This is a genomic window from Mucilaginibacter aquaedulcis (genome assembly GCF_030409325.1).
Lineage (GTDB): Bacteria > Bacteroidota > Bacteroidia > Sphingobacteriales > Sphingobacteriaceae > Mucilaginibacter > Mucilaginibacter aquaedulcis.
In genome coordinates this window covers 173014-634386 of sequence record NZ_JAUFPR010000003.1, presented here as the reverse complement: position 1 = coordinate 634386, position 461373 = coordinate 173014, and the positions used below count along the sequence as shown (strand labels likewise).

The 461373-nt window shown below is 42.1% G+C and carries 406 protein-coding genes, 5 tRNA genes and 2 pseudogenes (2 of these 413 cut by a window edge); 251 read left to right on the top strand and 162 right to left on the bottom strand.

Annotated features, from left to right (window positions below; translation table 11 throughout):
- Positions 1–615 carry the final stretch of a RagB/SusD family nutrient uptake outer membrane protein gene (locus QWZ01_RS18000; RefSeq protein WP_290325649.1) on the top strand. 765 nt of this gene lie to the left of the window's left edge, so the window shows 615 of its 1380 coding nt (coding positions 766–1380); the start codon falls outside the window, past its left edge; it ends in the stop codon at positions 613–615.
- 265 nt (positions 616–880) lie between these two features.
- On the opposite strand, the gene QWZ01_RS17995 is transcribed toward QWZ01_RS18000, so the two are convergent.
- Complete coding sequence (locus tag QWZ01_RS17995) at positions 881–2551, bottom strand: SUMF1/EgtB/PvdO family nonheme iron enzyme (RefSeq protein WP_290325648.1); 1671 nt, start codon at positions 2549–2551, stop codon at positions 881–883.
- 243 nt (positions 2552–2794) lie between these two features.
- Here QWZ01_RS17995 and porV point away from each other — a divergent pair, with 243 nt between their 5' ends.
- Positions 2795–3970, top strand: coding sequence for a type IX secretion system outer membrane channel protein PorV (porV, locus tag QWZ01_RS17990; RefSeq protein WP_290325646.1), 1176 nt, complete (start codon positions 2795–2797; stop codon positions 3968–3970).
- 9 nt (positions 3971–3979) lie between these two features.
- Complete coding sequence (ispF, locus tag QWZ01_RS17985; RefSeq protein ID WP_290325645.1) at positions 3980–4462, top strand: 2-C-methyl-D-erythritol 2,4-cyclodiphosphate synthase; 483 nt, start codon at positions 3980–3982, stop codon at positions 4460–4462.
- Positions 4463–4649: 187 nt separating this feature from the next.
- Here the strand turns inward: ispF and QWZ01_RS17980 are convergent, their stop codons facing one another.
- From QWZ01_RS17980 to QWZ01_RS17970, 3 genes are all read right to left on the bottom strand, one after another.
- The gene (locus QWZ01_RS17980; protein WP_290325643.1) at positions 4650–8033 is read right to left on the bottom strand and encodes a trifunctional glycoside hydrolase family 18/polysaccharide deacetylase/glycosyltransferase family 2 protein; all 3384 of its coding nucleotides are present in this window, start codon (positions 8031–8033) and stop codon (positions 4650–4652) included.
- A gap of 63 nt (positions 8034–8096) precedes the next feature.
- Positions 8097–8258, bottom strand: coding sequence for a FeoB-associated Cys-rich membrane protein (locus QWZ01_RS17975; protein ID WP_290325641.1), 162 nt, complete (start codon positions 8256–8258; stop codon positions 8097–8099).
- A gap of 58 nt (positions 8259–8316) precedes the next feature.
- Positions 8317–9510, bottom strand: coding sequence for a hypothetical protein (locus QWZ01_RS17970; RefSeq protein ID WP_290325639.1), 1194 nt, complete (start codon positions 9508–9510; stop codon positions 8317–8319).
- 183 nt (positions 9511–9693) lie between these two features.
- On the opposite strand from QWZ01_RS17970, the gene QWZ01_RS17965 reads away from it, so the two are divergent.
- Genes QWZ01_RS17965 through QWZ01_RS17955 form a run of 3 tightly spaced genes read left to right on the top strand, consistent with a single transcriptional unit; the run spans position 9694 to position 11412 of the window.
- On the top strand, positions 9694–10701 hold the full coding sequence (locus QWZ01_RS17965) for an NAD(P)H-dependent glycerol-3-phosphate dehydrogenase (RefSeq protein WP_290325637.1): 1008 nt from the start codon (positions 9694–9696) through the stop codon (positions 10699–10701).
- Positions 10702–10733: 32 nt separating this feature from the next.
- On the top strand, positions 10734–11045 hold the full coding sequence (locus QWZ01_RS17960; protein ID WP_290325635.1) for a hypothetical protein: 312 nt from the start codon (positions 10734–10736) through the stop codon (positions 11043–11045).
- 40 nt (positions 11046–11085) lie between these two features.
- Entirely contained in the window at positions 11086–11412 is a 327-nt protein-coding gene (locus QWZ01_RS17955; protein ID WP_290325633.1) for a hypothetical protein, read from the top strand.
- A gap of 239 nt (positions 11413–11651) precedes the next feature.
- Here QWZ01_RS17955 and QWZ01_RS17950 read toward each other — a convergent pair whose 3' ends face one another.
- Positions 11652–13502, bottom strand: a complete 1851-nt coding sequence (locus QWZ01_RS17950; RefSeq protein WP_290325631.1) for a DEAD/DEAH box helicase — start codon at positions 13500–13502, stop codon at positions 11652–11654.
- A gap of 351 nt (positions 13503–13853) precedes the next feature.
- Positions 13854–14321, bottom strand: coding sequence for a DUF4293 domain-containing protein (locus QWZ01_RS17945; RefSeq protein WP_290325629.1), 468 nt, complete (start codon positions 14319–14321; stop codon positions 13854–13856).
- A gap of 137 nt (positions 14322–14458) precedes the next feature.
- Between QWZ01_RS17945 and QWZ01_RS17940 the strand changes: the two genes are divergently transcribed.
- The 3 genes from QWZ01_RS17940 to QWZ01_RS17930 all read left to right on the top strand — a co-directional run bounded on the left by QWZ01_RS17940 (position 14459) and on the right by QWZ01_RS17930 (position 17965).
- On the top strand, positions 14459–14992 hold the full coding sequence (locus tag QWZ01_RS17940) for a DUF892 family protein (protein WP_290325627.1): 534 nt from the start codon (positions 14459–14461) through the stop codon (positions 14990–14992).
- 270 nt (positions 14993–15262) lie between these two features.
- Entirely contained in the window at positions 15263–16054 is a 792-nt protein-coding gene (truA, locus tag QWZ01_RS17935) for a tRNA pseudouridine(38-40) synthase TruA (RefSeq protein WP_290325625.1), read from the top strand.
- A gap of 111 nt (positions 16055–16165) precedes the next feature.
- Complete coding sequence (locus QWZ01_RS17930; RefSeq protein WP_290325623.1) at positions 16166–17965, top strand: ABC transporter ATP-binding protein; 1800 nt, start codon at positions 16166–16168, stop codon at positions 17963–17965.
- A gap of 143 nt (positions 17966–18108) precedes the next feature.
- On the opposite strand, the gene QWZ01_RS17925 is transcribed toward QWZ01_RS17930, so the two are convergent.
- Complete coding sequence (locus QWZ01_RS17925; RefSeq protein ID WP_290325621.1) at positions 18109–18342, bottom strand: hypothetical protein; 234 nt, start codon at positions 18340–18342, stop codon at positions 18109–18111.
- A 221-nt stretch (positions 18343–18563) separates the two neighbouring features.
- Here QWZ01_RS17925 and QWZ01_RS17920 point away from each other — a divergent pair, with 221 nt between their 5' ends.
- The 9 genes from QWZ01_RS17920 (at position 18564) to QWZ01_RS17880 (ending at position 29037) form a co-directional block, all read left to right on the top strand.
- Positions 18564–19442 carry a cell division protein FtsX gene (locus QWZ01_RS17920; protein ID WP_290325619.1) on the top strand — a complete coding sequence of 293 codons (879 nt, stop codon included), beginning with the start codon at positions 18564–18566 and terminating at the stop codon, positions 19440–19442.
- 132 nt (positions 19443–19574) lie between these two features.
- Positions 19575–19844 carry a DUF3098 domain-containing protein gene (locus QWZ01_RS17915; protein WP_290325617.1) on the top strand — a complete coding sequence of 90 codons (270 nt, stop codon included), beginning with the start codon at positions 19575–19577 and terminating at the stop codon, positions 19842–19844.
- A gap of 122 nt (positions 19845–19966) precedes the next feature.
- The gene (locus QWZ01_RS17910) at positions 19967–20764 is read left to right on the top strand and encodes an undecaprenyl-diphosphate phosphatase (RefSeq protein ID WP_290325615.1); all 798 of its coding nucleotides are present in this window, start codon (positions 19967–19969) and stop codon (positions 20762–20764) included.
- 204 nt (positions 20765–20968) lie between these two features.
- Positions 20969–21691, top strand: coding sequence for a tRNA pseudouridine(55) synthase TruB (gene truB / locus QWZ01_RS17905; protein ID WP_290325613.1), 723 nt, complete (start codon positions 20969–20971; stop codon positions 21689–21691).
- 76 nt (positions 21692–21767) lie between these two features.
- Positions 21768–22691, top strand: coding sequence for a bifunctional riboflavin kinase/FAD synthetase (locus QWZ01_RS17900; protein WP_290325611.1), 924 nt, complete (start codon positions 21768–21770; stop codon positions 22689–22691).
- Between the two features lie 266 nt (positions 22692–22957).
- Complete coding sequence (secA, locus tag QWZ01_RS17895; RefSeq protein ID WP_290325609.1) at positions 22958–26266, top strand: preprotein translocase subunit SecA; 3309 nt, start codon at positions 22958–22960, stop codon at positions 26264–26266.
- Positions 26267–26379: 113 nt separating this feature from the next.
- Positions 26380–26844, top strand: coding sequence for an SPOR domain-containing protein (locus QWZ01_RS17890; RefSeq protein ID WP_290325607.1), 465 nt, complete (start codon positions 26380–26382; stop codon positions 26842–26844).
- Positions 26837–28021, top strand: coding sequence for a M20 metallopeptidase family protein (locus QWZ01_RS17885; RefSeq protein ID WP_290325606.1), 1185 nt, complete (start codon positions 26837–26839; stop codon positions 28019–28021). The genes QWZ01_RS17890 and QWZ01_RS17885 overlap by 8 nt, the downstream gene beginning before the upstream one ends.
- 89 nt (positions 28022–28110) lie before the next feature.
- Positions 28111–29037: a hypothetical protein gene (locus QWZ01_RS17880; RefSeq protein WP_290325604.1), complete on the top strand. Its 927-nt coding sequence runs from the start codon at positions 28111–28113 to the stop codon at positions 29035–29037.
- Between the two features lie 90 nt (positions 29038–29127).
- On the opposite strand, the gene QWZ01_RS17875 is transcribed toward QWZ01_RS17880, so the two are convergent.
- Both QWZ01_RS17875 and acs read right to left on the bottom strand, forming a co-directional pair.
- Entirely contained in the window at positions 29128–29313 is a 186-nt protein-coding gene (locus QWZ01_RS17875; protein WP_290325603.1) for a CsbD family protein, read from the bottom strand.
- 223 nt (positions 29314–29536) lie between these two features.
- Positions 29537–31438 carry an acetate--CoA ligase gene (acs, locus tag QWZ01_RS17870; protein ID WP_290325601.1) on the bottom strand — a complete coding sequence of 634 codons (1902 nt, stop codon included), beginning with the start codon at positions 31436–31438 and terminating at the stop codon, positions 29537–29539.
- A gap of 238 nt (positions 31439–31676) precedes the next feature.
- Here acs and rpmB point away from each other — a divergent pair, with 238 nt between their 5' ends.
- From rpmB to lpxB, 9 genes are all read left to right on the top strand, one after another.
- Positions 31677–31910, top strand: coding sequence for a 50S ribosomal protein L28 (gene rpmB, locus QWZ01_RS17865; RefSeq protein WP_022830076.1), 234 nt, complete (start codon positions 31677–31679; stop codon positions 31908–31910).
- A 105-nt stretch (positions 31911–32015) separates the two neighbouring features.
- Positions 32016–32198: a 50S ribosomal protein L33 gene (rpmG, locus tag QWZ01_RS17860; protein ID WP_022830075.1), complete on the top strand. Its 183-nt coding sequence runs from the start codon at positions 32016–32018 to the stop codon at positions 32196–32198.
- 104 nt (positions 32199–32302) lie between these two features.
- A complete protein-coding gene (locus QWZ01_RS17855; RefSeq protein ID WP_076376000.1) occupies positions 32303–32467 on the top strand; it encodes a DUF4295 domain-containing protein in 165 nt (54 codons plus the stop codon).
- 170 nt (positions 32468–32637) lie between these two features.
- Positions 32638–33603, top strand: coding sequence for a signal recognition particle-docking protein FtsY (ftsY, locus tag QWZ01_RS17850; protein ID WP_290325592.1), 966 nt, complete (start codon positions 32638–32640; stop codon positions 33601–33603).
- A gap of 124 nt (positions 33604–33727) precedes the next feature.
- Positions 33728–35062 carry a 30S ribosomal protein S12 methylthiotransferase RimO gene (gene rimO / locus QWZ01_RS17845; RefSeq protein ID WP_290325589.1) on the top strand — a complete coding sequence of 445 codons (1335 nt, stop codon included), beginning with the start codon at positions 33728–33730 and terminating at the stop codon, positions 35060–35062.
- 142 nt (positions 35063–35204) lie between these two features.
- Positions 35205–36821: a bacillithiol biosynthesis cysteine-adding enzyme BshC gene (gene bshC / locus QWZ01_RS17840; protein ID WP_290325587.1), complete on the top strand. Its 1617-nt coding sequence runs from the start codon at positions 35205–35207 to the stop codon at positions 36819–36821.
- A 201-nt stretch (positions 36822–37022) separates the two neighbouring features.
- Complete coding sequence (gene surE / locus QWZ01_RS17835; protein ID WP_290325585.1) at positions 37023–37796, top strand: 5'/3'-nucleotidase SurE; 774 nt, start codon at positions 37023–37025, stop codon at positions 37794–37796.
- Positions 37789–38058: a hypothetical protein gene (locus QWZ01_RS17830; RefSeq protein ID WP_290325584.1), complete on the top strand. Its 270-nt coding sequence runs from the start codon at positions 37789–37791 to the stop codon at positions 38056–38058. The genes surE and QWZ01_RS17830 overlap by 8 nt, the downstream gene beginning before the upstream one ends.
- Positions 38055–39167 carry a lipid-A-disaccharide synthase gene (gene lpxB / locus QWZ01_RS17825; RefSeq protein ID WP_290325582.1) on the top strand — a complete coding sequence of 371 codons (1113 nt, stop codon included), beginning with the start codon at positions 38055–38057 and terminating at the stop codon, positions 39165–39167. Before QWZ01_RS17830 ends, lpxB begins: the two co-directional genes overlap by 4 nt.
- Before the next feature lie 54 nt (positions 39168–39221).
- On the opposite strand, the gene QWZ01_RS17820 is transcribed toward lpxB, so the two are convergent.
- The 5 genes from QWZ01_RS17820 to QWZ01_RS17800 form a co-directional block, all read right to left on the bottom strand.
- On the bottom strand, positions 39222–39383 hold the full coding sequence (locus QWZ01_RS17820) for a hypothetical protein (protein WP_290325580.1): 162 nt from the start codon (positions 39381–39383) through the stop codon (positions 39222–39224).
- A gap of 35 nt (positions 39384–39418) precedes the next feature.
- Positions 39419–39547, bottom strand: coding sequence for a hypothetical protein (locus QWZ01_RS17815; RefSeq protein ID WP_290325578.1), 129 nt, complete (start codon positions 39545–39547; stop codon positions 39419–39421).
- Between the two features lie 30 nt (positions 39548–39577).
- Positions 39578–39754, bottom strand: coding sequence for a hypothetical protein (locus tag QWZ01_RS17810; RefSeq protein WP_290325577.1), 177 nt, complete (start codon positions 39752–39754; stop codon positions 39578–39580).
- A gap of 216 nt (positions 39755–39970) precedes the next feature.
- Positions 39971–41167, bottom strand: a complete 1197-nt coding sequence (locus QWZ01_RS17805) for an MFS transporter (protein WP_290325575.1) — start codon at positions 41165–41167, stop codon at positions 39971–39973.
- Positions 41168–41850: 683 nt separating this feature from the next.
- A complete protein-coding gene (locus QWZ01_RS17800) occupies positions 41851–42378 on the bottom strand; it encodes a hypothetical protein (protein ID WP_290325574.1) in 528 nt (175 codons plus the stop codon).
- A gap of 376 nt (positions 42379–42754) precedes the next feature.
- Between QWZ01_RS17800 and QWZ01_RS17795 the strand changes: the two genes are divergently transcribed.
- Positions 42755–42828 (top strand) — tRNA-Ala (locus QWZ01_RS17795).
- A 300-nt stretch (positions 42829–43128) separates the two neighbouring features.
- Positions 43129–43458: a DNA-binding protein gene (locus QWZ01_RS17790; RefSeq protein ID WP_290325573.1), complete on the top strand. Its 330-nt coding sequence runs from the start codon at positions 43129–43131 to the stop codon at positions 43456–43458.
- Between the two features lie 477 nt (positions 43459–43935).
- Here the strand turns inward: QWZ01_RS17790 and QWZ01_RS17785 are convergent, their stop codons facing one another.
- Genes QWZ01_RS17785 through QWZ01_RS17760 form a run of 6 tightly spaced genes read right to left on the bottom strand, consistent with a single transcriptional unit; the run spans position 43936 to position 48188 of the window.
- Complete coding sequence (locus QWZ01_RS17785) at positions 43936–44313, bottom strand: response regulator (RefSeq protein WP_290325571.1); 378 nt, start codon at positions 44311–44313, stop codon at positions 43936–43938.
- The gene (locus tag QWZ01_RS17780) at positions 44310–45509 is read right to left on the bottom strand and encodes an ATP-binding protein (RefSeq protein WP_290325570.1); all 1200 of its coding nucleotides are present in this window, start codon (positions 45507–45509) and stop codon (positions 44310–44312) included. Before QWZ01_RS17780 ends, QWZ01_RS17785 begins: the two co-directional genes overlap by 4 nt.
- Entirely contained in the window at positions 45506–46516 is a 1011-nt protein-coding gene (locus QWZ01_RS17775) for an ATP-binding protein (RefSeq protein ID WP_290325568.1), read from the bottom strand. Before QWZ01_RS17775 ends, QWZ01_RS17780 begins: the two co-directional genes overlap by 4 nt.
- The gene (locus QWZ01_RS17770; RefSeq protein ID WP_290325566.1) at positions 46509–46922 is read right to left on the bottom strand and encodes an anti-sigma regulatory factor; all 414 of its coding nucleotides are present in this window, start codon (positions 46920–46922) and stop codon (positions 46509–46511) included. The genes QWZ01_RS17775 and QWZ01_RS17770 overlap by 8 nt, the downstream gene beginning before the upstream one ends.
- Positions 46903–47313, bottom strand: coding sequence for an STAS domain-containing protein (locus tag QWZ01_RS17765; protein ID WP_290325564.1), 411 nt, complete (start codon positions 47311–47313; stop codon positions 46903–46905). Before QWZ01_RS17765 ends, QWZ01_RS17770 begins: the two co-directional genes overlap by 20 nt.
- An 11-nt stretch (positions 47314–47324) precedes the next feature.
- Positions 47325–48188: an STAS domain-containing protein gene (locus QWZ01_RS17760; RefSeq protein WP_290325563.1), complete on the bottom strand. Its 864-nt coding sequence runs from the start codon at positions 48186–48188 to the stop codon at positions 47325–47327.
- A gap of 484 nt (positions 48189–48672) precedes the next feature.
- Here QWZ01_RS17760 and QWZ01_RS17755 point away from each other — a divergent pair, with 484 nt between their 5' ends.
- Positions 48673–49821 (top strand): sensor histidine kinase, encoded by a 1149-nt coding sequence (locus tag QWZ01_RS17755; RefSeq protein WP_290325561.1) that lies wholly within the window; start codon positions 48673–48675, stop codon positions 49819–49821.
- Positions 49822–50302: 481 nt separating this feature from the next.
- On the opposite strand, the gene QWZ01_RS17750 is transcribed toward QWZ01_RS17755, so the two are convergent.
- Positions 50303–50860 (bottom strand): RidA family protein, encoded by a 558-nt coding sequence (locus QWZ01_RS17750; RefSeq protein ID WP_290325559.1) that lies wholly within the window; start codon positions 50858–50860, stop codon positions 50303–50305.
- Between the two features lie 97 nt (positions 50861–50957).
- Positions 50958–51515: a Crp/Fnr family transcriptional regulator gene (locus tag QWZ01_RS17745; protein WP_290325557.1), complete on the bottom strand. Its 558-nt coding sequence runs from the start codon at positions 51513–51515 to the stop codon at positions 50958–50960.
- 419 nt (positions 51516–51934) lie between these two features.
- Between QWZ01_RS17745 and QWZ01_RS17740 the strand changes: the two genes are divergently transcribed.
- Positions 51935–52513 (top strand): cupin domain-containing protein, encoded by a 579-nt coding sequence (locus QWZ01_RS17740; protein ID WP_290325556.1) that lies wholly within the window; start codon positions 51935–51937, stop codon positions 52511–52513.
- A gap of 142 nt (positions 52514–52655) precedes the next feature.
- Here the strand turns inward: QWZ01_RS17740 and QWZ01_RS17735 are convergent, their stop codons facing one another.
- Both QWZ01_RS17735 and QWZ01_RS17730 read right to left on the bottom strand, forming a co-directional pair.
- Positions 52656–53396: a LytR/AlgR family response regulator transcription factor gene (locus QWZ01_RS17735; RefSeq protein ID WP_290325554.1), complete on the bottom strand. Its 741-nt coding sequence runs from the start codon at positions 53394–53396 to the stop codon at positions 52656–52658.
- The gene (locus QWZ01_RS17730; RefSeq protein ID WP_290325553.1) at positions 53374–54537 is read right to left on the bottom strand and encodes a sensor histidine kinase; all 1164 of its coding nucleotides are present in this window, start codon (positions 54535–54537) and stop codon (positions 53374–53376) included. Before QWZ01_RS17730 ends, QWZ01_RS17735 begins: the two co-directional genes overlap by 23 nt.
- A gap of 392 nt (positions 54538–54929) precedes the next feature.
- Between QWZ01_RS17730 and QWZ01_RS17725 the strand changes: the two genes are divergently transcribed.
- Entirely contained in the window at positions 54930–55442 is a 513-nt protein-coding gene (locus QWZ01_RS17725; protein WP_290325552.1) for an SgcJ/EcaC family oxidoreductase, read from the top strand.
- A gap of 355 nt (positions 55443–55797) precedes the next feature.
- Positions 55798–58191, top strand: coding sequence for an ABC transporter permease (locus QWZ01_RS17720; RefSeq protein WP_290325548.1), 2394 nt, complete (start codon positions 55798–55800; stop codon positions 58189–58191).
- A 503-nt stretch (positions 58192–58694) separates the two neighbouring features.
- Here the strand turns inward: QWZ01_RS17720 and QWZ01_RS17715 are convergent.
- A complete protein-coding gene (locus QWZ01_RS17715) occupies positions 58695–59018 on the bottom strand; it encodes a DUF1003 domain-containing protein (protein WP_290325546.1) in 324 nt (107 codons plus the stop codon).
- Positions 59019–59252: 234 nt separating this feature from the next.
- Here QWZ01_RS17715 and QWZ01_RS17710 point away from each other — a divergent pair, with 234 nt between their 5' ends.
- The 3 genes from QWZ01_RS17710 (at position 59253) to QWZ01_RS17700 (ending at position 61925) form a co-directional block, all read left to right on the top strand.
- Entirely contained in the window at positions 59253–59891 is a 639-nt protein-coding gene (locus tag QWZ01_RS17710) for a hypothetical protein (RefSeq protein WP_290325544.1), read from the top strand.
- A gap of 242 nt (positions 59892–60133) precedes the next feature.
- Positions 60134–60292, top strand: coding sequence for a lmo0937 family membrane protein (locus QWZ01_RS17705; RefSeq protein ID WP_290325543.1), 159 nt, complete (start codon positions 60134–60136; stop codon positions 60290–60292).
- 145 nt (positions 60293–60437) lie between these two features.
- Positions 60438–61925 (top strand): alpha-amylase, encoded by a 1488-nt coding sequence (locus QWZ01_RS17700; protein ID WP_290325540.1) that lies wholly within the window; start codon positions 60438–60440, stop codon positions 61923–61925.
- A 37-nt stretch (positions 61926–61962) separates the two neighbouring features.
- On the opposite strand, the gene QWZ01_RS17695 is transcribed toward QWZ01_RS17700, so the two are convergent.
- The 4 genes from QWZ01_RS17695 to QWZ01_RS17680 all read right to left on the bottom strand — a co-directional run bounded on the left by QWZ01_RS17695 (position 61963) and on the right by QWZ01_RS17680 (position 65507).
- Positions 61963–62559, bottom strand: a complete 597-nt coding sequence (locus QWZ01_RS17695; protein ID WP_290325537.1) for an RNA polymerase sigma factor — start codon at positions 62557–62559, stop codon at positions 61963–61965.
- 567 nt (positions 62560–63126) lie between these two features.
- The gene (locus QWZ01_RS17690; RefSeq protein WP_290325535.1) at positions 63127–63594 is read right to left on the bottom strand and encodes a low affinity iron permease family protein; all 468 of its coding nucleotides are present in this window, start codon (positions 63592–63594) and stop codon (positions 63127–63129) included.
- A 9-nt stretch (positions 63595–63603) separates the two neighbouring features.
- Complete coding sequence (locus QWZ01_RS17685) at positions 63604–63999, bottom strand: response regulator transcription factor (RefSeq protein ID WP_290325534.1); 396 nt, start codon at positions 63997–63999, stop codon at positions 63604–63606.
- A 338-nt stretch (positions 64000–64337) separates the two neighbouring features.
- On the bottom strand, positions 64338–65507 hold the full coding sequence (locus QWZ01_RS17680) for a GAF domain-containing sensor histidine kinase (protein WP_290325533.1): 1170 nt from the start codon (positions 65505–65507) through the stop codon (positions 64338–64340).
- Between the two features lie 53 nt (positions 65508–65560).
- Here QWZ01_RS17680 and QWZ01_RS17675 point away from each other — a divergent pair, with 53 nt between their 5' ends.
- Both QWZ01_RS17675 and QWZ01_RS17670 read left to right on the top strand, forming a co-directional pair.
- Positions 65561–65881, top strand: coding sequence for a hypothetical protein (locus tag QWZ01_RS17675; RefSeq protein ID WP_290325531.1), 321 nt, complete (start codon positions 65561–65563; stop codon positions 65879–65881).
- Positions 65847–66833, top strand: coding sequence for a response regulator (locus QWZ01_RS17670; RefSeq protein ID WP_290325528.1), 987 nt, complete (start codon positions 65847–65849; stop codon positions 66831–66833). The genes QWZ01_RS17675 and QWZ01_RS17670 overlap by 35 nt, the downstream gene beginning before the upstream one ends.
- A 162-nt stretch (positions 66834–66995) precedes the next feature.
- Here QWZ01_RS17670 and QWZ01_RS17665 read toward each other — a convergent pair whose 3' ends face one another.
- Positions 66996–68132 (bottom strand): alpha/beta hydrolase, encoded by a 1137-nt coding sequence (locus QWZ01_RS17665; protein ID WP_290325526.1) that lies wholly within the window; start codon positions 68130–68132, stop codon positions 66996–66998.
- A 580-nt stretch (positions 68133–68712) separates the two neighbouring features.
- On the opposite strand from QWZ01_RS17665, the gene QWZ01_RS26035 reads away from it, so the two are divergent.
- The gene (locus QWZ01_RS26035) at positions 68713–68853 is read left to right on the top strand and encodes a recombinase family protein (protein ID WP_353959415.1); all 141 of its coding nucleotides are present in this window, start codon (positions 68713–68715) and stop codon (positions 68851–68853) included.
- A 519-nt stretch (positions 68854–69372) separates the two neighbouring features.
- Here the strand turns inward: QWZ01_RS26035 and QWZ01_RS17660 are convergent.
- From QWZ01_RS17660 to QWZ01_RS17645, 4 genes are read right to left on the bottom strand one after another with little or no spacing between them, the layout of a single operon-like run.
- Positions 69373–70290, bottom strand: coding sequence for a YciE/YciF ferroxidase family protein (locus tag QWZ01_RS17660; protein WP_290325524.1), 918 nt, complete (start codon positions 70288–70290; stop codon positions 69373–69375).
- Between the two features lie 21 nt (positions 70291–70311).
- Positions 70312–71418, bottom strand: coding sequence for a transaldolase (tal, locus tag QWZ01_RS17655; RefSeq protein WP_290325521.1), 1107 nt, complete (start codon positions 71416–71418; stop codon positions 70312–70314).
- A 2-nt stretch (positions 71419–71420) separates the two neighbouring features.
- Positions 71421–71681: a hypothetical protein gene (locus QWZ01_RS17650; protein ID WP_290325519.1), complete on the bottom strand. Its 261-nt coding sequence runs from the start codon at positions 71679–71681 to the stop codon at positions 71421–71423.
- Positions 71681–72721, bottom strand: a complete 1041-nt coding sequence (locus QWZ01_RS17645) for a manganese catalase family protein (RefSeq protein WP_290325516.1) — start codon at positions 72719–72721, stop codon at positions 71681–71683. The genes QWZ01_RS17650 and QWZ01_RS17645 overlap by 1 nt, the downstream gene beginning before the upstream one ends.
- A 393-nt stretch (positions 72722–73114) precedes the next feature.
- On the opposite strand from QWZ01_RS17645, the gene QWZ01_RS17640 reads away from it, so the two are divergent.
- The 14 genes from QWZ01_RS17640 to QWZ01_RS17575 all read left to right on the top strand — a co-directional run bounded on the left by QWZ01_RS17640 (position 73115) and on the right by QWZ01_RS17575 (position 90980).
- Positions 73115–75319, top strand: coding sequence for a glycoside hydrolase family 88 protein (locus tag QWZ01_RS17640; RefSeq protein WP_290325514.1), 2205 nt, complete (start codon positions 73115–73117; stop codon positions 75317–75319).
- Between the two features lie 1867 nt (positions 75320–77186).
- On the top strand, positions 77187–78236 hold the full coding sequence (locus tag QWZ01_RS17635) for a fatty acid desaturase (protein ID WP_290325512.1): 1050 nt from the start codon (positions 77187–77189) through the stop codon (positions 78234–78236).
- Between the two features lie 42 nt (positions 78237–78278).
- Positions 78279–78812 (top strand): DUF892 family protein, encoded by a 534-nt coding sequence (locus QWZ01_RS17630; protein ID WP_290325510.1) that lies wholly within the window; start codon positions 78279–78281, stop codon positions 78810–78812.
- An 8-nt stretch (positions 78813–78820) separates the two neighbouring features.
- Positions 78821–79198 carry a single-stranded DNA-binding protein gene (locus tag QWZ01_RS17625; RefSeq protein ID WP_290325508.1) on the top strand — a complete coding sequence of 126 codons (378 nt, stop codon included), beginning with the start codon at positions 78821–78823 and terminating at the stop codon, positions 79196–79198.
- Between the two features lie 188 nt (positions 79199–79386).
- A complete protein-coding gene (locus QWZ01_RS17620) occupies positions 79387–82344 on the top strand; it encodes a CheR family methyltransferase (protein ID WP_290325506.1) in 2958 nt (985 codons plus the stop codon).
- On the top strand, positions 82322–83890 hold the full coding sequence (locus QWZ01_RS17615; protein ID WP_290325505.1) for a PAS domain-containing sensor histidine kinase: 1569 nt from the start codon (positions 82322–82324) through the stop codon (positions 83888–83890). Before QWZ01_RS17620 ends, QWZ01_RS17615 begins: the two co-directional genes overlap by 23 nt.
- A 6-nt stretch (positions 83891–83896) precedes the next feature.
- Positions 83897–84556, top strand: a complete 660-nt coding sequence (locus tag QWZ01_RS17610) for a response regulator transcription factor (RefSeq protein ID WP_290325503.1) — start codon at positions 83897–83899, stop codon at positions 84554–84556.
- A gap of 100 nt (positions 84557–84656) precedes the next feature.
- The gene (locus tag QWZ01_RS17605) at positions 84657–84932 is read left to right on the top strand and encodes a hypothetical protein (RefSeq protein ID WP_290325501.1); all 276 of its coding nucleotides are present in this window, start codon (positions 84657–84659) and stop codon (positions 84930–84932) included.
- Positions 84933–84952: 20 nt separating this feature from the next.
- Positions 84953–85366, top strand: coding sequence for a response regulator (locus tag QWZ01_RS17600; RefSeq protein ID WP_290325500.1), 414 nt, complete (start codon positions 84953–84955; stop codon positions 85364–85366).
- Entirely contained in the window at positions 85363–85617 is a 255-nt protein-coding gene (locus QWZ01_RS17595; protein WP_290325499.1) for a hypothetical protein, read from the top strand. The genes QWZ01_RS17600 and QWZ01_RS17595 overlap by 4 nt, the downstream gene beginning before the upstream one ends.
- 1029 nt (positions 85618–86646) lie before the next feature.
- Positions 86647–86898: a hypothetical protein gene (locus QWZ01_RS17590; protein WP_290325498.1), complete on the top strand. Its 252-nt coding sequence runs from the start codon at positions 86647–86649 to the stop codon at positions 86896–86898.
- 43 nt (positions 86899–86941) lie between these two features.
- Entirely contained in the window at positions 86942–87523 is a 582-nt protein-coding gene (locus QWZ01_RS17585) for a DUF4142 domain-containing protein (RefSeq protein WP_290325497.1), read from the top strand.
- A 1014-nt stretch (positions 87524–88537) separates the two neighbouring features.
- Positions 88538–89659, top strand: a complete 1122-nt coding sequence (locus tag QWZ01_RS17580; protein ID WP_290325495.1) for an acyl-CoA dehydrogenase family protein — start codon at positions 88538–88540, stop codon at positions 89657–89659.
- Complete coding sequence (locus QWZ01_RS17575; RefSeq protein ID WP_290325493.1) at positions 89652–90980, top strand: bifunctional PIG-L family deacetylase/class I SAM-dependent methyltransferase; 1329 nt, start codon at positions 89652–89654, stop codon at positions 90978–90980. Before QWZ01_RS17580 ends, QWZ01_RS17575 begins: the two co-directional genes overlap by 8 nt.
- On the opposite strand, the gene QWZ01_RS17570 is transcribed toward QWZ01_RS17575, so the two are convergent.
- The 5 genes from QWZ01_RS17570 to QWZ01_RS17550 form a co-directional block, all read right to left on the bottom strand.
- Positions 90919–92115 carry a glycosyltransferase family 2 protein gene (locus QWZ01_RS17570; protein ID WP_290325491.1) on the bottom strand — a complete coding sequence of 399 codons (1197 nt, stop codon included), beginning with the start codon at positions 92113–92115 and terminating at the stop codon, positions 90919–90921. The two genes, QWZ01_RS17575 and QWZ01_RS17570, sit on opposite strands and share 62 nt — an antisense overlap.
- Positions 92105–93283: a glycoside hydrolase family 1 protein gene (locus QWZ01_RS17565; RefSeq protein ID WP_290325489.1), complete on the bottom strand. Its 1179-nt coding sequence runs from the start codon at positions 93281–93283 to the stop codon at positions 92105–92107. The genes QWZ01_RS17570 and QWZ01_RS17565 overlap by 11 nt, the downstream gene beginning before the upstream one ends.
- The gene (gene glf / locus QWZ01_RS17560) at positions 93280–94422 is read right to left on the bottom strand and encodes a UDP-galactopyranose mutase (RefSeq protein WP_290325487.1); all 1143 of its coding nucleotides are present in this window, start codon (positions 94420–94422) and stop codon (positions 93280–93282) included. The genes QWZ01_RS17565 and glf overlap by 4 nt, the downstream gene beginning before the upstream one ends.
- A complete protein-coding gene (locus tag QWZ01_RS17555) occupies positions 94415–95596 on the bottom strand; it encodes a glycosyltransferase (RefSeq protein ID WP_290325486.1) in 1182 nt (393 codons plus the stop codon). Before QWZ01_RS17555 ends, glf begins: the two co-directional genes overlap by 8 nt.
- A gap of 331 nt (positions 95597–95927) precedes the next feature.
- Positions 95928–96338: a cupin domain-containing protein gene (locus QWZ01_RS17550; RefSeq protein WP_290325485.1), complete on the bottom strand. Its 411-nt coding sequence runs from the start codon at positions 96336–96338 to the stop codon at positions 95928–95930.
- Between the two features lie 2176 nt (positions 96339–98514).
- Between QWZ01_RS17550 and QWZ01_RS17545 the strand changes: the two genes are divergently transcribed.
- Positions 98515–98883 carry a hypothetical protein gene (locus QWZ01_RS17545; RefSeq protein WP_290325484.1) on the top strand — a complete coding sequence of 123 codons (369 nt, stop codon included), beginning with the start codon at positions 98515–98517 and terminating at the stop codon, positions 98881–98883.
- Positions 98835–99056: a YciE/YciF ferroxidase family protein gene (locus QWZ01_RS17540; protein ID WP_353959420.1), complete on the top strand. Its 222-nt coding sequence runs from the start codon at positions 98835–98837 to the stop codon at positions 99054–99056. The genes QWZ01_RS17545 and QWZ01_RS17540 overlap by 49 nt, the downstream gene beginning before the upstream one ends.
- 91 nt (positions 99057–99147) lie before the next feature.
- Here the strand turns inward: QWZ01_RS17540 and QWZ01_RS17535 are convergent, their stop codons facing one another.
- Genes QWZ01_RS17535 through QWZ01_RS17525 form a run of 3 tightly spaced genes read right to left on the bottom strand, consistent with a single transcriptional unit; the run spans position 99148 to position 102153 of the window.
- Positions 99148–99873 (bottom strand): DUF3891 family protein, encoded by a 726-nt coding sequence (locus QWZ01_RS17535; RefSeq protein WP_290325482.1) that lies wholly within the window; start codon positions 99871–99873, stop codon positions 99148–99150.
- Position 99874: 1 nt separating this feature from the next.
- The gene (locus QWZ01_RS17530; RefSeq protein WP_290325480.1) at positions 99875–100933 is read right to left on the bottom strand and encodes a glycoside hydrolase family 130 protein; all 1059 of its coding nucleotides are present in this window, start codon (positions 100931–100933) and stop codon (positions 99875–99877) included.
- 32 nt (positions 100934–100965) lie between these two features.
- The gene (locus QWZ01_RS17525; protein WP_290325478.1) at positions 100966–102153 is read right to left on the bottom strand and encodes an ATP-binding protein; all 1188 of its coding nucleotides are present in this window, start codon (positions 102151–102153) and stop codon (positions 100966–100968) included.
- 230 nt (positions 102154–102383) lie between these two features.
- Here QWZ01_RS17525 and QWZ01_RS17520 point away from each other — a divergent pair, with 230 nt between their 5' ends.
- Genes QWZ01_RS17520 through QWZ01_RS17500 form a run of 4 tightly spaced genes read left to right on the top strand, consistent with a single transcriptional unit; the run spans position 102384 to position 105741 of the window.
- Complete coding sequence (locus QWZ01_RS17520) at positions 102384–103595, top strand: zinc-dependent alcohol dehydrogenase (RefSeq protein WP_290325476.1); 1212 nt, start codon at positions 102384–102386, stop codon at positions 103593–103595.
- A 39-nt stretch (positions 103596–103634) separates the two neighbouring features.
- Positions 103635–104204 carry a DUF4142 domain-containing protein gene (locus tag QWZ01_RS17515; RefSeq protein ID WP_290325475.1) on the top strand — a complete coding sequence of 190 codons (570 nt, stop codon included), beginning with the start codon at positions 103635–103637 and terminating at the stop codon, positions 104202–104204.
- 11 nt (positions 104205–104215) lie between these two features.
- A complete protein-coding gene (locus QWZ01_RS17510) occupies positions 104216–105226 on the top strand; it encodes an SDR family oxidoreductase (protein WP_290325472.1) in 1011 nt (336 codons plus the stop codon).
- Between the two features lie 23 nt (positions 105227–105249).
- Entirely contained in the window at positions 105250–105741 is a 492-nt protein-coding gene (locus QWZ01_RS17500; protein WP_494337322.1) for a DUF4142 domain-containing protein, read from the top strand.
- A 168-nt stretch (positions 105742–105909) separates the two neighbouring features.
- On the opposite strand, the gene QWZ01_RS17495 is transcribed toward QWZ01_RS17500, so the two are convergent.
- From QWZ01_RS17495 to QWZ01_RS17480, 4 genes are all read right to left on the bottom strand, one after another.
- Entirely contained in the window at positions 105910–106395 is a 486-nt protein-coding gene (locus tag QWZ01_RS17495) for a DUF4385 domain-containing protein (RefSeq protein WP_290325467.1), read from the bottom strand.
- Positions 106392–108914, bottom strand: coding sequence for an excinuclease ABC subunit UvrA (locus QWZ01_RS17490; RefSeq protein ID WP_290325466.1), 2523 nt, complete (start codon positions 108912–108914; stop codon positions 106392–106394). Before QWZ01_RS17490 ends, QWZ01_RS17495 begins: the two co-directional genes overlap by 4 nt.
- Before the next feature lie 40 nt (positions 108915–108954).
- Positions 108955–109212 (bottom strand): exonuclease/endonuclease/phosphatase family protein, encoded by a 258-nt coding sequence (locus QWZ01_RS17485; protein ID WP_290325464.1) that lies wholly within the window; start codon positions 109210–109212, stop codon positions 108955–108957.
- A 1622-nt stretch (positions 109213–110834) separates the two neighbouring features.
- Positions 110835–111062 carry a response regulator gene (locus tag QWZ01_RS17480; protein ID WP_290325462.1) on the bottom strand — a complete coding sequence of 76 codons (228 nt, stop codon included), beginning with the start codon at positions 111060–111062 and terminating at the stop codon, positions 110835–110837.
- Positions 111063–111551: 489 nt separating this feature from the next.
- Here QWZ01_RS17480 and QWZ01_RS17475 point away from each other — a divergent pair, with 489 nt between their 5' ends.
- The gene (locus QWZ01_RS17475; RefSeq protein ID WP_290325460.1) at positions 111552–111935 is read left to right on the top strand and encodes a hypothetical protein; all 384 of its coding nucleotides are present in this window, start codon (positions 111552–111554) and stop codon (positions 111933–111935) included.
- An 8-nt stretch (positions 111936–111943) separates the two neighbouring features.
- Positions 111944–112318, top strand: coding sequence for a hypothetical protein (locus QWZ01_RS17470; RefSeq protein WP_290325458.1), 375 nt, complete (start codon positions 111944–111946; stop codon positions 112316–112318).
- Between the two features lie 473 nt (positions 112319–112791).
- Here QWZ01_RS17470 and QWZ01_RS17465 read toward each other — a convergent pair whose 3' ends face one another.
- From QWZ01_RS17465 to QWZ01_RS17440, 7 genes are all read right to left on the bottom strand, one after another.
- Entirely contained in the window at positions 112792–113952 is a 1161-nt protein-coding gene (locus tag QWZ01_RS17465; RefSeq protein WP_290325456.1) for a hypothetical protein, read from the bottom strand.
- A 285-nt stretch (positions 113953–114237) separates the two neighbouring features.
- A complete protein-coding gene (locus QWZ01_RS17460; RefSeq protein ID WP_290325455.1) occupies positions 114238–114846 on the bottom strand; it encodes a hypothetical protein in 609 nt (202 codons plus the stop codon).
- Positions 114836–115306, bottom strand: coding sequence for an RNA polymerase sigma factor (locus tag QWZ01_RS17455; RefSeq protein ID WP_290325454.1), 471 nt, complete (start codon positions 115304–115306; stop codon positions 114836–114838). The genes QWZ01_RS17460 and QWZ01_RS17455 overlap by 11 nt, the downstream gene beginning before the upstream one ends.
- A 641-nt stretch (positions 115307–115947) precedes the next feature.
- Positions 115948–116199 carry a hypothetical protein gene (locus QWZ01_RS17450; RefSeq protein WP_290325453.1) on the bottom strand — a complete coding sequence of 84 codons (252 nt, stop codon included), beginning with the start codon at positions 116197–116199 and terminating at the stop codon, positions 115948–115950.
- A gap of 13 nt (positions 116200–116212) precedes the next feature.
- Positions 116213–116338, bottom strand: coding sequence for an ORF6N domain-containing protein (locus QWZ01_RS26030; protein WP_353959419.1), 126 nt, complete (start codon positions 116336–116338; stop codon positions 116213–116215).
- A gap of 149 nt (positions 116339–116487) precedes the next feature.
- Positions 116488–117717, bottom strand: a complete 1230-nt coding sequence (locus tag QWZ01_RS17445) for a site-specific integrase (protein ID WP_290325452.1) — start codon at positions 117715–117717, stop codon at positions 116488–116490.
- 194 nt (positions 117718–117911) lie between these two features.
- Positions 117912–117999 (bottom strand) — tRNA-Ser (locus tag QWZ01_RS17440).
- A 264-nt stretch (positions 118000–118263) separates the two neighbouring features.
- Here QWZ01_RS17440 and QWZ01_RS17435 point away from each other — a divergent pair.
- Positions 118264–119235 (top strand): polyprenyl synthetase family protein, encoded by a 972-nt coding sequence (locus tag QWZ01_RS17435; protein WP_290325448.1) that lies wholly within the window; start codon positions 118264–118266, stop codon positions 119233–119235.
- A 162-nt stretch (positions 119236–119397) separates the two neighbouring features.
- The gene (gene cdaA / locus QWZ01_RS17430) at positions 119398–120189 is read left to right on the top strand and encodes a diadenylate cyclase CdaA (protein WP_290325446.1); all 792 of its coding nucleotides are present in this window, start codon (positions 119398–119400) and stop codon (positions 120187–120189) included.
- A 3-nt stretch (positions 120190–120192) separates the two neighbouring features.
- Here the strand turns inward: cdaA and QWZ01_RS17425 are convergent, their stop codons facing one another.
- Positions 120193–120561: a hypothetical protein gene (locus QWZ01_RS17425; RefSeq protein ID WP_290325444.1), complete on the bottom strand. Its 369-nt coding sequence runs from the start codon at positions 120559–120561 to the stop codon at positions 120193–120195.
- Positions 120562–120763: 202 nt separating this feature from the next.
- On the opposite strand from QWZ01_RS17425, the gene frr reads away from it, so the two are divergent.
- Both frr and QWZ01_RS17415 read left to right on the top strand, forming a co-directional pair.
- The gene (gene frr, locus QWZ01_RS17420) at positions 120764–121327 is read left to right on the top strand and encodes a ribosome recycling factor (protein WP_290325442.1); all 564 of its coding nucleotides are present in this window, start codon (positions 120764–120766) and stop codon (positions 121325–121327) included.
- A 73-nt stretch (positions 121328–121400) separates the two neighbouring features.
- A complete protein-coding gene (locus QWZ01_RS17415; protein ID WP_290325440.1) occupies positions 121401–123167 on the top strand; it encodes an ABC transporter ATP-binding protein in 1767 nt (588 codons plus the stop codon).
- A gap of 205 nt (positions 123168–123372) precedes the next feature.
- Here QWZ01_RS17415 and QWZ01_RS17410 read toward each other — a convergent pair whose 3' ends face one another.
- Positions 123373–124095, bottom strand: a complete 723-nt coding sequence (locus QWZ01_RS17410; protein ID WP_290325438.1) for a LytR/AlgR family response regulator transcription factor — start codon at positions 124093–124095, stop codon at positions 123373–123375.
- A gap of 84 nt (positions 124096–124179) precedes the next feature.
- Positions 124180–125229: a sensor histidine kinase gene (locus QWZ01_RS17405; protein WP_290325437.1), complete on the bottom strand. Its 1050-nt coding sequence runs from the start codon at positions 125227–125229 to the stop codon at positions 124180–124182.
- 243 nt (positions 125230–125472) lie between these two features.
- Between QWZ01_RS17405 and QWZ01_RS17400 the strand changes: the two genes are divergently transcribed.
- The 3 genes from QWZ01_RS17400 to QWZ01_RS17390 are packed head-to-tail and all read left to right on the top strand — an operon-like array spanning position 125473 to position 127378.
- On the top strand, positions 125473–125682 hold the full coding sequence (locus tag QWZ01_RS17400; RefSeq protein ID WP_290325436.1) for a hypothetical protein: 210 nt from the start codon (positions 125473–125475) through the stop codon (positions 125680–125682).
- Positions 125676–126578 (top strand): ABC transporter ATP-binding protein, encoded by a 903-nt coding sequence (locus QWZ01_RS17395; protein WP_290325434.1) that lies wholly within the window; start codon positions 125676–125678, stop codon positions 126576–126578. Before QWZ01_RS17400 ends, QWZ01_RS17395 begins: the two co-directional genes overlap by 7 nt.
- A 2-nt stretch (positions 126579–126580) precedes the next feature.
- Positions 126581–127378, top strand: coding sequence for an ABC transporter permease (locus QWZ01_RS17390; protein ID WP_290325431.1), 798 nt, complete (start codon positions 126581–126583; stop codon positions 127376–127378).
- A gap of 321 nt (positions 127379–127699) precedes the next feature.
- Here the strand turns inward: QWZ01_RS17390 and QWZ01_RS17385 are convergent, their stop codons facing one another.
- Positions 127700–129076: an OmpA family protein gene (locus tag QWZ01_RS17385; protein ID WP_290325429.1), complete on the bottom strand. Its 1377-nt coding sequence runs from the start codon at positions 129074–129076 to the stop codon at positions 127700–127702.
- 138 nt (positions 129077–129214) lie between these two features.
- On the opposite strand from QWZ01_RS17385, the gene QWZ01_RS17380 reads away from it, so the two are divergent.
- Positions 129215–130504, top strand: a complete 1290-nt coding sequence (locus QWZ01_RS17380) for an aminopeptidase P family protein (RefSeq protein WP_290325427.1) — start codon at positions 129215–129217, stop codon at positions 130502–130504.
- A gap of 64 nt (positions 130505–130568) precedes the next feature.
- Here the strand turns inward: QWZ01_RS17380 and meaB are convergent, their stop codons facing one another.
- Entirely contained in the window at positions 130569–131453 is an 885-nt protein-coding gene (meaB, locus tag QWZ01_RS17375; protein WP_290325425.1) for a methylmalonyl Co-A mutase-associated GTPase MeaB, read from the bottom strand.
- 171 nt (positions 131454–131624) lie between these two features.
- Here meaB and QWZ01_RS17370 point away from each other — a divergent pair, with 171 nt between their 5' ends.
- From QWZ01_RS17370 to QWZ01_RS17345, 6 genes are all read left to right on the top strand, one after another.
- Positions 131625–132680: a glycosyltransferase family 4 protein gene (locus QWZ01_RS17370; RefSeq protein ID WP_290325423.1), complete on the top strand. Its 1056-nt coding sequence runs from the start codon at positions 131625–131627 to the stop codon at positions 132678–132680.
- A gap of 78 nt (positions 132681–132758) precedes the next feature.
- Positions 132759–133784 (top strand): glycosyltransferase family 4 protein, encoded by a 1026-nt coding sequence (locus QWZ01_RS17365; RefSeq protein WP_290325421.1) that lies wholly within the window; start codon positions 132759–132761, stop codon positions 133782–133784.
- 93 nt (positions 133785–133877) lie between these two features.
- Positions 133878–135761, top strand: coding sequence for an ABC transporter ATP-binding protein (locus QWZ01_RS17360; RefSeq protein WP_290325419.1), 1884 nt, complete (start codon positions 133878–133880; stop codon positions 135759–135761).
- A gap of 40 nt (positions 135762–135801) precedes the next feature.
- A complete protein-coding gene (locus QWZ01_RS17355; protein ID WP_290325417.1) occupies positions 135802–136749 on the top strand; it encodes a hypothetical protein in 948 nt (315 codons plus the stop codon).
- 6 nt (positions 136750–136755) lie between these two features.
- On the top strand, positions 136756–137565 hold the full coding sequence (locus QWZ01_RS17350; protein WP_290325415.1) for a DUF5672 family protein: 810 nt from the start codon (positions 136756–136758) through the stop codon (positions 137563–137565).
- 18 nt (positions 137566–137583) lie between these two features.
- Positions 137584–138570 carry a glycosyltransferase family 2 protein gene (locus QWZ01_RS17345; protein ID WP_290325413.1) on the top strand — a complete coding sequence of 329 codons (987 nt, stop codon included), beginning with the start codon at positions 137584–137586 and terminating at the stop codon, positions 138568–138570.
- 10 nt (positions 138571–138580) lie between these two features.
- Here the strand turns inward: QWZ01_RS17345 and QWZ01_RS17340 are convergent, their stop codons facing one another.
- A complete protein-coding gene (locus QWZ01_RS17340) occupies positions 138581–139471 on the bottom strand; it encodes a glycosyltransferase (RefSeq protein ID WP_290325411.1) in 891 nt (296 codons plus the stop codon).
- 192 nt (positions 139472–139663) lie between these two features.
- The gene (locus QWZ01_RS17335) at positions 139664–140332 is read right to left on the bottom strand and encodes a porin family protein (RefSeq protein WP_290325409.1); all 669 of its coding nucleotides are present in this window, start codon (positions 140330–140332) and stop codon (positions 139664–139666) included.
- 184 nt (positions 140333–140516) lie between these two features.
- On the opposite strand from QWZ01_RS17335, the gene QWZ01_RS17330 reads away from it, so the two are divergent.
- From QWZ01_RS17330 to QWZ01_RS17300, 8 genes are all read left to right on the top strand, one after another.
- Positions 140517–142238: a glycoside hydrolase family 3 protein gene (locus QWZ01_RS17330; protein ID WP_290325407.1), complete on the top strand. Its 1722-nt coding sequence runs from the start codon at positions 140517–140519 to the stop codon at positions 142236–142238.
- Between the two features lie 225 nt (positions 142239–142463).
- Complete coding sequence (locus tag QWZ01_RS17325; protein ID WP_290325405.1) at positions 142464–145634, top strand: ATP-dependent helicase; 3171 nt, start codon at positions 142464–142466, stop codon at positions 145632–145634.
- Positions 145635–145973: 339 nt separating this feature from the next.
- A complete protein-coding gene (locus tag QWZ01_RS26025) occupies positions 145974–146117 on the top strand; it encodes a DUF6728 family protein (RefSeq protein ID WP_353959414.1) in 144 nt (47 codons plus the stop codon).
- Positions 146114–146491 (top strand): RidA family protein, encoded by a 378-nt coding sequence (locus QWZ01_RS17320; RefSeq protein ID WP_290325403.1) that lies wholly within the window; start codon positions 146114–146116, stop codon positions 146489–146491. The genes QWZ01_RS26025 and QWZ01_RS17320 overlap by 4 nt, the downstream gene beginning before the upstream one ends.
- Positions 146492–146602: 111 nt before the next feature.
- Positions 146603–148705 carry an ATP-dependent DNA helicase RecG gene (recG, locus tag QWZ01_RS17315; protein WP_290325401.1) on the top strand — a complete coding sequence of 701 codons (2103 nt, stop codon included), beginning with the start codon at positions 146603–146605 and terminating at the stop codon, positions 148703–148705.
- A 180-nt stretch (positions 148706–148885) separates the two neighbouring features.
- Positions 148886–150268, top strand: coding sequence for a M20/M25/M40 family metallo-hydrolase (locus QWZ01_RS17310; protein ID WP_290325398.1), 1383 nt, complete (start codon positions 148886–148888; stop codon positions 150266–150268).
- Positions 150269–150546: 278 nt separating this feature from the next.
- Positions 150547–151866, top strand: coding sequence for an MFS transporter (locus QWZ01_RS17305; protein ID WP_353959413.1), 1320 nt, complete (start codon positions 150547–150549; stop codon positions 151864–151866).
- Between the two features lie 85 nt (positions 151867–151951).
- Positions 151952–154006, top strand: coding sequence for a M13 family metallopeptidase (locus QWZ01_RS17300; RefSeq protein WP_290325396.1), 2055 nt, complete (start codon positions 151952–151954; stop codon positions 154004–154006).
- Between the two features lie 220 nt (positions 154007–154226).
- On the opposite strand, the gene QWZ01_RS17295 is transcribed toward QWZ01_RS17300, so the two are convergent.
- Positions 154227–155174, bottom strand: coding sequence for a tryptophan 2,3-dioxygenase family protein (locus QWZ01_RS17295; protein ID WP_290325395.1), 948 nt, complete (start codon positions 155172–155174; stop codon positions 154227–154229).
- Positions 155175–155323: 149 nt separating this feature from the next.
- Here QWZ01_RS17295 and QWZ01_RS17290 point away from each other — a divergent pair, with 149 nt between their 5' ends.
- Complete coding sequence (locus QWZ01_RS17290; RefSeq protein WP_290325393.1) at positions 155324–155800, top strand: universal stress protein; 477 nt, start codon at positions 155324–155326, stop codon at positions 155798–155800.
- 159 nt (positions 155801–155959) lie between these two features.
- Here the strand turns inward: QWZ01_RS17290 and QWZ01_RS17285 are convergent, their stop codons facing one another.
- Together QWZ01_RS17285 and QWZ01_RS17280 are read right to left on the bottom strand one after the other, a co-directional pair.
- A complete protein-coding gene (locus tag QWZ01_RS17285; protein ID WP_290325391.1) occupies positions 155960–157249 on the bottom strand; it encodes an HAD-IB family phosphatase in 1290 nt (429 codons plus the stop codon).
- A 141-nt stretch (positions 157250–157390) separates the two neighbouring features.
- Entirely contained in the window at positions 157391–158356 is a 966-nt protein-coding gene (locus QWZ01_RS17280) for an NAD-dependent epimerase/dehydratase family protein (RefSeq protein ID WP_290325389.1), read from the bottom strand.
- Positions 158357–158523: 167 nt separating this feature from the next.
- Here QWZ01_RS17280 and QWZ01_RS17275 point away from each other — a divergent pair, with 167 nt between their 5' ends.
- The 3 genes from QWZ01_RS17275 (at position 158524) to QWZ01_RS17265 (ending at position 162189) form a co-directional block, all read left to right on the top strand.
- Positions 158524–159705 carry a formimidoylglutamase gene (locus QWZ01_RS17275; protein WP_290325387.1) on the top strand — a complete coding sequence of 394 codons (1182 nt, stop codon included), beginning with the start codon at positions 158524–158526 and terminating at the stop codon, positions 159703–159705.
- A 57-nt stretch (positions 159706–159762) separates the two neighbouring features.
- A complete protein-coding gene (locus tag QWZ01_RS17270; protein WP_290325385.1) occupies positions 159763–160938 on the top strand; it encodes a TlpA disulfide reductase family protein in 1176 nt (391 codons plus the stop codon).
- A 102-nt stretch (positions 160939–161040) separates the two neighbouring features.
- Positions 161041–162189, top strand: coding sequence for a TlpA disulfide reductase family protein (locus tag QWZ01_RS17265; RefSeq protein WP_290325383.1), 1149 nt, complete (start codon positions 161041–161043; stop codon positions 162187–162189).
- 161 nt (positions 162190–162350) lie between these two features.
- Here the strand turns inward: QWZ01_RS17265 and purD are convergent, their stop codons facing one another.
- The 3 genes from purD to QWZ01_RS17250 form a co-directional block, all read right to left on the bottom strand.
- A complete protein-coding gene (purD, locus tag QWZ01_RS17260; RefSeq protein WP_290325382.1) occupies positions 162351–163625 on the bottom strand; it encodes a phosphoribosylamine--glycine ligase in 1275 nt (424 codons plus the stop codon).
- A 102-nt stretch (positions 163626–163727) separates the two neighbouring features.
- Positions 163728–164144, bottom strand: coding sequence for an acyl-CoA thioesterase (locus QWZ01_RS17255; RefSeq protein ID WP_290325380.1), 417 nt, complete (start codon positions 164142–164144; stop codon positions 163728–163730).
- A gap of 150 nt (positions 164145–164294) precedes the next feature.
- Entirely contained in the window at positions 164295–165350 is a 1056-nt protein-coding gene (locus tag QWZ01_RS17250) for an alpha/beta hydrolase (RefSeq protein ID WP_290325378.1), read from the bottom strand.
- A gap of 532 nt (positions 165351–165882) precedes the next feature.
- Here QWZ01_RS17250 and QWZ01_RS17245 point away from each other — a divergent pair.
- On the top strand, positions 165883–166764 hold the full coding sequence (locus QWZ01_RS17245) for a DUF3078 domain-containing protein (protein WP_290325376.1): 882 nt from the start codon (positions 165883–165885) through the stop codon (positions 166762–166764).
- An 88-nt stretch (positions 166765–166852) separates the two neighbouring features.
- Here QWZ01_RS17245 and QWZ01_RS17240 read toward each other — a convergent pair whose 3' ends face one another.
- Positions 166853–167206 carry a hypothetical protein gene (locus QWZ01_RS17240; protein WP_290325374.1) on the bottom strand — a complete coding sequence of 118 codons (354 nt, stop codon included), beginning with the start codon at positions 167204–167206 and terminating at the stop codon, positions 166853–166855.
- Between the two features lie 49 nt (positions 167207–167255).
- The gene (gene hmpA / locus QWZ01_RS17235; protein WP_290325372.1) at positions 167256–168467 is read right to left on the bottom strand and encodes an NO-inducible flavohemoprotein; all 1212 of its coding nucleotides are present in this window, start codon (positions 168465–168467) and stop codon (positions 167256–167258) included.
- A gap of 147 nt (positions 168468–168614) precedes the next feature.
- Here hmpA and QWZ01_RS17230 point away from each other — a divergent pair, with 147 nt between their 5' ends.
- From QWZ01_RS17230 to QWZ01_RS17190, 9 genes are all read left to right on the top strand, one after another.
- On the top strand, positions 168615–169052 hold the full coding sequence (locus QWZ01_RS17230) for an RrF2 family transcriptional regulator (RefSeq protein ID WP_290325370.1): 438 nt from the start codon (positions 168615–168617) through the stop codon (positions 169050–169052).
- Between the two features lie 277 nt (positions 169053–169329).
- A complete protein-coding gene (locus QWZ01_RS17225; protein WP_290325368.1) occupies positions 169330–170427 on the top strand; it encodes a vWA domain-containing protein in 1098 nt (365 codons plus the stop codon).
- Between the two features lie 126 nt (positions 170428–170553).
- Positions 170554–172062, top strand: a complete 1509-nt coding sequence (locus QWZ01_RS17220) for a sigma 54-interacting transcriptional regulator (RefSeq protein WP_290325367.1) — start codon at positions 170554–170556, stop codon at positions 172060–172062.
- A gap of 111 nt (positions 172063–172173) precedes the next feature.
- Positions 172174–173451, top strand: a complete 1278-nt coding sequence (locus QWZ01_RS17215) for a metallophosphoesterase (RefSeq protein WP_290325365.1) — start codon at positions 172174–172176, stop codon at positions 173449–173451.
- A gap of 30 nt (positions 173452–173481) precedes the next feature.
- Entirely contained in the window at positions 173482–174369 is an 888-nt protein-coding gene (locus QWZ01_RS17210; protein WP_290325363.1) for a UbiA prenyltransferase family protein, read from the top strand.
- Between the two features lie 3 nt (positions 174370–174372).
- On the top strand, positions 174373–175002 hold the full coding sequence (locus tag QWZ01_RS17205) for a class I SAM-dependent methyltransferase (RefSeq protein ID WP_290325361.1): 630 nt from the start codon (positions 174373–174375) through the stop codon (positions 175000–175002).
- Positions 175003–175163: 161 nt separating this feature from the next.
- Positions 175164–175817, top strand: a complete 654-nt coding sequence (locus QWZ01_RS17200; RefSeq protein WP_290325358.1) for a C40 family peptidase — start codon at positions 175164–175166, stop codon at positions 175815–175817.
- A 209-nt stretch (positions 175818–176026) separates the two neighbouring features.
- A complete protein-coding gene (locus tag QWZ01_RS17195) occupies positions 176027–176254 on the top strand; it encodes a hypothetical protein (RefSeq protein WP_290325356.1) in 228 nt (75 codons plus the stop codon).
- A 71-nt stretch (positions 176255–176325) separates the two neighbouring features.
- Positions 176326–177294 (top strand): alpha/beta fold hydrolase, encoded by a 969-nt coding sequence (locus QWZ01_RS17190; protein ID WP_290325354.1) that lies wholly within the window; start codon positions 176326–176328, stop codon positions 177292–177294.
- Positions 177295–177397: 103 nt separating this feature from the next.
- Here QWZ01_RS17190 and QWZ01_RS17185 read toward each other — a convergent pair whose 3' ends face one another.
- The 4 genes from QWZ01_RS17185 to QWZ01_RS17170 form a co-directional block, all read right to left on the bottom strand.
- The gene (locus QWZ01_RS17185; protein WP_290325352.1) at positions 177398–178852 is read right to left on the bottom strand and encodes a serine hydrolase; all 1455 of its coding nucleotides are present in this window, start codon (positions 178850–178852) and stop codon (positions 177398–177400) included.
- 139 nt (positions 178853–178991) lie between these two features.
- Positions 178992–180032, bottom strand: a complete 1041-nt coding sequence (locus QWZ01_RS17180) for a DUF6807 domain-containing protein (RefSeq protein ID WP_290325350.1) — start codon at positions 180030–180032, stop codon at positions 178992–178994.
- A gap of 184 nt (positions 180033–180216) precedes the next feature.
- Entirely contained in the window at positions 180217–181572 is a 1356-nt protein-coding gene (locus QWZ01_RS17175) for a Gfo/Idh/MocA family protein (RefSeq protein WP_290325348.1), read from the bottom strand.
- An 867-nt stretch (positions 181573–182439) separates the two neighbouring features.
- Positions 182440–183186: a peptidase associated/transthyretin-like domain-containing protein gene (locus QWZ01_RS17170; protein WP_290325346.1), complete on the bottom strand. Its 747-nt coding sequence runs from the start codon at positions 183184–183186 to the stop codon at positions 182440–182442.
- Positions 183187–183348: 162 nt separating this feature from the next.
- On the opposite strand from QWZ01_RS17170, the gene QWZ01_RS17165 reads away from it, so the two are divergent.
- On the top strand, positions 183349–183939 hold the full coding sequence (locus tag QWZ01_RS17165; protein ID WP_290325343.1) for a Crp/Fnr family transcriptional regulator: 591 nt from the start codon (positions 183349–183351) through the stop codon (positions 183937–183939).
- Positions 183940–184037: 98 nt separating this feature from the next.
- Positions 184038–184790 (top strand): SDR family oxidoreductase, encoded by a 753-nt coding sequence (locus tag QWZ01_RS17160; RefSeq protein WP_290325341.1) that lies wholly within the window; start codon positions 184038–184040, stop codon positions 184788–184790.
- Between the two features lie 457 nt (positions 184791–185247).
- Here QWZ01_RS17160 and QWZ01_RS17155 read toward each other — a convergent pair whose 3' ends face one another.
- Positions 185248–186144 (bottom strand): OmpA/MotB family protein, encoded by an 897-nt coding sequence (locus QWZ01_RS17155; RefSeq protein WP_290325339.1) that lies wholly within the window; start codon positions 186142–186144, stop codon positions 185248–185250.
- A gap of 199 nt (positions 186145–186343) precedes the next feature.
- Here QWZ01_RS17155 and QWZ01_RS17150 point away from each other — a divergent pair, with 199 nt between their 5' ends.
- Entirely contained in the window at positions 186344–186934 is a 591-nt protein-coding gene (locus QWZ01_RS17150) for a DUF1349 domain-containing protein (protein WP_290325338.1), read from the top strand.
- A gap of 172 nt (positions 186935–187106) precedes the next feature.
- Here QWZ01_RS17150 and QWZ01_RS17145 read toward each other — a convergent pair whose 3' ends face one another.
- On the bottom strand, positions 187107–187985 hold the full coding sequence (locus tag QWZ01_RS17145) for a carbohydrate kinase family protein (RefSeq protein WP_290325336.1): 879 nt from the start codon (positions 187983–187985) through the stop codon (positions 187107–187109).
- 134 nt (positions 187986–188119) lie between these two features.
- Here QWZ01_RS17145 and QWZ01_RS17140 point away from each other — a divergent pair, with 134 nt between their 5' ends.
- Both QWZ01_RS17140 and QWZ01_RS17135 read left to right on the top strand, forming a co-directional pair.
- Complete coding sequence (locus tag QWZ01_RS17140) at positions 188120–188539, top strand: YybH family protein (protein WP_290325335.1); 420 nt, start codon at positions 188120–188122, stop codon at positions 188537–188539.
- Positions 188540–188581: 42 nt separating this feature from the next.
- Entirely contained in the window at positions 188582–189091 is a 510-nt protein-coding gene (locus QWZ01_RS17135; RefSeq protein WP_290325333.1) for an adenylyltransferase/cytidyltransferase family protein, read from the top strand.
- A 72-nt stretch (positions 189092–189163) separates the two neighbouring features.
- On the opposite strand, the gene QWZ01_RS17130 is transcribed toward QWZ01_RS17135, so the two are convergent.
- From QWZ01_RS17130 to QWZ01_RS17105, 6 genes are all read right to left on the bottom strand, one after another.
- A complete protein-coding gene (locus QWZ01_RS17130) occupies positions 189164–190045 on the bottom strand; it encodes a cupin-like domain-containing protein (protein ID WP_290325331.1) in 882 nt (293 codons plus the stop codon).
- 136 nt (positions 190046–190181) lie between these two features.
- Entirely contained in the window at positions 190182–191060 is an 879-nt protein-coding gene (locus tag QWZ01_RS17125; RefSeq protein ID WP_290325330.1) for a cupin-like domain-containing protein, read from the bottom strand.
- A gap of 184 nt (positions 191061–191244) precedes the next feature.
- Positions 191245–191793: a fasciclin domain-containing protein gene (locus QWZ01_RS17120; RefSeq protein WP_290325328.1), complete on the bottom strand. Its 549-nt coding sequence runs from the start codon at positions 191791–191793 to the stop codon at positions 191245–191247.
- 190 nt (positions 191794–191983) lie between these two features.
- Positions 191984–193105 carry a radical SAM family heme chaperone HemW gene (gene hemW / locus QWZ01_RS17115; RefSeq protein ID WP_290325326.1) on the bottom strand — a complete coding sequence of 374 codons (1122 nt, stop codon included), beginning with the start codon at positions 193103–193105 and terminating at the stop codon, positions 191984–191986.
- Positions 193106–193232: 127 nt separating this feature from the next.
- Positions 193233–194072, bottom strand: a complete 840-nt coding sequence (locus QWZ01_RS17110; protein ID WP_290325324.1) for a retropepsin-like aspartic protease — start codon at positions 194070–194072, stop codon at positions 193233–193235.
- A gap of 143 nt (positions 194073–194215) precedes the next feature.
- The gene (locus QWZ01_RS17105) at positions 194216–195007 is read right to left on the bottom strand and encodes an NIPSNAP family protein (protein ID WP_290325322.1); all 792 of its coding nucleotides are present in this window, start codon (positions 195005–195007) and stop codon (positions 194216–194218) included.
- 191 nt (positions 195008–195198) lie between these two features.
- Between QWZ01_RS17105 and QWZ01_RS17100 the strand changes: the two genes are divergently transcribed.
- From QWZ01_RS17100 to porN, 7 genes are all read left to right on the top strand, one after another.
- Positions 195199–196446: a PQQ-dependent sugar dehydrogenase gene (locus QWZ01_RS17100; RefSeq protein WP_290325320.1), complete on the top strand. Its 1248-nt coding sequence runs from the start codon at positions 195199–195201 to the stop codon at positions 196444–196446.
- A 225-nt stretch (positions 196447–196671) separates the two neighbouring features.
- Positions 196672–197658, top strand: coding sequence for a DUF4271 domain-containing protein (locus QWZ01_RS17095; RefSeq protein ID WP_290325317.1), 987 nt, complete (start codon positions 196672–196674; stop codon positions 197656–197658).
- A gap of 12 nt (positions 197659–197670) precedes the next feature.
- Complete coding sequence (locus tag QWZ01_RS17090; protein WP_290325780.1) at positions 197671–198435, top strand: uroporphyrinogen-III synthase; 765 nt, start codon at positions 197671–197673, stop codon at positions 198433–198435.
- A 255-nt stretch (positions 198436–198690) separates the two neighbouring features.
- Positions 198691–200001: a T9SS ring complex lipoprotein PorK/GldK gene (porK, locus tag QWZ01_RS17085; protein ID WP_290325315.1), complete on the top strand. Its 1311-nt coding sequence runs from the start codon at positions 198691–198693 to the stop codon at positions 199999–200001.
- Positions 200002–200051: 50 nt separating this feature from the next.
- Positions 200052–200855 (top strand): type IX secretion system motor protein PorL/GldL, encoded by an 804-nt coding sequence (gene porL / locus QWZ01_RS17080; protein ID WP_290325314.1) that lies wholly within the window; start codon positions 200052–200054, stop codon positions 200853–200855.
- A gap of 37 nt (positions 200856–200892) precedes the next feature.
- Positions 200893–202392: a type IX secretion system motor protein PorM/GldM gene (gene porM, locus QWZ01_RS17075; protein ID WP_290325312.1), complete on the top strand. Its 1500-nt coding sequence runs from the start codon at positions 200893–200895 to the stop codon at positions 202390–202392.
- 6 nt (positions 202393–202398) lie between these two features.
- Positions 202399–203394 (top strand): type IX secretion system ring subunit PorN/GldN, encoded by a 996-nt coding sequence (gene porN, locus QWZ01_RS17070; RefSeq protein WP_290325310.1) that lies wholly within the window; start codon positions 202399–202401, stop codon positions 203392–203394.
- Positions 203395–203848: 454 nt separating this feature from the next.
- Here porN and uvrC read toward each other — a convergent pair whose 3' ends face one another.
- Genes uvrC through porW form a run of 4 tightly spaced genes read right to left on the bottom strand, consistent with a single transcriptional unit; the run spans position 203849 to position 211357 of the window.
- On the bottom strand, positions 203849–205669 hold the full coding sequence (gene uvrC / locus QWZ01_RS17065; RefSeq protein ID WP_290325308.1) for an excinuclease ABC subunit UvrC: 1821 nt from the start codon (positions 205667–205669) through the stop codon (positions 203849–203851).
- Positions 205670–205689: 20 nt separating this feature from the next.
- Entirely contained in the window at positions 205690–206073 is a 384-nt protein-coding gene (locus QWZ01_RS17060) for a four helix bundle protein (protein ID WP_290325306.1), read from the bottom strand.
- Between the two features lie 54 nt (positions 206074–206127).
- Complete coding sequence (locus tag QWZ01_RS17055) at positions 206128–208374, bottom strand: penicillin-binding protein 1A (protein WP_290325304.1); 2247 nt, start codon at positions 208372–208374, stop codon at positions 206128–206130.
- A gap of 1 nt (position 208375) precedes the next feature.
- The gene (gene porW, locus QWZ01_RS17050) at positions 208376–211357 is read right to left on the bottom strand and encodes a type IX secretion system periplasmic lipoprotein PorW/SprE (RefSeq protein WP_494337321.1); all 2982 of its coding nucleotides are present in this window, start codon (positions 211355–211357) and stop codon (positions 208376–208378) included.
- Between the two features lie 70 nt (positions 211358–211427).
- Here porW and QWZ01_RS17045 point away from each other — a divergent pair, with 70 nt between their 5' ends.
- The 11 genes from QWZ01_RS17045 (at position 211428) to QWZ01_RS16995 (ending at position 220992) form a co-directional block, all read left to right on the top strand.
- Complete coding sequence (locus QWZ01_RS17045; protein ID WP_290325299.1) at positions 211428–211658, top strand: AtpZ/AtpI family protein; 231 nt, start codon at positions 211428–211430, stop codon at positions 211656–211658.
- Positions 211655–212041, top strand: coding sequence for a hypothetical protein (locus QWZ01_RS17040; RefSeq protein ID WP_290325298.1), 387 nt, complete (start codon positions 211655–211657; stop codon positions 212039–212041). Before QWZ01_RS17045 ends, QWZ01_RS17040 begins: the two co-directional genes overlap by 4 nt.
- 32 nt (positions 212042–212073) lie before the next feature.
- Complete coding sequence (gene atpB / locus QWZ01_RS17035; protein ID WP_353959411.1) at positions 212074–213135, top strand: F0F1 ATP synthase subunit A; 1062 nt, start codon at positions 212074–212076, stop codon at positions 213133–213135.
- Between the two features lie 45 nt (positions 213136–213180).
- A complete protein-coding gene (gene atpE / locus QWZ01_RS17030; RefSeq protein ID WP_184548037.1) occupies positions 213181–213390 on the top strand; it encodes an ATP synthase F0 subunit C in 210 nt (69 codons plus the stop codon).
- Between the two features lie 98 nt (positions 213391–213488).
- Positions 213489–213980, top strand: coding sequence for a F0F1 ATP synthase subunit B (gene atpF / locus QWZ01_RS17025; protein ID WP_290325291.1), 492 nt, complete (start codon positions 213489–213491; stop codon positions 213978–213980).
- Between the two features lie 112 nt (positions 213981–214092).
- Entirely contained in the window at positions 214093–214638 is a 546-nt protein-coding gene (gene atpH, locus QWZ01_RS17020) for an ATP synthase F1 subunit delta (protein WP_290325289.1), read from the top strand.
- 39 nt (positions 214639–214677) lie between these two features.
- Positions 214678–216252 (top strand): F0F1 ATP synthase subunit alpha, encoded by a 1575-nt coding sequence (gene atpA / locus QWZ01_RS17015; protein WP_290325287.1) that lies wholly within the window; start codon positions 214678–214680, stop codon positions 216250–216252.
- A gap of 157 nt (positions 216253–216409) precedes the next feature.
- Positions 216410–217294, top strand: coding sequence for an ATP synthase F1 subunit gamma (atpG, locus tag QWZ01_RS17010; RefSeq protein WP_290325285.1), 885 nt, complete (start codon positions 216410–216412; stop codon positions 217292–217294).
- Between the two features lie 166 nt (positions 217295–217460).
- The gene (locus QWZ01_RS17005) at positions 217461–219185 is read left to right on the top strand and encodes a glycosyltransferase family 39 protein (protein ID WP_290325283.1); all 1725 of its coding nucleotides are present in this window, start codon (positions 217461–217463) and stop codon (positions 219183–219185) included.
- A 7-nt stretch (positions 219186–219192) separates the two neighbouring features.
- On the top strand, positions 219193–220221 hold the full coding sequence (locus QWZ01_RS17000; protein ID WP_290325281.1) for a lipid A deacylase: 1029 nt from the start codon (positions 219193–219195) through the stop codon (positions 220219–220221).
- Positions 220222–220263: 42 nt separating this feature from the next.
- Positions 220264–220992: a DUF2490 domain-containing protein gene (locus tag QWZ01_RS16995; RefSeq protein ID WP_290325279.1), complete on the top strand. Its 729-nt coding sequence runs from the start codon at positions 220264–220266 to the stop codon at positions 220990–220992.
- Between the two features lie 78 nt (positions 220993–221070).
- On the opposite strand, the gene QWZ01_RS16990 is transcribed toward QWZ01_RS16995, so the two are convergent.
- Complete coding sequence (locus tag QWZ01_RS16990; RefSeq protein WP_290325277.1) at positions 221071–221802, bottom strand: head GIN domain-containing protein; 732 nt, start codon at positions 221800–221802, stop codon at positions 221071–221073.
- 316 nt (positions 221803–222118) lie between these two features.
- Between QWZ01_RS16990 and QWZ01_RS16985 the strand changes: the two genes are divergently transcribed.
- Complete coding sequence (locus tag QWZ01_RS16985) at positions 222119–224323, top strand: T9SS type A sorting domain-containing protein (RefSeq protein WP_290325276.1); 2205 nt, start codon at positions 222119–222121, stop codon at positions 224321–224323.
- Positions 224324–224399: 76 nt separating this feature from the next.
- Here QWZ01_RS16985 and QWZ01_RS16980 read toward each other — a convergent pair whose 3' ends face one another.
- The 3 genes from QWZ01_RS16980 to QWZ01_RS16970 form a co-directional block, all read right to left on the bottom strand.
- Complete coding sequence (locus QWZ01_RS16980; RefSeq protein ID WP_290325275.1) at positions 224400–226073, bottom strand: M1 family metallopeptidase; 1674 nt, start codon at positions 226071–226073, stop codon at positions 224400–224402.
- A 23-nt stretch (positions 226074–226096) separates the two neighbouring features.
- The gene (locus QWZ01_RS16975; protein WP_290325273.1) at positions 226097–227776 is read right to left on the bottom strand and encodes a M1 family metallopeptidase; all 1680 of its coding nucleotides are present in this window, start codon (positions 227774–227776) and stop codon (positions 226097–226099) included.
- A 382-nt stretch (positions 227777–228158) separates the two neighbouring features.
- The gene (locus tag QWZ01_RS16970; RefSeq protein WP_290325271.1) at positions 228159–230018 is read right to left on the bottom strand and encodes a CocE/NonD family hydrolase; all 1860 of its coding nucleotides are present in this window, start codon (positions 230016–230018) and stop codon (positions 228159–228161) included.
- 175 nt (positions 230019–230193) lie between these two features.
- Here QWZ01_RS16970 and lpdA point away from each other — a divergent pair, with 175 nt between their 5' ends.
- A complete protein-coding gene (lpdA, locus tag QWZ01_RS16965; protein ID WP_290325779.1) occupies positions 230194–231597 on the top strand; it encodes a dihydrolipoyl dehydrogenase in 1404 nt (467 codons plus the stop codon).
- A 90-nt stretch (positions 231598–231687) separates the two neighbouring features.
- Here lpdA and QWZ01_RS16960 read toward each other — a convergent pair whose 3' ends face one another.
- On the bottom strand, positions 231688–234054 hold the full coding sequence (locus QWZ01_RS16960; protein WP_290325269.1) for an ABC transporter permease: 2367 nt from the start codon (positions 234052–234054) through the stop codon (positions 231688–231690).
- 203 nt (positions 234055–234257) lie between these two features.
- Between QWZ01_RS16960 and QWZ01_RS16955 the strand changes: the two genes are divergently transcribed.
- A complete protein-coding gene (locus QWZ01_RS16955) occupies positions 234258–234698 on the top strand; it encodes a sterol desaturase family protein (protein ID WP_290325267.1) in 441 nt (146 codons plus the stop codon).
- Between the two features lie 210 nt (positions 234699–234908).
- On the opposite strand, the gene QWZ01_RS16950 is transcribed toward QWZ01_RS16955, so the two are convergent.
- Positions 234909–236201, bottom strand: a complete 1293-nt coding sequence (locus QWZ01_RS16950; protein WP_290325266.1) for a sugar MFS transporter — start codon at positions 236199–236201, stop codon at positions 234909–234911.
- 243 nt (positions 236202–236444) lie between these two features.
- On the opposite strand from QWZ01_RS16950, the gene QWZ01_RS16945 reads away from it, so the two are divergent.
- The 6 genes from QWZ01_RS16945 to QWZ01_RS16920 all read left to right on the top strand — a co-directional run bounded on the left by QWZ01_RS16945 (position 236445) and on the right by QWZ01_RS16920 (position 247065).
- Positions 236445–237425 (top strand): glycosyltransferase, encoded by a 981-nt coding sequence (locus QWZ01_RS16945; protein ID WP_290325265.1) that lies wholly within the window; start codon positions 236445–236447, stop codon positions 237423–237425.
- 204 nt (positions 237426–237629) lie between these two features.
- Entirely contained in the window at positions 237630–239303 is a 1674-nt protein-coding gene (locus QWZ01_RS16940) for an ArnT family glycosyltransferase (RefSeq protein ID WP_290325264.1), read from the top strand.
- Between the two features lie 62 nt (positions 239304–239365).
- A complete protein-coding gene (gene murB / locus QWZ01_RS16935; RefSeq protein ID WP_290325262.1) occupies positions 239366–240385 on the top strand; it encodes a UDP-N-acetylmuramate dehydrogenase in 1020 nt (339 codons plus the stop codon).
- Between the two features lie 267 nt (positions 240386–240652).
- Positions 240653–241189, top strand: a complete 537-nt coding sequence (locus QWZ01_RS16930) for an RNA polymerase sigma factor (protein ID WP_290325261.1) — start codon at positions 240653–240655, stop codon at positions 241187–241189.
- Positions 241190–241357: 168 nt separating this feature from the next.
- Entirely contained in the window at positions 241358–244162 is a 2805-nt protein-coding gene (leuS, locus tag QWZ01_RS16925; RefSeq protein WP_290325259.1) for a leucine--tRNA ligase, read from the top strand.
- Between the two features lie 359 nt (positions 244163–244521).
- Positions 244522–247065 carry a TonB-dependent receptor gene (locus QWZ01_RS16920; protein ID WP_290325258.1) on the top strand — a complete coding sequence of 848 codons (2544 nt, stop codon included), beginning with the start codon at positions 244522–244524 and terminating at the stop codon, positions 247063–247065.
- Positions 247066–247675: 610 nt separating this feature from the next.
- Here the strand turns inward: QWZ01_RS16920 and QWZ01_RS26100 are convergent.
- Both QWZ01_RS26100 and QWZ01_RS26095 read right to left on the bottom strand, forming a co-directional pair.
- Positions 247676–248197 (bottom strand): annotated as a pseudogene (locus QWZ01_RS26100) (MutS-related protein); the annotation flags it as partial.
- Positions 248198–248896: 699 nt separating this feature from the next.
- A pseudogene (locus tag QWZ01_RS26095) lies at positions 248897–249484 on the bottom strand (hypothetical protein); the annotation flags it as partial.
- A 67-nt stretch (positions 249485–249551) separates the two neighbouring features.
- Between QWZ01_RS26095 and rlmH the strand changes: the two are divergent.
- From rlmH to QWZ01_RS16900, 3 genes are all read left to right on the top strand, one after another.
- Positions 249552–250025, top strand: coding sequence for a 23S rRNA (pseudouridine(1915)-N(3))-methyltransferase RlmH (gene rlmH, locus QWZ01_RS16910; RefSeq protein ID WP_290325254.1), 474 nt, complete (start codon positions 249552–249554; stop codon positions 250023–250025).
- A 159-nt stretch (positions 250026–250184) separates the two neighbouring features.
- Positions 250185–251114 (top strand): cation diffusion facilitator family transporter, encoded by a 930-nt coding sequence (locus QWZ01_RS16905; protein ID WP_290325252.1) that lies wholly within the window; start codon positions 250185–250187, stop codon positions 251112–251114.
- A gap of 176 nt (positions 251115–251290) precedes the next feature.
- On the top strand, positions 251291–251704 hold the full coding sequence (locus QWZ01_RS16900) for a Dabb family protein (protein ID WP_290325250.1): 414 nt from the start codon (positions 251291–251293) through the stop codon (positions 251702–251704).
- A gap of 153 nt (positions 251705–251857) precedes the next feature.
- Here the strand turns inward: QWZ01_RS16900 and QWZ01_RS16895 are convergent, their stop codons facing one another.
- Positions 251858–252373 (bottom strand): DUF5606 family protein, encoded by a 516-nt coding sequence (locus QWZ01_RS16895; protein WP_290325249.1) that lies wholly within the window; start codon positions 252371–252373, stop codon positions 251858–251860.
- Between the two features lie 106 nt (positions 252374–252479).
- Positions 252480–252917 (bottom strand): peptidylprolyl isomerase, encoded by a 438-nt coding sequence (locus QWZ01_RS16890; RefSeq protein ID WP_290325248.1) that lies wholly within the window; start codon positions 252915–252917, stop codon positions 252480–252482.
- A 317-nt stretch (positions 252918–253234) separates the two neighbouring features.
- Between QWZ01_RS16890 and QWZ01_RS16885 the strand changes: the two genes are divergently transcribed.
- On the top strand, positions 253235–254416 hold the full coding sequence (locus QWZ01_RS16885; RefSeq protein WP_290325777.1) for an asparagine synthetase B: 1182 nt from the start codon (positions 253235–253237) through the stop codon (positions 254414–254416).
- Between the two features lie 228 nt (positions 254417–254644).
- Here the strand turns inward: QWZ01_RS16885 and carA are convergent, their stop codons facing one another.
- Positions 254645–255745, bottom strand: a complete 1101-nt coding sequence (gene carA / locus QWZ01_RS16880; RefSeq protein ID WP_290325247.1) for a glutamine-hydrolyzing carbamoyl-phosphate synthase small subunit — start codon at positions 255743–255745, stop codon at positions 254645–254647.
- Between the two features lie 290 nt (positions 255746–256035).
- Between carA and panB the strand changes: the two genes are divergently transcribed.
- From panB to QWZ01_RS16865, 3 genes are all read left to right on the top strand, one after another.
- The gene (gene panB, locus QWZ01_RS16875; protein ID WP_290325246.1) at positions 256036–256851 is read left to right on the top strand and encodes a 3-methyl-2-oxobutanoate hydroxymethyltransferase; all 816 of its coding nucleotides are present in this window, start codon (positions 256036–256038) and stop codon (positions 256849–256851) included.
- 113 nt (positions 256852–256964) lie between these two features.
- The gene (locus QWZ01_RS16870; RefSeq protein WP_290325245.1) at positions 256965–257687 is read left to right on the top strand and encodes an RluA family pseudouridine synthase; all 723 of its coding nucleotides are present in this window, start codon (positions 256965–256967) and stop codon (positions 257685–257687) included.
- A gap of 98 nt (positions 257688–257785) precedes the next feature.
- Positions 257786–258184, top strand: a complete 399-nt coding sequence (locus tag QWZ01_RS16865; RefSeq protein ID WP_290325244.1) for a GlcG/HbpS family heme-binding protein — start codon at positions 257786–257788, stop codon at positions 258182–258184.
- A 70-nt stretch (positions 258185–258254) separates the two neighbouring features.
- Here QWZ01_RS16865 and yiaK read toward each other — a convergent pair whose 3' ends face one another.
- Complete coding sequence (gene yiaK, locus QWZ01_RS16860; RefSeq protein ID WP_290325242.1) at positions 258255–259244, bottom strand: 3-dehydro-L-gulonate 2-dehydrogenase; 990 nt, start codon at positions 259242–259244, stop codon at positions 258255–258257.
- A 177-nt stretch (positions 259245–259421) separates the two neighbouring features.
- Here yiaK and QWZ01_RS16855 point away from each other — a divergent pair, with 177 nt between their 5' ends.
- Together QWZ01_RS16855 and purN are read left to right on the top strand one after the other, a co-directional pair.
- Entirely contained in the window at positions 259422–259943 is a 522-nt protein-coding gene (locus QWZ01_RS16855; RefSeq protein WP_290325241.1) for a lipocalin family protein, read from the top strand.
- 124 nt (positions 259944–260067) lie between these two features.
- Positions 260068–260646, top strand: coding sequence for a phosphoribosylglycinamide formyltransferase (gene purN, locus QWZ01_RS16850; RefSeq protein WP_290325239.1), 579 nt, complete (start codon positions 260068–260070; stop codon positions 260644–260646).
- Positions 260647–260962: 316 nt separating this feature from the next.
- Here the strand turns inward: purN and QWZ01_RS16845 are convergent, their stop codons facing one another.
- The gene (locus QWZ01_RS16845; protein WP_290325237.1) at positions 260963–261871 is read right to left on the bottom strand and encodes a serine hydrolase; all 909 of its coding nucleotides are present in this window, start codon (positions 261869–261871) and stop codon (positions 260963–260965) included.
- A 359-nt stretch (positions 261872–262230) separates the two neighbouring features.
- Here QWZ01_RS16845 and lpxK point away from each other — a divergent pair, with 359 nt between their 5' ends.
- From lpxK to QWZ01_RS16825, 4 genes are all read left to right on the top strand, one after another.
- A complete protein-coding gene (gene lpxK / locus QWZ01_RS16840) occupies positions 262231–263274 on the top strand; it encodes a tetraacyldisaccharide 4'-kinase (protein WP_290325235.1) in 1044 nt (347 codons plus the stop codon).
- Positions 263258–264073 (top strand): purine-nucleoside phosphorylase, encoded by an 816-nt coding sequence (locus QWZ01_RS16835; RefSeq protein ID WP_290325234.1) that lies wholly within the window; start codon positions 263258–263260, stop codon positions 264071–264073. The genes lpxK and QWZ01_RS16835 overlap by 17 nt, the downstream gene beginning before the upstream one ends.
- Positions 264073–266166, top strand: a complete 2094-nt coding sequence (locus QWZ01_RS16830; protein WP_290325231.1) for a putative porin — start codon at positions 264073–264075, stop codon at positions 266164–266166. Before QWZ01_RS16835 ends, QWZ01_RS16830 begins: the two co-directional genes overlap by 1 nt.
- Positions 266167–266576: 410 nt before the next feature.
- Positions 266577–266900, top strand: coding sequence for a DUF6686 family protein (locus QWZ01_RS16825; RefSeq protein WP_290325229.1), 324 nt, complete (start codon positions 266577–266579; stop codon positions 266898–266900).
- 13 nt (positions 266901–266913) lie between these two features.
- On the opposite strand, the gene crtID is transcribed toward QWZ01_RS16825, so the two are convergent.
- The gene (gene crtID / locus QWZ01_RS16820; RefSeq protein ID WP_290325227.1) at positions 266914–268380 is read right to left on the bottom strand and encodes a bifunctional phytoene desaturase/3,4-desaturase; all 1467 of its coding nucleotides are present in this window, start codon (positions 268378–268380) and stop codon (positions 266914–266916) included.
- A 96-nt stretch (positions 268381–268476) separates the two neighbouring features.
- Between crtID and QWZ01_RS16815 the strand changes: the two genes are divergently transcribed.
- The 4 genes from QWZ01_RS16815 to QWZ01_RS16800 are packed head-to-tail and all read left to right on the top strand — an operon-like array spanning position 268477 to position 270770.
- On the top strand, positions 268477–269313 hold the full coding sequence (locus QWZ01_RS16815) for a phytoene/squalene synthase family protein (RefSeq protein ID WP_290325226.1): 837 nt from the start codon (positions 268477–268479) through the stop codon (positions 269311–269313).
- Complete coding sequence (locus tag QWZ01_RS16810) at positions 269313–269864, top strand: hypothetical protein (RefSeq protein ID WP_290325224.1); 552 nt, start codon at positions 269313–269315, stop codon at positions 269862–269864. The genes QWZ01_RS16815 and QWZ01_RS16810 overlap by 1 nt, the downstream gene beginning before the upstream one ends.
- Positions 269861–270547: a lycopene cyclase domain-containing protein gene (locus tag QWZ01_RS16805; RefSeq protein WP_290325223.1), complete on the top strand. Its 687-nt coding sequence runs from the start codon at positions 269861–269863 to the stop codon at positions 270545–270547. Before QWZ01_RS16810 ends, QWZ01_RS16805 begins: the two co-directional genes overlap by 4 nt.
- Positions 270531–270770, top strand: coding sequence for a cytochrome b5 domain-containing protein (locus QWZ01_RS16800; protein WP_290325221.1), 240 nt, complete (start codon positions 270531–270533; stop codon positions 270768–270770). The genes QWZ01_RS16805 and QWZ01_RS16800 overlap by 17 nt, the downstream gene beginning before the upstream one ends.
- Positions 270771–270966: 196 nt before the next feature.
- Here the strand turns inward: QWZ01_RS16800 and QWZ01_RS16795 are convergent, their stop codons facing one another.
- Positions 270967–271881, bottom strand: a complete 915-nt coding sequence (locus tag QWZ01_RS16795) for a PfkB family carbohydrate kinase (RefSeq protein WP_290325219.1) — start codon at positions 271879–271881, stop codon at positions 270967–270969.
- 86 nt (positions 271882–271967) lie between these two features.
- Here QWZ01_RS16795 and QWZ01_RS16790 point away from each other — a divergent pair.
- From QWZ01_RS16790 to QWZ01_RS16765, 6 genes are all read left to right on the top strand, one after another.
- Positions 271968–272041: transfer RNA gene (locus tag QWZ01_RS16790), tRNA-Asn, on the top strand.
- 452 nt (positions 272042–272493) lie between these two features.
- Entirely contained in the window at positions 272494–273057 is a 564-nt protein-coding gene (locus tag QWZ01_RS16785) for a Crp/Fnr family transcriptional regulator (protein ID WP_290325217.1), read from the top strand.
- Positions 273058–273141: 84 nt separating this feature from the next.
- A complete protein-coding gene (locus tag QWZ01_RS16780) occupies positions 273142–273555 on the top strand; it encodes a hypothetical protein (protein WP_290325215.1) in 414 nt (137 codons plus the stop codon).
- A 13-nt stretch (positions 273556–273568) separates the two neighbouring features.
- Positions 273569–274603: an efflux RND transporter periplasmic adaptor subunit gene (locus tag QWZ01_RS16775; RefSeq protein WP_290325213.1), complete on the top strand. Its 1035-nt coding sequence runs from the start codon at positions 273569–273571 to the stop codon at positions 274601–274603.
- A 12-nt stretch (positions 274604–274615) separates the two neighbouring features.
- Positions 274616–277708, top strand: a complete 3093-nt coding sequence (locus tag QWZ01_RS16770; protein ID WP_290325212.1) for an efflux RND transporter permease subunit — start codon at positions 274616–274618, stop codon at positions 277706–277708.
- A gap of 3 nt (positions 277709–277711) precedes the next feature.
- The gene (locus tag QWZ01_RS16765; RefSeq protein ID WP_290325210.1) at positions 277712–279028 is read left to right on the top strand and encodes a TolC family protein; all 1317 of its coding nucleotides are present in this window, start codon (positions 277712–277714) and stop codon (positions 279026–279028) included.
- Positions 279029–279353: 325 nt separating this feature from the next.
- Here the strand turns inward: QWZ01_RS16765 and QWZ01_RS16760 are convergent, their stop codons facing one another.
- Complete coding sequence (locus QWZ01_RS16760; RefSeq protein WP_290325208.1) at positions 279354–280157, bottom strand: DUF5694 domain-containing protein; 804 nt, start codon at positions 280155–280157, stop codon at positions 279354–279356.
- 783 nt (positions 280158–280940) lie between these two features.
- Between QWZ01_RS16760 and QWZ01_RS16755 the strand changes: the two genes are divergently transcribed.
- Genes QWZ01_RS16755 through QWZ01_RS16745 form a run of 3 tightly spaced genes read left to right on the top strand, consistent with a single transcriptional unit; the run spans position 280941 to position 283026 of the window.
- Positions 280941–281762, top strand: coding sequence for an SDR family oxidoreductase (locus tag QWZ01_RS16755; RefSeq protein WP_290325205.1), 822 nt, complete (start codon positions 280941–280943; stop codon positions 281760–281762).
- Complete coding sequence (locus tag QWZ01_RS16750; protein WP_290325203.1) at positions 281759–282676, top strand: helix-turn-helix domain-containing protein; 918 nt, start codon at positions 281759–281761, stop codon at positions 282674–282676. The genes QWZ01_RS16755 and QWZ01_RS16750 overlap by 4 nt, the downstream gene beginning before the upstream one ends.
- Before the next feature lie 8 nt (positions 282677–282684).
- On the top strand, positions 282685–283026 hold the full coding sequence (locus tag QWZ01_RS16745; RefSeq protein WP_290325201.1) for a nuclear transport factor 2 family protein: 342 nt from the start codon (positions 282685–282687) through the stop codon (positions 283024–283026).
- A gap of 71 nt (positions 283027–283097) precedes the next feature.
- On the opposite strand, the gene QWZ01_RS16740 is transcribed toward QWZ01_RS16745, so the two are convergent.
- The 4 genes from QWZ01_RS16740 to QWZ01_RS16725 form a co-directional block, all read right to left on the bottom strand.
- Positions 283098–284105, bottom strand: coding sequence for a saccharopine dehydrogenase family protein (locus QWZ01_RS16740; RefSeq protein ID WP_290325199.1), 1008 nt, complete (start codon positions 284103–284105; stop codon positions 283098–283100).
- Positions 284106–284109: 4 nt separating this feature from the next.
- Positions 284110–284439 carry a nucleoside triphosphate pyrophosphohydrolase family protein gene (locus QWZ01_RS16735; protein WP_290325198.1) on the bottom strand — a complete coding sequence of 110 codons (330 nt, stop codon included), beginning with the start codon at positions 284437–284439 and terminating at the stop codon, positions 284110–284112.
- Between the two features lie 97 nt (positions 284440–284536).
- Complete coding sequence (locus QWZ01_RS16730; RefSeq protein ID WP_290325196.1) at positions 284537–285115, bottom strand: TetR/AcrR family transcriptional regulator; 579 nt, start codon at positions 285113–285115, stop codon at positions 284537–284539.
- A gap of 71 nt (positions 285116–285186) precedes the next feature.
- Positions 285187–285546, bottom strand: a complete 360-nt coding sequence (locus QWZ01_RS16725) for a winged helix-turn-helix transcriptional regulator (RefSeq protein ID WP_290325194.1) — start codon at positions 285544–285546, stop codon at positions 285187–285189.
- A gap of 106 nt (positions 285547–285652) precedes the next feature.
- Here QWZ01_RS16725 and QWZ01_RS16720 point away from each other — a divergent pair, with 106 nt between their 5' ends.
- Positions 285653–286408, top strand: a complete 756-nt coding sequence (locus QWZ01_RS16720; RefSeq protein ID WP_290325192.1) for a glucose 1-dehydrogenase — start codon at positions 285653–285655, stop codon at positions 286406–286408.
- Between the two features lie 34 nt (positions 286409–286442).
- On the top strand, positions 286443–286913 hold the full coding sequence (locus tag QWZ01_RS16715) for a nuclear transport factor 2 family protein (RefSeq protein ID WP_290325190.1): 471 nt from the start codon (positions 286443–286445) through the stop codon (positions 286911–286913).
- 194 nt (positions 286914–287107) lie between these two features.
- Here QWZ01_RS16715 and QWZ01_RS16710 read toward each other — a convergent pair whose 3' ends face one another.
- Both QWZ01_RS16710 and QWZ01_RS16705 read right to left on the bottom strand, forming a co-directional pair.
- Positions 287108–287521, bottom strand: coding sequence for a response regulator (locus tag QWZ01_RS16710; protein WP_290325189.1), 414 nt, complete (start codon positions 287519–287521; stop codon positions 287108–287110).
- Positions 287500–287679: a response regulator gene (locus tag QWZ01_RS16705; protein WP_290325187.1), complete on the bottom strand. Its 180-nt coding sequence runs from the start codon at positions 287677–287679 to the stop codon at positions 287500–287502. Before QWZ01_RS16705 ends, QWZ01_RS16710 begins: the two co-directional genes overlap by 22 nt.
- Before the next feature lie 466 nt (positions 287680–288145).
- Here QWZ01_RS16705 and QWZ01_RS16700 point away from each other — a divergent pair, with 466 nt between their 5' ends.
- The 8 genes from QWZ01_RS16700 (at position 288146) to QWZ01_RS16665 (ending at position 296668) form a co-directional block, all read left to right on the top strand.
- Positions 288146–288694 carry a glycoside hydrolase family 108 protein gene (locus tag QWZ01_RS16700; protein ID WP_290325185.1) on the top strand — a complete coding sequence of 183 codons (549 nt, stop codon included), beginning with the start codon at positions 288146–288148 and terminating at the stop codon, positions 288692–288694.
- A gap of 513 nt (positions 288695–289207) precedes the next feature.
- Positions 289208–292309, top strand: a complete 3102-nt coding sequence (locus tag QWZ01_RS16695) for a ligand-binding sensor domain-containing protein (protein ID WP_290325183.1) — start codon at positions 289208–289210, stop codon at positions 292307–292309.
- Between the two features lie 188 nt (positions 292310–292497).
- Complete coding sequence (locus tag QWZ01_RS16690; RefSeq protein WP_290325181.1) at positions 292498–293139, top strand: response regulator transcription factor; 642 nt, start codon at positions 292498–292500, stop codon at positions 293137–293139.
- A gap of 248 nt (positions 293140–293387) precedes the next feature.
- A complete protein-coding gene (locus tag QWZ01_RS16685; RefSeq protein ID WP_290325179.1) occupies positions 293388–293834 on the top strand; it encodes a hypothetical protein in 447 nt (148 codons plus the stop codon).
- A gap of 7 nt (positions 293835–293841) precedes the next feature.
- A complete protein-coding gene (locus QWZ01_RS16680; protein ID WP_290325177.1) occupies positions 293842–294177 on the top strand; it encodes a hypothetical protein in 336 nt (111 codons plus the stop codon).
- A 113-nt stretch (positions 294178–294290) separates the two neighbouring features.
- Positions 294291–295112, top strand: a complete 822-nt coding sequence (locus QWZ01_RS16675) for a bestrophin-like domain (RefSeq protein WP_290325174.1) — start codon at positions 294291–294293, stop codon at positions 295110–295112.
- Between the two features lie 54 nt (positions 295113–295166).
- Positions 295167–295934 carry a hypothetical protein gene (locus QWZ01_RS16670; protein WP_290325172.1) on the top strand — a complete coding sequence of 256 codons (768 nt, stop codon included), beginning with the start codon at positions 295167–295169 and terminating at the stop codon, positions 295932–295934.
- A gap of 128 nt (positions 295935–296062) precedes the next feature.
- Complete coding sequence (locus QWZ01_RS16665; RefSeq protein WP_290325171.1) at positions 296063–296668, top strand: response regulator transcription factor; 606 nt, start codon at positions 296063–296065, stop codon at positions 296666–296668.
- Between the two features lie 127 nt (positions 296669–296795).
- Here QWZ01_RS16665 and QWZ01_RS16660 read toward each other — a convergent pair whose 3' ends face one another.
- Entirely contained in the window at positions 296796–296957 is a 162-nt protein-coding gene (locus QWZ01_RS16660; RefSeq protein WP_290325169.1) for a hypothetical protein, read from the bottom strand.
- 414 nt (positions 296958–297371) lie between these two features.
- On the opposite strand from QWZ01_RS16660, the gene QWZ01_RS16655 reads away from it, so the two are divergent.
- The 3 genes from QWZ01_RS16655 to QWZ01_RS16645 all read left to right on the top strand — a co-directional run bounded on the left by QWZ01_RS16655 (position 297372) and on the right by QWZ01_RS16645 (position 303977).
- Positions 297372–299159 carry a hypothetical protein gene (locus QWZ01_RS16655; protein WP_290325167.1) on the top strand — a complete coding sequence of 596 codons (1788 nt, stop codon included), beginning with the start codon at positions 297372–297374 and terminating at the stop codon, positions 299157–299159.
- A gap of 81 nt (positions 299160–299240) precedes the next feature.
- Positions 299241–302885: a hypothetical protein gene (locus tag QWZ01_RS16650; protein ID WP_290325165.1), complete on the top strand. Its 3645-nt coding sequence runs from the start codon at positions 299241–299243 to the stop codon at positions 302883–302885.
- Between the two features lie 504 nt (positions 302886–303389).
- Positions 303390–303977, top strand: coding sequence for a DUF4304 domain-containing protein (locus QWZ01_RS16645; RefSeq protein WP_290325163.1), 588 nt, complete (start codon positions 303390–303392; stop codon positions 303975–303977).
- Between the two features lie 183 nt (positions 303978–304160).
- Here QWZ01_RS16645 and QWZ01_RS16640 read toward each other — a convergent pair whose 3' ends face one another.
- Both QWZ01_RS16640 and QWZ01_RS16635 read right to left on the bottom strand, forming a co-directional pair.
- Positions 304161–305081, bottom strand: coding sequence for a CPBP family intramembrane glutamic endopeptidase (locus tag QWZ01_RS16640; RefSeq protein WP_290325160.1), 921 nt, complete (start codon positions 305079–305081; stop codon positions 304161–304163).
- Positions 305082–305598: 517 nt separating this feature from the next.
- Positions 305599–305949 (bottom strand): hypothetical protein, encoded by a 351-nt coding sequence (locus QWZ01_RS16635; RefSeq protein ID WP_290325158.1) that lies wholly within the window; start codon positions 305947–305949, stop codon positions 305599–305601.
- A 145-nt stretch (positions 305950–306094) separates the two neighbouring features.
- On the opposite strand from QWZ01_RS16635, the gene QWZ01_RS16630 reads away from it, so the two are divergent.
- The 4 genes from QWZ01_RS16630 (at position 306095) to QWZ01_RS16615 (ending at position 308346) form a co-directional block, all read left to right on the top strand.
- Positions 306095–306961 (top strand): helix-turn-helix domain-containing protein, encoded by an 867-nt coding sequence (locus QWZ01_RS16630; RefSeq protein WP_290325155.1) that lies wholly within the window; start codon positions 306095–306097, stop codon positions 306959–306961.
- A 96-nt stretch (positions 306962–307057) separates the two neighbouring features.
- Positions 307058–307267 carry a putative antibiotic biosynthesis monooxygenase gene (locus QWZ01_RS16625; RefSeq protein WP_290325153.1) on the top strand — a complete coding sequence of 70 codons (210 nt, stop codon included), beginning with the start codon at positions 307058–307060 and terminating at the stop codon, positions 307265–307267.
- Between the two features lie 16 nt (positions 307268–307283).
- Complete coding sequence (locus QWZ01_RS16620; protein WP_290325151.1) at positions 307284–307910, top strand: NAD(P)H-dependent oxidoreductase; 627 nt, start codon at positions 307284–307286, stop codon at positions 307908–307910.
- Positions 307911–307920: 10 nt separating this feature from the next.
- Entirely contained in the window at positions 307921–308346 is a 426-nt protein-coding gene (locus QWZ01_RS16615; protein WP_290325150.1) for a DUF6640 family protein, read from the top strand.
- Positions 308347–308469: 123 nt separating this feature from the next.
- Here the strand turns inward: QWZ01_RS16615 and QWZ01_RS16610 are convergent, their stop codons facing one another.
- A complete protein-coding gene (locus tag QWZ01_RS16610; RefSeq protein WP_290325148.1) occupies positions 308470–309342 on the bottom strand; it encodes a LysR substrate-binding domain-containing protein in 873 nt (290 codons plus the stop codon).
- A gap of 117 nt (positions 309343–309459) precedes the next feature.
- Between QWZ01_RS16610 and QWZ01_RS16605 the strand changes: the two genes are divergently transcribed.
- Positions 309460–310704 carry an epoxide hydrolase family protein gene (locus QWZ01_RS16605; RefSeq protein ID WP_290325146.1) on the top strand — a complete coding sequence of 415 codons (1245 nt, stop codon included), beginning with the start codon at positions 309460–309462 and terminating at the stop codon, positions 310702–310704.
- Positions 310705–310848: 144 nt separating this feature from the next.
- Here the strand turns inward: QWZ01_RS16605 and QWZ01_RS16600 are convergent, their stop codons facing one another.
- Positions 310849–311715, bottom strand: coding sequence for an SDR family oxidoreductase (locus tag QWZ01_RS16600; RefSeq protein ID WP_290325144.1), 867 nt, complete (start codon positions 311713–311715; stop codon positions 310849–310851).
- Between the two features lie 121 nt (positions 311716–311836).
- Between QWZ01_RS16600 and QWZ01_RS16595 the strand changes: the two genes are divergently transcribed.
- Positions 311837–312175 (top strand): winged helix-turn-helix transcriptional regulator, encoded by a 339-nt coding sequence (locus QWZ01_RS16595; RefSeq protein ID WP_290325143.1) that lies wholly within the window; start codon positions 311837–311839, stop codon positions 312173–312175.
- Between the two features lie 179 nt (positions 312176–312354).
- Here QWZ01_RS16595 and QWZ01_RS16590 read toward each other — a convergent pair whose 3' ends face one another.
- The 3 genes from QWZ01_RS16590 to QWZ01_RS16580 all read right to left on the bottom strand — a co-directional run bounded on the left by QWZ01_RS16590 (position 312355) and on the right by QWZ01_RS16580 (position 314465).
- A complete protein-coding gene (locus QWZ01_RS16590; protein WP_290325141.1) occupies positions 312355–313113 on the bottom strand; it encodes an SDR family NAD(P)-dependent oxidoreductase in 759 nt (252 codons plus the stop codon).
- Between the two features lie 330 nt (positions 313114–313443).
- Positions 313444–314001, bottom strand: coding sequence for a Crp/Fnr family transcriptional regulator (locus tag QWZ01_RS16585; RefSeq protein ID WP_290325139.1), 558 nt, complete (start codon positions 313999–314001; stop codon positions 313444–313446).
- Positions 314002–314105: 104 nt separating this feature from the next.
- Positions 314106–314465, bottom strand: coding sequence for a winged helix-turn-helix transcriptional regulator (locus tag QWZ01_RS16580; protein ID WP_290325137.1), 360 nt, complete (start codon positions 314463–314465; stop codon positions 314106–314108).
- Between the two features lie 102 nt (positions 314466–314567).
- Between QWZ01_RS16580 and QWZ01_RS16575 the strand changes: the two genes are divergently transcribed.
- The 3 genes from QWZ01_RS16575 (at position 314568) to QWZ01_RS16565 (ending at position 316447) form a co-directional block, all read left to right on the top strand.
- Entirely contained in the window at positions 314568–315320 is a 753-nt protein-coding gene (locus QWZ01_RS16575) for an SDR family NAD(P)-dependent oxidoreductase (protein ID WP_290325134.1), read from the top strand.
- Between the two features lie 59 nt (positions 315321–315379).
- Complete coding sequence (locus QWZ01_RS16570) at positions 315380–315781, top strand: nuclear transport factor 2 family protein (RefSeq protein ID WP_290325132.1); 402 nt, start codon at positions 315380–315382, stop codon at positions 315779–315781.
- A gap of 81 nt (positions 315782–315862) precedes the next feature.
- Positions 315863–316447: an NADPH-dependent F420 reductase gene (locus tag QWZ01_RS16565; RefSeq protein WP_290325130.1), complete on the top strand. Its 585-nt coding sequence runs from the start codon at positions 315863–315865 to the stop codon at positions 316445–316447.
- 197 nt (positions 316448–316644) lie between these two features.
- Here QWZ01_RS16565 and QWZ01_RS16560 read toward each other — a convergent pair whose 3' ends face one another.
- The 4 genes from QWZ01_RS16560 to QWZ01_RS16545 form a co-directional block, all read right to left on the bottom strand.
- Complete coding sequence (locus QWZ01_RS16560; protein ID WP_290325128.1) at positions 316645–318405, bottom strand: RagB/SusD family nutrient uptake outer membrane protein; 1761 nt, start codon at positions 318403–318405, stop codon at positions 316645–316647.
- 12 nt (positions 318406–318417) lie between these two features.
- Positions 318418–321957, bottom strand: coding sequence for a TonB-dependent receptor (locus QWZ01_RS16555; RefSeq protein WP_290325126.1), 3540 nt, complete (start codon positions 321955–321957; stop codon positions 318418–318420).
- A 95-nt stretch (positions 321958–322052) separates the two neighbouring features.
- Positions 322053–323006 carry a FecR family protein gene (locus tag QWZ01_RS16550; RefSeq protein WP_290325124.1) on the bottom strand — a complete coding sequence of 318 codons (954 nt, stop codon included), beginning with the start codon at positions 323004–323006 and terminating at the stop codon, positions 322053–322055.
- An 80-nt stretch (positions 323007–323086) separates the two neighbouring features.
- On the bottom strand, positions 323087–323686 hold the full coding sequence (locus QWZ01_RS16545) for an RNA polymerase sigma factor (RefSeq protein WP_290325123.1): 600 nt from the start codon (positions 323684–323686) through the stop codon (positions 323087–323089).
- A gap of 879 nt (positions 323687–324565) precedes the next feature.
- Between QWZ01_RS16545 and QWZ01_RS16540 the strand changes: the two genes are divergently transcribed.
- Positions 324566–326584: a M13 family metallopeptidase gene (locus QWZ01_RS16540; RefSeq protein WP_290325121.1), complete on the top strand. Its 2019-nt coding sequence runs from the start codon at positions 324566–324568 to the stop codon at positions 326582–326584.
- 81 nt (positions 326585–326665) lie between these two features.
- On the opposite strand, the gene QWZ01_RS16535 is transcribed toward QWZ01_RS16540, so the two are convergent.
- The gene (locus tag QWZ01_RS16535; protein WP_290325119.1) at positions 326666–327367 is read right to left on the bottom strand and encodes a hypothetical protein; all 702 of its coding nucleotides are present in this window, start codon (positions 327365–327367) and stop codon (positions 326666–326668) included.
- Positions 327368–327599: 232 nt separating this feature from the next.
- Between QWZ01_RS16535 and QWZ01_RS16530 the strand changes: the two genes are divergently transcribed.
- From QWZ01_RS16530 to QWZ01_RS16520, 3 genes are all read left to right on the top strand, one after another.
- Entirely contained in the window at positions 327600–329930 is a 2331-nt protein-coding gene (locus tag QWZ01_RS16530; RefSeq protein ID WP_290325117.1) for a tetratricopeptide repeat-containing sensor histidine kinase, read from the top strand.
- A gap of 203 nt (positions 329931–330133) precedes the next feature.
- Positions 330134–332578: a glutaminase family protein gene (locus tag QWZ01_RS16525; protein WP_435404566.1), complete on the top strand. Its 2445-nt coding sequence runs from the start codon at positions 330134–330136 to the stop codon at positions 332576–332578.
- An 86-nt stretch (positions 332579–332664) separates the two neighbouring features.
- Positions 332665–333771 (top strand): acyltransferase family protein, encoded by a 1107-nt coding sequence (locus tag QWZ01_RS16520; RefSeq protein WP_290325113.1) that lies wholly within the window; start codon positions 332665–332667, stop codon positions 333769–333771.
- 89 nt (positions 333772–333860) lie between these two features.
- On the opposite strand, the gene QWZ01_RS16515 is transcribed toward QWZ01_RS16520, so the two are convergent.
- From QWZ01_RS16515 to QWZ01_RS16505, 3 genes are read right to left on the bottom strand one after another with little or no spacing between them, the layout of a single operon-like run.
- Positions 333861–334364 carry an SRPBCC family protein gene (locus tag QWZ01_RS16515; protein WP_290325110.1) on the bottom strand — a complete coding sequence of 168 codons (504 nt, stop codon included), beginning with the start codon at positions 334362–334364 and terminating at the stop codon, positions 333861–333863.
- On the bottom strand, positions 334364–334681 hold the full coding sequence (locus tag QWZ01_RS16510; RefSeq protein ID WP_290325109.1) for an ArsR/SmtB family transcription factor: 318 nt from the start codon (positions 334679–334681) through the stop codon (positions 334364–334366). The genes QWZ01_RS16515 and QWZ01_RS16510 overlap by 1 nt, the downstream gene beginning before the upstream one ends.
- Before the next feature lie 37 nt (positions 334682–334718).
- Complete coding sequence (locus QWZ01_RS16505) at positions 334719–335099, bottom strand: DoxX family membrane protein (protein ID WP_290325107.1); 381 nt, start codon at positions 335097–335099, stop codon at positions 334719–334721.
- 213 nt (positions 335100–335312) lie between these two features.
- Between QWZ01_RS16505 and QWZ01_RS16500 the strand changes: the two genes are divergently transcribed.
- Entirely contained in the window at positions 335313–337220 is a 1908-nt protein-coding gene (locus QWZ01_RS16500; RefSeq protein WP_290325105.1) for a beta-L-arabinofuranosidase domain-containing protein, read from the top strand.
- 89 nt (positions 337221–337309) lie between these two features.
- On the opposite strand, the gene map is transcribed toward QWZ01_RS16500, so the two are convergent.
- The 3 genes from map to QWZ01_RS16485 all read right to left on the bottom strand — a co-directional run bounded on the left by map (position 337310) and on the right by QWZ01_RS16485 (position 339623).
- On the bottom strand, positions 337310–338074 hold the full coding sequence (gene map, locus QWZ01_RS16495; protein WP_290325104.1) for a type I methionyl aminopeptidase: 765 nt from the start codon (positions 338072–338074) through the stop codon (positions 337310–337312).
- Positions 338075–338298: 224 nt separating this feature from the next.
- Positions 338299–338583 carry a hypothetical protein gene (locus QWZ01_RS16490; protein ID WP_290325102.1) on the bottom strand — a complete coding sequence of 95 codons (285 nt, stop codon included), beginning with the start codon at positions 338581–338583 and terminating at the stop codon, positions 338299–338301.
- Positions 338584–338726: 143 nt separating this feature from the next.
- On the bottom strand, positions 338727–339623 hold the full coding sequence (locus QWZ01_RS16485) for a helix-turn-helix domain-containing protein (protein ID WP_290325100.1): 897 nt from the start codon (positions 339621–339623) through the stop codon (positions 338727–338729).
- A 158-nt stretch (positions 339624–339781) separates the two neighbouring features.
- Here QWZ01_RS16485 and QWZ01_RS16480 point away from each other — a divergent pair, with 158 nt between their 5' ends.
- The 6 genes from QWZ01_RS16480 to QWZ01_RS16455 all read left to right on the top strand — a co-directional run bounded on the left by QWZ01_RS16480 (position 339782) and on the right by QWZ01_RS16455 (position 344293).
- Positions 339782–340765 (top strand): aldo/keto reductase, encoded by a 984-nt coding sequence (locus QWZ01_RS16480; RefSeq protein WP_290325098.1) that lies wholly within the window; start codon positions 339782–339784, stop codon positions 340763–340765.
- 63 nt (positions 340766–340828) lie between these two features.
- Positions 340829–341287 (top strand): cupin domain-containing protein, encoded by a 459-nt coding sequence (locus QWZ01_RS16475; RefSeq protein ID WP_290325096.1) that lies wholly within the window; start codon positions 340829–340831, stop codon positions 341285–341287.
- Between the two features lie 29 nt (positions 341288–341316).
- Positions 341317–341781: a nuclear transport factor 2 family protein gene (locus tag QWZ01_RS16470; RefSeq protein ID WP_290325094.1), complete on the top strand. Its 465-nt coding sequence runs from the start codon at positions 341317–341319 to the stop codon at positions 341779–341781.
- Positions 341782–341815: 34 nt separating this feature from the next.
- Positions 341816–342415 carry a flavodoxin family protein gene (locus QWZ01_RS16465; RefSeq protein ID WP_290325092.1) on the top strand — a complete coding sequence of 200 codons (600 nt, stop codon included), beginning with the start codon at positions 341816–341818 and terminating at the stop codon, positions 342413–342415.
- A gap of 123 nt (positions 342416–342538) precedes the next feature.
- Positions 342539–343354 (top strand): SDR family oxidoreductase, encoded by an 816-nt coding sequence (locus QWZ01_RS16460; protein WP_290325089.1) that lies wholly within the window; start codon positions 342539–342541, stop codon positions 343352–343354.
- Between the two features lie 27 nt (positions 343355–343381).
- Positions 343382–344293, top strand: a complete 912-nt coding sequence (locus QWZ01_RS16455; protein WP_290325087.1) for a helix-turn-helix domain-containing protein — start codon at positions 343382–343384, stop codon at positions 344291–344293.
- Between the two features lie 87 nt (positions 344294–344380).
- Here QWZ01_RS16455 and QWZ01_RS16450 read toward each other — a convergent pair whose 3' ends face one another.
- The gene (locus QWZ01_RS16450) at positions 344381–346786 is read right to left on the bottom strand and encodes an ABC transporter permease (RefSeq protein WP_290325083.1); all 2406 of its coding nucleotides are present in this window, start codon (positions 346784–346786) and stop codon (positions 344381–344383) included.
- A 288-nt stretch (positions 346787–347074) separates the two neighbouring features.
- Here QWZ01_RS16450 and QWZ01_RS16445 point away from each other — a divergent pair, with 288 nt between their 5' ends.
- The 5 genes from QWZ01_RS16445 to QWZ01_RS16425 all read left to right on the top strand — a co-directional run bounded on the left by QWZ01_RS16445 (position 347075) and on the right by QWZ01_RS16425 (position 354705).
- The gene (locus QWZ01_RS16445; protein WP_290325082.1) at positions 347075–348436 is read left to right on the top strand and encodes a sulfatase-like hydrolase/transferase; all 1362 of its coding nucleotides are present in this window, start codon (positions 347075–347077) and stop codon (positions 348434–348436) included.
- Between the two features lie 91 nt (positions 348437–348527).
- Positions 348528–349442 (top strand): AraC family transcriptional regulator, encoded by a 915-nt coding sequence (locus QWZ01_RS16440; protein WP_290325080.1) that lies wholly within the window; start codon positions 348528–348530, stop codon positions 349440–349442.
- A gap of 124 nt (positions 349443–349566) precedes the next feature.
- Entirely contained in the window at positions 349567–350214 is a 648-nt protein-coding gene (locus QWZ01_RS16435) for an SDR family NAD(P)-dependent oxidoreductase (RefSeq protein ID WP_290325078.1), read from the top strand.
- 165 nt (positions 350215–350379) lie between these two features.
- On the top strand, positions 350380–351237 hold the full coding sequence (locus tag QWZ01_RS16430) for an oxidoreductase (protein WP_290325076.1): 858 nt from the start codon (positions 350380–350382) through the stop codon (positions 351235–351237).
- Positions 351238–351399: 162 nt separating this feature from the next.
- Entirely contained in the window at positions 351400–354705 is a 3306-nt protein-coding gene (locus QWZ01_RS16425) for an FG-GAP repeat domain-containing protein (protein ID WP_290325074.1), read from the top strand.
- Positions 354706–354748: 43 nt separating this feature from the next.
- Here QWZ01_RS16425 and QWZ01_RS16420 read toward each other — a convergent pair whose 3' ends face one another.
- Positions 354749–355180 carry a hypothetical protein gene (locus tag QWZ01_RS16420; RefSeq protein WP_290325072.1) on the bottom strand — a complete coding sequence of 144 codons (432 nt, stop codon included), beginning with the start codon at positions 355178–355180 and terminating at the stop codon, positions 354749–354751.
- 245 nt (positions 355181–355425) lie between these two features.
- Between QWZ01_RS16420 and QWZ01_RS16415 the strand changes: the two genes are divergently transcribed.
- The 4 genes from QWZ01_RS16415 (at position 355426) to QWZ01_RS16400 (ending at position 362812) form a co-directional block, all read left to right on the top strand.
- A complete protein-coding gene (locus QWZ01_RS16415) occupies positions 355426–357078 on the top strand; it encodes a tetratricopeptide repeat protein (protein WP_290325070.1) in 1653 nt (550 codons plus the stop codon).
- A 500-nt stretch (positions 357079–357578) separates the two neighbouring features.
- A complete protein-coding gene (locus QWZ01_RS16410; RefSeq protein WP_290325069.1) occupies positions 357579–360347 on the top strand; it encodes a TonB-dependent receptor in 2769 nt (922 codons plus the stop codon).
- Between the two features lie 30 nt (positions 360348–360377).
- Positions 360378–361640: a right-handed parallel beta-helix repeat-containing protein gene (locus QWZ01_RS16405; RefSeq protein WP_290325067.1), complete on the top strand. Its 1263-nt coding sequence runs from the start codon at positions 360378–360380 to the stop codon at positions 361638–361640.
- 62 nt (positions 361641–361702) lie between these two features.
- Positions 361703–362812, top strand: a complete 1110-nt coding sequence (locus QWZ01_RS16400) for a phytase (RefSeq protein WP_290325065.1) — start codon at positions 361703–361705, stop codon at positions 362810–362812.
- A 93-nt stretch (positions 362813–362905) separates the two neighbouring features.
- On the opposite strand, the gene QWZ01_RS16395 is transcribed toward QWZ01_RS16400, so the two are convergent.
- Positions 362906–363670, bottom strand: a complete 765-nt coding sequence (locus QWZ01_RS16395; RefSeq protein WP_290325063.1) for a DeoR/GlpR family DNA-binding transcription regulator — start codon at positions 363668–363670, stop codon at positions 362906–362908.
- Positions 363671–363849: 179 nt separating this feature from the next.
- On the opposite strand from QWZ01_RS16395, the gene QWZ01_RS16390 reads away from it, so the two are divergent.
- The 5 genes from QWZ01_RS16390 to QWZ01_RS16370 all read left to right on the top strand — a co-directional run bounded on the left by QWZ01_RS16390 (position 363850) and on the right by QWZ01_RS16370 (position 370677).
- Positions 363850–364497 carry a response regulator transcription factor gene (locus tag QWZ01_RS16390; protein WP_290325061.1) on the top strand — a complete coding sequence of 216 codons (648 nt, stop codon included), beginning with the start codon at positions 363850–363852 and terminating at the stop codon, positions 364495–364497.
- Between the two features lie 87 nt (positions 364498–364584).
- Positions 364585–365682, top strand: coding sequence for a DUF4856 domain-containing protein (locus QWZ01_RS16385; protein WP_290325060.1), 1098 nt, complete (start codon positions 364585–364587; stop codon positions 365680–365682).
- Between the two features lie 78 nt (positions 365683–365760).
- A complete protein-coding gene (locus tag QWZ01_RS16380; RefSeq protein WP_290325058.1) occupies positions 365761–366882 on the top strand; it encodes an imelysin family protein in 1122 nt (373 codons plus the stop codon).
- A 4-nt stretch (positions 366883–366886) separates the two neighbouring features.
- A complete protein-coding gene (locus QWZ01_RS16375; RefSeq protein WP_290325055.1) occupies positions 366887–368245 on the top strand; it encodes an HTTM domain-containing protein in 1359 nt (452 codons plus the stop codon).
- Positions 368242–370677, top strand: coding sequence for a TonB-dependent receptor (locus tag QWZ01_RS16370; protein WP_290325053.1), 2436 nt, complete (start codon positions 368242–368244; stop codon positions 370675–370677). The genes QWZ01_RS16375 and QWZ01_RS16370 overlap by 4 nt, the downstream gene beginning before the upstream one ends.
- 253 nt (positions 370678–370930) lie before the next feature.
- Here the strand turns inward: QWZ01_RS16370 and QWZ01_RS16365 are convergent, their stop codons facing one another.
- The gene (locus QWZ01_RS16365) at positions 370931–371368 is read right to left on the bottom strand and encodes a pyridoxamine 5'-phosphate oxidase family protein (protein ID WP_290325051.1); all 438 of its coding nucleotides are present in this window, start codon (positions 371366–371368) and stop codon (positions 370931–370933) included.
- A gap of 55 nt (positions 371369–371423) precedes the next feature.
- Between QWZ01_RS16365 and QWZ01_RS16360 the strand changes: the two genes are divergently transcribed.
- The 3 genes from QWZ01_RS16360 (at position 371424) to QWZ01_RS16350 (ending at position 376176) form a co-directional block, all read left to right on the top strand.
- Positions 371424–372323, top strand: a complete 900-nt coding sequence (locus QWZ01_RS16360; protein ID WP_290325049.1) for a DMT family transporter — start codon at positions 371424–371426, stop codon at positions 372321–372323.
- A gap of 191 nt (positions 372324–372514) precedes the next feature.
- Complete coding sequence (locus tag QWZ01_RS16355; RefSeq protein ID WP_290325047.1) at positions 372515–374980, top strand: TonB-dependent receptor; 2466 nt, start codon at positions 372515–372517, stop codon at positions 374978–374980.
- An 8-nt stretch (positions 374981–374988) separates the two neighbouring features.
- Entirely contained in the window at positions 374989–376176 is a 1188-nt protein-coding gene (locus tag QWZ01_RS16350; protein ID WP_290325046.1) for a PepSY-associated TM helix domain-containing protein, read from the top strand.
- A 12-nt stretch (positions 376177–376188) separates the two neighbouring features.
- On the opposite strand, the gene QWZ01_RS16345 is transcribed toward QWZ01_RS16350, so the two are convergent.
- Complete coding sequence (locus QWZ01_RS16345) at positions 376189–376797, bottom strand: hypothetical protein (RefSeq protein WP_290325044.1); 609 nt, start codon at positions 376795–376797, stop codon at positions 376189–376191.
- Positions 376798–376928: 131 nt separating this feature from the next.
- On the opposite strand from QWZ01_RS16345, the gene QWZ01_RS16340 reads away from it, so the two are divergent.
- The 8 genes from QWZ01_RS16340 to QWZ01_RS16305 all read left to right on the top strand — a co-directional run bounded on the left by QWZ01_RS16340 (position 376929) and on the right by QWZ01_RS16305 (position 388279).
- Entirely contained in the window at positions 376929–377783 is an 855-nt protein-coding gene (locus QWZ01_RS16340) for a helix-turn-helix domain-containing protein (RefSeq protein ID WP_290325042.1), read from the top strand.
- A 77-nt stretch (positions 377784–377860) separates the two neighbouring features.
- Positions 377861–378571, top strand: a complete 711-nt coding sequence (locus QWZ01_RS16335) for an SIP domain-containing protein (protein ID WP_290325040.1) — start codon at positions 377861–377863, stop codon at positions 378569–378571.
- Positions 378572–378689: 118 nt separating this feature from the next.
- Complete coding sequence (locus QWZ01_RS16330; RefSeq protein ID WP_290325038.1) at positions 378690–379067, top strand: winged helix-turn-helix transcriptional regulator; 378 nt, start codon at positions 378690–378692, stop codon at positions 379065–379067.
- 639 nt (positions 379068–379706) lie between these two features.
- Positions 379707–381005, top strand: a complete 1299-nt coding sequence (locus QWZ01_RS16325; RefSeq protein ID WP_290325036.1) for a glucosidase family protein — start codon at positions 379707–379709, stop codon at positions 381003–381005.
- Positions 381006–381216: 211 nt separating this feature from the next.
- Positions 381217–384315, top strand: a complete 3099-nt coding sequence (locus tag QWZ01_RS16320) for a SusC/RagA family TonB-linked outer membrane protein (RefSeq protein WP_290325035.1) — start codon at positions 381217–381219, stop codon at positions 384313–384315.
- A 76-nt stretch (positions 384316–384391) separates the two neighbouring features.
- Entirely contained in the window at positions 384392–385906 is a 1515-nt protein-coding gene (locus tag QWZ01_RS16315; protein ID WP_290325034.1) for a RagB/SusD family nutrient uptake outer membrane protein, read from the top strand.
- Between the two features lie 223 nt (positions 385907–386129).
- Complete coding sequence (locus QWZ01_RS16310; protein ID WP_290325032.1) at positions 386130–386492, top strand: NfeD family protein; 363 nt, start codon at positions 386130–386132, stop codon at positions 386490–386492.
- Positions 386493–386815: 323 nt separating this feature from the next.
- On the top strand, positions 386816–388279 hold the full coding sequence (locus QWZ01_RS16305; RefSeq protein WP_290325030.1) for a glycoside hydrolase family 30 protein: 1464 nt from the start codon (positions 386816–386818) through the stop codon (positions 388277–388279).
- A gap of 79 nt (positions 388280–388358) precedes the next feature.
- Here QWZ01_RS16305 and purU read toward each other — a convergent pair whose 3' ends face one another.
- Positions 388359–389189, bottom strand: a complete 831-nt coding sequence (gene purU / locus QWZ01_RS16300) for a formyltetrahydrofolate deformylase (protein ID WP_290325028.1) — start codon at positions 389187–389189, stop codon at positions 388359–388361.
- A 135-nt stretch (positions 389190–389324) separates the two neighbouring features.
- Here purU and QWZ01_RS16295 point away from each other — a divergent pair, with 135 nt between their 5' ends.
- Entirely contained in the window at positions 389325–389732 is a 408-nt protein-coding gene (locus tag QWZ01_RS16295; protein WP_290325026.1) for a hypothetical protein, read from the top strand.
- Positions 389733–389735: 3 nt separating this feature from the next.
- Here the strand turns inward: QWZ01_RS16295 and QWZ01_RS16290 are convergent, their stop codons facing one another.
- Positions 389736–390107, bottom strand: coding sequence for a cupin domain-containing protein (locus tag QWZ01_RS16290; protein WP_290325024.1), 372 nt, complete (start codon positions 390105–390107; stop codon positions 389736–389738).
- 368 nt (positions 390108–390475) lie between these two features.
- Between QWZ01_RS16290 and QWZ01_RS16285 the strand changes: the two genes are divergently transcribed.
- Entirely contained in the window at positions 390476–390973 is a 498-nt protein-coding gene (locus tag QWZ01_RS16285) for a TspO/MBR family protein (RefSeq protein ID WP_290325022.1), read from the top strand.
- Between the two features lie 61 nt (positions 390974–391034).
- Positions 391035–391568: a hypothetical protein gene (locus QWZ01_RS16280; protein WP_290325021.1), complete on the top strand. Its 534-nt coding sequence runs from the start codon at positions 391035–391037 to the stop codon at positions 391566–391568.
- 201 nt (positions 391569–391769) lie between these two features.
- On the opposite strand, the gene tamL is transcribed toward QWZ01_RS16280, so the two are convergent.
- Positions 391770–394145: a translocation and assembly module lipoprotein TamL gene (gene tamL / locus QWZ01_RS16275; RefSeq protein ID WP_290325019.1), complete on the bottom strand. Its 2376-nt coding sequence runs from the start codon at positions 394143–394145 to the stop codon at positions 391770–391772.
- Here tamL and QWZ01_RS16270 point away from each other — a divergent pair.
- From QWZ01_RS16270 to QWZ01_RS16260, 3 genes are all read left to right on the top strand, one after another.
- Positions 394136–394888: a TrmH family RNA methyltransferase gene (locus QWZ01_RS16270; protein ID WP_290325017.1), complete on the top strand. Its 753-nt coding sequence runs from the start codon at positions 394136–394138 to the stop codon at positions 394886–394888. The two genes, tamL and QWZ01_RS16270, sit on opposite strands and share 10 nt — an antisense overlap.
- Before the next feature lie 47 nt (positions 394889–394935).
- A tRNA-Cys gene (locus QWZ01_RS16265) sits at positions 394936–395006 on the top strand.
- Positions 395007–395039: 33 nt separating this feature from the next.
- Positions 395040–395216, top strand: a complete 177-nt coding sequence (locus QWZ01_RS16260) for a spore protein (RefSeq protein ID WP_290325016.1) — start codon at positions 395040–395042, stop codon at positions 395214–395216.
- 347 nt (positions 395217–395563) lie between these two features.
- Here QWZ01_RS16260 and QWZ01_RS16255 read toward each other — a convergent pair whose 3' ends face one another.
- Positions 395564–396607 carry a quinone-dependent dihydroorotate dehydrogenase gene (locus QWZ01_RS16255; protein ID WP_290325014.1) on the bottom strand — a complete coding sequence of 348 codons (1044 nt, stop codon included), beginning with the start codon at positions 396605–396607 and terminating at the stop codon, positions 395564–395566.
- Between the two features lie 287 nt (positions 396608–396894).
- Here QWZ01_RS16255 and QWZ01_RS16250 point away from each other — a divergent pair, with 287 nt between their 5' ends.
- From QWZ01_RS16250 to QWZ01_RS16240, 3 genes are all read left to right on the top strand, one after another.
- Positions 396895–397680, top strand: coding sequence for an SGNH/GDSL hydrolase family protein (locus tag QWZ01_RS16250; protein WP_290325012.1), 786 nt, complete (start codon positions 396895–396897; stop codon positions 397678–397680).
- Positions 397681–397827: 147 nt separating this feature from the next.
- On the top strand, positions 397828–399750 hold the full coding sequence (locus tag QWZ01_RS16245) for an ABC-F family ATP-binding cassette domain-containing protein (RefSeq protein WP_290325010.1): 1923 nt from the start codon (positions 397828–397830) through the stop codon (positions 399748–399750).
- A 421-nt stretch (positions 399751–400171) separates the two neighbouring features.
- Complete coding sequence (locus tag QWZ01_RS16240) at positions 400172–401428, top strand: type IX secretion system plug protein (protein WP_290325008.1); 1257 nt, start codon at positions 400172–400174, stop codon at positions 401426–401428.
- 167 nt (positions 401429–401595) lie between these two features.
- Here QWZ01_RS16240 and QWZ01_RS16235 read toward each other — a convergent pair whose 3' ends face one another.
- The 18 genes from QWZ01_RS16235 to QWZ01_RS16155 form a co-directional block, all read right to left on the bottom strand.
- Positions 401596–402552 carry an acetyl-CoA carboxylase carboxyltransferase subunit alpha gene (locus tag QWZ01_RS16235; RefSeq protein WP_290325006.1) on the bottom strand — a complete coding sequence of 319 codons (957 nt, stop codon included), beginning with the start codon at positions 402550–402552 and terminating at the stop codon, positions 401596–401598.
- 46 nt (positions 402553–402598) lie between these two features.
- The gene (locus QWZ01_RS16230) at positions 402599–403102 is read right to left on the bottom strand and encodes a hypothetical protein (protein WP_290325005.1); all 504 of its coding nucleotides are present in this window, start codon (positions 403100–403102) and stop codon (positions 402599–402601) included.
- 71 nt (positions 403103–403173) lie between these two features.
- Complete coding sequence (locus QWZ01_RS16225; RefSeq protein WP_290325003.1) at positions 403174–404931, bottom strand: family 43 glycosylhydrolase; 1758 nt, start codon at positions 404929–404931, stop codon at positions 403174–403176.
- Between the two features lie 133 nt (positions 404932–405064).
- On the bottom strand, positions 405065–406141 hold the full coding sequence (arsB, locus tag QWZ01_RS16220; RefSeq protein ID WP_290325001.1) for an ACR3 family arsenite efflux transporter: 1077 nt from the start codon (positions 406139–406141) through the stop codon (positions 405065–405067).
- A gap of 45 nt (positions 406142–406186) precedes the next feature.
- The gene (locus tag QWZ01_RS16215; protein ID WP_290325000.1) at positions 406187–406516 is read right to left on the bottom strand and encodes an ArsR/SmtB family transcription factor; all 330 of its coding nucleotides are present in this window, start codon (positions 406514–406516) and stop codon (positions 406187–406189) included.
- Between the two features lie 46 nt (positions 406517–406562).
- Complete coding sequence (locus QWZ01_RS16210; protein WP_290324999.1) at positions 406563–406976, bottom strand: arsenate reductase ArsC; 414 nt, start codon at positions 406974–406976, stop codon at positions 406563–406565.
- Positions 406973–407404 (bottom strand): arsenic resistance N-acetyltransferase ArsN2, encoded by a 432-nt coding sequence (arsN2, locus tag QWZ01_RS16205; RefSeq protein ID WP_290324998.1) that lies wholly within the window; start codon positions 407402–407404, stop codon positions 406973–406975. Before arsN2 ends, QWZ01_RS16210 begins: the two co-directional genes overlap by 4 nt.
- 12 nt (positions 407405–407416) lie before the next feature.
- Positions 407417–407980: a DUF6428 family protein gene (locus QWZ01_RS16200; protein WP_290324997.1), complete on the bottom strand. Its 564-nt coding sequence runs from the start codon at positions 407978–407980 to the stop codon at positions 407417–407419.
- Between the two features lie 275 nt (positions 407981–408255).
- Positions 408256–409968 (bottom strand): HAMP domain-containing sensor histidine kinase, encoded by a 1713-nt coding sequence (locus QWZ01_RS16195; RefSeq protein ID WP_290324995.1) that lies wholly within the window; start codon positions 409966–409968, stop codon positions 408256–408258.
- Between the two features lie 2 nt (positions 409969–409970).
- Complete coding sequence (locus QWZ01_RS16190; RefSeq protein WP_290324993.1) at positions 409971–411098, bottom strand: sensor protein KdpD; 1128 nt, start codon at positions 411096–411098, stop codon at positions 409971–409973.
- Between the two features lie 161 nt (positions 411099–411259).
- Entirely contained in the window at positions 411260–411826 is a 567-nt protein-coding gene (locus tag QWZ01_RS16185) for a K(+)-transporting ATPase subunit C (protein ID WP_290324992.1), read from the bottom strand.
- 62 nt (positions 411827–411888) lie between these two features.
- Positions 411889–413919 (bottom strand): potassium-transporting ATPase subunit KdpB, encoded by a 2031-nt coding sequence (kdpB, locus tag QWZ01_RS16180; protein WP_290324990.1) that lies wholly within the window; start codon positions 413917–413919, stop codon positions 411889–411891.
- Positions 413920–413921: 2 nt separating this feature from the next.
- Positions 413922–415637, bottom strand: a complete 1716-nt coding sequence (gene kdpA / locus QWZ01_RS16175) for a potassium-transporting ATPase subunit KdpA (protein ID WP_290324988.1) — start codon at positions 415635–415637, stop codon at positions 413922–413924.
- A gap of 11 nt (positions 415638–415648) precedes the next feature.
- Positions 415649–415726 (bottom strand): K(+)-transporting ATPase subunit F, encoded by a 78-nt coding sequence (gene kdpF, locus QWZ01_RS26020; protein WP_169611101.1) that lies wholly within the window; start codon positions 415724–415726, stop codon positions 415649–415651.
- A 283-nt stretch (positions 415727–416009) separates the two neighbouring features.
- A complete protein-coding gene (locus QWZ01_RS16170) occupies positions 416010–417356 on the bottom strand; it encodes a sigma-54-dependent transcriptional regulator (RefSeq protein WP_290324986.1) in 1347 nt (448 codons plus the stop codon).
- An 80-nt stretch (positions 417357–417436) separates the two neighbouring features.
- Positions 417437–417640: a YqaE/Pmp3 family membrane protein gene (locus QWZ01_RS26090; RefSeq protein ID WP_290324984.1), complete on the bottom strand. Its 204-nt coding sequence runs from the start codon at positions 417638–417640 to the stop codon at positions 417437–417439.
- Between the two features lie 79 nt (positions 417641–417719).
- The gene (locus QWZ01_RS16160; RefSeq protein WP_290324982.1) at positions 417720–418259 is read right to left on the bottom strand and encodes an acyl-CoA thioesterase; all 540 of its coding nucleotides are present in this window, start codon (positions 418257–418259) and stop codon (positions 417720–417722) included.
- 236 nt (positions 418260–418495) lie between these two features.
- The gene (locus QWZ01_RS16155; RefSeq protein ID WP_290324980.1) at positions 418496–421633 is read right to left on the bottom strand and encodes a glycosyltransferase family 117 protein; all 3138 of its coding nucleotides are present in this window, start codon (positions 421631–421633) and stop codon (positions 418496–418498) included.
- A gap of 214 nt (positions 421634–421847) precedes the next feature.
- Between QWZ01_RS16155 and QWZ01_RS16150 the strand changes: the two genes are divergently transcribed.
- The 9 genes from QWZ01_RS16150 (at position 421848) to QWZ01_RS16110 (ending at position 430670) form a co-directional block, all read left to right on the top strand.
- Positions 421848–421918 (top strand) — tRNA-Gln (locus tag QWZ01_RS16150).
- A 157-nt stretch (positions 421919–422075) separates the two neighbouring features.
- Positions 422076–423020: a ribose-phosphate pyrophosphokinase gene (locus QWZ01_RS16145; RefSeq protein WP_290324979.1), complete on the top strand. Its 945-nt coding sequence runs from the start codon at positions 422076–422078 to the stop codon at positions 423018–423020.
- Between the two features lie 144 nt (positions 423021–423164).
- A complete protein-coding gene (locus tag QWZ01_RS16140; protein ID WP_290324977.1) occupies positions 423165–423749 on the top strand; it encodes a 50S ribosomal protein L25/general stress protein Ctc in 585 nt (194 codons plus the stop codon).
- Positions 423750–423888: 139 nt separating this feature from the next.
- A complete protein-coding gene (gene pth / locus QWZ01_RS16135) occupies positions 423889–424449 on the top strand; it encodes an aminoacyl-tRNA hydrolase (protein ID WP_290324975.1) in 561 nt (186 codons plus the stop codon).
- 108 nt (positions 424450–424557) lie between these two features.
- Complete coding sequence (locus tag QWZ01_RS16130) at positions 424558–427005, top strand: TonB-dependent receptor (protein WP_290324973.1); 2448 nt, start codon at positions 424558–424560, stop codon at positions 427003–427005.
- A 9-nt stretch (positions 427006–427014) separates the two neighbouring features.
- Entirely contained in the window at positions 427015–427365 is a 351-nt protein-coding gene (locus QWZ01_RS16125) for a Spx/MgsR family RNA polymerase-binding regulatory protein (protein WP_290324971.1), read from the top strand.
- Positions 427366–427564: 199 nt separating this feature from the next.
- Positions 427565–429550 (top strand): M1 family metallopeptidase, encoded by a 1986-nt coding sequence (locus tag QWZ01_RS16120; RefSeq protein ID WP_290324970.1) that lies wholly within the window; start codon positions 427565–427567, stop codon positions 429548–429550.
- 287 nt (positions 429551–429837) lie between these two features.
- On the top strand, positions 429838–430224 hold the full coding sequence (locus QWZ01_RS16115) for an SDR family NAD(P)-dependent oxidoreductase (protein WP_290324969.1): 387 nt from the start codon (positions 429838–429840) through the stop codon (positions 430222–430224).
- On the top strand, positions 430164–430670 hold the full coding sequence (locus QWZ01_RS16110) for an SDR family NAD(P)-dependent oxidoreductase (protein ID WP_290324968.1): 507 nt from the start codon (positions 430164–430166) through the stop codon (positions 430668–430670). The genes QWZ01_RS16115 and QWZ01_RS16110 overlap by 61 nt, the downstream gene beginning before the upstream one ends.
- A 327-nt stretch (positions 430671–430997) precedes the next feature.
- Here QWZ01_RS16110 and QWZ01_RS16105 read toward each other — a convergent pair whose 3' ends face one another.
- Positions 430998–432734: a thiamine pyrophosphate-dependent enzyme gene (locus QWZ01_RS16105; protein ID WP_290324967.1), complete on the bottom strand. Its 1737-nt coding sequence runs from the start codon at positions 432732–432734 to the stop codon at positions 430998–431000.
- A gap of 248 nt (positions 432735–432982) precedes the next feature.
- Here QWZ01_RS16105 and QWZ01_RS16100 point away from each other — a divergent pair, with 248 nt between their 5' ends.
- Positions 432983–433978, top strand: coding sequence for an MBL fold metallo-hydrolase (locus QWZ01_RS16100; RefSeq protein ID WP_290324966.1), 996 nt, complete (start codon positions 432983–432985; stop codon positions 433976–433978).
- A 194-nt stretch (positions 433979–434172) separates the two neighbouring features.
- A complete protein-coding gene (locus QWZ01_RS16095; RefSeq protein ID WP_290324965.1) occupies positions 434173–434784 on the top strand; it encodes an RDD family protein in 612 nt (203 codons plus the stop codon).
- A gap of 7 nt (positions 434785–434791) precedes the next feature.
- Here QWZ01_RS16095 and QWZ01_RS16090 read toward each other — a convergent pair whose 3' ends face one another.
- Together QWZ01_RS16090 and QWZ01_RS16085 are read right to left on the bottom strand one after the other, a co-directional pair.
- Positions 434792–435070, bottom strand: a complete 279-nt coding sequence (locus tag QWZ01_RS16090; protein ID WP_290324964.1) for a type II toxin-antitoxin system RelE/ParE family toxin — start codon at positions 435068–435070, stop codon at positions 434792–434794.
- On the bottom strand, positions 435067–435282 hold the full coding sequence (locus QWZ01_RS16085; RefSeq protein WP_290324963.1) for a hypothetical protein: 216 nt from the start codon (positions 435280–435282) through the stop codon (positions 435067–435069). Before QWZ01_RS16085 ends, QWZ01_RS16090 begins: the two co-directional genes overlap by 4 nt.
- Before the next feature lie 150 nt (positions 435283–435432).
- Between QWZ01_RS16085 and ispG the strand changes: the two genes are divergently transcribed.
- Positions 435433–437490 (top strand): (E)-4-hydroxy-3-methylbut-2-enyl-diphosphate synthase, encoded by a 2058-nt coding sequence (gene ispG, locus QWZ01_RS16080; protein ID WP_290324962.1) that lies wholly within the window; start codon positions 435433–435435, stop codon positions 437488–437490.
- 68 nt (positions 437491–437558) lie between these two features.
- On the opposite strand, the gene QWZ01_RS16075 is transcribed toward ispG, so the two are convergent.
- Complete coding sequence (locus QWZ01_RS16075) at positions 437559–437867, bottom strand: hypothetical protein (RefSeq protein ID WP_290324961.1); 309 nt, start codon at positions 437865–437867, stop codon at positions 437559–437561.
- A gap of 236 nt (positions 437868–438103) precedes the next feature.
- Here QWZ01_RS16075 and QWZ01_RS16070 point away from each other — a divergent pair, with 236 nt between their 5' ends.
- The 4 genes from QWZ01_RS16070 to QWZ01_RS16055 all read left to right on the top strand — a co-directional run bounded on the left by QWZ01_RS16070 (position 438104) and on the right by QWZ01_RS16055 (position 442025).
- Complete coding sequence (locus QWZ01_RS16070) at positions 438104–439219, top strand: sensor histidine kinase (protein ID WP_290324960.1); 1116 nt, start codon at positions 438104–438106, stop codon at positions 439217–439219.
- A complete protein-coding gene (locus QWZ01_RS16065; protein WP_290324959.1) occupies positions 439216–439950 on the top strand; it encodes a LytR/AlgR family response regulator transcription factor in 735 nt (244 codons plus the stop codon). The genes QWZ01_RS16070 and QWZ01_RS16065 overlap by 4 nt, the downstream gene beginning before the upstream one ends.
- A gap of 271 nt (positions 439951–440221) precedes the next feature.
- Entirely contained in the window at positions 440222–441142 is a 921-nt protein-coding gene (locus tag QWZ01_RS16060) for a helix-turn-helix domain-containing protein (protein WP_290324958.1), read from the top strand.
- A 298-nt stretch (positions 441143–441440) separates the two neighbouring features.
- Complete coding sequence (locus tag QWZ01_RS16055) at positions 441441–442025, top strand: hypothetical protein (protein WP_290324957.1); 585 nt, start codon at positions 441441–441443, stop codon at positions 442023–442025.
- A 92-nt stretch (positions 442026–442117) separates the two neighbouring features.
- On the opposite strand, the gene QWZ01_RS16050 is transcribed toward QWZ01_RS16055, so the two are convergent.
- The 5 genes from QWZ01_RS16050 to QWZ01_RS16030 all read right to left on the bottom strand — a co-directional run bounded on the left by QWZ01_RS16050 (position 442118) and on the right by QWZ01_RS16030 (position 446776).
- Positions 442118–442948 carry an alpha/beta hydrolase family protein gene (locus QWZ01_RS16050; protein ID WP_290324955.1) on the bottom strand — a complete coding sequence of 277 codons (831 nt, stop codon included), beginning with the start codon at positions 442946–442948 and terminating at the stop codon, positions 442118–442120.
- A gap of 117 nt (positions 442949–443065) precedes the next feature.
- On the bottom strand, positions 443066–444274 hold the full coding sequence (locus QWZ01_RS16045) for an MFS transporter (protein WP_290324953.1): 1209 nt from the start codon (positions 444272–444274) through the stop codon (positions 443066–443068).
- A 75-nt stretch (positions 444275–444349) separates the two neighbouring features.
- On the bottom strand, positions 444350–444625 hold the full coding sequence (locus tag QWZ01_RS16040) for an ArsR/SmtB family transcription factor (RefSeq protein WP_290324951.1): 276 nt from the start codon (positions 444623–444625) through the stop codon (positions 444350–444352).
- A 223-nt stretch (positions 444626–444848) separates the two neighbouring features.
- Positions 444849–446375, bottom strand: coding sequence for a carbon-nitrogen hydrolase family protein (locus QWZ01_RS16035; RefSeq protein ID WP_290324949.1), 1527 nt, complete (start codon positions 446373–446375; stop codon positions 444849–444851).
- 26 nt (positions 446376–446401) lie between these two features.
- Positions 446402–446776, bottom strand: coding sequence for a DoxX family protein (locus QWZ01_RS16030; protein ID WP_290324947.1), 375 nt, complete (start codon positions 446774–446776; stop codon positions 446402–446404).
- A 177-nt stretch (positions 446777–446953) separates the two neighbouring features.
- On the opposite strand from QWZ01_RS16030, the gene hemA reads away from it, so the two are divergent.
- Positions 446954–448183 (top strand): glutamyl-tRNA reductase, encoded by a 1230-nt coding sequence (hemA, locus tag QWZ01_RS16025; protein WP_290324946.1) that lies wholly within the window; start codon positions 446954–446956, stop codon positions 448181–448183.
- Between the two features lie 88 nt (positions 448184–448271).
- Here hemA and QWZ01_RS16020 read toward each other — a convergent pair whose 3' ends face one another.
- Positions 448272–449471 carry an acyltransferase family protein gene (locus QWZ01_RS16020; protein WP_290324943.1) on the bottom strand — a complete coding sequence of 400 codons (1200 nt, stop codon included), beginning with the start codon at positions 449469–449471 and terminating at the stop codon, positions 448272–448274.
- A gap of 470 nt (positions 449472–449941) precedes the next feature.
- On the opposite strand from QWZ01_RS16020, the gene hemC reads away from it, so the two are divergent.
- The 12 genes from hemC to QWZ01_RS15960 all read left to right on the top strand — a co-directional run.
- Positions 449942–451516 carry a hydroxymethylbilane synthase gene (gene hemC, locus QWZ01_RS16015; RefSeq protein ID WP_290324941.1) on the top strand — a complete coding sequence of 525 codons (1575 nt, stop codon included), beginning with the start codon at positions 449942–449944 and terminating at the stop codon, positions 451514–451516.
- Positions 451517–451603: 87 nt separating this feature from the next.
- Positions 451604–452575 (top strand): porphobilinogen synthase, encoded by a 972-nt coding sequence (hemB, locus tag QWZ01_RS16010; RefSeq protein WP_290324939.1) that lies wholly within the window; start codon positions 451604–451606, stop codon positions 452573–452575.
- 170 nt (positions 452576–452745) lie between these two features.
- The gene (hemL, locus tag QWZ01_RS16005; RefSeq protein ID WP_290324937.1) at positions 452746–454116 is read left to right on the top strand and encodes a glutamate-1-semialdehyde 2,1-aminomutase; all 1371 of its coding nucleotides are present in this window, start codon (positions 452746–452748) and stop codon (positions 454114–454116) included.
- A 91-nt stretch (positions 454117–454207) separates the two neighbouring features.
- Positions 454208–455077 carry a sensor histidine kinase gene (locus tag QWZ01_RS16000; RefSeq protein WP_290324935.1) on the top strand — a complete coding sequence of 290 codons (870 nt, stop codon included), beginning with the start codon at positions 454208–454210 and terminating at the stop codon, positions 455075–455077.
- A gap of 20 nt (positions 455078–455097) precedes the next feature.
- The gene (locus QWZ01_RS15995) at positions 455098–455805 is read left to right on the top strand and encodes a response regulator transcription factor (protein WP_290324933.1); all 708 of its coding nucleotides are present in this window, start codon (positions 455098–455100) and stop codon (positions 455803–455805) included.
- Positions 455805–456326, top strand: a complete 522-nt coding sequence (locus tag QWZ01_RS15990; RefSeq protein WP_290324931.1) for a tetratricopeptide repeat protein — start codon at positions 455805–455807, stop codon at positions 456324–456326. The genes QWZ01_RS15995 and QWZ01_RS15990 overlap by 1 nt, the downstream gene beginning before the upstream one ends.
- 163 nt (positions 456327–456489) lie before the next feature.
- Positions 456490–457515, top strand: coding sequence for a uroporphyrinogen decarboxylase (gene hemE, locus QWZ01_RS15985; protein WP_290324930.1), 1026 nt, complete (start codon positions 456490–456492; stop codon positions 457513–457515).
- 112 nt (positions 457516–457627) lie between these two features.
- Positions 457628–458161, top strand: a complete 534-nt coding sequence (hemJ, locus tag QWZ01_RS15980) for a protoporphyrinogen oxidase HemJ (protein WP_290324929.1) — start codon at positions 457628–457630, stop codon at positions 458159–458161.
- A 233-nt stretch (positions 458162–458394) separates the two neighbouring features.
- Entirely contained in the window at positions 458395–458964 is a 570-nt protein-coding gene (locus tag QWZ01_RS15975; protein WP_290325774.1) for an RNA polymerase sigma factor, read from the top strand.
- A complete protein-coding gene (locus QWZ01_RS15970; protein ID WP_290324928.1) occupies positions 458948–459709 on the top strand; it encodes a hypothetical protein in 762 nt (253 codons plus the stop codon). Before QWZ01_RS15975 ends, QWZ01_RS15970 begins: the two co-directional genes overlap by 17 nt.
- Before the next feature lie 19 nt (positions 459710–459728).
- Complete coding sequence (locus QWZ01_RS15965; RefSeq protein ID WP_290324926.1) at positions 459729–460538, top strand: outer membrane beta-barrel protein; 810 nt, start codon at positions 459729–459731, stop codon at positions 460536–460538.
- Between the two features lie 219 nt (positions 460539–460757).
- Positions 460758–461373: the 5' end (the start) of a tetratricopeptide repeat-containing sensor histidine kinase gene (locus tag QWZ01_RS15960; protein WP_290324924.1), read on the top strand. 1703 nt of this gene lie beyond the right edge of the window; the window shows 616 of its 2319 coding nt (coding positions 1–616); the start codon lies at positions 460758–460760; its stop codon lies off the right edge, out of view.

Below are 461373 nucleotides of genomic sequence, written 5' to 3'. Positions count from 1 at the left end.
TATACTGATGAATTTCCTTTCCCTAACCAGGCAGCCGTACACGTTGACAATACCAGTGAAGATATATTCGCTATACAGTTAACCACCCAGTTAGGAACAGGAGTTACCAATGAACTTAACACTTTTTACGCCTCATCTGAGTTTGGCGGGCGTGGAGATATCACCATAAAAGAAAGCTTTTTAAACCAGTTTAATAGTGCAGATACTCGCTTAGATATTTACAACGAAGATTCGGATGGTAACCTGCGCTGCGATAAGTTTGACAATTTGTATGGCAACATACACGTAATCAGACTGGCCGAATTATACCTGATCAGGGCAGAGGCTAACCTGCGTTTAAGTACCACAACCGGTGCACGCCCGGTAGATGATATCAACGTACTCAGAAAAAGGGCGGGGGCACCTAACCTCACCGTAGGTACCACCACTATAGCTAACGTTTTAAAGGAAAGGATTTTGGAACTCGCATTTGAAGGCGGATTTTTCTTTCATGATGCCAAACGTTTGAAACAGAATGTTGGCCCATCGGCCTTTGATGCCAACAATGTGGTATTCCCTATCCCGCTGAATGAAACTAATGCCAATAAAAACTTAGTGCAAAATGCAGGGTATTAATAAATAAGGATTAATATAAATAAAACCCCGGTGTAAGTATTTACACCGGGGTTTTATATTTAAATTGATTATGCAGGTGGGAGTAATTATTCATTTATAATAATTACAGATATAAAAGCCCACTTAGCCATGAGTGATCATTTAGTTATACTTTGATAAGGTTGAGCAAAGGCTGAGATTAATAGCTATAATATAAGCGCTTTCCATGAAACAAAAAAGGCCGCTCATATACTGAACGGCCTTTGTACTTTGCTAAGAATATCTCTTATTTTGATTTATAATCTTTAGGCTTTTTAACACCGTAGTGCGGTTTACCTACAGGGTAAATTTCAGGAGCACCAACCATGGTCATCGCGCAGCGGAAACCAATTTCGGCACTTGCCTCGTCCTGATCCATAAAGCGGCGGGTTGCAGGGTTCAGCCAGTAAGCCATATCATTCCATGAACCACCTTTATAAACTTTAGAACGGTTATTTACCAAAGTGGTATTACCATACAAAGCAAGGTTAACGGTATCTTTATCGCCCCGCATATCAGGATTAAAGGCTTTTCCGGAGTTTTTAGTAGCAAGCTGTGCATTGTTGCTCGCCAACGCGTTAGGATTAGCAGGAGTTCCTGCAGCAGCTGCTGAATCTGCCTTTTGACCTTGCTGTGCTAATAGCTCACTATATTTTAATTTTCTATTAGCCTTAGCTGCATCTTTAATAGGGCGGCCATATTTATCTTTTGCATAAAGACCTTTTGATGGATCAGCCATGCGTTTGTTGCTGTATTCGTTACCGCGGAAAGGATTAAAGTCATCAAACTCCTCAAATGAAGTTTGGCGATAGGTATCAGCAGTCCACTCATTTACGTTACCAGCCATATTGTACAAACCAAAATCATTTGGTGCGTATGATCTTACAGGAGCAGTAATATCTGCTTTATCATTCAGGTAACCACCCACACCGGCATTATCACCATTACCACGTTTAAAGTTGGCCATGATTAAACCACGTGTTTTGCTTTTTGCAGAACGTACCCCGAGGCCGTTCCATGGGTACATTTTACCATCGTTAATGTTTTCAAACTGGGTATTGCCTGCCAGTGCCAAAGCAGCATATTCCCATTCGGCTTCTGATGGCAGGCGGTAACCTTGTTTCAGTATACCATCTTCCATGCGTACAGGCCTTACCGGTTTAGCGTTTTTACCGGTACCGGTTGCCTTAGCGTTCGGACTTAGGTCGGGCATCATTTTTTTACCATCAACGCCAGCGCCTTTCATTTGGCCGTTCAGGTAAATGTCGGTGTTAAAAGGTTGCGCATTTGCTCCGTTAGCAGCTGCTGGTGCTGCTGCACCTTTTTTACCACCGCCACCATTCAAATCTTTCCATGAAACCATTCTGCCGGTTTCGCGCAGTATGTTTTCATTAGTACGGTCGGTACGCCATTGGCAGTAATCCTGTGCTTGTTCCCAGGTTACACCCACCACAGGATAGTCCTGAAAAGCAGGGTGACGCAGGTAGTTATCTACGTAAGGTTCGTTATATGAAAGTGGTTTGCGCCATACCAGAGTATCGGGCAGGGCATCGTAATATAACTCACGGTCTTGCGGAAAGGTGATGGCTGTCCAGTGCAAATAATCAAGCCAATCCTGATTTGATACTTCTGTTTCGTCCATATAAAATGAAGGAACAGTTACACGGCGACGCACATTGTTATAATCGTAAGCAACATCCTGATCGGCACTGCCGCCCATTACAAAAGTACCGCCCTCAATAGGAACAAGGCCTGGCCCAGGTGAAGGGTGGGTTTGCCTAAAGCGCACATAACCGCCATTATTCTTGTCGTTATAGGTAATGCCGGTTTTTTGCGACTGCTGTTGCTTACTGCAGCTGCTTACCAGGGCACCCGCAGCCAACAGCACTAAAGCAGTTTTAGTAAAAAGTATTTTCATATTTTTACAGTTATATTAAGAGGTAAATTTATAAAAAAATGGATATAATGCTAATGAGCACTACGCTCTAATGCAAATAAATCAAACTATTATAAGGCATTTAAACGAAAAATTGTTGAAATTAGTTGCACGGGTTGGCTATTTGGCCAGGCAATTATTAAATAGGGAACTTTGGCGTATCCAGTATAAAATTAAGCGCGTGCCTGTATAATCAAATTAAATTAAAAAGCTAAATTGCACCCAATGAACTTTTTTACCTTTCGCCGTATTGTTTATTTTGGGCTGTTTTTACTGCCTGTGGCAGCAATGGCGCAAACTACAGGTATATCACCTGATGGAAGTAACGGCAGGGCAATACCGGTTCAGGTACCGTTTTTAAATATCTCTCCCGATTCGCGCTCGGGTGCTATGGGCGATGCAGGTGTGGCTATTTCGCCCGATGTTAATGCCAATTTCTGGAATCCCTCAAAACTAGCCTTTTTAGAAAGTAACGACGCGCTTTCTTTATCATACAGTCCATGGTTAAGGCATTTGGTGCCCGACATCAGCCTGTCATACCTAAGCTATGCGCATAAACTGGACGATCGTAATACATTGGGCGCTTCCCTGCGTTATTTTAACTACGGTTCGGTACAGCTAACCGACGATCAATCAAACAACCTGGGAACCTACACACCCAATGAGCTTTCACTTGATGTTTCATTTGCGCGTAAATTTGGCGAGAACCTGTCATTAGGTTTAACCGCGCGTTATATACGCTCAAACATATCAAGCATATCATTTTCTGAAGGATCGGGCCAGGTGGCTAAACCGGGCAACGCGGTTGCTGCCGATGTGTCTTTATATTACAAAAATCCGTACGGTGAAAATAATCTCTTTGCCTTCGGTGCGCACATATCAAACATTGGTACAAAACTAAGCTACAGCGATGTTGGACCTAAGTATTTTTTACCGGCCAACTTAAAAGTGGGTGTGGCCAATACCTGGCTGCTCGACGAAACAAATGAGCTTACCGCCACTTTTGATGTTAACAAGCTGCTGGTGCCCACGCCGCCACTGCGCGATGCCAACGGCAATATCATAAAAGGCAAAAACGATGATGTATCGGTACCGGGAGGTATCTTTCAGTCGTTTACCGATGCGCCCGGTGGTTTCAGCGAAGAAATGAAGGAGATCAACTTTTCGCCGGGTCTTGAGTATTGGTATAATCACCAGTTTGCGGTCAGGGCCGGATACTTTTATGAAAACCCGGCCAAAGGCGACAGGCATTACCTTACCCTGGGTTTGGGCATGAAGTACAATATTTTCAATTTCGATTTTTCATATCTGGCAGCCAGCCAGCAAAACAGTCCGTTGGCCAATACGCTGCGCTTCACGCTGTCTGCTAATTTTGGCGGTATCACAAACGTAGGACGTTAACATAATATAATGGGTAAAATTAAGGTAGGTTTTGGGTTTGATGTACACCAGTTAAAAGAGCAGCATCCATTTGTTTTAGGGGGAGTGAAGTTAGAGCACCATTCAGGCGCATATGGCCATTCGGATGCTGATGTATTGCTGCATGCTATTTGCGATGCGCTGCTTGGCGCTGCTAATCTGCGCGATATAGGTTTTCATTTTTCCAATACCGATAACCGCTGGAAAGGTATCAGTAGCCTGGTATTGCTGCAACACGTAGTTGTACTTATTAAAGAGAAAGGGTTTACCATTGGCAATATAGACGCTATGGTTTGCCTGGAAGCCCCGAAGATCAATCCGCATATCCCGGCCATGAAAACTTACATAGCCGAAGCTGCTTCCATCAGCGAAGAAGATATATCTATCAAAGCCACTACCAATGAAAAACTGGGTTTTATTGGTCGTGAAGAAGGTGTAGTTGCTTATGCTGTTTGTTTGATTGAAAGGGAATAGACTTCTGATATTTTCCTGCTGTCATTTTGACCGAAGGGAGAAATCTTATACACCATTACAGGCTTATTAGCATGATTTATAAGATTTCTTATCGTTCCTCCTCGAATGACATCAAATTTTTAGAATATAGCAATAACAAAAAAGCCAGGACGATTATCATCCTGGCTTTTTTGTTATTTTCAGAAGTTTAAACCTGATTTTCCTTCTCCGGTTCTACCTTCACATTACCTGTGCGTTTCAAAACACCCCAGCCGCTTAATTCGCCTTTTAGGGCTTTACGGATAGATTTAAATAGTACATAATACATCAGTTGGCGCCACATGAAACGTTGCGGTATAATGTATATAAGCTTCCTGTAATCTTCTTTTTCCATACGGAAGGCAATAATGCCTACGATGAAATCGATAAGCACAAAGGCTACATAGTAGAATAGCATTTTTTCGGGCTTGGCACCAAACAGGGCAAATATCATCATCAGATCGGCCAGTGGTGAAAACAGCGGCAGTATGATCTGGAAGATGAGGATATTTGGCATACCTACCATTCCGAAGAATTTATATTTTTTGTTAAACAGCGCGTCGCGGTTTTTCCAGAAACTTTGAATTACCCCAAAACTCCAGCGGAAACGTTGTTTCAACAGCATGTTAATTGTTTCGGGCGCCTCTGTATAAGCGATGGCATCGGCGCAGTTTTTAACAATATATCCTTGTTTCAGTATGCGCATGGTAAGGTCGCAATCTTCGGCAAGGGTATCGTAAGTAAAACCACCGGCTTTAAATATAGCCGACTTCCGGAAAGCTCCAATAGCACCCGGAACCACGGTGATGCTGTTGATCAGATCAAAAGCACGGCGGTCCATGTTTTGAGCCGTAATGTATTCAATAGACTGCCAGCGGGTGATGATATTGGTTTCGTTACCCACTTTTACAGTACCGGCCACAGCGCCAATTTCCTCATCGGTAAAATAGGTCATTAAATGATATATGGCATCTGTTTTCAGCTGGGTATCGGCATCGATACAAACCACATAATCGCTTTGGGCATGAGTTATACCGAAGTTAAGAGCCGAGGCCTTACCACCGTTGGGCTTGGTTAATATTTTAACCAGCGGGTTATTTTCATAGGCCGCGGAAACAACTTCAAATGTTTTATCCTTTGATCCGTCGTCAACAAAAATGATCTCAAACGATGGATATTCTGTTTTTAACAAACTTTGAATGGTTGCAACGGCATTTACTTCCTCGTTGTAGGCCGGTACAATGATGCTTACCGGTGGCAGCGGGAAATCATCGCCGCGCGATTCTACCATTTTTTTGTTCTCGTTGTGCTGCCTTATAGCCAGTACAGCAATCAGCACAATACGCCCGATGGCCAGGAAAATGGCTGATAAAAATACATATATCAGGATCCAGTTTATATAATAATAACCATGAACGGCGGCATCATACATTGGGCCAAGTATACCTGTATGCGGATCATTCGGGATGGGCGGCATCAGATCTTCCTTAGTTTTACCCAATACATCGGCAATGGTAGTAAACTGGTAGCCATTTGATTTAAAGAAGTGAATGATGGCTGGAAGTGCCTTTACGGTTTCTTCGCGGGTATCGCCTCCGGCATCATGTAACAATATCATGGAGCCATTATCCTTTTGCCTGATGGTACGGGCTATGATGCTATCAGCAGTAACACCTGGCTGCCAATCCCATGGGTCGATTGATTCGCCGATGGTAATGTAGCTTTGCCTGCGGCTTTCGGCTACCGGGATAACCTCGGCCAGGGTTGTTGGTTCGGCGTCGGCATTAAACGGCGGGCGGAATAAAATGGTACTGCGCCCAGTTATAGATTCAATAAGTTTACGGGTGGAGTTTAGTTCCAATACAACCCTGTCAATACTAATAGTGGATATATCAGGGTGGAAGAAGGTGTGGTTACCAATTTCGTACCCAGCCTCAAACTCGCGGCGTACCAGCTGCATGTTTTTTTCGGCCATAGAACCTACTACAAAGAAGGCTGCCGGTACATTCTCTTTTTTAAGAATATCCAGGATTTTCGGGGTATAGTCGGGATCGGGGCCGTCGTCAAAAGTTAATACTACTTTTTTAGGAGCGTAACCATAACGGCGTATTACATATTTGGTAGGCAGCTTAATGTATTGCTGGTTGGTAATGGTAAAGGTAGAACTATCCATCTTTACATCAATCTGGCCGGTGGTAGGGGTGGTGATCAGGTCAAGCACCTCACCTTCGCCGTCGTAGTCAACATTCGCACGGTTATTTGCGCCTACAGTGGTTAGCCTTTTAATATCAACGCCAGTTTTCTTTAATGAATCAATCGATAGATTTTTCTGGAAGTATGACCACATACGCGGATCTTCCGAACCCAGGCGCCACATAGCCACGCCACCTGTTGCCCAGTCATCGGCCATGCGGATCACGTTGAAATTGGTTGCCGCATCAGTAAAATAAACAATGTGGTCAAGACTATCCTGATCAAGGTATTTAAAGTGCAGGTTGGCAGATACAGGATCAAAAATAATCTTGCTTTGCTTTTCCTGTGCGGTACTAATAGCTTGCTGATAGCCGATGGATTTACCCACACTGTTTTCGGGCCAATCATAACCGCCTGCGGCAAAAGTTAAAATAACCTTTTCGCTTGGTACCTTACTGCACACATCATCCAATATCTGCTCAACCCAGTGCTGGTTGCTGAGGTCGCCGGCATTGGTAGAGTCGTAATGCTCATCAATAGCCATTACAAACAAAAAGTCGTTGAAGTGCTGCAGTTTTACAATATCATACGCCTCATCTTCAGGTACCACGTTTTGAGTAACCAGGAAGTTTTTGGCATGCAGGGTTTTATAAAGCTCCTGCAAAAAGCTCATGTAATCTTTATCGTTGCGATTTTTTATCTCGTTAAAATCAACATTGATACCTCTGAGCTTGTATTTGTTAAGCGCGTTAACAATGCTGTTGATAAAACCGGCACGTAATTTTTTACTCTTAACAATTCGCAGTACATCCTTAGTATCATAACCGCCGCTTACGTTGTTATAATTAACATAGTTTGACAGCATGATGAGCACCGGCTTGTTGTGCTTTTTGTTGATATGGGTTAAGCCGGTATCAATTTTAGTTACTACGGTATCAACGCCCGGAGCTATGGAAAAACCTTCGCTTACCACCATATCCAGGTGGCTGATGTTGTTAATAAGTGAGTTATAAGCTTGCGGATCCCAGGCAAGATAAAACGCCGCGTTGATACGATCTTTATTGTTGGGATGCTTTAGCTGGTGTTGCTTTCTTTTGCGCTCGATTTCTTCCAGCTCAGATTTTTGGATCTTGAATGATTTGAACTTGGTTGATCTTTTTAACTGGTCAAGCTCATCTTTCGACATCTTTTTAGGTGCCGGATTCAGATTGGGGAGGTCAGGATAATAAGTTGACTTAATAGTGACTATTACCGAAACTATACCAATAATGAGCACTGCAAGAAGTATGCGGCTGAGCCACTTAAATTTATTCCATCTACCCGGGGACTCGGCCTGAAAAACTTGCTTATTTGAAGACATTAAGAGATTTACCTTTTAATTAAAAGTATTGGTTTTAGATGAAGATTTAATGAGTAACCACTGTTATTTATGCGCTTTTCCGGGTTCAATGCCCGAAAAATCAACACCGCATTTACAGTTACCACCGCATCCCTTTTTGGCCGTCAGGCTTTTATACACCATCCTGCCGATGTAAAAAACAGCTCCGGCAAAAAGTATAATTACTATAATGGCTTGAATGTTCATGTCACAAAAATACTACATTTTTAACATATACGTATAGACGCACCTATTAGTATAAGGTTTAACAGGGTATGAAGGCAATTGTTCCGCCAACCCAGTCAAAATCTTTATTATATCGCACACCTATCATTTTTCCGCGGCTTAAACGGGCCAGGTTAATAGCCAGTGTGGGCCGGTTCTCATCATCGGGCCACAGGTACAGTAAACGTATTTCGGCCTTAACCCCACCGTCAGGTGCCTGTATCACCGGCTCATAGTTAACCTTTTGCTGTAATATCCAATTTTCAGGATCAGTGATGTTAATAATATCATTTTCGGTAACATCAATGATCACACCCTGACCCGCGAAGGAGAACAACGGTTTAAGCACATAGTTTTCCAGATCGGCAGGAATTTGACCTATCTCGTGCAAAAATTGGGTACGGGGTACATAATCGCCGCTTAAATAGGGCATGGTAAACTTGCTGATGCGATAAAACCAGTTAGGATGTGTTATCCACTCCACATCAAGCGGTTGGCGAATATCAACTACCCGGTTAAAAATATCAGGATCGCCGTCTATCTCATCAAATATGAGGCGGTTGTAAATGCGTTTGATGCGCTTCTTTTCGCCATCAGCATCATAAAAAAGCTGGTTACCCTGTTGTTCCAGATCGCTCAGCGAAACAACCGGGATGCCCAGGTACTGGCTGGTAATATAAAAATCGACCGCTGTTTTTTGATCGGGCGCGTTTACATCCATCAATACCACTTCATGAGGTTGATACGGGCCGAGGATAGTCTTTTTCAGCAATTGCAAATAAGTGTCCTTCTCCAGTCCGTTAAAATAGATTGTTTCCTTACCGTTGATACCAAATGTTTCCCGATATACATCACCAAGATTAACCTGGAAACCGTACAACGATGGGAAGCCCTGAAGCTCGATCAGTTTCGGGACAATTTGTCCTTCATCGTTTTTACATACACCAAAATCAAGCGCGATAAAATGAGGGTGAACATTTTCGTTGGCTACACGCCATTTGTCGGGAATAGAACGCTCAGTTAACTCCTTAAAACCCGGCTGTATAATGGTATCGATAATATTGTTGCCGGCCTCAATTAGCCTGTCGGTAAAATCTTTGGTCAAAAAAACGGGCGTTTCGGCTACGCGGAAAGGAACCGGGTTTTGCAGGCCGCTGTTGAGCCGGGTTAAAAACTGTTGGTATTTAGCATCGGTAAAGCCTGCATTAAATGTTTTCCTGGCTAATGGTTCCATAGTCGCTTTTTAAATTGAGTACTATATAAACAAACTTAATTAATTTAGTTTATGTCTTTTGTTAGATGCATTGTCCTTTTTGTTCAAAACGTAGTATAAACGTTTCTGTGGTAAGGTTTGCCCTTTCTGCATAATATTTCATTAATTTGCTTTGTCAATTAAAACCTGGCAGTACTACTTAACATGCATACACAAAAAAATACGATAGCAGTTATTGGCGGAGGGAGCTGGGCTACGGCCAATATTAAAATGCTGGCTGATAATACTACAGAAAAGGAAATTTTTTGGTGGATGCGTAACATGCAGGCGGTTGAGCATCTGCATAAATTTGGACATAATCCTCACTATTTAAGCTCGGTTGAAATAAAGTTGCCAAAACAAAACATATCAGGCGATTTAAAAGAGATCATACAACAGGCCGAAATTATATTACTTAACGTACCTGCCGCGTTTTTAAAGGAGGCCCTGGCCGGGATAACTCCTGACGACTTTGCCGGAAAAAAGATAGTATCAGCTATAAAGGGAATTGTACCCGACGAAAACCTGATCATTGGCGAGTTTTTAAACCGCAAAATGGGTATTTCGTTTGATGATTTTATGGTAATCAGCGGGCCATGCCATGCTGAGGAAGTAGCGCTGGAAAAATTATCATACCTCACCATTGCCTCCCGCGATACGGAGCTGGCCGCAAGGTTTGCCGGGATGATCAATACGCGCTATATTAAAACCATTGTATCTGATGACATCTACGGTACGGAATATGGTGCCGTTTTAAAAAACGTGTACGCCATTGCCAGTGGTATTTGCCATGGAGTTGGTTATGGCGATAATTTTCAAGCCGTACTCATATCAAATGCCATTCGTGAACTGGAAAGGTTTGTTGCCGCTGTGCATCCCATTGACAGGGATATTAAAGAGTCGGCCTATCTGGGCGACCTGCTGGTGACCGCTTACTCCCAATTTAGCCGTAACCGTACGTTTGGTAATATGATAGGTAAGGGGTACACAGTAACATCGGCCCAATTAGAGATGAATATGATTGCCGAAGGGTATTATGCAGTAAATTGCCTACATCAGGTGAATAAACAGTACAGTGTGAGTATGCCTATTTGCGATGCTGTTTATGCTATTTTATATCAAAAAAGCTCACCTGCACTGGAGATGAAGAATTTGGCAGAAAAATTGAGCTGATTAAGTACATATAAACTTAATTACAGCGATTTATGAAAAATTTATTCAAAGTAGCCCTTTTTGCAGCCGGATCATTCATGATCTCGCCGGCTTTTGCCCAAACTCACAAAGATTCAACCCTGGGCCATAAAATAGGTAATACCGCCAAAAAGGTTGGCCATAAAACATCAGAAATTGCTGCTAAAGGCGCGGCAGGTGTGGCCGATAAGAAATACGCTGACAAAGTTGGTCCGGATGGGCAAACTATTTATATTGACAAGAATTCTCATTATTTTTATGTGAATAAAAAAGGCCACAGGATTTACGTTAAAAAAGCAAACCTGAAAGATAAGCCGGCTAAATAAAAAACTGAACAAGGCCGGTTTAGGGTATAAAAAACGCACTATGAAAAAAAATGCTTTAATGATCCCGGTAATTGGACTTGTACTGCTGGTATGGTCATGCAGCTCTGAACCTGCGCATGAAGTAAATAAGAAACTGGTAGGTAACTGGACATCAAAAAGCGGCGATGTTAAACTGGAAATAACAGACAAAGGCTTTACCATGGATGATGGCAAACCCGTTACTGAAGATTATTTTGTAACCAGGGATACCATTTTTACCTCATACGAGGGAAGCAGGCCTTATACCAAATTTGTGATCAAGGAACTGAATGATCATAAGCTTACGTTGTTTTACCCTGACTCAGACCTGGTTGAGTTTTCCCGTTAAAAACAAAAGCCTTCAAACTGCTGGCGGCAGGTGAAGGCTTTGTTAACAAAACTAAACTAAAACTAATGCTTCTTTACCAGGGAAGCTTCATGAAAACAATCTTTAAGAGATTCAAGACATAAGAGGAGAGAGTCAAGAAGTAAGAGTCAAGAATCAAGATGTTTGCCATTATTTATGGTTTTTGTCTTGATTCTTATCTCTCAAAGTCTCGATTCTATTCTTAATAGTCTTGTTTCTTATTAGAATCTTCTGCGACGTTCAGGATCCTGACGGTCTTCGCGGCGTTTGCCTGAAAAGTCACGGAAACCACCGCCACCTTCTCTGCGCTCGCCACCACGGTTGCCACCTTCACGACGTTCGCCGCCGCCACGGTAACCACCGCCCTCACGGCGTTCGCCACCACGATAACCGCCTTCTCTGCGCTCGCCACCACCACGGTAGCCACCGCCTTCACGACGTTCGCTGGTGCCCTCGCCAGATATTTCTATCCTTACCGGGCGACCTTTAAATTCAATATCTTTATAGCTGCTCATTACTTTCTCAACATCCTCATGCGGAACTTCAAAGAAAGAATAAACACCTTTAACATCAATTTTACCAACAGTACGGCCGCTTATTTTGGTAGTGTTGCAAATGTAACCCAACAGATCGCCGCGGTTAAATTCATCAACAGAACCCAAGTTTATAAATAAACGGGTGTAAGCTGATTTGCCGCCTGAAGTACGTTCGCCACGATCTTCAAAACGGGTACGTCCTTCTTCAACACCTGCATTCAGGTCGGGAGCGTTTTGGTAGTAATCCAGAAAACGGTTAAACTCAATTGAGGCAAAACGTTTGATGAAATCTTCCTTGCTTACATCTTTAAACTCTTCAATAATACGTGGCAGGTATTGTTCTATCTGCTCTTCATTAACAGTTACGTTATGAACTTTGTGAACTATTGAAAACAATTGCTTTTCGCAAACATCAAAACCGCTTGGTATTTCGGCCTTAACAAATTTTTTGCCTATAACGCGTTCAATCTGGCGTATTTTGCCTAATTCCTTAGCGTTAACAATAGCAATTGATACACCGGTTTTACCGGCACGGGCAGTACGACCGCTACGGTGGGTGTAGTTTTCAACCTCGTCAGGCAAAGAGTAGTTAATAACGTGTGTAACATCATTAACGTCGATACCACGGGCGGCAACATCCGTAGCAATTAATAGCTGCAGGTTACGCTCACGGTAACGTTTCATTACCTTATCGCGTTGTTGTTGTGACAGGTCACCATGTAAAGAATCGGCATTATAGCCGTCTTTGATCAGGGCTTCTGCAATATCCTGGGTTTCAATTTTGGTACGGCAAAATACAATACCAAAAATATCAGGGTTAAAATCAACAATACGTTTAAATGCGGCATACTTATCACGGGCACGTACTATGTAGTACTCATGCTCAATGTTGGCATTACCGGTATTTTTTGTTCCCATGGTAAGCTCAAAAGGCTCATCCATGTATTTTTTGGCTATGCGCCTAACTTCAGCAGGCATGGTAGCCGAAAACAGCCAGGTTTTTTTCTCGTCGGGCGTGGTAGATAAGATATTATCAATGTCTTCCTGAAAGCCCATGTTGAGCATTTCATCAGCTTCATCCAATACTACGAATTTTACCTGCGAAAAATCAATCGCCTTGCGGTTAATGATGTCAAGCATACGGCCCGGAGTGGCCACTACGATCTGTACACCGCGTTTAATCTGGCGTAACTGATCAGAAATGCTTGCACCACCATAAACGGCAACAACGTGAACGTTGTTCATTTGCTTGGCGTAATTTTTAATGTCGTTCGTGATCTGTAAACAAAGTTCACGTGTGGGGCATAAAACAAGTGCCTGTGGATGATTTTCTTCGAAATCCAACAGCTCTAATAATGGTAGGCCAAAGGCAGCAGTCTTACCGGTCCCGGTTTGGGCTAATCCGACAAAATCGTTGCTGCCTGTTAACAATACCGGAATTGACTGTTCCTGGATTGGCGTTGGGTTTTCAAACCCTAACTCAGAGATGGCATTAACAATATCATGACGGATTCCCAGTTGAATAAATGGGTTCATGAATTAAAATAACGAATTTGGCAACATCGCCAAATCGGGCGCAAAGATAGCGACTTTAATTTTCAATTCCTATACCTTTTTTATTTATTGTAATATTAGAATTTTATGGTGTTTAAAAATGCCATATTTTATGTTATTTATATATAAAACAGGCTTGTTATCAGGGATATGAGCGTAAGGGAATGGGTGTGAGGTGCGGAGAGGGAAGGAGATTGGATGGAGATGTAGTATGCCTGAACCGCGATTAAACTGATCTATCGGGTTAATGAATTTACCTTGGTTTTTAGATAATCTTGAGAATCCCTTAATCTGATAAATCGTGGTTCAGACAAAAAGCAGAATAGCGGAAACTTACCTCAACCTATCTGCAGATCGTACCAGCTTTTCATCGCGGTGGATGCTTTTTGCTGCTAATATGATCAGCACTATGCTCAGTGATGTTAAAAACAAACCAATACCCATGGTGCGGGTATCCAGCTGAACGCTGCCTATCGCTTTTTTAACGGTTTGGGCCATCCAAAAGCTAAAACCAATTAGTACCAATATGGCGCTGTAGCAAATAGTAATTTGTTGTTTACGGTTTTTATATAAAAATATAATTGCCAGGGGCAGCAGGGCAACAATGGCGGTTATGGCTGTAAGAGCCGTAAAATGTTCAGTATATTGCTGCGAGCCGTTCACGTCCTGAAAAACACCGGTAACCATAACACTTACCGGTTTATCGGCTACGTAAATGTTGTGTGCTAATGGGAAAAAGAAAAGGGCAAACAGCACAAGGCTGGCAAATAAAAGGTAAATGCTTTGAATACGTTGCAGCATGATTATTAAATTATTAATACGGCAAATATAATTGTTTTAAGTATTGCCGCAGGCCATTTTATTGAGCTAATGATTTGCTTTTAATGAGAATTTTATGATGTATATTTATAGTTGATTTCCGATTAATAACTATTGTGATGACACAGCCCCCTATTAACAACCTCGCTCCACAAGATGTGAAGTTTGAGGACGAACACCTCAAAAAAATATTTCTCGAACACCTGAACAGTATTTATTGCGGCAAGCAGCATTTGATCAGCTTTTTTGAGGAAATTAAAGAACTGGCGACCCTGCAGTTTTTAAAAAATGCCATTGAAGATTGCAAAAATGATGCTGAATATCAGATTCAGCACCTGGATGGCATATTTAATTCTATTAATGAAGATCAATCGAAGATAAGTGTATTAGGCATGAAGGCCATGACGCTGGAAGCCTATATATCGGCCATTAAGGCGGGTAAAACGCCTATGGAACGTGATGTTTTTATCGTTTTTTACCTGCAGCTTATCGAAGGTATTGAGGTTACCTATTTCAAAGTGCTTAAAAACCTGGCAAAGGCCATAGGTTACAGCAATAGCTTTTTAGATAAACCTTTTAACCAGGCAGTTGAAGATAAGATCATGTTTGAATCTATTTATAAAGAATACATCAGCGAGCCTGCGGGGGAATAGGTATAGCGTGGCGACCGCGAAGATTTGTCTGAACCGCGATTTTGAAGATTATAGGATTACCGCGATAGTCTAAAATTAAAGTAAAATCCTTTAATCTAATATCTGTTTAATCCTGGTTCAGACAAATTCGCGATTGCTTCGTCGTTCCTCCTCGCAATGACAAATAATTCCAGAAGAAGGGGATTGACAAGAGCGGCGATGTCAAGCGGAGAATACAACATTTGACCAAACAATGAACACCCTTATCCCGCATATTATTAACTTTGCCGGGTGACGGGTAAACAACGCTATTTTATTGAACTGGCTTATGATGGTACCAATTATCATGGCTGGCAGATACAGCAAAACGCGGTAAGCGTACAGGAAGAATTGAATAAGGCCCTCAGCACTATTTTACGCCAGCCTGTTGAAACCACCGGTTGCGGCCGTACCGATACAGGTGTACATGCCAAAGAGTTTTTCGCACATTTTGACGTGGAGGTTAACGACACATGGTCTCCAGGCGATGAACCGTCGGTTATTAACCATCAGCCGGATCTATCTGGCAAGGTTCGTGGCTTAAACTCTATTCTCCCTCCCGATATTGCCATAAAAAATATTATCCCGGTTAATACCGCTGCGCATGCAAGGTTTGATGCCACGCAGCGATCATACCAGTACCATATCCATTTTCATAAGGACCCGTTTTTGCTCGGTTGCTCCTGGCAGGTACGTGATATGCCCGATCTGCAGCTGATGAACCGGGCAGCAGCCATTATTATGGAGTACATTGATTTTAGCTGTTTCAGCAAATCAAACACACAGGTTAAGACCAACAATTGCAAAATAACTCGCGCTGAATGGGTAAAAACAGATCAGGGTATTGTTTTTCATATATCGGCAGGTAGGTTTTTGCGCAACATGGTGCGCGCGATAGTGGGTACGCTCATGATGGTGGGTAAGGGAGAAATTGCACCAGAGGCGGTTAGGCAGATCATTGAAAGTAAAAACCGCTCAAACGCAGGTACCAGCGTACCGGCCTGCGGTTTGTATTTAACGGAAGTGAAATACCCGTACCTGTAGCTGATTATTTCGGATTTCGGATGTTCGATTTCGGAATTTGAAATGAAAGCTGATGAGAAATGTATAATTTTATAAATCCGAAATCGAACATTCGAAATCCGAAATAAAAACATGGCCGAAGTAACCGGAAAAGCGCTTGATTGGAAACTGTTGAAAAGGGTAATGCGCTATGTGGAACCCTATAATACCACTTTTATAATAGCTGGCTTTTTAACTGTTTTTTTGGCTGCCAATGCTATATTACAGCCTATTCTTATTCAGCGCACGTTGGATGTTGATATCCTGAATGATAATTATGATGGTTTGGTTTTCATGGTTGTGCTCATGATTGTGCAGCTCATTGTACAAACCGTGGCCCAGTATTATCAAACCTATTTAACCAACGCGCTTGGCCAATCGGTGATTCGTGATCTGAGGATCGATACTTTTGATCATATTACAAGCCTTCGTTTAAAATATTTCGACCGTACCCCTATCGGGATGCTGATAACACGTACGGTATCTGACCTGGAAACCATCGCCGATATTTTTTCTGAAGGATTGATCTCTATCATGGGCGATCTGCTGCTGGTGTTTGCCGTTATCGGTTTTATGATGTACCAGGACTGGAAACTTGCCCTCATCACACTGATACCGATGCCGTTCCTGTTTGCATCAACGTATGTGTTTAAAGAAGCCATTAAATCATCATTTCAGGAGGTGCGTACGCAGGTGGCCCGCCTCAATACCTTTTTAGCCGAACATATTTCGGGGATTGGCATTATCCAGCTGTTTGCGCGCGAAGATCAGGAAATGCGTAAGTTTAAGGCCGTTAACCTTAAATACCGCGATGCCAACATCCGCTCAAACTGGTATTACTCTATATTTTTCCCGGTGGTCGAAATTTTGTTCGCCATTTGCATGGGTTTGCTGGTATGGTATGGTTGCAAACGGATGTTGTCTGATAGTCAGCTGGCTGCCATCTCCGCAAGGCCGGGAGGTATTACCCCAGGTGTAATTACCGGTTTTATTGTGTTGTTGAACATGCTGTTCAGGCCTATACGCCAGCTTGCAGATAAATTTAACACCCTGCAAATGGGTATGGTAGGTGCCGACAGGATATTTAAAGTACTTGATACTGATGAGGTTGCTGTTGATACAGGAAACATAGATACCGGCAGACTGCAGGGTGATATTGAGTTTGATAAGGTTTGGTTTGCCTATAATGATGAGAACTGGGTACTTAAAAACATCAGCTTTAAAATTAAACCCGGCGAAACACTGGCGCTGGTGGGTGCCACAGGTGCCGGCAAATCATCAACCATCAATATCCTGAACCGTTTTTACGAGATAGGCGGGGGCAGTGTAAAGGTTGATGGTCACGATATCCGTGATTATAAAGTGGAGTTTTTGCGTTCGCAGATAGCAACAGTGATACAAGATGTATTTTTATTTAGTGATACTATTGCCAATAACATCAGCCTGAATAATCCTGCCATTACCCGCGAGCAAATCATAGCGGCTGCCAAAGATGTAGGCGCGCATGACTTTATTGAGCGCCTGCCCGGCGGGTATGATTATAATGTGATGGAGAGAGGCGCCACGCTTTCGGCAGGTCAATCACAGCTAATCTCCTTTATCAGGGCTTTGGTATACAACCCGGCAATTTTAGTCTTGGATGAGGCAACTTCATCTGTGGATACCGAAACGGAGATATTGATACAGAACGCTATCAATAAATTAATGCAGGGCCGTACGGCCATTGTTATTGCTCACCGGCTATCAACTATACAAAATGCCGACAGGATCATCGTACTTGATCATGGCGAGATCATGGAAAGCGGAACCCATCAGGAACTACTCAAAATTGAGAACGGCCATTACCGCAAGCTCTATGATCTGCAATTTAATTCGGCAGGGATAGCGAGGTAAGGAGAAGTTTTATGTTTTATGTTTTACGTGTTACGTTATACGTTTTCTGGTCTCGGATTTGGTTATTTCATGGTAATAAATTTCGATTATTTTTACGTACAACGTAATACGTATAACGTAATACAAATAGGCTCAACTCAAAGCTATGGCTGTACTTTCCCTTTTTTCATTCCTTTTTCTTTAGGTGGATTTTTGATCGGATCAACAGGCTGTTCCTCTTTTTCGTGTTTTTTGGCAATGTTGCCTCCATGAGGCTTATCGGCATGATATTGTTTGTCTTCCTGGCGCACCTTGCTTTTACCTCCATTGTCATGCGGCGATTTGGTTGGAGTATCCGAAGGAGAGGGTTTGTTTGATGAATTTGCTGGCTTTGTCATACATAAATAACAAAGCGAAGCCGGTTTTTGTTTAATTTGGAGATGATGATACGTTAATAAATGTTAAAACCACCAGCCTGATAAGCTATTAAGCAATATTTATAAGCAATAAACTTTTACCTTTAGGGCGGGTTTCTTAATTTCGCACAAATCCGGATGGGCGATTGGGTATGAGCGGTATAACCTCATAGCTTAAATCTCACATCCCATATCTATACAGAATGGAAGAATTTGAAGCAAGCGCGTCGGCCAAAAAAACGAAAACCATCTACATCTCTACCGTATTTGGCATAGCTATGGTATTGGTAATGATAGGTCTTTTAGGACTTATACTGGTACATGCAAATAACCTTTCGCGCTATGTAAAGGAAAATATAGTGCTCAATATTTTTGTTGACGATGCCGCGCACGAAACAGATGTGCTGCAGCTGCAAAAACAGTTGGACGCCAACCCCATGGTTAAGCAAACCCAATACGTAAGTAAAGAACTGGCCGCCCGCAACCTGCAAAAAGATCTTGGTGAGGATTTTGTGAAATTCTTAGGTTATAACCCGCTATCGCAATCATTGGATATTTATCTGAAGGCGGATTATACTAATAATAAAGACATCGAAAAATTTAAGGCCGACCTGCTGAAGAATCCACTGGTGAAAGAGGTGAAATATCAGCAATCGCTGGTTGATCAAATGAACCAGAATGTTACTTCCATCAGTTTAGTGATCCTGGTATTCGCGGCCATATTTGTGATTTTATCTGTAGCACTGATCAATAATACCATCAGGCTGGCTATTTATTCGCAACGTTTCCTGATCAAATCAATGCAGCTGGTGGGTGCTACCAAAGGATTTATCCGCAAGCCATTCTTACTTTATGGTATATGGCATGGCCTTTTAGGCGGCCTTATAGCTATCATTATATTAATAGGAACATTGTACCTGGGCTACAGGCAAGTGCCCGATTTAGTGATACTACAGAATTTCTACGAATTTGGTATCGTATTTTTGGGCGTAATAGGTATCGGAATATTTATTTCGGCCTTTAGTACCTTTTTAGCGGTTAACAAATTTTTACGTTTAAAAATATACGACCTATATAGATAAGTCAAAATTAAAAAGTCAAAATTCAAAACCTGTAAGGGGGATGATAACTGACATGATTAATAATAAAATTAAATTGAGGGTTTAGCATTTAAATCAATAATTCAAAAACCCAATAAATCAATAATTAAAAATATGGCACAGCAATTTAAATCAGCTTCAGCTGCAAAAACAACAGGGGCGGCATCAAAGGCAACAGGTACCGAACCGGTACAATTTATATTTGATAAGAGTAACTACAGGTTACTTATTATCAGTGTTGCTATTGTAGCGTTCGGCTTTGTGTTAATGTCTGGTACAACAGATATTTACAGTACTACCAAGATTGTTATAGCTCCAATTGTGGTATTAGCCGGCTTTGCGTTGGGCTTTTTCGCTATATTAAAAAAGCCCGCTGTTAAATAAGATTTTTACCTGTTCGGGTTGATTTGGTGAATAGCTGGTTTGAAAAGATCAGCAACTGCCTGATCAACCCGATCTTTATGTAAATCTAATCCTTCCTATTATTCAAATCACTACCCCACCCTATGAATCTCATCCACGTTATTGTCCTTGCTATAATTGAAGGGATAACAGAATTTTTGCCGGTATCATCAACCGGTCACATGGTTATTGCCTCATCCTTAATGGGAATAGGTACAGACGACTTTGTAAAACTATTTGAAGTAGTAATTCAGTTAGGTGCCATCCTTTCTGTTGTTATTTTGTATTTCAAAAGGTTTTTTCGCTCACTTGATTTTTATTTTAAGCTTGTAGTAGGTGTTATACCTGCGGTTATTGTAGGTGTATTACTCAAAAAGCATATTGATAAACTGCTGGAGAGCCCGCTTGTGGTGGCTTTTTCACTGCTAATTGGTGGTGTTATTTTATTATTTGTTGATAAGTGGTTTAACAAATCTACCGTAAAGGAAGAAACCCAAATCAGCTATGCTACTGCCTTAAAAGTGGGTGTTTTTCAGTGCTTGGCTGTTATTCCGGGGGTTTCCCGTTCTGCCGCAACTATAGTTGGTGGTATGAGCCAGAAATTAACCCGTACCGCGGCTGCCGAATTTTCATTCTTTTTGGCTGTGCCAACCATGCTTGGTGCTACACTCAAAGAGATATGGGATTTTCATAAAGACCACACACCACTGTTTACCGGCGATCAGGTTAAGTTTTTGATCATTGGTAACATTATAGCATTTATAGTAGCCATGCTGGCCATTAAATCATTCATTACTTTTCTGGAGCGTAAGGGCTTCAGGCTTTTTGGTTGGTACCGTATCATTGTTGGTATTGTCATTATAGGCTTAATATTAAGCGGGCACCAGTTACAAATAAATTGATCATTTTGTCTGAATGTCATTGCGAGTAGGAACGAAGAAGCAATCGCGACCTATGCAGTTCTCTTTGCAAAGTTTGCGATTGCCGCGCCTCGCTCGCAATGACAAGTTTTTTTAATGATTGGGATTAACACCTTAAAATCCCTATTCCGACAATTTCCCTACCTTTGCGCCAAATTCCATTTTAGCCGGGATTTAAAAAGCATATTGAAAAAAACGTATACCAAAATAGAAGAATTTGCCGAAGGGCAGTTGTTGCTGGTTAACAAACCCTACAAGTGGACAAGCTTTGATGTAGTTGGCAAAATCCGTAATTCCTTTAAGCCGCTTAAGTTAAAAGTAGGGCATGCGGGCACGCTTGATCCGCTGGCTACAGGGCTGCTTATCATCTGTACCGGCAAAATGACCAAGCAGATCGATACCTTCCAGGCCGAAGAAAAAGAATACACCGGTACCATGATCATGGGGGCCACCACGCCATCGTATGATATGGAAACCGAGCCAGATAAAAACTTCGACATTAGCCAACTTACACCTGAACAGTTGCGTAATAACTGTGAACAGTTTACCGGCGATATACAGCAATATCCGCCCGCGCACTCGGCCATAAAAATTGATGGCGAGCGTTTGTACGAAAAGGCACGCAGGGGTGAAGAGGTGGAGCTGCGTTTACGCAACGTCACCATTACCGAATTTGAACTCACCCGTATAGAATTACCCGAAGTTGATTTTAGGGTAGTATGCAGTAAGGGTACATACATACGATCGTTAGTGAATGATTTTGGTGCCGCGCTTAACAACGGAGCGTACCTTTCAAAGCTGACACGTACACGCAGCGGCAACTTTCAGTTAACTGATGCCTGGGAAGTTATGGAACTGGTAAACACAATAAGGGAACTAAAGGCAAGTACCGCAACAACAGAAGGATAATACATCTTTACGTCAAAAAGCAGGCTCGGCTTAATACCTTCAACTAAAAAATTAACTTTGTGTTTTTACTCATAAAATGAGGGTTTACAATAACATTGACGAATTTACGGCGGTAAAAAACGCGGTGGTAACCATCGGTACATTTGATGGGGTACACATCGGTCACCGTAAAATTATATCACGCATTAAGGAACTGGCCGATAGCATTGGCGGCGAAACCGTTATACTTACTTTTTTTCCGCATCCGCGCATGATACTGCACCCGGAGGATGAAAGCCTTAAACTGATTACCACTATTGATGAAAAGGCCAAACTCATGGGACAATTGGGTGTTGATCATTTGATCATCACACCGTTTTCAAGGGATTTTTCCAATCAAACTGCCGAAGGTTATATCCGCGATGTGCTGGTAAATAAAATTGGTACCAAAAAAATTGTTATAGGTTATGACCATCGTTTTGGTAAAGACAGGCAGGGCGGTCTTGATGATCTGCTAAGGCTTAGCCCGGTTTATGGTTTTGACGTTGTGGAGATACCCGAGCAGGATATTAACGAGGTGGCCATCAGCTCAACCCGTATCCGGAGCGCGCTGTTAAGTAACCAGATAGATCTGGCTAATTCATGTTTGGGGTATCCGTTTTTTATTACGGGTACAGTGATCCGCGGCGATCAATTGGGCCGGGAACTGGGTTATCCTACGGCCAATATCGTAGTAGCCGAAAAATATAAGCTTATTCCCGCCGATGGTATTTTTGCCGTTACCGTTAATGTGGCTGGTGAACAGCATAAGGGCATGGCCTATATAGGCAGTCGCCCTACAGTAAACGGAGTTACCCGTAATATTGAAGTGAATATTTTTGACTTTAACCAGGACATTTACAACCAGGTTATCAGCATGGAGTTTCATCATTATGTTCGCGGTGATGTGAAATTTGAATCCTTAGATCAGCTTAAAACGCAGCTGGCAAAAGATAAAGAAGATGTGTTGGCACTGTTGTAAATTTGTCTGAATCGGGATTTTTGGGATTGGGAGATTACAGGATTATTTTTATTAAAATCGTGCTAATCCTATAATCTGTTTAATCGTGGTTCAGACTAAATCATCAATGCAGGTTCGGGCAAAACCATCTGATACGCACAATACTCCAGACAAAACCCTCAACTAACTTCCCGGTTTTCAACTAAAATCGTACCTTTACCTGTCAATATGGCTCTGTCAGTTGCCTTGGCGCAATTGTTGAGTTTGTAGGATCATATCAAATTAATATGTTAGATTTTATCAGTAAGCTTTTTGGAAGCAAATCAGAACGGGATGTAAAAGCAATACAGCCTATAGTTGAAAAAATTAAGGCTGAATTTGCAAAACTCGGAAACATCAGCAATGATGAGCTTAGAGCTAAAACCATAGATTTTAAAGAAACCATTGCCCAGGGCCTTTCAGGCATTGATAGTGAAATTCAAGCTATCAAAGAACGTACTGAAAATGAACTGGATATGGATGTGAGCGAAAAGGTGGAGCTTTACACCCAGTTAGATAAACTGGAAAAAGACCGCAATAAGGAGCTTGAAGATATATTATTGAATATTTTGCCTGAGGCCTTTGCTGTTGTTAAAGAAACAGCAAGCCGCTTTTCAAGCAATAAAACTATTGAAGTTACTGCCACACAGTTTGATCGTGAGCTTGCCGCCCGTAAAAATAACGTAGTTATTAAAGGCGATAAAGCAGTTCACCATAACACTTGGCTTGCTGCCGGTAATGAGGTTACTTGGGATATGGTGCATTACGATGTTCAGCTTATTGGTGGTATAGTATTACACCAGGGTAAAATATCAGAGATGGCCACAGGTGAAGGTAAAACGCTGGTAGCCACGCTGCCTGCATACCTGAATGCGCTTGCTGGTCAGGGTGTTCACATTGTAACCGTGAATGATTACCTGGCACGCAGGGATAGTGAATGGATGGGCCCGTTGTATGAGTTTCATGGCTTATCTGTTGATTGTATCGACAAGCATGAGCCAAACTCTGAAGAGCGCCGTGCAGCTTACCTTGCCGATATTACCTTTGGTACCAACAACGAGTTTGGTTTCGACTACCTGCGTGACAATATGACACGCAGCCCTGAAGAATTGGTGCAGCGCAAGTTACATTATGCCATGGTGGATGAGGTTGACTCTGTATTGATTGATGATGCACGTACACCTTTAATTATATCAGGCCCTATTCCTCGCGGTGATGAGCATGAGTTTTATGAGTTGAAACCACGTATTGAGCGTTTAGTTAACGCGCAAAAAGCATATGTAAATACTGCATTGAACGAAGCTAAAAAAGCGATAGGTGAAGGCAATATTGATGTTGATGGCGGTGGCCTGGCTTTATTGCGTGCCTTCAGAGGTTTGCCAAAAAGCAAGGCACTTATTAAATTTTTGAGCGAAGGCGCCAATAGGTCGCTTTTGCAGAAGGTTGAAAACCATTACATGCAGGATCAGGGTAAGGATATGCCTAAGGTAGATTCTGAATTGTTCTTCGTGATCGACGAAAAGAATAACCAGGTTGAGCTGGCTGAAAAAGGTATCGAACTGATCACCTCATCCGGCGAAGATCCTCACTTTTTCGTGATGCCTGATGTAGGTACCGAAATTGCCGAGATTGAAAAATCAAGCCTGAGTGCCGAAGAGAAAATTGCCCGTAAAGATGAGTTGATGCGCGATTTCTCTATCAAATCTGAACGTATACACTCAGTTAACCAGTTGTTAAAAGCGTATACGCTGTTTGAAAAGGATACCGAATACATCCTTGACGAAGGCAAAGTGAAAATTGTTGATGAGCAAACCGGCCGTGTATTGGATGGCCGCCGTTACTCTGATGGTTTACACCAGGCTATCGAAGCAAAAGAGAACGTTAAGGTAGAGGATGCTACACAAACATTTGCAACCATTACCCTGCAAAACTACTTCCGTATGTATCACAAGCTTTGTGGTATGACTGGTACTGCTGTTACCGAAGCCGGTGAGTTCTGGGAAATATATAAGCTGGACGTGGTAGAGATACCAACCAACAGCAAAATAAGCCGCGACGACAGACAGGATCTGGTTTACCGTACTGTTCGTGAAAAATATAACGCGGTAGCCGAAGAAATTGTTAAGCTAACAGAAGCCGGCCGCCCGGTACTAGTAGGTACAACCTCGGTTGAAATTTCTGAATTATTAAGCCGTATGCTTAAACTGCGCGGTATTAAACATAACGTACTGAATGCCAAAATGCACCAGAAAGAGGCCGATATTGTGGCTGAAGCTGGTAAAACCGGCACCGTGACCATTGCTACCAACATGGCTGGTCGTGGTACGGATATTAAGCTTGGTGCCGGTGTTAAAGATGCGGGTGGTTTGGCCATTGTGGGTACAGAACGTCACGAATCTCGCCGGGTTGACAGGCAGTTGCGTGGTCGTGCCGGTCGCCAAGGCGATCCGGGTTCTTCACAGTTCTTTGTATCATTAGAGGATAACCTGATGCGTTTATTCGGATCAGAGCGTATCTCTAACCTGATGGTGCGTATGGGTATTGAGGAGGGCGAAGTTATTCAGCACTCTATGATCTCCAAATCAATTGAGCGTGCGCAGAAAAAGGTAGAAGAAAACAACTTTGGTATCCGTAAGCGTTTACTGGAGTATGACGACGTGATGAACTCACAGCGTACCGTTATTTACACCAAACGTAAAAACGCGCTGTTTGGCGAACGTCTTGACGTTGATTTGAGCAACACCATTTTTGATGTTGTTGAGGATATTGTTACCGAATACAAAGAATCAAACAATTACGAAGGCTTTACCCTTGAGGTGATCCGCTTGTTTTCGGTTGATATTGAACTGAGCATTGATGAGTTTGCTTCTAAAAATATAGCTACCCTTACCGATGATACCTTCCACGCGGTGATGGACTTTTACAAACGTAAAGCTGACGCTGTTGCGCATCAGGCCTATCCGGTACTGAAAGATGTATTTGATACCCGCGGCCAGTATGTTGAGAACATTGTAGTGCCGTTTAGTGATGGTATTCATGGCATACAGGTTTCTGTACCGCTTAAAAAAGCGGTAGATAATCATGGTGTTGAGGTATTTAAATCGTTTGAAAAGAACGTGACCCTGTACCTGATAGATGATGCCTGGAAAGAGCACCTTCGCGAAATGGATGAGTTAAAACAATCTGTACAAAACGCGGTTTATGAGCAAAAGGATCCACTGTTGGTTTATAAGTTTGAAGCTTTTGAACTATTCAGAGGTATGCTGGCCAACGTGAACAAAGAGATTGTAAGCTTCCTGTTCAGGGGCGGTATCCCGGTTCAGCAGGCACCTGATGAAGTAAAGGAAGCCAAACCGGAACCAAAGCTTGATCTGCGTAAAATGAAAACGACCAAAGCCGAGATGGTTAGCGAAAGCAACGGCATCCCGATGGATGATTTTCAGGAACAGCAAAAAGCTACCCCGGTTAGGGTAGAGAACAAAATAGGCCGTAATGACCCTTGCCCTTGCGGTAGCGGTAAAAAATATAAAAACTGCCACGGCGTAGGGCAGAATTAAGGGGCCCCTCTAAATCTCCCCTAAAGGGGAAATTTTAAAAAAGGAAAGAAAGGAAATGGGCCTGTCATGCTGAGCTGTCGAGGCATGACGGGCTTTATTTTAATAGATAAAAAATGAAAAAAGCAGTATTTGATTATAAAGCTCAACAGGCACTTATCAAATACTGCTTTTTTTTTATACTCTTTTTAGTGTCAACACAAGCCTTTGCCCAGCAAACCCGCGGACGGGTAGAGGTAGTTAAGGATCCGCTTGTGGATACCTTAATAGCTAAGCGGTTTGAGTTGAATAACACGGCCGGTATGCCTACCGCGTTTTCATCATACGGTTACCGGGTGCAGATCTTCAGCGGATCAAACCGTAAGGATGCCTATAGTGCCCAGGCTCGTTTGCAGGATCAATACCCTGAACTGCGGACCTATATCATATACAGCGAACCTAATTTTAAAGTTCGTGCCGGCGATTTTAAAACCCGCCTGGAAGCACAAAAATTGATGCAGGAACTTCGGCCCAATTTTACGAGCCTGTTCATCATATTCGAAAAAATAAACCTTCCCAAAACGGATACTAACAATGATTAAAGATCAAATACAGGAACTATCCCAAAAAATATTTAATGATGTGGTGGCCAATCGCCGCCATTTGCACAGCCACCCAGAACTATCATTTCATGAGCAGCAAACCTCGGCCTTCGTAGCAGGTAAGCTGGAGGAAATGGGTTTAGAGTACCACAAAGTGGCCGATACCGGCTTGGTTGCCCTGATCAAAGGTGATAAGCCATCAAACAACGTGGTAGCCCTGCGTGCCGATATGGATGCGCTGCCTATTACCGAAGCCAATGATGTGCCTTATAAATCGCAAAATGTTGGTGTAATGCACGCCTGCGGACACGATGCGCATACATCATCATTATTGGGTACGGCCCGTATCCTTACCGAGCTAAAAAGCCAGTTTGCAGGTACTGTGAAACTGATATTTCAACCAGCTGAAGAGAAACTGCCTGGCGGTGCAAGTATCATGATCAAAGCGGGTGTTTTAGAAAATCCCAAGCCACATGCCGTGTTAGGTCAGCATGTTATGCCTTTGATTGATGCCGGTAAGGTTGGCTTCCGTGCCGGTAAATACATGGCATCAACAGACGAGCTTTATGTTACCGTAAAGGGCAAAGGCGGTCATGGCGCACAGCCTCAACAAAATATTGATCCGGTAATTATTACGGCGCATATATTAACCGCTTTGCAGCAGGTCGTGAGCCGCTTTGCCGATCCAAAAAGCCCCTCAGTATTGTCATTTGGTAAGGTAATAGCCAATGGCGCTACCAACGTGATCCCTAACGAAGTGTACCTGGAAGGTACTTTCCGCACTATGGACGAAAAATGGCGCGAAGAAGCCCACAAACGCATGAAAAAAATGGCTGAAGGCATTGCTGAAAGCATGGGAGGCAGCTGCGATTTTAATATCATGCGTGGCTATCCGTTCCTGATCAACGAAGAGGTGCTTACCAATAAAACCCGCGGCCATGCCGAAGATTACCTCGGCAAAGAAAACGTGGTTGACCTGGATATATGGATGGCTGCCGAAGATTTTGCTTACTACTCGCAAGTGGCCGATAGCTGTTTTTACCGCTTAGGTACCCGCAACGAAAGCCGCGGCATTACTTCATCGGTACACACACCAACTTTTGATGTGGAGGAAGACGCGTTTAAAATAAGCACCGGCCTTATGGCTTACCTGGCTGTAAAACAACTGGGAAATTAATATATAAGTTCATTGGTTCATTTGTTCACTGGTTCATTAGTAAATGTTGGCCAAATGAACAAATAAACCAGTAGACTAATGAACTATCTATGAAAAAACTTCTGCTATTATTACTGTTCTGTACCATAGGCACAGCATCTTTTGCACAGCAAATCAACCGCTTTAATCCCGATACCATTAAAACCATTGTTATCGACTCGCTGGTTGATATCAAATCGCACAAGCTGAATGCGCAGGATTTTATTGATGCTGTACTGGCCGACACCGGTTTTTATAAGGCTTTTGAAAACATGAAACGCTATGGTTTCACCGCCGAGAACCGCATTTTTACCTACGACAAAAAGAACAAGGTTGATGGTAAAATATACCGGAAAATCATCCACAGTAATGCCGCCGGCAAGCATAAAATGGAGTACATAGCCAAAGCAGATAGCGGTAATATGTTTAAAAAGAACGGCAAGTACCAGCTGTATACGGTAGAGATGTTTGATTATATTTTCATGAACGCCTACAACTCTGATTTTACAAAAGGTGATGCGCTGCCGGGCTCGGGCGGTAAAAATGAATCATATAAGGACAAGCTCAAGACTCTCATTTTTACACCTGGCCGCAAGGTAAAGGGCATACCATTTATTAGCAGCAAAACCGAGATATTCTCTGGTGATATGAAGGATTATTATCTATATGAGTTTGCCCGCGGCAAGTATCTGGATACCATACCGGTATATCGCTTCAGGGTGAGGTTTAAACCAAGCACATCTGATGATGATACCATGATCAAGGAGATGACCACCATATTTGATGAACGTACTTTTCAAATACTGGGTCGTTACATTGATATGAAATTTAGCAATATGTTTGTTGATTTTAACGTGCAGATGAACATTGAGCTAAACAATTTTGGCGGCGAATTATTACCCACCAAAATTACCTACCAGGGTAACTGGAACATCCCATTCCATAAGGAGGAACGAGCCAGTTTTTTAATTGTGCATAAGGATTATAAAAAGGAATAAATAAAAAAGGCTCCTTATGGAGCCTTTTTTATTTATTCCGTCGTTGCCACGCTAAGTTTGCAATGACCGATTTGCTTTTTTCGTGTGCAATTATAAACTGTTGATCCATTTCACCAGCTCATCGCGGGATTTGCCTGTTTTTTGCTGTAGTTTTCCAAGCAGTTCATCGTCTTTGCCTTCTTCTCGTATCAGGTCGTCGTCTGTTAAATCGCCGTAGGCTTGTTTTACTTTGCCTTTCAATTCATTCCATCCGCCTTTTATTTCTAATTTATCCATGATGTTTTTTATTTAGATGTATTAGAAGAACAGGGCCAGGAGAGATTGGTTTTGGAAAGATTGAAAAATTGGGATAAAATAAGGTGTGTTTGCACGGGCATGAAAAGTGGAGCCGGGGCAAAAATGAAGGGAAGACTTACGAAGTTTCAAAACTTCGTAAGTCTGTAGAATGACTGTCAGTGGATGAAATCCTTATTCTTTTATCCCCAAATCTTTTATCCTATTATAATGCTCCTGCCTTGATCTCATCAACTACAGCCGGATCAAGCAGGGTAGAGGTATCACCTAAGTTTGAAGTATCACCCTCTGCTATTTTACGAAGAATGCGGCGCATGATCTTGCCCGAACGTGTTTTAGGCAGACCATTCACAAACTGAATTTTATCTGGTTTGGCAATGGCTCCTATGATGCGCGATACGGTCATCATGATATCCTTGCGGGTAAGATCATCCTCGGCATGGTGTTTAGGGCATACCACAAAGGCGTAAATACCCTGTCCCTTAATGTCATGCGGATAGCCAACCACAGCCGATTCAACCACACTGGTGTGCATGTTGATGGCATTCTCCACTTCGGCGGTACCTATGCGGTGACCGGAAACGTTCAGTACGTCGTCTACACGGCCCGTAATGCGGTAATAACCGTCTTCATCGCGCAGGCAGCCATCACCTGTAAAATATAAATTAGGATAAGGTGCAAAATAAGTAGCGCGGCAGCGTTCATGATCACCAAAGGTGGTGCGCAGCATACCCGGCCATGGGAACTTGATACATAAGTTACCGCTTACACCTGTGCCTTCAATTTCTTTTCCGTTCTCATCAACCAATACAGGTTGTACGCCCGGTAATGGCAAGGTTGCATAACTCGGTTTAGTAGGTGTAACGCCGGCAATAGGGGCGATCATGAAACCGCCAGTTTCGGTTTGCCACCAGGTATCAACAATCGGGCATTGTTTATGGCCGATTTTTTCATCAAACCAGTGCCATGCTTCCTCATTGAGCGGTTCGCCAACCGAGCCCAGTTTTTTAAGCGAACTGAAATCTTTGCCCTGCAGGGCCTCATCACCAAAGCCCATGAGCGAGCGGATGGCTGTTGGCGCGGTATATAATATATTTACCTTATATTTTTCCACAATATCCCAGAAACGGCCCGCATTTGGCCATGAAGGGATACCTTCAAATAATACGGTGGTTGCTCCCTGAGATAGTGGTCCGTAAGCAATATAAGAGTGCCCGGTGATCCAGCCGATATCGGCAGTACAGAAATAAACCTCGCCGGTATTGTATTGGAAAGCGTTGGCAAAAGTGTAACCTGCATAAACCATGTAACCGCCGCAGGTATGAACTACACCCTTCGGTTTGCCTGTTGAGCCTGATGTATAAAGGATGAACAGCATATCCTCGGCATCCATCTCTTCGGCAGGGCAGGGGATATTGCCTTGTGTTTCAACCTTTTTAACCTCATCTTCCCACCAAACATCACGACCTTTTATCATAGATACAGGCGTGCGGCTGCGGGTAAGCACAATTACTTTTTGTATAGAAGGACACTGAACCAGGGCATCATCAATAATTGATTTCAGCGGAATTTCCTTAGTGCCCCTGAAACCGCCATCGGCTGTTATTACAATATTACAGGAAGCATCCTTGATCCTATCGGCAATGGATTGAGCCGAAAAGCCGCCGAATACTACGGAGTGAATAGCGCCGATACGGGCACAAGCTAAAACAGCTATAGCCAGCTCGGGCACCATGGGCATATATATACAAATACGGTCGCCTTTTTTAGCTCCGTTATTTTTTAACACATTGGCAAACTGGCAAACCTTATCATGTAACTGGCGATAAGTTAATACGCGGTGATTTTCCTGCGGATCATTAGGTTCCCATATAATGGCCGGTTTATCGCCCAGGGTATCCAGGTGGCGGTCAAGGCAGTTTTCGGTAATATTGAGTTTTGCACCCTGAAACCATTTTACGCTGGGCTCTGTAAAGTTCCATTCCAGTACCTTATCCCATTTTTTGTGCCAGTAAAAATTGTCGGCAATGCCCGCCCAAAATTGCTCCGGCTGTTCAACACTTTGTTGATAAACCTGTTTATACTCTTCAAATGATGTAATCTTCATGGTATTTATAATGGTGGGCGTAAATTAGTAATTTATGTGTTATGTGCATATTAAAAACGCAACTTATTAAATAATTTTAAAAAGCTTTTTTTGAGTGATAACATGGTTAAAACACAGCTTAATAGGTATTTTAAAATTTATTTGATAATTTTTAAAAACACCATTGAATATTTGATTTAAAAGTCTGATATTTGCAAACTCTTTTTGAATAAAGGGTTGATAATTAAAAATATTTGTCATGTCAAGAATTTGTGATCTAACAGGAAAAGGGTCTATAGTAGGTAACAACGTTTCTAACTCAAACGTTAAAACAAAACGTAGGTTTCATCCTAACTTAAAGCTGAAAAAGTTTTATATCCCTGAAGAAGATAAATGGATAACCTTAAAGGTATCTACATCGGCTGTTAAAACCATCAGCAAAAATGGTATTACTGCTTGTATCAATAAATTTGTAAAAAAAGGATACATTTAGTAGATATTGCGTTCAAGGCTTTGTGAATTACATAAGCATTAAACGGAATATATAATTTGAAAAACTGCGTAAGCCGTGAGGTGACACGTACAACATAAAAAGAAAATGGCAAAAAAAGGCAATAGAGTTCAGGTGATTTTAGAGTGCACTGAACACAAAACAAGCGGTATGCCAGGCATGTCTCGCTATATTACCACTAAGAACAAAAAAAATACAACTGAAAGATTAGAGTTGAAAAAATTCAACCCGGTTTTAAGGAAAGTAACTGTTCATAAAGAAATTAAATAAGTTTACGTTTAGCGGTTTACGTTATTCGCAAAATAAACTTATAACTATAATTGTTTAACATTACGTAATACGTATCCACGTAAAACGTACAACACAAAAACAACATGGCAAAGAAAGTAGTTGCAACACTGAAAGTAGCAGGTAAAGGCAAAGAATATTCAAAAGTGATCACCATGAATAAATCACCAAAAACTGGTGCTTATTCATTCAAAACACAAATTGTCCCTAACGATTTTGTTAAGGATGCAATTGCAGGTAAAACTCTGTAATAACTTTTGATCAAAATACGGAAGCCGTCTTGTTTTTACGAGAGGGCTTTTTTTGTTAGGCCTCACCCCGGCCCTCTCCAAAGGAGAGGGGGTAAATAATGGCCGGCCAATACTAATCGATAACTTTTATAAAAAAGTCCTCTCCTTTGGAGAGGATTTAGGAGAGGCTTATGGGATTATTTGATTTTTTTAAGAAAAAGGAAAATACGCAGCAGGAGCAGCAAGCCCTTGATACCGGTTTGGAAAAAACCAAGGATAACTTTTTTTCAAAGATCACCAAGGTAATTGCCGGTAAATCGACAGTTGATGATGATGTTCTGGATGAGTTGGAGGAGGTGCTGGTAACATCAGACGTTGGCGTAAGTACTACATTAAAAATAATTGAACGTATTGAAGCCCGCGTAGCCCGCGACAAATACGTAGGCACAGGTGAGCTGAATACCTTATTAAAGGATGAGATTCAGCAATTACTGGCCGAAAATAACAGCAACGATTTCCGGAATTTTGAATATGGTAACCACAAGCCCTATGTAATTATGGTGGTTGGTGTTAATGGTGTTGGTAAAACCACCACTATTGGCAAACTGGCCCATAAATTAAAACAGGCCGGTAACCAGGTGGTTTTAGGGGCTGCTGATACTTTTCGTGCTGCCGCGGTTGACCAGATAAAACTTTGGGGCGAGCGTGTTGGTGTTAAAGTAGTAGCACAGGCCATGGGTTCAGATCCGGCTTCGGTGGCTTATGATACCCTGCGTTCGGCTGTTGCCAACGGCGATGATGTTGCCATTATTGATACCGCCGGGCGTTTGCATAATAAAGTAGGCCTCATGAATGAGCTTACCAAGATCAAGAATGTTATGCAAAAGGTAATACCAGGCGCACCGCATGAGGTGTTGCTGGTGCTTGATGCTTCAACCGGGCAAAATGCCATTGAGCAATGCAAGCAGTTTACTGAGGCTACCGCCGTTAATGCCCTGGCATTAACCAAGCTTGATGGTACTGCCAAAGGTGGTGTAGTGATCGGGATATCTGACCAGTTCAAGATTCCCGTAAAATATATAGGTGTTGGCGAAGGCATGGATCATTTGCAGCTGTTTGACAGGCAGGCATTCGTGAATAGCTTATTTAAAGAGTAAAAGATATAGAGCGCGTCATTGCGAGGTATGAAGCAATCTCAGAATATGCAGATGCGTTTTGTACAGTTCGCGATTGCTTCGTTCCACGCAATGACAATATGGTTATTGCAATGATTAGTGTGTTATGAAGACTAAAGAAATAATTCGTCCGGCCAAAATTGTTAAACCCCGTGTTAACGTGGTTACTTTGGGCTGCTCAAAAAATATATACGACTCAGAAATATTGATGGGTCAGCTGAAAGGCAACCAGTTTGATGTTGTGCATGAGGCCGATAAGGTAGGCAAAAATGATATCATCGTTATCAATACCTGCGGATTTATTGACAACGCCAAGCAGGAATCTATCGATACCATATTACAATACAGCGAGCTTAAGGAACAAGGCAAGGTGGGTAAGGTAATTGTTACCGGCTGCCTGAGCGAGCGCTACAAGCCTGAGCTGGAAGCTGAAATCACCAATGTAGATGCTTATTTTGGCACCAACGATCTGCAAAATTTGTTGCACTCTGTAGGGGCCGACTATAAACACGAGCTTATTGGCGAACGTTTATTAACCACTCCATCACACTTCGCGTATTTTAAAATTGCGGAGGGCTGTAACCGTCCCTGCTCTTTTTGTGCCATCCCGCTGATGCGTGGTAAACACCTGAGTACTCCTATTGACCAGTTGGTTAAGGATGCACAGGCTTTGGTTAAAAACGGCACCAAAGAATTGATCCTGATTGCGCAGGACCTTACTTACTACGGTCTTGATCTGTACGGCAAACGGAACCTTGATGAATTGCTTCGCCGCCTGAGTGATGTGAACGGTGTGGAATGGATCAGGCTGCAATATGCTTATCCGTCAGGTTTCCCGATGGAGATCCTGGATGTGATGAACGAGCGCGATAATATCTGCAAGTACATGGATATGCCATTGCAGCACATCAGCGATAACATGCTGAAATCTATGCGCCGTGGTATTACTAAACAAAAAACCATTGATCTGGTAAACCAGATCCGCGATAAGGTACCGGGCATTGCCATGCGTACTACCTTAATAACCGGTTATCCGGGCGAAACCCAGCAAGATTTTGAAGAGATGGCCCAATGGGTTGAAGATACTCAATTTGACCGCCTTGGTTGTTTTACCTACTCGCATGAGGAGAAAACACATGCCCATTCACTGGTTGACGATGTACCTGATGAAGTAAAACAGGAACGTGCTGATGCTATTATGGAAATTCAGCAGGGCATTTCTTTTGATAAGAACCAGGAAAAGGTTGGTCAAACCTTTAAAGTGCTGGTTGATAAAAAGGACGGTGATTACTTTGTTGGCCGTACCGAATTTGATTCGCCCGAAGTTGACAACGAGGTGTTAATTGATGCCAGCATTGATTATGCCACTATCGGAAGCTTTGTAAATGTGAAGGTTAATAGCGCGGAGGACTTTGATCTTTATGGACAAATTGTAAAATAATGCTAATTTGTGGCTTGTTATTAAGCGATTTAAGATTTAAAATCTAATTTCGACAACAGCATTTAATATTTTGATGCTTACCCGATGTTTGAAAATTGATTATTAAAATCCCAAATCGAACATCCGAAATCCAAAATTAAAGATGGAAGCCTCCTGTACAAGTTATAAGAACACCGGATTTTTTTCGCCAACGGTAATTGATTACATCGAGAACCGCGCAGAACTCAGGCCGTTTTACAGCCACCGCCCAGATATGGACGGTTTTGCCGAACTGTTGAAGAATAAAAAGGTTGTTGCCAATCGTGAAATACTGCATAGGGTATTATCCAAACAGTATGATTTGGCAGCAACTGAAAATTCAAGATTCAAAATCCAAAATTCAAAAGCGGTTGCTGATAATATTGAGCTTTTAAAGCTCCACAATACTTATACTATTACTACGGGGCACCAGTTAAATATTTTTGCCGGTCCCTTATATTTTCTTTACAAGATTGCTACGGCCATTAAACTGGCGCAGCAATTAAAAACCGCCCATCCCGATAAAAATTTTGTGCCTCTTTACTGGATGGCCAGCGAAGACCATGATTTTGCCGAGATCAATTATACCAATATTGGCGGCAAAAAAGTACATTGGTGGTATGAGGCTTCGGGTGCTACCGGGCGTATCAATCCTGATACTATGCGCCAGGCTCTTAACCAATATAAAGGTGTTTTGGGCATGGAAGGCTACTCGCAGGAGCTGGCCGAAATTGTAGAAACCGCCTACACCCGTTTTGATAAACTGGCCGATGCTACCCGTTACCTGGTTAATGCCCTGTTCGGCAGCTACGGATTGGTTATTATTGATGCCGATGACCATCAGTTTAAGCAGCAGTTTGCCCCAATCATGGAGCAGGACATCATCGGCCAAAACAGCTTTAAAAACATCAACGCTACAAATGAGCAGTTGCATCATTTGGGTGTGCATATACAGGTAAATCCTCGCGAGATCAACTTTTTTTACCTGAAAGATCAACTTCGTGAACGTATTGTTTTTGAACACGACAGCTACCAGGTAATGAATACGGAGATCAGCTTTACTGAAGCTGAATTAAAGCAGGAGATAGCAACCTACCCGGAACGCTTTAGTCCTAACGTAGTAATGCGTCCGCTTTACCAGGAATGTATTTTGCCCAACATCGCCTATATAGGCGGTGGTGCCGAGGTAGTGTACTGGCTGGAGCTTAAATCAAACTTTGATTTTTATAAGGTTGATTTCCCGATATTGATACTGCGTAATTCGGCCCTGGTGGTGCGTAAAGAGCAGGCAGCCAAAATTTCGCGTATGGATCTGGATGTGGCCGCCCTGTTTAAACAAAGCGATCTTTTGCAAACTGAGTGGATCAAAAAGCACAGTGAACACAATCTTTCGCTCGAAGAAGAATGGCGAGAGCTCACTTGTGTGTTTGAAAAAATAAAGCTGCGCTCCTATAAGATAGACCCATCATTGTCGCCATCGGCTGCCGCGGTGCAGGCTCGTCTTAAACATGCTATCGATAATCTCGAAAAGAAACTCATTCGAGCCGAAAAACGCAATTACGATGTAAGACTGGAACAACTATCGGCAATTAAGGCCGAGCTTTTCCCTAAGGATAGCTTGCAGGAACGTACAGAAAACTTTGGATTGATGTATGTAAGATGGGGTCAAACCTTTATTGATGAACTCGTTCGCCACTTTGAGCCCCTGGCTTTTGAGTTTACGATACTTACGGAAGCGTAAGCAAATAAAGGGCTGTCATGCTGAGCTTGTCTAAGCATTGCGCGTAGGGCCTGCCCACCATGCTTCGACAAGCTCAGCATGACACATCTCTTTTAGTGCCGGTATGATGTAAAGGTTTAAGCGTAATAGTTACCATACTTTATCGGTACCCCCTCTCTTTTTATTCCCTCACATCATTTAAAATATAAGTAATTTCGCATAATGAAAAGTACTAAACCAACCATACTTGTTGTAAATGATGATGGCATAACTGCCCCTGGTATAAAAGCCTTGATGGAGGCTATGAGCGAGATTGGCAGGGTAGTGGTAGTAGCACCTGATAGTCCGCAATCGGGCATGGGGCATGCCATTACCATAGGCAAACCGCTGCGTTTAGATAAGGTTGATATATATGAGGGTATTGAAATGTACCGCTGCTCGGGCACCCCGGTTGATTGTGTAAAGCTGGCCGTAAACAAGGTATTTAAAGGCCAGAAACCTGATTTGTGCGTATCGGGGATTAATCACGGTTTAAATAATTCTATCAACGTTTTATATTCCGGCACCATGTCGGCTGCTGTGGAAGGAGCTATTGAAGGTATCCCCTCAATAGGATTTTCATTAGATGATTATACCTTGCAGGCCGATTTTAGCCACTGTATTAAATATGTTAAAGAGCTTGCCCTGCAGGTTTTAACTAATGGCTTACCTCAAGCTACTTTGCTTAATGTGAACTTTCCTAATACCAGCAACATTAAGGGTGTAAAAATTTGTAGGCAGGCTTCAGCCAAGTGGGCTGAGGAGTTTGACGAGCGCATAGATCCGCACAAGCGTCCGTATTATTGGCTCACCGGTGTTTTTCAATTGAATGATCATGGGGAAGACACCGATGTTTATGCCCTGGAACACAATTATGCATCGGTAGTGCCTGTTCAGTTTGATATGACAGCTCATCATGCCATCCCATATTTAAACAACTGGAAGCTTAATGTTTAAAGTTAACACTATAACAAGAGGCGTTATTATCGGACTAATATTACCGGCAATAGCGGTGTTCATTTTTCTATACATATTAAAAGGCGACTTTTTAATATATAACAAACCGGGAATACCGTACCTGACAGCTGTATTTTTAAATTTATTGATCATGCGCTACTGCGCCCGCAAAGGCATGGATAAAATAGTCATAGGTATTGTGGCCGTATCTTTTTTGTTTTTAATAGCGGTGTTTGTATTTAAATTACAGCCTATAAGATGAGATATTATCTGGTAGCCGGCGAGGCTTCGGGCGATTTGCACGGAGCCAATTTGATGAAAGCCCTCAAAGAGCGCGACCCCGATGCGGAGTTTCGTTTTTTTGGCGGCGACCTGATGCTGGCCGAAGGTGGTACACTGGTAAAGCATTACCGCGAAATGGCCTTTATGGGGCTTATAGAGGTAATAGTGCATTTGCGGGCTATCCTCAAAAACATTCAGCAGTGTAAGGACGATATTAAGGCCTGGCAGCCCGATGTGCTGATACTGATAGATATTCCGGGTTTTAACCTGAAAATAGCGGCCTACGCCAAAACCATCGGGCTGGATGTAAATTATTACATATCGCCAAAGGTTTGGGCCTGGAACCAGAAACGGGTACTCAAAATCAAAAGGATTGTTGATCACCTGTTTTGTATACTACCCTTTGAGGTTGATTTTTATAAAAGCTGGGGCATGGAGGTTGATTATGTTGGCAATCCCCTGCTTGATGCTATAGCAGCGTTTAAGCCCGATCCAGATTTTTTACAACAACAGGGGTTAGGCGATAAAAAGATCATTGCCTTGTTGCCGGGCAGCCGTAAACAAGAGATCAGCAATCTGCTGCCATGTATGATAGCGGTAGCCGATAGCTTTCCAGACTATCAGGTTGTGATTGCCGGTGCGCCATCGTTCCATATTGATTATTATAAACAGTTTTTGGGCGATAAAGATATTCCTGTACTGTTCGATACCACTTATAATTTATTGAGCCATGCTAACGCCGCTGTTGTGGCATCAGGTACGGCAACGTTAGAAACTGCTTTGTTCCATGTACCGCAGGTAGTTGTTTACAAAGGCAATGCAGTTACTATTGCGGTGGCACGTATGGTAGTAAAGCTTGAGTTTATTTCCCTGGTTAACCTGATCATGAATAAGGGCATAGTAAAAGAGCTTATCCAGGAAACCTGTACTTCCGCAAAAATTAATACAGAGCTCGATTTGATATTAAATGACAAAGATTACCGGGATACCATGCTGAGCAATTATAACCTGCTTGATGAGCGTATGGGCCAGCCAGGTGCCTCGGCAAAAACGGCCGAGCTGATCATTAAATACGCTAAAAACAAATAAAGCCCTGCTGGTACAGGGCTTTATCGTTTTCATAGGTGTGATGATATATATAGATCAGGCTGCTGAGCGTGTTTGCGCCATGGCTGTCTGAGTGTTGATGTTCATTACTTTATTTTTCGCTCTGAAATTTTTAAGATCTTCCATTAAAATATTTTTCAATTCGGTGTCAAAGCGGGCAACTAATTTACTTGCTGATGGTGTTTTAGTGGTTTTCATAGATAAGTATTTTGTAGGTAAGTGTCTTTTATTGATTAAGCGGCAGTAGGTAAAAACTGGTTTTTAGCTTTAATAGCTTTTAAATCATTCATGATTATTTTTTTAAGCTGATTATCAAAGCTTGCTACTAATTTGCTGATTGATGGTTTTTTAGAGGTTTTCATAGTTTTAGTGTTTTGTATGTTTTAAATTTCTTAATTCTTTTTTTCGGTGTCTTCGTTTTCGGTAAGGTTATCTTTCCGGCGTTTAGCTTCCTTATACTGCCTTAATAACTGTTCTTCGTCACGCTCGTCTGATGGTTTTGTGGGTTCCACAGGATTTTCCCATTCTTTCTCATCTTCCTTAACCGTCGTATTCTTTTTAGTTTCCATAACAGTTACGTTTGATGAGTACTATTCCAAATCAATGCCAAAAAAATCAAAAGCAATAAAAAAGTCATGGAACTGTGTGAAAAAAATTACGACAATATGTAAAAACCCACAGAAAGCGGGTTTTTATACCAAATAAAAATTCGGTTTTTTTATACAGGTGTATAAAGTTGAATAAGGAGGATGGCGTTCAAAACGGTCAGTTGCCGTACAGTAGTGTTAATTCCGTACAGTTTTATGGTGACTAAACAGGTGTACCATCAACGCGATAATAGCTAATCCTCCACCTATGGCACATACACCCGTCCACCCAAAGCTGTTCCAGAGCAGGCTTGCCAGGAATGTTCCGGAGGCACCGCCTATAAAATAAGACACCATGTACACCGTATTTAAGCGGTTGCGGGCCTCTGGTATAAGGGCGAAGATGATAGACTGGTTAGAAATGTGCGTGGCCTGTACTCCCATATCTAAAACAATAACTCCTAGAATGAGTCCCGCCATGCTATGGCTCGAAAAATAAAATATAACGTAGGAGATCACCACCAGCAGTAAAGTATATCCTGATAACTTAAATGCATCCATTTTATCGCTTAGCCTTCCCATTAATCCTGCTGCCAAAGCACCGAATGCACCAACCAAACCGAAAGCTCCGGCCGCTGCACTGCCTTCATTAAACTGAGGTTGTTTTAATAAAAACACAAGGGTTGTCCAAAAAGCGCTGAATCCTGCGAAGCACAAAGCTCCTCTGGCCGATGCCATGCGCAGCTTAGGTTGTGTTTTAATAAGGTGACCGAGCGATTGCATCAGTTTTTTATAATTGCCTTTATAATCAGGCTCTACCTCTGGTAAAAAGAAAAATATCATTAACCACATAGCTGCCATGAGGCCGGTAGCGATGTAGTACATGGCCCGCCAGCCAAAATGCTCGCCCACAAAACCGCTTAAAGTACGAGAGAGGAGTATACCTATAAGCAAACCACTCATGATAAAACCCAGCTTTTTACCTCGCTCATGTGGTTTTGCCAGATGAGCTGCCATTGGTATTAACAATTGTGGGATTATTGAAGATAAACCAAGCAAAAATCCGGCTATGGTTAATACCAAAATAGAAGGTGCAGTAGCGCTGATCAGTAACGATATTATCATGAAAATAAAAACGATCAGGATTAACCGCTTACGTTTTACCATATCGCCCAGCGGAACAATGAATAATAAGCCGCAGGCATAGCCTATTTGTGTAAATAAAGAAAATTGCTGCGCTTTTTTATCAGATATGCCAAATGTGTGTGCAACATCGGCTAACAGAGGCTGGTTATAGTATATGTTGGCTACGACCAATGCTGTAGCAATGGTCATGATCCATAAAGTAAATTGTGTTAAATGCGGATGATTTTTTGTTGCTGCGGTAGAAGTCATAGGCTGTTTATAAATCTGCTGCAAAAGTGACAAAGCATTTTTAAAAAGATGCTTGTTTAAGGTAATTTTTATCACACAATAGCAATAAGAACAAAATTTAGGAGTTTACTATAATGAGAAAATAATAGAAGCTGAATTGGTTTTTAAATTGTTTTTTGACTGATAAGTTACCTTTTTGTTGGTGATTTAATAGATTTTGGTAATTTATTTATTAAAATATGGAATTTTGCGATATTTTAATCTTGTTTTAGTGTTATTTGTTGTTAAAATTATCTGAAAGTGTATTTAATGTTAAAATAAAATTTAGTTTGTGTAATAATATCTCATTTATTTAGTTATTTAATGGCTCGGAGGTGAAATTTTAAAAAAATTGCTACATTATTAATGTTTTATTGGTAATTTTGACAATCAAGTAGTTGGTGTAGTGTTATTTAGTAAATGTTACAAAAAAATTACAAAATAACATATGGTAATTTAAAAACTTAGTGTTACTTTTACACCATCGAAAGATACACAGAAAAAGTCTTCTCATAATTTAGGTTTATAATTGGTTAGTAAAGGCCCCTGCCCATCAGGGGCTTTACTTATTTTATAGCCTCACCATTTCAGGATATATTTAAAGGAAATTTACTTTATTAATCAATTGCCAACATGTACGCCGCAATTTGTTTATGAACTGGTCATTATAACACTACAGGTAATATCGCTTTGTAAAACACGATCATTACTAATATCAGGCTTAAAACAAATGAAATTACCGCAGTCATTAATATTTGGCGGCTTAGGATAGATACAAAGGTTTGATTTTTTCGGGCTTTAGCCAGGAATGCCTTTTCGGTACTTATTTCATCTTCCGACCAGTGTGTATTCTCGGTTCGTTTCAGGCTCCTCATAATGATCACTTGATAATATAAGCATGACGTTGATAGAAACCTATGGTATAAGACTGCCGATAATGACAGTATAATGCATATTAAGGCAATGATCATCATGCTGATGCACGTTACCGTAAGCTTATTGGATTTCTCCAAAACAATATCCTTTATCAAAAAACCGAATCCTCCTATAGCAAGAAGATCTATTCGCATCAGCTCGTTGGCAAAGCTTTGGTACCTGTCAACAATATCAAAATCGGGCTTCCAGACTTCGTCGGGAATTTCAACGTCGGCTATCAATTTAGCAGCAACCCTGTTTTTTACAATCTTGTACATTTTTAAAAGGATTTATAAATACTTAGGTTTTATTTACAATTTGAATTATCCTTGTTTTTGCGTACCCATCATTCGTCTGTACAGGCAATAGTACTCGCCGTTAAATAGTAAAAAAAGCTTTTGATGATGGTTGAGATCAGTATTATAAACTTAATTAATTTAATCCGTAACCATTAACCAATAGTGGTATTATTTAAATTATTTTCTACAGGTTTATAAAGGTAGAATCAGCTCTTGGATGCGGTCGATGTTTTTGAAATAACCACATGGATGGGGTGATAAAGTTCTCTAACGTATTCACACAGAATGCAATCAGAAAAATTATCGCTCAGAATTTTATTTTATTGGTTAATATGATATATTTGCAGCCCGCAATGGGGGATTAGCTCAGCTGGCTAGAGCGCTTGCATGGCATGCAAGAGGTCATCGGTTCGACTCCGATATTCTCCACCTGATAATCAAGGCTTTACGAAACTTCGTGAAGCCTTTTTTTATTATGGGATTACTATGGGACTACTATATGCCCATTATAATATTATTCATTACGATTCATTCAAGCTCGATTGCCCGATTTTTTGGGCTTTAATAAATGAAGAATTACATTGTCGATGCATCCAAGAATAATATATTGCCACAATCTGAAGGTTGAGTCATTTTGCTACTAACTGAAAAATAGTTGTTATCCGACTCGGATAAACTCGGATGATTGAAAGTTTAATAAGATGAAATTTTGTCAAAACTTTTATCGTTATGGCAAAAACTGAAATCAATAGAGACAATGGTCAATCCCCATTGTTTGCAAATCAGCTAACCACTGTCCAGGATCTAAACAATTTTAAAAAGGAATTGCTTACAGAAATTAGGCAACTTATATCCTCCCAAACCACTCAACCTGTCAAGCGTTGGTTAAAGTCATTTGAAGTAAAAGAGCTACTTCACATTTCCACTGGAACATTACATAATCTTCGAACCAATGGTACTTTACCCTTTACTAAAATTGTCGGAGTGGTTTTTTATGATATGATTGCTGTCGAAAAAATACTAGAAAAACATACTTCTTTTAAGAAATTGAAATTTTAATTTCAATTGTTAATTATCTTAAAAGGGCAGGAAGATAGATTACGCATAAATATGCAGTAATAAGGCAAAATAATAGTATTGTTACCGTCCTAACGTTTCTAACTATAACTACAGCCGCCACCGGGCCATCCGTATTCCTGTAATTTTCAAAAAATCGAATTCCCCGTTTGATCCTGTTGAGATATTGGTTTTCAGAATTACTTATTTGTCCAACAATCGATTATTAATTACCAATGATCGTTGTCTAACAAGGTAGTGGAGGCTGTTCCTTCATAATTCTTGTTTTTAAGCAATAAGAGATTTATCCAGATTTCATCTCGAAAGTAAAAAACTGTTTAAGCTCGTAAATTGATTAATTGTCAAATTTTTGTTCAATCACGTTGTTTCGTACGATGGATTCAGCATCCCTTAAATGGTGTGATCCGACCTTTCAGAATTTCCTATTAAGCCAGATATTATCGGATTAAAGCATTTTAGCTATTGCGGCCTATGAAATGCTTTATTTACGATCTCTTTCAATTCATCGAGATCGAATGGCTTAGGCAGAAACATGTCTGCCCCTGCAGTTTTGGCTAGGGATTCAATATCGCTATTAGCCGAAAAGTAGATAACCGGTATATATTTGGTATCCTGAGTACTTTTAATGCGTTGTGTTGCATTAACTCCACCCTCATCAGGTATCCAATTGTCCATCAAAATTACTGATGGCTTGAAAGCGGTAATATGATCAATCAAACCAGCACAGTTGCCGTAAACGCTCACCTGCCAGCCGTCTTGTTCGAGAATATATGTGCAGATTGACTGGATATCATCATCATCATCAAAGATCATGATCCTTTTTGCCGCTGTATTCATGATGTTGTTGATAAAGGTATAGTGAAATGAAAGGTCGAGCCCGATCCTTCCGTACTCTCTACCCAGATTTTACCGTTATGGTCATTGACAATTTTGGAGGTAATATACAGCCCCATTCCCAGGCCGGTGTGACTTTTAAGCACATCTTTAGCCCGGTAAAATTTTTCAAAAACAGAGTGGGTGGTTTCAGCAGACATACCGCGTCCCTGGTCTGTTATACTGATAGTGATCATACCTTCTTCCGATAAGGTCGTTGAAACAGAAATACTGGTATTTCGGTCCGAGTATTTTGCTGCATTGCCCAGCAGGTTGGCAAGCACCTGCTCCATGCGTAATCCATCGATCATCACTTTGACATCATCGCAAAAATTTGTTTTAAACGTATGATAAGGCAAAATGTGACGCATGATGGCGACCTGAGCATGTAAAAAATCATTGAAGCTGACCTCCTTCATATTGTACTGCAGATTTCCGTTTTCAATCTTAGAGATATCCAATAGTTGCTGTACCAGCGTCAGGAGTTTATTGGATTGAACATCGATTTTGGTAAGCAAACTTTGTACATGCTCATTGATCGGCTCTTTATGGGCTTTGGCCATCTGGGTATAGGCCTTTAGAACTGTTATCGGCGTTTTAAGTTCATGGCTGGCGATGGAAATAAACTCATTTTTTTTCTCATCGATCAGCCGGGATTGCCGTAGTGCTTCATCTTTCTCACTAGCCTGGCGGTGTAGCGTCATGTTCCGTAACTTGATCTCTTCGTAGGGGTTCAATGGTAACTCCTCTTCAAAATCTTTTTTCAGGATACCAATCTTCACAGGGTCGAGTTTTAATGAGCGCGGCAAACCAATTTTCATGGTAATCATATTTGCTGCCTCCGTTTCCGCTAAATCAAAGCCGGGCACTAATTTCTGCGCGTAATAAAATCCTGCGTCCGAATTGGTGAAACGGATATCCTTATTGAAAGTGACTGTCGCCATCAGACTGTAACGCGTCTTGCTTTGTTCAAGCCCAATATCTAAAATGCCGTCGTCGGTATGCTCGATCACGGTGCGGGCAATTTCTGATACTGCTGTTGCAAAAGTGGTTTGCGTCGCCACGGTCAACCCCAACCGTTCGGCTACTTTCATGGACCGTTTATGTGACAACACCAGGTCCATTTCATTTTCCAATGAAATTGATACTACTTTGATCATTTTACTCTTGCAATTATCACCGACATATCATCATTGCGGCGTGCGTGATCCTTGTAAATTGCTGCCGCTAAGATAGTTAAATCGTATTTATACATCATCGGATATTTGGCCATATCTATACGCGTTTTAATTCCATCGGAGCAAAGCATTACCTGGTTGAATTCTTCTGAATGATAACTCTGGTCATTCATGGTATTGGGAATATTATGGCCCACAATACCGTTATAGGACATGTGGTTTTTGAAATTCACCGGCCCGAAAAACCTGACGGCAATATTACCCACGCCGGCGGAGGTCCATACCTTTCGCGCATAGTCGTAACCAATAATATTAATTACTGCCCCCCGGGTCTTTTTGATGGCGCTGTGGATAAAACGGATCGTTTCAGTCGGGTTGTAATCCGGAAAAACTTTGAAAGCGACAGCTGCTTCGTTTACGGCCTTATTGGCTTCCGGTCCGTGGCCCAAGCCATCTGCCAGCATCATTTTTAGGTATTTCTCCGTTTTTTTATAAACGAATCCGTCACCGCTTGTTTTCTCGCCCGGTTTGTAAACCACGATCGGGCGCATGGTCACTTCGTTTTTCACCTTCGGTTTGTCCGGTTCATTGTAAACCCGGCTTAGAACGATCGTACCCCATCCAATTTGAGAATAGAGCTCAAATGTATCCGATAATCTTTTCATGCTGCCCAGGCCATGTCCCAGGGTGTTACTTGTGGACACGCCGTCCTGCATCATTCGTGCAGGATTAATCATCCCCGGACCATTGTCGATGCTGATCAGTTCGATATAAGGCGAACCCTCATTAGAAAAAACGCCCATCAGGAGTTCTCCACCGTCGCTGTATTTAAAAAGATTGGAGGTCATTTCCGCCACGATAAGATCCAGTTCACTGATCTTTGACGGATTCATGCCGGCTTCTGTTGCTTTGCGGTGAATCTCCTTTTTGATCAGGGAGAAATAACTCCGGTCATCCGCTGGAAAACTGATATGTGTCGCGTCAACCATTTGCCCATTTTACTATCGTTACTACTGTACCTTCGCCCACTTTGCTTTTGATGTCGAATTCGTTAACCAGTCTTCTGGTTCCCGGCAGGCCCAGTCCTAAACTTTTACCGGTTGAAAAACCATCACGCATAGCTGCGGCGATATCCGGTATGCCTGGTCCTTTATCTGAAAAAGTCAGGCGGACACCATTATTGCGGCCCGCGGATACCACCTCGATAATGCAGACGCCGCCATCCGCATAGCGCATCATGTTGCGCACCAGTTCACTGCACGCTGTCAGCAGCCGGGTTTGATTGACTAAACCCATTTTGATCTTTACCGCAGTTTCCTTGACACGGTTCTTTAAAAAAACTACATCCTGCTCCTTTAAAATCTGTATAGTATCTTTACTCAGTGATAAAGTCATCGTTGGTCTGGTCTTCGTCTGCGTCCTCTTCGGTTTCTTCAATCATGGATTTCAGCAAATTCATGCCTTTTTCCATATCCAAAGCGGTGTGCACGCCTTTCAGCGGCAAGCCCAGCTCAATTAATGTGATGGCGACCGCGGGCTGCATGCCCACGACTACCGTTTCTGCATCCAGTATTTTGGACATACTGGCGATATTGCCAATTATTCTTCCCATGAAGGAATCAACAATGGAAACGGCTGAAATATCAATCAAAACACCTTTCGCATTGGTTTTATTGACCATTTGTACCAGATCTGCCTCCAGGTTGAGGGCGAGACGGTCATAAAGATCGACTTGAATCGTCACCAACAAAAAGGCTCCCATCCGGAGAATAGGGATTTTATCCATCAGTTATGCTATTAAAATTTTGTAACGGTACTGATTTTTTTAACTTCTAAACGCATCACTTTGAATGAATAAGCCAGGGCGCTGGCCAAGGTCGCTTTAGTAATGATATTGGAAAGGTCTATACCCAAATGCACCACGGTCTGGGCAATCTCAGGGCGAATTCCGCTGATAATACATTCTGCACCCATCAGGCGAGTTGCGCTGACCGTCTTGATCAAATGCTGGGCAACCAGCGAATCGACTGCCGGTACACCTGAAATATCTAATATGGCAATACTGGAACCGGTCTCCACGATCTCCTGTAACAGGTTTTCCATTACGATCTGTGTGCGGGCGCTATCTAAAGTTCCAATGATCGGCAAGGCTAAAATTCCGTCCCAAACCCGGATGACCGGTGTGGATATTTCGGTAATTTCGTCAGTCTGCCTTAGGATCACTTCTTCCCGACCTTTGATGAAGGTCTCAAAAGTTACTACACTCAAGCTGTCCATCATGCGGTTGATCTTTAGGCTTTCGGTAAAAAGCGTTTTAGGATCATCACTGATCTCCTGTTGTAAGACCTCCAATAATGCTTCCTTCAAAGAGAATACAAAATTACCAGTTTCACGAGGGCTAAAGCCCTGGCGCGCACGGGTGATAGCAATGCCACCTAATATTTCGATCACCGGGCTCCATTCATCAGAATCCAGGTTGGTGAAATTATCACCGGATAAATTACTGACCAAAGCCGTAATCAACTCTTCAGACTGGCTGCGCAGTTCGTCGTTACTGATCAGGTCTTCACGTAAGCCTTCGTCAGCCAGTTGGTTCTTCATCCAGAGTTCAAGGATGTTTTTTTTCTTGTTTTTTAGCAATTGATAAGTTTTTTGAGACATGGATGAAGGATACAGGTTAAACCTTAAACTATATGATCCAAACTTGGCAAGTTGAATAAGGTGGAAAGGTAGAAAAAAGGTTTCATAATTTGAAATTCCATTTCCTGTAAAAAAGCGAGAAATGGAATAATAAAACCCGTTGAATTTGAATGTTTTAGATATTTAGGTTAGTAGCGTGCGAGCTTTTGCTGTAGATCAAAAAATTTAAATAATAACATCCTCACAACAGCATTTCACGTTTGTATAACTAGCGTAGTAAGATCACCTTCTATGTGGTTGTGATGCCATTTGATAGGCAGTCCGACTAAAATAGACTACAGAATTTTTTTTTATTAACCGATTGACAACACAATCGCGGTCATTGTTTTAATGGATGGATTTTTGTTTATACTATGTAGTATAGATATCATGAATGGGTTTAACGCAATAACTTACCAAGTTAAAATATTCTGTTTAGCAAAATAATATTGATGCCTAAAACTTTGTGAGTAAATTTAAAACCCCTGCTATGGATCTGCCTCCTTCATTTTCAAACGAATTCGATGAACAAACCCGCTTAGTGCTGGCCGCTTATCTAGCGTCTACCAGCGGTATTATCATTACCGACAGTCAAAGCCCGGATAATCCCATCATTTTTTGTAATAAAGCTTTCGAAAGGATAACCGGCTATTCCAAAGAAATGATCTTAGGCAGAAATTGTCGTTTCTTACAGGGGCAAACACGTGAACAAAAAGGGCGGTTTATTATTCAGGAAGCTTTATTGGCAGAACAAGCGTGTATTGTAGAAATGTTGAATTATAAAAAGGATGGAAAGGCATTTTGGAATGAATTGCATATTTCCCCGATAAAAAACAAAGACGGCTTAACGACGCACTATGTAGGCGTTCAAAATGACATCACAGACCGTAAATTGCGGCAAAGACAAACCGATGAGGAACTGAAGCAGGCTTTAAAACTACAGCAGGAAAAAGACGATTTTTTGTCTGTCGCAAGTCATGAGTTAAAGACCCCTATCACTAGCCTGAAAGCCATATTGCAGATCCTTGCCAAAAAAGATAATACATTAGCAGCAGAAAAAGCCGCTGATCTCATTAACCGTGCTAATGACAGTGTAGACAGGATCAAGAGGCTTGTAGACAACCTGCTCGACAGCACAGCGCATCATGCAGGTAATATCAAACTAACCAAGAATCTGTTCGTATTAGCTGAGATCATCAACGTTTGCTGCCTACATATTCGTTCTAAAGGCGACTTCTCGATTAACGTGGAAGGTGATCTTAATTTGGCGATCAGAGCTGACCCGGATAAAATTGGCCAAGTATTGACGATACTGGTCGATAACGCAGTTAAATATGCCCGTACTTCGCGGACTATTACCGTAGCGATAACCGTTGAGGATGATCAGGCCAAAGTATCTGTTATTGACCAGGGCATTGGAATACCTCAGGAAAAACAACCATACCTTTTTCAACGATATTTCAAAGCAGAAAGTAACGGGTTTCCGTCCTCCGGCCTGGGACTTGGACTATATATCTGCGCTGAAATTATTCAAAAACACCATGGTGATATTGGTGTTGAGAGCGTGGAGGGGAAAGGCAGCACATTTTGGTTTACGCTACCTTTATTAACCTGATCAACATTCGGTTTGGCATTGTTTAAGCTCCGCACGGAGCTATACACGCATTTGTTCTTACAACAAGTATTGAAGTTACAGGGTGACAGATACTCGCTCCTCTTGCGGATGATGTTGAGGTTTTACGCTTATCCCTATTAAGAAGCTGAATTTTTTGAATACTTAATGGGAAAACCTTAATCAGTATTGAAGACAAGCGTATGGTATTCAAACCAAACACTTATGAATAAAAGTACAATTCGACCCGAATCTCGCCATTTGTGCCTACGAGTGATCTCCGCGCTTGAATACAAATTAAAATGGCCTTTCTGATACAGAAAAGCCATTTGCTATTAAAGTAGCCCAACCGAAGTTAGTCAGCGCCGCCTTATGAGCGATGTTGGTTTCAAAAAGATTTAATATTGTACGAACCCGGACTGAGAACGGGCTATTTTAGGAAGTGTCTTACCGATATTTCCGGGGAGTCGGTATACTATAATTATTAATTGGTGTGTGCTACAACCCTGATTTCAATCAGCTGCTCCGGGTACCACAGACCTGTCACACCAATGACAGTCGCGGCTGGGCGGTGTGTACCCATATACTCCTGCAGCAGCGGAACTAGCGGTGCAGATTGCTCCGGCGGATTTGTTAAATAAATTATCATATCCGCAATGTTAGACTTTGTGACATTGAATCCAGCCAGCACGCGGTCGATATTCTTTAGGGTTTGCCTTACTTGCGCCTCAAAATCACCAACGCCCGTAACCGCATCCGTCGTATCATGAGAATATTGTCCCGAAATATAAATGGTGCCGTTAACACTGTAACCCTGACTGATGAGAATATTGGCGTATTCCGATGAGGCACCGAGATTGAAAGTTTTGACCTTAGAGGTCGTAGTTGTATTTTCCATATGTTTTGTTATTTTAATTTGTGCTAATGCAGGCATGGCCATAATGACTACTAATGCTAAAATTGATATAATACTTCTCATGCACACCGTTGCAATCGGTGCCGAAGCTTTTTGAGTAATTGATTTTAAATTTTGTGTTTTCAAAATGAGCCGTTGTTTAATACTTCAAAAGTATAAACAACAACTGATGATTGCTCTTGACCTGCCTCACGACTTTGATGTGAGCCAGATCACACTAATCCTATAAACGACTTAAAGTTTCGCGTGAAACGCCTAGGTAGGCAGCGATCAGGCTTTTGGGGACGCGCTGAATAAGGGAGGGGTATTGTTTGAGCAATTGTTCGTAACGCTCCTTAACATTGGAGGTCAATGAAGATATGATCCGCTTTTGAGCACCGAGAAAACCGAAGGTTGCCTTTTCCAGAAAAAACCGTTCAATTTTCTGCAACCCGTCACAAAGTTTTTTATAATCTTCGAAAGACAAGCAAAGAACTTCCGTATCTTCCAGGCACTCCAGTGACATAGTGGCCTTGGTCTGTGTGTAAAAAGCATAAAAATCACTTTCCCACCAGTCTTCCATCGCAAATGAAATGATATGTTGTTTTTCCGTATCATCTGTAAATACAAGCTTCAAAAGACCTTTTAAAACGAAGTAATGGCACGGTACAATATTGCCCTGCTGGATCAGGAACTGATGCTTTTTAAACTTCCTGTTCTTAAAATGGGAAATGACGAACGCATACTCGTCATTAGTGAGCGGTACGATCTTTTCAATATGCTCCCTTAGTTGAACAGACATTATTTTAATGGTTGGATGGAGGCAAAGTTAAGCTATTCGGCACAATATTTTTAAAATCGACGACATTCAATATAAAGAATAAATCGGTCGTTATTTTCGAAAAAGTTTACAAATCATCCAGCACTGCTTGGTTACAATATAGCCTGCCGGATCTGTTTTGGATTAGCCAATATCCGTCGAGAAGATTCTGAGGGAGCTGATGTTTACAGTCAAGCTCACCACTTGAGCGCATCCGGCGAGCCAGGTGAGCAAAGAAATTTTTAAGGTATAATTTTTAGTTGCGCTTTGATGAGCAATTGAGGAATCAACCTGCACTTTTTCATTCTGATCATGATTTTTGTGTTGGATAAAATCTTATTTAATGTTGGTTGTCGCCTCAATTCGCTAACTTTATGAAGATGCTCTAAATCAAAACGTTCATGAAGAGAAACACTTTTGTAAAATCTTGCCTTGCACTAGGTTCCGCGGCGCTTTTACCTCTCAGCAGCGTGGCTGCAAGTATAAAAAAATACAGAACACAAAAAGGTTTCTTGGTAAATGCTGGCGGGAGCCGGACGGAGAAACCAATAACACTTTTTGAAGGCGATACTTTTCTTACCAAGGTCTCAACCGGCGATTCCGACGGGGATATATACGTCTATGAATCGAGCCGGGCAAAGGAGGGTGGTCCGGCGCATCATTATCATTTTTCGCAGGACGAATGGTGGTATGTTTTGGAGGGCGAATTTTTAATAAAAATAGGCGATGATACTTATCATGCAAAGACGGGGGACAGTGTTTTTGGTCCCAGAATGATACCTCATAGTTTTGCGAAGATAGGTGAAGGAAATGGCCGTTTGCTGCAATTTTTTCAGCCTGCCGGAAAGATGGAAGAATTTTTTACACAAATAAGTCAAGGAGCGACCAAAAATATGACCGAGGAAGAGCAGGATAAATTCAGGGAAGCACATGGTTTTAAAAGAGTCGGCCCTGCTATCAAAAATTTCAAGAAAATGTAGATCAGCCCGTTTTTGATTTTTGAAATTTCGATTTGTTATTGGAATAGATTGCAAATTTTCATAAACCGAGATAAATCTTCGCGAAAGCTAACTACCAACATCTCCATCCTTGCGAAGGCTTTTTGATCACCTTTCCACTCTTCTAATTTAAAAGTTGTTTGCCATTCAAGTCTTTAAGCACTTGCTGCCGGTAAATCTTACCGATCGGAATGAATTTTTTCTGAATGCCTATTTCCTCTTTTGTATAGGAGTCAATCTTATCAAGCGCTACAATAAAGGAACGATGCACTCTTATAAACGATTCTTCGGGGAGCATGGCTTCCAGCGCTGTCATGGCGTGCTTCGTGACGACAGTCCCGCGTGTGGTGTGTATCTTTACGTAATCTTTCAAACTTTCTATATACAGTATTTCTTTAAGGAACACTTTCACCATCTTTCGATCCGCCCTGAAATATAAAAAAGATGGGCTTATCGGTTCTGCTCCGGTTAATGCGGGCTGAACAGGTGCCAGAGGTTCATGTTCAGGCAATGCTTTCATTACCGCTTTTAAAAAACGGTCGAACTGGATGGGCTTAACCAGGTAATCGGTTACGTCAAGTTCAAAAGCTTGTACAGCATATTGGTCGAACGCCGTGGTCAGCACAATTTTGGGAAGGTGTTTAAGTGTCCCTATCAGATCAATACCGCTCAGCTGCGGCATCTGGATATCGAGAAAAAGTAAGTCAACCTGCTGTTGTTTAAGAAATATCAAGGCTTGCATGGCATTCCCGAATTCGCCGCATAATTCCAGTATCGGTATCTGGCTGATATACCGACGCAATACTTCGCGCGCAGGCGGTTCATCGTCGACGATGAGACATCTAAACTTTTTTGGCAGGCTCATTATTTAACTCTTTTACAGCAATGACATTATCAGGCGCCAGTTTTAATTTCAGGTTCACGATATACATCTCATCTTCTTCACGAATTTGCAGTTCATGGGCGCCGGGATAAAGTAACTCGAGCCGTTTGCGTACATTGGCGATGCCAATCCCTGGGATTCCGTTGCTTGGTCCGGGCGGTTTTCCGTTGATAAGCTTCATTGAAAGATATTGATCTTTTATAGTCAGATCTAAATTGATCCATGGTTGTTCCGCCATTTGGCTTGCACCGTGTTTGAATGCGTTCTCGATGAAAGGAAGCAGCATCAACGGGGCAACGAGTTGGTTCGTGTGGCGTGTTGGAATTTGCAATGCTATATCCAGCCCATTGTCGTAACGCGCGGTTTCAAGGGCCAGGTATTGATGAATCATAACTAACTCTCTATCCAGTGATACAAGAGGCTTATTGCATTCATATAGCATATACCGCAACAGCTGGGATAACCCCATGATCATACCCGATGCTTCATCCGAAACATCCTGCGTAAACGAATAAATATTATTGAGCGTATTGAAAAGGAAATGAGGGTGCAACTGGGCCTTCAGAACCTGCAGTTCGGCATTCACTTTTTCTTTTTCCAGCAGCAGGGCTGCCTGTCTTTCTTCAAAAAAACACTTCATCAGCTTAATGGCAGCGGCCATGCCCACGGTTATACTGCCGCGCAAACCTGCCAGCATAGCTACACCAAATTTGAAATAAAAAGGCGGCCCGGTACTCTTAACCACGTCTCGATAGATGCTGCCTGCATAGATATGTCTTAACGCTTCAATCACCGTAACAGCAAGCAAAGCCGAAAGCGTGGCGGTGAGTACAATCAGTATTAAGGTACTGAGTGTTGCCATCAGATATTTTCCCGGTAACACCAGTTTGGGGATGACCAGGTACATCAGCATATAAGCCAGAAAAATGCTGGGTATTAAATAGATCAGGGTATCCGGCCAGGTGATCATCAGGCGCTGCCAGAAGGATTGTTTCTGCAAACCGGGAGAGGGTGACGCTGAGTAAAGCAATACCTGAAACAAGAACCAGAGTGACCAAAATACCAGATGCCTTATCATTCGCCAGCGCGTTTCTGTTGCATAAATAAAAGACAATTGAGGCATAGCTGTCCGGTTTAAATGCTAAAGTACGAATTGGGAAATTGATTGAGCGCTGATTAGGTGCTTATTAGACAAAAATTTAATTCACAGGGATTAAAGGATTTAGTCGTCGACAAAAAAATTTAATGACCAGTGATTGGTTGTCCGTTTGCTTCGCCAGCTCCCTGGTCTATTTTTTTGAAGTGCTATTATTTAGGCGATTAGCTTTGGCATATTAAGACGCTTACCAGCTATGAAAAGATCGATTAAATCCTCGCCTGCACACTTTCGGTATCTGCCTTATCAAATACAAAATTGATGTAGGCGTAAAGTTTCATGTGAACGGGTTATAGCGACGCTCTTGTTCTTTTTTATAGGTTTTAACTTAAAAAGCGATTCAATTTAAATCATAAAATATGACAAATTACAAATTCCTCCTCGGGTTTTCTTTAATATTTTGTAGCTTTTTTGGTTACGCTCAGGGCGATCAGAAAACAGTTGATGAAAAAATAATCGACAGCCAGGTTAATCGTATGGTTTCAGATTGGAATACACATGAATTTAATAACATGGATAGCTATGCAACAGATGACGTTGACTGGGTTAACATTGTAGGGATGTGGTGGAAGGGAAAACAGGAGGTGAAAAAATCTCATAAAGCTGGATTTGATTATTTTTTTAAAGGGGTTCCTTTCACACGTAAAAGTTTAGACATCCGGTTTATTACAAGCGAGGTGGCTATTGCTCATTTAGTTTGTCACGTTGGCTCGCTTTTTCCTCCAGATGGTATAGACCGAATCACGAATAGGACACCTGAAACTGACAACTTGTTGACCTTGATTTATGTAAAAACAAAGAGCACCTGGCTGCTTTCTGCCGGACAAAACACGTATATAGATCCAAAGGCTACTAAACTTCCAAGTAAATGACCTTAAGCTGGTGTCAGCGGTTTTTTTCAAAGGAAAACAAAAAGCATTATCAGGTCCGTCCTTGCGGCCTGGATCCAAGTCGCTGGGAAACTTACAGGATATACTATAACCTCGATCAGAAGGGAAATTAGTGTACGCCGTCCGAAACGAATCGTTATTTATCAATAAAATAAACGAATACCATTTCTTAATCGAAAATCGTCCATCAGCGTACGGTCATTGTTCTATTTTCGAACGGTTTGCCTGATTATTCATTTATTTAAATATTTGATAATCAATAGATTGAAATAAAGGCACATTATTGGTAAGGTCGAAGGTATCCTCAAAAACCAATATTATGCTTAAAAATTATTTAATGGTTATCTTTCGCAACCTGACCAAAAATAAGGCATTCTCGTTTATCAATATTGTTGGGTTGGCCGTTGGTATGGCTGCATGCCTGCTCATCATACAATATGTAAGCTTTGAAATGAGCTATGATAACTTTAATATTAAAGGCGATAGACTTTATCGCGTTAATCAAGATCGATATACCGGAGGTAAGTTAAGTACAGTTTGGGCGGCGGGCGCATCCGCCGCGGGGCCGGCTTTTAAGGCAGCGTTACCTGATGAAATAGAAAGTTATGTAAAAATGATAAGTACCGGGCAGACCCTGGTAACTTACAACAACAAATCTTTCGTAATCAGGAATAATTTTGTCGTTGGTCCTGATTTTTTTAAGATGTTTAGCTATCAATTGTTGCAAGGCGATGTAAATACTGCACTCACTGAGCCAAGGTCAGTGGTTTTGACCGTGAGCATGGCGAAGAATCTGTTTGGTGCTGCCAATGTAATGGGCAAAACTGTAACGATAGTTAACAGACCCATGAAGGTGACCGGCATTATGCAGGACATGCCCGCTAACTCCCACCTGAAGCTCGAACTGATGGAATCCTATATTACTATGCGGGAGATTTGGGGAGTGTCGCCAACATTTGATCCCGAAAAGCAATGGTTCTCTGACGGATTTATCACCTACGTACTGTTAAAGCCGGGCGTTAATCCAAGGGCGCTCGAAGCTAAGTTTGTCCCGATTGCCAAGCAAGGTTTGGCTGATGTTAAAAACGAAGCCGCAACCTATACTTTGCAACCAGTTAAGGATATCCATCTTTATTCAAACCGTAAATTAGAGGCAAGCCCTAACGGCGACGGCAAATCCGTTTATTTGTTATTAGGGATAGCGATTTTTGTCATCGTCATTGCCTGGATAAATTATATCAATCTGGCTACCGCCCGTGGCATGGCGCGAGCTAAGGAGGTGGGGGTGCGCAAAACGCTCGGATCCGCTAAGGTGCAACTGATCATGCAATTTATGCTGGAAGCAGCGGTACTTAACGGGCTGGCTGTTTTACTGGCTGTTGCAATCATCGCGGCGGCGATCCCTATGTTTGCACGTATAACGGGCCTTGCTATCAGCTTCACGCTATTTTACAATCCGCTGTTTTGGGTAGGCGTGCTGCTGATGTTTTTTTCAGGCTCATTTTTCTCGGGCTTTTACCCAGCCGTCGTGCTATCCGGCTACAAACCGGCAGCTGTATTAAAGGGTAATATTACCATTACCACTGGCAGCGTTATTTTACGAAAGGGTATGGTTGTATTTCAGTTTGCCGCCTCCATATTTTTGCTGACCGGCGTATTAGTCGTGTACCGCCAGGTTAGTTTTATGCAGAACCAAAAACTGGGTGTCAACATAGATCAAACCGTGGTGGTCCGCTCGCCGCTGATACAGGTGGATTCCGTAAGGCGCGATACCCGAATATTTAAGGAGGCAGCCTTGGCTATCCCAGCGGTAAAAGGCGTAACTGTTTCAAGCGATGTGCCCGGTAGCGAGGTGTATGCCAACTACGGTAAGTTGCGCATGGCAGGTCAAAGCGAAAACTCCAATGTGCAGTGCAGGGTGCTCTCCGTGGACTTTGATTTTTTAAAGAATTATGGTATAAAGATTATAGCCGGGCGTGATTATTCTCCGCAATATCCTGGCGATGAAGAAACATTAGTTGTTAATCGCTCGGCAACTGCCTTGTTCGGCTTTAGCAAACCCGAAGAAATAGTAGGTAAGCAAATGATGTTTGCCGGCAGATTGCATACGGTTGTAGGGGTAACCGAAGATTTTCATCAGCAATCATTAAAAGATAAATATGATGCGATTATTTTCGATTATAATTCATGGGTGCAAGGTTTTGTTTCTGTAAAAATAAATGCTAATTATGCTGCCCAAACAATAGCATCCTTAAAAACCATTTGGGCCAAATACTATCCGGGCGACCCTTTCGACTATTATTTCCTGGATCGCCACTTTAATGAACAATACCGGGCCGATCAACGCTTCGGCAATGTGTTCGGCATATTTACGTTGATAGCTATTTTTATAGCATGCATGGGGCTTTTTGGTTTAGTATCCTATACCGTTGTACAACGCACCCGTGAGATTGGCATCCGCAAGGTATTGGGAGCTTCCGTACAAGGCATACTGCAATTACTCTATAGAGATTTTGCGCTGTTAATTATAGTCGCGTTTTTAATTTCAACACCTGTGGCATGGTATGCAATTCAGCAATGGCTGAATGGATACGCGTTCCGTATGGAAGTAAATCCGCCGCTGTTCCTGCTGCCTTTCGTTATAGTATTGATCATCGCCTTCACTACCGTATCATGGTTGAGCATAAAGGCTGCGTTAATGAACCCTGTTGCAAGTTTAAAAACAGAATAGACTACATATCAAGATATGATATAAAAAAAGGATTTCACAACTTATGAGGATAAACTTGCTATAGGCCTGGCTTCCTTTTTGGTAATTATCTGGGAAAGAGCAAATCGGGCCCAGCTCACCCCATTTATACTATCGTCGTTCTACGGCCTATCGGCTTCGCTTGATTTCAAAATAGTTTAGGGGCATGGAATGTTTCTAAACCCCATGTCAGCACACGGATTAATTAAAAGCAATAAATTGTTTTATTAACAATTCAGAAGAGCACCAACAGACATAATTTGTTCGAGACAGAAAAAAGTCGAAAAAAGAATTTACGAGTAGTTCGGAACAATATTTGAGTTGAAATAACATTCTAATACATGAAACAATTTGTCTCGAACAATGCATTGATTTGTCTTTGACACTTATGTTTATTGTTCAAAACAATTGTGTTACCTTGTTTAAAACAAGTAGTTTTTTTCATTTTCCCTATTGGAAGGAAATTGCACCTATTAATTAAACAGCTAATTTTGAGTGCCTTTTTTCCGATCTACTTTGCGTTGAATTCTTTTAAGGTCAGTGGATTCTTTTATATGATCAATTTCTTCTTGATCCGATATTTGCAATTCCAGATGCTGATGTATATCATGTACCATCGCCAAAATACGGGTGATCTCATCTTCCGCCCGCACATTAACTTCAAACTCCACCTGGGAGCGAATAGTCTCAATTCGTCCTTGTCGGTTCTGATTGATCAAAACGGATACAGATAAAACAATGGCAAAAATTGAAACGCTCATTTCCAAAATTGGAAAAGGAAACGGGTCAAAGGCTTTTAACCAGGACAATAGGTGTACGTTTTATATGATCCAAAAGCAAAAAAAAGCCGCACACCCTATTAGAAAGCTCATGCTCCCCAGCATTTCTATTAGAAAAACGGTTACCCGGTCCATTTTTGTTTTTGTAAAATCGAGAGAAGATCGCAATGCTGTATTTTCCTGATTAAGATTGTCTTTCATTTTAATTAAAGATTTGAGCTTTAAATATAATTTAAATGTTTACTATTGTTCATTCCATCCTAAATGAAATTTTACCTGACGTTCTATTTGGTTATATATGTGCCGACTTTTTTGTTTGCGCAAAAGCCGGCTGTGATTCCGGCCGTGTCGCGGGCGATAATTGGTCACGATAAGGCGAAATCTACTGCCAAAGACACGGTTATGGAATCAGATACCTCCAAAGAAAATAAGGAACCGAGGTATTATTATGCGTCCATTAACAGCAATATATATGTCAATACCAAAGGTGCGGTTGGAGACCGTTTTTCCCCCGTTGCTGAATTCGGAAGGGCATACGGCATATTCGAGATCGGGGTCGCCGGCGGCAGATTGAAGACTACAGGCCGCGACACCGTATCATTTCTTGAGATGCGTCCAACTATCAACGTATTTTCAAAAGGGAGGTTCGCAGAATCACTATGCCTGGGAGCAGGATATGTGTTTGGAGCCAAACAGGCCCTAATGACCGAGATTTGCAATAGTATTAATTTAAACGTTTCCGAAAACGTGCAGGTTTCCATCTCCCAGGGTTATTGCTTTTATGATGGGCGAAATAGTAGTCGAACGGGCCAGTACATGGGACTTGGTTTAGCATACAACTTCCTTAAAGGCCACAGTGTAAATAAACAGCGGAAAAAGCAAGCAATCGTAAGCGATCAGTAGCCTATACCCAGCTTACAATGGCGCTCTTATCTTATAATTTCGTGAATGGCACTCGTATGATGAGGTACCCAGTTTTGTTTTAAATAATAATGATGGTGTCAGGTAGTCAAAATATTATGCGTAAATCTTTTTCGAAAAAGTGTTTTAACAAAGAAGGTTGTAAATAGTTGAATTTATTTAAAAAATAAATCAAAAAACAATTAGCGATTTGCGTGTTTATTAGGTAATCTAATATACTAAACATGAACTCATTACTCTATATCATCGCCGTAATTCTTATCATTGGATGGGCTATCGGTACTTTCGCCTATGCAGCAGGTAGTCTAATACATATCCTCCTGGTTATTGCAATCATTTCCATTATCCTGGGAATAATCCGAGGCCGTAGGCCAGTGATTTGATCTTTTCTAAATTAAGCATCAGGTAAATTGACAATACTGAACTGATCAGAAAACTACCTGATGTATAGTAGAATGATTTAAAGGTTAAACAAACTAAAAACCAGATGGGGTTGCCAGTAGGCAGCCTTATTTTTTACATATTGAAATGGAAAACTTTACAATGCTCCAGTTTTTTGAATGGTATTACCCGGCTGATGGCAGCCTGTGGAATCATTTTAAATCTGAATCGCAACGCCTAAAGAAAATCGGCATAGATACTGTCTGGCTTCCGCCCGCTCATAAAGGCATGGCAGGTAAACTGGCCAATGGATACGATGTCTATGATATATATGATCTTGGCGAATTTGATCAAAAAGGCTCGGTCGCAACGAAATATGGCACTAAGCAGCAATTGATAGAGGCGGTTGGAGCAGCTAAGTCGGCGGGTTTAAAAGTCTACGCCGATGTTGTCCTGGATCACATGGGGGGTGCGGACGAAAAGGAAACAATCACGGTCAGAAAAGTGAACCCGGAGAACCGGAATGAATTTATAAGTGAACCATACGAAATAGAAGCCTATACGAAATTTACATTTCCTGGCCGTAATGGTAAGTACTCTCAGTTTGTCTGGGATTACCAATGTTTTGCAGGCGTTGATTATGACGACCGTACTAAAGAAACTGCTATTTACAGCATTCAGAACGAGTCAGGCGACGGATGGCAACATGTAATGTCCACGGAAAATGGCAATTATGATTTCCTTATGCTGGATGATATCGATTTCCGCAATCCTAATGTTCGTGAAGAACTAAAAAACTGGGGAAAGTGGTTCTATCAAACTGTAGGTGTCCATGGCTTTCGATTGGATGCGATCAAACACATGGATGCAACCTTTTTTAATGAGTGGCTCGATTATTTGCGAGCTGAATTAAGCCATGAGTTTTTTACGGTGGGTGAATACTGGGAGCCGTATAATTTGCAGCCCATGCTCGATTATATCGAGGCTACCGGTGGACGCATGTCGCTATTCGATGCGCCTTTGCAGGGAAACTTTCATAAGGCTTCCAATGAAGGGAATGCATATGATCTATGCGTTATCTTTGACGGGACGCTGGTGAAGGCTAAGCCGGATCTGGCAGTGACGCTTGTGGAGAACCATGATACCCAGCCACTGCAATCGTTGGAGCAACCGGTACAGGCCTGGTTTCGTCCTTTAGCATATGCTTTGATTCTGTTAAGAGAAGCTGGTTATCCCTGCATCTTTTATACGGATTTATATGGTGCAAATTACAAAGACAAAGGTGGAGACGGGAATGATTATAAAGTGACGCTGAATAAGGTTGATGATATGGAGGCTATGCTGTACATTAGAAAAAATTTGGCTTATGGTGAACAGCGAGACTATTTTGATCATCCTAATTGCATTGGCTGGACACGTTCTGGTCATGACGAATATACGGGCTCAGGCTGTGCGGTTGTCATTTCAAACGGAGATCCTGGTACTAAACACATGGAGGTCGGAAAGCAATTTAGTGGGACCGCGTTCGTCGATAGGCTTGGAAAAATAATCGATGAGGTTATTATTGATGAAAACGGATGGGCAACTTTTAAAGTAAATGCCGGATCCGTATCGGTTTGGATTTTAAAACAATAACCGCCTTATGGATTTGAAAACTTAAAATGGGTTTAATTTACTCGACACTATAAGGAACATAAATCCCGGATTGTAATTCGTCGGTATAGTAATATAGCCTTAGTTTTTTTAACCCGGCCCTCAGTCTGCTTTTAACAGTACCTAATGGTAAATGCAAAGTGGAAGCCGTTTGCAAAAGGGTATATCCCTGAAAATATACAAGGGATAAAATAATCTTATGTTCACGTTTTAATTGTTGAATTGCTTTTTGAACTCCGATACCATCTGGATATAATTCATAGTTGTAACTATGATCAATAAGATCTAAACACTCCTCCAAATTTTCACATTTCATCGAATTGCGATAATCAATATACCTTAACTCATCTAAAGAAGTTCTTTTTGCAATAATAATTAACCAAGTGTATAAACTTGCTTTGCAGGGTTCATAAGCTTGAATTGAACACCATGCTTTGGTAAAAGTTTTTTGTAAGACGTCTTCCGCCGTTTGCTTGTTTTTTGTAATAAATATTATTCTTTTATAAACATTTTTGGAATACCTCTTATATAAAATACCAAAAGTTATCGGGCATTTCAACTTCAGCCGGGCAATAAAATCATGTTCTATAGCCTTTACGGGTAAAGTAGGTAACATGATTGTCCTTTGCAACTAGCGCTCGTTAAATATTAACATATATTCTTTTTACGATAAATAATATTAAATGTTTCCGATATAGTGAGTGCATGACAACACTTACTTCGCATAATTTCGTCTAACCTCTAAATGTTCGAGTATGGCTAAAAATGCGGGAAGGTGCGACAACAGGATGTAGAAAAATACTCTACAAGGTGAGGTTAAAAAAATCCTTGATTAATAATAAAAAAAATAATTCATGAATTGAAGCCCTATGAAAACAAAAAAAGCTCAGAACCTCTACCGAACTTTTCCTACATGAGCGTGTTTCTAACTTTACCTTTGTAATTATTTGAGCTACCAAACAGCTTTTGTGCCAACTTTGCAAGCAAGTTCAAGATATCTCAGCCAACCACTTTCTTAGGGCTCCATAGTAAAGATGATTGATAAATGAGCGAAATATTAATGCTTTGAATGCTGCTCAGTTATGTATTAAAAACGGGTTTACTAAATTCTTACGCGTGAGATATGAGTGGTGTAGAGGGGGGGCTAATAAAGGTAGAATGCTTTAAGTTTAAGCAAGGGAGCCTAAAATTTTTTATTATTTTTTGGATTTCGTGCTGATGATTTACGTTGTTGATTTTCCTCTGCTGCATCAATAGAATGAGTCCGGGTAATATCATCTTCTTTTTCTGCCAGGGCGGAAATCCGGGAATAAAAACGATGAAGTTCATCCAGTTCCTTTTCCGTCAGGTTCTCGATATCAACAATCCTGTTGCTGGTGCCTTCATGCGAGGCGAGCAATTCGTTTAATTTCAGATGAACAGCTTTAGAATCTTTGTTTTGAGATTTTTGAATCAGGAATACCATTAAAAAAGTGACGATTGTAGTACCTGTATTTATGACTAGCTGCCATGTTTCAGAATAATGGAACAGTGGTCCGGTAACGGCCCATACAATAACAGTAATCGCAGCAATGATAAATGCTGCCGAGCTCCCTGTCGCCGTTGTTGCCCAGTTGGAAAATCTTTCAAACAGGTTAATTTTCTTTGTCATAGCTTTGGTTTAGGCTGCTGAATAATAGTTAACCTTTTGTATCAGGTCTTCAATATCGAAAGGCTTTAAAAGGTAATCATCAGCATGACAGCCTTTACCCTCATCAATTCCGGCATGTGTCGCTGACACAATGATTATCGGAATGGCCATCGTCTCCGGGGCATTTTTTAATTCACGACATATATCCCTTCCATCCATATCACCGAGCATGACGTCAAGTAAAATAACATCCGGTCTGGAATCTTCTATTGCATGATCTACATTTTGCCCATCTGCCAATTCTTTAACCTGATATCCTTCATCTGTAAGAATGTAATTGACAACATCGCGAATATCCGCCTCGTCATCAACTATCAGTATCTTTTTGAATTTTTCCATTTTCTTTTTAATTAGTGCTACTTTCATCACACTAATTAAAAAACGTCGGAATGGCGCTTGATTTTCGTAGACAGATGTTTATAGTACATTTAATATTTAAGCGGCTTTTTTCACAGCTTTATGATTTAAGATCGGTTGTCAATAAAGCCGACAACTGTAAATCAAATGCTTTTAAAAAGACGGTGGTGTTTACAGCTGTTTTCATGGCTTTATAATTTGTTACTTACAAAGGATAAATACCGTGCCATATCAGTCTTAATCAGCATTGGCTACTAGAAGTCAAAAACATGTATACTATTAGCTACGGATATAATAGATTAAGTACAAACAGTAGCGGTTAATTAAAAAGTTTTTCAGTTACGAAGCTAAATGCTGACAGGAAGTGTAAACCAAAAACTTGAGCCTTGTCCTTGCGCTGAATTTACACCAATCTCTCCACCATGCTGCTTGATAATTTCAGCCGCAATATAAAGTCCGAGACCCAAACCGGTTTGTATACCGGAAGGGTCTGACCGGTAGTATCGACGGAAGATATGCGGCAATTTATCAGGAGCAATTCCAGGTCCCAAATCATTTACGGTGACCTTCACAAACCCTGGTAGTTTATCGGTGCGAAGTGTAATCGTTGAACCAGTTGCATATTTTACGGCGTTCTGGATTAAATTTATAAGCACCCGTTCAATCTTTTCCGGATCAGCCGTTATTTTGATGTTCAAGTCACCTTCAATTATTAATTCTTTTTTTGCTGACAGGCGGATATGATCGCGACTGCTGTCAACGATTATCTTCAGATTAGTTGAAGACCGTTTTAAATCCAACGTATGTTCTTGCAGACGAATGGAATCAAACATGTCGTTAGCCAGCCCTGAAAGTTTTTGAACACTTTTGTTGACTTGCGCAATTAGGGCATCATCATCAGCATGCTTTAAGCCTAACAATTGTGCCGCCGCCTTAAGCGCAGTTAGCGGAGTTCGCATCTCGTGGCTGGCTATCTCAATGAATTTATCTCGCTGGGAAATCAAATTGATATTATCATTGCGCAGCTCTGTTTGTTCCATTACTACTTTGGCCAAATGTTGTAACAGCTCCTGTTCTTTACCGGTCAAACCTCTCGGCATCTGATCAATTAAGCATAATGTTCCAATAATATAACCGTCCGGCGTGATTACAGGTGCTGCTGCATAAAAACGGATCATGATCTCTCCGGTCACGTATGGATGACTTGCCAAGATATGGTGTTCCCTTGCGTCTTCGATCAACATAATTTCAGGTTGTAAAAGAGCCAGTGTGCAGAAGCCTTCGGCCCGGCCCAAGCGTTCTACACCACCCAAGCCCACATCTGCTTTGATATGCTCCGTTTCTGCATCCAAAAATGAGATGTGGCTGATCGGAACAGCAAACAATTCACAAGCCAGCCGGCAAATGCTGTCAAATGCTGTTTCACGTTCGGAGCCGGCGATCTGGTATCGCTCCAGCGCTGCGACTCTTTCCGCATCATTATCTGGCTTAATATGAATATTCCCTGATTTATCCATTTGTAATGGCTAATCTACAAAATCTTTATATTTACCATTAAATTAGTTGTTATATGGGCCTAGGCAACGCTGAAAGCAGCGAGCAATTTTTATCCGGCGGCGGGGAAATGGGAAAATTGATTCGTTCGATGGATTGGTCACAAACGGCTCTAGGGCCTATAGAAAACTGGCCGCAAAGTTTACGCACCTCGGTCAGTTTATGTTTATCCTCTACGTTCCCAATCTTGATCGCCTGGGGGCCCGAGACGATCCAAATTTATAATGACAGCTACCGTCCGATTTGCGGTGAGATGCACCACCGGTCTATGGGTATGAATTTTCGAATTTTAGGACAGATCGGTGCAGAAAGAAACCCGTATTTTGATCGTGGATGATAATGCCGACATGCGGGCTTATTTGAAACGTCTGCTGGAACCATATTTCACCGTCAGGTCAGCATCGAACGGTGCTGAAGCTTGGGTCCAAATCAGGCATTCTATACCATCGTTAGTACTTAGTGACATGATGATGCCGGTAATGGACGGCAAAAACTTATTGGAACATATTCGAAATGACGAGCAGCTTTATCGTTTGCCAGTAATTTTCCTCTCCGCCCGCGCAGGCGAGGGAGCGCGAATTGACGGCCTGGAAGCCGGAGCTGATGATTACCTGGTTAAACCATTTTCAGCCGCAAAATTATTAACAAAAGTCCGTGCTCAAATCAATATTAACAAAGCACGTGGTCATGCGGAAGATCAGCTGCGGGCCTTGCTGGCAGAGGCACCTGTGGCGATGGCAATTTATCGCGGACCAAACCATGTTATCGAATTGGCTAATCAGCGAATGCTAGCCTATTGGGGACGCAGTAAAGAACAGACCTTCAAACGACCGCTTTTTGACGCGATTTCCGAGTTGGACACACAAGGCTTCCGGCAGATCATGGATACGGTTTATGAAACCGGCGAACGCTTTGTTGTAAGCGAAACACCTGAAGTTTTAAATCGATTCGGTAGAGAAGAAACTGCTTACGTGAATCTGACGATCGAGGCTCTGAAGGATGAAAAAAAACTGGTTAATGGTATTATCGCTGTCGCGGCTGATGTCACAGATCAGGTAATTTCCCGTCTGGAACTGGAAAAAGTCAGCGCCACGCTCACGCTCGCCATGGATTCCACGGGCATGGGTATTTACCGGATCATTCTGGCCTCTGACCTTTTGGAGGTTTCTCCAAAGGCCAAGGTCATTCATGCAATCCCACCCGACGAAGTGTTGTCTTATGAAAAAACTTTATCAGTTATCGTTCCCGAACACCGCGACATTATGAATTCCCTATTGAAAGTTCATTAAAATAGCCGGTCTGAAGATGACCGGCTATTAGCGAAAGTTTGACGTGGGATCGTTTACTATATTTAATGAGGAAGAATTAGCTCGTATAGTTTTTTTTGCAACTTTTAGAGATCGATACTTAAAAATCATCTCATCAAACAATCCAACAACGTTATACTAATTTTACTGCTTGCCAAAAGCTTTTTTCAGCTGGCTTACGGCGTAAGCCTCCGCATCCTTTGCTTGCGGTACAATTGCCCCCATCCCGAAAAACTCGTGTGTAACGCCATCATAGTTTTTACTTTCGGTTTGAACGCCGGCAGCTTTTAATTTATCAGCGAGTTGCTGCCCTTCACTTTGCAGCGGGTCAATTTCATCTGTAATTACTGTTGTTGGCGGCAGGCCCTTCAAATTAGCCGCAACCAGGTTAATCCTTGGGTCTTTCCCCTCGCCCATATTATTCAGGTAATTTTTAACAAACCAGCCCATCATGGCTTTATTCAATGGCTTGGCATTGGCATTCTTAGTATATGATGGCGTATTCATATCCGAACCTGCTACAGGGTAAACGGCAATAATTGCTGCAGGCATCATAACACCTTTATCTCGTGCCATGATAGCCATATTTAAGGCAAGATTACCACCGGCGCTCTCACCGGCAACGGCAACTTTCTTAGGGTCGCCTTTGATACTTGCAGCATTTTTTAACACCCATTGGTAAGCTGCGAAGGCATCGTTATGAGCTGTTGGAAATTTGTGCTCCGGTGCTAAACGATAAGCGACAGATACTACTACAGCCCCTGTCTGATCGGCCAGCACATTTGGCCCAGCGTCATAAACATCCAGATTAGCAATTACAAAACCGCCGCCGTGATAATAAACGATTACCGGGAAAGGACCGTTTCCGCTTTTGGGTGTATAGATACGAATATGAACTTTACCACCAGTGGCATCAATATCCTTTCCGGAAGTATCCACATTGAATACCGGTTTAGAAATATTATTTTCTTTCATTAAATCCATCACGGCATCAGTTGGCGTATGGTTCTTTCTTGCTTCTACAGGTGTCAGTGTTTCGATAGGTTTATCACCGTAACTAGCCAGCTTTTCGATCACAGCCTGCATTTCTGGTTTAATATCCGGTGCCCAGGCGGGGGCTGAACCTTTAGGCTTTATTTTGGCCGAGGCGCTATCGGCGGTTTTGACGGAATCCGTCTTTGTGGCGGTACTATCCGATGATGTGCTACTCGTCTTGCTTTTGCAAGCGCCAAGCAGCAATAACCCGCCGGCTGCGAATGTTAAAAGATGTGTGTTTTTCATAGTTTGTGTAAATATGTTGTAATTAGTGAATGTTCGGAATAAAACAAGAAGTTCTCTGTTAGTGGAGGCAATTCTTCAACTGTCTGATCTTTTAGGATCGGATGTTGATCACAAATTGGCATCCCCTCATTATTCAGCATTTTATACGTATTCGCCTTGGAAAGAACCTGAAGCGACATAAGCCTTTGTTTTAAGCGTTTCCATAGATTGATGCATATATATCAAACCATCAGATAGCAATTGTTGTTTTTCCTATAAATAGAATAAATTTACTTTAAGTAAAACCTCAGGGAGTGCAATTGGAAAATGTCTTGTTGATTGCCTTACTTTTCGGATTACGATGAACAACAGCAGGTAAGTTCATCTTTATCCAGGCAACTGAATTTTTATAGGTTAGGTTAATTAGTTCAACATCGTTTCTAAAGTTGCGTTTATATTATCAATGTTAACAACAGAACTAAGATTTTCGTTGAATCTAGAGGTTAAGTAATTCGATTTGCCTTTACCCAATATATTTATTGAGAGTGCTGATTACGTCACTATCAAAATACTTGGTACAAGGAAAATTTAGGTAGTTGTCTTGCGGCTCGGCCAATCCGAATTAATCTCCCCTGCCAGAAAACTGATGTTAAGCATGTTGGTTGCTATTGCTGAGATGGAATGTGACCTTTTGATTGAGCACACTCAATCGGGGCTAACAAGAGCAAAAGGTGAAGGGTAAAACTTGGCCGCCCAACAAATACTGCAACAAATCAACGCGCAGAGATCTTGAGCAGATTCACACAGGGAACTTCTATAAGTGAGCTGGCCAGAAATAACTTTCACGGCGAGTATACTGCGATAACAAAGTCATTGTGAGAACAAGGCTACTTGAAGTATCATCTTCATCAGAGCACCAAATAATATTAAAGGAATAATTTGTTTTATCAACATCTGTATCTGTTGCTAATAAGACACAATTTGTTCTAGACAGAAAGAAAACCGAAAAAGGCTTTAAAGAATAACTCTAAACAATATTTTGGTTGAAATGTCAGGCTAAATAAAGACACAATTCGTTTACAACAAAGCATAGCACTTCGTTATATAAGTTCTCTGTTATGCGCTTTTCGAAACGTTTTTAAATGATCAATAAAACAAATGTTTACGGTCTTTTATAAGCAATAAGCATATACAATTACGAAGGGGCCGCCTGAAGGCAGGCGGCCCCTATGATAACCGTTCTCACTCTTTACTCTGCCTGTTATTCTTCTGCCGGTTCATTGCTCGCTGCAATGTTTGCCTGGCTTTCGGCAATTTCTGTTAAGAGCGCGTCCGCTGTTTTTTCTTCATCCAGTGTTAACACCAGTAACTCGGCAATTTCGTAGTAACCCAGTGTTTTGGCTAAGGCTATCATTCCTCCGTAGGAGGCGATCTCGTAATGCTCTGCTTTCTGACCTGCAAAAATTAGGCCTACATCGCGCTGAGCAGTACCTTCCTCCGTAGCGCTGATAATCTCATCACCCTCATCGACAATTCCTGCCATAGCTTCACACTTCCGGCTGTCGGGTTCGATCCCTAAAATATCAAAAATTTGTTCCAAACGTTCTACATGTACTTCCGTTTCCGTCAGATGCTGCTCAAAAGCGTTTCTCAGTTCGGAAGATGTTGCAGCCTCGGCCATTTCCGGCAGAGTATCCACTAGTTTATTTTCTGCCCAAAGCAAGTCTTTAAGCTCGTTCACGAAAAATTCCGAAAGCTTTGAATTTCCTGATGCAGAAGCCTGGTCTACGTCCCATTCTTGGTCAGGAATAACGGTTTCGGATTCCGGCGCATAAGATCCCTGTGGCGAATTAAAACCTGCTGTGTCTTCATGAAAAGCTTCTGTAGCTACATCAGTATCATTTGGATTGTTATCGTAATGATCACCGTTTGTTGCTTGATCACGAAGAGATTTGATCAGATCATGACCTTCGACTATCCCGCGCTGTTGATTGATGAGTACCTGCTCTACTTCAGGATCGTTGCGGATGCTTTCATCCGATAACTTGCTGAATACGGCCGTTAGCCCGTTTTCGTCCTCTTTTAAATCCTTTCCAGCTTTTTCGAAACCGGCGGAGCGGTCATTGTTAATCTTAATGAGATCATTGATCACATCAAGTGATTTTTCTGTGTTTTCCATAGGTAGTTGGTAGATTATTGTTTATTGATGAATTTTTGTTGATATGGCTTGAAGCAGCTTTTGATAAGGCGCCTCAAATTTTTGTATTCCTTCCTTTTCCAGCTGCTCAGCAACCTCCTCCATATTGATTCCGGAGCGAGCAAGGCTCTCCAGCAGGTATAACGCTTGTTCTGTACCCTTATCCAGCGTCGCTCCGGCAGTGCCATGATCGCGAAAAGCATCGATGGTCGCTAAGGGAGCTGTGTTCACCGTATCTGGCCCAATCAGCTCTTCCAGGTATCGTGTATCCCGGTAAGCAGGATTTTTGTTACCGGTACTGGCCCAGAGCAATCGTTGCGGTTTAGCACCGGCAAGGGCGAGTTTGTCCCATCGTTCACCACTGAACACCCGTATATAAAGCGCATAAGCCGCCTTAGCAGCAGCAATAGCGGCTTCACCTTTCATCTCTCCCAGATCTTTGTCGTCAAGAAGTGGATCGACGAGCAAGTCTATACGACTGAGGAAAAAACTGGCTACCGAAGCAATCCGGCTAATATCGAGCCCTGCTGACAAACGATCTTCTAATCCGTCTATATAAGCATTAGCCACAGCCTCATAACGTTCAAGTCCAAATAGCAGCGTGACATTAACATTGATGCCTTCACTGATAGCGGTTCGGATAGCCGGCAGGCCGGATAAAGTTCCGGGGATCTTAATCATTACATTCTCGCGGTCAACTTTTTTCCAAAGTTCCCTGGCCTGTTCTATAGTTCTGCTTTCGTCAAGGGCGAGCAGCGGCGAAACCTCCAGGCTGACATATCCGTCTGCTCCGCTAACTTCTTCATTATAAACAGGTGCGAAGAGGTCAGCAGCCTGCTGAATGTCACTGATCGCCAGGCGGAAAAAGATATGCTCCGGATCACTATCCGCTTTAGCATACTCCAAAATATCCGCGTCATAGTCGGCACTCGAGTTGATCGCCTGCTCGAAAATAGCTGGGTTGGATGTTACCCCCCGTATGCCATCCTCGTCGATGAGCTGTTGAAGTTTTCCTGAACGCATGATTTGCCGGTCGATAAAGTCCAGCCAGATGCTTTGTTTAAAATTGGTGTGAATCTGCTTAACCTTGTTTAATTCTTGCATAGTCATTATTATTTTGGAGGTTTGGCAGAAAGGTGTCCTGACGGATCAGCATTCCCTTTACTCACCGAATCCGCTTTATTTGCTTTCGCCGAGTCCTGACGATCCTTGTTGATCGTAGAAGTGTCCCGTATCGCCGGCCCGCCTGCTTTGTTAACACTGGTCGTATCCTGGCTGTTACCCAGTTTCTTTTGACCATCGCCGGAATTGCAGGCCGTAAAAAGCATCGCAAAGACCGTCAGTGCTAAAATATGTTGAGTGATCTTTTTCATTACGATTCGGTTGGCGCGCTTGCGCTCTCGTAGGTACTCCATTGGGCAGTACCTTTGGGTTCGGCATTTTTTACCTCAGCACTTTTTGCAGTGCTCATTTCCTTGTCCAGTTTATCTTTATCCTTCAAAGCTTTGCTGTAGTCTTGTGGCAGGTTGGTTTGCCCTTCGGTTTCCAGAACTTGCTGTAACGGCTGTTCGACATATTCCCATTCCTTACCCATGCCTGGCATCTCTCCTTCATTCCAGGGACCCCGTACAGCACCCTCAGAAAGATTATAAACTTGCTGAGTGTAACGTGGATCAGCGGCAAGGACGCCCGGCGGGAAATTATTCGGAATACTATCTAACGCTGCCTCGAACATTTTATAATGTGCCACTTCACGCGTCATCAAAAATGACAGGGTTTCATGGATATAAGGATCATCCGTAAATTTCATTAAATGTTCGTAAACCAACTTCGCTCTTGATTCGGATGCCAGGTTGCTGCGCAAATCGACGGTCAGGTCACCGTTGGAATGAATATATGATGCACACCACGGTATACCCTGGCTATTGCGTGGGGTAACCCCGCCGCCGGTGATCATCACAAATTGGGGATTGGCCGTCAGTGCCTCATGTATAATATTTTCTTTGGCAGCCTTTCCGTTCATGACCTGCATGATCTCGGAACTGTCGGCCGCATTTTTTAGCTCGCCATTGACTCCCTTGAGCAGCATCTGAATGGTCGCTCCAACAATTTCCAGGTGGCTAAACTCTTCTGTAGCGATATCCATCAGCATATCGTACTTATCGGGGTGCGGCACTTTAGCACCAAAAGCTTGGGTAAAGTATTGCATAGCTGCTGCCAGCTCGCCGTTTTCTCCGCCAAATTGCTCCAGTAAAAGATTAGCAAAGCGCGGATCGGGGCGGGAAACCCGTGCATTAAATTGTAGTGATTTAACGTGGTGAAACATAATAATGATTTTATTAGATGGTAAAAAAAAAGTGTGTAATTGACTTGATAAGAGCGGATAATGTCTTAATACAACTCCGGTAATCATTTTATGTTTCAACTTAAAATTAAATAATTTTCTTATTTTTAAAATTTCAGTTATAGAGAATTTTCGTCACAAACCCACTTAACTGCCGTACCATAGTAAATGGTCAACAGATCGCCATCAAAAGGCCAGGATTGAGCAGGCTGATTACCTCCAAACCAGCAGCGCTTGGTTTTTTACATCTTTGGAGAGCGACAGCGGATTTTCAGGAAACCGAAGGGCGAGATCTCTAATGTAAAATCAACCGGACGATAACGGATAAGTTTCTCATTTTAAATAATAATTATAGAATAAAAACAAATAAGTACAGCAGCAAGTTATCGTTACACGTTATCCTCGGCATCTACTGACGGAAGCTTGGTAGAACGACACCACTCCAAAACGCTATTTTAATATATGGATGCATTATCACCCTGGGCTGCCGCAGTCAAAAATCTTTTTCATGGGCAGGATCTCCCCATTCTCTTCCGGCATGACCTCAAGGGGTATATCATCCAGGTTCATCATCTGGCGAACTCGCTTTGGATATCCGTTACCTGTCCGAATGAAACCCAGGTAATACTTCGCCCCGCGTATGCGCCTAATGATCAGATGCAACTGGAAAAAATCATCAAAAACCAGAACGGGATCACTATACTTTTGTCAGCGACTATCGGTAGTTACCGGGTAAAGCTGGAGCTTCCGGATACTGAAAAACCGCTGATCCACTATACAACTACACTTAATGCCAACGCCCCGTTGCTTGTTCCGTTTTGGCCAAGAGACATGGTGATCACCGGACCGAATGATAGTAGCCGAGATTCAAAAGGTACCATTCATGTAAGCCAAGTCGGTACACGCAGCGGTTTACAATATCTGACCTTTGATGAGCCCGCAGACGGTGCTTTATTGTACTTCCAGAATCTTACCGCGCTGAACGATTTTGCAGAAGCAACGGAAACATCTTTGGGAAACGTCGTAGGCGGCACCTGGCCGGAACTGGGCCTGGCGCTGCCGCCAACATTGAAAGGCAAACCTTTGCCCCCACACCGGGATATTATTCTTTCGGATGCTTTCCTTGCATTTAGTTCTGAGTATCCAAAAGATGAATTCATGCAGGCCAAACAGTTTCTCAACCTGTTGGGCGATATATACGTGCCACTTCCGAAGCCTGATACAGCATATTATGGTTGGCTGGACATGGTAGACCAGGGTCTGCATGATCTAGAGTTTAGCCACGGATGCTGGTCTCACGGCGCGGAGCAGGATTATTTGAACGCCTATGTTGCCGACTATCAAACCCCTCCGGAACTCATGGTTCAGCTGGCAGTGTTATTGCCGTTAACTGATTATTATGATTGGTGTAAGGCGGATTTGCCCGCTATGGAAAAAATAAAGAATGGCCTGGACGCTTTCTACAGCAAGGAGTTGAAAACGGTCGTCAGGTTTCTGCCAGCCTTGTCAAGTGAATTAAGCGGGGATGAGGAACAACTCAAACCTAACGTAATGGATTCCTGGTATCTCCATCATCCACTGCTAAATTTGGGCCGCTTAGCAATTCGGGGAGATAAACAATCAACGCAATTATTTCTCGATTCGCTCGGTTTCACCATTAAGGTTGCTCATCATTTTAATTATGAATGGCCGGTGATGTACAACATGCAAACCCTGGAAATAGTAAAAAAGGAAACGCAGCCGGGTAAGGGAGGTGAAAAGGACGTGGCGGGGCTCTACGCGCTTGTGATGTTGCATGCCTGGCAACTGACCAAAAAAAACAAATTCCTGTTGGAAGCAAAAAAGGCCGCCAAAACTTTGCAGGGAAAAGGCTTCGACCTGTTTTATCAGGCCAATAATACAGCATTCGGGGCTAACGCCATGCTATGGCTGTATAAAGAAACTAAAGAGCAGCTATACCTCGACCTGGCTTACCTGAGCCTGGCGAATATTTTTAAGAACTTTCAGTTATGGGAGTGTAATTATGGTTACGCCAAAAATTACCCTACATTTTTTGCTATGTTCCCACTGAATGATGCGCCTTATACCGCAGCGTATGAAGAGCAGGAGGTATTCGCAGCGATGCACAATTTTTTACTGTACGCACAGGATGAAGATATCCTTCCATCCGTATCCCTGCTGATACCGGAATTCCTTAAATATATATTAAATCGTGCACCGTATTACTACCCGCCTAATTTGCCAAGGGAAATGTTTTCAGAAGAGGTAAAAACCGGGCAGATCGATCATAAACTTTGGATAGCGATCGAAGATATTCACGATGGTTGGGAGCAATCAGGAATTGTTGGCCAGGAAGTTTATGGTGCCGGAGTAGCTTTTGGCATTATACCCCGCCATTTTTACAAAGTTCCTGATGAAGATTTCATGATCTATGTAGACTATCCTACGGCCGGATATCACTACCGCAAAAACCACGTTTCATTCCTTTTAAAAGGCAACGAACGACTGAGCTGCAGGATGATGATTATCAAAAAGCAAGGCATCGAACTTCCTGGTTTTAAAGTGACCGGGCATGAAAAAGCTCAAACAGCTCTGCACCGGAAGGACGGACATGTTGAATATGCGCTTCAAGGAAATCAACAAATAAAAATAAGTTGGAAATGGTAAAATTATCAAGGCCTTGTCATTGCTGTGGCTAAATGAATGGCAGCATCAAACAATTAACATTAAATTAAATTGTAAAAGAGCATATTCATTGGTGAACATTTCTTAATTAAAACAGAAAGAGTATGAATGAGCATTTGTTTTTGAAAGGGCAACGGGTCATTACCCCTGATGGGGAAGGTGAAGTTGTAGATTCTTCGGGAGATCAAATATCCGTCAAACTTGATGACGGTGAGACGAAATTATCCATCTGCTGATTTGCAGGACAACAGCAGCGCAGGCTGAGTACTTTAAATGATTTCTACAAACAGTGCCTTAAAAGCGCTGAAATAAAGTCGTGTTTTCTTTGCCCTTGGCGTTTAGCCTGATGCGTTAATTCAATTTTTTGCATGAGCCGTGCTGGCGCCTGAAAATATCCTTTTCACCTTCGGATTTTCCGCGATTTTTTATTTGGCATCGCAGGATCAACTTTAAAAAAAATATCAGTTCAAAAAAAAGGCGTTGGCCCGATACAACCAACGCCCCGATCTACCACCATAGCATGATAAATCACATTTGAGCACTATCACTGAACTCAGATCTTTTTAATATAGATCATTTTTTTAAGGTAACACAACCTCCGTAAATGCTTTTGAATCATATTGTTCACATATAATCATTTACTTACGTGGCCTGGATAAACCAGGCGCATGGATGAGTGAAATAAAACCTCTTTACACTCGCTGCTCAGAGGTTTTAGAATTATAAAAACTATACAGATAATTTTGCACTCCCGGCAACTTCGTAACCGTTGTAAAGTCGTTTTTTTTATCCGGTTTGCAATGATATAATCCGGTAAAATAGGTGAACACTTTTAATGTAAATGTAGTGAGCTGGAAAGTTACAGGTTGGGTACAATTACTTCAATTTGGGGGATAAAATACTTGATCTGAATTAACCATCCCAATTGATCGCCCATTATTTAACTATTTGCCGATGGCTTGTTTGATGGTGACCGCCGACCACCTGCAGATGGAGATTTTCGATACTATAGTTTTAAGTTTACGAAAGCAATATTGTACTCATGATCTTATCTTCGGCGGATCACCGTAAATTCTTGTACTATGGCCACTTAAAAAGATGCTTACCTCCATTATGCGCAAGCTGATGCATTCCCCTCTGTAAAGGTTAGCTACCATCCGCACGATTTTGATCTTTTCTGTAGACCACCCGTAAATTCCTCACCGGCTGTGCAGAAATACCATTGGACAGTGCTTTAACGATCATAGCATAACACCTTATCTTAAATTCAATGCAGCAGCATTCAAGTTCAAAGCGATCATTATTCAACTTGAAAGACGGCGAGCAAAGATGGACGTCGCAAACTTCTTGTTTTAGTTCATCCTGAAATTTTTGTAGATTTTCCATGACGGGTTATAATGTTTGATGTGAAAAGAGACCGCCTTTCCTTTCCTGTGATGCTGCGCTTTTTACGTTTGAAGTCGGAGCGAAAAAACAACCCCGGAAATCAACACCGGGGTTGCAGGGATTGACGAACAGGTTATCATAACACTCGCTGCGCTGGTAACCCTATAAACTGTAGTGTTAAAAGCCTTGGATAAAGATAAAGAGGCGATATCGCTCAGGCCGGGTGTTTTTACTCTTTTATTAGGTGACATTTACTTTGTTTTGAATTGCGTATAAAGTTTTTAAAAGGGTCATCATGCAAGCGAGCTTAGTGTTAGGTTATCAATCATAAGCGATTTGCTTTTGAAGAAATCGAGTATTTGTCCCCTACCTGAATGTGTTTTTCAGCACGAAAAGTAAAATCTTATATACGAACTTTAAGGCAAGAGGCTTACTGTCGCTGGCCTTCATTAGACAAAGAGAAATGCCATTTTTAGATTATGTTTTGCAAAAGCCATCATACGGATGGAAAGATGATGCGGGAGTGCTCATTAAGCCCACTACGATTAAGATTCTAAAGGAATTTTTCTCCCGGTTAAATGTGATCAAATCACGAAAAAATTGGCTTTCGGTATTCAGTTGGTTAAAAGTATTTTGCCTGAGTAGTTTTTTTATACTATTTCTTATTTTTTATTTAAGCTGGTGGACTGTCCTCGCAGCATTCATATACGGCATGATTATCATGGGAACTCATGGAACAATCTGGCATCACCGGTACTGCACGCATGGCGCCTATAAATTCCGCAATAATTTCTGGCGGTTTGTTACACAAAACCTGACCATTAATGTGATCCCAGAAGAAATTTACGCCATTTCCCATCATGTCCATCATTCTAAATCAGACCAGCCCGGCGACCCTTATAATGCCCAGGCCGGTTTCCTTTATTGTTTTTTGGCTGACGTCAATCACCAGCCAATCGCCAAGGATTTAACTCAAGCAGATTACGACAGAGTTAAATCATTGATGGCCCACACCGGGATAAAAGCCAATACTTATAGCCAATATCAGCACTGGGGTTCCTATGTCAATCCTTACCGGGCGCTCCTTTCCTGGCTACTCAACTGGAGTTTCTGGTATGGGGTGTTTTACTTAGTCGGCGGGCAAGCGCTTGCAGTGAGCTTATTTGGGGCCGCGGGATTCTGGGCGATCGGGGTAAGGACTTTCAATTACGACGGTCATGCCAAGGGCCAGGATAAACAAAAAGAAGGTACTGATTATAACAAAAATGATAAATCAATCAATCAACTTTGGCCGGGCCTGGTGGCCGGGGAATGGCACAACAATCATCACTTGTATCCCAAAAGCGCGCGAAGTGGATTTAAACCTTATCAGGTAGATCTTGCCTGGTATTACATCAAAATAATGTTTTGGCTGGGTGCGATCGCTGAATATAAAGATAACAAAAAGCAATTTTACGAGCAGCATTATCTGCCTCACAAAAATGCGGAAACTAATGGTGATGATCAGCAGTAAACGAATCAGATTATTCAAAAAATATATCCGAATCTGCGCGTAATGGAAAATTCAACACAAATACGGAGCATTTCTTTCCCGGTCATAAAAGGGGAACAATTTGATGTTTTTTTTAACTATCACCTCAACCGAATTTTCTGTGCAAAATCACATCTTCATGAACGCTTACCAAAATTGGCGCGGCAAGGAAATTTTCAGAACATGAGGCATGCGATTATGGAGACCTGGGTAGATATTGGCAACCAAATAGCCCGGATCGAACATATATTTATTTTGCTGAATTCGCGTCCATCTTTAAATGACTGCAATGACCTGATCAATTTTTTAGAGTCGGGGTTTTCTTCGATCTTTCTTTACAGGGAGAGGAAAAGTCAATCGGAATTTTCAATCCTATTTTACATGTCAATGATTGAAAGCGTAGAATTGACCGCTTTCAAGCTATTGGAAATAGCTGCTACAAAATTACCTGATGAATCTATCAGACAGTTAATAAAGAAGAGTTTTGACGAATCAAAATCCGACCGCAGGTTATTTCTGGAAATTGCGGCAAATATCTCTGTCACTATTAGCATCTAACAATACGTATGTCGGGCATCAACAAAGTCATATTAGTGGGTCATGTAGGAAATACCCCTAACCTTCGTTATTTGGAAGATCACGTTGCAGTTACCGGTTTCGAATTGGTTACAGCGGAAAGCATATCAGAAGATGGTAAAAAGTCACAACATTTAGAATGGCATCATGTCGTCATGTGGCGTACTTTGGCAAAACAAGGCGCGTTGAAGTTAAAAAAAGGCAAATTGGTTTGTGTGGAAGGAAGGCTTCAGACCCGGTCATTTGAAGATAAAAAAGGTATCAAAAAACAAATCACGGAAATCGTAGCGCAACATTTCCGGGTGTTAGGGAGCGATAGAGATGCACCAAAAGTACGGGATCAATATGGACTAAACAATCGGCCATAGGTTTCTGAAGACAAACTCGCAACCTTTAACTTCAAATCGGGCAAGATCTTGGCCGGATCAGGGCGATATTATCAGCCAACGATAAGGCTAATCCGATTGATTCACCTTCGTAGGATCTTCCTCTGAACCATTAATATTAAACGCGATTATAGCTACCTTTAACCCTGAAAGCAAAATCGTCATATCAAATGGCCAAATCAAAAGCAGCAGTCCGGCCCGAAACTGCCGGGAATAAGAAGCAACGCAATAATGATCAGAAACCTAAGGAACGCTCTTTCCCAATTATTGCTATTGGTGGCTCCGCAGGTTCTTTCAGCGCCTATGAAAAGTTTTTTTCTCAGATGCCACCTGAAAGCGGCATGGCCATCGTGATCATTATGCATCTGGACCCGCTTCACAAGAGTCAGCTGGTAGAGGTTATGCAGCGATACACGGCTATACCTGTGATCGAGGCAGCCGATGGGATGGAAGTCGAACAGGATCACGTTTATATTATTCCTGCCAATAAAGATATGGGTATTCATAACAATAAACTCCTGTTACTTACGGCATCAAAACCACATGGAATCCGACAGCCCATCGATTATTTTTTTCAAAGCCTGGCCAATGATCAGTGGAACCAGGCGATAGCTATTATATTATCAGGAATGGGCGCTGACGGAGAAACCGGTATCCGGATGGTAAAGGAGAATCTGGGTTTGACCGTTGCGCAGAACCCAGATACCGCTGAGTATGACAGCATGCCTTTAGCTGCAATCGGGACGAATCTGATCGATTATGTCCTTCCACCGGAAGGCATGCCCCTAAAGATCATGCAATACCTCAAGCATCCGGTTATTGCAGAAGAAGAAAATGAAGACAGCGGAAATTCTGCCAGGAACGTTAATGCGCTTCAAAAGATATTGATGCTGTTGCGATCACACACCGGCAATGATTTTGCACTATACAAAAAGAGTACCATCACCCGTAGGATTGACCGGCGGGTCGCTTATTACCAGTTCTCTGATTACGCACGGTATGCGGCCTACTTAAATGATAACCCGGAGGAAATTACCATATTATTCAACGAATTGCTGATCGGGGTAACCAAATTTTTCAGGGACGCTGCCGCTTTCGAGTCGCTAAAGCATAGTCTTCATGACTTATTCCGAAGTAAAAATATCGAGGAGCCTATCCGGATTTGGATTGCCGGTTGTTCAACGGGCGAAGAGGCCTACTCGGTTGCCATGCTTGTGATGGAGACGCTCAATGAGCAGAAACGAAAACCGGTTGGCAAAATCCAGATCTACGCAACCGATCTGGATACCTCGGCACTTGACCATGCCCGCGCAGCGCTCTATCATGAGAATATCGCGGCTGAGATCAGCCCTGAACGTTTGAAACAATTTTTCTTTCGGGAGGACGACCGTTACCGCGTGAAAAAAGAATTGCGGGACCTGATCGTATTCGCGCAGCAGAATCTGATCAAAGACCCTCCCTTTATTAAGCTTGACCTGGTATGCTGCCGGAATATGCTCATCTATTTTACGCCGGAACTGCAAAAAAAAATCATTCCGCTATTCTATTACGCCCTTAATCCTGACGGGATCATGTTTATGGGGCCGGCAGAGACAATTGGTGGCTTTACCGACATGTTTAGATCTGTTGATCCAAAATGGAAAATATTCCGCAGGCTCGAAGGCAAGGTCACGGTGGGTAATATCCTTGATTTTCCGTTCCATTCCGTTAAGCAACCTTCTGCACACCTAATACCAGATGAAGTAATTATGCCCAAACAAAAACGTCCGGTTACCGAACTTTTTAATAAAATACTGATCGAAAAGTTTCTCCCCCCATCGGTTTTAGTAAACGAGCGGGGCGACATACTTTATAATAACGGAAATACCGGTAAGTACCTGGAGCTGCCCCGCGGGGAAACCGTCATTAATAATATCCTAAAATTGGCCCGGGAAGAACTCCAATATACACTTTCCAGCAGCTTACAACAGGCCCTTCAGCGCGATGAGATCATCATCGCCGAGAATGTCTCGTTCAAAGATGATAAAATAACCAGGGTCGTAAACATCAAATCTACCGCAGTGCGGGAAACCGGCATGCCGCCTCTTATATTGGTCGTATTTGAAGATCAGGGGTCGATCAAAAAATATAAAAAAGGCGCGATACAACCGGACATTGCCGAAAGTGATGCCCTAAAGGAAATGAAAAAGGAGTTGGTCTTCACCAAACAGCGACTAATCACCACGGTGGAAGAGATGGAAAGTTCAATTGAAAAATTGAGGATGAGTAACGAGGAGCTCCAAAGTACCAATGAGGAGCTGCAGAGCACGAATGAAGAATCGCTGACTACCAAAGAAGAAATGCAGTCGCTGAATGAGGAATTGATGACAGTGAACAGCCAGTATCAGGCTAAAGCAGAAGAACTCACCCGGCTCAATAACGACATGAAAAACCTGCTGGATGCGACGGAGGTCTGCACACTTTTTTTGGATAACGAGCTGAACATTGTACGGTACACGCCGAAAGTAAGGCATTTATTCAACCTGATCCCAAGCGACATCGGAAGACCGATCAGTCATGTGGTTTCTAATTTTGTGCAGCCGGTTAGTGTCAAAGACATACAGGAGGTGATCGACAACCTAACGATCAAAACATCAGATATGCAGACAACGGCTAACGAATGGTACCGGATGCGGATCATGCCCTACCGGACATTAGACAATTATATCGCCGGAGTAGTGATTACCCTTACCCTCATTACAGACTATAAGCAAATGCAATCCAGCCTGGAGGTACTTAAAGATTATTCGGCCTCTGTACTCGACGGGATTCCCGAAGCCACGCTGCGAATGGACAAAGCAATGGTTATAATAGGAGCAAATACCCCTGCCCTCGCCCTGTTTGGCCTGCCGGAACAAGAGATACTTGGACTGAAGGCAGATGATTTTTTGAACAAAAAATGGAAGACAGGAGTAGCCGCAGCAATCTTAAAACAATCTTTACATGAACGCAGGGAAGTCTCAGCAACCGTTACGATTAAGGGAAAACCAGCCAAAACATTACGACTGCAAGCTATCCCGTTCTTTGAGCAAACGGATACTACTCCATTACTTATTCTGAAGATCTATGAAAGCCAGATTGCAACTTAAAGATTTAAAAGCCAGTAATAAAGCAATTTCCCCCAGGGAGCCGGGGTTACAAAAATTACTGGAAGAACTCCATCTGCACCAGGCAGAGCTGGAAATGCAAAATGACGAACTCCGTATCGCCAACGAAAAACTGGAGCTGCAACAGCTCAAATTTTCCGGGATCTATGACCTGGCTCCTATAGGCTATTTTATTCTCGATAGCAAAGGATCGATTAACGAAGTCAATAACGCCGGCATTTCGCTATTGGAAACAGGTAGAGGAAACATCATCGGCAGCATGCTGCAAGTTTTCGTTGCCGAGGATAACAGGGATGCATATCACCTCTTTTTCCGGCAGCTATTAAACAGTGAAAAAAAGCAAAGCTGCCAGATCAGAATGAGATCTAAAAAAGGTGCCGATTTATATGTCCATATGGAGGGTATAGCCATTACGCCCATGCGCTCCATGCCGCTGCAATGCGATATCGCCGTGATCGACATCACGGAACGCGTACAAGCCGAAAAAGTGCTGGCTAAAACCAAAGAGCGGCTTGAACTGGCACTGGAGGCATCTTCCTCCGGCACCTGGGAGCTGGAACTGGATACGATGAAATTTTATCTTGATGAGTTTAACTACCAGACCTGCGCAATTCCCGGAGGGGAGTTTGACGGACACTACCAAACTTTTATCGGCCTGATACACCCGGATGACCGGGCCGGGGTTGATCAGCAATTCAGAATTGCGCTCAATAATCAAAAACCTATTGACATTGTCTGCCGGTTTCATAATCAAAGCGGTGATACCTGTTTTGCCAGCATCCGGGGCCACGTGATCCTGGAAACCGGGCAACCTAGTAGATTCGTAGGTATTATGATGGATATTACTGCTAAAAGAATGTTAGAGGAAGAATCCGCACTTGTCAGGCACGACCAGCAGCGGAATATTGCCTTGGCCACAATACATGCCGAAGAAAACGAACGGGCCCGGATTAGCGAGGCCCTGCATGATAGCGTCAGCCAACTATTGTACGGTATCAGGATCAAGCTGGGCACGGTCTTAGATGCCGATGATCCGGCAACAGTGCTCCGAGAAATCTATAAGCTGCTGGATATGGCCGTCGACGAAACGCGTAACATCTCCTTCGAACTTGCCCCCGCAATTTTGAGTGACTTCGGTTTAAAGGCAACGATAGAAGAAATGGCCAAGCGGCTTTCCTCCGAAGGGATGCTGATCAAAACGAAGCTAAACCGGCTGACCGGGAGGCTGAGTCTGCCGATCGAAGCCAATATATTCCGGATCCTGCAGGAACTACTGAATAACGCGCTAAAACATTCAAAGGCCAGTCTGATTACTTTGGAAGTCAAAAAGAACAGGTCGTCCGTAGAAATTTTGGTTTCGGATAATGGCAAAGGCTTTGATTCAGTGAAACCCGAGGACGTGGCCTCCGGTTCGGGACTCACCAGTATCAGGAACAGGCTCAGTTTATACAATGGCTACCTTGAAATTAGTTCTGAGCCCGGTTTCGGTACTCAAGTAAAGATCCAGCTGGAAGTTACACCTAACTAAAATATTATGCAACACTCTATTGTTAATATCATTTTAGCGGATGACCACCTGATTGTAAGAGGCGGCATCAAAGCCATGCTGGAAAAGGAAAAATCCTTTGTGGTTACAGGCGAGGCGAGCAACGGTGCAGAAGTTCTTCATCTACTGAATCAAGGCATAAAAGCTGATATTATCCTGGTCGATATGAATATGCCGGTGATGGGCGGAATTGAATTAACTGAGCGTTTAAAGAATCAATACCCGGACATTAAGGTCATTATTTTAAGCGCACTGGACACAGAAAAATACGTGATCAAAGCATTTAAATCCGGCGCATGGGGCTATTTGCTCAAAAATATCAGTGCATCGGAGCTGATATTTTCTATTTGCTATACCCACGAATACGGTCAGTACGTATGCGCTGAATTATCCGGCCGGTTTTTGAAAAGACTAATGGCCATCCCTGAGACAGCTATCAATGATGACGCCCAGGACATGGAATTTTCTGACCTGGATATCGAGATCCTAACCTTGCTTTCAGAAGGATTCACCAACCAGGAAGTCGCGGATAAACTTTTTACCAGCAAGCGAACAGTTGAAAATCACCGTCAGCAGCTGATCGACCGAACCGGATCGCGAAACACCATTGCATTGATCCGCTTTGCCATCCTTAATGGGGTTATCTAACCCTCACCACTAAATGGAGTAATAACCACCAGAGCACAAGGGTATTATTACCCTAAAGGATAAAATACTGCCGGGTATCTTTGATCGAAAACCTGAGGCAATGCAAAAAATCTTAACCATTGAACTGCTGGATATCCTGATTAATCAGGGTTACCGGTATTGTCTTTCGCGAACCACTACCATAGTGGGCGAGGATGCGGACATTTGTATCATGCTGATGCCGGTTAAGCGCAGGCCCTTATTAAAAACACTTCCGCAAAAATTTGATACGTATTTTCGCATCGATGCAGAACCCCTTCAAATGGCCAAGGGCGTTGATGAGACCATCATTTTGGTAGACCTGAGTGAAATTTATGCAAATGGTGCGATGAATTGATGGTTAAAAGAATCCTCATATTGGACGATGACACTGCCGTACTGGATGTACTGAAGGAGCTTTTGAATTATGAGGGTTTTGAACCTTTTATTGTAGAAGCAACAGATGACCTCATCGGGTTGGTGAGATTGTGTCAACCTTCGCTGATTTTGCTGGATTATGGTCTTCATGGCAAAAATGGTGGTGAATGGTGCGCCCAGTTGAAAAGCAGCCTGGAATTTGCCGCTATCCCTGTTATTATCTATACGGCCTATTGCAACAAGGGCATTCAAAAAGGTACCTATGGATGTGACGACTTTATCGCCAAGCCATTTGACATCGATGACATGATCTCTAGGATCAACTTATTAATTACAATCCCACCGAAACATGAACAGCCGGTAATAAAATCTTCATCAGAAGTGGAATTTATCCTAAAAATCAGACCTTTATGATAACCATCAGAATGAAGGAGCCAGAGTCTGGGATGATCCAAAAATTGCAAGTTGAACCTGTGCGTAATCTCTCCTTTCCCGGATGGGTAGTCCTAATCCCCGGCAAAAAAAATGTTTTGATTTTCTGGAAAGATAATAAGTGGCATGTTATCCCAGAAAGTATCAGTTATTTCTATGCCGAAAAAATAGGCAACAAGCTCAGAGCCCAATCATTGAAAATTCATCCTAATTCAAAAAAATTTTCACCGTGATCAGCAGCTTATCTAAGTCGAATGGTTTCCGGATGAAACCATGGCCAGGCAAGCTCTGGCTAGATCCTCAAGATCTCTTTCGGCGGAAATCAGTATCACAGGAATCGTGTCCAATGCAGATTCATTTTTAATTTCTTTACAAATTTTGGCTCCATTCTTAAAATAACAACAATTCTTACATCGAGTAAGATAAGGTCGGGTTGAAGGTGTTTAATTTTTCTTCAGCTGTCCTCTCCGTATCTAAAAGAATTGTCTCATAACCTTCCTCAAAAAAAATAATACCTATTATAGACAATGTATCCATGTCATCGTCAATCACCAAGATCCGTTTCACCATTCTCGATTTTTATCTATTGATTCCAAGCCATCGAGCAAAAACATTGCATATTTTTGTTGCTTTTCCCTCTGAAGCCCATTCTAATAACACGCAGGTGCCTACTCTTAAAGCTAAATTATAGTTTTTACCTTGTTATGTTCTGAGGGCTGAATACATCTCCATCGCTCTTGAATCGCTCGTATTGCTCAGGAGCATGAATTATTTTAAAACTTCTTGCCGGTCAATGCGGTAAATGAAAAAGCAACTGTCATCCCTTTCTGAAGATGGTTCAGTGTTGGTCAAGAATGTCGCTGCCGGACCCAATAATCCGGAAGTTATAATTGTGTTTCTCGATTTTCTATCTGCTGAGAAGCCCGCCATCCAGGGAGCCCCGATCAATATGCAATTAATACCTATATCGATGGCCAGGTGAACCCTAAAAGACAAGATCTTAATTAACCTCCAGCTTCCCTTTGTAACCGCACTATAACCTAATCCAATAACCCCTAACGAACAAAACAAACCTTTGGCAATCCTATTTTACCAACTTAAGGTAGTAAAGGCAAAGTCATGGTAAAGACATAATCTATTAAGCCCTGCGCATTAATACTGAACTGTATTGTTATGGGTTTATTTAAGTGATAATTATTTTCTTATAATGATAACAATCTGATTCTGTTTTTGTTAGTAATAAGACATTACCTATCATCATTATGGAAAATCAAACAAAATTGAAAAGCGAAGGAAAAGTTGCAACCGCAATTGAAAAACAGACAGCTAAGTTGCCCTCTGACCTGTTTTTATGGGCTGCTTTAGGTTCTATGGCTGCGTCACTAACCTTGAAAATCATGGCCAAGAAACATACAGCATTATTCATAGGGCAATGGGCGGCTCCATTTTTACTATTGGGCGTCTACAATAAACTAGTAAAACTGGAAGGCCATGATCAGGAAAATAAAGCATAGTCATAGCCATTTGGCTTATTTGTTACCATTACCCATTAACCCTATGAAAACATTTCTTTCTATTTTCGGCCTCCTGACAATTTTTGCAACTGTGGGATGTAAAGGCCCTACAAATAGCGACAGCAAGAACGTCGCCGATAGTGCCAATCAAGCGAAGACGGACAGCGGAACATTGAAAGTCGCATCATCGGCTTCAGAAGATGACAGCAAATTTGCCGTTTCGGCCACCAGCGGAGGTCTTGCAGAAGTCGAGCTTGGCCATCTTGCAGAACAGATATCGAAGGATCCAAGGGTAAAAGAATTTGGTTCAATGATGGTGGCAGATCATTCCAAGGCCAATAACGAGCTGGCCGCCCTAGCCAAATCCAAGAATATCACCCTACCTCCGGTACCGGGTGAAGATGAGCAGAAGATAAAAAAAGATTTGACCGTAAAATCAGGTAAAGACTTCGACATAACTTATATCAGCGAAATGGTGAAGGATCACGAGAAAGATGTAAAACTTTTTGTTGACGCGCGTTCGACGGTGAAAGACCCTGATCTGTTAATGTATATTGACAAAACACTTCCTGTGCTCAAAAGGCACTTACAGCATGTAAAAGGGATTGAGAAGCAATTTAAATAGTTCTGGCGGATAGCTAGCAAGCCTTTTACTGGAGAAACGAGTTATGCCAAAGAAATCTAAAAAAGTTAATCAAAGGGTCATTTACAAAGAGAAATAAAACGTTATATGGCATGAATTGACAATCGACGACACTGAACTTTTAGAAGCCGTTACAAGGGTATCCAAAAAATATGTTAGACTACAAACCTTGTAGTACCTTGCCTTAAACAATAATCTACCAACCACCTATGAAGCAAAGAAAAGTCACTTGATGTGATTAATGATCTCATCAAGATTAACAATTGCCGCGCCGCCGGATTAATAAACCGGTAAAGGCCTGAAAGGAGATGAAAACGGACTATTGGCTGTATTTGATAAATTATCAGGCGAGACCATCCAAAACGTTAATGACCTTACCATTTTAGCCCGGCAATTTTGTGGGGAAGTTGCTGAAGGTAACACTACAACAGGCGATCTGCGTTGGACATTGATGGATATCAAGTGCACATTCACATGAAGCGATCTTTTCGTCGATTTTCGTAGTAGCGGCCGATGAATCAGATGCAGCATTTATCAAGACAATAATAGATTAATTGGACGTCGAAGGTGCAATTGTTGATTTTATAACGATAAGAGATGGATTTTTTTATTTTGCGAATGGTGAGCGGATTGAGATAGATCAAAGGGCTTAGACTGCTGCTTCGATATTTTTGATGTAGTGCACATTGCGAGTAAAACTAATGTACTAGTAAACTTGGAGCATAAACGAATGCAGTTTACCTCAAAAGAAGCATTCAAACATTGGTACTCAATTACGCTCATAAGGACGCGTGCAGGTCATGGAAGAAATATATTGGGGCTAAACTACAGCAGACTGTAGAGCAGAGACGGTCACAAGTTGACCAGATTGCAATTAGTATTGATAAAGTTGTCGAAATGTCAAAAATATATTAATATCAATATTGCCGGAGAATCCAAAAAGTAAATATCGTGACAACCTGATTAGTTGTTAGGGAGTTAGATTAAATTATGTTTATGATGAAGTTGTCCAATAACGCCCAAATTTTATCTAAACTGTCAACTTACGTCATGACTGATGCTGAAAATCAGTTTCCAGAAATTTTTTTTTCCTTTCTCCGTGATAACAACGCATTAAAAATCGACATACCTATATCAAAACCTGGCAATAATATTTCAAACACTTTTTTGCTACAACTTCTTCAAGCTATCGGACGAAAAAATCTGTCTGGCGGGAGAATATTTGAAGGCCACCTGAATGCAGTACAGTTAATAAAGTCTTTTGCGAATTCCTATCAATTAACAAAATGGTCTAACGATATATTAGAACAAAAGCTGTTTGGAGTTTGGAACACACAAGGCAAAGATGGGGTACAAATCATTGACCAGGGAGATGGTACTTATAAGCTTAAAGGATCTAAAATATTTTGCTCCGGCGCGAACTACATTCAAAGACCAATAATAACGGGAGAATGGACCGGATCGCCTAAACAAGGATGGCAAATGATCCTTTTGTCTCAAGAAAAAAAAAATTTAATTAAATGTGACCCGGAATTTTGGCATCCATTGGGGATGAAAGCGTCTGTAAGTTATCGCATGACTTTTACCGATATGGTGGTATATAGCGAAGATCTACTTGGTCAACCGGGTGATTATTACCAGCAGCCTCTTTTTAGTGGCGGCGCGATACGTTTTGCTGCGGTACAACTTGGTGGTGCCGAAGCCATATTTAGTGAGGTTCATAAAATATTGAAAAGTTCAGAACGTACCAATTACCCGTTCCAACAATCCCGTGTCGCAGAAATAACGTACCTGGTGGAGACCGGTAATTTGTGGATCTCGAAAGCTGCGCTCCTAGCGGATGAACTTTCCAACGATGATTCCGACCCAGGTAAACTTGTAGCTTATGCCAATATGACTAGGTCGGTAATAGAAGACATATGTCTTAGAGTTATGCAACTGGGTGAAAGAAGCATTGGTTCGCAAGCTTTTTTGCAATCCAGCCCATTGGAACAGTTACATCGCGATCTAACCACTTATTTGAGACAGCCTGGGCCTGACGCTGTATTAACCGATGTAGGCAACTATGCCTTTAAGCAAAAGGAAATTATCAATTTATGGAAATTAGAAGATGAATGAAAATTTTAAAAATGCGAATCACTGTTCTATTGATTGTATACCTAACCTCGGAACGCTGCTAGTTGTTGCACCTCATCAGGACGATGAATCATTAGGATGCGGCGGAACTATTGCGCAGGCGATAAAAGCGGGTTATAATGTCGAGGTAATTTTCATAACCGATGGAAGCCAGTCTCATCCGGGATCTCAAAAATATCCTTTTGAAAAACTTGTCAAACTGAGACAACATGAAGCCTTATCGGCTCTTTCAATTTTGGGTGTTAAACAGCCGGGTATTCATTTTATGAATTTACCTGATGGGAATCTACCAGGTAAATCACAACCTGATTTTGAGAGGTGTAAATCACAAACGTTTGATTTGTTAATGACCATCAAGCCGGCAACTATATTGCTACCCTGGCGAAGAGACCCTCACCCTGATCATCGCGCTACGTGGGATCTTGTTACGTCTGCTTTAAGATTGACGGATTTTACACCTCAGCTATTCGAATATTTCATATGGTTATATGAGAGGGCGTCAGCCCAAGACATGCCGCTGGATCATGAGGGAGAATTATTTTCTATAGACATCGAGCCATCTTTAGACACAAAATCCAAAGCCATATTAGCACATACATCACAAACTACTAATTTGATCAATGATGATGAGAACGGATTTGTGTTGTCGTCCGAAATGCTGGATCATTTCAATAATCCCAAAGAATATTTTATTAAGACAAATGCATCAATGGAAAACAAGGAACAATCATTACCAGCGGATTATTTTGACGAAGTATATCTCCAAAAGGAAGATCCCTGGGATCTGGCCACCAGTAGTTACGAACGCGATAAATATGACACCACCGTCGCCGCTCTTCCCAGAGCATTTTATGACAACGCTTTAGAAATAGGTTGCTCGATAGGGGTTTTAACCGAGAAATTAATTCAGAAATGCCGCAATATTTTAGCTATTGATATTGCTGATGCGCCTATTGCACAGGCAAAATTTAGGATGCAAAATTACCCTCAGGCTAAAATAGAAAAGATGTCAGTACCCAATTCGTTTCCGGAAGAGTTATTTGACTTAATCATTATGTCAGAAGTGGGTTACTTTTTTTCGATTAAAGATCTAGATAGACTTCAAGAAAAAATCGTTGCACATCTTAAAGAAAACGGGCAGTTATTGCTAGTGCATTGGACGCCGTATGTACCTGATTTTCCTTTAACAGGTGATCTGGTACATGATTTTTTTATGGAAAGATCCGGGAAGGAGAAGCCTTTCAGACACTTGACATATTTCCGTGCTGAAAAATATCGGTTAGATTTATTTGAGAAGCATTGAAGACTGGATTTTGCATAAAATTCCGCAGTTTTTTTATAGCGCTCTGAATAGGTTCGAATGCTGGTTGATAACGTTGTCGCATGGTACTCGCATGCCATGTGGTTTCCCAAAAAGCTCCAAAAAATTCATGTGTGGTCAATTGCGCGTTTAGCCAGTCCGCGGGCACACCTAAAGAAGTTGCTATATCTTCGATTAGCTTATACGAGCAGCCTGCTTCTCTATTCTTCCATGTCGTATGTAATGTATTTTTGATAAAGCAAGAATAAATATGTAGCTCGCTGTTCTCTACGATCTGCGGTACACGATCTTCAGTGTCCTGCGACCATTTCTTGAGCTGTTCAGAAAAACCCACTGCCACCCGTCCATCAAATCGAGTTGAGGTTACAACCTTAACCTGCGGGCTACGTCTAATGCGTGCATCACAACGCAGTAGCGCAGCATGAAAAGCCATATCCTCTAAACAATCAACATTGGGAACGCCTCCCGACTTATGATAGTATTCTGAAGTAACCGCCATATTAGCGCCGAAAAAATGAAAATGGCGGGGCAATGGATCATTTGCTTGAGGAAATAACAACTGCTCAACTTCTGTCAATAAATTTCGATATTGTTTATCTCTTAAATAAGCACGGTCCGCAGACCCCGCTTTTCCCTTAATAGAAATTAGCCCACCTACAGCATCGTTACCTGCTTTGATTTCTTTTCTAATATGATAAAGCCAATATTTATCAGCTACGGTATCGCCATCTATGGATGCAATAATGCCGTGATTCCTTTTCAAAAAACTAAAACGACGGTAAGCCTCATTCATCAAAAGCCTGCGTACTGTGCCAATATTGGCTAACTCGGCTGGCAACACTAAGTCTGCAATAATCAACCCAAAGCCGGGATGATCGTGCTTAAAATCTGATGCAATTTGTAAGGAGTCATCAGTGCTATTATTGATTAACAACAAAACCTCGTACGATCGATAATCAATTCTATTTCCATTAACATGGAGTTGGGTACACAGTGAATCAAGTGTCGCCCTTAAGTTTGAAGCTTCGTCTTTAACCGGAACAATCACACAAACATTGAGAGCAAAGTCGGGTATTACTTTCGTAAAAGCTGGCAATTGTATATCTTCAAATTTCATAGCTAAGTAAGTAATCAGTGTTTAACTTGCCTGGCACTATTTTTTGTGCCTGTTTTAACGCATTCGCATAAGGTAGATTAAGAATCCGACGTCTTTCGCCAGAAACCAAAAAATTCTCATCCCACAGACCACTATGGTGCCAATACTGGGTATCGTCCCAGTCCGGGCGGTCTATAATCGGATAAATGCATATTCCCCAAATAGGAAGCCCCTCTGAGATCGCTTTTCTGGACTCTTTACCAATGAAATCAATCCATTGTGGTCGATCTTCTCCAGGGTGGCTTGTCTCCGTAAGCACTACCGGTTTATGGTACCGTTCGTAAGCTTCTTTTAATAGTTGGTTGAAAGGTTTCCAGCGGGGATCAAGATCTTCATTGGCCCATTTTAGAAAATCTCCGGTTCCAACAATCCACTGATTATTATAATAGTAATTAAATCCCAGCATATCTAAAAGGTCTGGGGAGCCACCCAACTCAGGACACATTATGCCCGTCAATATATCAACCGATTGGAACTGGTTTAAATGAGCATTCCGTGCACTGATTTTTTCTTCCTCTGAACAATTAAGTGGCGGTATCACGTTTACCAAAGGTTCTGTGGTTAAGATATGAATACCTGGCAGAATTTCTTTCATCGCTTTGACACCGGCAATATACGCGCGCATTAAAGCGTACTTCACCTCCCATCCCAAATGAACACCATACGGTGAAGTGCCTCTGGCGTCACCACCTAACCAAGATATAAAACTAACTTCGTTAATCGGCGTGACAATTAATGTTTCTCCTGGGTATTCAGCTTTAAACATTTCTACAAATGCTTTGCAAATGCCTACAAACCTAACTGTGAAATGCGGATGAAGCGGAGTAAGGTCATCAGGATAACCAAAATGACAGATATCCCACACTTGCTGAATCCCTTGTTTATGAGCCTCTAGCAGCATGATTTTAACGATATTAAAATCATACTGATAAGGAACCCGCTCAACAAAGCTCCACCTGATCCCTTCTCTGACCGTACTAATCGCGAATTCTGCAAGGTTTTTATAATCACTTTCTATATTTCGCAAATGATTAGTGAGTTCAAGAAAATCAACGCGGTTTCCAAATGCGTTCAGGTGATCAGCGCATTCAAATCCCCCCATCCAAAAAGATTTAAAAGGATTTCTCATTCGTTGTCCTGACTAATGTTTATCACTGAACCACGATTAAGGTTTAGATCATTCCCCTGCTTTATTTTTTTGAAAACTGATAATGCCTGTGCTACCACCTGATCCATATTGTAGTATTTATAGGTAGCCAAACGGCCTACAAATATGGTTTCACTTTGCGCGGCCAAAGCCTGATATCTCTTGTAGAGCTCATTGTTTTCTGGCCTTGGAATTGGATAATAAGGGTCACCGTCACTTTTAGGAAATTCATAAACTACGGTGGTTTTTTTATGCTTTTGTCCGGTCAGATATTTAAACTCAGTTATTCGAGTGAAATCATAATCGTTGGGATAATTAATCGTCCCGGTACGTTGGTAGGTTTTTTGATCTAATGTTTCAAATTTAAAATCAATGGAACGGTAAGGTAATTTGCCATAGCAAAAGTCAAAGTATTCATCTACAGGGCCGGTAAATATCATTCTCCGAAAATTGATCTCATCTATAATTTCGTGATAGCCCGTGTTAAGCATGATTTTAATATTAGGATGCGACAACATTTTCTCAAACATTTTGGTATATCCGTACAGGGGCATTGCCTGATAAGTATCTGTAAAATACCGGTCATCCTTATTGGTGCGCGTAGGAACACGGGATGCTACGGATGCATCGAGCTCGGACGGATCGAGGTCCCATTGTTTTTTAGTATAACCTTTAAAAAACATTTCGTACAATTCACGTCCCACTGCCTTAACTACAACATCTTCCGAAGTCTTCACCTGAGGAACCTCTTCCTTTAACGATGAAAAGAAATCGCTTACCTCAGAAGAATTTAAGTTCATCCCGTATAAACTATTAATGGTATTGAGATTGATCGGGATAGGCACATACTGTCCATGCGTGTGGGCAAGAACCTTGTGCTGATAATTTCTCCAGGCTGTAAACTTGGATAAATAATTAAATACGTCAGGGCTATTGGTATGGAATATATGCGGCCCGTATTTATGAATGAGGATACCTGCTTCATCATAAAAATCATATGCGTTCCCGGCAATATGATTCCGTTTATCGATTATCAAAACTTTCTTTCCCTCAACTGCAGCCAGTCTTTCGGCGAGGACGCATCCAGCAAATCCAGCACCGACGATCAGGTAATCAAACATAACGCTCCGTCGCTAATAGTTGACTTTTCCGCTCGATAACTTTAAGCATCTCATTTTTTATCCCCTCAAATGTTTCGTCCCAGGAATTGAGTGCGAGAAAGACATCGACGTCACTCAAACGGTCAACATCAGCGCGTTCATCGGCCAGAATATCTTCGGCAAGTTTTATAAAATCATCAGCATTTGAACCGATACTCACTAGATTATTTATCCCGTAGGGATTTACTACGTCCCTGATAGGAGTAGAGATTACAGGTAGTCCAGCTGCCAGATATTCAGGGGTCTTAGTTGGGCTGATAAATCTTGTTGATTCATTCAAGAAAAACGGTATTAGGGCAATGTCCCAGCCGGCCATATAATCTGGCAGTTGTTCATAGGTTTTAGGACCCAAGTAGTGGATGTTAGAATGATTTGGAAGAGTGTTAGGATCAATTTTTACGACTGGTCCGATCAAAATAATTTGCCAATCAGGTTTAGCCTCGGCAATACCGCTAATTAAATTGATATCAAACCGCTCATCAATTACACCGTAGAAACCCAATTTTGGCATAATCCCGTTTACCTGATCGGAGGGCGATTCAAAAATTTCGCGCGCTTTTAAAAAATGTTCCTTATCAATACTGCTTGGGTAGGCATGGATGTTATTGTGGGCTTCTTTTTTTGCTTCATATAGCGATCTGCCTCCGGTTAATACCAAATCAGCTTTTTCCAGCAACTCCTTTTCAAGAATTTGCAAATTCTCCGGTGCAAATTTAAATGCTGAAAGCTCGTCCATACAATCATATATCACCATTTGGGGTTCATAGTTTGCCGAGAATTCTAAAGCCATTGGAGTGTAATACCAAAAAGCAGTTTCAATCATATCGAATTCTTTTATAAACTCTCTAAATAGGCGCGTTAACCCTTCAATGGTAAAACCATGACTCAATCCAGGCTTCAAATGAGGTACCATTACACCTACTTTATTTTTTACCACACTTTCAAAGTAAATTTCTTCATGAGCGTCAAAGATCGGCTCTTCGATGTAATATAGTTTTGAAAGTTGTGACAACCGACTGGCAAGGTGTTGCGGTCGCTGATAAACGAAATCCCATCTTAGATGCGAAAATATAATAAGCTGTTTGGGGAGTTTCGGAAAATTGCTTGTAAAAGTCTGATTTATAGTTAAATCCATTAAAGTTTTTCTTATAAAGACAAACTTTAATGCTTTTTGTTATTAATTTCTAATTAAATAATTTTATTTATATAATCATAGTTTTAGTATCGGCCAAATTTTATTTACGATATCTTAGGGGCGGGGTTTGCAATTATAAACCAATCTTGGTATTCATGCGGCCGCATAGATTTTCGGATGTGTATTTTAAATTTTACCAATGGATTCTGACCTAAATATTAAAATATCATCATGTTTCAATTGGTGATAGCTTGGATGTGCTGTTCAAATCAAATCTATTTTACAGTTGTTGCCAACCTCAGTACTAATATTTAATTGTTGTTATCGTATTTTAAATAAATGGAACGAACTTACGCTTATTCCATAATCTATAATAAGCTTTACCATAGGAGAAACGGTAAAAGCAGGTCGCTCGGATGTGTCCAGATTGTGGGATCATGAGTGTAACGCAATGACCTGTTTTTAAATTGATGATTTGATGAATATCTGTTGCCCTGACGAAATGTGATGTACCAGGACTGCGTTCGACATCATTGATCATCACTACACCAGATTCAATAGTGTAAATGCGTTCGGTATATCCGCCGCTCAAGATATGAGTTACAAAATCGAATGGATGATCATGCGGATCACCCTCATCTGGCGCGCTAAATTCATTTAAAGAAGCCTGGAAAGGTAACCCTTCGATATGATATTTTTTAAAAACGCGTGATAGCTTCTCCGGTCTTATCGATAATTTCATGCATTGAACGTTTTGACTACAAGATTAATTGGCGTGATATTAGGAGTAATTTTTTTATCGAAAAAATAAACATCTCCAAAAAGTAAAAAAATGTACAGCATAATTAAGAATTAATCAAAAATTATAACTCGATATTTCTCGCGATCTTTCAAAGTGGATTCTTATTGCGGAAACGCGAGACACTTTAGAACGATTTTATCTACAAGAATAAAAAGAACGAAATGTTATTTGATAAAAGCATTTTAAATTTTGTATGTCATCGGGTGTAAATTATTACTTGACTTTATTTTCAAGAAAACGGGTACTAAATAGCAAAGTACCTGGCCAGAGTATTATTATAGCCGTTTTTGTTTTTTGTCGCAGAATAATGGTCGAAGACGGTTTTCTGATACTGACGTTATTCAACTCCTAGAATTTCCTTAAACTCTTGCTGATTTCTTTGTAAGTATGATTCGTCGGCTTGATAATGGGCGCTTACAAGTATTTACGTTTATTTGCGATCCACACCGTTTTTTTACAATATCAATTGAGAGACTTTATTGCGCTGAAATTAAAGTTCCACCCCATACTAATTTTCATACCTTTAGATATGAAATCTGTTAGATGTACGAGATGTGAAAATGATTCAGTAGAAAGAATTCCCCGTAGTTTCTTATTTAGAACATTACTATTCTGGCTACCCGTTAAACGCTACATCTGCTACTGGTGCATGAAAAAATTCTACAAAATAACAGGATGATACCGAATTTAGTTGAAAGACTTATGCGTCTACAACAATATTTTACTAGACAGTATATTAAATAAATACCCTTGAAAAACAAGTTGGAATCTAGTCAGGGATAATTGACAACGTGTTAAACATCACGTAAGTCCAGCGTATTATTTCCCTATTTTAACTTTTAAACCTCTAATATCATATTAGATAATAATCATACTCATGATAAAGTCAGAAGGGCACTCAGGTATTAGTCTAATAGCTGATTCCTGTTTCAATTAGTTTATTTTTATTTTTTAAAACCTTTTTCGGAAAAATTGGTAATAGATATAGTTATTCCATACCTAGGTTTTAGTTGGGTGTTAGCGTGGTTTCTAACACCCTTTTTAATTAAGAATTTAGATTAAAACTTATATAGTTGTCTACACAGCGAAGTGCCAGAGTATGAGGTCGTTTTGATTTCTTGATTTTTGTTGTATTGAGGTATTCGTCTAACTAACGCCCTTTTTCATTTGTTATCTGTAATCAACATTTGACAAATAACAATTAAAAATTGCTTTTTTTTCCATCTAACGGTTTTATTGATAATTGAAGTGTGTTAGCATAGCGCCAAATACCCTTTTTTCACCCCTAATTAATGACCTCTTCTGAGATATTAGATGCTATTAAAAGTGTTTTCTGAAACAAGTGAACTAAATTTCAGTTGAGCTAAAATGGGGGATGTCAGTTTCATTACTGGCATCCCATTTTATTTAGATAAATTATTCTTTACCGCTTACTTGCGTTTACAATCTGCGACAACCCAAATTTGTTCCATCAGTTTTTGTGTCAAATATGCTCCATATTCCAAAGCATCTTGCTTTAGGTTTTTCGTCTTTTGTACTATTGCCCCTTTTCGCTAATTTTCCCGATTTTTCTTTCGAAATCCCTTTTTTCGAATACAATTTATTGGTTTAAAAAAAAAGCAGTTTTAGAGCTTAAACTTAAACTTTTATAAAGTAAAAGTTCCTTTATAATCTAAAAGCGCCTTTATATTTAATTTAAGATAATAGTGTACGACAATGATCGCGATCAGGCCCAGTTGCCATATAACAGATAGCTTAACGAGAGCGCCGATGGCGACGATCGCAGCATGAATGAAGGTTAACCGCAAGCTGGTCACCGACCTGCGAAGTTGAATTACAATGCTCAAGTCTATGTTATTGTTCCGAAAACATATTTAGGTTTTATAGAAATAGGAGTAGGCAGTTATTAATGAATATATTATCAATACAATGATGGATAAGATCAACAAGTAAGCGATATTGACCGCTTGCGATTCTTAAACATATAATAAATATATTAACCTATATAAATATATAAAGGTCGTGACATGTTAGTTTATATATTGCAAATTGATTTCTATCGACGTTGGAAGCCACATTTTTTTTGTATAATAATATTTGCCATTACCAGTTGACTATGGCTGTTAATGCCACTATCCTCATTCATTTTGTCAACCAGATTCGAAAAGGCCGTTTCCCTGCTAAACTTCATTATAAAATTCATAGTCTGATTTTTTTTGCACATATAAAGCAAGTTTTGTTTGTCATACAACTAATCGACACGCTGCCGGCTATTTCTGAAGCTGCGATCTCGGATGATTTTAAGACGCCTTCGAAATGCTCTTTACAGAAACCGGCACCCATGGCAGCCGACTTGAAGAGATCTTTGGGGATGAGATTGGAACTGGAAATTCGTAAATGCGAATCCGCGGCCGGAATCCTGGATGAAGCAAAGAGATCATCGATGCCACGGAAGAATGTACCGCGCGGTGCGATGTCGGCCTGATTCTCGCCGGCCAGAAAGCGGAACATTATGAGATCGCTTCATACGGTAGCATGATCGCTTTGGCCAAGACGCTGGGTTATTACGAAGTGGCAGAACTGCTGGAACCGACGCTGGATGAAGAAAAAACGGCTGATGCCAAACTGACCGAGATCGCCCGAACCCAGGCAAACTAAGCGGCCAGTAGCGAGCCGGCAAACGAACAAAAATGGAGTGATGTGTGGAGAGGGTCGCTTATTTTAAGCGGCCTTTATTTTGTTTAAAGGCTCATCTTTGAAACTGCCAGCGTTTTTCGCTGACTTTCGCCGCCCGGAAAGCATTACGGAATTCCGCTGCATCCTTAAAAGTCAATTGCGGGATCAGGCGCGTTTCGTAATACAACTCAAAAGCGGGCAGCTCAAAAGGCCACGGTGCTACCGTCAGCGTGTCGGCAGCCGTCTGGATCAGCTGGTAGCTTTTATCATTGGGCCCGTTACTTATCTCCACCGCCCGCGCCTCCGGCTGGTTCTCCCGCTGACAAAGTAACAGTGACAGAGCATCGCACCATTCCAACAGGCGGTAATCCCGCTCTGCTTCCGCTATAGTCAAATTCAGTTCCCGTCGCCAGGTTTTTTGTAAAGCTTTTTGTGTTTTAAGGAATCTGATGGCGTGCGCATTACCCGCGCAGTCTGCACCATAAATAAAATCCAAATGCATAGAACACAGCAAAGCAATATAGCGGCTCTTGGATAAGGCGAAATCCATTGTCTGCGTACAATGCCGCTGCTCGAATACCTTCATTTTGAAATTGACCGGGCCGCCTTGTGGCGTCAGCAGGTTATCCCGTTCTAGTTCCACTTGCGCGTCATCATGTTCGGCGATAGCCAGCAGCGTTTCCAGCCAGCGCTCTGTCCGGATGGTATGGCTCCAATGATAAGCGATCTGCGCGGCCAGTTGGCCGTGCGCCCGTTGCGTAATGATCTCCCAGCCGGCTTCAGTATAATTTATGATCATCTTAGGCTTGGATAATAGCGAGCTTGCTGAGAATCTCGCTGATGGAAAAATGAGCGCCGCAAACAAACTCATCGGCCGCGCCATAATAAACAGTCAAACGGTCGCCTTCGACCACATGTCCATTGGTAAATACCACGTAACCAAAGAAACCGCTTAATTCATAAGCCTCCGTCGGCACCATGATCGGTTCAACCGTGCGCGCAATCACTTTAGACGGTTCTTCCAGGTCCATTAAAAATGCTCCTAAACAATATTGCTGTTCCGCATTGGCTCCGTGATAGATCTCCAGCCAGCCGCGTTCCGTGCGTATCGGTGCCGCGCCTGCGCCGACGCGCGAACTGTCCCAAAGCCCCGGACGGGTTTTGATCAAGCACTTGTGATTGCCCCACTGCAGGCCGTCGGAAGATTCCGCCAGCCAGATATAATTGCCGCCGATCTCCTTACTGCTGGGCCGGTGCAGGCAATAAAATTTCCCGCCGATCTTTTCTTCAAAGATCGCGCAGTCCTTGTTATGCGGCGGCAGGATCATGCCGCCGGATTCAAAATGCTGCCAGTCGCGGGTGATTTGTAAACCCACGCCGATACCACTGTCGGACACCGCCGTATAAGTCAGGTAATAAGTGTCATCTATTTGCGTTACCCGGCAATCTTCAATCCCGAACCGCTCCAAATACCCCTTACCAAACAAGGAAGGCGTAAAATCAGGCTCGTGAAAATAAATACCATCATCACTTGACAATAATCGTAAATGCGAGATCGTGGTCAGGTAATTCAGGCCCTTATATTTGATGACCCTGGCGTCTGTCGCAATTAGGTCCGGGTCGTTTAACGGTACTTCGATGATCTCCGTATTGCCGGTAGCATTCAGCGCCGGGAAAAAGATCGCGCCCTCTTTCCTGGCTACGCCTTCAGCGACCCGTACCAGCAGCCAAATTTTATCTTCAAAGGAAAATACGCCCGGATTCAGGAGGCTTATGATCTGTAAACCATCACTGCTGGGCTTTAAGTCCTTGGGCAACAATAATGGATTTTCAGGGAAACGCTGCGCGATATCTTTCATGCTTTGCCAACATTAATTTAAGGGAGATGGTTTTAGTTTTTTTCCTGCACGTGGTAAACCATTTTAGCATTATCAGGTATAGTGAACCAAAATGCAGAGCCTTTACCCGGTTCGGTTTCCACGCCGATTTCCCCACCATGCTGGCGGATAATATTAGCGCAGATATAAAGCCCCAGCCCTAAACCGGATGCCCGTTGCTTATATTCTTCCACCCGGTAATAACGCTCAAATATCTTAGCCGCGCTTTCCGGCGGAATGCCCTGGCCTTTATCGATCACAGCTACCTTTGTGCAGTGTTCAAGTTTTTCCACCCGCACGACAAGCTCGTTCGACTCCGGCGCGTACTTGACCGCATTATTCACAAAATTGATCAGTACTTGGCCGATCTTATGCTGGTCGGCAACGACCTTTGGCGAATGGTTGCCTTCATATTTGATATGGTATTTTCCTTCCAGCTGGATATGGCTGCAACAGCCGTCAATCACGTCGGCCAAAGTAAATAAAGTGGTGTTTAAAGTCAGTTGCCCATTATCGATCTTGGTTGAGTTGAGCAGGTCGCCGACCAGATGGTTCAGCTTGGTCGTATGCCGCTCCGCGCTCGCCATCAGCTTTTTCAGGTTATCCGTGATCTCACCGCTACCGGCGATCATCCGGCTGACAACCTGTAAGGTCGCCTGCAGGCTGGTGATCGGTGTTTTCAGTTCATGACTCGCAACACTGATGAATTCTTCTTTTTGTATGCGAAGATTATATTTTTCAGTGATGTCCTCGATGATGGTATAACCCAGCGTTCCCCCTTGGTCGGGAAAAAGAATAGAGGTGACCTGGCACCAGATCTTGCTACCGTCCCGGCGCTGCAGACAGGTTTCTAGGCTGAATGAGGGTGTCGAGCGCTGCCACAGCTTTTCCTGCAAAAAACGCCAGTCCTTATGGCAATCTTTAGGTACATAATCAAAGATCGCCGTGCCGATAATTTCTTCCTTGTTTTCGTAGCCAAGCAGTTCCACCATAGCTGGGTTGGCCTGCAGGATCTTCAGTTCGCAAGAAATAATCTTATTCCCCAGCCGCGATGCTTCAAAAAGTGTCCGGAAGCGCACCTGGCTTTCCTGGTACTGCCTGTCCTCCGAAAGTATTTTTGCTTTGTATTCCGGGTATTGCGGTCTTTTAACTTCTGCGGTCAATGCGGCAACTTGTGCGGCGGGGTCATGTAGGGCTTCCATGTTTAAAAGTTTATCTTAACTCCTAAACCGTGAAGAGTGGGAAAAAAGAGATGGCTAATAGAATAGCAATCCAAAGCACAAATTGTTTCAGGGTGACTTTACGGCAGATGTTGCAGAAATGCCTGTGAAGGGCTGGGGTTTAAAAATAAGTTAAAAAATATAATTTTTATTTAAATACAGCCCAAACTATAAGCCTCAAGCCCTGTTCCTTAAAGACATCAAAACTTACTATGAAAGCAGCAGTATTCCACAAACCCGGCGATATCCGCTATGATACCGTTGAAGATCCGCGCCTGGAACAGGACACGGATGTTATATTAAAAGTTACCTCTACCGCGATCTGTGGCTCTGACCTGCATATCCTGAGCGGCGGCGTCCCGCAAACCAAACCCATGGTCATGGGTCATGAGTTTATGGGCATTGTCGAAGAAGTTGGCAAAGGCGTGAAGAATCTGAAGAAAGGCGATCGCGTGGTTGTCCCGTTCCCGATCTCCTGCGGTCATTGCTTCTTCTGCCAGCATGAAGCCTCCCCTGCGTGTGAGAACTCCAACTATAAACATTACGGACCTGAAGGCGACATGGCGGACAACAAAGGTGCTGCATTATTTGGTTATACCGATCTGTATGGCGGTTATTCAGGCGGCCAAGCCGAATACGTACGTGTGCCTTACGCTGACATCAGCCCGCGCGTCGTACCGGAAAACATGACCGATGAGCAGGTACTGTTCCTGACCGATATTTTCCCGACCGGCTGGTCAGCTATTGACTGGGCGCAATTAAAAGGCGGCGAGGTTGTTGCTATATTTGGTTCCGGCCCTGTTGGCCTGATGGCACAGAAAGCCGCCTGGTTAAACGGCGCAAGCCGCGTAATCGCTATCGATCCGCTCAACTACCGTTTAGAAAAAGCCAAAACCGTTAACAAAGTAGAAACGCTCAATCCGCATGAAGTAGATGTGGTGGAAGCTATCCGCGCCATGACCGGTGGCCGTGGTGCCGATGTTTGTGTGGATGCCGTTGGCTTCGAACCTGAACGTGACCTGCTGGACAAGGCCAAAGCCCTCTTTAATTTCGAAGCAGGCAGCATGAAAGTATTGGATATGGCTTTGAAGGCCGTGCGTCGGATGGGTACCGTTTCCATTATGGGTGTTTACGGCTCTACCTATGACAACTTCCCGCTGCACCGTGCCTTTGACAAAGGCATCACCCTGAAAATGGGCCAGGCACCGGTATTGAATTATATCGATCACCTGATCGAACTGGTTAAAGCTGAAAAAGTGGTACTTGACGATATCATTACCCACACCTTGCCTTTAAGCGAAGTTACCCATGGTTACGAAATCTTTAATAACAAGGAAGAAGACTGCGTAAAAGTAGTACTTAAACCATGGGAGCAGCGAAAAACTACCAAAAACGAAGATGAACCCATCAAAATAGAGAACTAACTTCCCTCAACAACAAAACATCATTAAACAAAAATAAACATGGAAAACAACACCACCCCACGCCGGGATTTTATTAAAAAATCAGTAGCGCTGAGCGCAGGCCTGACTATAGCAGGCAGCCTGCTGCAATCTTTCGATGCCGAAGCGGCAGTAGCCCCCGGCAGTCCGATGGCCGCTAATGAAAAAGAATTCCGTATGGGAGTGATAGGCCCCGCTGAATTATCACTGGCCACCAGCCAGATCGCGGTTGGTAAAGCCATGAACAAAAACGCAAAAGAATTTGCAGGATTTGAATTGGGCGAGGCAATTGCTGTAACTGGCGTGCTAAAAGACCTGGGCACACCGGTACCGCCGATGGATGCCAAAGCAAAAGCCACACTGGAAAAAATTAAATCAACCCCGGCCGGCCCTGAGTTTGACAAAGCCTACATCAAGGCGCAATTAGAAAACCATGAGTTTCTACGCGACCTGGCTCAGAATTATATCAGCAAAGGAAAAATGGCCGGAGCCGCTGAAAACCAGGGCAGGCACCTGGCGACTTTATCCTTAGCCGTTTTTAAAGAACACGTAGCCATTACCAGCCGGATCTTAAAAGAGTTGGGCGCTTAAAACAAGAACCGATGAACGAAGAAAATAAAATCACCCGGCGGCAGGTCGTCGCCGGGCTCGGTGCCACCCTGGCCGCCGCCGCAGTATCACCTGCATTGGCCGCAACCGGTACTAGCAACAAGGCAATTGCCGATGGTCCTGCAAAAATCAGCGACCCTACCAAACTTTATCCCAAACCGCCTTACAAAAGCCAGCCGCAACCCTGGCCGGGCCTGCAAAGCAAAATGGACCCAATTCCTGACTGCGGCGAAACCAGCTATAAAGGCTCAGGCCGTTTGATGGGCCGAAAGGCTTTGATTACCGGCGGCGATTCCGGTATGGGTCGCGCAGCTGCTATCGCTTACGCCCGCGAAGGCGCGGATGTGGTGATCAACTATTACCCCAGCGAAGAACAGGACGCGCAGGAAGTTATCGCATTGATCAAAAAGGAAGGCCGCAAAGCGGTTGCGGTTCCCGGCGACCTGCGCAGCGAAGACTTCTGCAAAACACTGGTGCAAAAAGCTGTCACCGCCCTGGGCGGACTGGACATCATCGTTAATAATGCCGGCCGCCAGCAGTCAGTCGTCTCTATCGCCGACCTGACGACCGAAGAGTTCGATGCGACCATGAAAACCAATATCTACGCACCCTTTTGGATCATCAAAGCCGCGCTTCCTCATTTACCTGCAGGATCGGCCATTATTGGTACTACCTCTGAGCAGGCTTATGACCCCTCGCCGGACCTTTATGCTTATGCGCAAACCAAAGCTGCGACCATGAATTACGTAAAATCGCTGGCCAAACAACTCGGCCCGAAAGGTATCCGCGTCAATGGCGTGGCTCCCGGACCGGTCTGGACGGCCTTGCAGATCAGTGGCGGCGCGCAGCCTGAAAAACAACAGATGTTCGGCAGCTGGACGATGCTGGGCAGACCCGGCCAGCCCGCCGAGTTAGCTTCTATCTATGTACAATTAGCCGCTGCTGATGCCAGCTTTGCAACCGGGCAGATCTACGGTTCATCCGGCGGTGTCGGCATGCCATAAGCTAAAAACACTATGAAAAACACATTCATCCTCATATCCTGTGCCTTGCCGGATTAAGTGCCAAAGCGCAGATCCCGCAGCCCGATCCGGACACCACGGCGAAACATTTCCTGATCGTAGCCAGCATCAAAAACCTGCAGGAAGCGAGCGCAGGAAATCTGGCCGCGCAGAAAGCCCTGCGGGCCGACGTTAAAATGTTCGGCCAGATGATGGTTAAAGACCATGGTGAAGCAGAACAAAAGCTGTTACAACTGGCCAAACGTATAAGCATCTCCTTACCGGCTGCCGCGACCGGCGGTATCCAACCCGACCTGATGCTGAAAAATGCCGGCAGTAATTTTGATCAGCTGTACGTACACGGAATGGTCAGCGGCCATCGCAATACGGTTGAAGTTTTCGAAAACTACGCCACCACCGGCAAAGATCCGGCTGTGAAAGCTTTCGCCCAGGCAATGCTGCCGACGCTGAAACACCACCTGATGCAGATCGAAGCGATCGAAGCTAAACTGAAATAACAACGAAGTTAAAGTAGCCTTGTCACCGGGCTGCTTTTTAAAACCATCAGTTAGATCCAGCGGGAGCATGGTCAATGTTATGTTCTGAGCCGCGAACATCCTTAGCCGCCACGTCAGTGTTTTCTATAAATATAATTTTGTCCGACCTGTTTAATGCGGAAAACCGGATTAACCGCGCATTTTTTTCCAGTCTGACTTTATAGCCGAATAGGTTTCATTTTGCTCTGCCTTCTTCCAGACTGCATAGAAGACAGCGGCTGCTTTCGCTTTTTCTTCCTGACCGGTGCCCCTGGGCATTAGAGCGTAATCGTGTGCCGCATCATATTTCCTGCCGCCTTTATAATTGGCATAACGCCTTGCGCGCGTAAAGCCCATTTGCAGATATTTGCTCGCTATATCGGCACCGACAAACTCTCCTTTAGCCAGGTAGTCTAAAAACTGACGATAGATTTTCTTGCTGCTTTCCTGCGCGATTGCCTCGTCTTTAAACCTCCAGTGTGGGCCGATCTCACTTTTATAAGGTTCACAGCTCAATACCCCTTGTTCTCCTTTCCCGACACGATATAGCTCAGGATGCCGGCGATAATCAATATCCGGTTTCCAGGCATAAGCTTCGTTGTTGAAGTTTAAATAGGATGGCGTGTCCGGTTTCATAAATGTTTAGCCAGGTATGGAGCCGTACGGCTTTGTTTATTCTTAATGATATCGGCCGGTTTGCCTTCTGCAACTATCATTCCGCCTGCCTCACCTGCGCCCGGGCCAATGTCGATCACCCAGTCACTGGCTGCGATCACTTCCATATCGTGTTCTACCAGTATTACGGAATTACCTGCGTCAACAAGTCGGTTCAATTGCAGCAGCAAGCGTTCTACGTCCGACGGATGCAAACCGGTCGTCGGTTCGTCCAGTACATACAGGGTCTGCCCATGCTGGGCGCGCTGAAGTTCGGTCGCCAGTTTTATGCGCTGCGCTTCACCGCCCGACAATTCGGTTGCCGGCTGGCCCAGCCGCAGATATCCTAGACCGACCTCACGAACCACTTCCAGCGCCCGGCTGACCGATGGTTCCTCGTCAAAGAAATCAGCCGCCTGATCAACGGTAAGCCCAAGCACCTCGGCGATGTTCCTGTCCTTGTATTTAACTTCCAGCGTTTTGCGGTTATAGCGCGTGCCGCTGCAGGTCGGACAGGGCGTATACACGCTTGGGAGGAATAACAGCTCCACCATGACCATCCCTTCGCCTTCGCAATGCGGGCAACGGCCCTTAGCGACATTGAAGGAAAATTGCCCAGCGTCGAATTTTCTCGCTTTGGCCGCCGGTGTAGCTGCAAATAATTTCCTTACGTGGTCAAATAAGCCAGTATAGGTAGCCAGATTGGAACGCGGTGTGCGGCCGATGGGTTTCTGATCGACCACTACCAATCGCTTGATGTTTTTCATTCCGTCCGTGATCTGACCGGAGAGGGTTTGTACCTCAGCCTGCTCCAGGGGATCAGCTTCCGTCTCACCGGTGATATCAACCTGCAAACCAAGCTGATCAGCAACCAGTTCTACCAGTACCTGACTGACCAGACTGCTTTTACCTGATCCGGAGACGCCTGTCACGCTTGTCAGCAACCCTAAAGGAAAAGCCGCATTCAGGCCAGAAAGATTATTCCGGGTGATGCCTTCGAGTTTCAGCCAGGCTTTCGGGATACGCGGATCGCTGACTACTTTCGCCGCATCATCATAAATGTAGTGCCGGGTCAGTGATTCCTTCACATGCCGCAAGCCGTCCGGTAAACCACTGTACAGGATATGCCCGCCCTTTTCGCCGGCCGCAGGTCCTACATCGACAATCCAGTCGGCATGACGGATCACGTCGATCTCATGTTCGACCACAAACAGTGAATTGCCGGAAGCTTTCAGTTTATCCAGCGCCCTTAATAGTGCTTCAGTATCGGCAGGGTGAAGCCCGGCAGAAGGTTCGTCTAAAACATATACCACCCCGAAAAGGTTGGAGCGAACCTGTGTAGCCAATCGAAGACGCTGCAATTCTCCGGGAGATAGAGTCGGCGTACTTCTTTCGATGGTCAGGTATCCTAAACCCAGATCAAGCATGACCTGAAGGCGGGCGATGAAGTCTTCGGCGATGCGTTTGGCTACCACTACTTTTTCAGGGTGTTCTGCCGCTATCTTTTTTAGAGCAACTGCTTCACCGGTTGCGTAGGGCGCGAAGATCTTCGCCAGCTTGTCAAGGGCGAGCCTTGACAGTTCAGCAATATCATAACCGGCGAATTTAACCGACAAGGATTCCTGCCGCAGACGCTTTCCATTGCAAACGGGACATTCGCTGCTGATCATGTATTGTGAAACTCGTTTTTTCATCAGGGCACTCTGCGTATTGGCAAAAGTGTGCCTGACATACCGGCGCGCGCCGGTAAACGTGCCCATATAGTCGGGCTGTCGCTTGCTTTTGATAAAGCGCTGAATTTCGTCATGCGTATAGCCCGAATAAACGGGCACCACAGGCTGCTCTTCTGTAAACAGGATCCAGTCCCTGTCTTTTTGGGGAATGTCTTTCCAGGGGATATCAATATTGTAACCCAGGGTAGTAAGAATATCACGCTGGTTCTGGCCCTGCCAGGCTGAGGGCCATGCAGCAATAGCTTTCTGGCGGATGCTCAGGCTGTCATCAGGAACCATGGTTTTTTCCGTGATCTCATAAACCCGGCCCAGACCATGGCATTCTGTACAGGCACCTTCCGGCGTATTGGGAGAAAATGATTCGGCATAGATGATGCTTTGACCGGATGGGTAATCACCGGCACGGGAATAAAGCATGCGCAATAAATTAGACAGGGTCGTAACGCTGCCCACAGATGACCGGGTACTTGCCGCACCGCGTTGCTGCTGCAGGGCTACTGCCGGCGGCAGTCCTTCGATCTCATCCACCTCGGGGATCGCCATCTGATTGAACAGACGGCGGGCATAGGGCGAAACTGACTCCAGATACCTGCGCTGTGCCTCCGCATATAAAGTACCGAAAGCCAGTGAAGATTTGCCCGAACCCGAGATACCTGTAAAAACGACCAGCGCATCACGGGGAATATCAAGACTTATATTTTTGAGGTTATGCTCGCGCGCTCCGCGCACGCGAACGAAGCCGTTAAACCCTTCGTCAATTTTAGTCATGAACTTTAAACAGGAAACAGCAACCTAAGTTTGCAGATAATCATCCCTGAATCTCGATCCATACCGGCGCATGATCACTGCTGTGTTCCCAGCCACGCACATGCTTATCCACTCCGGCTGAAGTTAAGCGGATACTCAGATCTGCATTTAATAGAAAATGATCAAGCCTTAACCCGGCATCCCGCCCGTATGCATTACGCAGGTAGTCCCAAAAAGTATAGATGCGTTCATCAGGATAAAGTTTGCGGACAGCATCATCCCATCCCTGTTTGATCAGTGTTTGGAAAGTCCGCGACATCGATGATGAGGTAATCGTCATTATATTTGTAACCTATGACGATCTTGTCATAGTGGATTTCCATTTTTGTATTTTCATTCATAAGCTGAAATTTGATGTGTGCATGGTCGCGGCTTTCCAGCATGTCCAGATGCCTCAGGGCAGAACGAGTACGGTAAGAAAATGAACAGCAAGGTTCGACATTTTCTTGGAGGTCAACCCAGCTATGTTTTATTATATGGATGCTGAGTTTGAAACACCAACAGTTTAAGAATAAAAATCAATAAAAAAGGATGCCAGTTATCAACCTGACATCCGCTTTCACTGAAATAACTCTTCTAATCATTGAATGTTTCAAAATAACAAATGAGTAGATGGGAATAACAAATGTGTCAGCTATATAATATTGTCACTGTCCGCATCGTTTTTATGTACTACTCTCAATCTTTTACCGGATAATCTTTTTTATACATAGATAGTGATTCAATGATAATTTTATAACATTTAATTTTAAAGTCTAAGCAACAGCACTTCATTCGTATTTGACCGTCAATGACGGCAATTAATGGCGACATCTTATGCACTTTACAAATTTGTTTTTCAACGTCGGTCTGGAAGTCATATTTATAATCGTTCATAACAAAATAAGTCAAAATAAAACCTCCTTACACTCGCTGCTTGGAGGTTTTTGAATTAAACATTAGTACACTTAATTTACTTTACTCCCCGAAGATTTCCGTTAGCCGGGAGTGAGAAGGTGGAAATTGGCTACGGTCGCTCTCGCTGCTCACATAACCATATAAAATTTATAATAAAACCTGATTTGAAGATAAAAAGGAAAATCATTACAAGTTGGGGATTAATACTCATTATGAGTGGTGGTATTTACTTTACTGCCGCAATGTTCAATCCGATATTTGATTGAATCATTGTTCGGAGAGTTTGATACCGACCAATACATTCACTTATCAATTTTTACCAAAGGGTAATCTTTCTTCAAAAAAAACGGTAAATTTTTCGAGCATCAATTTATAACACACCGCTTTGATTCAGCGCAACAGCATTTCATTTCCATTTTTGAATCTATAATTTTAATAGACGGTGCCATCTTATGCACTGGACGAGTTTGTTTGCTTATTTCCAATTGAAGGATATGAAAAAAATCTTCCATTAGCTCGAGTTTAAAGTCATTTAAAAACTCAAGGGAATAATGAGCTATTTCTTACGGCTAACTAATTTGGGGCGGAGGTATCGATGCGACAACGCAGAGGTGTTAAAGTTTCACTTATAGAAAATAAAAACCCCGGAAGTAATCCGAGGTTCAAGACGTTGGCAGTCATCCATAACTCGCACCCCAACATGGTGACACAAAAGTATTTATTTGCTATATATTAATACGTAGCAATACGGTTGTCCTTACAGAAAATAAACTCTCTCAACTGGTTTTCACCTAGGTTAATTTTCTTTTTCATAGTTTTGGTTTAGGCAGCTGAAAAAGGGTTAACCATTTGTATTGGATCCTATCGAAAGGCTTTGGAAGGTAATCATTACCATGACAGCCTTTACTCCATCAATTACGGCATGTGTTGCTGAAACGGTTATTTTCGGAATAGACATCGTCGCCGGGGAATTTTTTAAATTCACTACATATAGCTTTCATTGACATCACCAAGCGTGACGTCAAGTAAAATGACATCCGGACTGGATTCTGCTATCGCACTATTTACATTATACCCATCTACCAATTCATTAACTTGATATCCTTCGTCTGAAAGAATGTAATTTACTATTTTAACAATAGCTACTTCGTTATCAATTAGTAGTATTTTTTGAATTTTTTTATTTGTTGTGATTAATACTACTTTTATCACACTCAATAAAAAAACGCTGGAAAGGCGCTTGATTTTCGTAGGCGGATATTTGTATTTTGTATATTTTGCCTGCTTTTTACACAGCCTAGTAACGTTTAACGTCGTGTTTCAATTAAGTCAAAGATTGTTAATCAAAGGCTTATTCTAATACGGCAACATTTGCAGCGATTTTTATGGCTTAACAATTTGTTACTTACGAAGTATATTTACCGTGCCGTATGAGTCTTTATTAGTATTGGCTATTAAAAGTTAAAAAGATGAATGGTATCACCTAAGGATATATTCATTAAGTACAACTGTAGAGGTTGAGCAGAAAGGTTTCTAGTTGCACAGCTAAGGGCCGACAGGAAGTGTAAACCAAAAATTTGAGCCTTGTCCTTGTGTTGAATTTACGCCAATGCTAATAAGAAATAAACTTTTACAAACGATTTCAAAAATTGCATATGCTAATAAAATTAGCATAGCTTTGTATTCACAAAAAATTACCCAATGAATCACTTCAATATCAAAACAGAAAACGGACAGAATTTTATTACTTTGGAAACCGCCGACTTTAAGATGCTTATTTCAAAAGATAGGGAACTTTCTGAAAACGATTACGGATATCTGTACGAAGGTACCGCATATGTCGAAGTAACTAAAGACCGGGAACATGAATACTTTGTTTTCGAGGTAGTGAGCCTTACGGAAACTGACGATATTGAAAGATCAAAGAAGCTTACAAATGAAGCAATGAAATTCTTTTTCCATTCGGTAATAGGCGTAGAGTACTTCACTGTCAGCGTTCCTGAATTTTCAGAGTTTTATGATGCAGATCTTTATCTACCAGAAAACGATTCAAACGAAATTGATGATAAACAATTGCCATTCTGATTTGAACTATGGACAGGGTTCAACCTCGAATACTATCCGAGGAAGATTTGCAGCGCAAGAAGCTAGAGGAAGCGAACGCCGCCAGCAAAAAATATCAGGAGCAATTAGATAAGGCGGCAAAGAAGTTAAACGCTCAAAAACTGTTTGATCGTGCAGTGGCATCGGGATCATGGCTATACGATCCTAAAGATAAAGTTTGGTACACACCAGAAGAATTCCTTCATGCTTACGCCAAATACTTTGATGATCATGAATTATTTCACAGGATTAAGGTTATGCATCCAGACATTGGCGTACATGCAGGCTACAAACAACTGGAAGCTTTGCAGGAAAAATTAAAGGCATTTACGCTAAGGGTGATCGAATATTACCGGCATAAATAATACTCGTAATGACTTTCGATGATATCGAAGATTGATCAAGAATTTCTTTGGGATGGGGACACCTATGTATCAAAACGCTGATAACTATTAGAGTGAGATGAATCAGAATTACCCTAAATTTCTATATAAGAAGTCATATGCTAACAATGAGGCGTTCGAAGGGTTCATTTCGCTAACGCAAACGTTTTAAAGATAAAATTAGTTAGATAAAAGGAATTGACCAATTGTAGACACCATTTTATGCGGTTGTCCCAAAATTAACATTGACAGAAATATTAATGGATAGTAAAGACTTTTTTACTGTCCTCGCATCAATGTCGAACTTTGGTTAGGATGGCACGTCGATAGTAACGTCCAGTGCAATAGTAAAATTTCAACATGTTTTTTTCTGGTATAAAAATGGACTTCAGGTTTGCCCGGATAGGAGTGTCACTGTATGCAGCCACTACACTCACTGACGTTCGTTTCTACATTTAGGCCTGTATGAATGGTCTTGATGGAGATGAAATTTCCTTTATAACAAGCTTTCCACTATTCCAGCGTTTTAATTTATTTGCTTTTTTAATGGCCGCCCTGTCTTTTATCTGTTTGTTCGGCGCGTAATAATCCGGCATAAAATTTTTCATGGCATCGTGAATAACAGACGAACTTTCTTTTGCCAGCAAATCGGGATTGGTTTTTACCAGATCAGCCAATGCAAAAGTCATACTGGAAGCATAATAAGGGCAATCCCAGTCATGTCGATAAGGATCGTCACCCTTAATGTTAACCTTTTGTAATGGATGGGAAATATCTTCAATAATTTCTGCAATACCGCCCCCAAAAACATTGGTATATTCCGCAATAAAATGGTTCCACCAGCGCGGGTGGTGCGGTAATTCTTTTAGCAGTGTGTCGCAGATCAGAATACGATGAGGAAAATCCGGGTTTTTAGGATTCATGATAACCAAAGACGTTCCGAAATGACCTTCTTTCAACGAATGCCTGCTGCAAATGACAAAGAATTGCAGCGATGTTTCATTTGCATAAGCTATAGATTTGGTCACATTTTTGACATCATGCAGCCTGTCTTCTAAAAAGCCACGCTGAAATAGCACATGTAAGTTTCGTTCAGATTGTGTTAAACCCCGTTTGCTGTTTTCATCGAACACATGAGCATTTGCAGGGCGGCTGGTAAAATGGTTGCCACTGTTATAGCGTATTTCAGATTCACAGGGATAGCTATCGACGGCGGCGTTATCGCCACTTTCGGTTTGCTTGTCTGGATGGATGGACCGGAATGGGATATGCATAGTTTCGCAACTCATCCGGCGCGCAAGATTATATAAACGTTGTTCGGTTGGAGCAAATGCAGGATCCCCGGTAACCTCATCAAAATAAACATTTTTAGCACTCCGTCCTAAATGATCAGCGACGAAGCGATTCTTTAATAGTTGTTGTAGGGGTGCGTCAATGGAAAGGAAGTAATCCCGCAGCGCATTGTTAGCTAAATATTCGTCCAGCGATTGATCAAACTGAAGCAAGGCTTTCTCGGGGTTAGCTTTGACCCACCTCAGCAAAAATTTGAACATTTTATTTTCAAAACGAATGTTTTTCGCCTCTGTTATTTCCTTGCTACAAAAACGCTGTTTCATGTCGTCTGAAAAAACTCTTTAAGTTTAATTCTTAAATATAATGATCAAGGCCTGTTTTATTTCTTCATTGTTTTTAATATCACTGCGTTATACGGTTAACTTTCAAACATTTGTTAAAACTACTCGACGGAGATCATTCCGGTAACCGAAAAAATGGAAATGTTTAAGCTACCAGGTTACTCATCGTTAAATTCCAATATGTGGAACAGATTGAGCACTTACGATAGGAAGATAAATGGCAAATAATAAAAATAAACAAGACGATTTCAACATGAAATTAGAATGTTATGCGTTATTGATATCATTGTCAACTAACTGCCCGTTCAAAGACTCCAGTTTTTCAATGGTATGAGCCAGTTGCTTGATTGTTTTTAACTCTTGGCGCTTGGCAAATGCCCAGGCGATAGCTAAAAAGCCTGAAGGCACCAAGTAAAGGAGTGCCGCAAGGATTGCAATGATAGACTTAGCACCTTGAAGCAAATACAACCATAAACCAACCGTGAGCAAACAAAAATAAACATCTATCATCACTTTATGCATAAATTCATTCTTATGCTGGATACGAATTAACTGGTTTATATATTCTTGACTGCTGCTACTTATTTTCCTTTTAAACAGCATGGGCAATAGCTGGTTGTTGGTAATAAGATAGGCTACAACCCCAATAATCATTAATGCTAAACCTATATTGGTAGTACACTCCCGGTTATTAATACTCAAGCCGGCCTTCAACATAACGACGATGCTTGCTGTTAACGCAACGATTTGAACCATCATTTTGAAGCGGAAAGCTTTTCGAATCTTCGCGGCCTTTTGTATTAAAATAGCGGAGTCAGGTCTTTCATGTGATGCTCGCTTACTCCATAGTGCTTTAAAATCTGGTTCAGTGCTCATGATTTTTAAATTTTTTTGATAATCGTTCTTTAATACGATGAATTTTTACCCTGATATTGGTTTCGTTAAGTCCTATAATCTTCGCAATCTCAGCTTGCTTGATATTTTCAAGCTCAAGGGAAATAATCAATCGGTCGATCTCAGGAAGCTCGGCGATACATTGATATAAAAATTGCACTTTGAGTTCAATGTTTGTGTCGATGGCTTCTTTCATATCCTCGGGAAATTCTGCGCGTGGCATACGATTTTTCAGTTCTATTTGTCGCAGGCAATTATTGGTGGCTATACGGAATATCCACGTACCGACCGCAGCCTCGCCTCTAAACTTTGGCAATTGGTTCCAAATGGCAACAAAAGTATCCTGGGCAATATCTTTCGCCCAATCGTGATCGTTAACGTAACCCATCGATATACGAAATACTTTGTCCCAATAATTTTTATAGATTTCGTCAAACGTCATTTCGCTTGTTAGATGACCATCCTTCAAAAATGCTACACCCGTCAAAAAAAAAGATAGATAGAGCATGGTCGTCTACATGGTAGTGACAATGAATCTGTAACCATTATCGTTTTTACTACTGTCTGTGCAAAAAAAATGCTAATTGTAGCCATAAATTATGAGCAATCGACGATGAGAGTGTTTAACCTCGGGCCGTTTTATCCTAAACCTGGACTCGAAGCGCAAATCTAAAATGTATTCAGCTTCAAGTCATCAAGAAAATAGTTCGAGATTTGACCACTGTCGAAAGAAGGAAAGGACTCGAATAACTAACCATCATTTTCCTCGATTAGGGAATAAGGCCATCGGAAATTAAAGCAACGAGCCCAAAAAAGATAAATGTACATATTCGTTTGTATTTTAATGTTTACACTAGGCTCCCTTTACTTTTGTTTATGAACTGGCTAGCAATACCACGGAACAGCGAATCTCCGACAACATTAAGGAATTGTGGTAGATGTTAATCAATTCGCCAATCGCTTTTTCAGAAATATTAGCATAAGAATTATATCAAAAATCAAAAAACGGAGTGTCATAGATAACCAACAGCTAACCAGACGAAAAACTTTCTAAACTGGTCAGGGAGAAGAATACATATTAACTTAATTTTCGTCTGGCTTGAAGCCAATTCTTGTTCTTTTTGGTTGAGCTTCTTGCTTATCATTTAATTCGTCAAGATACAAGAAAACCATCTCTAGGTTTTTATCGGTTTTGGAAAGTCTCTTTTTCAATTGCTCGATCGCCAACCTTATCTCTGCTTTGTTGAGTAAAAACCTCGTCACGCTATGAAACACCCGCATGATTTGAATATTTACCGCTACTGCCGTTTCGCTTTTTAAAACGCTTGACAACATTGCTACGCCTAATTCAGAATGCCATAGGTGCTACCGGTGAGAACTTGATTCTATCCGGCAGGTTATCACAATTTGTGATAACCTGTTGCCATTCATTTTTATGGAGCACAAACATAAAGTTTTCTGGAAATCGTTTTATATTCCTTTTGACCGCTTGTTTGAGAGCTCTCGTTTCTACCTGTTACAAGCCTGCAAGGTCGAAGTCGAACATGACCTTTTGATTTCTAACGTGGTAAATACTATTGATGACCTCTTCAGTTGTGATATTATTTATCATCTTGTGCTTTTTTAAAGATTAACGAAAGTTAATTTGTTTTTTAAAGCTGCCATGTCTTCACTTACTTTGATGTCCAATATTTTAGCGTAATGCTGGGTCGTGCGAATATTTTTGTGACCAAGCATTTTAGAAACACTTTCAATGGAGACCCCATTGGCCAAAGTAACGGAGGTAGCGAAGGTATGGCGGGCGATGTGATAGGTCAGCTGTTTAACGATACCGCATACATCCGCTATCTCCTTCAGATAGCTGTTCATTTTTTGATTGGACAGAACAGGAAACACTTTATCCTTGAATAAGCATTCTGCATTGTCTTCATATTTTTGTATGATTTGCAAGGCGACTGGTAATAAGGGTATACGGGATGGGGAATCTGTTTTTTGCCTGCTGGTAAAGATCCATTGCTGCTTATCGACCCCCCGAGTGATTTCCGATCGTTTTAGTTTTTTGACATCGGCATACGCTAAGCCTGTAAAGCAACTGAACAGAAATACGTCTCTGACCTGATTAACCCGGTCACTCACAAACTGTTTTTCCGCTAAAACCTGTATCTCCTCGCTTGTAAGGTAATGTCTTACAACTTCTCTGACTTTAGCCTTATAGTTAACAAAAGGGTCTTTGTCCAGCCAGCCATTCGCAATACAAATACGTATGATTTTTTTAAAATTCTTGATGTATTTGACCGCAGTGTTGTTGCAGCAATTCCTCTCCGACCTCAGATAAAAATCATAAGAAGTAATAAATTCGTGGTCGATTTCACAAATGTCAACGTCGTTTTTTTTGTATTGCCATGCTATAAAATCAATGGTATGCTTTAAGCTGGTTTCATAACGTTCGAGTGTTCCGCTTGCATACTCCTTGCCGATAAGCGATTTGATACGTTTGTTATGTTCTTTGAAAATAGGAACAAGCATCTTAGATCGTTTGGTGTCGGTCTTGCCCAAAAGTCGATCTCTCAAGCTTTCAGCAGTAATCGGTACTTTTGCATCTAACATCAACCGATGTTCCTCAAATACTTTTTGCTCCAAGGTTTTAAGGTATTGATTAAACACCCGCGATTCTTCATTGGTACCGGTCATTTTTTGGGTGTCCGGGTTCCAACGATCCGGTTTAACATAGCGCCTGGAAGTAAATTCAACGCGTTCACCGGCAATGGTTAATCTCAAATAAACTGGGGCGGTCCCGTTGCTTAGGGTTTTGGACTTCTTTAGTGAGAAGTTGATACAGACAGTTCTGATCATCGCTTTAACAATTAATAATTAATAAGTAAACATTTAGCAGTTTCGCGAGACCTAAAATTACGAGGGTCCAATAGGTCTCGCAAGAGGTCTCGATCAGATTGAGATGTATTGCGTTTGGATGCGTTGCTCGTAAACATGAAACGCCCCAAATCCAATGATTTGAGGCGTTTTTCAAGAACTTGATATACTTACGGCGGAGAGGGAGGGATTCGAACCCTCGATACACTTTTGGCGTATACACACTTTCCAGGCGTGCTCTTTCGACCACTCAGACACCTCTCCGGATAAAATTAGTTTGCAAAGGTATAATAATATTGCTTTCGCCGGCAATAAAAAAGCGAAGCCCTGGTTAAGGGCCCCGCGTTACATGAAAACTTTAAACTCAACTAAAAAAATATGGCATTTATAGTATAGAGTGTTAAGCCGGCCTTTGGTTTAATTTAAGTAAAAAATATTTAGCCGTAATGCAGATAAATAATTTTAGCTTATGTTTGCTCCATATTGCCAAAAGGTAGTTTTACACATAAAAAAGCTTGTTTAGTTTAAATGCTGAGCATCAACAACATTAAAAAACCTATCGCCGCCGATATTGATGTGTTTGAGGAGAAGTTCAAGGCTTCTATGCAAAGCTCGGTGCCTCTGCTTGATCGCATAACTCATTATATTGTTAAGCGCAAGGGTAAACAGATCAGACCTATGTTTGTGTTTTTTGCTGCCAGCATTTGCGGGGGCATTAACGAATCAACCCACCGGGGAGCTGCCCTGGTTGAGTTGCTGCATACTGCCTCCCTTGTTCATGATGATGTGGTTGATAACTCTTATCAGCGTCGCGGGTTTTTCTCTATCAATGCTTTGTGGAAAAATAAGATAGCCGTTCTGGTTGGCGACTACCTCCTTTCAAAAGGATTATTGCTTTCTATTGATAACAATGATTTTCATTTGCTTAGGATAGTATCAGACGCGGTAAAGCAAATGAGCGAAGGTGAATTGATGCAAATTGAAAAGGTACGCCGTATGGATATTGGCGAGCCGGTTTACTACGAGGTGATCAGGCAAAAAACGGCATCACTTATTGCGTCATGCTGTGCCTGTGGCGCAGCTTCTGCCGGAGCATCTGATGAAGTGATTGAAAAAATGCGTTTGTTTGGCGAAAAAATAGGTATAGCTTTCCAGATCAAGGATGATATGTTTGATTTTGGTACAGACGATGTAGGCAAACCCCTCGGCATTGATATTAAAGAGAAAAAAGTTACACTCCCGCTTATCTATTCATTGGCTAACGCCAGTGATTCTGAAAAAAAGCGGATTATTAACCTGGTTAAAAACCATAACGATGATCCGGCTAAGATTGCTCAGATCATTAAATTTGTAAATGAAACCGGTGGCTTGCAATACGCCGAAACCCAAATGAAAAAATTTCAAGACGAAGCTTTTGAAATCCTCAACACTTTCCCCGACAGTGACTCGCACCGAGGCCTTGAGCAGCTGGTGAGGTTTACTACCGAGCGTAATAAGTAAGCATTTAATTTCCCGTACGTTAGACTTTTAAATTTAGTTTAGCGCCATTATCTTTATGGTGAATTGAAAATTGTGCAGGGTACTAAAAGTCATACTGATTTAAAAAAAGCGCATCAGGTATTGTGCGGTTATGACTTACCCTTAAACTTATTAACTTCGTAAATGCAATCCATATTTTTAAGCTTCCCAAAAATCACATTTTTTGATATTCTTGATGTGGTGCTGGTGGCCTTTATCATATACCAGCTTTATAACCTCATCAGAGGCACCATAGCCGCAAATATATTTATTGGTTTCGCCGTAATATTTGCTCTCAACTTTGTGGTAAAGGCGCTTGATATGAAGTTGCTTACCGTTATACTGGGCAAGTTTGTTGATGTAGGTATCATTGCTGTAATAGTGGTTTTTCAGCAGGAGGTAAGGCGGTTTTTGCTCTTGGTAGGTAAAAACGCGTCGTTGCAGCGTAATAAGGCGTGGTGGCAATACTTTTTTGGTAAAACCGAGGTAGAGAAGAATAATTATGCCCGTATAAAACCTATCATTGATGCCTGCAAAAGCATGAAACAGACCCGTACAGGCGCGTTAATTGTATTCGCAAAATATTACGATGAACAGTTTTACCAAAACAGCTGCGAGGTTGTGGATGCCAAGATATCAAAGCGACTGCTGGAGAGTATTTTCCAAAAAACAAGTCCGCTGCATGATGGGGCGGTGGTTATCTCCGAAAATAAAATCAAGTCGGCCAGTTGTATATTGCCGCTTACCGAAAAAACTGACCTACCCGCCCAATTTGGTTTACGCCATCGCGCAGGTATCGGGGTAACTGAAGCCAACGAGGCAACGGCTATCATTATATCTGAAGAAACCGGCGAACTCTCCTACGCCAAACAGGGCCGTGTTAAAATGAACATCAGCTTTGCCGAACTTGAAAAAGTATTGAATAAGGATTTTTAATTCCTAAGGCTGCCTGCTCACAGAGTCAGTTTTAAGTTTGCCATAACCTTGTATCAGCATGGTATAATGAGTGTTAGGATCGCCAGGTTTAACCACGGGCATTTTGTCGTCTGATCGTGTTTTAATTACCGGCATATTATCAACTATCTCATCCCTCATAATTTCGCTCACCGTTGGGATAGCTGTAGAAGGTTTACTTATCTGTGGCGAAACAGGCGCTGTTTTGAGCAGGCTGTTAACACGTTTTGATTTAAAATGCTCGTATAAAGAATTACCCTGGGTTTTGCCAGAGATATTAGATTGAGATAATTGCTGAGCTTTTAATTGCGTAATGCTAACAAACATTAAAACAAACAGGCAGGTTGTTCTCATAATTATGAAAGGTTTACACTAATATACTTACAAATTAGAAGTTCTGATGTTAAATAGTGTTATTTAACATTTGTTTATACATTTAAAATAAGCCTTCAAAGATGCTAAACTACAAGCAGCATAGTGCATTCGCTTTAATATACTACAGGCAGGCTATATCTAAAGTGATAGATTTTATTATTTTTGTGAAAAATTAAAACCAATGAGCGAACTCATTAAAAAACAAGTGACTGATGCAAAGGCTTTAATGGACAAGGCCATTGACCATGCTGATAGTGAATTAAATAAAATAAGGGCTGGTAAAGCAAGTCCATCAATATTAGATGATGTGATGGTTGATTACTATGGCAGCCCAACCGCGCTAAGCCAGGTTGGCAGCGTTAACACACCAGATGCTCGTACTATTGTTGTTCAGCCCTGGGAAAAATCATTGTTAGGCGCTATTGAAAAAGCAATTAAAGAAGCAAACCTTGGCCTTAACCCTCAAAATGATGGTATCATTATCCGTATCAACGTACCGCCATTAACCGAAGAACGTCGTCGTGACCTGGTTAAAAAAGCTAAAGGTGAGGCAGAAACCGGTAAGGTAGCCGTTCGTAACATCCGTAAAGATGCCAACGAAAAAATCAAGAAATTAAAAACTGAAGGTGTTTCAGAAGATGAAATAAAAGTAGGGGAAGCCGAAATACAAAAGTTAACAGACGCTTATATAGCCAAAGTTGATCAGCTTTCTGAAGCTAAAGAAAAAGACATCATGACGGTTTAATATTAACCTTATGTCAAATTAAAAGGGAATGAGCTACTTAGCCATTCCCTTTTTTTATTTTTGTTGTTGAAACATGAATATATTAATTTCTTACCTAAAAAAACATCGCTGGATAGTTGTGTTAGCACTTTTTCTGGCGGCTATGAATATTGGTTTTTCGTTGCTTGATCCCTGGATAACAGGCAGAATAGTTGACCGCGTTATTGAAAAACGTACCGTTCTTCAATATGATGAGTACCTGCACCAAGTGCTGATGCTTATTGGCGCGGCAATTGGCGTGGCCATGGTATCGCGTATAGCCAAAAACTTTCAGGATTATTTTACCAACATCATTACTCAAAAAGTTGGCGCGGCCATGTATGCCGATGGCCTTAAACACTCGTTAGAGTTACCTTACCAGGTTTTTGAAGATCAGCGCAGCGGCGAAACCCTGGGCATATTACAAAAAGTAAGGCTCGATTGCGAAAAGTTCATTACCTCTTTTATCGGGATCTTGTTTGTTTCTCTCATCGGGATGGTATTTGTTATTGTGTATTCGGTAAGTGTTAGCTACCAGGTAACGCTGGTGTATTTTGCTGCAATACCTATCATTACTTTTGTAAGTATGGCCATGAGCCGTAAAATAAAAACCATTCAAAAAAAGATAGTTTCGGAAACTACCGCCCTTGCCGGTTCAACTACCGAATCGTTAAGAAATATTGAGCTGGTTAAGAGCCTTGGTTTAGCAAAACAGGAAATTGAAAGGTTAAATAAAACGACCTATCGCATACTTGACCTGGAATTGAAGAAGGTAAAATACGTACGCAGCATGAGCTTTGTACAAGGTACTACAGTAAATTTTGTACGCAGTGTAATGGTGGTGGTATTGTTACTGCTTATCTTTAAAAATACCATTTCGCCGGGGCAGTACTTTAGCTTTTTGTTTTACTCGTTCTTTTTGTTTAACCCATTACAGGAGCTTGGTAACGTGATTTTGTCATGGCGTGAGGCCGAAGTATCATTAGGAAACTTCAAAGGCATATTAAGCACCCCGATTGATAAAAAGCCTGAGAAACCTGTATTGCTTGAAAAGGTAAACACACTAACCTTTAGCGATGTTAGCTTTAAGCATTTAACGGCTAACCGCAACGCGCTTAATAATATCAACTTTGAAACCAATACCGGCGAAACCATTGCCTTTGTTGGCCCATCGGGCTCGGGTAAAACTACACTGGTAAAATTGCTGGTAGGTTTGTACCAGCCTTTGGATGGTAATATTCTGTACAACGGAACTTTAAGTAAAGATATTGATCTCGACCAGCTGCGCGAAAAAATTGGATTTGTAACCCAGGATACGCAACTGTTTTCGGGCACCATCCGCGAAAACCTGTTGTTTGTAAGGCCGGATGCTACCGATGAGGAATGTATGGATGTACTTCAACGTGCTGCCTGCCAAACTCTGCTGGCTCGTGCTGATAAAGGGCTGAGCACAGTGATAGGTGAGGGAGGTGTAAAAGTATCAGGTGGTGAAAAACAACGCCTGTCCATAGCCCGCTCGTTATTACGCAGGCCGGATATCCTGGTGTTTGATGAGGCTACCTCCAGTTTAGATTCTATTACCGAAGAAGAGATCACCGAAACTATTCGTAATGTTTCGGAACTTGAAAATCATATAACTATTTTGATAGCTCACCGCCTGTCAACCATTATGCATGCTGATAGCATCTATGTACTTGAAAAAGGCCGTATCATTGAATCGGGCAAGCATCATGACCTGTTAGCCCAAAAGGGACTTTACTACGCCATGTGGCGCCAGCAAATTGGCGAAAAGGATGTGGTAGAGGAAGCAGAGGTGAAGTAAATAGAGTTTGTAAATAAACAGTTCCTTATAATGGGAACGAAGCAAAAGCCTTACCCAGCCCTCTCCAAAGGAGAGGGCTGGGTAAGGCTTTTTTTTAAGTCTCCTCCTTTGGGGGAGATTTAGAGGGGGCTTAAGTTTTTAAAAACTTAGTAAGTCTTCTCTTCGTGAGCTAAACTACTGCAATCACAAAAAAAGAAATATCGCTTTAAATATTCTTATCCTCAATTATTCTGAAAAACTCATCACGATAGGTATCGCCTACGGGGATAATTTTGTCGCCAATCTGGATGCGACTGCGCTCAATGCTGTCTATTTTATTAAGGGCTACTATGTATGATTTGTGTACTCTTATAAAGTGTTTCTCAGGCAAGGCATCTTCCATTTTTTTCATTCCCTGCAAAGTAATGATGCGCTCTGCTGGGGTGAATATGGATATGTAATCTTTAAGCCCTTCAATAAACAAAATATCGTGCAGGTAAACCTTTTGTATTTTATGCTCAGTTTTAACAAAAATGAAATCGGTCGAAAAATCATCCTGCTGCACAGATTCTGTCAGTATAGTTTTAGCCACCGGCTGTATAATTGTCTGCGCTTTTTGAACCGATTTAAAAAACCTGTCGAAAGCTATAGGTTTAAGCAGGTAATCAACCACATCAAGTTCATAACCCTCTAAAGCATATTGCGGATAGGCGGTGGTTAAAATAACTTTAGCCCTGCCATTTGATATTTTTAAAAACTGGATGCCTGTAAGCTCCGGCATCTGCACATCTAAAAACACGAGGTCAACATCCCCGGTTTGCACCAAAGTTAAGGCCTCAATGGGGTTTGTTGTGGCTTTCACCAGTTGCAGGAAAGGTATTTTGGAAATATAATCTTCCAATATATGCAGCGCTAAAGGCTCATCATCAACTACCAGGCATCTGATCATATTGTAAAAATAAGCGTTCTAATGGTTCGTTGTTAATTTTTTTGTTTCCGGTATAAAAAAGCGAGCGGACGCTAGGTGCTTGGGCTATAAAACTATGGATAATTCGCAGGTATAGGTATCGGCTTCGTCTCTTATTTTCAGCGTGTGTTTTTCTGGATAAAGGAGGTTAAGACGTCGTTGTACATTGTTTAAACCTATGCCGCCTGAAGAGTCGCGGTTGTGGGTATGCTTTTTATTCTGGATATAGAAATGAAGCTTGCACTCGTCAACATTTATGAGCAGTTTGATGGGTGATGTTACATCATTGGCCACACCATGCTTAAAGGCGTTTTCAATAAACGCGATTAGCAACAATGGCACAATTTGCTGGTTGGTCACATTGCCCATCACCTTAAAATCAATAAAAGCTTTGTTGCCAAAACGTATTTTTTGAAGATCGATATAATTCTGCAAATACTGTAACTCCTTACTCAGATCAACCTTGTTATCATTACACTCGTACAGCATATACCGCATAATTTCGGATAACTTCAGGATAGCCTCGGGAGTTGTTTCGGAACGCTGATAGGCCAATGAATAAATGCTGTTCAAAGAGTTAAACAGAAAGTGGGGGTTTATCTGCGATTTAAGAAAGGCCAGTTCGGCACTCAGGCGTTGGTTTTCCAGATCGCGCTGTATACGTTCGTTCAAAAACCAGTCGGTAGTGAATTTGAGCACCACACTTAAGAAAATAAATACAAGGCTGCTAAAAACGGTAGCTAAAAAGTACGATGGAAAGGGAATGGGCTTATTCATGTGCGTTAGCACAATATCTCTGTACATGAGCCCAACTCCATACTTGCCAAAACCATACAGGATAACAGTAGTAATAACAAACACGGCGTAGGCCCAGTAACGTTTCTTATCTAAAAAATTAGGAATGTAGATCAGGAAATTGATATAGAACAGGCTGATATTAATAGCCGGAAAGAGTAGTAGTTTAACCAGCAGTTCGCGGTTGGTAACTTCAGAATCTGTATGGGCCAGATATATTAAAAGCGATATAATACATAGCCAGAAAAGCAGGTGCCAGAAAACCTGCCAGCCTGTTTTTATGATACGCGATTGTTTCTCCTCTGAAATTATAGCCTGCATCCGCTTTGTTTTTAATCGCCATTTTATTTAAAAGGCTACTGGCATCTAATTTAATATTTTGTGCATTATATGTTGATACATTTATATATAGTATTTCATTTTATCGATGAACTGGCTTTATGAATCGATGAACTGGTTATTTCGTTTATTTAGCCGTTCATCTATAAACCCGGGGGGTTGGTCTAATACTTTTTAGGGGGTAAAATATTTAGTATTCCTTTGTTGTATCAAAATCAACTCTCAATGAAAACGCTTATCAAAAATTCAAATCCTTTCGTAATGTTACTGATACCTGTAATGTTTGCCCTTATATTAGGTGTAAGCTATCAGTTTCAACAAAAAAAGGATTCGTCAATAGTTGGTGCATCAGTACATGCAACTTCATTGTTTTATAAAGGTGTTACCATGTTTAAAACAGTTTGCTCCATAGCCAAGAGTAACCATGTATGGTAATACGTACTGAGGGGTTATCCTTCAACTTTGGCAATCAGCAGGTTATTAAATCATTAAACCTGCAAGTTCCCGAAGGTAGTATATACGGTTTTCTCGGCCCCAACGGTGCCGGGAAAACCACTACCATCAAACTCTTGTTAAACCTGCTAAAAACCCAACACGGCAGCATCCATATTTTTGAACAGGAGTATCACAATAACCGCATCAGCATATTATCACAAATAGGGGCACTCATTGAGCAGCCTGCCATATACGCGCATCTTACTGGTAAAGAAAACTTACAAAACCGGGCCTTATTATTACAAGTATCCGCAAACCGGGTTGATGAAATGCTTAGCCTGGTACAGCTAAACGGCGCTGCAAACAAAAAAGCAGGGCAGTATTCTTTAGGAATGAAACAACGTTTAGGCATAGCGTTGGCGCTGCTTAACGATCCAAAACTGCTGATCCTGGACGAACCCACCAACGGCCTCGACCCGAATGGTATTATTGAGATCCGCGAACTGCTTATAAAACTGGTTTCACAGCATCAGAAAACTGTATTTATATCAAGCCATTTACTTGTCGAAGTAGAACGTATGGCTACCCACGTTGGTATTATTGATAATGGCGAATTACGGTTTCAGGGCAGCGTAAAAGACCTTGAAGCTATAAGTCATCCGCAGATAAGGATAGAAACCGATAATACGGTAGATGCCGCCAATTTGCTTAACCGGAAGCACTACACCGTTACTGATGTTACAGATCAATACATATTTGTAAACTACACTTCAAGAGATCAAACAGCCCAGATCAATACACTGCTTATTCAAAACGGGTATCAGGTATTCAGCATTGGTAAACAGCAAAAGGATCTGGAAAAGTTATTTCTTTCTATAACTCAAAATGCCGCCTGATCATGAAGGGCTTCCTGCTATCGTTCCGGTCGGAGTTTTTTAAAAGCAGGAAAACACTTGGTTTTTGGGCGGCGGTGATTTTACCTCTGATGATTTGTGTGCTGCTTTTTATTGGCTTTTACACCAAAAGCGAAAAACTGGCAAGCATGGCTCCAATGATGTTATGGTTGCAATTTGCAGGCGCTATATTAAAAGTAATGGGTTCATTGTTGTTACCTATGTACGTTATTTTTATAGCCTACTCTGTAAACAATATAGAACATAATGCCGATACCTGGAAAAGCCTATTCAGTTTACCCATTTCACGCTGCGCGGTGTATACTGCTAAATATTTTTATGCGTTATTCCTGGTGCTGTTATGTATGTGCCTTTTTGTGCTATTTACAATTAGCTTTGGCAATTTACTGAGTTTGGTAAAACCACAGCTGAGATTTGACAATTACCATATGGAAAAGCAGCTATTGCAGGTTTATTTCAAGCTCTTTTTATCATCATTAGGGATACTTTCTATACAGTTTTTGCTGAGCCTGCTTTGGGCCAACTTTTTAAAGCCAATAGGTGTAGGGTTTATTTGTACTATAGCCGGCGTTATTTTGGCCATTAATAATTGGGAATACGGCTACTTGTTTCCATACGCGCACCCATCAATTGCTATAGCTAATATGGTAAGCAGGGCCAATGAGGCTGCGAATAAACTTGAAATTGATGTTTTTACTAAAGAAGTTCCGGTAAGCATCGTCATATCCATATTGGTATTTATCGGAGGATACTTTATTGTTCTGAAAAGAAGCATTAGATAAATGGGGAGGGTTTGTAAATGTGTGGATGCGCAAGTTAGTATATCCAATTGCAGAGCGTAACCTATGCCTACTTAATTAAACTCCTGAGTTTTATTAATCTTATTATTGGTTGCTTAGATTGATAGTTCAGGAATTGAAAATTAGCTACAACTATCTTGCTCATCCACTCATCTACACACCGAAAAACGTCTGGGGTTCAGTCGATTATATTAGAACTATCAAAGTTGGCTAAACAGTGTGGTTATTGCAATTCAAAAAGCAGTAAAAACAAAGAAGGCTCCGGGTTATCCGGAGCCTTCGCAAACAATATTTAATTTAAAATTATTTTTGTTTGAACTGAACACGACGGTTTAATACACGTCCTTCTTCAGTTGAGTTGTCAGCAATTGGGTTAGTTTCACCAAAGCCTTTTACTTTTACTTTCTTAGCATCAACACCAGAGTTAACTAAGTAAGTTTTTACTGAGTTAGCACGGTCTTTAGATAATTTGATGTTGTGAGCAGCAGTACCTTCAGATGAAGCGTAACCGTCAACTTCAACAGCTTTACCAGATGATCTTAAGTCGGCTGAAGTAGCATCTAATACTGGGTAAGATGAAGTTCTTAATACTGAGCTATCAAATTCAAACTGGATGTTTGAGTAAGCAGTAGCAGTTGGAGTAGCAACAGTATCTTTAGGGAATACGATAACGCAACCAGAACCGTCAACTACGCTACCAGCAGCAGTGCCAGGGCATTTGTCAAATTGATCAGCAACACCGTCACCGTCAGAATCTTTTTTCAGATCATTAACAGCAGTTTCAACGTTAGTTACACGACCTTTTAAAGCTTCAACTTCTTGACGTAAAGCTGCATCATACAACTCATCATACATCAAAGCTACTGGGTTAACCCACTCTAAGCTTGGTTTTGATTTTGAACCTAAAGTGAACTCTAAGCCAGCGTAACCGTAACCATATTTATCTTTTGTAGGGTAAGCTCTGTTTAAACCGTCAAAGTTATCGCCATCAACAAAAGTTTCGGTGTAACCTAAGTTTAATGCAACCGCATCACTTAATCTGAATTTAACACCAGCACCGATAGGGATAATTAATTCTTTAACGAATTTGCTTGTACCTGGAGCACCTGCAGTACCACCAGCAATACCATCATAATCAACAACAGTACCGTCTTTGAAAGTAACTTTAGGAGTATATAAAGCTAAACCAGCACCTGCAGTAACGAAGAAATTAACTGAGTTTTTACGACGTAAGAAGTCAATTGTAGCAACGTTAACAACACCGCTTAAAGTACCTGACCAGAATTTAGTTTGGAAAGACTGTGCGTCGTAGCCAGAACCAGTACCAGGATATTTGCTGTTATCGCCTTCAACTTTACCACCGTGTAAATCCAATTGTAAGCCGAAAGAATGAGCTAATTGCTCTCTGAAAGAGATACCGTAGCCTAATTGAACTTTATTGTGTGTAAAGTCATTTGAACCGCCTGTAGCAACAGATGGAGAGGTAGCGCCAACATTTACACCAATGCTAAATTTGTTGTACTGACCTGCTCCTCCAAATACCTTTGGGGTAGTGGTCTCAGTAGACGTTGTAGTTGCTGTGGCTGTTTTGGTAGAATCCGTTTGTGCATTTACGATTCCCACAACCATCAAAGAAGCAAATGACAATGCGACTGTTTTCTTTAATGTAGAATAATTCATAGTTTTTAAGATTAAACGATTTTAATTGTGATTTTTTTCAAATTTAGTAATTATGTTTGAAACCATGACCAAACATTGTTCCAAAACTTGTAATAGTTACACAAATAAAGAAAAAAAAATGATAATCATCACAGAAATATGAAATATCCTATCATTGAAAATAAGCTATTTATAAATAATAGAAAAAATTTCGTTTCGCGAACAAAACATAACGCTATAGCAATTTTTCATGCTAATGATGAGTTCCCAAGGAGTGGTGATCAGGCCTTTTTATTCAAGCAAAACCCTGATTTTTTTTACCTTTCAGGCATAGATCAGGAGCAAAGTATACTTGTTTTATACCCGGATTGTCCTAATAAAGCATACAGAGAAGTACTTTTTTTAAGACAAACCAACGAACATATAGCCATATGGGAAGGCCATAAATATACCAAGGAAGAAGCCAGGACAGTTTCAGGTATTGAAAATATTTACTGGCTGCATGAATATGAAACTATATTACAAAGCATAATTAATTATGCAGAATACATATATATTAATACTAATGAGAATGATAGGTACAGTAACCCGGTGCCTTATCGCGACATCAGAATGTATAATGAGCTGAAGTTAAAGTATCCTTTGCACAAGTATGAACGCTCGGCGGTGATCATGCGCGATCTGCGGGTTGTGAAATCCGAAACCGAAATTGCGCTTACTGAAAAGGCTTGCGATATTACCAATGATGCATTTGTACGGGTATTGAAATTTCTGAAACCCGGCGTGGCCGAATACGAGATCGAAGCTGAGATAACTCACGAATTTTTGAGGCAACGTGCTACAGGTCATGCTTATAACCCAATTCTGGCATCAGGTAAAAACGCTATAGTGTTACACTATACCGATAATAACCAGGTTTGTAACGATGGTGATGTGATACTTTTTGATTTTGGGGCCGAATATGCTAATTACAATGCTGATATGAGCCGTTCGGTGCCGGTTAACGGTCGTTTTACAAAACGTCAGCGCGATGTTTATGATGCTGTTCTGCGTGTAATGCGCGAGGCCACCAAGATGATAATTGCCGGTACGGTATGGAATGAATATCATGATGAGGTTGGTAAAATAATGACCAGCGAACTTATTGGTTTAGGCTTGTTGGATAAACATGATGTTGAAAAGCAAAACCCTGATGCACCGCTCTATAAGAAATACTTTATGCATGGCACATCTCATCATTTGGGTTTAGATGTACATGATTTTGCGAGCCGTTATAAGGCCTTTGAGGTTGGCAATATATTAACCTGCGAGCCCGGTATATACATAGCCGAAGAAGGTTTAGGTATAAGGATAGAGAATAATATTTTAATTACTGAAAGCGGAAACCGTGATCTGATGGCTAATATTCCGGTAGAAGCAGGTCATATTGAAGAGATCATGAACAGTTAAATTGAAGTAATTAAGGTATAGTTATAATAACGAATCAATTATCAAATCATTAATTCATTGTAAACTATACATAAGTATCTACAAAACTATACAAATTAAAGCTTTTGTGGCTTAAAGCTTCAGCAACTTCATGCTGAAGCTTTTTTTTATCAATGTGTTGCGTTAATTTCTGCTGAATAAGTTTGTATGCTTTTTCGGTCATTAGTAATTCGCGGCGCTCGTTTTTCAGGTTTGAGGCCGACTTAATAAAATCTATTACTTCTGCTATTCCCCCGGCCTGCGAGGCTATAGTTTTAAATACCGGGGGTTGATTACCCATTTTTTGGCCAATGATCTTTTGCAGGTTATTCGCAAAAGCATCGGCATCGGCCCTGTCGGCTTTGTTAATAATAAAGGCGTCGGCAATTTCCATCAGGCCCGATTTAATATGCTGGATCTCATCGCCACCCTCGGGCACCAGTATCACAAGTGTAGTATCGGCAAGGCCGGCTATCTCAATTTCCGATTGGCCAACACCCACGGTTTCTATCAACACATAATCAAAACCGGAAGCGCGCAGTACATCGGTCATTTCTATGGTTTTTGCTGATAAGCCTCCCAGTGAGCCACGGGTTGCCAGCGAACGGATAAAAACATCGGGATGATTAAAATGCGATGCCATCCTGATCCTGTCGCCCAGTAAGGAGCCAAAGTTAAAAAGCGAAGTAGGATCAATAGCGAGAACCGCTATTTTCTTACCATCATTCAAAAGCAAATTGATCAATGAATTTACGAGGGTGCTTTTGCCTGCGCCTGGTGGGCCGGTTATACCTATTATAGGTGTGTTTTTGGTGAAACTCAAATTTCTCAGCAATTCATCTGCACCTGTTAAATCATTTTCAACAATAGTTAAGGCCCGGGCTACCGACCTGAAGTTTATGGCTGATGATTGAAGGTTTTCTTTATGCATGAGTATATCAACAAATATAAGGCGATTTGCAGCAGCACTACAACAAAGGCGGTGCAATGCCCGTTAATTCATCAAAATTGTATATTTGTTCCTTTAAACTATACTGTAAAGTTTGTTTTGGCAACCCGATATTAACATGATGGGGGTAGCCTTTTTTAATCCATACCGCATTTGAAACCATCTATACTGATCACCTTCGACTCATTAAAACACGCCACCTCCGGATTGTTTTTTTTTGAACGGAGCCTCGGTGATGAATTGATCAAACAAAGCAGCAATCGCTTTAGCCTGTATGGTTATATGCGTCGCAAGTCTATCCATACATTTCAAAAAATTAAGGGCACCATATTAATATCGCTGCTCCATAAAGTGTTTTTTCCCAGATATAACGAGTTTGATCTGGTGCATTTTACTAATCAATACTGTAAGTTAAACCCCAACAGGGTAAATGCCAAAAAAGTGCTTACCATTCATGATATGAACCCTGTTCATGAAAAAAACAGATCGCCTCAGCGTTATAGTAAATACCTACGGCGTCTGGGCGGGTACATTGATGCTTGCGACAGGGTGGTTGTAATTTCTAATTTTGTAGCTAAGGATGTGGTAGAACATTATCCGCAGGCGGCAAATAAACTTTCGGTGATATATAATGGTGCCGATAAGCTAAACATGGCCTCTGGTCATACACCTGCATATAAACCCGTCCGCAAGTTTTTGTTTACCATAGGCAGTCTTTCGGCCAAAAAGAATTTTCACGTATTGCCGGCCCTGCTCAAAAACAATGATTATGAGTTGATCATCGCCGGAAAAATAACGGGCTATCAGGAAAAAATACTGGAGGAGGCTGCCAAGTACAATTGCACGGATAGGGTAATTATTCCCGGGCTTATAAGCGATGATGACAAAGCCTGGTATTACCAAAATTGTGAGGCCTTTCTTTTCCCGTCAATTGCCGAAGGTTTTGGCTTGCCGGTTATTGAGGCCATGCATTTTGGAAAACCTGTTTTTTTATCAAAGCATACCTCTCTGCCCGAAGTTGGCGGCAAAGCTGCCTGGTACTTTGATAATTTTGAACCAGAAGCCATGCAGGCTACATTTATCCAAGGTTTGGAAGAGTATATGGCTAAAGATATGAGCGCAGACATCATGAAGCATGCCGCCCGGTTTGATTGGAAAAAAACGGCTCAACAATATCTTGACCTGTATGATGAATGCCTGGCAATGTAAAGCGTGGGCCTCACCTTAAAAAAAGCAGAAGAAATAATTGCTATGAGTAAACCGAATGTTTTAGTAACCCTTGATTCAATGAAATACCCGAACACCGGTTTGTTTTATTTTGATAAAAGTTTGGGTAACGCGCTGATCAGGGAAAACGACAATCATTTTGATCTTACTTATTATATCTACAAAAAATCCGAAAACTACTTTGTCGGCAAGGTTAACCTGCTCAATCGTGTAACGCTTGATAAGTTATGGTTCGCTAAAAGGGAGCGGTTTGCAATCACTCATTTCACCGATCAGTTTTGCAGGCTAAACCCGCATCAGGTTAAGGGAAAAAAAATATTGACCATTCATGACCTTAACCAGCTATATGACACAAACTGGTCGCCCTCAAAACTTAAAACCTACATGGATAGGCTGGGAGGCTACATAAATGCCTGTGACCACATTGTAGCAATCTCTAATTTTGTTGCCAATGAGGTTTTAATACATTTTCCACAGGCTAAAGGTAAGTTAACGGTTATTTATAACGGAGCCGAAAAGCCCGAACTTGTACCTGGCCATTCCCCCGTTTACAAGCCCGACAAAAAGTTTTTGTTCACCATTGGCATGTTAAACGCCAAAAAGAATTTTCATGTTTTGCCTGCACTATTGCAAGGGAACGGAATGGAACTGGTGATAGCCGGTATTGAATCGGATTATAAAGAACAGATTATGGCCGAGGCGCAAAAATATGAATGTGCCGACAGAGTTATAATCACCGGCACTATAAGTGATGCTGATAAAGCCTGGTATTATAACAATTGCGAAGCCCTTGTATTCCCATCATTAGCCGAGGGTTTCGGCTTACCGGTTATTGAGGCCATGCATTTTGGTAAGCCTGTATTTTTATCCAGATACACATCGTTGCCAGAAGTAGGTGGAGATGCGGCCTGGTATTTTGATACTTTTAAAGCCAATACAATGCAGGATACACTTCAACGAGGGCTTCGGGAGTTTAACGATAAAAACCTTTCTGCTTCCATCATGCAACACGCTGCTAAATTTAGCTGGGAGCAAACGGCAAAACAGTATCTTGCTTTATACCAAAAGTGTATGCTTATCAGTTAAGGTATACAATACTGTATATTAATAAAGTGCCCTAAAAACTAAATATCTGATGATAACTGGTATTTAACTATTTTTGCGGATTAATATTTTTAAATGAAAATCTACTTCAGGTTATTGTCTTTTGCCCGGCCGATTGAAAAGTTTGCTATTCCTTATATCATTTTTACCTTATTATATGTTGTTTTCAGCACATCTGTTTTGGGTTTGCTTGGGCCATTGTTAAATACCTTGTTTCATGTAGGTGCCGTAGCCGAAGCAAAGGCAGCAACTACATCATTAAAAGATATTAAGACCTATGATGTATCGGGCTTATTCAAGTATTATACTAACCATTTTATTATTGTTTACGGCGAATGGGGAGCTTTAAAATTTGTATGTGCAGTAATTGTAATAGCTGTTTTTTTAGGAAATATATGCCGTTACGTGTCGCAGCGTATAATGGAAAGTTTGCGCATCCATACATTACTCAGAATAAGGAGAGCCGTATTTGATAATGTCATGAGGCTGCATTTAGGCTATTTCAGTAACGAGCGTAAAGGCGATATTATGTCGAAGATTGCCTCTGAGGTTCAAACAGTGCAGTTTTCGGTAACCGGTACTCTGCAGGTTGTTTTTAAAGAGCCATTATTACTGATCGGATATCTGGTTTGGTTGTTCATCATATCGGTAAAGCTTACCTTAATATCCTTGCTCATCATACCTATAGCAGGCTTCCTGATCTCGCGTATCGTAAAAAAGCTGCGTTCACAAGCTATTGCTGCGCAAAACTCCTATGCCAATATGATCAGTTACCTTGATGAGGCTTTATCTGGCATCAAGATCATCAAGGCATTCAATGCTACTGACTTTATTATTAAGCGTTTTGATGACGAGAATAACCGTTATTCAAAAATAACACGTGCCATGTCAAAGCGCCAGCAGCTGGCATCGCCTATATCTGAAACGCTGTCGGTAACCATGATATCCTTTATAGTACTTTACGGGGGGTATCTTATTTTTAATAAAAAATCAGACCTTGACGCCGGGCAGTTCATTGCCTACATAGCCTTGTTTTCACAACTGATGCGCCCGGCCAAAGCTATTGGCGATGCGTTTAGCAACATTCACTCGGGCCTGGTAGCAGGTGAACGTATATTGGCACTTATTGATGAAAAACCATTAATAAAGGATGCTCCTGATGCCATTGCCATTACAGAATTTAAAGATAGCGTAAGGTTTGAAAACGTATCTTTTTCTTATAAGGTTAAGGTTGCTGCTGATAACGAAAACGATGAAGATGCCGAGCCCGATAAATATGTTTTAAATAACCTGAACCTGGTTATACCTAAGGGCAAAACAGTTGCGTTGGTTGGCCCTTCAGGTGGTGGTAAATCAACCTTTATGGATCTGTTGCCTCGGTTTATTGAACCGCAGCAAGGTGTTATTTATTTTGACGGTAAAGATATACGGTCACTTACTGCAGAGTCATTACGGGCGCAAATGGGTATTGTAAACCAGGAATCAATGTTGTTTAATGATACGATTTTTAACAACATTGCCTTTGGTAAAACAGGCGTAACTCAACAAGAGGTTGAAAATGCCGCACGTATTGCCAATGCTCATAATTTTATAATGGAAACCGAAAACGGTTACCAAACCAATACCGGCGACAGGGGGGGCAAGCTATCAGGAGGGCAAAGGCAACGTATTTGTATTGCCCGTGCTGTATTGAACAACCCACCAATTATGTTGCTTGATGAGGCAACATCTGCGCTTGATACCGAATCGGAAAAATTGGTTCAGGAGGCGTTGAATAACCTCATGAAAAACCGCACATCGCTAATTATAGCTCACCGTTTGAGTACCATTCAAAATGCTGATATTATTATCGTATTAGAAAAAGGCCGTGTGGTTGAGCAGGGTAACCACCAGCAGTTACTTCAAAATAACGGACTTTACAAAAAGCTGATAGATATGCAAACGTTTAATGCTGACTAATCAATAGAAACTATTTAGCCGGGGGTTTAGGATAATGGAAATGGTGAAAAAAAGAAACTTTATAAGTACTTATTGGCTTAAATATACCGATAGGCAAGCTTATAAAGATTATAAATGGGAGCTGCAAAATTATAAAAATGCGGAATCTGCCAATTTTTTAATCGGAGATAAACGGTTGAATAGCCCGGCAAAGATACGCGCCGTAGCAGAGGCTAACCATCAACTTAACCTTAATCATGGGGGTAATGCCGGAGATATTATTTATGCGTTACCAACCATTAAAAAACTGGCCGAAATGGTTAAGGTGCCTATAAATTTATACTTGCGACTTGGGCAGCCACTGATGATTTCGGCAAGAACCGAGCATCCACTGGGTAATGTAAGGCTCAATGATAAAATGATGTCCATGTTGGCTCCTTTGATCAAATCGCAACCATACATCAGTCAATTCGATGTGTTAACAGATCAGAAAATAGATATTGACCTGGATTATTTTAGGTCGGGGCATATACCGATGGATAGATGTAATATAGCTCATTGGTGTTCATATGTTACGGGAGTAAACCCGGAATTGTGGAAAAAATGGATTGATGTAGAGCCGGATACATCGTTTGCAAATGATATAATTATTGCACGGAGCGAAAGATACAGGAGCAGGGGAGTAGATTATAAATTTCTGAAAAACTACAGCAACTTAAAATTTATAGGGGTTGAAGCGGAGTATAACGACATTAAAAACCAAATTCCCAATATTGAATGGATACAGGTAAATGATTTTTTACAGTTGGCCCGGATAATTGCGGGATGTAAATTTTTTATCGGTAATCAATCATTTCCGTTTTCAATTGCCGAAGCATTAAAGGTTCCGCGCATTTTAGAAGCCTGTTATGATGTTATCAATGTTGTTCCGGAAGGCGAAAATGGGTATGATTTTATTTTTCAGGATCATTTTGAATCATTAGTACAGGAGCTTTACAATAAAAACTAAGCGTTTATGAGCGAGCTGAAGAAAGTTGCTGTTATAGTTCCTTTTTATAAAAATGAAATATCTGATTTTGAAAAGATTGCACTAACTCAGCTGCAGAATGTTTTAGCTAACTATCCCCGTATCATAATAAAACCTCAATCGCTTGTTTTGTCAAACGAGATTGATCAGTTTAATTTTACAGGTATTGAAACATTTGATGACAGCTATTTTAAAAGTATTGATGGTTACAACGCTTTGATGCTTTCTGATACTTTTTACAAACGTTTTTTAGATTATGAGTTTATTTTGATTCATCAGTTAGATGCCTTTGTATTTAGGGATGATTTAGGATATTGGTGCAGCCAGCCAATTGATTATATAGGTGCTCCCTGGATACCACCAGGTGATTATCCGGATTTGATTAAGGCCATCAAATCAAAAATTCAATTTTATTATCATGCGCGGTTCAACGTTCAGAAAAAAGGGCTTCCATCACCAATGCAATACCAGTATAAAGTAGGTAACGGAGGTTTTTCATTGCGGAGGGTAAAAAAGTTTCATGAGCTGAGTATCAGCATGCGGGATAAAATGGCGATCTATTTAACGCGTAGTGAACACGAATTTCATGAGGATATTTTTTGGAGCATAGAAGTTAACCGGAAACAAAAAATATTAAATATACCATCATATAAAACAGGATTAAAGTTTTCATTTGAGCTTGCCCCTGAGCGCGCGCTTAAATTCAATAAAAATGAACTACCCTTTGGTTGTCATGCATGGGATCTGTACCTTGATTTTTGGCGACCTATATTCAAGGCGCATGGTTACAATATTTAACAACACTGGTTTACATTCATGAAACAGCTACCACTTGTATCCATAGCGCTTTGTACTTACAATGGCGCCCGATTTTTAGAGCAGCAGCTGGATACACTCATAAATCAAACTTACCGTAATATCGAAATTATTGCGGTAGATGATTGTTCAACTGATAATACTTATGAGATACTTGCTAAGTGTGCCTCAAAATATCCCAACATCCGTTTATATAAAAATGAAACCAATGTAGGTTTTGTAAATAACTTTGAGCGGGCCCTGGATTATTGCAAAGGCGACTTGATTGCATTGTGCGATCAGGACGATCTGTGGGATTTGAGGAAGATTGAATTACAGGTGGCAGCTATAGATGATAACGTAATGCTCTATCATGATTCGGAACTTATTAATGAACAGAACGAGTCGCTGAATGCTAAAATGACTGATCTGTTTAATTTTTACAGGGGCGATGAACCGGAAGCATTTTTATTTTTTAATTGCGTATCCGGACATTCCATATTGTTTAAAAAGGAATTGCTTGCTGAGGTGCGGCCATTTAAGAAGGATGCTTACCATGACTGGTGGATTGCCTATGTAGCAACTAATTTAGGCACTATTGATTACTTGCCGCAGTGCCTGGTCAAATACCGTCAGCATGATGATAGCGATACCGATCTGCTGGCCAGAAAAGATGAGAAGAAGGATAAACACAGGCACAGAACCATTACGCAAGTTTACAAACAGCGAAGTAAATGGCTACAGTATTGTGCCGCTTACCCTAAAAATAAGCGACAAGCGGTTGTTAATACATTACTTAACCTGTATGTGAATAGGGCTGATAGCTACTTATCTTTACGCCTTGTTCTTTTTATAGAAAAATATATCAACATCTTATACTACACCAAAAAATGGAGTAATTACCGCCGGCAGCGAGATGTTATTAAACTGGTGTGGGGATTTAAAGCCAAAAACTTTTGGTATACCCATATAAAACCCAATAGCAACAAGATAATGCGGTTAGATTAACCATTAAATATCAGGACCTGTTTTTTGAACTAAGCATTAGCTTGAACAGATAAAAATTAAGCTTTGCAAACAGTTTGAAATTGGTAGTCGCGTACCGGTTATCCTGCCACAATATGGTATATGCCAATTTAAGGGATAGCTTGTATTCAATAAGTTGCTCAGTGAATTTTTTAAAGGTTATTTTTTCTGCAAGCATTTGCTGTTTGGGTGTAAGCCTCTGTATATTAAGAGGGAGGTGTTTACTCCATTTTTTATGCAGCTTCATTGATTCATAAACCCATGTGCTGTCATAATTACCTTCTGATAAATGGGTGAGCAACACATCATAGGTAACGGCAACCTTATATTTTTGCCCAACAGCTAATGAAAAATCAACATCGTAGGCGTGGAAACCTGTAAACGTTTTTTCGTCAAATTTAACCTCGTTCCATATTTTTCGGGTAGTTGCAAACCACACGCCATCAACACCGGCAACAGCAGGTAATTTTTGATTGTCGGGATTATGATTAACCAGTAAACTTTCTTTTTGCTTGAATTTAAAGCCTTGCAGTATGTGCATGTAGATATTAATATCTCCAAATGTTTGCCATCCGGATGGAGCTAAAGCCTTGTAAGCTCCGCCGGCCACACCAAGCAAACCAAGATCAGGGTTTGCTTTAAATAATTTATTTACAATGCTTCCCCAATTCTTTGTTTCAATAATAATATCCTCATGCATGAAACACAAAGCTTCAAATTGGGCTTTCTGTGCTGCTTGATTGTATACTTCGCAAATACCTTTTTTTCCGGAGCTGTTATCAATCGCGATAATTTCATAAGGTAAGCCTACGGTTTCTTCAATGTTTTTACTTACCTCATTCAACAGCGTTTTATTAGCAGAACATATTATTATCGATATCATACTTATGAGCAAATGTAGCGCATATAACAGCAACCCCTTAAGCAACACTCAAAAGTGGTTTTTGTTACTACACATAGCCATTACGCAAAATATCTCCTCATTGCTACAATTGGTTTATACTTAGGCGTCATTTTAATATAAAAAACGGCCATTCTACTTATAGAATGGTCGTTTTTTATCTATTTTGAATTTTTACTGAAATTTAAATCCCAACCCTATTTGCCAAACCTGGTTGCGGAAATCGGGCAGGTCGGCTTCATTGGAAGCGTTCCTGGAAAGGTCGATGTTGTAACGGCCCCTGATCTCTACATTGCGGGTAATGTCAAAACTAACACCAACTACACCTGCAACATAACTTTGATCGCCCTGGTGCCCATCAAAACGGGTTTCAGCATTGCTGCCGAAGTCGCGGTAAGTGTCACGCTGTGAAGTTAAAAAGGTAAGTTGTGGACCAATTAAAAAATTGAACCCCGGCACAAGCCTGAATTTTGCCAGTAAGGGAACGTCAATATAGTTGGTACGTTCTGTAAAATGCGAATTTTCAAGATCGGCACTAAAACCTTTTTGTGAAAATAATAATTCAGGGGCGAATGAAAAATAATTGGTAACAGGAACATCCAGTGTAAGACCCACATTAAATGCTGCGATAGTGCTTGAACTGAAACGCGAATCATAGGCATCAAGCGAATTAGCGAGGTTTAAACCACCCGTAATACCAACTTTAACCTGATTGTCATTGTATCGCCTTGAATGTTCCTCCCTTACATAGCGGCGCGGCCTGTGGCGTGGGCCATAATAATTTTGTGCGCTAACGGAACCTACGGTAAATAAGCATATTGCTAAAAAGATAATTTTTTTCATTTTTTTAATTGTTTTTTTTGGTAGCGAAATCATGCTGGGCAACCGCTCATCATAATTTCATGTTTGGTTTGTTTTTATATATCCATAGAGTAAAAATTAAAGCAAAGGTTTATTCGTGGTATAATTTTTATAATATTTAATATCCCCGAAGGGGTAAAACATACATTTATACTACATTTGAACCATGCCAAAATTGAATAACAGATACTGCTTTACCATAATTATTACTCTTAATTTTATTGCCGTTAACGCTTTTGCACAAAAGGAAAGCTATGTAGAAAGCCTCAAGTCAAAAAATCGCTGGGTTGATTCTGTATACAATAAACTAAGCCGCAGGCAAAAAGTTGCGCAGCTGCTTTTTGTAAGGGCGCATACCAATAAAGGCAAGGCTTATGAAGATTCTGTTGCCACCGTAATTAAAGATCAGCAAGTTGGCGGACTGGTATTTTTTCAGGGAGGTCCCGGCAGGCAGGCCGCATTAACCAACAGGTATCAGAAACTGGCTAACGTACCTTTGCTCATATCAATGGATGGTGAATGGGGACTGGGCATGCGTTTAGATTCTACCATATCATACCCTTACCAGATGACGCTCGGTGCCATACAGGATAACAACCTCATTTATAAAATGGGGCAGCAGGTAGCCTATGATTTTAAACGTTTGGGCATCCAGATCAATTTTGGCCCAGATATGGATGTGAACAACAACCCGAATAACCCGGTGATCAATTACCGCTCTTTTGGCGATAATATGTACAATGTAGCCAAAAAGGGCATAGCGTATTTTAAAGGTATGCAGGATGCCGGTTTGTTAACTACCGCCAAACATTTTCCGGGCCATGGCGATACCAACGTCGATTCACACTTTGACCTGCCACTACTGCCATACAGCCGCGCCCGTTTAGATTCGCTCGAAGAATACCCTTTTCGCGAGGCCATTAACGCCGGTATCAGCGGAATCATGATTGCGCATATGAATATTCCGGCTCTTGATAGTACAAAACATTTACCTTCTACATTATCGCGCCCAATTGTTACGGGCATTTTAAAAGATTCACTTCGGTTTAAAGGTCTGGTAGTATCTGATGCGATGGAGATGAAGGGGGTAACTAAATATTTTCCTAATGGCGATGCCGACGTGAAGGCATTCATAGCCGGTAACGATATTTTAGAGCTTTCAGAAAACTCAGATAGGGCCATAAAACTGATCCGCCGTGCTGTGCGCCATGGGGCTATCAGCGATGTTGAATTTGAAACCAAGGTGAAGAAGGTGTTGGCCGCCAAATACTGGGCAGGGCTTAATCGCAAGCAAACCATTTCGCCGGTAAATTTGAGTGAAGATCTGAACAGGCAATCGGCTAAAGATCTGGTGCAGCAACTGAGCGATGCTTCAGTAACGTTGCTAAAAGGTAACACATCTACATTAAAGCTCAACCCTTTTCTGAAAACAGCCATAGTGAGCATTGGCGTGGATGGCCCTACCGTTTTTCAGCAGGAGGTTGCCAAAAGCTATCCAACCTGCCGCATATTTACCGTTGCTAAAAATACATCTGCTATCGAGCTCAAAAACATACTTGCCTGGTTAAAACGCTATGATCAAATCATTGTGGGTATACATGATACCCGCCTGCGCCCGCAAAGTAAATTGGATTATGGCAGCGATGTACGATTGCTGATAGCCGATCTGGCATCACGCAAAAATACCGTAATGAGCGTTTTTGCAAATGCCTATACCATTGCCGGTTTGCCTGGTATCGAAAAAAGCAATGCCCTGATCGTATGCTACCAAATGACCCCCGAACTGCAAAAATCAGCAGCCAAAGTAATTGCAGGTACCCTAAAACCAACCGGTAAACTCCCGGTAAGCGTAAACGTATTTTTCCCTACAGGCACGGGAATGCAGTAGGGATGGCCTCACCCAACCCTCTCCAAAGGAGATGACTTTTTAAAAAAATCTTTTTTCAAGTCTCCCCTTTTGGGGGAGATTTAGAGGGGGCTTAACCCTCTTTCAGCCGTAGGCGAAGAGAGGGTTGGCGAGCGAAGCAAAGCCAGGGTGAGTCTTCATGCCTAAAAATATTAGCAATTAGCGATTGACATCCCAGTACGTTTTCCGTAGTTTTACTCAACAATTATGCAATCGAACTTAAATAAGTATAACGATAAATTTCAGGCAGCTTTGGCCGGATTAAACCCCGAGCAGCTGGCCGCGGTAAATAAAATGGATGGTCCCGTGCTGGTAGTGGCCGGGCCGGGAACGGGTAAAACACAGATACTGGCGGCTCGTATTGGCAAAATATTAACCGATACTGATGCCCTGCCCAACGAGATCCTGTGCCTTACCTATACCGATGCGGGTGCAGTGGCCATGCGAAAACGTTTGTTTGAATTTATTGGCCCTGATGCCTATCGCATCAATATATATACCTTCCATGCTTTTTGTAACGAGATCATCCAGGAAAACCTGGAATATTTTGGCAAGCTGAATTTGGAGTCGTTATCTGACCTCGAATCGGCTATGCTGTTCAGGGAGTTGGTGGATGAATTTGATAATGATCACCTGCTCAAACGCTTCACCGGCGATATTTACTATGATACCAAACGTTTGAAGGATTTGTTCTCGACCATGAAACGAGAGAACTGGGATGCAGAAATGATTGAGCGTGCTGTTCAGGAATACCTGGACGATATTCCCAATCGTGAGGAGTTTACTTACAAACGCGCCAACGCTAAAACTGGCATAAAAGTAGGCGATCCTAAACAGAAAGACATCGATGCCGCCCACGAGGTAATGAAAAAACTGGTGGCGGCCGTGCGTGAGTACAAAAACTACGATGCCAAAATGAAAGCCCGCGGCCGCTATGATTATGATGATATGATCATTTGGGTGCTCCTTGCTTTTGCTAATAATGAAGAGATACTGCGTAAATACCAGGAACGCTACCAGTATATTCTGGTTGATGAGTTTCAGGATACCAGCGGGTCGCAAAATGAGCTGCTGCGTTTTTTACTGAACTACTGGGAGGTGCCCAACGTATTTGTGGTGGGTGATGATGACCAGTCTATATTTAAGTTTCAAGGTGCCAACATGAAAAACATCCTTGACTTTGCTACTGACTATGTGGATACCCTGCATACCGTGGTGCTTAAACACAACTATCGCTCCAATCAGCATATCCTGGATATTTCAAGGGCACTTATCAACAATAATTTTGAAAGGTTAACAAGTCAGCTGAAGCTGGATAAAGACCTTCGTGCATCGCACAGTCGTTTTGCCGAGTTTACGGTTGAACCCGTGATACGCGAGTATGAAAATCCTGACCAGGAACTGGTTGATGTATCGGCCCGTATCAAACATCTGATAGATGATGGCGTGGCTCCCGGCGAAATAGCAGTGATCTACCGCAACCACAGCCAGGTGGAGGAAATGATCAAATACCTGGATGTTCAGAAAATAGCGGTAAATACCAAACGTAAAATTGATGTGCTTACGCAGCCCTTTGGCGAAAAAATCATCAACATTATGCGTTACCTGGCTATGGAGATCGATTCGCCATATAGCGGGGATGAGTTGCTGTTCGAGATCATGCACTATGATTTTTTCAATATAGCACCTATTGAAATTGCCAAGGCCAGCATTGCGGTATCTAAAGAAAACTATGGTGCTGTAAGCAATAACAAACCCAAAACCTCCATCCGCCGTTATGTAAGTGAAATGCGTCTGCCTGCACAGGCCGATCTGTTTGATCCGGCAAAAAATGTGGAGATGAAGTATCTCATCAACAATATTGATGAGTTGATAAAATCCGCCCTGAGCGTAACTCTGCAGCAGTTTTTTCAGGATGTGATAGCTAAAATGGGTATCCTCCGGTACATTATGCAGCAAACCGATAAGGGCGGCCATATGCAGATGCTCACCAGCTTTTTTGATTTCCTGAAAGATGAAAGCCGCAAAAATCCGGAAATAAAACTGCCTGATCTGATTGCCACTATCGACCTGATGAAGAAAAACAGCATCAGGCTTGATCTGAACCAGGTGATTTTTTCAGACAATGGCGTTAACTTTTTAACAGCCCATGGTTCAAAAGGCCTGGAGTTTGAGCATGTATTTTTTATAGGCTGCGATAAACGTACCTGGGATAGCAAGGGCCGAAACAGTGGTTTCAGCTACCCCGATACCTTAACGCAAACTGCATCTGATGATATTGCTCAAAGGGAAGAAGCCCGTCGCCTGTTTTATGTGGCCATAACCCGGGCAAAACAGCACCTCAATATCTCTTATGCCGGAAAGGATAAAAAAGCAAAAGATCAGGAAGCAAGTCAATTTATCGGGGAGATACTGGCCAGTACCGATTTGCAGGTGCAATATCCGAAAGTTACGGAAGATACCATGCTCGGTTTCTATATGACCCAGTTCAGTGAGGCCGAAAAACCTAAGGTTGAACTACTGGATAAAAACTATATTAACCAACTGCTTCAAAATTATACCCTGTCGGTTACGCACCTGAGCAATTATCTGGATTGCCCGCTGCGGTTTTATTTTCAGTGTTTGATCAGGGTGCCATCGGGCAAAAGTCCGTCGGCTACGTTTGGGCAGGCAGTTCACTGGGCGCTTAACAAAACCTACAGGCTGCTGAAGGACAATGATAACGAGTTTTTATCAACTGAGCAGTTCATGAATGAGTTTAGGTGGTACATGGCCCGTAATCGTGACTCCTTCACCAAGGATGAATTTAAACTGCGCTTAGCCTACGGTGAAAAGATACTGCCGCCATATTATGAACAAAATGTTAATAACTGGAACAAGATTGCCATTACCGAGCGCACTATCAAGAACATTGAGATAGGCGGAGTGCCCATTAAAGGTAACCTGGATAAAATGGAGTTTGACGGCAAGCACGTAACGGTGGTCGACTATAAAACAGGGAAGCTCAAAAATGCTAAAGACAAACTCCTGCGACCAACTTTTGATGCTCCCAACGGCGGCGATTACTGGCGGCAGGGTGTGTTTTACAAAATTCTGGTTGATCATGACCGCACCAATGATTGGGAAGTAGTAAGCACCGTATTTGATTTTGTAGAACCCGTAAGCGAAGGCGAATACCACCGTGAAAAATTTGTGATAACCCCAGAAGATATAGAAATTGTAAGTGGACAGATCCAGGACACTTACGCCAAGATAATGGCCCACGATTTCAACACCGGCTGCGGCAAAAAAGAATGCGACTGGTGCCACTTCGTAAAAAGCAATTTTAAACAGGTTGATGAAATATTAGGTATTGTAGCGGAGGAGGAAGAGGAGTAATAGGTATCAAAAGGACTTGCCATGAAAAGCAGAATCTTTGATTTGCATGGTATACAAAAGACTCACCCGGTCTACGCTTCGCTGGACCACCCTCTCTTCGCCTGCGGCGGAAAGAGGGTAGGAGGAATGGAAATTTTGTCATTGCGAGGAGGAACGACGAAGCAATCGCGAACTTTACGGAGAGAACATACATAGTTCGCGATTGCCACGCTACCCTCGCAATGACAACTTTTTCCCGCACCCTCTTTCCAGCGAAGCCGGAGAGAGGGTAGACAAGCGTAGCGATGTCGGCGTGAGTAGATAAACATACAGAAGCATAAATTTTATTAGTTTTGTAACATGTATTTTTTTAGAAAAAAAGACCCCAACCGGCCAACAAATTTTAATTTGAGGGCAATGCACATTATTAATGCCATTGCTATCATTATGTTTTTGGCGGGGATAATTTATAAACTGATACAAGTGTTCATATTTAAAAAATGATGACAATAGTAAACACCAATAACGCGCCAGCCCCAATAGGGCCATACAGCCAGGCTACTATAGCCGGAAATTTTGTATTTGTATCAGGCCAGATACCGCTTAACCCCGCAACCGGTGAACTGGTAACCACCGGCATAACTGACGAAGCCAAAATGGTAATGGAAAACCTGAAAGCTATCCTGACTGAGGCTGGTATAGGCTTTGAAAATATTGTTAAAACCAGTATTTTCTTAACAGATATGGGCAATTTTAGCCAGGTAAATGAGGTTTACGGAACCTATTTTTCATCAAACTTCCCGGCCCGTGAAACAGTACAGGTATCAGCATTGCCTAAAGGCGTAAATGTGGAAATATCTGTTATTGCCGTAAAATAATTAGCCTCATCCAACCCTCTTCATCAGGAGAGGGCTTTTAATAAAAATCTGAAATTTATAACACGCTTATAAAAGTCTCCCCTTTAGGGGAGATTTACAGGGGCTTTATCTATGGATCCTTTTCAAACACCACTTGTATACTTAAAAGGTGTAGGCCAGTCCCGGGCCGAAGTTTTGAAAAAGGAATTAGGCCTGGCTAATCTTGAGGACCTGTTACGGCACTTCCCGTTCAGGTATATTGACCGTACCCGTTTTTATAAAGTAAAAGATATTCAGGCAGACCTGCCCTATGTACAGGTGCTGGCCCGCATTGTTAATAAACAGGTATTGGGAGAAAAGCATACCAAGCGATTGGTAGTTAATGCTAAGGACGATACTGGTATTCTGGAGCTGGTATGGTTCAAAGGCATCAACTGGATTGAAAAAACATTGATACCAGGGCAGGTGTACGTGATATTTGGCAAGCCAGGATTTTTTAACGGCCAGGCGCAGATGGCGCATCCCGAAATGGAGGCCTATACTCCGGCCAACATGCAGCGGCAAGGCAATGCCACGTTGCAACCGGTATATAATTCTACCGAAAAACTAAAACAGTTTCAGCTGGATAGTAAGGGTATTCAGAAACTTACCTCGGCTTTGTTAGGACTCCACGCAAAAGATATCCGTGAAAATCTGCCATTATACATCGTCAATAAATTTAAGCTCCTTAACCGGGCCGATGCCTACCGTAATATCCATTTCCCGGCTGATGCCAATTTATTGAACGAAGCCATCCTCCGGCTGAAGTTTGAAGAATTGTTTTTGCTGCAACTTAAGTTATTGCGCAATAAACTATTGCATACCCAAAAGTTTAAGGGCAATGTTTTTAACACAGTAGGCCATTATTTTAATGATTTTTATCATCACAAACTTCCTTTCCCTTTAACAGGAGCACAAAAGCGGGTACTCAAAGAGATCAGGCAGGATACCCAGCGTGGCGTACAAATGAACCGCCTGTTGCAGGGCGATGTGGGTAGCGGAAAAACCGTTGTCGCACTCATGAGTATGCTGATAGCTGTTGATAACGGTTTTCAGACCTGTATTATGGCACCTACCGAAATTTTGGCCACGCAGCATTATCAAACTATAGTAAGCCTGGTAGGTGATGACTTTATTGAAGTAGCCCTGCTTACAGGCTCAACTAAACAAAAGGATCGGAAAATACTGCACGAAAAACTGGAGAACGGTGAACTCAAAATACTGATAGGCACCCATGCGCTTATTGAAGATAAGGTGCAGTTTAAAAATCTGGGCTTTGTAGTGATAGATGAGCAGCACCGTTTTGGGGTGGAGCAAAGGGCAAAGCTATGGCGCAAAAACATTGTCCCGCCGCATATCCTGGTCATGACGGCAACACCTATACCCCGTACACTGGCCATGACGCTTTATGGTGATCTGGATGTATCCGTAATTGATGAGTTGCCTGTTGGCCGTAAACCGATACAAACACTTCATTTTTATGAAAACCAGCGCTTGCGCATGTTTGGCTCCATGAAAAAAGAAATTGCGCTTGGACGTCAGATCTATGTGGTATATCCGCTGATACAGGAAAGTGAAAAACTTGATCTGAAAAACCTGGAGGATGGTATTGAGGCCATGTCGCGTGAGTTTCCTTCCCCCACTTATAATTTGAGTATAGTGCATGGTAAGATGAAGCCTTCTGAAAAGGAAACAGAAATGCAGCGATTTATTAAACACGAAACGCAGATCATGGTGGCAACCACCGTAATTGAGGTGGGGGTGAATGTACCCAATGCCTCGGTCATGATCATTGAAAATGCCGAGCGTTTCGGCTTATCGCAATTACACCAGCTGCGCGGCAGGGTAGGGCGCGGGGCCGAGCAATCCTACTGTATCTTAATGAGCAGCCATAAGTTGAGTAACGATGGCAAGATCAGGTTGGATACCATGGTGAAAACTAACAACGGTTTTGAAATATCGGAGATCGATCTGCAATTGCGCGGCCCCGGTAATTTGGATGGTACGCAGCAAAGCGGCATACTTGATTTAAAAGTAGCCAATTTGGCTACCGATCAGGAATTGTTAATAAAGGTGCGCAAATGTGTTGAACAGATATTTGAGAAAGACCCCCAACTGGCCCTCTCCGAAAATCAGGTACTTCATCATGCTTTCCAGGGTAATAATTCCGGGTTAAGCTGGGATAAGATTTCGTGATCAATATTAAACTTATCATTTCGATAGAGCAGGGTGGTGTGTGCGTAGGAGCGAAAGAGAAATCTTCTGCGCCATGTAAGCCGACTTGCGCAGTGCAGAAGATTTCTCACTATCGTTCGAAATGACATCAGTTGTTTTGCCTCAAAATATTACATTTGTTAAACTGATCTTGATTTACAAATGAAAAAACTCTCCCTATTGCTGACTGCACTTTTAGCATCGGCCAGCCTGCTGCATGCGCAGGATTCCTTAACCATCCGCAAAATTTATGACGAAGCCCTGGTGAACGGCAAGGCCTATGAAAACCTGCGTTACCTGTGCAAAAATATTGGCCCGCGTTTAAGCGGTTCTGCAAATGCGCAAAAAGCGGTAGAGTGGGGCAAAAAACTGATGGAAAGCTATGGCTTTGATAAGGTTTACCTGCAGGAGGTAATGGTGCCGCATTGGGTAAGGGGAGCAAAAGAAACCGCTTTTATCATCGATGGTAAAACGCGTATCCCGGTTGCTATAGCGGCATTGGGTATGTCAGTTGCTACACCAAAAGAAGGTATTACAGCCAACGTGGTAGAGGTACGCAGCCTGAAAGAACTGGAAACCCTGGGTGAGAGCGTAATTAAAGGCAAAATAGTTTTCTTTAACCGTGCTTTTGATGAGCGTTTTATTGAAACAGGTCGTGCTTATGGTGCAGCCGGCGATCAGCGTTTTGCAGGCCCTGCCGCTGCCGCCAAATATGGAGCTGTAGGTGTTATTGTACGTTCGCTTACCAGTGCTGATGATGATTATCCGCATACCGGCGCAACAATGGCAACTCCGGGCACTAAGTCGATTCCTGCCGCTGCCATATCAACCAGGGCAGCCAATAAGCTGAGCAATATGCTGCGTTTACGTAAATTGCCGTTGATAAAATTCTATTTTAAACAAAGCTGCGAGTTGCTGCCCGATGTACAATCATACAATGTGATCGGCGAGCTTACCGGTACCGAAAATCCAAATAAGTTCATCAGTGTAGGCGGTCACCTGGATTCATGGGATCTGGCAGAAGGTGCACATGATGATGGCACAGGTGTAACGCAATCGGCCGAGGTGCTAAGAATTTTCAAAGCCACAGGTTATCGCCCTAAAAACTCTATCAGGGCAGTGTTTTTTATGAACGAGGAGAACGGCCATAAAGGCGGTTTAAAATATGCAGAGCTTGCCGCGCAAAACAAAGAAGAACATATTGCCGCCATTGAAACCGATGAAGGTGGTTTTACCCCGCGCGGCTTTAGCTTTGATGGTGTATCAAAAGATTTCCTGAAAAACATAAACGATAAATACAAAACCCTGCTGGAACCTTACGAGGTAGACCATCTGGTGGCTGGCGGCAGCGGTACGGATATAGAACCACTAAAAGAAAAACTTCCTGGTATTACACTGATCGGTTTCCGCCCGGATTCGCAGCGTTATTTTGATATTCACCATACACCAAATGATGTGTTTGAAAATGTAAACAAACGTGAACTCCAGTTAGGTGCCGCCGGTATAGCCGCGTTTATTTACCTGATAGATCAGCATGGCTTATAACAACTGATTTACCACGATTTTTGTAGAAACGCATGTAATGCGTCTCTTTTTTTGTCTGAACCACGATTAAACGGATTAAGAGATTGATTGGATTTTTCTGAAATGGTGATTTACAGATTATTCAATAGCTCCGAATCCCGTTAATCACTTAATCCGTTTAATCGTGGTTCAGACTAACTTTCAACCCCTTCCCTACAAAAAATCCAATCAAAACCACAAATCGTATTACCATATTCCAAAGTGGTGTTGTAAATTTGCGACTCATTTAAATCAACACTGTGGCCGACGACGGAGATAGTAAACCCAAAATTGATTCTTTTGCAGCATTGCGATATAAAGATTTTAGATCTTATGTGGGCATGCGTTTTTGTTTCACCTTTGCATACCAGATGCAGGCCGTTGTTATCGGCTTCTATATTTACCAGCTTACTAAAAGCGTTTTTGCCCTTGGCCTGGTAGGTTTGTGCGAAGCTATACCCGCCATAGGCATTGCCTTATACGGTGGTTACATTGCCGATAAATCTGAAAAACGTAAAATGCTGCTGTTCATATTCAGCGGTGTTATATTGGCATCCGCGGTAATGTTTACCGTTACTCTTAAAAGCATGAGCGCTATTATTCCAACCGGATGGATAGTGCCTATCATTTACACCATGATATTTTGTAATGGTATCGCGCGCGCTTTTTATGGCCCGGCAACCTTTACAGTGTATGCCCACAGTATCCCGAAAGAAGTATATCCTAATGCCAGTACATGGAGCAGCTCGAGCTGGCAGATAGCATCCATTATAGGCCCTGCTACCGGCGGGTTGATTTATGGCTATGCCGGGAAAATTATACCAGGGCTCACAGGCATAACAGCAACTTTTTCTGTTATCATTCTGTTCCTGTTGATCTCATTGGTGCTTGTTTTCATGTTAAGGAAATATCCGCCGGTGTTTGTTCCTAAAGAGAGTATCTGGAAAAGTTTATCGGAAGGTATCCACTTTGTGTTCCACAACAAAATGATGATCGGCGCTATGAGCCTTGATCTGTTTTCGGTGTTTTTTGGCGGCGCGGTAGCTTTGTTGCCGGTATTTGCCAATGAGATATTGAAGGTAGGAGCCGAGGGTTTGGGTATTATGCGTGCCACATCATCATTAGGTGCTGTATTAACCATGCTGGCTATGGCGCGTTTTTCGCCCATGGGCAAGCCATGGCGCAATTTACTTATCGCGGTTACGGGTTTTGGCCTGTCTATCATTTGCTTTGGGTTATCGCGCAGTTTTTATTTATCGCTGGTGTTTTTATTTACCGAAGGTGCCTTTGATAGCATCAGTGTAATTATTCGTGGTACCATTATGCAGTTGTTAACTCCCGATCATATGCGTGGCCGGGTATCGGCTGTAAACCAAATGTTCATTGGCTCATCAAACGAAATAGGTGCTTTTGAATCCGGAACGGCTGCTCGTTTACTGGGTACCGTGCCTGCCGTAATATTTGGCGGCAGCATGACCATGCTTATTGTGGGTTTCACTTATCTTAAAACCAAAAAATTAATTCCGCTTTCATTAAATCAGATACAACCGCCCGAAGTTGAAGTGAAATCCGCTGTGTAACAGATTAGTGTTGGTCGAGTCTTAGTTATTGTCAATTCAACTTTATAACTTAGACTTTTAGACTGATTTTAAAACATTAATTATTATGAGGATCACAAAATGGGCTTTAGCGGCTATCCCTGCCGTTATTCTGGCATCATGCGGGCAAAAAAAGGAGTCATCATCCTCCGCCGATGATGTTCCAAAGCGTACCGTATTTTTTGATAAATCGGGTATGGACACCACGGTAAAGCCGGGTGATAACTTTTTTCAGTACGCCAGCGGAAACTGGATAAAAAAAACAGAGATACCTGCATCGCAGCGTGGTTGGGGATCATTCTATACTTTGGATGATGACAATCAGAAAAACCTGCATAAAATACTGGAGCAAATAACCCAGCAGCAAAACCCTGCCGGCAGTAAAGAACAAAAGGTAGCCGATTTGTATATCAGCGGTATGGATACCGTAGGTATTGAAAAACTGGGTTCCGAACCTGTTAAGCCTATGCTGGCTAAAATTAACGCGGTTGCTGATTACAAACAGCTGATAAGCCTTGTAGCCGATAGCTATAAAGATGGTGACGGCTTTTTATTAGGCTTTTATGTAGCACCTGACGACAGGATAAGCACCAAAAATATTGCTCATTTTGACCAGGCCGGTTTAGGCTTGCCAAACAGGGATTATTATTTTAATGCCGATTCGGCCACGGTTAAGATACGTGCCGAGTACGTAAAATACATTGCCAAGCTATTTACCCTTATCGGTACCGATGCCGCGGCTGCCGCTAAAAAGGCCGATGGTATTTTAAAGCTGGAAACACTGATAGCCAAATCGCACCTTACACCTACCGAACTGCGCGATCCGGTTAAGAACTATAACAAGTTCGCCGTTGCCGACCTGCAAAAACAGATCCCGGATATTGACCTGAAGGATGCCTTTAAACGTATGGATCTGAATGCCGATACCGTATTGGTTGGTCAGCCCGCGTACTTTAAAGCTTTGGATGGTTTGCTGAAATCGCAGCCGATTGATGTTTGGAAAGATAAGGCAACATTTACAGCGCTTGATAATGCTTCAACCGCTTTAAGCAAGGCTTTCAGGGATGCTAACTTTGAATTTAATGGTAAAACCCTCAGCGGTCAAAAGCAACAACGCGAACGCTGGAAAACCGTTATTGAAACCATTGATAATGGCATTGGCGAGCTGCTGGGTCAGCTTTATGTTGAAAAATACTTTACACCTGAAGCTAAAGAGCGTATGCTTGCCCTGGTGAATAACCTGCAAAGCGTATATAAAGAACGCATAGAAAAGCTGGATTGGATGAGCCCTGAAACCAAGCAAAGGGCGCTTGCCAAGCTGGCCGCTTTCACCAAAAAGATAGGTTACCCTGATAAGTGGAAAACTTATAATGATGTAGAGATCAATAAGGATACCTATTATAAAAACCAGGAGTCGATGGCGCGCCACAGGTACAAGGAAATGATTGAGAAGGCTGGTAAAACTGTTGATAAAAGCGAGTGGGGCATGACACCGCCAACGGTTAATGCTTATTATAACCCAACCTTTAACGAGATCGTTTTCCCGGCGGGCATATTGCAGTTTCCTTTCTTTGATAAGGATGCCGATGATGCTATTAATTATGGCGCTATTGGCGCGGTTATCGGTCACGAAATGACCCACGGGTTTGACGACCAAGGCCGCCAGTATGATAAGGATGGTAACCTGAAAGACTGGTGGACAAAACAGGATGCCGATAAGTTTAAAAGTCGTGTTGGTTTAATGATCGGTCAGTACAACAAGTTTACTGTTTTGAATAACCTGCATGTAAATGGCAGCCTTACCCAGGGAGAGAACCTTGCCGATATAGGTGGGGTAGCCATAGCTTACCAGGCGTTTAAAAATACGCCTGAAGGTAAAAGTGATAAAAAGATTGATGGCTTTACGCCTGATCAGCGTTTCTTCCTGTCGTTTGGCCAGGTATGGCGTATTAAAACGCGCGATGAAACTATGCGTATGCGTATCAGCGTTGATCCGCACTCGCCGGAAATGTATCGTGTTAACGGCCCATTATCAAACACTCCTGAGTTTTACAAAGCATTTGACGTAAAACCAGGCGATAAACTTTACCGCCCCGAAAATGAGCGCGTGAAGGTTTGGTAGGTTTTATATGAATAAGCATATAATGTGTTTCATTTTAATGAGAATAAACAGAAAAGGCCATCCGTTGCGGATGGCCTTTTCTGTTTATAATAAGCTGTTGTCATTTCGACCAAAGGGAGAAATCTTATACATTCGAAATGCTGCATGTACAAGATCCCTCCTCGTACCTCGTTCGGGATGACAACGGGACTTTAAACTCACCACTCAAAACTTATTTCACTTACCCCAGTACACTCTCAACCCAGGCTTTGCCCCAGTTATCAAGTTCATCAGCAGTCCAAAGCGAAGGATAAAAGATACGTTTCTGAAAACGCGGTGGCAGGTATTTTTGCCAGTTGGTACCGCCGGTAGCCTTAATTTCTTCAGGTTCGCGGTTAAGGTAACGTACGGCCGATTTGTAATGCGATAGGGGCCAGTTTACGTTTACATTAATATCCAACTGTTTTAATTCGTTCTTCAGCTCAAGAGTTAACTGGCCTGTTACTTCAAACTGTGTAACAAGGGCGTTAAAGTTAAGGTGAACATTGGCCCGGCCAAGGTCAATGAAGGTTTTGGAATATTTTTTTTCAAACTGTTTAAGCGTGAGCGTTTTTTTACCGGTTGATAGTTCGGTAGCCCCAAATTTCCAGTACAGGAACTCAAACTGCTCTTCGATGGAGGCATTGAGCAGTTCCGCGCGTTTATCCTTATCAACCAGGTTTATAAAATCGGTAGCGTATATTTCTATCATGCGGTACTGACCCGATTGAAAACCACTGGCCGGAAGTAAGGACATCCTGAACTTCAGGAACTGTTCTTTCTCCATCCCATCAACCATGATCTCGAACGATTGGGTAAGGGCGCCAAAATACCGGTTAATACGTTTTAATCTCGCGGTGAAAAAATCAACGGTTAAAGGCTGCGCTTCTGCAATTTGTTTGCACTCATGCAGTGCCAGTTTAAAATACAATTCGGTGATCTGGTGATAAATGATAAATATCTCCTCGTCAGGAAACGGTGTTTTAGGGTTTTGCAGGCTCAGTAGGGTATCCAGATGAATATAATCCCAGTAGGTTAAAAAATCGGCGTACAGGAGGCCGTCGAGGTATGAGGTCATATCCTGGCCCATGGCCTCGTATTTTTCCTGCAAACGCGCCAGTCGTTCTTCAATTTCAGAATGGAAATGCATCGTCAAAGGTAATAAAAATGGTATGAGCTTACGGGGCAAGCCTATCTCAAAAAAACGGAAACATTTTTAGCCGGCAGATGTCTTAATAACAACATTCTGAACCTGAAATTTTTGAATTTCATTTCATACACAACTTAACCTTAAACTCAATGAAAATCAGCAAAGTATTAATAGGTATTGACGATAGTCCTTATGCCCGTAACGCTGCGGCATATGGTTTTGATATTGCACGAAGCTACAATGCCGCCGTAGGCTTGGTTCATATTATTGAACCCGCGGTAATACCTCCCAGCCCGGCCGATAATTTTGGCGGGGTAGTAATGGATAGTTCAATGGGGATACAGGAGGTTGAACTGGCCGAGATACAAGCCAACCAATCAGAATTGATTATTGAACGCACGGTAAAAGAATTTGGCGAAGGGATAGAGATAACCACCTTTAAGCAGTACGGTTCAAGGGCCGATGGTATAATTGAATGCAGCAAGGAATTTAATGCCGACCTGATTGTTTTAGGCACGCACAAGCGCTCGGGCCTCGACAGGTTATTCACCGGTAGCGTAGCCGAAGGAGTAATACGCCACTCCACCATACCTGTAATGATTGTGCCGTTTGTAGAGCATGCATAGTAGAGGTGTTGGGATTGAGGTGCGAAGAGCGAGATAGGAAGAAGAGCGAGGTTTCGGGTGCGGGGATCGGGCGTTATTTAGTTAAACCTCACTCTCCGCACCTGAAACCTCGCTCCAATTAAAAAAACTTCGCTCATCGTACCCAAAAACCGCTCCTTGCTAATATAGCAACCTGAATTTTATGGTATGTTCAATGGCTTTGAGTTCATTGAGTACCTGTGGGTCGTAACCTGTATTAACGTCAGTAATTACGTAGCCTATTTGCGGGTTGGTAACCAGAAACTCACCTACAATGTTAATGTTGTGGCGGGCAAATACTTCATTTATTTTGGCCAGTATACCGGGTATATTTTTGTGGATGTGTATTAAACGGTGTGCATTACTCACACGCGGCGGTTGCAGGTCGGGGAAGTTACAGCTGGTATGTGTTTTACCCTCATTCATGAAAGCCATCACCCTGCGGGGGATAAAATCGTTATTATGTGGGTTATGTTTAGGGTCGTCAAATATAATGATGCCGCTTTCTGTGGCGGTATCTGCTAATTTACGATTGCATTTGCCAAAAATACCGATCACTTTAAGCCGGCCCGCGTTTTGAACCTGCTCCGGGCTTGGCTGATTGGCTTCGTCACAAAATAAAACACCGGCTTCCTCTAAATATTTTTCTTCGATGCTTTCTCGGTGGCGTATGTTATAGCCTTCTTTTTTCATCTGCGCCAGTGCGTCGTCATCTACATCACCAACAACCAGGCATTTAATGCGGTTTTTAGGATATGAAATAGCGCGGGGAAGCTTGTTCAGATACAAAAACTCGTCGAAGCTGGGGGTGATATGATCGGCCTTTTCGGCTACAGATTTACGTTCGATGTTTTCAGTAAAGGCAAAAAACTTTTTAATCATGCCCGATTCCTTTAACTGGAAATCAGAGTAACCATCGCCAATACCATAGATATCGCCGGGGAGTTGCAGTTCTTTCAGCAGTTTTACCTTGCCGCCTTCCTGCGAAAGGGGGTTCTCCCTGTCGTACCCGATTATCTTGCCATCTTCATCAAACACAAAGGTGTTAGCGTAAATATTTTCCTTTTTAATGTGGTATTCGGTTACCACAGGTATAATAAACTCTTTAAAACCGCCCGATACGATGAGTACCTCATCCTGGTGGTTTTTAAAGAATATGGTATTGCGTGAAAATGAGGTAGATACCTTTTTCTTCAAAAAAGAGATCAGTTGTTTTAGATGGTCGCGGTCGGCTTCGAGCAGCTTAACCCGGTTTTCCAAACTTTGCGTAAATGACAGTTTGCCCTCCATTGAGGCGTTGGTCAAATCTTCAATCTGTTTGTAAATAGCCTCGCGGTTGGGGTGGTTTTTGAGAGAAATGCGGGCCAGTTCGTCAAGGGCTTCTACCTGTGTAAACGTGCTGTCGAAATCAATAATAAAGTACTGCTCCATCTTGGGTGCAAATGTGCGAATTTTTTTGCTGATGAGGTGAAACAGAGTTTAATATATTGAATCGGTAGAGTTAATGGGGAGTATACTTTAGGAAACAGCATGACAGTCCTTAAAATGATTCAGTAAATTCTGATTCAGACATTACTTCAACATCTCACAAACTTCCAAAATAGTTTTGCTAACCGGTTTAAACTCCATACCAATAGCCTGTTTAATTTTTGAGTTATCAAATGCCCTGAGTTCGGAGGCTGCCAATGCCGAGGTTTTATCAAGCGAGGGCGCTTTGCCTGTTAATGCCGCGATAAAGGCGGCTCCGCGCCAGGCCAATCCCATCATCCATGGTTTGGCTAATTTTGAGGGTGATTTTATACCGAAACCCTGGGCAATTTCGGTGGTGATATCTTTATAGGTATAATTTTCTGCACTGATGATAAAGCGTTCGGCAGTGATATCGCTGTGCATGAGGGCCACCATGCATTTGGCTACATCCTCCACATCAACAAAACCGCCGCTGCCGCCTGTGTAAAATTTAAGTCCTTTACGCACGGTTTCAAACAAGGCTCCGGTGCCTGTTTTGCCGGCACTGGCTCCTAAAATAAGGGAGGGGTTTACAATCACGGCGTCGAGGCCTTCGGCAGTGCCGCGCCAAACCTCCATCTCACTTTCCAGTTTAGATATAGCATAACCATCATTATCTGCCGATTGCTCCAGGTGGTGTTCTTCAGTTATGAGTTCGCCGGGTTTGGCCAAGCCGATGGCAGCAATGGAACTTACATGAACCATGCGGATGCTCATGGCGGCACATAAATTTACCAGGTTGGCCGTACCGGTAACATTGGTACTGATCATGGGCTCTTTATCGGCCTGTTTTAAGGATACCCAGGCGGCGCAATGATATACTTGTGTAATGCCCTCCAGTGCATCTTCCATGGCAAAAATGTTCAGCATATCGGCATCAACCCATTGTATTTGATGGCTAAAGGGTTGCAGTAACGCAGGTATTTTTGAGCTGGCTCTTTTGGTACAGCGTATTTGCGCGCCTTTACTAACCAGCAATTTTGCCAGTTCGGCTCCTAAAAAACCTGTTGCGCCGGTGATCAGTATCATATAATGCAAATGTGGTGATAGATGTGCAGATGTGCAAATGTGTATTAGATATGCAGATGAGGGAATGTGTGAATGATTTTAATTCTATCAATTCCTAAATTCTTTAATTCTGGTTCAGACAAAAATCTGCACATTTGCATATCCAGAATCTGCACATTTGAAAAATTATGTCCTTAGCTGATTTTTTTACACCCATTGATCTCAAAAAGATTGCTCCTAAAAAGGGATATTATACCAGCCAGCTTGGCGATAAAATTGTGCATTATTCTGTTGATTTTCCTGATTTGGAAGAAAAAACTGATCTCGCCATCATTGGTGTGCTGGATGATCGTAATGCTGTTGACAACAGCGGCTGCGCTCTCGGCCCCGACTATATCCGCGAAAAACTTTACCAGCTTTATGAGGGCAGTTATACCGTAAAAATTGCCGATTTAGGTAACATCCGTGCGGGGGCTACCGTTACTGATACCTATTTCGCGCTGAAAACCGTAGTGGCCGAACTGGTGAAAAAAGATATTATACCTATTATATTGGGGGGCGGACAAGATCTGACCTACGCACAATACCTGGGTTATGAGGACCTGGAACAAAAGGTTGACCTGCTGGTGATCGATTCGCACTTTGATCTTGATGAGGATGATAAACATGATAGTTTGGAAACTACCTCGCGCTCTTATCTCAACAAAATATTTTTGCATGAGCCTAATTACCTGTTCAACTACAGCAATCTTGGATATCAAACCTATTTTGTGAGCCAGGAGAGCCTAAGGGTAATGGATAAACTATATTTTGATGTACACCGCCTGGGCGAGCTGAGTGGTAATGTGGCGGTTACTGAACCTGCTATCCGCAATGCCAGCATGATCAGCTTTGATGTGGGGGCCATACGTTCGGCAGATGCCATGGGTAATGCGAATGCTTCGCCCAATGGTTTTTATGGTGAAGAAGCTTGCCAGCTTTGCCGTTATGCCGGTTTTAATGATAAGTTGAGTTCTATCGGCTTTTATGAGTTTAACCCGGCGTATGACAGTAACGGCCAAACCGCTACGCAACTGGCGCAAATGATATGGTATTTTATTGAGGGGGTTTATAACCGCAAGCGCGACTTTCCGCTTAATCCTAAAAGCCAGTATCTTATTTACAAAACAAGCTTAAAGCATGAAGATCAGGAGGTTGTGTTTGTAAAAAGTAAAAAATCCGATCGCTGGTGGATGCAGGTACCTTACCCAAGCGGAGGCTCGCGCAATGAGCGTTTTCACCTGGTGCCCTGTAGTTATGCCGATTATAAAATGGCCGCATCCGGCGAACTGCCCGACCTTTGGTGGCGCACCTATCAAAAATTAAATTGATCATTATAATTCAATCAACCTTTTAACGTTAACACATCTTATAGTTTTATATTCAAAATGAAGAAGTTATTTTTTTATATAGTAGCCATGATGCCCGTAATGGCTTTTGCGCAGACTGCTACCGATACCTTTACTATTAATGGCAAGGTGGGCAATGTAGGTGCCCCGGCAAAGGTTTACCTGATATACCAGTTGGGCGCCAATAACGTGATCGATTCGGCAAATGTGGCTAATGGTACCTTTACGCTTACCGGCACCTTGCTAAACCCGGTTAATGCAACACTGGCACTTGACTATAAAGGTGTTGGCCTTGAAAAATATGTACAGATTAATTACCCTGACGGCGGCCCTTCAAAAACCGCTGATGACCTGAACCTTTTTTTGGAGAAAGGAACTATAACCATTACCAGTAAAGATTCGGTTTCAAAGGCAGTAATAACCGGATCGCCGTTAAATGATGATAACAAAAAGCTGGTATCGCAATTATCAGTTATTAACAAAAAAGCACAGGCTTTAATGGCCAAGGCCAAATCTGCATCACCTGATGTGCAAAAAGATCCTGGTTTTCAGGGAGCCATACAGGCGCAGTACAAAAATATACAGCTTGAGCAGAAGGTTATATTCAAAAACTTTATTACCAGTAATCCTAATAGTTATTTGAGCCTGCTGGCTATCAATTCGGTAGGTGGCCCATCGCCTGATCCAAACGAAATTGAGCCGTTGTTTAATGGTCTTTCACAAAGTTTAAAAGATTCTGAAGCTGGAAAAAATTTACAGCACGCTATTAATTCATTAAAAGTAACAGCTATAGGTGCCATGGCTCCTGATTTTATGGAGAACGATGTAAACGGTATTCCGGTTAAGCTTTCATCATTCAGGGGTAAATATGTGCTGCTTGATTTTTGGGCATCATGGTGTGGCCCATGCCGTCAGGAAAACCCTAACGTGGTACGCAATTACAATAAATACAAGGCTAAAAACTTTACCGTAGTAGGCGTGTCATTAGATAAACCGGAAGGTAAGGCAGCATGGCTTGCCGCCATTAAAAACGACGGATTAGAATGGACACAGCTATCTGACCTGAAATTCTGGAACAATGAGGCAGCTGCCCTTTACCAGGTAAGTTCCATCCCTCAAAACTACCTGATTGACCCTACCGGTAAGATCATTGCCAAAAACCTGCGTGGCGGGGATCTGGACGCCAAACTGGAAGAACTGTTCGGGAAGATTTAGTTGGTTCATTAGCTATACGGGCTCTTCTAAATATTGCAGATTATTATTTGTAATATTTTAGTTCATATTACTTACAGTATATGAATAATATTAAATTGCGTAATGAATATTACGCAATTTAAAAGAATAGCTTTATTGGTAATTGCTGGTTTACCGGCTGTTGCTTTTGCACAGGATGCTAAATATACAATACAAGGAAAAATAGGTGATTATAATGCACCTGCGCGGGTTTACCTCGAATACCGCGTAGCAAAAGGCAAATCGCAGGTAGATTCTGCTGATGTTGTTGGAGGTAAATTTCAATTTAGTGGCAATATAGGTTCAACCCCCAAAAGTGCTTATTTGTTATTTAATGCTAAAGGTACCGGCGTAGGTAGTGCTAAAGATTACCGCGATATTTACCTTGAGCCTGGCGTTATCAATATAAATGCTGCCAGTGAAATGGCTAAAGCAACAATAGATGGCCCCAAAACCAATCAGGATAATAAGAAGTATCAGCTTGCACAGAAGCCTGTAAATGACGCATACAAGGCACTGGAAGAAAAACAAAAAGCCGCTACCCCGGAACAACAGAGTTCGCCGGAATTTATTAAACAAGCCAAGGCTGATGAATTAGCAATTGATAAGCAAAGCGCAGAAGTTGACAAGAAATTCATTGCCCAAAATCCCGATTCCTTTATCAGCCTGAATGCGCTGGAATCATACGCTTACAGTGCCGATTACGTAGATATTGCTCCTTTGTTTGATGCCTTGACACCGGCCTTAAAGGCTACTGATGCAGGTAAGGAATTTGCAGATCGGATGCCTAAAATTAAAGCAGTGGCTCTGGGTGCAACCGCACCGGAATTTACCGAAGCCGATACCAGCGGTAAAATGGTGAGTTTATCATCGTTTCGTGGCAAGTATGTGCTGATAGATTTTTGGGCTTCATGGTGTGGCCCTTGCCGCCGGGAAAACCCAAATGTGGTGCAGGCTTACAATCATTACAAAAATCAAAAATTTACCATTTTAGGTGTTTCGTTAGACAGGCCTAATGCCAAAGAAAAATGGCTGGCAGCCATACATAAAGATGGCTTAACCTGGACACATGTATCCGACCTTAAATTCTGGGATAGCGAGGCGGCCGGTTTGTATGCTGTACGCGGTATACCACAAAACTTTTTACTTGATCCCAACGGTAAGATCATAGCTAAAAACCTGCACGGCGAGGAGCTTGAAAATAAACTGGAAGAGCTGTTCGGGAAGATATAATTAGTTCATTCGTGGGTTAGTTCATTGGTTGAATTGGTTCATTAGTGAACAGACTTAAAAAAAAGCCAGATCGTGATTTATAACGATCTGGCTTTTTTTATGGAATGATAAAAGGTATAAAACCATCCACCAATGAACTAATGAACAAGTGAACCAATAAACTACAATAGGTCAAAGCCTATATCTCGTCTGAAATACATGCCATCGTAGTAGATGCGGCTGGCATCGGCGGTGGCTTGCTGCAGGGCGTTAAACATGTTATCCTGCAGGGTGGTTATGGCTAAAACACGCCCGCCGGTAGTGATCACGCTTTCGCCATCGGCAGATGTACCCGCGTGGAAAACGATGGATTCCTTGATGTTTTCGGTTCCGGTGATTACTTTGTTTTTCAGGTATTCGCCCGGATAGCCGCCTGCAACCATTACTACAGTGGCCGCGGTTTTAGGGCTTATTGCTAATTCTTTTTCGTTCAGGTTACCTTCGGCAACGCCTTGTAATAGATCAACAAAATCGGAGTCGATGCGGCGCATTACGCTTTCTGTTTCCGGATCACCCATACGGCAGTTATATTCAATTACCCATGGCTCGCCATTGGTATTCATGAGGCCGATGAAAATAAAGCCTTTATACGGGATATTATCTTGTTTTAAACCTTCAACAGTAGGAATGATCACTTTTTCCTCTACCTTTTTCATAAAGGCGGCATCAGCAAATGGTACCGGCGAAACAGAACCCATGCCACCTGTATTCAAGCCGGTATCACCCTCGCCAATACGTTTGTAATCCTTAGCTTCTGGCAGTATCTTGTAGCTGTTGCCATCGGTCATTACAAAAACCGAAAGCTCAATACCCTGTAAAAATTGCTCAACCACTACGCTTGAACTGGCTTCGCCAAATTTGGCTTCGGCAAGCATTTGGGTAAGTTCCAGCTGTGCTTCTTCAAGGGTAAGGCATATCAATACACCTTTGCCGGCGGCAAGGCCATCGGCTTTTAATACCACGGGTAAACCTGCAGTGGCCAGGTAGGCAAGGCCATCCTGTAAAGTATCTTTAGTAAAGGTTTTGTAAGCCGCTGTAGGTATGTTATGCTTTTGCATAAACTGCTTAGAGAAATCCTTGCTGCCTTCCAACTGTGCGGCGTGCTGTTGCGGGCCAATTACCGGAATACTTTTCAGTTCCTCATCGGCCAGGAAAAAATCATGAACTCCCTTTACCAGCGGCTCTTCGGGGCCAACCAATACCAGGTTAATGTTGTTGCTTAATACAAATGCTTTAATGCCTGCAAAGTCGGTAACCTTCAGATCAACGTTGGTGCCGTATTGCCTGGTACCGGCATTGCCGGGAGCAATAAAAAGTTTCTGGCATTTTGGGCTTTGAGCTATTTTCCAGGCGAAGGCACTTTCTCTTCCGCCCGAACCGAGGATCAGGATATTCATGGCGGCAAAGATAGTTATTTGCCTGCAAGTTTCATTTGATATGCAAAAAGCCCTTAACCGGGTGGCTAAGGGCTTTTTTACAAAAACGCGGATGCAATGGAATTAATCTTCCAGCACGGGCGCGTCTTTTATTTTTTCCAGTACCGATTCGGGCAAATAAGGGCGGCCTCCAGTTGCCGGTACGCAAGTGCCGGTGAAAACAGCTTTGGTCATTACCTTGTTGTTTAAAATGATGGATTGTTTAAAGTGCAGTTTAGGTAAGTCTGCTTTATCTTTAAACAAGGTACAAGTAACGGTAAATTCATCGCCCTTTTTTAATGACCTTAAAAAGCTGATGCTGTAGTTTGACAGCACCATGTAAATACCGTTTTTAGCTTCTGTTTCAAAATCAAACCCAAGTACTTCCCTGATATAGTCATGCCTGCAATATTCCATGTAAAATGGGTAATACAGGCCGTCCATAATTTCCTGCACATCTATGTGCTCTTCCTTCGCAACGTATGTTTTTGAATATTCCATTGTGTTATCTTTAATGGGTGATAGCGGGCAAAGGTATAGATTTTCTGTTTTAACGATGGGCACCAAAAACGGTATATCGGAGAGTTTTTTTATCTATAAAAAAAGCCCCTGACATTAATGACGGGAGCTTTATATATATGATGGATCGAGTTATTTAGCAAAGGCATTTTTTAATTCGGTACCTGCCTGAACCATGGCAGCCTGTGTGCCAGGAACAGTGGCTATAGGGTTTAGCAAGCCCCAATCGTGGATCATGCCGTTGTAACGCATTGATTTTACCTTAACACCGGCTTCGTCTAATTTGCGGGCATATGCTTCGCCCTCATCACGTAACACGTCGTTTTCGGCAACTTCAACTACTGCTGGTGGCAGGCCTTTCAACTGCTCAAGGGTAGCTTGTAATGGTGATGCATATATTTCCTTACGGGCATTCAGATCAGTAGTGTAGTTATCCCAAAACCATTTCATCATGTTCTTGGTAAGGAAACGACCAGTAGCAAACTGGTTATATGATCCGGTTTCAAAGTTGGCATCGGTTACCGGCCATAATAATACCTGTAATTTAATAGCAGGGCCTTTTTTATCTTTTGCCATCAGAGCCACTGCTGCGGCCATATTACCACCTACGCTATTACCGGCAACAGCCAGGTTTTTACCGTCTACATTAATTTCGCTGCCATGCTCGGCTACCCATTTGGTTGCGGCGTAAGCCTGGTTAATAGCTACCGGGTAATGCGCCTCGGGCGATGGGGTGTAGTTTACAAATACGGCAGCTGCGCCTGATGCTACCACAATATCGCGAACTATGCGCTGGTGGGTAGGAAAATCGCCAAGTACCCAACCACCGCCATGAAAGTACATGAACACCGGTAAGGTACCGGTTGCACCCGAAGGTTTAACAATATGTAATTTGATGGTTTGCCCATCGGTTGTGATGGTTTTTTCGGTAATAGTGATATCTGAATAATCAAACTTAACCGACTCCTGTGCACCTGTTAATACCGCGCGGGCATCTTTAGGCGAAAGCTGTTCAATAGGTTTACCAGTGCCTGAGTTAAGCACTTTTAAAAATGCCTTGATGTTACTTTCAATGTGTGGGTCCTGCTGTGGGTCAATAGGTTGTACAGTTTGTGCTGCTGCAGAGCCGCCTACTGTAAGTGCCAGAATTACGGATGCAATTTTGTTGGGGGTAGTTGGAGTTTTCATGTTATTATGTTTTTTAAATGTGTTTGTTATCATTTATTGAACACAACAAAGGTACCGACCCTAATAAAGCAACTCAATGCACAGTTGTAGACATGTATAGCACATTTTTCCCCGCACAGCATTTATACATGGAGCAAGCCAGGGAAAATTTTACCTTTTTTAACGAATTGTTTAAAATGAGCCATGAAATAATTGGTATGCACAATAAGCTGAACAATATAATATAGAGTAGTTAATACTAAACTATAGGTAACAAAAAGCAACATTTTACGCACTAAATGTAACAAGTAATGGCTCAATTACCTAAAAAGTGCGATAAAATGCAGTGGTACAATTGCGTTTGGTAAATATGAATAATTACGCAAAATAATTAATTACGATATTTGATAAGGTATCTGTCAGGGCATTGATAAATAAGATGCCCAAAAAACGGATGAAATAGCATATCAGATATATGATCATATATTGATCTGTTATAGTGGTAAGGATGAATGGCAGGTAAGGCTTTTAACCATTAAACATTTTTACACCTATGAAAAAGATCATCGTACTCGTGGCATTATTATGCATTGGTTTTGCTGTTCACGCGCAGGACACTAGCAAGGTTGACACCGCGAAAAAATGGAAAATACACGGCGAAAATACATTTCTGATCAGTCAAAGCTCCTACCATAATTGGTCGGCAGGTGGTGTGAATGCCTTTGCCGGCAACCTGATCTTTAATTACGATTTTAATTATAAAAAGGATAAATGGAGCTGGGATAATAAAGTGATCCTCGGCTACGGGTTAAGCAAACAGCAGGATGCCGGCTGGCGAAAAAACGACGACCGCATTATCCTGAACAGCTTATTGGGCCGCCAGGCATCAAAATACTGGTTGTACACTTTTTACATGAACTTCCAGACCCAGTTTACCAAGGGTTATGATTATGGCACCGAGCCTAAAACTTTAATATCCAATTTTCTGGCCCCGGCTTACCTTACATTCGGCCCCGGTTTTGCTTATAAGCGTTCTGATAATTTCAGGATCAATATATCGCCTGCTGCTGCCCGTATCATTATATTGAGGGATGATTATCTATCGTCCATAGGTGCATTTGGCGTTACTCCCGGCAATAAAAGCTTGTTCCAGTTTGGTGCCTCGTTAGATGCTTATTACAAAATTAACCTGGTGCAGAATATCAGCCTTGAAAACATCCTGAAACTATATTCAGATTACCTGCATAAACCAGGTGATATTTATACCGACTATACCGCCAACCTTTTTATGAAGGTGAACAAGTTTGTAACGGTAAATGCCGGCTTGCAAATGATATATGATGGCAAAACCAGGATACCTAATGATGATGGCAGCTCAAAGATTGCCCTGCAGGTTAAACAAATTTTTGGAGCAGGCTTAACGTATAAGTTTTAAGCAGCTGTTTTATTGGAGTGTTTGAAATCATATTAAACAGAAAAACCGGCTACGGGCCGGTTTTTCTGTCTTAAATAAAGACATATAGTTACAAGAAAACAACAAGCAAAATCATTACAGCATGTACAAGCAAGCTTATAAAGAAAGTGGCCAGCGTAGTACGTATGCCAGAGCCACACATGTTGGCTACAAAAGTACTGAAGAAACAAGCTATGGTAATAGCCAATACAATTACCGGCGCGTTATAATAGTATATTAAAACAGCAGGGATGGCCAATATAAGTGTACCGTGCACCATCAGGTTTACAAACCACCATAAGGTGTGGTTCTCCTTCTGACCATCGGCAAAGCGGTTGAATTTTTTTATCAAATTAAAGTTTTCATGTTTGGTTTGTTCCTTGGCTGTCCAGCTAAGCGGAACGGTGGTTTTTAAGGTGTTCATGATATTATTAATTTTAATGTTCTGATAATAAATTAGTACGGTAAGCGGCTTAGTTTAACTGGAGTACCTGCGGGCCAAACTCTTCAAAATAAATGTTCTGTTTGTTTACGCCAGCGGTAACCAGGTCCTGGTATTGTTTTTGAATAAATACCGATGGCCCGCAAATAAAGTAATGCGCATCGGGCTGCAGGTTTAATGATGGTATTTTGTTGATATCCAGATGGCCTTCCAAAACTCCGGCTTCTACATTATCATCGGTTGCCTGATTATAAAATACGTGCTGATTAATATTGGCTTTTGTGCTCACGATCTCATCCAGCTGATCTTTAAAGGCATGTACTGACTCATTACGGCAACCATGCAGCCAGGTAATTGGGTGAGGGTAATCACTTTCAACCAGGCTATGCAGCATGCTCATTAATGGTGTAAGGCCAACTCCACCGCTAATTAAGGTAACCGGCGCATCCATATCTTTCATCAGTGTAAAATTGCCTGCCGGCGCGGTTAGGTCAACAAGGTCATTTTCATTGATAAAATTATGCAGGTGATTGCTGATCATGCCATCTGTATCCAGGTTAGGGCCTTTTTCTCTTTTTACAGATATGCGGTAATATTCGTTACCGGGTGCGCTTGATACACTGTATTGCCTGGCTTGTTTCAGGTTAAGCTCGGGCAAAAACATACGTATGCTGATGAACTGACCGGGCAGGTGAGGAGCCACTTTACCGCCATCGGCAGGGTATAAATAAAATGAAGTGATCTCGGCCGATTCAGGTGTTTTTTTACCCACCTTGAAAGGGCGCCAGCCTGTCCAGCCGTTGGTTCTGTTAGTTTGGTGTTCATACAGATTAGCTTCATGGCCGCTCATTAAATGAGCAAGCTGGTTATAGGCTGCTGTCCAGGCATCAATAATTGCGGGTGTGGCAGCCTCGCCCAAAACTTCCTGTATAGAGGCTATCAGGTGTTTACCCACTATAATGTAATGCTCGGGGCGAATATCCAAACTGATATGTTTGTGGCCAATACGGTCAACCACGGGCATTAATACACCAGGGTTAGCAATGTTTTCGGCATAGGCCAGTACCGCCATGGCCAGGGCTGTTTGCTGTTTGCCGCTTTGCTGGTTACCCATGTTAAACAGGTTTTTAAGCTCGGGGTGATGGGTAAACATGCGGTTGTAAAAGTATTTGGTAAGTAATACGCCGTTTTCTTTTAGTACCGGTACGGTAGCTGTAATGAGTGTTTTCTGTTCGGTTGTCATAATTAATATATTAATACCTTTTTATCTTTTATTTAGATCTGATGATCTGTTTGTTTGGTTGATTGACAGGACAAATCTATATAATAAAAAAATAAAAGACAAAAATATCTTTTATTAATTTTTTTGTTAATTTTGTTGTATCAAATTATGGCGATATTTTCAAAAACATGTGAGTATGCTATCAGGGCTGTGTTCTTTATAGCCCATAAAACAGCAACAGGCAGCAGGGTAGGTATTAAAGATATTGCCCAGGGGATAGATTCGCCTGAACATTTTTTGGCTAAAATACTACAGGATTTGAGCCGCAAGGGACTGATCAGCTCCATAAAAGGACCGCATGGAGGCTTTTATATAGATACCCCGGCACTATCACGACCACTTAGTGAAATTGTGGAAGCTGTGGATGGTAACAGTTTATTTGTAGGCTGTGCCCTCGGTTTAAAACAATGTTCGGAGATTAATCCATGCCCCTTGCATAATGAGTTCAAAGCCATTCGTAACCGCATACACGCTATGCTGGCCACTACTACCATAGGCAGCTTTAACGAGGAATTGATGGAGGGCTTGCTCTCGCTAAAAAAATGAGATCACTTAGAGATTGTTTTATTCATTCGCCAGCCTACACTTCGCAAGACGACGCTAACTGCAAGCTAAAAAATAGAACCCCTCTTTGCGCATGCGCAAAGAGGGGTGACAAGCGCAGCGATGTCGGGGGTGAGTACTCTTCTCATCCGCACATCTAAAATCCGCACACTTGCACATTTTTCATTTGTCATACTTACCTAACAATTTGTTTTAATACCCCGTATACTAAACTATTAAGAATAATTATCCGTTTCTTTATATGTAGAAAGGACACGATATGCGCGGTTTTGGATTTTCCAAGTTTAAGCCCAACCAAATCCCTAAAGGCGGATTTGAAGAACTATTAAAATTATTCCTGGAATTGCTCAATTATACTTCGGGCGATGCAGGCGAAGCCTTAGCCTGGCTAAATGAGCTCGATAAACAATATAATCTTACCAATGACGATTATGGCATGGGCGATTTTATTGACGAGCTTAAACAAAAAGGCTACCTCGATGAAGACAAACAAAACGGTGGTTTTAATATTACTGCCAAAACGGAGCAGAGCATCCGCCAGTCGGCTTTAGAAGAAATTTTCGGTAAATTAAAAAAATCAGGCAAAGGCAATCACCGCACCCCGCAATCGGGCCAGGGCGATGAAAAAAATGCCGAACGCCGCGAGTTTGAATTTGGCGACAGTCTGGATCAGATAGACATGACCCAGTCTATCCATAATGCTCAGGTTAACCATGGCATTGGCGATTTCATGATGACGGAACGCGATCTGGAGGTTGAGGAAATGGATTATAAAACCCTTACTTCAACCGTACTGATGATCGATATTTCGCACTCCATGATCTTATACGGGGAAGACAGGATTACCCCGGCCAAAAAAGTAGCCATGGCCCTTGCCGAGCTCATCCGCACCAAATACCCAAAGGATACACTTGATATTGTAGTTTTTGGTAACGATGCCTGGCCTATAACCCTGCAGGATCTGCCGTATTTACAGGTTGGCCCTTACCACACTAATACTTATGCCGGTTTAGAGCTGGCTACCGATCTGCTTCGCAGGCGCAAAACGCACAACAAGCAAATTTTTATGATAACCGATGGCAAGCCTACCTGCTTAAAGGAAGGTACCCGTTATTATAAAAACAGCATCGGGCTGGATAGAAAAGTGGTGAACAAAACACTGAACATGGCTGCCCAGTGCAAACGCTTAAAAATACCTATTACAACTTTTATGATTGCGAAAGACCCTTATCTGCAGCAATTTGTTCGTAAATTTACTGAAACCAACGGCGGTAAGGCTTTTTACAGCTCACTGAATAATTTAGGCGAGTATATTTTTGAAGACTACGCCAGGAACAGAAGAAAAACGGTAAGATAATTTGATTCGGAAAGTCCGGAGATTCGGAAAGTACGAAAGATAAAATTACCTGCCCGTAAACTATCAAACAAAAACAACACTTCCGGATTTTCGGACTTCTCGAACTTTCGGACCACATTAAAAAGAATGAACAAACTATTGGATATAAAAACCCTCGGCCAGCTTAAACAAACTGATTACAAGAGCCGATCGGTTAAAGATGAATTACGCGCCAATTTAATTGCCCAGCTAAAAAAACGCGAAGGCGGTTTTGAAGGTATTGTGGGTTTTGAGGATACTGTTATCCCCGATCTGCAAACCGCTATACTATCACGTCATAATATTTTATTACTCGGCTTACGCGGCCAGGCTAAAACCCGTATAGCACGCTTATTGGTTAATTTGCTTGACGAGTATGTACCTTATATTGAAGGATCTGATCTGTTTGATGATCCTTACAATCCTATTTCATGGTATGGCCATACAACAGTTACCAACATGGGCGATGATACACCTATTGGCTGGATTCACCGCTCAGAACGCTATACCGAAAAACTGGCTACTCCTGATGTTACCGTTGCCGATTTGATCGGCGATGTTGACCCTATTAAAGCGGCCACACTGAAACTAACTTATTCAGATGAACGTGTTATTCACTTCGGGCTTATTCCACGTGCACATCGCGGTATTTTCGTAATCAACGAGCTGCCCGACCTGCAGGCCCGTATCCAGGTATCGCTGTTTAATATTTTGCAGGAAAGAGATATTCAGATCCGTGGTTTTAAACTGCGCCTGCCGCTTGATATTCAGTTTGTGTTTACAGCCAACCCTGAGGATTACACCAATCGCGGTTCAATAGTTACACCACTTAAAGACCGTATTGAAAGCCAGATATTAACACACTATCCGCGCACTGTTGAAATTTCAAGAAAAATAACCCAGCAGGAAGCTTCTATTACTGATGAGCAGCGCAAAAATGTGGAGGCTGATGACCTGGTGAAGAACCTGGTTGAACAAATTGCCTTTGAGGCCCGCAACTCCGAATACATTGATAAAAAATCAGGGGTATCGGCTCGTTTAACCATCTCGGCGTATGAAAACCTGATCAGCAATGCCGAGCGCCGCATGATCATTAATAATGAAAGCAACACTTTTGTACGCATCACCGACTTTTTGGGTGTAATACCTGCCATTACCGGTAAAATTGAACTGGTATATGAGGGCGAACTGGAAGGCCCCGGAAAGGTAGCCAACATACTTATTGGTAAAGCTATTAAAAGCTTACTGCTTGAGTTTTTTCCCGATCCGGAAAAAGCTAAGAAATCAAAGGGTCCAAACCCTTACACCAGCATTATAAACTGGTTTGGCGAAGGTAATAACCTTGCCCTGGTTGATGATATGCCGCTGCAGGATTACAAAAAAGCACTTAATGAGGTTGCCGGTTTAAAAGACCTGGTTAAAAAAAGTCACCCTCGCCTTACAGAGAACCAGCTATTGTTGCTGATGGAGTTTGTATTGCATGGCTTGTCTGAATTTTCGCAGCTTAATAAAGGTTTCTTAGATAACGGTTTTGCCTTTTCTGATATGTTCAACAGCCTGTTTAACCTGCAGCCTGATGACGATGATGATCTGGATTTAGACGATGATCGTTATTAATTAAAAAGTATCAAGTATTTAGTATCAAGTATCACGACTTTTTGGTTTTTTTGTGAAAGTATCAGGTACCTTGATACCTGATACTAAATGCTCGATACTAAACCATAAAAAATGACAGAACAGGCGCTAAACATTATCCTGATAATTGCCATACTGCTGCTTATTGATCTATATGTACTCCACGGTATCCGCGGTGCATTCAAAAAATGGAAGTTGCCCCACTCGGGCGACTTTACTTTTTTTTACTGGTTGGTATCTGTTTTACTCATTACAGGCCTTTTATTAGCGGTATATGTTAACCTTGGCGTTGGCCCGCGTGCAGCTGCTCTACTGGCTTTTTTCCTGGTATTCTTAGGCAAAATATCCTTTCTTCCTTTTTTGTTAATCGACGATCTGCGCAGGATGCTTGTATTAAGACGCAACAGACTGCACAGAAAACCTGAGGACATCAGCATCCCCCCTCAGGAACATGCCATTCCCCGTTCAGAGTTTTTGATGAAAGCCGGTTTATTGGCCGGGGCAATCCCCTTAGCCGGTATCAAGTTAAGTATGCCCCGCGGTTTGTATGATTACCATGTAAAATACCAAACCATGTATCTGCCTAATTTGCCCAGGGCTTTTGATGGCATTAGGCTGGGGCAAATATCAGATATTCACTCAGGCAGCTTCTTCAATAAAACAGCAGTGCAGGGCGGTGTTGACATGCTGATGAAGGAAAGGGCCGACTTCATATTTTTTACCGGCGACCTGGTTAACGGCGAGGCTGATGAAATGAAAGATTACGTGGACATCTTTACAAAAGTAAAGGCTCCGCTTGGCGTTTACAGTTCGCTTGGTAACCATGATTACGGCGATTATGGCATTTGGGATGTTCCGGGACATAAAAAGAAAAACCACGAGCAGCTTATAGCCACTCATAAAAACATGGGCTGGGACCTGCTATTAAATGAACACCGCCGTCTTAAGATTGATGGTGAAGAAATTGGCATTTTGGGTGTTGAAAACTGGGGCGAACTAAGTATATTTCCCAAATACGGCCGTATGGACCTGGCTACTAAAAATACGCACGACCTTCCGGTAAAACTGTTATTATCACATGACCCATCGCACTGGAGGGGAGAGGTGTTGCCCAAATATCCGCAAATAGATGCCATGTTTTCTGGCCATACCCATGGTATGCAGTTTGGTGTGCGTACAGAGCACTTTCAATGGAGCCCAATTGAGTATATTTACAAAGAATGGGCCGGTCATTATAGCGAGGGCAAGCAACAGTTATATGTTAATGTAGGCTTTGGTTTTATTGGTTTACAGGGCCGCGTTGGAATATTGCCGGAGATTACGATATTTACACTCAAAGCCGGCCAGGATCCTTCCGGATACCGATCATAACAGGTCAAATGCAGCGGCTATTCATGACCAATGAAAAAATTATTTCAATCCGCGTTTGATTTTTTGCTGTTCAGTAATATTTTCATGGCGCTTTGCGCGGTTGCACAGGCATTGCTCACCTTTCAGTTAGTAAACGTAAAACCCATGTTTACGGTATTAGGGCTTTTGTTTACATCAACCCTCGGTATCTATAATTTTTGTATCCTCATAACCCGTCCTACACAGCCCGAAACATCACCCTATAAACGCGTACGATGGTTTTTTGCCCATTACAGGCTCATGGTAACGTTTACCATTGTTTCGCTGCTATCGCTTATCCCTCTTTTCTTTTTAATAACAACCGAATCAAAAATATTGCTCATTTTTTTGAGTGTGTTATCATTCAGCTATAGCCTGCCCTTGTTTACCGTTGGCGATCATAAATTCGGGCTCCGCAACATTCCCGGTTTAAAACCTTTCCTTATTACCCTGGTATGGACAATGAGCTGTGTTTTATTCCCCATACTGGAAGTGCTGCACCGTTATACCAATGATGTGAGCATGCGCGATACCACCATCATGATAGCCAAGCGCTTTCTGTTTATAGGGGCTCTTACCATTCCCTTTGATATCCGTGATCTGTTTCAGGATAAAAGGCATGGTTTAAAAACCATCCCGGTAGCCTGGGGCGAAAAAAATGCTTATTTATTTTGCCAGGTTTTACTGGCCGGATATATCGTTTTGCTGTTCATCTTCAGAAAAAACGGCTTTAATACCGATTTCTGGGCGTTAACCGCTACTGTAGTCCTAACAGGCTGGCTCATATTTAAATCGGCCTGGAAAAAAGACGAATACTATTACTTCTTTTTTATGGATGGCGTACTTATACTGCAATACGTTATATTGATGGCTGCCCGTTTTGTTACCGCCCATATTTAACATATGGCAGCTAATTACAATAACTCGGCATGGTTTTATGACAGGCTGTCGCGCTTGGTTTATGGCCGGGAATTGATTCAGGCCCAACTTTATCTTATTCAATATATTAAACCTGGCAGCCGCATACTTATAGCGGGTGGTGGCACCGGGTGGATATTAGAAGAGATCACCAAACTTCATCCATCGGGCCTACACATTACTTATGTGGAGGTAGCAGCAAATATGATAACCCTGTCACAAAAACGGAACACAGGTAACAACCAGGTGGTTTACATCAATAACGCCATTGAAAATGTTGATTTTGATGTTGATTTTGATGTTGTGATAAGCCCTTTTCTGTTCGACAACTTTACGGAACAAACATTAAAAACCGTATTTAACCATCTGCATGCTTTGTTAAAACCCGGCGGCCTGTGGCTTAATGCCGATTTTCAGCTTACCGGCAAATGGTGGCAGCAGCTTTTACTGAAAAGCATGTTCATTTTCTTCCGAATAATTTGCGGTATCGAAGCCAGTAAACTCCCCCAAATTGAAATCTGCTTTACCCAAAATGGTTATAAGCCTGTTAGTCAAAAAACTTTTTTTAATGAGTTTATCCTGGCTAAAGTTTACAGCAGCACTAACCTGGGCTAAACCCCGAAACATTTCCCTCAAAGCTGTTGGGTAATAATCAAACAATATGTAGGTTTTTACTCAATATAATTTTAACTTAACACTTCAGTTAATAACGTAAATAGCATATAATGAACATGATATAAAGCAAGTATACAAACCTTTCATTAAACCCTGCCCTCATGGATTATTCAGTAAAACCAGGCGATACCTTAAGTAAAATAGCAATGGTCTTCGCAATTCCGGTAAGCAGCATACTGGCTGTAAATCCGCAAATAACCAATATAAATGCTATTTCGGTTGGTGAACTCATCAGGATCCCCAACATGGATGATGTTCCTGCCGATGCTCCATTTGATATTCCTGTTGAATCGGCACAATTAATAGCCCGTGCCCGTTCTGTGGTTAGCAGCAATATTTTATACAAATTAGCCAGCGGTGGTATGTTTCCGGATGACCCTAAACCTACCCGAGATGGCCTTTGCGATTGCAGTGGATTTATTTGCTGGGTAATTGGCTTATCCAGGAAAACAGATATCCCTTTTTACAAAAGATTCGGAGGTTGGATATTTACAGATTCCATGGAAGCTGATGTCAATTCCGACTCAGGTATATTTGAAAGGCTGCAGCGCCCGGAACCAGGCTGCATAGTAGTTTATGGTGCCGGTAATAAAATTGGGCATGTAGGGCTGGTATCTGTGGTTTCAAACGGTGCCATGCAAAAAGTAATTCATTGCAGCTCGGGTAATTCTACAAAATTTAACCAGGCCATATTGGAAACAGCACCAACCGTTTTTAACCGCCCGGATGCCTTATGGGGAAGATTTATAGGCTGAGCATTTCTTTTCATTTTTTTAGACCCACACCTTATAACGACTAAATTTCGTTAGATTAAATGACCAATTAACGAAATACAACGACTAACAAAATTGTACAGAATAGTTTAATTTGTTGATAATCAATTTTTTATGTGAAATAAAGCCTTTGGCATGCTTCGTGCCTACTGTCCATATCCACACATTTGGTTTATGAAACGGAGGCACTCATGGAAATTATATTTTATGTTACTCATGCCGCTATGCTGATCTGTATTGGCGGCATTCTTTGGTCGGTTTTGTCCGGATTTTTTTATGGTCGTGAAGTTCAAAATGTTCAATCCTCAGCATCTAATGATGCATATGTAAAACCACACCATCGGAAGGTAATAACCGGATTATACCGTGCAGCTGTCTCGTTGATAGTTACCATTACCCGATTGTATATCACTAATTAATTGTAAACCACTTCTGTTATCATGAAACAGCCAATCTTATCCATTAAAACACATAAATTATCTGCTGTGTTATGAAGGTATTAGCCGTAATCATTTGCTGTGGTTTGCTGAGTTTATTCGGTTTAACATCAGATGCTCAACAGCATGTATCAAAAAACAACAATGTAAAAGAAACAACCATGGAACAGGCAACAAGAACGCTCTATAAAACTGCTGAAGTTGACGGACTTAAAATATTTTACAGAGAAGCCGGGCCAGCCAACGCACCGGTAATTCTGTTGTTGCATGGTTTCCCGTCGTCATCCCGCATGTTTAACTCGCTGATGAACGAGATTGCCGATCATTATCGTTTAATCGCACCAGATTATCCGGGTTTCGGTCATAGTGATTATCCATCTACCTCTGCCTTTCATTATACTTTTGATAACATTGCAAAGATCATGGCCGATTTCACCAAAGCGCTGGGCCTTCAACATTATCATTTATACCTGCAGGACTATGGCGGGCCCATAGGTTTACGCTTAGCGATGGCCCATCCTGAAAAACTGGAGTCACTTATTATTCAGAATGCTGTGAGTCATGAAGAAGGGCTTTCGCCACTGTGGGAGAAACGCAAGGCCTACTGGAAAGATAGTGCAGCCAACAAACAAGCCCTTATCAGCAATTTTACATCTGCCGAAGCTACCCGGCAAAGGCATGTTGGTACCTCCCCACATCCAGAAAGAATTGATCCGGATACCTGGACCGATGAGTTAGCATGGCTAAACAGCCCCGGGGTACTGGAAGCGCAACTGGATCTGTTTTACGATTATCAGAACAACGTAGCTATGTATCCCAAATTCCAGGCATGGCTCCGCAGTTTTCACCCTCACCTGTTGGTGCTTTGGGGTAAGTATGATCCATCATTCGCCGTTGCTGGTGCACATGCTTATAAAAATGATGTTCCAAACGCGCAGGTACACATCCTGGATGCCGGTCATTTTGCACTTGACGAAGCCTCAAAAGAGATTGCAGCTTACGTAAGGGGATTTTTAAAATAGTTATCAATACAGTTTTAACCATCTCCATTTATCCGCCCCGCACATAAACAATGTACAGGGCGGAGTTTTATCAATTTTTATCAGGTAAGTAATTCATACTATACTACTGAATCTTTTTTGCTTCGTTCTTATGCCCGTTTTCGTTTAATATCACCTTGTCAACTTTGCCTTCTGTATTTTTTGAAAACTCCACTTGTACGGGTACTTCTTTGAGGAAAAATTTTGTCTGGCTCTCAGGATACAGGCTTAATTTAGGCTGACCAGTGGGCTGGCCCATCAATTTGCCATCTTCATAGGTTATGGTTACAGTAACAGTTGGAGTTATGGCGTATTTGCCAACATACGTTTGCAATACCGCTTCAGGTACAACAACCAAGGTTTTAATATTTGAACGATAAAGTCCTTTAAAGCCATATACTTTAGCCACACTGTTGATCACTTCTTTAATAATATCATCACGATCTGAATTAACCATGACCACAACACCATTTCCGCCTTCAAGACTGCCATAATACTGATTACGAAAACCTACGTTAGCACCGCCGTGCTGGAAATATTTGGTACCGTCCAACTCATCAACAAATACACCAAGAGCCGCTGTTTTATCCAGATAAGGAGTAAGCCTGAGTTTGGTTGTGGCTTGATTAAGCACTTTGGCCGATTTACCCTCATAAGCCAGCTGCGTTTCAATAATATATTTAGCCAAATCTGTCGGTGTGGTCCACAAGCCGGCAGCTGCCTGCTCAGGATGAATCTGGTATTTGCCCGGAACCTGCTTACCATTGGCGTAATAAGCAGTAGCCAGCATTTTAGGTTCAATGCCCACAGGTGGTTGCGCGTAAGTACTATTTACCATTCCGAGCGGTTGCAGAACCTCTCTTTTCATATAGTCGGCATAGGGTTCATGGGTAATATCCATCACTACCATTTGCGAAATAGTAACGCCACCACCAGAATATTCAGATCTTAAACCCGGTGCATACATAGAACGAACCGCCGCGGAATTGGCCGGAGGACTGCCATCTAATATTTGCGGAATAGTAGGCAGCGGTTTGTTTTTATTGTAGCCTTCAAAGCCATGAACCGTTAAACCTCCTGTGTGACTCAACAAATTGGCCACGGTGATCTTTTTACCCTTGCTTAAGCTATCATAGGGAAACTTCCAGCTATTGAGGTAGGTATTGATATCGGAATACAGATCAAGCTTTTTATCCTGCATCAGTTTTAGCACCCCAACCGCATTTAACGACTTACTGATAGAACCTGACTGGAAAAGTGTATTTGTTGTAACCGGGATTTTTAAACTATCATTAGCCAGGCCGTAACCTTTAGCCCAGGCAATATGATAATTCTGAATCACGGCTATGCTTAGGCCATTCACTTTATAAAAAGCCATTCTTTCCTGTATAGAAGCCGGTTTTTCACCAGCTACTTGTATGGAGCCTACAAGGTTGGTTTCTACCTGCTGAATTTTGTTTTTTGTATCGCTTTGGGCAAATGCAGTTTGTTGTACCAGTAATAAAATAGGTACAATAATTAATTGAATAAGTGTTTTCATTTAGGCTTATATTTTGATTTAAACAATTATACGAAATATAATTTTGTATTTTATATTATTTCAAAATAAAATATCGCAATAGAAAACTTATATCTCCTTATCGGGAAGTCATCTGTTTGAAGTTGCCTTAATTAGCTAATTATTTTTTTCCGAACGCGTCTGCTAATTTATTTAACTGTGCAGGATTAGTAGTTTCTTTACCATTTTCAATTACTATACGGTATTTGAAAGTTACCGACTCGCCTTTTTTAAGTGTCAGGTTCTTAGCCGATTTACCATTGGTGAAAATATTTTCACCCAACGGATTGGCTGCGAACAAACCGTAGCCCCTGGCATGCCAAAACGTAGGATAGTTTGGATTTTGAGGATGATCTATAATAGATATACTTACCGAATCGGAACCCATTTTACCGTATACCTTGCACCAAACTCCGCGGGTGCTCCAGGCGTCATTACCGGTTTTTCCCGCGCTGGTAAGGTAAGTTCCGTTTGCAATATGGTCCGAACCACCCTTTACTATGGTGACAATCCCCTTATCGTCCGTAAATTTCTGATCGGCAGTTTCGGGTATTTGCAGTTCGTGTGCAAGGCGCAGGCCAAGCATACCATCCTTGGCGTCTTTAAAAACAGCGTCTACGTTGGCCTTTAGTGTAGTGTAACGATCAATAATACGCTGGCTGCCATTGCCGCTAAATTCAAAGCGCGTGGTTTCTTCCAGTATAACATCCTTTTGCTGATTGGTCCAGTTGGCATGGTAAGCCAAAACGCCTGTATTACCGCTTTTAGTTTCCAGGATGCGGTCGGTACGGATCCAGCCGTATGAGCTCTTTTTGGCCGCAGGGATAGCGTAAGAGTTGTTCCAGAAATCGAGCCCGTTCAGGTTTTCAAAATTGAACCACAGGCCAATATGATGCGGGTGATCGGTTGGGTCGCCGGCGCGTTTGGCTAATGGAAAACTGCGGGTAACCACTGTACCGGCAGCATCACGCAGCGGATACAATACCGGTTTTTCCAAGGTATCAGGATACAGAAAACTGGTGAAAGGTTTGCCACCGATGAGTATATCTATCTTATCTTTTGATGTTTTTACGATTTTAACAGGTTCGCTTTGCTGAGCGTATGTAACTGGCGACAAAGTTGCCATTGCTATAGCTATACCTAAAGTTTTAAATGTGGTCATAGGGTTATGATGTATAAGGTTAGTATTGAGGAGAAATAAATTCCCTCCCAACGGGAGGGGTGCGGCTGTTTGTGTGTAAATGCAGGGAGGGGTTTCTATGCTGATACTTTTAAATCGTACATAAAACCCCTTCCAACACCTTCCCCAGGGAAGGAATCGCACGTGCCCTGCTTTAGTTTTTCATTTAATATTTAAACACTTTGCCGTTAGCCATAACTTCCTGGGTGGCTTCGTCAAATGTGGCTTTGTAGCCGGTATGTACCGCCGCGTTGGTCATGATATTGGCAATAGAGTGGCTGTAACCTGCCTCAACAGGAGCATTGGGTTGTTTGCGGCTGCGAACGCACTCCATCCAGTTACGTACGTGGTTCGAGGTCAGTTTATCGCCCCCGGTATTGGCCGAAGCCACTACCTGTTCGGTATTTTCCAGGCTTAATTCTGGTAGCAGGTTAGCCTTCATACCCATGGCACCAGCCATTTTCTCTGTTAAACCACCTTCTGGCGAAACCTTGTTGGTATTCAGGTTTAATTCGCCGCCGTTTGAGTAATAGATCTCGGCCGGATGCTCGTCGCCATTATGCATGCGTGAGCCGAAGGTAACCTGGAAGCCTTTTGACGGATCATCAAGCGGGCCATAATCAAAGGCGGCCAAAATGGTATCCCAGTTACGGCGGCCATCTTTCCATTTATAAATACCACCATTGGCTACCACGCTACGCGGGTGTTTCAGGCCGGTAAACCAGTGAACGGTATCAATCTGATGGCTCATCCACTGGCCGGGTAAACCTGAAGAATATGGCCAAAACAGGCGATATTCTAAATATATACGCGGATTGAATGCCTCATAAGGGCGGTTCATGATAAAACGCTTCCAATCGGTATCCTGTTCTTTTAATACACCAAGCAGTTCGGGGCGGCGCCACCTGCCGGGCTGATTCACGTTCCAGGTAAGCTCAACCATGGTAATATCACCAAATTTGCCTGAACGGATAAAATCATTAGCTGCATGGTAATTGGCCCCACTTCTGCGCTGCGAACCTATCTGCACAATTTTGCCCGACTCCTTTACCGCTTTAAGGGCGGCGCGGTTATCTTCCATGGTTTCGGCAAATGGTTTTTCAACGTAGGCGTCGCAGCCGGCTTTTACTGCCTCAATGGCGTGGCGGGCATGCTGAAAATCGGCGGTACTGATAAATACGGCATCAACAGTTTTGCTGTCATATAATTCCTCATTATTGCGGTAAGCCTTTACATCATTCTGCATCTTTTCTTTCCATACAGCTGCGCCTTCCTCCCGGCGTTTGTTCCATATGTCTGACACGGCAACCACCTCAAAATTAAGCTCTTTATAATGGTTCATAAAGCTGGGGATATGCGAGCTTTTATGCCTGTCTGAAAAGCCAACAACACCAACCCTAACGCGGTCGTTAGCACCAATGATACGTTTATAGCTTTTTGCGCTCCAGCTGTTTTTTGCAAGCATTACACCGGCACCCGCCAACGCGGCTTGCCTGATAAAAGTACGGCGTGATTTTTCCATGAAGATAGGTAAATTGGTTAATGGCCGGTTCGTACAACCAGCTAAAATCAAATATCGAAGATTTTACCTGAAAAGTAATGCTGTTTTTAAGTGTCTTTGTAACAATAATGTTTCCTTGGGCAGCTAGGAGAATTTCCCGCCTCAAACTTTTTAAAATTTTATTTTAACACTTTTTGACATCAAAACCGGCAGAAAATGGAATGTTTTGATGAAAAATCAGGGTAAAATATCAATTTTAACGAGTTTTGAATCGGTTTTGATCAGTTTATTTCACTTTAAAAAGTTGTATGGTATTGATAGTCAATAGACTGATAAAAAATGCATGATTTCCGGTTGTTTTTACCGTTTAACCAAACAGCCCGGTTACCTATTGCAGGTAACCGGGCTGTTGCTTTATATACAAATATACAAAATTGCAAGGTAACATGCCATTTCTGATCTTTCCCTTTGAAGCGGTGGAATTGATAAATTCAGGAGGCTCCTATGGAGCCATATATTAATTTATTAAGCTATAAACACGTGACTCCGCTGGAGTCTGGAAAAAGCGTCATAGTTCCGGAGGAGCAAGCTGTTTAGAGAAAAAGTAGGGGTATTTGAAGATTCTGTAGGAGGCCTCCTGTGTTAAACACCTATGAATAGACATAATCGTTGAAACTACATAACGCAAAATGACTCACCCGGTCTGCGCTTCGCTGGACCGCCCTCTCTTCAGCTTCGCTGCAAAGAGGGCTAAGAAAAAAAGCAAAAAGAAATGCCCCTCTTTCCGCCGCAGGCGAAGAGAGGGGTGACGAGCGCAGCGATGTCGGGGTGAGTCGATAAATAGCTGGCAATACCTTTTGATGGCTTATTAAGTCTTACCCAAAAGTTTCAATCCCCAAAAATCGGGGTTTTCAATCTTTCCTCGGGTGTAAGCTTTAGAAACTCCTTATAACAATTACTGATATACTTAGCGAGGTTAAAATCCTCGCTGGTAAAAGTTTTGATATCGGGCGAATATCGCAGGGCAAAACTATGCAGCTCCTGGCCCCGCAGCGGCACGTATTTTTCAACGTTCTCATCGCTGAAAGCCTGCTGAATTTGCGTGATTATTTTTTCGCGCTGGGCCTGCTGTTCCCTTTTTTTGGCATCGTTCTCGGTTTTTTTGTTCGACCATATCCGCAAACTAACGCCGCCCTTTATGGAACCATCGGCATTGGGGCCGTCAACATTACGCTGGTAGGCCATGGTTTGGTTATGAAAATTGGGATCTATCTGCTGTTTAAATGCCGACTGGTTTACGGCTGCGGCACCCTGGGCGTTTACTACCACCTCCTTCAGCATGTGCTGTACCGGAGCGAGGTAAAACTCGCGCCCCAGCAGGTTGGTCAGCAATACAGTGTCGGCCTTGTATCTTGAGCCACTGAACGCCAGGAGGTCGCCGGCTTTGGCTTCAATAACAAAATGCCCCTCCTTATCGGTCTGTGTTTTAAATTTCCCGTTCAGGTTCTCGATATTAATATCGGCTAAGGCAACATGCGTTTTAAGCTCATAAACAACACCCTCCAATGTATGCTGCTGAGCAAAAGCAAAGGAGGTCAAAAACACGAATATGAATACAAATACCAACCGTAACATTTTCTAAATTTAAAAATTCCTGCTTCATAAATAAGTTAAAATATGTTAAAGCCTGAATAATAACATTATGAATCATAAAAGCTGCCGTAAACGCTGCAATGAACCTGCCTTTATCAAAATTGATTTATATTGCATATGCTTTAAAAACAATATTTCACGATCATGAGCGAGTTTGAACCACTTATTAAACATATCAGGAAACGGGTTGATATGACCGATGATGAACTTGCCGAGCTGACATCCTATTTCAACGTTAAAAAGATAAAAAAGAAACAATTTATTATTCAGCCCGATTTTGTAGCCAAACATCGTAATTATGTGGTAGAAGGCGCTTTTCGTGCTTATGTAATTGACGGTAAAGGGGAGGAGCATACCATACAATTTGCTATTGAAGATTGGTGGATATCTGATTACAACAGTTTTATACATCAGCAGCCCGCCACCATGTTCGTGGTAGCATTGGATAACAGTATTGTTTTACAGCTTACCTATGAACAGGAACAAAAGCTAAAAGCAGCAGGCCACAAGTACGAAACCTTTTTCCGAATAATGGCCGAGCGCTCGGCAGCTTACCAGCAGCGGCGCATCATCTCTAACCTTACCCAGTCGGCCGAGGAGCGTTATACTGACTTTTTAGAAAAGTACCCGCTTGTTGCGCAGCGTGTGCCGCAATACGCGCTGGCTTCATACCTGGGCATGACCACTGAGTTCTTATCAAAGATCCGCAATAATAAAGTACGGCGGAAAAGTTGAACTACTTCAACCGTTTTTCCTAACCTGGTTCATCGTTAAAAAATGCCGGGCACTGCAACTTTGCTATATCAAATAACAAAATAAAAATAGCAAAGATCATGTCAGAAAAATTGAAAAATAAAGTAGCCGTTGTTACCGGCGGCAGTAACGGTATTGGTTTAGCCACCGCCAAATTATTTGCACAACAGGGCGCCAAAGTGGCCATAAGCGGCCGTAATCTGCAAAACCTGAACAGCGCGGTTGCCGAAATAGGGCACGATGCCATAGGTGTACAGGGGGATGTAGCCAGCCTTACCGACCTGGAAAAACTGTACCAAACCGTAGCCGATAAATTTGGCAAAATAGATGTACTGATTGTTAATGCGGCCATTTATGTGCTTGGCCCACTGGCCAGTTTTACCGAAGAGCAATTTGATAAAGTAAGCGATATTAATTTCAAAGGCACTTTCTTCAGCGTGCAAAAAGCGCTTCCTTATTTAAATAATGGTGCATCTGTAGTGCTAACCTCATCGGTAGTGGCCGAAAAGGGTGTGCCTAATCATGCTGCGTACTCCGCTTCAAAAGCGGCCGTTCGTTCCCTGGCTCGCAGTTTCTCGGCCGAATTGCTTGACCGTAAAATACGGGTTAACGTATTAACTCCCGGCCCGGTTGATACCAACATTTTTGAATCGGTAACCAGCAGTAAAGCAGAAGCTGATGCAGCCAAAGCTGGTATGGGCGAGTTTACCCCGGTTAAACGTGTGGGCACACCGGCTGAAATAGCGGAGGCCAACCTCTATTTAGCTTCGGACGATTCGGCCTTTATGGTTGGCGGCGAGATATTGCTTGATGGCGGTATCAGGTCGTTGTAAACAGAAAATGCTGCGCGGTTAATCAACTCACCCCGACAGCGCTGCGCTTGTCACCCCTCTCTTCGCCTGCGGCGGGAAGAGGGGTTTTTCTTTTGTTTTTTCCTTAACCCTTCGCTACCGCAAGCGTCCCGCTTGTGGTAAATCATGCTTAACAATTACTAAACTTCATGCCCACAAGCGGGACGCTTGCGGTAGCGGGAGGGAAGAGAAATTGTTCAGAAGGAATCCCCAATCAAAAGGTTGTCATTTCGACGAACAAGGGTTGGATTGTGCGTTGGGGTGAGGAGAAATCTTATACAACATGCCTGCAGATTTTCAGCGCGTATAAGATTTCTCCTCGTTCCTCGTCGAAATGACAATCTTTTATTTTTTTTCAAATCAGTATTTTAGAACAGCAATACCACTAAAACAAAAAGAGCCGCCCCATATGGACGGCTCTTTTATTATAATTTAAAAATTATTGTTTTGGCGGTGCGGCAGGTGCAGTAGCCGGTGCTGGTTGCGCCTCAGGTGCCTTGCCTATCAGATCCATAAACTGATCAAGTTTAGGGGTGATGATAATTTGTGTACGCCTGTTTTGCGCTTTACCTGTTGGGGTATTATTATCGGCAATTGGGTTGTACTCGCCACGGCCACCTGCAGTTAAACGTTTAGGATCAACCGCGTAGTTATTTTGCAGTGCCTGTACTACTGATGATGCCCTCAGAGCACTCAGATCCCAGTTGTTACGGATATTTTTCTGAGTGATAGGCACATTATCTGTATTACCTTCAATCAGCACATCATAAGTGCTGTAATCTTTAATGATCTTGGCAATTTTGCTCAGCGTTTCGTTGGCCTTGTCAGATACTTCATAGCTGCCTGATTTGTACAGCATATTGTCAGACAAAGAAATATAAACCACGCCTTTCAATACCTTCACATCAACATCCTGTGTTTCCTGTGCGGTTAATGAGCGGGTAAGGTTGTTGGTTAACACCATGTTAAGCGAATCGCTTTTGGTTTTGGCATTTACCAATTGCTGAATGTATTTGTTTGAGCTGTTGATCTCATCAACCAGTTTTGAAATATTAACACTTCCCTGGTTGCTGGAGTTTAAACATTTGTTAAGGGCATCCTGCAAAGCAGCTACGTTTGATTTTTGCAGTGCAATTTGCTCTTCCAAACTTGATACCCTGCCATTTGCAACGGCTAATGCCTGTGCTGTGGTTTGGTATTTTACACTCATATCACGGGTGCTGTTTTGAAGCTGAGTGTAATTAGCATCAAGTTCTTTGTACTTTTTACTGCTAACGCAGCTTTGGGTTAATACCGCGGCTATGAGCACAAGCGGTACGGCTATGGGGAATTTCATAAATTTGTATTTTTTTAGGTTTAAATATAAAACAATAATGCTTAACCAATCAACAGCATAAAAGTTTTGTTTACGCTGTACTGATTGTTTTCAAATATTCTTGCCAAAAACTAAATCCTTATCTTGGCAACATACTATCCATCCGAAAAAAATGAACATATCCTGTATCACCCTGCACAAAAAAATCAAACTAACTCTAATGATCTGCCTGTTAGCCATTACCAGTAGCTTTGCCCAAAACGGCCCGGCCATGAGCTGGTTTAACCAGCCATCAAAATGGACTGGCAACGCCCAAAAACTAACCTTTACCGTTGACCCCGGTACCGATTACTGGCAGGTTACCCACTATGGCTTTAAGCGCGATAACGGCCCTTTTTATTACCAGGAAATGACCGGTAACTTTGAGGCCAGCGTAAAGATAACCGGTAGCTACCACGAGCTTTTTCACCAGGCCGGTTTAATGGTGCGCATTGATGAAAAGAACTGGATAAAAACCGGTATAGAGTATGTAGAAGGCGTACAAAATGTAAGTGCCGTTGTAACCCGCGAGGTATCTGACTGGTCTGTAGTACCCCGCCATGACAGCCCCAAATCTGTATGGCTCAAGCTGCTGCGCAAAGGCGATTATGTGGAGATCAAATACTCTTTTGACGGACAAAAGTATGATATGCTGCGTCTGGCTTATTTTCCGCCCGATAAAAAGGTACAGATAGGTATGGTTGCCGCCGCGCCGGGCAAACAGAGTTTCCCGGTAACATTTGAAAACTTTAAGGTAGAGGTTGTAAAGTAAGTATTACTTTAATTGCATAGCGTATAAATTACTCACCCCGGCATCGCTTCGCTTGTCACCCCTCTCTTCGCCTGCGGCGAAAAGAGGGGTTTTCTTTTACTTTTCACACGCCCTCTTTCCAGCGAAGCTGAAGAGAGGGCGGTCCAACGAAGTGTAGACCGGGTGAGTCGTTTTACAAATATGCCAGGCTATGTAGTAATTCAGGCGGGTAAACCGGGTTGGCACCACGCTGGCTTGCTACATATGCACCTACCGAACATGATTTATCAACAACCATTTGCATAGGGTGTTTGGCAAGCAGGCCTGCTACAAAGGTAGCCAGGAAAGCATCGCCGGCACCTACCGAATCGCCTACTTTTACGGGGCAGCCCGGGCTTTCATAAAATTCATGGTCATGCCATACTATGGCACCGTGTTCGCCGCGGGTTACACAAATGGTTTGGTTATGATATTTAGAGCGAAACTCGCTGATCTGATCTCTTAACGAATCGCTGCTGCCGCCGATAAGCAGGTTGGCTTCCTCCTCATTCATCTTTACCACGTTGGCACTTGCCACCAGGGTTTCAATGGTTGATAAGGTGTAGTGAGGCGGCCGTAAGTTTACATCAAATACTTTCAGTGCCTGGGTTTCATCAAGCAGGTTAAGCAGGGTATCGCGGGTTGTGGTATTACGGCAGGCCAGGCTCCCGAACACTACGGCCGATGCCTGTTTAGCCACCTGGGTAAGTACTGAATCGGGCTGGATATTATCCCATGATACAGGTTCAGGAATTATATAGGTTGCCTGGTTGTTTTCATCAAGCTGTACGGTAACTTCGCAGGTAGGCAGTTCGTCATCACGCTGAATAAGCGGTGAGTACAAGCCGCTCTTTTGCAGGAAGCTTACGAGCAGATCGCCACTGTTGTCCATACCAACAGAACTTGCGAAAGCAACATTAACACCTTGCTGCACTAAATGCCTTGCCACATTCATTGGGGCGCCGCCTGCCTTTTTACCATCGCCAAAGGCATCCCATAAAACTTCGCCGAAGCTTAATACCTGATTTTTCATAAAGTTAATGTAAAGTTTGGGTGTAGTATATTTCAAATATAGCAGGAATTTTAACATTTTACAGCAATCAGAAATTCATACAAAATCAGGGTTCTGTTCAAGCGCTATCAGTACAATTTATTTATCTTTAATTCATGAAAAAACTCATTTTATGTTGCTTGATGCTGCTTGGTTCGGCCCTTTTACATGCGCAGGACAGGCAGGCTATTTTAAAGGTGATGCAAAAGCAGGAGCTTGACTGGAACCGTGGCGATATTGATAGTTTTATGCAGAGCTACTGGAAATCAGATTCGCTTTTGTTTATAGGCAAAGCGGCTCCGCTTTATGGCTGGCAGGCTACCATTGAGCGTTATAAAAAAGCATATCCGGATAAGGCCGCCATGGGGCAGCTTAAGTTTACCATTTTACAGGTAAAGGTTTTTGACCCTTCAAATGCCTTTGTTATGGGCGCCTGGCAGTTAAAACGCGCTAAGGATGCGCCCGGTGGTTACTATACTTTATGGTTTAAAAAAATAAAAGGGGAGTGGAAGATAGTATGTGATCATACTTCATAGATTTGCGGTATTGAATTTGATATTTTAAACTGGAGTTTGCAGATGAAAACAGGTTTGATTATAGGCAAATTTATGCCGCTGCACAAGGGCCACATTGCCCTTATTGAATTTGCCCTTGAACATTGCGATGAACTGATAGTTTTGGTAAGCGCCAGTGATGACGAACCTATTACCGGAACACAACGCCTGGAGTGGCTGCAGGAGCTGTATAAAGATAACGGCAAGGTAAAACCCATCATGCTTAATTATGATGATCTGATCTTGTCAGATGCGGAAACTACAGTATCATCGGAGGGCCTTTCCAAGCTGTGGGCCAATTACCTGAAAGAACAACTACCACCCATTGATGTGATATTTGCATCTGAAGCCTATGGTGCCTATATGAGCAGGTTTTTAGATTGCGAAGCCGTAATATATGATGAGCCTTGTAAAATTGTACCGGTTTCAGCTACCCAGATCAGGAATGATCCTTTTACTTATTTTCCTTTTTTACCCGATGTAGTGCAGGCCTATTATAATCAAAAGGGGGATGAAAATCCAAGCCCTCAATGATCGCTGTAAAACAAAATAGCGATGAGTAAAACCCATCGCTATCAATATTTTAAAAACTTACAACGTAAAACGTTAAAATGGTTTCCCGGCGGCAAGTTCGCGATTGGCCCATTTTACGGCCAGCTCTTCGCGGAATTTCGCGTATTTTTCTTTAAATGCCATTTTTAGCACACTATCAACCCCTCCTTTAATAGCCAGGTTATACAAGCTGGCTGCCTTACGGCTGATGGATGCATCCCAGGCGCGCAGGCTTAAGGAGTATGATCCGTCGATGTATTTCATCCAGTGCCAGTAGCCAGTAGGCATAAACAGGGTATCGCCATGTTCTAAAAATACCTCAATGCCTTCAACACCATCCAAAGCAGGGAACTTTTTAACATCAGGGTTTAGTACATCATAATCTTCCAGCGCATAGGTGGCGTTTGGTATGCAGTATAAACGGCGTTTCCATTTGTTTTCAAACAGTATTACATGTTTGCGGCCGCCAAAGTGCGTATGGAAAATATGAGGCAGATCAATATCGTAATGTAAAAAGGTAACAGAATTAGAGCCGCCGAAAAACATGGCGGGCATACTTTCCAAAAAGCCACCCATGAGGTCTTTAGGTAGTATGATATCATCCAATAATTGAGGGGCCTGTTTAAAAATATTGAAAAAGAAGATCCGAAGCTCTGTAGGCTTGGTTCGGATCATGTCGATATAATCGTCAAAGGGCATTTCCGTTGCCGATGAGTTGATGGGTTTTGATGGGTCGGCCTTTGAATTATCATAGAGGGGCACCACTTTTTTACCAACTACTTGCTTTAAATATTCGGGAGTCCATTTTTCGCGTGCGGGCCAGCTTTTGGTAAGCCCTTTTATAACCAGCGGGCGGCGCGGATCGAGATAGTTCTTCTTAAAATCTTCAGGAGAAATATTTTCAACAGTATCAATCGGACGGAGGATAAAACTCATATTATGTTTTCTTTCCGGGCTGTTTTATTTAAACTAATTTAACGATAATACCGAAAAGCAAACAAAATAACGAAATAAAACCCCAAAAGGTATAGCTTTTATGTTAAAAAAATATGACACGGATGGCGTTTGCAGCTCATGGTCTGCCGGCAAATAAAGCATTTTCGGCACGCTTGATAGCCAGTTTTTCCTTCCAGTCCATATAGTCTTTTTTAAAGCGCGATTTCATCAGGTTATCAAACTTGCGCTGTATAGTTAAGTTATACAGGCTTTTGGCTTTAATGGCCCATGATTTATCCCAGGCACGCAGTGATATGGAAAAAGAGCCATCCAGGTATTTCATCCAGTGCCAATAACCGGTAGGCATAAACAGGGTATCGCCATGTTCAAGGGTAGCTACCTGGCCTTCAATACCGTTTAATGCTGGGAATTTCTCAAAATCGGGATTTTCAATATCATAATCTTCCAGCGCGTAGGTTGCAAATGGTATGCAGTAAAGCCTGTCTGTCCATTTGTAATCAAACAGCATTACCTTTTTGCGGCCGTTAAAGTGTGTGTGAAAAATATGAGCAAGGTCAATATCGTAGTGCAAAAATGTAACAGAACCTGCACCTCCAAAAAACATATTGGGGTATTTATCCAGGAAACCACCCATCAAATCAGATGGTGAACGGTAATCGTTCAGTAATTTGGGAGCATGTTTTATAGGGTCGAACAAAAATATGCGCAGATCAGTAGGTTGTGATTGTATGAGGTCGATATAATCGGCAAACTTCATTTCCTGGGCCGAAGCGTTAATAGCTTTTGAGGGATCGGCCTTGGAGCTATCATACAGCGGAACAATCTGATCACCAACGGTTTCCTTCAGGTAATCAAAGGTCCATTTTTGTAAGGCGGGCCAGGTTTCAGTTGCTTTACGAATAATAAGCGGTTTACGCGGATTTAAATAATTATTAACAAAATCCTGTTTGCTTATATTATCAACGGTATCTATGGGTGTTAAAATTATACTCATATTCACAATTAATTAACACGCAAAATTAATTAATTGAAAAAAACACCCAATTTTTTAGGCCAATTTTGAAACTTTCCTGACAAAATAACTACCCCAATGTAATGGTGTTCGGCGGCTGATACATCACAACAAAAAGCCCCGGTGCATATGCACCGGGGCTTTTTTAACAATAAACCTGCAATAATTAGTTAGGCATTAATACGGTATTTACAACATGTATTACACCGTTGCTTTGGTTAACATCGGCAATGGTGATCCATGATTTGCCGCCTTTTTCATCAACCAAATAAAGTTTTTTACCTTGTTCCATAACGGTTAAAGTACCGCCGCTTACAGTGCTTAGTTCTGCTTTACCTTTACCTTCTTTTACTTTGGCCATTAAATCAGCAGCACTCAGTTTTCCGGCAACTACGTGGTAAGTTAAAATTTTTGTTAAAGCAGCTTTATTAGCTGGTTTTACCAGGTTATCAACAGTACCGGCTGGTAATTTATTAAAAGCCTCATTGGTTGGTGCAAATACAGTGAATGGGCCAGCAGATGATAAAGTTTCTACCAAACCTGCAGCTTTAACGGCAGCAACCAGGGTAGTATGGTCTTTAGAGTTCACAGCGTTTTCAACAATGTTTTTTGTTGGATACATTTCTGCGCCGCCTACCATTTTAGTTTGCGCGTTTACTTTAGGCGCAATTGCAAAAGTTGCTAATGCAAGCGCCGCGATGATCAGTTTTTTCATTATGTGATTAGTTTACGAATTGTTTTTAATGACACCCAAAAGTGCTTGTTTGTTTGGTTTTTCAATGTAACAAAGCTATCACGAGCCCTTGATAGTTTGTTAAATTTGTTGTGGTAGCTACTTGTATGAAGATACGGGGACTGCGAAGGAACGGTTTTCAGGAAGCAGTAATTTCTTACAACCTATTGATTTAAAAGAACAGACCAGCCGCTATATTATCAGCGTAAAGCTTGCCTGTTGGGGTCAGGTACAGGGTGTTATCTTTTTGGGTTATCCATCCGTTATCAAAATAGCGGCGGGCGGCAACAAGCAATTCATTTGCCGATGCACTAGCTATGCCATTGAGTTTATCCATATCAAGGCCCCACATGGTGCGTATGGATGTCATGATGTATTCGTTAAGCCTGTTTTCTTCTGTAAGGCTTTCAGTTTCGGCAGGCAGTTTACCTGCCTCAATGCCTTGTATGTATTTGGCATTGTTGGCTATGTTCCATTGCCGGGCCTGGCCATTGTAAGAGTGTGCCGATGGACCTATACCCAGGTATTTTACCCCTTGCCAGTAGTTTGAGTTGTGTTTGGAGTAATGCCCCGGCAGGCAAAAGTTTGATATTTCATAATGCTCAAAACCGTGATCAGCCATGGCATCCATCAGTACTACAAACTGGGCGGCGCTTTGCTGTTCGTTCATAGGCGGCTGTGTTTTTTTATTAATGAACGTTGCCAGCGCCGTTTGCGGCTCAACCGTCATGGAATACGATGATACATGTGGGATGGCCAATTCAAATATCTTGTCAAGGTTTTGTTTCCACTTGGTATCGGTTAGCAGGGGATAGCCATAAATAAGATCGGCGGTGATGTTCTCAAAACCGGCATCCTGCGCTCTTTTTACCGATGCTTCTGCATGTCTGCTGCGGTGTGCACGATTCATCCAGAGCAGGTCTTCGTCAAAAAAAGATTGTATACCTATACTGAAGCGGTTTATATTGGTTTGTCGAAGTGCCTTTATTTTAGCTTCATCCAAATCATCGGGATTGGCCTCTAAGGTTATCTCCGCGGTTGATGATACGGTGTGTATTTCGGTAATGGTATTGATCAGTCTGCTGATCTCATCCGCTTCCAGCAGTGACGGGGTGCCTCCACCAAAATAAATGGTTTCAACAGTTTCGTTGTTCAGATAGCTCTTTTGCAGCTTAATCTCTTTAACCAGAGCCTGCAACAGATCATCTTTATACTTTAACGAGGTACTGAAATGAAAATCGCAATAATAACACGCTTGTTTGCAAAAGGGAATATGTATATAGATGCCCGCCATTTGGGACAAAGGTAAGAAAAACCGATGGCCTTATTGCTGTTCTTAACAGGGCTTCAAAGGTGCCTTTTAATGGTTAAATAGTGGAAGGCTTTTTCTGATGATCAAATAGCAATTGGTGATTGTGCTGTTAGTAATTATTAACGATCATTTCATGTTTTTTTAAATCAAATGTCACCCGTTTTCCAATCCAGTTTAATGATACTATACCATCATAAATGAGCCCGTTAATAAAGGAGGCTTTTACATCCTGACATTGAATATCCGGCGATGCCTTTGCAGTTATCGATTTAATATTGGCATTGTAAATAATGGTCTTAACCTTAGGGTCAAACTCACTGGGGATCGTTATTTTACTGGCGTTTGCGGTATCGATACCTAAAGCCGGAATATACCTGGAGTTTATACGATAAACATTGGCCCCGGCCCCGCAATCAATACAAAATTGTAAGGTTAGCTTGTTGTTTACTGTAAAATAAGTAAATATAGTTAGCGCTTTGTCTCTTGATTCTTCCAATTGTAATGGGATCTGGTGGCCCGACTTTCTAATACCGAACAGGCTTTTATCTGTTTCAAAAATTATCTTTTTGTTGATGTAATCAATAGTAAGTGGCTGTTCTTTAAAACTCATGAGCGAAATCAGACCATCGATAGGGCCAAGGTTTGCATCAAAAATTGTCAGCACCGGGTTATGTTCAACAAAAGTTCCTAATGTAACGGTTTGAGCATCGTATAGGTCAGCGGTTAATTTTTCACCGGTGGCCCGAAATGCAGTATAGCTGCCATCTTGTTTATGCAGTTTACCTATTTTATCTGAAAAGGTTTTGGTAATCAGTGTTAGACCGGCACCTGTATCAAATATAAAATTTCCTTCAATCCCGTTAATTTTGGCCTTAACCACGATATGGCCCTGTGGTGTTAGCTCAAACGGGATAGATGATTGTGCATGACTTACCCCGGTTATTAACATTACAAGCACGAAAAGAAAAAGAAATTTTGAGCGGACAAAAACAACAAAAGGCATGGTGCAGATTTTTTGATTAGTAAAACTATAAAGTTAATTAAGCAGCAGATATTTTCCGCCGCTTAATTAGAAGGCTGATAATTTAATCCTTAAAAATCAGAATAATCTGCCGGGTGAAGAAAGATGATATCGGCGTGCGAAACATTGTTCTTGTACTCTTCCTTTGCTGTAAGCCCTTTCCATTGCGCATCATTGTTAAAGGCTTCCCAGTGTTTGTCGCGGTCGGCTTTGCTGTTAAAGGTGGTCATGTACATGAGGTTGGGCATACGCGGGCCGGCTATCACTTCCGAGTAAAAAACGGCGTTAAACCCAAGGCGCTTAAATAAACCTATTTCATCGCCCAGGTTAAACATCTTTACTTTGTTAACATTGTATTTCTCGGTTGCGCTTTCATAGCTGCGCAGCTCGTAAACCCTTTCAGCCTTGGGGGCGGTAAGCTCAGGCACTGCAGTGCCTGGCATACCCGGGAATGCCTGTAACACGATAGACTCTATGCGGGTATATGGGGCCTCTTTAAAATTGGCGTCAATGTAGTCTTTACCGTCAGCCAGGTATTTGGCATCGGCTTGCAACAGGTTTTCAATGCCCGATAGCTTATCAATGGAGGTAAACGGTGTAAATACATAAATTCTTCTGTCGGTATCCTGCTGGGTAACCGGTTTAAATACTCCAACATTCTTCACACCAGCGCGATGCAGGGCAGGTACATAGGCTTGTTGTAAATATTGCTCAATAACGGTTTCCTGGGCCTGGGTTTTATAATGATAAATTTTAAGCTGGAAATAATTTCTTGATGGCGCATTAGCCAGCGCGTTTAATGAAGTGATCAGGACAATTAAAACGCAGGTGCAAATGAACCGTAGGTTAGAGTATAATTTCATGGTAGTATTTTAATAGATTTTATTTATTGGTAATTGAGCCATAAAAATAGGTTATTGATACTTTAAAAGTATGGGATTCAGGTAATAAATCTGTTAGCTATTGTGCAAACCAAAGTAACTTATTTATTGCTGTTTACGCTTTTTACGGCCTATAGTATATCTTTATATTCGCATAATCAATTTAATCTGCTATGAATAAGAAGACAATTTTTGCATGTTGCCTCGCGGCCATCGCTGCCGGCGGCTTGCTCTCCTTCAAAGTATTGAGAAATAACCCAGCCGAAAATGCCGGGCTCACCCTGCCGCAAGGATTTAAGGCCTCCGCAATTGCTGATAATTTAGGCAGTGCCAGGCATTTGGTAGCTACCCAGCAAGGTGATATTTATGTGCATCTGGATAAGCCTAAAGATGGTAAAGGCATTGTTGTTTTGCATGATAACGGTAATGCCACCTCTGTTAAAACTGCCTTTGGTACTTTTGGCGGTACAGGCATCCGCATTAGTAACGGATACTTGTATGCATCATCAGATAAAGACGTTTACCGGTTTAAATTGAACAGTAATAACGAGGTTATTGATCCGGAGCACCCGGAAACTGTAGTGAGCAACCTGGTTACTAAAAGGGCGCACAGGCCCAAGGCCATAGCACTGGATAATAATGGCAATCTATATGTGAACATTGGTGCTTACTCCAACATCTGCAGCGAATTTGATCCTCAGAAAAAAGGCTGCCCTATATTGGATTCGGCCGGAGGCATATGGAGGTTTAAGGCTGATAAACTTAATCAGAAACAAAGTGACGGTGTACGGTATGCCACTGGCCTGCGCAATGTGGTAGGGTTAGACTGGAACCAGCAGGATAACCAACTTTTTGTGATGCAGCATGGCCGCGATGCCTTGAATACGCTTTTCCCTAATTTGTATACCGTTCATCAATCGGCCATTTTACCGGCCGAATGCATGTATGCCCTTAAAGAAGGTGATAATGCGGGTTGGCCATATTTATACTATGATGATGTAAAGCATAAAAAGATGCAAGGGCCCGAGTATGGCGGCGACGGCGTAAAAGAAGCCGACGCCAAATATGCCGAGCCCGTGGCTGCATATCCAGGCCACCTTGCGCCAGATGGTTTGCTGTTTTATACGGGTAATCAATTCCCCGAAAAATATAAAAATGGGGCATTTATTGCATTCCACGGATCATGGAACCGCGCACCAGAGCCACAGGCCGGATATTTTGTTGTTTTTCAACCTTTCAAAAATGGTAAGCCCGATGGCAAATGGGAAGTATTTGCTGATGGCTTTGCAGGTACAGCAGAACAAACCGCGTCTGGCCGTGCCGAGCACCGCCCCTGTGGTTTGGCACAGGCTGCCGATGGTTCGCTTTATGTAAGTGATGATAGTAAAGGCACTATTTATAAAATAACCTACAACAAATAACAACTGCGATAAAGTTTTAAAAAGGCTCCTCTGAATACTGATTTGAGGGGCCTTTTTTTATGGTTGTTAAAACACAGGAACATTACGGTTAATGTGTTTTTAATAATTTAAAAAGCATATTTATTTCGTGTTAAAAGATGATTATAAATTATTCTGTATCTGTGAAACAATCAATTATTACAATAAATTTGCAGCAAAATTTACGGGTTTATATTTTGCTTTAAAATGCGTTTAGCCGTTGGGTGTTTCCTGTTTTTTCTGCTTTTTAGTTCTGCCGTGTTTGCACAGCAGGATTCAGTAGCGGCCAGCCCGGAAACTCTGCCTCAGCAAACAAAACCCGTATACAAAGCCAACAGATCATTGCTTGATTCGGTAGCTGAGGCCATGCAATCGCGCAGGCTCTTTGTGGCCGACTCCATAGCCATGCGTTACATACACGCGCCTGATTCCACGACGCAAAGAGAATTTGCCGATAGCTTACTGAAGCATAGTTTATACAAGGGTTATGGCTTTTTGGATATTACTCTAAAGTCAAAAGATAAGGTCAGGGATGGGCACAACCGGCCCCTGCGCGATCCCTGGATCATCGGGATTATCATAGGGTTATTAATATATACCGCCATACTTAATATCGCTTTAAATAAGGATGTAACTTTTGTGTTGCAATCGTTTTACAGTAAGCGGGTACTCTCGCTAACCGGTAAGGAAGAAAGCCTGGTGAGCCCATGGGCCTTTTTGGGCTTGTTTTTATTGTTTTGCCTAACCCTGGGTGTTTTTTTATACCAACTGGCAGCGTATAATGGCATTTATTACATTGTTGCAGGCAGCAGGCTTTTTGTGTCGCTTACGGTGATCATCATGATACTGTTTGGACTTAAATTCCTGATTTTGAAACTGCTTGGCTTTATTTTTGATATAAACCGGTTGGTAAGCGAATATCTGAACATATTACATCTTACCTACTTTAACATAGCATTTATATTTTTGCCCGTAATAATTTGCTTTAGCTTATTAGGCAGCCAATACGTGTCTGTTTTGCTTACTTTAACGCTTATTATTGTTGTGGTGATATTTATATGGCAATATTTGAGAAGCAGCGTAAATATAATTTCTACTTTTCGATTTCATAAGTTTTATTTATTTACGTATCTTTGTGCCCTCGAAATTTGCCCTATTTTAATTTTAATTAAGGCATTGAATATTAGAATTTAGTTAGTTAATAGAATTGATTTGGAAGACAGAAAGAAAAAGGTTAAAAGTATTTTAGTTACTTTATCAAAACCCGAAAACGATAAGAATCCGTATGCAGAACTGGCTAAAAAGCTAAACCTGAAAATTGATTTCAGGTCGTTCATACATGTTGAAGGTGTTCCGGCTAAAGACTTCAGGAAAGAAAAAATAAACCTGGGAGATTTTACCGCCGTTATCTTTACCAGTCGTAATTCTGCTGATCATTTTTTCCGTATTTGCGAAGAAATGAGGTTTGAAGTACCTGTAGAAATGAAGTATTTCTGCCTTTCAGAAACTATTGCCCTCTATCTTCAAAAATATATTCAATACCGTAAGCGTAAAATATTTTTTGGCAAACAAACCGCTGCTGACCTTGCAGAGGTATTGAAAAAGCATTCGTCTGAAAAATTCCTTTACCCATGCTCAGATGTGGCTGCCGAAGAAACCCAGCGCTTCCTGCTTGAAAACGGCTACAACTTTACACCGGCAGTACTGTTCCGCACAGTTTGCAGCGATCTGTCTGATCTGGCCGATGTGTTTTACGATGTAATTGCGTTTTTCAGCCCATCAAGCATTCAATCGTTATACAAAAATTTTCCTGATTTTAAACAAAACAATACACGCATAGCGGCTTTTGGCGCAACAACGCACAAAGCTGTGCTCGAGGCGGGATTGATCCTTGACATTCCGGCGCCAACTCCTGCGGCCCCGTCAATGACCATGGCTGTTGAGCAATATGTTAAGTTAGTAAACAAATAAATATTAAAAAGTATTTGTTCCTGTTGTAACTTTTTTTGTAATATAAGCGTAGTAATGCCAACTAATTTACATCATTGTGGTTAGCTTAGTGGTTGTTTAATATATCATAATTTAACTTGCAGATAATGCATAATTCATTCGTTTTGGCTATATAGCGGCCTTAAATGAAATGTTTTTGTCATTCTTAGCGCAAAATTTTGATATATTCGGAGTGTCATATGGTGTTATAGTTTATATAACTGAATTGGTTTTAACATGAAGCAGATATACTTATTAATAGTTGTTTTAGCTTGCGGGATATTGAGCGGTTGTAGCAAAGGCGGAGACAGGGGAGAGGTAACCGGAATTCAGCAACGGTCGTTTAGGTCAGAAGTACCTTACGGTATGGTTTATATTCCCGGCGGAACTTTCCTGATGGGGCAAACCGATCAGGATGTAACTTTTGCGCAAATATCGCAAACCAAACAGGTTACGGTGGCTCCGTTCTTCATGGATCAAACCGAAACCACCAATAGCCAGTACAAGCAATTCGTATATTGGGTTCGCGACTCTATCGCCATTACCAATTATGTGAACGATAATAAATATTATCTGCAGCCTAAAGGCACTCCAGCCAACAATACAGGCAAAAAATTCATCAATTGGAGCTACGTAAAGAAAAACCCGATCTGGAGCAACAAAAAAGGCCAGACTGGCAATGCTCAAAAATTACAGGGCATGTACTACCAGGGCGAAGACCGTGTGTTTGACCGCAATGAAATTGATGTTCGTATATTAAAATACAACTACTCGATAATGGTACTGCGTGATGCCGCCAATTATAAAGGAGATAGAACCAAAAGGCGCTCTGACTTTATTTTGCGCGATACCGTAGCTGTTTACCCTGATACTTTGGTTTGGCTGAGCGATTTTTCATACGCTGCCAATGAGCCTATGGTTGAGGGATATTTCTCGCACCCGGCTTTCCGCAATTACCCGGTAGTTGGTGTAACCTGGAGACAGGCAAGGGCGTATACAGTATGGCGTACCCGTTACAATGATGCTTATAAAGATTCGCGCCGTTTGCCTCACCGCCAGCCTTATGGCTTGCCAACCGAGGCCGAATTTGAATACGCTGCGCGTGGCGGCAGGATAGGTACAGATTACCCTTGGGGTGGCCCTTATATTAAAAATGCAAAAGGCTGCCTGCTGGCCAACTTTAAACCCGGCCGCGGTAACTATACAGATGATGGCGGAGCATATACGGTGAACGTGCGTTCATACTTCCCTAATGATTATGGGTTGTATAACATGGCAGGTAACGTAGCCGAGTGGACAGCTTCTTCTTTCGATGAATCGGCTTCTTCATTTGTGCATGATCTGGCACCAACCTTTAATTATGAGGCTAAGTCAACCGATCCGGAAGTGCTTAAACGTAAAGTGGTACGCGGCGGCTCGTGGAAGGATGTAGGATATTTCCTTCAGAATGCTACACGCACCTATGAATATCAGGATACCGCGAAATCATACATTGGTTTCCGCTGCGTAACCCAGTACCTGGGCCGGGATATTAAAGACAAACGATAAACAAACTAATAAACACATCTATCTACACTAAAAATCATTTCTGAATTATTATGGCTGGGAAGAAAAAACCATACGGAATAGGGAACATAGTATCATGGGGAGCAACGGTGGTTATCATCGGGTTACTATTTAAAATACAGCACTGGAAATTTGCTACCGAGTTTATTACCGTAGGATTATTGGCAGAAGCCTGCTTATTTTTCCTATTGGGTTTTCAACGGGAAGAAAAAGATATTGATTGGGTACGCGTTTACCCTGAATTAAGTGAGGATTTTAGCGGTGAGCTGCCAAAAGCATCTGCAAGACCAGCAATCAGCAACACTGGAAATACAACCCAGGCTTTAGACAAAATGCTGGAAGACGCTAAAATAGGCCCTGAGCTGGTTCGCAGCCTTGGCGATGGCTTAAGAACATTTGGCGATAAGGTAGCGGCTATCTCAAAGGTAACTGACGCCGGCGAAGCTACCATTGCTTTTACTGATAAAGTGAAAACCGCATCAGCAAGCTATGACAAATTGAGCAGCGCCTTTGATAGGGCATCAGCTAATTTATCCGAAATGGCCAACTCAAATATCGATTCAAAAACTTATCATGAGCAGGTAAACAAACTGGGCCGCAACCTGGCCGAGTTAAATGCTGTTTATGAACTGGAGTTACAGGATTCAAGTGCGCATTTAAAATCAATGAACAACTTTTATAAAAATCTGTCATTAACCATGAACAACTTCAACGAATCGTTAGATGATTCCAAACAGTTTAAGGAGGAAGTGGGACGTTTAGCTAAAAACCTGGCATCGTTAAACTCGGTTTACGGTAACATGTTAACAGCAATGAACCAACCAAGGGTTAATTAATATAAAACAGATTTTTAACAAGTAAGATTTATAATAGATGGCCGGAGGTAAGGAAACCCCAAGACAGCGGATGATAGGTATATTATACCTGGTGCTTTTAGGCTTAATTGCCCTTAATGTTCCGGATAGCCTGTTAGATGCCTTTAAAAATATTACAAGCAGTTTAGATCAGTCAAGAAATAACGTTACTACCAGTTTACAAAGCACTTACTCAGCATTTGAGGCAACCAAGTTAAAAGAACAACCTGAGAAAGCTCAGAAGCTGGAAGGGCAGGCAAAATCGGCAAGTAAAGCAGCTGATGATCTGAACTCATATATTGAAGAATTAAAAGCCGAATTAATAAAAAGAGGCGGTGGCATAAACCCCGAAACGGGTGACGTTGATGCAAGGGAAAGTTTAGACATATCTCCCGAGGTAATGATCAACAATAAAAAGGCTGATGTACTAAAAGAAAAGATTGAAAGTACTCGTGCCCACTTATTACAAATATTGGGTAAGGATAGCACAGGTGTAAACTTTTCTTTAAATGCCATTGGCCCAAAGAAAAAAACCTGGCAGCAAGCCTACTTTGGTGATGGTATTCCATTGGGTGCTGCCTTAACAACATTGGCTAAGATACAAGCAGATAATAAAAACGCCGAAAACGAAGTGGTTAAAAAGATATTAGGTAAGGTAGATGTGGCTCAGGTAACTTTAAACCAGTTTAAAGCGGTTGCTGTTGCACCAAGCAGTTATGTTTTGGCAGGGCAGCAATACAAAGCCGAGATCTACTTAACAGCTTACGATCAAAAATCAAATCCGGTAATTACCGTTGGCGGTTCTTCTGTACCTACATCAAATGGTGTTGGTACTTATACAGCTACCGCAAGCGGCGAGGGTTTACACACCTGGACTGGTAGCTTATCTGTTAAACAGGTTGAAGGCCCTGCAAAGGTATATCCAATATCTGCATCGTATATGGTTGCCAAACCTTCGGCTGTGGTATCGCCCGATAAAATGAACGTGTTGTATATAGGTGTACCTAACCCGCTTTCTGTATCGGCGCCTGGTGTGCCTAAGGAAAGCATGAAGGTAAATATGTCTGGAGGTTCTATCAGCGGTAGCGGTGGTCATTACACTGCTACGGTAAGTAGCCCGGGTACTGCAACCGTAACCGTAACAGGCGAAAAAGGTATGGTTTTAGGTTCGTCATTATTCCGTGTTAAACGGATCCCTGATCCTAAACCTCAGTTTGCCGGCAAAAGCGGCGGTAATACCAGTGCTGCTAACATCCGTGCGCAGGACAGGGTATTTGCCAAATTAGATAATTTTGATTTTGATGCTAAATTTAACGTAACACGTTTCACCGTACTTATAGTAAAGCCTCGCCAGGATGCCGTTATATTATCAGGCAGCGGGTCTGAACTAACAGGTGCTATGCGTGCCGCGATAAACACGATCACACCGGGCTCTACTGTTATCTTTAAAGATATAGTGGCAGTTGGCCCTGATGGATCACCAAGAGGACTTGACCCGATTGTATTATCCGCAAATTAAAAGCGTATGAAAAAGAAAAGTTTGGTAGTTGTTGTGCTTTGCTTAGTTTGTGTTTCGGCAGTATTTGCGCAGAAGCGCCCGGCTAAAAAGCGTACCAGGAGAGCTACTACCACCAGTACTGCAAAGCAAACCGCACCCCAGGTTCAGCGACAATCAAGTCAGCAGGATAATGTGGCCAGCCAGCCAGCGGTTGATAGTGCCAAGCGTAAAGCCTTTGATGCCAACAAACCGTTTGAAAGGCCGCTTGATGGATACTATAAAAAGAACAATATTTTAAATGCCCGCGTTACCCCGCTGCCTAATCTGCGCGAGAACGATGTAGTATATGCTAAACGCGTATGGCGCGAAATTGACATCCGCGAAAAGATGAACCAATACCTGGCTTCGCCTAAAGCGCGTTTGATCGATATTTTATTAAGCGCTATTGCGGCGGGCGAGTTAACAGCGTACGACCCGATACCAACGAGAGATGATCCGGGAGGCGATGGTTTTACAATTCCACTTTCGGCAGGTGGTGCAAAATCCAAATTAGCCGATAGCTCTGTTGTTGACAAGTTTGATAAAGATGGTAACAAAATAGGTTCATCCCTGCAGGCCGGAGAATTTAACCCGGATAGCGTTGTGAAGTTCCGTATTAAGGAAGATTGGGTTTTTGACAAACAACGCTCGGTATTTGAACCACGTATTGTTGGTATAGCTCCATTAATTAAACCAAAAGCCGGTAATGTTGATTTGGATTACCAGCCTGCATTTTGGGTTTACTTTCCCGAAGCCCGACCTATACTGGCTACCAAAGAAGTGGCAAGCCGTAACAGTGATGCTACCGGTTTGAGCTTTGACGATGTTTTCATGAAAAGGATATTTACCAGCTATATCGTGAAAGAAAGTAACGATAAGGATGAACGTATAAAAGATTATGCCCAGGGTATTGATAAGCTTTATGAGTCGGAAAGGGTTAAAAAGAACCTGATGGACTGGGAGCTTAACCTTTGGTCGTACTAAGTAATTATAAACCTAAATTTTAGTAAAAGCCAAAATTCAGAACCGCAAGGGTAATGAATTTTGGCTTTTTGGGTTCTTATGGCTGTGATATGTTTAATCCTTGTTATTCGCCAATGTTGGTGTTTTCACCATAGGTTTTCGAAAGATTTTCAATTCCCTCCTTGGGGAGGGTGGTGGTGGAATTGTGTAATGGCCGGGAGGGGTTTAACGCCATTTCAAACGAATAAGCCTGCCCCCTAAAACCCCTCCCTACACCCTCCCAGGGGAGGGAATCGTACAGGCTCTCACCTTTTATTTCTTCCGAACACCTATGGTGAAAACACCAACAGATGCAAAGATTTTACTTTAGTTTTCATAAAATCCGGGAAATCCATCAACCCCAAAAATCGTGGTTCAGACAAATTCGCGATTGCTTCGTCGTTCCTCCTCGCAATGACAAAATATGTTAATATAATTACTCATTCCCACTCTCAACAGCTTGGCCACCAAAATAAGTTACAATGGCTTTGGCCTGTTTCAGGTTAACAACCTCTAATAACATTTCTTCGCTGGCTTCCCTGATCTTCTTAACCGATTTAAAGTATTTCAGGAGCTTTTCGGCAGTAGTTTTACCAATGCCATCAATAAGTTCCAGTTCGGTAGCCAGTGTGCCCTTATCGCGTATTTTACGGTGAAAAGTGATGCCAAAACGGTGAGCTTCATCGCGCAGGTGCTGTATCACTTTTAGGGTTTCTGATTTTTTATCCAGGTACATTGGGTATTGGTCATTTGGATAATACAATTCTTCCAAACGCTTGGCAATACCTATAACAGTAACCTGCTTATCAATACCCAGCAATTTAAGGCTGTGCATTGCCGATGAAAGCTGACCCTTACCACCGTCGATAATGATCAACTGAGGTAGTTCGGTACCTTCATCAAGCATACGGCGGTAGCGACGGTGTACCGCCTCTTCCATGGTGGCAAAGTCATTTGGGCCCTCAACCGTTTTTACGTGGAAATGGCGGTAATCTTTTTTTGAAGGCTTGCCATCCTTAAATACCACAATGGCCGATACCGGGTACTTGCCCTGAAAGTTAGAGTTATCAAAACATTCGATATGCCTTGGCAGCTGGTTCATGCGCAGATCCTTCATCATTTGAGTTAACAACCGTTCGGTGCGGATCTCGGGGTTCAGCTTTTCGTACTGGTCTATCTTTTCTTTTTTAAAGAACTGCACATTCTTTTGCGATAGATCAAGCAGTTTACGTTTTTCGCCGAGTTTGGGTACAGTGAACTTGATGCCGGGATGGTCTTCCAGATCTATATCAAACGGCACAATGATCTCTTTAGAATCGCTGTTATAACGGCTTCTGAACTCAGATATAGCCAGGGTTAACAGTTCCTCATCGCTTTCATCCAGGCGTTTCTTAAGCTCGATGGTTTGCGTTTGTATGATGGTGCCGTTCATCACCTTTAAAAAGTTAACAAACGCAATCTTATCTTCAGATGCGATGCTAAAAACGTCGACATCTGTAATGGATGAGTTAACAACGGTTGATTTGCTCTGGTAATTTTCCAGCAGGTCAAACTTCCTTTTCAGGCGATGGGCCAGCTCATAATTATATTCGGTAACAGCAGCATCCATTTCTCCCTTTAACCTACGTAATACTGCCCCGATCTTTCCGTTCAGGATATCTTTGATCTCTTCAATGCTGTTATCGTAGTCATTCTCGGTTTGATAGTTTTGGCATGGGCCCTTGCAGTTACCCAGCTGATACTCCAAACAAACCTTAAACTTTCCTTTGTCGATGTTCTCGCGCGTCAGGGCAAGATTACAGGTACGCAGCGGATAGGTTTCCTTGATAAGCCCCAGGATATTGTGCATCATGCTTACAGATGCGTAGGGGCCAAGGTATTTGGATCCATCTTTAACAATACGCCTTGTCCAGAAAATGCGGGGGTAGTTTTCGTTCTTGATAATAATCCACGGATAAGTTTTATCATCCTTGAGCATTACATTATAACGGGGCTGATGCTTTTTGATCATGCTGTTTTCCAGCAGCCAGGCATCCACCTCTGTATCAACAATTGTAAAGGTAATATTGCGGATCTTTGATACCAAAACCCGGGTCTTGGCATTAATATGTATATCCTGATTAAAGTACGAACCCACGCGGTTGCGCAGATCTTTAGCCTTACCAATATATATCAGTTCATTCTCACTATCCCAATATTGGTATACACCAGGCTTATGAGGTATATTTTTTAATGCGATTTTGTAGTCGAAGCTCATTGGTTCACTTGTTCATTAGTTCATTGGTCTGCCTTTTGAACTTGAGATTTTCCAATGAACTTTAAGTACGCGTTAAGTTTCAGATGAACGGTTTGGAGTTTTTCAAATAACACAATGAACCGATCTTCAGTTATCAAATTTCTGTTCCTTGCTTTTTTGAGCCGTCCTTTAGTTTCCAGGATTGACCCACGGCTAAAGAAACAGAAATTCCTATTCTCTTTATAATGATATCTGCCGTATCCCTCAGCAATATTAGCACTGATAGAATCGGCTGATCGGACTATCTGTTTTCCGATTGTATCTTTTGCAAAATTATCCCATTCGCTAACCAAAAACCAAATCTCATCACTGAAAGTTTCCGCCAGGCGATAAACTTCCAAATCTTCAAGAGTATGATAACTCATAGGTTATGGATAATTGAACTATTCGCCAATGAGCTATTAAACTAATGAACCAACTCAGAAATCCAGTTTCTTATCAACCTCATTAGTGCCTTGCTGCTGCTGGTTATATTGGTCACAGTCCATAACTATGCTTACTCCGTTTTTGGGTGCATCAAAATCAACTGTTTTCTTAATGCCCAGGGCCGGGTTGGCATATACCTTTTTCATATACAGTGCAAATATAGGCAGGGCGCTGTTAGCACCTTCCCCAAGCCGGGTTGATTGGAACGCTATATCGCGGTCTTCACAACCTGTCCATAAGCCGGTAACCAACTGCGGAGTAATACCAATAAACCAGCCATCGGAGTTGGCGTTTGTAGTACCTGTTTTACCGCCGATAGGGTTATTAAGCTTGTATTTCCACTGTAATCTTGAACCGGTACCATCCTGTATTACACCTTTAAGCATATAGGTCATTACATAGGCGGTTTGCGGGTTCATGGCCTGCACAACCTTTGGAGTATGGGTATACAGTACGTTACCGTTTTTATCTTCAATACGTAAAATGTAAGTAGGCTCGGTCCAGAGGCCATGGTTGGCAAATACCGAATAAGCCCCCGTCATTTCAAATACCGATGCGTCAAATGTACCCAGGCAAATAGAAGGGTATGGAGGCACCGAACTGGTAACGCCCATCTTTTTGATCAGTTCAACAACCGGTTCGGGTTTAACCTGGCCCATAACGTTGGCCGTTACCCAGTTTTGCGAGTGGGCCAAAGCCTGGCGCAGGGTAATAAAGCCCGGCAAGGTTTCTGACGGTGACGACCGCGGACACCATGGCTCACCGTAACCACGAATAGTATCAGGCACGTTGTTGATCTTCATGCATGGCGAAAAACCATTGTCAATAGCTACGGCATATGTAAACGGCTTAGCTGTTGAACCAACCTGGCGTGTGCCATTTTTAACCTGATCATATTTAAAATGCTCAAAGTTGGTGCCTCCAACCCAGGCCTTAACATAGCCGGTAGTTGGGTCCATACTCATCAGGGCGTTGCGCAGCAGCATTTTACTGTACACGATAGAATCAATAGGTTTCATCAGTGTATCGATGTCGCCGTGCCAGGTGAATATGTTTACTGTGGTTTTAGTATTAAAGTTGGTTTTAATATCCTCATCATCCATACCCTGAGCTTTAAGCTGCTTGTAACGGTCAGATCTGAGCATACCCTGATTGATCAGGAGCTTAAAGTTATGGATGTTTTTGGCCAGGTTTTGCCCGCGCCAGTGATCATTAAACTGTACCTGCAGATTGCGCATGTATTCCTGTTGCGATTCCTCAGCATATTGCTGCATGGTGGCATCAATAGTGGTGTATATCTTCAGGCCATCACGGTCAAGATCATAAGGGTTGCCATCGGGGCGGGTAATATTCTGTTCTTTAAACAGTTTTTGCAATTCCTTTTTTAACACCGATCTGAAGTAGGGAGCAGGACCGTCAAAGTGATTGTTCGGGTGAAAATCTAACCCAAGCGGTTTTTGCTTAAGTTCTTCAGCTTGTCCCTGGCTCAGATCGCCCTTTTCAACCATACGGTTAAGTACCAGGTTACGGCGCCTCAACGCGTTTTCCGAATGCCGGGTAGGCGAGTAGATGCCCGGGCCATTAACCATACCAATTAATAAAGCTGCCTGATCTGGCGTAAGCTTATCAGGTGTGGTATTAAAATAAGTACGCGCTGCTGATTTAATGCCATAGGTGTTATAAGCTCCAAAATCAACTGTGTTGAGGTACATGGTTAATATTTCCTCTTTGGTATAGTGGCGTTCCAGCTTTACAGCGGTTACCCATTCCTGCATTTTTTGCACAATGCGTTTAAACGGGTTGGCTGCCCTTTCAGAGAAAAGGTTTAGGGCAAGCTGTTGTGTAATGGTACTGCCGCCCTGTTTTTGACCAATAAGCAAGTGCAGGAAAATAGTAAAGCTACGACCAAAGTCAATACCCGAGTGCTCAAAAAAGCGTTTGTCTTCGGTAGCTACAAGGGCATTAACCACATATGGAGATAATTCTTTGTAGGTTACGTTTGATCTGTTTTGTATGTAGTAGGTGCCTAAAACCTTTTTATCAGACGATATTACCTCTGATGCCTGGTTGCTTTTAGGGTTTTCCAGATCGCGGAAAGATGGCAGCTGACCAAATACGTCAAAAATAGTAAGCGCTATCATGATAGCTACAAATACAAAGCCTGCTATCACTGTTCGCCATATGTACCAATTATAATGTCTTATATCCTGCTGGGTAAGCTTAGGCTTAGTAGTTCTCATTTCAATAATTTTTCTGGTAATAGTCTATATAACTATCCACTGTTTTTTGATCGGCTAATTTATCCAGATTTTCCTTGGTAATGATAAAAAAACTGTATTTATCCTTTGGTACCTTCATGATATCGGGTAGCAGTGGTATAATACTTTTAGCGTATTTTCTGGCATCACTAAGGCTGCGGAAGTGACCAACGTATATAATCTGATCATCCGGACCTGCATTAACCAACTCGTGTTTAAAGCCATAACCAAAGTAACGGGTGCGGTTAAATTGACCTATACCAAAACGTGAAGAGGCCAGGTTAGTTGTACCGGTGGTAACATTTATAGCAAAATAGTAATTGGCACTATCACGCTTTGAGAATATAGACGTAATGTTGAGTCCTTTCACATCAGCCTTAACCGGGGCTGCTGCGCTATCTGGCTGCCCGGTTTTGTTGGCCTGCTGCAATTCGTAAGCAGGCATCTGGATATGATTATCGGTAAGCTTACCCTGTTGGGTTAGCTGGGTGTTGATCTTGGCATTTGCTGAGGCCAGGCCGTTTAATGGCGCGTTTACGGGGTGTTTATATTCTTCAATAGGTTGCGATGGAATAAAGCCTTTACGGTACTCTGTTTGCTTTTGATAGGCAACAGGTGGGGTGAATGGTATGGCGTCAGGATCGTCATCTGTCAACACCACCGGCCTTACGGCTACTTCTGCCATGTTGGATTCAATATAGGCCAAGTGCTGCTGAGCCAGGGGAGTTACCAATGGATCATCCGGATATTTTTGTACTATCTGCTTCATATCTGCCACAAAAGGCAACATCTTTTCCTGGTGACCGGCAGCAATAGCTTTCAGGTAATACAATTGTGCCGCGAAGCGATTATCCGGGTATCTTTTTAACAGATCATCGGCACTGCTTATAACATCCGGGTATTTTTTTTGTGCATAGAGGTCATAAACCCCATTGTAAAACACGTTGAACCCGGCATTATCATCATTAAGCTTTTTACCGTATTCAGGATCGAGGATAACCCTGGCAAATGCCGTTTGCGGATACTCTTTCAGGATCAGGTTTTTATACATCTCTGATTTTGCTGCATCAATATCGGCATATAACCTGTACAGGTTATAGTATATAGCAGGCTTATCCTGATTGTCGGGGAAACGGGTAAGCATTTTTTCAAAAGTGGTAATGGCCTCTTTCTTATCCTCCAATACATCACGGTATAAGTTGCCCAGGTCAAGGTAGGCATTATAGATTCGGATGTTTGATTGTTTTAGCATATCAGGCGTAAGGGGCAGGTCATGGATGAGCTGTGCTTTATAGCCGGCATCTTCTTCTATCTCTCCCGGTTTTCCGCCGGAACCTGCCGGTTTATCCGTAGCGCCATTTTGCGCCAAAGCCGGATTGTTTGTTGGCATACCACTGTTTGATCGTTTGCTGCGCCTCCAGTTATCTTCCAGTTTGCGGTTGCCCCATTGCCGCTTAAAAGAGGTATAACCCTGGCTTACGGCATTGGTATTGTAAAAATAGAAAGAGCTTGCAGCGTTATTTTGGCTGGCTTGTGCGGTTTGCCTGTTCTGCCCGTTTGGACCGGTTTTACCCGTTTGGGTTTGGGTAGGAAGCATGTCGGGATTGTTCAATGAAAAACTGTTGCTGAACGAATCACCGGTATTGGTAACCGCGTCAGACGCGGCTTTTTCCTGTGCAATTTTGCGGGCAACCATAGCATCAATGCGGGCATTGCGGGCTTTTTCATCAAGTCCTGCCAATACCTGTAAGGTATCCTCGCGTGATATGGTTTCCAGTAGGCCGGTAAGCACCTGCAGGTTATTGCTCTTTTTCAGGATAAGCTGGTAGCCCGGGTATCCCGTGGGCAGAAATGTTAGTGTACTATCGTAATAAACCTTGGCAGTGGCATAGTCGGCCTTGTTCTTAAAATCAATTTCGGCAATGCGCAGGTAGGATACACCTTTCTGAGTTTGATTTTTAGTGCTGTAACGTATCGATAGCTTATAGTTTTTTATGGCATTATCAATATCGCCGGTTAGGTAATACTGGGCAGCTATGTGGTAGTAGATCTGGTCGAAAAAATCTATATTATCATGGTTCTTTAGCAATTTACGCAGCAGCTCTATCTTGCTTAGTTTAACCCCATCACGATTATCCTGTATTCGTATGCGATTTAAGTTGGCATTAAACGCCATTTCAAAAGATGCATTACTTTGAACAATGCCGGTATAATTATTATAAGCATCCGCGGGTTTTAAGTTAAGCTCCTGCAGCTGCGCCAAAATGAACGTCCAGCGTAGTTTTAGCCTTTTTACAGGGTCATATTCAATAGCCTGTTTGGCATCAGCCTCAGCTTCGGCATAATTTTGTGTAATGATATTGTACTGCAGGCGGGTAGCGTATACATCGGCAGCAAAGCTTTTTTTAGGTTTTTTAGGATCGATGTTTTGAATGGCCGAATCAATAACGGTTTTGGCCTGAGGCAGATCATGAAGGTATAAAAGTGCCCGGGCCTTCCAGATCAGGGCTTGCTGGGCCAGTGGAGCATTTTTACCAAAAGAACGCCCAACATAGCTAAAGTATTCTACCGCATCAAAATAGCTGCCTTCCAGGTAGCGGGCCTTACCCATAACCAGGTAGGCATCACCAATATAATGGCTTTGCTCTTTCAGGTTGATGATGGTATTGGCTTTAGTGATGGCCAGTTCCATATCCTTATCAGGAGTACCGCTTTGTGATGTGGTATCGGGATAAACATTCAGCAGCTCAGTATAGGCATCGGGAAAGGAGGTGGCATAGCTTTCCTGCTTAAGGCGTAACAATTCGTTGGCGTTAAACAGGATGTTGTAATGCGCAGTAAGGTTTTGCATAGAACGATTAAAACCGCTTTTCTTTTCGAGCGAGCAGCCTGCAACAATAATAATAAGTGCTAACAGTAATAATTTACTGCTTTTACACGTGACAGATATAGATAATTGCCTCAAAATAAGTTATTGGTTTTAAAAGCATTGCTAAAATACTAAAGATTATACAATAGGTTTAATAAATTTGCGCATGTCAAAAAATGAACAGCAGGACGATTCTGACAGGGGCAGTCAGATAAACAGTTATGCCAAATATAGCAGCATAGGTTTTCAGATGGTTGTGATCATCGGGCTGTTTGCTTTTGGCGGCTATAAAATTGATGAAGCTGCCGGTCACCAGGTAAAATGGGTAACAGCAGTATTGTCATTGGTGGGAGTTTTTATTGCAATGTATATTGTTATCAGATCTGTAAAAAATTGAAACAACCGTCTACCTTAGTCTCGTATTTGTTTTTTGTTGTAATTACAGCTGTGCCGCCGTTGGCATTAGTTTATACAGGCCATGCAGATTGGCTGGTGCCAAAGTTTTGGCTGTTGTTCTTTTTTATCTCCGGATTAACATTTTTAACAGTAACATCTATTTTAATGGTGGCTAAAATTAATGCCGAAATGTATGTGCAGGCGTTTTTGGCAGCCACTACGGTTAAAATATTAGCCAGTATGATTTTTGCTTTGGTTTTTCTTTTAAAAATCAGGGTAAATAAGTATGTTTTCGCGGCCGATTTTTTTTATGTATATTTCTTGAATATGGCCTTTGAAATTTATGGTTTGTTATGTAACTTGCGCAACCAAAATTTAAAGTAAGAATCTCGCAATTAATGGATTTTAGCCACATTTTGAACTCAAAAAAAATAACCCTGAGCGTAGTTTTAAGCATTTTTTCATTGCTTTTCACCTACAAGGCCTTCGCCGTACAAGAACAAAAAACGCAGGAAATTGCTGTAGAAAGCAAGGAAGCGGAAAAGTTTGATCCAAGTGCTACCATACTTGAGCACATCGGCGATTCACATTATTTTCACGTAGGTGGGCATATCGCCTTCCCGTTGCCAGTGATTCTTTATACCAATAAAGGTCTGGAAATTTTTTCATCAGAACAATTTGAAGAAGGTGAAAAAGTTTATCAGGGAAAGTACTATAAGTATGCGCTGATTAAAGACAAAATAAAAGCAGTTACAGGTGAAGATAAAACCATTGACGAAAGCGCCGGTCTTATTGATTTTTCAATAACCAAGAACGTTGCTTCTATGTGGATGTCGGTACTGTTACTGTTCATTATTTTCTTTAGTGTAGCCTCTGCTTACAAAAAACGCGAAGGTAAAGCCCCTAAAGGATTGCAGTCATTGCTTGAGCCGGTGATCCTGTTTATCAGGGATGATGTGGCCTTGCCTAACATTGGTTACAAATACCAGCGCTTTATGCCGTTGCTGTTAACCGTGTTTTTCTTTATTCTGATCAATAACCTGATCGGTATGGTTCCGTTTTTCCCGGGAGGTTCAAACGTAACCGGAAATATAGCTGTAACATTTGTATTGGCTGTTATAACCCTGATAGTGGTTAATGTGAACGGTAATAAATACTACTGGAAACATATCTTTGCTCCTGATGTACCATTTTGGTTATATCCTATTATGTGGGTGGTAGAGCTTGCCGGTATCATTTCAAAGCCATTTGCGTTAATGGTGCGTTTGTTTGCCAACATTATGGCAGGCCACGTAATTGTTATTGCTTTAATATCTTTAATATTTATTTTCCAAACGCTGGGTATAGCTCCGGTATCAGTAGCATTTACTTTGTTTATTGATGTGCTTGAGCTTTTGGTTGCGTTTTTACAGGCCTTTATATTCACTATGCTTATGGCATTGTTTATAGGCAGTGCTGTTGAAGAGCACCATCATTAATTTGTATTTTATAATAACACTATATTAACTTTTAAATTTAAAAACATGACTGGAAGTATTGCTGCGTTAGGTGCAGGTTTAGCAGTTATCGGTGCTGGTATCGGTATCGGACAAATTGGTGGCAAAGCCATGGAAGGTATTAGCCGTCAGCCAGAAGCAGCTGGTAAAATTCAAACAGCCATGATCATCGCTGCAGCCCTTGTAGAAGGTGTTGCATTGTTTGGTGTGATTGTAGCTTTGTTAGGTAATAAATAATTATTACCTCAAGAAAAGAAACCATGTGTGCAACGATTGGTTGCACCGTGGTTTTTAATTGAAGATTCACTGATATAAATATATAAGGTTAACAAAAAATGGAATTAGTTACACCGGAATGGGGTTTGGTTGCCTGGACCACGATCACTTTTTTAATACTACTTGTTTTACTGAAAGCATTTGCCTGGAAACCGATCATGAGCGCTATCAATGACCGTGAAAAGTCAATTGAAGATGCGTTACTGAAGGCTGAAGCGGCTAAAGAAGAAATGTCACGTTTAACCGGCGAAAACGAATCGTTAATTAAACAAGCCCGTGCCGAGCGTGATCTGATCCTGCATGAAGCTAAAAAGGTAAAAGACCAAATGATAGCCGATGCTAAAGAAATAGCACACAAAGAAGGCGCCCGCATGATTGAGCTTGCCCGTGTTGAAATTAACAATCAGAAAGCTATTGCTATGGCTGATGTTAAAAACCAGGTAGCTACCTTATCAATACAGATTGCTGAAAAGCTGTTGCAAAAACAACTTGAAGATCAAAAAAGCCAGGACGAACTGGTTGCCCAGCTATTAAAGGAAGTAAAATTATAATGATTTCGGATTTCGGAATTTAGATTTCGGATTTATAATTAATTAAACAGATTAAAATCAATCGGCTTAACAAATCCGGAATCAAAAATCCCAACTCCCAAATAAAAACGATATGTCAGAATTAACAGTAGGAGCCAGGTACGCCAAATCACTTATTGATCTTGCACAGGAACAAAATGTTGTTGATGTGATCAAAACTGATATGGAGCTTTTTATACATACCCTTAAGGCTAATCCTGAGCTTAAGGCTGTTTTAAGTAATCCTGTTATTGCCCAGGTTAAAAAAATAAAAATACTTGATGAAGTATTTTTAAACAAGGTGAACAAAGTAACCATATCCTTTTTTAAGTTAATGATTGATAAAGGCCGTGGTGAAGTATTGTACGCTACCGCTTACGAATACGTTAACCTGTATAACATTAAAAAGCACATCACTAAGGCTACCGTAACATCAGCTTCGCCATTATCGGCAGCTAACGAAAAAGTTATCATAGCCGAGGTTCAAAAAGCTATTGGTGGTACAGTTGAGCTTACAGCAAAGGTTGATGCTTCATTAATTGGTGGTTTTGTGCTTACCGTGGGTAGCACACAAATGGACACCAGTGTATTGGGAAGCCTTAAAAAATTACAAAAAGAATTTGCCGGGACGGCAGCATAATTTATATAAAAACTAAAACTCTAAATAAAATTAAAAAAGATGGTAGAGGTTAGACCAGACGAAGTATCAGCAATTTTGCGTCAGCAGTTGGCAGGCTTCAAGTCAGAATCTGAATTAGAAGAAGTGGGTACCGTACTGCAAGTTGGTGACGGTATTGCACGGGTTTACGGATTAACAAAAGTACAATCAGGCGAGCTTGTTGAATTTGGAACAGGCCTGCAAGGTATCGTACTTAACCTTGAAGAGGATAACGTGGGTGTGGTATTGTTAGGCAAATCTGACGATATTAAAGAAGGTGATACTGTAAAACGTACCAACCGTATTGCATCAATCAACGTAGGCGAAGGTATGCTTGGCCGTGTTGTTGACACCCTGGGTAACCCAATTGATGGTAAAGGCCCAATCACCGGCGATACTTACGAAATGCCATTGGAGCGTAAAGCACCAGGTGTTATCTATCGCCAGCCGGTAACCGAGCCATTACAAACAGGTATCAAAGCTATCGACGCGATGATCCCAATTGGCCGCGGACAACGTGAGCTGGTAATTGGTGACCGCCAAACCGGTAAAACCGCTGTTTGTATCGATACCATCATCAACCAAAAAGAATTTTATGATGCCGGCAAACCGGTTATCTGTATATATGTAGCTTGCGGTCAAAAAGCATCTACAGTAGCAAACATTGTACGTACACTGGAAGAAAACGGCGCTATGCCATATTCTATCATTGTAGCAGCAAACGCTTCAGATTCTGCAACCATGCAGTTCTTTGCTCCGTTTGCCGGTGCCGCTATCGGTGAGTATTTCCGTGATACCGGAAGACCTGCTTTGATCATCTATGATGACTTGTCAAAACAAGCTGTTGCTTACCGTGAGGTATCGCTATTATTACGTCGTCCACCGGGTCGTGAGGCTTACCCTGGTGACGTATTTTACCTGCACAGCCGTTTATTAGAGCGTGCCGCTAAGATCAACTCTAACGATTCTATCGCTCAGCAAATGAACGATCTTCCGGAATCTATCAGAGGTATCGTAAAAGGTGGTGGTTCATTAACCGCACTTCCTATCATTGAAACACAAGCTGGTGACGTATCTGCTTACATCCCAACCAATGTGATCTCTATTACCGATGGTCAAATATTCCTGGAATCAAACCTGTTTAACGCGGGTGTTCGTCCGGCTATCAACGTAGGTATCTCTGTATCACGTGTAGGTGGTAACGCGCAGATCAAATCAATGAAAAAGGTAGCAGGTACCCTGAAGCTTGACCAGGCTCAATACCGCGAGTTAGAGGCGTTCTCTAAATTCGGTTCAGATCTTGACGCTTCAACCAAAAACGTGTTGGATAAAGGTGTGCGTAACGTAGAGATCCTGAAACAAGGTCAGTACTCACCTGTAACTGTTGAAAAACAAGTTGCTATCATTTACTTAGGTACTAAAAACTTAATGCGTAACGTACCGGTAAAAGACATCAGGAAATTTGAAACAGAATTTACCGACCAGTTAGAGGCTCGTCACCCAGAGGTGTTAGCTGCCCTTAAAGCAGGTAAATTTGACGATCAGATAACCGGCGTACTGGAAACAGTAGCTAAAGACCTGGCTGGAAAATATTAATTAGTAGTATCAAGTAGTTAGTATCAAGTATCAGGACCAAAAAGATCTCGATGCTTGATACTCAAAACTTGATACCAGATATAGGTACCATTAGTAAAGGTGTTCAGGTACAAAATTTTGATACTTGATACTCAATACTTGATACTAAAGAAAAAGAATGGCTAATTTAAAAGAAGTAAGAAACAGGATATCATCAGTATCATCAACGCAGCAGATCACCAAGGCCATGAAAATGGTTTCGGCGGCTAAGTTGAAACGTGCTACTAATGCTATTATACAATTGCGCCCTTACGCTACTAAACTGAAAGAGTTGCTTTCAAATCTTTCGCAAAGTTTAGAAGATGGTTCATCTCCATATTTGCAGGAACGTGAGCCGGTACGTGTATTGGTGATTGTAGTATCATCAAACCGTGGTTTGGCTGGTGCTTTTAATACCAACGTTATTAAAACAGCCAACAACCTTATTGCCGAAAAGTACAGTAAGCAATTGGCCGCGGGTAATGTATCTATAGTAGCTATTGGTAAAAAAAGCCAGGAGTATTATCAACGCCGCAAGTACAATGTAATTGGTAACAATAACGATCTGTACCTTGCCCTGAACTTTGAAAATACTTCAAAAATTACCGAAAGCATTATGCAAGGTTTTGTTAATGGCGATTATGACCGTGTTGAACTGGTGTATAACCATTTCAGAAACGCGGCCGTTCAGTACTTAGTTGCTGAGCAATTATTGCCGGTGCCAAAACCTGCAAAAGAGGAAGAGGTAAAAGCTTCAAATGTTGATTACATCCTGGAGCCATCTCAACAAGAAATTGTGGAGCAGCTTATCCCTAAAAATATTAAGATACAATTGTACCGTGCCGTATTGGATTCAAATGCTTCTGAGCATGGAGCCCGTATGACAGCGATGGACAAGGCTACAGAAAATGCCGGCGATTTGTTAAAGGCACTTAAACTGGCCTATAACCAGGCCCGTCAGGCAGCCATCACAACCGAGCTTACCGAGATTGTAAGTGGTGCCGCGGCATTATCATCAAACTAAGTTTATCAACTTACTATATGAAAGGCCTCCTTGCAAAGGGAGGCCTTTTTTGTTGAATAATGAAGATTCCGGTATTATTTGATCAATTTACTTAATGATGATTACGAAGGCTTTATGCCTTATATCTTTTATCATACCTTTGCCAATTCAATTTTTAACGTAATTAATGCAGCACAACACTTTAAATAACCCGGATGATCCTGTAAAATACAGTCGCCCCGTTATTTATTTTTTGCTGTTGTGGACCGCGTTAAACATATTGCAGTCCTATACCCTTGAGCTGCATGCCGACGAAGCCTATTACTGGGTTTTCTCCAAAATGATGGATTGGGGCTTTTACTACCACCCACCCATGGTGGCTGTATTTATTCATATAGGCGATTTACTGGTACATAATGAACTGGGAGCGCGATTGATCACGTTGCTATCAAGCACAGCGGCTATATACCTGATATGGCTTATGCTGCAGCGATACGCGGTTAGCGCCAAATGGTTTATCCTTTTAATAGCCGGTATACTTGTTTTTCATGTATATGGGTTTACCGCTACACCCGATGCTCCGCTGCTTTTCTTCGCGGTGCTATTTTACTTTTTTTATCAGCAGTATCTTGATCGCGATAGTTTGGTTTTGGCATTGATACTGGGTATTATAGTAGCCTGCCTTATGTATAGCAAATACCATGGTATATTGCTTGTAGGCTTTACGCTTTTATCAAATTTAAAACTGTTAAAACGCGGCTCTTTTTATTTAATAGCCGCGGTGGCACTGGTGTTGTTTGTGCCACACATCATTTGGCAATACCATCATAACTTCCCGGCTGTAAACTTAAATTTGTTTGAACGCAACGGCGGAGGTTTTAATATTACCTACGGGTTTAATTACCTGGGTGCTCAATTATTAATTGGTGGGCCACTCATCAGCTGGTTTATATTTTATAAAGGATTTACCGCTAAAATTCAGGATGCCTTTATGCGCTGCCTCATGGTGAACGCGGCGGGTGTTTTTATTTTCTTTTACCTGAACACCTTAAAGGTAAATGTACAGCCCCATTATACGCTGATTGCGTTTGTGCCGCTGATTATGCTGGCGCTTATCAATCTTAAACAAAAAGAGTTTGCCCCTGTATGGCTTTACCGCTTAGCCATTGTAAATATTGCGCTGATTGTTGCCTTCAGGCTATGCCTGGTAGCTGGCTTTGATTTCCTGAAGCAGAACGGGCAGCTGGCCAGCTATTATGGTTTTAAGGATTGGGCAAAGGCCGTACAAGCCAAAGCGGGTGATCATTATGTGATCATGCGTGATGAATATCAGAATCCATCCAAATATTGCTTTTACACCAACTCATTAAAAGGGTTCGGGTATGATTCGCGTTATTACCGTACCACCCAGTTTGATATGTGGCCCTTTGAGGATAGCCTGCAGCATACAGACGTGTATTACCTTACTGTAGATAAAACACCTGGCGTATCAACCGATAGCATAACCACAAGCGGCAAATGGTACGGTGGCTGGGTTAAGGATACCCGTACATATCAAAAGATAATATGTGATGCTGATCTGAAGATTGTCACATTGGCTCCCGGACAAAAGCAAAGCCTTAATTTAACCATTACCAATCCTTACCCTTTTGCGGTTAATTTCGGCAATAAGAACATGACACATCCACTTACGGTAGAGGCTTGTTTTTTTGTAGGTTTTGATCAGGTAGGTACGCAAGCCTTTCCCGAAGACTTTTATAATATTTCATTAAAACCGGGTGAGCAAACCCACTATACATTTACACTTACCGCTCCACAAAAGAAAGGTACATACGCCTTGTTTTTCTCCTGGCGAACGGATCCTTTTGTGGGCAGCAGAAATAGCGGTATCATCAATTTAACAGTTAAATAATTACCCCATGCTTAAAAAACTATACCTTTTAGCAATTTTCACTATCATAAGCAGCACGGCTGCACTGGCACAAAACAGCCTCGATATTCACTTTAACGGAATGGGCTTTTTAGATAATCGCGAGTATAAGCCATTTGTATTAAGATCCCGTACTTACTCTGGTGTGCGTACCGAGCTTGATATGGGTTTAAATATTGATAGTGTTCACCATTTTATTGTAGGTGCCAATGCCCTGCATGAATTTGGCGCCCAGCCTTATTTTTTAAAGGTTAATCCTGTAGCTTATTACAGCTACACAGGTAAAAACTGGCTCTTTAACGCGGGTGCTTTTCCGCGCGAAGGTTTGCTTGATGATTACCCCCGTGCCTTATTGAATGATACCCTGCGTTATTACCGCCCCAATGTAGAAGGTTTACTGGCACGCGTACACAACGAGCACTTTACCGAAACCGGCTGGATTGATTGGGTAAGCCGCCAAACCGATACCGAACGCGAAGAGTTTTTATTTGGCTTTTCCGGTAAATACAAACCAAGCCTTTATGGCCCTTTTTATGTATCGCACTATTTTTTATTATTGCATGATGCCGGTCCGGGTATACCTATCCCTAATGACCATATTCAGGATAATGGCGGCGGGCAAATACGTTTAGGGCTCGACTTCAGTCATAAAACCGTTTTAGATTCGTTAAGTATCGAGGCAGGTGGTATGATGTCGTTTGAGCGTACACGGGGTATTGATGGTTTTCAAAAACCGAAAGGCTTTATATCAAGCGCGTATTTAGGCTGGCATCAGTTTGCTTTATATGATGAGTTTTATAAAGGCGACGGCAGCCACATTATTTATGGCGATTCGTTTTATCAGTTTAAAACCTACAACCGGCTTGACCTGATATACACGCCGTTTTTTTATAAGCGCATAAAAGGACAGTTTATTTTAAGTTTTCACCAGGTGCCCGGATATGCCATGAGCAACCAGGAAGCCTTCAGGGTTACGTTTGACCTTGGCCGGCAAACGCTGCTGCGTTTTAAAGACTAAGTAATACATAGTAATTAACCTTACAACAAATAAATATATACTATGCAATTGAAACAAAAATTATCGGTTCTTCTTGTTCTGCTGTTTATAGTTCCTGCAACAAAACTATACGCGCAAGATAACCAGTTTTCGGGATGGGCGGCCCTGTTCCACAGCCAGCGGCTTTCAGAGCATTGGGGGTATTCATTTGACGGGCAATTTCGCTCACATGATGAATTGAGTTATCTCAAGCATATCCTCCTGCGCCCGTCGGCCAATTACTATTTTGCCAACAATAAAGTAGCTGCATTGGGTTACGCCTACATAGCCACCAATGGCCGTACCCCTGCAGGTGATAAAACCTTCAGGCCCGAACACCGCATCTGGCAACAATATACTTACTCGCATAAACTGGGTAAACAAATCGCTGTATCGCACCGTTTGCGCCTGGAGCAGCGCTTTTTAGGCCAAACAGCTAACAATAAAAACGACGATTATTTTTCACAGCGTTTCAGGTATTTTGCCCGCGGGGTAATTCCGTTTAAAAACGATTCGACAGTGTTTACCAAAGGCCCTTTCCTGGCTTTACAAAATGAGGTATTTGTTAACCTGCAAAACAAGAACAAAGTAAATAAACACTTCTTTGATCAAAACAGGGCATACGTTGCCATAGGCTACCGCGTCAGCAAAATGTTTGATGTAGAAATAGGTTACCTTAACCAATACATAAAACAAGCCGAAAGCTATACGCTTAACCACGTAGCGCAATTGGCTTTTTATACCAGGTTTTAATCACTGCAATACACATACAAAAAAGGCGATGGAATTAATTCCATCGCCTTTTTTGTATGGCACATATTCGACTCACCTTTACATCCGGTGAATTTCGCCGCTGCCTGCTTTTGAACTGTTAATTGTTTTAACGCTGCCGGTGTAGTATATATCACCCGAGCCTACAACAGAGGCATCCAGTTTTTGGTTAACATTTACTTTGGCATCGCCAGAACCTGCAACACGGATAGAGGTTGAATTGGTAACGAGTTCCTTCCCTGAAAAATCCCCTGAGCCTACAATACTCACACTTGACTCATCGGCCCTGCCGCTGATCTTGATATCGCCCGAGCCAGATAAGCTGGTTTCTAAAGTTTTAACATCCAGCTTTCCGCTCAGATCGCCAGAGCCTGAAAGTTTAAGTTTAAATGAGTTAGCACGAACTCCCTGATCAAACTTAACATCGCCAGAGCCTGAAAGGGTAACACCATTCAATGTTTTAGCCGAAACATAAACAACTATTTTTTTATGGCCAAACATGTTGTTCCAGTCCGATCCATTTTTGGTATGTATTTTTAATACGCCGCCTTCAACCTCGGTAATAATACGGTTCATGATATCTGATGGGGCCGTAACCTTAACAGATTCTGTGGATCCTTGGGTAATGATTACATCGAAAGAACCTCCAACATCAACAGAACTAAATCCGGATAGATGGCGGTCTTCAGTATTTTGAGTATTGATAATTATAGTGTTTGCTTTTGCAATGGTGTAGCCTATGGTACCTGTAGTGAGGGCGATAGCCAGTAATAGTTTAGTTAGTGATTTCATGTTGTTTAGTATTTGGTAATAAGACGCAGGCAATGCGCTTTGGTTGCAAAAAGTTGAAAATAAAATTAAAGATAATCTATTTTCCTGATGTGAGAAATTAGCACATTTTATTATACAATAGTTATAAATCAACAAATTACGGTATTATTCATAGTAACTTGTATTCATATTATTCCCTATTAAATAAATATGATTGCGTGTGGTTTTATAAGTGAAAACAAGATACCTGAATAAATAAGCCGCTCCTTCTTTATAAACCTATACCCATCAATATTGCTGATCTACCTGATTTAACAATATTATAAACGTCCTTATCATGAAAGCAAACCTACAAACTAAGCTATGCTTATTAGTTTTATCGCTTGGGCTATGTTTAACCACTGGCCTGAAGGCGCAAAATGTGCCCGTTGCCCTGCGCAGCGATATTAAAGTTACCAAACTTTTAAACGTACCCGCCGGTTGCTCCCGCCTGGCGCGCGACCCTGTATCCGGGCATTTATTTTTTGTGAATCAAAACGGTAATGTGTACGAGGTTTTAAATAATAATGGAACCTACAGCAGTGTTTTAAGGGCATCCAAGGCCGATCATGGTATTACGCTGCTACAGGGCATGGCCTTTAAAGGGAAAAGCTTGTTTTTAATAGGAAACCGGAATGCCGATAGCATAAGTTATGAGGGCAGAATTGCGAAGGGGGTACTGCAAACCTCGGGTAAAAGAACCTGGAGCCTGGTGATGACCACCCAAAAATATGGCTATACCAATACCGCTTACAATCATGGCTACAGTGGTATGGCGGTAAGCCCGGATAGTAATTATTTGTTTATCAGCAGCGGCTCAAGAACAGATCATGGTGAGATACAAACCCGAAAAGGCTTGGCACCGGGCCTCAGGGAAGAACCACTTACATCAGCCATATTCAGGATACCTATTAATTCGGCCAACCTGACATTACCTAATGATTCGGCGAAGCTGGCCAGCCTTGGATATTTATATGCTGATGGTACACGCAATAGTTTTGATCTGGCCTTTGGCCCCGAAGGCAATTTATACGGTTGTGAAAACTCCGGCGACAGGGATGATCCTGATGAGCTGAACTGGATAAGGCAGGGGCATTTTTATGGCTTTCCCTGGAATTTGGGGGGCAATGTAACACCGATGCAGTTTGCGGGTTATAACCCGGCTGCTGATAAGTTGTTGAACCCAAATTGCAACGGCGCCAAAAAAGGATTTTTTTATAACGACCCTAATTATCCCAAAAACCCGGGCCGGGTATTTACCCCCGGTATTGTAAACCTTGGCCCGGATGGGGCCAAATTCAGGGATGCCACAACCGGTGCTATTCTGGACGCTAATCAATCTGGTTTAAAAATGACCACCTTTACCAGTCACCGTTCGCCACTGGGGTTGGTGTTTGATCGCGACAGCTTGCTGACAGATGAATTTAAAGGTCACGGTTTTATATTAGGATGGACAGCCGGTGTTACCCCAACATCAACAGAGATAGGCCCGTTCTCAGACCCAGGACAGGATCTGCTGCATATCCAGTTCATATATGATGCTACAACCGATAATTATAAGATACAAACAAATCGTATAGCCTGGAAATTTAATAACCCTGTTGATGCGGAGATGGTAGGCAACAGCATTTATGTGCTGGAATATGGCGGCTCATCGCCCAAAATATGGAAGGTAGATCTGCCTCTGGCCCCAGCCTGCGGAAGCGGGGCTTACATCACCCGCGAGCAGTATAGTAATATTCCGGGCAAGCTGGTGAGCGATTTAACCAAGAACGCTAACTATCCAAATAAGCCAACAACTACCACCAAACTAACATCATTTGAAGCTCCGCTGAATGCCGGGGAAAACTTTGGTGCACGCGTGCGGGGTTTTGTTACTCCGCCTACAACCGGTAATTATACCTTTTTTATAGCCGCAGACGATGCCGCCGAACTTTGGCTGAGCACTGATGCAACTACCACACATAAAAGGAAAATAGCTTCGGTAGCTACCTCTACGCTTTCAAGGCAATACACCAAGTTTTCATCGCAAAAATCGGTTGCTATAGCTTTGAAGGCTAATACCAAGTATTATATAGAGGCTTTGCAAAAGGAGGGAACGGCCGGCGATAATTTATCGGTTAGCTGGCAGTTACCCAGCGGTGTTATGGAAATACCAATTTCCTGCAACAGGTTGTCGCCTTATATACAGCCGGCGGCTACAAAATTGGCTGTTACCGATTCTTTGGAAAGTGCGCCAGCTGATAATACTGCTAATGCGGTGCAGGTATTCCCTAACCCGGCTAAAAATGTTTTGAATGTGAAGTTTAACTCCCTTGTACAAAATTCCGGCGAAGTGAGCATTACCAACTTTTCGGGCCGAAAAGTATATGGTTCATCGATAAAAATTAATACGGGCGAAAACAACCTGAGCATCAACAGCTCGTTTTTGAGCAAGGGAATCTATATTCTTAACGTGGTTTACGGCGGGAAGAAATATGCCAGTAAAGTGATAATTGAATAACGGGAGATAAAAAAAATCAGGTTGATCAGGGAACGAACTTATCAATCCTTAATCAACCTGATAATCTTTTTTGATTTTAATCGATCATTACACCGATGTAATAATTGAAAGTATCTACCTCAATATTGCTGGCGGTAGCACCCTCTAAATCTACAGGAGTAAAGCGGGTGGTTGGGGTAATGAATTTATAATCGCCGCCCTTTACTTTTACCTTTACCGGCATATTGAATGCCGGGGCATTAACGCTTGCCCAGCGGCAAAGTGTTCTACCATTTCTGGTTATAAACTCCAGTATAGGGATGTTTTTATAATGCAGATACTGATCAAATACAGGAGATAAGTTTATGCCGCTTTGCTGATTAATGTAGTTCACTATCTGGTCATAAGTAACGGTTTGGTGATAAAATGTACTGCCTAAGCCGCGCAGGATGTTACGCCATTTTTCATCATCGTTAATAATGGTGCGAATCATATTGAGCATGTTGCCCCCTTTGTAGTACATATCGCCTGATCCTTCACGGTTTACACCATAGGGGCCAACAATCGGCCTGTCATTTTGGATGGCCATACGGGTGCCATGCACATATTCCTGCCCGGCTTGTTTGCCGTAATACTCTTCAATAAATAATGATTCGGAGTAGTTGGTAAAGCTTTCATGGATCCACATATCAGCAACATCTTTGGAGGTAATATTGTTGCCAAACCACTCGTGCCCGCTTTCATGTACCACAATAAAGTCCCATTTTAGGCCCCAGCCTGTACCTGACAAATCACGACCCAGGTAGCCGTTTTTGTAATGATTTCCGTAAGCTGTACCGCTTTGATGCTCCATCCCCAGGTGCGGAGTTTCAACCAGTTTGTAGCCATCTTCATAAAAAGGATATGGACCAAACCAGTGTTCAAAGGCTTTAAGCATTTTAGGAGCATTTTCGCCCCATTGCTTTTTGGCTTTGTTAATGTTATAGCTCAGCGGCCAATAGTCAAGCGTTAGCTTACCCTTTTCACCGGCATAAGTGCCATCGTAATGTACGTAGTCGCCAATGTTGGCTTCAATATCGTAATTGTTGATAGGATTGGCCACAAACCAATCGAACCGGGTATAGCCATCTTTTAGTTTGGTTACCTTGCGAAGGCGGCCGTTTGATACATCTTTTAAACCATTAGGCACACTGATACTGATCAGTGCGCTGTCTACCTCATCATATTGATGATCTTTGGTTGGCCACCATATACTGGCTCCTATGCCCTGGCAGGCAGTAGCTACCCACGGCTTACCCAATGAGTCGGTAGTGAACACAACGCCACCATCCCATGGAGCACGTTTGGCAATAGTGGGGTTGCCCGAATAAAACACGGTAAACCCATCAACACTGCCTTTGGTTATAGTTTGTGGAAAAGTAACAAACACCGCGTTAAACTCTCGTGTATACGGCAATTCCTGCCCTTTATAAACAATCTTATCAACCTTTAAATTAGCAAACAGATCAAACTGTAGTTTGGTGAAATCCTGTGTAGCGGTAAACTTAAACAGGTTGCTGCCGCTGATAAATTTTTGATCGATGTTAAACTTCACATCCAGGTGATAGTAGTTAATATCGTAACAGGTACGCAGCGGCGTTAAGCTGCCGCGCAGGCTATCGGCCCGGGTAAAAGTTTCGCGGTTTGCACCAAGCTGGGCCTGGGCAGGCGATAAGCAAATGCCTACCAGTAAAGCGGTAAACAGATATATATATAAATTCTTATTTCGCATGTTAATAATCAATTAATTAGAAACTAATCTTTCAGTAAACCTATGTAATAATTGAAGGTATCAACTTCAATATTGTCTTTGGTAGCACCTTCCAATTCAACAGGGGCAAAGTGGGTAGTGGGGGTAATAAATTTATACTCGCCTCCTTTTACCCGTACCAATACAGGCATGGTAAAGTTTTTGGCATCAGCTATCCAGCGGCTCATGAGTTTACCATCTCTTACACCAAATTCAAGCGTAGGTAGGGTTTGGTAATGCAGGTACTGATCAAAAACAGGAAGCAGGTTTTTGCCCGATTGCTCATTAATATAATTCACCACCTGATCATAAGTAACGGTTTGGTGGTAAAACGTGCTGCCCAGCCCGCGCAAAATGTTACGCCATTTTTCATCGTCGTTAATAATAGTACGTACCATGTTCAGGAGCACGGCACCCTTAGGGTACATATCTCCCGATCCTTCTTTATTCACATTGTAAACGCCAACAATGGGGCTTCCATTTGATATGCCTGTTCTTATGCCGTAGTTATATTCCTGACCGGCTTTTTTACCCCAGTTATCCTCCACAAACAACGATTCGGAATAGCAGGTAAAGCTTTCATGTATCCACATATCGGCAAGGTCTTTTCCGGTGATGTTGTTGCCAAACCATTCATGGCCGCTTTCGTGTACAATGATGTAATCCCATTTGCTGCCCCAGCCCGTGCCCGACATATCGTGACCCAAATATCCGTTCAGGTAGTGGTTACCGTAAGCTGTTGCACTCTGATGCTCCATACCCAGGTGCGGGGTTTCAACCAGTTTATACCCATCCTCATAAAAAGGATATGGGCCAAACCAGTGTTCAAAGGCTTTAAGCATCGGTTTTACATTAGCTGCAAATTGTTTCTTAGCTTTTTCAAGGCTGGCAGGCAGTACCCAATAATCCAGACTTAGTTTTCCTTTTTCACCCATATAACTATCGCTAAAATGTACATAATCGCCAATATTGGCAGCTACATCATAGTTGTTAATAGGATTGGCTACAAACCAATCAAAGCGGGAATAGCCATTTTTAAGGTCGGTAACTTTACGCAGGCGACCGTTTGATACATCTTTCAGGCCCTTGGGCACGCTGATACTGATCATCATGCTGTCAACCTCATCGCTCAGATGATCTTTATTGGGCCACCAAATGCTGGCGCCCACACCCTCGCAGGCTGTAGCCACCCAGGGTTTACCCAATGAATCTTTTTTAAATACAATACCGCCATCCCAGGGAGCGTTTTTGGCTATGGTAGGGTTGCCGGAATAGAATACGGTAAATTCGTCTTTACTTCCCTGGGTAATAGTTTGCGGAAAGGTTACAAAAACCGCGTTGGCTTCACGGGTGTATGGCAGGCTTTTGCCTTTATATACCACCTTATCAACATTCAAATTGGCAAACAGGTCAAACTGTAGTTTAGTAAAATCCTGGGTAGCGGTAAATTTAAACTGGTTGCTGCCGCTGATAGCTTTCTGATCGATATTGAACTTAACATCGAGGTGATAGTAATTAATATCATAACAGCTGCGCAATGGCGAAAGCGTTCCACGCAACGTATCAGCGTGAGTGTATTTGATTTTAGTTTCCAGCAGTTGTGCCCTGGAAATAACCGGCAGGCATAGCACCGCTGCAAAAAAGGCAATTTTGCGATGTAGTTTAGTAAACGGGGAGTTGTTCATTGTTAAAGATCAATCAATATTTAGAGGCTAAATTTACTGAATTGTATGAAGTAAAATCGTTTCCAGTTTGTTCAAAGCCGAAAGTCACCCTTTTGGGGTGACTTCAACAAAAAACTCCCTCTGGTAATAGGTAATAACCAATCAAAAGCATATCATTGAAACTACATAGTACACAAATGACTCACCCGGTCTACGCTTCGCTGGACCGCCCTCTCTTCAGCTTCGCTGGAAAGAGGGCAAAGAAAAAATCCCCTCTTTCCGCCGCAGGCGAAGAGAGGGGTGACAAGCGCAGCGATGTCAGGGTGAGTTGATAAACTATCCGAAGTTTCTAAATCATACCTTTTCATGCGCTAATACTTTTAAAAGGGAGTTTTTTAAATGACTATTTCAATACCTGTACATCAATAAAGCTATCGTTATAAACGGTTTCTGTAGCTTTGATGTAGTCGCTTTCATTGGCCTTGTATGGGTTATCCACAAACTTTTGCGGGTTGCGGGCGATGATCGGGAACCAGGTGCTTTGTACCTGGATCATGATACGGTGACCTTTTTTGAAGGTATGCAGCACATCCTGCAGACGGAAGTTTACATCAGTTTTCTGGTTAGCAACCAAAGCTTCCGGTTTTTCAAAACTGTTACGGAAACGTGCCGGCATTACTTCCGAGCGTACCATTTGCCAGTAATTGCTCAGGATAATGTTTTTGTTGGGCATGTATGGGTTGTTAGGCTCATCGGCCGGGTAAACATCAATCAGTTTCACTATGAAATCGGCATCGGTGCCTGTGGTAGCAATTTTAAGGTTTGCTTTGATCTCGCCACCAAGGGTTACATCATCCTTTAAAACATCTGTTTGATAAACCAGTACATCAGTACGGCGACCGGCAAAGCGCTGATCCTCGCTCATGTAATTGTGAGGGGTAAAGCCCATGGTAGTGGTATTGTCCTCCGTGTACGGAACCGGTTTAAGCGGATCACTTACATATGAAACAGAACCTGTTGCGGAAGGCTGTGCATCGGCCAGTTTGCCATCGGCACCTAAATACATTTTTTGGTGAATCGCGTTTGGTGCAGGCCATTTATCAAATGTTGCCCATTCCTTTTTACCTGTATTGTACATATAGGCATTTGGCAGGCCTGAGTTTTTGTCGCCATTACCTTTCAGGAAATGGTTAAAGAATTTAGCCTCAATGTTTTTCTGATAAAAGGTAGCAATGCTATCGCCAAAGTAAACGTTGCTGTGCATAGTGTGCCCGGTTTCGCGCGACCAGCGGCCGTGGCCAAACGGCCCCATCACAATAGTATTATAAGCGTTAGGGTCGGTTTTGTTGATGGTTTTGTAAATAGCCAGCGGGCCTGTTAAATCCTCCGCATCGTACCAGCCGCCTACCAGCATCACCGCAGGTTTTACTTTACCATAATGTTTAAGCAAGCCGCGTTTTTGCCAAAACTCGTCATAGTTAGGGTGGTTAACCGTTTCCTGCCAGAAGAAGTTGTCTTTATAATATTTATCGGCGTTTTTAAGCGGACCTAAATCCAGTAAAAACTGGTAGCCATCTTTTGATTCGGGTTTAAGCATGGTGTACCATGGCTTGCTGGTAGTATCAGTTTTTTGAACACCAAACACCGGGAAAGTGAAAAAGTACCCCTCAATAAATGCACCATTGTGATGGAAATCATCAAACCAAAAATCAGATATTGGTGCTTGAGGCGATGATGCCTTTAAAGCCGGGTGGTTTGATAAGATGCCCGCAGCGGTGTAAAAGCCTGGGTAGGATATGCCATACTGACCAACCTTGCCATTGTTGTTAGGTGCGTTTTTAACCAGCCAGTCAATAGTATCATAAGTATCAGAACCTTCATCAACATCATTTTTACTTTTCTTGTTGTCGATGACCGGGGTCATATTAGTCCAGGTGCCTTCACTTTTCCAGCGTCCACGTACGTCCTGGTATACAAATATGTAACCCTCTTTCATAATGGTTTCAGACGGGCCCAGGCGTGCCGGGTATTTATCCTCGCCGTAAGGAGCCACGCTGTAGCAGGTACGCTGCATCAGGATAGGATATTTGTTTTTGGATGATGCATCTTTAGGCGTGTAAATGGCGGTGAAAAGCTTTTTCCCATCGCGCATGGCGATATACACTTCTTTTTTGGTAAAATGCTCCTTCACATAATCGCTTTGTGCAAGCAAATTTTGGCAACAGAATATCGCCAGCATAAATAACAGGTAAGTTTTCTTCATGAGATCAGTAATTTGATTGCTAAAATAGCAAGTAAATTCATAATTGCCTGTTTATTGCAACAGTGTTACAATAAACAGGCAAATCCAAGCGGAAATGTATCGCGAAATTTGACCAGAAATCTATAAAATAATAGCCTAATAACCATTAACTTTGCCAACCACAAAATACACTACTATGCAATATGATGTTATCGTTATCGGTTCGGGCCCAGGTGGCTATGTAGCCGCTATACGTTGTGCCCAACTTGGTTTTAAAACCGCAATTGTTGAAAAGTATTCTACCCTTGGCGGTACTTGTCTCAATGTAGGCTGTATCCCCTCAAAAGCTTTGCTTGATTCGTCTGAACATTACCATAATGCTGCTCATGCGTTTAAAACCCATGGCATTAACCTGGATAACCTGAGCGTTGATTTCGGGCAGATGGTTAAACGCAAGCAGGAAGTGGTTGATGCCAACACCAGCGGTATTAGCTACCTGATGAAAAAGAATAAGATCGACACCCATTTTGGTGTAGGATCATTTAAAGATAAAAATACCGTCATCGTTAAAAAAAGCGATGGAACCGAAACCGAGATCACCGGCAAAAACGTGATCATTGCTACCGGTTCAAAACCATCGGCTCTGCCTTTCCTGCCAATTGATAAAAAACGCATCATCACTTCAACCGAAGCTTTAAAGCTTACCGAAGTTCCTAAGCACCTGGTGCTGATAGGTGGCGGTGTTATTGGCTTGGAGCTGGGTTCTGTTTATGCCCGTTTAGGTTCAAAGGTATCTGTTATTGAATATATGGATGGCATTATTCCAACTATGGATAAAGGCCTGGGCAAGGAACTGCAAAAAGTATTGACTAAACTGGGTATGGAGTTTTACCTTGGCCATAAAGTTACCGGCGGCAGCGTTAAGGGTAAGGAAGTTACCATTACTTTTGATACTCCTAAAGGCGAACAGAAAGAGCTTAAAGGCGATTACTGCCTGGTAGCCGTTGGTCGCGTAGCTTATACCGATGGTTTGGGTTTAGATAAAATAGGTATCACCGTTGAAGAGCGCGGCCGTAAGATCACTGTTAACGATCACATGGAAACCAGTGTTAAAGGTGTTTATGCTATTGGCGATGTTATTAAAGGTGCCATGCTGGCGCACAAAGCCGAGGATGAAGGTACACTTGTTGCCGAGATCATTGCCGGACAAAAACCTCATATTGATTATAACCTGATACCGGGTGTTGTTTATACCTGGCCGGAAGTTGCTGCCGTAGGCCAAACCGAAGAGCAGTTGAAAGCAGCCGGTGTAAAATATAAAACAGGATCGTTCCCATTCAAAGCCAGTGGCCGTGCACGTGCCAGCGGCGATCTGGATGGTTTTGTTAAAGTACTGGCCGATGCTACTACAGACGAGATACTGGGCGTACACATGATTGGCCCGCGTGCTGCTGATATGATTGCAGAGGCTGTTGTGGCTATGGAGTTCCGTGCAAGTGCCGAGGATATTGGCCGCATAAGTCATGCTCACCCAACCTACACGGAAGCGTTCCGCGAGGCTTGTTTAGCAGCTACTGAGAACAGGGCTATACACATTTAAGCAGTTTGCAGTTTTAAGTGGCAGTTTGCTGAACTGCAATTTGCTTTATATTAAAAGGGCGGTTATTTTAAATAACCGCCCTTTCTTTTTCTATTCTGTTTTGATACTTTTTACAGGATTGGTCATGGCTGCCTTGCCGGCCTGAAAGCTCACCGTTATAACAGCAATGATGATGGCCATTAACCCCGATGTTGCAAAGCTCACCCAGCTTATTTGTATGCGATAGCTATAATCCTGCAGCCATTTGTTCATGAGCCACCAGCCAACAGGTGTGGCAATAATTAGGGCAACAATAACCAGCACTACAAATTCGCGGGTTAAAAGCCGCATTACACTGAATACGCTGGCGCCTAAAACCTTGCGGATACCAATTTCTTTTGAACGGTTCTCGGCCATGTAGGCGGCCAGACCGAACAAGCCCAGGCATGATATAAATATGGTTAAGGCCGCAAATGTGAAAGCTATTTTTCCGGTGCGTTGTTCGGTCTTAAATTTTTCGCCGTATTCCTCGTCAACAAACTTGTACATGAACGGGTATGCCGGGTTGTACTTTTTAAATATCCCTTCGGCAATCTTTAAGCTTTTTGATACAGACTGATGATCATTAGCCCTGAATGTGAGTGTACCGAAATAACCGGTTTTTGAACCGAAAATGATCATAGGGTTAACAGGCTGATAAGGGGAACCTATAACGAAATCTTTAATAACGCCTACAATTCTAAATAATTGATTGTCGTTTTTTATAGTTTGACCTACGGGGTTTTTAAAACCAAAAACTTTGACAGCAGCTTCATTAATAACTACAGCAGCTGAATCGGTAGGATAGCTTACCATGTTAATATCGCGCCCTCCGGCAAGTTTAAAACCGAAGGTTTTTACAAAATCGCTGGCCGTTCTGAAACAGCTGAATGATGTGGTAAGTTGATCAGGACTCATATTTCCCCAGTTAAAACCAGAGCTTGAGCTAGCATCAAGGGTAACGGGCATGCCTGTTTTGCTAACTGCCACTGCAGCGCCGGTATTTAATAGCTCGTTTTTTATCAGATCAAAATTTTGACCTATGGAGCCATTGATTGGATGTTCAATTAAATTGGCACGTACATAACCGGCATTGCGGTTTTGTACATATTGTATCTGGTTATATATAACAATTGTAGATATGGTTAGTACAATAGCTATGGTAAATTGAGTAACCACCAATAGCTTACGTGGAGATAAAACCTGAGTTCTTCCTTTAAACAAGCCCTTTAAAACTTTTACCGGACGAAATGATGATAAATAAAACGCCGGATAACTACCCGCCAAAAGGCCAGTGAATAAAACAAAACCGCAGCTACACATCCAAAAATAAATATTGCGATAATTGATGAAGAGGGTAGTTCCGGAAAGTTTATTAAAGGCAGGTAACAGTAATTGCGCCAGGCTTAGGGCCAATATACCGGATATGATAGCTATGAGTACCGACTCGGTTAAAAACTGTTTAATAATGGAAAAACGGCTTGCGCCAATAACTTTTCGCACGCCAACTTCACGGCCACGTTTTTCACTTTGGGCAGTGCTCAGGTTCATGAAATTGATGCAGGCTATCAGTAATATGAGCAGGGCTATTATGGCAAGGAATCTCACGGTTTCAATGACTCCTCCAACAGCTACACCATTGTCAAAACGCGAATACAGGTGCCATTTACTTGCCGGGTGCAAAAAAATATCAAAATGCAAATTAGGGTCATGTTTAACCATAATGCCTTTCATTTTGGCATTCATGCTTTCGGCATTAGTACCCGGCTTTAATTGGATATAGGTGTTGTAGCTGGCGTTTCTCCATTGGTCGGGCGCAAATAATCCTATATTGGGAGTCAGCGAAACCAAATAATCAAACTGAAACTGGGTGTTAGATGGAGGATCCGAAACTATACCTGAAACAGAGTAACTGTCCTTGTTATTAACCTTAACTATTTTATTCATCGGGTCTTCGTTGCCAAAGATCTTCTTAGCCAGCGTTTGTGTTAATACAATGCCTTTAATATCATCAAGCGCATGAGCGTTACTTCCATTAATCATGGGAAAGCTGAACATGGTTAAAAACTGTTTATCCACATCCAGTCCTTTGGCAACAATGCTTTTCTCCTTAAAATTGAACAGGCGCTCATTAGGCCAGTAAACCCTTGCAGTTGCTTTTACTTCAGGGAAATTTTGCTGTAGATAAGGAGCAATAGGTGATGAAGATACATCCCAGGTATAAATTTTACCATCAGCCTGTTTATCGCTCCGGTTCCATACTTTGTACAGGTTATCTTTGTTTTCGTGAAATTGATCAAAGCTGAACTCGTTTTGGATCCAGGTAAATATGAGTATCGCGCCACACATGCCCACAGCCAGTCCGGCAATGTTGATGATTGAAAAAGCTTTATTCTTCCACAAATTGCGCCAGGCAATTTTAAAATAGTTCTTTATCATACAAGTTAGGTAAATACAATGCAGGTAATGTATAAAGTTTATGCCATTTATTTAAAGTATTTATAATGAGTTTTTTATGTTGATTTGTTTTGAAAAATGTGTTCGTAAATGAACGGTAAACGTGCGGTGTTGTACACCTCATGTCAAACAAAACTCAAACTATGTTTAAATGATTAAGTTATATTTATCTGTTTAAAAATTAAATGCAGGCATTAATAAATATAGGAATAACCATAGCTACCATTACCATAATGGAGGGCCTTTCCTGGGCTATGCATAAATACCTGTTTCACGGACCGTTGTGGTTTATCCACAAAACACATCATCAAGAAAGGCATGGCTGGTTTGAGCTTAATGATCTGTTCAGTATAGGCTTTGCCGCATTAGCTTTATGGCTGATGTGGATAGGGCACACGAGTTTAAATTATTACTTCTGGTTAGGCACGGGCATCAGCATGTACGGTATCATCTACTTTATTTTTCACGATTGGTTTATACACAATCGATTTAAATCATTTAAAAGCAGTAACCGATACTTGCTGGGTATCCGCCGGGCGCATAAAATTCACCACAAATCAATGGAGAAGAACCCTTCTGAAGAGTTTGGATTGCTGGTGGCCAGCAGGAAATGGTTTAGAAGGTGAATTCGTCTGAACCGGGATTAAACAGATTTTGGGATTACCACGATTTTATAATCAGTTGTGATAATGTTTTGCAGAAAATGCATTTAAGAGATTATTAAATAAAAATTGTCATTGCGAGGAGGAATGACGAAGCAATCGCGAAGTGTGCAAATTCACTCTGTAAAGTCCGCGATTGCCACGCTACACTCGCAATGACATGGAGAATAAGTTTTACACCTTCACCACATGCTTTCCCTTTTTATAACCAATGGTTGAGAAATAGAAGATAAACAGGTAAATGGGGATAAGCATGGTATAAGCTTCCTGCGCGCTTAGTTTATCAACCAGCAGGCCATATAACGGCGGGAAAACGGCTGCCCCGGCAATACCCATAACCAGTAACGAAGAGCCTATTTTAGTAAACCTGCCCAGGCCTGATAACGCCAGCGGCCAAATGGCAGGCCACATCAGCGCGTTGGCTAAACCTAATAATGCTATACAGCCTATTGAAACATATTTAGGAGTAAGCACTGCTATAACAGTTAATATAACACCTAACACAGCCGAATAAACCAACGCTTTTTGCTGGCTAATATAGCGTGGAATTAAAAAGATACCTGCAAAATAACCGATCACCATGCAGATCAATGTGCCCGATGCAAAATATTTGGCAACCGAAAGCGGAATGTGGCTTGCCGTTCCATACCCGATAATAGAATCGCCGGCAATTACTTCTGCACCTACGTAAAAGAACAGGGCTAATACACCCAATATCAAATGCGGAAATTGGAAAATGCTGTTTTTGCCTGAGTTGGCCGCGGCAACTGCCTCGTCCTCATGCTCTGTGTCAATCTCTGGCAGGCCCGAAAAATAGATCAATACGGCTAATACAGACAATACCACCACTATAATAATATAAGGTAAAATCACTCTCGAGGCGAGTTCGTTTAGCTGTAAAATTTTATCGGCCGGGCTAAGCTTTACCAGATTGGCGCTAAAGCTATCAATGTTGCTCAGTACCAATGCTCCCAAAGCAATGGGTGCCACTACACCTGCACACTTATTGAAAATACCCATGATGCTCATGCGTTTTGCAGCACCTTCGGGCGGGCCTATAATGGTAATGTATGGGTTTGATGCCGATTGCAAAATTGCTAAGCCTGTACCCTGAACAAACAGGCCGATCAAAAAAACAGCGTAAACCCGGGTTAAAGCGGCCGGGATAAATATAAGGGCACCCAGTGCAATCACAATTAAGCCAACGGCCATGCCGTTTTTAAAGCCAAATAATTTAAGTACCCAGGCCGATGGTTTGGCCATTAACAGGTACGCGATATAAAAGGCGCTTGTTACCAGGTATGATTCAAAGTTGTTGAGCTGGCAGGCTATTTTTAAATAAGGGATAAGTACGGAATTTAACCAGGTTACAAAACCAAATATGAAAAACAGCGCGCCAATAATAACTATTGGGTTTATGGCCGATTTTTTAATTGTAGTGTTTTTAATTTCGGTAACAGAATCCATATTATTCAATTAAATTATTAAGAAGTTATTGAAGTTTCTAAAATAATTAAAAAAGTTGGTAGATTATATTATTAAAATGAAAAATAGCAGAAATAAACGTTTAGTAACCGTTGTTTTTCTTGTGTATGGCTAAATTTAACAGTTTTTATGGTAAAGCAAATACCTGAAATCGACTAATGGGGGTTTAGTAAATGCTCAATCCGAATTTAATTCCGAAATTCGGGCGCTTACATTATCGCCTTAATGAAAATACTCATTGTTAATAACACCCAAATACCTGCTGCAAAATACGGTGGTACCGAAAGGGTAATCTGGTGGTTGGGGAATGAACTTAACCGGCTTGGGCACGAGATAACCTACCTGGTGGCTGCCGGTTCAAGCTGTCCGTTTGCAAAAGTTTTGGTGTATGATCCTTTGGTTGATATGAACCAACAGGTACCGGATGATATTGATGTGGTACATTTTCATTTCCAGGTGAGCAACTTTACAAAAAAGCCGTATATAGTTAATGTACACAACAACCCTGGTTTTGGTCATCAGTTAGATAAAAATTCGGTATTTGTATCAGCTGACCATGCCGCACGCCATGGTTCAAAAGTTTTTGTACATCATGGCCTCGATCCGGATGATTACCCCCGGCCCAATTCGCAAAGCAAGCGTACACATGCTCATTTTTTGGCTAAAGCCGCCTGGCGTGTGAAAAATGTTCAGGGTGCTATTGATGTAGCCACCCAAAGCGGTAATAAGCTGATTGTACTGGGTGGCAGCCGCCTGAACTTAAAAATGGGCTTGCGTTTTACACCCAACCTGAATGTTAAGTTTAAAGGTATGGTTGATAATGAACAGAAATCAGCTGTGCTCAACACTTCCAAAGCTTTGCTTTTCCCGGTTTTATGGCATGAGCCTTTTGGTTTGGCCATTATCGAGAGCCTGTATTTCGGTTGCCCGGTATTGGGCACACCTTATGGTTCGTTGCCAGAGTTGGTAAATCAGGAGGTTGGCTTACTTAGCAATAGTCGGCAGGAACTTGTGGAAGGACTTAAAAATATCGGTGCTTTTAATAACAGGCTTTGCCATGACTATGCCGTTGAAAATTTTACGGTAAAACTAATGGCGCAGAAATATCTTGAATTGTATCAGCAAGTGATCAATGGCGAAACTTTAAATGATAATGCTCCAGCTTTAGTGGAGGCATCGCCCAAGTATTTGGCTTGGAATAAATAAATATGAAGGAATCCAGGAGCGAAGGATCTATCGGCAAGTAGATTCTTCACTACGTTCTGAATGACAAGTTTACATATAATTGCGTCGTATCTTGAAATGACGCAGCAAATCGTGATAATCTTATAATCTGCTTAATCGTGGTTCAGACAACCGCCCCATTTTATAAAGCGTTTAATAATGCTTTATTTTGCAGTATAAATATCCATGGTAAGTAGTTCAGCATCTTCCTTGTCGGCGGCATATAAAAGGCCATATATTGTAGTGCTGGTTTTGGCCATTGTGGTAAACCTGGCCGGTATTGGCATTAAATATTTTACAGATGATCCCAGCCTGTACAGCATACTGGCCCGAAACATGGCGCAGAGCAACAACTTTACCGATATTATTTATCACGGTAAAGATTGGCTCGATAAACCGCATTTTCCGTTCTGGATGGCTGCGCTCAGTTTTAAGGCATTCGGCATTAGCACGGTAGCCTATAAACTGCCAGCTTTGTTGTTTTTCCTGATGGCTGTAGTTTACACGTACAAACTGGCGCGCAGGTTTTATGATCTGGAAACCGCACTTATTGCTATTTTAATATTGTTAACCGCACAGCATTCGGTAATGTCAAATACCGATGTGCGGGCCGAACCTTATATTATGGGCCTGCTCATGGGGGCTGTTTATCACTTTTATAAGGTTAAGGAACGCTTTAGTTTTGCCGATATATTGCTGGCTTCCTTATTTACAGGCTGCGCGGTAATGACTAAGGGTATCTACCTCCTGATCCCGATAGGTGCCGCCATTATGGGCGATTACCTGTTTAAAAAAGATATCAAAAGCCTGTTTCACTGGAAATGGCTGCTGGCCTGCATATTGGTAGCCGTGTTCACACTGCCCGAAATTTATACCTTATATATACAGTTTGATCTGCACCCAGAAAAAGTGGTGTTTGGCAAAACAGGAATTTCGGGTATTCACTGGTTTTTGTGGGATAGCCAGTTTGGTCGTTTCAATAACAATAGCTTTATCCGCAATACGCATGGCAGTGTATTTTTTTTCTTGCATACGTTATTGTGGGCCTTTGCTCCCTGGATGCTTTTATTTTATTATGCCCTGTTTGGTCGCATCCGCGATATGGTGAGAGGTATTAAACTGCCCGAATATATCACTATCAGTGGTTCGGTAGTGATGTTGTTGATTTTTTCCATTTCTAAATTTCAGCTACCATTTTATACCAATATCCTGTTTCCGTTTTTTGGGATTATAACAGCAACTTGGGTGCGGAGTATCATCCACAATAAAAACCTGTTTTTTACCATTGCACAATACAGTGTGAGTATTTTACTTATTGTGGCCATAGTTGCGCTCAGCTTTATTTTTGCGCCCGAGCGTTGGGTAGTGTTTTTACCGCTTTGCATCTTACTGGTCGGAATTACTTTATACGTTTATAAAAACGCGGGCTCCAGACAACAGGCTTTGTTTTTATTTACCTGCTGCGTGGGCCTTTGGGCCAATACTTATCTCATGAGCGTTGTATATCCAACCTTGCTTGTTTTTAAAGGCGATGTGCACGCGGGTGAGTATATCAATCAGTATCACCCTAACAACGAAGTGATAGCCGCATTCAACGTACCCAACGCGTTTGAATTTTACACACACCAGCCAGTCACCTTTATGGATTTGGCCGAGGCTGCTAAACATCCCAACGCACTGGTATTAATTAATGATGATCAAAAGGCCAATCTGCAAAAAAGCAATACTCCTTTTACATTAGTAAAAGCCTTTGATAATTATCCGAATGAGAATATGACCCTGCCGTTTATCATCAAAGCTAAAAGGTTAACCACGCTAAATCATTTCTTTTTAGTGAGGTTGAACAGCACTGCAAAATAAAATCCCGAAATTCGCCCCTTAATAAATCCGAAATCGAAAACCCCACATCCGAAATCAAAAACATGCTGCAAATACAGGAAAACGTATCCCTTAAAAATTTTAACACTTTTGGTATTGATGCCGCCGCCCGTTATTTTGTAGAGATTGCGCATGAGGGCGAACTGGTTGAACTTTTTGCCGACCCACAGTGGCAGCAAACCGAACGCCTGGTAATAGGCGGGGGGAGCAACCTGCTGCTGGTTAATGATTTTAATGGGCTGGTTATCCGGATTAATATTCGTGGCATTGAACATAGAATTAGCCATAACGATGTTTTTGTTGATGCAGGCGGCGGCGAGGTATGGAACGATCTGGTAAATTATTGTGTAGCGCATGAGTATGCAGGCATCGAAAACCTGAGCCTCATCCCGGGATCGGTAGGAGCATCGCCAATTCAGAACATCGGTGCATATGGTGTGGAGCTGAAAGATGTATTTGTAAGCTGCAAGGCTTTTGAAATTGCTACATCCACATTTAAAACGTTTAGTAAGGACGATTGCAAATTCGGCTACCGCGAAAGTGTATTCAAAAATGAACTCAAGGGTCTGTATATCATTACATCGGTAAAATTTCAGCTATCGCTGATCCCCAATATCAATACCCAGTATGGAGCAATAGGGCAGGAGCTGGCCAACCGGGGCATTACTTCACCTACTATAAAAGATGTTTCGCAGGTGGTGTCGCATATCCGCGTTTCTAAACTACCTGATCCATCAACCATTGGTAACGCAGGCAGTTTTTTCAAAAATCCACTGATCAGTACAGATGAATTTAAAAGAGTACATGATCTGTTTCCGGATGTTGTTAATTATCCCGGGGGCGATGGATTGATAAAATTAGCTGCCGGTTGGCTCATAGAACAGTGCGGCTGGAAGGGCAAAGTGGTCGGAAATACAGGTACATGGAAAAATCAGGCCCTTGTTTTAGTGAACCATGGCGGAGCCACCGGAGCCGAAGTGTATGCTTTTTCGTCGCAAATCATAGACAGTGTGTACACTAAATTTGGCGTTATGCTACAACGCGAAGTAAATATTATTAATTAAATAATTTATTTTGAATTAAACCTTTTCCTCGTTTTTTGCTCTAAATCAATAACATTCCTGTTACATGAGGGATTGAGGAATATCTCTCCATATTGCTATTTTAAGTTCGTAACTGTTTGTTTTTTAGTTTATTAAGTGTGTTTGTTGTGTAGTATTTACACAACGCTGTTTTTTGTTGAAACTAAAGTTTGCGCATTGTTTAATGCCTTTGGCTAATTGGTAAGTGGCACTATGCTTGTCTAATACCTGATACAAAACTTTAACAAAATGACAAAGATTGAGTTTAACACCCTAGTACTACGTCAGGCAAGTTCTTTAAGGTCTTACGCCCTTCATTTTACACATGACGCAGATGATGCTAACGACCTTGTCCAGGATACAATGTTGAAGGCCATAACTTATTACAATAAGTTTAAAGAGGGAACAAATTTAAAAGGATGGTTATATACCATCATGAAAAATACATTCATCAACAACTATCGCCGTTTTGTTAAAATGAGCACTTTTGTTACCAAGTCTGATGAAATATCATCACCAAACCTGGTATTCAGTTCAACAAAAAATCAAGGTGAAGCAAAGTTTGTGATGGATGATATAAAAAGAGCACTTGACAGGTTACCTGAAGATTACTACGTACCATTTACCATGTATTTTGAAGGCCATAAATATCATGAAATAGCCGATCATCTGGATATCCCGATCGGTACTGTAAAAACCCGTATACACGTAGCCCGCAAGTTATTAAAGAAAAACTTAAAGGCTTATGACAACGGCATAGCCAAACCAGTATACGCTGAGAATTAATATTGATTAAACTCAAATATATATTGAAAAACCCGCCTGATGGCGGGTTTTTCTTTTTACTGGCATCCCGGTTAAATATTGATGATTAAACGCCATTAAACAATCAATTAACTACCAAACTAATAGGGATTTTCTTAATTTCGCATCCTCACACGCGTAAATAATAAAATGGACTATCAATTTAAAGATATAGAGCAAAAGTGGCAGCAGTTTTGGGCCCAACACGGAACCTTTAAAGCTGAAGATAAAAGTGCCAAACCCAAGTATTATGTGCTGGATATGTTTCCTTACCCTTCGGGTGCGGGGCTGCATGTGGGCCATCCGCTGGGTTATATTGCCTCTGATATTTTTGCCCGTTATAAACGTTTAAAAGGCTTTAATGTGCTGCACCCAATGGGTTACGATAGCTTTGGCTTACCGGCCGAGCAGTATGCCATTCAAACGGGGCAGCATCCGGCTATCACTACCGAAGCTAATATTGCAACCTATCGCCGCCAGCTTGACCAGATCGGGTTTTCGTTTGACTGGAGTCGCGAGGTACGTACCAGCTCGCCCGATTATTATAAGTGGACACAGTGGATATTTATGCAGCTGTTTAATTCATGGTATAATAAGGATGCCGATAAGGCCGAATCCATAACCAAACTGGTTGAGCATTTTGAACAAAACGGGTCGGCAGGGATCAATGCCGTATGTGATGAAGAAGTATTAAGTTTTACTGCTGATGAATGGAAGGCTATGCCTAACTCTGCCCAGCAAAGTGAATTATTAAAATATCGTTTGACCTACCTGCGCGAAAGCACTGTAAACTGGTGCCCCGCTTTAGGAACCGTATTGGCTAATGATGAAGTAAAAGACGGCTTCAGCGAACGTGGTGGCTACCCTGTTGAACAAAAGAAAATGATGCAGTGGAGCATGCGCATTACCGCCTACGCCGAAAGGTTGTTACAAGGTTTAGATACCATTGACTGGCCCGAACCGCTGAAAGAAATGCAGCGAAACTGGATAGGCAAAAGCACAGGTGCAAGTGTGAAATTCCCGATCGAGAAAACCACTCACCACTCATCACTCACTACTCACAACTATATTGAAGTTTTCACTACCCGGATTGATACCATTTTTGGGGTTACCTTTTTGGTGATAGCTCCTGAACATGAGTTGGTGGCTTCGTTAACTACGCCTGAGCAAAAGGCTGATATTGATGCCTACATTACTGCTACCAAAAAGAAATCGGAATTGGACAGGATGGCTGATGCCAAAACTGTATCAGGTGCGTTTACCGGTAGTTATGTATTGAACCCGCTGAACGGCGAAAAAATACAGATCTGGATTGCTGATTACGTACTGGCCGGTTATGGCACAGGCGCGGTAATGGCCGTACCATCGGGCGATCAGCGGGATTATTTGTTTGCCAAGCATTTTAATTTGCCGATAGTTCCTATTATCGATATACAAAATATCGAAACCGAGGCCGATCCTACCAAAGAAGGGACATACATCAATTCCGACTTTATGAACGGCCTGGATTATAAAGCCGGAACCGCCGCTGTGATTGCTAAGCTGGAAAGCATTGGCGCAGGCAAGGCCAAGGTGAACTTCCGTATGCGCGATGCCATATTTGGCCGTCAGCGTTACTGGGGCGAGCCTGTACCTGTTTATTTTAAAGATGGTTTGCCGCATTTAATTGAAGAAAGCCATTTACCATTGTTGCTTCCTGAGGTTGATAAATATCTGCCAACCGAAAGCGGTGAACCACCATTGGGGCGCGCCGAGGGGTGGAAACATCCCGAAGGTGAGTATGAACTAAGCACCATGCCGGGCTGGGCTGGCAGCAGCTGGTACTGGTACCGCTACATGGATGCCCATAACGACAAGGAATTTGCATCAAGAGAAGCTATTGAATACTGGAAAGATGTTGACCTGTACATCGGCGGGAGTGAACATGCTACCGGTCACTTGTTGTACAGCCGTTTCTGGAATAAATTTTTAAAGGATATTGACCAGGTAGTTGAGGAAGAGCCGTTTAAAAAGCTCATTAACCAGGGTATGATACAGGGCCGCAGTAACTTTGTTTACCGCCTTATTGATGAGGAAGGTCGCGGTACCAATACATTTGTATCACATGGACTGATCAAAGAATATAAAACATCACCATTGCACGTAGATGTTAATATTGTGGAGAACGAGGTGCTGAATATCGAAAAGTTCAAAAAATTCCGTCCGGAGTTTGAGACAGCCGAGTTTATACTGGAAAGTGGTAAATACATCTGTGGTGTTGAGGTTGAAAAAATGTCGAAATCCAAGTTCAATGTTGTGAACCCGGATGACATTATTAACCGTTACGGTGCGGATACCCTGCGTATGTATGAGATGTTCCTGGGCCCGCTGGAGCAAAGCAAACCATGGAATACCAATGGTATTGAAGGTGTTTTTAAATTCCTGCGTAAATTCTGGCGTTTGTTCCATAACGATGCCTGGGAGTTTGGTGTGAGCAATGCAGAACCATCAAAAGCCGAATTGAAGGCGTTACACAAGATTATCCGTAAGGTTGAGGAAGATATTGAGCGTTTCTCGTTCAATACCTCTGTTTCAAGCTTCATGATAGCCGTTAACGAACTTACCGACCTGAAGTGCAACAACCGTACTGTTTTACAGGATCTGGTGATCGTACTATCATCATATGCCCCGCACATTTGCGAAGAACTTTGGACATTGCTGGGTAATCCGGCTGGCTCGTTGTCATATGCGCCGTTCCCTAAATTTAACAGCGCGTACCTGGTTGAGGATGAGTTTGCTTACCCGATATCTATCAACGGTAAAACAAAAATGAACCTTAATATTTCCTTAAGCCTTGATATTAAGGATATAGAAGCCTTTGTATTAGCCAACGCCGACGTACAACGTTATCTTGATGGCAAGACCCCTAAAAAGGTAATTGTTGTTAAAGGCCGCATTGTGAATATGGTGGTTTAAATAAAATCTGTCATTGCGAGCGCAGCGTGGCAATCGCATACTATACAGAAACAACTTCCAAGTTTGGCTATTGCTTCATCATTAATCCCAATGACATGCAGGGCTATAACAAATAATATCTGCAAGACTTACGAAGTTTTCAAAACTTCGTAAGTCTTCTCTTGATTTCTTATCAGAAGAACCCTCATCATGAACTAAATTTCTGATAAATAATGTTTCATGAATTTTTTCGGGGTTTACAATATGATAACACCAACATAGTGTAACATATACATGACAATTTCTAATTTATCAAAGAAATAAAGTTTTAGGGTGTAACATTTAAAGTATTTTCGCCTCCAATTACGAAAATAATTAGCATGAAACACTTTTACATATTTATAGCACTAATTTGTCTCACTTTTACGGCCAAGGCCCAGTTTGGGGTTGGCGGGAGCGGGCCAAGTGTAACGGGCCGTATATCGGGTACGGTAGTCGACTCAATCTCTAAAAAACCAATGGATTACACCACCGTTGGCTTGTACCGCAGCGGCGGTAAATCGCCCATTACCGGTGTTGTAACCGACGAAAAAGGTAACTTTAAACTGGATAATATAAAGCCGGGCACCTACAAACTGGTGATTTCCTTTATCGGCTATCCTTCAAAAACTGTTGAACCGGTAACCACCACAGCATCAAAACCCGATAATAAATTAGGCAATATATTGCTTGCTCCGGGCGCTCATGCGCTGGCCCAGGTAAATGTGGTTGGCCAGGCTCCACTTATTGAAAACAAGATAGATAAGATAGTTTATAACGCCGAAAAAGACCTTACCGCCGCCGGTGGTAACGCTACCGATGTATTACAGAAAGTACCATTGGTGGCTGTGGATATTAACGGTAACGTATCAGTACGCGGCGATCAAAACGTGCGCGTGCTGATCAACGGTAAACCATCCGGTGCCACATCAGCCAGTTTATCTGACGTATTGAAAACCATCCCCGCCGATCAGATCAAGAGCATCGAGGTGGTAACTTCTCCATCGGCTAAGTATGATGCAGAAGGCTCAGGTGGTATCATCAACATTATCACCAAGCAAAAAAATGTATCGGGCATAAGTGGTTCGGTGAGTGGTGGTGTGGGTACCCGTCAAAACAACGGTAACATAAACCTCAACTATAATAAAAACCGATTTAGTTTAGGCATTAATGCAGGTGGTAACTTAACCTGGCCACAAACCTCCTTAACTACCTTTGATCAGGTATTGAAAGATGCCGATGGCAACCCAACCATACATAACTTTAACAACTCCAGCAGCCGTATAAAAAGACATGGCGCCATAGGTTCGGTAACTGCTGGTTATGAGTTTAATGCATTTAACAGTATTAACAGTACCTTCAGACTTAATGATGGTGGCTTTAATATTGATGGTAGTGGTGTTAATAACATTGATAACTTTGTTTCACCCATTCAGTATTTAAGCAAAACGGTTTCACATAATCACTTTGGTGGTTTTGACTGGAACGTTGATTACACCCACAAATTCAAAAAAGAAGGTGAAGAGTTAACCGTATCTGGCCAATGGAGCCATAGCGATATTAAAACCGACTATGCCAACTTATTCACTGCTCAAAACCCAAGTCAGCAAGGCAACAACAATGGTAAAAACAATGAGTATACTTTCCAGGCCGATTATACTTTGCCAATAAGCAAAGTATTAAAGTTAGAAGCGGGTGGCAAAACCATTCAGCGCCGTATAAACAGTAATTATGATATATTTAATACAGATGATAATGGCAATAGCCCCGTGCGCGATTCACTGAACTCTAACCTGTATGATTATACTCAGAACGTTTACGCCGGTTACGCTGTATTAACCTTTACATTACCTAAAAGCTACTCTATACTTGCAGGAAGCCGTGTGGAAAACACCCGTATAACAGGCGATCCGCAGAACCCATTCCAGGATGCCAACAGCGACCTGTTTCAGAATTTACAACCGTTTACCTCCAACTATACTACGTTTATACCCAGCTTAACTATCCAAAAGCAAATGGGTAACCAAACTGTTAAGTTATCATACAGTAAACGTATACAAAGGCCAAGCCTGCAGTTCCTGAATCCGTTCATTAACCGTAGCAATATCCAAAACCAGAGTGTAGGTAACCCTAACCTGGCTCCCGAAGTTTCGCAAACTATTGAGTTAGGTTATAACACCTTTATCAAATCGTCGGTATTAAACTTTTCAGTTTATTACAAACGCACCAATAACTTGATAGAGGGGATTGCCGAGAACCTTCCTGCTACTGAGATCATAGCCGGCGATACCGTAAACGGTACCCGTACCACTTACCGCAACGTAGGGCGTAATAATTCATTTGGGGCCAGCTTCTTTGGGTCTATTAGCCCGGTGAAGGCGTTAACTATAAGGGCGAGTATCAATGGCTTTACTTATAGCCCAACTATTTTTGATCAGTTTTCAAGCCTTTCATCAAAAACAGGTACTTATTTTCAGTATTCCGCATTCGGAAGCGCCTCATACCAGTTTAAAGGAAACTTCCTGATGGAGTTATTTGGATTTACCAATTCATCGCGCCGTACCATTCAGGGTACCAATCCTGCTTTTGGTATTTATGCCTTTGGTTTGAAGAAACAGTTCATGGATAAAAAGCTGGCTATCGGTTTCAACACCGTACAGCCATTTGCCCGCGATAAACACTTTGACCAGAGCATCAGCAGTCCGTCATTCACACAAACCAGTTCTACCGCGTTTCCGTTCCGTTCATTTGGCTTAACCTTTAGCTACAGCTTCGGTAAAACTACTTTCAGTAATCCAAACCAGAAGAAAAAAGGTGTTGACAATGATGATCAGAAACAAGGCGACCAGGGCGGGCAAGGTGCCCCAACCGGTGGCGGCCGATAATATATTTCAAGCCTATGAAAAACAGCAAAGCCCGGGAATTTTCCGGGCTTTGCTGTTTTATAATGTATATTATTTTATCACATCTTTTATGAACGATTGTCATTTCGATGAGCAGCGCAGCAATAGGCCCCCCTCTAAATCTCCCCCCAAAGGGGAGACTTTAATGTATTTTTTAAAGCCCTCTCCTTTGGAGAGTAATAGCCCACAAAAAGGCAGTTGCATTATCGACTCACCCCGACATCGCTACGCTTGTCGACCCTCTCTACGGCTTCGCCGCAAAGAAGGTTGGGAAATTTTCTTTTACCCTTTATCCATTTTGCCATTCCCTCTTTCCGCCGCAGGCGAAGAGGGTCGACAAGCGTAGCGTAGACCGGGTGAGTCGTTTATATGCCATGCAATTCTGACACTTAGTGGGCTATTACCCTTTGGAGAGGGTTGGGTGAGGCTTTTGCTTCGTCGTTCCTTACAGCAATGACAAAAAAAATCAAATTGTCATCGATAAAGCATAGTGGGAATGGGGGAGCGCGAAGAGAAATCTTGTACAAGCGGCATTTGGATGATGCATAAGATTTCTCCTCGTACCTCGTTCGAAATGACAGAGATGGACTATTTATTCCGCCTCTACATTAATACCGATCTGTTTCAGTAATAGGGAGGCATTGAACGTTTTGCATTCGCCATGCTTAATTTTATAGTCAAACAGCATTTCGCCGCCTTTAACCTGAATATCGAAATAAAAATTACGAACGTAATCAGGGTACTTGGTTTCCAGCTGGGCAATTTGCAGATCGTGGGTGGCAACCATGCCCACCGCCTTTTTGCTGATCAGCTGTTCTATCACTGCTTTTGAACCCAGGTATTTATCAACCGAATTGGTGCCGCGAAGCATTTCATCTATCAGGAAAAATATCTTCGGTTCGTTCTCTACAGCGGCAAGCAGCATTTGCAGTCGGTCGAGTTCGGCCTTAAAGGTAGATGTGCTTTCGTTAAGCGAATCTTTAATACGCATATAGCTGATAATGGTAATTACCGATACCTGCATAGCTTTAGCGCACACAGGCGCTCCGCAAAGTGCCAGTACGGTATTGATACCTATGGTGCGTAGAAAAGTGCTCTTACCGGCCATGTTCGATCCGGTAATAATGTCTATGTTGAAGGCGTTATTCAGTTCGTAATTATTTTCGATACGTTTGTTAGCATCTATAAGCGGGTGTGCCAGGCCGGTAGCTAAAAGCGTATAGCCGGGCCTGTCGTCAATTTCAGGGAAAGTCCATTCCGGGTAATTGACAGCAAGGCCCGACAGGCTGATCAGGGATTCAAATTCGGCAATAACATCAAAGGCGGCTTCCAGGTTATCGTTGTTCTGGCGTTTCCAGTTCTCAATAGCTATTACCATCCGTATATCCCACAAAAAAAGCAGGTTCAATATACCGCCTACAAACAGGTTTAAATGATAATTGAGTTTATTGATTAGTTCGGCAAGCTCTTTTATTTTGTTGGATGTTTGCTTGCCTTTTAGCTGTTGAGCAAGGTTGTTGTTATGGGGGGATTGCCATTGTTCATCTTCTATGCCTTTAAAAACAGTGGCGTAATTAGCCAGGGTATCACCTATTTTTCCGGCTATAATATCAGCCTTTTTAATGTACAGCCCTTTTGAGGTTACCAGGCCCATGTTTATAATAAATACACCAACAGCGTAAATCCTTGTCATCGGGAAAAACCAGCACAAAGCCAGCAATATCCCGGATAAGTATGGTGCAATTTTGGTGTAAACGCTGAGCCATTTTTCGCCCGGCATATTTACAGGCATGTGCAGGTATCTGAAAAGGTTTTGCAGTTGGTTGGCATCCTGTTTCAGGGCAAAAACAAGTTTGGTTTGTACATCCAGCTTCCAATCATTTTTGTTGGCAATTTCCTTAACCGCATCCTGCCGGGCGAGGATGATTTCACGATTGGCAGGCTTATCAAACCACTGGGCCAGCTTATTATTACCGGTAGAGGTGGCCGTGCGATTTACTAACTGATAAAGCGAAGCGTTGCCAAAAATATCCAGATCAGAAGTGTAATAGTGTTTATCGTTACCAAAGCGTGCGCCATCGGCATAAATGTTGGCATGGCTTTGTATACTGGCTATCTCATTGTTATTGACCCTTTCCAGGTCGTCAAAATATTGTTTTTGGCGCTCATATCTGCTTTGGCGCGATACCAGCCAGGCAAAAGCGAAAACAAGTATAATAAATGCTATTGCCACAATGCTGAAGTTATCCTGCTTTGCTGCAAAATATATAGCCAGGATGATTAAAGCAAAAATGCTCAGGCGCAGCAGCGAATAGGTGTTGGCCAGTTTTTTGAACTTAGCGGCTTCCTGAGCGGCCAATATAGCGCGTTGTTTATAATTGTTGATGATATCCTGTTCCATTATGCCGATAAAAAATTGCAGCTAAATAAACACATATATTTCAAATAAACGTTTATTTGTTTATTATATGAAGATCACTTTTTTAACCGTTGGCAAAACAGAAGATGCTTATCTGAAAGAAGGCATTGATAAATATGTGAAGCGATTAAAGCATTATACCAAGCTGGAACTGGTTGAACTTAACGAGCTAAAAAATACCAAAGCCCTTAGTCCCGAGCAGCAAAAAACCAAAGAGGCAGAAATGATTCTTAAAAAAATTACCCCGCTTGATCATGTAGTACTGATGGATGAAAAAGGGACGGAGCTTTCGTCTACTCAGTTTGCGGCCTATATTAACAAAAGGGAGATCAGCTCATCGGCCAATCTTATTTTTATAATCGGCGGGCCTTATGGCTTTGATTCATCGGTATATCAAAGGGCCAATGATAAAATATCCCTTTCGCGGATGACGTTTTCGCACCAGATGGTACGCTTGTTTTTTGTAGAACAGCTATACCGTGCCTATACCATTATCAAGGGCGAGCCATATCACCATGAGTAGATGTGGACTAATGTGCGGATATGTAAATGTGCGGATGTACAGATGAATTTTTGACGGATTAACAAATGTTTGTTTTTTAATAATGAACTTCTGATTAAGACAATCATCTGCATATCTGAAATCTACACATCCACACATCAAAAACCTTATCTTTGTTGTATGTCAGGTCACGATCATTTACACGCACACGGTCACCATCACCATGATCACGCTCCCAAGCTCGATCATTTGAACACAGCCTTTATTGTAGGTATCATTTTAAATTCGGTATTTGTTATAGTGGAGGCCGTGGCCGGATTCATAACCCACTCACTGTCATTGTTAACAGATGCCGGGCATAACCTGAGTGATGTTGCGTCGTTGGCATTAGCGCTATTGGCTTTTAAACTGAGCAAGGTAAGCGCCAACAGGCAGTATACTTATGGCTATAAACGGTCGACCATCATTGTATCCTTTTTTAACGCTATTATTTTGTTTGTTGCCGTTGGTTTTATTGTATATGAAGCCATAGTGCGGTTCATGAACCCCGAAGTTATATCAGGTGGTACCATGGCCTGGGTTGCCTTTATAGGCATTGGTATAAACGCGTTCACGGCCTGGCTTTTTGTAAAGGACAAAGACACCGACCTGAATGTTAAAGGTGCCTACCTGCACATGGCTGTTGATGCCATTGTATCATTTGGCGTGGTAGTATCGGGCATTATTATATATTTTACCAAAATATACTGGATAGATAGTGTAGTGAGCCTTATTATAGGCGTGGTGATACTTAGAGGCACCTGGAGTCTGTTGAAAGACAGCCTGCGCCTTGAAATGGATGGTGTACCTGCCGAACTGAACCTGGAAAAGATCAAGACGGAACTCATGAAATGCAAGGGCGTTGTTGATGTACACCACATGCACGTGTGGGCGCTAAGCACCACAGAAAATGCTCTGACCGCCCACCTGGTGATTAAACCTGAAGCGATGGCTGAATTTGATAATATTAAACACGATCTGCGCCATCGTCTTGAGCATCTTGATATAAGCCACAGCACCTTTGAACCCGAATTTGCTGATGAAAAATGCCAGCAACCGGAGTGTTTGTAAGGTTGACGATATTCATGCATCTGAAAACTTACGAAGTTTTTAAAACTTCGTAAGTTTAGAACTTTACAGCCTGAAAAAGCATAGTTAGCGATTGCTTCGTCGTTCCTCCTCGCAAAGACAGCTAATACTGTTTTTTAAATAATTCTTATTAATTTAAGGCATTATTTAACCTTCCAATGAAATCAAGCAGACGTAAATTTATAACCACTACAGCTACTATGGCAGCAAGTACAATAGCCGCATCGGCAATGCCGTTAAACGTTCAGGAAAAAGAAGAATGGCCAGTAATTCACCACGTGTTTTTCTGGCTTAAAAATCCAGGTTCAACTGAGGATAGGGACAAATTGGTTGCGGGTGTTAAAACCTTGGCCAAGATTGAAACCGTAAAAAAACTGCGTGTTGGCGTTGTGGCCAGTACCGAAAAGCGTGATGTAGTTGATAATAGCTGGGCGGTATCTGAGCTGATGTTCTTTAGCGACCTTGCAGGGCAGGCCACTTACCAAACACATCCTATACACCTGGAATTTATTAAAAACTGCAGCCACCTTTGGGAAAAGGTTATAGTGTATGATGCTGTAGATGCAAAGTAAATAATTCTTATTAAGATGTCATGGTGAGCTCCGTCGAACCATGGTGAGTAAGCCTCCGCACGTGAGTCTTCGACAAGCTCAGACTGACAAGCCCTTTTTAGTCAGAGGGGACATTCTGTTAAGGAGATTACCATTAAAACCAAAAAAGCCGAATTATTCGGCTTTTTTGGTGGCTTTTTTAGCCTTTGGTTTTGGTGCCGCGGCAGGTGCTTCGGCAATTTCTTCAGCTGCAACAGCTGTTTCGGCAACAGGTGCTGCCTCGGCTGGTGCAGGTGCAACAGTTGGATCAGGCTCATTAAAAAGCGGCAGATCTTTTAATAACTGGAACCATAATATTACTTTTTTCATGTCAGAGGCGTATACTTTTTCCTCGTCATGATCAGGAGCTACTTCAAAAAAGAAAGCTCTTAATTTTTTACCGTCAGCCTTAGCATCAGGGATGTTCGACGCAGTTTTCATACGTTCAAAAACATCAGTAAGCTTGATATCGTCATCAACACCAAAAATGGTGATTTCGCTCAGGGCAGCCAATTTAGCAGTTGACAGGTTGGCTATCAGTTTGGTTTTTTGAGCATCAAGACTCTCCAGCACATAACCTGTTTTGTTTTGAGCCAAAGCTTTCCACAAACCTGGTTTGCCCGATACTGCTACAATTCCTTGTAAATTCATTCTTTATGAGTTATTAGTTTTGAGTTGTAAGTTTTGAGTAATGTATTTATTAACAGGTAATGCTGTTTTAAATTCATCACCCAAAACTCAAAACTCATTACTAAATTTAGTCTTCTATTACTTCGATGGTTAAAATTTTATCGCCCTGGCGTATAGCGTCAACCACGTCAACATTTTCAACTACTTTACCAAAAACGGTATGGTTGCGGTCTAAATGTGCGGTGTTATCGCGGCTATGGCAAATGAAAAACTGCGATCCGCCGGTGTTGCGGCCAGCATGAGCCATTGAAAGCACACCACGGTCATGATATTGGTTGTCGCCGGTTAATTCACAATCAATTTTGTAACCTGGGCCACCAGCACCGGTACCGGTTGGGTCGCCACCCTGAATCACAAAATTTGGGATAACACGGTGAAAAATCACGTTATCATAAAAATTTGATTTAGCCAACTTCTTGAAGTTAGCAACAGTATTTGGCGCATCTTTGTCGAAAAATTCAACAGTCATATCGCCCTTTTCGGTTTTAATAATTGCTTTGCTCATTTTATTGTTTTTTTGAAAACAGACGGCAAAGGTAATAAAAAAGCATAAAGCCAAAAGCATAAGGCTTAAAGCTTTTTTGGGTAATAGCTATATAAGCAACCACAAAGTGTATACCTTTAACGGTAATACATTACCTGTTTATTCGTTACATTTGGTAAATCAGCGTAGAAAGAAATATGCCAATGGTAGCCGGAATAATAAACATACAATCTCTTTTATCCCGCATTTTTATTCCGTTTAAGTTTATGAAGCTTTTAGCTTTTTGCCTTTTGCTTTTAGCTCCTGTTTTATCCCGGGCCGCTTCTATATTGATCCCTATGGATGATGAGCAAAAAGACCACCTGAAATCATACGGAATAGCTTTCTGGACACTCAAAAACGGCGAAGAAGTTGATTGGTTGCTCAACTATCGGGGCGGCAGCTTCATGATGAAGTACAATCCTAAAATTGAGGAAGAATGTAAAGTGCGTGGTGTAAGCTACCAGGTACTGGCCGATGCTAAAGTGAACGAGATATTGAACGAGGTGAGCGATCCATCTGTAAATATGGATGTTGTGAAGCTGGAGAAAGCACCAAAGATGGCCGTTTATTCGCCTAAGAACAAACTGCCCTGGGATGATGCTGTAACGCTGGTGCTGAAATATGCCGAGATACCTTACGATGTAGTATATGATGAAGAAGTGATTAAAGGCGATCTGCCCAAATATGACTGGCTGCACCTGCACCATGAAGATTTTACAGGTCAATACAGTAAGTTTTACGGTGCTTTCCGTTTTGCACAGTGGTATAATGATGATGTGAAAGGGCAGGAGGAGATGGCCCGCAAGCTTGGCTTTAAAAAGGTATCGCAAATGAAACTGGCCGTGGCCCGTAACATCCGCGATTTTTGCGCCGGTGGCGGTTTCCTGTTTGCTATGTGCTCCGGTACCGATACTTTTGATATTGCCCTGGCGGCAGCCAATACTGATATTTGTGAGCGTATGTTTGACGGCGATGCTGCCGATCCGGAAGCGCAATCTAAACTTGATTTCACCCAAACCTTCGCCTTTCAGAATTTCACGCTGGATATGAACCCGGTATCGCACCAGTTCAGCAATATTGATGTTACTGGCACAAGGCAAATTGACCGCACCCGTGATTTTTTTACCCTGTTTGATTTTTCGGCCAAGTGGGATGTTGTGCCCAGTATGCTCACACAGGATCATGATAAAGTGATCAAAGGCTTTATGGGGCTCACTACCGCCTTCAACAAAAGTATGCTGAAGCCCGGTGTTACCATTATGGGCGAAATGAAGACAGCCAACGAGGCCCGCTATATTCATGGCGAATTTGGCAAAGGTCAGTGGACCTTTTATGGCGGCCATGATCCGGAAGATTATCAACATGCCGTAGGCGACCCGCCAACTGATCTGAAATTACATCCTAACTCTCCGGGCTACCGCCTCATATTGAATAATGTATTATTCCCGGCAGCTAAAAAGAAAAAGCAAAAAACCTGATCGGTTTTCCATATTAGTAAACTTGCGCTCGTTACCACTTGCGCTCGTCTATGACGAGTGCTTAATATGGCTAAGCGTTTATAACGCGAATGCTAATTTATTGAATAGGTTTTTTAGCGATGCAATCGCTATACCACATTAAGCACTCGTCATAGACGAGCGCAAGTTGTAGAGCATAAAAAAGCCTTTCATTTTAAATGAAAGGCTTTTTTATTATGATTTGATTCGTTACGACATCAGTTTGATGAAATCATCAAACAGGTATCTTGAATCGTGCGGGCCTGGAGATGATTCCGGGTGGTATTGTACCGAGAATGCTTTTTTGCCTTTTACACGGATACCTTCAATTGATTGGTCATTCAGGTTTACGTGAGTAATCTCTACCTTGTCAGATGCGCGCACAGCTTCAGGCACTACACCAAAACCGTGGTTTTGTGAAGTAACCTCGCAGTGGTTAATGATAATATTTTTAACCGGGTGATTTAAGCCACGGTGACCGTTAAACATTTTTTGAGTTGGGATATCATTAGCCAAAGCCAGCAATTGGTGGCCTAAGCAAATACCAAACATCGGTTTTTCAGAAGCCAGGATAGCTTTAACCGTTTCAATGGCATAAGGCATGGCAGCCGGATCGCCGGGGCCGTTTGATACGAAATAGCCTGTTGGTGCAAAATCCTTTTCCATTTCTTCAAAGGTTGTTTTTGCCGGGAAAACCTTAGCATAAACATCACGATCGTCAAAATTGCGCAGGATGTTTTTCTTAACTCCAAGGTCAAGTACAGCTACACGGTAAGAAGCGTTCTCATCGCCAAAAGTATAAGTTTCGGTAGTAGATACTTTTGATGATAGTTCCAGCCCGTCCATTGATGGTACTTCGGCCAGTTTAGCTTTCAATACGTCAATATCCAATATCTCTGATGAGATGATGGCATTCATCGCACCCTTGTCGCGAATGTGGCGAACAAGCTCACGCGTATCAACATCAGATATACCTACCAGGTTTTGCTGCTGAAAATAATCCTGTATCGACTCATCAGCCTGTTTACGGCTATAAGCTATGTTGTAATTTTTACAAACCAACCCTGCAATCTGGATATTGTTAGATTCAACCTCTTCGTTGGCAATGCCATAATTACCTATATGGGCATTAGTGGCAACCATGATCTGGCCAAAGTATGAAGGGTCTGTAAAAACTTCCTGATAACCGGTCATTCCGGTGTTAAAGCATATCTCGCCTGTAGTTGTACCTATTTTTCCTGCCGCTTTACCGTGAAAAACGGTTCCATCGTCAAGTAGCAGCACAGCCGGTAATTTGGTGAAGTACGTCATTTATTAAAAAAATTTAATGGATTATTAAATCGGATCGCCTGGTTCAAAGCCCCGTGAAATTTGATAGAAATATCGAAGTAAGGAACTTCCTGATTCACGGCGCAAAAGTACAGTTTTATTTCGGAATTTGGAACCGCGATTTCGGATTTATTTTAATTTTAGGTGTTTGGTGTATGTAATAAGTATAAGATGGCTTTGTGTATTCAAAAATTCCCAAATCGAACATCCGAAATCCGGAATTTTTTGCCCTACCTTTGCAAAGCCAATGCTAAGGGCTTAAATATTTATCGATGTCTGTAAATAAAGAAGTTAAAAGGATCACTACACATACTGTGCAGGAAATGAAGAACCGTGGCGAAAAGATAGCCATGCTTACCGCCTACGATTATTCAATGGCAACCATTGTTGATGATGCCGGGATGGATATTATACTGGTAGGCGATTCTGCTTCAAACGTAATGGCCGGTCATGAAACAACGCTGCCTATAACGCTTGATCAGATGATATATCACGCCTCATCGGTAGTACGTGCTGCTAAGCGTGCGCTGGTGATAGTTGATCTTCCTTTCGGATCATACCAGGGTAATTCTAAAGAGGCCCTGAACTCGGCTATCCGCATCATGAAGGAATCAGGCGCGCATGGCGTTAAGATGGAAGGCGGTGTTGAAATTGCCGAATCGGTAAGTCGCATACTTACCGCGGGTATTCCGGTTATGGGCCATTTGGGCCTAACGCCGCAGTCTATTTATAAATTTGGTACCTATACCGTACGTGCCAAGCAAGAGGCCGAAGCTCAAAAACTACGTGAGGATACCCTTGCCTTGCAGGAACTGGGATGCTTTGCCATTGTGGTTGAAAAGATACCGGCCATGCTGGCGAAAGAGGTTACCGAAAGCGTGCAGATACCTATTATAGGTATAGGTGCCGGCCGCCACTGTGATGGCCAGGTTTTGGTGATACATGATATGCTGGGCATTAACAAAGGATTTAAACCCCGTTTTTTACGCCAATATGCCAATTTGTACGACCAGATGAACGGTGCGATCAAAAATTATATTGGCGATATCAAATCAAAAGATTTTCCGAACGAACAGGAACAGTATTAAAGGTATTTCGGATTTCGGATGTGGGATTTTGAATTTAGATTTTGAAATTCTAAATTTTTGCATTCCCAATTACACAAATCCGAAATCGAAATTCCCAAATCCGAAATAAAAAAATGCGTCCCGAATTTAATTATACCAGTCAAGACGTTACCGATAAAGATATTCTGTATGAAGATAATCACCTTATTGCGGTAAATAAACGTGCCGGCGACATTGTACAGGTAGACGATACCGGCGATGAATCGCTTGACGAAAAGGTAAAAAAATACATTGCCAAAAAGTATGATAAACCCAATGGCGCTTTCCTTGGTGTAGTTCACCGGTTAGACAGGCCTGTAAGCGGTGTTATCCTGTTTGCCAAAACCAGTAAGGCTTTGGATAGGATCAACAAGATGTTCAAGAACCGCGATATGCATAAAACCTATTACGCGGTGGTACGCAAACGCCCATATCCTGAAGCCGGTACGCTGGTTCATTGGCTGGTTAAAAATCCGCAAAAGAATGTAACCAAAGCACATGATAAGGAAGTGCAAGGGAGCTTACGATCTGAATTAAGCTACAAACTGGTTGGGGAACTCGATGGCTATTACTTAATAGAGGTTGACCCGATAACAGGTCGCCCGCACCAGATCAGGGTGCAGTTATCAACCCTGGGCACACCTATTGTTGGCGATAATAAATATGGCTACCCGCGCGGCAGCCTGCGTAAAAGTATCTGTTTGCATGCCCGTAAACTAACCTTTGTTCACCCGGTAAAAAACGAACCGATAGAAATCATAGCCCCCGTACCACGCGATGGTTTCTGGGAAAAGTTTGAAGGGATGATGATTGGGTAAATGCACGAGGATCATCTATTGAAAAATATAAATTTGTTACTCTCTTTAGATTATAATCATCGTTACCTTTATTCAATTATTTACCTAAAACGTTTTTTATGAGCATTATATTAGAGCAAGCCGAAAAACTTTCTGAGGCTGCGAAATCAAAAGCCAAACAAATTGGCGTACCCATGAACATTGCTGTTGTGGATGAAGGCGCTAACCTCGTTTCATTTCACCGGATGGATAATGCCTGGCTGGGTTCTGTTGACATCGCTATCAAAAAGGCAAAAACCGCGCGCTTTTTTGATATGAATTCCGGCGAAATAGGCAAACTATCCCAGCCCGGCGGGCCACTGTATAACATTGAACATTCAAATGGCGGCTTAATATCATTTCCAGGCGGTGTATTGTTAAAAGACAGCAGCGGAAAAATCGTTGGGGCAATTGGCGTATCAGGCGGTTCAGTAGAGCAAGACCATGAAGTTGCTTCAGCCGGCGCGGCAGCCTTATAATTTCATTGCCTTAATTTTTCAATCTTAATCAGATTATCATAAACGAGGGTTGCTGTAAGGCGACCCTTGTTTATAATCCTAATACGGTATTCCAAATTTTTTCATCAACCGGGATATCTTCTTTCAGATTGCGCTCCCTCGTTAGTAAAGTGTTTTCTCCTGGATAAGTAATTGCTCCGCCTTCGTGCTCCGGGGTACTGGTTTTAGTGTAAGCTATGATCTCCTCAATTAAGGCCGAGGTATGTTCATCACTTTGCGGCTTTATACAGATGAATACCTGCGATATACCTGCCTCTTTACCAGTAGCCGTAATTTTGGCTGTGGAATTACCCCCGCTTAAAACAGTGGCCAGCAGGTCAAGCACTAATGAAAGTCCGGACCCTTTCCAGAACCCAACAGGCAGTAATCGTTGCGACTGTAGTATGGCCGTAGCATCCGTACTTAAATTTCCTTCGCTATCATAACCGCCGGGGAGCGGTAAAGCTTCATTTTTTGACTGGTATTGGTGTAGCTTGCCTACCGCGTATTGTGATATAGCCATGTCCAAAACCACATGCCCGTTTTTTCGCGGCACGGCTATCACCAGCGGGTTGTTCCCCAATCGCGGATCGAGACCGCCCCATGGGGGTAAATTGGCTATGGTGTTTGTAAAGCATATGCCTATATATCCGGCTTCTGCAGCCTGCCAGCCATAGGTGCCGCCGCGCATCCAGTGGTTGGTGTTTTTGATGGCCATACAACCAATACCATTATTCTTTGCCAATTGAATGGCCTGCGCCATGCAAACGGTGGCATTAAGCATTCCGGGGCCATAGTTACCGTTCCATTGTTCAATTGCGCCCATATCGGCTTCGCGGGTAGGTTCGGCATCTGGTTTAACCAGACCATCTTTTACATGCTGCACAAAAACCGGGAAACGGTTAAGACCATGTGTATATACGCCATCAAGACTGTTGCTTGCAAAAATGGAGGCGCATTTTTCGGCCTTATCGGTGCCGAAATTTAAACCGGTTAATATCCGTTTAAATTCGGCCTGCAATTGATCATAGGGTATACGCATGGTAGTTTGAAGTTAAAGTCAAATGTAAAAAATTATATAGCCTGATTTTAAATTTCCGCCATTGAAGAAATAGGGCTCTCCTCGACGCTAAAATATTTTTACCTTAAAACAGTTATTATTACATCCCGGTTGTCTGCTAATAGGCGCCAAATCTTTACTTTTGCCACAGTGATTTACATGAAAAATAAAATCCCGTTAGTCCTTGTCCTGGGCTTAGTTATCATCAACCTGTTAAGCAACTCATGCAAAAAGGCCGATAACAGCAATATTCCCCACTTATTAGTTAGCGGTACATGGCAACTGGCAACCCTGCAGGTAACCAACTATATTGGCGATTCGCAGATATCTATTGATACTTTGAATGATAGCTGCCTGTTAACGCAGGTTTTTACTTTTAAGGATAATAATACCTGTACCTATACCAACTACGCCTGCCAGGGTCAAACCACAACCGGCACCTGGACACTTACACCCAACAAGCTGTTTTTTGCATCAGATATGGTTTGTAAGGATACCGTTCCTGGAGGCAAAGGTGCCTTGCAGGATATAAAGCCTTTTACCAACACGCAGATATATAACCTGGGCACATACTCTATGGTGCTGCAAACCGGCGATGTGGAACCTAACTATTCATCAACCAAGCGGCGCAGGATCATGAGGTACGGATTTATCAGGCAAAAGGTAGTAACAACGCAATAGGTAAAAGTTTTATATTTGGATATTATGAAAATGGTTTGTTATAATAAATACCACGGGCATACATCAAACCAATATTAAAAATGCCCATGGTAACATCATCACCTTTGAAAAGCAACTAATTTTAATGAAAAAAAGAATTGCCATTTTTGCTTCAGGTTCGGGGTCAAACGCCCAAAAGTTAATGGAGCATTTTAAACGCAATGCCGATGCCGAGATAGTGCTGATACTCACTAACAACCCACAGGCCTATGTTTTACAACGGGCCGATAACTTTGAGGTTCCATCGCACATATTTACCCGGCATGAATTTTTTGAAACCGACGATGTGATCAGATTATTAAAAAACCTTCAGGTTGACCTTATTGTGTTAGCCGGTTTTTTATGGCTGGTACCCGCCTCGCTTTTAAAAGCCTTCCCTAATAAGATCATCAACCTTCATCCTGCACTGCTACCCAAATACGGCGGTAAGGGCATGTATGGCGATCACGTGCACAAGGCCATCCTGGAAGCCGGTGAGGAAGAGAGCGGCATCACCATACACTTTGTGAACGAGCAGTTTGACGAAGGCGAGATCATTCACCAATCAAAATTTAAGATTGAACCGGGCGATAATCTGGAGATGGTGAAATTTAAGGGCCAGCAACTGGAGCATCATCATTTTCCAAAGGTTGTTGAGGCCTTGCTGAAAAAAATGAAGAGTTAATTATATTTTGCCGGGCCAGTTCCCGGCAAAACTTTTTAAAGCTGTTTTTTAACATAAAAAAGCTTTAAAATGGAAGCTTTTTGCTCAAAATTGATTGATATTTTAAAGAAATAATCAATTTAAACACTTTTTGATGCGTTTTTAATCGCGTTTGAAAAGTTTAAAAAGCTGATTTTCAGTGTGGTAAATCAAAAATAACGATTGTCGGGCTTCTGTTTGGTCCGATGGCAAAACAGCCCGGTCCTCTTTAAAAAGGAACCGGGCTGTTGTATATACAAATATACGCAAAGTATAGCGTACCCACTTTATCTCACTGTTATTCGTTTTTCATGTACTTATCAATTCCTTCGGCGGGTTTCCAGGTGCTTTGCGGTTCAAAATAGTGCCATAACAGTGCCGATACCTTTTTAATGAGCAGATAAGCTTCGGTTTCGGGTACCCAGCGCTGGTCGGTATTATGATTGGTGATGATGGAAAACACGTAATCGCCGTGAGGAGCATTCACCAGTACAGTTTCAGATCTCGACTCGTTAACCGCGCCCTGTTTGGAGATAGCCTGTACATAGGGAGGAATTTCTGACAGCGCCTTATCATCCCAGTAAATACGCACCATATTGCGGTACATGCGCTCGCTGGCGGCCTCACTCACGGTCTTACCCTGCCTGATCATAGTAAACAAGCGACACATTTCGTAAGGGGTGCTCACACCCCAGCCATAAATACTCCTGACACTTTCGCGGCCAGGCACGCGCGAGTTTACCCGCATTACTTTGAAGCCATTTTGCTGCAGCCAGTTGTTGATATATTCCCCACCCACCAGTTTTTGCAGCCAGGTGCTGGCGGTATTATCGCTCATGGTGATCATGAGCATGGCCACCTTGCTCAGTTGTATGGTGTCTTTATCCTTAAACGAACCCAGAATATCCTCACCGGGGTACAGTAACGAATCACGGTAACCCAGTTTTTGGTTGTACTGCATTTCGCCCTTTTCTATCTTATCCATTAAACCGCACTGAATGCTTACCTTGATCATGCTGGCCGTGGGGAACAGCGTGTCGGCATTAATGGCAGCAGTTTTACCGGTTTTAAGGTTTTTTACATACACGCCTGCCTGGCCATGAAAGCCATCGATAACACTTTGCAGTTGCCTGGTAAGTTTTTGATCGGTTTGCGCAAAGGATACTGAAGTAATGAAGGTAGAAAGGATAAGTAGTTTTAGTTTCATAGTGGGATAGATCGGTTTAAAGACTAAGTTATAAAAATGGGCTTTAAATATTGAATTTGTCTGAACCAGGATTAAACAGATTTATCGGATTAAAGGATTTTTCTTTACTGGCTAAAAATAGCGGTTCAAGCTAAACGTGTTGTGCGGATAAAGGCCTCGACAGAAAAGCGAGCCGGGTGTTTTGCCTGTGGGAAGAAGCTTTTTTCTGTCTTGATCTTTTGGTTACTTTTGTATCAAGACAAAAGTAACAGCCTTAGCGGCAATTGAGCGCTCTGCGATATGCATTGTTCGCCCTGCTATCGGCGATTGCTTCAATTCTCGCAATTACGCGCGTGAGATCAATTGTCTGATAAAAACTTATGAAATACCTGCGCTGGCTTTTATTCCCTTTTTCGTTATTATATGGCCTCGTGGTTGTGGTGCGTAACTGGTGCTATGATACCGGGATGTTTAAAAGCCGCGAATTTAATTTACCCGTAATAGCCGTCGGCAACCTTGATGTGGGCGGAGCAGGGAAAAGCCCTATGACCGAATACCTCATCCGCCTGTTTAAAACCAATTATAAGCTGGCCACTTTAAGCAGGGGATATGGTCGCAGTACCAAGGGATTTCTGTTAGGTAACTCCAATTCGACGGCAACAGAAATTGGCGACGAGCCCGCCCAGTTTAAAAGCAAATTTCCGAATGTTACCGTTGCTGTTTGCGAAAAACGGATGGATGGAATTGAGGCCCTGCAAGCCGGTCATAACCTCATCATTCTTGACGATGCCTACCAGCACCGGGCCGTTAAGCCGGGCTTCAACATTTTGTTAATAGATTACAACCGTATTTACGAACCCCGCTTAATGCTGCCTGCCGGTAGCCTGCGCGAGCCTTACAGCGGCCGTAAACGGGCGAATGTAATTGTGGTTAGTAAATGCCCGCCGGCGTTATCCTCGCCAGAGCAGTCGGTTATCAAAGAGCGCGTGAAGCCGTTGTCGCATCAAACTATATTCTTCACATCTATCAATTATTTGCCGCTTCAGGATATTTATGGCGGCGTGGTGAACGTAACAATTGATGCGAATACAACCATATTCCTGCTTACCGGTATTGCCAATGCAGGGCCATTGCTGGCGCATCTTCAAAAACAAACGCTGCACATCATCCATCATAAATATCCGGATCACCATCAGTTTAGCTTGAAAAATATCAGTAAACTTGCCGATGATTTTTTTGCCTGCACCTCACAAAAAAAGTTGATTATCACAACAGAAAAGGACGCGCAGCGTTTAGGGGAACAGGAACTGCAGCAGCTTGTTAAAAAACTCGGTATTTTGGTACTGCCAATTGGCATTGAGTTTTTAAACAACCAGCAATCACAATTTGATAAATTAGTATACGAATATGTTAGAAAGTATTGAAAGCACCGTACAATATATAAAAAACCGCATAGGCGATTTTGAACCCGAAATAGGCATCATTTTAGGTACTGGCCTTGGTGGCTTGGTAAAGGAAATTGAGGTTGAAAAGCAATTGCTGTATTCCAATATACCTGATTTTCCGATCTCAACGCTTGAGTTTCATTCCGGTAAACTCATTTTTGGTACGCTTGGCGGTGTAAAAGTTGTTGCCATGCAGGGCCGTTTGCACTATTACGAAGGCTACAGCATGCAGCAGATCACTTTTCCGGTGCGGGTATTAAAATATCTGGGTATTAAAACGCTTTACGTATCAAACGCCAGCGGTTCGCTTAACCCGGCCTTTAAAAAAGGCGACCTGATGGTTATTGCCGATCATATTAACCTGCAGCCACAAAACCCGCTGGTTGGCCGTAATAACAATGATTTAGGTCCGCGTTTTCCGGATATGAGCCAGCCTTACCAGCGCAGCCTTATTGATAAAGCATTAACAATAGCAAAGGCCAACAATATTACCTGCCATAAAGGAGTTTATGTAGCTGTTACCGGCCCAAACTTGGAAACCAAGGCAGAGTATAACTATTTAAGAATTATTGGCGGCGACGCTGTTGGCATGAGCACTGTACCTGAAGTTATTGTTGCAAACCACATGAGCCTACCTGTATTTGCCATATCGGTATTAACAGACGAGGGCTTTACAGAAGAGTTGCAGCCGGTATCACTTGAAGAAATTATACGGGTAGCCGAAGAGGCCGAACCTAAATTAACATTGATACTTAAAGAACTGATAGCCGGTAATTAATGCGCAAAAAGCTAAAATATTTTTTATTGTTGCTGGTGTGCATGTCTGTACATTCGGCATTTGCGCAATATAATCAAACCAGGAGGCAAAAGCCCCTCTCAACCCGCGATACCGTAGCGCCTACCAGGGTGCTTAGTGATGATGAGATGCTGGATAGCCTGCGCAAAAAGGAAGACAATAAAAAGGACTCCATAATTTTCAATTCAAAATTTGTAAGGATAACTAACGAGCTGCTGCTTAACGATAGTACGCAGACCTTTGCACTTGATACCGGCATAACCAATTTTGAAAATTATAACCCGCTTACCAGGCCCCGAAGTCCGCGTATACACTTGGGTAACATTGGTGTTTCACAAAGACCCTTGCTGTTTGAGCCCAGCAAAACCATAGGCTTTGATGTGGGCCTGCACGCGCTTGATGTGTATATGTTAAATCCTGAGGATATTAATTACTATAATACACGGGTTCCCTATACCCAGCTTACACTTTTTAATGGCTTCGGTAGTTCGGCCGAGCAGCTTTTTAAGGTTATCCACACTCAAAATGTTAAGGAAAACTGGAATGTTGGCTTCAACCTGAATTTTAACGGATCAAAAGGATTTTACAGCACCAGCAGTGTGCTTGGGCAAAACGTGAGCGGCCTTGATGCGGCCATTTTTACCTGGTACGAGTCGAAAAGTAAGCGGTACAATCTTTTGGCCAACGCTACATTTAATAATCTGAAAGCTCCGGAAACAGGTTCTATTTTAAATGATTCTGTGTACACCAGCGCCCCGGGTACGGTATTCTTTGCCAATTCAGCACAGGTCCGCTTACCCAACAGCTATACCAACTGGAACAATAAAAGCCTTTATCTTAAACAGTTTTATTACCTGGGCCGTATAGATAGCCTTAACAAAGGGAAGGATAATTCAAAGGTTTTACCAACGCAGCGTGTAGCACATACCTTTCACGTAACCGGCGGCAGGTACAACTATATCCAGAGTGATCCGGACACCTACAACGTGTTTCCCGATTATTATTACAGCGATAAACGATCACGCGATTCATTAACTTATACCCACATCCAAAACGAGTTTCTGTATAGTTTTTACCTCCGCAGCAAATCGGTAAAGTTTGTAAAAAACGAGTTGAAGCTTGACCTTGGCCTGGTGCATGATCTGTGGCACTATGCGCAGTACGTAAGCGATACCACCCTAAACCAGTACGGTGCCAAATACATTCATCAGGATAGGGTGCAGAACACCACCTTTCAGGATATTACATTAAAGGCTAAACTGGGTTACAGATTTAGCGACCGCATTGCGCTTGATGCCGATTTCAGACAGATAGCCCAGGGGCGTGATTTTGGTAACTACTTTTATGATGCCAAGCTTACCCTGGCCGGCGGTAAAAAGGCAGGTAAAATTATTTTAGAGGCCTACACACAAAACAGTTCGCCGCCATTGATCTATACCGACTGGATATCCAACCATTATATTTTTCATAATGATTTCAGCAATCAAAAAACTACCAGCTTATCATTCAACTATGTAAACAACCCGTTGCAGCTGGATATCAAGGCCGAGTATTTTTTAATATCCAATTACCTGTATTTTACTGCCGACCAGGGTGGTAACGACGCGCATCCAACCCAATTGGGCAACGATATTAACTTGCTGAAGATTAGCATAGGCAAAAATTTACGCTGGCGCAGTCTGCATTTCGATAACTTTATTGTTTATCAGAAAACAGATTACCAGTCAACCCTGCGTACTCCGGAGCTTTACACATACAGCAATTTATACATCAGTAAAACACTGTTCAATATACTGCAATCAAGCTTTGGTGTTGATGTGCGATACAATTCGCAATACGTAGCACCTTCATACGCGGTAGGTATAGGCCAGTTTTACAACGGACCCGATGTTACCTTTACCTCATACCCGTTAGCCAGGGTTTACTTTAAAGCCACCCTGCAGCGTACCAACCTGTTTGTGGCGTATGATTATGCCAATCAAAATCTATCAAGCAAAGGATACTATACAGTGAACCGCTATCCGCAGCAAAATGCCCTCCTCAAATTCGGCGTAAGCTGGACTTTTTATAATTAAGTACTTCAAAGAAATTATTACGCGCTGTCCGAAGTCGGAGACTTCGGACTTTTTTGTTTGTAGTCTTTTGACTACCGGTACTATAGTTGCAAACTACCAGCATATTTGTATGAAGTCGGAGACTTCGAACAAATATGTTTTTAAAGCCCTCTCCTTTGGAGAGGGTTGGGTGAGGTTTATTTCTTCGTTTCTCAATCTGTAAATTTATAATCCACTGTAAATAAGCTTTTTTTATTTTTATTTGGATTTATTCTAAATAAGGTATTACTTTGTTCCATACTATCATTAGTGATTTTAAAATTCAGGTGCTGGAAAAAACAGTTTAAAAAATATAAAAGCCCTGCCCCGGGTCAAATGCTGTATTGAGATAGCTTTGCGGTGGGCAGGCACAAATTTAAAACATCATTACCATGTGCGATTCAAAAATTATAAGTCAGGTTGGTTCATCGGTAATTAGCCGGTGCTCAGAGTGCCGATGCGTTTTTATCTGGAACAATAACCTGATCCTGAGCTTTTCGCCCGAGCAATTTTTACAGTTCCGTAATTTTACGGTGGAGCTTGATTTTGCCGAGCACATGCATTCCTTTCCGGATGGGCAGGATCGTCTCGTGATGCGAACACCCGTTAATGATGTTCAGCTAACCTTTACCACCGAACAATGGGAAGATTTTCATGCCGCCATGGACGAGGCCATTTATATGCAGGAAATTTACGCCATGATGGATAGCAACTAAGCGATCGGATGTATTAAAGAGATTTCATGGCTTCGAGGGCCGCTATTTGCCCCGATATAATAGCCGGAGGAACGCCGGGACCCGGTACCGTAAGCTGGCCTGTGTACAACATGTTTTTGATGTGCCTGGCCCGCATTGCCGGTTTAAAAAAGGCTGTCTGCGCCAGTGTATTGGCCAGGCCATAGGCATTACCTTTAAAAGAATGGTAATCGGCCTTAAAATCATTAAGGGCATAGCTGCGCTTTACCACAATGGTATCGCGGATATCCTGCCCGGTAATATGTTTGAATCTGTCAAGCATCAGGTTAAAATACTTTTCACGGATGCCTTCATTCTCTTTAAGCCCGGGTGCTATAGGCATCAGGAAAAAAAGGTTCTCGCCGCCCTCGGGGGCTACATTCATATCCGTTTTTGAGGTACATGAAACATAAAAAAGCGGGCTGGTAGGCCATTCGGGCGAGGTGTAGATCTCTTCGGCGTGAAGTTCAAAATCCTCGTCAAAAAATAAATTATGATGCTTTATACCCTCCACCTTCTTATTGGTGCCAATATAAAATAACAAACTTGATGGCGACATGGTGCGTTTATCCCAGTATTGCGGCGTATAGTTTTGATCGGGTTTAGCTAACAGGTGCTGGTCAACATGCTCATAATCGGCACCGGCTATTACAAAATCGGCGGTAAAAGTACCGTTGTTGGTAATGATGCTGCTTACCAGCTTATCCTTTACCTCAATTTTAGTTACCTCGGTATTCAGTTTAATATCAACACCTAATTCGCCTGCAAGGTTAACCATGGCTTTTACAATCTCGTTCATACCGCCCTTGGGGTACCAGGTGCCCAGGGCCAGGTCGGCATGGTTCATCATGCTATACATGGCCGGTGTATTTTGCGGTGTGGCCCCTAAAAACAACACCGGGAATTCCAGCAGCTTAATAAGCCTCGGATTTTTAAAATAGCTGCGCACGTGCTTGCTCATGCTGCTCAGCAGCTGCATACTGAAGCTTTTTTTGATCAGGTTAAAATCAATAAACTCGGTAATGGAATGCGAGGGGCGAAAGACGTATTCGCCCATGCCTACTTTGTATTTATAGGCAGCCTGCCTTAAAAAATCCTGCAGTTTGCGGCTGCTGCCGGGTTCGGTTTTTTCAAACAGAGCCTCGAGGGCTTGCATATCTGCCGGTACATCCATAGCATCATCAGGGCCGTAATAAATGCGGTAGCCGGGATCTAAACGTTCGAGCTGGTAATAGTCTGACGGCTTTTTGCCAAACAGGGCAAAAAAGTTCTCGAATACATCGGGCATCCAGTACCAGCTGGGCCCCATATCAAATCTGAAGCCATCTTTTTCCCAAACCCGGGCACGGCCGCCGGGCTGGTCATTTTTTTCCAGTATGGTTACCTTAAAGCCTTCTTTAGCTAATACACAAGCGGCAGATAAACCTGCAAAACCTGCCCCAATGATAATAATGTGCTTCATGTAGATATGTGAAGCCCAAGTTAAGCAAATTGTTTTGCCGCTTTAAAAAAACAATAACGTTTTGAATTTGTACTTTTGAACACAAGCCCGAGTGCAATGATGAACCTGTACGATGAAACCTGTTTTGAATGCAGTAAATTGATAACCAATAAGTATAGCACATCGTTCAGTTTAGGTATAAAGGCTTTTGATAAAAAGTTCCGTAATCCTATCTATGCCATTTATGGCTTTGTGCGCTATGCCGATGAAATTGTAGATACCTTTCATGGGCATGATAAATTGCAGCTGATAAGCGATTTCAGGCGCGATACTTTTAAGGCTATAGACGAACGCATCAGTTTAAACCCGGTTATACACGCCTTTCAGCAGGTGGTGCACAGGTATGGTATTGAGCCCCAACTGATAGATGCTTTTTTATGCTCTATGGAAATGGACCTTGATAAAAAAGCCTATGACGATGCCTGCTACAAAGCATACATATATGGCTCGGCAGAGGTTATTGGCTTGATGTGCCTGCGCGTTTTTCTGGATAATAATGATAAGCGGTACCGTGAGTTATTACCACAGGCACGCAGCCTGGGCGCGGCTTTTCAAAAAGTGAATTTTTTGCGCGATATAAAGGCCGACTTACAGGAGCGGGGGCGCACCTATTTTCCGGATGTTGATTTTAATAATTTTATCGAACAGGATAAACAGGCTATTGAGGCCGATATACAGCTTGACTTTAATAATGCCTTTGAAGGGATAAAAAGCTTGCCCAGCGGTACCCGCCTGGGTGTTTATATTGCCTATGTATACTATTTGCAGTTGTTTAAAAAAATAAACTATACGCCGGCAAATGTTATCCTGCAAAAAAGAATACGTATTTCAGATACCCGTAAAATGGGTTTGTACGTTAAAGCTGTTTTACAACAAAAACTGAATGTGATTTAATGAGAAGGAGTGTTTTTTTTATACTGAGTGTATTTTCGTTATTGCTTTTGATACAAAGCGCCAGGGCCGATGGTCCAGAGCCTAACCTGAAAGTGATACGCAAACAGTTACGGGTGGCTATCAACAGCAGCGAAACCACCGATTCGCTATATAAAAGTTTGAGCGCCATGAAAAGCCGTTCGGGTATTATTGATGGTTTTATAGCCGGTTTACAGGCATTAAAGGCCAAACATGCCTGGAACCCCTATTCAAAGGTAAAATACATCAAAAACTGCGAAAAAACTTTTGAAAAAGCCATAGCGGTTGATCCCGATAATATCGAGATCAGGTTTATGCGCTTTTCTGTTGAGGACAGCGTGCCCAAGTTTCTGGGTTATAATAAAAACCTAACTGCCGATAGCCAGGAGATCATCACCCAGCTGGATAAGAAAAATTATGGTACGGCCGATAGGGAGCTAACCATTGAGATCATTAAGTTCCTGGTGAACTCGCGTAGGTGTACTCCCACTCAAATTGCCGAGCTCAACAAACATTTAGTATCCCTCAAGTGAAATATACCTATTTACTCATCAACGTATTAACCGTGTTTTTCCCGGTTGTATTATCGTTTGATAAAAGGGTGCATTTTTACAAAAGCTGGAAGTTTATATGGCCGGGTATGGCCATAACCGGATTGTTCTTTTTGTTTTGGGATGTGCTGTTCACCATAAAAGGTGTATGGTCATTCAATCCGCATTACATTATCGGGTTAACGTTTTTCAGGTTGCCGCTGGAGGAAGTATTGTTTTTTTTAACGGTTCCGTTCGCGTGTATCTTTATACATGCCTGCCTGAGCTACTACATAAAATGGCAGGTAGATAACCGGCTTACCCGCATCATAAGCAACCTGATGATCATACTGAGTATACTGGTGCTTGTTTTTTACTACAACCATTTGTACACGGCCGTAACTTTTGGCGTACTGGTGGTTTTAACGGTGCTGCTGCAATATGTGTTTAACCCTGGCTGGCTTAATCGTTATTATATGACCTATATAGTGGCCCTCATTCCATTTTATATTGTGAATGGTATACTGACATCTGTACCCGTGGTGATGTACAACAACAGCCAGAATTTGGGCAGGAGGGTAGGAACCATACCCGTTGAAGATCATTTTTATCTGATGGCGCTATTGCTGATGAACATTGGTTTTTTTGAGTATTTTAAAAATAAACGTCGTGAGTCAGTTACCTGAATACACCAGATCGCAGCTGGCCCTGCGCAACGGGCAGGATAAACCACAGATATGGGTGGCCTACAAAGGCGTGATCTATAATGTTACCGAAAGCCGCCTATGGCGAAATGGCAAACACTACGAACACTGGGCCGGACAGGACCTGACCGACGAGCTGGCCGATGCCCCGCACACTGAGGTCGTATTTGAAAAGTTTGAAAAGGTAGGGGTGTTGAGTAGCTGATATAAATACAAACGATTGTCTGAACCAGGATTAAACAGATTTATCAGATTAAAAGGATTTTGCTTTTATTGTTTGGAAAAATCCTCGTAATCTCTTAATCCCCCAAATCGTGGTTCAGACATTTTCGCGATTGCCACGCTTGCGCTCTCAATGACAAAAAGGTTACACCCTCTCCTTCAGGAGAGGGGTGAGGCTCTTAGATCTCAAATTTGGCAAGGCCAACAAATTCCTGCACACGGGCCGTAATTTCTTCCTGCGACAGATTTCTGAGCTTCTCTGAACCAAATTTTTCAACGCAGAATGATGCCAGCGCCGAACCAAATATGATAGCGTTTTTCATATTCTCGAAGCTTGGTGTACCAACTTTGGCCAAATAGCCTATAAAGCCACCTGCAAAAGTATCACCGGCACCTGTTGGGTCAAATACCTCGGCCAGCGGAAGGGCAGGGGCGCTGAATATTTTATCTTCATGGAATAGCAACGCGCCATGCTCGCCTTTTTTAATGATCACATATTTAGGGCCCATGGTTAATATTTTACGGGCAGCCTTAACCAATGAAAACTCGCCCGACAGCTGGCGTGCCTCCGCATCATTAATGGTTAACACATCAACCAGTTTAATGGTCGCCAGCAGCTCCTCAAGGGCAATGTCCATCCAAAAGTTCATGGTGTCCATTACAATAAGCTTAGGGCGCTTGGTTAAGCGGCTGATAACGGTTTGTTGTACCTGCGGAGACAAATTACCCAGCATCAGGTATTCGCAGTCCTGGTACGAATCGGGGATGATAGGATCAAAGTTTGCCAGAACGTTAAGTTCGGTAACAAGGGTATCGCGGGTGTTCATATCGTTATGATATTTTCCGCTCCAGAAAAACGACTTTTCACCTTGCTTGATTTGCAGGCCTTCGGTATTCACATTATGTTTTTGAAGGTCCTCAATTTCGCTCTGAGGGAAGTCGTCGCCAACAACAGCAACAATTTTTATACGGTCAAAAAAGTAAGAAGCACCCAAACTTGCGAAGGTTGCGGACCCTCCAACGATTTTTTCTGTCTTTCCGAAGGGGGTTTCAATAGCGTCAAATGCCACAGTACCAATAACTAACAAACTCATGTAAAATATTTTTAAATTTTTTTCGCACAAATATTGTGAAATTACCGCAGAAATTATACTTTTGCACCACTCCAAACGGAAAATACTCCTGAGTAGCTCAGCCGGTTAGAGCATCTGACTGTTAATCAGAGGGTCGCTGGTTCGAGCCCAGCCTCAGGAGCAAAGCCCCGCACGTCCGCGGGGCTTTTTTTATGCCTAATAATTACTGTTATCAAGTATATATTACTAAAGAGTTCGTTTGTCTTGGCGGTTCGATGTTGTAGTTCTCCGAAAGTGAACTTTTCGGGGTACATCGAACCAATTATTGTTCGTTTATCGCAAGTATTTGATTTACAGTATATATTATCAATTCTCGTCAAGCGGTCGATTGCCGTTTTTGGAATAGGCTCGATATTGATGTGTTCCTTCTTTGTTAATAAGGCTCGCAGGAATATTCCTGGGATAATCCATAAAAAAACCAACAGTTTATATTTGGTAATGTCACTGTATGTTATGATTGCCCTTTTACCTAATCTTGTGTGCTTTACATATACATGAAATTATAAATTTCTATATCTTTATATACCGTTTCACTTATTATTCGTAATAGCTTCATTTTCATGACTTACAACTATGGACCTGATTCAGTATATCGAATCCAAAATAAAATTAAGCACAGAAGAATGCGAAGCAATCAACGCAGCATTCAAAAAAGAGGGTTATCCTAAGGGCACTAACCTTGTACAACCCGATAACCGATCGCACAAAATTTATTTTGTTGAAGAAGGGCTGATCAGGCTGTTTTACATCAACCAGGAGGGGAAGGATATTACACATTTCTTTTTTGGTGAAAACAATTTCACCATGTCTGTAGAAAACGTTTATTTTAATAATCCAGATCCCTATGGCCGGGAGGTTCTGGAAGATTCAACCCTGCGGATAATCCACTTCAGGGAGTTTACCGATTTGCTGGATAAGGTTTCGGCGTTTAAATCCTTCTCATTCCTGGTGGCTATTGATATGTTGAAACGGTTTTCTGACAGGCTTTTCTCACTGCAGTTTCAAACTGCGGAGCAGCGCTATAAAATTTTCATTGATAACTATCCCAATATTTTATTAAGGGCTCCGCTTGGGGATATTGCCTCCTATTTAGGAATTACCCAGCAAACGCTGAGCGTTATCAGAAGCAAAAAATAATTTGCAGCCAATTTCATTTTTTAAGATAGATTAAAAATACCCTCCTGTGCCTTCGCGTGCTTTGCATTATAAAATTACTATATCATGCAGGCATTTATTTCTATTCAGGATTTTGGTGTACACCGCGTGTTTTTTGCAGATGATTTAGGTATCGCCTCCATCTTCAACGATTTAAAAAACAGGCTCGCCGAGGTTAAATACCAGCACATTTCCCTTTTTTATTGCTCTATAAATAAACAGCATCTTTTTAAAAAAGAACTAAAAATACTGCAAAAGCATTTCCCTACCCAATTATTCATTAGCTATCATTCTAAAGAATCTGCAGGCCACTGCGGCATAAAACAGGAAGATATTGAAGCCATCCTGAATGCCAATACCATGCAGCACATGCAATTCACCATTTCGGGTAATGATGCTTTTGTAGAAAATATCAGGCTATCGCTTATTTTTCTGGGCATTGAAAAGGTACAGATACAAGAACAATTTTTTTCAGAATAATAAATCAATAAAAATGAAATCATCCTTATTTACCCCTGCACTTATTGTTGTGTTTCTTGCCTTCAGCTGTAAGAACCATACAATACCGGCATCCGGCAGTGTTCCTGCGGCTATTGCTATAAAAATAGAAGAAATTAAACCTGAAGCTATTAATACCGAAATAGCCATAAGTGGTAACATAGAAGGCAATACCACCGTGAATTTAGGTTTTATGGTGGCTGGTAAAATCAATCATGAATCAGTAACAGAGGGCGAAAGCATATCTAAAGGACAGTTGATAGCAAGCCTTGACCCCAGCAATTATGCCCTTGCCAAAGAACTGGCAGATGTGCAGCTTGGTTCCACTGCTGATGAGTTTAACCGCCTTAAAATACTACATATACGAAAAAGTCTGAGTGATGCCGATTTTTCAAAAGTAAGTTTCTCGCTTAGGCAAGCACAACTGCAGCAGCAACTCCAGCAAAAAAATCTGAACGATACCCACTTGTATTCTCCTATTGGCGGAGTATTGCTTAAAAAACGTGCCGAAGAAGGCGAGATAGTAAGTGTTGGTATGCCGCTTTTTGTGGTATCTGATATCAGGAAAGTAAAGGTGCTGGCATTTGTTCCGGAGGCAGAGCTGCATGAAGTAAAACTTGGGCAAAAGGCAAATGTATATGTTACCGCCCTTGGTAAAACATATGCAGGAATAGTAAAAGAAGTAGGTTCTGCTGCCGATGCCACTTCAAGGGCCTTTGCTATTAAAATTGAAGTGGAGAACCCGGGCTTGCTCATTCGCCCCGGTATGTTAGCCGATGCCCTGATAACCGCAGGCAGAAAAAAGCAAGCGATCTTCCTGTCTGCCGAATGTATCCAGCATGATCTGGCTAACCAAAGCTATGTTTTTATAGTTGATAAGGCCCATAGCAAAGCTTTTAAACGCAGGGTAAGCCTCGGACGCATGTTTGATAATAGGATTGAAATTGTATCAGGACTGGGGGCCGGCGAAACCATTATTACAAGCGGTCAAAAAAAATTAGCCGACGGTTCATTAATCTCTATCAATTAAATAATTACCACAATGAATATCATAAAAACATCGCTGCAATACAAGCACGTTACATTGTCGGTATTGTTCCTGCTTTTTGCTGTAGGTATAGATTCTTTACTAAATATGCCGCGCCGGGAAGATCCCAAAATCACCATAAGGCAGGGCTTGGTAGTAGCTTACTTCCCGGGAGCTAACTCCTTACAGGTAGAAGATCAGGTAACTAAGAAACTGGAACAATATCTTTTCCAATACGAGGAAGTAGATAAATCTAAAACCTACTCTACCACCAAAGATGGCGAGGTAGTGGTAAATGTGGAGCTTACCGAGCGTGTAAAACAGCCTGATATATTCTGGAGTAAGCTCCGGCACCAGTTGCTGACATCAAAACAGCTTGATTTGCCTGAGGGGGTAAAAGGCCCCATAGTTAATTCGGATTTTGGCGATACCGAGGCCCTGGTGATTGCTCTGGAAAGTAATAATGCCAGCTACCAGGAGCTAAAACAATACACCCAAAAACTGGAGGATTATCTGCGAACGATACCGGCAGCTTCAAAAATAAAACGAATAGGGGAGCAGCAGGAAGAGATCGTTGTGTCATCAACATCCGAAAAGTTATCGCAATATGGTGTTAGCGCCCAGCAGGTAGCGCAGTTATTACAATCGCAAAATAGTATTAATGCAACCGGCGACCTGAAAACCAATAGTAATAAAGCCCCGCTTTATACCAATGGGTATTACACTACAGAAACAGACCTGGCCAATCAGGTAATTGGTATCTCAAGATCGGGTTCTGAAGTTAGGCTTGGTGATGTTGCCGTGATGAAAAGAGATTATAAAGAGCCGCAAAGTATGATCACTGTAAACGGTAAAAAGGCAATGATGCTTTCTGTTCAAATGCAGGAAGGGAACAATATTGTAAAATTTGGAGAGCAGGTTAGCCGTAAAATTGAGGAAGCCCGGACGTTAATTCCCTCGGATATTAAAATAACTACTATTGTCAACCAACCGCAGTTGGTGGATGAAAATATTTCACACTTTATCCGGGAGTTCTTTCTGGCCATAGTTTCTGTAATTATAGTAGTTGTTTTACTGTTACCATTACGTATTGCAGCGGTAGCCGCAATGGCCATACCCATGACCGTGGCCGTTACCTTTGCTGTGATGCATGCCCTTGGCATTGAACTGCATCAGGTATCGCTGGCTGCTTTGATCCTGGTACTGGGGATGGTGGTTGATGATGCCATTGTTATTGCAGATAACTATGTAGAACTACTTGACGAAGGTGTTGAACGCTGGACAGCCGCATGGCGAAGCGCCAACGATCTCGTGATACCCGTACTGGCAGCTACAGTTACTATTATTGCCTCGTTTATGCCTATGGTTTTAATAAAGGGAACCGTTGGCGAGTTTATATTTGCTTTACCTATCACTGTTGCTGTTGCTTTGGCTTCTTCATTTTTTGTGGCCATGGTTTTAACGCCCCTGCTTTGTTACACTTTTATCAAAAAAGGCCTGCATGAAAAATCAGCAAGCCATCAATCGCAAAAGAAACAGAAAAGATCATTGCTGGATTTAATGCAGAATGGGTATAACAGTCTGTTGGCCTGGTGTGTAAAACATCCGGCAATTACCATTATCAGCAGTCTGGCGCCAATTGCGCTGGCGGGTTTATTATTCTCAGGTGGTATCAGGCAGCAATTTTTTCCGGCGGCCGAAAGAGGGCAGTTTGTGGTTGAGTTATGGATGCCTACAGGTACAAAGCTCGAAAAAACCAATGAGGCCATTTTAAGGGCCGAGGCATTAATAAAGCATGATAAGCGTGTACTTTCATACGCAACCTTTACGGGCATCGCCTCGCCCAGGTTTTATTATAATTTTTCACCGGAGTTTGCTACAAACAACTATGCCCAGATACTGATAAATACTACCACTGAAGAAACCACCAAAGAACTTGCCGAAGATTTAAGTGCAAGGGTAGGTAAGCTTATACCCGAAGGTACAACTTATATCAAACTGATGCAGCAAGGTGCGTCATTAAAGGCTCCTGTTGAGGTTAGAATTATTGGTGAAGATATAGATCAGCTAAAGGGCATTGGCGAAGAAGTTGGTAACATTATAAAACAAACAAAGGGCAGCCGTTTTGTCAGAAATGACTTTGCAGAAGACTATTATGGCATCGGGATCAGGTTAAACGAAGAGGCCAGCCGCCTGGGTTACACTACCGGCAGCATTTCCAGGTCAGTTTACACCGGTTTTAGTGGAGCGGCGATCTCTACTCTGTATGAAGGTCCAGATGCAGTAAGCATTGCATTGCGTTTGGATGAAAAAAGCAGACGAACCACCACTGATTTACAGAATACTTATGCAAGATCGCCAGTTACCGGAGCCGAGGTTCCGCTAAGGCAGATCGCTGACTTGGTTCCGCAATGGCAAACAGGCCGTATCATGCATCGCAATGGTGTTAGAGCGCTTACCGTACAAAGTGAGGTCACGCCTGATGTTCTCCCTTCTGAACTGTTGGCTTCCATACAACCTGCTATAAGCAAGCTGCAATTGCCAAGCGGTTACCGTATTGAATATGGTGGCGAAGATTTTAACAAAAAGGAATCAATGGGCCAATTGATTACAGCTTTACTGGTGAGCTTGGTGCTTATATTTTTCATCCTGTTGTTTCAATTCAAAAATCTTAAAGAGGCGGTAATAGTAATGTTCAGCATCCCGCTGAGTCTGTTCGGTGCCATATCTGGGTTGTTCATCACCGGTAACTATTTCAGCTTCACGGCTTTTATCGGCCTCATCGCACTATCCGGAATTGTGGTGCGCAATGCCATTATCCTGGTTGATCATACTAACGAACTCATTAAACAAGGTCTTGATATTAAAACAGCCGCCATCGAATCGGGTAAAAGGCGACTGCGCCCCATTTTCCTCACTGCAATGGCGGCTGCCATTGGTGTATTGCCCATGATCGTTTCAGGCTCGCCTATGTGGGCGCCTCTTGCAAGCGTATTGGCTTTTGGCGTGGTATGGAGCATGGCCATGGCCCTGATATCCGTCCCGGTGCTGTACATCGGGTGGATTAAGTCTAAACCAGGTTTAGTTGAAAAAACATTAAATTTTTAAACAATGAAACTTACAATAAAATCCATTTTGCCAGTGGTATGTTTAATATGGAGCAATGTTCCGGTAAAGGCACAGGAAATACCGATTTATTCGCTGCAACAGTTAATCGATTCTGCATTACGAAACAACCATATACTTGCCACCAAACTGTGGCAGATGAAAGAAAAGCAGGCAAAAATAGAAGAGGACAAAATAAAAAGATATCCCGCCACAACTTTAAGCGGTAACTACCTTCACAGCTTTAGTTTGGGTGAGCTAACTATTCCGGCCGGCACCATTGGCCAATCAAGCCCCAGTGCCGATAAAAACTTTACCGTGGGCAAGTATAACAGCTCATTGGTTGGGTTGATGGCCTATCAGCCCATGACCCAGCAGGTAAAAATAAAAACGGGTTTGGAGGCCGATAAGACCGATGTGCTACTAACGGAAAAAGACAGGCTTAAAATTTCGCTGCAACTAAAACAGTCGGTAGAACAACTTTATTATGGAATATTGATAACCCGAAAACGTTTAGAAGAAGCTGGCGCCACACTGGCGCTGGCTCAATCAAAACTGCTGGATGCTGATAATGCCCTGTTGGCCGGTAAAACACTCATCGCAGATAAAGCCGGTTTGCAAGCCAATATTGCCGACCAGGAACAAAACATATTAAAGCTAAACATACAAGAGCAGGATTACATGGGCGATCTGTCAACCATAACCGGTATTATCGCAACAACCATAAATTTAAAAGAAACAGATCTCGATATTGCACCCATACAAACGGTTGATGAATATCAAAATACTGCCAAAAGTTCAAATATTGATCTGCAAATAGCCAACCTGAATAAGTCAAAAGCAGCGCTGGGTATAAAATCGTCCAGGCAAAGCAATATTCCCGAGATTGGATTAATTGGTGGATATGCGCACCAATTTGGCAATGCATTATTACCGGTTAATAATACGTACATAGGCCTGAGCCTGAAATGGGATCTGCAAAGTATTTTTTCAAACAAACAAGTAACCAGACAAAGGCAATTTGGCCTGAAACAAGCAGAAGAGCATTTAATAAATACCGAGCTACAGGTAAGTAATGACATTACAAAAGCGCACAGGAGAGTCAACCAGGCACAGGCACTGGTGGCTGTTGCGCAAAAGGCTTTTACCTACCGGCAAGAGGAGTTGAAAATACAGGAAGATAAGCAAGCTGCGGGTCTTAACAAATCAGCCGATTTGTTAAGTACGAAAGCGTTATTGGCCAAAGCCCTTGCGGATATGTTTTCGGCCCAGTTATCATACCGGATGGCCGTTACTGATCTGAAAATTTTGATTGGACAATGAAAGCAAATAGGCTATTTGCGAACTACAGAATTCGGGTACGCGACATCTAACCGTTAACGCGAGTACCTCAGCTTATTTAACTAACCATGAATTAGCCAAAAAGGGCAAGCGATAGTAAAATATTCCTTGCCCTTTGTAGCTCCCCTAACCGGGTTTACGAACCCGGGTTTCTTGCTTGTAAGTCTCAATAAAGAGGCCTTTAGATTTTTGAAGTTTTTTGATGAAAAAGTTTTTTAATCTCCCTGGCTTATCACAACATTACGATCTCTGAAGGTGTTTTCATTACAGGGAATATTCCTTAAAATTTCCGCACAAAGACAAATGGCTATTTTAATACGTCTGCTACCGGAACCAACTCCAACTCGTGATTATATTGAACAAATTGCTTTATCATAGCAGTATGACCCTGCCCAAACATAAGAAATATCCTTTTTTCTCGGCCGTCTAATTCCTTGAGCATTTGTTCGTAGATGATGAGATTACGACGATACCATTCACTGGTAAGGTATGAACCTACGTGGTTTTTCAGATCTCCGGCTTTCAAAAGTTTAAAATAAAAACCAACATTTTCTGCATTCATAGCATCGGTATTCTCCCATGCTAACAATTGCTGTATTGTACTTTTAAGAAGCATGGCGTTAAATTCCTGACCTACAGCGGTTATTTTGTCATTGATCGAATTAAGGAGTTCATCCTGCCTGTTCTGCTTCGCCACTTTCAGAAGGCTATCGAATGGAAATTGTGTTCCCCAATAATCAATACAATACACTTTCTTATGCCCCAGCTCTTTTGCAAGCCTGAAACCCACCTGGTTAGTTTCATTGGCCGATAATTTATAGTTTCCGCTCAAGTAAGCATTGTATTGCGAGTCTATTAAAGCTTGCTGGTCTATCCCTGCTTCTATAAATATTTTATCCGGTTTAAATTTTTTGATGTTACCAACTAACTGTTGTATCTCTTTCTGCCTGGTATCACTGTTAATATCAGCGCTTTTGAATTTTACGGCATCAAGGCCAGGGTTGCTAAAATGAAATGTACCTAATAATAACAACTGAACAGCTGGTTTGGAATTTTGCTCGGTACGCCAAAAAAAGCCTGGAGCAATGGTAGGTGTATCCGATTCAACCATCTTATTATATCTTTTAACGAAAATGTCCGAACAATCTGTTTCGTACGTAGCGGCGAATGAATTGCACACTGTTGTCAGAAAAAGTATGCAATAGCTAATTGTCTTCTTCATATATAAAAGTATTAGTGGTAATTCAAAATGCGCTTATTTGATAACATAATTTCGATAAGCGGCTGTGCCGGTGGCAGGAAAAACAACCTTCATCTATTGCAATATTTTGTGCTTAACAACTTCAGAGGTTCTTACTACAAATTTATAAGTTGTAGCTGTATTTTTACCAATTTAAGTGTTGAATTAGCAATCTGTTACAGGTTGTATCAGGCTCAATTATTAAAGATTGTACAAAACAGTAAAATCCTTAAGAATATTATTTTGGAAGGTTTTACTAATTCGAAATAAATTGCTGAAATTAACTTTTAGTAGTCATTATTGGTTTTAACTACCAAATTGGGTATTCCTTACCCTAGGGAACTTAGGATAGTTTTTAAATTCCGGTAAGTACCGTTGTATCGCCAATAGGCCAAACATTATCTATTGTAACGCGCTGTATAACCAAAACATCTCCCTGTCTTATCAGCTCAACATCGTACCTGTTTTTCATAAGAAGGCACTTCGTCAAGTTTCGACGAGAAATAAATGACAAACATCTTCTGGGCTTATCACTAATAACATAGATTTTTACTCATAGAGATATTTCTTCATTTCGGTTACAACACCCTCCGTTTCGGTTATGTCCCTCCTTTTTTGAGGCCGCACCTTTGTATCACACAAAAGGAAAACAAGATGAAAACTATTTTGATCACCGGCGCATCGACCGGGTTGGGCAAAGCAACCGCTAAATTATTTCAGTCAAAAGGCTGGAATGTTATCGCTACCATGCGATCACCAGAAAAGGAAACGGAACTTAAGCCATTAAAGAACATTACACTATTACCACTGGATGTCACTAATAACAGGCAAATAGCAGATACAATCAAAACGACATTAAACCAGAGTGATATCGACGTTGTTTTTAATAATGCAGGCTATGGACTGATCGGTTCGATCGAATCTCATACCGAAGAACAGATCCGGGCTCAATTCGATACCAACTTCTTTGGCAGCCTTGCTGTTATCCGGGCATTTATTCCTTATTTCCGTCAACGCAATAAAGGTTTGTTTATCAACACCACCTCGCTTTGCAGCTTGGTATCCAATCCGCAATCCGCGATTTACAACGCATCAAAATGGGCTATGCAGGGATTGGCGGAAAGCTTGTCGTACGACCTCGCACAATTTAACATCGGGATCAAGAACGTAGCGCCTGGCGGTATTAAAAGTGATTTCATGAAAGCCATGCAGGTAACCGAAGACAAAGCCTACGAAGCGACCATGGCTAAAATGACCGAAGGTTTTAATGATGGTACCCTAATGGAATTTACAGAGGCCGAAAAGATCGCCGAAGTGGTTTACCAAGCGGCGACCGATGAAAAAGATCAGTTGACCTATCCCGCGGGTAACGACGCGGTACGGCTTTATGCTAAACGCCTGGCTGAAGGTCCGGAAGCTTACCGCATCGGTTTGAGAAATTACCTTAACTTGCAGAGCCCATATCCACAAGCATGAAACATGTAAGGAAACAACCCATTGTATTCAATTCGATCTCGGAACTTCACCGGGCATTGGGTTTACCTAAACCCCTGCATCCGCTGATCAGCCTGGTCGATTACAGTACAATTACCGTGGATACGGCTGAACTTGAAAAAGGCATGCTGTTCAACTTTTATAAGATCTCTTATAAAAAGGACTTTGGTGGCAAGATAAAGTATGGACAAAGCCATTACGATTTTGATGAAGGGGGATTATCCTTTGTTTCACCGAACCAGGTGATCACAGCATTGGAAGGAGAAGCTGATTATGGCGGCTATACTTTACTTGTACACCCTGAATTTATCAGTTCATACACTTTAGGGAAAAGTATTAAAAACTACGGCTTTTTTTCCTATGGGGTGAACGAAGCCCTATACCTTTCTGAAAAGGAAAAGCAGGTCATTGTCGGGCTGTTCAAAAACATCGAAATGGAACTGGATTCCGCGATCGATCAGATCAGCCAGGATGTACTGGTTTCTCAAATTGAGTTGTTGCTGAACTACAGTAAACGCTATTACAACCGGCAATTTATTACCCGTAAATCGGCCAGCAATGATCTGCTGGTTCGTTTCGAAGGTTTGCTCGCTGAATACTTTGACAGTGGTAAGCCATTAGCCAATGGCCTGCCGGCAGTAGATGAGCTGGCAGCAAGCCTGAATGTCTCAGCACATTATCTGAGTGATATGCTTCGTTCGCTGACCGGGCAAAATACACAGCAACATATCCATGCTAAACTGATCGAAAAAGCGAAGGAGCTATTAAGCGCAAGTGAACTGAGTGTAGCTGAAGTGGCCTACCAACTGGGTTTTGAACACCCGCAATCTTTTAACCGCCTGTTCAAAAGCAAGACTAAAGTATCTCCACTGAATTTCAGGCAGTCTTTAAATTAAAATTTTTTATGAAAAATTCTGAACTTGAGCAGATAGCTCAACAATTCATAGCAGCGGCCAACCGTTTTGACACGCAGGCCGTGCTCGAACTTTTCGCAGCAGATGCGGTGATTGAGGATGTTTCCGTAGGTGATCGGTTTAAGCATACGGAAGGGATCAGGAAATACTTCGTGACCTTTTTTATCGGCTATCATACCTCGACCAAACTATTGTCACTGGATTATACAGGGCCGGATCAGGTATTGGCCAAGGTAGATTTTACCGGGGATTTTGGCCATGAGACCGGTGGCCTGGATATCCGTGTCAATGATGCCGGGCTGATCGCTCATATTGATGCCTACTTAGATTGATCACTTAATAACCATTGAGTAAAAACACCTTACAGCGATTAACTGTAAGGTGTTTTTGTTTGATAACCTGATTAATCCAGATCGATGATATTAACACCAGGCAATGACGAAAGCAACTCTTCTCCGTAAACAGATCCGGGGGATTGAAAGCCGGCTTTGTGATCACCGTTTAGTACGCGGTAAGCGACTTCGATTGCCGATCTTACGGTAGGCAAATAACCCGACGGCATTTCCGCCAATGATCTTACGATCTTTCCGTCCGCGCCTGTGATCTCCGCAACGATAAGGCTCGGGCTTTCAGCCTGATCTGCATTTACTTCCTTATTTTGCGTATCCACCGTTTTTGCATCGGGATCGTTTGCAGGCAAGGCCATCTGAAAATATTCTTCAATATCCGGGATACCTGTAGACCGATAGCAGAGTACCACACCGCCAAGCGGGGTAGGAAAGCAGTCTTCAGGTCCGTTGCCAAAGTCAAAAGCAGCCGAAGGGGCTTCTGTCAGCTTTTCAATGCTTCCGTTTTTACGTACCAAAATTCCGGCATTGATGATATTGCTACTGCTGGCGATGGAACCGGGGGTAAAACCGCCCGAGTATTTGAAAGCTGCGCGTAGCTTTACCGGATCCTTCACCCGCTTAGCGGTGTGCAATACCAGCGGGTCGTAAGTTGCAAAAAGCCCTGCGCCCGGAAGCAACATGACACCAGCTGCTTTAGCCGTCTTATCTTTTGATTCAGCGAGCCGGTAAATTTCTACTTCAGCCGTAATGTCGATATAGTGTACATTGGCTTTAATGCAGGCCTCAATGGCCAGTTCTGCCGTTTCACTGAACGGCCCTGCAATATTCAGCAGAGCAGTTTTACCGGCAAGAGCGGTTTCCCAGCCAGCCTGATCATCAACCGTAAATACATGGTAAGGAATATCGAGCTCTCTTGCCAGTAATTCGAGTTTATCCGCGCTTCGCCCCGCGATCTCAAAGCTAATTCCTCTTCGTGCGGCTTCATGACTGATCATGGTTCCCGTATAGCCAGTGGCACCGTAGATCAGCAAAGTTCCTTTTGTGTCTTGTATATCTGTCATGTGATTATTTCTTTAAAAGTTTCTCTGTTTTGGAAAGGAAACCTTCCAGGGCTACATTGATATCAATGTCCATTCTGCCGGCCAGTATGATGAGCCACCAGATGCTTTCACCTAATTTGTGCGAAAGTTCCTCATTCGCGGCACCTCCCTTTGGCCAGCGACCTTGTTGCGACATGGTTAGCCTGCCCACCAAACCCGCATCTGTTAAGAAAGCCAGGGCATCTTCTTCAACGGTCCATTCACTGCCGTGATGTATTCTTTCCAATTCGTGGTAAAGCATCCTGATCTTTTCTGACCGGGCTATCACTTCCGTAAAATTCAATTCTTCACTCATCTCTTTTATGTATTTGTATGTGATTATTTATAATATTTTAGAACACTTGTTACAAAATCAAACCTGACTTATCGCGATAAAAATTCATTAACCAGCTTTATTTTGATATTTGCGCGATCAGGTATTTAGCCATTTTTTTGATCCTGACCGGGTTTTGATGGATAATGTACGACTCATGCCAGCCCGTAAAGTTGTTGAGGATGAAATCAGCCAGCGTACCTGCATCGGTATCCTCAGGGAGTTCTTTTAATTCTACCGCTTTTTTGATAAGGCCGGTCAATAACCCGTAGGTAAATTCATGATCATCACGGAGAATGGCTTGCAGATCAGGATCTGTCGCCGCCACCTCAAATGTGGTTTTGATGGCCAGGCAGCTGTTAGGGCTATACAGGATCGTATGCACTGCACCTTCTATAAAATTGATGATCGCTTTAAAGGGTGATCTCATTCTGGAAGTGCTGTTTTGCGCTTCAATGGCCCGTGTCTGGGTGTAGTTACGGATACATTTTATAAACAGTTGATGTTTATCACCCATAGTATTATAAATACTGCTGATCTTGATATTCATTGCTTCAGCAAGATCACGGATAGAGGTTCCGCCATAGCCTTTTTTCCAAAAAACCTCCATCGCTTTTTTGATCGCTTCTTCTTCGTTGAACTCTAAGTTTCGTGCCATTTGTAATGCAAACCTAACTTTATTTTAGAACACTTGTTACAAAATAAAGTCATTTTAAATTTCAATGGCACTTATCGCCCCGTAATCTGGTGCCGGTGTTCTATTCCCCAATCCGCAAGCGCCTGTATGATCGGTTCAAGGGTGTGGCCGTAGGGCGTTAGTTCGTAGCTTACCGTTATCGGTTTTGTGGTATTCACCGTCCTGGTGATCAAGCCGTTTATTTCCAGGTCCTGCAGTTCCTTGGAAAGCATTTTGGCACCGAGGCCGTTGATCCGCTGCTGAAGATCGGTGAAATTTCTTTTGCCATAGAGCAGGACTCCTACAACTTTGATCTTCCATTTTCCGCTGATCAGGTCCAGTGTATCCTGTATGGCAAAAAGTATTTTGGAGCAGTCTGCCTCTTCTTCGTAGATCGTTTTTGTCTTTTCCATTTGTTGATGTCTGGACAGGGAACCCCGTTTACTTGAGGAAACCCATAGCATGGGTAAAGTTAGGGGTATCTACCTTTGAACCATCATATATTGAAGAAAAGATCAAATGGAATTAAAACTCAAAGATAAAGTAGCCCTGGTTACCGGAGCATCAAAGGGCATAGGCGCAGGCATTGCCAGGGCATTCGGCAAGGCCGGTGCGATGGTCATTGTAAATTATGCTTCGGGTAAAAAAGAGGCCGATCAGGTGGTTGGTGAAATACAGGCATCAGGCGGAAAGGCCTTCTCCATTCAGGCGGACATGAGCCAATCGGCAGATATCAACCGGATGTTTGAGAAAGTGAAAACAGCCTTCGGTCCAGTGGATATTCTTGTTAATAATGCCGGTTTAGCAGTATTCGAGATGATCGATGACCTGACAGAGGAAGCTTTCCACAAACAATTTAACCTGAATGTGCTGGGTTATCTGCTTGCAGCGAAGACTGCTGTTAAGCAGATGGATAAGGGCGGAAGCATTATTAATATAAGCTCTATCCTGAGTACAGATCCTTACCTGGCATCAAGTGTTTATTCAGCAACCAAAGGTGCTGTAGATACCCTAACCCTGGCACTCGCCCGGGAACTCGGCCCCCGTAAGATCAGGGTGAACTCGATACTGCCAGGACATACCAACACACCAGCAACAGCGGGAAATTTTGATGGCGAATTGGGTGAAAAACTCATTGCAGGAACGCCACTTGGCAGATTTGGTGAACCGGAAGATATTGCCCCGTTGGCGGTCTTTCTTGCCTCGGAGGATTCAAATTGGGTAACAGGAGAATCAATCAGGGCCTCAGGCGGTGTCAGAGGAGTTGGCTATTAAACTTCTTAAAAATTCAAATCATAAATTTAATATAATGGAAAATCAAACCATAAATCTACAGGAAACCGCAGACAAATTTGCGGTAGTTGAAACACTTTACAGATTCGCTGCGGGTATTGACCTGCGCGATAATGATCTTCTTGCATCAGCCTTTGCAGCAGATGCCATATCCGATTTCAGGCCTGCCGGTAAAAAGGCAGGCTTCGAATACCCGGTGCTGGAGGGACGGGAGAACATCGTTGCAGCGCTTTCTGGCTCATTGGCCAAGATCGATACGACTCATTCTGTTAGTAATCCAAGGGTGTTTATAGATGGGGACAACGCAACTATGGATGCCCTTGTAGAAGCGCAGCATCTGCCCTCAAATGATCACACACGTTTCTATCTCATGAAAAACAGGTATGATGTTGAACTAAAAAGGCAGGAAAATGTTTGGGTTATTCAGCGGGTTACGATAGACAATGTTTGGCTAACTGGAGATTCTTCGGTACTATCGGGCATTTAATTCTTTTTGATCTGGTAAATATTCAAGTTGCTAACTCTTTAGTAAATTCAGGAAGCTTTCGAACGAAGCTTCCTGAATTTATAAACCCGGTTGGTAGTAAAAAAATGTAAACTCAATACGGAAAGAGATTTTATTGAATTTCTATAAATAACACAGTGGTTGGCTGATATGACAGAAGAAGAATATATAAAGCTTTAAAATTGCTTTTTATAATATGTTAATGGCTGGTGATCAACAATGCGCAGCACCTTTGCTACCATTTCGTCGATATCAAAGGGTTTACGAAGATAATCGTTTGCATCACACTCCTTAACAAGGAGTTCGATATTGTTGGCCGTAGATAAAATGATAACAGGGGTGGCCGCTAATCGAGGTTCATTTTTGATCTTACGACATAATCGGTGGCCGGGGCGGTTATTAATAAATTCATCCAGTAAAATAAGGTCAGGCGCGAACTGAATGATGTTCAAAAGATCATCCGGTTCCGGGATACTTAGCGTACTGAAATCCTGTTCCAGTAATATCAATTCTACTATGTTTCGGATATCCTGATCATTCTCATAAATTCCGGCCAAGCCTGGGTGTATCAGGCAAACATCCTTCCACATTGGGTATGCCCGCCAAACAAGCCTACCCCGAGATTTACCTCTCGTCCGTTATCTAAAGCAGCCACCTCATAGCCTTCGTCTTGGAGTATCAAACTGATGATCTCCCGGATATCCCGGTCGTCATCGACTACTAATATTTTCTTTGTTTTGGCTGCCATGAAAATTTCAATGCAAATGGTAAACCAAAAATTGTATCAAATTAATTCTCGTAATATTCCTTCCAAGCAGATGAAATTTCAGTATCAAGAATACCCAAAGAACTTGAAAGTCTCGAATTGCACATTATTTATCAAAACGATGAGAGAAAAGAGAGAGCATAAACTATTGTCAGGATAACGAATCTGGGAATCACTAACCCTAAAGTTTAAAACCGGCTTTTAAACTAACTGTACCATATATGATAACGCTTTATTTTCTTCATAAATAATATAACAAACTGTTATACTGAAGGTTGCAACACATAGTCTTAATGATTGTTCGTGTTCAATTGTATATATAGCAACTATTTCTATTTCAGACGATCTGCCTTGGACTTTCTTAACAATGGATTAAAATAGCTCATTTAAGCTATTCTAATTCATTGGTCGTTATCGTATTTTTAGCTCATACTAATAGGACAGAATCATGGCAAATTTTAACGTGGCTTACGCCCTGACATCAAAAGTGGAAGGTGGGTATGCCAATAACCCTGCCGACAATGGCGGCGAAACCTTCAAAGGCATATCTAGGAAGTTTAATCCAAACTGGGAAGGCTGGAAGCTCGTTGATCAAATCAAGGAGGAACATTCCCTTAATCTAAATGCCGAACTTGAGCAAAGTGATCAATTATCAAATTTGATATTGAATTTCTACAAGGAAAACTATTGGGACGTAAACGATACCGGAGCGATTGTTAATCAGCAAATCGCGAACCAGGTATTTGATACTTCCGTAAATTGTGGAACTGGAAAAGCAGCCGAATTTCTTCAATGTGCGGCTAAGGTAACTGTTGATCGTGAAATCGGACCTGTTACAATCAGCGCTGTAAATTCGTTAAATCCTGAAACGTTATACAATGAGTTTATAAACTTAAGAAAAGATTATTACAAGAAAATTGTTGCAGCTAACCCCACTCAGGCACAATTTGAAAAAAGCTGGTTCAGCAGATTATGGCCCTATTCTTCAATAGCTTAAAAAAGATTGCTATCTAATTTTACGGTGTTGCGCCGGCTTTAAAACTCCATTAGGCGGGGCATAATGAACCCTATACCATTCAATTTAACTTCCCAACAATACCAGTACAAAGATTGCCACGCCTCGCGGCGATTGAGCTATTGCGATTGATCATTGAAACCTCGCTTGTTTCTTCATAATCCACCTTAATAGTTAATTAACTATTATCAGCTTTCCAATTAATCCTCATATCATCATTTTAAGGATGCTTGAAAAAGATATTAACAAATGAGAGTGTGAACACGTGATCCGAAATATACGGTAGTTTGATGTTTATTTATAAACTAAGCGTAGAATATTCTTAATATTTCTGATATAAACCTTTTTATATCCTATATTTTTAGATTATTATTTTTTCAGAACCTATTTAAAGTTATCGAGTAATCGTGTACTGTGAATATTTATGGATAGCGCTTTAAGTAGCCAATAATTAAATTTTCCTTTTATTCCGCCCACAATGATATTAGCAAGCCTATGAGATTGATCTCACGGTTTTTCTTAAAACAAAATATTGTAAGATCAATCGTGTGTGTTTGGCTGCTTTTCTTTCCCAGATCATTACTGGCGCAACAAATTGATGCATTGCGTTTTCAGTCCTTAACCATCAATGACGGTTTATCCCAAGGTTATGTTAGCGGTATAATACAGGATAGACAAGGATTTATGTGGTTCAGTACAAGTGATGGATTAAATAAATTTGATGGAAATAATTTTACGGTCTACAATCATGACAGAGATAATGATTTTTCAATTGGCAGCGGGGATCTGAGTTGTGTTTTTGAGGATTCAAAGAGCAGACTATGGATAGGCACCAGACACGATGGGTTGGATTTTTTCGATAGGCGGACCAACAAATTCATCCATATTCGCCACTCGAGTACCAACGGTCCAAGATCTGATAAAATCATTGGTATCAAAGAGGATCAGTCGGGCGCCTTATGGATCAGAACTGTGGGTGGAATTGACCGAATGGAAATCAAAGATCCTCCCGACCGCAGTCAAAAAAACACGGATACTTCTTTTATCGATAGAATTAGGTTTACACATATAAACCTTGGAAACGAACTTGATGCTGAACGGATTAGGAGCGGTCCTGAAAATATTTTCATTGATAGCTGGAATCAAGTGTTTTTAACAACGAACGATCGTGTTTTGGAAATTGTTTACAACAAATTTAAAAGCGACTATCAGGTACTGGAACGATACCGTTTTAAGCCCCTCGACCAGTCTTTCATTCCGGAAATTGTTGAAGATACCGTTGGGCATTTTTTATTGTTAAACAATAAAAACGTGATTAAATTTTCCGGATATGATTTCACGAACGGACACATCCTCTATCAGTATAATCCGCTACAGGTAGAGTGGGTAATAGACAAAAATGAAGTCCTCTGGCTTTTGAACCGGGAAAAACTAATACAAATAAATCTGCAAACCTCCCAGGTCAGAAATATTGTTCCGTTTGAAAAATCACAGTTGCCGGCTATAAGTTCCATAACTAATTTTTTTATTGACAGAACCGGCCTTATTTGGATAGGTACAGGAGGCTACGGAATACTAAAATACGACCCGGACATATCGCTGTTTCATTTGATTAAAGCCAGTGGGGATACCTATCAAATATTGCCAGGCCATTTTGGAAGTATAATCACCAATAACTTTCAGAAATTTTTGATAGAAGGCAGTTCGGTCAAAGTCAGTAAAATTCTGAATCCGGCCAACATTAAGAATTTTCCTAAATACCGTGTTCTGTCTATGGCTAAAGACGCCAGTCAAAACTTATGGTTCGGAACCAATGGCAAGCTGATGAATTACAGTATGGTGGCCAAAACAACCAGAGCCTTTAGTTTACCAGAAACCAGTCAAACCACCCTACCTTTCCCTGTTTATGTAGATAGCGCGAATAATGTTTGGATGGGATATAACAAAAACCTGGTAGAGTATGAGCCGGCGACACGCCGGTTCAATTTATATAAGTATCCAATAAACCTTGAAAACTACGAATACGATTTTTTACAAGCAATCTATGAAGAAAACGGATCACTTTGGCTTGGGTCTGTAAACGGCGTGTTCCAGTTCGACTTAGAAACACGCCGTATGGTACATAACTATCAGTACATTCACGGAGATAGCGCATCCTTGAGCAGTAATTTTGTCTTGTCATTTTGTAAAGATTTCAATGATCCGTTGAGATATTTATGGGTGGGCACAAAAGGTGGAGGATTGAATAGACTTGACAAGTATTCTGGCAAGTTTTTGCGTTATGACACTAAAAAGGGCTTGGCTAATAATGTGGTGTACGGAATTTTGCCCGATAGCCTTGGCAATTTATGGCTGAGTACCAATAAGGGCCTAAGTGCCTTTAATGTTAAGGAAAACCAGTTCAGAAATTTTGATGCTACAGATGGTTTACAAGGTAATGAATTTAACAGATATGCTTATTGCCAAACGGAAGATGGGTTATTTGTCTTTGGCGGAGTAAATGGGATCAATTATTTTGATCCCAAAAACATTAAACCGCTCAAAGCTCCGGAGGTTGTATTTACACAACTCAGATTGTTCAACAAGCCTGTGGCGGCATCATCACCAGGTTCTCCCCTGGAGGAAAATATCAATTTTAGCAGCAAAATCATACTAAAATATGCTCAAAACGTAGTAACTTTTCAATTTGCTGCGATGGACTTCCGGAAACCAGGTAATATCGTTTACCGATATCAAATGGAAGGCTTTGATAAAGATTATATATACTCAGGTACCACTTACGAAGCCACCTATACCAATCTTGACCCAGGCGAGTACAGGTTTATTGTGCAAGCCAGTTTTAAAAATGGTGTTTGGGGAAAGAAAGCAAGATCATTGGTTGTTATTGTTGTACCCCCTTGGTACAGAACATGGTGGTTTTATACACTGGCAGTATCAAGCACCATTTCTTTTACCTATCTGATTTACAGGGAACGTTTATTACAACTGGCCAGATTAAACAGGCTGCGCAACCGTATCGCAAGAGATCTTCATGATGAGGTGGGTTCATCTGTTAGCAGTATTGCTATCTATTCAAAAATTGTACATGATCATGTCAACAACGCAACATTCGATAATGAACCTTTATTGAAAAAGATAGCTGATTACGCAACTGAAATCATGGAATCAATGAATGATATTGTTTGGAACATTAATACAAAAAATGATGCTTTTGAACATATTATAAGCAGAATGAGAGAGCATGCTTATCAATTATTTGAAGCTAAAGGATATATGTTGCATTTTAACTTTGATGACAATCTTAAGCGGTCGAAATTATCAATGGAAAAACGGCGCGAGTTTTACCTTATTTATAAAGAAGCCCTGAATAACGTTGCCAAATACGCAAATGGAAAAACCGTTTGGATTACCCTTACAACGGATCAAAAACTAATCAGTTTAACAATAAAAGATGATGGCAAAGGTTTTGATGTGGCGAATTTAAAGAAAAGTGGTAACGGGCTGGCCAATATGCAATTCAGAGCAGCCTCACTCAAAGGGAAAATAACTATTATTTCCTCGCCCGGCGAAGGAACGGAGATACAGCTTAAGTTTTAGTTTAAAAGTCTCTGTAAATTAGAATATTAGCTTTTAAATTAATTTATTTTAAGTATTTTCGTTTTAAAAAATATACGTAAATTGTAATAGCGAAGATTTGACGACGCAAATCATTCGTTTGATGCAGATACTTCCTATATCTTAACCCACACCGTTTATTATTAAGTTGAAAAATTAATTTTCAGATCATGATTAAAATAGCGGTATTTGATGATCACCAGGCGAGGCGAGAAGCACTTAAATTGCTGATCGATCTACATCCGGATATGGAAATGGGCGGTGAATATACTGACTGCTCTAATTTGATCCGCAACATCAAAAACAATACTCCGGATGTTGTATTGATGGATATTCACATGCCCGGAATTGACGGGCTGGCGGGGGTAAAGTTGTTGAAAACCCATTTTCCACATATTCACGTTATCATGCAGACAGTTTTTGACGATGACGATAATTTGTTTCAATGCCTGCTTGCCGGAGCAGATGGTTACATACTGAAGAAAACACCAAATGACCAGTTAATTGCAGGAATTATGGAGGTAGTAGGCGGGGGCGCTCCAATGACTCCCTCTATTGCACGGCGAGTATTGCAGCACTTCAGTACGCAATCAATAAAAAAGAATAAAGCACAAGCTGGGTATGAGTTGTCAAAACGTGAAATTGACGTTCTCTCCTGCCTTGTAAAAGGTTCCAGCCAAAAAATGATAGCAGCAGAGCTGTTTATATCAGTATTTACGGTTAACAACCACATGAAAAACATCTACCAAAAGATGCAGGTACACAATGTTTCAGAAGCGGTGGCCACCGCTATACAAAAAAACATTGTTTGACTATGTTGTGTTCGGCTGATCTCTACGGCTGTAGTCTAAAGGTAAGTATTTATCTATCTCCTTTTCTCTTTTAATCTCAATCCTAATTAGCTTATTTAAGCTATTTTCCGGTATACCACTCCCCCCTAACTTTGTCAACGTCACAAAGGCCTATCATTTTGACTAAGAAGCTGATAGTGCAATATCAATGCAATTGTAATTGATAGCCTGATGACGAAATGTCAAATGATCAACATAAAAACAACAAAATGAATAGAAATTATTATCCCGGCGTAAAGCATATGCTCGTGGCCGCTTCAATCATTGTGCTGGCAGGTTGCGCTACCATCTCCAGGTTTGACCAATACGCTTACGCGCAAAGCACCTCGCTTAAAGTAGATGCATTAAATGTTATGAACCTTGCTTCTCAACAGTATGACACGCATGTTTCCGATATAACAACAGTTAATACGGCCATGGATAAAATGGTAGCGTACGAAAGAAACCGACCTAAAAACGAGTTGTCTGAAAAAATGTGGGTAATGCTAAGAGATACCAACCAAAATCTCTACGGAGGATTTATCAGGAGATGGAAAAATGAAGGAACCCTTAGCCCGGTTTTTATAAAAGAATCACAGATTTTGATTGGTCAGGCATTTGACCAGGTATCTCAATTGGAAAGCGGAAAAATTAAAACTCAACAGGCTACTAACTAATAATAATATGAGCGCAATAAATTTCAATGAAGTATTTCAAAGCCTTGAAACGGGCGTAGCATCAATTGCAAAAACTTCGCTGCAAGGATATTATGATGCTGCAAAAGCAGATGGAGAAAACGCATTGGAAAGCATGAAAGCTAACCTTGAGCGATGGACCCAGGAGGTTGTGAGTGGTACACTTACTCCAGATGATTTGGGGTATCTTTTAAAAGAAGAGGCCGGCTTAAACGAAATGACAGCGCTTAAGCAAGCCGGGCTTGCCGAGGTAAAGCTTGATCAGTTCAAGGGTTCTCTTATCGGTCTTATAATCAATACGGTAACAGGGTTATTCAAAGTTTGATACGGGGAAATTTCATATCAGAACTGTTGTAAATCGCTTTCAGTTAAAACCTTGTTCGTCTTTGTTCTGCGTTTGGGGAGTTAAAGGGCGTAAAAAATAAAGTAATAGAAAAAATGAATATTTATAGTATACTACTTGTCGGAACATTTGTTTTGCTCGCTCAAATTGGGTTATACGTTTTTAACCTGATTTACCGGCAGCCCGCAAAACAGGGTAACGAAGTAGCGGGGATCATGTTTGGGGGCATAAGTATGATTTATTCTTTAGTCCTGGCATTCGTAATTGTTGCGGTATGGGAGAATTACGAGGGGTTGAATAAAACAATAGAAAACGAAACTGATAAAATAAACAGTATCATGGCTCACACCTCCACACTGCCAGATAGCTTAAAAACGCCTTTGAATTTTGCACTTTATAACTACTGCAACCAGGTAGTTAAACAGGAATGGCGAATGAAAGCCGCGAACGAACAAGATCAGCCAAGTGCTATTCCAGGCCTGCGGATGATGTTACTGAAACATCATCCTGCTGATAAAATGCAGGAAGGCGTTTTTAACGTGATTGACCTTGATTTGAGCGCGATAAGTGACCTGCGCCGCGATAGGCTCAGTCATAATCGTTCACAGGTGCCCCCAATTGTTTGGCTAATCCTAAAAATAGGCAGTGTAATGCTGGTAGTCTTTTCCTATTTCTTTAACGTTCCGTCACAAAATTTGAAACGGATTTACCTGTTCTTTTTATCCAGCTTCATTGGTATGTGCATGTTCCTGTTATACACTTTGGATCATCCGTTCAACGGAAGCTCAGCCATCAGTTACCTTCCGTATAATAATATTATAAGAGAACTGAAGCAATACTATGTTTTTGATATAGATCAGGCAGTTGAAAAAAAGTATACCGAAATCCCGATCAGGCCCATTATTAAGAAACATTAATCGGCTAATTCAAAAACTATTATACAACATTTTAAAATTTACAACTCTTTAATCATGAAACAGTTTCTTTATCTGTTACTCCTGTGTGTTATTTTCTCGGGATGCAAAGACATCAATTCTTATGAAATCAGGTGCAATGCCGTTGTGGTCATCATCCTGTTAATTGTAACCTTGTTTTTCATACTTGCAAAGTATAGTAATATTTTACGGGATGAAATCAGTAATAGCGATGAGTTTGAGCAAAACGCACAAATTTTGCAACAGAACAAGCGCTGGCCGCTTGTTGATAAAAAAGCCCCGTTTAATTTAACAAAGGTTCAATTTGGCTTTTGGACAGTCATCATTTCATCAGTATATATCTACCTTTCACTTTGCAAAGGGGATTGTGCCAGCGGCAGTATTAATCAAACTGCACTTGTATTAATGGGTATTTTTGCCGGTACTACGGTAGCCTCGTCAGTAATTGACAAAAACGAAATTAACGATAACCGGCCACGGTATCAAAACTCACCCTCACAGGGCTTCTTTATAGATATTTTGTCTGATAGTAATGGTATCAGCATCAGTAGATTCCAAAATTTGATATGGACTATAATAGCCATGGTGGTATATCTTTACAAGGTTTCTCTGGTTACTTCAGGTTGTGATCTGCCTGAGCTGAGCAATACCATTTTGGCTTTAACAGGTATAAGCAGCGCTACCTTTGTAATACTTAAAACAAAAGAGAATGACCCTCAGTCATCTGTATCAACCTCAGCCACCACAGATAATAAGTCCACAGCTAATCAGAATCCTACGGCAGTTACTCAACCGCTGGATTAATGCGAAAATAAGACTATCATATTTAATTAAAAAGAATAAGCCCCTATGCCAGAAAACTGGCAGTGGGGCTTATGTCAATAAAAACCATCGGGGTAGTTATTACGTAGATTATACACAAACTTTAGCATATGATCAAGATTGTCATATTTGATGATCACAGAGAAAGATCCGAAGCGATCAGTTTACTTATAAGTTTTCAGAGCAATATGCAATGCATCGGCATATATGAAGATTGTTCTGATCTTGCTCAAAACTTAGCGTCAGAAGTACCCAATGTTGTTTTAATGGATGTTCATATGCCTGGTGTAACAGGGCTTGAAGGAGTAAAACTTTTAAAAAAGTACTTTCCTGAAACATTAATTATTATGCAGACTGTTTTTGAAGACGATGATAATCTTTTTGATGCTCTGGTTGCGGGTGCACACAGTTATATATTAAAAAAAACAACTAACTCAAAGTTGATCGAAGAAATTATCACCGTGTATAATGGTGGTGCATCCATAACTCCCGAGATAGCCAATCGCGCTTTAAATTATTTCCACAAGAGTGTTGCTAACAATGAAGAAAATGCACCAGCTCTTTCCAATAGCGAAGAGATATTGCTCACCCAATTTTCGAAGGGTTATAGCATTATGCAGATTGCCGGTGATTTATCTGTTGAAGTATCGGAAATTAATTTTCTTATCAGGAATATTTATCAGAAAATGCATCGTAGCAACCAGCACTCACTTTAGGGTTCTTTTTTACATGACTTTGCTTTTCCCAAATCTGTTAGGCCTTATTTTTACCCACACCATCAATTATCAGGCTTTTATATATTCCGCAACTACTCCACTGTAATCAATCTAAATTTGCCGGATGCTAAGTTTTATTCCAGGCAAATACATCTCCAATAAAAAGCTCAACTACGCTTATTTCGTAAGCATTCGCAGCATTAAAATTGATGCCCGTTTTTTTAAGTTGTACAAATACAATTGTTTTCTGTAGCCTTTGCCAATAGCCCTTGCCGGTTATAATGCACATGTTCCTCTCTTTATTTCCCGTAACCAATTTGGCTAATTTTCTTATCTGTTACACGCTTCAAGTCCTGCTTTTTATCTATGAATGAAATTCATGACCAATAGAATAGCGTATTTAAGCTATTGGCTTTCAATTGATAACGCGGTTACTTTGTATCATGAAAAGCAGCGATATGGAACATAGATAATACAGCAAACCATGCCGGTTAAATGTAACTAACAGGCAAAATCATTGGTAATAAAATACCGGTTTCGGCAGATACGATAAGTATCATCAGTCACAATTTATAACAAAACTGTACAACCACCTTACAACGCATTATAATCATGTGTAGGGCTTGCTATTGTCCAATCTGTCCAGGCATTTATATAATTAGTAAACAATAAAAACAATTCATACACAAAAAAAACAATTATTATGGCAGCACAAGATTCAGATCTATCAGCCTACGGTTTCGACGTAGTAGTTGCTTCAACCGAGCAGGCGTTGAACTATGTTATTAAACAATACGTCAATGAGTTTAAAAAGCCTAAAACAGGCAGCGGGGGTTCGCCGGTATTCAATGCGTACTTTATGATCGAACCCAACACTAAGGAGGTGGTACCCCTGCCGGCCGCCTGGGATCAGTCGCTTTATGACCATTATGTCAATCTTGATCCGCTTTCAATAGCCGCATGGAATGGCATCGGAACAATGCCTCAAAGCATCAAAAATCTCTCGATGCCATACATGGTAAATTACCCGCCTTTTCCATCAAACACATATTTACGTTATGCCATCAGCTTTGAACTGGGATTTACGCCAGACCCTTCTAAACCAGGTTCTGTTAAGATGCCTGCACAAATTCTGCAATTGGTAGATGACGGGCAGTACGCTATTTATACATTATGCTTTCAAAACTTGACGCTCACGGTTGCTAACTATAACAGCAACTACAGTGCAATTACCAGTTATGAGGTGTATAAACAAAATGCAGCCAATCCATACTGGTTCACCGTAAAGGTTCCATTAAAATCAATATCAGACAGCACAAACGTTTCAGACGATGTGGCAACTCGTGCAGCAGCTTTGGGTAATGCTTTCACCATCGAACAGCTGGTTCTTGACCTTGATAATGCGCAATGGAATGGTGCACCAGTAATTCAGGATGCACCTTCCGGTTCAGCCGTGAATGACCTATTGAATACTGTTTTCCTGCCATTTTTTGCGCAAACGATGGCAACCAATGGCAGAGCAGCTCTTGGATTCAATTTTATCCCCAAAGAAAATACTTCTGCTGATTTTGGCGTAACTGATATTCAGCTACAAATTGATGATGCATCAGGAGATTCGGAAGAAAATCAGCCAGGTTTACCTACCCTGGACTACCTGTGCGCGGTGAATGGCGATGCACGACAGGCTACCGCCGATTTCAGTGACTCAGATAACTATTATTTAGACGGTTTACCTTACTGGAACTGGTTTGATGGCCCTACAAGTTATCATGGTGTTATTGCAGTTAGTCCGGGAGCATTAGCCAGTTATTTTTCCAAAGCGCTGTTATCGTATGTGCAAACCAACTGCTACCTTCCAACAACCGGATGGACTTGGAGTGATGATAAAGAAATGTGGTTGGTAAACACCCCTTCTGTTCAGGCTGGTCAAGTGCCAGTCATCTCTTTAAATCAAGATGGATACTTAGTAAAGTTTAGTTACACTCCTCCATCCGGAACTGGTTACTCCAAAAACCAGCAAGGTGACTCCCAGCAACTAACACCAAGTTTTACGTTAACAATTGCCCAGGGCGGAAATAATACGATTGTAGTTACCCAGGAGTTAATTATTTGGTACTCATTGACCGAAGGGTCAAATGTACACGGGAACGTTGTAGATACCATATTAACAGATTCCTACACTTTGGCTACAGACACTAACGGTAATTTCGCGCCGGCAGTGACCAGCGTATCACAGGATAAGTCGCAAAAAGTGAGCTTCGGCAGCTTCATTAATTTCTTTGAAGGCGATCCTAACAGCATGATTTCAACCATCAAATCATGGGCACAAACACTGGCAGCAAAAAATGTGACTGACATACCGATTTCCATAATGCAAGGACTGGTGTTTCCGGGCGGTAATGCCTTCTCCATGAACGAGCTTCAATTTTCCAGTGGAGGCGACCTGATTGCTTACATCAACTATGCAACGCCGGCATACATCACGGCTTAACAAATTAAATTAAACAATTTACATTCATCCGCATCGCTTTAAGCCTCAGTTTTAAGGCGGTGCATTAATAAAATTATCATCATGATTATTACCAGTCAAACCGAACTGATGAAAAATCAGAAACATGCTGTGGTTATGGCGCCTGGCAAACAGTTCGAAGTACTACAAACACAACAGGGCAATGCTCTGTTCTTTTCTATCGGAACAAATAATGTATTTTATCTCACACGGGAAGCCTCTTTGGGTGCGCGCGGATGGTCAAGGGTTGATCTGAGTTCTGTATTGAAACCAAATGGAGGCAGCATTGCTGCCAAGCTGTTCGATGTTGCGCAGGACCTTAATTCCGGCATTGTTTATATTGCGCTTGTAGTAACCGTTAATCAGGTTGATACATTGTACCTAGCCAACCTGACATCCAATACAGATGACGATTGGAGCAATATTGCGGCCAATGGCTTAACCTGGCAGGCCGCCACCTATAATGGAAGCCATGATAATAAAGCTACCCTGAATGTATCAGACATTAACCTTTGCCAAAGCGGACAACTGCAAATGTTACAGGCCGATGTTATTCAGGGGGGCAGCAACGCCGGCAACTACGTAAACCGCTACTATGTTTCCATACCAACTGACAACAGTGCCCCGCAATGGACGTGGATACACCTGCCTTCAGCTATTTCGGCCGGTAATATTTACAGTGAAGTAGGCTATCTCAATGCAGAATCTGCCCCCGGCACTTACACCCTTTCCGGTTTGAAAACTTTAGGTTCTGCGGAAATGGAACTGATATTCAGCTCTTTTTATAATTCAATCGATCCAACGGTTGATCCATCCCATATTGCCTTTAATTTACCCGCAGGTACTACAGCCATGGGGTTATCGCAAGCGTTGGCAACAGCAGACCCGGACAATTACACCCCCGCCGAAACTGATCTGTTTGTTGCTGCCGGAAGTTCACTTTATTTCGTTGATCACTCCCGTCAAACGCTGGCCGATGTATCATCCGGACTAATTTACACCCATAACCTGCTCTCCGGCGTACAAAGGCTGCAGGTTAATAATACAGCCACCCAAACCATTTTATGGGGACTAAATGAGGCAGGTCAAATCTTTTATATGAAATGTAACGTTGGCCAGGAAGCTGTACCAACTGCCTGGAGTTATCCGGTTTCCATTTTGGAAAATGTACTGGCTGTGGCACCATATATACATACTGTACAAAACAGCCTGGTTATTTTTGGGCAAGTTAATACAGGTACTGAATCGGTAATTACCCAAATGACCCAGGATACCAGTACAACTCACTGGATAGAAAGGAATATTGTGCTGCCCGGTACTGATCCGGAAGACTATGTTGAGTCCTTTACTTACACTACGCACATACAACTTACAGATAACTCGAATGTAGTATTGGTAAATCAGAATGTATCAATCACATCCAGCTCGGCATGTACTTTATATATTAACGATGCCTATCATGTGCTATATCCTGATGATCCGCTTACTATTACATGTGATACCAACGGGGTAATTACCTTGGTACAATCAGTAGATACGCTGGCTGGTGTATGTTTCAGTATTACAGATGGATCCTCAACTCCGGAAATTGTTAACCCGCTGAATAATCTTGTTGCTAAATTGGATGGCATTAATCTCGATAGCGTAAATGGTTCGGTATCTGATGAGATGGGAAAAAGCAAACCACTATTGGATGCATCCGTTACTCCTCAGGAAAGGAGTGATCTCGTTACATATATTCAGCAGTTTATATCACTCCACACAGCTGTTCCTTCAAATGGCTCGCCGCAACCCGATGATGCCAATGCAATCAAAAATGCTGTAGCGTCATCGGCTGTATTTGGCATGCACGTGTTGGATGGAAAAATGCGGTATTACGGGAGCGAAGAGGAGGCAGCGGCCCTCGGTGTAGGGCTCATCGTTCAATCTGCAAAGCTTCAGGCGGGTAAGCTACTTGGGAGCGATAACACACTTGAACTACTTGCCGGTGACGGATGGAAATGGTTGAAATCAGAGTTTGCAAAAGTAGAGCAATGGGAAATACAAAAGTTTGGGGCAATCAATCATTTCATATTCACTATAGCAGAGAAAAGTTATCATTTCGCTTTAAAATGTGCGCATGATATTGCCAACGGCATACATTTCGTACTGAATAAAATTGCAGTGGCGTTTGAAGATATGGTGAAGTGGCTCGGATCAATTTTTGCATGGCACGATATCCTCAATACGCACGCCGTACTGAAACAGTTATTTCTTAAATATATCAGGAGCAAAATTGCAAGTGTGGATACTTATAAGGAAGACCTGTCTGTATTGATCAGCAATTTAGAAACTGCACTTAATTCATGGGCTGGTCTGCCAACGGACAGTTACTCCAGCAATGCATCATCAAACAATACAAGTACTCCAAAGAGTACACCGTCATCCAATTGGGGATCTCATCACGCTCAGAACAATGCAACTAACGGCCAGGACAGCGCATCCGCGGCTGATCCGTCATCGGTAATGACCGATCTGATTAACGCCGTGGATGATGAAGGCGATATCCTGTGGTCAACAATACAAAAATTACAAGGCGTTTTTGACAATGCATCTACTATGACTATGGATCAGATGGTGAAACAAATAGTAGATATCATTTTAACCGCACTGCTTGATTCAGCAAACAACATCATCACTAAGTTATTTGATGTGATAGAAGCAGCCTTGACCGGTGTTGAAAAAGTGCTGGATGCCACGATCAAGATACCTGTTATCTCTCCGGTGTACAAATTTTTTACCGGTTCGGATTTAAGTATACTGGATTTGGTGTGTTTGCTGGCTGCAATTCCGGTTACTGTATTCTACAAGCTGGAAAATGACGCTCAAGCCCCTTTTACAGCAGGCGATGTAACTACATTTACCAATGCAGCAGATTTGACAGCTATAGCGAATTTATGCTATACGAAATCAACTTCCAATGTAAAGCCCTCTAACACGCAATCACTTGGTGTTAACTGGAGTTCGCTTTTACCACCAGAACTGAACAAAACACCGCTTTATGACAAACTGGAATTTGCAGGAAATATTGCTGGCTTGATTGGCGGATGCTTAATCGGGGCTTTAACCGTGACCCGGTTGATGCCCGCATGGAAGGACAGTACTTTTTTAGCAAAAGTAGCAACCGCAGCGTATGTTCCCTATATCGGGCCAGATATCATACAGCAAATCAACATTACCTTTCTTGAAAAAGAAAGCTCTCCATGGTTTGTGTGGAGTAACAGCCTGGCCTCTGGAGCTGGACTTTTCAAGGCCCTGGTAGATGTAGTCAAGTTTTCTCCCGGCGCTCCGCCGGTACCAGCGGCAGGTGAAGGTGAAGATGCGGCGCCACCAGCGCCGGTAGTGAATACACTCAGAGGGCCGTCAAGTATTACCAGACCCGGGGCCAAAACCTATGAATTTTGGGGGCCAGTACTCGACCTTATTATAAATTTTTTATGGGAGGGGCCTGTGATTGGACAGTACATCGCATCAACAAAACAACTGAATGATAAACTGGGTATTGCAGGAAACACATTGTTTAATGTGAGCGGAGTTATATCTCCTTTAGTTAACTGGACAAAAGGGGATGTGCAAGCCGTAGCCGCGGGAATATCATGTATATTGAATGTCGGTTACGGAGTATTAACTGCAACTATTTCACTTGATAAACAACCTGTCGACTCATAATCATATTTTATCTGTGCAAGCATTTGATAAAATTTACATAGGAGATTAAAAGTTAAAAAACAGCCGTCACTTTTGATTTGACGGCTGTTAGAATTTAAGTTTGAAAACAGACAACTTAAACTATACGGAAAAATTGGTCCACCGCTCTTCGGTGTTAACCAAGCGAACCTTAGCTCTCCCTGAATACTTTTTTAATATACTTCAAAATGACGAAGCCCTCAACGGTGGTTCGAACTACGCCCAGTAAGGTTTTTCTATAAATGCCCAAATGCGCTTAAAACGCGCATTTGTTCCAATAAATGGTTCGAATTTAGTCCAGCCTTAGGAGCAAAGTCCCGCACGTCCACGGGTTTTTTTTATGCCTTAGATTTTTGAATTTATTTATAGTTGGGGACTACGGGCATATTTGAACGTAGTAAAGTAGCTCGGACAGCGGGGGGCTATTTTGTTTTATAGCTACAAGCCTACTTCATCTTTACTTATCTTTAGCATAAAATTCCTGAGATGAACTTCTTTGTTAACCTATTTCGTCGTAAGATTTCAAAAGAGATAATTTTAGAAAAAGAATTAATTGTACAGCCAATAGGCATCACAGCCAAGAAAAAGCAATTAATTTTTGTTAAAGACTCGCTTAAACCTTTATTAAAAGTCGCGGGCTATAAAACGATTGGCAATAAATGGTGGAAAAAACACGAACCATTTTTTAATTTAATCGAACTTCAGAATTTTTCCTGGAACTCTCGTAATTCAGTTGATTTTTGTTTCAACTTTACAACAGGTTTTATAAGTGACGTCACGAATCCCCAAAAACCTACGATTCACGATGGTATTCTTTACGTAAGAGAGAATTATTTCGGAGTCATACAAAATGATTATTGGAGAGGAGCAAACAGTTATCACATTGATAACAATACGGATTTGAGCAAATTTACTGAGCAGGTGCTAAATGACTTTAAATTGCTGATTCTTCCAAAATTTAACTTATTAACGAATGAGGATTCTATTGTTAGTTTTTACTCCGATGAATTTTTGGGCCCTCTCGTAAAACAAAGCCTAACACTTGGGCATAAGAATGTTCGAATTGATAATTAATCGAAGTTCGATAAATCCAGTCTGGATTAACATCAGAATCTACTTAACTTATTTAAAAGACGTAATTGATCTAAAAATCGGTTCGAATTTCGCCCAGTCAGGGGAGCAAAGCCCCGCACGTCCGCGGGGCTTTTTTTATGCCTTGAATTTTGGATTTATTTATAATCGGAGATAACGGAATTATTAGTTTAGTTCAGCATTTATTACTTGGCCTGTTTTGTCGGAACTTGCTGCTAACGGTTCATGATTCTTCCGCCAGGGAGGAGTAATAATTTTTCCTTGTTTGCGGCTCAGGATTAAAAGTATGATGGTTGCAATAGTGCAAAATAAGGTTGCCTGAACCGAGCCTTCGGGCCCAAATAGTCCGCCGGTGAGCCATTCAGGCCCTGTTATTTTAGAAGTTATTAAAGTTTTTGAAAGGGTATTTCCTGATACATTTGCACCGAAAATGGCCGATTGCGTAAAATTCCAGGCAAAGTGAATAGCTATCGGGAACCACAAATTTCTTTTATAGATATAAGCCGCCGCAAGTAACAGGCCGGCCTGTATAGCAAGCCCAATGCCCGCAATAACGGAACTATGTGGATTAGCAAGATGCATGGCGCCAAATAAGGCGGCTGAAATGGCCATAGCGAAATAAGTTCCCAATCTTTCCTCCGTAATTCTAAATATTATCCCTCGTAATAATATTTCTTCAATAACAGCCGAAGTAAATGCCGTGATCAGCGGTAGTATTACAAATTGAATGGGATTGACCGATATCACTGAATACCCGCCGTTTAAAAATATTATTAAAATGGTTAAGGATTGTAAAATTGCGCCCAAACCAGCGCCTATGGCAATATTTTTAACAATGCCTTTTTTTGACAATTCGGTAATTTTCCGTTTTTCGTAAAACTTATAAAGATACCCGTATGAAAGTAACGCAAGTATGGCGACAAACAATCCGCTTAACAATGACTTTAGGTCTTTATTTACGCTTGTAAATAGTAGCTTTTGTATAAAGAACTGTCCAAGTCGAACTGTTGCTAGGCAGGTAATAAGACCGAGTATGATCCTTGTTAAAGAAGTGTGTAAGATTTTTTGCAGAATGTTGGTTTTCATTGATGATTTTAAGGGTTAAGTTTTTAAAGATTTATAGAAAATCTTTTGCGTTTGATTATAAACTACATCTATTGTTACAAACGATTATTCAGTATAGAGAGCACAAGCCCGCGCGTTGGATGAGGGGCTTTTTTTATGCCTTATAATTACTATTATTATCAAGTATATATTACTAAAGAGTTCGCTTGTCTTAGCGGTTCGATGTTTTAGTGTGCTGTTATCCGGTAAACTTTGTGTCTTATCTAAAATCATTCTTTAGAGCCTTTTGGGATTTACGCTGATAGAAAGGTTGAAAAGTTCCATAAGAAACAGTCATGGCAGTACCTATAAATTATCAGGTTGTTTATTTTTCCATGAAACAGCCGATCAGCAGAAGGGTTTGATATTTATCATATTATCCGGTTGTTGAGACAAAGGATACAAAAAGCTCACTAATTCCTTCCACTGAATGATGATAAAGCATGACCATAGGTGTTGAGATGCTAAAAGCCAGCTGGAATACTGATTTTTGGGGTAACTAAATCTTTTTAAACACAGAAAGGAAATAAGCAGGATGGTGTGCAGTGTAAAATGCCTGCGGGTAAACGTCTCCTTTTAAATTATAACATATCGTCAACTTACTATTTTCAATCTGATAGATAGCAGTTAAATGCCTTCCATTATTTGTGCCATCAGTGCTGTAAATATCTAAATTTCTGCCCTTGACCCTGATAATTCCTTCATCTGGTTTTTCAGATAATACAGTGTAAGTACTGCCGTTAATCATCAACCGTGGAATGATAAAATCTTTTGGCAATAAGGTTTTGCCATTAATTTCTTGGTGAACAGGTAACCACTCACCATCTGGTTTTAGCAGCTTTTTGATCATATGTAAAGATATATTAGTTTCACTTTACATAAAAATAACATTAAATACATATTGTTCCTAAGGTTAAAAAGCGTTCAGAACTGACTGTATTAATAGGTTGGCATATCCTGAATATCTTTTTAGCTTTATACTTCAAAGTACTGAGATGACCAAGCATATTCCGACTTATGCATTAGATAATCTTCATGGAAAGGATAGCGACATTCCGGATGTGCTTTTTTTGTCTCAGCCGTTGAACCAGACCAAAGAGCCGCTTATCATTCCTCACCGTACCAATTATTATGGTATCGGCATTTGTTTAGCCGGTGAGGCTCGCCTTGCAGCAAACCTGGAAACTTATGAAATCATCCCTGATTGCCTGATCGCAATGTCTCCGCATGTTATTAAACAATGGCACTTTAAATCCGATGACTTTCGTTCTTTCGCTATCCTGTTTTCAAAAAACTTCCTTAATTCTTCCGGTGAAACCCTTACAGACCGCTTTCCTTTTTTTGAAAGCGTAGCCAGGCATATATTTTTGCTGTCGTCTACAAATGCGGAAAATCTCAAACGTTTCGTGCAATTTATCAAGGAAAAATCCGATCGGGATAACAAATTTAGCGATGAAGTTACCAGATCACTCATCAACGGGCTGCTATACGAGGTTGCTTCGTTGTATGAAGAGTATAATTTAAACATGGAAGCCGTGCAAACCAGAAGCCAGCTACTGGCGGCCGACTTCAAAAAGCTGGTGAATCAAAATTTCATCAGCGAACGCAGCGTAAGTTTTTATGCGGAGCGGCTATTTATAACCCCTAATCACCTCACCGAAACGGTAAGCGCCGTAACCGGTAGAACTCCGGGAGCATGGATAGCAGAGGCGGTTGTATTAGAGGCCAGCGTCCTGTTACACAACCCTGCACTTACCGTTGCGCAGATTGCTGAATACCTTCATTTTTCTGACCAGTCTGCTTTTGGAAAGTATTTCAAAAACCTGAAGGGGCTTTCTCCCGTAGCCTACCGCAAAGGATAGATTTCATTTTCCATTTATTTGACCAAACTGTCCATTTTCCCGACCTGTATTTGTGTCCCGCTTTGCCGGAACTTTGTGTGTATAAGTAACTGAATTATGAAAACACCAAAAAAATGGAAAATGGCACTGATCACCTGGCTTTGCATTTATCCACTCATCAATATCATATTCGTGACCGTTATGCCACTGATCGTCAGCTGGCATCCGTTACTGAAAACCCTGCTAACCACAATTATCCTGGTTCCGCTCATGGGCATATCCATTAATTTACTGCGCAAACAGGTTGGCGATTGGCTTTACAAATAAATTAAAAGTATATACTATGAAAGAACATTTAATCTGGCGTTATGGCGTTAAGCGCTATGATACTCAAAGAAAAGTGACGCCGGAAGATATAAGGGAGCTGCAAAATGCCATCAGACTTGCGCCATCTTCTTACGGTTTACAACCCTTTAAAGTACTTTTTATCAGCGATCAAGAATTGCGTGCAAAACTAAGCATCGCTTCCTTTCACCAGCCGCAGGTTACTGAAGCTTCTTGTCTGGCCGTATTTGCCGTTGAAACCGACATCAATGAGATATTTATCGATGCGTACTTTAATGAAATTTGCCAAACACGCGGTGTGAAACTCGAAGGTAATTTGTTGAAGCACCGTGATTCGGTCGTAAGCTCGATCAACCGAAAATCTGAAGAAGAAAAATGTAATTGGGCCAGCCACCAGGCTTATCTCGCTTTGGGCTTTATGCTGATGGAGGCTGCGTATTTGAAAATTGATGTAAACGCTATGGAGGGTTTTATGCCATTGCAGTATGACGAAATTTTAGGACTGAAAGACAGTGGGCTGCGCGCAGCCGTAATCGCCGGTATTGGTCATCGCCACTCCGATGACCTTTATCAGCACCAGGTGAAGGTGCGCAGGCCTGAAAATGAAATTTTTATAAACCTCTAAACTTAAAAAAATGAAAGCGCAGAAAATTCCATTTGGGAAAATACTCATTACAATTGCAGCCATGTGGTCTGCCGGCGGATCCTACATTTTTGATTGGAACCATACGCATATCTATAATCCGCGCTGGCCACCGCATGCCAAGTTCCATAACGCCCAGACAATGTTATTAGGTACTAGCCTTGGTCTGTTATCTTTATGGATACTTTGGCTGGAAAAGTTAGATGAAATCCTCAAAACCCGAATCGCTGTGTTTTTAGCCAGCTTTTACTGGCTGACTCAAATGGGCGCAATACTTTTTCCCGGAACTGCACTGACCGATCCGGAATTCGCCTATCCTGGTGAACCGCCGCATCAGCTGATAGTTGACCTGGTTATGCTTGCGATTCTGGCAATTGCCTGGACGCTGGAAATGCGCAGGATCAGGAAATTTTCCTGAAATCTTTCATGGTTGACTAAACCTGTAGCCAATCTTTTTATAAGGGCCTGTGTTTACATGAGTATCTTTAAATTTCCGGCACTAATTCAGAGGTTAAGAAAGTCTGTTGGCGACGCTTGTTTTTTACGGGCATAATTCTTCAAGAATAGTCAACAGGTTCAATAAGGCCGGGCTTTGATCATCAGTTCGCCAACTAACAAAAAGATCACTATAAAAAGGTAATTCAATAATACGGATACCAGGTGTGCCATGGCTTGCAAAGCCTGTGGGTAAAATGGCTACTCCCAGGCCGCGGGATATCAGCCCAAGGATACTTGAACCAAAATCAGATTCATAAATGAGCCGTGGTTTGACACCATAAGCTGAAAATATCTTCTCTAAAAAAAGAAAATAATGACTTTGCCTTTTAGCAACAGGAAGCATAAAACGCTGGTCGGCCAAAGTTTCGGGCGTTATATCATCAATATTTGTGAACGGATGCCCGGTTGGTATAAAAAGAGCCACGGACTCGCTTTTCAATTTCCTTGAGCTTATCTCGGACGAAGAGCTAACCTGCCGGGTGAAAGCAAGGTCGATCTTATAATTTTGCAGTGATTCCTGGATGTTTTCATATAACAACTGGAGTAATTCGACGGTTAAATCCGGGTAGCTCTTGTTAACGCGTAACATAAAATCGGGCAGTAACGAAGCCGATATGGAATCAGGGTGTGCAATACTGATATGCCCGATTTCGCCTTGATTTATTTTCCTGGCAAATGAATTGATGTGGTCAAGTTCATCCAGAAGAACATCCCATTTATTAGCCAAAAACTTTCCGGCCGAGGTCAATTTTACATTACGTTTATCGCGAAGGAATAAGGACACACCGATTTCTTCTTCCAGTGCCTGAATCTGCCTGCTTAGGGCTGATTGAGTGATATTCATCTTACCGGCAGTACTCCAGTAATGAAGTTCTTTGGACAGTTTCAGGAAGTTTTTTATTTGCTGTATGTTCATAATTAATGAGAAAAATTCATCAGTTTATGCAAAATAAGCATTTTTAGGAATTAATATATCCTTTAGTTTTGGTTCCAATAAGACAAAAGAAATTCTTCTTTAAACGTTCATGAAGCAATGATCTCACTCACCCGCAGGGAATTAATCAAGAAAAGTACTATCGCCGTAGCAGCACTTTTACTACCTTTCAAACCAAATGCTAAAAGCCTCGTTTCCATAACAAATAAAATGAATATGAAGGTCACGCCATTTAAAGCAGCTGTTCCGCAAGACGTTTTAGACGATTTAAAATTTCGTTTAAAAAATACACGATGGCCTGATCAGCTAAACGATTCCGGCTGGAATTACGGAGCTAACCTCTCCTACATGAAGGAGTTGGCGGAATATTGGCAATCCAAATTTGACTGGCGAAAGACAGAGAGTGAAATAAACGCCTATCCGAATTTTATTGCTGAAATAGATGGCCATCAGATTCATTTTATGCAAATTAAAGGCAAAGGCAAGCAATCTTTTCCACTTATTATCACCCATGGCTGGCCAGGCTCATTTTTAGAAATGATGAAGATGATCCCCCTGCTTACAGAAGATCCCGATCATTCTTTTGATTTAGTTATTCCTTCAGTCCCTGGTTTTGGGTTCTCGGGCAAGGTTACGCAGCCGGGCTGCAATAGTGCGTATGTAGCTGATTTATGGCATCAACTCATGACAGGGTTGGGTTATGACAAATATGGCGTGCAGGGCGGCGATATTGGTTCGGGCATTAGTTCGTGGCTGGCACTACGGTACCCGGCAAATGTTACCGGGCTGCATCTGAATTATATCTCCGGCTCTTACAAGCCATACCTGCCTGATGGAGAAAAACTATCAGATGAAGTGCTGGCTTTTCAAAAGACTGGCGCGGAATGGTCGGCAAGAGAAGGAGCGTATGCTTACCTGCATGCTACAAAACCGCTTACAGCGGCTTACGGCCTCAATGATTCACCAATGGGGTTGTGTGCCTGGATAGTAGAAAAATTTAATGGATGGAGTGACAACCACGGAAATATCGAAAATGTGTTCACCAAAGAAGAGCTGCTTGCCAATGTCACCTTATACTGGGTTACGCAAACGATACACTCTTCGATGCGCATTTACAATGAAAATAGCAAGAAACCGCTGGCTTTCAAAAAAGATGAATTTATACATGTGCCGGTAGCTTTTGCCAAATTTCCTAAAGAATTACCTACACCGCCACGTGCCTATATAGAGAAAGGATTTAATATACAGCATTGGACGATTATGCCCGCCGGCGGACATTTTGCGGCTGTTGAACAACCTTTACTGCTGGCCAATGATATGAAGGATTTTTTTGGAAAACTCTGATTTTACACAAAAAAAAATATGTAATAAATAAAAACAGGCTGCTCCGGTAAATTGGGGCAGCCTGTTTTATATCAGTAGTTTCAGACTATTATATATATATTATTCGGAGGCCGAAACGGCCGAATACTCTTTTGTCACTGAAACTTATTTACCGTAAGTAATTTTCAGGAATTCTTCTAATTCCATTGGCTTTCTTCCGATTAAATGTTTTACATCACTTCTTTGCGTATCGAACTCGCCGTTTGCCATGCCATCGCCGAACGAGCCTAAAAATGAAGCGAGTTCTTTCGGAACACCTGCATTTACAACGGTATCGATAAAAGTGTTAGCATCCGGTTTATGGTAGGTGATCTTTTTACCCTTAATAGCTGATAAAAGTTCTGCGATATCATCAAATGAATAAGCCTTTTCACCCGCGATGGAGTAAATCTTATGCTCATGTCCGGTACCCGCCAAAACCTCTGCTGCTGCTTCAGCCATTTCCGCTCTCGGCATAAATGGTATCTTTCCATCACCTGCCGGAAAGAAGATACCGGTTTCCAGGTAATTTTCACCAATAAATTTGTCTATTGAATCTGCATAAAGTGTGTTATTTAAAATGGTGTAGGTAATTCCGCTGTTTATAATAAGATCAGCAGTAGCTTTATGAATCCCTATAACAAATGGGATGGATGTGTGCTTCCCGTTCCTGGTTTCCTGGCTTGTGTACACAATGTGACCGACATTATTTTTCTTAGCCGCGTTGAGGACATTTTTATGCTGGTCAAGACCGTGTTCGGGGTCATTAGAAGAAATAAACAACAGTTTATCTACACCCTCAAATGCCTTTTCAAGAGATTCATAGTCATCATAATTTCCCATCTTAAACGTAATACCTTGATTTTTTAAATCACCGGTTTTTTTTTCGTCCCTTACCAAGGCTGTAATTTCACTGGCTGGAATGCCTTTCTTTAAAAGTGTTTGGATTGCTGCATTTCCAAAATGACCTGTTGCACCTGTTACTAAAATCATAAATTTGTTTTCTTTAAATTGAATATTTACATTTGTTACTCAAAGTTACTAATGATGATTTCAAAAAGTAACAGTTACCTTTTGGTAACAATGAAAAATAGTGGTAACCTAAAAGTGACTAATGGAAAATAAAGTTGAAAATGCTACCTGTCCAGTTACGATGACCGCAAATTTGATAGGTGGAAGATGGAAGCTGATAATTCTGTACCATTTAAGCGGTCATACCAGGCGCTTTGGCGAAATAGCCGCACGCATACCGTCTATTTCCAGAAAGGTGTTAAGCCAACAACTGAAAGAACTGGAGGAGGATGGATTGATCATTCGTCAACAATTTAAAGAGATTCCGCCCCGTGTAGAATATTCTTTAAGTGAGCTGGGGGAAAGTCTCAAGCCAGTATTGCATCATATGGAAAGCTGGGGCATTGAAACGATGTTGAATGCCCGATCGAAAAAAGTTTAATATTGAATTATCAGGATTTTTTCTAATAATTATGGAATAAACAACAAATCCCTGCTCTGAAAGAAACGGGGATTTGTTGGGATCTTGTTCTTTTGAAACAATCGTTTTGGCGCTTTGTAGGTTAATCGTTATTAACTAATGATTTGACCCAATTATTCTGATTTTTCTCGTGTTATAAATTAAAACCCGTACATACCACCCGAAACAGAAATTTGCTCACCAGTTATCCAGGCAGCATCATCTGAGGCAAGGAATACCGCAGCTTTGGCAATATCTGAAGGCTGGCCCCTGCGGCCAAGCGGTGTATTGGCGATGAACATTTTTTCATAATCGCTGCCTGCTGTAACGCCTGCGCTGGCCGCACCTTCTGTTTCTGTAGCACCTGGCAAAATAGAATTGATACGAACATTTTTTGCCCCCAATTCTTTTGATAGTGCGATGGTAAAGGCATCTAATGCCGCTTTAGTTGATGAATACAAGGAAGCATTTGGCAGTGGGTATTTGCTTGCACCCGAACTGATATTAATGATATTGCCGCCTTTATCGCCAAATAATTTCAGTGCTGCCTGGATAGTCAGTATAGGTCCCAACACATTAACGTTGAAACTCTGATGAAAATCTGCTGCTGATATCTGTTCTATCGGTGCATATCCCTGAGATACAGCGTTGTTAACCAAAACATCCAGGCTGCTGAAAGCTTTCTTTGTTTCTTCGAACAGCCTGGTTACATCAGCTTCTTGAGATACATCGGCCTGTACAGCGATGGCTATACCACCGTTTTGGGTTATTTCGTTAACCACTTTATCTGCGCCTTCTTTACTGGAGGCATAATTTACAACTACCTTTGCACCAGCTGCGGCAAAGTGTTTTGCGATAGACGCGCCAATTCCTTTGGAAGCACCTGTTATTACCGCTACTTTATTATTTAATTTACTCATGATTCTTAATTCTTCAGCTTTTTTTAGTTCTGAAGCATGCCCAAAGATGCAGCACTGGGCGGAATTGCATATTGAGATGTATCATTAAGTAGGCTTGATATAAATCAAGTTGGGGTAATGATGTAAATCACGTTTACATGGTAACTGCTTATATAAAAGGAACTTAAAAAAGCGGTGAAAAATAAAAAAGCAGAAAGCCGGACCGGTCACAACTGCTTATTTTTCAATAGCAAGTGTGTTTTTTAGTCTGGGAAAGATAAATTGAAGAAGGATTCAAAGGCGGCAAATTGAAAAAGGACTGCTCCTTAAAATACAAAAGACTTAAGGAATTTATTTTAGAGCGTTTTTTCTTATCCTGCTCAAAGTCTCCGGAGACAAACCCAGGTAAGAAGCAACCATATTTTGCGGGAATCTTTGTAGAAAATGGGGGTAGGTACTCATAAGTTCCTCATAACGCTCTTCTGCTGTATAGTTAATAGCAGCCTGCATCCTCTTCTGGGTTGCAATTGCGTTATTTTGATTGATCACATTTACCATTGCCGAAAAGGCAGGGATAGCTTTAAGATACTCTTCTATTTGCGCGTTGGTTGATTGCAGAACTTCCAGATCTTCCAGCGCTTCAATATGAAAGCGGCTTGGCGTTAACAGGTAAAAGCTTTCAAAATCGGCCAGCCACCAATTTTCTACAGACAATTTCAAAATATTCTCATGTCCTTTTTCATCTACTGTAAATGTCCTGGCGGATCCTTTGACAATAAACTCGATGTATTTGCATACATCTCCGGCCTGTAAAAAGTATTGTCGCTTTCGGAGTTTTTTGGGTTTGAAATGCGTCATCAGCAATTGCTTATCGTCCTCTGAAAGCGTTTTGCCTGACAATTTTTGCATGTAATCAAAAAATACTTCAAAACTGGACATCATACAAGTATCTAACTATTTTCAATCTAATTAAGCTATCCAATCAAGTGCAAAGCAGAACTTAGTAAACATGTTTATTTTCCGGTAATTTTCTTCCTGTGTACTATTCCCCAATCTGAAAGTTCGCTGACGATGGCTTGCAGCGTATCACCGTGTTCCGTAAGTTCATATTCAACCGTTATGGGTTGCGTTGGTAAAACGGTTCGTTTCACCAACTGGTTTATTTCCAGTTCCTTTAATTCTTTGCTAAGCATCCTGTTGGAAACACCTTCAACATCATTCAGAATATCAGAAAACCGCCTTTTTTTGTAACAGCAGATCGATGAGATTATCGCGATCTTCCATTTCCCGTTCAAAGCGTCCATGGCATCCTGCACAGACCTCATCCTTTTCTTTTGTTCCTGTTGGAACTCTGTTATTTTACACGTAGTCATGTTACTTAGTTACACCGATGTTACTATTACTTTTCAGTACAAAGTTACTTAAAATAACTTTACTGGTTTACCTTTGTCCAATAATATTTAAAAAAAGAAATCATGAGTAAATTAAAAAATAAGGTAGCCGTGATCACAGGTGGCAATAGTGGTATAGGGTTTGGTATTGCTGAAGCATTTAAAAACGAAGGCGCTGTGGGAGCAATTGTCGGCAGAAACCAGGGCACTTTAGATAGTGCTGCGGCACAGCTTGGAGGTAATTTTACAGCCATTAATGCCAATGTAACCGATCTCGCCGATCTGGAGAACGTATTTAAAGAAACGGCTGAAAAATTTGGTAAGATAGATGTGATCGTAGCCAACGCCGGCGCCGGAACCACCGGAACTGTGGCCGATACGAGCGAGGCCGACTATGACAATATGATGGACCTGAACCTGAAGAGCGTTTACTTCACTGTTCAAAAAGCACTGCCTTATATGAATGATGGTGGTTCTATTATTTTGATCGGTTCAAATGCAGCACATCGTGCTTACCCGTCATTCGGCGTTTATGGCGCTGCGAAAGCAGCTGTGATCTTCTTTGCTAAAGCGTTCTCTAACGACCTTTTAAATAGAAGGATCAGAGTGAACGTGATTACACCCGGTACTACAGATACACCGGCGTTTGACAAATTTGTTCCGGCAGAACAAATTGAAGCTGTGAAAACACATTTTGCAAGTGTAATGCCGATAGGCAGGATCGGGCAGCCATCAGACATTGGTAAAACAGCCGTTTTCCTGGCTTCTGACGATTCTTCGTTCATGCTTGGTGCAGAACTCCTTGTTGATGGTGGTATGACCTATTTGTCAAAATAATTAATCCTAAATGGCGCGGGTTTATAATCCGTGCCATTACAACTATTAAAATGAAAGACATGCTAACACAAGAAAATCTTCGGATTGTAAAAGAACTCTTTGCAGCGTTTGGCCGCAGCGATGAGGAAGCCATGCTGGCGCTGGTTGCCGATGATGTTGAGTGGATCACTCCGGGCGAGGATTGGCCGCTGGCCGGCTCGCACCTCGGGCATGCAGGTTTAGAAGATTTGATCCGGAAGTCTGCTGAAGAGTTGGAAACTTCATTTCCGGAGCCACCCGAATTTATAGCACAGGGCGATAAGGTTCTGGTTATCGGTTCCAGTACAGGGAAAGTCAAAGCCACGAATAAATCTTTCGAGGATCATTTTATCATCGCCGTCACCGTTCGTGATGGTAAAGTATCACATGTGCGGGAGTATGTCGACACGCAAGCATTGGCACGAGCTTCTGAGATGCCTTAAAGTCTTATGGACAATTAACCGCAGTAGGGCGATATCCATGCTGACATTTTAAAATAAAGTTTAACAAATTAAAAGAAACCTATGAAGATCGGAATTATTGGTGCGGGCCATATCGGAAAAACACTCGCAAAAAAATTAATAAATGCAGCGTATCCTGTTATTCTTTCTAATTCAAGAGGAGTTGAATCATTGCAGCCCCTTGTTAAAGAGCTGGGAACATTGGCATTGGCCGGCACAAATGAAGATGCCGCCGGCTCAGATTTGGTCATTATTGCCGTACGGTGGGAACAAATACCCGAGGTACTGGACAAATTAAAAAAACAGCTTGCCGGAAAAATCGTTGTTGACGCCAGCAATCGTCCTAATAAAGGTGCGCCTGAAAAGCCGTCGACGGCCGTGGTTGCAGAGTTGATACCTGATGCTATGGTCGTAAAAGCATTTAATACACTATTTGCCAGAACACTTGATGCAGAACCAACAGTAAATAATGGTAAACGTGTACTCTTTCTTTCAGGTGATCAGCCATTTGCCAAAGAGAGCGTTGCCAAGATCATAACACAATTAGGTTTCGCAGCGATAGACTTGGGCAGCCTAAAACAGGCAGCGCCAGTAACTGAGTTAGGTACAGCGTTATCCGGGCTAAATTTGGTGAGTTACCCAAGCTGATCCTGATAATTCTGACCTGTGTAAAAAGACATGAGATAGTAATTAGTAAAATAACGATCAACCATATTTCCGCTGATCGTTATTTTTATTATTGCATCCTCCATGTTTTATTTTTTTAACAAGAGTAATAGCAAAACATAAAGGCTTCAGGGTTAACCCTGAAGCCTTTACTTATTAAATTAATTAGTTTTGGTTTATTACCAGTTTGGGTTCTGCTTTAAATTTGGATTTAAAAGCAAATCCTGGGTTGGCAATGGATATAAATAATCCCTGTCTTCATTAAATTTCTTAGGTGTAGTGGGGTTAACAACAATGTTTCCCCCGGTTGTACCGTTCTCCAACGAAACATCTACTCCAAGTTTTAAGAATTGTGCATTTGGAACATTAGGCTGATCGCCGGTATAAATTACCAGGTCTGTTTTTCCATCTCTATCCAAATCATAGCTACCCGTTCCCGGAAAGTAAGCTCCTTTAAACTGATCGGTAAGTAAATGTCCCTCTTTCCACCGCAGGAGGTCATTGTATCGGAATCCTTCCATCACCAGTTCAATACGGCGTTCCCTGCGAATCTCCAGTATCACACCTTTATTTGCACCTGTTACTCCGGTATACTGAGAAGCCAAATACAGATCGGGCGAGGTGTTGGCAGCTGCCATAACCATTGCGGGCATACCTACACGATCTCTCAGCTTTTTAACCGATTTATCCAAATCTGCCTGCGTCAAAGTTCCTAACTCTGCTTTTGCTTCCGCATAGTTCAACAATACTTCGGCATACCTGAATATCGGCAAGGGATTAGGCGATTTACCATTGGCATCATTAGGGGCCGCTGTTACAAATTTAGTTAACTGATAACCGGTAACTGTGCCCGAATAGGAGGGTGGTAACACCACTGTACCATCAACACGCTTATATCCGGGTGTACGGATGGTTTGCGCAAGCCGCGGGTCCCTGTCTTTGGTTTCATCGGCAAACTGCATGGTGTTATACCCTGCTTTGTCTGTAAACCTTGAACCATCTTTCATGAGGTAACTATTTACCAGTCTTTTTTCCAGTCCGGGTTTACCAAATGATGGGGATACTGTGTAATAATTAACGTTATGAAAAATCTGCAAAGATGCACTATATGGCCTGGCCAATATGATTTCGGCAGGATTAGACGTTAAAGAATTGAATAGATCGCCATAAGCTTTATCTGTAGTGCTGTTATAAACGGTATATGGGCTTTGATCTATCATTTGCCCGGCGGCATCGGCAGAGGCCTGCAGGAATTTTTCGGCATTGGGGATTTTAAATTCCGTGTGATACTTTCTGAATGTACCTTCAAACAAGGCCAGTCTTGATTTTAAGGCAAGTGCTGTCCATTTGCTTACTTCAACTGTTGAAGTTGTTACCGGTAAATGAGCCACTGCAAAATCAATATCATTTAAAACGGAATCCATTACTACGGTACGGGAATCACGTCCTTTGGTAAGCGCCGCATTATCGGTAGCGTCAATGGGTTTAGAATACCATGGAACATCTCCAAAATGGGCAACCATATTAGCATAAAAGTATGCCCTGAAAAATTTGGCTACGGCTACGTACTTGTCTGTAATAGCCGGGCTTAAACCTCCGCGACTATAATTTTGCAAAAAGTAATTTACGTTACGCAAATTATCCCAGGTCCATCCACCGCCTGAAACAGGTACCAGGCGATTGCCGGTAATTTTCTGATCAAGCGAGTTTAAAATGATGTTGTCGCTGTTTTCTCCGTAAAGGCTGGTAAAGCCATTATCTTCATAATCTGAATAAGGCAGCATTTTATCGTAAAACGAAAGCACGTATAACCGCAGTTCATTTTCAGAGTTAAAACTCTTATCGGGCGATATCTGTGAAAGTGGTTCACGATCAAGTGATTTGGAACAGGCTGATAATAGGGTGATACCTATGAAAGCTATGTATAAGATCTTTTTCATTTGTGTTAATTATTAAAAGGTTACATCTAAGCCAAGTGTGTACGTTTTCATGAAAGGATACCCCCTGGCGCCAATATCCGAGGCGTCTGGTGTAACAGCTTCCGGATCAATGTACCTGGTTTTGAGTTTGGTTAACGTAAACAGGTTTTGCCCGTTAAAGAAAAAACGCATGCGCTCTATTTTCCACTTTTTGATGATATGCGATGGCAGGTTATAACCAAGTGTTGCATTTTTTAATTTGATATAAGCCAGGTTTTGCAGGTATTTGTCATTGTTGTAATACAGCTCACCGCCTGAGTATGCAGCATAACCCCTGTTAAGTGGGAAATAAGAATTTGGGTTTTGAGGTGTCCAAAGTTTGCTTTCGTAATCTTTAGGGATAAAGGAAGAATATGGTCTGCCTAAGGTTCCCCAGAACATGCCTGCTTCGGTATTTGGATACCAGTTTTGTTTACCTATCCCTTGGAAAAATAAGGAAAGGTCAAAGTTGCCCCAGTTAAAACCCGCGTTTATACCAAAAGAATACCTTGGTAATGAGTTACCTATTTTCTTAAGGTCGCCATGGTCGCTAACGGTGTTCTTTCCGTCATTAATAACACCATCACCATTGGTGTCTTTAAATTTCAGGTCGCCTGCATGTAGCTGAGCCCATTCACCCGGCGAGCCGGTGCGCTGCCCGTCAACATAATCCTGGTTTATTTTCCAGTTTTTAGCTTCGTCATCTGATTTGAAAAAGCCATCAATACTATAGCCCCACATTTCACCTAATTCCTGGCCTTTGTAAAAGTTGTTGAGTAAGCCATTAGGGTTGTCAAACTTGGTTATTTTTGCTTTGTAATCTGACAATACAATCCCGAAATTATACCCAAAAGCCTTGTTCAGTAATGTGCCGTTATCGCGCCAGTTAATGGTAATATCCCAGCCTTTAGTATCCAGATCGCCTGCATTTTGCTTTGGTGAATCGGCCCCAAAAACCGATGGCAATGTTTTGCCATTGATCAGCATGTTAGTGGTTTTACGGTCGTACCAGTCAAAAGAGGTTTGCAGCCTGTTGTTAAAGAAAGCCATATCGGCACCCAAATTTAGGGATGTTGATTTTTCCCAGGTAAAGTCAGGGACAACCGGTTTTGGCGAGCTTAACGTTTGCTGCTGCGTTCCGTCGATTACCCATTTAGAAAGAGTAGATGTAATAACAGGGATATACGGATACAAGTTACCGCTGCCCGTTCCAACATCCTGGTTTCCTAAAGAACCATAAGAGGCTCGGAATTTAAATTCAGATACGGCGGGTTTTAACGCTTTGAAAAAATCTTCTTCACTTATGCGCCAGCCTGCAGATACAGAAGGGAAGAACCCAAACCGGCTATTGCTCGGGAAGCGGGAGGTACCGTCATACCTGCCATTAACCTCAAACAGGTATTTGCTTTTATAATCATAATTGATCCTGCCAAAGTAACCCAAGAGCGCCCATTCACTGGCATTACCGCCAGCCAGTTGTGTTCCAGTACCCAGGTCAATCTGGTTAAGATCTTCTGATAACAAATTCTGGCGTTGGGTGCTGTTTGATTTGTACTTCTGCAATTCATAGTTGTAACCACCTGTAACTTTAAAACTGTGGTCGCTGATCTTTTTTTCGTAAGTAGCGTAAATATTTACCGAATGGTGCTGGTTTAGTTGGGTGCTTTCTTTTAGCTGATCATAGCCTTCGTAATTGACTACTCCCGGGTTGATTGACCAGGGAATTAATGTTTTACGCTGAAAATCTGAATAGGGGCTAAGTTGAAAAGAGTAATTTCCATTCAAAACCAATCCTTTGGTAATATCGGCCTTGAAGCCAACTGTGTTGGTAATATCATAGCTTTTTGTGCCGCCAAAGCTTTTGCCGTTTTGAAGATCGGCATACTCATTGGCACCGTAGTTATTCAGATTGGTACGGTAGGTAAATGTGCCGTCGGGATTTTGAGGAACATAAGCCGCCATGGCATGGTTATACAATCCCGGATTGTTTGAGTTGTACCCGTTGGCCGGCCACACATAATCATTGGCAGCAAACTGCGTGTTAGAGAAAGCGGTTAGCCATTTTGATAAGTGAGCGTTAACTTTTGCTCTGAAATTGTAAGCATTGTAAACATCCTCGCGTAAATCAGACTGATATATACCTTTTTGCTGGTAGTAACGGCCTGATAGTAAAAAGTCTACTTTGTCATTCCCACCCGTAATATTTAAATGGTGCTCCATAGCAGGTGTGCTGTTCCTGAACAGGAAATGCCACCAGTCTGTATTACCGTAGTATACATATTGGTTTTGTCCGTTGCGATTTTGAATCACTACAGATGGAAGGGATTTATCCGTTTGCCTGAGTTTGAGCTGCGCATAATCATCGGCTGTATAACCGCTGTAGCTGTTACCTACATTACGTGAAAATGCTTCGTCAACCAGTCTGAGCTGGGTGTAGCCATCGGTAATAAAATCAGTTTTTGTAGCTACCTGCTGCATACTGAAATTGCTGCCGAAATTGATGGATACCTTTCCTTCTTTTGCCTTCTTGGTAGTGATCAGTATCACCCCAAAAGCTGCCCTTGCACCATAAATGGCAGATGAGGCTGCATCTTTTAATACGGTTACAGTTTCCACATCATGCGGATTGATCATATTCACGTCGCCTGAAACCCCATCGATCAACACCAATGGTGAGCCGCTTACATTGGTTATGGAAGCATAACCGCGTACATTGAATTTTCCCTGGCTGCCCGGGTGGCCATCGCCAAAGGTGATGTTAAGATTTGGGATAGCACCTTGCAGGGCCTGCGCAATACCGGCTACTGGTCTGTCATCAAATACTTTTGAATCAACCTGGCTAACCGCACCGGTAAGATTTACCTTTTTTTGCGTACCGTAACCTACAACCACTACTTCGTTTAACCCGTTTGCCGCCGGCTGCAGCTGGGCATCGAGAGTCGCGGTTTCGCCTGCCTTAATTTCCACATGCTCAAAACGCCTGCTTTGATAGGCTATATAGCTAACCAGTACCGTATAATTACCCGCAGGTGCCTGTAACTGATAATAACCCCGGTCGTCACTTTGAATGCCGCGATTCAATTCTAATATTTTAATAGTTGCACCAGGCAAAAACAAGCCTTTTTCATCAACAATTTTACCGGCAAGCTTTCCGGGTTGCTGTTGCTTGATTTCATTGTTGGTGAGCGCGTTGATCACAACAACACCGTTTACTTCTTTAAAACCAAGGGAACGGGGGCTGAGTAGTTTCTTAAGTATAATTTCAAGTGTTTCGTTCTGTAGTTTTAAACTAACATCATTAAACCTGCTGATCAACTGACGATCATAGGCAAAGTTCACTTTGCTTTGATCCTGAAGTTCATTGATGGCTGTTTCCAGCGATGCGTTTTTAATATTAATGGAAACCCTTTTTTCAAATACCTGGCTGTTACTGGCAAATGCCGGTAGCAACAGGGAGGCTGTTGTAAGCATAGTAAGCAGCACAAAAGTTACTCTCATTGCTTTAATTATAGCATTGTTAAATTTTAATTTCATACATTGTATGGCTTTTAAATGTGAAGATTTTGAAGCATTGCCGTTAATCGGCTATCCAAGAGACGGTTGTTTCCAGCAACTGTCTCTCTTTGTTTTTATCGGAAAATTTCTATCGTGTCCCTCCTTTGTTTGGTTTTTAAATGGTGAATGGCGGTTATAACCTCCAAGGCTTTAAGCGCCGGCATAGAGGTGCTAAGCACAGTGGTGAAGTGATTATCTTGTATAGTCTTATCTTGAGTGGAGATACGCAGATCATAGTTTTTGTACATTAACAAAGCCATTTCACTGAAGCTGGCATCATTTAATACCATATTACCTTGTTGCCATGCCAGGCTTTGCTTATCTAATTTTGTTACTACGAAGCGAACAAGTTTTTGATCAAATACCAGTTGCTGATCAGTTGTTAAATATTGTGTTGTTGCCTTTTTAAACATAATACCTACTTTACCACTGGTTACCCCAATTGATAGTTTATTAAGTTTGCTATAGGCTCTGATATTAAAAGAGGTGCCCAATACCTGTGTGGTTAATGTGCCGCTTTGAATAATGAATGGGTGTTTTTCGTCATGTTTTACATCAAAAAAAGCCTCACCATCAGTAATGATCACAGAACGTTTTGATTGAAAATTGTCAGCGATTTGAATATTGGATGCGCTGTTTAGCGTGATGACCGAACCATCTGGTAAATTAATCTGTTTGCGTTCCCCAATTTTAGTACTGATGCTGCTATAGGTAATAGCGGGTTGTGCTTTTTTAGGCGCACTTGATTTCCAAAACAGTAATGCAGCAGAACTGATGAAAATTACACTTGCGGCTATTTTAATCCATTGGTAGTTAAGCTTCTTTACAACTGCATTACCCGGTTTAAGTTCCGGAATGATTGATAACCAGATCTCTTCCTTAAGGATCTGTTCTTTTTTTTCATCCAGTACAACAGGAGTTTCCTGATCCAGTTGATCATACCATTTGTCAATGGCGTTATTGTCGGCTGCAGTACCTTTATGTGCGAGATAACGTTTAAATAATTCCTTAATCTGAAGGACGTTCATGAGCTGTGCTTTTGACCTATTATCTGAGCAAGCCGCTTTTGGTACTATACGAAGTGTGTTAAACTTATATTAAGTTTTATTTACAAAGAAGAATATAAGATGAAAATTACGGGAACTATCCAGTCGCCTTTTTGGTGATCGAGCACAGTTGCACGCACACGTCTGAGCGCTTGGGTAATCTGGTTTTTTACGGTTTGTTCGGAAAGATTAAGTTCTGAGGCTATTGTTGCTATAGGCATATCTTCGTCCCTGCTCATTCGGAAGATCTGCTGCATTTTTTGAGGCATGCTGACAATGGCGGCATCAAGTATAGTTTCCAGTTCCTTGTTTTCGAGGAGGGTGTCGGGTGATACAGCGAGATCGATATGCAGTTGATCGATTTTTTTTAGTTGTGCTTTGGAATAAGCATAAAAACTGATGGTGCGGTATTTTAAGGCGGTAAACAGATATTTGGCCAGGTCGTTTTCCTGCAACATGTTCAACTGCTGCCGCCTGTTCCACAGGGATACCATCACCTCCTGAACCAAATCCTTGGCCTCGTCTTCTCCAATATTTTTGGTTGCCCGGATATAGAGTGGCTTCCAATAGCGGTCATAAAGCTGCCGGAAGGCTTGCTGATCATTAGCTTGTATGGCACTTAACAGATCAAGATCACTTAACGTGGTTTTAGGGGTTGCCATACATGGGCAAAAATAATTGTCGCCAATTGGTAAATCAGTGAAGTTATGTTATGGTTTTATTAAGATTTGGTTGCTACCATAGGTATACACGGAGAAATGACCGTTTGAAATTATGTTTTTTATGACTTCAGTCGGACGCAATAAGTGAAAGGTAAATCCTATCAAAAAAACTGGTCGTGTTAAACTTTTTTTATTTCAAACGTAGGTTTTATATATGATATTTATATAGATGTTATTATTGGCTTATGAAACCTAAATATTTACTATTATTTATGGCGGTAGCCTTGTTTGCCGCCTGTAAAAAAACTGAATTGGCCTCTCCAATACTACCAGATCAACACACCCAAAAAGTACAATTGCTGCGGATGGCGATAAAAGTATTCTGAGTGTCAGCTTCAGAAAACAATAATGTAAACTTAAAATCTAAGAGCCTCGTAGAGATATGAGTCTTTTTTATTTAGAGAAATAATAGACCATAACAAAGAAATAAAACAGTCCTAAAAAAATTGATAAAACAATTAAAGCTTTAAAAGAGGTTTGACGGATACTTGGCTTAGGCATTTAAATAAATAAGCACCTAATATATGGATATTAATTATTATTAATATTATTTCACAGTTTTAATTATTAAAAAGAAAGAAAAAGATATTTTTTTCCTGGGTGTATAAAGGTAGCTATTATAGGCTTATCAACCCTGATAGTAATATCATTGGTGCTCCTCCTGATAGCTATCCGGACGAGCATGGCCTCAGGAACAAAGCCCCGCATGTCTGCGGAGCTTCTTTTACCTTGAATTTTTGATTTATCTGTGCAAGCTTTTGACGGGGTGATTTTTCGCAGAGTATGAAATTTTAATATCTTTAAACAAATCTTCAGTTTATGAAAAAAATATTTTGCTTGTGTTTAACGGCCACATTTTTAAGTTTATGGAACTATTCACATGCGCAAAAAACAAGTTTTGTTGATGTAGCCGGATTAAACCCACAAATAAAACCCGGTGATAACTTCTTTCGTTTTGTTAATGGCCGCTGGACCGACACCGCGAAAATTGCTAACGATCAATCAGGTGTGGGCTCTTACTCGTTCCTGAACATTCCGCAAAAACAACTGCTGCAAAATATCCTCGATAGTGTATCAAAAACCAATAACAAGATGGGCAGCATTGAGCAAAAGGTTGGTGATTTCTATGCATCCGGTATGGATATGGCAACAATCAATCATCGCGGATACCAGCCGATTAAACCCATACTTGCAGATATTGATGCGATCAGCAATGTACCGTCATTACTCAAATTTGTTGCGGCAGAATTAAAGTCGGGTAATCGCTCTATCATTAGCTTTGGCGTTTCTCCCGATAATAAAAATAGCCGCTTAAATATTGCCCATGTTTACCAGGGAGGCATCGGTTTGCCTGATAAAGATTATTATTTTAAAACTGATTCGCCCACGCTGCACATTCAGCAGGCCTATCACGAATATGTGCGCACCTTGTTTGAATTAACCGGGAGCAGCCACGCCGCTGCAACTAAGGATGCAGCTACAGCTTATGCAATGGAGAAGCAAATTGCCGGATCGCATAAATCAAATATTGAGCTAAGGGATGTTAATGCTAATTACCATAAGGTAGCTGTTGCCGCCATCAATACCTCAGAACCCAATATAGCGTGGGTAACTTTACTTGCCGAGCTGGGTGCAATTACCGATTCTATAGATATGGCCCAACCGGCCTATTACGATAAGTTGAACACGATGTTAACTTCGGTTAGCATAAATGACTGGAAAGTATATTTAAAGGCAAGCGTTCTCGAAAATTACGCCGAAACGCTCAGTAAACCTTTTGTTGATGCCTCATTTGAGTTTAATAAAGCGCTAACAGGACAGGCAACGCAAAAACCGCGCAAACAGATCATGACCGCAAGCGTTGATAACTATCTGGGGCAGGCTTTGGGGCAACTGTACGTAAAAAGATATTTTAATGAGGATGCAAAAAAACGTGTGCTGATCTTAGTGAACAACCTCCAGAAATCCTTTGAAAACAGGATTAATCATCTCGACTGGATGAGCGACAGTACCAAACTAAAGGCAAAGGAAAAATTATACACCATCACAAAAAAAATAGGCTATCCTGATAAATGGAGGGATTACAACAAGGTCCAGATCAACAGAACAAAATACTTTGAAAATGTGCTCTCGCTAAACCAAAATGACTACCAGTTTCAACTGGCGAAATTGAACAAGCCGGTCGATAGGACAGAGTGGGCCACAACACCGGCAACGGTTACCGCATATTATGATCCATCACAAAATGATATTGTTTTCCCTGCAGGTATTTTACAGTTTCCTTACTTTGATTTTTCGGCAGATGATGCCATCAATTATGGAGGTATTGGCATGGTAATAGGCCATGAGATGACACACGCGTTTGACGATCAGGGTGCACAGTTTGATAAGGACGGCAACGTTAAAAACTGGTGGACAAAAGAGGATTACCAAAAATTCCGTGAGAAAACAGCACAATTGGCTAACCTATACAGCTCATTTACTGTTTTGGATACTGTTCATATTAAGGGAGCGTTGACTTTGGGCGAAAATACCGCCGATAATGGTGGTGTTGCAATAGCTTATGATGCATTTAAGATGACACGGCAGGGGCAGGGTTCTGAAAAAATTGATGGGTTTACGCCCAATCAGCGTTTCTTTCTGTCAATAGCCAGGATATGGAGAGTTAAAACACGGGATGCGTTTCTTCGTACCTATGTGAACACTAATCCGCACTCACCGGCCATGTGGCGTGTAAATGGCCCGTTGATGAATTTTGCTCCTTTTTACAAGGCATTTAACGTGGAACCAGGCGATAAAAATTACAAACCCGACGATCAAAGAGTGAAGATCTGGTAAAACAAACAAAAAAGGCCGACAGTGAAGCCGGCCTTTTTTGTTTATTTCTCCCCCAGCCAGTCAACAATCCGATTACGCTCGTCAATGAGAAGCGGCCTTATCAAATTTACTTAATGCGCTATCCAATGGCATACCTTGTTTGTAAATGCAGTCGCAGAAAGCCTGGCAGGCTTTTGTGTCTTTATTGTTTCCGCATTGGTTGCGGCACTCTTCTTCCGTGTTACCCGGCACTATCCTGAAGAGATAAAAAGTGCCCAGGATAATGATGGTTATAACTGCTATGCAACCACTAAAAAAATAGATGCGCAGCCGCTTGCCTATGGGTTTTGTGATTGTAGGGGAGGCAGTCAGGATTGGTTTAATAAAGAGATATTTTAAACGATCATAATCCCAGATCAATAAATATAAGCAGGCCAATAGCATAAAGGTAATGAGCCGCGTACCGTCAAAGCGGGTAGCGTAGGTGAGTACCGTAATATTAACAATCATGGTGAAATAAGCGATAGTGCCGAGCAATGCTGTTCGCGGTATTAATAAGAGGATGGTAATGGTTAATTGCGTGATGCCAATAAAGTTATAGTAATAGCCTGTTAGCAATAAGGCATCAAAATAATGCCCCAGCGGATTATTATGTGGCAAACCTTCGGCAAAGCGTTGCCCCATGATCTTTACAATTCCGGTTGGCAGGAAACTCAGCGCTAAAGCAATTCGGCAGAACACCGCGAAGCGCTGAAACCATTTGTCGGCTTTTGCTTCATCATATATGGCTCTTAACTTAGGCATAACAAACTTTATTAATGATCTGAATTACAAATCTATGAAAATTAACTTTGTAATTGAAAGTACTTTTAATTTTAATGTATCCATCCTTTGTGATGAAGTAGTATCGTGTTCATTAAATATTAAGATATGCTGGTTTTACCTTGTACAAATCATCTTTAATAAAAAAAACTTTTAAATTTATCCTTGATAAGCATAAAGTCTGTTTTGTATGCTGTCATCCCCCAATTAAGAAATGATATTGAATAAGGTGTACAAATTGCTCATTGTATGTTTGATCTTGTTTTTTTCGCTGTTTAAGGCCAGCGGGCAAACCCCACGCGAATTAATTGACCAGATAAAAAAAAGCTCACCCGATACCACCCAGATCAGCCTCCTTTTAAAATTAGGGAACTATTATGTTTATAAACCCGGTGAGTATAAAAATGACCTCGACAGCGCCTATGAAAACTACGCCAAAGCGTTTCAGTTGAGTAAAAAATTAAAAGATATAACCTGGGAGAATAAGACGCTTGTTGAAATAGCGATCTGCGACCGTGAAGCTGGTAACTATGATCATGGAATAAGCTGCTACATGCAGATCATTAATTATTATAAAAAGATAAAAATACCTGAAGAAGAAGCTAATGCATGGTATGATCTGGGAGATTTACTCCCGGCAAACAATAAGATCAATATTGCGAAAAAGATAGTTTTCTTTCAGCGTGCAGATAGTGTTTACAAAAAGTTAAACTTGAAGAAGGAACAAACAGATGCACTAAAAGCAATTGGCGACGCACATTTAAATGAAGGCAAGTTTGATTTGGCCGAAACAGAGTTACTGCAAGTTATTGATCAATACAAAAAAGAAGGCTATAAAAAACTGGCATATACCTTTGATCTGTTAGGTGAAGTAGCCCGGCAAAAAGGCGATTTGCAGAAAAAGCTATACTATGAGCTGGAGGTGGTGAAAAATTTAGAAGGTACGCCTGATACGGCAACTGCCGACTACTTTTATCATAAGCTTGCTACTACTTATAACGATCTGAAAAAGTTTAAGGAAAGTGTTTACTGGAGCAATAAAGCGCTGAATATGGCTTATAACCGTCCCGATCATGGGTTGTTATATTTATACTCAGCGCTGTACGTTTCAGATCTTATTGCGCTTAATAAAGAGAAAGATGCACTTGTTTTTTTTAATAACATTGTAAAGAAAAAGCCACCTACTGATGAGGGCCAAAAAATATCTGCTTACCAATCATATGGGAAAATATATGATGCTCTAAAATATTATGGCAGTGCAAAGCAGAGCTATACAAATATGATCAGCGTGATTGAAAAGCAGGGTGCGGATCGTGGTATAGTTAATCAATATATCACCATTCATAATCATATTATTGATTACCTGACCACTATTAAATTTTTTGTTTCAATCAGAGATTATAATAATGCCGATTACTACTTAAAAAGAGTGCAATTGTTTTCGGATAGTCTTGAAAGTCCCGCTTCAAAAAGAGACATTAATTATTATGGGTTTTTATTAGATTCAATTAAGGGGAATTATATTTCGGCTATAAAACATTATCAGCAATATAAGCAAATTAACGATTCCATATTTAATACAACCAAAAGCAAGCAGATTGCAGAAATTGACATTAAATACCAAACAGAACAAAAAATATCGTCCATAAAACTGCTTAAAAATCAACAGGAAAGCCAGCAAGCCGAACTGCGGAAAGTAAGGTTGCAAAAAAATATAACCTTTGGCGGTATAACAGCTTTTATGATAATAGCCGGTTTAGCTTATAACGGTTACCGGAATAAATTAAAAAGTAACAGGTTATTGTATAGCAAGCAAACGGAGATCAATCAACAAAACCATAGCTTGCAGCAATTGATCGGTGATAAAGATAAACTGTTGAGCGAAAAAGACTGGCTTCTTAAAGAGGTGCACCACCGCGTTAAAAACAACCTGCAAATTGTAATGAGTTTGCTAAATACCCAGTCGGCATTTCTTGAAAATAAGGAAGCATTGAACGCGCTCAATCAAAGCAAAGACCGTGTTCACGCTATTTCTCTAATTCATCAGAAACTTTATGCAGGTAAAAATATTTCCATGATAAATTTACCTTCGTACGTTGCTGAGTTAATTTATTATTTAAAAGACAGCTTCAATGTTTACGATCGTAAAGTCATCATCAATTCTTTTATCGAAGAAATCGACATTGATATTGCTCAGGCGGTTCCACTTGGATTGATCTTAAATGAAGCCATTACAAACGCGATAAAATATGCGTTTGATAGCAAAGGCGGTAAGGTAGATGTGGAGTTGAAGATGGTAGATGATCACATGGCTATGCTTAGCGTAGCTGATAACGGCAGAGGGTTTCCTGAAACATTTGACCGCGAAACTAATAATACATTGGGCATGCAAATGATAATGGCCTTAAGTAAGCAGTTAAAAGGGACACTAAAAACCGAAAATAACAACGGTGCAGAGGTAATAGTCAAGTTCCGTTTGGAAACTTTTCCGATAATTGCCGAAACACCACATGATCTGAAAAAAACCGCTATCGCCCTTAACTAAAACCTTCTCCAATTTTCCGGTAGATAGTATTCAGGTACATGTATCAGTTATTACATCGCCAGGTGCAAAAATGGGCGAAATTGAGACGATATGCATCGACTTTGACACGATATGAAGACATACCTGCCGCGCTTTTATTTATTTTAGCCTGCTGAATAAAAAATCAATTATATATACTACCTATGAACCAATCTAACCGACTAATGTCATTGGTCTTACTGGCCTATGCCTGTATGGCAGGCACAGTGCATGCTCAGGAAAGAAAAGCACCTGCCTATCCGCTGATCACCCATAACACCTACTTTAGCATCTGGTCAAATACCGATCAACTGAACAACTCAACCACCACCCATTGGACAGGTGCAGAGCACTCGCTATTAGGACTGATCAATGTAGATGGCAAGATCTATCGTTTTCTTGGGAAAGAGCAAACCAACTACAAAACCATATTGAGCGCTTCTGATGAAGCGCCTTATAGCGTTGCCTATACAGAAAATAAACCAGCGGGTGACTGGACATCGCCAAAGTACAGTACTGCCGGTTGGAAGTCTGGACAGGCACCGATTGGTGATGATGAAAAGAACGTAAAAACATTGTGGAAATCGGATGATATATGGGTGAGGCGAACATTTGATGTTAATGCCATAGCCAGCATTAATGAGCTTTTTTTAAAACTTAACCACGATGACAACATTGAGGTTTTCCTGAACGGAACGAACGTTTACGAGAAGAAAGGTTGGACAAGCAGTTTTCAATATTTCCCGATCAATAAAAGCACGCTTAAAGCGGGGCAAAATGTGATAGCCATACACCTGGCTAATACTGCCGGTGGCAGGTTTTTGGATTTTGGCCTTGTAGATAGATTAAAGGACAATGCCGCCCGGATATTACTGGCCCAGCAAAAGGATGTTGAGGTAAATGCAACGCAAACGGTATACAATTTCGCCGCCGGGAAAGTGAACCTTCAGCTTACTTTTACGTCACCATTGCTGTTGAATGATCTGCGCTTGTTATCCCGCCCGGTTTCATACATTGCTTATAAAGTGAATGCGAACGACGGGAAAAACCATGCTGTAAAAGTTTTCCTCGGCGCCTCATCTGATATCGCGGTTTATCAGCCAACACAGGATGTTAGCGCTCAAAAATATGCCACCGCGAAACTATCTGTACTAAAAGCCGGCACTATTGAGCAGCCAGTTCTTCAAAAAGGCGGCGACGATATGCGTATAGACTGGGGCTATTTTTATGTAGCTGCGCCAAAGAACAACGGTGCGGTTCAGTTTATTACCAAAGGCAGCGAGGCAGCTAACGCATTCAAAAAGGGAGCTGTTTCATCAACAGCATCAAAGGGGCGTTCACTTTCATTGAATACCATCATCCCTTTCGGAACTGTTGGTAAAAACGCTGTGGAGCGCTTTGTTGAGTTAGGTTATGACGAACGGTTTTCTGTACAATACTTCAATACCGACTTGAGGCCCTGGTGGAATAATTCAGGCAAAGCCACTATTGAAGACGAATTGACAAATGCCTTTAACGAATACCAGTCTGTTATACAAAAATGTACTGCCTTTGATAAGGAGGTTTACGCGGATGCCTTACGTTCGGGAGGGGCCGAGTATGCACATTTGTGCGTATTGGCCTATCGTCAAAGTATTGCGGCTCATACGCTGGTTAAAAGCCCTGCGGGCGAAACCCTGTGGCTATCTAAGGAAAACAACAGCGGTGGTTTCATAAACACTGTGGATGTAACTTATCCCTCGGCACCGCTTTACCTGCTTTATAATCCGGAACTGATGCAGGGTATGCTGAACGGTATTTTCCACTTCAGCGAAACGGGTAAATATCCGCACCCATGGGCTGCGCATGACTTGGGCACTTATCCAAAGGCCAACGGACAAACCTATGGTGAGCCGATGCCGGTGGAGGAATCTGGCAATATGATCATCCTTTGCGCTGCTATTGCTAAGGTGGAAGGCAATGCCAATTATGCCAAAAAACACTGGCAAACACTCAGCACCTGGGTTGATTACCTTGCTAAAGATGGTTTAGATCCTAAATCACAATTATGTACGGATGATTTTGCCGGACATTTGGCCCGCAACGCCAACTTATCGGTAAAAGCCATAGTGGCAATAGCTTGCTACGCGCAAATGGCCGAGGCAATGGGTGAAACCGAAACCGCCAAAAAGTATCGGGCTATTGCCGAAGGCATGGTGCCTGAGTGGATAAAAATGGCTGACGCAGGCGATCATTATGCACTTACTTTTGATAACAAAGATACCTGGAGTCAGAAATATAACCTGGTTTGGGACAAGGTACTGAGCTTACATTTGTTTCCTCAAAAAGTGTATGATACCGAAACCCGGTATTACCTTACCAAAATAAATAAGTTCGGGATTCCGCTTGACAGCCGTAAATCATATACCAAAAATGACTGGATTGCCTGGACAGCAACTTTTGCTCCGCAGAAAGATCAGTTCGAGGCATTGATCAGGCCGCTATATGTGCATGCACTGGAAACCCCATCACGTGTGCCGCTTAATGATTTTTATGATTCAAAAACAGGAATCAGGGAAAACTTTAAGGCAAGGAGCGTAGTAGGTGGTTTTTATATGAAAATGCTTGCTGATAAATTGAAAGCAAAATAATCGCGGAACGCATAATATGAGCCATACAGTTTCCTGTTTCGGGAATGGCAGGGCTGTATGCAACTCATATCACAAGATCTTATACAATGGACAATAATAAACTGACCACCAAACCGCATTATCCTATATTGGATGGTTTACGCGGTGTTGCGGCCATCATCGTAGTTACCTTTCACCTTACCGAACCGCTGGGTACCGGACACCTGGATATTATAGTTAATCATGGGTATCTGGCAGTTGATTTCTTTTTCCTGCTGTCGGGTTTTGTTATCGGCTATGCTTATGACGACCGCTGGAATAAAATGACCATCGGCAGTTTTTTTAAGCGCCGCATTGAACGCCTGCAACCGCTCGTGGTTCTGGGTATGACATTGGGAGCCATAGGCTTTTATTTTACAGATTCTACCATCTGGCCGCTTATTCATACCGTGCCATTATGGAAAATGCTGCTGGTTTTGCTCATCGGTTACACAATTTTGCCGATACCGCTATCTATGGATATACGCGGCTGGCAGGAGATGCATCCCCTTAACAGTGTAGGGTGGTCTTTATTCTTTGAGTACATCGCTAATATTCTGTATGCGGTTTGGATAAGGAAATTCTCAAAAACTACTTTGACCGTGCTGGTATGCATTGCAGCTGTAGCACTTGCGCAACTTGCCATTACCAATGGCGATGTAAGCGGCGGCTGGACATTTAACGCAGAGCAGGTGCGTGTAGGCATAACCCGTACCATTTACCCGTTTTTTGCAGGCCTGTTACTTTCGCGTATCATTAAGCCCGCACATATCAGGCAGGCATTTTTATGGTGCAGCGTTTTATTGGCGGTGGTGTTGTATATGCCGCGCATCGGCGGTGCCAACCATCTTTGGATGAACGGGATATATGAGTCTGTTTGTATTATTATTGTTTTTCCGCTTATCGTTTACCTTGGTGCCAGTGGCGAGGCGCAAACCCGAACAGAGAGCAGGATCTGCAAGTTTCTCGGCGATATATCTTATCCGCTTTACCTGGTGCATTATCCGCTGGTTTATTTTTACGTGGCATGGATCAGTAATCATAAAGGCGTAACCATTGTTCAGGCCTGGCCTTATGCTTTAGCTATTTTGATAGGTGCAATTGTTCTAGCTTATATCACCCTAAAATGGTATGATGAGCCGGTTCGTAAATGGCTGCGAAAAAAACTTGGCTAATTTTATGAATGAGGAAAGCCCCGCAGACACGGGGCTTTTTTTATGACTCAAATTTTAGAGTAATAGCAGTTTTAATGTCAACGCAGGGCTTATTTGGTTAACTCTGCCAGGAGGTCATCCAGTTTGGCAAGGGTTAGGGTCATTCCCATCTCCATACCCATTTCAACAACTTTTTCCAGGTCGGCCAGCGATTTATAGGTAACCACGGTTTCAACAAGGGAGTTTTCACCTTTATCCAAAAAAGTCACCAGCCATTCTGCACGTGGCAGGTCCTGGTTAATTTCGCCGGCTTCGTTGCTGAAGGCATCGGTAGAGGTGTAATAATCAATAGGCCGGATTTTCAAGTACTCGGTATAGCCCCAATATTCGGTGCCGTTTGGTTCTATCATGGCGTAATGCCAATGTCCGCCTTCGCGAAAGTCCATTGATTTTGTTTTCGTGGTAAGCGGTGCAGGCGCAAACCAGCGGTCAAGTAGCTCACTCTTGGTATAGCAATCCCATACCAATGGGCGTTCTGCCAAAAACTCACGGCGTATAGTCAGCGTGTTTTTAACCTTGTCGGTCACAAAATCAAATTGCAGGTTGTTTTTCATTATTTCTTCTTTTTAATGGTTGATAATAATTCGTCCAGTTGGCTAAAGCGGCTTTCCCAGATCTTCCTGAATTGTTCGAGCCACTTATCAATCTCCTTCATCTTGTCGATTTCCAGTTGGTAGTATATCTCTCTGCCTTTGTGGTCTGCCTTTACCAGCGCGCATTCCGTTAAAATCCGCATGTGTTTTGAAATGGCCTGGCGGCTCATTTCAAAGTGATCGGCAATTGCGGCGGGCGTCATCGTTTGTAATGCTATTAAAGCGATGATAGCCCTGCGTGTAGGATCGGCTATGGCCTGGAAAACATCTCTTCTCATGGGGTATTAATTTTTATTTTTTAGATCAAGAGTTCAATTACTCATTGATCATTGGCAGGTATTTGCTCCAGTTATCTGCTATAACCCAAACTATAACAGCAATTATTACCGCAACAATAGGTAACCCCTGAGGTGCCATGCTGATGTTGGCAAGCAAAATACCGGTTATAATAGGTACAAGAATAACGGCGGCGAGCGCCCTTGTTTTTTTGAAAATAAGCAGTAAGCCGCCAATTAATTCTGCTGCGCCCACAAGTGGTAGTATCCAGCCGATGGTCATAAAGGCCATCCCTGCTTTTGCTGCCTTTTCAGGCATGTCTTTCGGGACAGGCATGTAGTGAAAAAATTTATCGAGGCCCGCGTTAACGAATAACAAGCCAACAAGTAAGCATAACACAAATAGGATTTTAGGTTTCATAATGATAAGTTTTTTCTGAATAATAAACCGAATGGTTGCAAATATAACTGCAACCATTCGGTTTATCAATAGTTTTAAAAAAAATAATTTAGTGCTCTGTTATAGAGGGTGATTGTTACTTTGCATAGGTGCATTTTTGAAAATATTAATCGATAAAACCGCATTAAGTAAATCATGATTTTACTTATCTTATGCGTTTTATAAATGTTAACAATGAAAGTAAAAAGAAGCTGTTTGCCTGTTCTGTTTAGCTTTACAATATTAGCTGCGGGGCAGTGTTTAAACGCCAGTGCTCAGCAAAACCAAATTGCAAAAAGCCTTATTCCTAACCAGGAAACCATGCTGCCGCTAAATGAGATAAAACTAACAGGCTATGTTGGCGATAAATTGAATGCCTGTATCCATAACCGTATTGAGGCGCAGGATATTGAACAGGTTGTAGCTCCCTTCCGCACCAAAAACGAGTGCAACATGTGGCAAACTGAGTTTTGGGGTAAATGGATCACATCGGCTATCGCTGCCCTGCGTTATGATCCGGATGATAAGAAATTGCGTGATAATGTAGATAAAGCCGCTGCTGGTTTAATGGCAACTCAGCTGAAAGATGGTTACATAGGCAACTATGCCGATAGCTGTCACTTGCATCAATGGGATATATGGGGCAGAAAATATACCCTGCTCGGCCTGATAGATTATTATGATCTCAGCAGGAAAAAGGAGGTACTTGAATCGGCAAAGCGACTGTTAAATCAGTTAATGACTGAAGTTGGTCCCGGCAAAAGGGATATTGCCGCTACCGGTAATTATGCAGGTTTACCAAGTACCTCTATCCTTGAACCCGTTGTGCTGATGTATAACCGCACCGGCGATAAACGATACCTTGACTTTGCCGAATATATAGTGCAAAATGAGGAACATGGCAAGCCTAAGCTTATAGCCAATGGCCTTGCCGGGGTATTGGTAAGTGAGCGCTACAAGGCTCCCGGTATTGAACACGGGCAAAAAGCTTATGAAATGATGTCATGCTATGAAGGAATGCTTGAACTTTACCGGGTTACAGGTAAAAAAGAATATCTGGATGCCACGGTAAAAACCGTTGATGAGATCATGGCGCACGAGATCAATATCTGTGGGGGTGCATCAAGCAGTGAGAAATGGTACATGGGCGGGCTCAGGCAGGCCGAACCGGCTATACATCCTATGGAAAGCTGTGTTACCATGACCTGGATAAAACTTTGCAAAAACCTGTTAACCCTCACCGGTAACCCTAAATACATGGATGCCATTGAAATAAGCATGTACAATGCTATGATGGGGGCAATGATGCCCGCAGGCAATACTTTTGCCAAGTACAGTGTTTTGCGCGGCGTACGCGAGCTTGGCGAAGGGCAATGCAATATGGATATCAATTGCTGTATAGCAAATTCGCCAAGAGCTTTTATGCTTTTCCCGGCGGTGAGCTACATGTACCAGGGGCAAAATATTTATGTTAACAGTTATATACCCGGCAAGGCAAGTTTCAATGCCGTAAGCAAGAAAACAGTTACGCTTGAACAAATAACCGACTATCCTAAAACAGGCGGCATTCAAATCATAGTACATGGCGGTGCGTCGTCTCCATTAACCCTTCACCTTCGTATACCTCAGTGGAGCAAAGAAAATAAGGTTTCAATAAATAATGTGGCTGTCGATCAGCCTGTAATAAGCGGCGAATACCTCACATTGAACAGAACCTGGAAGGATGGCGATATGATCAACATAAAACTGGATATGCGCGGCCGTATTGAATATACAAGCGGCGATGTAAATAAGCATTTTGCAATTATGCGCGGCCCGGTAGTTTTGGCCCGCGACAACCGGCTAAATAAATTGGATACCGATGAGTCGCTTGATTTTGACCATCATAACGTTAGCGGCCAGTATATTAATCTTACAGAGATACAGGATAAGCCGCAAAACATATACCTGGCTTATAAGACAGATTTTTATGCTGGCAGTTTAAGAGAAAGATCATATAACAAACCAGTAGAAGTTGTTTTATGTGATTATGCCTCGGCCGGCAATAGCTGGAATAATGATAACAAGTATAATGTTTGGTCGGCCTGGTTACTTCAGCCCTGATCAATTCATGTTTAGGATATAAAAAAACAAAAGCCCCGTAAACATGCAGGGCTTTTGTTTTATAGTAAAAAGTATTATTGGTAGGATTTTTAATCCCAGATACCGTTTTGCGCTGTAAATATGAAAGGTTCGCCGCCTGTTACCATAATGGTATGTTCATGCTGCGCAACAAAACCGCCTTTATTTCCGGTCAGCGTCCATCCGTCGGCCTGGGTATCAGCAATGGTTGATCTTGTTGAAATAAATGTTTCTATAGCTACCACTGAATTTTTCTTGAAACGTGTGGTGTTGTATCTGTCGCAGAAGTTAGCTATTTCGTGGGGTTCTTCATGCAGGCTGCGACCAACACCATGACCCGTTAAGTTTTTTATTACGGTGTAACCGGCCTTTTTGGCTTCGGTTTCTATCAACCTGCCTATTTCTGATATCCTTACGCCACCCTTAATATTGCTAATGGCTTTTTTCAGTATTTCTTTTGAGGCCTCCACCAGTTTGCCATGACCGTGAATATCTTTGCCTAATACAAATGAACCTCCGTTATCGGCCCAGTAACCATTTAACTCTGCCGATACGTCAATATTGATCAGGTCACCTTCTTTCAGGATCTTTTCGGCAGAAGGAATGCCATGGGCAGCCTCCTCATTAATGCTGATACAGGTATGCCCCGGAAAATCATAGGTTAACAAAGGAGCAGAGTGTGCCCCCATTTGAGCCAGCAATTGGCCGCCATACTCGTCAAGTTCTTTTGTTGAAATACCCGGCCTGGCAAACTCACGCATTTTTTTAAGCGTGATGGCAACGGCATCGCTTGCCTGCTGTATTCCAATTCTTTCGTCTTCGGTGGTTATAGACATTTTTTAATCTTTATCTGCTGCAAAATTAACAATTAATACATTGGGCAGCGTTTGCCCAGCGTCAGTTTATGTGAACAACGCTTCGGTTGAATATGTTTAAATACACTGTTACTTCGTGGATTTAAGATTGCTCTAAAGAGAAACATAAAAGCCTTGCGTATGCACGTAAGGCTTGTGTTGATGAGGTAGAAGTCTTAAAGAATTTAGAGCTTAGCCAGAACACGTTACTCTTGCCTGAATTGCGGATGCTGCACGATCTGGGCGGCAATGCTTGAAAGATCCTGACCGGTGAAGGCAGCTGGTCCATCAAATTCAAAATGGTGAGCACTGTGGATGGTAATTAAGCCGAGTAATCCATCCGGCGGTATGTCTACCGAGCGTGCCTGTTCACGATTAAGCCAGTCTTCGGCCTTATCGACAGCATAAATCTTGAAGGTATTTGTTTTTTCCTGTGGTTCAAACCTTAATAATTGCTGGCTTTGGCCAACCCGTATCTCAAATGCTTTCATAATTAAGTTTTATAATTCAGTACATTTTAAGGTTATGTGATTTGCCACCTATTAAGGGCAATATAATTTCCATATGGAACAGGCCGGTGAAATAATGGTTTGAACGAATAAAGAAATTATTGGCTATTTTAAATGGTAGCTTTTCAGTTCAAACTACGGTATTCTTGCGGTGTTTGGCCCACACGTTTTTTAAACAAGCGTGTAAAGTGCTGCGGGTACTTAAAGCCCAGTTCATAAGCAACCTGGTTAACGGTTTTATTGTGGTCAAAGATCTTTTCTTTGGCAATATCAATAAGTTTGAATTGTATGTATTCCTGCGCGGTTTTGCCTGTTTCCTTTTTTACAAGATCTCCAAAATAGTTTGGCGACAGGTTTAATTCGCCGGCAAAATAGGCAACCGAAGGTAAGCCAACTGTTTGTGGTTTTTCGGAGGCATAATAATCATTGAGTACTTTTTCAAATTTTTCAATGATGCCCTGGTGCACATGATCGCGGGTGATGAACTGCCTGTCGTAAAATCGAACACAGTAATCCAGAAAAAGTTCGATGTTGGATATAATAAGCCGTTTGCTGTGCTTATCAACCGACTGGTCCAATTCGTAATCTATCTTTGAAAAGCAATCTAAAACGATGTTTTTCTCTCTTTCTGATAGGTGCAGTGCTTCTTTGGATTGATAACTGAAAAAGTTGTAATCCTGAATATGCTTACCAAGCGAACTGCCATGGATGAGGTCGGGATGAAAGGCCAGTACACGGCCTTTGGGCTGGTAAAAATCGCCATTGCTGTTAACGCCTGCAATCTGTCCAGGTGCCATAAATACCAATGTACCTTCCTGGTAGTCATAAGTATTCCGGCCATAAACAAGATCACCGCATTTTACATCTTTTAAAAACACTATGTAAAAGCCGAAGTACATTTGTGACCCCTGTCTTGGGGCGGCTTTTGACAGATCAACCACTGTTACCAATGGGTGTTTGGTTTCATTATTATTAAAAGCGTTGTATTCGCTGATGGTGTTAAAGCGTCGCATACTATCCATGTTCCTTTATTTTAATTCAAATTTACGCTATTAATCAATGTGTTACCTATAGCGCTATGCAAATCTGTAATAATGGTAGAAACATCCGTAATCTGTATCCCATTGCGGTCAATAAAAGCACAGAACTTTGTATCCATATAATATCACTAAAGAAGATTATGATAAAGAGACAATTAGGAAAAAGTGGGCTTGAAGTATCAACACTTGGTTTCGGATGCATGGGACTGAGCTTTGGATATGGCCCCGCAACGGCTAAAAATGAAGCTATTAAATTGCTGCATGCAGCGGTAGAACATGGTGTAACCTTTTTTGATACTGCAGAAGCATACGGGCCTTTTGACAATGAGGAGTTACTTGGCGAAGCCCTGGCACCTTATCGTGATCAGGTGGTGATAGCGACTAAATTCGGTTTTATGGAAGGTAAACCTGCTTTAGGTGCCGATAGCAGCCCAAAACGGATCCGTGAGGTGGCCGAAGCCGCTTTGAAGCGACTGCGTACAGATCATATCGATTTGTTTTACCAACATCGTGTCGACCCTAATGTACCTATGGAAGATGTGGCAGGAACAGTGAAAGACCTGATTGCGGAAGGTAAAGTGAAGTATTTTGGTCTTTCTGAAGCTGGTGTTGGTTCTATCCGTAAGGCACACGCTGTGCAACCTGTTGCGGCATTGCAAAGTGAATACTCACTTTGGTGGCGCGAACCGGAAAGCGAGATACTGCCAACGCTTGAAGAACTGGGAATTGGTTTTGTTCCGTTTAGCCCGCTGGGTAAGGGCTTTTTAACAGGAGCCATTAATGAAAATACAACTTTTACCGAAAATGACTTCCGGAATACGGTGCCCCGCTTTTCTGAAGAGAACCGCAAGGCAAACCAGGCTTTGGTTAACAGGTTAGGAAGCATTGCTGCCGAAAAAGGAGCGAGCCCGGCGCAAATTGCACTGGCCTGGCTGCTGGCCCAAAAGCCATGGATAGTGCCAATTCCGGGTACAACCAAAATGCACCGGATGGAAGAAAACTTAGGTGCTGCCGAGATACAACTATCAGGTCATGATCTGGCAGAAATTAATGAAGCTTTGGCCAATATTGAGGTACAAGGTCATCGTTATTCTGAGCAAGCTCAAAAAATGGTAAACCGTTAATATTTTGAAAAAGGCGAACCGAGCCGGTTCGTCTTTTTTTTATGTTCAAAAAAATTACAGAAAATGAAAAAGATAATATTCCTTGCGGTCATAGCAACCGTATTAGCAGCACCGGTATTTGCCCAATCCGGGTCTATTTTCCCTAAAGGCGAAGTATCAACAGTAAACAATCACACCGGTACGGTATGGCTTACAGAATTGAATAAAGCCGATAGTTTAATTGATTGTAACATAGCAACCGCAACCTTTGCACCAGGAGCCAAGTTAGACTGGCATATTCACCCGGCCGGGCAAATCCTGATCATTACTGATGGTACCGGCTACTACCAGGAAAAAGGCAAGGCTATACAGGTTGTTCATAAGGGAGATGTGATCAAATGTGTTCCGGGCGTAACCCATTGGCATGGTGCAGCACCCAATAGCGCTTTAACCTATATAGCGGTTAGCACCAATGGTGCCAAAAATAAAACCCAGTGGCTTCAGCGGGTAACCGATGCCGAGTATAGTAAAGCCTCCAATTAAATCCTGTTATAAACCCAAAATTTAAAATTATGAAAGCATTACTATTCGGTTTCTCTTTATTATTTATTTCGACACAGTTCTGCTCCGCACAAACGGCTAAAACACCTGCCAAAGCCGAGCAGGAGATCATTGATCTTTCCAAAACCAAGTGGCTTTGGATGGCCGACAAAAATGTGGATTCCCTGAACGCATTATTTGATGAAAAAGCTGTGTTTGTACATATGGGTGGTAGCTGGGGTAAAGCGCCGGAGTTAAATGTGATCAAAACCGGCGGCATACATTATAAAAAAGCCGACGTTCATTCCGTTTCCGTAAATATTATTGACAACACTGCTATCCTGTTAAATAATATTACTTTACTGGCTGTTGTTGGGGGTAATGAGGTAACAAACCCTTTTATTGTTACCGAGGTTTATGTTAAGGAAAGCGGCAAATGGAAGCTGGGTTCTTTATCTTTCACCAAGCAACTTAGCCCTAACGATGCTCAGCACTAAGCATTGTGACCTGTCAACTATTAATAACACCAGAATGAAAAAAGCTGCCTTTTACTGTTTCCTGATCAGCCTCTGTTTTACCTCGGTATGGGCAAGCGGACAAACTCCGCCATCAAAAAAGATATTGATCGTATACCTGTCAAGAACCAATAATACTAAAGCTTTAGCAGCGATGATACACGGTTACGTGGATGGAAAATTAGTGGCGCTGGAGTTGCAAACACCCTATCCGGAAAACTATCGGCAAACAGTACAACAGGTATCTAAAGAAAATGAAACAGGCTTTCTGCCTCCTTTAAAAACCAGGATAGACAGTATAGAGCAATACGATATTGTATTTGTTGGCTTCCCCACATGGGATATGAAGATGCCGCCGCCAATGAAAAGCTTTTTAAACCAGTATGATCTTAGTGGCAAAACAATTATTCCTTTTAATAGCAACGCTGGTTACGGGGTGGGCAGTAGTTTTGACACTTTAAAACAACTTTGTCCGCACAGTAAAGTGTTGGAGGGCTACTCCACTAAAGGTGGTGTTGAGCGTGATGGTGTTTTATTTGTAATGCAGGGTCAAAAGGAAGTACAAACCCGTAACGAGGTTAAAGTCTGGCTTAGTAAAATCAAAATGCTCAGGTAACATTCCATTTTATAGCATGCCTTTTTATTGAATCCGTAAAAAGGATACAATCTCCCCGAATTAGTGTTATCAGCAGCTACACTCCCGAACCGACCTTTACACCGTAATTTAAAATTTAAAAAAATGAAAAATACAATTTTAATAACCGGTGCGAGCAGTGGAATTGGAGCAGCAACTGCAAAACTATTTTGGTCAAAAGGGTGGAACGTGATTGCCACCATGCGTAATCCTGAAAACGAAACAGAACTAACCAATTCAGATACCTTATTGCTTACCAGGCTGGATGTACTTGACCCGGACTCCATAAACAAGGCGGTAAACGCAGGTATTCAAAAATTTGGTAAAATAGATGTATTGGTTAATAATGCAGGCTATGGTGCCTATGGTATCCTTGAGGCTTTTAGCCGGGAGCAAATCATTCGCCAGTTTAATACCAATGTGATAGGACTTTTAGATGTTACCAAAGCCTTGCTTCCACATTTCCGTGAAAACAAAAGCGGTACCATTGTCAATATATCCTCTATCGGAGGCAAAATGACCTTCCCTTTAGGTGCGCTGTACCACGGAACCAAGTTTGCTGTTGAAGGTATCTCCGAATCATTGAATTACGAAGTAGAGCAGTTTGGCGGAAAGGTGAAGATAGTTGAACCCGGTGCCATAGCAACTGATTTTGCAACCCGTTCAATGGATTTTAGCAATGATGAAAGCCTTGCAGATTATCAGCCGATAGTTGGTAAAATACTGGCCGGAATGCCCGTGTTTTTTGCCGATGCTTCGCCCGCAGCTGTGGTTGCTGATGTAATTTACCAGGCTGCCACTGATGGTACCGATCAATTGCGATATACCGCCGGGGAAGATGCCAAAGTGATCATTGAGAACCGCCGTCTGGTTGATGACAAAACGTTTGCCGACGGAATGAAAAAACAATTCGGGCTTTAATTGTTCAATGCTTAAATTAGAGGTACCATGAACGCTTTTATCCAGCTGCATACCATTACTGATCTGTTCAAGTTTTTCAGGCTCAGGCAACCTGTACGGCATCCATTGGTTGCAGTTGTGGATTTTAGCGAGGTGCGTGATCTGGTTAACGAAGAAACAAAGCTTTCGGCCGATTTCTATTCGTTATTATTTAAAAACTATAACCGCAATAATTTAAAGTACGGCCGCAAAATTGTTGACTTTCAGGATGGATGCCTCATGAGCATGGGCCCCAACCAGGTAATTGAAATGGATAACGACATTGATGTATCTGCAAATATGGTAGGGTGGGGCCTGTTTTTTCATCCCGATTTGATAAGGGCCACTTCTTTGAATGACAAACTGAAGGATTATACTTTTTTTTCGTACGAAATGTCTGAGTCGCTCCATCTGTCAGAAAAAGAGCACCAGATATTACATGATCTTGTATTAAAGATTGAGGCCGAATTACAGGAAAATATAGATGTGCATAGCCAGGCTATCATCGTATCAAACATTGAGTTGCTTTTAAATTATTGTACCCGATTTTACGGGCGGCAGTTTATTACCCGGAAAAGTTCAAACAACTCGGTAGTGGTTCAAATAGAGAAGATACTGAGCGAATATTTTAAGGGTAACAACATAAATGAACAAGGCTTGCCTACGGTTAAACACCTTGCAGACCAGGTTTACCTGTCGCCAAGTTACCTGAGCGATCTGCTTAAAAAGGAAACGGGTAAAAACGCGCAGGAGCACATTCATTACCATTTAATAGAGGAGGCCAAGAGCCTGTTATTAAGTACCGACAGATCTGTTAGCGAAATAGCCTATTCATTAGGTTTTGAGTACCCGCAATATTTTAATAAACTCTTTAAACAAAAAATAGGTAAAACACCTGTTGAGTACAGGAGCCTGAATTAAAAGCCAGGCAGTTAGCCGGTAAAGCTTAAAAAACACAAAGCCCCGATAAAGCGGGGTTTTGTGTTTTTTATTGATGATGGATGCCGTTTATTCGGTTCTTAAACTCTTTATCGGATTAGCCAATGCAGCCTTTATTGCTGTATAACCCACAGTAAGCCATGCAATGCATATTGATGATAAAATGGTAGCTATGAAGAACCATATGCTGATGGAGATATGAAAAGTATAAGCCTGCAGCCACTGTTGCATAAAATACCAGGCAACCGGCGAGGCAATTACAAACGCTATCATTACCAGGATGGTGAATTCTTTGGATAACAGAATCACAATATCCTGTACAGGTGCGCCCAACACTTTGCGTATACCAATTTCTTTTTTGCGCTGAATTGCCATAAACGAGATCAACCCGTATAATCCTAAGCAGGATATAAAAATGGCTATACCCGAAAATATTTTGTACAACTGCGAAAGCTGGTTTTCCTGTTCATAAAAATTAGCGATTGTTTGATCCATGAAATGATATTCAAACGTATATTCAGGAAAGGCTTTACCCCATATCTTTTCCATAGCAGCAGATACTGATTTTGTTTTACTAAGGTCTATCTGCACATTGGCCAAATGATATCCATTTTTTGAAGTGGTCATTACTATGGGCCCGATAGGGTCGCGAAGGGAGTTGGTATGGAAATCTCTCACCACGCCCACTATGGGTAAAACGGTGCCGCCTATGCTGATTCTGCGGCCTATGGCATCTTCGGGTTTGTGGATACCTAAATTTTTAACCAGGGTTTCATTTACCATAAACTCGCGTGCCGTGTCTGACGGGAAATATACCCTACCGGCAGCAAGCGGCAGATCATAAACATCATAAAATTGAGGGTCAGCAATTTTTACATTCACTATCATGTCTGAATTGCCGCTCTTATTGCCTTCGGTGCGTAGGTCGGTGGCCCAGCCGCCGCTTTCCGATGATGGTGAATACATGCTCAGGCTAACCTTTTTAATACCTGGAACTTTTAGTAGCTCATCGCGCAGATAGTCAATTTTTGTACGGCCAAGGCTATCAGCCGGGAAGCTTGCATAAATGAGGGCATCCTTTTTAAAGCCCATGTTGGTGCCACGAAAATAATCCATTTGCGATGTTACAACCAACATTCCTATGATGAGTGCCTGTGCTATCATAAATTGAAAAACAACCAGCCCTCTCCTGAATAAAACCCCCTTTTTTTGATCGGTTCCCATGCCATCGCCCTTTAAAACGGTAACAGGTTTAAAGCCCGATAATACCAACGCCGGATAAAACCCGGAAATGAGTGATACCAACACCAATGAGCCAAGCATAAACAGGATTAGCCTGGCGCTGTAAAGCATGGATACCGAAATATGAATATTCAATAAATTATTGATGGCAGGCAGGCAAAATACCACTATAACCAGCGAGAGCAGGAAGGCTAAACAGCTTGTTACACAAGTTTCGCCTAAAAACTGGAGCATTAACTGTGCCCTGCTGCCACCCAGTACTTTCCGTACACCTACTTCGCGGCCACGGTTAATGGCTTGCGCAATGGTAAGGTTAATGAAGTTTACACAGGCCACAACCACCAGGAACAAGCCTATGAGGTTAAGCGCCAGGATAAGATCCTTGCTAAAGGTACGGCCGGTAAAGTTGCCATAACGCTCATCATAATGTATTTCACTCAGGGGCTGAAGCGTAAGGTCGTAACCCGGATTTACGGGTTTGATATGCCGGGTGGTAAAATCTGCAAGCGATTGGCTAAGCCGTGTTTCTGCTTGGTTAGGGGCAAGCTCCACAAAACAATAATTATTATCATCAATACCCGACCAGTTTTTATCGTTATTCCTGGCAACAGAAATATAAGACAATACCGCCTTTATGGGGAAGTCGGTGTTTACCGGAGGGTTTTCAAGTATCCCGGTAATTTTAACCAGTCGACCATTCATTTTAAGTGTTTTAGCAATCACTCCCCGCCAATCGCCAAAATACTTAGTGGCGGTAGCTTTGGTCAGCAGCACGGTATTTGGTTCACTCAGGGCAGTTTTCAGATCGCCATCTACCAAGCCAAAATCAAACATTTGAAAAAACTGCGGTTCGGCAAAAAAGGTTCCGCTTACTTCCTTGAATTTTTTTTGAGCTGAGATGTCTTTATTCGGAACAATTACCTGCACATCACCAAAACTGGCTATGGCCGCAGCATTTTTTACTTCGGATAGTTCGTTTCTTATGGCTGAGGTTACCGGTACCGGAACACCGGTACGATACCCGCGGCTGTCGGCATTTTTACCGGCCCTGCCTACGCGGTATATCCTGTCTTTTTTGGTATGGAACTGATCAAAGCTCTGTTGGTACTGAACCACGAGAAATATTAAAAGATAAGCAGCAAAGCCTACGGCCAAACCTGCAATATTAATTGCGGAGTTGCTTTTGTGGCGGGATAAATTTCTGAGTGCCGTTTTGAAATAGTTTTTTAACATTTTTTTTCAGGTGTTAGTGATCAAATCATTATGCTAATGCCAATCATTTTTTTATTTTCAAAACCGGTGCCATAGGTTTAAGTTATTGAAATTGTGCTATTTATGATGTTTTTGCCTTGCGCAATGTGTTCGTTTATGATGCAGCTGCCGTCCGGTTTTAATTAAGGTGGTTTACAGCAATATAACTGTAATAATATCCTTACCATTTTGTAGTATCCGTTTTGGTTATAGTATATTAGGCAGCCGGATAAAAAGCTGGGCCGGTTACCATAACGAAAACTTAAACGTATGAAAAAAATATTCCTTTTCGCTTTGTTGATCCTGTTATCCATTCAGGGATACAGTCAAAAAAGGCCAAATGTTATTTTTATCCTTACAGACGATCTGGGATACGGCGATATTGGTTGTTATGGTAACCCGCTAATTAAAACCCCGTTTTTAGATAGCATGGCTCATGAGGGCATAAGGGCCACAAGCTATGTAGTTACCTCGCCAATATGTACGCCTTCGCGGGCCGCGTTACTTACTGGCCGGTATGCCAATCGTATGAATTTGCCTGTTCCGGTTGGCCCGGGAGCCAATCATGGCATCCCTACTGCCGAAGTTACTATAGCGCAAATGCTTAAATCGGCTGGTTATAAAACAGGCATGGTTGGTAAATGGCACCTGGGCGACAGGGATACCACGTTACCCAATACCAAAGGGTTTGATTCTTTTTTCGGTATGCTGTACAGTCATGATTACAGGGCGCCGTACGTTGTTACCGATACCGTGATCAAGATATTCAGAAACCGTACCCCGGTTATTTATAAACCTGCCGATAGTACCTTGATTGATCTGTATACCGATGAGTCTGTTAAATTCATCAAACAGCAGTCGGCAAAGCAGCCTTTCTTTTTATACCTGGCGCATAATATGCCTCATTTGCCTATTGCATTTGCCGCGCGTAAGTACCGCAAGGTACATTCAGATGGTGGCGAGTATGGTGACATCATTGAACAGCTTGATGAGAGTTTTGCCAAAATATGGTCGGTACTAAAAGCTAAGGGGCTTGCCGATAATACCATATTTGTGTTTTCGAGCGATAATGGCCCATGGCTTAATATTCCTGACAGGGTTTATGCTGATGGTGTTACCCGCCAGTATCATGCAGGCTCTCCGGGGATTTTCAGAGGGGCCAAATTTGAAACCTATGAAGGGGGCGATAGGGTGCCTTTCATCATATACTGGAAAAACCATACGCTGCGCAATAAAACCATAACATCGGCCTTTTCATGCCTTGATATAATGCCTACCCTGGCCGAGTGGACGGGCGCTCCATTACCTAAAGGCCGCAAGTTAGACGGGCAATCCGTTGCTCCATTATTAACCGATCCTAAGTATAAAGGCAAACACCAGATCATATTTTATGTAAATACAATTGGCGAAGTGGTACGTGATGGCGACTGGAAATTGAGGCGTACTAAAACACCCAAAGGCGACATTAAGGTTGAATTGTTTAATCTGGCCTGGGACCCGGCCGAGCGGGTAAACCTGGCCGATAAAAATGAAGACCAGGTAAAACGCCTGATGCCGATTTTAACCAACTTTCTGAATGAGACCAGCGTATCCCACAATAACGTGGAGATAAGCGGGAAAATAAATGAGTGAGAATATCCACATCAACAGAGGTAAAACCTGATTAATTGCTTATCAAGTTTGTAAATTAGCTTTGTTTTAAACAATACTTATTTATTGTAACATGAAAACAACCTTAGATAGCAAAACCATCGATACCCTGCGCGATCTGCCGGATATGATACCGGTACTGCGCGATTATTTTGAGGATTGGACGATCAGGGTTTTTAACCGGGAACAGCATGAGTGCCGTAACTACTTATCTCCCAATCGCAGGGAGTTTTATAAGGTGCTTTTGATTTCAAAAGGGGCGGGGGTATTTACCATGGGGCTTAATACCTATTATATTGAGGAGCCCACACTGTTGTTCATTCATCCCAATGATATTATTTCATGGAAAAACCTGTCGGATGATCCGGGTGGTTATTATGTGCTGTTTAAAAAAACGTTTGTTAACCATCAGCCGCAGTTAAAGGCGGTGATTGATAAATTTGGTTTGTTTGTGGATAAGCCAAAGAGTGTTATCCGCTTAACCGAAAGCGAAGTGCCATTGATATGCCAGTATTTTCAAAAAATGCAGGAAGAAGAACTGGGCAATAGCGAATTTAAAGAAGATGCCATGCAGGCATTTTTGCAACTGCTCATGGTTGAAAGTATGAAAGTGGCCCGCTTCCCCAAACCCGATGATGTTACGGAAGATTACACACACGTACATCACTTTTTTGATCTGCTGGAGCGGGAAACCTCGGGCATCAATTACAGTACGCCTATCCGCATAAAAACTGCCAAGGAGTTTGCCCATAGCCTTGATGTACATCCCAATTATCTGAACGCCTTACTTAAAAAACATACCGGTCAAAACGCCAGCACTCATATCCGCAACCGCCTGCTTGATGAGGCCAAGGCATTACTGGTTCAAACCGATTGGAGTTTGCAGGACATCAGCTATAGTATAGGTTTTGCCGAGCAGCCTAATTTTAACCAGTTCTTTAAAAAGAATACAGGCATAACGCCTGCCGAGTTCAGGAGAACCTACTGATCGGGACTTCTGTACATTTTCGGTTGAACGGCAAAAACCTTGATATTCATAATATAAGCGTTGTTTTTGGTACAAACCGGTCTATCGATCCGGCTGATCTTTGTAAAACAAAAACATAATAAAAATGAAAAAGTCAATTTTAATTATCGGTGCCGGCCCTGGCTTAAGCCAGGGAGTGGCTAATAAATTTGCGAAGGAGGATTTTTCCATAGCCCTTATTAGCCGTAACGCAGCCAATCTGGAAAATATTAAACAAGAGCTTTCGGCAAAGGGAGTTAGGGAAGTAAGCTATACGATAGCCAATGCCGGTAATGCAAAGGAACTTGGCGAAGCCATATCAAAACTGGCAATTCAGGTAAACGGGTTTGATGTTGTACTTTACAACGCGGCTGTGGTTAAGGCTAAGGATATTATGGAAGAAAGTACTGAAGTGCTGACCCATGATTTTACTATCAATGTAGCTAATGCCCTGCATTCGTTGCAGGTTGCTTATCCTGGTTTAAAGGAGAAACAAGGCGCGTTTTTATTAACAGGTGGTGGCCTTGGTATTACACCCGATGCAGGTTATGGATCATTATCGATAGGTAAAGCGGGGCTTCGGAGTCTTGCCTATCAATTACATGATCGGCTTAAAAACGAAAATATTTACGTTGGTCTGCTAACAGTAGCTGGGTATATAAATGAACAAAGCGCAACGCATTCGCCGGATTTATTGGCCAACTTGTTCTGGAAACTGTACGAGGAAAGAGCAGTGGCCGAAATTCAACAATAAAGTTATTACATATACCGGTTTAAAAACGGCCCTGAAAACCAGGACCGTTTTTATTTTATCCTATGTCGTTAATCTTTGATATTCATAACAGAACCTGTGTTATTGCTATAAGGGAGGGCCTGTTTTGTTGCGAAATTTGAACTATCAAATAAAAACAATAAAAAAATGAAAACTCCAAAAACATGGTTCATTACCGGCGCCTCAAGAGGCTTCGGTTTAGATATTACTAAGGCAGTATTAGCATCTGGCGATAAGGTAGTTGCCACCGTACGCAGCAAAGCCTCCGAACTGGCAGAACAATTCAATAACAATAATAATTTATACGTGGTTACAATGGATGTAACTAACCAGGAACAGGTAAATGCGGCAGCTCAGCAAGCTATTGATCATTTCGGTCGTATTGATGTGCTGGTTAACAATGCCGGTTACGGTTTACTCTCAGGTGTGGAAGAGGCTACCGATCAGGAAGTAAAACGCAATTATGAGGTGAATGTATTCGGTACGCTCAATGTGATCAGGGCAGTATTGCCTTTTATGCGCAAAGAGCGCTCAGGTCATGTGATCAATATATCATCTGTTGGTGGCTTGGGTGCCTACGCCGGTTGGGGACTTTACGGTTCAACCAAATTTGCTATCGAGGGTATCACTGAGGCCCTGGCCATGGAAGTGGCTCCGCTGGGTATTCACGCTACTGTGGTAGCTCCGGGCTTTTTCCGTACCAATTTTTTGGATGAGTCATCATTGTTCAGCAGTGAACATATTATTGATGATTATGCAGAAACAGTGGGAGCCATGCGCAACTTTGCCGCCAAAGCAAACTACCAGCAGCCTGGCGATCCTGAAAAGCTTGCCCTTGCATTTGTAAAGTTGGGTAATGCTGAAAACCCTCCGGTACACCTGCCTTTGGGTAGCGATACCCTGCAACGTTTCCGCGAAAAAACAGCGGCCTTTGAAAAGGACATTGAAAACTGGTATGATACCATTACCGGGACAGATCATGATGATGTTGCCGCCAAAGCTTAACTGATCTCATATACTTACAACAAAAAGCCGGGAAATTTTTCCGGCTTTTTCCATTTATGACTAACTGGAGAAATTTTTCTGCTGATGCGGTATTATCAACAGGTTATTAACCATATGAACTACGCTAACAATTATTTAAATTCGTTGCCAACCTAATAAATAATGATGCGTTTCAGGTTTTTTATTTGCCTGCTTTTTATTGGTTTTATCTGCCTGAGCGCCTGTAAACGCCAAAATGCAGGCCGGAATACTTTTAAACTACTTTCGGCAGACGAAACCGGTGTGGGCTTTATCAATAAAAATATTGAAACAGATTCGGTTAATATTCTTGACTATCTGTATTTCTACAACGGGGCAGGCGTGGCCTCAGCCGACTTTAATAACGATGGCTTGCAGGATCTGTACTTTGTATCAAACCAGGGTTCAAACAAGCTTTATCTGAACAAGGGCGGTTTAAAGTTTGAAGATATAACGGACAAGGCTGGAGTAGCCGGAAGCGGCAACTGGAAAACCGGAGTAACCATAGTTGATATTAATGGCGATGGCCTGAAGGATATTTATGTGAGCGTGGTATCTGGCTATAAAACCTTCAGGGGCAAAAATCAGCTGTTTATCAATAATGGCGACCTTACTTTTACCGAAAGCGCAGCAAAGTACGGCCTTGATTTCGCGGGGCTATCTACCCAGGCATCATTTTTTGATTATGATAAGGATGGCGATCTGGATATGTTCCTGCTTACCTCATCTGTACATAGTAATGACACCTATGGCGATTCAACCTTAAGAAAAAAATACAACCATGATTCCGGCGACCATCTTTTTCGCAATGACGGTGGCCATTTTACCGATGTGAGCAGCCAGGCCGGTATTTACAGCGCACCCATTGGTTATGGTTTGGGACTGAGTATTGGCGATCTGAACAATGATGGCTGGGACGATATTTACGTGAGTAACGATTTTTTTGAGCAGGATTATTACTATGTAAATCAGCATGATGGCACTTTTAAGGAGGAATTGAACGGCGCGTTCGGGCATACCAGCCTCTTCTCCATGGGCAATACCATGAGTGATGTAAATAAGGATGGCCACCTTGATGTGATCACTACTGATATGCTGCCGGGAGATATGAAGGCCCTGCGATCAACCATAAACGATGAGCCATTTGATATTTATAATCAGCGGGTAAACGCGGGCTATGGCTATCAGTATTCAAAAAATTGTTTGCAGTTAAATGTTGGTAACGGCAATAAATTTATCGACCTGAGCTTTTACAGCGGCGTTTCGGCTACGGACTGGACGTGGTCGCCTCTTGTTGAGGATTTTGATATGGATGGCCATAAGGACATGTTTTTTTCAAACGGTATCAAAAAACGTTTGAATGATTTAGATTATCTGAAATATCTGGGCAACCCGAGTGTAATGGAGGGTTTTAAGAATGATCGAATTTTTGATAAAGAAAAGATAGCCATGATGCCCGATGGGGCCGTAAATAATGTTTTTTACCATGGCAGTGATAACCTGAAATTTATTGATGAGTCGGCAAATAATGATATGCAGCAGCCATCTATTTCGGCAGGTTCCGTAGCCGTTGATCTGGATAATGACGGCGATTTGGAGATAGTGACCAATAATATGAATGAGCCTGCTTTCATTTATAAAAACAACACTATTGAAAGCCATAAGGATAAGCCCGATTATTTAAAATATGCTGTAAAATATACCAAAGCCAACCCGGATGGTATTGGTACTAAATTTTACCTCAAATCAGATAAACATATTGATCATCAGGAAATACAAACCAGTAATGCCTATGAAAGTACCCAAAGCAACGAACGGATTTTCACCTTTTTGCCGGGTGAAAAACCAAAGCAATTACTGGTAATATGGCCCGATAACAGCTGGCAAATTATAGATCATTTTAAACAGAAACAGGTAATTACCTATGATCCAAAACTGGTGAAACCGGCAAAGGATGTAACCGGCATCATAAAAAATTTTATCGGTGATAAAAAGCAGTTTGATTATAAACCGGCAAAGGCAACGCTGCTTGCAAAGTTAAAACCATCTAACATACCAGATTTTGATTACGCTTCATTATTGCCTCATAACTACCTGCCGCATACCCCGGCAATTGCGGTTGCTGATATTAATAACGATGGCATAGATGATATTTATGCAGGTGGTTTTTCTGGCGAGGACAAATATTTACTGATAGGCAATAAAACGGGAGGATACGATAAAGTAACAGCGCCTCAATTTGATCAATTTAAGGAATATGGTGATGAAAAAGCGATCTGGGCCGATATCAATAAAGATGGCCTACCCGATCTGATCGTGATCAGCACTAATCATCCGTTTCTGGAAGTCGTTAAGCGGATGCAGCCTCGGCTGTACATCAACAAAGGTAACTTTAAGTTTGAGTACAAAGCCTTACCTCAATTGCCCTATCAGGCAAGCAACATTGGCATATTTGATTTTAACGGCGATGGATTGAATGATATTTTGTTTACCAGCAGTATCATATATCGCGATTATACAGCCAATCCGCCATCAAGTATATTGATCAATAAGGGCAATGGGGATTTTATTGTGAGTAATGATAAAGCTTATGATAACATTACACACATCCCATATATTACCAGCATCAGCAGTACCGATATTGACCACAATGGCCAGCCCGATCTGCTCATCACTGCCGAGTGGCAGCCTGTTTATATTTTTTTAAACAAGGGCAAAAAATTGGAGCGGTTTTCTTCTGCCGTTTTAGATAACGAAAAAGGATGGTGGCAATCCGCATTAATAACCGATGTTGACGGCGATGGTAAAGCCGATCTGATTGCTGGCAACTGGGGAACAAACAATAAATATAACGTGACAACCGACTCACCCCTTTATGCTTACAACAGCGACATGGATAACGACGGCAAAAATGACCTGATACTGTCTTATGCCTATAAGGGATCATACTATCCGTTCAGACCCAAGAATGATCTGGAACAGGAACTTCCGTATTTGAAAAAGGAATGGCTGAGTTATCAAAAGATGGCTGATAAAACAACTGCCGAAATATTTGACGGCAAGCTCGACGATAAAACCCGTTTAAGCGCCAATCAGTTTAACAGCATTTTTATAAGTGATATACTGCATGCCAATACTTACAAAGTATTGCCTTATTTGTATCAGCAATCGCCAATAAGAACAATTACTCAGGGCGATAAAACCGGCGATATTTTACTGAATGGGAACTTTTGGGGTGTGATACCTTACGAGGGCAAGTATGATGCCATGGGCTTAATGAATATGCGCTACAACAAGCAACTTGGTGGTTTTATGGCCCCCGAATACCTCATCAACGGGGCATTTAACTTTCAGGAATTTACAAACGTGATCCCGGTTAAAAACTCAGGGGGTAAAAGTTATATTGTACTCACCTATGATGGCAGACTGATGCAGGTTAACGATAATTAAATAGGGTAAAGGCCGCTGGGTGCAGCGGCCTTTACATTAGCCATCAGTTAATTTGTACCTGTTTTTGAATTGTGCAGGGATCGATCTTTACGTTTTCGTACCTGGCACCTTTATCTTTGATGTAGGTTTGGCCATACATGGAAAAGCCATGTGATTCAAACTCGCCGGTTGGGGGGATTGATACATTGTATGTGCCGGATTTAAGTGATACAGTTTTACTGCCATAAGCCGGAAATTTAAACGTATAGCTCTCTAGGCCAGAAAATGTGATCACAAATGAATCGATCCCGGTTGAATTGGATAAAAGGTAATCTATAGTTTTCGTGGTGTCACAGTCACTCTTTGCAGACGGGATGCCTGAAGAAGAGCTTGGAGAACTTAATCCGTTACGTGGTTGTATATTGTCATTCTTTTTGCAGGCCGCAGCTGCCAAAAATAAACAGAATAAAGCGGGGTAATAAATGAACGTTTTCATGATGGGTTAGTTAAAAGGGTTACACAATGATTTAATAATTGTTGTTATCCCCTTAGTCGAAATCCCTTGTGTTAACAGAAACAAGTTTTGCTCATTTAAATTCAACTGGTGGCAATTAACATTAATATCACATTAAAATGTTTCCTTTGTCTGCTAATTTTATGTGATTAGCTATTGATATAACTTTCTTTAAAGCAATAATATAGCTGCTTGATAATGATCATTACCTGTTCAGATTTTTTAATATGACCAACTTCCTTGTCAGGCCAGCTCATTTATTAGCCTTTTTATGCTCCTTTCTGCTCATCCTCATAAATACTGCTGCATACGCACAGATAGAGAACAGCAAGCAATTTGAGAAATTTCAACTGTTAGGGCAGCAGCATCCAGACTCGGCCCTTATCCTTCTGAAAAAGCAACACGCCAAAGCCGTTCAGGATAATGATAACCACACTGCAGGTATATGTTTGCAGCAAATGGGCCAGATCTGTTTTAATCAGGGCCACTACGCCCAGGCTTTAGACTTTTATTTGCACGCCGATAAGGTATTTGGTACAGATGGTAACAAAGATCTGCTTGCCGAAAACCTTAGTAAAATGGGGATACTATATTACTACAATAAAAGATCGGATAAATCATTCCAGTTGTACAAAAAAGCCCTTTCATTATATAAAATAACCAATAACAAACATGGACAGGCCGAAATATTTGGAGCCATTGGGCACCTGTATGAGAAGCACCACCGTTATGACAGTTCCTTTTACTATCAGCGCCTGGCACTAAAAACCTATAACCAGATTGGGGATAACTATGGGCAGGCCAAGATATATGAAAACCTGGGCAGCATTCATGAAGACCTTGCTAATTATGATTCATCATACACCTGCTTTAAACACTCGCTTGAAATTTACCGTCAGCATCATGACGAGGTGGCCAGCATTGAGGTGATCAATAACATTGGCGATATTTTGCGTAAAACCGGCAAATATGAGCAAGGCATTCAGCAATCACGGATGGCCTTCACACTCTCATTAAAAAACAATAACCTGTACCAGTTGGCTGCTTCCTGCCGTGATCTGGGCAAGGGTTTCCAGTTGATGAACCGCTTGGATAGCGCCTATCATTACCTGGAGTTGAGCCGGAAATATTCGTTGGAAATATACTCGCAGGAGAGCCTTAACCAAACCGCTTTTTTACAGGTGTTGTATGACATGGATAAAAAGAGCAATGAAATAACAAGACTCAACAACATCCGCAAAACCAACCAGATTTTTACTATAGCGGTTATTACCATTGTTATATTGGTGATAATACTTGGCCTGGTGATCTTTAGTCGCCAGCGGCTCAAAATGCATGATGCACGTGTTTTAGCCGAACAGGACAAATCTATATTTGAGGCCCAGCGTGCAGTAATGGAGCTTGATCTTAAAAACAAACAACTGCAGGAAGAAAGCCTGAAACAACAGCTGGACCTCAAAGGTCAGGAGCTATCGGCACATACCCTCAACCTGATCAAAAACAACCAGTTGTTAGAGAGCATGCGTAATACCCTGCAGGATATGGTTAAGGATGATAAGCGCGATCAGAAAAAGCAAATGCAGCAAATTATCCAGCAAATAAACCAAAGCTTTAACCACGAGCAGCACTGGAAAGAGTTTACCACAGCTTTTGAACAGGTACACCAAAGCTTTTTAGATAAATTGAAGCAACACAGCAGCGAATTAACCTCTGCCGACATCCGCCTCATAGCGCTCCTCAAAGTTAATATGGACTCGAAAGATATTGCCGGCTTATTGGGCATATCAAACGATAGCCTTCGTGTTGCCCGCTACCGCCTTCGCAAAAAACTCAACCTGGAGCAGGGTGACAACCTTTCTACTTTTATACAGGCTTTGTAGATGAGTGATGAGTTTGAGGTGCTAAGCCCAGTTAATTTCGTCATGCCGAATTTATTTCGGCACCCCACAAGAAAGGTTGTGCGTATGATATTTACTCAGCATACGGGATTCTGAAACAAGTTCAGGATAACGGATTTATTGTATGAACCATGATTAAACAGATTCATCGGATTTAAGGATTTTACTTCAGTTTATGCTGATAAATACTTACGAAGTTTTTAAAACTTCGTAAGTATGTCAGGTAGGCTATCATGTGTATGAACGATGTTTTACCCACTTAACATTTGCTTAATGTAACGGTAAACTAATGATAATGGAGGTTTTTTAATTTGTAATATTGTTGATAATCAAGTAATTGTAGTTTTGTGTTGCTGTTGCATATATGCTGCTTGTAACGCTGTTTCCTTTTTGTAACGGTCAAATGTTTTGGTTGATATAGTTGTTTAACACTTTTGCGGCGTCAAAAAAAATCAATCACAATTGAATTAATCGTTTACAAAATGAGTAAATATTTACAAACCTTATTATTCCTGCTGTTGTGCGTTACCGCAGCTAACGCCACAAAGCTAAAGGGCAACGTTTATGACCGCAAAACCGGCGAACCCCTGGTAGGGGCCACCGTTAGCCTCGATAAAACCGGGAAGGCAACCACCACCGGTTTAGATGGTTCTTTTGAATTGAAGGATGTACCTAAAGGGCACTTCACCTTAAAGGTTTCTTACATCATGTTTAAAACCAATGTTCAGGAACTGGATATTGAAAAAGGAGACTCTCCACGCCTTAAGGTTTACATGGAAGAAGCCGGAAAGGAGCTTCAGGAAGTAACTATTTCAACTAAAAAGAATGCATCAACTGAAACTACAGCAAGGCGTTTGGAGCAGCAATCTACCCAGGTGATGAATGTGGTATCGGGCAGGGCCATTGAAATATCACCCGACCTTACCGTGGCCAACGTTATAGCCCGTGTATCTGGCGTATCGGTTGAGCGTAACAGCAACGGCGATGGTCAGTACGCCATCCTGCGTGGTATGGACAAACGCTATAACTACACGCTGGTAAACGGCGTGAAAATCCCGAGCCCTGATAACAAGTACCGCTATGTACCGCTTGATATTTTCCCTTCAGACCTGTTGGCCCGTTTGGAAGTTTATAAAACCCTTACCCCAAACATGGAAGGCGATGCCATGGGCGGAGTTGTTAACATGGTGATGAAGGATGCACCAGACCGTTTTGAAGTGAATGCCAACATAGCAGGCGGCTACAGCCAGCTGTTTTTCGATCGTAAGTTTATGAGCTATGATTATGGTAGCATCAACCACCGCTCGCCATCTGAAATAAATGGTAAGGCCTACCAGGCTACCCAGGCCGATTTTCCGAAAGGAACTTTAAGCTATTCGTTAAAACATCCTGCACCTAATGTAGTGGGCAGCTTATCATTAGGGCAACGCTTTTTTGACAGCAAACTGGGTGTATTGGTTGCAGGCAGTTACCAGAATACCTATCGCGGTAGCAATAGTATTTTTTATGATAGCAAGGTTGTACCAACAGCTCAATACGCAGCAATTACCGCTCGTAATGACAGGGAATATTCTGAGCAGCAAAAGCGTTACGGGTTATTTTCCAAAGTTGATTACGTGATTGACAGCCGCAATAAACTGAGTTTGTTTAACACCTACGTTAACTTACAAAACATACAGATGCGTGATGAGCTTTCAACCAATTTCTCTACAGATTATGACCCGGCCAAAGGCAACGCGCAGTTAGGTTACTCAACTCGCAGCCGCTTTACCGAACAGCAAATTTATAACGGTATGCTTCGTGGCGATCATAAGGTGTTCAATGATAAACTGAAAATCCAATGGTCGGCAGTATACTCATCGGCAGAGAATGAGGTGCCTGATAATACCACCATTGATGTTAACGGCGTTCGTGAAAACTTTGTAGATAGGCGTACCCTGCTTAGCAACGGTACCCCGGTTAATCACCGCTGGGAGCGCAATACAGATGAAGACAAAGCTGGCTACCTCGACCTGACCTACACAGCTCCGGTTGCAGGTGTTAATGTTGATTTCTCGGCAGGTGGCTTATACCGCGATAAACAACGCAGCAGCTTTTATAACAATTACTCCCTAACCCCTGTCAATCCAAACGCGGTTTACGGGACCGATTTCCAGAACTATACCGATCTGCAATTCACGGTAACTAATCCTGGCGGTGCGGTAAATAATCCATTAACCTACGATGCTTCTGAAAAAACAAGCGCGGGTTATGGTATGTTTAAATTCAATACCAAAGAAGTTCAGGTAGTTGGTGGTGCCCGAGTTGAACACACTGATCAGGGCTATCGTATGCTTTTCCCGGCAGGTGAAAACCGCCCGGTAGGCAACCAGGTATATACCGATGTATTGCCAAGCTTAACTATCAAATACTACTTAACAGATAAGCAACAGTTACACGCATCTTACTTCAGATCACTTAATCGCCCCGGCTTTTATGAGATAGTACCAAGCAAGGTAGTTAACGAAGAATACCAGGAGCGTGGTAACCCGGATCTGAAACGTGCCATTGCCGATAACTATGATCTGCGTTACGAGCTTTTCCCTGATGCAAGCACACAGTTGCTGGCGGGCGCCTTCTACAAAAACATTAAAAATCCTATTGAGTATACCTTCCAGGCCGATGCTACCCGCGGACAGGATACCTATTATACTCCGGGCAATTTTGGTACTGCCCATAACTACGGTGCCGAGATTGATTTCATTAAGTTTTTCAACAAGTTTGGTGTAAAGGCCAACTATACCTACACCCACTCGCGCATCACAACGCCTAAGGATACTTACATAACTGATGCTAATGGCGATACCCGTAAAATATCGGTAAACCAAAGCCGCCCGCTTTATGGCCAGTCTGAGCATATTGCCAACGTGTCGTTTTTTTATAAAGACACCAAAAAAGGTTGGGACGCTCAAATTGCAGGTGCCTACACCGGGCCGCGTATCAACACGGTATCGCAGTTCCTGAACAATGATCTGTGGCAGCAGGGTTTTATCCAGATGGATGCCTCGGCCGAAAAAAGATTTAAAAACAGATTGAGTGTATTTATTAAAGGAGGTAACCTGTTAAACACCCCAAGTAAGTTGTTTATTAAAGGCACCAACCCAACCAACGCCGCACTAAAGGATGATGACATTGAATCGCACGGACATACTTTAATACGCAGCGATTACTACAAACAAACATACCTGATAGGCATACGCTATAAACTTTAAAAAAATTATTAATCATTATTAATTGAAAATATGATGAACTTAAAACCAATATTCACGGCACTGTTATTATCAGCCATAGCCGTTAGCGGTTGCAGAAAGGCCAATTTGGATGTAGATACGAGCTCGGCCAATGGTTCGGCAAGCGGCGAGGTATCGGGTGTGTGGGCCAAAGGCAGCACCCAAATTATTAAAGGCGATATCACTATCCCGGCCGGTAAATCGCTCACCATTGAAGAGGGGGTAACCGTACTGATGGATACCATTGCCAAGCCGGAAATTATTGTAAAAGGTAACCTGTACTCGATGGGTACTGCCGAAAACCCAGTAAAGTTTACCGTGAACGATGCCTATAAAACCCCGGCCAAAAAGTTTGGCAAAATGTGGGGAGGTATACTTGCGGCTCCAACCTGTACCGAACTGGTGCTTGATCATACCATTTTAGAGTATGGTGGTAATACCACTTCAGATGCATCTACCTCCGTAAAACAGGGTTTATATAAAGCCGTTGCCGGCGAAAACCTGCCTGCGCTGTGGTTCTCCAACGTAAACGGTAAACTCATTGTGGTGAACAGTATCGTTCGTAACTTTCAGGAAGACTGTACTTACATTGAGGGCGGCAAGATCATTTTCGCAAACAACACCTTCTATACTACCGGTGTAACCGGTGGTGAGGCCATGAACTTTAAATCGGGCTGTTTGGCCGATGTTGGCTTTAACATTGTTTACAGTGCAAATACCAATGCGCTGAAACTATCAAACTCCGGCGACCGTAATCCACAAGCCTATATTATAGCCTACAATAATACCATGGTTAATACAGGCTGGCGCAGGCCATCGGCCAAAGGTGGTTCGGTATGGCTGGAAAGCAACGTACATGCGGATCTGTACAATAACCTGTTTGCCAATACCCGTTTTGGTATCAAGAGAGATACCAAATCAACAGAAGATAAACGTACCGTGATCAGCAATAACCTGTATTATGGTTATGATCAAACCACGGTTGACCAGTTTCAGCCCTCTAAAGATATTGTAGGCGGTGTAAACGAGATTATCAGCACTAAGGCTGGTGATAACGATCCTAAGTTTGTAAACTACCCGGTATCTACCCCGGTATTGAATGCTGATTTTAATACCGCCTGGGATTTTCACCTGCAAAGCGGTTCGCCTGCACTTAATCATGGTAAAACCGATTTTATTAGGCACCATGCAGCAGGTATTACCATTGCCGGTGTAGGTGTAACCTACAACTCCCCCGATCCTGCTAACTACATAGGCGCTTTCGGTACAAAATAATTTAACGTTACATCTTATGCAGCCCGGCTACACGGCCGGGCTGCCTTTTATCAATATTATTAATGAATAAATTTAATAGCTATTTACTGCTATCGGCAGGTATTATTTTGCTTAATTCGGCATGCTGCCATAGCCAGGTGCGCGATAGTAAAGGAGCAATCGTACCCGGTAGTGCTGCCCCTGCCATTAAACCGGTTGTGATAACCGAACCGGTGTTGTTTGATACCGATGACCCTGCTATTTGGGTAAACCCTGCCGATCCGGCTAAAAGCCTGATCATTGGTACCGATAAAAACAGCGAGGGCGCATTGTATGTGTTTGACCTGCAAGGCAAAATTGTAAAAGATAAAGTAGTGCGTGGTTTAAAGCGCCCAAACAATGTTGACCTGGCTTACGGGCTGATGCTGGGCGGTAAACCTACCGATATTGCCATTACTACCGAGCGCATGACGCACAAGCTGCGCATATATTCCCTGCCTGATATGAAGGAGGTTGACAATGGCGGCATAGAGGCATTTACCGGCGAAACAGGTTTTGAATACCGTGATCTGATGGGCATATCTATCTATACTTCCAAAACTGGTAAAATGTACGCTATTGTCGGGCGTAAAAGCGGGCCGCAAACTGGTGGCTATATCTGGCAGTATTTGCTGGAAGATGACGGTACCGGTAATGTGAAAGCCACATTGGTACGTAAGTTTGGCAAGTACAGTGGTAAAAAGGAAATAGAATCGATAGCTGTAGATAACGAACTGGGCTATATTTATTACTCTGACGAACAAACCGGCGTACGCCAATACTATGCCGATCCGGAGAAAGGCGACCAGGAACTAGCCATATTTGGTACTACAGGTTTTAATGCAGATCATGAAGGTATATCAATATATAAACTGACCGATAAAACAGGCTATATTTTGGTATCTGACCAGGGTGCAAACCGTTTCCAGATATTCAGTCGCGAGGGTACTAAAAGCAACCCATTTGAGCACAAGCTATTGAAAATTGCGAATGTTGCAGCGCAGCAAAGTGATGGTTCTGACGTAACCGAAGTTCCGTTGAATGGTACTTTTAAACATGGTATTTTTGTAGTAATGAGCAACGATAAAACTTTTCATTACTACCGTTGGGAAGATATAGCCGGCAAAGAGCTGAAAACAAAAGCCGCTAAATAACAACCCCCTGATTAATACTTTGTAAGAATTATTGAATTAAACCCGGGCCGCTCAGATCATTGATCTGAGCGGCTTTTTTTATAATGCAATTTATCAGGCAATAGTTACGGTAACACCGGTGCTTTCAAGGGTGTTTACAATGTGGTCCGATACCTGATCGTCGGTAATGATCTCGTCTATCTCGTCAATATTGCAAATTTTGCCAAAGCCGCGCTTACCAAATTTGGTGGAATCGGCCAGTACAATAGTTTTATTGGCAATGGCCATCATCTCTTTATTTAAATGGGCTTCCATGGCATTGGTAGTGGTAAGGCCGTATTCAATATCAATACCATCTACCCCCAGAAATAACATGCTGCAAAAAAAGTCTTTCAGTATGTTTTCGGCATAAGCCCCCATTACTGATGATGAACTTTTCCTGACCATGCCACCCAATTGTAATACTTCAACTCCGGGTATATCGATCAAATCAATGGCCACATTTAAAGACGAGGTTATTACGGTAAGCGCTCCACGAGCCTGTATATTTTTAGCAAAAGCCTGAATGGTGGTGCCCGAAGCTAAAATGATCGAATCATCAACACCTATAAGCCGGGCTGCTGCCTCCCCGATACGCATCTTTTCGTTTGATTGTATCTTTTCTTTTTCGTTTACCGGCCTGTCGGTAGTGTATGGATTGCTTTGCGTTGCGCCGCCATGAGTGCGGTAAAGCAAATGTTTCTCTTCCAGATATTTTAAATCTTTACGTATAGTTACAGACGATACCTTTAATTCTTTACAAAGATCAACCACGTGAACGTAGCCTTCTTTTTGCATTTTATTAATGATGTGCTGATGTCGCTCTGTTAAATTGATCATAAATTATCCGATAAATTTATGTTACCAAATTACGCATTAGGAATAGCAAATAATAGATGAAATCCCTTTTGTTGATAACGCTTGCGGTGTTGTAAGGTTAAAATAAAACTGATTTATTTTTATCTGCAGGCAACCATCAAATAATTATCTTCGTAGCCTTATTTGGAATAAGACTTAATATGCTCATGGTTGATGTTGTTATTGCAGATAATCAGTTGCTTACCCGTGAGGGTATCAGTGCGGTTTTGGCGCCTTTTAAAGATATACATGTGCTGGGTTATGCTTCTACGGCCGATAGGTTAGATCAGATGATCCGGCAGTCGGAACCAAGGGTGGTGATCATTGATCATGATTTTGACAGTGACTTTGGTATTGAGGATATTAAGAATATCAACGCCAGATTCAATTTTACTAATGTGCTGGTACTTTCCAACAACCCTAATAGGGGCACTATAATTGAATTGATTGAGCATGGTATAAAAAACCATATTACCAAATACTGCCAAAAAGATGAGCTGATTGAGGCTGTTTATGCAACAGCCAAAGGACTGGAGTACTTTTGCGAAGATATTTCAAAAATACTTTTTGGTGATAAACAAGCCCTGCTTACTGCTGATAATATGCCGCCCCTGTCATCGCGTGAAACCGAAATTATTCATTTAATAGCTAAAGGTTTAACCAATAAAGATATTGCCGATAAACTCTACCTGAGCGTTCATACCATTAAAACGCATCGTAAAAACATCATCAAAAAGCTGGGCTTTACCTTTAAAAATGCCGCCGAACTGGTGATGCTGGTAGGTTATCTTAACGAATTCTTTATTTAGACCAGTTCTAAATATACCTCCCTGGGGGTATTGCCCCGCCTGCTTGCTAAAGCTAATTTTGAATCGTTCTAAATACACTAAAACGATATGAAAAAAACCTTTACTGTACTAAGCATGCTTTCTGCTGTGCTGATCCTGGCTTCAAGTTGCAAAGACGACAAAAAGAGTAATCCTGCCCCAAATTACACTGTACCAACAACCTATAATTTTACTAACGCCGATTTCTCGGATGCTACCACCCGTTTAGGTATGGTTACCGAAATGTCAAACCTGATGAAAACTGCCCTTACCGGCCCGCTTGACGGACAAACGCTTAAGAACATGTTTTCAAACACCAGCTCACCTTTTACCGGAGCGGCTGCTGCCTACAACACATCAGGCTTACAGTTAAAAGACCAAACAGCTACACTTTTCCAAACAGATGCATCAAACTTTATTGATAGCCTTGTGAAGGTGAGCAAAACAGGTACACCTGCCAGCAGGGGAGTAGCTGGTGTTGGGGCAAGTTCTGCCAGTCCTGCATCTAAATACGCCTTAACTGCAACTGGTGTTAACTATGCGCAAGTGTTTAACAAAGCTATTATGGGTGGCCTGATCACTTACCAGATAGTGAATAATTATATGACTGCCGGTATCAGCTCATCAGTTGATAATACTAACGTTGTTGCCGGTAAAGGCACTGCGATGGAGCACAACTGGGATCTGGCTTTTGGCTACTGGGGTGTTCCGGTTGATTTCCCGACCAACAAAACCGGTGCTAAACTTTGGGGCAGCTACAGCACGCAGGTTGATTCTGGTTTTAAAGCCAACAAAACTTTAATTGATGCTTTCCTGAAAGGCCGTGCCGCTATCAGCAACAAGGATAACGCCACCCGCGATGCACAAGCTACCATCATTTTGCAAACATTTGAAAAGTTAACCGCCGCCGCGGCGTTACAGGAAGTTAAAGAAGTAAAAGAATCTATAAGCGATAACATTGCCAGAAACAGCCGTTTATCTGAGTGCTACGGGTTTGTTTACTCATTGAAATATAATCCTAAACGTAAAATTTCAGACGCAGAGATAGATAAAATTTTAGGTCTGTTTCCGAAAAACTTTTATGATCTGACGCTTGATCAGCTTAATGCGATCAGGGATGAGATTGCCGGCCAATATGGCTTTGAATCAGTGAAAGATATTCTATAAACAACAACAACCTATAGGAAAACAAACTACTAACCACCCGTATAATTATGCGGGTGGTTTTACTATAAAAACAATACTATGCGCAAATTAATTTATACAGCTACAGTAGCTGTTTCGGCTTTTGTACTGATCCAGTCGTGCTCCAAATCAGGTTCAGGAAATAACCCTGGAAATGGGGGAGGTAACAGTACCGGGTTTGATCGTAAAGGCATGCTCAACAACATGAGCAATAATGTTATTATACCTGCTTATACTGCTTACCAAACCGCCACTACAAATTTAGATGCTGCTATCACAGCCTTTACTACCGCGCCTGATGCTGCCAAGCTTACTGCCGCGCAGGCTGCATTAAAAACCGCTTACCTCCAATGGCAATCAACATCTGAGTTTGAGTTTGGCCCGGCGGGCGATGCTAATTTGAGTTCGGGGGTTGATACCTACCCAACAAATGTAGGGCAGATCAATACCAACATTAGCTCAAATACCTATAACCCCGACCTGCTGGCCAATCTTTCTGCCAAAGGGTTACCGGCTATTGATTACCTGTTGTTTGGTATAGGTGCCGATAATAATACCATCCTAACGCAATACACTACTGATGCTGCCGCTGCTAACAGGAAAACACTTTTAGGCAAATTATCTGCCGAGTTAAAAGCTAATGCAGCCAAAATACTTACTGCCTGGAATGGTACCTATAAATCTACTTTTTTAAATGCTACAGGTACTGATGTAGGTAGTTCGGCTGGGCAAATGGTTAACCAACTGGTTTATGATTATGAGTTTCTGAAAAATGATGAGATCGGAATCCCGGCTGGTACACAGTCAATGGGTACGGTGTTCCCGGAAAAAGTTCAAGCTTATTATTCTAAAATATCGTTACAACTATTATTGGCTCACCTGCAGGGAGTACTGGATGTTTACACTGGTAAGGACGGATTGGGTTTTGATGATTACGTAGCATCAACCACAGCCAAATACACCGATGGCACACCACTTAATGATGCTATATTAAAACAGTTTGCTACAGCAAAAGCTAAGCTGCAAACTTTAACAGACCCATTGTCTGATAATATTAAAACCAACCCGACAGCTGTAACAGCGGCCTACGCCGAGCTGCAAAAGTTAACGGTGATGTTAAAAACTGATATGCCATCGGCATTGGGTATCCTGATCACCTTTGGAGATACAGACGGGGACTAAGAACATGTTTATCTCCGTAAAGGAAAAATTTACTGCACAACAGCATATTGCTCCCCTTGCCGTTTTACGTATGGCATTCGGGAGCATTATGCTTGTTAGCGTAATTCGGTTTTTATTAAAAGGATGGGTATATGCCTTTTACATTAAACCCAGGCTCCACTTTACTTTTTACGGGTTTAGTTGGGTAAAGCCTTTAGGCGGCGCAGGTATGTACACCGTGTTTGCTCTGCTTATAATAACCGCGATAATGGTTACCATTGGTTTGTTTTACCATGCAGCCATTACCGGATTTTTCCTGTGCTTTACCTATGTTGAGCTTATTGATAAAACCACTTATCTGAACCATTACTACTTTATCAGTGTAATGGCTTTTTTAATGATATGGGTACCCGCCAACAGATATTATTCGGCAGATGTATGGCGCAAGCCAGGATTAAGGGTTATAACGGTGCCCGCATGGTGTATCAACATATTTAAATTACAGCTGATACTGGTTTACTTTTTTGCTGGTATCTCCAAACTTAATCACGACTGGCTCATAGCCGCCATGCCGCTCAGGATATGGCTGCCAGCCAATAGCCAGTTACCCATAATTGGTGGGTTATTAACACAAACCTGGGTGGCTTATGCCTTTAGCTGGTTTGGGGCAATATTTGACTTGTTTATAGGTTTTTTGCTATGCTATTCAAGCACCAGGAAGCCTGCTTATTTTCTGGTGGTGCTGTTTCACTTGTTTACGGCATGGTTCTTTAAAATAGGTATGTTCCCGTACATCATGATCTTTGTAACTATTGTTTTCTTTTCGGAGCAAACACACCTTAGGATCATCAGCTATCTGAAAAAATTAATACCCGCAAAAAGTGAACAGGAATTGGACAAGGTTTATATTTTATCTTCGGTTAAAAGCGGACTTATTTATACTTTATTGATCATCCATTTTACCATTCAGTTACTTCTTCCGTTCCGTTACTTGCTATACCCCGGCAAGCTTTACTGGACAGAAGAAGGCTACCGTTTTTCGTGGCGGGTAATGCTGATGGAAAAAGGAGGTACGGCATTCTTTCATGTGAAAGACCCCGCCACCGGTCGCAAAACGGAGATCATCAATTCGCAATACCTCACCCAGTTTCAGGAAACGCAAATGAGTACCCAGCCCGATATGATATTGCAGTTTGCACATATGCTGGCACAGGATTATCAAAAAAGAGGGATCAGAAACCCTATAGTTACTGCCGAAAGCTATGTAACCTTAAACGGCAGCGGCACACGCCTGTACATTGACAGTACAGTTAACCTGGCAACCCAGGAAGAAACCTTCGGACATAAAAAATGGATACTTCCATTTCATGATAAAGCACAATGAAAAAAACTTACTTATTGATCTGCTTATTATTGTTAACCGCCGCCTTCAGATCAGCGGCACAAACATTTACCGTTAGCGGCACGGTGCGCACAACAGCGGGCGTAGGGCTGGCTAACGCTACCATTGCTTTAAAAAATACCGCTTACGTTATCAAGTGTGATTCGGCGGGATATTACGAGTTAAAAAACGTAAAAGAAGGAAAATACACTTTGAACATAACCGAGCTGGGTTATGAATCCTTATCGCGGGAGGTAAATGTAAATAAGGATCTGACCATCAATGCCACATTAAAATCCTCAGTATACCAATTGGATAATGTGGATGTAAGCACACGGAAAGAAAAAACATTTGGTGTTACCCGCTTAAAAGCGGTAGAAGGCACTACCATTAATGCCGGTAAAAAAAGCGAGGTGATTGTGATGGATGATGTGGTTGGCAACAAGGCCTCAAACAATACCCGCCAAATTTATTCGCGCGTGGCCGGTATAAACATATGGGAAAATGATGGTGCGGGCATTCAACTGGGTATTGGCGGCCGCGGATTAAACCCTAACCGGGTAACCAACTTTAATACCCGCCAAAACGGCTATGATATCAGCGCCGATGCATTAGGCTATCCCGAAAGCTATTATTCCCCCCCGGCAGAACTGACCGACAGGATCGAGATATTGCGAGGTGCATCGTCGTTACAATACGGTACTCAATTTGGCGGCCTCATCAACTTTAAATTAAAGGAGGGTGCTACCGATAAACCTTTCGAGATCACCTCGCGCGAAACCGCAGGCTCCTGGGGATTTTTTAATACCACCAACAGTATTGGCGGTACAGTAAACAAGGTACAATACTATGCCTTTTTTCAACACAAACAAGGTGATGGCTGGCGGCCAAATTCGCAGTTTAATGTAAATACGGCATATGCTGATATAAACTACAAGGCAACTGATAAATTATCGCTTACGTTTCAATACACCTTTATGAATTACCTGGCACATCAGCCGGGTGGTTTAACTGATGCCGAATTTGCGGCCGATCCAAGACAATCCTTACGTTCACGCAACTGGTTTAAAGTGAACTGGAACCTGGGTGCCTTTATATTGGATTATAAAATTAACGACAACCTGAAATTCAACTCCCGCTTTTTTGGTCTTTACGCGGGCCGCGATGCCGTAGGCTTCCTGGAATATACCAACAGGGGTGATGATAACGGCGACCGCCGGTTATACAAGGATCAATATAAAAACTATGGTAACGAAAGCCGGCTGTTGTACACCTATAAATTGGGCAGCAATCCTCAAAACCTGCTTGTTGGCGTTAGGTATTACCGTGGGCACACCAACCGGGAGCAAGGCTTAGGTAATAATGGTTCAACTGGTGAGGCGTCTGATTTTAATTATGGTACATCATCAACAGATGTAAACAATTACTCTCACTATGTATTCCCGAACTATAACCTGGCTGTGTTTGCTGAAAATATTTTCAGGCTTACACCCAAGTTCAGTATAATACCGGGAGTAAGGTTTGAGGATATTACCACCAAGGCTAATGGCTCATATATATTTTATAATACAGACAGGGCCGGGAACGTGATACTGCGCGAAGAACGGCAGGATATTAAAAACAGCAGCCGCCAGTTTGTTATTGGCGGGATAGGCCTGAGTTACTTTAAAAGTGAAGCCATGCAGTTTTATGGTAATATATCACAAAACTACAGGGCCATCAATTTTAGTGATCTTAACTCAAGCGTTAAAGGTTTGCAGGTTGACCCTAACCTGAAGGATGAAACAGGTTACTCGGCCGATCTGGGTATGCGGGGTAACATATCTTCTGTATTTAATTATGATGTGAGCCTATTCATGATCCATTACAATAACCGCATTGGTACTACCGATACGGTTGATGTTAATAATAATGATCTGCGGTATCGTACCAATATTTCGGCATCGCAAAGCCTCGGTTTAGAATCATTTGCCGAACTGGAATTGCTGCATTTTATAGCACCATGGGCTCATGATACTAAGGTTTCTGTATTCAGCAATCTGGCTTTGATCCATGCCCGCTATACTGGCAGCAAGGTGTCGGCATATCATAACAGAAAAGTTGAGCTGGCACCGGATGTAATATTTAAAAGTGGTTTATCATATCAATATAAAAGGTTTTCGGCCAGCTACCAGGTGGCTTATACCAGCAGCCAGTTCTCTGATGCTACTAACTCCACCTTTACCATTAACGCCATTAATGGCATAATACCTGCCTATACGGTAATGGATTTATCGGCACAATATAAACTAAGTAAACTGTTTACGCTGGAAGGTTCGGTAAATAACCTGGCCGATAAAAGATATTTTACCCGCCGTGCCGATAGCTACCCCGGGCCCGGAATTATCCCTGCCGATGCCCGCAGCTTTTTCCTCACGCTGCAGGTGAAGTTGTAGGGCGACATCAGTAAGGGCCTCACCCAACCCTCTCCAAAGGAGAGGGTTTCTTTTTTCTCCGCTACCGCAAGCGTCCCGCTTGTGGTTATCATGATTAGCAAATATTTATGATCAAAAACACCGCTACCACAAACGGGATGCTTGCGGTAGCAGTGTTTTTTTAATTCCCTTCCAGGGGACGGAATCGCACATTCCTCTGCTTTTCGTCCGATGAAAACAACAATCTCTGTATTTCTGCTAAAGGGTCATTTATCTAAAACATTAACTCCTTGATCATCACCGGTGGGTTATAATTACAGTAGCGTATCCAGTGCGGGCTTATTTTAAAGTACACAATGCCGTGCAGGGTCTGGCTTCTTTCCCGGGCACCTTTAATAGTATCAAAATATAGCTGTTTGTATTGGTCATCATGATCTGGCAGTTGGGTTGCTGTACCTTCATATTGCAGGGTGATGTCATTATCCCAGCCAATTACCAGGGCAACCGCTGGGTTTTGCAACAAGTTGGGATGTTTGCGGGAAATGTTAGCGGTATCAAAAATTATTTCGAGTTTTGGGGTAACGGCAATACCGATAAGGGCGGCTTCGGGCATAGCCTTTTCGTTAACGGTACTTATCACCGCTAATGACCGGCTTTTTATAAAATCATAAATAAATTGTTTGTTTACACCGCGCATTAGTATGTAAATCAATCTATTAGTTAATTTGTTTGTGCCCGCCGCCAATTAAATAATAGTATCTTGAAAAATGCTGAATAAGAAATTAACAGGCTTAATTACTATCATATTTGTGATGATAGTTTGGGGGAGCAGCTACCCCGTAACCAAACTTATCATAAACGATGTACCACCCTTAACACTTGCTTTTTTAAGATGCTCGCTGGGTGCTATAACACTGCTTATCCTGTTTTTTGTGAGCAAGGATAAACCACTTAAAGCTTATTTGGCTGGAGTACCGTGGATGGCTGTTTTATGCATGGGATTAACCGGGGTAACCTGTTTTTATTTCTTTTTTAATCTTTCGGCACAGCTTACTTCGGCATCGGTAGGGTCGTTGATTCAGGGATTTATCCCGGTTTGCATAGCCTTGTTTGCTGCCATTTTTCTTAAGGAAAAGTTAACAGCTGCCCAGGTTTTCGGGATCATTATATCATTGATCGGCGTTACGCTAATCGGTTTTTTGGCACCCAATAATAATGATGTCCCCAATAGCGCCAGGGGAAACCTATATATGATCATTGCTATAATAGCCTGGGGCGCTTACACCATTATTTCCAAGAAAGTAGCTCAGCTCAATCCATTTTTAATAACCAGTATAAGCTCGCTTGCAGGCTCGTTGTTTTTGCTGCCTGCTGCCATATTTGAGAACCGCGGACATGCATGGCCTGTTATTCACTTCAATTCATGGCTGGTCATCCTATACCTCGGAGCTATATCATCTGGCGTTTGTTATTTGCTGTATAACCGCTCATTGAAGCTATTAACCGCGGCGCAGGTGGGTAACTTTGCCAATCTCGATCCGGTTGTTGGCCTTGTGATAGCTCTTGTTTTTTTGCATGACCGGGTTAACCTTTTACAAGTAGTCGGGGCAGTACTGGTTTTAGCCGGAATTATTTTAAGCACCCGTAAAGGCAGTAGCGCACATTAATAAGTTATTTTAATGTAGCTACCCAACCACTAAAAGCTTACTTTTTATGATTATAGTTGATATGCAGGGAGAGGCATCAACTGTTTCTATGGATTTTAAATCTAACTGAGGATTTAATTTGGAAATTATTTTGAATGATTCTAAATAATTAAGTTTCTTTGCGCTTAATTTAGACTAAATCCAAATAATTTATGAACAAGTTTACCCTGCTGTTACTTATTTTTACACTCATTTTATCGACTAAAATTTTACAAGCACAACAACCAAACGCCATCATAACCGGAAAGGTTAGCATTAAAGATAATAAACCGGCCGAGGCTGTTTCGGTTGGCCTATCCGGAACAACAAAGGGAGCCATTACCGATAATAGTGGATTTTATACCATTACTCATGTTTTACCCGGAAGTTATAATCTTACCTTTAGCGGTGTAGGTTATAAAAAGTTTACTAAGTCCATCACAATAACAGCCGGCGAAACGTTGGATATTAATGTAACCATCAGTAGTGATGAACAACAATTACAAACGGTAGAAATTACCGGCCGAAAAGAAAAGACTTATAAAACCACCAAAACCTTTATCGGCAATAAAACGCAGACAGATATAAAAGATCTGCCACAGTCAGTATCATACGCCAGTAAAGAACTTATAGCCGATCAAGGAGCCATACGCATTGGCGATGTAGTTAAAAACTTTAGCGGTGTTAACCAATTTACCACCTACGATGACCTAACCATACGTGGTTTTAGGGTAAATGGCGGTAGCAATACACAGCTTTTAAACGGCTTACGTACCAGTACCGGTTTTTGGAAACAGCCCCTTACCAATTACCTTGAACGGGTTGAGGTTTTAAAAGGCCCTTCATCGGCATTGTATGGTAATGCCAGCCCTGGTGGCGTGGTTAACCGGGTTACCAAGAAACCATTGAACGAAAACCGCAAAACAGTAAGCTTTTCATTAGGTAGTTTTAACACGCTGCGCGCACTGGCCGATTTTACCGGTCCGGCTAACCAGGATAGCTCTTTACTGTATCGTTTAAATTTTGGTTATGAGGATGCCAATTCATTTCGCGATCTGCAATTTGATAAAAACATCATTATAGCGCCATCATTATCATTTGTGGCATCTCCTAAAACCCGTATCAATTTTGACCTGGTGTATAACAATTCCCGCAGCCGTTTAGATAGGGGGCAGTCTACCCGGTTAAATGATTTGTATTCAACACCTGCCTCATTATCTATCAATACCGGTAATGATCGTTTAAATGAACAAACATATATCGTAACACTATCAGGAATTCACCAGTTTAATGATCACCTGAGCTTTAATGCCGCTTATTCCAGGACCGGTTACCAGGAAGATCTATATGAGCACCGCAGCGCCAATGCTTACGCGGTTGATGGTAACAACACCGCTATACCTAATCTTGTAGCTTTACAGATATTTTCGCGCATACGTAAGCGTTACATAGATAACTTTAGTGGTTACTTTAATTATAAGGCAAATACCGGATGGCTGGAGCATAATATAGTGGCCGGGTATGATTATGGCAGCGAACGCTTGCCTGTTGGCGCGTCGCAGTTAACAGCGTCAGGATATCGCAACGCAGCCAATACCGGGAGCATTGGTTCGTATGATCCAACCAAAAAAGCCAATTATTTGTTAGATAAAAATGGCAACCCTGTACCCAACGTGCCCTCATTTAACCTGGATGATGTGATAAATTCCCAACGCATGCAGGATGATAGCAAAGACTTTTTTACCCAGGTAGCGGTTGACCCTACTTACTACTATTTAAATGCCGGTTATGTGCAGGATCAGGTAAGGCTTGGGAAATTTCAAGCCCTGTTAGGTGTACGGTATGAATACTATACTGATTTTGCGAATTATAAAAAAGCTACAGAAGCAAAAACACATTCAAGCGCTTGGCTGCCACGTTTTGGTCTTGTGTACACTGCCACAAAGAATATTAATTTTTATGGTACTTATGTAGAAGGGTATAATCCTCAAACGGCTTCAACGCTGTCAAACCCTAATGCCGGAGGGCCATTTAAACCTTTAACCAGTAACATGATTGAGTTTGGTGCCAAAAGCAGCTGGTTAAATGATATGCTTACCATCAGCACCGCGGTATACCAGATAGATCAGAACAATACGCTTTATAATGCCAATGTTGCAGATCAGCCCGATTTATTGAGGCAGGTAGGCAAAGAACGTTCAAAAGGTATTGAGTTTGATATTACCGGCCGCATTACACCAAACTGGAGCGTGCTGGCTTCATATGCCTACAACGATGCTAAAATTACCCAAAGTTTGGTACCTGCCGAAGTGGGCAGCCAAAAACCAAACGCACCCAAAAATCTGGCTAATATCTGGACACGTTATAATGTTTCCCGCGGAATGCTAAATGGCCTGGGAATTGGAGCTGGAGCCAACTATGTTGATAAGCGTACATTATCACTTAACCTGGCACAGGGCATACCATCTTACACTTTACTGAATGCGGCCTTATATTATCAGGTAGGTAAGGTATTATTGCAATTTAATGCTAACAACATCACCAATAAAAAATACTGGGTTGGTGGGTATGATTACCTGCGATTATTCCCAGGGGCGCCATCTAATTATTTACTAACCTTAAACTATACTATTAACTAAATATTATTTTGAAAAAGTTTAAAGCGATAGCCGGTTGGCTGCATTTATGGATAGGACTGGTTACAGGAGTCATAGTTGTAATAGTTTCTGTCACTGGCTGTATACAGGTATTTGATGAAGAGTTGTTTAGTCTTTTTCATCATGATTTAGTTAAAGTTCAGCAAACCGGCCCCGCAAGGCCGGTTTCTGAATTACTTGCTGTAGCCCAAAAGGCGGTTGGCAAAAAGAAGCAAATGACTGACCTGAAAATTACAGGCGATGACCATAGTTATGTATTTACTGCCAGTAAGGCTAATAAAAAAGAGGATGTAGGTATCAGTTATTTTAGCCAGGCAAAATACCAGGATGATATTTATATTAATCAGTATACAGGCGCGGTGCTGGGAATTATTGATGCGCGGTACGAGTTTTTTAACGTAGTTGAGCAGCTGCACAGGCAGCTTTTATTAACCAAGCCAGTGGGTAGTGTAATTATTGGGTCGGCCATTTTGTTGTTTTTGATCATGATGATCACCGGCTTTATTATATGGCTGCCTAAAAATTACAAGCAGTTTAAACAAAGCATAACCGTAAAATGGAGTGCTAAATGGAAACGGGTAAATTACGATCTGCATAGCAGCCTGGGCTTTTATGTGCTTCCGATTGCTATTATAATAGCCATAACTGGTTTGGTGTGGTCATTTAAATGGTGGGAAACCGGTATGTTTAAAGTATTGGGTACATCCGGTAAAATTACCCTGTTACGTGCCGCACCTGTCGTTGCTACAGGCGATACCACTAATACAAAGATCATAGATGTAATATATGTTAACCTGCTGCATCAAATAGGGGATAATTATAAAGTTATAGGGTTTAATTTGCCCGAAAAAAAGAGCAATACTGTAATGGTATTTACTTATGTTAAACGCACTACCGATAGCTGGAATAACATGAGTTACTTTTACTTTGATAAGCGAACCGGTAAAATGTTTGATAAGCTGGAGCATCAGGATAAACCCCTTGCGCTTAAATGGCGCAACTCCAATAAATATATTCACACTGGCCGCATATTTGGATGGCCAACGCAAATAATGGCATTCTTAGCAGCGCTGATCTGCGCATCGTTACCTATAACAGGTTTTTTAATATGGTGGGGCAAGCGTAATAAAAAGAATAAGAAGGGCAGTGTAAAGCGTGCTCAACCGGTGTTGAGTTAATAATAGTTTTGTTTATTTGGGTTGCTTTTTTTGCCGGTAAATCCTGCTGGTTTCTTCCATAAAAGCATATAAAAGGGGATTGGATTGAGACGTTGGCGAATGAGCATTTACAATACGGGTAGAATCGCCGTTTTGTATTTTGAATTTAATATGCACGCCGTCCATAATTATTCTTGAATGATTTGCTGCCTTGTTCTCCAAGCTATCGGTACTGGTTGCATTTAGTTTGTATAACAATGAAGTGTAGGCTGTATCGGTTGTAGAATTTAATGAAATGCTATTTGTACTATAGTATTCTTGTGTACCTGTCAAGGTGTCTAATTCTCTTACTGTTTTTTTCAACGAATCTTGGGAGGTATTTTGCTTGAGTTGTGGCATGAAATTGTTTATTAGTCTTACATATCGGGGATTTTTTCCCAGCGTTTTAAAGCCAATGCTATCAAGGGAGGAATAGGTAATTTTTATGGTTTCGTTGTGTTTAATAACATCTATTTTAGATTTATTGCGTGGGAAACCACTGCCAACTGATTCTATATGCACAGAAATATCATTATCGGTCTGTTGAGCACCTGATGTATAATACATTGTTAAAAAAAATGGCAAGAATAGTAATGTTTTCATCGGGGTTAGATGTTTAAGGTTTCAGGTATTTGTTTGGTTAAATATTCATCATATTAGGTTGTGTATCAAGTTTTGACTTTCCTTTTAACCTTTTTTAACTAAATAACTATAAATTAAGCCCGTTAAGTACGATGAAAAATATTCCGGTACATCAGCTGAAGGAACGGGTTAGCACAGGCCTCGAGATCAGGCATTTTACTGTGGGCGAAGGACCTTATGATAATAAGGACTCTCTCGGCGCGCACCGTGATGATCATTATATATTTTTTGTGATCGAAGAAGGCGTTGCTTCGCTCATGATAGATTTTCATGAATTATCCTTCAAGCCATCAACCTTGTATTACGTTTTGCCTGGTCAGGTACATCATCGTATACGTAACGAAGTGGCCTATGGCTGGTTTTTAGCTATCGATACAGCATTAATATCGCCCAATTACCGTACTGTTTTTGAAAGCCAGTTGTTGTTGCAGCAGCCTGTTGTTTTAAACAACACACAGCAGCAGCAGTGCTGTAATTTGCTGACACTGGTGCAGGAAAAATATCTTGAAGCTGAACCCGGGCCATTTTACCTGCAAATAGTTCACTCGCTGCTTAAATCATTTATTGGCATGGCGGCCAGCTGCTACAGCACTGCCGATTGTTCGCAAGTTTCTATGTCGAGGCCGGTGCAGCTGTCACAGGAATTTAAGAAACTGCTGCTTGGGCATATCAAAGAGGTGAAGAGTCCGTCGGCTTATGCATCCATGTTGCATGTATCTGAAAGTTACTTAAATGAGGCCCTGAAAAAGGTCACCGGCTTTTCGGTAAGTTATTGGATACAGCAGGAGGTAATGCTGGAAGCCAAGCGCTTGTTATATTACAGCCAGATGAATGTGAAAGAGATAGCCCATGTGTTGGGATATGATGATCATACCTACTTTTCGAGGCTATTTAAAAAAGCCGAGGGAACCACGCCACTGCTTTTTAGAGAGCATTACCGTAAATAGTCCAATCATTACCACGAGCTTGTTATTGTTATCGGGCTCAAGTCCCTGTTTCTTTGTGTATTAAAAAAATAATACACATGGAAATATCCACTTTTAAAAAATTAAAGAAAAAAGCCGGGATGTTGTTTGAAAACCGGCTGCAACCTGCCCGGGTACTGGAGGTGAGGTATTGGGAGCCCTCAACAATTATTGAAATAGATCTTCATATGCCCTTTGCCGATATTGCCAATTGGAACGAGATACCCTATATAAAATTTAAGGTCGGCGATTTAACTTTCAGGGATTACACCCCATCGGGCTGGGACGCCGAAACCCAAACCTGTACTATTTATATCGATGCTGCACATGAAGGTGCCGGCAGCAAATGGGCAAGGATGCTTGAAAAAGGCGAAACGGTAAGCTATCTTAATATAGGCTCAACCCATCATAAACCAGTAGCCACATCTGCAGTTGTTGCCTTGGGCGACGAAAGCAGCATGGGACATTTGCTGGCACTGCAAAAAATGGTACTGCCAAATACACGTTTCTCCGGAGGGCTCATTATTGATAACGAGCATCACCGAAAGCTTTTTCACGAATACTTTTGGTCGCCGCTTGAACCGGTTGCCCGAGGTGACATCTACGGGCATCATAGTTTAATGGAATGGGTGCTTAACCAGCATTACAGTTTGGAAAATACCGTTTTTTACCTGGCAGGTAATAACACGATGGTTACACAGCTGCGCAAGCTGCTCAGGAACCAGGGATACCCATCGGGCCAAATTAAGGTGCAAGGCTTTTGGTCATAGCCAGGCCATTATTCACTTAATATATTCGTTTTATTACTGAACCAGGATATATTTGCTATCAAAAGGATACTGCTATTTAAAAGATAGCGGCGCCCTTTTGAATAGTAGAGTAAATATCATGCTGACAGACAGAGATCCCGCAATACATACCCCCGAAACCTGCAACGCTCACGTTAATGCGGTAAAAGACGCGCTTTATGTTTTAAACGGTAAGTGGAAGCTTCCGCTTATCGTGGCGCTTTCAACCGGACCCAAACGGTTTAATGATCTTCAAAGAACATTGGGCGATATTACTCCTAAGATATTATCGAAAGAGCTCAAAGAACTGGAGTTAAATGAATTTGTGGAACGCAAGGTTTTCCAGGCCGAGCCGATAACCATCATTTACGAACTCACCCCCTATAGCGGATCATTAGGTCAGGTGATAGATGCGCTGCAAAAATGGGGTAAACAACATCGCCAGCATTTAGTGAGCAGCCGTAAAGGTTTGTTATAACAAATCATTAACGTTTTGAATAAATGTGGTAAGCCGTTTTATACCCCCAAAAAGTTGCTTCCATAGGTATGGGTTTGCATTACTAATTGTAATTTAGAGCCGTTATCCAATTGTACATTCTCTCTCTGATTTTCATAAAACAGACACGGTTTTCACACTGCCGTTGACCGGAAATTTGCCCCATTCCGTTAAAATCACTCAAAAAGGCTCCAAAAACACAATTATTTACTCGGCTTTAATCATGAAGTTTTTATGAATATTAACTCATGGTTTTCGGAGCGTTAATTTGGTTTAAAGTAAATCGTTTTACACTGTTCAATATATGTCTTTTCATATAATTATATGAAAAGACATATCATACGCCTATAGAAATTAATCTCTAAGTTAAATCGGTACTCCTTAATCGATTAAGTTTAAATTTTTATACTACTATATGTAACAAATGATTTACCTTTAGTCGCCAAGCATAAATTAATTATTAAACCAGCTGAAAATTTAACTGTATTTTAATTCAAAAAAGTTTGGAAATACCAGTAATGTATGTATGTTTGTACATATAAAACTGTAACCAATTTTTTACAAAGCCCATTTTTTATCTGTTAAAGATGTGTTTTGGCCTTACATCCTTAATTATCCTGCATGAAGATACGTTTACTAAGTGTTTCTATATTCTTCTGGCTATTTTATCTGAACGCGAATGCGCAGGTGAATGATAAGGCTGTTTTGGCTCAATCTATCCTCGCCGATAAAAGTTTAGATACTATACAGGCTAAGGCTTTAAAACTACTCTCCGGTTTTTCTGCAGGTACCTCATACAGTGAGGTCTGGATCCGTGATTGCAACACGTTCATAAAAGGATCATTGCAGGTACATCCCAAAGAAAAAGTTAAAGAAATGCTCCTGATGTTTTTTAAAATTCAGGGAGCCGACGGCAATATTGTTGATGGCCTGGTTGACAGCGCTAAAGCAGGCGTTGGTTATAAATATCGTTATTCGAGCTTATTGCCAGGTTGGGCAGCACACAAAAACACAGTTGAAACCGATCAGGAATCGTCATTGATACAGGCGGTTAAAAAATATATTGACGTAACGGGCGACAGTACGATCTTAAATGAGGTGGTAGGTGCTAAAACGGTTCTGCAAAGAATGGAAGATGCCCTGAGCTATATCCGAAAAGACAGATGGTCGGCCAAATACAACCTGGTTACCGGAGCAACTACTATTGACTGGGGCGATGTTCAGCCAGAAACAGGGTGGGGAGTGGCCATCAATGATAAAACCAAATGGGCCATTGATATTTATGATAACGCCATGTATGTAATGGCTATTCATGACTTTTTGGCCATGAGCGCCGCAAATTATAAACCGAAAGAAAACTGGAATACGGTAGCCGCCGGCATTAAAACCAATGTACGCAAATACCTGTGGATGCCTTCAGCCCAAAAATACGTACCGCATATTTATTTGAACGGCAGCCCTTTCTCCAAAGACTTTAACGAACAGGAAATTCTATACACCGGCGGATCTATATGCGCCATACTGGCCGGCTTTAATACCAATGCCGAGGTTAAAGAGATAAACAGGCAGATGCTGACCGCAGCAGCAAAGGAAAAACATGCTACCATCGGTATCACAGTTTATCCGCCATATCCAAAAGAACAATTTCCAAACATGCATCCGTACCTCTACCAAAATAGCGGCGACTGGACATGGTTTGGCGGGCGTATGACCAGCGCCCTGATTGCCAATGGCTTTGTAAAAGAGGCGCAAGCCGAATTAAAGCCGATGATTGACCGCGCAATTGCCAATAAAGGCTTTTACGAATGGTATGATGTACAAACCGGAGCACCCAAAGGTTCGGGCGATTTCAGAGGCGAAGCAGGTGTTTTGTTTGACGCAATAACAGTTTTAAAACAATGGGCTATTAACAATAAATAGACTACGGATTAAATAAACTTAAAAACCAGTACTTAAAAATAAATTTCATGAAAAACAATAATACCATGCAGGTAGCGTGGGCGGGTTTGTTCTTTTTTAAAGAACATTCCGGTACCATTTTCTACCAACGCCCGCCTTAATAGTTTTGGTTGGTTACAAATATCCCTGGTGATATTCTATTAAGATCAATTCCCATTTTTAAATTAATGTTATGAAGAAAAAACTTATCTACTCAATCCTGTTTTCGCTATTATCATTACAGGTAATGGCCCAGCTTAAAATTAGCGGAAAGGTTACCGGTTCGTCAGACAACCTGCCTTTGCCCTCAGTAAGCGTTAGAGTTAAAGGTACCACGGCTGGTACACAAACCGACGCTTCCGGTAATTATATTTTGAATTTAACTAATGCCAACGCAACCTTGGTGTTCTCATACACAGGTTTTGCTACACAGGAAGTAAACGTAGGCGGCAGAACGATTATTAATGTTCAGTTAAAAGAAACCCAAAGCGCCTTGAACGAGGTTGTGGTAATCGGTTACGGTACTGCCAGAAAATCTGACCTTACCGGTTCTGTTGCTACCGTAAAGGCCGAGCAATTGTTAGACAAACCAGTACCAAACCTTTCGCAGGCATTACAAGGTAAAGTTGCCGGTGTTGACGTAAGCGTTAACAGCAACGCGCCGGGTGCTGCAGCTAAGGTTCGTATCAGAGGTATCGGTTCCGTTAACTCAAACGTTGACCCTATTTATGTAGTTGACGGTGTGGTTGGTGTTGACCCTAACTCGATCAACCCGAATGATGTTGCATCTATCGAGGTATTGAAAGACGCGTCATCAACAGCTATCTACGGTGTACGTGGTGCCAACGGTGTAATCATGGTAACTACCAAACGTGGTCGTAAAGGCCCTGCTACTGTTAGTTACGAAGGTAACGGTAACATCAGCCAGCTTTACAGAAGCGTACCAACATTAAACTCTAAGGAATTTATACAGATTTACAATCAGTCATTTGCCAATGGTGCAAAATTTGATCCTAATGGCGTTGTTCAACAACCGGCTGCTGCGTTAAATCATATAAACTTCCCTCGGTTGTTTGATGCCAACGATAACCCATTGTATGATACCAACTGGGAAAAAGAAACATACAAACCATCTTTCTCTCAAAGCCATCAGTTAAATATTCAGGGTGGTTCTGAAAATTCAGTATACAGCTTATCATTAGGTTATCTGAATCAGGAAGGTTTAACTCCTACTTCAAACTTTAAACGTTATACCGTGAAAATGACCATGGATAACGATGTTAAAAAATGGTTAAAAGTAGGTGGTAGCCTTAACGGTATCTTCAGCCGCCAGCGTTTGGTATCTGATGGTAACGGTGGTTTGAACGTACCTCGTGCGGTAAGTGAGGAAGTGCCAATTGTTCCTGTTAAATACCCTGACGGAACCTGGGCTGGTAACTACGATATAGCCGGTTTAGAAGGTGCTCCAAACCCTGTTCAAACTTCAAACGAGCGTTATACACTTAATAACACTTTACAGGTATTAGGTAACTTTTATGCTCAGTTCAAGATTTCAAAAGAACTTGATTTCAAAACAGATTTCGGTTACAATCTTTCTGCACAAAAGAATAACTTTTATTCAGGTTTAGGTTTACAGCACATGTCTGCTGACCAGGGTGGTGTAGCTAACATAACTACAGCTACCACAATTTTCTGGCAAACTGAAAACTACTTAACCTGGAATCATAAGATCAATGATCACCAAAGATTAACTGCATTAGCAGGTATTTCATTTAACCGTTCAACGTATGAAAGAGCTTTTGTAGAAAGTCAAAACTTTATCGACGACTTTTTTCAATTCAATAACTTAGGTGCAGGTTCTGTTAGAAGTTCATCAACATCTGACGAAGTTCCAAACACTCCAGGTGCTCTTTATCCTGGTTCATTGAATTCATACTACGGTCGTATCAATTACAATATCGACGAGAAGTATTTATTCACTGCTACAGGTCGTTATGACGGCTCATCAAGACCGGCTGAAAATCATAAATTCTCTTTCTTCCCATCAGTAGGTGCTGCATGGCGCGTATCTCAGGAAGATTTCCTGAAAAACAGCCAAACTGTATCTAACTTGAAAGTAAGGGCCAGCTTTGGTTACACCGGTAACCAGGAAATTGGTAACTACAAATCATTGGCACAGTATAGCACAGGCCAAACTGCGCAAAATGGTCAAACAGCGATTTCTTTGTTGCCAAACTATATCGGTAACCCTGATCTGAAATGGGAAAGAACCCGCCAGATTGATGGTGGTATTGAGTTAGGTTTATTTGGTGGCCGTGTTAATTTAGATGCGGATTACTACCAACGTACTACTACCGACTTGTTATTACAGGCACCTATTCCATATACCGCCGGTTTTACTACTGCTAACGTTTATAAAAACGTAGGTTCAGTAAGAAACTCAGGTGTGGAGTTAAACCTGAATACAGTGAACGTTAAAACCTCAAACTTTGAGTGGTCAACCAGCTACATTTTTGCAGCTAACAAAAATAAAGTGCTTAAACTGAATGATGGCGGCGCTGATATATTCCCTGGTCCAAACTTCCTGGGTCAAAACTACGTGATTCGTGTGGGTGCTCCAATCGGTTCATTCTACGGTATGACCCGTGTAGGTACCTATGGGGACAATGCTGCCGACGTTGCTGAAGCTGCTAAACATGGTTTAAAAGCAGGTGACAGGAAATACATCTATAACCCTGACGGTAGCAACTACTATAGCATCATCGGTCGTTCAAACCCGAAATGGACTGGTAACTTTAACAGTACCATGAAATACAAAAACTGGGATTTTTCATTTGATATCCGTTTTGTACAAGGCGTAAACACTGCAGCTAACTTTAAGCACTCAAGCGAAGACAGGCAAACTATTTCAAACAGCTTAAAAACTGTATTGAATGGCTGGACTCCAAGCAACCAAAACACCATGATCTCTCAAGTGCGTAACTACAAATATGCACAGGATTCACACTTTGATACCTGGTGGGTTGAAGATGGTTCATTTGTTCGCGGTCAAAACTTTATCTTAGGCTACTCTTTACCAGCTTCTGCACTGCAAAGCATGCATGTTAGCCGTTTCCGTATCTACGCAAGCGTTCAGAACTTATTTGTTATTACCAATTATACTGGTTATGACCCTGAGGTTGATACCTTTAATAACTCATATGGTTCAAACCCTGCGTTCTCACAGAATATTGACTTCTTTGCTAACCCTCGTCCGCGTGTGTGGAACTTAGGTGTGCAGGTAGGATTTTAAAACTTGTGGTATGATTAAGACTGATAGAAAAATAGTAGCGACGGATTTAATAACAACCACCTAAAATCAAATGAAAATGAAAACATTAAAAAATATATTAGTAGCAACCTGCCTTGTACTTTCATGCTCGTCATGCAAAAAGTTTTTGGAGGAGCATCCGAAATCTGTACTGACGCCTGATGCCGACCTTTCAAGTGCTAAGGTAGCACGTGCATTTGCCAATGGTGCTTATCAAAACTTTAATGGTTTGGTGGCAGGCCAGCCGGGCTCATACGGTGGTAGCACCTGGGACCTCATGGAGTTTATGACCGGTAAAGCAAACAGCGATTTGGGCCAAACCGGTTTCGTAAACTTTCAAACACTTATTTACAGCAATACATCGTTTTTCGTTGATACCTGGTGGCAGCAAATGTACCTCGGTATAGGCGCAACCAACCTGGCTATTCAAAGGATTCCGCTTATTAATGCGGCCGGTTTAACTGATGAGGCTAAAAACAACATGGTAGCCGAAGCCCGTACTATGCGTGCATTGTACTACTTCTTCCTGGTACGTATGTACGGTGCTGTTCCTAAAATCATTGAACCACCAAAGGATCTGAACCTGCAGGTTTCACGTGTTCCGGCAAAACAAATTTATGATGAGGTGATCATCCCTGATTTGCTTGCTGCCGAAAAATCAACCCTGCCATGGAAAGATGCTACAGGTAAAGTATCAATGGGTGCTGTTGAGTCAATACTTGCCGATGTTTACTTAACTTATGCAGGTGCTGCTATAAACGGTGGTGCTGCAAATTATGCAGAATCAGCAAAACGTTCCCTTGCTGTAATTCAGAATGGTGGTTATACCCTGTTCCCTGAATATACTGATATGATCAACCCTGCAAACAAAAACACAGGGGAGTTTATTTTGCAGGTACAATATGCGGCAAGCGTTAATATTAACAATAACCTTACCCCATATACTATTCCTAACTTCTCAGGTATATCTAAATACTCTGATGAGTACGGTTCAGTTTGGCCAACAGATCAGTTCATTGCTTCGTACCCGGCAGGCGATAAGCGCGTAGCTGAAAGACAATTCTTTTACACCAGTTACCCAAGCTCAAAAGTACCAGGTACAACGGTACAGTTCAAAAACCACTACATTTACAAATGGTTTGATGTAAACGCGGTAACCACCACTGCAAAATCAGATTTGAACTACACCGTTTACCGTTTGGCTGATGTATACTTAATGTATGCCGAAGCATCAAACCGTGCAGAAAACGGCCCGAACGCAAATGCTATTGCTTATGTAAACGCTATCCGTGCAAGAGCAAAACTTGCTCCTATAGGCACTTTAAGTGTTGATGCGTTTGAGCAGGAAGTTTGGATCCAACGTTACTACGAGCTTTGCTTCGAGAACAAAATGTGGTTTGATATGCTGCGTACCCGTAAAGTACACAATGACGTTACTGGTGCATGGGATAACTTTGTAGGTCACAAAACTGTTTACGGCGCTACATTTACAGAAAAACAACTGTTATTCCCTTTACCAAAGGTTGAAACAGATGTTAATCCTAAATTGTTACCAAACAACCCTGGCTTTTAATTAATTGCCAGGTAAAATAGAAGGCCGGTGTTTCGTCAGAAGCACCGGCCTTTTTTGTGCCCTCTGGTTTGGTGGATAAGGGGGATGCTATGGTCATGATAGCTTTTTTTCCGAATAGTTTTTTACAAGTTCTTAAATAATGATAAATATTAGTACTATGTATTGTATAGTACTGTGTTTTGTATATATTTGTATAGAATCACTTACGCTAAAAAAATATACCATGAAAAAACTAACATTTTTTGCTGCCGTTGCTTTAGTAGCATTAATAAGTGCTTGCCGCTTTGGGCAACGTCATACTACCATTATGGAAAATGGTAATGGGGTTACGGTAAAAATTGAATATGTGGGTCAAACTTATTTTAATGATGAGGGAACGGCTATCCGCAGTATTTCGCCTAATGGTTATGTGAAATACCAGCGAGGTGGTAAAGAACTTACAGCCGAAAGTGACCGTAATGGTAAAATTACCTATGAGGTTAATGACGGAGGCAAACAAAGCATCCTGAATGAAGGCGATAAGGAGTTTTTAGCCCAGGCTGTTAAAGACATGATCAAACACGGGCATTATGCCGACGGACGCTAAAAAAGCAGTTGCTTTTTCAATAAGTGGGTATTTGAATAGATGATTTACGATATAGGGGACATTTTAAACTAAAAAACGTTCATGTATTTAACCGCATCGTATTTTTGCCCGCTCTTGCTGTTCAGGAACGGAATAGCCTGATTATTAGATTTTTTGTAAATGATAGCCACGGTATTAAAGCGTATCAGGTAGTTGTCAAGTTGTTATAAATCAATTATTTATACGCTTGGTATTGCTTATTTGTCATAAACTTTAATAAATTTGAGTTGCCGGAAATGCTTCGTTTCAGCAATATTTAAACCCCGGCTTTCCTATTACATTAAATGATGAAGAAAGAATTTTTAATTGCCTGCTTAGTTGCAGGCAGCTTAGCAAACGCTGGCCTTGTAAGGGCACAGGGCACAACACCGTTTACCACGAGTAATAAATCGGTTAAGGTGATTGTTTCGGAAAAGGAAGCCGGTTATAAGTTTACCACTACAGAAACGCTTCATTTTACCGACAATGCTCAACCCCCTGAAACCGAATTATCGGTTTTTGTTGATCCTGCTAAAACATTCCAGACTATGATGGGCATAGGCGGAGCCCTGACCGATGCCTCGGCCGAGGTGTTTTATAAACTACCAAAAGATAAGCAGCAGGAATTTTTAACCGCTTATTTTGATAAGGAAAAAGGAATTGGTTATACCCTCGGCCGTACCAACATCCAAAGCTGCGATTTTTCGAGCGCCAGCTATAGCTACGTTAAAGAAGGTGACGCCGACCTGAAAACGTTTGATATTAGCCATGATAAAACCTACCGTATACCTTTTATAAAGGCTGCTACAGCTGCCGCGGGTGGTAAGTTAACGCTGTTTGTTTCGCCATGGAGCCCACCGGCTTTTATGAAGGATAATAACGATGTGTTGCATGGCGGTAAATTAAAGCCTGAATTTGATCAAAACTGGGCAAATTTTTATGTAAAGTTTATCAAGGCTTATGAAAAAGAGGGTATCCCGGTATGGGGCCTTTCGGTACAGAACGAGCCTATGGCCAAACAAACCTGGGAATCATGTATGTACACTGCCGAAGAGGAGCGCGATTTTGTAAAGAACTTTTTAGGCCCAACATTACACAAACAGGGCCTGGCCGATAAAAAACTAATTGTTTGGGATCATAACCGCGATTTGCTTTACCAGCGCGCCAGCACCATACTGGAAGATCCGGAAGCTGCCAAATACATTTGGGGGGTGGGTTTTCACTGGTACGAAACCTGGACAGGCGCAGGGCAGCAGTTTGAAAGCACCCGCAGGGTACATGAATCGTTCCCTGATAAAAACCTGATATTTACGGAAGGTTGTATCGAGAAATTTGATTTTGCTAAAATCAACGACTGGGCACTGGGCGAAAGATATGGCCTGTCCATGATCAATGATTTTAATGCCGGCACTGTAGCCTGGACCGACTGGAACATCCTGCTTGATGAAAAAGGTGGCCCTAACCATGTAGGTAATTTTTGCTTTGCCCCGGTACATGCCGATACCCGCAACGGCAGCCTCATTTACACCAGTTCATACTATTACCTGGGCCATTTCTCCAAATATATTCACCCGGGAGCAAAACGTGTAAGCGCGGTAGCTAGCAGGGATAAACTGTTAACCACCGCTTACCTCAATACCGATGGTAAACTGGCCGTTGTAGTAATGAACAAAACCGACGAAAAAATTGACTACAGCCTGTGGATAAAAGGCAAAGCTGCCAAAACAACCAGCCTGCCGCATTCTATCGCTACGCTGATAGTGGAATAAGACTTCTGATATAATATATAAGTAAAGGCGGGCCGTGTAAATGGCCCGCCTTTGTTATTTAAAAAAAACAATTTAGTTTTTATACTTGCCCAAAAACAACGGTTTTGTTTTTATACACAAACACACGGTCTTCAAATACCAGTTTGAGGGCATTGGCCAGTACGGCGGTTTCAATTTCCTGCCCAGCCTTTACCATGGCGGCGGCAGTAAATGAGTGGTTTACCGGGATGGTTTGCTGGGCGATGATGGGCCCTTCGTCCAGTTCGTTTGATACAAAGTGGGCAGTAGCACCAATGAGTTTTACCCCGCGCTCAAATGCCCGCTTGTATGGGTTGGCTCCAATAAAGGCCGGTAAAAACGAATGGTGTATATTAATGATCCGCATCGGGAACTGGGCCACAAAGCCGGGCGATAAAATGCGCATGAATTTGGCCAGCACCACATAGTCGGGTTCGTACTGTTTGATTGTTTCAGTTACCTGCTGCTCAAATTCGTCCTTGCTTATATCCTCGTGCCTGATGTGGTAAAAAGGCATATCAAAGCGTTCACAAATATTTTGCAGGGTGGTATGGTTGCCAATTACACATTGTACGGTAGCACCCAGGGTTTTAAAATAGTTGCGTATCAGTATATCGGCCAGGCAATGGTATTCTTTAGTTACCAAAACCACCACCTTTTTTTCGGGGATGGGATTAACAGATATGATTGCACCTGGGGGCAGTACCTCCTTTAAAGTGCCTTCAATGCCGTTGGTTTCACCGTCTTCCACTTCAAGGCGTACAAAGAACAGGTCTTCGGCCTTATCAACATGCTCGCGCATCGAAATTATATTGAGCTGATGCTGGGCCAGGATAGTGGCAATGGAACCAACTAAACCAACGCGGTCTTTACACTGAATAACAATAATCATAACTGATGGTACAAAGAATTTTGTTGTAATTTACAAACAGGTATTCTTTATGCAAATAATTATCTAAGTTAAATAAAAGTGCTGTATCGTTTAGGCTTAAGCGCTCGTAATGAGCTATATAAACCTTATAATGTTATGAAGTATTTTAGCTTATTGTTAGTGGTAATGGTTTACTGCAGCGTATCGTCATGTAATAAAGAAAAACTGCCGACTTCTGATTCTATAGTTGGCGAATGGCGTTGGGTAAAATCTGTAGGTGGTATCGGGGGATTCACCCTTACGCCCAAAACCGAAGGTTTTACGCAAAAATGGGTATTTAATGCCGATAGTACCTGCAAGTTTTACCATAAGGATACGGTAGCTATCAACGGCAAGTTTTCCATTAAACGTAATTATAAAACATCAGCAGGCGAAACCTTTGATCTGATCAATACTACCGGATCAGGGAGCGATCAGGCATTTGTTATCCGTAACGATTCGCTTTTCTTCAGGGATATTTTTATCAGCGATGGCTTCGGTTCAACCTACGTGCGTATCAAATGATGTTTAACGTGCCTGCGGCTCATCGGGGATAAAATTTATCTGGTTTTCCTGGTCGAAAGCTACGTACACCCGATTCCATGGCTGGTCATCAACCAGTCGCCATTTGTGTGCGGTACCAGTAGTATCTGTAGCGATGAGGATTTCGCCGGGATGTAAAATAAAAGTTTCGCCGGTTTGGGTTTCAAACTCCAGCGTGCCCGACATGTTGATCACGTATTGGTTGGTAGGGGCATTGTGCCAGTCGTAAAAAGAATGCGGCGGCGATTCCTGAAAGCGGATAGATACCGCCTGGTTAAACTGACCGCCGGCCACAGTACCCGTTTGTACATGCGAGTTACCATCGGTACCGGTAAATAATCTATAAGCTTTTATCATGGTTGTTGATGCCCTGTGGCTTTGGCAGCTAAGCTAACAATTTATACAAGTTTAAGATGCCGGGTATGCATAATGGTATTGTAAATTAATGGGCAATAGAGGTGTATTAAAATAGTTGTTGAAATTGTATGGCGTATAAAGCGACTCACCCGGTCTACGCTACGCTGGACCACCCTCTCTTCAGCTTCGCTGGAAAGAGGGCGTAGGAAAATTGTAAGAAAAAGGAAATACCCTCTTTCAGCCGCAGGCGAAGAGAGGGGTGACAAGCGCGGCGATGTCGGGGTGAGTTGATATGATACTTCTAAGCATCTTCCTGTAAAATGAACCTCCTTGAAAACTTTAGCGGCATTTTGTTGGTTCATTAATTTATGAGTTCAGCAGTTTCACTCAAAAAGTTTCAATTTTTTCCGTTTCTTATCAGTTTATTGATCACGCTGGCCATAGGCTTTGTAGCCGCGTTTTTTACCCGGCCGGAAATAACCGGCTGGTACAGCACCCTTAAAAAGCCATCATTTAACCCGCCTCCGTGGTTGTTTGCCCCGGTTTGGACGTGCCTCTACATCCTGATAGCTGTAGCCGCCTACCTCATCTGGAAACACCGTAGCCGCAAGCCCGTGTACAAGGTTACCCGCGCTATTTACTTTGCACAGCTGTTTTTGAATTTCTCCTGGTCGATAGTGTTTTTTGGGATGCACCAGGTATTAGGGGCATTTATAGTTATTGCCCTGCTTTGGGTAAGTATCATTTTAACCATGTATTGGTTTAACAAATTCAATAGAGTAGCGGGCTGGCTGCTGATGCCCTATTTGCTTTGGGTGAGCTTTGCCGGGATACTAAATGCAAGTATATATTTACTGAATAGTTAGTTTTAAAATACTATTTTTATTGCATACATTTTTGTGCTTAAACTGAACTGTTTTATTAAAAATGAAGAAACTATTCCTCTTGTGCTGTTTCATTATAGCTGCTCATAGCCTGAGCCTCGCGAAAAGCATAGCCATTGATCACTTTGTAATAAAAGAAAACCCCTTTGCCGTTGACGAAGTGGCCGTTGTTGCCACCGATACCGCAGGCGTAATACAAGAGGGGGTAAATGGTATATTTACGTTTGTGATGAACGGTTTTCAGGAACAATTAAGGTTTGAAAAAGGCACCGCGTTTTATCGTCATAAGCTTGACCGCTCGGCCTTTTTATATGCCAAGCACATGAATGATAGTGGCACGCACGCCATACTCTACTACATTTACAAGCACGATAGCAAACTTAGTCCGCTGCACATCAGCTGGATGCTGCTGGTAGCCATTCCGCTGATTTTGGTACTGCTGGCCTATATGTTTAAGCGATTTATTATCATAGCCGTAATCATATTCTGCATATTCCTATATTTTAACTACCATAATGGGTTAAGTATGCCAACATTTTTTGAAAGTGTTATTGATGGTTTAAAGGGGCTGTTTTAGGAAGGGGGGTATAATATCATTGGAGTTGCTGCGTTGCAATCAAGTGATTTGTCTGAACCACGATTTCTGGGATTAAGGGATTATCATGATTCTCCGAAAGCTAAGTAAATCCATTAATCCGACAAATCTGTTTAATCCTGGTTCAGATAATTTTCGCGATTGATTCGTTACTCTCAATAACATATCAGGTTTAGGCTGCTATTAAAACGGCAATCCTATACCAAAGTTAAGCTGCATGAAATTGTAGCTGTCGCCGGCAGTGACTTTGCCATTTTTATCAATACTTGTAGCGTTGGCTCTCAGGTAAGCCTCTTTAAAACTTCCTGATTTAAATAGCTCGTCGCCATGTTTAATGAGTACCCATTGGTCTGATCCGGTAAACTGAGGGTCTTTAAATTTAAGTGCGGCATCAAGCCTGAATATAAAGAAACCAAGATCAAACCGTAAACCAGTACCTATACCAATGGCGGTTGATTGCAGGATATTATCAAACCGGAACTCGCCGCCCGGATTTTCAACTTTTTTACCCAGGCGCCATACGTTACCGGCATCCATAAAGATTGCTCCCTTTAGTTTGGCCCCAAAAAAGTTGTCGGCCAATTTGTAACGGTACTCGGCGTTGGCAACCATTTTTATTTCGCCAAACTGATCAAGGTATTTTAAGCCCGCACGGGTATTGGTATCATTTCCGTAATAAGTAGCACGGTTAAACTGACCCGGACCCAATGTGCGCGGCAGCCATGCCCTGATGTCGTTTGCACCACCGGTGTAAAAGTTTTTTTCAAATATCAGCTGGTTGCTGTTACCATAAGGAACACCTATACCCGGATTAAAGCGGAATACAAACTGGCGTTCGCCCCCCAGAGTACGATAAAACCTTAGGTCGAGCTCGGTTTTGGCATATTGTGAAAATGTATATCCGAAAAGTTTACGCTGGTTAGCGGTATCTCTTGACGTATTAAACACCTTGCTGGCCAAACTGAGAAAGTTACCCCCAATATCTAAACTACCGCGGAAATAAGTGAAGTTTTTGTAGGAGTTTAATTCAATAGCATTGTATTGAAAAGTGTACTGGCTACCGGTTGTAAATGTAGTACGGCCAATAAGAGTTACGTAAGAGCGCCGGTTTTGTTCAAGTAATTGTCTTTTTGCTGCCGTATCAAGCACGCCTCGTGAAAATTCTATATTTATAGGCGTTATCGTGTGCTGTTTACGGGCGGTTTCAAAAAAGTCATAGCTTACAGAGTTTACAAAACTCTCGCGCTTTACCAGGTCTTTCTGGTAAAATAATGAGTAGTTACTGGAGAAAATAGTATGCGGCACCCCAAACTTACCTAACAGCGGAAAATCAAAAGGCGTTAAAATGCGCGGATAAATGAGGTTGGCCCCGGCCCTGAGCTCCTGATTTTTGATGGTTTGCCCATTATCAAACAAAATACTCCAGTTAAATTTTACCTGCAATATGGCAGCCTGCTTAAACAGGTTTCTGTTGGTAAAAGTGTTGCCCACGTTATAGCCAAAACGGCCCCCGCTAAACAGTACCTCACCCTCAACACGATCGCTCATTTGTTTGAGGGGTACAATATCAATTTTGGTGTTGAGACGGTTGCTGCTATCAGCCAGTTTTTCGTAAGTAGGGTTGGGCACGTTGCGGAATACATTCAACTCCGACAAGCGGGTTGTAGTAAGCGTTTGCTGGTCAATGTTATAAATCTGCCCTTTTCTTTGAAAGGTGTAATCAATTACGGTACGGGGCTTAAACCGGTGCGAAAAATCAACAAACCTGAATTGCGAATCAACCTGAACGGTATCGGCCTGGCCGGTGGTGCGCCCGCTGCTGCGCGAAATGCTGATCTGCGTATTATTGATGGTATAAATAGGGTGCTCTTTTTTGCCCGGCGGGTTATCAATAATCATGGTAACATCAACCACACTGTTATTAAAGGTTGAATCGTAATTGTAGTTTACGTATTGGCGGTAGAAATCAAAGTAGCCGTTACGCTTCATTAACAGGTACAGCTCATCACGGTCATGCGCCAGGCTATCGGTATCGAAACGCGCCCCCGGCGAAATATGCGACATTTTATTGCGATTGTCGTTATACAGCTTTTTAATGTTTTTATCAGCAATGCTGTCGGTTATTTTCCTTATGCGGAACATGGGGCCTTCCTGCGCTGTAAAAACCAGCTCGGCCTTTTGCTTTTTGATAACTATGCTGTCGGTTATTTTTGCTTTCAGGTAGCCGCGATTCTGGATATAGCGTTCCATCTGCAGACGCGAGTACTCAACCAGGTTACTGTCTAAAATAGAGGGTGCCTCGCCGTAATTCTTTTTACCTTTTTTACTGAAAGTGTAATAAAGCTGCAGGTTAAGCCAGTTATTGGGTTGCTGCTCTTTATCTACATAATTTACAGCGGCTTCGGCAAACTGCTTATCAATCCCCTTGATGATTACTTTACGTACCAGTACCTGGTTTTTATCCAGTCCACGGGTGCTGCTGCAACCAGAGCCTATAATGAGCAGTAAAATACTTAATATTGTAAGGCGGTAAATAGCAGGAATTATATATGCTTTCAAAATCACAGATCAGTTTATTAACATCCTTACAACATAAAAAATTTCGCAGGGAAAATGGTTTTTTCCTGGTTGAGGGTTATAAATCGGTTACCGAATTTATAAACTCTGCATACCAGGTTGATACAATTTACCATACCCCTGCAATTGCTTCAAAAATGCTGAATTTATCCCGAAAAATAAACTTTCAGGAGATTTCATTAAATGAACTCGAAAAAATCAGCTCATTGAAAACGCCGCAGGAGGTAATTGGTTTGGTTAAGATACCAATATGGCCCGTTTTAAATTATAACAGCCTGAAACAAAAGTTTTCGCTGGTGCTTGATAACGTGCAGGATCCCGGTAATATGGGTACCATCATTCGCACGGCCGATTGGTTTGGCATTACCGATATTATATGTTCGGAAGACACGGTTGATGTGTATAACCCCAAGGTGGTGCAGGCCACCATGGGCTCATTGGCGCGGGTAAATGTGCATTATGTTGATCTTTTACAAACTCTGCCTCAAATAGACCTGCCTGTATTTGGCGCCATGCTCAACGGACAAAATATATATAATACTGATTTTGGCGGTGAGGGATTGCTGGTGATGGGCAACGAAGGTAACGGCATAAGTGCTGATATTGAGCGCTTAATAGGCGCAGCGGTGACTATTCCGAGGGCCGGAAATGCCGAATCTTTGAACGTGGCCATAGCCACTGCTATACTATGTTCAGAAATAAAAAGAAATTCAATGAAATTATAGTTGGCTTTCTGAAAAATAAATTACTATTTTTGCAGTCCTTAAAAAATGGTCGGGTGGCCGAGTGGCTAGGCAGAGGTCTGCAAAACCTTTTACAGCGGTTCGAATCCGCTCCCGACCTCAAGGGTATTAAAAAATTTAAAGAATAAACACCATGGGCGTTACACGTTTAAAAAGAAAAGATAGAAAAAACAAAACTACTTCACGTTTAGAAGTACAGTTTTTGAAACTGGCTACTAACCTGGAGTACGGAAGCCGTTCTGCTGAGTCAAAACACAGCCAGATAGCTAAAAACAACGAAGCTTTAGCAAAAGCTGTAGCTGCAAAATAATTCTATCTGCTTTTGGCGCTACAAGCGCTTGAAAAGATCTTATAAATCCTGTTGGTTTAAGAAACCGGCAGGATTTTTTTGTGCGTCATTGACCGTTGATTTTTGGGGTGATTGGCTTGATTTCGCTGATTGCATTGTTTGAAGTAGATGATTGCGTTGTTTGACGTAGAATGATTTTGTCTGAACCTGGATTAAACAGATTTCAGGATTTCTTTTGTCTGAACCGGAATTTTCAGAATTTTTGAATTAATAAAATAGCCCGTAAAAAGAAATTCTGAAAATTCTCTAATTCTATAAATTCTGGTTCAAGACAAAATCATCAACGAAATCAATGAAATCACCTCAAATCAACGGTCAAGCAGCTTTTTATTGATCCTGCCAATCAGCGCCGGGCCTTCGTAGATAAAACCGGTGTACAATTGCACCAGCGATGCCCCGGCTTGTAGTTTCTCTATGGCGTCATCAGCCGTGTGGATACCGCCTACTCCAATAATGGGGAACGATCCGTTTGATTTTTTATGCAGGTAACTGATCACCTCGGTTGAGCGTTTGGTTAGTGGTTTACCGCTAAGGCCGCCCATTTCATTTTTCAGGCTTTCATGTACAGTAAGGCTTTCACGACTGATGGTAGTATTGGTAGCAATGATACCTGCAATGCGGGTTTGCTGTACAATATCAACAATATCATCCAATTGCGAATCGGTTAAATCAGGAGCTATTTTAAGCAGGATAGGCCTGCTGATGCCATTTTTAGCGTTGCGCTGTTGCAGGGTATTCAGGATGTGCATTAAAGGTTCTTTTTCCTGCAAATCCCTTAAGCCCGGTGTGTTTGGCGAGCTCACGTTCACCACAAAGTAATCAACCGCATCAAACAGGCGGTCAAAGCATTTAATATAATCGCTTACGGCATCCTCATTAGGGGTAACCTTGTTTTTACCAATGTTGCCGCCAATAATGAGTTGTTTTTGAGCCCCTTTAGCATTTCTTCGGAAGGCTGCCAGTCGCTCGGCAACCACATCAACCCCTAAATTGTTAAAACCCATGCGGTTAATAAGCGCACCATCGGGCGGCAGGCGAAACATACGCGGCTGCGGATTGCCGGGTTGGGGCAGGGGAGTAACTGTGCCTATCTCCACAAAGCCAAAGCCGATATTAGCCATTTCGCCCATAAGTTCGCCGTTTTTGTCAAAGCCAGCGGCCAGGCCAACCGGATTTTTAAAACGCAGGCCAAATACCTCTTTTTGAAGTCTCGGGTTATTCACATCCCATATTGCCCGACTCAAGGCTGCCCCGCCCGGAAAGCGGTTAAAGCGTTTTAAGTTGCGGGTAACAAAATAATGTACTTTTTCGGGATCGAACTTAAACAGGATGGGTTTTAATAAAAAATACATGCCGCGAAGTTAGCACATTACTTTATGTGTGTAAACCAGAAATTTAGGAATTATTAATAAAGTGCCGACTCATCCCTCCGGGCGATGGATAAATGATAAAAGGATAAAGGAGTAAAGACATTTTCCCCACGCCCTCTTTCCAGCGAAGCTGAAGAGAGGGTGCCCGAGCGAAGCGATGGGCGGGTGAGTCATTTGTACAATTCCTGATACAAATGCAAAAAAATCCAGTAAAACTGTAAATTCGGAAATCGAGTTCATCATCTGCTTACAAACCAAATAAACCATTTATGATCAGGAAGACACTGAAAGATACCTTTAAACCCGGTCGCCGGCATTTTCTTAAAACCGCTTCTGTGGGTACTTTGGCAGCTGCAGGCATACCCCAAATTGTATCAGCAGCCTTGGCTAAAGAAAAAAGTGCACCCAAATTAAAATTCAATACCGGCGATGTGGTGTTGTTTCAGGGCGATTCCATTACTGACTGGGGGCGCGACCATAAAAAGGACGAATTTAATACCACTCCGGCCCTCGGCTCTGGCTATGCGCTTATTACGGCCTCAAAGCTGCTGCTTGATCATGCCGATAAAGGCCTCAAAATATATAACAAGGGTATCAGCGGTAACAAAGTTTATCAACTGGCCGAACGCTGGGATACTGATTGCCTGGCCATAAAACCTAACATATTAAGCATACACATTGGCGTGAACGACTTTTGGCATACCTTAACCGGCGGGTACACTGGCACTATTGATACCTACATTGCCGATTATAAAAAACTCCTTACCCGCACCAAAGAAGCCCTGCCAGATGTAAAGCTGGTAATATGTGAACCATTTGCCTCCAAAGGAGTAAGGGCGGTTGACGATAAGTGGTACCCAACGTTTGATCTGTTCCGCAAGGCGGCCCATGATATAGCTGCCGAATACAACGCTGTTTTTGTGCCGTTTCAGGCTGCTTTTGATAAGGCGCTGGCTACCGCACCGGCAGCTTACTGGAGCCTTGATGGGGTACACCCGAGCGTAGCCGGAGAAGCCCTGATGGCCCAAACCTGGATAAAGGCGGTAGGAGCATAGAAGAGGTTGTACGTTTTACGCAATACGTGTTACGTAGCACGTTGAATGACCGTATTTTATGGTTTAATTATCTATGCAACGTAAAACGTATTACGTACAACCCATAACCTTCCTGGTTTCGCCTCAAAACCGTATCTTTGCGCGCAAATGATTGCTATAAACAACCTTACGTTTGAGATTGGTGCGCGGGCCCTTTACGATGAAGCCAACTGGCATATAAAACCCGGTGAAAAAATTGGTTTAATAGGTGCCAATGGTACCGGTAAAACTACCCTCTTAAAAATTATTGTAGGCGACTATAAACCTACATCGGGCACCATATCAATGGCTAAGGACCTTACCATGGGTTACCTCAACCAGGATTTGCTGTCATACTCGTCTGATAAAACCATTGTACACGTGGCTATGGAAGCTTTTGAGCGCCAGAACCAACTGCACGATGAGATTGAGACTTTACTCAAGAAACTCGAAACAGATTATACCGAAGATCTTTTACACAAACTGAGCGATAAACAGCATGAGTTTGAGTTGCTCGATGGTTATAATATTGAATATAAGGCACGCGAAATATTAGCAGGTTTAGGTTTTAGCGATGCTGATTGCGAACGTAAGCTAAGCACCTTTTCGGGTGGATGGCGCATGCGTGTAATGCTGGCCAAGATATTATTGCAGGCTCCCGACATCCTGCTGCTGGATGAGCCTACCAACCACCTTGACTTACCGTCTATTCAATGGCTGGAAGATTATTTGAAGGCTTTTCAGGGCGCTATTGTTATCGTATCGCACGATAGGTGGTTCCTTGATAAGGTTATTAATCGTACGGTTGAATCGCGCAAGGGTAAGCTTACTGTTTACGCGGGTAACTACAGTTTTTACCTTGAAGAGAAAGCCCTGCGCGAAGAAATTCAGCGTGGCGAGTTCAAGAATCAGCAATCAAAAATAAAACAGGAAGAACGTTTGATTGAGCGTTTCCGGGCCAAGGCATCTAAAGCAAAAATGGCACAATCGCGTATCAAAATGCTTGATAAAATGGAGCGCGTTGATGATGTTGACGATGATAACCCAACGGTTAATTTCGCCTTCCGTTTCAGCAAGCAATCGGGCAGGCACGTGGTAACCATGGAGCATATCACCAAAAAATATCCTGCTATTGATATTTTGGATAATGCCGAAGCTATTATTGAAAAAGGCGATAAAATAGCCCTGATAGGTGCAAACGGTAAGGGTAAATCAACCCTGTTACGCATTGTGGCAGGTGCAGATAAAGAATTTGCGGGCAAAGCGGAAACAGGCCATAATGTAACGCAAACATTTTTTGCACAGCACCAGTTGGAGTCGCTGCACCTGGAACACCAGATATTGCAGGAGTTACAGGCCTTTGCACCTAAACATACCGATACCGAGCTGCGTACCATTTTAGGTTCGTTCCTGTTTACTGGTGATGATGTATTTAAAAAGATCAAGGTATTATCAGGAGGTGAAAAATCACGTGTGGCCTTAGCCAAGGCGCTTACTGCCGATGCTAACTTCCTGGTGCTGGATGAGCCTACCAATCACCTGGATATGCAATCGGTAAATATCCTGATCCAGGCTTTGGATCAGTACGAAGGTACGCTGATCGTGGTATCGCACGATAGGTATTTCCTGGATAATGTAGCTAACAAGATCTGGTTTATTGAAGATCAAAAGATAAAAGTATATCCAGGCACTTATGCCGAGTACGACGAATGGCTTTCAAAACGTAAGTTAGAGCCAAAAGCCGCAATTCCGGCCCCTCAGCCCAAAAAGGAAGAGAAAAAGCCCGAACCGGTTAAACAACAGCAAGGTGAAAACAAACACCAGCAGCTGAAAAAACTGAACCAGGACCTGGCTAAAATGGAAGAACAGATTGCCGGGCTGGAAAAAAATGTGAAAGATCTGGAAGCTAAACTGGCCGACGATAAAATTTATACCGACAATGCCAAGCTAAAGGAAACCAATGCCGCCTACGCCCAAAAGCAAGCCGACCTCAAACAGGTTCAGCAAAAATGGGAAACCCTGGCCGAGCAGATCCTGGAGCTGGAAGCATAAACCCAAACATGATATTTTAATATATTTGCCAATTTTGGTATATTTAAACCAACAACAGCCCGCCTCTCTTTTACCGGAAAGGCGGGCTGTTTTGTTAAGGGTGCAGGAAGCATAAAAATGATAATACGAATATTCCTATTGATTATCAATAAATTAGTTCTTTTTAAAGTTTTAAAAATGTGCTTAAAATGAGTTAAAACGCATGATTTTGTTCATTTTGATGTCATTTTGATAGATTTTAACCCTTTTTTGATGGATTTTTGAATGAAAAAGTGTTAAAATAAAATTTTAAAAAGTTTTGGCCGAGCCTCATATAAAATATTAGATGGCCGGATCAATTTCTCCTCCGGAATTTCTTAAATTTCCAATCTCAACACCGGCGGGTTACATCCGCAAAATGAGGATACCTAAAATATAAAAAATGAGAAAGCATCTTTACCTATTCGTTCTCCTGTTTATTACCCTTAAAAGCTTTGCGCAGGCGCCGTATGATAACAATGTTTATAACACTGCTATCAAAAGTGTGGAGTTTTATAACAGCAAAAAGCAGGGCTCGTTCCCGGTAATTAATTTAGGATCAGATGAAAAGGTGCTGCTTGCTTTTGACGATCTGCGGGGCGGTAGCCGGAACTACTATTACACCATTGAACACTGCGATACTAAATGGAACTCCTCAAACCTATCAACAGCCGAATACCTGCAAAGCTTTACCGACGACCGGTTGTACACCTACACTTACTCGTCAGGTACCATTCAAAAATATACACACTATGAGCTTAAATTGCCTAATAACAACATAGCGCCCAAACTGGCAGGTAACTATATACTAAAGGTTTACGAGGATGGCGATCAATCAAAAATGGTGCTTACCCGCCGGTTATATGTACTGGGCAAAAAGGTAACCATGGCGGCAACAACAGGGCCATCGCCGGGAACAGAAACAAGGCAAACCAATCAAAAAGTGAACTTCACCATTGATTACACCGGCCTGCAGGTTCAAAACCCATCAAACGATATACGTGCCTTCCTGATGCAGAACGCGCGTACCCAAACTGGTATTTTGAATACGCAGCCAACTTATGTACGTGGCACGCAGCTGATTTATAACGATGTAGCAATCAATGATTTTCCGGGTCGTAACGAGTTCAGGCTGTTTGATACCCGTACGCTCAAACTTAATTCGCAGCACATTGCGCGTATTGTTAAGGATACGGCCAACAATGTGGTTTTACTGACTGATCCGTTGCGTGATAGCCCTAATTACATTTTAACCTATGATAATGATGGTAAGTTCTTTGTACTGAACCAGGACGGCAGCGATCCGCGGATTGATGCCGATTATGCGCACATCTACTTTAGCTTTGCCGCAAACCGCCCCGCATCAGAAGGGAGCGTGTATATTGTTGGTCAGTTTAATGATTATAAGTTAGATGAGCACAGCAAACTAACCCTTGGCGAAAACGGAAAATACTACATCAATCTGCTTTTAAAACAGGGCGTATATGATTATGAGTACGTTTGGTATGACAATAAAACCAAAAGAGCCAATGATATACCCTTTGAAGGCAGCCACTTTGAAACCGAAAACGATTATCAGCTGCTCATCTACTATCGCCCGCCTACTGCCCGCTGGGATGAACTGGTGGGTTTCGGGGAGCTGAATACGGTGAAGAAATAGGGAGTCAAAAACTCACCGGTCATCATTTGGATTTCATTCCCCTGGCTTTATGCCTCAATGGAGCAGGGAGCTAAACACAGATAGCCTATCCGGTTCTAAATAATAATTTTATAAAAAAGGAGCTATCCAATTCAGACAGCTCCTTTCATATATCGGTATAATTAAAATTATCCTTCGTTTACAACACCCATGCTGCAGAACTTATCAATACGCTCAGTTACAAGTTCGTTGATATCACGTTCGCCAAGGGTTTTGAGGTCTTTTAGCAGTTGTTTTTTAAGGATGGCAGCCATAGCTACCGGATCTTGATGGGCACCGCCAAGAGGTTCTTTAATAACACCATCAATCAGCTTGTTTTTAAGCATTTCCGTTGATGTCAGTTTCAAAACTTCGGCAGCACGTTCTTTGTTTTCCCAGGTTTTCCAAAGAATGGTTGAGCAGTTTTCTGGTGAAATTACCGAATACCAGGAATTATCCAGCATCAGCACCCTATCACCAATACCTATACCCAAAGCACCACCTGATGCACCTTCGCCAATAATAACGCAGATCACCGGAACTTTCAGGACCGACATTTCCAGCAAGTTACGGGCAATGGCTTCGCCTTGTCCGCGTTCCTCAGCCTCTAAACCAGGGAATGCTCCGGGAGTATCAATCAGGGTAACAACAGGTTTGTTGAATTTTTCGGCCATTTTCATGAGCCTTAATGCTTTGCGGTAACCTTCAGGATTAGCCATACCAAAATTACGGTATTGGCGCTCTTTGGTGTTACGCCCTTTCTGATGGCCAATGAACATTACGGTTTGGCCATTCAGGGTTCCGAAACCACCGATGATAGCTTTATCATCACCTACTGTTCTGTCGCCGTGCAATTCAATAAAATCATCGCACATCAGCTCAATGTATTGCAGGGTATACGGCCTTTCGGGGTGGCGGGAAATCTGTACTTTTTGCCAGCCTGTAAGGTTGGAATATATGTCTTTTTTAGCGGTTTCCAGTTTTGCTTCCAGTTCGGCTACCGTTGCAGACATATCCAGCTTGTTCTTGTCTTCAACCTGCCTCACCTTTTCAATCTGCTGCATCAATTCAGCCAACGGCTTTTCAAAATCAAAAGTAATCTTCATACTATTTATTTGGGCTGCTAAATTAAGTAAATCAAACGGGATATTATCAATTACGGTTTTGCAAAGTTTCCAGCTTTTTAATTTGCTGCGGTGCAAGCAGATCGCCAGTACTTAAACAGGCTTGTAAAATGGCGTTTCTGAGCTCGCCATAGTATAAACCCGACCGTGTTGTATAAAATATAACATCACCATTATTGAGCCTTTGTTTACGAAAAAGGTTATCTAAAGTTTTCTCGTTGTTGATAATGAACGTACCCATCTCCACCCTTTTACGGTGTAATTCGGCAACAATAGCGTTAATTTTTGTTATCTGAACAGGGCTAAGGTCAAGCTCCTTTTTAAATTTGATCACCTTATCAGGCATCGGGAAATGATTCAGTTCTGCAGGCAGGGCCATATTATAAAAATCATCGCCGTTTAACAATGCGGTGTACTGTTTATCGCTTAAAGTTTTTACCGGCGATTTTTTCAGGGTACTATCAGCCTGCTGGGCGTGCAGCGCGCAGCAAAAAAATAGATTGATCAGTAACAAGGATATTGATTTTAGCATAGGCTATATTTTATAAATACACTAACCATAAGGTTATTTAAACTAAGTTAAAAAACGCGCGACATTCATTTTCATTGCACCCTGACTATTTTTGTTCGCTTTGAGATACCATTTTCATTGAATGCCTCGATCTGGAAGTAATAAGGCAGGTTTTTATCCATACCATTAAAGTAATACTCATTTTTGCCGTACACCATCATGTTGTTGTATAGCTTATCGGGTTCAATACCCATATAAATGGTGTAACCTACGGCATCATCAACAGGTTTCCATTTAAGCCAGGCATTGCGACGCTCGCTGTCGCCGCGCAAAACGATCAGGTTTTGAACGGTATCGGGTTGGGTACCTGAACCCTTACCAAATACACGGAAACCAGACAACGCGAATTTGCCTGTTGGCATGTGCAGGTTCACCATTTTAAGGTAACGGGCCTTTGCCGGAGTTTTTAGCTCCACATAATCATGAGGCACATCGGTTTTATTTTTGCTTTTGTCGATCAAAGGGTTCCAGGTTTTGCCATCGAGAGAGGAGTATACCATATACTGGTGAAAAACATTCAATGATTTACCCATGAAGGTGGCATCCTGATCGGCATAGTTAATTTGTATGGCATTCACGGTACTTACAGCACCCAGGTCGGTTTTAAACCACTCGCCTTTGCTGGCCGTTTTGGCGCTCCAGTAGGTTTTAATATCTTCGTCAACAGCGTTGTTGGGTTCGTAGGCCCCAAGGGTAGATGAAACTTGTACAGGTTTATTGTAGTTCAGGATCATCCAGCCGGTAAAATTGCTTTTTAGGTGATCTTCAGGACTGGTTGACAGGTAGTACGGATAATCGCCGTACGCGGTGTTGGTATACAGCACGCCATCCTTATCAAAACCGGCTGGCCAGAAACCAATGCGACGTTCAAAGTTATTTTTAACCGTGATACCCATGGTGGAGATGTGCCAGTAGTTCCCAAACTTATCCTGCCAGGTAGCACCATGACCCGCGCCCTTTGCAAAACCACCCGGCTTGTATGAGAACGGATTATGCTTTTGATAAGTAAAAGGTCCCAGCGGTTTATCGCTGGTGAATACACCATCGCCGTAACCGCTCTGTTCGGTACCTGGTGCTCCAAATTGCAGGTAATATTTGCCGTTATGCTTGTTCATCCAGGCACCTTCAATAAAAGGCAGTAAAAACACGTTGTCGTTATGTTCGCCAAAGCGCTCCCAGCCATGTACCTCAGGATCAAGCTTTACAAGCTCCTTTTTAGGGCCAATTGGTTCAAACGTTTTACGGTCTATCTCCTGCCCGTACAGTGGCAGCGTATTGCTTGAGCCGTGGTAAATGTATACACGGCCGTCATCGTCGGCAAACATGCCCGGGTCCCAGGCACCTACCTTAAAATAATCTTTGGCAGCTTTCCAATCATCGTGAGTTGGATTGGTGCTCATCCACAAGGTAAAATCTTTATTATGAGTTGAGCCTATCACGAGCAGGGTATCGCCCAAAACCAGCGTTGCTGGGGCGCATAACTCATCACCCTGCACCTCATTATAAGGGCGCACAAATTTGCGGTAAATAAAATGCCAGTTCAGCATGTCATCACTCCACCAGTAACCAAACTGGTTGGTACTGAAAAGGTAGTATTTGCCTTTAAACAAGGTCATGGTTGGGTCGGCAGTAGCCCGGTGCTTGCCCCACCCGGCAAAATTCGGGAACGGCGTATAGCCGTAATCTAAATTGAGCGGGTTGCAATAAGTGAGCCTTCTGTTTTGCGCGTTAGCTGTTAACAGCCCAAAACAAAGCATTAAAACAAACAAACTACAAAAACGGATCTTCATAAATCGGGTAAGCAAGTTATTGTAAACAGGCGGCTAATATCTGTTTTTAAAGCTTACCTAAACTACAATTTACTACAACATCTGTTTCATAAATTTACTTCTTACTTCATAAAAACAATAGGGGATATGGTTATCAATTATTGGCGTAATTAACAATATAAAACTTTTTACGCAGCCAGAAAGCCAGCTTAACCAATGCTATTAAAGCGGGTACTTCCACCAATGGCCCAATTACTCCGGCAAAGGCTTGGCCGCTGTTGATGCCAAATACGCCAATGGATACCGCTATGGCCAGCTCAAAATTATTACCCGCTGCGGTAAAAGATAACGCCGCGTTCTGCGCATAATCGGCACCAAGCCATTTGCCGGTAATAAATGTAACCAGAAACATGATGATAAAGTAAATTACCAGGGGGATAGCAACCCTGATCACATCAAACGGGATCTGTACTATCAGATCGCCTTTCAGGCTAAACATGACCAGTATGGTAAACAACAAGGCAATAAGTGTTATTGGGCTTATTTGCGGAATAAAGCTGTTGGTATACCAGGCATCACCTTTTAACCTGCGCAAAATAAATCGCGTTAAAAAACCGGCAAAAAACGGGATGCCAAGATAAATAAGCACGCTTTGCGCTATCTGCTTTATACCGATGTTCACCTGTATACCCTTTAGCCTGAAATACGGAGGCAATACGGTAACAAACAACCACGCAAACACGCTATAAAAAAGCACCTGGAATATGCTGTTAAAAGCCACCAAACCGGCAGCGTATTCGCGGTTACCATCGGCAAGTTCATTCCAAACCATCACCATAGCTATGCATCTGGCTAAACCTATCATGATTAAACCAACCATATAAGCCGGATGATGCCGCAGAAAAATTATGGCTAATAAAAACATCAGCACCGGCCCTATAAGCCAGTTCATGACCAGCGACAGCGATAGTATTTTGACATTGCTAAATACCCTGCCCAATTCTTCAAACCGCACCTTGGCAAAAGGCGGGTACATCATGAGCATTAAGCCAATAGCAATTGGTACATTGGTTGTGCCCGACTGAAACTGATTGATGAAATTTTTAGTTGAGGGTATATAATAGCCTATGAATACGCCCAGCCCCATGGCTGTAAAAATCCACAGGGTAAGATACCTGTCTAAAAATGAAAGTTTTTTACGTTGTGTTGGGTTGCAATTATTTGCACTCATTATATTTGTTTATTGCTATGAAACGATAATTAGAATCAAAAAAAATCAGCAGCAGCTTTCGGAGAAATTAACCGGGGTGAAAAACGCGTTCAGCTTATCGGCGTATTGTTTCCATTTAACCTGGTCAATACAGTAGTTCATGGAGGTGCCCTCTATGGTACCTTTAATTAAACCGGCTTCTTTAAGCTCGCGCAGATGTTGTGAGGTAGTGGGCTGGGCCAAACCAAGCACTTCAACCAGGTCGGTACCGATACAGGCATTGGCCTTTATTAAATGCTCAATTATGGCAATGCGCGCGGGATGCGCCAAAGCCTTAAGCATTTTGGCCAGCTCGTTTTGAGCCTCGGTAAAGTTTTCTGTTTTGGTTAAACCCATGGCAAGCAATATTACGATTAAAGCGGTTAATAATCAAAAACGCAGTTTACAGGTTTTGAGCCACAAAATAGTCCGCATAAGTTTTGATCATATCCCGTACTTTTTCAAACTCCTGCATGATCTCCTGCTCGGTTCCGGTTGCTTTAGCCGGATCGGGGAAATTATAATGAAAGCGCTGCGCCTTTGAGGGGAAGTAAGGGCAATTTTCCCTGGCATTATCACACACGGTTATGATATAATCAAACTCAACATCCATATACTCGTCTACATGGTTTGATGTGTTATGGCTGATGTTTATGCCATCGCTGGCCATAACTTTTATGGCCTTAGGGTTTACGCCATGAACTTCAACACCTGCACTGTAGACCCTGGCTTTATCACCTGCATAAAATTGGAGATAACCTTCGGCTATCTGGCTGCGGCAACTATTGCCCGTACATAATACTAATATATTTTTCATATTAAATTTTTCTTCATTACAGTTGCTGACAAGGGACATATGTGGCTAAATTCAGACGAAGCCTGAATTTCCGGAGGTACATCTGCTCGAGATATCTGCTCATATCCCTTATCATGAAAATACGCTGTTGCAGTTTCAGTTAGCAGGTAAACAGCTTTTAAATTATTGAGCCTGGCATAACTTTCTGCGGTAATAAGCAATTTAGTTGCGATACTTAGATTTCGATATTCCGGATCAACTGCCAGGGAACGAAGTAGTCCATAATTTTCATAAATTTCTAAACCTATAATACCTATTACTACATCTTTGATATTTGAGACTACAAAAAATCCGCTTAATTCTTCGGGTAAATCTTCAACCGGCAATTTTACGGAGGAGAGTAATTGCATTATACCTTCACGACGACTTTTGGCTGCTTCTACTTTCATATAAGTCCTGTTTTAACAACATCCAGAACCTGGTGTGCAGCACTCATTTGATAAAGCCAAATTTTTTAATTCAACTTTAGGCTTTACGTCGGCTGGTGTACAGCATTCGGCACCGGTGGCTGTGGTACCGCAGCTGCCTCCTCTTTCAATAGCCTTGCACTGTACCGAATCCGGACGCAGATCAACCAAGAGGTTATCGCCATCAGTAATAATGCTATTAGGAAACATTTGCCTTGTGTCGAACTCAGAATTACCAAATTCTATCTTAACCGTAGCCAGTGGATTTAATGGCAATGTTTTTTCAACCAGCTCAATGATGGATAATGCTTTCCCAACCTTCATGGCTCGTTCCTGCTGCTGATTGGTTGGTTCCCATAATTGTACAATGATCTCTGTCCAACTGTTCATCTTACCACCACAATCAACCGATACAATCGGAGCCTGCTTAATTTCGGTGATATGGTACGCCGCATCAACCCACTTGTTTTCGGCGTACTGAAACTGCAAATCAAGGTCGGGGTGACTGAGCATTTGTTCCTTGAACGATGCCCAGTTCATTGCTTCCAGATTATTCATAATTCAATTCATTAATTATTATATTGCAATATTACGATTAATAAATTTAAAGCAAATTTATTTTAGATAATTTCCCATCCCACCTTTTAACAAAGTTGAAAGATGAGTGGGAAATATAAACGCGTCATCGCCAAGCACGAAGCAAAAGCCTCACCCAACCCTCCTAAAGGAGAGAGCTTAAAAAAGCATGTTAAAGTCTCCCCCTTTGAGGGAGATTTAGAGGGGGTTCTTGCCCTCTCTTGATGCGTGGAAAATTCTGTTTGGAGGAAAATTACCTAAGCTATCCGCTTCAGCGTAAACGTAAACTTGCTTCCTGCACCTAATTCGCTGTCTACATGTATTTGGCCCGATTGTGCTTCGATAAAATCTTTGGCTATGGCTAGGCCGAGGCCTGTTCCGGTTTGATCGGCACTGGCGTTGGGTACTTTAAAGTAACGCTCAAACAGGCGCGACAGATATTGCTCTTCAATTCCTTTACCATGATCCTGAACCGAAAACTCTATTTCATCATTATGGTGCTTTTTAACTACCAGCTCCACTGTTGATTTTTCGTGGCTATATTTTATGGCATTCGAGAGCAGGTTGATGAGCACCCAGGTGCTTTTATCCAGATCGGCATGTACCTCAGGCAGGTTCTCGTCACAATTTACATTAATGGCTACCTGCTTTTGATCGGCAGTGAATTTGATGGCCCGCACCGCATAGTCAACAATGTTTTTAGGATGCGTACTGCCGAAATTAAGCTGTAGCTTACCGGTTTCAACCTGTGCCATATCCAGCAGTTCGCCGGTTATTTGCAACAGGCGGCGGGCGTCATCATCAATGTTTTCCAACAACTGTTTTTGCTCGGTGTTCACGGCTCCGATACGGCTATCGTCCAGTAACTTTAAACTCATTTTTATGGATGATATAGGCGTTTTCAGCTCGTGCGAGATGGTGGCTATGAAATTGGTTTTGGCCTCATCCAACTGCTGATATTCTGTGATGTTTTTCAGGATGATCACTTTACCGATAACTTTCCCTTTGCTGTTCACCGATAATGATTCGCGCGAGTAGAAGCTTTCGCGATTATCAGCAAATATCTTCAGTTTGGGCTGATCGTTTACCAGCAGGTTACGCAGCAGGTCGTTTTCAAGGGCTATATCCGGTGCGTACCGACCGTTCAGCTGCTCGGCACTCATACCGATCAGGGTACAGGCTACCTCATTGGCAAATATGATGATGAGTTTCTCGTCCAAACCCAAAATGGCATCGTGCATGCTGTTGATGATGGTTTCTATCCGTTTCTTTTCAAACAGGATACTGGCCAGGTTGCTGTTCTCAAATTCATCCAGCTTTTTGGTCATGGTGTTAAAGGCTTGCCCCAATTCGCCAAATTCATCGTCAGATTCAAAATGTATTTGCTGATGATAATTACGATTTGATACCTCTTTGATACGGGCAGTTAACTCTTTAAGCGGATTAGCTATATAACCTGGGAAGTTCACTGCAAAACTAAAGGCAACCAAAAACAAAAACGCGCCGCAAAAAGCAACCAATATGGTAGCACGGCTGGCCGTATGCGTGGCCACATCATTTTTGCGCGATATACCGTTCATATTAAGCTGCATAATGCCGTAAACCAATTGCCTGGCCTGCACACGCAAAGCAGCCTGCTGGGCCGGGTTCTGGTTAAACATCTTTATTTTTTCGTACACCGCGCTCAATGAATCGGTGAAGCGGCCTTCACCTGCTTCGGTAACGTTTTTTTGTTGCAGGCTCAGATTTTTATCAATCAGCTTTAACTGCGCCTGGCTGAGCGGGCCGTTGTTAGCATCAATTACTGTTAATATCTGCTGCCCGTATTGTAACGATTTATAGTTATCCTTTAATATCACCCCTGCATCTGCCGAAAGGCGATTCAGAAAATAGATGGATAAGCCGCAGCATATTAATGCCAGTACAAACAAAAAACCTATGCCGGTACGGAGTTTATTTTTAATGGTCATGGCTATGATAGTATTACAAGATCGATATCAGTTTTTGACATTTTATTTAGTAGTTGGGTAAATATGGCTGTTTTCATGATCACCTGGTAAAATTTAAATCGTGGTTTCCCTATGCAAATGGTAGTTACCTCATGTTTTTCGGCTGTTTCCCAAATAGTTTTGGCTATGTTATCACTTTTTATTTTCAATACTTCGGCACCTAACTGGGTAGCCAGCTTCATGTTATTGATCAGGTGCCGCTGCGAGGCCAGGTTTATCTTGTCGCTGCTTTCCCTTGCTGTTTGTACATACAGCAATAACCATTTTGACCGGTAATATGACGACAACCGCGCCGTTTTACGGATAATTACCTTGGCCGATTCATCATTGGTGCTGATACAGGCCAGAAAAAGCTCGGGCCGTAGTTTAATGTTTTTAGGTATTTCAGTATCAATTTTCCGTTCAACCTGGTGCGCCACCTCGCGCAGGGCCAGCTCACGCAGCTGCAATATCCTGTCTGACTGAAAAAAATTATTCAGCGCCAGCGGAACTTTTGTAGCATCGTATATCTTGCCTTCCTTCAGCCTGTCAATCAGTTCATCGGCGGTAAGGTCGATATTAACCACCTCATCTGCCATTTGCAAAACCTTATCGGGGATACGTTCATTAATGGTGGCCCCGGTTATGCGTTCAACCTCTTCGTTCAGGCTTTCCATGTGCTGTATATTCACCGCGCTGATCACGTTGATACCCGCGTTCAATATCTCTACCACATCCTGCCAGCGCTTTTCGTTTTTGCTGCCCTCAATATTGGTATGGGCAAGCTCATCAACAATCACCACTTCGGGCCGCAGGCTAATGATGGCCTTCAGATCCATCTCTTCCAGTTCCTTACCTTTATAAAACAGCTTGCGGCGGGGTATCAGGGGCAGGCCCTCTAACTGGGTTACGGTTTCCTTTCGGTTATGGGTTTCAATATAACCTATTTTAACATCGATGCCATTGCGCAGCAGTGCCTGGGCCTCCAGCAGCATGCGGTAGGTTTTGCCAACACCAGCGCTCATGCCTATGTAAACCTTAAATTTACCTCTTCGCGAACGCTTTATCAGTTCCAGAAAATGCTCAACCGATTGTTCTTTTTCTTCACTCATGATTGGTATGCCTTACCTTTCAATTTCATGATCAATGATATACTATAAATTGTATTAAAACTAATAAAAGGAGATTCCGAAAAATCCCCTTTTATAGCACGGACGTCAATCAAACCAAAATTTATAATTAACAACCTAAATTAATTACAAAACAATCCGTACTATTTCTTAAGCTCATCTAAAGCTATGTTCAACTTAAGCACATTTACCTTAGCCGGGCCAAACATGCCTAACCATGGTTTTTCTGTATGCTCATTAACCAACTGTGCTAATTGCTGTGCCGATACGCCGCGTATTTTAGCAATACGTGCAACCTGTACCTGGGCACCTGCAGGCGAAAGATCGGGATCAAGACCACTGCCCGATGCTGTAACCAGTTCTGCCGGGATCTGTTCACGGGTTACTCCTGGGTTATGCTTCATAAAATCGGCAATACGCTCATCAACCTGTTTCAGATAATCGGGGTTTGATGGGCCCTTGTTTGAACCTCCCGAACCGGCCGCATTATAATCAACAGCCGATGGGCGACCCCAGAAGTATTCATCCTTAGTAAATTTTTGGCCTATAAGGGCGTAACCAACTGTACGCCCTTTGTATTGGATGGTTTCGCCATCTCCGTGTCCCGGTGTTAATTTTCCTACACCTGCTATAGCTAAAGGGTATATGCCTGCAAGTATCACGATCAATAGGAGCGTTAACTTTAATGAGGGCAACAAATATGTTTTCATCTTTATAATTATTGAATAATGATTTATTGAATTAGTGATTTAAATTCTTAGAACTTTTTCACTTATATAAACAACCCAACGGCAAGGTCAATCAACTTTATACCTATAAATGGGATAAGCACTCCGCCCAAACCATAGATCAGCAGGTTGCGGCGTAATAAAGCGCTGGCACCAATTGGCTTATACTCCACACCTTTAAGGGCCAGCGGTATCAGCAACGGAATAATAATAGCATTGAAAATTACTGCTGATAAAATTGCCGATTCGGGGCTGTGCAACGCCATCACGTTAAGAGCCCTTAGTGATGGTATGGATACCATGAACAAAGCCGGAACAATGGCGAAATATTTGGCCACGTCATTAGCGATGGAGAAGGTGGTAAGCGTGCCGCGGGTCATGAGCAACTGCTTACCTATCTCCACAATTTCAATAAGTTTAGTAGGGTCGTTATCCAAATCCACCATGTTACCGGCTTCTTTGGCCGCTTGTGTACCGCTGTTCATGGCTACACCTACATCGGCCTGGGCCAGTGCGGGGGCATCATTTGTACCGTCGCCCATCATGGCTACCAGCTTACCGCCCTGCTGTTCTTTTTTAATGTAGTTCATTTTATCCTCAGGCTTGGCCTCGGCAATAAAATCATCTACACCGGCTTTTTCGGCAATAAATTTGGCGGTGAGTGGGTTGTCACCTGTTACCATTACAGTTTTTACCCCCATTTTGCGCAGGCGCTCAAAACGCTCGGCAATGCCGGTTTTAATAATGTCCTGCAATTCTATAACACCTAAAATTTCGCTGTTTTGGGCAACTACCAGTGGTGTACCACCGTTTGAGGCTACGCGTTTTACACATTCTTCCACCTCTTCCGGAACCCGTTTATCGGCTTTATGAGCCAGGTTACGCATCGAATCAAAAGCGCCTTTACGGATCTTCAAACCATCCGGCGTATCAATACCGCTTGAGCGTGTTTCGGCAGTGAATTTGATAAATACCGAACCTTCGGGAGCTTTAACATCTAAAAAAGCCTTATCATGACCAGCCAGCTCAATGATGGACTTGCCTTCCGGAGTTTCATCGGCAAGGGATGCTAATACCGCTGCATTGATCAGTACATCGGGTGAGATGCCCAATGCTGGCCAAAATTGAGTGGCCTTACGGTTACCTATGGTGATGGTACCTGTTTTATCCAACAGCAAGGTATCCAAATCGCCTGCGGTTTCCACAGCTTTACCCGATTTGGTGATTACGTTGGCACGCAATGCCCTGTCCATACCTGCGATACCGATGGCAGATAACAGACCACCAATGGTAGTAGGGATCAAACAAACGAACAGGGATATAAATGCCGCTATGGTGATAGGGGTGTTGGCATAATCGCCAAAGGGTTTCAGCGTAACGCACACGATCACGAATATCAGCGTAAAACCAGCTAACAGAATAGTTAAAGCTATTTCGTTAGGTGTTTTCTGGCGCGAAGCTCCTTCAACAAGGGCGATCATCTTATCCAGGAAGCTTTCGCCGGGCTGGGTGGTTACCATTACTTTTATCCTGTCGGATAATACCTTGGTACCGCCTGTTACTGATGATTTATCGCCGCCTGCCTCACGGATTACCGGGGCCGATTCACCAGTAATGGCCGATTCATCAATGGTAGCAATACCCTCAATAATCTCACCGTCGGTTGGGATGTTATCACCGGTTTCGCAGATAAAAATATCACCTTTTTTCAGTTGCGATGACATTACCCGTTCTTCCTTGCCATTAACCAGCAAACGGGCAGGTGTTTCTTCGCGGGTTTTGCGCAGGCTTTCGGCCTGCGCTTTACCGCGTGCCTCGGCAATTGCTTCGGCGAAATTAGCGAACAGAACAGTTAATAGTAAAACGATGAATACGGTTAGGTTGTAAGCAAAGCTTCCCTGGCCTTTATTGGCAAAAGAATAAATGCTCACAATAAGCATCACGAAGGTTCCTATCTCAACGGTAAACATTACCGGGTTGCGGAACAGTACGCGTGGGTTCAGTTTGATAAATGACTGCTTAAAAGCCTCCTTCATTTGATCGCCCTGGAATAATGTATTTTGATTTGAGTTCATGATTATCTTAATGAAAAATGTTCGGCAATTGGACCTAATGCTAATGACGGGAAGAATGACAGGGCAGCAATAATGACGATCACCGCGAATATCATCACCCCAAAAGTTGAGGTATCGCTCTTTAATGTTCCGGCCGATTCTGGGATGTATTTTTTATTGGCTAACAAACCGGCAATTGCCAGCGGGCCAATAATTGGTAAAAACCTGCCCAGGATCATCACAATACCTGTTGTGAAATTCCAGAATATGTTACCATCGCCCAAACCTTCAAAGCCCGAACCGTTATTGGCTGCCGATGAGGTATATTCATACAGCATTTCTGAAAAGCCGTGACTGCCCGGGTTATTTAACCAGGCCGATGGTTTTACTGCCCAATCGGCATTTGGCATGTGTACCAATACATATGATGATATGGCCAAACCTACCAATATGATAAAAGGATGGAGCAGGGCGATCAGCGAGGCTATCTTCATTTCCCGGGCCTCAATTTTACGACCGAAAAACTCGGGGGTTCGGCCTACCATCAGTCCCGATATAAACACCGCTATGATTATAAAAATGTAAAAGTTAAGGATACCTACACCGCAGCCACCGTAAAAGCAGTTTACCATCATACCCAGCATCATCATAATACCTGATACAGGCATGGCGCTATCATGCATGGAGTTTATAGATCCTGTTGATATTACCGTAGTTATAATACTCCAGTAAGCAGAGCTGGCCGGGCCAAAACGCACTTCCTTGCCTTCCATGGCGCCAGTTGGCTGACTGATACCCATTTTGGCAATGGCCGGATTGCCGTTCAGTTCGGCATTCATGGTTGGGATAAGCAGCATGAGCATTCCCAGTGTCATGACACCGAATATGACGTAGGCGAATTTTTTCTTATTAAGATAAAAACCAAGCGCAAATACCAATGCAACAGGTATTAAGGTTTGCGCCACCAGTTCGGTAATATTGGTTAAATAATTAGGGTTTTCGATAGGGTGGGCGGAGTTGGCACCAAACCAGCCGCCGCCGTTTGTACCTAAGTGTTTGATGGCAACCAACGCGGCAACCGGTCCGCGGGATACGTGAACTGTATCGCCCTGCATACTAATGAAAGTATCTTTACCGGCATAGCTGGTAGTCATACCGTTAAAGGCTAATATAACCGCTATTACAAAAGATATAGGCAGTAACACACGGGTAATGGTTTTTACAAAGTAATCCCAAAAGTTACCCAGTTTGTCGGTCACTTTATCTTTCAAGGCCCTGAATACTACGATCAACGCGGCAATACCTGTAGCAGCCGAAACAAAGTGCAGGAACATAAACACAAAATGCTGTGTAAAGTAAGTGGCGCCGCTTTCGCCCGAGTAGTGCTGCAGGTTACAGTTTACCAAAAAGCTGATAGCAGTATTGAAAGCCGTATCTGCCGATTGGCCCGGGTTTGCATCAGGGTTAAGTGGCAGATGGCCCTGGGCCATTAAACAAATAAATGCATAAATAAGCCACACGCTGTTAATGGTAAGCAGGGCAAATAAATGCTGTTTCCAGTTCATTTCCTTTTTGGTATCAATACCGCTGAAACGGAAAATGAAACGTTCAACAGGGGCCATAAAATCAAGCCATGTTTTTTCGCCTTTAAAAACGCGGGCTATGTAGCGGCCCAATGGTATAGCCAGTGCAAGCGTGAGCAGGTAGGTAAATATTACACCTGAAATTTCAGAGTTCATGGGTTATATAATTAAAATTTTTCGGGTTTAAGCAGCACGTACACCATGTATATGAACACGGCTATGGCCACAATGAATAATGCGATCATGGTGATTAGATTTTTTCGAAGTAACTAACTGATTTAAAAAAGAGCCAGAAGATGGCTATGAAGGCCACTACATAAATAACAACTTGTAAAACATCCATAGTATTAGTTTTTACTGGTGCTTTACCAAGCAGATGCCATAAAATAACGAAACCTATTAAAAGGCTTTAATACAGCCGATTAATAGGTTTTTATGTAATTGCCAGGAATTTTCAAGCCTTAATAAGTCTATCAAAATGATAAACGGTTATCAAAGTGGGAATTGGGTAGTTGTGAAAATATTGTTTTACTCTAACCCATACTCTTTAAGTTTACGATAAAGCGTAGCTACGCCTATGTTTAGCAAATGAGCTGCTTCGGCGCGGTTGCCGTGGGTATGGTTCAGTACACGCTGTATATGCAGTTTTTCTACCGATGAAAGATCAAATGCCGATAGCGGGCTGCCTGATTTTACCTGTTGCTGCTGAATTTCATAAGGCAGCAGGCTTTCATCCAGGATATTATTATCGGTAAGGATAACCGCGCGTTCAATGATGTTTTTTAGCTCGCGGATATTGCCGGGCCAACTGTAGGCTTCCAGTTTATCAACAAATTCATCGCTTAGTTTATTGATCTGTTTTTTAACCTTCAGGGCAAAGTACTGCATAAAATATTCGGCCAGTAGCTTGATGTCTTTTTTACGCTCGCGCAGGGCGGGCAGCGTGATCTGGAAAACCGATAAGCGGTAAAACAGATCTGACCGGAAATTGCCTTCGGTTATTTCTGTTTGCAGGTTACGGTTGGTGGCAGCCAGTATGCGCACATTAACTTGGGTAGGTTTGGTATCGCCTATTTTTAAAAACTGCTGCGATTCCAGCACACGGAGTAATTTGGCTTGCAGATCATGGTCAAGCTCACCAATTTCATCTAAAAATATGGTGCCGCCATTAGCTTCCTCAAACAATCCCTTCTTATCTTTCAGTGCCCCGGTAAATGAACCGGCTTTATGACCAAACAGCTCGCTCTCCAATAGTTCCTTAGTAAAAGCACTGCAATTTACCGCCACAAATGATTTAGCGCTGCGCTTGCTGGCCTGGTGAATAGCTTCGGCAAAAATCTCTTTGCCTGTGCCGGTTTCGCCCAGTAGTAAAACAGTGGTATCAGTAAGGGCCACCTTTTGGGCCAGTTTGATCACATCACTTATCGCTGTCGATTTGCCGATGAGTCTGTCGAAGCCAAATTTATCATTAAGCTTGCTTTGCAGCTCAATTACCGTTTGCTGTAGCAGGGCCTTATCCATGGCCTTGCTCACCAGGGGGATTATCTTTTCGTTATCATCGCCTTTGGTTATATAATCAAAGGCACCTGCTTTTATGGCCTTTACGCCATCATTAATGGTACCGTAGGCGGTAAGCACTATGATTTCGGAAGCAGGGTATGTTTTTTTAATGGTTTCGGAAAGGGTTATGCCATCAATATCGGGCAGTTTAACATCGCTCAGTACCACCTGTATCTGTTCCTGTTGTAATTTGCGTAACCCTTCTTTAGCGTTTGCCGCGGTAATTACTTCGTGTCCTTCCAGTTGCAGGATACGCGCCAGCAGGTTTCGCAGCCGTTCCTCGTCGTCGATAATTAACAGTTTGCCTTTTTGCATCACAGCAAATATGACAAATTTTGACCGTTGATTATGGTGATCACGATGATTTCGTTGATGATTTTATGAACAACAGGGTTTTACCAACGTCCTGCCCGGCGGGTCGCACGCATCAGTTGGCGGTGCCTTTTAGCGTCGTAGTAATCGTTGGTTACCAGTATAGCGTGTATAACCCCCGGAATCCAGAAACAGAGAGTTAACAATATATTCAGAATAAATGCGCCAATTCTGCCAGTGGTTAATATAGCCAGCGGAGGCAGTAAAAAACATAAAAAGTATCTCATGGCAATAAAATTTAAAAGCCGTGATACAACGTATCATCACTATTTAGAGCATGCAAATACTTTTTTGTTACTGCAATAATTAATCGCGCAGGTTTAGCGGAAGCTGTTCGCCAAAAAAGAGTGCTTTTAGCTCTGTAGCATCATTAGGCAGCATTTTGCCACCCAAAATGAGCCTTAGCTGGCGGCGGCGCAGCGCTCCTTCAAAAAGGGCTATTTCATCATCGGTTTCAGGGATCAGGGCAGGTACGGTTGTTTTTTTGCCATCGCCGTCAAGTGCTACAAAGGTGTAATAAGCCTCGTTACTTTTTACTTTGGTGCCCGATGGTATATTCTGTGCCCATACATCCATACGTACCTCAACCGAGGTGGTGAATGCACGGGTAACCTTAGCTTCTATACTGATCACATCACCCAGTTTAATCGGTGACTGGAATGATACGTTATCCACCGAAGCTGTTACCACAATACGGTTGCAATGTTTTTGCGCGGATATGGCCGCGGCTATATCCATCCAGTGCAGCAGGCGCCCACCCATCAAGTTGTTTAAGGTGTTGGTATCATTGGGTAATACCAGTTCGTTCATGATGGTGTATGATTCTTTGGGCGCTTTTCCTGTCATATATGGTTTCTTTTATGCAAAGATACGTTTTTTAGGAAGAGGTAGACTCACCCAGTTATCACTCCCTGAATGATACCAAGTGATAAAACACGCGTCATTGCTTCGTTTCTCCATAAGATGTGCTGGTACTCCGGAAAGCACACTTCATGAAAAGTTATATCAGAAAAAATCCAAACCCGCTAACAAAAAAGGGAGGACTCTTATAAAGCCCTCCCTTTTTATTTTATAATTAATGCTTATTGCCTTGGCGCAGCTCCAAATTTGCTTTCGTAGCCTTTCAGCTGATTGCTGAATTTGGCATTTAATGCAGGTTGTTTGAAGTCTTTAGTAAAGCCAACCAAACCGCTCAGTATCGACATGGAATATTGTATATCGCGGTTCTCAACGCTGGTTTCACCATTTTTTAGTAGTTCATAGTTGTAATCAAGCGAGTTGGTTACATAATCATCAACCTGGTTTGATAGTTTATTGGCAAGGGCAATATCGCCCAGGCGGTAGGCGCTTTCAATCATGTAGTATTTACGTACTGCAACTTCGGTTGAGTTGATGATGCCCGGCATTACCTCATCATATTTTGCCAGCACGTTTTTGGCCTGATCAGTATGGCCTTCTTTGGTTAGGTTATCGGCCAGGTTGGAATAAAGCCTGCTGATGAGCGGATAAAACATGGTCATGGATTCATGATCCAGATAGCGGGCGTTTTTCATGTTTCCCCATTTAAACTTGGTCATCATGTTTTGATACATCACCGGCGTGTTGCTCGTTTCCAGCGGACTTGCAGCTGTATCAGGCTTCAGTGGCATTAAACGATATGCGAAGCCCTCGTTGTACAAAAATTTATCAAGGCCTATCATGTTATCATTAGGTACCGTTACCGAAAAATAAATTGGGCGTTTCCAGTTATTGTGCGATAGGATATCCATCATGGCCAGCACATCCTTGGTAACATAACGACCGCCAAATGTCCAGTCCATTTCGGTGGTTATCTTATCTTTTTGTGCCGCCGGAACTGTGCCGGTTTGCACCACTTCATCGGGGTTGACGGTTATTTTAAAGTTTTTAGTAGGCAGGTAATTGGTAACATCACCATTATTATATTCAACCATTGCGGCTTTATCGTCAGAGGTCATGAAGTCAAAAACCTCTTTCAGCTCCACGTGGCCGGCAACTTTCTGATCGTTATAGTAAATAACATCACGCACCCCCGGTTTAAACTTATCATTAGGCATGCTGATAGGCAGCGGCTCCGATTGATTCATTTTATTTTTCATACCGCGGATGTACCAATCTGTACCCAGTAAGCTTAAGTTAACAATACGCACATCGGGGCGTACATTCTCCACCTCCTGGATGTACCAAAGCGGGTAGGTATCGTTATCGCCATATGTGAACAGGATAGCATTCGGCGCGCAGGAGTTAAGGTAGTTATAAGCCATATCATGCGGCGTAAGCTTGGTTGAGCGGTCATGATCGTCCCATTCCTGGTTAGCCATTAATACAGGGGCTGCCAGTAAGCAAACTACAGTAGCTATAACGGCGCTTGTTCTGGCATTCACTTTTTTGCTCAGGAAATCGGCAATGCCCAGCACGCCCAAACCTATCCAAATAGCAAAGGCATAAAACGAACCGGCATATGCATAATCACGCTCGCGTGGTTGCAGAGGGTCCTGATTCAGGTATAGCACAATGGCCAAACCGGTAAAGAAAAACAGCACGGCCACAACACCGGCGTTCTTTTGATCGCGCCAAAAATGGAAGAATAAGCCTATCAGACCAATTATAAGTGGTAAAAAGAATAAACGGTTATAGCTTTTGCTTTCGGTTACCGAGTAAGGCAGAGGCTTTTTAAAGTTCAGTCCGCTTATCCAGTTACCATCAATGCCGCTGTTGCTGGTTTGGCCATCCAAATCATTAGTACGGCCAACAAAGTTCCATAAAAAGTAACGGGTATACATCTGGTTAACCTGCCAGCTGCCAAAAAAGCCCAGGTTAGTGGCAAAGGTTGGTTTTTCACCTTCGGCCAAATGGCTCCATGAACGGTAAAATTCGGGGTGACCGGCCTTATCGCTAAACATACGCGGAAAAGGGGTATTGCGGTCATAAACGGTTGTAAGTTTTTTACCTGCAATTTCATACTTGGTTTCGCCGCGACGGTAAATGTTGGCTCCTTCAGTTTGCTCGGTAGGGGTAGAGTCAAAGAACTGACCATATAATAAAGGAGTATCGCCATACTGATCACGATTCAGGTAGCTGTTAAGCGCGAAGGCATTTTCAGGATCGCTGTTATTAAGGTTAGGGTTTGCTTTTGCCCTTACCACGATCATTACAAACGAGCTGTAACCAAACAATATAAACAGCAGGCAAATTAAAAAGGTATTTAATGCAAAACGCCTTTCGCGAATCTTTACTACATACTCCAGTAAGGCCAGTACACCAATACCAACTACCACACCAATAATACCGGCGCTAATGCCCAATACCAATATAAAGCATACTGCACATACTATAATTACAGGTTTTAATGGTTTAATGGTATAATATATGCCCGAAACTATGGTGGCAATCAGCAATACAAAAAACATGATTGCCCCGCTGCCAAAGCCCATACCCAGGGTATTCACAAAAAGCAGATCGGAAAAGGCAGCACCTTTAACGGTGAACTGGATAACACCCCACAGTACAAAGGCCACAGCTACAACACCCGCGAAGAATGCCCAGAAAGTACCTTTAGTAGTGATGTTTTTAGCCCTGCGGAAATAAATTACCAGCGCAATGGCTGGTATAACCAGCAGGTTTAACAAGTGGATACCTATAGAAAGACCCATTACATAGGCTATAAATACGATCCATTTATCGGCATGCTGCTCATCTGCGTGGGCATCCCATTTTAATATGGCCCAAAATACAATGGCTGTACATAATGATGATTGCGCGTAAACTTCCGACTCCACTGCCGAAAACCAGAAGGTATCTGAGTAAGCATAAGCCAAAGCACCTACCAGGCCCGAGCCAATGATCAGGATCAGATTTGCAGGGCTTATGTCTTCACCTTTTTTAACTATTAACTTTTTAGCAAGTGCGGTAATAGTCCAGAACAGGAACATGATGGTAGCGCCGCTGGCCAGTGCCGATGCCATATTGGCCCAGTAGGCCACCTTGGTAACATCGCCCATTGATAGCAGAGTAAAAACTTTACCAATAATGGTGAACAATGGTGCGCCCGGCTGGTGGGCCACCTGCAAACGGTAGATACAGGCAATAAACTCGCCACAATCCCAAAAGCTTGAGGACGGCTCTAAGGTTAAAATATACGTTAACGAAGCAATGATAAAGGCTACCCAGCCAAATATATTGTTGATCTTACTGTAGTTCATGTCTGAATATTACGATAAAAAAAGGTTTAATGCAGCCCGAAATTAATAAAAGTATTATGATGAAGAAACCAAAAGTACCTTAATAACACTTTTAGGCCCTTTTTTGGTGTTGGGAGCCGATTAAAAATACTTTTTTAAAATTCTTTTTGGAGTTAAAAAAATCCTCCTATATTTGCATTCCTTTTCGGGGAGTAAATAACAAACCAAAGGAGATTGCCTGATAGTATAATGGTAGTACGACGGTTTTTGGTACCGTTTGTCTAGGTTCGAATCCTGGTCGGGCAACATTTCAATTTCGGATTACGGATTTTGAATTTCGGATTTAATCCGGTTTAAAGGTCGAAATCCGAAATTGTTTTTTTATATAGGCTTTACGTTTCAAGATTCGGACTCGTGATGATTAAAAATCCGAAATCCGGAATCCCAAATCCCAAATAAAAAAATGCCATTACAATTTAATCCCGTTAAGTTATTTGCAGGATCAGGCTCTAAGGAGCTCGCCAAAAAAATTGCTGATGCTTATGGCCGGGACCTGGGTGATGTGGTACTCTCCCGTTTTAGTGATGGCGAATTTCAGCCGCACTTTAATGAATCTGTAAGGGGATGCGATGTGTTCCTGATTCAAAGCACTCACCAGCCTACTGATAACCTGATGGAATTACTAATGATGATTGATGCCGCCCGCCGTGCATCATCACACTACGTAAGTGCCGTTATCCCTTATTTTGGATTGGCCCGTCAGGACAGGAAAGATAAACCACGCGTTGCCATTAGTGCTAAGCTGGTTGCCAATTTGCTGGTTGCAGCAGGTATTAACCGTATCATGACCATGGACCTGCACGCAGCGCAGATACAGGGCTTTTTTGATATACCGGTTGATCACCTGGATGCATCTATCATTTTTGTACCTTATATCAAAAGCCTGGGTCTTGAGAACTTAACCATTGCTTCGCCGGATATGGGTGGCTCATACAGGGCACGCAGCTTCGCCAAGTTTTTTAACGCCGAAGTGGTTATTTGCGATAAACGCCGCAAACGCGCCAATGAAATTGAGTCAATGACGCTTATTGGCGATGTTACCGATCAGGATATTGTACTGATTGATGATATATGTGATACGGCAGGCACTTTGGCTAAAGCGGCCGGTTTAATTATGGAGCGTGGTGCACGTAGTGTTCGCGCGGTTTGTACACACCCGGTTTTATCAGGTAAGGCTTATGAAACTATCGAAAACTCTGCCCTGGCCGAGCTGATAGTGACAGATACCATACCATTGAAACACCAGAGCTCAAAAATTAGAGTACTTTCAACTGCCGAGCTGTTTGCAAAAGCCATAGGCAATGTAAACGAACATGGCTCAATAAGCCAGTTGTTTAAGATAGATTAAGATAGGGGCCTTTAGTTCATAGTTGATGGTTCATAAAAATGCCGTTGCTCCTAACAATTAAAAGGAAAAAGAACTTGTGAGGATTAGACCATGAACAATGATCTATGAACCACAAACTTAAATAACAAATAAATAAATATAAAAATGAAATCAATTGCTATTAGCGGTTCTCCAAGAGAGAACGTAGGGAAAAGAGACGCTAAAGAACTGCGTTACCAGGGCTTAGTGCCTGCAGTACTTTACGGTGGGGCTACTCAAACCCACTTTTCAGTGTCCGCAGCTGATTTGAGAGCCGTAGTTTACACTCCGGTTGTTCATTTCATCGATCTTGATGTTGCTGGTGTTAAATCACAAGCTATTATTAAAGATATTCAGTTTCACCCTTTAACTGAGCAAATTATCCACGTTGACTTTTTATTGCTTGACGAGAAAAAACCAATCTCTATCGAGATCCCGGTTAAATTAACCGGAACTTCTCCAGGTGTTAAAGTGGGTGGTAAATTAGTTCAGAAATTAAGGAAACTGCGCATCAAAGCATTACCTAAAGATCATTTAGATGCTATTGAAGTAAGCATTGAAGCTTTGGAAGTTGGTAAATCAGTAAAAGTAGGCGAAATTAAACTTGCTAACCTTACTATCACTAATGCCCAGGAAGATACTATCGTATCAGTAACCACTTCACGTGCATTACGTCAGGCTGAGCAGGAAGCTGCTTCAGGCAAAAAATAAGCCCACTAACCCCCTAAAGGGGGAACAAGAGCCCATTTAAAAAAGCGGTAGATGTAAGTCTATCGCTTTTTTATTTTAAAATAATATCTTCGCCATAAATTAAGCAAATCAAAAATCCCCCTTTAGGGGGTTAGGGGGCATGAAATATCTAATAGTTGGTTTAGGAAATATAGGTCCGGAATATGCGGATACCAGGCATAATATCGGTTTTATGATATTAGATGAATTTGCCAAACAGGAGGGGGCAAAGTTTCATAATATGCGGTTGGCTTATTATACCGAGGTATCATTCAAGGGCCGCGGTTTGCACCTCATTAAACCTACTACCTATATGAACCTAAGCGGAAAGGCTTTAAACCACTGGATGCAGGAGCTGAAGATCCCTGTTGAAAATGTATTGGTTTTAGTTGATGATATTGCCCTGCCGCTGGGCACTTTGCGCCTTAAGCCGAAAGGTAGCGCCGCGGGCCACAATGGCCTTAAACATATTGAGGCAACCCTTGGCCATAACAACTATGCACGCCTGCGTTTTGGCGTTGGCGACAATTACCCCAAAGGCCGACAGGTTGATTACGTTTTAAGCGGCTTTGATGATGATGAAAAGCCAGAGATCCCCGCCCTGATTGATCGCTCTATTGAGATGATCAAAAGCTTTACTACCATTGGTACCGAGCTTACCATGACTCGTTACAACAAATAAAATGTGCCGGCATCACCTAAAACTAATTTTTTAGTTAAAATATGTTAAATAGTTTTCGATTTGTGCAACAGATGGTTAACTTGATACGTCTTATCCACCAAATACCTTATGAAACAATTCTTACTGATCTTGCTATGCTGTTGCCTTTCAGCGTTTGGTTATGCCCAAACACAAAATTCGCCCCCGAGTATTACTGTCAGAGGGACTATCATCGATTCTGCCCAAAATAAGCCCCTTGGTTACGTTACAGTAGCCCTGCAGGATGCCGCTACACACGCGCCTGTAAAAAGCAGTCTTGCCAAAGACAACGGAACTTTTGAACTCAAAGCTCCCGAAGGTAAAACCTATCAGCTGGTAGTGGCCTTTATCGGATACGCTACCAGAGTTTTACCAGTAAAACTCACCGGCAATGAGTTTGATGCCGGCAAAATTTTGCTCGGCACTTCCAATAAGGAGTTAAAGGAAGTAACCATAACCGCGGTAAAGCCGGTAATGAAACAGGAGGTTGATCGCCTGAGCTATGATGTAACCGCCGATCCGGAAAGTAAAGCGGTTTCTGCATTGGATATGATGCGCAAAGTGCCTCTGTTGTCGGTTGATGGCGATGATAAAATAAGGCTTAAAGGAAGCGGCAACTATAAAATATTGATCAACGGAAAGGAATCGGCATTGATGGCTAAAAATCCATCGGATGTGTTGAAGGCTATGCCCGCCACCAATATCGAAAAGATTGAGGTAATTACCACCCCACCAGCTAAATATGATGCGGAAGGATTAACCGGTATCATCAACATCATCACCAAGAAAAACGCAGATCAGGGATATAACGGCAGCATCAATACCCGCTACAATACGGTTTGGGGCCCTGGCTATAACCTGAATGCTACGGTAAAACAGGGCAAGTTTGGCCTTTCGGGTTACGCAGGCTTTGGTACTCAAAAGGATGTTACCGCAGCTACGCATAACACGCAAACGCAATTCGTTAACCAGGCAGTTTCCAGTATATTAAATCAAAACGGTAGCAATACATTCGGTGGCAAATACAAATACGCCAATGCCGAACTGAGTTACGAAATAGATAGCCTGAATTTGCTTACCGGTTCATTTGAGATTTTTCAGGGTCATTTTGATCAGAGCGGCCAACTGCAATCAAACCGCACTAACAGTGCCGGGATACTTGATCAGGCTTACCGCAACCTGGTGACCAATAACAGTAAAGATAAGGGGGCCGATATATCTGTCAATTATCAGCGCAGTTTTAAAAATCATAAAGACGAGTTGCTTACCATGTCATACAAATACAGCTACTCGCCAAGTGATCAAACAAATACCAACGCATTTACCAACCGCTTTAATTTTGATGATACGGATAATCCCGATTTCAGGCAGCGGAATAATGCCGGTAATCGCGAACATACTATTCAGCTTGATTATGTGTATCCGTTAAAAAAGATAAACATTGAAGCAGGTGCAAAGGCCATTCTTCGTACTAATTTCAGTGATTTTGGACGCGATGACCTTGACCCTACCACCAATGAATACGTACCCAACGAAAGCCAGACTAGCACCTTTGATTACCACCAGGATGTTACCAGTGTTTACAACTCGTACCAGATAAAATTAACCGGCTGGACAGCCAAGGCAGGCTTACGTATAGAACACACCGCAATCAGTGCCGATTTTATGGGCACCCCACTTGATAAAGGGTACAATAACCTGATCCCATCAATATCATTACAGCGCAGTTTAAAAAGCAGTAGTATCAACTTAGGGTTCACCCAGCGTATCCAACGCCCCGGCATATACCAGCTTAACCCGTTTATTGACCGGTCAAACCCTAAGTTTATTAATACCGGTAATCCTGATCTGCGCCCGGAGTTGAATAATACTTTTGAACTTACCTACAGCAATTTCAAAAAAGCATCGGTTACGGTAGGTTTAAGCTATGCTTTCTCCAATAATTCCATTCAAAATGTGAGCAGCTTGCGCGATAGCGTAACCTATACTACATACCAAAACCTGGGCAGCAACCGCAATCTGGGCTTTAATGTAAATACCAATTTTTCTATTGTAAAACCGCTTACCGTTAGTTTGAACGGTCAGATTTCGCACGTTTGGTTAAAGGGGACTTACAACGGTCAGTTCTTTAAAAATGATGGATATATAGGTAATGCTTTCGCCAGCTTTACCTATAAACTGGGCGAAACCTACAGGTTAGGCTATAATGCCGGTTTCTTTAGCGGCGATGTTAATTTACAGGGCAAAACCAGTAATTTTATATATAACTCATATACGGTAGCTAAGGACCTGTTCAACAAAAAGTTTACCGTAACCCTGGTGGCCAACAACCCATATAGTAAGTACAGGGCATATACCAACTCATCTCGCACGCCCGATTTTATTCAGAGTACCAGTACCGATAACCCGTACCGTCATTTCGCTATCAGGCTTAACTACAAATTTGGTAAGCTCAACGGTGAAATTAAAAAGAATCAGCGCAGTATAAATAACGATGATACCAAAAATAGCGGCAAAAGTAGCGGTTCAAATAATTAAGTTTGCAGCATGAAAGTTTACGGAATTACCAACTGCAATACAGTTAAAAAAGCCCTTGATTGGTTAAAAGAAAAGAAGGTTGATTATAATTTTCAGGATTTTAAAAAGCTGGGTGTAAGCGCCGAAAAGCTGCAGGAGTGGGAAGGTAAGGCCGGTTACGAAAAGTTTATGAATAAGCAGGGCCTAACCTGGAAACAGCTTGACCCGCAGGTTAAGGAAAGTGTAAAAACCAGTGCCGATGCCCTTGCCTTATTACAGCAAAAAACAAGCATGATCAAAAGGCCTGTGATTGAGGATGGAGACTTCCTGTTTTTTGGTTTCGACGAAAAAGTATACGCTGATCATTTTTTAAAGAAATGATAATTTAATTATAACGTACAATCTGTTGCTAAGCCTATAAATCATGTATATCTACCTGATTTATAGGCTTTCCTGTTTTTAGCTCAAATTTGAAAATTTTCTCATTTTATCAATTAATATTCGCGTAACAATCGTTTTACCTGAACATTCAAAAGTTTTTTTATGGTATACTTGCCGCATATATACAAAAACGATTGAAATGAATTTAAAACTGATGGCCGGTTTCAGCATGGCCTTTATGTTGGCGGTTAGTGTAGGTGATGCGCAGCAAGCGGCCCCGGCTAACCAGTCCGCTTCTGATTACAATTATCATGAAACCTTCGGGCCCTTGTTTTATACCAAAAACGGAACCGAATACCGCGCGGCAAGCGGCGAGCCCGGCCCAAAATATTGGCAAAACCGGGCCGATTACCAATTGGCTGCCAGGTTGAATGATCAAACCAATGAAATTACAGGATCTGAAGTTTTAACTTATACCAATAATAGTCCGCAAAACCTGGGTTTTTTATGGATGAACCTGGAGCAAAACCTTTTCAAGCTTGATTCGCGCGGTACAGCCATTGTGCCGCCAACCGGCAGCCGCAACTGGGGCAGAGGCGAAGCATTTGACGCTGGCTACAAAATAAAATCAGTAAAATACGCAGGTCTTAAAGGCGAATTTACTGATGCAAAATTCCTGATCAATGATACCCGCATGCAGATATTTTTACCTAAAGAGGTAACTGCTAACGGTGGTCAGGTAAAACTGAAAATTGAGTACTCATTTATTCCGCCAAATTATGGATCTGACCGTACAGGCTATCTGCAAACCAAAAACGGAAAAATTTATACCATAGCTCAGTGGTACCCGCGCATGTGCGTATATGATGATGTAATGGGGTGGAATACCATACCTTACACCGGCCCGGGTGAGTTTTACCTGGAATATGGCGATTTTGACCTTAGCATCACCGCACCTGCTAATCACATCGTGGTAGCATCGGGCGAGTTGTTGAACCCACAGGAAGTTTATACTCCTGAGCAGCAAAAACGCTGGGCGGCAGCAGCTGAAAGCGAAAAAACGGTAATGATCCGTACAGCGAATGAGATCAAAGACCCTAAATCGCGCCCGGCTGGTAAAACCGAACTTACCTGGCACTTTAAAATCAAGAATGCCCGCGACGCTTCATGGGCTTCATCAGCGGCCTTTATTGTGGATGCCGCTAAAATGGATCTGCCAAGCGGTAAAAAATCAATGGCTATATCGGCCTACCCGGAAGAAAGTGATGGCAATGATGCCTGGGGCCGTTCAACCGAGTACGTTAAAAAATCTATCGAATATAATTCAGAAAAATGGTTCGAGTTTCCTTACCCTGCCGCAACCGCTGTTGCCGGTATAGTAGGTGGAATGGAATATCCGGGAATAGTTTTCTGCGGATACAAAGCCAAAAAGAACGGTTTATGGGGTGTGAACGATCATGAGTTTGGCCATACCTGGTTTCCGATGATCGTAGGTTCAAACGAACGTTTATACGGCTGGATGGATGAAGGTTTTAATACTTTTATCAATACGCTTTCAACCGCCAACTTTAACAATGGCGAGTATAAAAACACCCATGCTATTGATATGCACCGTATTGGCGAAACTTTTACCAGGCCCGAACTGGAGCCTGTAATGAGCCAGCCAAACAACCTTAAAGAAAGAAATACCGGAACCCTGCTTTACTCAAAACCAAGTGCCGGTTTAGTATTGCTGCGCGAACAGATATTAGGCCCTGAGCGTTTTGATTTCGCCTTTAAAACTTATATTAACAGATGGGCATTTAAACACCCTACACCTGACGATTTTTTCCGCACTATGGAAAATGCTGCTGGCGAAAGCTTACAATGGTTTTGGAGAGGCTGGTTTGTGAACAACTGGCGTCTGGATGTTGCTGTGAGCAATGTTACCTATGTTGATGGCGATGCCTCAAAAGGCGCGCTGATAACCTTGGATAACCTGGGTAAAATGGCTATGCCGGTTATACTGGAAGTGAAAACCAAAAGTGGTAACACAACTCGCGTTAATCTGCCGGTTGAAATTTGGGAACGCTATGGCTCATGGACATTTAAGTATCCATCAACCGAAGAGATTGAATCGGTTACGTATGATCCCGACAAAGTATTACCAGATTATAATCCCGACAATAACGTTTGGAAAAAATAAAACAAGAACCCGGTTAACGCCGGGTTTTTTGTTTTATCAATTTTTTATCTTGTCATCCTGATAAAAGAAGGATCTGTTTCTGGATTTACAAGTTGTAGAATAGCGCCGTTGAATGCTTAAGCGGTTTTTAAAACTTCTTAAGTTGCCATGTACGTTGTCATGACATGAAGGATGACAATCACGGGGGAGATTCTAATTGTAACAACTAAGCTATGTAACAATGAAGCTTTGCTGACAAACAATTTATCGCCTATCTGTTAATTTACATATTAAACAACAACACTATCATGAATAAGAAAGTATGGTTAATAACAGGTTGCTCAACCGGCTTTGGCCGTCAGCTGGCAAAACTTGTTTTAAAATTGGGTTATAAAGCGGGTGTGGCGGCGCGTAATACCGATGATGTAAAAGACATTATTGCCGATTACCCTGACACCGCCATTGCACTAAAGCTTGATGTAACCAAAACGGATGAAGTTAAGGCAGCAGTAGCAGCAGTTAAGCAAAAATTCGGGCTAATTGATGTACTGGTAAACAACGCAGGCATCGGTTACTTTGGTGCCATTGAAGAAAGTGAGGAGGATGAAGTACGCCGTATGTTCGAGATCAACTTTTGGGGTTTGGCCAACATGACCAAGGAGGTGCGCGTGCCCAGCATAGCGGTCATATCCTGAACATAAGCTCCATTGGTGGGTTAAGATCCTTCCCCGGAGTAGGATTTTATAACGCTACTAAATATGCTGTTGATGGTTATTCAGAATCACTGGCAAAAGAAACTGCCAGTTTAGGTATCAAGGTGACTGTTATAGCCCCAAGTGGTTTCCGTACAGATTGGGCTGGGCGGTCGGCCAATAACAGTAAAATTGTTATTGCCGATTATAAAGAAACAGCAGGAGCCAATAAAGAGGCCATCAGGGGTTACAGCGGCAAACAGCCCGGCGATCCGGAACGCGCGGCCGAGGCTATTATAAAAGCGGTAGAGGCAGAGCATCCGCCGTTGCGCCTGTTATTAGGTAAAGCCGCCCTAAACGGTGCCCGCCTTAAATTGCAGGAACTTAAAGCAGATTTCGACACCTGGGAAGAAACCACCACCGGTGCAGATTTCCCTGAAGGGGAGTAAAAAAGGTTTTCGTCTGAACCGTGATTTTTAGGATTAAAGGATTAGAAGGATTTCTTTAAAAGTTGAAAATCAGACTCACCCCGACATCGCTACGCTTGTCACCCCTCTCTTCGCCTGCGGCGGAAAGAGGGATTTTCTTTTGTTTTACTTTTTCTTTTTCTAAGCCTTCTTTACAGCGAAGCTGAAGAGAGGGCGGTCCAGCGAAGCGTAGACCGGGTGAGTCAACTATACGCCTGAGAATTTCCAAGAGATATCTTTTTATGGGTTATTATTTCCAAATGGGGAAGACTTTTGCTTCGTACCCCAACGATGCGCTTGTTTATACCTTTACAACAAATCCTTTAAATGCTTGTAGTTAGCTTTTACGGTATCCAGTACCTCATCCATGTGGCCATTAAGCATGAGCTTGGTCATGGATACGGCCATTCCCTTAACCTGTTCAAACTCAATTTTTGGCGGCATGGCCAGGGCATTGGGGTCGGTAAATACGTTTACCAGGGCAGGGCCGTCAAAAGCGAGGGCTTCGGTAATGGCCTGTTCAACATCTTCGGGGCGTTTGGCGGTAATGCCTTTTATCCCCATGGCCTGGGCAACCAAAGCAAAATCCGGATTGTACATATCGGTTTGCCAGTCGGGCAGGCCTGCAACCTCCATTTCCAGTTTTACCATCCCTAACGAGCGGTTGTTGAAAACGATAACCTTAACAGGTAGTTTGTACTGAACAATAGTTGCCAGATCGCCCAGCAGCATAGATAAGCCACCATCACCGCAAAGTGCAATAACCTGCTGACCTGGCCGCGCTAAAGCAGCGCCAATAGCCTGCGGCATGGCATTAGCCATTGAGCCGTGATTAAAGGAGCCTATCATTTTACGTTTCCCGGTAGCATGAATATATCGCGAGCCCCACACGCATGACATACCCGTATCAACGGTAAATATGGCATCATTGGCAGCGTGTTTGTTTAAAATGCTGGCAACGTATTCTGGGTGAATCTTATCCTGGCTGCCCTGGTCGTCAACATAGGTTTGCATTTTATTTTTTACATCTGCATAAACCTTAAGTTGTGCTTTCAAAAAACTATCATCCTGTTTTTGGATAATAAGTGGAAGCAGGGCCGCAAGCGTATCCTTAATGGTGCCGCAAAGGCCAACATCTACCTTTGCCCGCCTGCCTATGCGCTCTGGTTTGATATCAACCTGTACAATTTTACAGTCGGTAGGCATAAAAGGGGTGTATGGGAAATCGGTGCCCAATAATATGAGCAGGTCGCTTTCATGCATACTGTGGTAGGCCGAAGGCAAACCCAGCAATCCGGTCATGCCTACTTCATTCGGATTATTATATTGGATATCCATTTTGGCGCGGAACGAATAAGCTACCGTTGCATGCAGTTTTTGCGATAATGCCACCACCTCGTCATGTGCTTCGGCAGCACCTATTCCGCAAAAGATGGTTATTTTATGGTGTTGGTTAACCAGGCCTGCTAACCGCTGCAGGTCGTCATCAGCAGGCTTGATAACCGGGATGGGATTAAAATTTTGAACCGATGTGTTGATCTCAACGGCATCAAGGCTGGTAATATCACCCGGCAAACCAATTACGGCTACTCCTTTCTGATGCAGGGCACTTTGAATACCTGCCTGCAACATGCGTGGCAACTGGCGAGGTGTGGCAGCAACCTGGTTGTAGTAGCTGCAATCATCAAAAAGCTTTATGGTGTTGGTTTCCTGAAAATATTCCGTACCAAACTCAAAGCTGGGGATGGTTGATGCAATGGCAATAACCGGCGCGCCCGAACGATGCGCGTCATACAACCCGTTGATGAGGTGAACATGGCCCGGGCCGCTGCTGCCCGCGCAGCAGGCAAGCCCGTTAAGTTGTGCTTCGGCACCGGCGGCGTAGGCACCGGCCTCTTCATGCCTTACGTGTACCCACTGAATGCTGCCCTGGCGCCTTACGGCATCATTAACCTCGTTTAAGCTATCGCCTGTTACGGCATATATCCTTTTTATGCCGGCGTTCACCAGCATTTCAACCAATTGGTCTGCAACGTTTTTTGCCATTGTGTTTTTGATTATATAGTGCAAACTCCATAAGGCTGCAAGAGTTTTTAAAATTGTAAATTGCTTTGCCCTGTAAAAGTTGTTTATACCCAGGGATGACATATCTCTTTAAAATTTGCCTCCTTTATAGTCGACCGATCATGAACCTAATATCATGGCAGCGTCAATAAAGCCTGTTGTGCCAGGTTTACCGTAACTTTTAAACAAGGGGTATATCTTATTGAACAGTAATTACTATTATTGTTAATATGAGTTTAGAAGGATCGAGAAAATTAGGTAAAAAGTATATAAACGTAATACCTACCGATGAGGCCGGTTTTGATAAAATGCTCCCTATTTTAAAGGAGTATATGAATAACAAAGCTGAAAATACGCCCCAAAAAACACTTGGGCCGTTTAAAACCGATGCTTCCATATATCAAACACCACCTGCCGGAGGCCTCCGCATTACCTGGATAGGCCATTCGAGCATTCTGATAGAAATTGATGGCAAACGCATCCTGACCGATCCGGTTTGGGGCGATCGCGCATCATTCAGTAAATACTTTGGGCCTAAGCGATTTTTTAAACCGCCGCTTTTACTGAGCGAGCTGCCTAAGCTTGATGCCATCATCATATCGCATGATCATTACGATCATTTTGATGAGAGCACCATTAAACAGTTTGCAGGCTCGGGCATTCCGTTTTACTGTTCGGTTGGGGTAGGGCAATACCTGCATAAATGGGGCATTAAGGACAGCTTTATCAACGAGATGGATTGGGGTAATAGTGTTACAATTGGCGGCGATGTAGTAATAACCTCAACCCCGGCAAGACATTTTTCTGGCCGTGGCATAACACACCGCAACGAAACCCTATGGGCATCGTTCGTGATTAAAGGGCCAAAAAATAATATTTATTTCGGTGCCGATTCAGGCTGGTCGCCAAGCTTTGCAGAAATTGGTAAAGAGTTTGGTCCGTTTGATTTAACCATGCTTGAAATTGGCGCTTACGGCACCTACTGGCCCGACATACACATGGGCCCCGATCATGCATCGAATGCGCACCTTGCCCTTAAGGGTAAACTCATGATGCCTATACACTATGGCACCTTTAACCTGGCACCACATGCCTGGTATGAGCCTATTGAACGTTTAACCGTACTGGCGCAGGAAAAACAAATTGATCTGTTTGTGCCCAAACCGGGCCAACCTACCGAAGTAAGCAGCGCTTACAACTCCAACTGGTGGAAACCATATTTGTAAAAGGCTGTGTTATTGTCTGAACCACGATTAAATGGATTTAGAGATTGTCAGGATTTTTTAATTCAGGATGGTGAGAGATTGATACTCGCGTCATCCTGAACTTGTTTTAGGATCTTTCAGGATATTCTCCCATTTTTAGAAACCGATCTTTTAATGTAAATTTCATCACCCTCAGTAAGATAAACTTTCAATCAATGGCTCAAACCTACATACTGGTAATTGATGGTAAACCCCAGGGTCCATTCAGCCTTGAACAACTAAAAGACCTCCACATTAAACCTACCGACTTTGTAAAGACTCCCGAAATGGACGATTACAAAGAGGCTCATGAAATTGCCGAACTAAGGGAATTGCTGGGTTTTGCCAAACCGGCCCTGCTCATGCAATACTTTGGCAGCTTTGACCAACGCCTGCTGGCCTCTGTGCTTGATTGGTTTATACTTTTTGGGGTATTTATCCTTATTGCCTTTGTGGTGGTATTGCTGTTTATCCGCGATAAAGAAACACGGATAATGGCCTCATTCATCATCATGGGGATTGTGCCCTTTGCCAAGATTATTTATCATATCATAATGGAAAGTTCGGCCAAACAGGCAACCTTTGGTAAGCAAATGCTCAAAATAAAAGTGGTAGATATGCAGGGTGACCGGATAACTGTTGGTAAGGCCATTGGCCGCAACCTGTGTAAGATATTTTCTGTAGGAACCGTTTTTATAGGCTACCTGCTGGCTTTTTTTAATAAACAACAGCAATGCCTGCATGATATGATGGCCGGTACGCTGGTGATAAAAGACAGGCTGTTTTGAGAGGGGATTATTTAAAATATCTTTTGGTATGAAGTACTCTGTATATGATGATTTTTTTACCAGATTCTTTATAGTGAATACCGTACGGGAAACGATATAATGGAGCTATTCTTATACCCCTGTATCTTACCTGAAACAATTGCGGGCTGTTTTCAACGAACTTCATGGTTTCAAAAAATTCCATGAAGAATTTATCAGTAATGGCGGGTAATATTTTGTTGTAATAATCCTGAATATCTTCCAGATCTTTTTCAGCTTCAACCCTGAAAATAAGCTCGTAAGTCATTTAGGTAAAAAGCGGTCTTTGATCTTCTTAAAGGAAACATATTCAGCTTTATCGTTATCTTCCTCATCAATCATGGAGTCCATTAACGATTTATATTCATCAGTAAGTTCGAGGTTTAAATGGTGCTGATGCAGCAAATCCTCATACTCACTAATTGGAATAATTACGGCGGTTTTTTCGCCTTTATTGTTTGTAATGAATTGAGTGGCCATTAATCAAATTTATGAATTTATTAACTTTTAGCAAAGCATGTTTCATCAATATAGCTTTACATCGGAAGCTTTATTACGCTATCATAACAAATCATATGCGCTCATCAAACATCTTTCGTATTTTTGCATCTTATTAATTCATATCCAGGCATGAATACTGATGCTGTAAAGTTGCTGCAAGGCCGTTATTGTAATTCACTAACCGAATACTCACGTTTTGTTACCCGCGAGGTTACTATTGGCGATGTGCCCATGGGGGCTAACAACCCTATCCGCATACAAAGCATGACCACTACCGATACCATGGATACCATTGGTACAGTAGAGCAATCTATCCGCATGGTTGATGCTGGTTGCGAATATGTGCGTATTACCGCTCCCAGCATTAAAGAGGCTCAAAACCTGGCCGAGATCAAGAAACAACTTCGCCAACGCGGATATAATGTACCGCTGGTAGCCGACATACATTTTACACCCAACGCTGCCGAGGTAGCCGCCCGCATTGTTGAAAAAGTACGGGTAAACCCTGGCAACTACGCCGATAAAAAGAAATTTGACCAGATAGATTATACCGACCTGGAATACCAGGGCGAGCTCGACCGTATCTACAAAAAGTTTGCACCACTGGTTAAGGTTTGCAAAGAGTATGGCACAGCCATGCGCATAGGCACTAACCATGGCTCGTTGAGCGATCGCATTATGAGCCGTTATGGTGATACCCCGCAAGGCATGGTGGAGTCGGCTATGGAGTTTATGCGGATGTGCGAAACACTGAACTTTTATAACCTCGTGATCTCCATGAAATCGAGCAATCCGCAGGTAATGGTTCAGGCTTACCGGTTATTGGTAGAAACGATGGTGGCTGAGGGAATGAATTACCCACTGCACCTTGGCGTTACCGAAGCCGGTGATGGCGAAGATGGCCGCATCAAATCGGCCGTGGGTATTGGTACACTGTTGGAAGATGGTTTGGGTGATACCGTTCGCGTTTCGCTCACCGAAGAACCAGAAGCGGAAGCTCCTGTTGCGATTGAACTGGTGAAACGATATACGGAGAGAAGTAAAAATTCAAAAGTTGAAAGTCAAAATTTCGGATCGGAAAATTCAACACTCAATACTTACAACTCAGCACTTACAATACACAACCCCTACGAGTACAAAAAACGCCATACCTATGAAGCCAATGCTTTTATAGGCGGACATATGGTACCGAGGGTGGTGGTTGACCTTTCAGCTAAAAACCTGAAAGATCCGGCTGTACTGAAAGATGCAGGTTATATCTACTCGCCTTTGCTTGATAAATACAACATGGCCGAGCAATCGGTTGATTTTGTTTACCTGGCCGATGCATTGCCATCGTTCACGTTTCCGAGCAACTTAAAACAGCTTTATAACTATAGCACCTGGCAAAAACTGGCTGATAAAACCAATTGCCATCCGGTATTTTCACTGGCAGAATATATTAGCGCCGATGCAGACCGTTCATCAAAATTAAACCTGGTAAGGATACAGCATTCGGATATAGAATCGGACGAATTTGGTTCCCTGCCTTTTGATAACTCATTGGTGCTGGTACTGGAAACCACTGCCTTACATGGCATGGCCGATCAGCGTAGTTTCTTCTTTAAACTGGAAGAACTGGGGCTGGAAGTACCGGTGATAGTGAAAAGAAGTTATGAGTTCGGAGTAATGAGTAATGAGTTAGAAGATGAAAATTCGCTCAAAACTCAAAACTCACAACTGGTTACCAAACTTCAGCTTTATGCCTCTACCGATCTGGGTGCTTTGCTGGTTGATGGTTTTGGCGATGGTATCTGGATAGATGCACCTGAATTACCCGCCAATGTGGTCACCTCTACCGCGTTTGGTATTTTGCAGGCTACGCGTTCGCGCATATCCAAAACAGAATATATATCATGCCCAAGTTGCGGCCGTACCCTGTTTGATCTGATGGTTACTACCCAGATGATCCGCAGCCGTACCAGTCACTTGAAAGGCCTGAAAATCGGCATCATGGGCTGCATTGTAAACGGTCCTGGTGAAATGGCTGATGCGGACTATGGCTATGTAGGTTCGGGAACCGATAAAATTACCCTGTACCGCGGTAAGGAAGCTGTAAAGAAAAACATCAGCGCCGCCAACGCGCTCGACGAACTGATCGGCATCATCAAAGATGACGGTAATTGGGTTGAGCAAGAACAGGCATAAAACCTTATAAAACAGAACAGGGCTGGCCTCGCGCCAACCCTTGTTCAAAGTATAATTAAAAAAGGTCGTTATCGTTTCAGGTTAAATGCCAGTGCAATAAGGTTTTTGTTATCTAAATAGTCCTTATTTTCCTGTAGTTTGCTGCATAACTGGTTTAAAGCAAGTTTTATTTTTTCTCGCCTTAAATTCAGTTTGGTGTTGATAGTTTCTGTATATAGCAATTTTGCATCATCGTTGTAAAACCTTATCGTTTGTGTTTTGGGTTGGTTCATATTGCTTTCTACCACCCAAAAGCCATTAGCAGCCGGTAACTTGTCCTGAGCCTGACAGCAAACAGCGCTTATCAGGATCAATGCTGTTATTATTATCGTTTTCATAATCTTTGTTTTTAATTCAAGAGCCAAATTAGTTTGGTGGCCTACCATTAAAAAACGAGAAGGATACTCAACAATAAATGAGCGATAAAAGGGCAACGATACGCCCTGATCAGCACTGGTCAAAAATAACAAGCCCTATGAAATGATTTATTGCTGTATGTCGACAAAAGCATGCGGTTTATCGCATTTAGCTAAAAGTTTTACATCTTTCGGCCTATATCAGGTAAATTAGCTTTATGAACAACAGGTTAGATATACGGCTGCAAAACATCAAAATACCGAGGGTGTATCAGCACCTGTTATTTTGGGCAGTGGTATATATATTGGTGGCGGTTTTGTATTCGGTACAAACAAATTTCTGGGTATCGCTGCATAACAATTTATACTTTATGCCGGTTCAGATAGTCTATTATTACGCCATTGCCTATTGGGTAATCCCGAAATATTTGTTTGTTAAGCAATATTTAAAGTTTGGTTTGCTGCTACTGTTGCTGGTTATCGTGTCGTTGTTATTAACCCGTGCAGTGGCTATATTATTTGTAAATCCGCACATTGTAAAGGCGCTTAATGTTGATAATCCTGAGATTCTTAAATTCAACAGTCAACCATTCCTGGTGCAACTGGCAGATAAGCAAAGCATGGTAAATGCCCTGAAAGGTGTTAACCTTATTATTGGTTTTGTACTGGCTATAAAGCTGTTTAAAATGTGGTACGAGCGTAAACAGGCCGCACTTGAGGCCGAACTAAGCGCCCTGAAAGCCCAGGTACATCCTCATTTTCTGTTCAATACCTTAAACAACCTGTATGCCCTTAGTTTGGATGGTTCGCCAAAATCGCCGCAGTTGATATTAGGCCTTTCAGATATATTACGCTATATGCTTTATGAATGCAATGCCGATGAGGTACACCTGGAAAGGGAAATATTCATGATGCAGCAATACGTAAAACTGGAAAAGGTACGGTACGAAGACCGCATTGATATTAACTTCACCATTAAAGGTGATCTCACCAATAAACTGATTGCTCCGCTGCTTATATTGCCCTTCATTGAAAATGCCTTTAAACACGGTACCAGCGAAAAAACAGGTCAGGTATGGATCAATATAGATATTAATGTAACCGGTAATCATTTTAAATTGAAGGTGGCTAACAATAATCCTGAGAGGGAACCCGACAGCGACCAGACAGTTCCTGGCCATATTGGGTTGAAAAATGTGATGAAGCGGTTAGAATTGCTATATCCGGCCACGTCAAAACTAAAGATCATGAATGAGGATGATACATTCCTGATCGTTCTGGATATGGATCTGAATGTAATTAAGCAACCCGAAACTAAACTGGTAACCGCATGAAGATCCGAACCATAATAGTTGACGATGAACCGCTGGCCATTGAGGTACTTGAAAAGTACTTGCTGCAATTTAACCAGATGGAGTTGGTGGGCAAATGCGCGGATGCCATACAGGCGTTTCAGTTGCTACAACAAAAACCTGTTGACCTGATGTTCCTGGATATTAAAATGCCGGGTATAAAAGGGACAGACCTGTTGAGGAGTCTTAAAAATCCGCCTAAGGTAATTTTCACTACCGCCTATAGCGAGTATGCCCTGGAAGGCTTTGAGCTGAACGCGGTCGACTATTTATTAAAACCTATCTCATTCGAGCGTTTTTTGCGGGCAGTTGATAAAATTTACCAGCTAACCGAAAACAGAACAAAACCGCTTATTACACATGAGCCACTATTGGGTGATCATGATACGTTTATATATCTGAAAGTAGAGCGTAAAACGGTAAAGGTAAATGTGGCAGATATTTTATGGATAGAAAGCCAGCGCGATTATGTTAAAGTGGTAGTGAAAGAACATGAATATACAACCCGCCAAAAGATCAGCATGCTGGAAGCCATGCTGCCCGAAAACCGGTTTATACGCATACACCGTTCATTTATAGTGGCCCTGGCCAAAATAGATTCTTTTTATTCGTACAGTATTCAAATAGGCGGGCATGAACTACCCATTGGGCGCAATTATAAACACGATGTTCAGAAAAGGTTAAAAACAGAGCGGTTGATGTTTGAGCCATAAGGAAATCACTCTTAGAAGAAGGAGGCACCTACGGAGCCGTTAAAAACTGTATACCTTCTATAAACAGGTTGCTCCTCCGGAGCTATAACACTTTCCCCGACTCCAGCGGAGTCTCGTGTTTATAGCTTAAAGCATTTATCAAAAGACTCCGTAGGTGTCCCCTAACCATCGCTCAAATTAAAAATGAACTTCCTGGTTTCAATCCGAAGCATCTTCCCAAAACATAAATTCCATTATCTTTGGCTAATACCGTAATTAATTGCGGAGATATATGAGTGATAAAATAACTGTTTTAGATATTCCTTCCACACTTAAAAGGCATATTGCGTTCGCAAATAGTGCCAACTCTGATTTTGGTGTTGTTAGCGATAGCTGGAAACAGGATGATTTTGCCATATTGAACAATGAAAGCGGTTTAAAGCATGGCTTGCCGGTTAAAACAGATTATTACTCGGTTATTTTATGCCTCAGCGGTTCCTGTAAAAAAACAATCGGGCACTTTGTATTTGTGGTTTATCCAAATTCGGTTCACCTGGTATCGCCGGCTTATATTACCTCTTTTGAGGATGCATCTGACGACCTGCTGTTGTACCAGGTTTTGTTTAAAAAAGAGTTTCTGCTCAATAACTTTTTAAAGGAAAATATACTGAATAACCTGTTGGAGGTAAACCCTGATTATCCGCCAATTTACGGCTTGCCTCAAAAAGCGGTAACATCGCTAAAAGCACTGTACGAAAAGATCAGTGATGAAAGCCGGGAGCAGGGTGCATTTCACCTTCAAATTTTGCGCTTGCTGCTAGCCGATCTGCTTTACGAAATGAACAGGGCCTGCGAAAACTGTCTGCTGCATTCAACCCGTCATCTGAGTAAACAATATCAGCTGGTTTATAAGTTTAAAAAACTGGTTGAAGAAAAATTCCTAACCCTGAAAACGGTACAGGAATATGCCGATGAGCTTTATATATCTGCCAAATATTTAACAGAGATAGTAAAGGGCGAAACGGGACAGAACGCGCTGCACGTTATCCATAACCGTATGTACCTGGAAGCTCAATACCTGTTATCATCGTCGGCGCTAAGCATTAAGGAAATTGCTGAACGCCTTAACTTTGATAACAGCTCGCATTTTAGTCGTTTTTTTAAACGTTTCGCGGGCCATAATCCATCTGAATTTAAGAACGCCGGAGCGTAAATTCTCACCCGTTTCCCTTCATAAATATCCGTTATGACCATTGCCTGACGATGATTTCAGTCAATAGGAAAAATTGGTTGTTAAAACCGATTTATTGAGATTGATGTGCCTCCCCGGCCGCAGTACCTTTGATATGTCAATTAAAAAGAACGGTCATGAAAAAAGCAAACTTAAACGAATTGAAAGGAAGGCTTCTCCAGATCTACTGGGAAACCTATCAAATTTTAACCATTATCTACAGGTAATTTTTTCAGGAACAACTTAATCACTATCATATATAATCTAAACTACTACGATCATGAAAACCTCAATTAAACTAAGCATTTTAATATTTTCATTGTTATCAACTATTTCTTTGAATCTTAAAGCACAAGATATAAATACACCAGTTACTCCAAAAACAACCAATTTAGGATCAGGTATCAGGTTAAGCGCCGGTATTGAATCAGGTTTACCTATCGGCAAACTGAATGATGCTTATAGCTGGAACTTTGGTGGTTCTGTACAAGCCGACTTCCCGATCATTGACCGCGAATTATACGCTACTTTGAATGCCGGCTTCAACAACATATATGCAAATAATGTAAGCAACGCTGCGGATATCCAGTTAATACCTGTTAAAGCAGGCTTAAAATACTTCCCGGTTAAAAACTTTTACATACAGGGCGAAGCAGGTGCTTCATTTATAGCTAATAAATCAGACTTGGGTGCAACTAAATCAGCAGCATTTGTATATGCTCCGCAGGTAGGTGTATTGTTTAACGTAGGTGGTAAAAATTATATTGATGCCGGTGTAAGGTTTGAAAGCAATAGCAAATTTTATACTAACGGTAACACCAGCAACTTTGTTGGTTTAAGAATAGCTTACGCCTTTAACCTGTAATTAACAACAGAAAACAACAGCCTTTCGGGCTTCTCTATATATTGATACATAAAAAGCGGCATCACTTGATTAAAGTGTTGCCGCTTTTGTTTTTACGCCCGCAAAAAAGCAATGGTTTTATCACAAAATTCTTTTAACGATGCTGGCAGCGTATCACCGGCGTAAGGATGCGAACCACCGAAGGTATGATCGGCTCCGGGGAATATTATAAATTCGGCATTGGGTTGTGCTTCATGCAAGTCCTGCGCGTGAGCTACAGGTACGGTAGTGTCGGCATCACCATGAGTAAGCAGCCAAGGTTGTTTTACAGCTGCTGCCATCAGCGGTATATCCAGGCGCAGGGGATGACTGTCCAGATCATCAAGCAGGGTTGATTTGATTGGCATTTGCTGGTTAGTTCGTGAATTGTGCATATATATAATACCCTGCAGCCGCCATTGTATCTCGCTTTGTTTTGGCCACAGGTTACGGAAACCGGATATAGAAGCCATGGTGACCAGCTTTTTAATGCGACTGTCTTCGGCCGATTTAATGATGCTGATGCCGCCACCCATGCTATGACCGATTAAAAACACACCATTAGCCACGGCCATGCCCGAACCGCTGCAGGCAAAATCAATAATGGTATCCAGATCTTCCAGCTCAATAGAAAATGTATTATCACTGAAGGCCGTAAGGTCGACAAAATCAAGCGGATTATCAGGTGTAGTGCCGTTGTGCGAAAAATTGAACTTCAGGTATCTAAAGCCATTTTGTGCAAAATAATTGGCCACGAGGTGATGTGTGCCCCAGTCTTTAAACCCTTTAAAACCATGCGCGAAGATAACCAGCTGCGCGTTTTTAAGCGCGTCATCATACGTTACATCAATAAGCATGGGCCGGCCCTTAGCGCCCGGCAGGGTATAATTTTCTTTACGGATCATAGGGCGGAAATTACGGTTTTTATGAGGAAAGTATACTACATTAAAAAGCCGGTAGTCTGAATACTACCGGCATAATGGAACGAAGTCAAAGACTTCGCACAGCATAATTATAAATAATTATTCACAAATTATCGCCTGAACAGGATCTGCCTCAATGAGTTCTTCTTCGGTAGCTCCTTTGGCTTCCTGCTTTTCATTGATCTTAACAAAACTGAGGCCTAATGACAGTAACAACAAGGGTACGGTCATCCAGATTACCTCATGAATACCGTATTTGGCAATTACAAAACCACCCAATAAACTGCCCAGGGTAATACCCGCATTGAAAAAGGATGGCAACAGGCCATTCACAAAATCAAGCGCGTTGCCATGTATGCCATGGATAACATGCAGGTTGGCTACCAAAAAACCGCCGGTATGTATGAATCCCCAAACCGAAAGAATGGTAACCATAGGTATAAATAAGCCTCCAAATTTATAGGCCAGCAGGTGCATTACCACTAACGAGATCAGGAACACACGGGTAGTAAGCTGCACATTTTTACTTAGTGCTATACCGGTAAGCCAGTTACCTAATATGCCTGTACCGCCAAATACCAATAGCATCACGCTGATCTGCGCACCGTTCATATGCGATACTTTATCTAAAAACTCGGCCAGGTAGCCGTAGGTGGCAAACATGCCTGCAAGAATGATTGTGGCTGTTAAAAGCTTTATCCACAACTGCACGCTGCTTAATATTTTTAGCTGACTTTTTGAACTTGCCTGCTCTTCGCTTGCAGGCATCGATGGTACAAACATAGCCAGCGCGGCAAATGCCAAAAGGTTAATCACTGCAGAAAGGATGAATGATGCGCGCCAGTTAAATAGATCGGCCATGTAGGTGGTTAGGGGCACGCCCAGTACGGTAGCCACACTTAGACCGGCCATTACAATGGCAATAGCTTTGGGAGCATCTTTTGGTCCGGCTTGTTTGGAAGCGGCTGTCATTGATACCGCCCAGAATACCGGGTGTAAAAACGCGGGTAAGATACGGGCAATCATAAGCACCGTAAAGTTAGGTGCCACTGCCGATAGCAGGTTGGAGAGCACAAATATGCCCAATACCAGGCACATGATGGTTTTACGGTTCATTTTGGCCGTAAGCATATTGGTGAATGGCCCCGCCAGAGCTACGGTTAAGGCAAAGGCGCTTAGCAGCCAGCCAGCCGTATCAATGGTGATATGGAAATCCTTCACTAAGGCGGGCAATATGCCGATAACGCCAAACTCGGTAGTGATGATGCCGAAGGCTCCGAGGGCCATGATATAAATAGATTTTTTCATTGATTCGTGTATTTAAATATTCAAATGTTTCTATATAAATGAGTGCGAAATTTTTTTTCTCTTTTTTGAAAAGAACTATTCTTTCAAGTCGTTCAAACAAGTGATGTAATCGTCAAGTACTTGCTGGTTAAGTACATATTTAAGGTTACGGCCTTCTTTTTGAGGTAGCAGCAGCTCGGCATCTACCAGTTGTTTTAAGTGGTGGGATACGGATGGCTGTGTCAGATCAAGCAGGTCGTTCACCTCCGCGCAGTAAAGGCAGTCTTTCTTTTTCTTGAATTGCTGTAAAATAGCTATCCTGTTGGCATCGCTGAGGGCACGGGATATTTTTTCTATTTTTTTATTGTCCATTGTTTATGGCGAGTCAAGATTTTAATGATGACTTGCCGCTGCAAAGGTAGATATTAGTATTGATATATAGAAATGTTTCGATGTGTTTTGATTGTCAAGAAAATAAAAAAAATGTCATCTCGAACGAGGTACGAGGAGAGATCTTATACGAGTGCTGTGTATAGCGTATAAAATTTCTCCCTATGGTCGAAATGACAATGTATTCAATTTAAGTGAAATTCACCTATACCTTCTTCCCATTAAAAGTAATATTATACAGATCCGTCCTGCGGTCTTTGAGGTTTTGTACACTACCATATTCGTGCAGCTCATCCAGCAATGAAAGGTCAACATCGGCAATAACGATCATTTCGGTGTTGGGTGTAGCTTCAGACTGGATGCCATTGGTAGGGAAACCAAAATCAGACGGGGTAAATACCGCTGATTGTGCATAGCTAATACCCATGTTATTCACGTTGGGCAAATTGCCTACGCAACCCGCAATGGCTACATAGCATTCGTTTTCCACAGCGCGGGCCTGGGCGCAAAATTTAACCCGGTTGTAGCCGTTTTGGGTATCAGTTAAAAAGGGCACAAATAATATCTGCATATCCTGGCTGGCAAGTATGCGTGATAGCTCAGGAAACTCCACATCGTAACAGATCAGGATGCCAATTTTACCAGCATCGGTTTCAAACACCTTCAGTTCATCGCCACCGCGGATACCCCAGGAACTGATTTCAGACGGCGTTGGGTGTATCTTATAAATTTCTTCCATGCTGCCATTGCGCTTAAACAAGTACGATACATTGTATAGCGAATCCTCAAAAATGGTTGGCATGCTCCCAGCTATAATATTCACGTTGTATGATACCGCCAGTTTTGAAAACTCCTCAATAATGGGTTGGGTATACTTGGCCAGCTCGCGCATGGCCTTGGCCGTGTCCAGGTGGTTATAATCGGCCATGAGCGGCGTGTTGAACAGCTCAGGAAATAGGATAAAGTCCGACTGGTAATCGCTCACCGCATCCACAAAATACTCGGCGTGCTTCATTAGCTCGCTTATGTTACTGTAGGTACGCATCTGCCATTGCACCAGGCCAATACGCACCACGGTTTTGTGATTAATAACGGATGATACTTCTTCGTAATACACATTGTTCCACTCAATCAGCGTAGCAAAACCTTTTGATCGACTATCCTCAGGCAAATAATTACGCAGTACTTTGCGCACGTGAAAATCATTAGCCAGCTGAAAGGAGAGGGTAGGGTCATATATCTCCTTATATTTTACCTTATCAATGTATTGACGAGGGGTGAGGTCGTTCTGATATTTCTGATAATTCGGGATACGGCCTCCGGCGATAATGCTTTTCAGGTTTAGTTTTTCGCACAGGGCCTTACGCGCCTCGTATAAACGACGGGCCAAACGAAGGCCCCGATAGTTGGGGTGTATAAAAATATCTATACCGTATAAAACATCGCCCTTATCGTTGTGGGTTTTAAAGGTGCTGTCGCCTGTTATTTGTTTGTAAGTGTGGTTATCACCATATTTTTGATAGTCAACAATGATAGCCAGGGCACAGCCTACCACCACATCATTAACGGTGATACAGATCTGCCCCTCTGGAAAAAGCTTAATGAGCTTTTTGATAGAATTAGCGTCCCAATAATCCTCGTCCATATCCATATAGGCCGATTTCATTGATTTTTTTAGCTCCTGGTAATCCTGAACTTCCAGGTTACGCATTTCAACACTTTGCAGATCCATATTTTTAATAATGTAATATTTAAATGTTAAGCTTTATGATGCCACCAAACCCAAACCATCAGTACAGGTTGTAAAGCTAAGCGCAGCCAGGCAATAGCTGGTGTTATCATTAAGTTACCTGATTTTAAAGGCGCGTTGCTTATCATGCTGATGTGTACCGGTAAAAAGGCTATCAACATTAATATAATGCCGTAAACAGCCCAACCCCGGCTTTGTGCTGATATTAATAATAGTGCAAACAATATTTCAAATATGCCGGCAAGTATATTAATAACAACAGGGTAGGGAAAATAGGCTGGAATGATGCGCTGATACGATACCGGGTTAATAAAATGGTTGATACCAGCTAAGGCATACCCGAGTATTAAAATAATAAGACTTGTGTTTTTTAAAAAACGCATTGTATACTATACAATATTTTGCTAAGTATTGTTTTACGCAGTTTAAATATGGTTGGCAAGTCATTTTTCGTAATTTCATAGCTATTTATAACCATTCTAAATACGCCTGTATGACAAAGTATTGACATAGGATGTCATTTATAGTGATATTTTTGTTGGGTCAAATTTAAAACTGCTTTGAAGTATTTAAAGGTTATTGCTTTTACACACAAACAGATTGAACTGAAGGAATTGGGTAGATTGGTTGTTTGCCACGAAAATCTGTCAGATAAGCTTCAACAAGTTAAAAGTCAATTTGGGATACCAGAGATATTTTATCTGGCTACATGTAACCGTGTTGAATTTGTTATGACCACCCCGCAAGTGGTTGATAAAGATTTTGCAAGGAAATTTATAGAAGCATTCCATACCGAACTTCATGATGAGTCTTTAGATATTTTTATGAATAGCGTTTCTATTTATGAAGATCAGGAGGCTATGGTTCACTTGCTGCGTACCTCATGCTCACTGGAGAGTTTAATAGTTGGCGAAAAGGAAATATTGGCCCAGCTGCGCAAAGCCTATGAGCATTGCCGCGAAGCCGGCCTTACAGGCGATGGTTTGCGCATGATCATGAATTGTGTTGTTAAAACAGCCAAAGAAGTATATACCCATACTAATATTTCAAAAAATCCAATTTCGGTAGTTTCATTAGCTTACCGTAAGCTCAGAGATCTGAACCTGTGTGCTACCGATGCCCGTGTACTGATCATTGGCGCAGGCGAAACCAACCGTAATATTTCAAAGTATCTTCAAAAACATAAGTTCACCAACTTCGCGGTCTTTAATCGTACATTATCAAAGGCACAGCAATTGGCCGTTGATCTGGGTGGTAAGGCTTATGATCTGGAAGCTTTAAAAACATACAGCAAAGGTTTTGATGTAATCATTACCTGTACATCGGCAGTTGAGCCTATCATCACTACCGAAATATACCAATCGCTGCTTAACGGCGAAACCAACCGCAAAACCATTGTGGATCTGGCTATTCCTAATGACACCGCTCCTGAAGTATTGGAGCAGTTCCCGGTTAATTTTATCGAAGTACATTCGCTTAATGAGGTTGCTAAACGCAACCTGCAGGAGCGCTACCAGGAACTGGTACACGCCGAAGCTATTATTGAGCAAAATATCGCCGAGTTTTTAACCCAGTTAAAACAGCGCCGTATTGAAGTGGCCATGCGTCAGGTACCTGAAAAAATTAAGGAGATCCGCAATACTGCCATCAACTCAGTTTTTGCCGATGAGGTACAGGGCCTTGATGAACAATCGCGCGAGATACTGGAAAAGGTGATCAACTACATGGAGAAAAAATATATCAGTGTACCCATGATTATGGCTAAGGATATATTGATCAACGAAAACTAAGGTAGTAATCCCAACCCTTTTTAAATCCTGTTAGTGCTTTTTATTTGGCTGTTTAGCAAGGCAAACTGAATTTGTAATGCCCTGAATTTTATGGATTTTGCTGTTTTGCCAGTCGGCTTTTCGAGCGCCCGAGTATGAATGATATAGGCGAACTATGAATTGCCCACACCGAGACAAAAGTGACACTCATAATAATTAGGAAAAAAGCAATTTGTGTCAAAAATAAAACGGGCAGGTTTGATATCAGATTATGTTGCCCTATAAAGGTGTTAGCTAAGGGCATGGTTTCAACTATTACTATACAGTGAACCAAATAAATACCAAATACATTTTGCCTTGGATTTAAATGCCGTAATACTGTTAGTTTGTTCGACTTTAAAACAGCCAGGAAAAACAGCAGGCATACTATTAAATTGGTGATACGTATAGATGAAAAAGAGTCTTTACTGTGTTCCTTACTTAAAATTTCGGCTTCAAAGCAAGCTACGGTAAAAGCCAGTAAAAATAGGGGTATCAGTACCTTCCATTGTATTTTATTCAAGATAAGCTCGAATTTTTCCTTATGCTGATACAGCTGAACACCAAGCCACAAGAAAAATACATAGCCCAAAAATGCCTTGGTATGCAGGGCCGATACCCAATTATAGTAAAGGTTTATACTGTAAAATAGCGTAAAGCCCAATAAAATAAAACCAAAGCCTATTTTATTAATATACTTTTTGCAAAGTATTAATACCAAGGCAGATAATATAGAAACCGGGATATACCAATACGCTGCATGGAAGATATAACCGTTAAGCAGCTGTAAGGTGTATTTCAGTATTTGTAAGGTGTTTCCGGTTAGTATCTGATGAAATGAATAAACATTTAAAACCTGTATAGCTGCCAGTACTATTAAAAAAATAAGCCAGGGAAGTATAATGGTAGGCAACCTGTACTTCAGGTAGTCAACAAGGCTAAAACCGCTGATCTTCTTACTCAGAAAATAGCCCGATATCAGGAAGAAGTTAATGGTTCCTAATCGCCCCAGTTGGTTGGCAATAAGTGTTAATATCCTGTAATCTTCCTGGTATTTGGTTTTATCGGCCCAGCTGCAGAGTGAATGGCCCCAAACTATGGAACAAATAGCCACAAAGCGCAAAATATCCATTCGCCCGGCGTAATACTTTGATAAGTTATCCGCGGGAATGGTATCCTGCCCCGGCTTGCGTTGGGGTGTTAACGCAGTTGGGGTAATAAATTTCCCTTCGGCTACAAGACTGGGGAACTCCGGCGTTTTATTTTCCATTAATTTAACTGCAGATCAAAGGCTTTAAGGTAGGTGATGTCAATATAGATTTATCAATTAGATAAAATATTTAAGTCACTTTTAAATTATTCATGCTTTATAGCTAATAAAGTAAATAATACTAAAGCCTTTTTACGTATAATTAGGAATATGGTTCATGTTTTACCAATATAAAAATGAATAAAATGAATAACTGGTTGCTGCTGTTTGCTTTATAATTTACTTTATACCCAAAAGATATGCCACTGGTACGGCAAACATATAAGCCGACAGGTTCTGCCCGTTTCAACCGGTAAATTCTGGTTCAGATAATTGTTTGAACTTTCCCGACATCGGCTAATATTACACCATATCTTCCCGTAACCACGCATAACGGTCATTTTGTTGCAATTAGAAATAATTGGTGGAAATCTTGTGCCTTATCATAGCTATAAAAAATTAAATTTGCACCTGTAAAAACATTCATTCTTTTGGACAGAACACTGATAATTGGAACCCGCGGCAGTGAATTGGCGCTATGGCAGGCAAATTTTGTAAAAGACAGCCTTGCTGCAATTAATGTAACCGCCGAGTTAAAGATCATTAAAACCCAGGGCGATCGTATACTAAACCTGAGCTTTGATAAGTTAGAAGGAAAAGGTTTTTTCACCAAGGAATTAGAAGAAGAATTATTGGCCGGTACAATTGATATTGCGGTACACTCGCACAAAGACCTGCCAACTGAAAACCCTCCGGGACTCATCATCGCAGCAGTTTCAGAACGGGAAGATCCGGCTGAACTGTTGTTGATCTTGAAAGATTGTGTAGACGTACACCAGAAGCTTTCGGTAAAATACGGAGCTATTGTAGGTACCTCATCAAACAGGCGCAAGGCACAATTGCTGGCCTACCGTCCTGACCTGGAGATAGAAGATCTTCGCGGCAACGTGCCTACCCGTATAGGTAAGCTTCGCGATGAAAAATATGATGCTATTATGCTGGCTAAGGCCGGTGTAACCCGCTTAGGTTTGGATTTGAGCGAATTTCATGTAGAGGAGTTAACTCCTGCCGAACTGATACCGGCCCCTGCACAGGGTGCTCTTGCTATCCAGATCCGCGAAACCAATCATGATGTTTTTGAAGTATTGCAGGCTTTGCACCACCCCGATGTGGCCGAAGAGCTTGCTGTAGAAAGAACCGTGCTGAAAATGTTTGGTGGCGGCTGTCACTTACCATTAGGGTGTTATTGCCGCCGTGATGAGGGCATGTTCCAGGTGTTTACCTCCAAGGCAGATGAGGGTGATGAATTTCCCGACAGGTTGTTTATTGAATCTCCAACTACCGAAGGCCTTGCCGCAAAAATAGTGGCCAAGTTTGCCAAAGACCGTAAACTACCTTCAAAGGTTTTCATCTCGCGCGAACTTTCTGACCAAAGCTACTTTAAAAAGGCAATGGAAAACAGGAACATCGAGATAGAGGCCCGCTCGCTTATCCGTACCGTACCGGTAATTACCAAGCTTGATTCTTACATCTTAAAAAATATCGACTGGGTGTTTTTCTCCAGTAAAAACGCGGTTGAATACTTCTTTCAGCTTAATCCGCAATTCCCTAAAAAGGTAAAATTTGGGGTTATGGGCAGCGGTTCTGAAGAGATGCTGCGCCGCAAAGGCTACTTTACCAATTATGTTGGCGAAAGTACTGATACCGCCGATGTAGCTAAAGAATTTGCTAAGATAGCCAATGGTACTATTGTGTTGTTTCCCGGTGCCGAAAGCCCGATGAGGAGCATCCAGCAGGGCCTTTCTGCCGATACTAAGATCATTGATTTGCCGGTATATGAAACCGTACTGGAAGAAGATGTAGAAGCCAGCGGAGCCGATGTACTGGTATTCACCAGCCCATCAAATGTTGAGGCTTATTTTGTTGATAACCTGCTTGACCCATACCAAAAGGTAGTGGCCATAGGCAAATCAACCGGCAAAAAGTTTGATGAAATGGGGGTAAAATATACCCTGCCTTACTCACCCGACGAAGTTGGGCTGGCTGAGGCTGTGTTTGGACTTTAGCCCCTATCCCCTAAAGGGGTATTATAGGCGGCTTTATTATAAAATAGAAAATTAAAAAAACTCCCCCTTTAGGGGGATGGGGGGCATATGTTACAAAGACCACGTAGAAACCGGAAAAGTGAAGTAATACGCCAAATGGTGCAGGAAACACATGTTAGCGCTGCTAACCTGATATTCCCGCTGTTTATTGTTGATGGTACGTTCCAAAAAACGGAAGTAGCCTCTATGCCGGGCATTTACCGGTACTCCATCGATAACTTGCTGCGCGAGATTGAGAGCTGTTTAAAACTGGGTTTAAACTCGTTTGACCTGTTCCCCAATATCGAGGATTCATTAAAAGACGAGATGGCTACCGAAAGCCACCGCGATGATAGTTTGTATCTGCGCGCTATCCGTGAGGTTAAAAAGAACTTTCCTGAAGCGTGCGTGATTACTGACGTTGCTATGGATCCTTACAGCAGCGACGGGCACGATGGTATTGTAAAAGATGGTCAGATACTGAATGACGAAACGCTGGAGGTATTAGGCAAAATGGCCCTGGCGCATGCGCAGTGTGGTGCCGATATTATAGCCCCTTCAGATATGATGGACGGCCGTGTAGGATATATTCGCAACGTGCTGGACGAAAACGGCTTTACAAACGTTTCTATCATGTCATACTCAGCTAAGTATGCCAGTGCTTTTTATGGCCCATTCAGGGATGCCTTAAATTCGGCTCCTAAATTTGGTGATAAAAAAACCTACCAGATGAACCCGGCCAACCAGCGCGAGGCATTGATTGAGGCTAATCTGGATGAACTGGAAGGTGCCGACTTTTTAATGGTAAAACCGGCATTGGCTTACCTGGATGTAATAAAACTGATAAAGGATAATACCGAGCTTCCTGTAGCAGCCTACAACGTAAGCGGCGAATATGCCATGATCAAAGCGGCCATTCAAAAAGGCTGGCTTAATGAGCAGCGTGCCATTACCGAGGTACTAACCAGCATCCGCAGGGCAGGTGCAACAGCGATATTAACCTACCACGCCAAAGAGGTGCTGGAGAATAAATGGCTTTGATAAGTCAAAATTCAAAAGTAAAAATTCAAAACGAATACTGAATTTTTGACTTTTTGGATCTGGCTCATAGTAATATTTGATTCGATAAAACAGATCGGACTTTGAGAGTTGAAAGAGGGAGCTACCGCTGATTTTTTTGACTTTTGAATTTTGATTTTTGACTTATAAAAATGTTAGATTCATTAAAAAAAATATTTTCGGGAGAGGCTAATGAGCCGTTAAATACAACGGGTAAGCCTGACATCAGCAGGGAAAAATCTGCCGAGTTGTATGCTAAGGCAAAAACGTATTTTCCGGGTGGAGTAAACTCGCCGGTAAGGGCGTTCAAGTCGGTTTATGGTACACCTTTGTTTATCCAGAAAGGCGATGGCAGCCATATATGGGATGCCGATGGCAACGAATTTATTGATTTTTGCTGTTCATGGGGGCCGCTTATTTTGGGTCACAACAACGCCAAGGTAAGGGAAAAGGTTATTGAGGTGATGCAAAACGGCATGTCGTTCGGCGCACCGACCGCCCTGGAGAACGAATTGGCCGAACTGATCCTGAAAAATAATAAATTTATTGAAAAACTGCGTTTCGTAAGCTCCGGCACCGAAGCGGTTATGTCGGCCCTGAGGCTGGCCAGGGGTTATACCAAGCGCGATAAGATATTAAAATTTGAGGGCTGCTATCACGGCCATACCGATGCGCTGCTGGTTAAGGCAGGCTCAGGCCTGGTAACGTTTGGCGAAACCTCTTCTGCAGGCGTACCAAAGGCTTTTGCCGATGAAACCATTGTAGTGTCATTGAATGATAAAGAAGCGCTTACAAAGGCCTTTGAAGAGTTTAAAGATCAGATTGCCGCTATTATTATTGAACCGATACCAGCCAATAATGGCTTGCTGTTACAGGAAAAAGAATACCTGCAATTCCTGCGCGAAATTTGTATACAGAACGGTACCCTGCTTATATTTGATGAAGTAATATCAGGTTTCCGTATAGGGTTTGAAGGCGCTTCGGGTTATTATGGCATCAAGCCGGATATCATTACTTACGGCAAGATTATAGGTGGTGGTTTACCTGTAGGGGCCTACGGATCATCTGCCGAGATCATGAGTAACATATCTCCTGAGGGTTCGGTTTACCAGGCTGGTACATTATCGGGTAACCCTGTAGCTATGGCCGCGGGTATTGCGCAATTGAGCGAATTGCTACGGATGGGTTTTTACCGCGATCTGAACAATAAAACAGAAGAGTTCAGAGATGCTGTACAGCGCTTTGCCACAGCACGTAACTATAAATTTAAGGTGTTTGGTATAGGCTCTATATTCTGGTTTGCTTTTACGGATAAAGAGTATATTCGTACAGCTGAAGATATTGATGCTTCCAGCATGGAAAAATTCAAAAAGTTCCACCGCGAGTTGATAAACCGCGGTATTTACCTGGGTCCATCAGGCTATGAGGTAGGCTTTATATCATCGGCCCATACTAAAATTGATCTGGAAAAGGCAAAACGTGCTATATTTGATAGTCTTGACCTTGTATTTAGTACTAAATAGTAGTATCAGATAGTTAGTACCAAGACCTTTGCGTTTATTACATGATTTAAAATCATGATACTTGATACCAATTATCGAAACTGATAAAACAATGAAGAAGCCATTTATTATTTTTTACGCGCTCATCATATACGCCATCTCCGAGTTGGTTTGGTGGGGTTATATGCTGATGAAATTACAGCCTGAGCGTATTGGTATGATCCTGGGCGAAGGCTCTATGTTCATATTGATATTTGTGGTTGGAGCCTACAGTCTGCACGCGTCTATCAATAAAGAGCGTAAGTTGCAGGAACAGAAAAGAAACTTTTTACTTTCTGTAACGCACGAGCTTAAATCGCCGCTGGCATCTATCAAAATTTTGCTGCAAACCATCCAAAAGCGCCAGCTCACCAAAGAGCAGCTGCTTGATTTTGTAGGCAAATCACTGCTTGATGTGGAACGTTTGGACGATATGGTAGAGAACATGCTGCTGGCATCAAAAATTGATAACCGCTCATACACGTTCCCTAAGGCTACCTTTAACCTTTCGGTACTGGTTGACAGTATTGTTAACCGTTTGCAGATCACCAAGTGCGATTGCAACCAGCAGATAATTGATGCCGAAATTGAACCAAAGATTGAGATCACCGGCGATAAGTTCGCTTTAACATCAGTGGTAACCAACCTTATTGAGAATGCGGTTAAATACTCGAGCCCATGCTCGGCAGTGGAGGTTAAACTGTTTTCAAAGGATGATAAAGTGTACCTGGAGGTGGCCGACCAGGGTATTGGTATAGCCGATAATGAAAAAACACGTATTTTCGATAAATTTTACCGTGTAGGCAGCGAAGATACCCGTAATACCAAGGGTACCGGCCTGGGCCTTTACATTGTAAAGGAAGTACTTGATAAACACCACGCCAGTATCAGGGTTAGGGATAACCGCCCCGAAGGCAGTGTTTTTGAAGTAGTATTTGGATAAACCTAAATTAGAAAAGTAATATGCCAAACAAGAAAAGGATTTTATTAGCTGAAGACGAAGAACATTTGTTGGAAGCCATCAAACTTAACCTCGAGCTGGAGGGTTATAAGGTTTCTACAGCTAAAAATGGTAAAAAGGCTTTACAATTATTTAAGGAAGAGCGTTTTAACCTTGTGATACTTGACGTAATGATGCCTGAGATTGATGGCTTTGTTGTGGCCGAAACTATCAGGCTTGAAAATACGGAAGTGCCTATCATGTTTTTAACTGCTAAAAACACCAATGAGGACAAAATTGCGGGCCTTAAAAAAGGTGCTGATGATTATTTAACCAAACCTTTTAACCTGGAGGAACTCATTTTAAGGGTTAATAATCTGGTAAAACGCAGCCTGAAAGGCGAAGACCTGAAAGAATTTAACAGCTACAAAATTGGCGATAAAGCTATCCACTTTAACTCCTTTGAGCTGGTAAATGCCGATGGCTCTATCACCCCGCTTACCAAAAAAGAAACCATGCTGCTTAAATTACTTATTGAGCGCAGAAATGATGCCGTATCGCGCGAGCAGATACTGGAAACGGTTTGGAACTACGATGTGTATCCTTCAACCCGTACTATTGATAACTTTATCCTAACCTTCCGTAAGTACTTTGAACCTGATCCTAAAAACCCGGTTTATTTTCACTCTATCCGCGGTGTGGGCTATAAGTTTACCGATAATCAGCATTAATGTTCAGTAATAAGGTACGTATATTTATTGCATTTCTGTTCCTGGCATCGTTGGCAATATTGCTCTACCTGCGCATTTATGAGCTGGTGGCAGTAGCTGTCATGATGATATTACTGCTCATCTGGGATTACTTTAAGCAGGGTACACTTGTGGTAGCAGCCAAATATTTTCATGATAAAAATTATGAAAAGGCCGAGGCTTCGTTAAAAGAGATCAGCAATCCGCAGTGGCTCAGTAAAAAGCGGCGCGGATTTTACGAATATATTTATGGCGGCATCAGTATCCAAAAACAGGATTTTGAAGCAGCCGAAAGGCACTATGAGCTTGCCGCCCAATATCCATTACATTCGGTAAATGACCATGTGGCGGCATTGGTAACAGTGGCTAACATCAACATCAGGTTTGGTAATTATGATAAGGCCAAAGCCTATTTACAACTAACCGAAAAACACGCGGATAAAACTACCGCTAAAATGAAGGATGTGATCAACCGCCTTCATCAGGAATTGAAAAAACACTAAAATAGAGTCAAGAGATAAGAATCAAGAAATAAGACAAAAACTTATGTTTCTTGATTTTTTGTAGGAGAATAAAAGGACATTAAATAGAGTCAAGAGATAAGGATCAGGAGGTAAGACAAAAATCTTATATCTTGCCTCTTGTTTCTTGCCTCTCCTAAAAATTATGAGAGATTCGTTATTAATAAAAGCAGCTTTTTCCGAAAAAACAGAACGCCCACCGGTATGGATGATGCGCCAGGCCGGCAGGTTTATGAAAGAATACTGGGATATCAAAAACAAGTATTCTTTCCTGGAGATGTGCAAAACCCCTGAACTGGCTGCTGATGTTACCATGTTGCCGGTTGATTTGCTGGGGATAGACGGTGCCATCCTGTTTTCGGACATATTGGTTACCGGAGAGGCTATGGGCGGCGACCTGAGCTTTACCAACGGTGTGGGTCCCAAATTTGCCAATCCCGTACGTACACAGGCCGATATTGATAACCTGCAAACCGATGTAACAGATAAGCTGCAATATGTAGCTGATGCTATTAAAGTGATACAACAACGCCTTAACGGCCGTATTCCATTAATTGGGTTCGCAGGCGCTCCGTTTACCGTAATGAGTTATCTGGTAGAGGGCGGATCCACCAAAGATTTTAAATTAACCAAACTCATGCTGCATAATGAGCCCGAGCTGGCTCATCAGCTGTTATCAAAAATAGCTACCGTTACAGCCGATTACCTGAACATGCAAATTGCAGCAGGTGTAAATGCTGTACAGATTTTTGACAGCTGGGCACAAGCGCTGGCCTGGGATGATTATAAAGAGTTTAGCCACTACTATATTCAACAGATTATCAGTAAGCTTAACCGTAAAGATATTCCGGTGATCTCTTTCTGCAAAGGCAGCTCGGTATTTGCTCCGCTGATGGCCGAAGCTCAGCCAGATGTGATCTCTATTGACTGGAACGTTGATCTGCTCGACATCAAAAAGCGTTTACCAGCAGGCATTGCCGTACAGGGGAACCTTGATCCGCATATTTTGTATGCCGATAAAAAAGTAATTAAAGATCGCATATACCGCCTGTTCGACAGGATGAAGGATGAACAGGGTTTCATTTTTAACCTTGGTCACGGCATTATGCCCGACATTCCGTTTGATAACGTGAAGTACGCGGTTGAAGTGATCAAAGAGTACAGGAACTAATAATAAAATATGTCATTTCGAGTGCAGCGTGGTAACCGCGAACAGTACAGAGCGATCTGCAAAGTTCGCGGTTGCTTCGTTCCTCGCAATGACATCGCATAATTCTGGGGGCATGTACGAATACGTAAAAGCTATACATATCATTTTTGTAGTCTGCTGGATGGCGGGGCTGTTTTACATTGTGCGCCTGTTTATTTACCATACTGAAGCACAGGACAAACCCGAGCCTGACCGCGGTATTCTGTCAAAGCAATTTGAGGTGATGGAGAAAAAGCTGTGGTATATCATTACTGTACCCTCTATGCTGCTTACAGTGGCTGCCGGTATCACCATGCTGGTATTACAACCCGGTTGGCTTCACTTTGGCTGGATGCACCTTAAACTTACTTTTGTAGTGGTGCTTATCGGTTACCATCATATTTGCCAAAGCAAAATAAAACAGATGCGTAATGGTGTATTCAAATGGACATCAACCCAGCTGCGCCTCTGGAACGAACTTGCCACAATACTGCTGTTCGCCATAGTTTTCCTGGTGGTACTTAAAAGTGCCCTCAACTGGATTTTCGGCGTTGTTGGCCTGGTTTCATTAGCTATTATTTTGATGATAGCTGTTAAGATCTACAAACGTTACAGGGATAAAAAGTAAAAAGAACGTAATGCTGAACTTGTTTCAGCACCTTTTAGGATAAATAGTCAGACAGCATCTGCACGTGGGATGCCGAAATAAATTCGGCATGACGATGACTATGCGGTCAGTTTTATTACACAATCTTATATTATCCTTTCATACTCGTAAGCCCTTCCAAACACATCCTCTTAAATATTTTTTCTCTGCTATGCAACCATTTATACAGGTATAACATCTTACTGTTATAAATGATGTTTTTGGAACCAACGTTTACCATTCAACAATTGATAGATCGCTGCAAGGCAGGCGAACGTAAAGCGCAGGAATTGCTGTATAAGCAGTTCGCGGCCAAAATGCTTGGCGTTTGCATGCGTTACGCGGTTGACAGAATGGAAGCCGAGGATATGCTGCAGAATGGTTTTATCAAAGTGTTTCAAAAAATAGCCGACTATCGAGGCGAAGGGTCATTTGAAGGCTGGGTAAGGCGTATCATGGTGCACAGCTCAATTGAATACTATCGTAAGCATCATAAAATGCTGCAGGTGGTAAACACAGATGATGCAGCCCATGAACCAGCGGTTGACCAGGTAGCTATATCAAACCTTGATGCGCGGGTATTGCTGGGCCTGATACAACAGCTGGCCCCGGGTTACCGTATCGTATTCAATTTATATGCTCTTGAAGGTTACTCACATAAAGAAATTGCGGCCATGACAGGTATCAGCGAGGGCGCATCAAAATCGCAGCTGTCAAGAGCTCGCGGGATATTAAAAGAACAAATTGCAAAAATGGAGGGTACAAGTTATGGATATGCAGGATAAGGATCTCGACAAACTTTTTCAATCATCGCTTAACGAGCTGGAGATAGAGCCATCTGCACACGTTTGGGGAGAGATTGCCGGTAAGCTGAATGCAGCTGATAGGAAAAGATCAATTGTACCTTATTTAAGTATAGCCGCAGGCTTATTATTGTTAGTTACGGCAGGCCTGTTGTTTATCCCTAAAATGGTTAAGGTTAAAGTTGCTGAAAATGTTAAAATCGCTAAAAATGTAACTCCGGTTAAAGACGTACGGTCTGCAAAAGCTGCTCCAACTCCGGTAGTATCGCTTCAGCAAAACAAAAGCGTGGCAAAGACAGTTATAGCACCTGTTAGCAGCCTGGCGATATTAAAAACTAAGGAGCAGGATAAAAAGGCAGCATACAGTATTGATAAGCATGATGCTGCGTTGGAAAGACAGGCGGATGAACCGGAGTTGGCATTAGCAAGTTATAAGGATAACCTAACAGAACAGGCGGCCGCAGCTAATGATGTAATAAGTTTGCCTGTTAATAATCTGCTGGTAAATGGAAAAAACCAGCAAAAGGTAATTGCGCAATTAACAGAGCCCAAACAAAGGCAGGTTAAAAGGCATCGTATACGTAGCCTGGGAGATGTGTTTAATGTGGTGATTGCAGCGGTTGATAAGCGCGAAGATAAACTCATTGAGTTTTCCAATACCGACGAGGACGATGCCACCATAACAGGGCTTAACCTCGGGATCATCAAAGTGAAAAAAGAAAAATAAATTATATATTACCCGTTATATGAAGCGACTGATTTTTACCATCATCATATGTGTTTTCGCTGCAAGCGCCTTTGCTCAAACCTCTGCCGATTCTGCCCGTACCGATAGTGTGCACAAGAAGAAGGTTAAGGTAAAGCTGGGAATGGGTGACGATGCGCCGTCCATATCCAACGAGCCTGATACAGCTTATCATGCACACAAAGCACCTGGATTTTCGTTCGGCGTAACTTTTTCCAGGATTGACCTGGGTCTGGCAACACTGATAGATCATGGCAGCTTTACTTTATCGCCTAATAACAGGTTTTTAAGTTATCGCCAATGGAAAACAAGCAACTTTGGGTTTGATCTGGTGCAGTTTGGTTACCGCTTTAACCCAGCCTTCAAAATATACGTTTCAGGCGGGTTCGATTGGACGCACATCCGCCTGCGTAATGATATTACCATTCAACGTAACACACCTGTGTTAACCTATACCGAAGATGATATTCATTACAGTAAAAACCGCTTCTCGTCAAGCTATCTGCGCATCCCTTTATCGTTTTACTACCGTAGCCACGAAGATGCCAGCGGCAACTATTTCAGGCTGGTAGCAGGTCCCGAAGTAGGGGTATTGCTAAATGGCCGGGTAAAACAGATAAGCGACGAAAACGGCAAGCAGAAATTTAATGATGATTATCATTTTACTAAACTTCGTAAAGGGGCCTTTGTGCGCATGGGTTATGGCCTAATGGGCATTTATGCCAAATATTACTTTAGCGATATGTTTGAGAACAGCCCCGCGCAGGCTGGTTTAAGAAACTTTTCCTTTGGCTTAACATTGGGCTTTTAAAGCAATGTTTTTGAATTAATTGTGCAATAAATTGTGCAAAAAATGTGTACCTATAAACCTTAAATTAAAAACTTATTCAGGTAGTTTTAGATATTAAAGATTATTTACGATCGGCAGGCTATTATAAACCTCATTTTTTCAAAATACGTTTACACATCTCTATGCACGTATTGTACCTGATTTGAATAGCTGCTGATTTTAAACTTAATATCAGCAAACATGAGGGAAAATATAACTCGTCCGGTTTCATTTTCTTATGTTTTAAAAATGATTGCTTTGTGCTACCGGTATTTAGTGATCATCTCTCTTTGCTGCATTACTCCCTCCCTTGTAAATGCCCAGGTATCTGTCGATAGCCTGAACATGCTGATCAGGAAAACCAAATCAGATACAGCCAGAATTAACCGTTTAAATGATAAAACCGCCGCATTGATAGAGGTGAACCTTGACTCGGCCGCGGAGAATGGCAGCAACACTATTGCCGAAGCGGTGAGGGCAAAATACCCCTTAGGTGAGGCCAACGCCCGGCGCTTAATGGGCACCATATTATCCTTCAAGGGCGATTATGCCTCGGCCCAGAAAAACCTGGTACTGGGCGAAGAAATATATACCCGGTTAGATGATAAAGCCGGGCTGGCCAAAATATATTCGGGCTATGGCATGATGAATGGCATGCAAAGCAAAAACGATAAGTCGATCTTTTTTTATAAAAAGGCCATTGCAGCCGCCGGCGAAATTAAGGACAATCAGTTGCTTAATAAGGCTTATCAAAATATTGCTATTTCCTATCAGCGGCAATCTAACTACACCGAATCACTCACATACTTTCAAAAGG

What these genes read in the sequence shown, in the direction of transcription:
- QWZ01_RS17995 (WP_290325648.1), bottom strand. Translation starts at nt 2,551, where the DNA reads ATGAAAATACTTTTTACTAAAACTGCTTTAGTGCTGTTGGCTGCGGGT.
- porV (WP_290325646.1), top strand. Translation starts at nt 2,795, where the DNA reads ATGAACTTTTTTACCTTTCGCCGTATTGTTTATTTTGGGCTGTTTTTA.
- ispF (WP_290325645.1), top strand. Translation starts at nt 3,980, where the DNA reads ATGGGTAAAATTAAGGTAGGTTTTGGGTTTGATGTACACCAGTTAAAA.
- QWZ01_RS17980 (WP_290325643.1), bottom strand. Translation starts at nt 8,033, where the DNA reads ATGTCTTCAAATAAGCAAGTTTTTCAGGCCGAGTCCCCGGGTAGATGG.
- QWZ01_RS17975 (WP_290325641.1), bottom strand. Translation starts at nt 8,258, where the DNA reads ATGAACATTCAAGCCATTATAGTAATTATACTTTTTGCCGGAGCTGTT.
- QWZ01_RS17970 (WP_290325639.1), bottom strand. Translation starts at nt 9,510, where the DNA reads ATGGAACCATTAGCCAGGAAAACATTTAATGCAGGCTTTACCGATGCT.
- QWZ01_RS17965 (WP_290325637.1), top strand. Translation starts at nt 9,694, where the DNA reads ATGCATACACAAAAAAATACGATAGCAGTTATTGGCGGAGGGAGCTGG.
- QWZ01_RS17960 (WP_290325635.1), top strand. Translation starts at nt 10,734, where the DNA reads ATGAAAAATTTATTCAAAGTAGCCCTTTTTGCAGCCGGATCATTCATG.
- QWZ01_RS17955 (WP_290325633.1), top strand. Translation starts at nt 11,086, where the DNA reads ATGAAAAAAAATGCTTTAATGATCCCGGTAATTGGACTTGTACTGCTG.
- QWZ01_RS17950 (WP_290325631.1), bottom strand. Translation starts at nt 13,502, where the DNA reads ATGAACCCATTTATTCAACTGGGAATCCGTCATGATATTGTTAATGCC.
- QWZ01_RS17945 (WP_290325629.1), bottom strand. Translation starts at nt 14,321, where the DNA reads ATGCTGCAACGTATTCAAAGCATTTACCTTTTATTTGCCAGCCTTGTG.
- QWZ01_RS17940 (WP_290325627.1), top strand. Translation starts at nt 14,459, where the DNA reads ATGACACAGCCCCCTATTAACAACCTCGCTCCACAAGATGTGAAGTTT.
- QWZ01_RS17930 (WP_290325623.1), top strand. Translation starts at nt 16,166, where the DNA reads ATGGCCGAAGTAACCGGAAAAGCGCTTGATTGGAAACTGTTGAAAAGG.
- QWZ01_RS17925 (WP_290325621.1), bottom strand. Translation starts at nt 18,342, where the DNA reads ATGACAAAGCCAGCAAATTCATCAAACAAACCCTCTCCTTCGGATACT.
- QWZ01_RS17920 (WP_290325619.1), top strand. Translation starts at nt 18,564, where the DNA reads ATGGAAGAATTTGAAGCAAGCGCGTCGGCCAAAAAAACGAAAACCATC.
- QWZ01_RS17915 (WP_290325617.1), top strand. Translation starts at nt 19,575, where the DNA reads ATGGCACAGCAATTTAAATCAGCTTCAGCTGCAAAAACAACAGGGGCG.
- QWZ01_RS17910 (WP_290325615.1), top strand. Translation starts at nt 19,967, where the DNA reads ATGAATCTCATCCACGTTATTGTCCTTGCTATAATTGAAGGGATAACA.
- QWZ01_RS17900 (WP_290325611.1), top strand. Translation starts at nt 21,768, where the DNA reads ATGAGGGTTTACAATAACATTGACGAATTTACGGCGGTAAAAAACGCG.
- secA (WP_290325609.1), top strand. Translation starts at nt 22,958, where the DNA reads ATGTTAGATTTTATCAGTAAGCTTTTTGGAAGCAAATCAGAACGGGAT.
- QWZ01_RS17890 (WP_290325607.1), top strand. Translation starts at nt 26,380, where the DNA reads ATGAAAAAAGCAGTATTTGATTATAAAGCTCAACAGGCACTTATCAAA.
- QWZ01_RS17885 (WP_290325606.1), top strand. Translation starts at nt 26,837, where the DNA reads ATGATTAAAGATCAAATACAGGAACTATCCCAAAAAATATTTAATGAT.
- QWZ01_RS17880 (WP_290325604.1), top strand. Translation starts at nt 28,111, where the DNA reads ATGAAAAAACTTCTGCTATTATTACTGTTCTGTACCATAGGCACAGCA.
- QWZ01_RS17875 (WP_290325603.1), bottom strand. Translation starts at nt 29,313, where the DNA reads ATGGATAAATTAGAAATAAAAGGCGGATGGAATGAATTGAAAGGCAAA.
- acs (WP_290325601.1), bottom strand. Translation starts at nt 31,438, where the DNA reads ATGAAGATTACATCATTTGAAGAGTATAAACAGGTTTATCAACAAAGT.
- rpmB (WP_022830076.1), top strand. Translation starts at nt 31,677, where the DNA reads ATGTCAAGAATTTGTGATCTAACAGGAAAAGGGTCTATAGTAGGTAAC.
- rpmG (WP_022830075.1), top strand. Translation starts at nt 32,016, where the DNA reads ATGGCAAAAAAAGGCAATAGAGTTCAGGTGATTTTAGAGTGCACTGAA.
- QWZ01_RS17855 (WP_076376000.1), top strand. Translation starts at nt 32,303, where the DNA reads ATGGCAAAGAAAGTAGTTGCAACACTGAAAGTAGCAGGTAAAGGCAAA.
- ftsY (WP_290325592.1), top strand. Translation starts at nt 32,638, where the DNA reads ATGGGATTATTTGATTTTTTTAAGAAAAAGGAAAATACGCAGCAGGAG.
- rimO (WP_290325589.1), top strand. Translation starts at nt 33,728, where the DNA reads ATGAAGACTAAAGAAATAATTCGTCCGGCCAAAATTGTTAAACCCCGT.
- bshC (WP_290325587.1), top strand. Translation starts at nt 35,205, where the DNA reads ATGGAAGCCTCCTGTACAAGTTATAAGAACACCGGATTTTTTTCGCCA.
- surE (WP_290325585.1), top strand. Translation starts at nt 37,023, where the DNA reads ATGAAAAGTACTAAACCAACCATACTTGTTGTAAATGATGATGGCATA.
- QWZ01_RS17830 (WP_290325584.1), top strand. Translation starts at nt 37,789, where the DNA reads ATGTTTAAAGTTAACACTATAACAAGAGGCGTTATTATCGGACTAATA.
- lpxB (WP_290325582.1), top strand. Translation starts at nt 38,055, where the DNA reads ATGAGATATTATCTGGTAGCCGGCGAGGCTTCGGGCGATTTGCACGGA.
- QWZ01_RS17820 (WP_290325580.1), bottom strand. Translation starts at nt 39,383, where the DNA reads ATGAAAACCACTAAAACACCATCAGCAAGTAAATTAGTTGCCCGCTTT.
- QWZ01_RS17815 (WP_290325578.1), bottom strand. Translation starts at nt 39,547, where the DNA reads ATGAAAACCTCTAAAAAACCATCAATCAGCAAATTAGTAGCAAGCTTT.
- QWZ01_RS17810 (WP_290325577.1), bottom strand. Translation starts at nt 39,754, where the DNA reads ATGGAAACTAAAAAGAATACGACGGTTAAGGAAGATGAGAAAGAATGG.
- QWZ01_RS17805 (WP_290325575.1), bottom strand. Translation starts at nt 41,167, where the DNA reads ATGACTTCTACCGCAGCAACAAAAAATCATCCGCATTTAACACAATTT.
- QWZ01_RS17800 (WP_290325574.1), bottom strand. Translation starts at nt 42,378, where the DNA reads ATGTACAAGATTGTAAAAAACAGGGTTGCTGCTAAATTGATAGCCGAC.
- QWZ01_RS17790 (WP_290325573.1), top strand. Translation starts at nt 43,129, where the DNA reads ATGGCAAAAACTGAAATCAATAGAGACAATGGTCAATCCCCATTGTTT.
- QWZ01_RS17785 (WP_290325571.1), bottom strand. Translation starts at nt 44,313, where the DNA reads ATGAATACAGCGGCAAAAAGGATCATGATCTTTGATGATGATGATGAT.
- QWZ01_RS17780 (WP_290325570.1), bottom strand. Translation starts at nt 45,509, where the DNA reads ATGATCAAAGTAGTATCAATTTCATTGGAAAATGAAATGGACCTGGTG.
- QWZ01_RS17775 (WP_290325568.1), bottom strand. Translation starts at nt 46,516, where the DNA reads ATGGTTGACGCGACACATATCAGTTTTCCAGCGGATGACCGGAGTTAT.
- QWZ01_RS17770 (WP_290325566.1), bottom strand. Translation starts at nt 46,922, where the DNA reads ATGACTTTATCACTGAGTAAAGATACTATACAGATTTTAAAGGAGCAG.
- QWZ01_RS17765 (WP_290325564.1), bottom strand. Translation starts at nt 47,313, where the DNA reads ATGGATAAAATCCCTATTCTCCGGATGGGAGCCTTTTTGTTGGTGACG.
- QWZ01_RS17760 (WP_290325563.1), bottom strand. Translation starts at nt 48,188, where the DNA reads ATGTCTCAAAAAACTTATCAATTGCTAAAAAACAAGAAAAAAAACATC.
- QWZ01_RS17745 (WP_290325557.1), bottom strand. Translation starts at nt 51,515, where the DNA reads ATGTCTGTTCAACTAAGGGAGCATATTGAAAAGATCGTACCGCTCACT.
- QWZ01_RS17740 (WP_290325556.1), top strand. Translation starts at nt 51,935, where the DNA reads ATGAAGAGAAACACTTTTGTAAAATCTTGCCTTGCACTAGGTTCCGCG.
- QWZ01_RS17735 (WP_290325554.1), bottom strand. Translation starts at nt 53,396, where the DNA reads ATGAGCCTGCCAAAAAAGTTTAGATGTCTCATCGTCGACGATGAACCG.
- QWZ01_RS17730 (WP_290325553.1), bottom strand. Translation starts at nt 54,537, where the DNA reads ATGCCTCAATTGTCTTTTATTTATGCAACAGAAACGCGCTGGCGAATG.
- QWZ01_RS17725 (WP_290325552.1), top strand. Translation starts at nt 54,930, where the DNA reads ATGACAAATTACAAATTCCTCCTCGGGTTTTCTTTAATATTTTGTAGC.
- QWZ01_RS17720 (WP_290325548.1), top strand. Translation starts at nt 55,798, where the DNA reads ATGGTTATCTTTCGCAACCTGACCAAAAATAAGGCATTCTCGTTTATC.
- QWZ01_RS17710 (WP_290325544.1), top strand. Translation starts at nt 59,253, where the DNA reads ATGAAATTTTACCTGACGTTCTATTTGGTTATATATGTGCCGACTTTT.
- QWZ01_RS17705 (WP_290325543.1), top strand. Translation starts at nt 60,134, where the DNA reads ATGAACTCATTACTCTATATCATCGCCGTAATTCTTATCATTGGATGG.
- QWZ01_RS17700 (WP_290325540.1), top strand. Translation starts at nt 60,438, where the DNA reads ATGGAAAACTTTACAATGCTCCAGTTTTTTGAATGGTATTACCCGGCT.
- QWZ01_RS17695 (WP_290325537.1), bottom strand. Translation starts at nt 62,559, where the DNA reads ATGTTACCTACTTTACCCGTAAAGGCTATAGAACATGATTTTATTGCC.
- QWZ01_RS17690 (WP_290325535.1), bottom strand. Translation starts at nt 63,594, where the DNA reads ATGACAAAGAAAATTAACCTGTTTGAAAGATTTTCCAACTGGGCAACA.
- QWZ01_RS17685 (WP_290325534.1), bottom strand. Translation starts at nt 63,999, where the DNA reads ATGAAAGTAGCACTAATTAAAAAGAAAATGGAAAAATTCAAAAAGATA.
- QWZ01_RS17680 (WP_290325533.1), bottom strand. Translation starts at nt 65,507, where the DNA reads ATGGATAAATCAGGGAATATTCATATTAAGCCAGATAATGATGCGGAA.
- QWZ01_RS17675 (WP_290325531.1), top strand. Translation starts at nt 65,561, where the DNA reads ATGGGCCTAGGCAACGCTGAAAGCAGCGAGCAATTTTTATCCGGCGGC.
- QWZ01_RS17665 (WP_290325526.1), bottom strand. Translation starts at nt 68,132, where the DNA reads ATGAAAAACACACATCTTTTAACATTCGCAGCCGGCGGGTTATTGCTG.
- QWZ01_RS17660 (WP_290325524.1), bottom strand. Translation starts at nt 70,290, where the DNA reads ATGGAAAACACAGAAAAATCACTTGATGTGATCAATGATCTCATTAAG.
- tal (WP_290325521.1), bottom strand. Translation starts at nt 71,418, where the DNA reads ATGACTATGCAAGAATTAAACAAGGTTAAGCAGATTCACACCAATTTT.
- QWZ01_RS17650 (WP_290325519.1), bottom strand. Translation starts at nt 71,681, where the DNA reads ATGAAAAAGATCACTCAACATATTTTAGCACTGACGGTCTTTGCGATG.
- QWZ01_RS17645 (WP_290325516.1), bottom strand. Translation starts at nt 72,721, where the DNA reads ATGATTACCGGAGTTGTATTAAGACATTATCCGCTCTTATCAAGTCAA.
- QWZ01_RS17640 (WP_290325514.1), top strand. Translation starts at nt 73,115, where the DNA reads ATGGATGCATTATCACCCTGGGCTGCCGCAGTCAAAAATCTTTTTCAT.
- QWZ01_RS17635 (WP_290325512.1), top strand. Translation starts at nt 77,187, where the DNA reads ATGCCATTTTTAGATTATGTTTTGCAAAAGCCATCATACGGATGGAAA.
- QWZ01_RS17630 (WP_290325510.1), top strand. Translation starts at nt 78,279, where the DNA reads ATGGAAAATTCAACACAAATACGGAGCATTTCTTTCCCGGTCATAAAA.
- QWZ01_RS17625 (WP_290325508.1), top strand. Translation starts at nt 78,821, where the DNA reads ATGTCGGGCATCAACAAAGTCATATTAGTGGGTCATGTAGGAAATACC.
- QWZ01_RS17620 (WP_290325506.1), top strand. Translation starts at nt 79,387, where the DNA reads ATGGCCAAATCAAAAGCAGCAGTCCGGCCCGAAACTGCCGGGAATAAG.
- QWZ01_RS17615 (WP_290325505.1), top strand. Translation starts at nt 82,322, where the DNA reads ATGAAAGCCAGATTGCAACTTAAAGATTTAAAAGCCAGTAATAAAGCA.
- QWZ01_RS17610 (WP_290325503.1), top strand. Translation starts at nt 83,897, where the DNA reads ATGCAACACTCTATTGTTAATATCATTTTAGCGGATGACCACCTGATT.
- QWZ01_RS17605 (WP_290325501.1), top strand. Translation starts at nt 84,657, where the DNA reads ATGCAAAAAATCTTAACCATTGAACTGCTGGATATCCTGATTAATCAG.
- QWZ01_RS17595 (WP_290325499.1), top strand. Translation starts at nt 85,363, where the DNA reads ATGATAACCATCAGAATGAAGGAGCCAGAGTCTGGGATGATCCAAAAA.
- QWZ01_RS17590 (WP_290325498.1), top strand. Translation starts at nt 86,647, where the DNA reads ATGGAAAATCAAACAAAATTGAAAAGCGAAGGAAAAGTTGCAACCGCA.
- QWZ01_RS17585 (WP_290325497.1), top strand. Translation starts at nt 86,942, where the DNA reads ATGAAAACATTTCTTTCTATTTTCGGCCTCCTGACAATTTTTGCAACT.
- QWZ01_RS17580 (WP_290325495.1), top strand. Translation starts at nt 88,538, where the DNA reads ATGATGAAGTTGTCCAATAACGCCCAAATTTTATCTAAACTGTCAACT.
- QWZ01_RS17575 (WP_290325493.1), top strand. Translation starts at nt 89,652, where the DNA reads ATGAATGAAAATTTTAAAAATGCGAATCACTGTTCTATTGATTGTATA.
- QWZ01_RS17570 (WP_290325491.1), bottom strand. Translation starts at nt 92,115, where the DNA reads ATGAAATTTGAAGATATACAATTGCCAGCTTTTACGAAAGTAATACCC.
- QWZ01_RS17565 (WP_290325489.1), bottom strand. Translation starts at nt 93,283, where the DNA reads ATGAGAAATCCTTTTAAATCTTTTTGGATGGGGGGATTTGAATGCGCT.
- glf (WP_290325487.1), bottom strand. Translation starts at nt 94,422, where the DNA reads ATGTTTGATTACCTGATCGTCGGTGCTGGATTTGCTGGATGCGTCCTC.
- QWZ01_RS17555 (WP_290325486.1), bottom strand. Translation starts at nt 95,596, where the DNA reads ATGGATTTAACTATAAATCAGACTTTTACAAGCAATTTTCCGAAACTC.
- QWZ01_RS17550 (WP_290325485.1), bottom strand. Translation starts at nt 96,338, where the DNA reads ATGAAATTATCGATAAGACCGGAGAAGCTATCACGCGTTTTTAAAAAA.
- QWZ01_RS17545 (WP_290325484.1), top strand. Translation starts at nt 98,515, where the DNA reads ATGGCTGTTAATGCCACTATCCTCATTCATTTTGTCAACCAGATTCGA.
- QWZ01_RS17535 (WP_290325482.1), bottom strand. Translation starts at nt 99,873, where the DNA reads ATGATCATAAATTATACTGAAGCCGGCTGGGAGATCATTACGCAACGG.
- QWZ01_RS17530 (WP_290325480.1), bottom strand. Translation starts at nt 100,933, where the DNA reads ATGAAAGATATCGCGCAGCGTTTCCCTGAAAATCCATTATTGTTGCCC.
- QWZ01_RS17525 (WP_290325478.1), bottom strand. Translation starts at nt 102,153, where the DNA reads ATGGAAGCCCTACATGACCCCGCCGCACAAGTTGCCGCATTGACCGCA.
- QWZ01_RS17520 (WP_290325476.1), top strand. Translation starts at nt 102,384, where the DNA reads ATGAAAGCAGCAGTATTCCACAAACCCGGCGATATCCGCTATGATACC.
- QWZ01_RS17515 (WP_290325475.1), top strand. Translation starts at nt 103,635, where the DNA reads ATGGAAAACAACACCACCCCACGCCGGGATTTTATTAAAAAATCAGTA.
- QWZ01_RS17510 (WP_290325472.1), top strand. Translation starts at nt 104,216, where the DNA reads ATGAACGAAGAAAATAAAATCACCCGGCGGCAGGTCGTCGCCGGGCTC.
- QWZ01_RS17495 (WP_290325467.1), bottom strand. Translation starts at nt 106,395, where the DNA reads ATGAAACCGGACACGCCATCCTATTTAAACTTCAACAACGAAGCTTAT.
- QWZ01_RS17490 (WP_290325466.1), bottom strand. Translation starts at nt 108,914, where the DNA reads ATGACTAAAATTGACGAAGGGTTTAACGGCTTCGTTCGCGTGCGCGGA.
- QWZ01_RS17485 (WP_290325464.1), bottom strand. Translation starts at nt 109,212, where the DNA reads ATGTCGCGGACTTTCCAAACACTGATCAAACAGGGATGGGATGATGCT.
- QWZ01_RS17475 (WP_290325460.1), top strand. Translation starts at nt 111,552, where the DNA reads ATGAATCACTTCAATATCAAAACAGAAAACGGACAGAATTTTATTACT.
- QWZ01_RS17470 (WP_290325458.1), top strand. Translation starts at nt 111,944, where the DNA reads ATGGACAGGGTTCAACCTCGAATACTATCCGAGGAAGATTTGCAGCGC.
- QWZ01_RS17465 (WP_290325456.1), bottom strand. Translation starts at nt 113,952, where the DNA reads ATGAAACAGCGTTTTTGTAGCAAGGAAATAACAGAGGCGAAAAACATT.
- QWZ01_RS17460 (WP_290325455.1), bottom strand. Translation starts at nt 114,846, where the DNA reads ATGAGCACTGAACCAGATTTTAAAGCACTATGGAGTAAGCGAGCATCA.
- QWZ01_RS17455 (WP_290325454.1), bottom strand. Translation starts at nt 115,306, where the DNA reads ATGACGTTTGACGAAATCTATAAAAATTATTGGGACAAAGTATTTCGT.
- QWZ01_RS17450 (WP_290325453.1), bottom strand. Translation starts at nt 116,199, where the DNA reads ATGTTGTCAAGCGTTTTAAAAAGCGAAACGGCAGTAGCGGTAAATATT.
- QWZ01_RS17445 (WP_290325452.1), bottom strand. Translation starts at nt 117,717, where the DNA reads ATGATCAGAACTGTCTGTATCAACTTCTCACTAAAGAAGTCCAAAACC.
- QWZ01_RS17435 (WP_290325448.1), top strand. Translation starts at nt 118,264, where the DNA reads ATGCTGAGCATCAACAACATTAAAAAACCTATCGCCGCCGATATTGAT.
- cdaA (WP_290325446.1), top strand. Translation starts at nt 119,398, where the DNA reads ATGCAATCCATATTTTTAAGCTTCCCAAAAATCACATTTTTTGATATT.
- QWZ01_RS17425 (WP_290325444.1), bottom strand. Translation starts at nt 120,561, where the DNA reads ATGAGAACAACCTGCCTGTTTGTTTTAATGTTTGTTAGCATTACGCAA.
- frr (WP_290325442.1), top strand. Translation starts at nt 120,764, where the DNA reads ATGAGCGAACTCATTAAAAAACAAGTGACTGATGCAAAGGCTTTAATG.
- QWZ01_RS17415 (WP_290325440.1), top strand. Translation starts at nt 121,401, where the DNA reads ATGAATATATTAATTTCTTACCTAAAAAAACATCGCTGGATAGTTGTG.
- QWZ01_RS17410 (WP_290325438.1), bottom strand. Translation starts at nt 124,095, where the DNA reads ATGATCAGATGCCTGGTAGTTGATGATGAGCCTTTAGCGCTGCATATA.
- QWZ01_RS17405 (WP_290325437.1), bottom strand. Translation starts at nt 125,229, where the DNA reads ATGCAGGCTATAATTTCAGAGGAGAAACAATCGCGTATCATAAAAACA.
- QWZ01_RS17400 (WP_290325436.1), top strand. Translation starts at nt 125,473, where the DNA reads ATGAAAACGCTTATCAAAAATTCAAATCCTTTCGTAATGTTACTGATA.
- QWZ01_RS17395 (WP_290325434.1), top strand. Translation starts at nt 125,676, where the DNA reads ATGGTAATACGTACTGAGGGGTTATCCTTCAACTTTGGCAATCAGCAG.
- QWZ01_RS17390 (WP_290325431.1), top strand. Translation starts at nt 126,581, where the DNA reads ATGAAGGGCTTCCTGCTATCGTTCCGGTCGGAGTTTTTTAAAAGCAGG.
- QWZ01_RS17385 (WP_290325429.1), bottom strand. Translation starts at nt 129,076, where the DNA reads ATGAATTATTCTACATTAAAGAAAACAGTCGCATTGTCATTTGCTTCT.
- QWZ01_RS17380 (WP_290325427.1), top strand. Translation starts at nt 129,215, where the DNA reads ATGAAATATCCTATCATTGAAAATAAGCTATTTATAAATAATAGAAAA.
- meaB (WP_290325425.1), bottom strand. Translation starts at nt 131,453, where the DNA reads ATGCATAAAGAAAACCTTCAATCATCAGCCATAAACTTCAGGTCGGTA.
- QWZ01_RS17365 (WP_290325421.1), top strand. Translation starts at nt 132,759, where the DNA reads ATGAAATACCCGAACACCGGTTTGTTTTATTTTGATAAAAGTTTGGGT.
- QWZ01_RS17360 (WP_290325419.1), top strand. Translation starts at nt 133,878, where the DNA reads ATGAAAATCTACTTCAGGTTATTGTCTTTTGCCCGGCCGATTGAAAAG.
- QWZ01_RS17355 (WP_290325417.1), top strand. Translation starts at nt 135,802, where the DNA reads ATGGTGAAAAAAAGAAACTTTATAAGTACTTATTGGCTTAAATATACC.
- QWZ01_RS17350 (WP_290325415.1), top strand. Translation starts at nt 136,756, where the DNA reads ATGAGCGAGCTGAAGAAAGTTGCTGTTATAGTTCCTTTTTATAAAAAT.
- QWZ01_RS17345 (WP_290325413.1), top strand. Translation starts at nt 137,584, where the DNA reads ATGAAACAGCTACCACTTGTATCCATAGCGCTTTGTACTTACAATGGC.
- QWZ01_RS17340 (WP_290325411.1), bottom strand. Translation starts at nt 139,471, where the DNA reads ATGATATCGATAATAATATGTTCTGCTAATAAAACGCTGTTGAATGAG.
- QWZ01_RS17335 (WP_290325409.1), bottom strand. Translation starts at nt 140,332, where the DNA reads ATGAAAAAAATTATCTTTTTAGCAATATGCTTATTTACCGTAGGTTCC.
- QWZ01_RS17330 (WP_290325407.1), top strand. Translation starts at nt 140,517, where the DNA reads ATGCCAAAATTGAATAACAGATACTGCTTTACCATAATTATTACTCTT.
- QWZ01_RS17325 (WP_290325405.1), top strand. Translation starts at nt 142,464, where the DNA reads ATGCAATCGAACTTAAATAAGTATAACGATAAATTTCAGGCAGCTTTG.
- QWZ01_RS26025 (WP_353959414.1), top strand. Translation starts at nt 145,974, where the DNA reads ATGTATTTTTTTAGAAAAAAAGACCCCAACCGGCCAACAAATTTTAAT.
- QWZ01_RS17320 (WP_290325403.1), top strand. Translation starts at nt 146,114, where the DNA reads ATGATGACAATAGTAAACACCAATAACGCGCCAGCCCCAATAGGGCCA.
- recG (WP_290325401.1), top strand. Translation starts at nt 146,603, where the DNA reads ATGGATCCTTTTCAAACACCACTTGTATACTTAAAAGGTGTAGGCCAG.
- QWZ01_RS17310 (WP_290325398.1), top strand. Translation starts at nt 148,886, where the DNA reads ATGAAAAAACTCTCCCTATTGCTGACTGCACTTTTAGCATCGGCCAGC.
- QWZ01_RS17300 (WP_290325396.1), top strand. Translation starts at nt 151,952, where the DNA reads ATGAGGATCACAAAATGGGCTTTAGCGGCTATCCCTGCCGTTATTCTG.
- QWZ01_RS17295 (WP_290325395.1), bottom strand. Translation starts at nt 155,174, where the DNA reads ATGCATTTCCATTCTGAAATTGAAGAACGACTGGCGCGTTTGCAGGAA.
- QWZ01_RS17290 (WP_290325393.1), top strand. Translation starts at nt 155,324, where the DNA reads ATGAAAATCAGCAAAGTATTAATAGGTATTGACGATAGTCCTTATGCC.
- QWZ01_RS17285 (WP_290325391.1), bottom strand. Translation starts at nt 157,249, where the DNA reads ATGGAGCAGTACTTTATTATTGATTTCGACAGCACGTTTACACAGGTA.
- QWZ01_RS17280 (WP_290325389.1), bottom strand. Translation starts at nt 158,356, where the DNA reads ATGATACTGATCACCGGCGCAACAGGTTTTTTAGGAGCCGAACTGGCA.
- QWZ01_RS17275 (WP_290325387.1), top strand. Translation starts at nt 158,524, where the DNA reads ATGTCCTTAGCTGATTTTTTTACACCCATTGATCTCAAAAAGATTGCT.
- QWZ01_RS17270 (WP_290325385.1), top strand. Translation starts at nt 159,763, where the DNA reads ATGAAGAAGTTATTTTTTTATATAGTAGCCATGATGCCCGTAATGGCT.
- QWZ01_RS17265 (WP_290325383.1), top strand. Translation starts at nt 161,041, where the DNA reads ATGAATATTACGCAATTTAAAAGAATAGCTTTATTGGTAATTGCTGGT.
- purD (WP_290325382.1), bottom strand. Translation starts at nt 163,625, where the DNA reads ATGAATATCCTGATCCTCGGTTCGGGCGGAAGAGAAAGTGCCTTCGCC.
- QWZ01_RS17255 (WP_290325380.1), bottom strand. Translation starts at nt 164,144, where the DNA reads ATGGAATATTCAAAAACATACGTTGCGAAGGAAGAGCACATAGATGTG.
- QWZ01_RS17250 (WP_290325378.1), bottom strand. Translation starts at nt 165,350, where the DNA reads ATGAAAACTCCAACTACCCCCAACAAAATTGCATCCGTAATTCTGGCA.
- QWZ01_RS17245 (WP_290325376.1), top strand. Translation starts at nt 165,883, where the DNA reads ATGAAAAAGATCATCGTACTCGTGGCATTATTATGCATTGGTTTTGCT.
- QWZ01_RS17240 (WP_290325374.1), bottom strand. Translation starts at nt 167,206, where the DNA reads ATGAACACCTTAAAAACCACCGTTCCGCTTAGCTGGACAGCCAAGGAA.
- hmpA (WP_290325372.1), bottom strand. Translation starts at nt 168,467, where the DNA reads ATGACAACCGAACAGAAAACACTCATTACAGCTACCGTACCGGTACTA.
- QWZ01_RS17230 (WP_290325370.1), top strand. Translation starts at nt 168,615, where the DNA reads ATGGCGATATTTTCAAAAACATGTGAGTATGCTATCAGGGCTGTGTTC.
- QWZ01_RS17225 (WP_290325368.1), top strand. Translation starts at nt 169,330, where the DNA reads ATGCGCGGTTTTGGATTTTCCAAGTTTAAGCCCAACCAAATCCCTAAA.
- QWZ01_RS17220 (WP_290325367.1), top strand. Translation starts at nt 170,554, where the DNA reads ATGAACAAACTATTGGATATAAAAACCCTCGGCCAGCTTAAACAAACT.
- QWZ01_RS17215 (WP_290325365.1), top strand. Translation starts at nt 172,174, where the DNA reads ATGACAGAACAGGCGCTAAACATTATCCTGATAATTGCCATACTGCTG.
- QWZ01_RS17210 (WP_290325363.1), top strand. Translation starts at nt 173,482, where the DNA reads ATGAAAAAATTATTTCAATCCGCGTTTGATTTTTTGCTGTTCAGTAAT.
- QWZ01_RS17205 (WP_290325361.1), top strand. Translation starts at nt 174,373, where the DNA reads ATGGCAGCTAATTACAATAACTCGGCATGGTTTTATGACAGGCTGTCG.
- QWZ01_RS17200 (WP_290325358.1), top strand. Translation starts at nt 175,164, where the DNA reads ATGGATTATTCAGTAAAACCAGGCGATACCTTAAGTAAAATAGCAATG.
- QWZ01_RS17195 (WP_290325356.1), top strand. Translation starts at nt 176,027, where the DNA reads ATGGAAATTATATTTTATGTTACTCATGCCGCTATGCTGATCTGTATT.
- QWZ01_RS17190 (WP_290325354.1), top strand. Translation starts at nt 176,326, where the DNA reads ATGAAGGTATTAGCCGTAATCATTTGCTGTGGTTTGCTGAGTTTATTC.
- QWZ01_RS17185 (WP_290325352.1), bottom strand. Translation starts at nt 178,852, where the DNA reads ATGAAAACACTTATTCAATTAATTATTGTACCTATTTTATTACTGGTA.
- QWZ01_RS17180 (WP_290325350.1), bottom strand. Translation starts at nt 180,032, where the DNA reads ATGACCACATTTAAAACTTTAGGTATAGCTATAGCAATGGCAACTTTG.
- QWZ01_RS17175 (WP_290325348.1), bottom strand. Translation starts at nt 181,572, where the DNA reads ATGGAAAAATCACGCCGTACTTTTATCAGGCAAGCCGCGTTGGCGGGT.
- QWZ01_RS17170 (WP_290325346.1), bottom strand. Translation starts at nt 183,186, where the DNA reads ATGTTACGGTTGGTATTTGTATTCATATTCGTGTTTTTGACCTCCTTT.
- QWZ01_RS17165 (WP_290325343.1), top strand. Translation starts at nt 183,349, where the DNA reads ATGAGCGAGTTTGAACCACTTATTAAACATATCAGGAAACGGGTTGAT.
- QWZ01_RS17160 (WP_290325341.1), top strand. Translation starts at nt 184,038, where the DNA reads ATGTCAGAAAAATTGAAAAATAAAGTAGCCGTTGTTACCGGCGGCAGT.
- QWZ01_RS17155 (WP_290325339.1), bottom strand. Translation starts at nt 186,144, where the DNA reads ATGAAATTCCCCATAGCCGTACCGCTTGTGCTCATAGCCGCGGTATTA.
- QWZ01_RS17150 (WP_290325338.1), top strand. Translation starts at nt 186,344, where the DNA reads ATGATCTGCCTGTTAGCCATTACCAGTAGCTTTGCCCAAAACGGCCCG.
- QWZ01_RS17145 (WP_290325336.1), bottom strand. Translation starts at nt 187,985, where the DNA reads ATGAAAAATCAGGTATTAAGCTTCGGCGAAGTTTTATGGGATGCCTTT.
- QWZ01_RS17140 (WP_290325335.1), top strand. Translation starts at nt 188,120, where the DNA reads ATGAAAAAACTCATTTTATGTTGCTTGATGCTGCTTGGTTCGGCCCTT.
- QWZ01_RS17135 (WP_290325333.1), top strand. Translation starts at nt 188,582, where the DNA reads ATGAAAACAGGTTTGATTATAGGCAAATTTATGCCGCTGCACAAGGGC.
- QWZ01_RS17130 (WP_290325331.1), bottom strand. Translation starts at nt 190,045, where the DNA reads ATGAGTTTTATCCTCCGTCCGATTGATACTGTTGAAAATATTTCTCCT.
- QWZ01_RS17125 (WP_290325330.1), bottom strand. Translation starts at nt 191,060, where the DNA reads ATGAGTATAATTTTAACACCCATAGATACCGTTGATAATATAAGCAAA.
- QWZ01_RS17120 (WP_290325328.1), bottom strand. Translation starts at nt 191,793, where the DNA reads ATGAAAAAACTGATCATCGCGGCGCTTGCATTAGCAACTTTTGCAATT.
- hemW (WP_290325326.1), bottom strand. Translation starts at nt 193,105, where the DNA reads ATGGCGGGCATCTATATACATATTCCCTTTTGCAAACAAGCGTGTTAT.
- QWZ01_RS17110 (WP_290325324.1), bottom strand. Translation starts at nt 194,072, where the DNA reads ATGTTAATAACCGGGGTAAGTCATGCACAATCATCTATCCCGTTTGAG.
- QWZ01_RS17105 (WP_290325322.1), bottom strand. Translation starts at nt 195,007, where the DNA reads ATGAAATTATACTCTAACCTACGGTTCATTTGCACCTGCGTTTTAATT.
- QWZ01_RS17100 (WP_290325320.1), top strand. Translation starts at nt 195,199, where the DNA reads ATGAATAAGAAGACAATTTTTGCATGTTGCCTCGCGGCCATCGCTGCC.
- QWZ01_RS17095 (WP_290325317.1), top strand. Translation starts at nt 196,672, where the DNA reads ATGCGTTTAGCCGTTGGGTGTTTCCTGTTTTTTCTGCTTTTTAGTTCT.
- porK (WP_290325315.1), top strand. Translation starts at nt 198,691, where the DNA reads ATGAAGCAGATATACTTATTAATAGTTGTTTTAGCTTGCGGGATATTG.
- porL (WP_290325314.1), top strand. Translation starts at nt 200,052, where the DNA reads ATGGCTGGGAAGAAAAAACCATACGGAATAGGGAACATAGTATCATGG.
- porM (WP_290325312.1), top strand. Translation starts at nt 200,893, where the DNA reads ATGGCCGGAGGTAAGGAAACCCCAAGACAGCGGATGATAGGTATATTA.
- porN (WP_290325310.1), top strand. Translation starts at nt 202,399, where the DNA reads ATGAAAAAGAAAAGTTTGGTAGTTGTTGTGCTTTGCTTAGTTTGTGTT.
- uvrC (WP_290325308.1), bottom strand. Translation starts at nt 205,669, where the DNA reads ATGAGCTTCGACTACAAAATCGCATTAAAAAATATACCTCATAAGCCT.
- QWZ01_RS17060 (WP_290325306.1), bottom strand. Translation starts at nt 206,073, where the DNA reads ATGAGTTATCATACTCTTGAAGATTTGGAAGTTTATCGCCTGGCGGAA.
- QWZ01_RS17055 (WP_290325304.1), bottom strand. Translation starts at nt 208,374, where the DNA reads ATGAGAACTACTAAGCCTAAGCTTACCCAGCAGGATATAAGACATTAT.
- QWZ01_RS17045 (WP_290325299.1), top strand. Translation starts at nt 211,428, where the DNA reads ATGTCAAAAAATGAACAGCAGGACGATTCTGACAGGGGCAGTCAGATA.
- atpE (WP_184548037.1), top strand. Translation starts at nt 213,181, where the DNA reads ATGACTGGAAGTATTGCTGCGTTAGGTGCAGGTTTAGCAGTTATCGGT.
- atpF (WP_290325291.1), top strand. Translation starts at nt 213,489, where the DNA reads ATGGAATTAGTTACACCGGAATGGGGTTTGGTTGCCTGGACCACGATC.
- atpH (WP_290325289.1), top strand. Translation starts at nt 214,093, where the DNA reads ATGTCAGAATTAACAGTAGGAGCCAGGTACGCCAAATCACTTATTGAT.
- atpA (WP_290325287.1), top strand. Translation starts at nt 214,678, where the DNA reads ATGGTAGAGGTTAGACCAGACGAAGTATCAGCAATTTTGCGTCAGCAG.
- atpG (WP_290325285.1), top strand. Translation starts at nt 216,410, where the DNA reads ATGGCTAATTTAAAAGAAGTAAGAAACAGGATATCATCAGTATCATCA.
- QWZ01_RS17005 (WP_290325283.1), top strand. Translation starts at nt 217,461, where the DNA reads ATGCAGCACAACACTTTAAATAACCCGGATGATCCTGTAAAATACAGT.
- QWZ01_RS17000 (WP_290325281.1), top strand. Translation starts at nt 219,193, where the DNA reads ATGCTTAAAAAACTATACCTTTTAGCAATTTTCACTATCATAAGCAGC.
- QWZ01_RS16995 (WP_290325279.1), top strand. Translation starts at nt 220,264, where the DNA reads ATGCAATTGAAACAAAAATTATCGGTTCTTCTTGTTCTGCTGTTTATA.
- QWZ01_RS16990 (WP_290325277.1), bottom strand. Translation starts at nt 221,802, where the DNA reads ATGAAATCACTAACTAAACTATTACTGGCTATCGCCCTCACTACAGGT.
- QWZ01_RS16985 (WP_290325276.1), top strand. Translation starts at nt 222,119, where the DNA reads ATGAAAGCAAACCTACAAACTAAGCTATGCTTATTAGTTTTATCGCTT.
- QWZ01_RS16980 (WP_290325275.1), bottom strand. Translation starts at nt 226,073, where the DNA reads ATGCGAAATAAGAATTTATATATATATCTGTTTACCGCTTTACTGGTA.
- QWZ01_RS16975 (WP_290325273.1), bottom strand. Translation starts at nt 227,776, where the DNA reads ATGAACAACTCCCCGTTTACTAAACTACATCGCAAAATTGCCTTTTTT.
- QWZ01_RS16970 (WP_290325271.1), bottom strand. Translation starts at nt 230,018, where the DNA reads ATGAAGAAAACTTACCTGTTATTTATGCTGGCGATATTCTGTTGCCAA.
- lpdA (WP_290325779.1), top strand. Translation starts at nt 230,194, where the DNA reads ATGCAATATGATGTTATCGTTATCGGTTCGGGCCCAGGTGGCTATGTA.
- QWZ01_RS16960 (WP_290325269.1), bottom strand. Translation starts at nt 234,054, where the DNA reads ATGATAAAGAACTATTTTAAAATTGCCTGGCGCAATTTGTGGAAGAAT.
- QWZ01_RS16955 (WP_290325267.1), top strand. Translation starts at nt 234,258, where the DNA reads ATGCAGGCATTAATAAATATAGGAATAACCATAGCTACCATTACCATA.
- QWZ01_RS16950 (WP_290325266.1), bottom strand. Translation starts at nt 236,201, where the DNA reads ATGGATTCTGTTACCGAAATTAAAAACACTACAATTAAAAAATCGGCC.
- QWZ01_RS16945 (WP_290325265.1), top strand. Translation starts at nt 236,445, where the DNA reads ATGAAAATACTCATTGTTAATAACACCCAAATACCTGCTGCAAAATAC.
- QWZ01_RS16940 (WP_290325264.1), top strand. Translation starts at nt 237,630, where the DNA reads ATGGTAAGTAGTTCAGCATCTTCCTTGTCGGCGGCATATAAAAGGCCA.
- murB (WP_290325262.1), top strand. Translation starts at nt 239,366, where the DNA reads ATGCTGCAAATACAGGAAAACGTATCCCTTAAAAATTTTAACACTTTT.
- QWZ01_RS16930 (WP_290325261.1), top strand. Translation starts at nt 240,653, where the DNA reads ATGACAAAGATTGAGTTTAACACCCTAGTACTACGTCAGGCAAGTTCT.
- leuS (WP_290325259.1), top strand. Translation starts at nt 241,358, where the DNA reads ATGGACTATCAATTTAAAGATATAGAGCAAAAGTGGCAGCAGTTTTGG.
- QWZ01_RS16920 (WP_290325258.1), top strand. Translation starts at nt 244,522, where the DNA reads ATGAAACACTTTTACATATTTATAGCACTAATTTGTCTCACTTTTACG.
- rlmH (WP_290325254.1), top strand. Translation starts at nt 249,552, where the DNA reads ATGAAGATCACTTTTTTAACCGTTGGCAAAACAGAAGATGCTTATCTG.
- QWZ01_RS16905 (WP_290325252.1), top strand. Translation starts at nt 250,185, where the DNA reads ATGTCAGGTCACGATCATTTACACGCACACGGTCACCATCACCATGAT.
- QWZ01_RS16900 (WP_290325250.1), top strand. Translation starts at nt 251,291, where the DNA reads ATGAAATCAAGCAGACGTAAATTTATAACCACTACAGCTACTATGGCA.
- QWZ01_RS16895 (WP_290325249.1), bottom strand. Translation starts at nt 252,373, where the DNA reads ATGAATTTACAAGGAATTGTAGCAGTATCGGGCAAACCAGGTTTGTGG.
- QWZ01_RS16890 (WP_290325248.1), bottom strand. Translation starts at nt 252,917, where the DNA reads ATGAGCAAAGCAATTATTAAAACCGAAAAGGGCGATATGACTGTTGAA.
- QWZ01_RS16885 (WP_290325777.1), top strand. Translation starts at nt 253,235, where the DNA reads ATGGATGATGAGCAAAAAGACCACCTGAAATCATACGGAATAGCTTTC.
- carA (WP_290325247.1), bottom strand. Translation starts at nt 255,745, where the DNA reads ATGACGTACTTCACCAAATTACCGGCTGTGCTGCTACTTGACGATGGA.
- panB (WP_290325246.1), top strand. Translation starts at nt 256,036, where the DNA reads ATGTCTGTAAATAAAGAAGTTAAAAGGATCACTACACATACTGTGCAG.
- QWZ01_RS16870 (WP_290325245.1), top strand. Translation starts at nt 256,965, where the DNA reads ATGCGTCCCGAATTTAATTATACCAGTCAAGACGTTACCGATAAAGAT.
- QWZ01_RS16865 (WP_290325244.1), top strand. Translation starts at nt 257,786, where the DNA reads ATGAGCATTATATTAGAGCAAGCCGAAAAACTTTCTGAGGCTGCGAAA.
- yiaK (WP_290325242.1), bottom strand. Translation starts at nt 259,244, where the DNA reads ATGCGTATACCCTATGATCAATTGCAGGCCGAATTTAAACGGATATTA.
- QWZ01_RS16855 (WP_290325241.1), top strand. Translation starts at nt 259,422, where the DNA reads ATGAAAAATAAAATCCCGTTAGTCCTTGTCCTGGGCTTAGTTATCATC.
- purN (WP_290325239.1), top strand. Translation starts at nt 260,068, where the DNA reads ATGAAAAAAAGAATTGCCATTTTTGCTTCAGGTTCGGGGTCAAACGCC.
- QWZ01_RS16845 (WP_290325237.1), bottom strand. Translation starts at nt 261,871, where the DNA reads ATGAAACTAAAACTACTTATCCTTTCTACCTTCATTACTTCAGTATCC.
- lpxK (WP_290325235.1), top strand. Translation starts at nt 262,231, where the DNA reads ATGAAATACCTGCGCTGGCTTTTATTCCCTTTTTCGTTATTATATGGC.
- QWZ01_RS16835 (WP_290325234.1), top strand. Translation starts at nt 263,258, where the DNA reads ATGTTAGAAAGTATTGAAAGCACCGTACAATATATAAAAAACCGCATA.
- QWZ01_RS16830 (WP_290325231.1), top strand. Translation starts at nt 264,073, where the DNA reads ATGCGCAAAAAGCTAAAATATTTTTTATTGTTGCTGGTGTGCATGTCT.
- QWZ01_RS16825 (WP_290325229.1), top strand. Translation starts at nt 266,577, where the DNA reads ATGTGCGATTCAAAAATTATAAGTCAGGTTGGTTCATCGGTAATTAGC.
- crtID (WP_290325227.1), bottom strand. Translation starts at nt 268,380, where the DNA reads ATGAAGCACATTATTATCATTGGGGCAGGTTTTGCAGGTTTATCTGCC.
- QWZ01_RS16815 (WP_290325226.1), top strand. Translation starts at nt 268,477, where the DNA reads ATGATGAACCTGTACGATGAAACCTGTTTTGAATGCAGTAAATTGATA.
- QWZ01_RS16810 (WP_290325224.1), top strand. Translation starts at nt 269,313, where the DNA reads ATGAGAAGGAGTGTTTTTTTTATACTGAGTGTATTTTCGTTATTGCTT.
- QWZ01_RS16795 (WP_290325219.1), bottom strand. Translation starts at nt 271,881, where the DNA reads ATGAGTTTGTTAGTTATTGGTACTGTGGCATTTGACGCTATTGAAACC.
- QWZ01_RS16785 (WP_290325217.1), top strand. Translation starts at nt 272,494, where the DNA reads ATGGACCTGATTCAGTATATCGAATCCAAAATAAAATTAAGCACAGAA.
- QWZ01_RS16780 (WP_290325215.1), top strand. Translation starts at nt 273,142, where the DNA reads ATGCAGGCATTTATTTCTATTCAGGATTTTGGTGTACACCGCGTGTTT.
- QWZ01_RS16775 (WP_290325213.1), top strand. Translation starts at nt 273,569, where the DNA reads ATGAAATCATCCTTATTTACCCCTGCACTTATTGTTGTGTTTCTTGCC.
- QWZ01_RS16770 (WP_290325212.1), top strand. Translation starts at nt 274,616, where the DNA reads ATGAATATCATAAAAACATCGCTGCAATACAAGCACGTTACATTGTCG.
- QWZ01_RS16765 (WP_290325210.1), top strand. Translation starts at nt 277,712, where the DNA reads ATGAAACTTACAATAAAATCCATTTTGCCAGTGGTATGTTTAATATGG.
- QWZ01_RS16760 (WP_290325208.1), bottom strand. Translation starts at nt 280,157, where the DNA reads ATGGTTGAATCGGATACACCTACCATTGCTCCAGGCTTTTTTTGGCGT.
- QWZ01_RS16755 (WP_290325205.1), top strand. Translation starts at nt 280,941, where the DNA reads ATGAAAACTATTTTGATCACCGGCGCATCGACCGGGTTGGGCAAAGCA.
- QWZ01_RS16750 (WP_290325203.1), top strand. Translation starts at nt 281,759, where the DNA reads ATGAAACATGTAAGGAAACAACCCATTGTATTCAATTCGATCTCGGAA.
- QWZ01_RS16745 (WP_290325201.1), top strand. Translation starts at nt 282,685, where the DNA reads ATGAAAAATTCTGAACTTGAGCAGATAGCTCAACAATTCATAGCAGCG.
- QWZ01_RS16740 (WP_290325199.1), bottom strand. Translation starts at nt 284,105, where the DNA reads ATGACAGATATACAAGACACAAAAGGAACTTTGCTGATCTACGGTGCC.
- QWZ01_RS16735 (WP_290325198.1), bottom strand. Translation starts at nt 284,439, where the DNA reads ATGAGTGAAGAATTGAATTTTACGGAAGTGATAGCCCGGTCAGAAAAG.
- QWZ01_RS16730 (WP_290325196.1), bottom strand. Translation starts at nt 285,115, where the DNA reads ATGGCACGAAACTTAGAGTTCAACGAAGAAGAAGCGATCAAAAAAGCG.
- QWZ01_RS16725 (WP_290325194.1), bottom strand. Translation starts at nt 285,546, where the DNA reads ATGGAAAAGACAAAAACGATCTACGAAGAAGAGGCAGACTGCTCCAAA.
- QWZ01_RS16720 (WP_290325192.1), top strand. Translation starts at nt 285,653, where the DNA reads ATGGAATTAAAACTCAAAGATAAAGTAGCCCTGGTTACCGGAGCATCA.
- QWZ01_RS16715 (WP_290325190.1), top strand. Translation starts at nt 286,443, where the DNA reads ATGGAAAATCAAACCATAAATCTACAGGAAACCGCAGACAAATTTGCG.
- QWZ01_RS16710 (WP_290325189.1), bottom strand. Translation starts at nt 287,521, where the DNA reads ATGTGGAAGGATGTTTGCCTGATACACCCAGGCTTGGCCGGAATTTAT.
- QWZ01_RS16705 (WP_290325187.1), bottom strand. Translation starts at nt 287,679, where the DNA reads ATGGCAGCCAAAACAAAGAAAATATTAGTAGTCGATGACGACCGGGAT.
- QWZ01_RS16700 (WP_290325185.1), top strand. Translation starts at nt 288,146, where the DNA reads ATGGCAAATTTTAACGTGGCTTACGCCCTGACATCAAAAGTGGAAGGT.
- QWZ01_RS16695 (WP_290325183.1), top strand. Translation starts at nt 289,208, where the DNA reads ATGAGATTGATCTCACGGTTTTTCTTAAAACAAAATATTGTAAGATCA.
- QWZ01_RS16690 (WP_290325181.1), top strand. Translation starts at nt 292,498, where the DNA reads ATGATTAAAATAGCGGTATTTGATGATCACCAGGCGAGGCGAGAAGCA.
- QWZ01_RS16685 (WP_290325179.1), top strand. Translation starts at nt 293,388, where the DNA reads ATGAATAGAAATTATTATCCCGGCGTAAAGCATATGCTCGTGGCCGCT.
- QWZ01_RS16680 (WP_290325177.1), top strand. Translation starts at nt 293,842, where the DNA reads ATGAGCGCAATAAATTTCAATGAAGTATTTCAAAGCCTTGAAACGGGC.
- QWZ01_RS16675 (WP_290325174.1), top strand. Translation starts at nt 294,291, where the DNA reads ATGAATATTTATAGTATACTACTTGTCGGAACATTTGTTTTGCTCGCT.
- QWZ01_RS16670 (WP_290325172.1), top strand. Translation starts at nt 295,167, where the DNA reads ATGAAACAGTTTCTTTATCTGTTACTCCTGTGTGTTATTTTCTCGGGA.
- QWZ01_RS16665 (WP_290325171.1), top strand. Translation starts at nt 296,063, where the DNA reads ATGATCAAGATTGTCATATTTGATGATCACAGAGAAAGATCCGAAGCG.
- QWZ01_RS16660 (WP_290325169.1), bottom strand. Translation starts at nt 296,957, where the DNA reads ATGTGCATTATAACCGGCAAGGGCTATTGGCAAAGGCTACAGAAAACA.
- QWZ01_RS16655 (WP_290325167.1), top strand. Translation starts at nt 297,372, where the DNA reads ATGGCAGCACAAGATTCAGATCTATCAGCCTACGGTTTCGACGTAGTA.
- QWZ01_RS16650 (WP_290325165.1), top strand. Translation starts at nt 299,241, where the DNA reads ATGATTATTACCAGTCAAACCGAACTGATGAAAAATCAGAAACATGCT.
- QWZ01_RS16645 (WP_290325163.1), top strand. Translation starts at nt 303,390, where the DNA reads ATGAACTTCTTTGTTAACCTATTTCGTCGTAAGATTTCAAAAGAGATA.
- QWZ01_RS16640 (WP_290325160.1), bottom strand. Translation starts at nt 305,081, where the DNA reads ATGAAAACCAACATTCTGCAAAAAATCTTACACACTTCTTTAACAAGG.
- QWZ01_RS16635 (WP_290325158.1), bottom strand. Translation starts at nt 305,949, where the DNA reads ATGATCAAAAAGCTGCTAAAACCAGATGGTGAGTGGTTACCTGTTCAC.
- QWZ01_RS16630 (WP_290325155.1), top strand. Translation starts at nt 306,095, where the DNA reads ATGACCAAGCATATTCCGACTTATGCATTAGATAATCTTCATGGAAAG.
- QWZ01_RS16625 (WP_290325153.1), top strand. Translation starts at nt 307,058, where the DNA reads ATGAAAACACCAAAAAAATGGAAAATGGCACTGATCACCTGGCTTTGC.
- QWZ01_RS16620 (WP_290325151.1), top strand. Translation starts at nt 307,284, where the DNA reads ATGAAAGAACATTTAATCTGGCGTTATGGCGTTAAGCGCTATGATACT.
- QWZ01_RS16615 (WP_290325150.1), top strand. Translation starts at nt 307,921, where the DNA reads ATGAAAGCGCAGAAAATTCCATTTGGGAAAATACTCATTACAATTGCA.
- QWZ01_RS16610 (WP_290325148.1), bottom strand. Translation starts at nt 309,342, where the DNA reads ATGAACATACAGCAAATAAAAAACTTCCTGAAACTGTCCAAAGAACTT.
- QWZ01_RS16605 (WP_290325146.1), top strand. Translation starts at nt 309,460, where the DNA reads ATGATCTCACTCACCCGCAGGGAATTAATCAAGAAAAGTACTATCGCC.
- QWZ01_RS16600 (WP_290325144.1), bottom strand. Translation starts at nt 311,715, where the DNA reads ATGATTTTAGTAACAGGTGCAACAGGTCATTTTGGAAATGCAGCAATC.
- QWZ01_RS16595 (WP_290325143.1), top strand. Translation starts at nt 311,837, where the DNA reads ATGGAAAATAAAGTTGAAAATGCTACCTGTCCAGTTACGATGACCGCA.
- QWZ01_RS16590 (WP_290325141.1), bottom strand. Translation starts at nt 313,113, where the DNA reads ATGAGTAAATTAAATAATAAAGTAGCGGTAATAACAGGTGCTTCCAAA.
- QWZ01_RS16585 (WP_290325139.1), bottom strand. Translation starts at nt 314,001, where the DNA reads ATGCAAAAATTGTCAGGCAAAACGCTTTCAGAGGACGATAAGCAATTG.
- QWZ01_RS16580 (WP_290325137.1), bottom strand. Translation starts at nt 314,465, where the DNA reads ATGACTACGTGTAAAATAACAGAGTTCCAACAGGAACAAAAGAAAAGG.
- QWZ01_RS16575 (WP_290325134.1), top strand. Translation starts at nt 314,568, where the DNA reads ATGAGTAAATTAAAAAATAAGGTAGCCGTGATCACAGGTGGCAATAGT.
- QWZ01_RS16570 (WP_290325132.1), top strand. Translation starts at nt 315,380, where the DNA reads ATGCTAACACAAGAAAATCTTCGGATTGTAAAAGAACTCTTTGCAGCG.
- QWZ01_RS16565 (WP_290325130.1), top strand. Translation starts at nt 315,863, where the DNA reads ATGAAGATCGGAATTATTGGTGCGGGCCATATCGGAAAAACACTCGCA.
- QWZ01_RS16560 (WP_290325128.1), bottom strand. Translation starts at nt 318,405, where the DNA reads ATGAAAAAGATCTTATACATAGCTTTCATAGGTATCACCCTATTATCA.
- QWZ01_RS16555 (WP_290325126.1), bottom strand. Translation starts at nt 321,957, where the DNA reads ATGAAATTAAAATTTAACAATGCTATAATTAAAGCAATGAGAGTAACT.
- QWZ01_RS16550 (WP_290325124.1), bottom strand. Translation starts at nt 323,006, where the DNA reads ATGAACGTCCTTCAGATTAAGGAATTATTTAAACGTTATCTCGCACAT.
- QWZ01_RS16545 (WP_290325123.1), bottom strand. Translation starts at nt 323,686, where the DNA reads ATGGCAACCCCTAAAACCACGTTAAGTGATCTTGATCTGTTAAGTGCC.
- QWZ01_RS16540 (WP_290325121.1), top strand. Translation starts at nt 324,566, where the DNA reads ATGAAAAAAATATTTTGCTTGTGTTTAACGGCCACATTTTTAAGTTTA.
- QWZ01_RS16535 (WP_290325119.1), bottom strand. Translation starts at nt 327,367, where the DNA reads ATGCCTAAGTTAAGAGCCATATATGATGAAGCAAAAGCCGACAAATGG.
- QWZ01_RS16530 (WP_290325117.1), top strand. Translation starts at nt 327,600, where the DNA reads ATGATATTGAATAAGGTGTACAAATTGCTCATTGTATGTTTGATCTTG.
- QWZ01_RS16525 (WP_435404566.1), top strand. Translation starts at nt 330,134, where the DNA reads ATGTCATTGGTCTTACTGGCCTATGCCTGTATGGCAGGCACAGTGCAT.
- QWZ01_RS16520 (WP_290325113.1), top strand. Translation starts at nt 332,665, where the DNA reads ATGGACAATAATAAACTGACCACCAAACCGCATTATCCTATATTGGAT.
- QWZ01_RS16515 (WP_290325110.1), bottom strand. Translation starts at nt 334,364, where the DNA reads ATGAAAAACAACCTGCAATTTGATTTTGTGACCGACAAGGTTAAAAAC.
- QWZ01_RS16510 (WP_290325109.1), bottom strand. Translation starts at nt 334,681, where the DNA reads ATGAGAAGAGATGTTTTCCAGGCCATAGCCGATCCTACACGCAGGGCT.
- QWZ01_RS16505 (WP_290325107.1), bottom strand. Translation starts at nt 335,099, where the DNA reads ATGAAACCTAAAATCCTATTTGTGTTATGCTTACTTGTTGGCTTGTTA.
- QWZ01_RS16500 (WP_290325105.1), top strand. Translation starts at nt 335,313, where the DNA reads ATGAAAGTAAAAAGAAGCTGTTTGCCTGTTCTGTTTAGCTTTACAATA.
- map (WP_290325104.1), bottom strand. Translation starts at nt 338,074, where the DNA reads ATGTCTATAACCACCGAAGACGAAAGAATTGGAATACAGCAGGCAAGC.
- QWZ01_RS16490 (WP_290325102.1), bottom strand. Translation starts at nt 338,583, where the DNA reads ATGAAAGCATTTGAGATACGGGTTGGCCAAAGCCAGCAATTATTAAGG.
- QWZ01_RS16485 (WP_290325100.1), bottom strand. Translation starts at nt 339,623, where the DNA reads ATGGATAGTATGCGACGCTTTAACACCATCAGCGAATACAACGCTTTT.
- QWZ01_RS16480 (WP_290325098.1), top strand. Translation starts at nt 339,782, where the DNA reads ATGATAAAGAGACAATTAGGAAAAAGTGGGCTTGAAGTATCAACACTT.
- QWZ01_RS16475 (WP_290325096.1), top strand. Translation starts at nt 340,829, where the DNA reads ATGAAAAAGATAATATTCCTTGCGGTCATAGCAACCGTATTAGCAGCA.
- QWZ01_RS16470 (WP_290325094.1), top strand. Translation starts at nt 341,317, where the DNA reads ATGAAAGCATTACTATTCGGTTTCTCTTTATTATTTATTTCGACACAG.
- QWZ01_RS16465 (WP_290325092.1), top strand. Translation starts at nt 341,816, where the DNA reads ATGAAAAAAGCTGCCTTTTACTGTTTCCTGATCAGCCTCTGTTTTACC.
- QWZ01_RS16460 (WP_290325089.1), top strand. Translation starts at nt 342,539, where the DNA reads ATGAAAAATACAATTTTAATAACCGGTGCGAGCAGTGGAATTGGAGCA.
- QWZ01_RS16455 (WP_290325087.1), top strand. Translation starts at nt 343,382, where the DNA reads ATGAACGCTTTTATCCAGCTGCATACCATTACTGATCTGTTCAAGTTT.
- QWZ01_RS16450 (WP_290325083.1), bottom strand. Translation starts at nt 346,786, where the DNA reads ATGTTAAAAAACTATTTCAAAACGGCACTCAGAAATTTATCCCGCCAC.
- QWZ01_RS16445 (WP_290325082.1), top strand. Translation starts at nt 347,075, where the DNA reads ATGAAAAAAATATTCCTTTTCGCTTTGTTGATCCTGTTATCCATTCAG.
- QWZ01_RS16440 (WP_290325080.1), top strand. Translation starts at nt 348,528, where the DNA reads ATGAAAACAACCTTAGATAGCAAAACCATCGATACCCTGCGCGATCTG.
- QWZ01_RS16435 (WP_290325078.1), top strand. Translation starts at nt 349,567, where the DNA reads ATGAAAAAGTCAATTTTAATTATCGGTGCCGGCCCTGGCTTAAGCCAG.
- QWZ01_RS16430 (WP_290325076.1), top strand. Translation starts at nt 350,380, where the DNA reads ATGAAAACTCCAAAAACATGGTTCATTACCGGCGCCTCAAGAGGCTTC.
- QWZ01_RS16425 (WP_290325074.1), top strand. Translation starts at nt 351,400, where the DNA reads ATGATGCGTTTCAGGTTTTTTATTTGCCTGCTTTTTATTGGTTTTATC.
- QWZ01_RS16420 (WP_290325072.1), bottom strand. Translation starts at nt 355,180, where the DNA reads ATGAAAACGTTCATTTATTACCCCGCTTTATTCTGTTTATTTTTGGCA.
- QWZ01_RS16415 (WP_290325070.1), top strand. Translation starts at nt 355,426, where the DNA reads ATGACCAACTTCCTTGTCAGGCCAGCTCATTTATTAGCCTTTTTATGC.
- QWZ01_RS16410 (WP_290325069.1), top strand. Translation starts at nt 357,579, where the DNA reads ATGAGTAAATATTTACAAACCTTATTATTCCTGCTGTTGTGCGTTACC.
- QWZ01_RS16405 (WP_290325067.1), top strand. Translation starts at nt 360,378, where the DNA reads ATGATGAACTTAAAACCAATATTCACGGCACTGTTATTATCAGCCATA.
- QWZ01_RS16400 (WP_290325065.1), top strand. Translation starts at nt 361,703, where the DNA reads ATGAATAAATTTAATAGCTATTTACTGCTATCGGCAGGTATTATTTTG.
- QWZ01_RS16395 (WP_290325063.1), bottom strand. Translation starts at nt 363,670, where the DNA reads ATGATCAATTTAACAGAGCGACATCAGCACATCATTAATAAAATGCAA.
- QWZ01_RS16390 (WP_290325061.1), top strand. Translation starts at nt 363,850, where the DNA reads ATGCTCATGGTTGATGTTGTTATTGCAGATAATCAGTTGCTTACCCGT.
- QWZ01_RS16385 (WP_290325060.1), top strand. Translation starts at nt 364,585, where the DNA reads ATGAAAAAAACCTTTACTGTACTAAGCATGCTTTCTGCTGTGCTGATC.
- QWZ01_RS16380 (WP_290325058.1), top strand. Translation starts at nt 365,761, where the DNA reads ATGCGCAAATTAATTTATACAGCTACAGTAGCTGTTTCGGCTTTTGTA.
- QWZ01_RS16375 (WP_290325055.1), top strand. Translation starts at nt 366,887, where the DNA reads ATGTTTATCTCCGTAAAGGAAAAATTTACTGCACAACAGCATATTGCT.
- QWZ01_RS16370 (WP_290325053.1), top strand. Translation starts at nt 368,242, where the DNA reads ATGAAAAAAACTTACTTATTGATCTGCTTATTATTGTTAACCGCCGCC.
- QWZ01_RS16360 (WP_290325049.1), top strand. Translation starts at nt 371,424, where the DNA reads ATGCTGAATAAGAAATTAACAGGCTTAATTACTATCATATTTGTGATG.
- QWZ01_RS16355 (WP_290325047.1), top strand. Translation starts at nt 372,515, where the DNA reads ATGAACAAGTTTACCCTGCTGTTACTTATTTTTACACTCATTTTATCG.
- QWZ01_RS16345 (WP_290325044.1), bottom strand. Translation starts at nt 376,797, where the DNA reads ATGAAAACATTACTATTCTTGCCATTTTTTTTAACAATGTATTATACA.
- QWZ01_RS16340 (WP_290325042.1), top strand. Translation starts at nt 376,929, where the DNA reads ATGAAAAATATTCCGGTACATCAGCTGAAGGAACGGGTTAGCACAGGC.
- QWZ01_RS16335 (WP_290325040.1), top strand. Translation starts at nt 377,861, where the DNA reads ATGGAAATATCCACTTTTAAAAAATTAAAGAAAAAAGCCGGGATGTTG.
- QWZ01_RS16330 (WP_290325038.1), top strand. Translation starts at nt 378,690, where the DNA reads ATGCTGACAGACAGAGATCCCGCAATACATACCCCCGAAACCTGCAAC.
- QWZ01_RS16325 (WP_290325036.1), top strand. Translation starts at nt 379,707, where the DNA reads ATGAAGATACGTTTACTAAGTGTTTCTATATTCTTCTGGCTATTTTAT.
- QWZ01_RS16320 (WP_290325035.1), top strand. Translation starts at nt 381,217, where the DNA reads ATGAAGAAAAAACTTATCTACTCAATCCTGTTTTCGCTATTATCATTA.
- QWZ01_RS16315 (WP_290325034.1), top strand. Translation starts at nt 384,392, where the DNA reads ATGAAAACATTAAAAAATATATTAGTAGCAACCTGCCTTGTACTTTCA.
- QWZ01_RS16310 (WP_290325032.1), top strand. Translation starts at nt 386,130, where the DNA reads ATGAAAAAACTAACATTTTTTGCTGCCGTTGCTTTAGTAGCATTAATA.
- QWZ01_RS16305 (WP_290325030.1), top strand. Translation starts at nt 386,816, where the DNA reads ATGATGAAGAAAGAATTTTTAATTGCCTGCTTAGTTGCAGGCAGCTTA.
- purU (WP_290325028.1), bottom strand. Translation starts at nt 389,189, where the DNA reads ATGATTATTGTTATTCAGTGTAAAGACCGCGTTGGTTTAGTTGGTTCC.
- QWZ01_RS16295 (WP_290325026.1), top strand. Translation starts at nt 389,325, where the DNA reads ATGAAGTATTTTAGCTTATTGTTAGTGGTAATGGTTTACTGCAGCGTA.
- QWZ01_RS16290 (WP_290325024.1), bottom strand. Translation starts at nt 390,107, where the DNA reads ATGATAAAAGCTTATAGATTATTTACCGGTACCGATGGTAACTCGCAT.
- QWZ01_RS16285 (WP_290325022.1), top strand. Translation starts at nt 390,476, where the DNA reads ATGAGTTCAGCAGTTTCACTCAAAAAGTTTCAATTTTTTCCGTTTCTT.
- QWZ01_RS16280 (WP_290325021.1), top strand. Translation starts at nt 391,035, where the DNA reads ATGAAGAAACTATTCCTCTTGTGCTGTTTCATTATAGCTGCTCATAGC.
- QWZ01_RS16270 (WP_290325017.1), top strand. Translation starts at nt 394,136, where the DNA reads ATGCTTTCAAAATCACAGATCAGTTTATTAACATCCTTACAACATAAA.
- QWZ01_RS16260 (WP_290325016.1), top strand. Translation starts at nt 395,040, where the DNA reads ATGGGCGTTACACGTTTAAAAAGAAAAGATAGAAAAAACAAAACTACT.
- QWZ01_RS16255 (WP_290325014.1), bottom strand. Translation starts at nt 396,607, where the DNA reads ATGTATTTTTTATTAAAACCCATCCTGTTTAAGTTCGATCCCGAAAAA.
- QWZ01_RS16250 (WP_290325012.1), top strand. Translation starts at nt 396,895, where the DNA reads ATGATCAGGAAGACACTGAAAGATACCTTTAAACCCGGTCGCCGGCAT.
- QWZ01_RS16245 (WP_290325010.1), top strand. Translation starts at nt 397,828, where the DNA reads ATGATTGCTATAAACAACCTTACGTTTGAGATTGGTGCGCGGGCCCTT.
- QWZ01_RS16240 (WP_290325008.1), top strand. Translation starts at nt 400,172, where the DNA reads ATGAGAAAGCATCTTTACCTATTCGTTCTCCTGTTTATTACCCTTAAA.
- QWZ01_RS16235 (WP_290325006.1), bottom strand. Translation starts at nt 402,552, where the DNA reads ATGAAGATTACTTTTGATTTTGAAAAGCCGTTGGCTGAATTGATGCAG.
- QWZ01_RS16230 (WP_290325005.1), bottom strand. Translation starts at nt 403,102, where the DNA reads ATGCTAAAATCAATATCCTTGTTACTGATCAATCTATTTTTTTGCTGC.
- QWZ01_RS16225 (WP_290325003.1), bottom strand. Translation starts at nt 404,931, where the DNA reads ATGAAGATCCGTTTTTGTAGTTTGTTTGTTTTAATGCTTTGTTTTGGG.
- arsB (WP_290325001.1), bottom strand. Translation starts at nt 406,141, where the DNA reads ATGAGTGCAAATAATTGCAACCCAACACAACGTAAAAAACTTTCATTT.
- QWZ01_RS16215 (WP_290325000.1), bottom strand. Translation starts at nt 406,516, where the DNA reads ATGGGTTTAACCAAAACAGAAAACTTTACCGAGGCTCAAAACGAGCTG.
- QWZ01_RS16210 (WP_290324999.1), bottom strand. Translation starts at nt 406,976, where the DNA reads ATGAAAAATATATTAGTATTATGTACGGGCAATAGTTGCCGCAGCCAG.
- arsN2 (WP_290324998.1), bottom strand. Translation starts at nt 407,404, where the DNA reads ATGAAAGTAGAAGCAGCCAAAAGTCGTCGTGAAGGTATAATGCAATTA.
- QWZ01_RS16200 (WP_290324997.1), bottom strand. Translation starts at nt 407,980, where the DNA reads ATGAATAATCTGGAAGCAATGAACTGGGCATCGTTCAAGGAACAAATG.
- QWZ01_RS16195 (WP_290324995.1), bottom strand. Translation starts at nt 409,968, where the DNA reads ATGACCATTAAAAATAAACTCCGTACCGGCATAGGTTTTTTGTTTGTA.
- QWZ01_RS16190 (WP_290324993.1), bottom strand. Translation starts at nt 411,098, where the DNA reads ATGAGTGAAGAAAAAGAACAATCGGTTGAGCATTTTCTGGAACTGATA.
- QWZ01_RS16185 (WP_290324992.1), bottom strand. Translation starts at nt 411,826, where the DNA reads ATGAAAACATATTTGTTGCCCTCATTAAAGTTAACGCTCCTATTGATC.
- kdpB (WP_290324990.1), bottom strand. Translation starts at nt 413,919, where the DNA reads ATGAACTCAAATCAAAATACATTATTCCAGGGCGATCAAATGAAGGAG.
- kdpA (WP_290324988.1), bottom strand. Translation starts at nt 415,637, where the DNA reads ATGAACTCTGAAATTTCAGGTGTAATATTTACCTACCTGCTCACGCTT.
- kdpF (WP_169611101.1), bottom strand. Translation starts at nt 415,726, where the DNA reads ATGATCGCATTATTCATTGTGGCCATAGCCGTGTTCATATACATGGTG.
- QWZ01_RS16170 (WP_290324986.1), bottom strand. Translation starts at nt 417,356, where the DNA reads ATGCAAAAAGGCAAACTGTTAATTATCGACGACGAGGAACGGCTGCGA.
- QWZ01_RS26090 (WP_290324984.1), bottom strand. Translation starts at nt 417,640, where the DNA reads ATGAGATACTTTTTATGTTTTTTACTGCCTCCGCTGGCTATATTAACC.
- QWZ01_RS16160 (WP_290324982.1), bottom strand. Translation starts at nt 418,259, where the DNA reads ATGACAGGAAAAGCGCCCAAAGAATCATACACCATCATGAACGAACTG.
- QWZ01_RS16155 (WP_290324980.1), bottom strand. Translation starts at nt 421,633, where the DNA reads ATGAACTACAGTAAGATCAACAATATATTTGGCTGGGTAGCCTTTATC.
- QWZ01_RS16145 (WP_290324979.1), top strand. Translation starts at nt 422,076, where the DNA reads ATGCCATTACAATTTAATCCCGTTAAGTTATTTGCAGGATCAGGCTCT.
- QWZ01_RS16140 (WP_290324977.1), top strand. Translation starts at nt 423,165, where the DNA reads ATGAAATCAATTGCTATTAGCGGTTCTCCAAGAGAGAACGTAGGGAAA.
- pth (WP_290324975.1), top strand. Translation starts at nt 423,889, where the DNA reads ATGAAATATCTAATAGTTGGTTTAGGAAATATAGGTCCGGAATATGCG.
- QWZ01_RS16130 (WP_290324973.1), top strand. Translation starts at nt 424,558, where the DNA reads ATGAAACAATTCTTACTGATCTTGCTATGCTGTTGCCTTTCAGCGTTT.
- QWZ01_RS16125 (WP_290324971.1), top strand. Translation starts at nt 427,015, where the DNA reads ATGAAAGTTTACGGAATTACCAACTGCAATACAGTTAAAAAAGCCCTT.
- QWZ01_RS16120 (WP_290324970.1), top strand. Translation starts at nt 427,565, where the DNA reads ATGAATTTAAAACTGATGGCCGGTTTCAGCATGGCCTTTATGTTGGCG.
- QWZ01_RS16115 (WP_290324969.1), top strand. Translation starts at nt 429,838, where the DNA reads ATGAATAAGAAAGTATGGTTAATAACAGGTTGCTCAACCGGCTTTGGC.
- QWZ01_RS16105 (WP_290324967.1), bottom strand. Translation starts at nt 432,734, where the DNA reads ATGGCAAAAAACGTTGCAGACCAATTGGTTGAAATGCTGGTGAACGCC.
- QWZ01_RS16100 (WP_290324966.1), top strand. Translation starts at nt 432,983, where the DNA reads ATGAGTTTAGAAGGATCGAGAAAATTAGGTAAAAAGTATATAAACGTA.
- QWZ01_RS16095 (WP_290324965.1), top strand. Translation starts at nt 434,173, where the DNA reads ATGGCTCAAACCTACATACTGGTAATTGATGGTAAACCCCAGGGTCCA.
- QWZ01_RS16090 (WP_290324964.1), bottom strand. Translation starts at nt 435,070, where the DNA reads ATGACTTACGAGCTTATTTTCAGGGTTGAAGCTGAAAAAGATCTGGAA.
- QWZ01_RS16085 (WP_290324963.1), bottom strand. Translation starts at nt 435,282, where the DNA reads ATGGCCACTCAATTCATTACAAACAATAAAGGCGAAAAAACCGCCGTA.
- ispG (WP_290324962.1), top strand. Translation starts at nt 435,433, where the DNA reads ATGAATACTGATGCTGTAAAGTTGCTGCAAGGCCGTTATTGTAATTCA.
- QWZ01_RS16075 (WP_290324961.1), bottom strand. Translation starts at nt 437,867, where the DNA reads ATGAAAACGATAATAATAACAGCATTGATCCTGATAAGCGCTGTTTGC.
- QWZ01_RS16070 (WP_290324960.1), top strand. Translation starts at nt 438,104, where the DNA reads ATGAACAACAGGTTAGATATACGGCTGCAAAACATCAAAATACCGAGG.
- QWZ01_RS16065 (WP_290324959.1), top strand. Translation starts at nt 439,216, where the DNA reads ATGAAGATCCGAACCATAATAGTTGACGATGAACCGCTGGCCATTGAG.
- QWZ01_RS16060 (WP_290324958.1), top strand. Translation starts at nt 440,222, where the DNA reads ATGAGTGATAAAATAACTGTTTTAGATATTCCTTCCACACTTAAAAGG.
- QWZ01_RS16055 (WP_290324957.1), top strand. Translation starts at nt 441,441, where the DNA reads ATGAAAACCTCAATTAAACTAAGCATTTTAATATTTTCATTGTTATCA.
- QWZ01_RS16050 (WP_290324955.1), bottom strand. Translation starts at nt 442,948, where the DNA reads ATGATCCGTAAAGAAAATTATACCCTGCCGGGCGCTAAGGGCCGGCCC.
- QWZ01_RS16045 (WP_290324953.1), bottom strand. Translation starts at nt 444,274, where the DNA reads ATGAAAAAATCTATTTATATCATGGCCCTCGGAGCCTTCGGCATCATC.
- QWZ01_RS16040 (WP_290324951.1), bottom strand. Translation starts at nt 444,625, where the DNA reads ATGGACAATAAAAAAATAGAAAAAATATCCCGTGCCCTCAGCGATGCC.
- QWZ01_RS16035 (WP_290324949.1), bottom strand. Translation starts at nt 446,375, where the DNA reads ATGGATCTGCAAAGTGTTGAAATGCGTAACCTGGAAGTTCAGGATTAC.
- QWZ01_RS16030 (WP_290324947.1), bottom strand. Translation starts at nt 446,776, where the DNA reads ATGCGTTTTTTAAAAAACACAAGTCTTATTATTTTAATACTCGGGTAT.
- QWZ01_RS16020 (WP_290324943.1), bottom strand. Translation starts at nt 449,471, where the DNA reads ATGGAAAATAAAACGCCGGAGTTCCCCAGTCTTGTAGCCGAAGGGAAA.
- hemB (WP_290324939.1), top strand. Translation starts at nt 451,604, where the DNA reads ATGTTACAAAGACCACGTAGAAACCGGAAAAGTGAAGTAATACGCCAA.
- hemL (WP_290324937.1), top strand. Translation starts at nt 452,746, where the DNA reads ATGTTAGATTCATTAAAAAAAATATTTTCGGGAGAGGCTAATGAGCCG.
- QWZ01_RS16000 (WP_290324935.1), top strand. Translation starts at nt 454,208, where the DNA reads ATGAAGAAGCCATTTATTATTTTTTACGCGCTCATCATATACGCCATC.
- QWZ01_RS15995 (WP_290324933.1), top strand. Translation starts at nt 455,098, where the DNA reads ATGCCAAACAAGAAAAGGATTTTATTAGCTGAAGACGAAGAACATTTG.
- QWZ01_RS15990 (WP_290324931.1), top strand. Translation starts at nt 455,805, where the DNA reads ATGTTCAGTAATAAGGTACGTATATTTATTGCATTTCTGTTCCTGGCA.
- hemE (WP_290324930.1), top strand. Translation starts at nt 456,490, where the DNA reads ATGAGAGATTCGTTATTAATAAAAGCAGCTTTTTCCGAAAAAACAGAA.
- hemJ (WP_290324929.1), top strand. Translation starts at nt 457,628, where the DNA reads ATGTACGAATACGTAAAAGCTATACATATCATTTTTGTAGTCTGCTGG.
- QWZ01_RS15975 (WP_290325774.1), top strand. Translation starts at nt 458,395, where the DNA reads ATGTTTTTGGAACCAACGTTTACCATTCAACAATTGATAGATCGCTGC.
- QWZ01_RS15970 (WP_290324928.1), top strand. Translation starts at nt 458,948, where the DNA reads ATGGATATGCAGGATAAGGATCTCGACAAACTTTTTCAATCATCGCTT.
- QWZ01_RS15965 (WP_290324926.1), top strand. Translation starts at nt 459,729, where the DNA reads ATGAAGCGACTGATTTTTACCATCATCATATGTGTTTTCGCTGCAAGC.